The following is a 440,707-nucleotide window of genomic DNA, read 5'->3' as shown; positions in this document are numbered from 1 at the left end:
GGCCGAATTATCACCCATGACCGTGGTCGCACTCCTGAGCGTCGCACCGGTGATCGAGGACAGCATGTCCGGCGAGGTGGCCAAGGCGGTGGCCGCGCTCGACGACTACGACGTGGCCTACGAGACGAACCCGATGGGGACCGTCATCGAGGCCGACGACGTCGACACCCTGCTGGACGCGGTCGGCGCGGCTCACAAGGCGGTCGACGGCGACCGCGTCTCCACGTTCCTGAAGGTCGACGACAAGCGGACCGTCGACGCCTCAGCAGACGAGAAGGTCGCCGCGGTCGAGGAGCACCTCGGCCGCGAGGCGCGGCGCGACCGGTAGGGTGATCAGGCCGACGCCGGGGTGGAGCCGTCCCCGCGCGTCGCGCGCAGCACTCTGGTCAGCACGCTCAACAGCGGCAGCTCCACGAGCGGTCCGACGACCAGCGCGAGCGCGATCAGGGGCCGGTCCGGGAAGGCGGCGACGGCGACCGCAAGCGCGGTGGGGGAGTTGCGCGCGAGCGTCGTGCAGGCGAAACAGACCCGGTCCTCGTAGTCGAACCCCGACACGCGGCTCACCAGCGTCCCGGCGAGGAAGTTGACCGCGAAAAAGGCCAGCAGGGGAGCGCCGATCAGGACAGGGACCAGCGGTCGCTCCAGGAGGAGCGCGCCCTGCGAGGCGAACATCGCGCCGACCGCGACCGCGAGCAGGACCACCTGCGCGGGGCCGGTCCGGTCGGCGACGCGCGCGAGCCAGGCGCGACTCCGGAGCCGTGCGCCGGCCCGGCGCGCGACCGCCGCGCCGACGAGCGGCCCGACGAGGACGAACAGCACCGCCTCCACCAGCGCCGCGACCGGCAGGTCGACCGCGGCGCCCGCGAAGACGTAGAGGTAGACCGGCAACAGCGCCACCTGCAGGAGGAGGTTGTAGGGCAGGAGTGAGGTCGCGAGCGGGACGTTCCCGTCCGCCAGGTCCGTGAACGCGAGGTACCAGTCGGTACACGGCGTCACCAGCAACATCAGCAGGCCGACCCAGAGGTCCGGATGGTCGCGCAGGAACAGCGTCGCCAGCCCGGCGGCGAGCAGGGGGGTCCACAGGAAGTTGAACCCCAGACTCGTCGCCACGAACCGGCGGTTCGCCAGCGCGCCGCGGACCGCCCCGAGCGGCACGCCGAGGAAGGTCAGAAAGAGGACGCCGAGCAGCGCGGGCAGGACCGCGCGGTCCGCCGCGGCCGCGAGGCTGGCGCGCTGCCCGAGCGCGATCCCGACCCCCATCGCGACGATCAGGAGGCCGGTCTGGAAGCGCTCGACGGGGTGCACGGTCGAGGTCGGTGCGGGACGCACAAGGGCGGTTCGGTCGGTTCGGGTCCCGACCGACCGCGGCGTCGACTGACAAACCCCTTAGGCGAGGAGGACCCAGACGGGGTATGGAGAGCATCAACCGGACCGCGATCGAGCTGGTCGACGAGGCCCTCGACTTCGCGGGCGAGCTCAACGTGACGCCGTACGACCTCGACTCCGAGGCGACGGCCATCGACTTCGGCGTGGAGGCCGACGGCGGCATCGAGGCCGGCGTCCTGCTGACCGAGATCCAGACCGCCGGGCTGGCGAACGTGACGACCGCGGTGGACGAGGTCGCGGGCGCGCCTCGCCCCTACGTCGAGGTAACCACCGACCACCCCGCGGTCGCGCTCCTCTGCTCGCAGAAGGCCGGCTGGGAGCTGGAGTTCGACGACTACTCCGGGCTCGGCTCGGGGCCGGCCCGCGCGCTCGTGGGCCGCGAGACGGAGTTCGAGCGCGTCGGCTACTACGACGAGTCGGAGTTCGCGACGCTCGCGGTCGAGTCGACGCAGCTCCCGACCGACGAGGTCGCCGAGCACGTCGCCGACCTGGCGGGCGTCGAGCCCTCCGGCGTCTTCCTGCCGACGTACGCCACCGGCTCCACCGTCGGATCGGTGACGGCCGCCGCCCGCGCCCCCGAACTCGCGGTGTGGCGCCTGCTCGAACTCGGCTACGAGCCGACGGACGTGCTCACCGCCTCCGGCCGCGCGCCGGTCGCGCCAGTCACCTACGACGAGGACGAGGCGATGGGCCGCACCAACGACGCGGTCGCGTACGGCGGCGAGGTGTACCTGCAGGTCGCCCGCGACGACGACCGCTTCGGCGAGGTCGTCTCGACGGCCGGCGAGGAGTACGGCCGCCCGTTCGCGGAGATCTTCGCGGACGCCGACTACGACTTCCACGAGATCCCCGAGACCGTCTTCGCGCCCGCGAAGGTCACCGTCGACGTGGTGAACGGCCCGACCTACGTCCGCGGCGAGACCGACGAGGAACTGCTCGCCGAGTCGTTCGGCCAGGCCTGAGACGATGGTCGACGCCCGGTTCAAGCTGCTGCCCGCGCCGCCGGCCGACCTCGACGCGGTCGCGGACGCCCAGCGCGCGGTGCCGCTCGTCCCCGGCGACGAGGACGACTGCTGTGCCCGCCTCCAGCAGCGGTGCGGCTACGAGACGCGCGACGTGGCGCGGACGTGGCTCACCTTCCTGCGCGCGCTCGAACTCGCCGCGGAGACGGACGCCGGGTTCAAGCGCCTGCCTGCCGACCCCGACCCAGACCACCTCCGGGACGCGTTCCTGCGCCGGGTGAGCCTGGCGCCGGAGGCGCTTCGGGCACTCGTCGCGGCCGCCGACGCCGGCGAGGGTGCGCTCGACGCCGCCGCCGTCTTCGAGCGCGTGCGGGACGCGGTCCCCACCTACGAGGAGTACAAGAACCCCGCCGAGTGGACGGACATCTGGCGCGACCGGACGGCGGACCTCCTGGGGTGGCTCGCGCTGCTGGACCTCGCCGAGCGGGCGGCCGGTGCGAGCGACGGGCCGGCCGGTGCGGACGCCGCGCCCGGTGCCGACCCGGCGTACCGCCCGACCGAGCGCGCCCGCGAGGCGCTCGCGGCGGTCGAGTCGTAGGGGGCTCGCCGACCGCGACCGTCCGCGGTCGCCGCCGGGAACCGCCCGAGGGCGGTCGTGACAAGGCTTTTGCCACGCCGTGTGGACTGTCGGCCATGGGACGATTCGAGGGGCGCGGGCCCCCGGAGACGGTCGAATACGAGCCCACGAGCGTCAAGGACCTGCTCGTGGAGATGAAAGACACCGCGGAGCTGCTCATCGACCTCTCCTACTCGGCGGTCCTCCACCGCAGTCCGAACGTCGCCCGGGAGGTGCTGAAACTGGAGAACAAGATGGACGTGCTCCAGTTACGCGCTCGGATGAGCCTGATGATGGCGGCGCGCAGCCCGGACGACGCGGAGGCGCTCGCGCCGGTCCTCGGGGTCGTCGCCGGCGCCGACAAGGTCTCCGACGCCGCGGGCGACATCGCGAAGATCGTCATCGAGGAGATCGGGCTCCCGGAGGCGATGCGCGGCGCGCTCTCGGAGGCCGTCGAGATGCTCGTCCGCGCGACCGTCACCGAGGACTCGCCGTACGCCGGGCGAACGCTCCAGGACATCGACCTGGAGTCGGAGACGGGCGTCCGCGTCATCGCCATCCGGCGCGCCGACGACTGGATCCTCAACCCCGGTCCGAAGACGCGTCTGCACGCCGACGACGTGACGATCCTTCGCGGGCCGGAGGAGGCGATAGACGGCGTCTACGAGCACACCACGGGCGATCCGCACGAGCCGGCCGAGCCGGCCGAGCCGGACGTGGAGAACCTCGAGCGCGCGGTCGACTCCGTGGTGCTGATGAAGAACCTCTCGGAGCTGGCGGTCGATCTGGCGTACGGCTCCGTGCTGTTCGACAACGAGGAGCTGGCCGACGAGGTGACGAACCTGGAGGTGGAGGTCGACGCGCTCCAGTCGCGCTTCGAGGCGTGGACCCTCCGCGCGGCCAAGGAGGCCGACGACCCGGTCTCGCTGCGGGGACTGATCCACCTCGGCGTCGCCACCGAGACCATCTCGGACGCGGCCCTGGAGATCACTGAGGGCGTGCTGCGGGACCTGGACGTCCACCCCGTCGTCGAACTCGCGGTCAAGGAGTCCGACGAGATCCTCACGCGCGTCACCGTCCGCGAGGACAGCGAGCTGGCGGGGACGGCGGTGGTCGCCGGCGTCCCCGCGACGGACGTCTCTCAGAGCGTGCTCGCGATCCGCCGCCCGGACGACGGGTGGCTCGTCGGTCCCGACCTGGACACGACGCTGCGCGTCGGCGACGTGGTCATCTCGAAGGGAACCCGGACCTCCGCGGCCGAGTTCTCGGACCTGGCGGCCTGATCGGTCCGCGCCGCTACCCCGGGGACGGGAACGTGACGGCCACGTCGTTCCCCCCGACGTCCGTTCGTCCGAACTCGACCCGGCCCTCGGAGTTCTCGACGAGCCACCGAACCAGCCAGAGACCGAGCCCCGAGCTGTGGTTGAGCTGGTCGATCTCCCGTTCTCCCGTCAGTATCTCCCGCTCGTAGGTCGGGATCGGCGTGCAGTCGTCCCGCACGTGGATCTCGGCTCGGTCCCCGTTTCCGTGGAGCGTGACGCCGATCTCCGGGACCCGCCCCTCCGAGTGCTGAACCGCGTTTTCGATCAGCTCTCTGACCACCTGATCGACGCCCTCGTCCGCGACCGCGGTCACGTCCGGCTCGATGTCGGCGTCGATGCGGAGCGACTCGTACTCGTCGGCGACCGCTCGAAGCTCGCCCTCGACGACTGCGGAGAGATCCCGCGGCGCCGGCTCCGGCTCGGCCGAGACCGCGTCCACGATCGCCTGCTGTTTCTCCACCCTGTTGCACAGCCGATCCGTGATCCGGGAGACGCGGTCGAGAATTTCGTCGTCGCGATGGCGGTCTCCGTCCTCTCGATGGCGGTCTCCGTCCTCGCGGTTCCGGACCACGTCGATCCACCCCGCGACGGCGTTCAGGTCGTTCCGCATCGCGTGTCGGACGTGGTGGTTGACGATCTCGAGCTGCCGCTCGCGCTTCTTCTCCTCCGTGATCTCCTGTGACGCGCCGAGCACGCCGACGACGTCCCCGTTCTCCTCCCACGGGACCTTCGAGGTGCGGAACCACCGACTGCTCGTGGGGTAGTACTCCTCCTTCTCGAGGATCGGCTCGCCGGTTCGGATGACGGCGAGGTCGTCCTCGTACGGCTCCCGTGCCTCCTCGACCGGCACGACGCCGTCGATGTCCCGTTTGCCCAGATAGTCGTCGCTCAGCCGGTGAATGCGGCGGCTGACGGCGGCCTCGCTTATCATGACGTTGCGGGCCGACGCGTCCTTGACGAACAGGTGCTGCGGGATCTTCGTGAAGAACTGGTCCAGGATGCTCGCCTTCCGGTCGTTCAGCGCCCGCCTGTCCGACGGCCAGTCCCCGGCCAGGCGCGGGGAACGGCGCTCCGAAACCGCCGTTTCGATGCTCTCACGGACCGCCGCGGTCGCGTCGTCCTCGGCGGTCGCTGGAACCAGATCCGCGAACTGCTCTCCGACCGCCTCGACCGGGACGCGGCCGTCTTCGGCCTCCACCACGACGACGTGCGGCGTTCGGTCGGCGTCGAGCCCCGCCCGCTCGCGCAGGTCGATGGCCGTTCCGCCCGGCACCCGAAACCCGGAGACGACGCAGTCCACCGCGGCGTCGTACCGAGAGGCGGCGTCCGCGAGTGAGGACGCGAGCCGGACGTTCGCGTCCGGGAGCGACCGCTCGAGCGCTCGAGCGTTGAGGACCCCTTCCCGGTCCGGTGGTAGCAAAAGGACCTCGAACGGGCCGCCTCCCGGTGGGACCGACATGGAACACGCTATGTCGCTGAAATGTAAATAGGCTACTACGTTTCCGAGAGCTGATAATCCTCGGAACGGCGGGTGACGGCGAGCGTCGGGAGCGTCCCCCGTCGCGGGGGCCCACACGCCTCTCGGCCGTCAGTGGTCGTGGTCGTGTCCCTCGTCGTCGTGGGAGTGTCCGCCGTCGGAGGCGGCGCCGGTCAGCTCGGCGCCCTCGCCCTCGATCATGTCCATGTTCTTGAGGTTGTCCCGCTCCTCGAAGTCGCGGACGGCCGCCATCACGTCCTCCTGCGTGATGGTGCGGCGGTCCTCCGTGAGCGCGCCGAGGACGGCCTCGCGCAGCACCATCCGGAGGTCGGAGCCGGTGAGTCCCTCGGTCACGTCCGCGACCTCCTCCGGTGCGAAGTCCGCGATGTCCATCTCGCGGGTGACCACGCGGAGGATGTCCGCGCGCATGCCCTGGTCCGGCTTGGGGAAGTTGACGATCTCGTCGAAGCGGCGCCACGCGGCCGCGTCGAGCTGGTCGGGGTGGTTCGTCGCGCCGATCAGGAGCACCTCGTCGCGGACGAGCGAGATGTCGTCGATCGATTTGAGAAGGGTGTTAACCGCGCGCTTCAACGCGGCGTGTTCGTCGGAGCGGCGCGTCTTCGCGACGGAGTCGAACTCGTCGATGAAGAGGATACACGGCGAGAGCCGCTTGGCCACCTCGAAGGTCTTCTCGACGTTCTTGGCCGTCTCGCCGAGGTACTGGCTGGTGATCATCGAGAGCTTCACCTCGACGAACGGGAGCCCGAGTTCGTGGGCGAGCGCGCGCGAAACGGTGGTCTTGCCGGTTCCCGGCGGGCCGACGAACAGGAGCTTCCCGATCTCGCGGAGGCCGATGCTCGCGAGGTACTCGCGGTGCTCGATCGCCTTGACGATCTTCTGGATCTCGCCCTCCTGATCGCCCGTGAGCACGAGGTCGTCGAGGGTGGTCTCGATCTCCTCGGGGGCGCGGACGTTGACGAGGTCGAGCATCTCCGCGTCCTCGTCCTCGTCGAAGTACTCGTCGAGCAGCGCGTCGATCCAGACGCGGTCGGCCTGAATGGGTCGGATGTTGCCGCGGGCGTCCTCGCGGGAGACGGGCGGCGTCAGGTCCGGGTGGTCGGCGAGCGCGGCCGCAAGCGTCGGGTTGCTGGCGATCCGCTCCTCGCCGGCGCGGTCGGCGTACCACTCCAGCGCCATCTCGGGTTGGGTCAGCGAGATCTCGCCGGAGAACTCCGTGCGCTGGGTGAACAGCTGGTCGGAGACGGCCTCCCACGGCCGCTCGACGCCGGTCGCGGTGCGGGTGCTCTCGCTGGTCGCCGTCAGCGGCCGCTCGACGCCGCCGGGTCGCTCGTCGTCCGCGCCGTCGCTCCAGAACACCTGGCGGAAGCGCGGGGGCAGATCGTTCTCGTCGAGGTCGCGGTTCTCCGTGTAGAAGTGCGTCGTCAAGACGAACTCGACCACGTCGAGGGCCGGGTCACTCATCCGGAAAGAGTAGGTGCGGTGGCCGCTTAAGGGCGTCGAACCGGGGTGCGCCCCGACAGGCTGACGCACGCGCGACCGTCGCGTGCGGGCGCCGTCCCTCGCGGCGCTGAATAAACGACAAACTTCGAGAGGATTTTCGAGGGTTCCACGCGGGTTTAAGACCGTGACGAACGTCGTCGGACCCATGAGCGACGAGACCACACCGGTCATCGCGGCAGCGCGGCGAACCCCGCAGGGGAAGGAGGGCGGCGTCTACGCGGACGTGCGCAGCGAGGACCTCTCGATCGCCGTCATCGACACGATCCTCGAGGAGGCCGGCCTGAACGGCGACGACGTCGACGACCTCATGTGGGGCGTCGCCCAGCAGCGCACCGAGCAGGACAACAACGTCGCGCGGGTCATCGCCCTCCTGTCCGACCGACTGGGCGAGAACGTCCCCGCCGCCTCGATCAACCGCTGGTGTGCCTCCTCGATGCAGGCGATCATCTCCGCGGCGGACGCGGTCGCTGCGGGGAACCGCGACTGCATCGTCGCGGGCGGCGTCGAGAACATGTCCCGCGTGCCGATGGACGGCGACTCCTACCAGCACCTCCACCCGGACCTGCAGGACCGGTACAACGTCTTCCAACTGCAGATGGGGATGACCGCCGAGAAGGTCGCCGAGGAGTACGACGTGAGCCGCGAGGCGCAGGACGAGTACGCCGCCCGGAGCCATCAGCGCGCGGCCGCGGCCACCGAGGAGGGGCGGTTCGACGACGAGATCGTCCCGGTCGAGACCGAGGCGGGGACCGTCACCGAGGACGAGGGCATCCGCCCGGACACCGACGCGGAGACGCTCGCGTCGCTCTCGCCGGCGTTCACCGGCGACGGCACGGTCACCGCGGGCAACTCCTCGCAGATCTCCGACGGCGCGGCGGGGACGCTCGTGACGAGCAAGGCGTTCGCCGAGGACCACGGCCTCGACGTGCTCGCCGAGGTCGGCACCAACAACGTCGCCGGCGTCGACCCGACCGTCATGGGGATCGGCCCGGTTCCGGCCACCCGCGGCCTGCTGGACCGCGCGGGCACGACGATCGACGACTACGACCTCGTCGAACTGAACGAGGCGTTCGCCTCCCAGTGCGAGTACGCCCGCCGCGAACTCGGCGTCGACGAGGAGATCTACAACGTCAACGGCGGCGCTATCGCCATCGGGCACCCCCTGGGCGCCTCCGGCGCGCGCCTCCCGGTCACGCTCCTCCACGAGATGGAGAAGCGCGACGCGGAGCGCGGGCTCGCCACGCTCTGCGTCGGCTTCGGGCAGGGCGCGGCGATCGAGTTCCTGCGGTAGGTCACGCGAGCGCGGGTCAGCGTGGACGACGGGCCGCGGTCGCCGCCACGGTTTCTTTTATGTCGGTCGTCGTCCCAGCGTGGGTATGGTCGACACGCTCGGCGTACACGGTTCGGTCGACGCGGTGTTCCCGCCCGCGACGCTGTGTGAGTACCTCGCGGACGCGGCGGCCGCCGACGGCCTCGACGTGACGGTCGGGGTCGTCCCCGATTCGAAGGAGGGCGCGTACGGCGGCGGCTCCACCGACGCGACGGGCGAGAACGGCGACGAGACGGGGGACGGTGCCGACGACGCCCCGCCGTCGCTCTCGCTCGCCGACTGCGACGCGCTGGTGACGTTCGCGTACGACGCGGCGTTCCTCGAGACGGACCTGGAGTGGGTCCACTCGGTGCAGTCGGGGGTCGACCGGTTCCCCTTCGACCGCTTCGAGCGCGAGGGGGTCGCGCTCACGAACTCGAACGGCATCCACGGCGACTCGGTCGGCGACACGGTGGCGGGCTACATGCTGGCGTTCGCGCGCCGGCTCCACGTCTACCGCGACCGGCAGCGCGAGCGGGAGTGGTCGTGGCCCGCCCACGACGAACCGTTCTCGCTGCGCGGCGAGCGGATCTGCGTCGTCGGCCTCGGGGGGCTCGGCCGCGGCATCGTCGCCCGCGCGGACGCGCTCGGGATGGACGTGGTCGGCGTCAAGCGCACGCCGACGCCCGTGGAGGGGGTGAACGAGGTGTACCCGAGCGACCGACTCCACGAGGCGGTCGCGGACGCGCGGTTCGTCGCGCTCGCGGTGCCGCTGACGCCCGCGACGGAGGGGCTGATCGGCGCCGCCGAGTTCGCGGCGATGCGGTCGGACGCGTACCTGATCAACGTCGCTCGCGGCGGCGTGGTCGACCAGGAGGCACTGGTCGCGGCGCTGGAACGGGGGGACGGCGCCGGGAAGGAGAACGCCGACGACGCCGGGGCGGGTGACGCGGCGGACGCCGGATCCGGCATCCGCGGCGCCGCGCTCGACGTGTTCGCGGAGGAGCCGCTCCCCGAGTCGTCCCCGCTGTGGGACCGCGAGGAGGTGATCGTCACGCCCCACGCCGCGGCCGCGCACCGGGAGTACGGGGAGCGCGTGGGCGCCATCGTCGCCGAGAGCCTCCGGCGGCAGACGCGCGGCGAGGGGTACGCGAACCGCGTGGTCTAGTCGGGCGGGTCGCCGGCGATCCGGTCTCGGCCCGCGATCGCCACGACCCGCAGTCGCCGCGACTCCCGGTCGCCGCGACCCCCGACACTAAGAGCCAGCGCGTCCTCGGACCCAGCGTATGCGGGTCACGCTCCTCGGCACGGGCGACACGACGGGGACGCCCACGGTCGGGTGCGACTGCGACACCTGTGTCGCCGCCCGCGAGCGCGGCGTCTCCCGCTCCCGGTTCTCCGTTCACGTCGAGAACGAACGCGCGGGGAAGTCGCTGCTGGTCGACTTCAGTCCGGACTTCCGGGGGCAGTTCCTCGACAACGACGTGCCGCTGCCGGACGCGGGCGTCGTCACCCACATCCACTTCGACCACCTCGACGGGCTGGGGAACGTCTACCGCGTCTTCGACGGGCTCCCGGTCCACGCCCCTGACGAGACCGACCCCGCGACCGACGAGAGCGTCGCGGAGACGATCCGTCGGAAGTACGACTACCTGGAGGACCGCATCGGCGTCCACGCGCGGCCCCCCCTCGAACCGTTCGAGGCGTGCGGGCTCGAGCTCACCTTCGTCCCCGTCGACCACCCGCCGCTGCGCTGTTACGGGCTCGCGATCGAGGACCCCGAGACGGGGGCGAAGCTCTCGCTGTCGGGCGACACGAGCTACGACGTTCCCGACGCGTCCCGCGAGGCGCTCGCGGACCCCGACCTCCTGCTGGCGGACGCCATCGTCCCGGCGTCGCTGTGCGATCACCACCCGCTCGGCGGGCGCCACGAGGGCCCCGACGGCGTCCCCCGGACGTTCGGCACGAAGCACATGACGCGGGAGGGCGCGCTCGCGCTCGGCGAGGACCTGAACGCCGACGAGACGCGGCTCGTCCACCTCGCCCACTTCTACCCGGCCGACGAGGCGTTCGCGGAGCCGCTCGCGGTCGACGGCGAGACGCACGACCTCTGACCCCGGTCGAGAAACCGGCCCGCTTGGTGAGGGACGTTTGCCCGTTTATCGCGCGCTGCCGCGTGGTCGCGGGGCGGTGGGTGGGGCTTTCTGGGTGGTGCCGTTCCAAGACCGGGATCGGCGACCGAGACAGAAGCGGCTCCGTAGCGCTCCGCGTGTCGACCCCACCCTTTTTCGACGCGCCACCCCAAGTGCGGGTATGTCTGCTTTACGCGACGCGCTTCGGGACCTTCCGGAAGCCGTGTTCGCGGACCTGCTGGAGTCCGACGACGCGTATCTCGTGGTCCTCGACCTGCCCGGCGCGACGAGCGAGACGACCGACGTGGTCGCCGAGGGCGGCCGCCTCGTGATCGAGGCCCGCCGCGAGAAGCGGACCCCGGAGGCGTTCCGCTACGTGCGCGAGGACCGACCGCTGTTCCTGGACACGGAGCTGCCGCTTCCGCCGGACGCGGTCGGTGAGGAGGCGGACGCCGCCATGGACCGCGGGGTCGTCGAGGTGACGCTCCCCAAGCGCACGGACGGCGAGCGCCGGCAGATCCCGGTCGACGACTGACGGGTGGTCACGCTGGTCAACCTTCGCGCCTACTGGCGCTTCCTCGTCGTCGTCCGACGGTTCTCGCCGCTGATCGCCGCCTACTGGCGGGACCGCAAGCGGTTCCTGCTGTTCGGCGGGAGCCGGACCGTCGACGAGGAGACGCAGAAGGAGCGCGCCGCGGTGCTCCTGGACATCCTGTTGACGCTCGGCCCCACGTTCATCAAGCTCGGCCAGCTGCTGTCGACGCGGCCGGACATCCTCCCGCCCGCGTACATCGAGGTACTGGAGGAACTGCAGGACGACGTGCCGCCGGCACCGTTCTCGGAGGCGGAGACGGTGCTGGAGGAGGAGCTCGGTCCGGTCGCGGAGACGTTCGACGACTTCGACGACGACCCGATCAGCGGCGCCAGCCTGGGGCAGGTGTACCGCGCGACCTACGAGGGCGACGAGGTCGCGGTGAAGGTCCGCCGGCCGGGGATCGAGCCGCTCGTGGAGGCGGACCTGCGCGCGATCCGGTGGGGGCTCCCCCTCCTGAAGCGGTTCCTCGGCGGCGGCCGCGCGTTCTCGCTGGAGAACCTCGCGGACGAGTTCGCGGAGACGATCCGCGAGGAGATGGACTACCGCCGCGAGCGCCGCATGCTCGAGGAGATCGGCGAGGACTTCGCGGACGACGACCGGATCCGGATCCCGTCGTCGTACCCCGGCGCGTCGGGCCCGCGCGTGCTGACGATGGAGTACGTCCCCGGGACGAAGATCAACCGGGTCGAACAGCTCCGAGAGGACGGCCACGACCCGACCGTCCTCGCGGAGGCGCTCCAGCGCGCGTACCTGGGGATGATCGTCGAGGAGGGCGTCTTCCACGCCGACCCGCACCCCGGCAACCTCGCGGTCGACGAGTCGGGCGCGATCGTCTTCTACGACTTCGGCATGTCGGACACCGTCGACCCCTTCGTCCAGTCGAAGATCGTCGACTTCTACGTCGCCGTGGCGAGCAAGGACACCGACGCGATCCTCGACACACTGATCGAGCTGGGGACGCTCTCGCCGGAGGCCGACCGGCAGGTGATGGGCGAGGTGCTGGAGCTGGCCATCGCGGACGCCCGCGGCGAGGACATCGAGCAGTACCGCGTCAACCAGATCATCGAACAGGTGGAGTCGACCATCTACGAGTTCCCGCTGCGGCTCCCGCGGAACCTCGCGCTCGTGTTGCGCGTCGCGACGGTCGTGGAGGGGGTCTGCGTCACGCTCGACCCCGACTTCGACTTCATCGAGACCGCGACCGACTACCTGCGCGAGCAGGGCTACTACGAGGAGACGGCCCGCGAACTCGCCGAGGACGCCGGCGATCAGATCCAAGAGACGACGCGCGCGCTGTTCACCGTCCCGCCGAAGCTCGACGACACCCTCGACACCGTCAACCGCGGCGACCTCTCGGTGAACGTGACGCTGGAGGACGAGACGAAGGTCCTCGACAAGCTGGCGATGCGGATCGCCTACTCCGTCCTGCTGGCCGTGGGGGTGCTCTCGGCGACTATCCTCTACTCGTTCGCGGAGGCGTGGCGGCTCGCGCTGGTGGTGCTCGCGCTGTCGGCGCCGCTGGCGGTCGCGCTCTACCGCTCGTTCCGCAAGCGGCGGGGGATCCGCGCGAAGCCGCAGTTCACCAGACAGAGCATGCGGCAGCGCCGCGACGACTGAGGCGACTGCGGCGACTGCTCCGCCGACCGCACCGCGCCCGAACCCCGTTCGTTATGAGGCCTCCCGCCGACCCTCGCGTATGCTCATCACCGGCGCCGAGTTGGCGGACGGACGCGTGCGCGACGTGCGGGTCCGCGAGGGCGCGTTCGCCGCGGTCGAGTCGGGGCTCGAACCCGAACCCGGCGAGCGCGTCGTCGACGCCCGCGGGCGCACGATGCTCCCGGGCGCGGTCGACGTCCACGTCCACTTCCGCGAGCCCGGCGGCTCCCACAAGGAGACGTGGACCACCGGCTCGCAAGCGGCGGCCGCGGGCGGCGTCACCACCGTGGTCGACCAGCCGAACACCTCGCCGCCCACGGTCGACGGCGACGCCTTCGCCGAGAAGGCGGCGCTCGCCGACGGGAACGCGCTAGTCGATTACGGGATCAACGGCGGCGTCACCGCGGAGTGGGACCCCGACGCGCTGTTCGACGCCCCCCTCCTCGCGCTCGGTGAGGTGTTCCTCGCGGACTCGACCGGCGAGATGGGGATCGACGCCGACCTGTTCGCGGAGGCCGTCGCGGCCGCCGCGGAGCGCGACGTGCCCGTGACGGTCCACGCGGAGGACGCGACGCTGTTCGACGACGAGGCGATGGACGGCGACCTCGGCGGGATCGGCCGCGCGGCGGACGCCGACCGCTGGTCCGCCTACCGCACGGCCACCGCGGAGGCGGTCGCCGTCGAGCGCGCGATCGAGGCGGGGCTGGACGCCGGCGGCCGGATCCACGTCGCCCACACCTCCACGCCGGAGGGGATCGACGCCGTCGCCGAGGCGGCCGCGGACGGCGCCCCGGTCACCTGCGAGGTGACGCCGCACCACCTGTTCCTCTCGCGGGAGGACGCCGGCCGGCTCGGGACCTACGGCCGGATGAACCCGCCGCTCCGCGCCACGGAGCGCCGGCGGGCCGTCTTCGAGCGCCTGCGCGACGGCACCGTCGACGTGGTCGCGACCGACCACGCGCCCCACACGGTCGCGGAGAAGGAGCAGGGGCTCGCGGCGGCGCCGAGCGGCGTCCCCGGCGTCGAGACGATGCTCCCGCTCCTGCTGGCGTCCGTTCGCCAGGGCGACCTGCCGCTGGAGCGCGTCCGCGACGTGACCGCCGCGAACCCGGCCGCGATCTTCGGACTCGACCGCAAGGGCCGGATCGAGGCGGGCCGCGACGCCGACTTCGTGCTGGTGGACCTGGCCACCAGCCGCGAGATCGAGGCGGGTGCGCTCCACTCGAAGGCCGAGTGGACGCCCTTCGAGGGCTGGCGCGGCGTCTTCCCGGAGCTCACCGTCCGCCGCGGCGCGGTCGTCTACGAGCGCGACCCGGTGACCGGCTCCGAGTCGTTCGGCGCGCCGGAGGGGCGGAACGTCCGCGACACGTAAGGCCCGCGTCCGGGGCCGTCGCCGTTCGGCCCGTCGTCGTTCGGTCCGTCGCAGATCCCGCGGATCGCGTTCTGCCGGCTTCCCCACGAGGGTTCTGTCACTACTGTCGACCCTGCCGCTGGGGACAGCGCCATCCAGAAAGCCCCACTCACCGCCCCGCGACCGCACAGCAGCCTCGCGCCTCCCCGACCTCGCCCGGCCGCGGTCGCGCGACTGCGCCACCAGGCATCGCCACGGCACCGCAGCCGTCGCCGTACGAACACTTTTCGCGGATCCCGCAGAACTCCCGCCGTGAGTGCAGGCTCACCGCCTCAGCCACGAACGGTCGGAGAATGCAGGGGAAGGGATTCGAACCCTCGAACTCCTTCGAGAGCGGGTCTTAAGCCCGCCGCCTTTGGCCAGGCTCGGCCACCCCCGCGCGTTCTGAACCATCCGCGGGCGCGGGGAAACCGCTTTCGGTGCGGCGGAGACCGTCCGCCTGGCCGTCCCTCGCTCCGCCACCGATTTACGGGGCGGCCGCGAGGGGCTCTTTATGAACGCGACGGACGGCGGGTCGGTCGTCTGGCTGCTTGTCGCGCTCGGCGGCGCGCTGGTGGTCGGTGGTGGGCTGACCGGAGAGACGGCGCTGCTCGCGGCCGGCCTCGCGGCGGTGGCCGCGGGCGCCGCGCTGCTCTCGGTCGGGGACGCGGACGGCGGCGCCTGATCGGACGCCGGCGCCGACGCCCTACCAGTCGACCGAGAGCGTCCCGTCGCCGTGGGGGTCCGGCGCGATCTCCTCGTCGGTGCGGCGGTCGACGACGTGGATGATCCCCTGGTCCTTCTTCGCGGGGCACAGCTCCGCGGCGCGGACGTTCTCGGCCAGTTCGTCCTCGCCGACGTAGTAGGACTTCGGCCGCGCGAGCCCCGTGTCCAGGTCCAGCTCCCAGTTGTCCGACGCCTCGGCACAGCGCCCCGCCCCGAAGCACTTGTTCGCCTCGAAGACGATCTTGTAGGGCTTCTCCTCGACCGGCGGCCCCTCGCCGCCGAGGTCGCTCGGCTTCACCGGCTCGCGCTCCTCGCTCATGGTCGGATCGTCGTGTGCGGTCGTCTTTCGTCTGTCGGTCGCCGTCCGGGAGCGCGAGGGGCAGGCCGCCCGCGGTCGCTGCGACCGTCGAACCACGCGGCGGATCCGCAAGCCGCGACCGCACCGATAACAGCAACTTTATCACTCGCACGGGGCGAAATTCACGCAAGATTACTCTCACAGGAGGTCTATGGTGACACAACCTAACACACAACCGGAGGTGAACATCGGACTCGTCGGTCACGTCGACCACGGGAAGACGACGCTCGTACAGGCGTTGTCCGGCTCGTGGACCGACCAGCACTCGGAGGAGATGAAGCGCGGAATCTCCATCAGGCTGGGCTACGCGGACGCGACGTTCCGTCGCTGTCCCGGCGTCGACGAGCCCGAGTGTTACACCGTCGAGGAGGAGTGCGAGGACGGCTCCGAGAGCGAGGTCGTCCGCACCGTCTCGTTCGTGGACGCGCCGGGCCACGAGACGCTGATGGCGACGATGCTGTCGGGCGCGTCGATCATGGACGGCGCCGTGCTCGTCGTGAGCGCCACCGAGGACGTGCCGCAGGCGCAGACCGAGGAGCACCTGATGGCGCTCGACATCATCGGCATCGACAACATCGTCATCGCCCAGAACAAGGTCGACCTGGTCGACCGCGACCGGGCGGTCGAGAACTACGAGCAGATCCAGGAGTTCGTCGAGGGGACCGTCGCGGAGGGCGCGCCCATCGTCCCGGTGTCGGCCCAGCAGGAGGTCAACCTCGACCTGCTCATCGACGCCATCGAGACGGAGATCCCGACCCCCGACCGCGACCCGGACGCCGACTCCCGGATGTTCGTGGCGCGCTCGTTCGACATCAACCGTCCGGGCGCGACGTTCGACGAACTGGAGGGCGGCGTCGTCGGTGGCTCGCTCGTCGAGGGGACGCTGGACGTCGGCGACGACTTACAGCTCCGCCCCGGCCGCGAGGTCGAGGAGGGCGGCGAGACCCGCTGGGAGCCGCTGGAGACGAGCGTCCGCTCGCTACAGTCCGGCAACGAGCAGGTCGAGACCGCCTCGCCCGGCGGACTGCTCGGCGTCGGCACGGGGCTCGACCCCAGCCTGACGAAGGGCGACGCGCTGGCGGGGCAGGTCGCCGGCGAACCCGGCACGCTGCCGCCGACGCGCGAGGCGTTCGAGATGGACGTCGACCTGCTCGACCGCATCGTCGGCGAGGGGGAGGTCGAGGAGATCTCCACCGGCGAGCCGCTGATGCTCACCGTCGGCACCGCGACGACCGTCGGCGCCGTCACGAGCGCGCGCGGCGGCGAGTGCGAGGTGAACCTGAAGCGTCCGGTCTGTGCGGCCGAGGGCGCACAGATCGCGATCAACCGCCGCGTCGGCGCGCGGTGGCGGCTCATCGGCGTTGGGACGCTGAAGTAGGCCGTGGCGAGCGCCGACCCGGACCACGACGACACGGACGCAGACGGCGGGGCGTCGGAGCAGGACGCCGACGCGGTCGAGGCCGAGGCGGAGCCGGAGGCCGCCCCGACCGTCGCGCTCGACACCAGCGCCCTGATGGCGCCGGTGGAGGCGAACGTCCGGCCGTTCGAGGAGCTCGACCGGCTCCTCGGGGTCTACGCGGTCGTCGTGCCCGTGGCGGTGCTGGCCGAGCTGGACCGGCTCCGCGAGGGGGCCGGCGAGGAGGCGAAGGCCGCGAGCGTCGGGGCGGACCTGGCGCGGCGCGGCGAGCGGATCGAGACCGAGGCATCGTACGCGGACGACGCGCTCGTCGAACTGGCCGCGGCCGGCCGGGTCGACTACGTCGTGACGAACGACGGCCCCCTGCAGGACCGAGTGCTGGCGCGGGACGTACCAGTAATCGGTTTAAGGGGTCGGAACACACTGGCGATAACGGAACCATAGCCCACGCATGTACAAGCGAGTTCGACTCAAGGACACGGTGGAGGTGCCGCCAAAGCATTTGGCGGACGTCACCGACGACCGGGTGAAGGCACTCCTCCAGGACAAACTGGAAGGACGAATGGACGAGGACGTCGGGAGCGTCGTGAGCGTCATCGACGTACACGACGTCGGCGAGGGGGCGGTGCTGCCCAACCGCCCGGGCGTCTACTACGAGGTGGAGTTCGACGCGCTCACCTTCGACCCGGACATGCAGGAGGTCGTCGACGGGACGGTCGTCGAGACCGTCGAGTTCGGCGCCTTCGTCGGCATCGGTCCGGTCGACGGACTGCTCCACGTCTCGCAGATCACCGACGAGTACCTCACGTTCGACGGGGCGAACCAGCAGCTCGCCTCCTCGGACTCCGACAAGGTGCTCGGCGTGGACGACGCCGTCCGCGTGCGCGTCGTCACCAAGAGCATCGACGAGCGCAACCCGCGGGACTCGAAGATCGGGCTGACGGCCAAACAGCCCGGTCTCGGGAAACACGAGTGGCTGGAGTCGGAGCGCCGTCACCGCGAGCAGACGGGTGAGGAGGCCGACTGATGGCGGAGGACCGCATCGCCTGCCGGGAGTGCCACTACGTCAACGACCCCGACTCGCAGACGTGTGATCTGTGCGGCTCCTCCTCGCTGACCGAGGACTGGGCCGGCTACGTCATCATCAACCATCCCGAGGAGTCGGAGATCGCCACGGAGATGAACGTCTCCGAGCCCGGGTCGTACGCGCTGAAGGTCCGCTGACCGACCCGCGCCGATGCTCTCGCTACCGCGGGACCTCCGGGACGCGTTCAAGGAGCCGCTCGGTCCGGTGTACGCCGACGCCGAGCGGCTGATCGCGGACGCCGACGCCGCCCGCGAGGCCCACGCCGCGCCCGACGCCCCGCTGATCGCCGTGGGCGACGTGGTCACCTACCACCTCAGGAACGCCGGCCGCGAGCCGGACGTGGCGCTCGTGGACGGTAAGACCGAACGGGAAGAGGTGGCCGCCGAGATCCGCGAGGCGCTGGACGGCGCGGGCGAGCGGCGGGTCGTCGTCGAGAACCCCGCGGGCGAGCTCTCGCTGAAGCTGCTGGAGGCGCTCGGGAAGGCCCTCCTGGCGCCGGAACGGACCCTCATCGAGGTGATCGGCGAGGAGGACCTGGCGGCGCTGCCCGCCATCGTCGCGGCCCCGATCGGGTCGAGCGTGGTCTACGGTCAGCCGGGCGAGGGGATGGTCCGCGTCGAGGTGACGCCGGAGCAGGTGGACGACGCCCGGGCGCTGTTCCGCGCGCTGGACGGCGACGTCGACGGCGCGCTCGCGGCGCTGGGCGTCGCGGACGCGTGACCGGCAGGAGCCGGCGAGGTCCCGGCCCCGCGACCGCCGCGCTTGACGCGCGTCCGGCCGCGAGGGGGCCGCTTCGAAATCCTTTTACTGCTTTCGAAGGGACGTAGTGGTAACTGACTATGGACGTCGACATCATTTCCGAGGAGGAGAACCCGATGCTGCACCGTACGGACGTTCGATTCGAGATCGTTCACGAGGAGGCCACGCCCTCTCGCCTCTCCGTCCGCGACTCGCTGGCGGCCACGCTCGACAAGGGCTCGGACGAGGTCGTCGTCCACGAGCTCGACACGAAGTTCGGCATGCGCAAGACGGTCGGCTACGCGAAGGTGTACGACAGCGCCGAGTTCGCGACCGAGGTCGAGCAGGAGCACATGCTCGAACGCAACAAGATCGGCGCCGAGGACGCGGACGCGGAAGCCGAAGAGGCTTGATCGGCCAGCCGCATGATCGTTCTCGGCATCGAGGGCACCGCGTGGTGCGCGAGCGCGGCCGTCCACGACGCCGACGCTGACGAGACCGCGATTTTCTCCGACGCCTACGAACCCGAGAGCGGCGGCATTCATCCGCGCGAGGCGGCCGAGCACATGGCCGACGCGATCCCCGAGGTCGTCGACGAGGCGCTCGACTACGCCGAGGCGGAGTACGGCCCCGACAGCGTCGACGCGGTCGCCTTCTCCCGCGGTCCCGGCCTCGGCCCCTGTCTCAGGACCGTCGGGACCGCCGCGCGGGCGCTCGCGGGGACGCTCGACGTGCCGCTGGTCGGCGTCAACCACATGGTCGCGCACCTGGAGATCGGGCGCCACCAGTCGGGCTTCGAGAGCCCGGTGTGTCTGAACGCCTCGGGCGCGAACGCGCACCTGCTGGGCTTCCACGACGGGCGCTACCGCGTGCTCGGCGAGACGATGGACACCGGCGTCGGCAACGCCATCGACAAGTTCACGCGCCACGCCGGCTGGAGCCATCCCGGCGGGCCGAAGGTCGAGGCCGCGGCCGCGGAGGCCGACCCCGACGACCTGCTCGACCTCCCGTACGTCGTCAAGGGAATGGACTTCTCCTTCTCGGGGATCATGTCCGCGGCGAAGGCCGCCTACGACGACGGCGAGGCCGTGGAGGCAGTCTGCTTCTCGCTCCAGGAGCACGTCTTCGCGATGCTGACGGAGGTCGCCGAGCGCGCGCTCTCGCTGACGGGCGCCGACGAGCTGGTGCTCGGCGGCGGCGTCGGGCAGAACGACCGCCTGCGGGAGATGCTGGCGACGATGTGCCGCGAGCGCGGCGCCGACTTCCACGCGCCCGAGCCGCGGTTCCTGCGCGACAACGCCGGCATGATCGCGGTGCTGGGCGCGAAGATGGCCGCGGCCGGCGACACGCTCGCGGTCCCCGACTCCGCGGTCGATCCCGACTTCCGGCCCGACGAGGTGCCGGTGACGTGGCGAAGCGACGAGGCGGTCGCGCGGACGCCGACGACCGCCGCGAAGCCGGGGACGGGTACGGCCCCGACCTCGGACGTATCGCCCGGCGCAGCCGGCTGGACCGACTCCGCGAGCGACGCGTCCGCGAGCGGCGCCCCCGCCAATCGCGGTGCGGAGGCGGTCGTCGAACTCGTCGAGACGGACCGCGTGGTGAAGCGGCGCGTCGCGAAGGCGTACCGGCACCCGGAGCTGGACGCGACGCTCAGACGCGAGCGCACGACCGCGGAGGCGCGGCTCACCAGCGAGGCGCGCCGCGTCGGCGTCCCGACCCCGCTGGTCCACGACGTGGACCTCCCGAACGCGACGCTGACGCTCCAGCACGTCGGCGACGCGGACCTGGCGGCTGGGCTCTCGCCGGAACGCGCCCGCGAGGTCGGCGAGCACCTCGCGCGGCTCCACCAGGCGGGGCTGGTCCACGGCGACCCGACGACCCGGAACGTCCGCGTGGACGACGAGCGCGCGTACCTGATCGACTTCGGCCTCGGCTACCACTCGGGTCACGTCGAGGACCACGCCATGGACCTCCACGTCTTCGAGGGCTCCGTCTACGGGACCGCGACCGCGCCCGAGGCGCTGGTCGACGCGGTCGAGGAGGGGTACGCCAGCGTCGGCGACGCGGCCGTGCTGGAGCGACTGCGGACGGTCGAGGGCCGCGGCCGATATCGGTGAGCGGCTCGGGGTGACTCGACCGGTTCTGGCTACTATGGATCTGCTGCAGATCCTGCTGCTTGGGTCAGCAACATCCAGAAAGCTCCAGCCGGCTCTCCCTACGACGCGTTTTCTGTGTCTGCTACTGATCCTGCTGATCGGGACAGCACCACCTCGAAAGCCCCAGCCGGCTCGACCGGCCGCGGCACGCTCTGCGCTCCTCGCTCCCCGCACCGCTCGCTGCGGTGCTTGAGGCGCCGGGGCCGGATCGAGTCGGCTGCCCCTTTCAGTCCCACCCACCGCAACCGCACAGCACCGCGACCGCACCGCAGCCTCACGCCTCCCCAGCCTCGGTGGCGGCGCGGCCGCGAACCGCACCGCAATGCGGCCGCGCCGCCACCTCCCTCGCGCGGTCGCGGCGACACGCTTCGCGGTCGCCGCGGCGCGCGCCGACAGCACGGTACCGTGACCGCACCACAACCGCACCACGACCGCACCACAACCGCACCACGACCGCATCGCAAACGCACCACGACCGCATCGCAAACGCACCACGACCGCATCGCAAACGCACCACGACCGCATCGCGAGCGTCGGCCGAAACGATTTATCCCCCGCGCCCGAGACGTGAGGTATGAGCGACAAACCGTCCTCCGGCGAACTCTTCGGTATCCCGTACAACTTCGAGCGGCCGAGCCTCGGCCGCCTGCTCTCGTCGTACTGGCAGCCCGGCAAGGGGATGTTCGTCGAGAAGCCGTTCGGCGTCGGCTACACCCTGAACCTCGCGAACCCGCGCTCGTGGGTCGTCGTCGCGGTCGCGCTCGGGCTCTACTGGCAGGGCAAGCAGAGCGCGGCCGCCGACGCCGCGAGCCCCGACGAGGAGGCCGACGGCGACGACGGCCCCGTCGAAGTGATCGTCGACGACTGATCCGGCTTCTTCGCCCCCGTCTGATCGAGAATCACGCCGGGGAACCAGCCTCCCCGGCCGGAACCCGAACGTCCTTTTGTGGAACCGCCGTGGGTGCGCGCATGACCGAGCTTCCGGACCGCGTCGTCGGCGACGCGCGGACCAGCGACTTCGGGTGGGACCTGTTGACCGACCTGGCGGACATCGGCAACCGCATGGCCGGACAGGCGGGCGAGCGCCGCGGCGCCGAGCGCGTCGTCGAGGCGTACGAGGCCGCCGGCCTCCGCAACGCCGGGCTCGAGGAGTTCGAGATCCCCGGCTGGTGGCGCGGCGACTCCTCGCTCGCCGTCACCGGACCGGGACCGGACCCGGTCGAGCGTACCCACGAGGGGAGCCACGCGGTCATCGCGCTCCCCGGCACGCCCGCGGGCGAGGTCGAGGCGCCGCTGGTGGACGTGGGGACCGGCACCGTCGAGGAGTTCGAGGCGGTCGCCGAGGACCTCGACGGAGCGATAGCGATGGCGTCCTCGCGGACGCCCGACGAGGCGGACCGGTGGATCCACCGGATGGAGAAGTACGTCAACGCGGCCGAGCGCGGCGCGGTCGGGTTCGTCTTCCGGAATCACTTGGAGGGTGCGCTCCCGCCGACCGGCGAGATCGGCTACCACAACCGTCCTGGCCCGATCCCCGCGGTCGGCGTCTCGAAGGAGGTCGGCGAGCGGTTGGCCCGGCTCGCCGAGGATGTGGAGGGGGAAAGCGAGGGAGCCACCGACCGCCCGACCGTCTCCATCGCGGTCGACTGCCGCAACGAGCCGACGACTTCGGTGAACGCGGTCGCGGACGTGGGACCGGACACCGACGAGGCGGTCCTCCTCACCGCGCACGTCGACGCGCACGACATCTCCGACGGCGCCAACGACAACGGCGCCGGCTCCGCCCTCGTCGCGGAGGTCGGTCGACTGCTGGCGACCGTCGAGGACGACCTGGACACGCGCGTCCGGCTGATCACCTTCGGGGCCGAGGAGATCGGGCTGTGGGGTGCCTACCACGCAGCCGAGACGACGCCACACGAGGAGATCAAGTGCGTCGTCAACCTCGACGGCGCCTGCAACTCCCGGAACCTGCGCGTGAGCTACAACGAGTTCGAGCCGATGCGGCGCGTCTTCGAGGCCGTGACCGACGACCTCGGCGCGCCGCTGTCGACGGGGTCGACCATCTCGCCGCACGGCGACCAGTGGGCGTTCGCACAGGAGGGGATCCCCGCGGTGATGGCGTCGACGACTTCCGAGCAGTCCGGTCGCGGGTGGGGCCACACCCACGCCGACACGCTCGATAAGCTCGACCGCCGCGACCTCGCGGAGGTGGCGATCCAGGTCGCCGAGGCGACGGTTCGGTTCGCGGACGCCGGCACCTCTGTCCCCCACAAGTCCCGTGCTGCGATCCGCGAATCCATCGACGAGGGGTACGTAACGGAGCTGAAAACCGGCGGCCGCTGGCCCTACTGAACGCGGGGCGATGCTGTAGGGAGCGGTGCTGTGCGGGGCGATGCTGTAGGGAGCGGTGCTGTGCGGGGCGATGCTGTAGGGAGCGGTGCTGTGCGGGGCGATGCTGTAGGGAGCGGTGCTGTGCGGGGCGATGCTGTAGGGAGCGGTGGGGTCGGTGAGCGCGAGCAACGCGTGCGGGGGAGGGGGTGCGATATCGCGCGTAGAGGACGGCGTCGACCCCGATCCGCCTCGGCCGCTCACGACACCGTCACGCCGGGTTCAGACGCCGGACGCCAAAAGCAGCGCCACGGCGATCCCGATGAACAGCACCTTCAGCGCGGTGTTGACCGCGACGACCTTCGCCCCGAACTCCGGCCCCCAGATGCCGAACTGGAAGGGTATCGACCGCTTGAACGTCGACACCGCGAAGGAGACGATGCCGCCGAGCAGCATGGTGGCGACCGCCTGCGCCGGCGTGAACGTCCCGCCGATCAGCGGCGCGATGGCGACCGCGCCCGCCGTGGTGTCGAGCGAGTAGATGGCGACGACGGCCACCGCGGCACCGGGCAGGCCGACCGCGGCGGTCAACGGCTCCGCGACCGCGGTCAGCGCCTCCACGTCGACGTAGGTGATCAGGGCGACGACGAGCGTGTAGACGACCGCGAGCCGCGGCACGATCCGCCCGAGCGTGCTCGCCGACTTCGAGAGCGCGTCGCGGACGCGCTCGCGGGACGTGCGGTCGTCGGCGTCCGGGCCGCCGGCCTCGACGTCGGCGAGCGCGGATCGGTCGACGTTGCGCTCCGAGAGCAGGACGCCGCCGGCGAGTACCCCGGAGACCGTTATCGCCAGCGCCACGCCCGCCCGCGCGGAGACGTACAGGACGCCGGTGTACCAGCCGAGGATGGGGATCAACACCGGGACGTAGTAGGTGAAGACGTGCTGGACGAAGCCGAAGAACGTGTTGATGGTCACCGCCACCAGCGTCGCGCGGTCGTCCAGCAGCCCCGCCTCGCGGTACTCCGCCAGCGTCGCGTAGCCGGCGGTCGTCGACGCGGCGGTGGTGAGGATGGCCGTTCCGACCTCGTCGGGGAGGTTCGCGGGCCGGGTCAACAGCCCCGACAACCCGGCGACGTAGCGCACCAGCCCGAACGCGACCGCGACGTTGGCGGCGGTCACCCCGACCGCGATGAACAGCGTCACCCGCGCCAGCCGGGGCGCCACCTCGGCGAGCAGACCGAGCAGTTCCGTGGCCGCCGATTGCACGACCCGGCGTTGGACCCTGCCGAGCAAAGGCGCATCGGTGTGCCGGCGGGCGGAAACGGAGGGACGGAGGGGAACGGCCCTGCCTCAGTCCGCCGGGTCGACGAGCTCGTCGGTTCCGGCGCCGCTTTTCCCGCCCGCCTCCGCCTGTCGCGCGGGCAGGTCTCCCTCATAGTCCTCCGGGACGTACGGGCAGAGCGGGTCGCTCGCCAGCGGGTCGCCCGTCTCGGCGTACGCGCGCGACCGGCTCCCGCCACAGACCTGCCGGAACTCGCAGGCACCGCACTTGCCCGTCAACTCGTCCGGGTCGCGGAGCGCCTCGAACAGGTCCGCGTTCCGGTAGACGTCCACGACCGAGCGCTCGCGGACGTTGCCCGCGGACTCCGGCAGGAAGCCCGAGGGGTACACCTCGCCGGTGTGGCTCACGAACGCGAACCCGCGGCCGGCGGTGATCCCCCCGCGGCGCCGGGCGCCGCCGGCGTCGCCCTCCGACTGGAGCCCGACCCGGCGGTAGAACGGCGCCTCGGTCGTCTTCACGCCGAACCGCTCCTCGGCGGCGACCTCCTGGAGCCACTCCATGACCGCCTCCGCCCGGTCCGGTGCGATGGGGTCGAGGACGCGGCCGCGACCGACGGGAACGAGGAAGAAGACGCTCCAGAGCACGGCGCCGAGCTCGCGCACGCGGTCGCGCACGGCCGGGAGCTCCCCAACCGTGTCCGCGCAGACGGTCGTGTTCACCTGCAGCGGGAGGCCGGCCTCCCGGGCGGCGGCCGCGGCGTCGAGGGTGTCCTCGAAGCTCTCCTCGCCGCGGAACGCGTCGTGGGTCGTCGCGCTCGCGCCGTCGAGGCTGAGCGCCATCCGCCGCACCCCGGCGTCGGCGAGGTCGCGGACGCGTTCGGGCGTCAGCGACCGCGTCCCGCTCGGCGTGATCGTCATCCGGAGGCCCTGCTCGTCGCCGTAGCGGATCAGCTCGAACAGGTCCTCGCGCGCGAGCGGGTCGCCGCCGGAGAGCACGACCAGCTGCCCGTCCCCGAAGTCGGCGGCGTCCGCGAGGAGCCGCTTCCCCTTCGCGGTGGTCAGCTCGTCGGGATGGCGCGCCGGCTGCGCGTCCGCCCGACAGTGGCGACAGGCGAGCTCGCAGGCCTGTGTCACCTCCCAGATCAGCACCAGGGGCCGGCGGTCGGTGTCGAGGTCGTCGAACATCGGTCGTCGGGAGGTCGGGGCGCCGGCCCCTTCGGTCCTCGACCGAACACCTTCGCCCGGATTACCACGGGCTGAAACTGCCCGCAACCGGATTTATTCGGGGGCGACGAATCGCCCACCATGGTCGAGAAAGCGACGCGGACGGAGGAGGCGGCGCCTCGGGCGACGACGGAGCGACGCTGGGAGGTGTTCGTCCGCGAGGCGGCCGCGGAGCCGCTCGAACACGTCGGCACCATCGCCGCGCCGGACCCCGACACCGCCCACGAGGAGGCGGGGAAGCTGTTCGCGTGGTACGCCCGCGACGTGTGGGTCTGCCCGAGCGACGAGACCCACCGGTACTCCACCTACTCGCTGGCGGAGGGCGCGGAGGGGGCCGACGGCGACGGCGACGACGCTCGGAGTGCCGGGGACGCGGCGGGCGGAGACGCCGCCGCCGACCGCGCGCCGCCGGAGCCGCGCGTCTACGAGGAGACCGAGGGGACCCCGGGGGTAGGTGACGGCGCGTGATCTCGATCAGCAAGCTCCTGTGCGGGCTCGATGCCGAGAGCGACGGCCTGCGCTACGACGCCGCCGACGAGTCCGCGGCCGACCAGATCACCGAGCGGAAACAGCACCGGCCGGTCGTCGTCTGGAACACGACCAAGCAGTGTAACCTCTACTGTTCCCACTGCTACGCCTCCGCGGACACCGAGACGATCCCCGGCGAGCTCTCCACGGCCGAGGGGAAGGCGCTTCTGGACCAACTCGCCGACTTCGGCGTCCCGGTCGTCCTCTTCTCCGGCGGGGAGCCGCTCGTCCGCGACGACCTCCCGGAACTCGTCGCGCACGCGAGCGCCGCGGGGATCCGTCCGGTCCTCTCGACCAACGGCACCCTGATCACCGAGGAGAAAGCCCGCGCGCTGAAGGACGCCGGCCTGCGGTACGCCGGCGTCTCGGTCGACGGGCTGCCGGAGCGCAACGACGCCTTCCGCGGGAAGGAGGGGGCCTTCGACGCCGCCGTCCGCGGCATCGAGGCGTGTCTGGACGCCGGGCTCAAGACGGGACTGCGCTACACGATCACCGAGCGCAACGCGGCCGACCTGGGGGGCGTTATCGACCTGCTGGTCGACGTCGGCGTCGACCGCTTCTGTTTTTATCATCTCGACTACGGCGGTCGCGGGAAGGGGATCGTCGACGCCGACCTGTCCCCCGCGGCGAAGCGCGACGCGGTCCGCCGGCTCTGTGACCTCACCCGCGAGTACCACGACGCGGGCGAGGAGATCGAGACCCTGCTGGTCGGCAACTACGCGGACGCGGGCTACCTGATCGAGTACGCCGACCGCGAGTTGGGGCGCGACCACGCCGAGCGGATCCGGACGTATCTCGAGCGCAACGGCGGCGACCCCGCCGGCGAGCGCGTCGCGGACGTCGACCCCGTCGGTAACGTCCACCTCACGCAGTTCTGGCAGGGGTACAGCCTCGGGAACGTCCGCGAACGACCCTTCGGGGAGCTCTGGAGCGACGACGCGAACCCCCTGCTCGGCGCGCTCCGGAACCGCGAGGAGCGGTTGACCGGCAGGTGCGCCGACTGCCAGTACCGCTCGCTCTGTCGCGGCGGCTCGCGCCTGCGCGCGCTCACCGTCCACGGGGACCTGTTCGCGCCCGACCCGCAGTGTTACCTGACCGAGGGTGAGGTCCGCGGCGGCGAGGCGGTGCCGCTCTGACGGGTATAAGTGCGGCGACCGAACGTGTTCGGCGGACGGTATCGCGCCGTAGGAACCGCCGCCGCCCCCTTTTCAGTCGCCCTCGAACGCCTACCTGTCCGACGATGACCACGCACGACCTCGACCGACGACGCTTCGTACAGGTGACGGCCGGCGCCGCGACCGCGACGCTTCTGGCCGGCTGTTCCGGCGGTGGCGATAGCGGGAGCGGCGGCGGGGATGGCGGAAGCGGCGGTAGCGACGGGGGTAACGGCGGCGGGGATAGCGGTGGCGACGGCGGCGGCGAGTACCTCTCCGAGGAACCGGACTACGGCGGCTGGTTCGACGACGTGGACAACTACGAGGCGACGCTCGACCGCACCGACGCGGACGAGGTCACCGTCCAGGTCGGCGCCGCCGACGGCCTCAAGTTCGCCCCGCCGGCGGTCGCCGTCTCGACCGGCACCACCGTCGTCTGGGAGTGGACCGGGCAGGGCGGACAGCACAACGTCACCGAGGAGGACGGCGCCTTCGAGTCCGAGCTGACCGACGAGGAGGGCCACACCTTCGAACACACGTTCGAGGAGAGCGGCACCTTCCGGTACGTCTGTACCCCCCACGAGAGCGTGGGGATGAAGGGCGCCGTTCACGTGGAGTAGCGCTCGCGCCGCGGCGGTCGGGCCCGCACTCCGCGCCCGCGCCCGCGGCCCGAACCGATCACGGCTCCCGTCGGAGCGACGCGCCGCCGTTCGCGGTCGGCGCGACGCGCCGACGGGCCGGCACATCCCACCGACAACCCGGGACACACAAGGACACGACCTATGACACAAGCACGCCTCGTCGTCGACCTGCCGGACGGCCCGTGGGTGGCGGACGTCTCCCGCGAGTTCCCGGCGGCGACGTTTCAGGTGATCGCCGCGCTCCCGGGCGATGGGCCGGGGTTCGCGCTCGTGTGGATAACCGCCCCGGACGTCGACGCCGTCCTCGACGCGATGGAGTCGCACCCTTCGGTCACCGACATGTCGGTGATGGGCCGGGCCGACCACGAGGTGACGGTGCAGTTCGAGACCTCGGCGCCGATGCTGCTCATCGCGGCCAAGCGGTCCGGCATCCCGATCGAGATGCCCGTCGAGATCGAGAACGGCGACGCGACCATCGACGTCACCGGCGCCCACGACCGGCTCTCCGAGTTGGGCCGGCAGTTCGACGAGCTCGGGCTGAACTTCCGCGTCAAGTACATCCAGGAGCGACTGCAGGCGAGCCAGCTGCTGACCGAGACCCAACAGGACCTGCTCCTCCGCGCGGTCGAGGAAGGCTACTACGACACGCCGCGCACCTGCTCGCTCACCGAGCTGGCCGACCGCGTGGACCTCGCGAAGTCCACCTGCAGCGAGACGCTCCACCGCGCCGAGGAGGTCGTCGTCAAGCAGTTCGTGGAGGACCTCCCGCCGCAGGTCGACGCCGACGCTGCGGCGCAGTGAGGCGGCTCGGGGCTTCCCGACGCGCGCTTTTCCCGGCGCCGTGCCCCGCTCTCTTCTTCCGACCGCGCGGCCGCGAGCAGCGCCGAGGCTTCGGCCGCGCCCCCGTCGAACATGTTCCGACACGCTTCGAGGAATCCGAACGCCCTTTAAGTATTGCACGCCGCAGATGTTCAGGTATCTACCCGCGAATTGGGAATATTTGTGCAGTTATACGGGGTAACTCCGGCAACTACCAACCGGAGGGAGACCCAATGACGCGACATCCCTACAGCAGACGGCGCTCGTTCCTGAAAGCGGCGGGTATCGGCGCGGTGGCGGCGCTCGCCGGCTGTACCGAGGACGGCGCGGACGCCGCGGCGGCGACGCCGGCGACCGAGGCGACGGACTCGCTCGACTCGACAGCGTCGGTCGACGTGGACCGGATCGCGGCGGACCCGACGGACGTCCCCGACCCGGTGGACTGGAACTCGCCGCGCACGCACGACGTGACGCTGGAGACGAAGGAGGTGACCGCCGAGATCGAACCCGGCGTCACCTTCGACTACATGACCTTCGACGGGCAGGTGCCCGGGCCGATGGTCCGCGTCCGCCGCGGGGACACCGTGAACCTCACGCTGCGGAGCCCCGAGGACAGCAACCTCCCGCACAACATCGACTTCCACGCGGTGTACGGCCCGGGCGGGGGCGCTGACGCGACGACCATCGGGCCGGGCGAGGAGGCGACCATCCAGTTCAAGGCCACCTACCCCGGCGTCCACATCTACCACTGCGCGGTGCCGAACATGGACCACCACATCAGCGCGGGCATGTTCGGCGCCATCCTCGTCGAACCGAAGGAGGGGCTCCCGGAGGTCGACCGCGAACTCTACTTCGGCCAACACGAGATCTACACGAACGGCGAGGCCGGCGAGGAGGGTCACCACGAGTGGAGCACGGAGGCCGCCAAGAACGAGGAGCCGACCTACATGGCGTTCAACGGCGAGGCGTACGCGTTCACCGAGGACGGCTACGGCCGGATCCCGGTCGAGCAGGGCGATCGGGTCCGGATCTACCTCTCCAACGGCGGGCCGAACCTCAGCAGTTCGTGGCACGCCATCGGCAACGTCTGGGACAAGCTCTACCGCGACGGCGACCTCGTCTCGGACCCCGGCCGGTTCGTGGAGACGACGCCGGTCGAGCCCGGCACCGTGGCCGCCGCGGAGATCGAGACGCCGGTCCCCGGCCCGATCAAGATTGTCGACCACTCGCTGACCCGCGTGGTCCGCAAGGGGCTGCTCGGCGTCCTCGAGGTGCAAGGGGAGGAACGCCCCGAGATCTACGACCCGGACCCGTGACGCGGTCGGCCTCCCGAGCGGGACAGCCCCGGCGGCGCGGCCGCCGCCCGAACACGTTCGCAGACACCGCCTCGGGGACCCGGCCCGAAGCGTCTCCCGATGGGAACCTGTCGCCTCTGCGGGCTGCCGACCGACGGGAGCCCGCTGACGGCCGCTGACGTGGACGGCGCCTTCTGCTGCCGCGGCTGTCTGGAGGTCGCCCGCGCGCTCGACGACCCCGACCGCGCGGACCGCGACGCCGTCGCCGGCCGGCCGAGCGCCGACGAAGCGGCGTCCGCCTCGCAGCGCGCCCCCGACGGTCCCGACGACGCCGCGAGGGCATTCCTCTCGGTCGAGGGGATGCACTGTGCGACCTGCGAGGCGTTCCTCTCCTTGCGGGGCGAGGAGACCGCCGGCGTCCACGCGGTCGAGGCCAACTACGGCACGGAGACCGCCCGCGTCACCTACGACCCCGACCGGATCGACGAGGCGGACCTGCCGGGCGCGCTCTCGGGATACGGCTACGCCGTCCGTCCGGCGGACGCCGACGCGGGCACGGGACCGGCCGGACCGGACGCGGAATCGGGCGGCGGCGCCGCCCGCCGGAACCGGCGCGACGAGACGGTGCAGCGGCTCGTCGTCGGCGGGTTCTTCGCGGTGCTGGTGATGCCGTGGTACCTCTTCTCGCTGTACCCGAGCTACGTCGGCGTCGAGACCGGCGTCCTCGAGGTGGACACGACGACCGCAGTGGGACAGTACCTCCCGCTCGTCTTCATCGCGCTGGCGACCGCGGTCGTCGTCGGCTACACCGGCGCGCCGGTGCTCCGCGGCGCGTGGGTGAGCCTCCGGACGCGCCGGCCGAACATGGACCTCCTCGTCTCCGTGGCCGCGCTGTCGGCGTACGCGTACAGTACCGTCGCGCTGGCGGCGGGGAGCACCCACCTCTACTACGACGTGAGCGTCGCCGTGGTCCTCGTCGTGACGCTCGGACGCTACTACGAGTCCGGCGTCCGCGCGGCCGCGACCGAGCGGCTCTCCGCGCTCACGGCGGCCCGCGTGAGCGAGGCGACGCGGCTCGGCGAGGACGGCGAGCGCGAACCGGTCCCGGTCGCGGCCCTGCAGCCGGGCGACGAGGTGCTCGTCAGGCCCGGGGACCGGGTGCCGGTCGACGGCACCGTCGCCGAGGGCGTCGCGGACGTGGACGAGTCGGTGCTCACCGGCGAGTCGCTCCCGGTCACGAAGCGGCCGGGCGACGGCGTGGTCGGCGGCGCCGTCGCGGTCGACGACGCGCTCGTGGTCCGGGTCGGACCGGCCGCCGAGAGCACGGCCGACCGCATCGCCGCCGCGCTGTGGGAGATCCAGAGCACGACGCCCGGCGTGCAGCGACTCGCGGACGCGCTCGCGACGGTCTTCGTCCCGCTCGTACTCGTGTTGGGGGCCGCCGTCGCCCTCTGGCAGCTCGCGACCGGCGCGACGGTCGCTGCCGCCCTGCTTGCCGGCCTCACGGTCCTCGTCGTCTCCTGTCCCTGTGCGATGGGGCTCGCGACGCCGCTGGCGGTGTCGGCCGGCCTCCGCGACGCCCTCGACCGCGGCGTGGTCGTGACCGACGACACGGTGTTCGAGACCGCGCCGGAGGCGGACGCGGTGGTCTTCGACAAGACCGGCACCCTCACCACCGGCGAGATGCGCGTGGCCGAGGTGGTCGGCGCGGTCGAGACGCTGCGCTACGCCGCCGCCGCGGAGCGGTTCTCGGACCACCCAGTCGCGGACGCGGTGCTGGCGGCGGCGGACGGCGACGGCAACGACGGCGACCGCGACAGCGGCGACAGAAATCCGGCCGCCAGGAGCGAGAAAAAGGCGGCCGCCGGCGTCGCGGTGGACGGCGGGGCCGCGGCGGCGGACGGCGCCGACTCGGCGGGGGAGGCGGCCGCCGATGTCGGGGCCGCGACGATCCCCGACGCGACCGACTTCACTCGCCATCCGGGCGAGGGCGTCGCGGCGACGGTCGACGGCAATCGGGTCGTCGTCGGCACCCCCGACCTCGTGGCCGAGAAGGCCGGCCCGGTCGAGGGCGACCTCGCGGAGACGGTCGCGGCCGCGGACGAGCGCGGGGCGCTCCCGGTCGTCGTCGGCTGGGACGGCGCGGCGCGCGGCGTGGTCGTCGTCGAGGACCCCGTCCGCGAGGCGTGGACCGACGCCGTCGAGGCGTTCGCGGACCGCACCGTCTGCGTGCTCACCGGCGACGCGGGCGGGAGCGCCGACCGCTTCCGCGAGCACCCGGCCGTCGACGAGGTGTTCGCGGGCGTCCCGCCGGACGGGAAGGCCGCGACCGTCCGCCGCCTCGCGGCCGAGGGGACGACGGTGATGGTCGGCGACGGCACCAACGACGCGCCGGCGCTGGCGGCCGCGGACCTCGGCGTCGCGATGGGCGACGGGACCGCCCGCGCGGCCGACGCCGCGGACGTGACCGTCGTGGACGGCGACCTCGGCTCCCTGCGGACCGTCTTCGACCTCGCGCGCGGCACGCGCCGGCGCATCCGCGAGAACGTCTGCTGGGCGCTCGGCTACAACGCGGTCGCGATCCCGCTGGCCGTGTTCGGCCTGTTGAACCCGCTGTTCGCGGCGGTTGCGATGGCCGGCAGCAGCCTGATCGTCGTGACGAACTCGCGACGGTCGGTGTTGGGGGAGGAGTGACCCGCACCGGGCCGATGTTCCGACCCGGCCGACCCGGGCGGCCCGCGGACCTCGCGATTCCCGATCGGCGGGACTGCCGGACGAACATGTGCGCGATAACCCACAGTGGGAATCCGCGAGAACCGAAGTCCGTGAGCGACCAATGAGCGCACAACGACCCGCGGACGCGCCGTTCATGCAGCGCCTCTACAACCGCATCTGGCTGCTGGCGGCGGCGGCGTTCCTGTTCTTCCTCGTCGCATACGTCGGCTGGGGGATCATGGACGTGCTGTCGCTGCCCGTGAGGTGATCACGCATGCCAGCACCACTCGATCCGCCCGAGGGGAACTGGTGGGACGAGCCGGTGAACCGCCGCGAGACGATCTGGCTCGGGATCGCCGGCCTCTGGTCGGTCGGCATCTTCGGCTGGATGAGCGGCTTCACCCAGTTCGGCGACCAGAACCCCATCGGCGAGACGTACGACGTTGAGCCCGACGCGTACCGAGAGCGCGTGCAGGAGTACAAGGACGCCGCCGAGGAGACCGAGCGCGGGCTCGTGCCGCCCGAGGACTCGGTGTACGTCGGCGCGATGCGCTACAACTGGGACGCGCTCCCGGTCGTGCTGGAGGCGGGCCGCGAGTACGACGTTCACCTCGGGGCCTACGACGTGCAGCACGGGTTCTCGATCCGGCCCGAGGAGACGCTGAGCAAGCAGATCAACCTGCAGGTGTTCCCGGGCAACGAGTGGGTGATCCCCATGACGTTCGACGAGCCGGGGACCTACCACGTGATCTGCAACGAGTTCTGCGGGCAGGGGCACCGCTCGATGCACGGCACGCTGGTCGTCGAGGAGGCCTGAGATGCTGGGTACCCTACGCGCGCTGTTCGGCAACGAGTACGACGCCGAGGGGTATCGTAGCTGCTCGGTGACCGGGCTGGACGTCCACCGCTCGGTCGAGGAGCACGTCAAGCTGTTCGGCGTGACGGCCGTGATCGCCCTGGTCGTCGGCGGGAGCTTCGCGTTCACCGTCGCGACCACGCGCTGGGAGCTGATCGGCCTGCTCGAACCCGGCGACTTCTACACGCACCTGAGCCTGCACGCGTGGAACCTGCTGATCTTCTGGATGGTGTTCATGGAGATCGCGGTGCTGTACGTCGGCGGACCGATGGTGCTCGGCCGCCGACTGCCGCTGACGACGCTCGCGAAGGCGGGCTGGGCCGTGATGGTCGCGGGCGCGGTCGGCGTGAACCTCTCGATCTGGTTCACCGAGGCGCCCGAGCAGGCGCCGCTGTTGACCGCGTACGTGCCGCTCCCGGTGTCGCCGTGGTTCTACGCGACGGCCATCGTCTTCCTGCTCGGCGCGACGGTCGCCGCGCTGCCCTTCTTCGCGGCCGTCTGGACGGAGAAGCGCGGCGCGGCGACGAAGACGCTCCCGCTGGTGACGTTCGGCGCGTTCGTCACCGGGGTCATCGCCGTGGAGGCGATCCTCGGCGGCATCGCGGCGTTCGCGTACGCGCTGGTCTGGCGCGTCGGCCTGATCGAGTCGGTCGAGGTCGGCATCTACCGCCAGCTCTACTGGATCGTCGGCCACGGGACCCAGCAGATCAACCTGCTGGCGATGGTGACCGTCTGGTACTTCCTCACGCACGTCGTGGGGGGCGCGGTCGTCGTCAGCGAGAAGGTCTCCCGGTCGGCGTTCATCCTCTACCTGTTCTTCATCAACCTCGGCGCGGCCCACCACCTGCTGGTCGACCCCGGGATGTCGACCGGCTGGCGGGTCTGGAACACCTCCTACGCCTTCTACGGCGCCGCCTTCGCGAGCATGATCCACGCGTTCGCCATCCCGGCCGGCATCGAGGCCGGGCGGCGCCAGCGCGGGCTCGGCGGCGGGCTGTTCGGCTGGCTCACGTCCGCGCCGTGGCGCAACCCCGTCTTCTCGTCGGTGGTGTTCAGCGTCATCCTGTTCGGCTTCCTCGGCGGCATCACCGGCGTCGTGATGGGCCAGATGCAGGTGAACATGACCTGGCACAACACGCTCGCGACCGTCGGCCACTTCCACGCGACCGTCGCGCTCGGGACGACGCTGACGTTCATGGGGCTGACCCTGTTCGTCGTGAAGACGATGTTCCGCCGGGAGTTCGTCTCGGACCGGCTGGCGTCGCTCGTCCCCTACGCCTACGCGGGGACGATGAGCGTCGCGACGCTGATGCTGATGTACGCCGGCATCCTCTACGGCGTCCCGCGCCGCACCGCCGAGGTGGTTCGGAACATCCCCGGCACCGACTTCAGCCTCGCGGCCGCGAGCCCGCTGTTCGCGCTGTTCGGCGTCTTCGCGCTGCTGGCGATCCTCTCGGGGATCCTGTTCGTCGTCGCGACCGTCGGGTCGCTGCTGTTCGGTGCGGACAACAGCGGGGGCGACCTCACGGACCTCCACGCGGAGGGCGGGCTGACGCCGGACGGCGGCACCTCGGTCCACGCCGTCGAGCTCCGGGGGACGTTCGTCCTCTGTCTGGTGTTCATGGCCGCGTTCGTCGCCGCGTACGTCCTGAACTGGTACCTGCTCACGCAGCTGTGGTCGATCGGGGCCTGACGCCCCGATCGGTCGCGAGTCGTCTTCGCTCCGTCCGGATCACCCCACACACTCCATGTCGATCATCCACCGCGCCTCAGCGCCCGTGGCCGGCCTCCGACGCGTCGTTCGCCAGCTCTGGCGGGACCTGTTGAGCGTCTACTACGCCAACACGCCCGCGTGGCGCTGGCTGAAGAGCGGGACGCTCGTCGTGTTCGGCTTCTTCTGTTGGACCGGTTCGAGCGTCCTGCTCTCGTACCGCCCGGACTGGGGGTTCCTCACCTACACGATGGCGTACGGCTTCCTCCTGATCGTCTGGGGGCCGCTCACCCACCTCGGGGTCGTCCCGGCCGCGATCCGACTCCGGCGCACCGCCGAGCACCCGGTCGCCCGGTTCCTCGCGCGACAGGCCTCCAAGCTGAACCTGTCCGTCTTCCTGACGCTCGTGCTCCTCGCCGGCACCGTGACGCCCGGCGTCATGATGTTCGAGTACGCCTCGCCGCTCGCGGACGGCGGCGACGCCGCCCCCGACGCCGGCGCGGACGTGATCTGCGAGGACGAGGGCGACCTCGTGGCCTGTCACCTGGAGGCCGTCCGCGGCGCCGACCGCGTCGTCGTCACGACCGGCGGGGAGGAGCTCGTGACGCTTTCGGAGCCCCCCTACGAGTTCGAGCTTCGGAAGGCCGAACTGACCGACGGCGCGACGGGCAAGCAGTTCGTGGTGGAACTGCGCGACGCCGAGGGCGAGACGCTCCGGCGGTACGTCCAGACCGTCCCGGCCTGAGACCGCGGTCGAGCACGTGAGACGGGGCGCGCCGCCGCGTCCGGGCGGTTCCGTGCCTCCGGTTCCGTGTCCCCGGTTCTGTGACTGCTGATCGTGACAGCAACGTCCAGAAAGCCCCAGCCGGCTCTCTATACGGCGCTTTTTCTGTGTCTGCTACTGATCCTGCTGATCTTGACAGCAACGTCCAGAAAGCCCCAGCCGGCTCTCTGTACGACGTTTTTGAAACTGCTGTCGATCCTGCTGATCTGGACAGCAACACCCAGAAAGCCCCAGCCGGCTCGACCGGCCGTCGTGAGACGGTCCGGGCTGCCTGCGGTAGCGGGCTGCCGGGCTGCGACTCACGGGCTCCCGCTCGTGCCTCGCGGGAACGCGGCACGCTCTGCGCGCTCGCGCCTCTCCGCACCGCCCGCCGCGAGTGCTTGAGGCGCCGGGGCCGGATCGAGCCGGCTGCCCCTTTCAGTCCCACCCACTGCCCCGCGACCGCACAGCACCGCAGCCTCGCCCCTCCCCAGCCTCGGCGGCGGCGCGGCCGCGGAACCGCAACGCACAGCAGGCGGCCGCGCCGCCGCCTCCCTCGCGCGCGTCAGGGTCGCGCGCGCCGACCGCATCGATACGGGTCACAGCACCGACCACCACAGCTACCTCACCGCCACAGCACCCACTACCACCGTCGCCGTTCCTCCCCGCCGCGACCGCCCCGCTTTTCCTCTCGGGCCGCGAGGCGCCTCCATGGAACTTTCAGCGTTCGTCGACCGACTGGACGAGCGACTCGACACCGCCGCGTACGCCGACCTGGACGCGAGCGCGAACGGCCTGCAGGTCGGCCCCGAGGAGGGGACGGTCGAGCGCGTCGCCTTCGCGGTCGACGCGGTCGAGGCGACCGCGGAGGCCGCCGTCGACGCGGGGGCGGACGCGCTGGTCGCCCACCACGGCGTCTCGTGGGGCGGGATCGAGCGCGTGACGGGGCGCGCGTACGGCCGGATCGCCCCCCTGATCGAGAACGACGTGGCGCTGTACGTCTCGCACCTCCCGCTGGACGGCCATCAGGAGCTCGGCAACGCCGCGGGCGTGGCGGCGGCGCTCGGCGTGACCGACCGCGAGCCGTTCGGCTCGGTCGGACCGGAGACGATCGGGACGGTCGGCACCGTCGCCGCGGACGAGGGGCCGCTGTCGGTCGCGGACGTGGAGGCGACGCTGGCGGGGTTCGACCAGGGGCCTGCGGAGACGCGGACGCTCGCGTTCGGCCCGGACCGGATCGACCGCGTGGCGGTGGTGACGGGCGCGGGCGGCGACTGGCTGGACGAGGCGGTCGCGGCGGACGCGGACGCGCTCGTCACCGGCGAGGGAAAGGGCCGGACGTACCACGAGGCGCGCGAGGCGGGGATCAACGTCTTCCTCGCGGGCCACTACGCGACGGAGACGTTCGGCGTGCGCCGACTGCAGGAACTGACCGAGGACTGGGGGCTGGAGACGACGTTCATCGACCACCCGACCGGGCTCTGAGACGGGTCGGCTCTCCGGCTTCGATGCCGGCTTTCTGAACGTTTCGGTGGTCTGTGCCGCCGTGGCGACGCTCCGATACGGTTTTCCGCCGTCCCGCGGAACGGAGGACAAATGCTGTCGCGACAGTTCGTCCGGGAGAATCCGGAGACGGTGCGGGCTGCCCTCGAACAGAAGGGCGTCGATGTGGATCTGGACCGCCTGCTCGCGGTCGACGAGGAGTGGCGCGAGCTCAAGTCGCGCGGGGACGACCTGCGCCACGAGCGCAACGAGGTCTCCTCGCGGATCGGCGAGCTGAAGCAGTCCGGCGAGGAGGAGGCGGCCCAGGAGGCCATCGAGCGCTCGAGCGAGCTGAAGGCGGAGCTGCAGGAGGTCGAGGCGCGCGCCGACGAACTGGAGACCGAACTGGAGCGCCGACTGCTGGAGCTCCCGCAGATCCCGCAGGACTCGGTCCCGGTCGGCGCGGACGAGTCGGAGAACGTCGAGCGCCGCCGCGAGGGGTTCGACGACTTGCGCGGGCTCCCGGAGACGGTCGTTCCGCACTACGACCTGGGCGAGGAGCTGGAGATCCTCGACTTCGACCGCGGCGCGAAGGTCTCCGGCGGCGGCTTCTACTTTGCCAAGGGCGACGGCGCCCGGCTGGAGCACGCGCTGGTCCAGTTCATGCTCGACGTCCACCGCGAGCAGGGGTACCGCGACGTGTTCCCGCCGATCCCGGTCAACTCGGCGTCGATGCGCGGCACCGGCCAGTTCCCCAAGTTCACCGAGGACGCCTACCGGATCGAGGGCGACAACGCCGACGAGTACGACGACGAGGACCTCTGGCTGCTCCCGACCGCGGAGGTGCCCGTCACCAACATGCACCGCGACGAGATCCTGCTGTCTGAGGACCTCCCGCTGAAGTATCAGGCCTACTCGCCGAACTTCCGCCAGGAGGCGGGCGAGCACGGCACCGAGACCCGCGGCATCGTCCGCGTCCACCAGTTCAACAAGGTGGAGATGGTCAACTTCGTGAAGCCCGAGGCGAGCGACGAGCGCTTCGAGGGCCTGCTCGACGAGGCCGAGGAGGTGCTCCGCCGGCTCGACCTCCCGTACCGCATCCTGGAGATGTGTACCGGCGACCTCGGCTTCACCCAGGCGAAGAAGTACGACATCGAGGTGTGGGCGCCCGGCGACGACATGGCGGACGGCCCCGAGCAGGGGGGTCGATGGCTGGAGGTCTCGTCGGTCTCCAACTTCGGGGACTTCCAGGCGCGCCGCGCCGGCATCCGGTACCGCGAGGAGCACCACGAGTCGGCCGACTACCTCCACACGCTCAACGGCTCGGGGCTCGCGGTCCCTCGCGTCGTCGTGGCGATCCTGGAGTACTACCAGAACGACGACGGCACCGTCGACGTCCCGGAGGCCCTACAGCCGTACATGGGCGGGACCTCGGTCATCGACGGCCACGACGCGGTCGGCGAATCGGCGCTGGGCGACGAATAGGTCACGGACGTCGGTGGCTGCGGCGTCTCTCACCCGGACGTCGATACTTCTGACCGGGACAGTAGCACCCGGAAAGCCCCAGCAGGCTGTCCAACGCTCGGCGCGCGCGAGTGACGCGCGCGAGGGAAGCCCGCCCGCGGCCGGAGCATCGCGGAGGCCGCGGGCGGCTGAGGCTGGGGAGGCGTGAGGCCACGCTTGACTCGACAGCCGGCGTAGAGAGTCACCGAGCAACTGACCGCGATGGCTGACTCCACAATCCCGGTCCTGGCGGACTGAAAGGGCGAGGCCGGTCGCGGGCGCTCAGACGACCCCTATCGGCGCGGGCGGTGTCTCCAGCGCGCCACTGCACGCTGGAGAGCAGCGAGACGCGGTTTGTCTCGCCCGCCGGAGAGCGCCGATATGTCGCTGAGCGCCCGCGAGCGGTCGAGGGCTTTCTGGGTGTTGTCGGCAAGCACAGCAGAACGCTTGATCACACAAAAACCGACGTATGGCGAGCGGTCGAGGGCGTTCTGGATGTTGGCGGTGAGCACAGCAGCGCGCTTGACTGATCCAGAAAAATCGTCCGACGACTGGTCCGAACCGCTCCGACCGACTGCTTAGCTCTCGCTCGCCTCGTAGACGACGCGCACGTCGACGGAGACGCTCACGTCGCCGGTCTCGACGCCGGTCGCGGCGTCGCCCGCCTCGGCCGTTTCTGCCGCGTACCGCGTCGTGTACGGGTTGACGCTGGTCTGTGCGGTGGAGACGGCGTAGACGCCGTCGACGGTCAGCCCGGAGCTGTTGGCCAGCACCGCGGCGTCGGCGTCGGCGTTCTCCATCGCGTTCTCCAGCGCCTCCTCGCGGAGTTCCTGCTCGCGCTCGTCGCTCAGACCGAAGCTGATGCGGTCGACGCCGTCCGCACCGGCGTCGACGGCCACGTCGATCACCTCGCCGACCGCCTCGACGTCGTGGAGCACGACCTCGTAGCGGTGCTGGCCCTCGTAGGTGGTGACGTTCGGTCGCTCGCGGGACTCCCGCGTCTCGCGGATGGAGTAGTACTCGGTGCGGATCCGGTCCTCGGCGACGCCCCACTCGATCAGCGCGTCGCGCAGGCCGTCGTCGCGCTCGGCCAGCGACTGGCGCACCTCCTCGGGGTTGTCGCCGGTCGCGAGCACCGACACCGTCAGGGTGGCGCGGTCCGGTTCGGCGGTCGCCTCCCCGCCGGCGCTCACCTCGATGGTGCGCTCGGGGGCGTCCTCGCTCGTCGTCGACGCGTCCGTCTGCCCGCCCGCGAGCCCCGCGCAGCCGGCGGTCGCCAGCAGCGCGACGGCCGCGAGCGCGGCCAGCAGCTTTCGTGTTCGTCCGTCCATACGCGACCCGTCGCACCCCGGCTCCCTTAACGTGCCGTTGACACAAAGAGCGGTTTGTGTCACGGCCGGCGGGTCGCCCTCGGCCGGTTCGGCCGCTCTCCGGCGCTCAGGTCGCTCGCTCGACCGCGACGATCCGGACCTCCACGGTGACGGACGTGCCGGTCGCGGCCTCGATCCGCTGGTCGAGCCGGTCGGCCAGCCCGGAGACGGTTCCGCCGGGCTCGGCGCCGACGGTGACGGTGACGCGTTCGAGCTCCAGCGGCGGGACGGTCCCGGTCCGGTGCAGCTCCAGGTCCAGCAGGTCGAGCTGTGCCTCCGCGCGCTCCAGCTCCTCGCCGACGGCCGTCCGCACCTGCTCCTCGGTCGTCGCGGCCGCGTAGGCGTCGTAGGTGACGCCGCCGAGGAACACCGAGAGGAGTGCGATGGCGGCCACGAGCACCGTCGCGCGCTTGATCAGCGCCGACTTCGCCTCCGCCTGTCGGAACCACGAGTCCGGGCGGTACCCCTCGTACCACAGCATCACGAGCGCCGCGAGGTTGATCGAGAGCACGTTCACGAGCACCAGCACGCCCGCGCCGATCGCGAGCCGGGGGATGTTGAACGCGATGCCGATGCCCACCGCCGCGGCCGGCGGGATGAGCGCCACCGCGATCATGACGCCGACGAGCGCGGAGGAGACGCCGGTGATGAGCGAGACGATGCCCGCGATGCCGGCGCCGATGGCGACTGCCAGCGCCAGCACGTTCGGCGCGAGTCGCTCCGACACCTCCGCGAGCGCCAGCGGGTCCATCCCCGGCGGAACGAGATTCAGCGTCCGGAGGCCGGCGGCGAAGACGGCGGCGGCCGCGACCGCGAGCCCGACGCCGAGCGCCTGCAGCCGGATCCCCTTCCGGAACAGCTCGTCGTCGTCGACCACGGTCCCGACCGCCGCGGACATCGCCGGGCCGATGAGCGGCGCGATCACCATCGAGCCGACCACCGTGGCGGGCGAGTCGAGGAGCAGTCCCGCGGTGGCGATCACCGCGGAGACGACCGTCATCAGGACGTAGGTGCCGGTGCCGGAGACGAGGTTCTCCGCCTTCGTCTGCAGCTCCTCGCGCGCGATCCGGTCCTCGCTCCGGTCCGACTGCTCGGCGTAGCTCTCCTCCAACTGCTCGAAGCGTCTGGAGATGACCGTCTCCGCCGAGACGATGACGGTGTAGGTCCGCTCGTCGATGCCGGCGTCGCGAAGCCGGTCGAGCACCGGTTCGACCGCGGCCGTCGGCAGGGGGAACGTGACGACCGCGGTGAACTCGCGGCCGCTCGTCTCGTCGGTCACGACGTAGTCGATCCCCTCCTCGTCGAGCGCGTCGATCACCGCGGCCCGCTTGCCGGCCGGGATCATCACCTGTACCAGTCGCACGTCCGTCTCTCTCCCGCGGACGGCTTAAAAAGCGGGGACGGGCGGTCCGCGTCGCGCGGCGCCCGTCGCGGCTCTCACTCGGGCGCGCGCTCGGCCAGCACCGGGATCGCCGCCAGTTTCTCGTCGTCGAGCGCGTCCCAGTCCACGCCCCGTGGGCGTTCGAAGGGCGTCCCCGTGCGGATCGTCCGCTCGGGGGTACAGATCAGGTCCATCGGCACGTCGTGGGCGTCCGGCGCGGGCGCGTCGGCGGGGTCGAGCACCTGTCGCTCGTGGACCGTGGTCGCGACGGTCGTCTCGGGGCCGACGGCGTCGAGCTCGGCCAGCATCGCCCACTCGAGGTCGCTGTACCCCTCGCCCTTGCCGACCCGCGCGCCCGCCGGCGTGACCGCGACGGAGCCGGAGACGATCAGGTCGATGTCGGGGACGTCCTCCGGCCCGACCGGCACGCCGTGTTCGGAGATGCCCGAGACGGTGGTCGCGTCGTCCACGTCCGGCACCGCGTCGGGGTCGAGCTCCAGGAACGGCTCCGGGTCCCGGAGTCGGGGCTGTGCCGCGTAGACGGTCTTCCCCGCCCGCAGCGCGGCCCGCCGAACCGGCAGCTGCGGCGCGTCGGGGTTGCACTTCAGCGTCGCCGCGGCGGCCCACTCCTCGGTCGCCGCCAGTCGCTCCGCCGCCTCACTCGCGCCCGCGAAGTTGGGGATGCGGCCGTGCGGCGGGAAGGGGAACCGCGCGATCCCCTCTGCCTCCAGCGCGTCCCAGACCGACTCGCGAACGGCCTGCTTGTCCATGCCCCGCGATGGGTCGCGGGAGGCAAGAACGCACCGACGGCGGCGGCGTCCGACGCCGATCCGTCGCAACGTTTATGTATTGAGTGTGGGATGTTCGGCCGACATGCTCGAAGACGGACTCTCGTACCCCGTTCGGGGCGACTGGATCGGACGCGTGATCATCGGCGGCGTGCTGGGCTTCCTCTCGTTCCTGCTGATCCCGGCGTTCGCGCTGATGGGGTATCTGGTACAGGTGCTGGAGACGACCGTCGCGGGCGCCGAGGACCCGCCCGAGTTCGAGGCGTGGGGCGACCTGCTCGTGAAGGGGATCGTCGCGACGGCCATCGCGCTCGCGTACACGATCGTCCCGCTCCTCGTCTACTTCGTGTTCGTCTTCGTCGTGCTCGGCGCCGGCGGCGCGATCGGTGGCGACGCCGGCGCGCTGGTCGGCAGCCTCGGCGCGATCGCCGCGCTGGCGTTCCTGCCGGTGCTGTTCCTGGTCTACTACGCCGTGCCGGCGGCGCTGACCGCCTACGCCGCCCGCGGTTCGGCGGGCGCGGCGTTCGACGTGTCGATCCTCCGGCCGGTGCTTTTCAGCACGGAGTACCTCGTGGCGGTGCTGTTGCCGATCGTCGTCACGTTCGTCCTCTGGATCGCCACCCTGGTGCTCGCGGTCACGGTCGTCGGGATCGTGCTCCTCCCGTTCCTGCAGTTCTACGGGCAGGTCGCGATCTTCCGGATGTTCGGCACCGCCTTCGCCAGCGTGAGCGACCGCGTCACGCTCGGCGGAAGCGGCACCGCCTCGGCCGCGGTCTGACGCCGCGACTCGGCCGCAATCGTCGCGCCGCGACCGTCGCGACTCGGCCGCGGTCTCACGCTGCGACCGCCGCGACCGCCGCGGCGCAGGAGCCGGCGGCACCGCCGGAGCACCTTTCCTGTTCGCGGCCGAACCGTCGACCGCCATGTCCGAGGACGTGACCGTCGACTTGGAGGTAGAGGTGGAAGTGGACGCCGACGAACTGGAGGTCGAGCGCGAGGACGCCGAGTTGATCGAGGCGAGCTACGAGGCGAGCGGCGTCGAGATCGAGATCGAGGCCGAAGTCGAGACGCACGGCGGTGAGCGCGGTTCGGAGGCCGCTGACGCCGACGAGGCGGACGAGGAAGAGGAGGACGCCGACGAAGCGGACGAGGAGAACGGCGGCTACGAGGACTTCGAGTAGCGCGGTCGCACGTCCCCTCCTCTCCGTCCCTTCGACCCGCATCCGCGCCTTTTACCCGCGACGGCGGCCAACGGCGGGTATGTCCGACCCACGCGTCCCCGGCGAGGGGAGCGTCATCGAGCTTCCCTGCGGCGAGACGGTCCGCTTCGGCGACCTCGACCTCGGGATGCGCGAGTACCAGTGTGACTGCGGCGACGCGCACGCGGTCGTGATGGACGTCCATCCCCCGGAGCGCTTCCTCCCCGACTTCCTGGTCGAGGTGCTGCGGGAGGCCATCGACACGACCAGCGAGGAGATGCGGGAGTTCGGCACCCCGCACCTCATGGGCATCGTGATGGAGGAGTTCCCCGAGGCGGTCGTCGCGGAGGACGCCTCAGAGGACGCGGACGTGGGCTACGCGCTCGTGTGGGTGGCCGACTTCGACGCCCGCCGGCTCCACGAGGTCGTCGTCGAACTCGTGATCGAGCTGATGGAACACGCCGTCAGCCACGGCGAGGACGAGGGCGCGCTCCGCGAGTTCGAGGGGATGATGCACGAGTTCGACGTGAGCGCGTTCGTCGACCAGTACCGCGACGAGCGCGATCTCGACGCCGAGGACCCCTACGCGTAGTCGTCTCGCAGCCACGCAGTCGGTCCTTCACGCCCCGACTTACTGCAGGTCCGCGGCCTCGACTATCTCCGCGAACTCCCCGCTGAGGTGCGCGAGCGCGGTCCAGTGGATCGTCTCCGGATCGATGCGCTCCCCGTCGAGTTCGCGCTCGTGGGCCGCGGTCGCGTCCCGGACGAGCAACACCTCGTAGCCGCGGTTCTCGGCCATCCGGACCGTGGTGGAGACGCAGTGGTCCGTCGTCAGCCCGCAGACGACGAGCGTCTCGGCGCCGCGCTCGCGGAGCCACTCCTCCAGCCCCGTGTCGAGAAACGCGCCGTTGACGGACTTCTCGAAGACCGCCTCGCCGTCGAGCGGTTCCAGTCCCGGCTTCCACGCGAAGCCCGGCGACTCGGGGCGGAGCGGGGAGCCCGACTCGGTGGAAGCGTGTCTGACGTGCGCGACCGGCCGCCCCGCCTCGCGCCAGCGCCCGAGCAGGTCGGCCGCGACCGCCTCCGCGTCGCGGTTGTTGCGCTCGCCGTACGCCGGCCCGTCGAATCCGCGCTGGAAATCGATCAGCAGGAGTACGGCGTCGTCGAGCTTTCGATCCAGCGGACGCCGCTCGCCGTCCTCAGACATCGCGGACGCCCCCGTCGGTCGCGGGCGCGCCGCCGCGGTCGCGCGGCGCGGTGCCGTCGTCCCCCGAGTCGAACCGCCGCCACGCACCCGGCTCCAACAGCCAGTCGTCCACCTTCGGATGCTCGCGGTCGACGGTCATCGGGCAGGCGTCGGGCGCTTCGTCCTCCTCCTCGCGGAAGAGGTACTGGGGCCACTCGCGGTCGCCGGCCACGCCGTAGTCGCCCAGGTCCGCGTGCGGACAGACGCCGTCGTACTCCTCCAGCCGTCCCTGGATGACCTCGCGGGCCCGTTGTCCGGCCTCCGTGTCGGCGGTGACGCCCTCGAAGACCGCCCGCGGCTGGAAGGTTATCTCCAGTCCGACCGGGCAGTACCGGCTCCGACGCTCGTCGTAGAAGGGCGCTCGACAGGTCGGGAACAGGGGCTCGCCGCCGAAACAGAACTCCCAGTAGGGGTCGTCGGGGTCGGTCGGCACGTCCTCGGGCCAGGGCTCGGGGTCGTGGACGTGGAGGAACTGCAGAACGTGCCACAGCGCCTCGTGGTAGTCGGCCTCCGAGAAATCGTCCGCCGGCGGGCGGAAGTAGGTCACCAGCGGCGCGCGCTCGGCGTGGTCCTCGTAGGCGTCGAGGTACTCCAGCAGGGCGTCGCGCAGCCGGAGCAGGGCCGCGGGGTCGGTCAGCGAGTCACAGACCGTATACAGCAGGTCGCCCTCGCGTTCGGCCTCGATGCCGAAGTAACAGGGGAACGGGGTGTCGTTCCGCTCCCCGAGCATGGACGCGCGGAACGTCTCGTAGTGCCGCTCGACCCATTCGGGGACGCCGTCGTCGATCCTGTCCCGGAGCGCGCTCTGATCCAGCAGGACGCCGTCGATCCCCGGCTCGTTCATGGGGCGAGTTCGGGCAGGTGCGCTCTTGAGCCTTCTGTCCGCCTCGGCGGGACCGATCGCCCGATCAGGCCGCCCCGACCGCTTCCGTCCGGCCGCCCCTACGGCCGCCGGACGCGCACGGTGCCGTCGCTGGCGACGGTGACGAACAGCCGCTGGCGGACCTCCCGGCCCTGCACCGCGTCCCCGGCCGCGTCGCCGACGACCTTCATCAGGTCCGGCGCGGTGTGGCCCACCTTCACGCCCGCCTCGTCGCAGGCGTCGTACACCCGGCTCGGAACGTCGTAGAGGTCCGTTCCGGCCGGGATCTCCACGCGGACGGGCGCGGCGAGCGCCTCCGCGAACGCCACGGTCTCGCGGGCCTTCTCGACGTTCTCCCGCGCGCTCGCCTCGACGCTCGAGACGTTCGCCCTGGAGGTTCCCAGCCGGTCGGCGACGTCGATCTGTCTGAGTCCCCGCTCGCGGAGCGCGAGCACCTCGGCTTGCCGCCGCGTGAGCACGCTCGCGTCCGCGTCGAAGCCGGTCCGGTCCAACAGGTCGTCGGCGTCGACCGCGTCGTCGTCCGCCGGCTCGTCGTCGGCCATGTCTCCCCCGAGGAGTGGCGGACTCAAAAAGCTACAGTCGCGGCGGCCGGCGGTCGACTGAGTGTTGCGCCCACCGGCGATCCTTTATGGAACCCGGCAAATCCCCCCGGTGCGGAAGTCCGGCGCCGGGTGGTGCCGGCGCGAGAACGGTACGGGTCTGTGTGAGGGCTTCCGCGCTTTTCCGCGGAGCTGGACCGCGAAGGCGAGCGACGGCGCCGCCGCTCGGCGCTCGAGAACGGACTGAGGGGAGTAAGCCCCCTTCTGTTCGGCCCGACATTCGGCTGAGCGTCCGCGCCTCGACCGGACTACCAAACGGCGCGGACTTGCACCGGCGAGGATTCGCCGTTCCATCCCTTCCCGCCCGTCGCCGCTTCCGCGGCGTGGCGACGGGACCGTCACCTGTTCCCTCGGTGGGTTCGCTCCCTTCCCTCGCGGGTCGGTTCGCACGTCCGCGGCGGACCGCGGACGCCGCCGGCCGCGACGCGGCCGACGCACCTCATCGGTCGGGGCGGGGGGTCTCGTTTCTGTTCCAGAGCCAGCCGTCTCCGACTCCGGGCTTGCGCCCGGTCGCCCGTCCGGTCGGTGGGGGGACTTTCCTCATGCGTAACGCACGGGAGTCGGGCTCCCTCTGCCCGATTCGGGGTAGCGGACCGGCGCGAATAAGCCGTTCGGTCGGACGAGTGCGCGCCACGGTCCCGGCGACGCGGGCGCCGACACACGGCCGACCGAGACCTCCGCCGGGACCGATCAGGCTCGAGGACCCCGAACAGTCCCCGCGACGACCCCGATGTTTCCGACGATACGTCGCCGTCGAGAGCGTGTCGGCGACGAATCATCGACCGCGCCGGCCAGATCCTTCATTATCGTCCGGCCGGAAGGGAAGGGTTCAAGTCAGCACACCACTACCAAACGTACATGTCCGAGGCGCAGACCGTCGAGGTTTCCTACGAGGACGGCGCTCGTGCGGTCGAACTCGCCCGCGAATCGGTCGAGGCGTTCGTCCGGCAGGGGCAGCGCGAACAGCCCGGCTGTATGCGGGACGCCTTCTACAACCGGACCGGGGCCTTCGTGCGCCTCCAGTCGACGCGGGGTCGCGGTCAGCTCCGCGGGTGCGCCGGCGCCTATCGCGGCTCCGACCAGCTCGGTCACGCCATCGTCGACGCCGCCATCTCGGCCGCGTCCGACGACTCCTGCGGCTCCGAGGTCGGGCCGAAGGAGCTCGACAGCCTCAACGTCTCCGTCTGTATCGTCTCCAACACCGTCCTCACCGACGACCCCCTCGCCGACCTCGAGGTCGGCACCCACGGCGTCGCGATCGACGCCGGCGGGGACCAGTCGTGGCTCTACCCGACGCTCCCGGTCGAGCACGGCTGGAGCGCCGAGCAGTTCCTCGCCCGCGCCTGCCGCAAGGCCGGCCTCGCGGCGGACGCGTGGGAGGACGACGACGTGATGGTCACGCTCATCGAGGGGCAGGTCTTCCGCGAGCGCGACGACGGCGGCGCCGTCGAGGCGCTGTAGCGGCCGGTTCCCGACGGTGGTTCTCCCGCGATCCTCGCCCGCCCGCGAGCCGCGGCTGCGCCGTTCCGGCCCGAAACCCCGAAAAGTGTCGGCCGGCTACTGACGGGCAATGACCGACGACGACACCGCCAAGGAGAGCGTTTTCCTCGTCACGCACGCGGACGACGACGACGCCGTCCTGAAGGACGTCCACGACGGGCAGGTACACACGCTGAGCGACAACCCCGGTCTCGACGAGGACGACGTGGTCGAGGGGCGGGTCGCCCCGGACCCGCCGCTGGAGGTGACCTACCGGCTCGTCGAGGTGGAGTCGCGCCGCACGGTCGCCATCGAGGAGAGCCGCGAGCCGCCGACGACCCAGGAGCGGTCGATCGCCGCCGACCAGGCGGTGGGCGAACTGACCACGGAACCCCGCGCCGGCGAGGGGGAGATCCACGTACTCACCGTCCCCGAGGAGGGCACCGAGGAGGCGGTCGCGGACGTGGTCGAGGACCGCGAGGGGACGCTCTCCCGGGCCGCCCGGCTCGGCGTGAACCGGGTCGAGGTGCGCTCGGAGCCCGGCGTGGTGAGCGTCCGCTACATGCCCTGACCGTCGCCTTCGGTCTCTGCGGGACGCTCGGGGTCGAGGGTGATGGTCGCGTCGGTCTCGATCCGAACGACGGCGTCGACTTCACACAGCGCGTCGACCCCCGTCTCCGGCACGCTGACGAGCCACGCGTCGAACCCGAGATCGCGGACGACCGCGCCCTCGACCGCCGCGACGGCCTCCCGGAGCGGCTCCGGCCCGGCCGCGTCGTCGGTCGACGCGTTCGCGGTCGAGGCACCTTCGGCGGCGTCGCTCCCGACCGCGTCCGGGTCGACCTCCACCACGAGGCCGACTTCCTCGTCCGGTTGCGGGTCGCGCCTGATGCTCCGGACGGCGTGCGAGAGGTACATCTACTCCCCCGCGTCGGCCTCGACGGCCGGATCGATCGGCGCCTCGGCCCCCTCCGCGGCGCGGTCGGCCGCCTCGAACCCCGCGAGGATGCCGCCGTTGAGCGAGCGCTCGGGGTACTGCGCCCGACTCGCCATCCCCGCGTAGTAGACGCCGGGCGCGACCGCGTCCGCGAGGTCGTAGGGGATCACCTTCTCCAGGTAGCCGCGCTCGTACACCGGGGCGGCTCGGGGGTTGCGCGCGACGCGGAACTCCCGCACGTCCTCGTCGGGGTCGAAGTCGGGGAACAGGTCGGCGATGCCGTCGAGCCAGCGCTCCTCGAGCGCCGCGTCGTCGTCCCGCCAGTTCCGCTCCTCGCGTGACTGGACGTAGCTCGCGACGTACAGCAGGTGGTCGCCGCCGTACCGCTCCGGCGGGACGAAGTTCGTGTGCTCGATCAGCGCGCCGAAGGGCGCCTCGTCCGCGACGTTGAGCCAGTAGGTGTCCGTCAGGGGTTCCTCGAGCGTCACCGTCGCACAGACCGCCCCCTGGAAGTCGATGTCGCAGGCGTAGCCGGTGAGCGCTTCGAGGACGTTCGGCATCGCCGCGACGACGACGCCGTCGACCTCCCTGACCGCCTCGCCGTCGGCCGTCTCCACCGTGACGGTCTCGACCGGGCCGCGGAGGTCGGCGTCGGGCGCGGGGTCGGCACTCTCCGCGGAGTCGCCGCCCGCGACCGTCGCGCCCCCGGCGCCCGCGACGCGCGGGTCCGCGAAGCCGACGTTCGTCACGCGGGCGCCAGTGGTGACGTTCTCGCGGCCGACCGCGTCGACCAGCGCGTCGAGCAGGACGCCGAAGGAGCCGTCGAGGTAGCCGAGCACCTCGCCGCGCAGGAGGTCGCGCTCGCCGCGGAACTTGATCCGCCCGAGCAGCCACGCCGCGGAGACGTCCCCCTTTCTGTCGCCGAACTTGGCGTCGAGCAGGGGCTCGAAGAAGTGGTCGTAGACGCCGCGAGTCGTGTGCTCGATCAGGAACTCGTCGACCGGCACGTCCTCGAAGTCGGTGAGGTCGTCGTAGGTGTCGAACGACGGGATCCCGCCGCGCACGTCGACCTCCTGCGTCAGGAGCGCCAGCCGGAACTTGTCGTAGAGGCTCATGTGCGGGTACGCGAGGATCTCCCACGGCTTGTCCAGCGGGTGGACCACGCCGTCGACGTAGTAGGCGTTCTCGCCGATCCGCCACTCGACCCGGTCGCCGACCCCCAGCTTCTCAGCCAGCTCGACGATGGTCTCCTCTGACTTCGAGAGGTGGTGATAGTACTTCTCGATCGGCTGTCCGGCGGTCTCGTGGAGCGCCGCGAGCCCGCCCACCTCGTCGGACGCCTCGAACACCTGCACCTCGTGGCCGCGTTCCTGGAGCCGGTAGGCGGCCGCGAGGCCGGCGATCCCGCCGCCGACGACTGCGTACATGTCCCTCACTCCGCGTGACCGGCGTAAGTGCGTTGTGGAACCCGAGGGATCGGTTATGGGGACGGCTCCCGTATCCCGGCCATGGCCCCCGACTGGACCCGCCGCGACACGCTCGCCGCCGCCGGCGCCGCGGTCGCCTGTAACGTCCTCGGTGCGCTCGGCGTTCCCTTCACGACGCCCGACGCCGCCTGGTTCCGCGCGCTCGACCTCCCGGTCTTCTACCCGCCGAACTGGGCCTTCGGCGTCGTCTGGCCGATACTGTACGCGCTGCTCGGGATCGGCGCCTACCTCGTCTACCGCGAGGGGCGATCGCGGGACGCGAGCGCGGCCGGGATCGGTGGGGGCGGCGGACTTCTCCCGACCGACCGCGACGCCCGCCTCGCGCTGGGGCTGTTCGCGGTCCAACTGGCCGTCAACGTCGCGTGGTCGCCGGTCTTTTGGGGGCTGCGGCGCCTCGACCTCGGGCTCGCGGTGCTGGTCCTCCTGATCGGACTCGTCGGCGCCACGGTCGCGGCCTTCGCCCGCGTCGACCGCCGGGCCGCCGCCCTGCTGGTCCCCTACCTCGCGTGGGTCTGCTTCGCGACCGTGCTGAACGCAGCGATCCTGTTCGGGAACTAACGCTGCGCGGCTCGGTCGCCCGCCTCAGTCCGCGTTCACGTCGCCGGTGGTCCGGTCCCGGGACGCCGCCACGCGGTCGGCGTGGCTCCGCAGGTCCTCGGCGACCGCTCGGGCCTGCTCGGGCGTCAGCCGGAGCACGTCCGCGTGGTGGCGGAGATCCTCGACGCCGGCGAGGTCGGTCCCGTCGAGTTCGACGCGCAACTCGACGTGGTCCGGGTCTCGACGATCCGCGGTCGCGTCGAGGACGCCGAGCGCCTCGGCGGACCAGTCGGCGCCGACTGCCTCGCCCTCGACCAGATCGAGCGTCGTGTATCCGGTGACGCGAGAGATCCGGTCGGGCATCAGTCGTCGCTCCGGAGCGGCGTGTCGTCCGGCGCGGTCGGTGCGGGGCTGTCCTCGATCGCGTCCTCCTCCGCGTAGGGGTACCAGGTCCGCTTGGTGTTGTGCATGAAGGGGTCCTCGTAGGAGGTCTCCGCGGGTTCGATCAGGTCGGCGAGCGCCTCGCCGTCGCGGGCGGCGACGAACTCGCGGAACGACTCCGTGCCCTCGCGGCGCTCCGCGTACGCCTCGATCAGGCTCGCGATGGCGCCCGGCACCTCGTCGACCGGCACGCGCTGGACGACCCACCGCGCGAACGTGGGGTCCTCCCCCAGCCCGCCGCCGAGTCCGATATCGAGCGCCTCCACCGGCTCGCCGTCCTTCCGGGTCTTCATGCCGCGAAGCGCCACGTCCGCGATCTGCGGCTGCGCGCAGGAGGCGGTGCAGCCGGAGAGGTGGATGTGGAAATCCTCCACGTCGTCGGGGAGGTCGACGTTCGCGCGGAGCCAGCGCGCGAACCGAACCTGTCGGTTCTTCGTCTCCACGATGGACAGCGAGCAGAACTCCGTCCCGGTGCAGGCGATGGAGCCGCGCTGGAAGGGGTGCGGGTCCGGGCTGTACCGGTCGAGCACCGGCTCGTCCCGCAGGGCGGAGAGCGCGTCGTCGGGCACGTCGGTGAGGATCACGTTCTGCCGCTGCGTGAGCCGCACCTCGCCGGAGCCGTGTGTCTCCGCAGCGTCCGCGAGCGCGAGCGCGTCGTCGACGCCGATGCGCCCGACGAGCACGTTGAGCCCGACGTAGTTGTCGCCGTCCGCCTGCGCGTGGACGCCGACGTGGTCGGCGTGGCCGCGGTCGGGTTCCGCACGCCCGCGGTCGTCGGTCCCCGCCCCGCCCGCGTTGTACGAGTAGCTCTCTCGGAGGTCCTCGCCGGCCGGCGCGAGGTCGCCGTCGACGTACTCCTCGACGAGCACGCGGCGGAACTTCTCGATCCCCCACTCGTCGACGAGGAACTTCACGCGGGCGCTGTAGCGGTCCTCGCGGTCGCCGTGGTCGCGGAACAGCGCGCTGACCGCGCCCGCGACCTCGACCGCCTCCGAGGGGGTGACGAAGACTTCCAAGTCCTTCGCGAACCGGGGCTCGTTGCGCGCCAGCCCGCCGCCGACGCGGAGGTTGTACCCGCGGACGGTCACCCCGTCGCGCTCCGCCTCCGCGGGCTCGAACGCGAGGTCGTTGATGTCGCCCTGGCCGCAGCCCTCGCGGCAGCCCGTCACGCTCACCTTCCACTTGCGCGGGAGGTTCGCGTGCGCGTCGTCGCCCTTGAACGCGTCGTGGAGGTCCGTCGCCAGCCCGAGCGCGTCGACGAACTCCGCCTCGTCCTTCCCCGCGACCGGACACCCGACGATGTTCCGCCACGAGTCGCCGCAGGCCTGCTGCGTGGAGAGCCCGGCCTTCTCGAGGCGCTCGAAGACGTCGGGCACGTCCTCGAGGTTGATCCAGTGGAGCTGGATCGCCTGTCGGGTGGTCACGTCGAGGTAGCCGTTTCCGAACTCGGGGTTCTCGACCGGCCCGGTCGCGAACTCGCGGGCGATCTCCGCGACCGCGCGGAACTGCCCCGGCTCCAGCACGCCGTTCGGCGGCCCGATACGGAGCATGAAGTACGACTCCTGGCCGGAGCGCTGGTGGTACAGGCCGTACCACTTGAAGCGCTCGAACCACGCGTCGCGCTCGTCGTCGGGGATCGAGTCGAACCCCGCCTCGGCGAAGCGCTCGATGTGCTCGCGGATCTCCTCGCCGTACACGTCCTCCTTCCATCGCTCGACGTCGGTCGGCATGGATCCCCGGTGTGCCCGTCGGGAGAAAAGGGGGGACCGCCGCGTCAACCATTCGCGCGACCGCGGACGGGACCCGAGGGGGTCACCGTCGCGAGATGGCGGAGATTTTTGCCTATTCAGCGGAGAAAGCACTTATGACGTCCCGCGCTTCCGCCGCGTATGCCCTCCGATCACCCCCGGCGTCGCCTCCTCGCGGCGGTCGGCGCTGTCGCGGTCGGTTCCGCGGGCTGTCTCGGGGCGCCCCCCGCCTCCGACGGGACGGAATCGCCGACAGCGACGCGCACGGAGACGCCCACTCCCACCCCCACTCCGAACCCCCCCGTCGGCGACGAGGAGGCGACCGAGCGCGCCCTCGCCGCGGAGGAGGCGTACCTGCAGGACCGCCTGTCCGCGGCCGACTGTCTGGAGAACTGGGGAACGACCCCGACGACCGCGAGCAGGGAGGCGGCGGTCGTCGCCCGTACCGACGAGCACGTCCGCGTGGAGCTCCAGCACCCTTACTGGTACTCCACGGCCAGCGCGGAGGCCGACAGCGCGAGCGAAGCCGTTTACGAGGTCACCGCCGACGACGAGCGTCGCGTCGAGGGGGACGAGATCCAGCCCTGTTAGCCGTCGCCATACGGGACCGAGATCGCACACCAGGGTGGGGGATCGACGGTCCGAGAACCCCCACCCGGAGCGAGCACGCTGCACTCACGGCGGGAGTCGCGCCCGATCCCTGAAAAGCGTCCGGACGAACGCGGTGCTGTGGCGGTGCTGCGGTGCTGCGATGCTGTGGCGGTGCTGCGATGCTGTGGCGGTGCTGCGATGCTGTGGCGGTGCTGCGATGCTGTGGCGGTGCTGCGATGCTGTGGCGGTGCTGTGGCGGTGCTGTGGCGGTGCTGTGGCGGTGCTGCGGTGCGGTTGCGGTGGGTGGGGCTTTCCGGGTGGTGCTGTCCAGCACGGCAGTATCGACAGTAGTCACAAAAACACCACCCCGGGACGGGGACCCGACAAAAACTCCGCGCGATGCCGAGTATCGCCATCACTCGACACGTGCCGGACGCTCCGCCACGGCGAACCCGTCCTCATCGACGTGACCCACGCGCACCCACCCGACGCGGCCGGAGGCGCCGCAGTCCAGACACCGTCCCACGGTCCGCGCTTCCACGATCCCGTCTTCGCGGCGAGCCTTCTCGAAGGCCTCCACGAGCACGTCGGAGCGGTCACAGTCACAGCAGGCGGCGTCGAGGCGCCAGACATCGGCGACGCCGACCGCGCGGTCGCCGCCGACCGAGATCCACGCGCCGTCGTCGAAGACGCGGACGGAGGTGTCCATGCCCGTTCCTCACCCCGCGGACGCCTCATCCCGGCGACGGTCGCAACCGTTGCCGGCGTGTCGGACGGGGTGACAGTCACGGACGCGGACAAGTATCGACGCTATCGGCGAGCGGCGTCCGAGTTTGTCGCCGCCGGCCGCCTTCTTGGGGGCCGCGGCGGTAGGCCCGGACATGACCGACGAGGGACGCGGCGTGCGCGAACACGCCTCTGCCGACGTGGCGCCGGAGCTGTACGCGACCGACGGCGGGGCCGAAAGCGACGCGGACGCCGCTGGCGAGGAGGACTCCGGCGACGACGAGCATCTTGACGGCCTTCCGGAGGGCGCCGGTTGCACGGAGATCTGGGAGCACCTCTCGGAGCGCCGCGAGGAGTAGCGGTCACTGAGCGGCGCGCAGAAGCGACCGCCGGAATGATGCGCGGAAGACCGGTTCGCGCGAGCGTCTACTCCAGGTCTAGCAGCCCCGCGATCTCGTCGAGGTAGTCGCGGTAGATCCTGATGGCGGACTCGACCGGCTCCGGCTGGGCCATGTCAATGCCGGCCTCGCGGACCACTTCGAGGGGGTAGTCGGAGCCGCCCGCTTCCAGCATCGCGCGGTAGTCCGCGGCCGCCTCGTCCCCCTCGTCGAGGATGCGGTCGACGATGGCCGCGGCGGCGGCGATGCCCGTCGAGTACTGGTAGACGTAGAAGTTGTAGTAGAAGTGCGGGATGCGCTCCCACTCGCGCTCGATGCCGCCGGTGAGCTCGACGGGGGCGTAGTAGCGCCCCTTCAGGTCGCCGTAGATCTCGTCGAAGGCGTCGGGCGTGAGCGCGCCGTCGTCCTCGACGACCTCGTGGATCTCCTGTTCGAAGGCGGCGAACATCGTCTGGCGGAACAGCGTCGAGCGGAAGCGCTCGAGGTACTCGTCGAGGACGTGCGTGCGGAGTTCGTCGTCCTCCAGGGTCTCGAGGAGGTGGTGGGTCAGCAGCGTCTCGTTGACGGTGGAGGCGATCTCCGCGACGAAGATCTCGTAGCTGGCGTCGTGCCACGGCTGCGCGTCGCCGGCCAGTTCCGAGTGCATCGAGTGGCCGAGCTCGTGCGCGAGCGTGAACATCGACGCGATGTCGTCCTGGTAGTTCATCAGGATGAACGGCTGCGTGTCGTAGGTGCCAGAGGAGAAGGCGCCGGAGCGCTTGCCGCGGTTCTCGAAGACGTCGACCCACCGGCTGTCGAGCCCCTCGCGCATGCGCTCCTGGTACGCCTCGCCGAGCGGCGCGACCGCCTCGATCACCCACTCGCGGGCCTGCTCGTACTCCACGTCCGGTCCCTCCTCGCCGGTGAGGGACATGTAGAGGTCGTGGCTCTCCAGCTGGTCGACGCCGAGCGCCTGCTCCTTCAACTCGGCGTGGCGGTGGAGGGCGTCGAGGTTGTCGTCGACGGTGTCGACGAGGTTGTCGTAGACGTCCGTCGGGACGTTGGTGCCGTCGAGGGCGGCCTCGCGGGCGGTCTCGTAGCCGCGGATCTCCGCGTTCGTGACGTGGCTCCGGACCGCCTTCTCAAGCGAGGTGCCGACCGTGTTGCGCACGCCGGCCCACTCCTCGTAGAACGTCTCGTGGACGCGCTTGCGGAACTCGCGGTCCGGCTTCGTCTGGAGCTTCGTGAAGTTCGCCTGCGTGATCTCCACCTCCTCGCCCTCGGGGTCCTCGACGACGCCGTACGTGAGGTCCGCGTTCGTCAGCATCGAGTAGATCTCCGAGGGCGCGTCGGTCACCTCCGAGAGGTCCGCGAGCACCTCCTCGACCTCCGCGGAGCGCGTGTGCGGCTTCATCCGGAGCACGTCGTCGAAGTAGTGCTCGTAGGTCTCCAGTCCCGGCTCCGCGTCGATCATCGCCTCGACCTCCTCGCGGGAGAGCGACTGGAGCTCCGGCTCGACGAAGGAGGTGGCGCTCGACGCCTCGGAGCTTAGCGACGACCCCTTGGCGGACATCGCCTGATACTCCTGATTCCGGGTGTCCTCCGAGCTACGGAGCCGGGCGTACGTCGTCACCTGCGCGACCTCGCGCAGGATCTCCTCGCGGAGCTCGAGGAACTCCAGCAGCGTCGCCGCGTCCTCGGTCACGCGCCCCTCGTAGGCCCGCAGCTCCTCGACGCGCTCCGAGACCGCCTCGTAGGCCGCCTCCCACGCCTCGTCGCTCTCGTAGATGCTCTCCAGATCCCACTGGTACGCCGCGTCGATCTCCGATCGTTCGGGGACACCACTCATGATTCGCGCGACGGTGTGGGTCGGTGTAAACCTTGCCAAACCGTGAGCCGGAAAGGCTCGTAGGGGTCTTCGGCCGCCTCAGGGACGGTGGGTCACTCGCCGCCTCAGGGCTCCACGGTTCGCCGCACCCAGCCGGTCGCTCCGGAGGGGAACGCGTCGGACTCCTCGGCGGGCTGGACGGTGCCGTCCGGCTCGACCGCCCGCGCGACGACCTCGTGTGGCTCGTCGGCCTCGTACTCGTGACGCCACATCCGCCACGCGTCGGCCGCGACCCCCTCAACCCGTGCCTCGCCGTCCGCCGGGGCCGCCCCCGGGAGCCGGTCCGAGAGCGTCGCGTCGGTCCACGTCTCGCCGCCGTCGGTCGACACCTCGACGCGGTCGACGCCGCGGGTCCCCGCGTAGGCGTGCCCGCCGACGAGGACCGTCCCGTCCCCGCGCGGCTCGACCGCGTGGATCTTCGCGACGGTCTCCACCGGTCCCGTCCCGTGCCAGCCGCGCTCCTCCCAGTAGCCGGTGACTTCCTCGTCGCGGACCTCGATCCCCGTCACCCACTTGACGTTGATCTCGCCCCAGTGGCCCGGGATCAGGAGTCGCACGGGGTGGCCGTGCCCGCGGGGCAGCAGCTCGCCGTTCATGCGCCACGCGAGGAAGCCGCGCTCCAGCGCGGCCCGCGGGAACCCCTGGTAGTAGCCGTCGTGGGCCTCGATCCGGACGCAGCATTCCTCGGGCGCGTCGGCCTCCGCCAGCAGGTCCGCGACCGGGATCCCCGTCCACAGCGCGGTGTCCATCGTCCGACCGTTCAACTCGTCGCTGACGCAGCGCAGGGTGACGAACCGGTGCTCTCCCTCGCGGTCGGTGAGTTCGTCGTAGTCGACCGCGAACTCGGTCGGCCCGCCGGAGACGGTCAGCTCCCACGCCTCGCGGTCGACGACCGGCGTCGACGTGTTGATGTCGACCTGATAGAAACCGTCGGAGACGAGCGGGTCGATGCCCGGAACGCCGAGCGAGCGCTCGTCGGCGGCCTCCAGCAGTGCGAGGACCCCTTCGTCCTCGACCGTCTCGTCCGGCAGGTCCGCGGCCCGCGGAGCGACCAGCCAGCCGATCCCCGCTGCGGCTCCCGCCGCACCGACCGCCCGCAGGACGGCGCGGCGGTCGGGCACCGTGCGAGCGTCCGGGTCCGTCACCGCCCGCCCGGCGACCGCGAGCGTGACGCCGCCCGCCGCCCCCGCGGCCAGCGCCGCGAGGGGACGGACCGTGAGCGCGAAGGCGGCAACGGTCTGGACGAGAAACGCACCGAAGAGGGCGTCCGCTCGACTCCGGTTCAGCTGTCCGGCGAGGCGTACGACGCCGGCCACGAGCGCCGCGAACAGCGCCACCGTCCCGACTGCGGCCGCGACCGCGAGCAGGGGGCGCCCGTACTCGCCGAGCGTCAGGATCCCCCACGTCACCAGCGCGTCCGGAAGCAGGTACAGAAGCGTCGATGCGACCGCCGTCACGAGAAACGCCGGACCGTCGCCCGCGACGACGAACGATCCCGCGACGGCCGCCGCTCCGGAGGCGCCGAATGCGAGCGCGAGCACCGCGGCACGGCGGGCGAGCGACTCCGCGGGCGCGGAGAGTCGGTCCATAACCGACGTTAGAGACGGAGCGTGTTAAGAACCCGCACGGATCCCGGATCGGCGCCGGACGTGGTCGCCACGCCGGGAGTTAATAGCCGGCGGCCCGAACGGTCGGGCATGGCGAGCGATCCGACGGATTCAACGGCCGAGTCGGCGGCGGATGGCGCGGCCGCATCCGACTCGGCGGCGGGCGATGCGACGGCCGACGCCTGCGCCGTCGAGACGCCGCGCGGCCGTCCCTGCCCGGTCTGTGGCGCGTCGATGCGGCACCGCCACTGCAAGTACGTCTGTCCGGAACACGGCGTCGTCTACGACTGCAGCGACACCTTCTACTGACCCGCGAACGTTTCGAACTCCCGAGTCGTTCGGCGGTGGTCCGCGCTCCCGACCGGTATCCCAACGCCCGCTCGGACGAACAATTATGTCCCCACGTGCCGTACTAACGACCGACATGAACCTCCGCACGCTCGCCCGCGAGACTCGTCCGGCGGGGACAGGATGGTAGCCGACGACCGGGTCGCTCGCGGGAAGCGGATCCAGCAGCGCACGGGCAAGACGTTCCACGTCGCCACCCGGCTGCTCCCCGAGCGAACCCGCCATCCGACGTATGTCCTGTACGGCTTCTTCCGGGTCGCCGACGAGGTGGTCGACGCCGCGGACACGGCGCCGCCCGACGAGCAGCGCGCGGAGTTGGAGCGCATCCGCCGTGTCGCGCTCGGCGAGGAGCCGGCCGGCGACGGTCCGCAGGAGGACGTGCTGGCGGCCTTCTCCGATCTCCGCGAGGACCACGGCATCGCCCCCTCGGACGTGGACGTCTTTATCGACGCGATGGCGGCCGACATCGACCGCTCGCGCTACGAGACGTACGCGGACCTGGAGGCGTACATGGACGGCTCCGCGGCCGCGGTCGGCCGGATGATGACCGCCGTGATGGACGTCGCTAAGCCCGAGAAGGCGCTCCCGCACGCGACCAAGCTCGGCGAGGCGTTCCAGCTCACGAACTTCCTGCGCGACGTGGGCGAGGACGTGCGCGAGCGCGACCGTGTCTACCTCCCCGTCGAGACGCTGGAGCGCCACGACGCCTCGGTCGAGCAGATTCTCGACCTGGAGTTCGACGACCGCGTTGCGGCCGCGATGCGCGACCTGCTGGACCGGACGGAGGACCTCTACGCCGAGGGCGTCGCGGGCATCCGGTACCTCCCCGACGACTGCCAGCTCGCCGTGCTGTTGGCGGCGGTGCTGTACGCGGACCACCACCGGCTGATCCGGGGCCTGAACTACGACACGCTGTCGACGACGCCGTCGCTGTCGACGACGCGCAAGTTCCGGCTGCTCGCGCGGACGCGGTGGCTCTGGCAGTGGAACGACGACCCCGAGGCGGTGTTCCGTGCGGTCTCGGACGGCTTCGACTCGGCGCCCGCCAGCGGGCCGCTGGAGAACCACCGGCTCGGTAACTGTCGGCTCGTCTCCTACCTGACGCGATAGCCGCCTGCGAGCGGAAAAAAGAACGCCGGCTCAGCCGCCGGCTCAGAGGATGCCGGCGCGCTCGGCGCGGGCCACGATGCCGCGCGCCATCTTGTCGGTCGCCTCGTCGACCATCTCGCCGTCGACGGAGACGGCGCCCTTCCCGGCCTCCTTCGCCTCGGCGTACGCCTCGACGATGCGCCGGGCCTTCTCGGCCTCCGCGGGGTCGGGCGCGAACGTCTCGTTGGCGGGCTCGATCTGCGAGGGGTGGATCGCCCACTTGCCGTCACAGCCGAGTTGGCTCGCCCACCGACAGGAGTCGCGGAACCCCTCGGTGTCCTCGATCTCCGCGTAGGGGCCGTCGATCACCTGTAGCCCCTCCGCCTTCGCGGCGTGGGCGATGCGCGCGAGCTGGTAGTGCCAGTAGTGGCCGGGGTAGCCGCCCCCCGAGCCGATGGTGAGCCCGGCCGCGCCGACGCTCGCGGTGTAGTCGCCGGGACCGAAGACGAGCGACTCCAGCCGGTCGCTCGCCCCGGCGATCGCCCCGACTTTCGTCATCGCCTCGGCGGACTCGATCTGCGCCTGCAGGCCGATCCCGCCGACCGGGAGGTCGTTGTTCCGCTCGACCTGCGTCAGCAGGTTGTCCACGGTGGCGACCGTCTCCGGGTTGTTCGCCATCGGCACCATGATCGTGTCGAGGAACTCGCCGGCCCGTCCCACGACCTCGATCACGTCGTCGTAGAACCACCGCGTGTCGACGCCGTTCATCCGGTAGCAGGGCCGGGTGTCGGACCAGTCGTACTCGATCAGGCCCTCGATGACGTTCTCGCGGGCGTCGACCTTCTCGCGGGGCGCGACGGAGTCCTCGAGGTCGAGGAACGCCTCGTCGGCGCCGGAGTCGGGCGCGCGCTCGATCATCTGCGGGTCCGAGCCGGGGGTGGCGAGCTGGCTCCGACGGAGCGTGACGGACTCGGAGTTCGGGTCGGCCGCCTCGGCGGCGTCCGCGGTCGTCGGTTCCGCGTCCGCCATCAGTCGTCACTCCCCGCCGAGCCGTCCGCGGTGATCGGGTCGCTCTCCTCCTCGCTGAAGCCGGCGGACTCCTCCTGTCTGCGCCGGGCCTCGGGGTCGAACTCGGCCTCGGTCTCCTGATAGTGCGGGACGAACGAGAGCTCGTGGTGGCTCTCCGTCTCGTGGCCGAGGTAGCGCTCCTCGAGGTCGAACTGCGCCTCCTCGGCGTTCTCCGCGATGTTCGAGAGGTCCTCGTAGACGCTGTGGGCGCCCGAGTGGAGCCCGTACAGCGTGATGAAGATGTAGCTGTAGCCCAGATCGCCCAGCTCCTGGAACGTGAGCGGGTCCTCCTCCTCGCTCCACGCGAACGAGGAGGAGTAGTTGAACGCGAGGTCCAGGTCGGGGTGCGTCTCGCCGATCTCCTCGGCGTACCGCACCGCGTCCTCGCGGGAGGGGTCGGGCATCTCCGGCCAGACCATGTCGACGCCGGCGTCGGCGTAGATCCGGCCGCGCTCGAGGTGCTCCTCCCAGTCGCCATTCGCGGAGCCGTACGCGTCGGTGCGCGCGATGACGACCGTGTCCTCGCTCTGTCTGGCGTCGACCGCGGCCTCGAACCGGGAGCGCGCCTCCTCGCGGGAGACGATCTGCTTGCCCGCGATGTGGCCGCACCGCTTCGGCGAGGTCTGGTCCTCGATGTGGACCGCGGCGACGCCCGCCTTCTCGTACTCGCGGACGGCGCGGCGGACGTTGTGGATCCCGCCGTAGCCGGTGTCACAGTCGGCGATGACGGGGAGGTTCGTCGCCTCGACCATGCGCTTGGCGTTCTCGACCATCTCGGTCATGGTGACCATCTCCAGGTCGGGGAAGCCGAACTGCCCCAGCACGGTGGAGTAGCCGCTCATGTAGGCGGCGTCGAGGTCCGCCATCTCCGCGAGCCGCGCGTCGAGCGCGTGGTAGATGCCGGGCGCGAACACGTAGTCCTGCTCGTCCAGCAGCCGGCGGAACTCGCGGCCGGCCGGGTTGTCCACGTCGCGAGTGAAGACGTCGTCGTCGAGTTCTGAGGGGTGCATCAGTTCGAGTTCTCCTGCAGGTACTCCTCGATCCGGTCCAGACGGCGGTTGACGGCGGACAGCTCGCGCTGGAGCGTGGCTATCGTGGGCTGGGGCCGCGTCGTCGGGCCGTTCAGCATCGGGACCAGCGGCGCGTCCGTCTCGGGGTCGGGACGCTGCCCAGAAGCGGTCGTCTCGGTCGCGGTCTCCGCGGTCGTCGGATCGGTCGGCGTGCGGTTCGTCGCTCGGGTCGTCGTGGGCGTCGTGTCGGTGTCGTCAGTTCGGGGCATCTGGATACGTGGGTGGTTGTGGTGGTCGTCTGCCGGTGCGGTCGGTCGGCCGTGCGCCGTGGCGATGTACGCCGGATGCGGATACTGGTACGCTCATGCGACACCGGGAGAGACCGGGAGGAGGGTGATAAAGTTAATGAACAATAATGATATTATTCGTTAATCGGTTTTAGGACGGCAAGCCGCCTTAAATGAGGTGCGGTAACATGGAACAATATCTGCCCGAATCGAGTGTCGAAATCCAGTGTCCGTCCACCGACGACACCAGCCGCCGCTTCCGATCTCGTTCTGTCGTGGATCCTGCTGCTCTGGTTAGCAACACCAAGAAAGCCCCAGCCGGCTCGACCGGCCGCGAGCGCTACTTCTTGTGCGTGAAGATGAGCGCCTGCCCGTCATCGGTGCCGACGCAGAAGTCGAGCTGCTGGGAGAGGTTGAGGCTCGTCGGGTTCTCCTTGCAGACCACGAGGTCGTCGAACGGCTCCTCGCAGGCCGGGCACGCGACCGCGACCGTGTTCTGGTAGGTCTTTATCGTCCGGTTCTCCTCGCGCGGGGTCAAAGACGACACCAGTTCGTCGAGGTCCACCTCGTCCATGGGCCTCGTTGCGAGCGGACCCGCTTAAAGCCGGGCGTCCAGCGAAACTACAGCATCTCGGGGGGAAGATTCCTCGAAAGCAAAGCAGTGGCTTCACGAAGAGCGTCGAGGTCGGAGCAGAGAGCACCCAAAGGCTCATTCACGCGGAGTGTCAACGATGTCAACGAAAAGATGTCGCATCAGATACGGCTCGACGACGACGTGTACGAACGTATTCGGAGTACGAAACACGACAACGAGTCGTTCAGCGACGCCGTTGACCGGCTCATCGGGGGACGGTCGCTCCGAGATCTCCGCGACGTATTTGACGACGATCAGGTGAAGGAGATGCGAGAAGCGATCGATGAGGCCGATCAGCGGGACCGCGATGAGGTCCGCGACATCGCGGAGCGCTTCGAATGATCGTCGACACCAGCTTCCTACTGGACGTTATCGACGACGTCGACGCTGCAGTCGAAAAGGAGCGCGAACTCGAAGCTGAGAAGGTACCACTGATTATCCCCTCCGTCGTCGTTCTGGAACTCTACATCGGCGTGGGGAAGGTCGCGAACACGAGCACGGAGCGGCGACAGGTCGATGCCGTGCTCGATTCCTACCCCGTAGTCGACATGACTCCGAGCATTTCGCGACGCGCAGGGCGGCTCCTCGGAGAGCGGATGGCCGCCACGGAGGAGGGAGACGGTCCGGGCATCGGAAAGGCTGACGCCGCGGTCGCGGCAACAGCGATCGAACGTGACGAGCCGGTGCTGTCCGCCGATACCCACTACGGCGACATCCCACTCGTCGAGCACGAGAACTACAGATGAGCACGAACGACGAAAGAGTGTAACGTCCGCATGCCGTCCGCGGCGAACGCACCGGACCTCTTTACAGAATGCAAGGAGAATGCCCCGGGGCTTGACCCCGGGGTTGAATCCGACAACTCGTGATACAAACCATTAACTAAACACATCTCCAATTGGGAGATAGCGATGGAGTACAGTCACCGCTACCCCGCATATCCGACACAAGAGGTAGCGGCTGAACTGGAACGTCACATCGACGTTCATCGCCAAGCGTACAACTACACCCGGTACGAGTACGAGAACGTGGACGCCGACAACATCGGTTCCGCGTACAAACACCACTCCCGACTCCCCAGCTGGAAAGACCAGTTCCCCATCTTCTCGGAAGTCAACTCGAAGGCTCTGCAACGAACCGTCACACGGTTCTACCAGAACCTCGACAGCCTCTCCGAGCAGAAACAAAACGGGAACAAGGTGGGGAAGCTCAAGTGGAAGTCACCACGGGAGTTCCAGAGTATGACGTTCTCGCAGTCCGGCTTCGAACTCAAAAACACGAGTGGCCGACGCGCGACACTCTGGCTCTCCAAGATCGGTGACATCACCATCCGCTACCACCGCGACATTCCAAACGAAGCCGACATCAAAGAAGTCACAGTCAAAAAGGAGACAACCGGCGAGTGGTTCGTCTCCTTCGGCCTCGAAACTGACGATGCTGGCGTGCCCGAGAAGCCCGACGTGGACTCGTTGGACGCGAGCAACAGCGTTGGAATCGACCTCGGCATCCTCAACTACATCCACACGTCGGATGGCAAGACCGTGGACTGGCTCGGCCTTGAAGCCGAGTACGAACGACTCCAGCGCGAGCAGCGCAAACTCTCGCGGAAGGAGAAAGGCTCGAACAACTACGAGAAGCAATGTCGGGAAGTGGCGAGAGTGAAGCGTCACATCAAGCGGAAGGTGCTGGACTACCAGCACAAGATCACGACGTGGCTCGTCGGTGAATACGACGCCGTGTTCGTTGAGGACTTGAACGTGAAGGGGATGCTCGAACAGTCGCACAACGCCCGCACCAGGCAGGATGCAGCATGGCGACAGTTCATCTTCTTGCTGGAATACAAGGCGGACCTGTACGGCTGTCACGTCGTGCAAGTCGAAGCAAAAGGAACGACGAAAGAATGTGCGTCGTGCGGCGTGGAGACGGCGAAGCCAATCTGGGTTAGGGAACATTCGTGTCCATCGTGTGGGTTCGAGTGTGACCGTGACGCGAATGCGGCGATGAACGTTCTTCAACGCGGCTTTTCTGAATTAGGGCTGGGATGGCCCGAAGACACGCCTGTGGAGACTGCGCTCCCTACGGACACCACTACGGTGTCTGCAAAGCGCGTCGTTGAAACAGGAAGCCTCGGGGCTTGACCCCGAGGCGATTCACGACGTGGCGTCGCCGGTCGAGACGAGGTAGATCCCCGCGAACATCACCGCGCCGCCGGCGACCATGCCGAGCCCGACCGGTTCGTCCAGAAGGAGCGCGCCGAGCGCCGCGCCGACGACCGGCTGGGCGAAGAAGAACACCGCGACGGTGCCGGCGTCGACGAACTCCAACCCCTTGTACCACGCGTACCACGCCCCGGCGGTGCTGAGCACGCCGAGGTACAGCACCGCCGCGACCAGCGCCGGGGTGACCGGGACCGCCGCGAGGTCGACGCCGGTCGTCGACAGCTCCCAGGGGACGAGCACCGCGCTCATGGGCACCGCGAAGAGGGTGGAGTAGGTCGCCGTCTCCAGCGCGGAGTAGCGCCGCACCAGCGGCTTGCCCCACACCGTGTAGGCGGCCCAGCCGGCGCTCGCGAGCAGGAGGAACGCGACGCCGGTCCGGTTGCCCGCCGGGATCGCGGTCAGGTCGTACTGCCCCGCGAGCACGAACAGCGTCCCGAGCGCCGCCAGCCCCATGCCGGCGATCTTTCTGGGTCCAGCCGCCTCGCCGAAGGCGGCCACGCCGAACGCGAGCGTGAAAAGCGGCGTCAGCACCGTCAACAGCGACCCCTGGCTCGCGGTCGTGAGGTCCGTGCCGACGAACTGCGAGACGATGGTGAGCGCGACCATCGCGCCCAGCCCCGCGAACTGGCCCCACTCGCGCCGGCTGAACGACCGCGACGGCGAGACGACGCGCACCACGACCAGCAGCGTCGCGGCGCCGACCGCGAGCCGCAGGAAGCTCAGCGTCAGCGGCGGGATCGTCTCGAACCCCCACTTGCTGACGACGTACATGCCGCCCCACAGCACGGCGGCGACGAGGGGTCCGACCGCGAAGCCGCGTCCGCTCACTCGCCGTCGAGCGCCTGCCACGACAGCCGCGGGTTCCGCGCCGCGGACGTCTGGTCGATACGGGCCGCAGTCGTGCGGTTCGGGGCGTTTTCGAGCGTCTCGTCGTCGTCCGCGAACGCGCGGTTGAACGCCGCCGCGAGGTCGTCCAGCGACGACTTGTTCTCGATCTCGGTCGGCTCCGTCAACATCGCGTTGTGGACCATCTCGGGCCACTTCGTCGTCGGCGGGTGGACGCCGTAGTCGAGCATCCGCTTCGCCACGTCCGCGGCGTCGCGGTCGCCCGAGGTCGCCGCGAACTCGTGGTGGTAGGGGCCGTACGGGATCTCGAGGTCCAACCGCTCGCCGAGGTAGTTCGCGTTGAGCACGGCCTTCGCCGCGGCGTCCGCGAGCCCCTCGTCGCCGAGCCGGGCGATGTAGGCGTACGCCTTGATCAGGACGAGCCAGTTGCCCTCGAAGCCCTGGACCTTCCCGATCGTGTGCTCGGGCTCGAAGCGCTCGTAGCCCGAACCCGACTCGGTTTCACGCACGCGCGGAGTCGGGAGAAACTCCGCGAGCTCGTCGACGACGCCGACCGGGCCCGCGCCCGGCCCGCCGCCGCCGTGGGGCGTCGCGAACGTCTTGTGGACGTTGTAGTGCATCACGTCGAAGCCCATGTCGCCGGGGCGGCCGCGCCCGAGCAGCGCGTTGAGGTTCGCGCCGTCGTAGTAGAGCAGCCCGCCGGCGTCGTGGACGATCTCGGCGATCTCCGTGATGTCGCGCTCGAACAGGCCGACGGTGTTGGGGTTCGTCAGCATGAGCGCGGCGGTGTCCTCGGAGACGGCCGCCTCCAGCGCGTCGAGGTCGACGCGGCCGTCCTCGTCGGAGGGGAGTTCGACCACGTCGTAGCCGGCCAGCGCCGCGGTCGCGAAGTTCGTCCCGTGCGCGGAGGCGGGGACGATCACCTCGCTGCGGTTCCCCTCGCCGTTCGCCTCGTGGTACGCCTTCGCCACGCGGATGCCGGTGAACTCACCGGCCGCGCCCGCGGGCGGCTGGAGCGTGACGGCGTCCATACCGCCGATCTCCGCGAGGTACTCCTGCAGGCCGTAGAGCACTTCGAGCGTCCCCTGCACCGACCGCGAGGAGCGGTCCGGGTGGACCGCGCCGTCGGGATTGGCCGCCACGTCCTCGGTGAACTTGGGGTTGTACTTCATCGTGCAGGAGCCGAGCGGGTAGGCGCCGGCGTCGATGGCCCAGTTCATCTGCGAGAGCCGGGTGTAGTGCCGCGCGATCTCCGGCTCGGAGAGCTCCGGCAGGGTCACCGCCTCCCGCGTGAGCTCCTCGGGGAGCGGCGACTCCTCACGCACGTCGACGGTCGTCTCGTCCTTCTCCGCCAGCAGCGGCTCGTGCTGTGCCTCCTCCTCGCGCGTGTAGCTGGCCTGGTCGTAGATCATGCTGCCGCCTCCAGGGCCGCGACCAGTTCGTCGGCCGCGTCCGCGTTCAGGTCGGTGACGCACACCTGCAGCAGGTGGTCGCCGATCGTGTGGACCGCGAAGCCGGCCGCCTCCACGTCGCCGGCGACCGCTGCCGCGGGCTGGTCGGTCCGGACCGCGAACTCCCGGAGGTGGTGGCGGTCGTGGACCGGCGCGCCGTAGCCCGAGAGGTCGTCGATGCGCTCGGCGAGCGACGCCGCCTCGCGCACGCAGTCGTTCGCGAGTTCGACGAGCCCCGAGGGGCCGAGGTGCGCGGCGTGCATCGCCGCGCGCAGCGCCACCCACGCCTGATTGGTGCAGATGTTGGAGGTGGCGCGCTCCTTCCGGATGTGCTGTTCGCGCGTCTGGAGCGTCAGCGTGTACGCGCGCCGGTCCGCGGCGTCCTCGCTGGCGCCCACCAGGCGCCCCGGCACCTGCCGGAGGAACTCCTCGCGGCAGGCGAACAGCCCGAGGCCCATGCCGTAGGCGGCCGGGAGGCCGAGCGCGCCGGCCTCGCCGACCACCACGTCGGCGCCGACCGCCGCGGGCTCCTCCAGCACCGACAGCGCCACGGCGTCGGAGCCGAGCACGAACAGCGCGTCCGTCTCGTCGGCCACCGCGCCCACGTCGGCGAGGCGCTCCTCGATGCAGCCCCGGACGGTCGGGTTCTCGGCGTACACCATGACCACGTCCTCGCCCGCGCGCTCCGCGAGCGCGTCGAGGTCGGCGTTGCCGTCCGCCATCGGGTACGCCTCGACGGCGAGGTCCGCGCCGTCGCAGTAGTTCTCGAGCACCGAGCGCTTCCCCTCGCGGAGCTGTTCGGGGACGAGCACCACGTCGCCGCTCGTGGAGCGCACGCGGTCCGCGAGCGTGGCCGCCTCGCCGAGCGCGGTCGCGGCGTCGTACATCGAGCAGTTGGCGATGCCGAGCCCCGTCAGCTCCACCAGCATCGACTGGTACTCGAAGAGCGCCTGCAGGAACCCCTGCGCGATCTCCGGCTGGTACTGCGTGTAGCTGGTCAGGAACTCCGCGCGGTCCGCGAGGTGGTCGACGACGCTCGGGACGTAGTGGGAGTAATGGCCCCGACCGAGGAACTCGGTGAGATCGTCGTTGTCCGCGAGCGTCTCGCGGAGCTCGGCGCGGATCTCGCGCTCGGAGCGCGCGGGGATCCCGAACTCGCCGTCGAACGCCACCGCGTCCGGGATGTCGAACAGGTCGTCCTCGTCGTCGGCGCCGACCGCCTCGAGCATCGCGGCCGTCTCCGCGTCCGTGTGGGGCGCGTACGGACTCCCGGCCTTCTGTCCGTAGTCGCGGCCGCTCATCGGCGTCCCCCGTTGGTTCCGGTCGTCATTCGATCTGGTCGCGGTAGTCCTCGGGCGAGAGCAGGGCGTCGAAGTCGGCGTCGTCGGCCGGCTCCACCTCGATCAGCCAGCCCTCCCCGTAGGGGTCCTGATTGAGCAACTCCGGCGCGTCGAAGAGGTCCTCGTTGACCGCGACGACCTCCCCGGAGACGGGCGCGTACACGTCCGAGACGGCCTTGATCGACTCGACGACGCCGAACTCCTCGTCGGCGGTCACCTCGTCGCCGGCGTCGGGCAGCTCGACGAACACCACGTCGCCGAGCTCGTCCTGTGCGAAGTCGGAGATGCCGAACCGGACGGTGTCGCCGTCCGTCGTCGTCCACTCGTGCGATTCCAGATACCGTCGGTCGTCGGGAGTCTCGAAGCTCATGTGTCGATAAAGGGAGGGATCACAACTTCCGCGCGCTTCTCCTCGCCGCGGACGACCACGCCGACGCGCTCGCCCGCGTCCGCGTACTCGCTCCGCAGGTAGCCCAGCCCGATGGGCTCGTTCAGCGTCGGGCTCATCGTGCCGGAGGTGAGGTGACCGACCTCCGCGCCGGTCGTCTCCTCGCCGTCGTCCGCGTCGCCGCCCGACCCGTCCGTCACCGCGTAGCCGCCCCGCGGAACGCCGCGGTCCAGGAGGCGGACGCCGACGAACTTCTCGTCGACGCCCTCCTCCTTCTGTCGTTCGAGGGCGTCGCGGCCGACGAACTCCGTGTCGAGTTTCACCGCGAAGCCGATGCGGGCCTCGTAGGGCGTCCGGGGCTCCTCGTCGGGGTCGAAGTCCTGTCCGGACAGGAGGAAGCCGGCCTCCATGCGGAGCGTGTCGCGGGCGCCGAGCCCGCAGGGCTGGCAGTCGAGCGCGTCCCAGACCGCCTCCGCGTCGGGGGCCGGACAGAGCACCTCGAAGCCGGCCTCGCCGGTGTATCCCGTCCGCGCGACCCAGCTCTCGACGCCGGCGACCGCCGCGTGGGTCGCCTCGAACTTCGAGAGGTCGCGCACCGCCGCGGCGTCGGCGCCGCCCGCGGTGCTCTCGATGCCCTCGGAGCCGACCTCGGTCGCCTCGAACAGCAGCTCCGGGGCGTCGGGGCCCTGCACCGCGACCATCGCCCACTCCCCGGTGGTCAGTTCCACGTCGGCGTCGAGCGCGTGCTCGTCGCGGTACTCGACCCAGCGCGCGTACGCCTCGTCGTCGTGGCCCGCGTTCGGGATGAACAGGTACGCCGGCTCGTCGCCGTTGCGACCGGCCGCGACCCGGCCGTCGGCCGCCTCGCCCGCGGGCGTCCCGTCGGGGAGTCGGTAGACGACGGTGTCGTCGTGCATGATCCCCTCCGCGTCGGTGATCGCGGCGTACTGGGAGTCGCCCGGGTCGAGCGCGGTCACGTCGTTCGTCGTCAGCCGCTGCATCAGGGTCGTGGCGTCCGGTCCGGCGACCTCGACCTCCCCCATGTGGGAGACGTCGAAGATGCCGGCCGCCTCGCGGACCGCCGAGTGTTCCATGCGGATGGAGTCGAACTCCACCGGCATGTCCCACCCGCCGAAGTCCGTGAAGCGAGCGCCACGGTCCTCGTGAACCGCGTGCAGCGGCGGCTTCCGTCGGGCCATGTGCGCAACTACGGGCCCCGTACCTAATGTTTTGTTATCGCGGCCGTCCGGACGGGGTCCTGAAGAGGCAACAACGCCCGCTTCGATCCACGTTTCTGTACTATTAATTCTCGATCGGTGCAGAAATCGCCTCGTTCGTGGGTCTCGTTCGCGGACGGCGGCATCGCGAGCCGACCGCGGTCGTGCGCGCACGGAGCCGAACCGCACCCTTAGGTAGTCGGAACCCCTACCGAGCGGTACGTGCCACCGAGAACCACGGTCCGTGTGAGTACCCCACAATCGTTTTACATGGCCGGCCATGACGGTCGACAGCCGCGGGTTCTCACATGACTGACGCCACGGACGCATCCGACGGCGGTCTCGCCCGTCGAACGCCGCTCGCGACCGACGAGGCGGCCGCGCTGGCCGACCGGATCGTCGACAGCGTCGAGTCGGTGATCGTCGGCAAACACGACGCCGTCGAGCACATCCTCGTCACGATCCTCGCGCGCGGGCACCTCCTGATCGAGGACGTGCCCGGCGTCGGCAAGACCACGCTGGCGAAGGCGATCGCCGCCTCCGTCGACTGCTCGTTCAAGCGGGTCCAGTTCACGCCGGACCTGCTCCCCTCGGACGTGACCGGCGTGAACGTGTTCAACCAGCGCACCAGCGAGTTCGACTTCCAGCCCGGCCCCGTCTTCGCGAACGTCGTCCTCGGCGACGAGATAAACCGCGCGCCGCCGAAGACGCAGTCCGCGCTGTTGGAGGCGATGGAGGAGCGGCAGGTGACCACCGACGGCGTCACCCGCGAGCTTCCCGACCCCTTCTGCGTGATCGCGACACAGAACGACGTGGAGCCGGGTCGCACGTACGAACTCCCCGTCGCGGAGGTCGACCGGTTCACCAAGAAGCTCCGGCTCGGCTACCCGAACCCGGACGAGGAGGCGGAGATCCTCGACCGCGTCTCCGGCGACCGGGGCGGGGAGGGCCGGGACGGGGAGGACCGCCCCGCCGGAGAGCACCCCGTCGAGTCGCTGGAGCCCGTCGCGACCGTCGAGGACCTCCGCCGCGCCCGCGAGACGGTCGCAAACGTGGAGGCGACGGAGCCGGTCCGCTCGTACGTCTCCCGGCTGACCGCCTACACCCGCGAGCACGCCGCCCTCGGCGCGAGCCCCCGCGGGAGCATCGCCCTCCTGCGAACCGCGCAGGCCCGCGCCGTCCTCGACGGCCGCGACTACGTGATCCCCGACGACGTGCAGGGTGAGGCCCCGACCGTGCTCGCGCACCGCATCAGGCCGGAGTCCGGCTCCCGGACGGGCGCGGACGTGGTCGCGAGCGCGCTCGACTCGGTGGCCGTGGAGTGAGCCGATGGGCGCCCTCTCGGACCTCCGGCTCACGCGCCGCGGCCGCGTCGTCCTCGCTATCGTCGCCGTCGGGTTCGGGATGGCTGCACTGTCGGGCGCCCGCTCGCTCAACGCGGTCGTGCTCCCGGGTATCGTCGCGGTCGTCGCGGGCGCGGTCCAGCTCTCGCGGCTCGACGCGCCGAGCGTTCGCCGCCGGCTCCCGCCCGACGACTTCGTCGGCGCGACCCACGAGGTCGTCCTGCGCTTCGGCGACGGCGACGCGCTCCGCGAGGCGCTCGACGCGCCCTTCGTGGCGGCGGTCCGCGACGACCTGGGCGAGGGCCTCGACGGCCCCGAGGCGCCGACGCGCGCGACGGTGGGCGCGGAGCCGGTCCGGTACGAGGTGACCTACGACGCGCGCGGCGACCGGACGCTCGGGCCCGTCACGCTGTCCGCGACGGACGTGTTCGGGTTGCTGGAGCGCGACCTGCTCTGTCGCGGCACGGAGTCGGTGCTGGTGTACCCCGAGCGGCGCCCCGTCGTCGGCTGGTTCCGCCGGGAGCTCTACCGCGAGGACGCGCTCGGCGCGAGCCGGCAGCGCAACGAGTTCGACCGCCTGCGCGAGTACGCGCGCGGCGACGCCCTGCGGGACGTGAACTGGGCGGCGACCGCCAAGCGCGACGACCTGATCGTCAACGAGTTCGCCGCCGAGACCGACCAGCGCCGCGTCTCGATACGCGGCGGCGCCCGCGGCGACGCCGCCGACGACCTCGCGAGCGCGGTCGCGAGCGTCGCGCTGGCGCTGCTGGACGACGGGGTCCCCGTCGACGTCGCGGTCCCGAACGGTCGCGTTTCGACCGACGGCGGCCCGGACGGCCGTCGGCGCCTGCTCGAACTGCTGGCGCGGACCCCCCGCGGGGCGGTGCCGGACGCGGACGCCGACGTGGTGATCGAGGCGGACCGCACCGGGACCACCGTCCGGGTCGACGACGCCGAGACGCCCTTCGAGGCGCTGCTCCCCGCGGACGGGGACGCCGAGACCGCCGTGACGGCCGCTGCGCGCTCGCCCGACGACGCCGCGCGGCCGGCGACCGACGGGGGTGACCCGCGGTGAGCGGCGGTCCGCCGGCTGGGGATGGCGACGCGCTCGCCGACGGCGGCCGCACACCGCCCGACGGCGAGGACGCCCACGGCGGCGTCGGTCCCCTCGGGCTGGTGCCTGCCGGACTCGTCCAGCCCGCCGCGGCGGGCGTCGCGCTGGTGACAGCGGCCTACGTCGGCGTCTTCCTGTCGATAACCGACGTGGTCGGCGGGAGCGCGCGGCTCGCGGTCGCGGTCGCCGCGGTCGCGGGCGTCGCCGTCGCGCGCGTGCTCGCCCCGCGGGCGGCGGTGCTCGTCACCGGCGGGCTGTTCGTCGCCGGGCTGGCGGCCTACTACTTCTCGGTACCGGCGAGCCAGCGCGCGCTGTTCTCCGCGCGGAACGTCGCCTTCGACACCGTCTCCCTCCTGACGGGGCTCTCCGTGCTTCGGCTGACCGCCGCCGACCTGTGGGCGCTCGCGCTGGCGCCCGTGCCGACGTTCCTGACGTGGTACCTCGCGGCGCGCGGCCGCCACGTCGCCGGCGCCTCGGTCGCGGCCGGCGCGCTCGGCTTCTTCGTGCTGACCGGCGACGCCGGCACGGCCGCCACGCTGGCGGGCGTCGTCGGGGCGGCGCTGTCGGCCGGGCTGACGACGCTGTCGGCGCCGGGTGCGCTCGCGGCGCGACGGGGCACGCTCTCGACCGTGCTCGCGGCCATGGTGCTGCTGTCGGCGACGGTCGCGGTCGTCCCCGGCGGCGCGACGCAGCCGCTGCTGTCGGACCGCGGTACGCCCGGCATCGAGTCGTCGCTCGTGGGGACGCAGGACGACGTGCAGGTCGCCGGGTCGGTGCGGCTCTCCCCGGAGGTGCGGTTCACGGTCGAGAGCACGCAGGAGGCCTACTGGAGCACGTCGACGTTCGACCGCTACACCGGCGACGGCTGGGTGCGAACGGGCGAGGCCGAACCGTACGACGGCCCGGTCGAGGGGCCGCCGGGAACGACCGTGCAGGTCGATCAGACGGTCACCGCCGAGACCGACCTCGACGCGATCCCCGCCGCGCACAGCCCCGTCTCGGTGGGCGGGCAGACGGCCCGGAGCGCGCAGGTGGACGGCGAGGGGCGGATCCAGCCCGGCACCACGGTCCCCGAGGGCGACACGATCGACGTCCAGAGCGAGGTCCTCGTCGCGACGCCTGGCGAGCTCCGAGCCGCCGGGACCGACTATCCCGAGGGGATCGAGGAGCGCTACACGCAACTGCCCGAGAGCACGCCCGACCGGGTCGGCGAGCTGACCGGCGAGATACGGACCGAGGCGGGCGCCGACAACCCCTACGACACGGCGCGGGCGGTCGAGCGCTACCTGGAGGAGTCGAAGGCGTACTCGCTGACCGTCGAGCGCCCCGAGGGCGACGTGGCGGACGCGTTCCTCTTCGAGATGGACGCCGGCTACTGCGTCTACTTCGCGACGACGATGGTCGCCATGCTGCGCTCGCAGGACGTCCCCGCCCGGTTCGTCACCGGGTACGGCCCCGGCGAGCGCGTCGCGCAGGACGAGTGGGTGGTCCGCGGACAGGACGCCCACGCGTGGGTGCAGGTGTACGTCCCCGACCACGGCTGGGTCCGGTTCGACCCCACGCCGAGCACGGAGCGCGCGGACGCCCGCAACGTGCGACTGACTGAGGCGCGGAACGCGGGCGAGGAGGGCGTCGACACGAACCGTACCGCGCCCGACCCCGAGGACGACCCCGCGTCCACCCCGACGACGCCGACCGACGCGCCGAACGGCAACGACACGGACACGGAGACGAACGGGAGCGACGAGGCGGAGGTCAGCGGCCCCGGTGCCGCCGGTCCCGCCGGCCTCGACCCGGACGACACCGGCGCGAGCGGGATCGACACGGTCTCGGCCGACGTGACCGGCGCCGAGGTGGAAGGCGAGCAGGACGGGGGCGGGCTGCCGGTCGACCGCGACGCGGTCGGGTACGGCCTGCTCCTGCTGCTCGGGGTCGTCGCGGGCGCTCACCACGTCGGCGCTACGAGCCGGACGTACCGGGCGCTGTGGCTCCGGCTCCCGTTCCGGCGGCGCGACCCCGACTCGGACGCCCTCCGGGCGTACGCGCGGCTGGAGTACCTGCTGGAGCGGCGCTACCGCGCGCGGCGGCCGGGTGAGACCCCGCGGGCGTACCTCGACGCGCTGGAGCTTCGAGGGGTCGACGAGCGGACCGCCGTCGTCCGCGAGGCCTACGAGCGAGCGCGGTACGGCGACGGCGTCGACCGCGAGAGCGCCGACGCGGCCGTGCGGACGGTCCGACGGCTGGCGCTGGAGGCGACGCCAGTGGTGCGGCGGTTCCTGTGACCGCCACGGCGCCCCCTCCCGACACTATTTAATACCGCCGTCCAGTAGTCTCAGGCTGTAATGTCGGAAGTCTGCTCGACGTGCGGGCTGCCCCAGGAACTCTGCGTCTGCGAGGACGTCGCCAAGGAGTCCCAGCAGATCAGCATCCGCATCGACGAGCGTAGATACGGTAAGGAGGTAACGGTCATCGAAGGATTCGACCCCAAGGACGTGGACCTCGACTCGCTGTCGTCGGACCTCAAATCGAAGTTCGCCTGCGGCGGCACCGTCGAGGACGGCGCCATCGAACTTCAGGGGAACCACTCCGGCCGCGTGGAGGACTTCCTCCGCGAGAAGGGGTTCAACGTCGCGTGACCGTCACCTAACCACCCCGCGTCGAGCACCGTTTTTCTGACACCGCCCGCCAGCCGCGGCGCCGGTTCGATCCCCCACCACTAAGCGGGTCCCGATCCTTCCTCCGCCATGAAGACGCACCGACGGCTCGCGCTCGCGGTCCTGCTGGCGGTCGCGGTGACGGCCGCGCCGCTGGCGGGGACGGTCGGCGGGAACGCGTCCGCGGACGCCGCGGTCGCCGACGCCGGCGCGTCGGCCCAGACCGCGGCCGCCGCCGAAACGGTCGCGGGGACGGCTCCGGCCGACGAGGCGTTCGACCGCCGACGTCCGGACCTGACCGACCAGACCGGCAGCGACGCGATCCGGCTCGAGAGCGCGCTCCGGCAGGTCGACGCTCGGGGGGAGTACGGCGCCACCTCGCGCGTGTCGCTGCCGGACGCGGTGACGGAGTTCCGGCTGACGCTCCCGGCGGGGGCACGGGACGTGCGCGCGGACGGGTTCGCGAGCGAGGGCGACGGCGTCTGGCGCTGGGACGGGACGACCGAGGAGCCGACGCTGACCTACCGGATGCCCGCGAACCGGACGGTCGACGAGAGCGGGCCGCTGGGGGGACGCGGCGACTACCTGTTCGCGGACGCGGGCGACTGGGCGCTCGTCCGCCCGCCCGCGATCGGCGCGAGCTGGCGGAGCACGCGGGACGTGCAGTTCGTCCGCGAGAACCGCGTCGACGGCGAGGGCGCCGCGAGCCGCGCGATGGCCTTTCTCGGACCGCACGAGACGGTCACGCGCGAGGCGAACGGCCAGCGGTTCCGACTGATCGTCCCCGAGGCGGCCGAGATGGCCGAACCGCCGGCCGCGGTGCTCGACTCGCTCGAGCACGCCTCCGGGGCGATGCAGGTCGGCGACCGGGACCCGGAGGTCTTCGCCGTCGCGGCGCCGACCGGCGAGGTCACGTGGGGCGTCAGGGGGCTCCAGACGGGGGACGCGGACGTGTGGGTCCGCGACGAGGAGCGGCTCGACACCGCGGACAACGTCTGGGTCCACGAGTACGTCCACACCAGGCAGGGCTACGAGACGACCGCGTCGGCCCGGTGGTTCACCGAGGCGTCCGCGACCTACTACGCCGCGCTGCTGACGCTGGAGCGCGGCGAGACGGAGTTCGCCGACTTCCGGAGCGTCCTCGCGCGCGGCGAGCGCGACCCGCAGGCGTCGGCGGTGCTGTCCGACCCCGGGACGTGGGCGAACTACGCCCAGTACACGAAGGGCGGCCTCGTCGCGGGCGAGATCGACCGCCGGATCCGGCTGGCGACCGACGGCGAGGCGTCGCTCGGGACGGTCTTCCGCGAACTGAACGCCGCCGGGGAGCCCGTCACCGGCGACCGATTCCTGGAGCACGTGGGGCAGGCGGCGGGCGGCGACGCCCGCGAGAGCGCGGAGCGATACACGACGACGGACGCGGTCCCGGGGACGTGGGACCGCGAGGCGCACGACGAGGCGTTCGGCCGGCTCCCGGCCCGGATCGGGTTCTCGCTCGCGGACGCGGAGGCGGTCCGCGCGAGCGGCCCCTACCGCAACCGCCCGGTCGAGCGCGACCCGGTCAGGCTCGTGACCGGCGAGACGCTCGAACTGAACGCGACCGTGGTCAACACCGGCGGCGTCGCCGGGGAGTACGACCTCGCGCTGACCGTCGACGGCGAGCCGGTCGAGACCCGAAGCGGCCGGATCGGGGCGAACGAGACGCTGGTCGAGCCCTTCGAACGCGAGTTCTCCGAGCCGGGCGAACACGAGGTGGCGGTCGGCGGCACGCGCCTCACGGTGGTCGTGACGGAGCCCGCGACCGCGACCGTCTCGGACCTCGCCGTCGAGCCGAACCGAGTGACCGCCGGCGACGAGGTGACCGTCACCGCGACCGTCGGCAACGACGAGGCGATCCCCGCCGAGCGCGACCTCGCGCTCGTCGTCGGCGGCGAGACGGTGTCGACGGAGACGGTCCGGCTCGACGCGGGCGAGTCGACGACGTTCAGCGCCACCGTCTCGCTCGACGAGCCGGGCGAGACGACGATAGCACTCGGCGACGCGACCGCGACGGCGACGGTCGCTCCCGCGGAGGCGAGCGCCGACGGCACCACGGAGGAAACCGACGCCGGCGCGCCCGGCTTCGGCCCCGCGGTCGCCGCGCTGTCGGTGGCGCTGACGGCGGTGCTGGCGCGGCGACGCGTCTGAGCGAAGCCGGCCCTGCGCGGACTGGTCCGCCTCCGAAAGGGCCATGTCCGCCGACCGACTACCTCCCGCCGATGGTCGCGGACGCCTACGACTTCCACCTGTTCGACCTCGACGGGACGCTCGTCGACGCGGAGTGGCGCTACACGCGCGAGGTGTTCGACGGCGTCGGCGACGCGCTCGGCCGCGACTTCTCGGACGCCGAGGCGCGGGTCCTCTGGCATGGGCTCGGGGGCTCGCGGGACCGGACGCTCCGCGAGTGGGGCGTCGACCCCGCGGCGTTCTGGGAGGCATTCCACGCGAACGAGGACCCCCGCGCCCGCGCCGAGGCGACCTACCTCCACGACGACGCGGCGCGCCTGCTCGCGAGCGTCGAGGGGCCGACCGGCCTCGTCACGCACTGCCAGCAGTTCCTCGCGGACCCGGTGCTCGACCGACTCGACCTGCGCGACCACTTCGACACCGTGGTCTGTTGCACCGAGGAGACGGGCTGGAAGCCCGACCCGGACCCGGTGAAACTGGCGATGGCCGACCTCGGCGTCGACCCCGCCGCGGGCGACCGCGGCTACTACGCCGGAGACGGTGCGAGCGACGTCGGCGCCGCGTGGAACGCCGGCCTCGACGCGGTCCACGTCGAACGCCTCGGCCACGAGGAGCGCGGCCGCTGCGTCCTCGGCGACTACCGCGTGGAGTCGTTCGACGACTTCCCGAGTGCGCGCTCGACCGAGTAGCCCCGAAGACACTTATCGGCCCCGCGAGCAGTCTCCTCCATGCGACGCCGCGCCCTCCTCGCAGCCGTCGGCTCCGGAGCCTTGCTGGCCGGCTGTGCCGACCGTACCGCGCCGACCGCCGGGACCCCGAGTGACGACGGAGCCGCGACGGCGGACGACACGACTACCGACCGCCCCGGGTCCCCGGAGCAAGTCGATATCGACTCGCGGTTCTACACGGAGCCGTGCCCGGACCTCGCCGACGCCGGGTGGTGGATCGACCCCGACGACGAGGTGCGGTGTTACCACCGGTCGGACGGCGACGAGGCGGTCCTTCTGGAACCCGTCTCGGAGGTCGGGACGCTCGGCGGGACGGTGCGGATGCGGCTCCACAACCGGACCGACGAGGCGGTCCCGTTCGGCCCGTACCACTGGGAAGTGCTTCGCTACGACCGGAGCGACGGGGCGTGGCGCTCCGCGACCGACCGCGACGCCATCGAGGATTATCAGGACCACGTCGAACCGGGCGAGACCCACGAGTGGGACGTGCAGCTCGCCGTCGACGGCGACGCGCCGGACGACGAGACGACGGCCGGGGAGACCGTCGCGTTCCGCCCCGGCCGGTACGCCTTCGTCGTCGCGGCCCCCGACCCCGGCGACCTCGTCCACGCCGCGCTGTTCGCGGTCGAAGCCGGCGACGACCCGCCGGTGCCGGACGGCGCGCTTCCCGACCCGGAGTCCTCGGCGTTCCGCGGGGAGGCCTGTCCGGCGGGCCTCCGGTGTTACCACGCGCTCGACGGCGACGAGCGCGTCTACCTCCGGGCGGAGCCGGAGACGGTCGCGCTCGGCGAGACGCTGTCCGCCGAGCTCTGCAACTGGTCGGGCGAGGAGGTAACCCTCGGGCCGGACCACTGGGCCGTGAAGCGACGGGAGGGCGGGGAGTGGGTCTCCGCCGACCGTCGGGAGATCCGGACCGACCTCGGCGGCGTCCTTCGCTACGGCGACTGCTGGGACCTCGGCGGTCGCGTCACGGTGGACGCCGCCGATGAGCCGGGTCCCGGCGCGGGGATCGAGGAGGCGGTCGCGTTCGAGCCCGGCGAGTACCGCTTCGAGATCGACGCGCGCGGCGAGGACTGGGAACGGCGGTTCGCGGCCCGGTTCACCGTGGTCGAAGAGTAGTCGCTCCGAGCGCAGGGTCTCAGAACGCCTGCAGTTCCTCCAGCGTCGCGGCCGCGGAGCCGTCGGCGATCGCCTCGCGGGCGGCCGCCAGTCCCTCGTCGATGGTGTCGGCGTCCTCGCGGGCGTAGATCCGGAGCGCGGCGTTGAGCGCCACGGCGTCGGCGAAGCGGTCCTCGCGCTCGCCGGCGAGCACCTCCTCGGTGATGGTCGCTGAGTCGGCGGCCACGTCCTCGACGCCGAGGTCCTCGGTCTCGAAGTCCATCCCGTACTCGGCGGTCTCGATCTCGAAGTCCTCGAAGCTGGAGCCGCCCTCGGTGCCGACGGCTTCCCACTCGGCGACCTTCGTGTAGCCGGGACGCACGTCGTCGTACCCCTCCATCCCCTGGAACATCAGGACGCGGTCGAGGTCGTGGAACTCGCTCGCCTCGAACGTCTCGATCACCTTCTTGGCGAACGCGAGGTGGTAGAAGGAGCCGAGGTGGACCGACGCGCCCGCGGGGTTCGCCAGCGTCTCGACGGTGTTGACGAACGTCCGGACGCCCATCATGTCCCGGCGCTCCCAGAGGTCGTCGATCGCGGGGTTGAACGCCGGCTGGTAGTAGAAGCCGAAGCCGACCTCGTCGACCATCGCGGCGGAGTCGCGGGGGGTCAGCTCGGTCGCGACGCCCAACTCGTCGAGGACGTGCTTGTAGGCGTCCGCCTTCTGCGAGGGGACGCGGTCGCCGGAGTGGGCGACCACCGGGGTGCCGGCCGCGGCGGCGACGACGCCCGCCGCGACGCCCAGCAGCGCGGACCGCTCCTTCCCGTCGTAGTTCGCGCCGCAGTCGACGGGGTCGCAGTCGGGCTCCGCGTACTCGACGCGCTCGCACATGGTGTCCGTGAACGCCGCCAGCTCCTCGGGGTTGTTCTTCTTCCAGCGGTTCGCGAGCCAGAAGGCGCCCAGCGTCGTCGGGTCGGGCTCGTCCGCGAGGATGCGCTCGAACGCCTCCCGGGCCTGCGCGCGCGTGAGGTCCTCGGCCGACTTCGGGCCGGAGCCGCAGACCTCGGTCATCAGCCGCTTGAGGGGCCACTCGCCGAACTCCGTGGTCGCCTGAGCCATACCCCTCGGTTCGGGTTCTCCGACGAAAAGCCTCCCGCTCGACTCCCACGCGGCGGGACGATCGATCTCCGACAAGGCGGACGTTCGTCGACTTTCGCCGCCGATTTCTCCGAGAACGAACAGCCCACGCGCGGACCGGACTCTGACGGCGGCCAACCAGACTGCACGCGCGGCGGGAATGGCTCGTTCGCGTGCGTTCGGGGTACCGTGCGGGGCGGTCGGCGCGCGCGAGAAACGCGCGCGAGGGAGGCGGCGGCCGCGGTCGCGCTGCGGTGCGTTGCGGTCGCGCGACCGCGGCTGCGGCGAGGCTGGGGAGGTGCGAGGCTGCTGTGCGGTTGCGGTGCGGGGCGGTGCTGTGTGGTGGGTGGGACTGAAAGGGGCAGCCGGCTCGATCCCGCCCGGACGACGCAAGCACTCGCGCCGGGCGGTGTCTCCAGCGCGCTACTGCACGCTGGAGGCCAGCGGGACGCGGTTTGTCCCGCGCGGCGGAGAGGTGCGAGCGCGCAGCGAGGCCCGGCGGGTCGAGCCGGCTGGGGCTTTCTGGACGTTGCTGTCCAGATCAGTAGGATCTACGACAGACCCAGAAAAACCGCAGTAGGACGAGCCGATTGAGAAGTTCTGAGCGTCCGATTCCGGTCAACAGACTCTACAACGGGAATTGGAAAAGTTCGAACCCAGAAATTCTGCACCCCGTCTCAGGGCCAGTCGTCCCGCGTCGACTCCGCGGACGACTCTTCCTCCGGGTCGTCGCCCGCGAGCGTCCAACCCGCCGCCTCCGCGGCGGCCTCGACGTCGAGGAACTCCCAGCCGGCCGCCTCCGCGACCGCCTCGTCCTCCTCGCTGGTGCCGACGAAGACGTGGCGATCGGTGTCGAACTGCCGCAAAATGTTCTCCAGGCTCTCCTCGACGCCGCGGGGGCCCGAGAAGAAGTCCTGTCGGACGCGGTGCTTCCGCGTGAAGTTGGTGACGACGTACGTCGGCTTCTCGGAGACGACGCCGACGTACTCGGTCCACTGGCGCGCGCCGTTGAACACGGCGTTCGGGTCCGCGAGCCGCTTTAACGCCTCGAGCTCGAACGCCAACGTCATGTCCGAAGATCCGCCGCTGTCCATACGCGAGGATACCTGCGCGGGGCGAAAACGGCTTCGCTTCGGGCTGCGGGGAACGCGCTCGCCCGACCGCGGCCGCGGACGGGGAAACGGAGAACGGACGGTTCGCGGCGTCTACTGCTCGGAGGCGGCCTTCAGGTCGTCGACCGAGAACCCCTCCTGCATCAGGGTCTCCTTCTGGTCGGCGACGTAGCGCTCCTCGCGCATCAGCTGCTTGTAGGCGGACTGGGGGGCCAGGTCGCCGATGAGGACGCCGCCGACGATCTTGCCGTCCTTCAGCGCGAGCTTGCGCCACTCGCCCTCGCCGGTGGTGGCCTCGACCTCGTCGTCGCCGAGGGTCGGGTGGCCAAAGGAGAGGAACGGGAAGTCGAAGTGCGTGATCGAGTACGAGGAGACCCAGCGGAACTCCTCGGAGCCGTAGTCGACCATGTTCTTGGCGGCGACCGTCCCCTGCTCCTTCGCGGAGCCCCACGCGCCGTTCTGCGCGCGCTCGCCGAGGATGACGTCGTGGAACTCGGTGATGTCGCCGGCCGCGTACACGTTGTCGACGTTGGTTCGCATGTACTCGTCGACGATGACTCCGTTGTCCGTCGCGATCGGCGTCTCCTCGACGATCTCCGTGTTGAAGTTGAGGCCGATGGCGACGCCGGCGAAATCGCAGTCGTAGCGGTCGCCGTTGGGGTCGACCGCGGCCTCGACCCGGCCGTCGTCGTCCACTTCGAAGTGGTCGACGCCGGAGTCGAACACCGGCTCGACGCCGCGCTCGCGCATCGCCTCGTGCATGATCTCCGCGCCCTCGTTCGAGAGGGCGTACCGCCACCACGAGTCGCCGCGCATCAGGTATTTCCCCTCAACGTCCTGCGCGCCGCAGATGGCCGCGAAGTCGATGCCGAGCAGGCCCGCGCCGACGATGACGCCCTGTTCGGCGCTCTCGACGGACTCCTTGATCGCGCGGGCGTCCTGGAACGTCCAGAAGTGGTGGACGCCCTCGGCGTCGGAGTTGTCCACCGGGAGCTGGGTCGGCGTGCCGCCGATGGCCAAGAGCAGTTTGTCGTACGCGAACGTCTCGCCCTCGTGGGTCGTCACCTCGTCCGCCTCGACGTCGACGTCGACGACCAGCGTGTTGAGTCGGAGGTCGATGTCCCGCTCCGCGTACCACTCCTCGTCGTGAATGGAGATGGGCGCCGCGGGCAGTTTCCCCTTCGCGAACTCCTTGATCAGGATCCGATTGTAGAGGGCCTCGCCCTCGTCCGTGAGCACGGTGATCTCGGCGTCCGGCTGCTCCTCTCGCAGCGTCTCGGCCGCGGAGGACCCGGCGACCCCATCGCCGATGATCACGTACGATTCGGTCATAAGCGGCCGTTCGTATTCGGGGTTAATGTGGATTGCTATCCGAATCCGGGAACGAGAGTTTCTCTCATGGGGATTCAAGGGATCCCCTTACCGAATATTAGGGATCCACCGCGTGTCGCCGACCGATCGTCGGTCGCGGTCGCTGGGCTTCCGCGGTCGTCGGTCCGCCGCGGTCGCCGGCCTTCCGCAATCGCCCGCCTTTCGCAGCCGATGGACCTCTCGTTCGGTCCGTTCGCCACACATTGAAGGGTTCACGGCACCAATGCTGGGGTATGAAGATCCGCCAGAACGTCCGCCACTGGGCCGCGAAGAAGGCCCTCACCGCGCCGGTGATCGGGGAGGCAGCCCACGACAAGCTCGTCGACCTCCACACGACCATCTTCCTCAACAAGGCCGACGAGGAGCGCCGCGAGGAGCGCCGCGCGCACCTCGACGACTTCTTCGACGCGACGATGGAGACCTACCTCACGGCGCTGGAGGCCGGCTTCCCCGAGGCGAAGGCCCGTGAGATCACCCACGTCCAGGCCAACTTCGACTTCTTCAACCACGGCTGGACGGAGATGATGGAGATCCCCGGCGACGAGATCGAACCCCACTACCGCCGCTACGAGGAATTCTTCACGAAACACGGGATCACCATCGACGATCCGCTCGGGGAGTTCCGCCCGCCGGAGGGGATCGCGGAGGCCCCCGAGACGCCCGAGAAGCTGACGGAGCCGGAGTACGAGAACGCGAAGGCGGGGTTCGCGGACGACGCCTACGTCGAGACGGAGGACGGCGAGACGGTGGTCGGCGGCGAGCGCGAGGAGCCCGCGGACGTGGACCCCAGCGCCGCGCCCGGACTCGACGAGGAAGAGGCGGCGGACTGAGACCTCCCGGCGGCGTTCTCCGCTGACCGCCCCGCTTTTTACGTCCCGACGGTGAGGGGGAACCATGACCGACGCGCGCGAGGTCGACCCCGAGGCGGTCGAGTTCGAGGTGGTCCCCGAGACGGACCAGTCCTTCGAGAACGCGTTGGCGAAGGCTCGCGCGGGCGACCGGCTGACGGTCGACGACGGGATCGAGCTGATTACCACCGGCACCGACCGCGAGGGGATCGACCCCGAACGCAAAGAGCAGGTGCTGGAGGCCGCGGACCGGCGGCGGGCCGCGGTCGTCGGCGACGAGGTGACGTTCGTCGCCAACCTCAACAACAACGTCACCACCGCCTGCAACACGGGCTGTCTGTTCTGTAACTTCAAGAACACCGCTCACGCGTTCGAGGCGGACGCGGACGTCGAGCACTCGGGGTTCACGAAGACGCCCGCGGAGTCGCGGGCGGTCGTCGCGGACGCCCTCGAGATGGGCATCTACGAGGTGACCTCCGTCTCCGGGCTCCACCCCGCCTTCGCGCTGAACGAGGAGCACCACGAGATCCTCCAGGGGTACGACGACCCCGCGAGCGCGGTGAACTACAAGCCGCCCGCGGCGTACGCGACCGACCCCGGGACGTATCTCGAGCAGATGGCGGCGATGTCCGTCGACGACGTGCACCTCCACTCGATGACGCCGGAGGAGGCGTACCACGCCCGCCGCGGCACCGACTGGGACTACGAGGCCGTCTACCGCGAACTCGCGGCCGCGGGGCTCGACTCCGCGCCCGGCACCGCGGCGGAGATCCTCGTCGACGAGGTGCGCGACGTGATCTGCCCGGGAAAGATCCGGACGGACGACTGGGTCGCCGCGATGGAGGGCGCGATGGCCGCCGGCCTGCCGACGACCGCGACGATCATGTACGGCCACGTCGAGAACGCGGCCCACCGCGTGGAGCACCTGAAGGTCGTCCGCGACCTGCAGGACAGAACCGGCGGAATCACGGAGTTCGTTCCGCTCTCGTTCGTCCACGAGAACACGCCCCTCTACAGACACGGCGTCGTGGACGGCGGGGCGAGTCTCGCGGAGGACGAGCTCATGGTCGCGGTCGCGCGCCTCTTCCTGGACAACGTCGACCACATCCAGTCCTCGTGGGTGAAGTCGGGCGACGAGCACGGGCTCAAACTGCTCAACTGCGGCGCGGACGACTTCATGGGCACCATCCTCTCGGAGGAGATCACCAAGCGCGCCGGCGGGCAGTACGGCGAGTACCGGAGCTTCGACGACTACGTCGAGATGATCACCGCCATCGGCCGCGTCCCGGTCGAGCGCTCGACGGACTACGAGAAACGCCGCCGGATCGACCCCGACGACGGCCCCCACGGCCCGACGCTCGGCCCACGCGCGGACGGGACGCCGATGCTCGCCGAACGGGACGGAACCGAGGGCGGAACCGGGGACGGAGACGGCGGCGACCCGACGCCCGCGGACGACTGAGGGCTGACCGTGACCGCCGCCTCCCTCCCCGCGTTCTCGCTTCAGGGTACTTCAGGGCTCCCGACGCTCCCCCCGTTGGCGGTCGCCGGCGCGGTGCTGGTGCTTTTGGCCGCCGCGGGCGGCGCGAGCCGACGGCTCGGCTACTCCGTCATCCCCGCGTACATCCTCGTGGGGCTGGCGGTCGGCCCCTTCGCGCCCGCGGTCGGCGACCTGTCGCTGTCGCTCGTGCGCGACCCGGGGACGTTCCGGCTGCTCGCGGAACTCGGCGTCGTGTTGCTCCTGTTCTTCGTCGGACTGGAGCTGAGCCTCGAACAGCTGTTCACGAACCGAGCGCAGTTCGTGCGGGCCGGGGCGGCGGACGTGCTCATCAGCGCCCCGATCGGCGTCCTGATCGGGCTCGCGTTCGGCTGGTCGCTGCTGGAGTCGGCGTTCCTGGCGCTGATCGTCTTCAACTCCTCGACGGTGATCATCGCGAAGTCGCTCCTGGACCTCGGCTGGATCGCCGACGCGGAGTCGGACGCCATCCTCGGGGTGGTCGTCATCGAGGACGTGCTCACCGCGGCCGCGTTCGCGGTGCTGTCGGCGGTGCTGCTGGGCGTCGCCGAGCCGGAGACGCTACTGCGCTCGCTCGGGACCGCCGCGGCGTTCGTGGGGGTCGTGGTCGCGATCGCGCACTACGGCGCCGATCGGCTGGAGCGGGCCTTCTCGACGACCTCGTCGGAGCTGTTCCTGCTCGGAGTGTTGGGCGTGGCGGCGCTCGTGGCCGGCCTCGGGATCGTCTCGGGCGTCAGCGAGGCGGTCGCCGCCTTTTTCGTCGGTACCGCGTTCGGGCGGACGAGCCACGTACAGCGCATCGAGACGCTCGTCGTCCCGGTCCGGGACCTCTCGGCCGCGCTGTTCTTCTTCGCGGTCGGGGCCGCGACCGACCCGCGGCTGCTCGCGGCGACGGCGCTCCCGGTCGCCGTCGCGGTGGCGGTGACGGTCCCCGGCCAGCTCGTCTCGGGGTACCTCGCCGGGCGCGCGTACGGGCTCGACGCCACGCGCGCGGTCCGGGTCGGCTGCGCGCTCGCCCCGCGCGGGGAGTTCTCGCTGGTGATCGCGGCGTTCCTCGCCGCCGCCGGAACGACGCCCGTGTTCCGCGAGACGCTCCCCGCGTTCACGGTCGGCTACGTGCTCGTCACCGCGACGCTCGGAACGGTGCTGATGAACCGGGCGGACGACATCTCCCGCCTCGCGTTCGGGCGGTGAGCGGCCGCCCCGCGAGCGACCTCTCCGCGTGCAGGCTCCCGACCGGCGGGAACGGGCGCAAGGTATATGGCCAATGGTAACATTTGTCACGATCATGTCCCACGGCGCAGCCGGAGACCCGTCCGCAGACCTCAACAGCACCGACGTCCGAGTGCTCGCGTACCTCGCGGAGTCGGGAGCGGACTACCCGGCGCTCGTCGCGAGCAACACGGGACTCCACGCGCCCCACGTCGAGCGGCGGTGCGACGCGCTCCGCGACGCCGGGCTGGTGGAGTCGGTCAGCGGCGAGGTGGTCTACCGCATCACCGGCGACGGCCGCGACGTGCTCTCGGGCGGCGGCGGCCGCGCGTCGGACTGAGCTCCCGGCCCGCAGCCCACCGCCGCAGCCGGGTTCTCACTCGCCGGCCGCGACCGCCGACAGTCCGTTTCTGTCACCGCTTCGACCGCGGCGATCCGCACGCCCGGACGGCGGGCGGAGGTCTCCGCGGGGACGCGCTCCGGGGCGGCGGGCTCCGGATACCGCTCGGGGGTCGCGTTTCGCCGACCCAAAGGCACATTTACGCGCGAACCGTAGCGCGGGCAACGAATGTCCCACAGCCCATCACTCCCGGACCGTCCCCGCCTCGAGTTGGACCCCGAGATGACCGAGGCGGAGCGGCTGGAGGCGATCCGCAAACATTACGAGCGGATCGTGCAGGTGAACGAGGAGCTGGAGCGGCGGCTCGAGGACGCGCAGGGTCGCCGCGACGACCTCAAGGACGACGTCGACGAGCTGAAGCGGGAGAACGAGGTGCTGAAGACCTCGTCGCTGTACATCGCGTCCGTCGAGGAGATCACCGAGGACGGCATCGTCATCAAGCAGCACGGCAACAACCAGGAGGTGTTCACGCAGGCGTCCACCCGGATGGACGGCGACCTCGAACCGGGCGACCGCGTCGCGATCAACGACTCCTTCTCGGTCCAGACGGTGCTGGACGACGAGACCGACGCCCGCGCGCAGGCGATGGAGGTCGACGAGTCGCCGGACGTGACCTACGGGGACATCGGCGGCATCGCCGACCAGATCCGCGAGGTTCGCGAGGCGGTCGAGGACCCCCTCGACAACCCCGAGGTGTTCGAGACCGTCGGCGTCGACCCGCCGAGCGGCGTCCTGCTGCACGGCCCGCCGGGGACCGGTAAGACGATGCTCGCGAAGGCCGTCGCCAACGAGTCCGACGCCACCTTCATCAAGATGGCCGGCTCCGAACTCGTCCGCAAGTTCATCGGCGAGGGCGCGAGGCTCGTCCGCGACCTCTTCGAGCTGGCGCAGGAGCGTGAACCCGCCGTGATCTTCATCGACGAGATCGACGCCGTCGCGGCGAAACGGACGGACTCGAAGACCTCCGGCGACGCGGAGGTCCAGCGGACGATGATGCAGCTGCTCTCGGAGATGGACGGCTTCGACGAGCGCGGCGAGATCCGCATCATGGCCGCGACCAACCGCTTCGACATGCTCGACGAGGCGATCCTCCGGCCCGGCCGGTTCGACCGCCTCATCGAGGTCCCCAAGCCCGACGCCGAGGGGCGGAGCCGCATCCTCGACATCCACACCGAGGAGATGAACGTCGCCGACGACATCGACCTCCGCGACCTGGCGGCCGACCTCGACCGCTACAGCGGCGCCGACATCGAGTCACTGGCGACCGAGGCGGGGATGTTCGCCATCCGCGACGGCCGCACCGAGGTCCGCCGCGAGGACTTCGAGGACGCCCGCGAGAAGCTCGCCCAGGCCGAGGAGACGGCCGACCGCGCGATCCACTACCAGTACTGACCCACCGGTACCGACGCCTCCTTCGATACCGGCACCGCGGCGTCCGGCCGCGAACCGGTTCCCCGTCTCCGGGCGGGACAATTTCTAAGTGAGTTCCAGCCGTGCGATCCGACCGGGTGAGACGAATGGTGCATAGTGGCGACGCGATCATCGACGGCATCGACGGCAACGACGGCAACGGCGGACCGAGCCGGTCGGAGTACGACTGGCTCCTCGCCGCGATCCCCGTCCCGTTGCTGGCCGGCTGGACGACCGCGCCGGTCGTGGGGTCGTCGGCGACGCTGGGGCTGGGCGTCGGCGCGGTCGTGGCCGCGACGCTCGTCGCCTACGCGCTGTTCGGCGTGACTCCGTCCGCAGAAGGACAGCATCTCGACCGCGACCGCCGTCCGGGAGCGCCCGGCGGCGACTGACGCAGCGTCTTACTTCGCCGTCGGCGTGAGCTCGCCGTCGCCGACCGCGTTCATCACCTGTACCGCCGCGCTGGCCGCGAGCCCCTTCGCGACCTCCTCGGCGTCGGTGTCTTCGATGCCGGTCTCCAGCTCCTCCGGGTCCGGCGCGAACCCGGCGGAGACGGGGTGACCGGCCGGTGGGTTCACCGCGACCGTCGCGGTGGCCCCGCCCGTGCCCACCGACAGCTCGGAGCCGACGATGTAGCCGTCCGGGAGGTACGACTCCGTGCGGTCGACGATCCCCGCGACGGCGGTCCGCAGCGCCCGCTCTTGGTCAGGGGAGAGGTCCACCGGCTCCGGCTCGCCGGCGCCCGCGACGCCGGGAGCGCCCGCGTAGGGGTTGTTTCCGTTCATTGAGGGTGAGGGGAGTTGGAGAACGCGAGGTAAAAAGGCGTCGGCGGTGTCGCTCGGCGCCTCAGAGCACCGGTTCCGATTCGCCGTACGCGGCCACGACGACCGTCGTCGTGTACGCGTCCGGCGTCGGGGTCGCGGCCTCGACGAGACACTCCCGGTCGTCGAGCGTCCAGTCGCGGAGTTCGGCGCCCGCGTCCAACCCGGCGTCGATGCGCTCGCGTACGTCCGCGGCGTCGGTGCCGGTCACCTCGTAGAACAGCCCCGGACCGGGCCCGGTCGCCCAGCCGAGGCCCGCGACGACGGCGTCCATCTCGGACCCATTCTCCCGTTCGTCGGCGTCGGCCGCGACCGTCTCGCCCTCCGCGGAACCGGCCACGTCGCCCTGCCGAAAGCTCGCGCCCTCCGGGCCGACGGTCCGTCGCGCCTCGACGACGGTGAGGCGGTTGCCGGCCGGACCGAGGTCGGGGGCGCGGTCGACCGCCTCGACGGTCGCCTCGGCCGGGACGACCGAGGAGACCGAGACGAGGTTGTAGTTGTGGAGGTTGGCGTCGGCGAGCGCCGCGTCGTAGGAGGCCATCTCCGTGGGCGCGACGCCGGTCCCGGCGGCCACGTGGATCGCGTTCATAGAGGAGCGCGGCGCTCGCCGCGGTAAGGCGTTACGAACCCCGGTCGGCGGCCTCCGACGCCGGCACCGGGCGGGTCGCCCCCGCCGTCTCGAAGCGCTTACCCTCGCGCCCCTCCCAGTTCCGGCCATGACTGAGACGCGCGTCGAGTGGCGCGAGTGGGGCCCGGAAGCGTTCGCCGCGGCCGCGGAGACCGACCGGCCGGTGCTGCTCTCGCTCACGGCGACGTGGTGTGCAGACTGTCACGAGATGGAGGCGAAGACGTACGCGGAGCCGCGGATCGCGGCCAACGTCAACGACGGCTTCGTGCCGGTCCGCGTCGACGTGGACCGCAACCCCCGCGTCCGCGAGCGGTACAACATGGGCGGGTTCCCCTCGACCGTCTTCCTCGCGCCCGACGGGACCCTGCTGACGGGCGCCGGCTACCTCGACCCCGAGGGCATGCGCCAGGTGCTCGATTCGGTCCGCGAAATGTACGCCGAGAAGGGCGCCGACGCCGGGCGCGTCCCGCGGGCGCTCGCGGGCGACCTCCCGCCGGCCGGCGAGGTGACGGAGGCCATCGAGGAGCACCTCGTCGGGCAGTTGGACGTGAAGTTCGACGAGGAACACGCCGGCTGGGGCGACGACGCGAAGTTCCCGCTCCCGCGGACCGTCGAGTTCGCGCTCAAGCGCGACCGCGACCGCGCCCTCCGCACGCTCGATGCGGTCCGGAACCACCTCACCGACGAGGTCGCCGGCGGCTTCTTCCGCTACGCGGGCGGCCGCGACTGGACCGACGTGCACTACGAGAAGCCCCTCGACACGAACGCGGCCGTCCTCCGGGCGTTCGCGAACGCCTACCTCTACACCGGCGAGGAGGCCTACCGCGAGCCGGCCGCGGGCGCGGTGTCGTTCCTCACCGACGACCTCTGGACCGGCGTCGGCGTCGGCGGGAGCCTCGGGCCGGGGATGGGCCGCGCCTACTACGCCCGCAGCGCCGGCGACCGCGCCGACCTCGACGCCCCGCGCGAGGACCTCACCGTCTACGCGGGCGGCAACGCCCTCGCGGCCGACGCCATGCTGGCGTTCCACGCCTACACCGACGACGAGCGCGCCGGCGAGTACGCCGAGCGGATCCTGGGCGTCCTCCGCCGGGACCTGATCGACGCCGAGACTGGCGCAGTCACCAGGTTCCGCGCCGGCGACGCCGTGGGCGAGACCGACCTGCTCGAGGACGCCGCCCGGGTCGTCGCCGCGCTCGTCCGTGCCGAGTCGGTCCTCGGCGAGGGCGCCGACCTCGCTCGGACGGTCGCCGACCGCGCGATCGAGCGCCTCCACGACGGTGGGTCGTTCGTCGACGGGCCGCGGGAGGGCGAGGCGCTCCTCGACCGCCCGTTCCGACCCGTGGACGGCAACGTGGAGATGGCGGAGACGCTGTTGGACCTCTCACTCGTCACCGGCGAGGAGCGGTACGAGGCGGTGGCCCGCGAGACGGCCGCCGCGTTCGCGGGCGCGTCCGACCGGTTCGGCGTCCAGGTTGCGGGCTACGGCAGCCTCGTCGGCCGGCTGACGCGCGGGTCGACGCTCGTCGCGGTCGGCACCGAACCGGGCAGCGACCTCCACCGGGCCGCGCTGCGGGTCGCCGACCACGAGAAGGTCGTCGTCCCGAACGCGCATCGCGGCGCGGGACCGCTCGACGTCGAGGAGGGGGCCGCCGTCGTCCGCGTGGGCGACCGGACCGCCGACCCGGCGACAACCCCGGACGAGTTGATGGCGCGCGTCGCGGACGTAATCGCGTAGCGCGAATCGACGCCGGCTCCGCACCGATTCGAGCACTCCGTCGTCGGAGGGCACGGCGGTAAACCCCCGGTGCGTTTATGAGTCTCGGCGGAGTCGGTCCGGTATGGCGAGTTTACGGGACCTCGGGCTCTCGGAGTACGAGGAGCGCACCTACCGCGCGCTGTTGCGGACCGGACCGACGACCGCGAAGGACCTCTCGCGGGCGAGCGAGGTGCCGATGGGCCGCATCTACGACGTGCTCAACAGCCTCGAACAGCACGACCTCGTCAGGAGTCAGGCGGCGAGCCGGCCCAAGAAGTACGTCGCGGTGGAGCCGGACGCAGCGCTGGACCGACTGCTCGACGCCAAGAAGCGGGAGTTGGCCGAGCGGGCCGAGCAGTACGAGTCCGTCGTCGACGAGCTCTCGACGGAGCTCGAGTCCGCCGAGCCGGTCGAGGGGGAGTTCTGGACCGCCGCGGTCGGGGCCGAGGAGACGACGGACCTCCTGTTGGAGCGCATCGCGGCCGCCGAGCGACGCATGGTCGTCGTCGCCGGCGGGCCGACGGTCGGGTTCGACCTCGGGTCGATCGGCGAGCAGGTGACCGAACAGCTGGAGGCGGCGCTCGACCGGGGCGTCGAGATCAGGGTCCTGCTGTCGCCGGCGGTCGTCGACGAGCTCCCCCGGAGCGTCGGGCGGCGCTACACGGCCGAGCTGGCCGACCACGACGGGTTCGCGGTGCGGACCGCCGAGGGCGTCGACGGGACGTTCAACCTGTTCGACGGCGTCGAGACCTGCATCGAGGTGCCGCACCCGCTCTCCGAGGACGAGCCGTTCGCGATGATCGACCTGAAGGACCCGGAGTTCGCGGCCGACGTGAAAGCGCAGTTCGAGCCGCGGTGGGAGGAGGCGGAGCCGCTGCGGTTCGGGTGAGGCCGGGAGGAGATGGAGGGGAGGGAGGAGGACGTGACGGCCTCGGTCAGTCGCCGTTCAGTTCGGCGCGCAGCTGCCCCATCGTGACCTCGCGTTCGGCGTGCGCGTTGTGCTGGTGGATCGACTCGTCGTTCGACTGGGCCATGCGGATCACGGCGTCGTCATCGAGATGGTCGAACTCGTCGACCGTGCTCTCGGCGAGCGCGCGGACGCAGTCCTCCACGAACTTCGCGTCGGAGTGGGCCGCGAACGTCATGTGGTCCTCGTCGGGGCGTTTGGCCATGTTGTAGATGCGGGCGCTCATGGCGTCGCGCGCGATGTCGATGACGTCGCCGAGGTCGACCTCGGGATCGCCGTTCGCGGTGACGGTCAGCGTCGCGTGTCCGCGCTGGGAATGACCGGGTTGGGGGACGGCGTCGAGGAACTCCTCGGTCGTCTCCTCGTCGACGCCCAGATCGTGGAGCTTGTCGCGGGCGCGGGACTCGGACATGCCCTGCGAGCAGGGGCAGACCGTCATGCCGGTGACCTCGGCGCCGATCTCCTCGCGGGTGCCTTCCTCGGTCGCCTCCGCGGAGGCGATGATCCGCGCGGTGTTCTGCGTCTGTCGGCCCGACGCGGGCGTCTCCTCGCGCGTGATCAGGTCCGCCTCCATGCGGACCTCCGCCGTGGAGGTGTAGTCGTGTTTCGCCAGCAGGCGCTCGGCCGCGTCGCCGCAGACGTCCTCGACGCGGTAGGCCTCCTCGCGGGTGATCTCCTCGAGGATCTCGTCGATCGTCTCCATGTTGCGGGACATGTCGATCCCCTTGCGACCGCTCGGGAGGTCGACGAACACCTCGAACTCGGCCATGAGGACGATGGGGCGCTTGTCCTCGCGCGCCAGTTTGACGAGCTTCTCGACGCCGGTCACGCCGACCTGCGAGAGGCCGACCGCGACGTCCGGCTCGCTCGCCTGTACGTCGGGAAGTTGATGACTCATTATCGGGAGAAGAGGGACGAACGCGAATGAGTGCTTCGGAAGCGGAGGGGGAACCCCCCGCCCGTGGCCGTTCGGACGCTCTGCTCCGCGACACCGTGCGGTGCTGTCGGCGCGCGCCGCGGCGACCGCGACGCGCGTCGCCGCGACCGCGCGAGGGAGGTCGCGGGCCGGGCGCGATGCGGTGCGGTTCCGCGCCCGGCCCGCGGCCGAGGCTGGGGAGGCGTGAGGCTGCGGTGCTGTGCGGTTGCGGTGCGGGGCTGTGCGGGGTGGGACTGAACGGGGCAGCCGGCTGGGGATTTCTGGGTGTTGCTGTCCAAAGCAGCAGAGCCAGATCAGTAGTAGAGAGCATCGCGCGAAGAATCCAAACTCGCACCACCTCCACCTCGCGGATCCGCGGAGACCGCTCCCGAGAAATCCGCCACACGTACACGCGGCGTTTAACCGCCTCGACCGTCTACGCCGCGTATGTTCGAAGACCGACCGGACCGCGACGCGGAGGTCGTCCTCGTGGGGCGGTCGAACGTCGGGAAGTCGACGCTGATGCGGGAGCTGACGGGCCACTCGTTCGACACGGGCGGGAAGCCGGGCGTGACGCGCCAGCCCAACCACTACGACTGGACCGGCCAGGACTTCATGTTCACCGACCTCCCCGGCTTCGGCTTCATGTCCGGCGTCGAGGACGAGCGCCGCGAGGCGATCAAGACCGACATCGTCCGGTACGTCGAGGAGAACGCCGAGGCCATCCTCGCGGGGGTCGTCGTCGTGGACGGCAAGAGCGCGGTCGACATCATCGACCGCCACGCCGAGCGCGGCAACGTTCCCCACGACGTGGAGATGGTGTCGTTCCTCCGGGACGTGGGGATCGACCCCATCGTCTCCGTCAACAAGATGGACAAGGTCGACGACCGCGACGAGCGCCTCGACGCCATCTGCGACCGCCTCGGCTTCTACCCGCCGTGGCAGCAGTGGGAGGGCGAGGCGATCGCCCCGATCTGCGCCAAGCGCGGCGACATCGAGGCGCTCAACGAGTGTCTCAGAAACCGCTTCCACGAGGCGAAACGCGACGACTTGCTGCAGTTCGTGAAGTAGGGTCGCGGCTCGGCTCGGCGCTGCAGCGTCCGCCGCCTACAGCTCCCGCAGCGTCTCCAGACTCTCGTCTAAGTCCTGCGTCGTGACCGCCAGCGAGAAGCCGTCGATGGTGGCCAGGTCCGCGGCGTGGGGCCACAGGTCCTCCTCCTCGATGCCGTGGAGCACGACCGCGTTCGGCGTCGGGGTGACGACGCGCATCGCGACCAGCGGCGACTCCCCGCGGCTGACGCCGGTGAACACCAGCGCGCGGTTGGTCGACTGGCCGTACAGCCGGTAGAACTCCTCGCTGGACAGGCGGGTGATCGCCTCGATGGAGTTGATCACCGTGTGGCCGTAGACGTGGTCGCGGTCGCCCGAGACGATCTCGGTCGCGCCCATCGCGTCGTAGAACTCGTCCATCGGCACCGCGGTCGCGTACTCGCGGAGGTCGTGGACGATGTCGCTCTCGAAGCCCGCCGAGAGCACCCGGGCGTACTGCCGGAGTCGGCCGCCGCCGCGGGCCTCGTCGATGTCGAGCAACCCGTCGACGGTCCGGCGGACGACGCCGATGCCGGGGCTCTCCCGGCGCCCGCTCTCGTAGTCGGAGATCACCGACGAGGAGACCCCGAGCTGGTCGGCCAGCTCCGTCTGGGACACGTCGAAGTCCGTCCGCCACTTGCGCAGCGTGGCTCCCGGGTCGTCGCTCAGGGTGATCTCGCCGGCGATGCGCCGGGCGAGCTCCTCGCGGGCTGTCTCGCTCATGGGCTCACGGTGCGTCCGAGACCCGCAAAAGGGTATCGAAAGGTGGGTACGACACCTGTCGAGCCTCGAGCGCGGACGCCCGGTTCCGAACCGCACCGACCGCCCCTCCGCAGTCGCAACCCTCACGGCCGCGGTCGGCGAAGGCGCCGCATGGAGATCCGACCGTACGCGGACGCGGACGCCGCGGACCTGTGGGCGTGCAAGCGCGCCTTCGAGACCGGCCTCGGCGAGAACACCGGCGGCGAGGAGAAGGCGACAGTCTACGCGGAGAAACTGACCGACGAGTACCGCGAGGAGTGGTTCGCGTGGGTCGACCGCTGTCGCGCCTCCGACGAGCGGTGTCTCACGGTCGCGGACGACGGCGACGGCGTCGTCGGCTACGTCTTCCTCCTCCCGGAGACGATGGCCTTCGTCTGGGACGCCGCGGTGATAAACGAGGTGTACCTCGACCCCGCCTACCGCGGGACGGGCGTCGCGGACGACCTCATGGACGCGGCACTCGCGCTGGCCCGGGACCAGGACCTGCCGCTGGACCGGGTCGTCCTCGACGTGGACCCGGCGAACGAGCGCGCGCGGGCCTTCTACGACCGCCACGGCTTCGAGCCGTGGGGCGAACTCGTCGCGCGCGAGCTCTGAGCGTCGCCATCCTCCCGCCGCGTCGCCGACCTCCGACTACTGCGCGCCCCACTCGCCGAGGTCGAGCAGCAAAACGAGCGCGTCCTCGCCGTCGCCGTAGTACCCGCCGACGCGCCGCACCGGTTCGAACCCCTCGTCGCGGTACAGCGACCGCGCGACCTCGTTGCTCTCCCGGACCTCGAGTTTGACGACGACCGCGCCCGCCCCGGCGAGTTGCACCAGCCCGTTCCGGAGGAGCCGGCGACCGATCCCGCGACCGCGCGCGTCCGGATGGACGGCGAGGTCCTTGATGTGGCCGATGTCGCGGCCGGCGTTGGGCATCACGTCGCCGACGACGTAGCCGACGACCGCGCCCTCGCGGACCGCGACGAGGAACGCCGGCTCCTCGACCAGCCGCTCGAAGGCGTCGTAGGGCCACGGGTCCGCAAAGCAGGCGCGCTCGATGCGGAGCACCGACAGGAGGTCCTCGCGGCGCGCCCCGCGGACGGTCACGTTCGCCGATTCCTCGTGCACGCCTCGGCTCAGGGGCGGTCGACTCATAAGCCCGACGGCGGACGGCCACGGCGACGCACCAGGCGCTCGCGAGGGCGCTCGCGGTCCGCGAAAAATCGGCAAAAACGGGGCGGTTGGCGGTCCTCAGTCGTCGGCGGGCGCGGCGCCGCTGCCGGACTGGTGCTGCTTTTTCGTCCACGAGAGCTTGCCGCCGGCCGCGAGGATGTCGAGTTCGCGGTCGGAGGCGTCGAGCTCCGCGGTGAACTCCCAGTCGTCGTTCACGCGGGCGGTGAACGTCTCCTGGCCCTCGCGCACGGCCGCGTCCACGTCGTCGAGGATCTCGATGTCGTCGCCCTGGTCGATCTTCTCGTACGTCTCCGCGTCGATCTCCAGCGGGACGATGCCGAAGTTGAACAGGTTCGCCTTGTGGATGCGGGCGAAGCTCTGGGCGAAGACGGCCTCGATGCCGAGGAACATCGGACAGAGCGCGGCGTGCTCGCGCGAGGAGCCCTGACCGTAGTTCTCGCCGGCCACGAGGACGCCGCCGTCAGCGTCGAGCGCGCGGTCGGCGAACGTGTCGTCGACGCGCGAGAGCGTGAACTCGGAGAGCTTCTCGATGTTCGAGCGGAACTTGAGGATGTCCGCCGTCGCCGGGATGATGTGGTCCGTGGTGATGTTGTCCTCCATCTTCAGCAGCGCCTCGCCGCTGATGTCGGAGTCGATGCCCTCACGGATGGGCACGTCGCCGATGTTCGGGCCCTTGATCAGCTCGTCGTCGATGGCCTCCTCGGGGGTGATGATGTCGGGGTCGTCCTGACCCATGCCGGGGCCGTAGGACTCGCCCATCTCCAGGCCGGGCGCCTCGAGGTCGCCGAGCTCGTCCGCGAGGTCGCGGGGGTCGACGATCTCGCCGGCGATGGCCGCGGCGGTCGCGACCTCGGGCGAGCAGAGGAAGACGGAGTCGTCCTCGATGCCGGAGCGGCCCTCGAAGTTGCGGTTGAACGTGCGCAGCGAGACGGAGTCGGAGGCGGGGACGTGGCCGATGCCGATACAGGCACCGCACGTGGCCTCGGAGAAGTTGACGCCGGCCGCCATCATCTCCGCGGTCCAGCCCTCGCGAGCGAGCATCTCGGACGCCTGCTTGGAGCCGGGCGCCACGATCATCTCGGTGTGCTTCGCGACCTCGCGGCCCTCGAGCATCTTCGCGCCGGGCAGGATGTCCTCGTAGGCGCCGTTCGTACAGGAGCCGATGATGACCTGTTCGACGTCGGTGCCCTCGTACTCGCTGACGGGGGCGACCTTGTCGGGCATCGACGGCGCGGCGACGAGCGGCTCGAGGTCGTCGAGGTTCACCGTGATCTCCTCGGCGTACTCGGCGTCCGCATCGGGCTGGAGGTCGACGAACTCGTCCTCGCGGCCCTGCTTCGCGAGCCAGTCCTTCGTCTTCTCGTCGGTCGGGAAGATGGAGGAGGTGGCGCCGAGCTCGGTGCCGAGGTTGGTGATCGTCGTCCGCTCGGGGATGGAGAGCGACTCGGCGCCGGGCCCGGTGTACTCGAACACCTTGCCGACGCCACCCTTGACGGTCAGCTCGCCGAGGAGGTGGAGCGCGATGTCCTTCGCGGTCGCCCACTCGGGCAGCTCGCCCTCGAGGTGGACGTTGACGACCTCGGGCATCTCGACGTAGTAGGCGCCGCCGCCCATCGCGACAGCGATGTCGAGCCCGCCCGCGCCGATCGCGAGCTGGCCGAGCCCGCCGGGGGTCGGCGTGTGCGAGTCGGAGCCGAGCAGCGTCTTGCCCGGCGCCGCGAAGTTCTCCTTGTGGACCTGGTGGCAGATGCCGTTCCCGGGCCGGGAGAAGTAGGCGCCGTACGTGCCCGCCGCCGAGCGCAGGAAGCGGTGGTCGTCGGTGTTCTTGAAGTCGAACTGATACGTCTGGTGGTCGCAGTACTGCGCGGCCAGCTCGGTCTGGACCTCGTCCATCTCCAGCGCCTCGAACTGGAGCCAGACCATCGTGCCGGTCGTGTCCTGTGTGAGCACCTGGTCGATCTCGATACCGATCTCCTCTCCGGGCGTCAGCTCGCCCTCGACGAGATGGTTATCGAGGATCTTCTCCGTAATCGTCTGTCCCATATCGATCCGAGATGCGGTCGCCCCGGATATAAATCCCGCGAGTTTTCCGCATAACGACCGTGTGGAATCGCCACACGAAACGGCGGTAAGAGAACGGGTGTCTTCCCCATCCCCTATTATGATTTGAACACTCAATATCTCGGTTCTGCGCTCGCGTGAGGCGGCCGCTCCACCGGCGTCCCGAGTCGACACGACTTTGCGCCGCGGCCCCGCTCCCTCGGGCATGTTCGAATCGGGCGCGTACGTGGCGGAGTCGCTGGAGCGCGCGGGCGCGGACCTCGACGAGGAGCAGGTCCAGCCGAACGGCGTCGACCTGACGCTCGGCGAGGCCTTCGTGCAGACGGAACCGGGCCGCATCGAGCCCGACGGGAAGTCGGTCGGCGACCGGGCACGGATCGACCCGGACGCGGAGGACCGCTACGCCCTGGAGCCGGGCGCGTACGTCGTGCGGTACGGCGAGCCGGTCCGGATCCCCGAGGGCCACGTCGGCTTCGTCTACCCGCGGTCCTCGCTCCTGCGTAACTCCTGTATGCTCAACACGGCGGTGTGGGACGCCGGCTACGAGGGCGTCGGCGAGGGACTCCTCCGAGTGGGCCACGACCTCTCCGTCGAGCGCGGCGCCCGGATCGCGCAACTGGTGCTCGCGCGCGCGGACCACTCCGGCACCTACGACGGGAGCTATCAGGGCGAACGGCTCTGACGGTCGCCCGTCCGTCGGGGTGTTCGCTCCGCCGGTCGCGTTCACTCGATCGCGCGCTCGTCGATAGCGGCCGCGAGGTCGCGCATGAACGGGTGGACCGTGTTCCCCATCAGGTAGACGGGGTCGCCGTGTGCCAGACACGCCTCCAGCACTCACTCGGGGTCCGTCGAGAGGTCGTGGCGGATCACCCGTGGCGCCGCGCGCCGCTCGACCACCGCCGCGTGCGTGCCCGCGACGTGGACGCGGTCGATCAGGTCCGCGTCCGCGAGCCAGTCGAGGTAGTGGACGAACGCCGCGGTCCGACCGGACCGGTCCCGGCGCGTGAACAGGAACGGCGTGACCGTCGGCTCCGCGAGACGCTCCGTGAGGTGCTGTCTGAGCAGTTCGGTCGACTCGATGTCGTTCATCATCGCGCCGTTACAGACGAGTCCGCCGCCCGCGAGCCGCCGCCACCGCCAGTCGCTCTGTAGCTCCGTCAGCAGGGACTCGACGCGACCCGGGTTGAGGGGGTCGAGCCCGAGCGCGCGCAGCGTCTCGTCGACGACGAACGCAGACTGCGCGCCGAAGGTGTCCGCGAACGGCGAGTCCGGCGGCGGCTCCGCCACCCGGAACTCCACGCCCTGCCGGTCGAACTCCCGGCGGAGGTAGTCGTTGATCGCGTCGTTGCGGTCGCCGCTGATCACGACCGCCTCCTCGGGAGCGGTTCGCGCGAACGCGCGGGCGATGTCCGTCAGGTCGTCGCCGAGCGTCGACTGATGGTCCCGGCGGACGTTGAGCAACACGACGACGTGCGGGTCGAACAGCTCGTTGGCGAGCCGCGTCGTGTACTCGCGGATCCCCTGGTTCTCGACGACGGCCGCCTCGACCGGCCAGTAGGCGCGGAGCTCCCGCTCGTTCTCGTAGAGGCGGGTGACTCCGTCGCGTTCGATCTCGTACTCGTCGAGACCGTGGTAGGAGAACGAGCGGTCGCCGGTCACCTTCGCGTACGTCTCCAGCCCGCGCTCGACGAGCGCCTCGTTGAGCCACCGGACGACGGTCGACTTGCCGCGGACGCCCGAGACCGTCACCCGGTAGGGGACCTCCTCGACGCGCTCGAAGTGTGCGCGCCCCCGGCGCGTGAACCGGAACGCGCTCCGGGCGAGCCGCCGGACCACGCCGGCCGTGCGGTCCCGCAGGGGCCGTCGGTCGCTCACGAGTCGTCCCCCTCCCGCCGCGCGACTAGCGGCGACGACTCCGTGTCGGCATCGGCCGGCAGTCCCTCGGCGAACACCGACTCGCTCGCGAACGCGTGCGCGTCGGGCCTGGACCGTTCGAGCCGCGCTATCTCGACCGCGGCCAACCCGACGATCACCGCACCGAGCGCCACGTACGCCGGAGCGAACGTGCTGCTCAGTCCGGTTCGCGGCACGGGGACGACGGCCAGCAGGACGGCGTAGAAGACGACGAACAGCCCCGCGGAGATCCGGATGTGCGCCGAGCGGTTCGAGGGGGCGACGCGATGGAGGTTGTACGCACCGATGCCGACGAACACGCCGATGAAAAGCAGCGTGATTCCGGGCGCGGCGGCTGGCTCGAGTACGCCGACCGGCAGGACGACCAGCAGCCCGCCGGCCAGCGCGACCGCAAGCAGGTTCCGGCCGTACAGCAGCGTCGTCCAGTGGACCAGCGACAGCATCCAAAAGACCGTGGCCGCGCCCACGCCGTACACGAGAACGGTCGGGCCGTATCGGAGACTGAACATCGCCAGAAGGGGTATCAAAACGATCCCCGCGAGCCGGAGGTCGTAGCGCCGGCGGAACCCCTCATACACCGCCACGTCCGCGAGCAGGAGACTCACCGAGAGCCACGCGGGGACGATCCGCGGGGTCGGCGTCCCGACCGGCTCGACGCCGAGCAGCGCCACGGCGTCGCTCGTCGGCAACAGGAGCACCGGCGGCGTCGGCAACCCGCGCGCGGCAACGAGGTAGACGGCGATCGTCCCGACCGCGAGCAACAGGAGGAAGACGCCCACGGACAGCGTCAGGTCCTCGCGGCGGTCCGCGGGATCCTGCCACATTACGTTGTACGCCGCGATCCCGGGGAAGATGCTCCCGACGACTTCGGCGTCCTCGTAGCTGATCCGGTCCGGGAACGCCGCCCACAACAGGAGCGTCGCGAGCACGGAGACGACCGCTCCGGCCACGACGCCGACGAGGAAGACCTGCCGGCCGTGCAACAGCGTGTACTCCCGGACCGCCCACAGCGTCGCCCACGCACCGCCGGCCGCGACCGCGAACACGAGCGGCGAGAACGGCTCGCGGAACGTGTACACGGCGACGAGCGGGAGCACCAGCACACCGCCGAGCCGGTAGCCGTGGAACTGCGACAGCAGCGCGACGAGCAACACGCCGACGACGAGTATCGTTGTGGCGGCGATCATCGGAGGGTGTCGGCTCTCCGAACGCGGTCGTCCCATTAATATGGATCACATGGAACCGCCGCGACCGAAGAAAAATCAGCGTGGACGCACGTCGGAACCGCATCGCAACCGAACCGCGGCCGCACGCAGTGGCGTCCGGCCGCGAAGGGGTGGGCAGCAGCCAGCGCCCGTCAGTCGTCGCGGCGGCCGCCGTCGGTGGCGGCCGCGCCCGCGCCCTCGTCCGACTCGGCCCCGCGCTGGCTCTTGTAGCGGGCGCGCAGGACGTTGCCGTACATCGAGAGCACGAGCCCCGCGAACAGCACGAGGAAGCCGACGTTGATACCGATCGTCCGCAGCAGGCTTCCCTCGTTGAACGCGAGCTCGCTCGGGACCGGGTAGCCCCCGTAGGTGACCGACGAGAGCAGGACGCTCACGATGCCGAGCACCGCGGCCGCGCCGAACACGTTGACCGCGAGCCGCCAGCTCTTCTTCCGGCGGAGCTTCTCGATGCCCGTCGACTCGTAGTCGTCGGGGTCGCCGTGGAAGCCGGGCGTCTCCTCCTTCGGGAGGAACGCCTTCATCTCAACCGGGTAGAAGGCGGGGTGCATCGCGTGCTCGAACGTGTGGAACATGATCCCCATCAGCATGATGATGCCGAGCAGGCCGTGGAAGGCGACGAACGCCATCGCGGCCGACTGGGAGTTGTAGACGCCGATGAGCCAGGACTTCTGCCAGATGAGGAGCCCCGAGACCATCAGCAGCAGCAGCTCGACGGTGAAGATGGCGATGACGCCCTTGCCGACGTACGACAGCAGCGGGATCTCCTCCGCCTTGTAGCCGGCGAACTGGCGCGCGGCCGGGTGCCGCTCGTCGGCGCGCCCGAGCGCGAACTGCACGTCCTGGATGAACGCCTGCGGGTCGTTCGAGAAGTCGGGCAGCAGGTCGCCGATCGGCGCGCCGTCCGAGGAGCTGAGCAGCATGTACAGCACCCACGTCGTCGTGAGCGCGATGAGCGCGAAGCCGGCCGCGCGGTGGACCGCCAGCACGCCCGCGTTGCCGCCCATCAGCTCCAGGAGCCACCACAGCTCCGCGTTGAACGCGATGGCGTACCCCGTGAAGAACAGCAGGAACACGGTGAGCGCTAAAAGCGAGTGGAAGGTCGTGGTGACCTTCGAGAACTTCCCGTGGTCGAGGCTCGTCATCGCTCCCCCCCGTCGGTCACCGCGGCCTCGCGGCTCGGCTCCTCGCTGCCCGCGGGCGGCTGCATCCGCGCCGCGAGCCGGTGGAACGCCGCCCAGTGGATGAACAGCAGCACGAGGATGAACGCCCCGAGGACGATGTCCGCGATGTGGATCAGCTTGATCGCGCCGTTCAGCAGGGCGATCTCGAGCGTCTCGCCGCTGACGCCGTACACCCAGCTCGAGCCGACGCCGCCGCCGGAGACGGTCGGCCGCACGCGCTGGAGCGCCTCGAACCAGACCCCCTGCTGACCGACGTACCAGACGGAGCCGCTCGCCACGAGCAGCCCGACGACCGCGCTGACGAGCAGCGCCGCGTCGTCGCTCAGCCCGCCGCCTCCGTCCGCCCCGTCGGTCGACTCCGCGCCGCCGTGACCGTCGGCGTCGGCCGCCGGCTCGTCGCCGCCGTCCGCGCCGTCGGTGGTTGGATCGTCGCTCATAGTCTGTCGAACATTTCCGCCTCTTCCTCCCCGAAGATGATGTTCAGGGCGGTCTCGTTGAAGAACGATCCACTGTCGCGCTTGTCGAGCTCGTCGACGATGTCGCCGGTCGAGCCGACGAGGATGGCGTCGGTCGCGCACTCCTCGGCGCAGGCCGGTCCCTTCGAGGCGTGCTGGCGCTCGCGACAGCCCGTACACTTGTCCATCACGCCGCCGGTGCCGAACACCTCGGAGGTGATCGTCCCCTCGCTGTCGGGGAACTGCGGCGCGCCGAACGGACAGCCGGACAGGCAGTACTGGCAGCCGACACAGAGGTCGTCGGTGACCGACACGAAGCCGTCGTCGTTCTTCTGGAGCGCGTTGGTCGGACAGACCGACACGCAGGGTGCGTTCTCACAGTGGTAACACTGCATCGGCAGGGAGGTCTCGCCGGGGCTCTGCCCCTCCGAGAGCGCCGCCGTCTGGCGGGCGTTGTACCCCTCGGCACCCTCCTGCCCTTCGAGCATGGTCGAGATGTCGATACGCTGTTCGTCGTTGGGGACGTCGTAGGTGCGTTTGCACGCGACGACACACGACCCGCAGTCGATACACGCCTCGACGTCGGGGAAGATCCGCATGCCCTCGCCGGTGCTCATCACACCGTCGCTCATCCGCGCCCCGGAGTCGTTTGTTGACATTGTCAGTCGTCTCCGAACGCTTGTTCGTTCATGTCCCAATCACGCACGTCGTAGCCTTTCTGGAGCCCGAGCCGGTCTTCGTCCTGCGGGTAGTCGATGAACTCCATCCCGTACTCCTCGATGCGGGCCTCGGTGGCCTTCTCGATGGTGACCATCCCGGCCTTCGTCTCCTGCATCTGCGTCTCCACGTCGAAGCCGGACGCGGTGACGATGTTGGCGGAGTCCCCGATGGCCATCGGCTTGGCCCCTTCGGGGTACTGGTCGACCTGACTCTGGCCGGCGAAGACGCCGCCCCAGTGGTACGGGAGGAAGATCTCCTCCTGGTTCGGGCGGTGCGTCACCTTCGCCTTCACCAGGATCGAGCTCTTCCCCTGGTTCGTCGGGTGGATGATGACGTGGTCCTCGCCGCCGACCAGGTCCATCTCCTCGGCGATCTCGGGATGGATCTCCGCGTACATGTGCGGCTGGAGGTCGGCCGTCAGGCGGTTGTTCCGCGTCTCGGCGCCGCCGCCCTGATGCTCGACCTGCCGGCCGGACGTGAGGATCATCTGCTGGGCGTCGTCGCTGACGCCGTCCAGCTCGCGCATCGCCTGCTCCTGGACGTCGGCGTTGTTCTGGTCGAGCCGCCAGAAGTTGTGCTGCTGGCCGTTGGCGGGCCACTCCTGGACGAACTCCGCCCGCGGGCTCTCGATGGGCTCGCGGTGGACCGGCACGGTGTCGAGGAAGTTCCAGACGACCGCGCGCGCCCGGCCGCGCCCCGTCGGCGCGTCCGGCTGCGCGAAGTCGTACTGCTCCCACCAGTCGAGGTCGTGGTTGTGGCCGTAGTTCTCGTTGAGCTCCACGGCCGCGTCGTACGGCGACGTGTCCTCGCGGAGCGCGTACTCCTGCGGGAGCGACGGCTGGTCCGGCTCGGTGATGTCGTCCGGCAGCGTCGTCGTGAACGCCGGGTACTGGGGGACGCCCTGGATCTCGCCGTCCCACCAGTCGGGCTCGAAGGAGTCTCGAAGCATGTTGAGCCCCTCCTCGCCCTCGGCGTCGTACGTCTCCTGCATCGGGTACTCCTTGTCGGTCGCCATGGCGTCCCACTCCTCGGGCGTCGGGGCCTGCACGCCCCAACTGGCCCGGAAGTCGTGACCGCCCTCGCGCGGGTCCCGGTCGGACGTCCAGATGATCGGCGTCCCGGGGTGGTCGCCGCCCCAGTAGGGCCACGGGAGCGACCAGTAGTCGCCGGAGACGGGCAGGCCGGGCTTGTCGGCCCGGAGCGTCTCCGTGTTGAACGCCCAGTCGTACTCGGCGTGCTGCTGGAGCTTCTCCGGCGGCTGCTGGTAGCCGATGGAGCGCGTCCCCAGGTTGATCTCGCGGAGCGCGTCCTCGTAGGAGGAGCGCCCGTTGTGGATCTCGTTGCCGGTCCCCCAGTCGAAGTGCTCGCCGAAGCCGAGGTAGTCGGCGAGCTCCTGGAAGATCTGGAGGTCGGGCTTGGAGTTGTGGCCCGGCGGCGCGACGCGCTCGGACCACTGCACCGAGCGGTGCGTGTTCGTCAGGGTGCGGACGTGCTCGTACTGGCTGGAGGCCGGCAACAGGAGGACGTTGTCCTCCTTCGAGAGTGTCCCCGCGACCGAGGGGAACACGTCGACGACCACCAGCAGGTCGAGCGCCTCCATCGCCTTCCGCTGTTTGTCCATCTCGGAGATGGAGTTCGCGGAGTGGCCCCAGTAGAAGGCCATCTTCACCGGGTCCGGCTGGTAGAGCTCCGACTCAAGCAGGCGGTCCTCCTGTTCGAGCGCCGCCTCGTACCAGCGGGCCACCGTCAGACCGCGGTGGAACATCATGTTCCCGTCGGTGTCCGGGAAGCTCGCATCGCGGTCGGACGACGGCGGCTCCCCGTTGATCAGCTCGTACGTCTCCGCGTCCATCGTGGCGAAGTAGTCGTCGTGGAGCTCCTGGGCCGAGATGTCCCCGGAGGTCCACGGGCTCCGGTTCCAGACGTTGGTCCAGTGCTGCCACGAGCCGGGCGCGCCGACGCCGTAGTAGCCGGGCAGGATCGACGACTCGACGCCGAGGTCGGTCGCGCCCTGCACGTTCGCGTGGCCGCGCATGACCTGCAGGCCGCCGCCCGAGCGGGCCGCGGAGCCGGTCGCCAGCGACGTGAGCGCGTACGAGCGGATGTTCTGGGTCCCGTTGTTGTGCTGGGTCCCGCCCATCGCCCACTCGATCTGGATGTTGGGCTTGTTCTCGATCATCAGGTCGCCGAGCTCGGCGAGTTCGTCCTCGCCGATCCACGTCAGCTCGGAGACGGTCTCGAGGTCGTACTGGCCGAGCTCCGGCTCGACGTCGTCCCAGCCCATGACGCGCTCGTCGAGCATCTCCTGGTCGAGCTCGCCCTGCTCGCGGATGTAGTTGACCAGGCCCATCATGATCGCCACGTCCGTCCCGGGCCGCATCCGGTAGTAGTGGTCGGCGTGGGCCGAGGTCTTCGTGAACCGCGGGTCGATGGAGACGACGGTGCCGCCGCGCTTCTGCCCCTCCAGGATGTGCTGCATCACGACCGGGTGGGCCTCCGCGGGGTTCTGCCCGATGATGATGAGCAGGTCGAAGTTGCGGTAGTCGTTGATCGTGTTGGTCATCGCCCCGTAGCCCCACGTGTTCGCGAGGCCGGTGACGGTCGTGGAGTGACAGATGCGCGCCTGGTGGTCCACGTTGTTGGTCCCGAGGAACGCCGCGAACTTCCGGGAGGCGTAGGCCGCCTCGTTGGAGTGGTGCGCGGAGCCGAGCAACATCACGCTCTCGGGGCTGTACTGTTCGACGGTCTCCTCGTAGGTCTCGGCGATCTGCGTGTACGCCTCGTCCCACGAGACCTTCTTCCACTCGCCGTCCTCCTTGCGCATCGGGTGCTTGAGGCGGCGCGGCGAGTGCTCCGTCTCGAGGATGCCGGCGCCCTTCGAGCAGAGCGACCCGTTGTTCAGCGGGTTCTCGTGCCACGGCTCCTGGCCGACGAACGCGTCGCCCTCCTTGACGGCCTTGAACCCGCAGCCGATCGAACAGTAGTTACAGATGACTTTGCTGGTCTCGGCGTCGTCGCCGATGCCGGACTCTTCTTCGTCTTGGCCAAGGACCTGTCCCGTCGCGCCGCCCCCGAGGGCGACCGCGCCGGCGAGCGCGGACGCCTTCATGAACGAGCGTCGGTCGAGGTCGATGGTTACTGGTTCGGATGTACTCATGGCTGCTGCCTCGCGCGCTCGCACGATCGACCCCGGCAGCCGCGGGATACGGCGGCGTCCGCGCCGCCCCCCGCTCCGTCCGGTCGCTGCGGTCGCGTCGGCGCGCCTAGCATGCGTTCCGAGGCACGGACTCTCGGTTATTAATCTTTTGCCACCACGGACGGGGGACCATCCGGCAAAACCGGCCGACAGCACGGAGAATGATAAGCAAACCGACAGTATGTCACGGTTTCTCAGGGGCTTATAAACTCTTCGCGGACAGGCCGGCCGAGGGGGCAAGGTCTATGCCGCTGAGTCGGTAACTCGAGGGCAATGAGGACAGGGACCTTCGTCTGCTCGTGTGCGGACTCCTGTGACATCGACCTGGAGGAGGCCCGCGAGGGCGTCCAGGGGGTCGACGTCGCGGCGAGTTCCAGCATGCTCTGCGGGGACGGGCTCGACGGGCTCGCCGCGGTCGTCGACGAGCGCGACCTCGACGAGCTCGTCGTCACGTGCCCGGAGCCGGCCGCGCAGGACCGGATCCGAGACACGGCGACCGAACTCGGCGTCCACCCCGACGCGGTCGAGTTCGTGGACCAGCGCGAGGGCGCCGGCTGGGTCCACGAGGAGTCGGCCGCGACCGACAAGACCGCCCGCATGGTCAACGCCGCGGCCGCCGGGATGGCCCACGAGGCCGCCCCCGGGAACCACACGCAGGAGGCCGGGAGCCACGTGCTGGTCGTCGGCGACGCCGAGGCCGCGGTCGCGCTCGCCGAGGAGGCGGACGTGACGCTCGTGGCCGACGGCGAGGACCTCTCGGACGCCCCGGACCTCGACGAGGTGACCGTCGAGCGCGGGCGGCCGGTCGGCGTCGAGGGCGAGTTCGGCGACTTCCGCGTCGAACTGCAGGCCGGCGTCACCGAGGACTGCATCTCCTGTATGAAGTGTCTGAAGCAGGGCCCCGACGAGCACATGACCGCGCGCCCGGTGGACATCGACCCCGACGCGCCCCGCGGCGACTGGGAGGAGTGCTGCCCGGTCGACGCCATCGCGGTCGACGGCACCGCACGCGAGATCGCGGCCGACCAGGTCGTCTGGCCGGCCGCGACCCGGCAGGCGCGCGGCGGCCGCGTCGGCTTCTACACCGGGCCGGTCGACGCCGGCACCGTCTCCGCGGTCACCTCCCTGCTCGGCGGCGTCTCCAAGCCCGACTTCCTCGACCTCGCGATGGACGTCTGCGCGGCCGGCGCCTCCAGCAAGCAGGGCTGTACGGAGTGCGTCGACGCCTGCCCCCACGAGGCGGTCTCGCGCCCGCGCGTGGACGAGGTCTCCTTCGACAAGACCGCGTGTCAGAACTGCGGCGCCTGCACCTCCTCGTGCCCGACCGGCGCCGTCCAACTGCGCGAGCCCTCCAACGAGCGGATCGCCCGCGAGGTCGAGGCGCTCGTCACCCCCACCGTCGACGACGACGGCGGCTGGCTGTTCGGTCGCGGGGGCGAGGCGGGCGTCGAGACGCCGGTCGTGGCGTTCGTCTGCTCGGAGCGCGCCGCGGAGGCGCTCTCGGAGTTCGGCCGCCGCGCCGCCCGCGGCGACGACGTGACCTACCCGCCGATCCTCCCGGTGCAGGTGAACTGCACGGACACGGTCGGTGAGGGGCACGTCATGCACGCGCTCGCGTCGGGCGCGGCCGGCGTGGCGATCGTCGGCTGCGGCGGCGAGTGTCTCCACTCCGGCCCCGACCCGAAGGCCGAACTCGTCGACCGGCTCAACCGCGCGACCCGCGACCTGGGCCTCGGCGAGCGCGTCGGCTTCTTCGCGCCCGAGGTCGAGGAGCCGGGCGCCTTCGAGGAGGAACTCGGCCGGTTCGTGGTCGAGACGCTCGAGGAGACGCCGGTTCCCGCCGGCGAGCACGAGGCGACCGGCCGGATCGAGGTGGGCCCGGGCGACGCCGACGGCTCGAACGCGGTCGCCACCGACGGCGGTACCGTGCCGGGCGACGCCCCCGGCGAGGGCGGCCCGTCCACTATCGGTCCGGACCTCGGCCCGCGGCCGAACCCGGACTTCGACTCGCACGCGTGGACGCTGGAGAGCGTGCGGGCGATCCTGGAACACGTCGAACCCGAGCGAGAGGTGATCCGCGGGCTGAAGGACTTCGGGAGCGTCGAGGTGTCGGACGCCTGCACGCTGACGCCCACCTGTTCGAACATGTGTCCGACCGACGCGCTCCACCGCGACACCGAGACCGCCGACCTGCTGTTCAGCCACGAGCGCTGCGTCAACTGCGGGCTCTGCGAGGAGGGCTGCGTCGAGGACGCCATCACCGTCGAGTCGGGCCTCCACCTCGACCAGCTCCCGGAGCGCAACGAGGGCAAGCCGTGGCGCGTCGTCTTCGACGGCGCGATGCGCGAGTGCGCGATGTGCGGCAAGCCGTTCGCCTCGGAGGGCTCTGCCGCGAAGGTTCAGGAGGAGGTCGGCGACGTGGTCGCCGGCATGGCGCCCGAGGGACAGAACATCTTCGACTACTGCGACGACTGCCGGCCGCGCGTGCTGTTCGGCTCCGGCGACGGCCCCGACACCGGCCCCGGAGGTCGCGGCGCGGGCCCGGAGGGTGACCGATGAGCGTCGACCAGAGCGCGCTGTACGAGGCGCGACTGGAGCTCGTGAACTTCCTGATCGACGCGTTCGCGGACTACCCGCCCGAGGAGCTGCTGGAGCGGCTGCTGGAGGGCGAGTTCACCGTTCCCGACCGCGAGGTCTCCGAGGAGTTGGACCGCGGCTTCGCGAAGTTGGAGGAGTTCGCGGCCGAGAACGAGGGTCGCGACCCCGCCGACGTGCGCGAGGACCTCGAACCGGAGTACACGCGCGTCTTCGTCGGCCCGCGGCCGCCGGTCCTCCCCCACGAGACCTACTTCCGGACGGATACGGACTTCCGCGGCGAGGGGCTCGCGAAGGTGGAGGCCTCCTACGGGGCGTCGGGCTGGACCCCCCCGGAGGAGTACCCCGAGGAGAACGACCACGTCGCGGTCGAACTCGCCTTCCTGCGCTACCTCATCGAGCGCCAGCGGGACGGCGACGAGGAGGCGTTCGGCTTCCAGCGCGTCTTCCACGACGAGCACCTCTCGCAGTGGATCGACGACTGCGCCGAGGAGACGCTGACGACCACCGACGAGCGCTTCTACGAGGCGGCCGCGCACCTGCTGCGCGGCTACGTCGCCTTCGAGGAGGAGATCGCGAACGCGATGACCTGAGCAGTCGGCGGCGCGAGTCGGACGGGCGCTCCGTCTCTGACCGCTGCTTCTGATCTGACCGCTGCTTCTGATCTGACCGCCGTTCTTTCTGTGCCCCGACGGAGCCGGGGCTCCGTCGGTCGAGCCGTCGCGAAGATCGGGAGGTCGCCCGCGGACGCGGCCCACGGCGGTCGACGCAACCGGTACGCGATCCGCTGGCGACGGAGAGAGAGAGGCGCCGGAGCGGGATCCGACGCGAGAGACAGACAAGGTCGCGTGCCGTCTCCGGCACGCCGTGCTCACACATGGGCAGGCTTGGGAGGACCGGCGAACCGGTCGGGTGCATGTCAGTGGGATCTGCCCACCAACATGTACGGCCGGTCCGATATAAGGGACCCCGGGCGGGTTCCATCTCGACCGGAACCGGCGACAGATATTTATGCAACGACGGGGACGCGACGGGACGGCCATCCCCGCCGCCCGGCCGGTGGTCGCCCCCGGTCACTCGTCGCCGTCGCAGACCCCGAGCGGGAGGTCCGCGGGCGCGGGCCGGTCGCCGGCGCCGTCGCAGGCGTCGTCGACCAGCGCGGCGACCTGCTCCTCGACGGTGCGCCCGCGGGCCGCCGCGAGCCCCTCCAACCGCTCGTAGCGCTCCGCCGACAGCTGAACCGTTCGATCGCTCATACCGTCCCGATCGCCTCCCACCCTCAAAAACACACCCCACCGTGGCAGGATTCCCCGGCGTCCGGGACGCTACACCACGAATATCGCGGGCTCCGCGGTCTCACGGCGGGCGCCTCACCGCGAGAGGGACACGCGCTCCGCGCCTGTCGCGGCCGCGCGGGCGCGCTCCTCCAGCCACGCCGGCTCGATGTCGGCCATCTGGTCGAGGCCCGCGTTCGTCTCGGGCTGGGCGGGCGCGAACCGGTTACAGCCCGCGGGGATCGACGCCGCCTCGTAGGTGCCGAGCCGCTTTGCCCGCTCGGTTATCTCGTTCTTGTCGACCGTCAAAAGCGGGCGGTGGACCGGAAACTCCGTGACCGAGTCGAGCACGCTCATGTTCTGGGTCGTCTGGCTCGACTTCTGGCCGATCGCCTCGCCGGTGACCACGCCGGTCGCGCCGCGGTCGGCGGCGACCTCCGCGGCGACGCGGTAGAGGAACCGGCGAAAGACGAGCATCCGGCCCTGCTCGAGCAGGGCCGCCAGGTCCGCACAGACGTCGCCGCCGTCGACGACCAGGAGTTCGTCGAGGTGGTTCGGTCCGTAGCGCGCGAGCGTCCGCGCGGACGCCTCCGCCCTGGCGCGATGGTCCGGGCCGCCGAAGTCGCCGAGGTCGACGTACACCGGGAGCACGGGCGCGCCGCGGCGCATCACCTCGAAGGCGGCCACGGGGGAGTCGATCCCGCCGGACAGCAGGCTCACGAGCGGACGCTGGGAGCCGAGCGGGAGCCCGCCCGGGCCGCGGTGTTTCGGGCCGAAGACGTACGCCGCGTCCGGGTGGACCTCCGCCCGGACGACGTAGTCGGGGTCGTCGAGGTCGACGGCCGGTCGGCCCTCGGCGTCGCCCGCCTCGCGGCCGACCCGCGCCTCGAGCGCGTCCAGCACCGCGGCGCCCCCCTCGCGCTCGGCGTCCTCGCTGGTGAACGGGTAGTCGGTCCCGACGCGGTTGACGCGGACCGCGACCGACCCGCCCGCGTAGGTCGCCTCGGCGGTTCGCGCGAGCGCGTCCGTGACTGCCCCGAGGGTCGGGTCGACCGTCGTCGCGGGGCTCGCGGAGACGACGCCGGGCGCGTCGGTGGCGGCCTCGGTCGCGGCCGCCGGCTCCGCGGTCTCGATTAGGGGGCGGTTCCGCCGGTGGCTCACGGACCCCTCGATCCCGCGGTCCGACAGGAGCGCCCGGAGGTTCTCCCCGAGCGTCGACTGCATCCCGTAGCGGACGCGCTCACTCTTGGTGCCGACCTCGCCGACGCGGCAGATCACGGTGTCGGCGTCCGGCGGGAGGGCGTCTGGATCGACGGACGCGGTCGGGACGTGACTCATGGCACACGGTAGCGGCCCGGGCGGTAAATCCCCGCCGGTCGGCGGCCGGGACGGCCGGCTCCGTCCGGACCGAAACCCTTTCGGAGAGACCGGCGAAATCCCGGCCAAATGCGGAACAGCGGACCGCCGAAGGGACTCATCTCCTACCTCGCGCTGGAGCTTCTGGAGGAGCGACCCCGGTACGGCTACGAGCTCCTCAAGGAGATAACCGACATCAGCGGCGGTCACTGGGAGCCCTCCTACGGCTCCGTCTACCCCATCCTCTACAAGTTCGAGGAGGAAGGGTACACCGAGCGTATCGAGCGCGAGGACGAGCCGGACCGCAAGTACTTCGCCATCACCGAGGCCGGCCGCGAGAAGCTCGCCGAGAAGCGGCGCGAGGTGGGGGCGAACGCCCGCGACTTCGGCGACGTGGTGCTCGGCTTCTACCACCTGTTCGCGGCGCTTTCGACCGACGACCGGTTCGCGGTCGACGACGAGGGGGGCGAGTGGTGCTACTCCGAGACGTTCAGCCGCTGGATCGTCGAACAGGTGATCCGCCACCACGAGCGCGACTTCGACGAGTTCGAGCGGTTCGACTGCACGGTCGAGGAGTTCTACGAGCGGTACGCGGACGACGGGGGACCGGCCGACGGGGAGTGACGGCCTACTCGGGGTCGTCCATTTCTGCGGCGTCGTCCGCTTCCGTCGCGTCGTCCACTTTCGTCCCGTCGTCCGCTTCCGTCCCGTCGTCCGTCCCGTCCCCGCCTCCGTCCCGGTGTTTCTCGATGGCCTCCTCGAGCGAGAGTTCGCCGGCGGCCACCTCGCGCGCGAGCGCCTCGTCGATGGTCCGCCCGCCGGCCGAGCGGCGACGCGATTCGTCTTTGATCCGCTGGAGTTCGCCCTCGGTCGGTTCGATCTCCCGCCGGTCGACCGCCTCGCCCGCGATGCGCGCGACGTTGACCGCCGCGAGCACGTCGGCCATCCCGCGGGCGCCGGCGCCGAGGTACGGCGTCGTCCCGGTCTCGTCGACCAGCTCGACCGCGAGGTCGTCGGGGAGGTCGTTCACGATCCGGGCGCCCTTTAGCCGGTCGCCGTCGCCGACGCGAACGAGGGGGTCCGGCGCGCCCGCGACCTCCTCGCGGACGGTGTCGACGGCGTCCGCGAGCGGGACCTGGAACGCGGCGACGACCGTGTCGCCCACGAGCACTGCGATGCCGGGGCTGGGACCGGGGTCAACGCCGACCACGGTCCGCCCGCCGCCGCCCCGGAGCGTGGCCAGCGCCTCGTCGACCGCGGTCCGCGGCTCGTCGGGGTCCGCGGCGACGACGGTCACGTCCTCGCGCCCGCCGAGGTCGACCTCGTCGTCGTCGGTCGCGATGACCACGGTCGCGCGCTCGGGGACCTCCGCGCCCGGCCGGATCGTGGTGAAGGTCACGCCGCGCTCGCGGAGCTCGTCGACGAGGTCGTGATAGAGCCGGAAGTCCTCGGTGGCGACGACGATCACGGCCGGGCGTACCTCCCGGTCGCGAGTAAGCGTGTCGGCTTTCGACTCGGCGATCGGCGCAAAACGAAAGGGGAAGCCCGCGCCGAATCGGCGCGGGCCTGCCGCCCTAGATAGGTCCCCGCTGACGCTTCGGCCCTCCAAGACGAAGCGTCACCCGAGAGAAGCCGCCGTATCCACTTAAGCGTGACGAGCGCGGCATCAGTTCCCGTTTCGGACCGCGTCCGGCCGGCGCGCAGTCGTGCGTTTTCCCGTTCCGGCCGTCGGGTCGGAGCTACCGTCTCGCCGGGTGGTCGGCGGGGAGCCGCGGGCCGCCGCCGGTGGTGTTCTCGCGGAGCGTGTCGCCCTCGTAGCCGTCCGGCTCGCGGATCAGGTCCCGCTCGCGCAGCTCCGGCACGACGAGGTCGACGAAGTCCTGCAGCGAGTCCGGGCGGACGACCTCCTTCACGTTGAAGCCGTCGACGCCCACCTCGTGGAACCAGTACTCCAGCTCGTCGACGACCTGCTCGGGCGTCCCGACGATCTTCGGCGAGGTGGTGCCGAGCCCGGAGAACTCGGCGACCTCGCGGACGGTCCACTCGCGGTCGGGCTGTGAGGAGGTGAACGCGTTCATCGTCCCCTGGATGGCGTCGGTCTCGATGTGCTCGACCTTCTGGTCCGGATCGAGCTCCGACAGGTCCATGTCGAGGAAGCCGGACAAAAGCGCCAGCGTCGCCTCGACGTCGACGTTCTCCTTGTAGGAGTCGTACTTCGCTTCCGCGATGGCCTCGGTCTCGCCGACGACCGGGACGACGCCGATGAAGAACCGGAGGCTCTCGGGGTCGCGCCCGGCGTCGGCCGCGCGCGCCTTCACGTCCTCCATGTACTCGACGACGCCCTCCTCGGTGGGCTGGCTGGCGAACACCGCCTCCGCGTTGCGCGCGGCGAAGTCGCGGCCGTAGTCGGAGGACCCGGCCTGATAGATGACGGGGGTGCGCTGCGGCGAGGGCTCGCAGCCGTGCGGACCGGGGACCGAGAAGTGCTCGCCCTCGTGGTCGACGGCGTGGACCTTCTCGGGGTCGGTGTAGCGGCCGGCCTCGCGGTCGACCTCGACGGCGTCGTCCTCCCACGAGTCCTCCCACAGGGCGTAACAGACGTCGAGGAACTCCGCGGCGCGGTCGTAGCGCGTCTCCTTGTCCATGCGTTCGTCGAGCCCGAGGTTCGCGGCCGCGGACTCCAGGTAGGAGGTGACCACGTTGAGCGCGACCCGGCCGTCGGTGAGGTGGTCGAGCGTGGAGAACTCCCGCGCGAGCTGGTAGGGGTGCGTGTAGGTGGTCGAGCGCGTGACCGCGAAGCCGAGGTCGTCGGTCACCTCCGCCATCGCGGGGACGACGAGCTGCGGGTCGTTCGCCGGCGTCTGGACCGCCTTCTCGACGGCGGTCTCGCGGTCGTCGCCGTACACGTCGTAGATGCCGCGCACGTCGGCGAAGAACACCGCGTCGAACCCGCCGCGCTCGGCGGTGCGGGCGACCTCGGTCCAGTACTCCCGGTCGGTGTACCGGTGCGACTGGTCGCCCGGATACGTCCACGACCCCGGCGAGACGTGCTCGACGGAGTTCATGGTGAAGAGGTTGAAGCGCATCTGCTCGGACATGCGCCGCGATACGCCCCCCACGCGGTAAACCTCGGAGAAAGTGGCGGTGTTTGTGGCTATCTCGCCCGCCCGCGCGGCGACCGTCACCGACGTCGGCAATCCGTGCGGGAGTCCGGCGATGTGTGCCGACTTCGGTACCCGGCGCGAGTCCCGTTCCGGCGGCGCCGACTCGCAAACCCCTAAGGCCCGGCCGTCCAAGCACGGGTATGGTCGAAGCCCCACAAACCGACGAAGGGTGGTACGCCCTCCACGACTTCCGGACGGTCGACTGGGACGCGTGGCGGGACGCCCCGGAGCGAGAACGCGAGCGGGCGGTCGAGGAGGGCGAGCAGTTCCTCGTCCACCGCGAGGCGGTCGCGGACGCCGACGCCGGCGACTCCGCGGTCTTCGGCATGGTCGGCCACAAGGCGGACCTGCTGTTCGTCCACTTCCGGCCCGCGCTCGACGACCTCTCGGCCATCGAGCGCCGGTTCGAGGACACTGCCCTCGCGAAGTTCACCGAGCGCGAGACCTCCTACGTCTCCGTCACCGAGGTATCGGGCTACGTCTCCGACGACTACTTCGAGGGCAACGAAGAGGAGATCGACGAGGGCCTGCGCCGCTACATCGAGGGGAAACTCAAGCCCGAGATCCCCGACGACGAGTACGTCTCCTTCTACCCCATGAGCAAGCGCCGCGGCGAGGAGTACAACTGGTACGACCTCTCCTTCGAGGACCGGGCGGAGCTGATGTCCGGCCACGGCGACGTGGGGCGGGAGTACGCCGGGAAGATCAAGCAGGTGATCGCCTCCTCCGTCGGCTTCGACGACCACGAGTGGGGCGTCACCCTGTTCGGCTCCGACCCCGCCGACATCAAGGACATCGTCTACGAGATGCGCTTCGACGAGGCCTCCTCCCGGTACGGCGAGTTCGGCGAGTTCTACGTCGGCCGCCGGTTCCCGCCCGCGGACCTCGGCGCGTTCCTCGACGGCGCGAAGGTGCCGACCGCGGACCACGACGAGGACCGGACCGGCACCTGTCCGGCGAGCGAGGACGAGCGCGGAGATGGTCACGGGGGACGCGCTCACGGCGAGGGCGGCGCCGCCCACGGCGACCACCCGCACGGCTCCGGCTCCGGCGGGCAGGGCGACCACCCGCACGGCTCCGACGAGGGCGGGAGCGACGGCGGGGGCCACGACCACGGCAACCACGGCGGCGGCGACCACGCCGGCGGCGAGACCGCGAGCGGCCACGGCGGCGACGCGAACGCGGAGTCGATCCGTGGCGAACTCGCGGACCTGGACATCTACGCGGGCCAACCCCACGGCGAGGACGTGTTCGCGACCGTCCTCTACAGCGAGGCCGACCCCGACGAGCTGTTCGAGGAGGTCGAGGGGCTCCGCGCCAACTTCGACCACTACGGCACGCACGTCAAGACCGCCGTCTACGAGGGGCGCGCGACCGACCGCGCCGCGGTCGTCTCCATCTGGGACACCGCCTCCGCGGCCGAGACCGCCGCGGGGTTCCTCTCGGAGCTCCCCGAGGTCGTCGCCCGCGCGGGCGAGGAGTCCGGCTTCGGGACGATGGGCATGTTCTACACCGTCAAGCCCGACCACCAGGAGGACTTCGTGGAGAAGTTCGACGCGGTCGGCGAGAAGCTCGAGGGGATGGACGGGCACTTCGAGACCGACCTGATGGTCAACGTCGAAGACGAGAACGACATGTTCATCGCGAGCCAGTGGGCCGCCAAAGAGGACGCGATGGCCTTCTTCCGCTCGGACGACTTCCGCAACACCGTCCAGTGGGGCCGCGACGTGCTCGCGGACCAGCCGCGGCACGTGTTCCTGGCCTAGAGGCCGCGGCTCCCCCGCGAACCGACCGCGGCCGGTCGCGGGCGGTTTTCGAACCGGTCGCTACGACCCGCCCGGCAGCAGGTCCTCGTAGCGCGCGCCGGTCTGTTTCAACGTCTCCGTCGAGTAGAGGCGCTCGTGGTCGAACGGGAGGTGGTCGGCCGCGAGCTCGTCCACCTTCGCGTCGACCGCCGCGGCCTCGCGGCCGTGGATCATCGTGAACAGGTTGTACGGCCAGTCCTGATCCGGCCGCCGCGGCCGGTGGTAACACAGCGTCACGTACGGGAGGCGGCCGACCGCCTCGCCGCGGGCGTCGAGTTCGTCGTCCGGCACGTCCCAGACGACCATGCAGTTGTTCTGAAAGCCCGTGACGACGTGGTTGACGACGCAGCCGATGCGCTTGATGCAGCCGTCCGCGCGCAGGCGCTCGACCGCCGCGAGCACGTCCGCGACCGTGGCGGTCCCGTCCGCCCCGAGCGCGTCGTCGACCGCGGCCGCCACGTCGCGGTAGGGGGTCTCCGAGAGCGGGAAGCCGTCCTGGATCTCCAGCAGGAGCGCGGCCTCCAGCGGCGTGAGGTCGCCGCGCGCCTCCTCCGAGATGCGGGTCGCGGAGACCGCGGTCTCCGAGAGCGACTCCCGCGCGAACCGGTCCCCGTTGACGACCGGGAACTCCAGGTCGATGTAGTAGTCCGTCAGCATCGGGAGGACGAGGACCTCACAGCCGGTCTCCGTCTCGATGTCGTCGATGATCGCGTCCCGCTTCTCGCGGGAGGCCGCGGTGACGACGAACCACATGTTCCACTCGTGGTCGCGGCGGTAGTTGTGGTTCACCTGCGGGTGGGCGTTGATCGCGTCCGCGACGTCCCCGAAGCGGTCCTCGGGCGCCCGCACGGCCGCGAGCGTCGAGGAGCCGATGACCGGCGGGTTGAGGACCGCCCCGAACCGCCGTAAGACGCCGCGCTCGCGCAGGTCGCGCACGCGGTCGAGGACATCGGCGCCGGTCAGGTCCGCGCCCGTCTCGGCGGCCAGATCGGCGGCGACCGCGTCGAAAGGTCGCTCCGTCACGGGGAACCCGCTCTGGTACTCGTCGATCAGGCGCGCGTCGACGGCGTTCAGTCCGGCGCGCCAGTCCGCGTCGAGGCTCATTGGTGGTGGTTGGGGACGGGCGTACCTACGGGTTTCGGAGCCGGAGCGAGCGGGTGGCGGTTCCGGATCGGTTGTGGAGCTTGTTGGGTGGGTCCGAAACGTCTCGAAAGACGCAGCCGGCCCTCCGTCCGACGTATTTTCTGTGACTGCTACAGATCCTGCTGATCTGGACAGCAACACTCAGAACGCCCCAGCCGGCTCTCCCTGCTACTGATCTCGTTTTGTCGTAGATCCTGTTGCTTGGAACAGCACCGTCCAGAAAGCCCCAGCCGGCTCGACCGCGCCGGGTTCCGGCAGACGGTCCGGGCTGCCTGCAGTAGCGGGCTGCCGGGCTGCGACTGCCGTCGTCCCACTCGGCAAGCTCGCGGGACCCTCGCTGCGCTCCTCGCTCTCCGCTTGGCGAGACAAACCGCGTCTCGCGAGCCTCCAGCGTGCAGTAGCGCGCCGAAAATCGGAGATTTTCGAGCCGCCGTTCGCTCCGCACCGCGCTCACGGCGACGCTGGAGACACCGCCCGCTGCGGTGCTTACTTCGTCCGGGCGGGATCGAGCCGGCTGCCCCTTTCAGTCCCACCCTGCACCGCGACCGCACAGCAGCCTCACACCTCCCCAGCCTTGGCCGCGGGCCGGGCGCGGAAACCGCACCGCATCGCGCCCGGCCCGCCGCCTCCCTCGCGCGCGTTCCTCGCGCGCGCCGACCGCTACAGTACCGCGGTCGTCGACGCGTTCCGCCACCATGCCCTCGTGACCCTCCAGTTCGTCTCGTCCCCGTATTTCCGCGTTCGTGCGAACGCTGAAGTCGGGTACCGCGGCGAAGGGGTCGCATGCCGAAACGCCTCCGCGTGCTCGCCGGCGACTGCACCGTCACCTTCTCGGGCGACCGACAGCGCACCCAGCGCGGCCGCGTCGTCGTCCTGATCAAGCCCGACGACACCACGCTCGTCCACGACGCCGACGGCTACCAGCCCGTCGAGTGGCTCACCCGCCCCGATTCCGTCACCGTCGAGGGCGACGGCGACGCCTTCACCGTCACCGCGCGCGACGGGGGGTCGACGCTCCGAGTCGTCGCCGAGGAGGCGACCGCCGCCCGCGCGCTCCCGGTCACGGAGGCCGGCACCCCGGTCGGCACCTGCCCCGACTGCGGCGGCCCGCTCGTTAGAACCGGCGGCGACGTGGTCTGCGGGGGGTGTGCGGAGCGCTGGGGTCTCCCCGCGGGCGCGACCGTCACGGAGGGGACCTGCGAGGACTGCGGCCTCCCCCGGATCCGCGTCGAGCGCGGCGAGGTCTTCCGGCTCTGTCTGGACCCGGGGTGCGAGTCGCTCGCGGACGCCGTGACCGAGCGGTTCGACCGCGTCTGGGACTGCCCGGACTGCGGCGCCGACCTCCGCGTCCGGACCGCGCCGGGACGCGTCTACCTCGGCTGCGAGGAGTACCCCGACTGCGAGACGACGTTCTCGGTCCCCTCGGGGACCGTCGTCGACGACTGCCCCTGCGGACTGCCGGTGTTCGAGACGCCGACCGGCCGGCGGTGTCTGGACGGCACCTGCGACCGGTGGGAGACCGCGACCGACGGCGGGCGACCGCGGCTCTGAGCGACCGTCCCGACCGACGCGCGACCGCAACCCGTTTACGCCGCCCGGCCGCCGTTTCGGGCATGCAACCACAGGGGACGCTTCGGGGCGACGCCGTCCGCGTCGGCGGCGACGCGCGCCAGCGCTTCCACGACTCCCGGGGGTACGGCCGCCCGCTGTCGGGCAACGAGATCGCGCTCTCGCGCGTGGAGGCGGCCCACCTGCTGTTCCGGGGCGACCTCGACGCGGTCATCGTCGACGGCGACGAACTCGGCTTCGAGCGGTTCTTCGCGGACGCCGCGGCCGCCGCCGACCGCTTCGCCGTCCGATTCCTCGTCTACGCGGAACTGCGCGACCGCGGCTTCTATCTCTCGCCGACGCGCGAGGAGTGGCCGGGCGGGCGACTCGCGGCCGCCGACCCCAACCACGCCGGCGACGCGGACGCTATCGACTTCGTCGTCTTCGAGCGCGGCTCCGGCCCCGGCGACGGGACCGAGTCGGTCGAACACCGGGTTCGCGTCGTCGGCGAGCGCGAACCGATCCCGGTCGCCGAGATCGCGGGCCAGACGCTCGCCGTCGTCGACGAGGAGAGCGACATCACGTACTTCGCGGCGACCGAGCCGGAACTGTCGGGCGTGACCGACTTCGAGCCGCCGGGCGATCTGGCCGGGACGCTGCTGTCCGACCGCGTGATCGTCTGGGACGCGCCCGAGCGCCTCCACGAGCGGGGCTTCTACGGCCAGCCGCTCTCCGGGCGGGACGCGGCGGTCGAGGGCGCCCTCCAGCTCTCGCTGGTCGAGGCCGCGGCGCTCGCGGCGGAGGGGCGGCTGACGCTCGACCGGGCGGTCTCGGACGGGGGCGGCTCCGACGGCCGGGAGCGGTCCCCCGACACCGACTACGACGCCGTGGTCGCGCGCGGACGAGCCGTCGAGGGCGAGCGGTTCGACCGCCGGCTCCGGACCTACGTCGACCTCCGCGCCCGCGAGATGGTCCCCAAGACCGGCTTCAAGTTCGGCGCCGACTTCCGGACGTACCTGGACGTGGAGACGGTCGAGGACCTGCCCCACTCCGAACACCTCGTGCGCGTGGTGGAGCCGGACCACGTCTTCGCGCCGCGGGAGCTGTCGCTGGACGTGCGGCTCGCCGGCGGGGTCCGCAAGCGAATGGTTTTTGCGCTGGCCGGAGCGAACTCCATCGACTACCGTTCGGTAGCACGAGTGACGCCATGACCGACGACACCCACCCACGCGAGGACGCGACCGCGGTCCCGGAGGGCGAGGTCTCCGACCCCGCCACCGCCGACCGGCCGGCCGCGACCGACGGAGGCACCGACACCGCAGCAGGCGCCGACGACGTGGAGCTGGACCCCTGGGGGTCGTCGACCGTCGCCGACTACCGGAACCTCTTCGAGGAGTTCGGCATCGAGGAGTTCGACGACGTGCTCCCCGACGTGTCCACCCCCCACTACCTGATGCGCCGCGGGGTCATCTTCGGCCACCGCGAGTACGACGCGGTCGCCGAGGCGATGGCCAACGACGAGCCGTTCGCGGCGCTGTCCGGCTTCATGCCCACCGGCGACCCGCACATCGGCCACAAGCTGGTCTTCGACGAGCTGATCTGGCACCAGAAGCAGGGCGGCGACGCCTTCGGGCTGATCGCCGACCTCGAGGCGCACTCCGCCCGCGGGATGTCGTGGGACGAGATCGACGAGCACGCGCGCAACTACCTGCTGAGCCTGCTCGCGCTCGGGTTCGACGCCGAGGAGGGCGAGCTCTACCGCCAGTCCGACAACCGCGAGGTGCAGGACCTCGGCTTCGAACTCGGCTCGAAGGCCAACTTCTCGGAGTTCGAGGCCATCTACGGCTTCGACGGCGAGACGAACATCTCGCACCTGCAGAGCGTGATCACCCAGACCGCGGACATCCTCTACCCCCAGCTCGTCGACGAGCCGAAGCCGACCGTCATCCCGGTCGGGCCGGACCAGGACCCGCACGTTCGGCTCACGCGGGACCTGGCGGTCCGCATGCGCTTTTTCAAGGTGACCGAGGCGTTCGCGAGCTTCGAACTGGACGACGACGAGCGCCAGCTCGTGCGCGCGGCCTACGACGCGCTCGCCGCGGGCGCCGGGGACGAGGACGGCGAGGAGACCGACGGAGACGGGGCCGACGTGAGGTGTGAGGACGCCGTCGAGTGGCTGGGCGAGTACGGCCCGGTCCCGGAACTCGCGGACGCGAAGGAGGGCGCGCTCCGGAAGCTGGAGGCGGGCGGGAAGGAGCCGCTCCGGCCGCGGGTGCGGTTCCTGAACCGGAACGCGACCGACGAGGCGTTCGAGGCGCTGATCGACGCCGTCGAGGGCGACAAGCGCGTCTTCGAGGGCCACGTCGACGCGTTCGACCTCTCGCGGGTCGAGGCCGAGGAGCTGGCCCGCGAGGTCGAACTCGACCACGGCGGCTTCGGCTTCCGGCAGCCCTCCTCCATCTACCACCGGTTCATGTCCGGGCTGACGGGCGGCAAGATGTCCTCCTCCATCCCCGCGAGCCACATCTCGCTGCTCGACGACCCCGAGGACGGCTACGACAAGGTGAAGGCCGCGACGACCGGCGGCCGGTCCACGGCCGAGGAACAGCGTGAGAAGGGGGGCAAGCCGGACGAGTGCCCCGTCTACGAGCTGTACGCCTACCTGCTGGCGGCCGACGACGACGGGCTGGCGAAGGAGGTGTACGAGGAGTGCGCCGGCGGCGAGCGGCTCTGCGGCGGCTGCAAGGAGCAGGCCGCGGAGCTGATGGAGGAGTTCCTCGCGGACCACCAGGAGAAGCGCGCGGAGGCGGAGGAACTGCTCGCGGACCTCGATATCGACCTCTCCTCCGCCCGGCGCGGCACCGGCGGCGAGCACTGACCGGTCGCTCGGGGATTACCGCGCGGCCGCATTTCTGCATTTATCTTCCGGCCGCAGTTCCGCATTTATCGACCGGTGTGACGGCGATTCGCCGGAAGGGGTCGGATCAGAACTCGTCCCGCACGTAGATACCGAGCACGCCGCCGAGCGCGCCGAACGCGGCGCCGTACACCAGCGAGAGGGCGACCGCGAACAGGACGAACAGCACGCCGGCCGCGGCGATCCCCGGCTCGGGGACGAACGGGACGACGAACAGGATCAGGCCCAACACGAACAGCATGGGGAGGCTCGCGATGCCGCCCGCGAGCGCCCCGACTTTCGCCCCGTCCGTCGGCTCGCCGCCCTGCAGGTATCCGGCCAGCGCGCCGCCCAGAACCGGCGAGAAGGGGATCCACGAGAGCACGACCGCGGTCGCCGCGCCGAGCGCCGCGTTGAGGAGGGTGTTTCCGTCGGTGTCCATACGCCTCCCGGCACGCGAGCGGTGATAAACCCTCGCCGGGCGCGGCACGGCGTGGCGGACCGGTCGGAGCCGGACCGCTCAGTCGTCCGGCTCGGTCCGGATCGACGCCACGTCGATCAGGAGGACGTTCTCCCCGATGTCGGTCGTCTCGACGATCCCCGAAACGCGGAGGTCCGCCGAGGGCGTGGGCCCGACCGTCACCTCGTCGCCGATCCCGAAGGCGCCGATCGGCCCGCGGACGACGACCTCCGCGCGACACCGCTCGGGGTCGTGGACGCTGGTGAAGTCGATCTCCGAGACGGTCGCGTCCGGGACCGGTTCGCCCTCGCGCTCGAGGGGGACGGGCGCCGTCTCCTCCAGCCGGTCGACGTCGAGCGTCTCGTACGCCTCCGTCGTGGGCCGGTAGCCGCCCTTGGGACCCGGAACGCCCTCGACGAGCTGGAGGGCGCGCAGGCTCTGCATCCGGTTCCGGATCGTTCCCGGGTTGCGGTCGACCGCCTCCGCGATGTCACGCCCCCGAACCGCCCGTTCGTCCCCCTCCGCGAGGTTGACGAGCGACGAGAGGATCCGCTTCTGGGTCGAACTCAGCTGTACCGTCGACATGGAGGAACGAACCGGACAGAAATAGATAAACGTTCGCATAATACGGCCTTATACTGTTGAACAAGCTAAGAGAAATCCGAGAAAGAACAAATATGGACACGCTCAATACGATTTGGAAGACGTTTGACGATCTTTCAACTTTCGGCCAGTCCGAAACGCCGAACCGGCGATCCGTCGCCGAGATCGGGAGGAAACCGACCGCCCGTCGACCGTGTTCGCGGGCCGACCGCCGGCCGTCCTCGTGGTCGCGACTGCTGCGCCCCTGCCGGCGATACGTCCTTAAATCGTTTGTACGGGACATTTTTCCGTAGTGGGACATCAACTCCGATATAGATGGATGATACTTATTCGAAAAGAGTGAGAAGAAAACGCACGTTTGGATCGTTTTGAGATGAGTGATCGATCGAGGCTTCCGATGGACGAGCCGATTCGGGGAACCACCCCCGTGGGGGGCGACGCGGCGGCCGCCGGTGACGGCGTGAGCGCCGACGGCGGCGCCCGCGGCGCGGCCGTCGACCCGGTCCCGGAGGTGGACGCCGACGCCGAGCGCGAGCGGATCGGCGCGTTCCTCCGGCGGTCGGTCGCGGCCGCGGACGCCGAGGGGGTCGTGGTCAACATGAGCGGCGGGCTGGACTCGACGGTGACCGCGGCGCTGGCCGTCGAGGCGCTCGGTCCCGAGCGCGTCCACGGGCTGGCGCTTCCCTCCAACAAGACGGGGGACGCGAACGCTCGCGACGCGGAGGCGCTCGCGGACGCGCTCGGGATCCGGCTGGACACGGTCCACCTCCAACCGCTCGTCGCGGCGTTCGGCTCGGCGGTGCCGGAGCGGTTCGACCTCCACGGCGACCCGGTGGCGACCGGGAACCTCGTCGCACGCCTGCGGATGGCGGTCGCGTACCTCGCCGCGAACGCCACGGACCGGCTGGTGCTCGGAACGACCAACCGCTCGGAGCGCCTGCTCGGCTACTACACCAAACACGGCGACGGCGCCGCCGACCTCCTGCCGCTCGGCCACCTCTACAAGACCCAGGTGCGGACGCTCGCCGCGGCGCTGGACGTGCCGTCGTTCGTGCTCGACCGCCCCGCGACCGCGGGCTTTCTCCTCGGCCAGTGCGACCGCGACGAGCTCGGCGCCCCCTACGAAGTCGTCGACCCCGTGCTCCGGCTGGCGGTCGACGAGGGCCTCGCCGGCCTGGCCGTCGCCGACCGCCTCGGCGTCGCCGAGGAGACGGTCGCGGACCTGCTCGCCCGGCACGCGGCGAGCGACCACAAGCGGGCGCGCCCGCCGACGCCGGCGGACGGCGACTGACCGGACGACGACGCCCAGCCGGTCCTACTCCCAGCCGGCGGGCCAGAGGTCGGCCGCGCGCATCCCGGTCTCGAAGTCGGCCTCGCGGAAGGCGTCGGCCAACTCGTCCACGTCGAGCCGCGGGAGGTCGGTGTCGGGCTCCGCGAGCTCCGCGACCAGAAGCGCCGTCAGCATCCCGTGTTCGCGGACGTTCCTGTCGTCGACCTTGTCTCGCGTGTCGGCGTGCGTGTGGCCCCACCCGCGGCCGCGCTCGCCGGAGTCGCTGTGGAGCTGGAGCGCGGGCACTCCGCGGCGCACGAACGGCCACTGGTCCGAGAAGGGGTGCGGCTCGCCCTCCACCTCGATTGGGTGCCGCGTTGCCCGCGAGACCGCCTCCGCGACGGCGCCCGTCGCCTCGGAGGTGTGCGAGAGCGCGACCAGGTCCCGGAACCGCCCCGCGCCGTCGACGTTGACGACGCCCGCGACCGAATCAAGGTCCGTCGTCGCCGCGAGGTGCTCGGCGCCGAGCAACCCGACCTCCTCGCAGCCGACCGCGACCACGTCGACCCCGAGTTCGAGGTCCGCCTCCGCGAGGATCCCCGCGGCGGTGACGACCGTGGCGATGCCGCAGCCGTTGTCGAGCGCGCCCTCCGCGATGTCGTGGCCGTCGTAGTGGGCCACGAGCAGGAGGCGCTCGTCGGTGTCCGGGCCGGTCCGTCCGACCACGTTCCGGCTCTCGCCCGGGACCGTCTCGGCGTCGACCGAGCAGTGGACCGACGCGGTCTCGCCGGGCGTGTTCGCGGCGTACTCGCGGAGCCACGCGCCTGTCTCCTTCGAGACGCCGACCGCGGGCGCCTCGGCCTCCTCGCCGAACGTGAGCGAGCCGGTCGGCGGGAGCTGGCCGTCGAGGTGGTTGACGAAGACGAACCCCGCCGCCCCCGCCCCGACCGCGTAGCCGAACTTCTCCATCCGGTGGACGAACCGCCCGCCGGAGGGGGTCGTCGTGGAGGCGACGACGAGTTTCCCCTCCACGTCCACCTCGTCGATCTCGTCGGGCGTGCCGTAGCCGGCGTCCACCAGCTCGGCATCGACCGCGCCCGCGGGCGAGTACGGGAGCGCGAGCGCCTCGAACGAGCGCGTTCGCTCGTCCCCGCCGGTCCGCGCCGGCGTCGTCACCTCCAGCGTCGTCCCGCCGCGGCGCCACGCGTTCATCTCGAAGGCGTCGGTGTGGACGTCCCGGAGCCCCGCCTCGCGGAAGGCGTCCGCGACGAGGTCCGCGGCCGCGCGCTCGCCCTCGCTGCCGCCCATCCGGCTCCCGATGGCGGTCAACTCGGTGAGGAACTCCCACGGGTCGGTTCCGGTCCACGTCCGGCCGAGCGCGGGCGCGAACGCGTCGAGGCGCTCGCGGACGCGCTCGGGATCCGGATCGCCGCCAGCGCCGGTGTCGGCGTCTCTGTCGGTCGACATGTGGCGGTGGTGGCCCTCGGCGGCGATAAGGATGTGGGACGCGGTGACGCGCGCCGACTCGGGGGCGCCGCCGGCTCCGGGGAGCACCCCGAAGCGCTACGTTCAAGTGCGGGCGTCGGGTACGCAGTGGTGCACGCACCGTTGGTCCAGTGGTAGGACATTAGCTTCCCAAGCTAATAGCCCGGGTTCAATTCCCGGACGGTGCATTCTTCGAGCGAAGCGAGACGATCACCGACGGGATTGAACCCTATCGGTCGCAGCCCGGCAGCCCGCCACCGCAGGCAGCCCGGACCGCCTGATTCCGGTTCAATTCCCGGACGGTGCATTCTTCGAGAACTGTCGACCCGCGAGCGCCGCGGCCGCTCAGAGCCGCTCCGCCTCGCGCGTCTTCTCGGTCTCGACGTCGCCGGTGTTGCGCGTGCCGGCCGGCTCGAACAGCAGGACGCGGACCTCCTCCTCGGCGACCGGCCGGTGGTCGACGCCCGCGGGGACGACGCGGAGCTGGTTCGCCGTCAGCGTCGCGTCCGGGCGGTCCCGGAACTCGATGCGGAGCGTGCCGTCGAGCACGTAGAACAGCTCGTCAGCCGCCTCGTGGCGGTGCCAGTCGAACGTCCCGCTGAGCCGCGCGAGCTTCACCTGCTGGCCGTTCAACTCGGCGGCGATCTTCGGCGCCCAGAACTCCTCGATGTCGTCGAAGGCCGCGGCCACGTCCACCGTCTCCTCGTCCATGTCCGACCCTGACGGCTCCGGAGAGGTAGCCCTTGCGGGCCGCCGTCGCGGTCGCAGGCCCCCGATCAGTCCACGTAGCCGAACGCCTCGGCGTCGACCTCCGCCTCGACGTACTCCCGGCCCCGGTCGGTCAGCAGGTAGAACCGGTCGGCCTCGGAGAGCGCGCGGACGTGGTCCCGCTTCCGGAGCTTCGCGACCGCCTCCTCGACCGCGTCCGCCGGCGGGGCGCTCTCCGCGAGCGCCGCGAGGTTCGCGACGATGCCGTCGACGGAGACGGCGATGCCGGACTGGTAGAGCAGGCGAAGCGTCAGGTCGGTGGCGTCGTCCCGCCACGCTGGCGTCTCGGTCATGGATCCTCGCTGGGGCGGCCGCGGGCAAAAGGCGTGTGGCCGGCCGCGGCGCTCGTCGGTGCCCCGGCCCGCTACTCGCCGGCGTCCGGCGGGTTCAGGTCGCGCCCGAACTCGTCGAACACCGCGAGGTCGTCGCCGAGGTCGTAGGGGATCTCGCGCTCGTCCTGCCGGGTGGGGAGGCGGCCGTCCTCGAGTTCGGTCGCGACGGACTCCCACCCCGGCTTGACGCGGATGCTCTTGGCGGGCATCCCGACGACGATGTGGTGGGCGGGCACGTCCCCCTGGACGACCGCGCGTGCGCCGACGACGCTGTTGGCGCCGACTCTGCAGCCGGCGCGGACCATCGCGTCGTAGGTGACGCGGGCGTCGTCCTCGATGACCGTGTGGAAGTTGCGGACCTCGGTCTGGTCGACGATGTCGTGGTCGTGGCTGTAGACGTGGACGCCGTCGGAGATGGAGGCGCGGTCGCCGATCGTAAGCTTCCCGCGGTCGTCGAGGTGAACGTCGTCGTGGACCACGACGTTGTCGCCGACCTCGATGTTGTGGCCGTAGGTGAACGTGATCCCCTTGAAGAAGCGGCAGTCGTCCCCGCAGTCGGCGAAGAGGTGGTCCGCGAGCATCGAGCGGAACCGGAGCGCGAACGCCACGTTGTCCGCCATCGGCGTGGCGTCGAACTGCCGCCAGAGCCACTGGAGGTGCTTCGAGCGCTGGAACCGGTCCTCGTCCTTCTCGGCGTAGTACTCCGACTCCAGCGTCGCGTTACAGGGGTCGTACCCCTGTAGCCGGACGCGCTCGGCCTTCGAGACCGACTCGCCCGCCTGCCACGCCTCCCACGCCTCGCGGTCGCCGTGGAGATCGATCAACACGTCGCGCACGACCTCACAGGTGTCCTCGTCCGAGGAAAGGCGCTCGTCCACCTCGTCGATGAAGCCCCGGACCCCGGCCTCGGCCGCGTCGGGCAGGGAGACGTGTCGCTTTGTCATCGCCGTCAGTTGACCGGGAACCCTCAAAGGGGTTCGGTTGTGCGACGACATCGCGGACGCGTCGCTCCGCGGTCCGTCGCACGCGACTCGCCGCCCCGCGCCGATACATAAATCCCCCCGACGCGACCGACCGCGTGGGAGGAACCGTACCCGCTAAGTGGGCGGATCCCCAACCGTGAGCCATGCACTACCGCGAACTCGGAGATTCCGGCGTCGAGGTGAGCGAGGTCGGGTTCGGCGCGTGGGTCGTCGGCACCGACTGGTGGGGCGACCGCACCGAGGATCAGGCGGTCGAGATGGTCCAGTACGCCCTCGATCAGGGGATAACCTACTTCGACACGGGCGACGTGTACGGGCACGGCGACTCCGAGGAGCTGATCGGCCGCGCGCTCGCGGAGCACCGCGACGAGGTGACGCTGGCGACCAAGATCGGCTACGACTTCTACGACAACCCGCAGGCTGGTCACGGCGAACTCCCGAAGGAGCTGAACGAGACGTACCTCCGCGAGGCGTTCGAGAAGTCGCTCGACCGGCTCGGGACGGACCACGTGGAGTTCCTCCAGCTCCACAACGCCAACGTCGACGAGGTGACCCCCGAGGTCGTCGACGTCCTCCGCGAGTTCAAGGCGGAGGGGAAGGTCGACACGCTGGGCTGGGCGCTGGGCCCCTCCATCGGCTGGCTGGCCGAGGGCGACGCGGCCGTCGAGATGGACGTCTTCGACGCGGTCCAGACGGTCTTCAACCTCTTCGAGCAGGAGCCGGGCGCGCACTTCATCGACACGATCCGCGAGACGGGCTCGGACACCTCCGTCATCGCGCGCGTCCCGCACTCCTCGGGCCTGCTGAACGAGCAGGTGACGCCGGAGACGGAGCTGGCCGACGACGACCACCGCTCGCACCGGCCGGCCGAGTGGTACGAGACCGGCTGGGAGAAGGTCGAGGCGCTGCGGTTCCTCGAACGAAGCGGCGAGCGCACGATGGGGCAGGCGGCCATCGCGTGGCTGCTCGCCCACGACGAGGTGGCGTCCGTCACGCCGACGTTCCGCACCCGCGAGGACATCGACGAGTGGGCGGCCGCCAGCGACGTGCCGCCGCTCACGGACGCGGAGTACGAGCGCGTCCAGGAGCTGTACGACGCGAACTTCGAGATCGACGGCGACGACGGGATGGACAGCCTGCGTTCCTCGGTCGACGGCGAGGACATCGAGGCCGCCGGGCTCGACAAGCGCGCGGCGACCTACTGAGCGCGACCGCCTCGCGGCCCGGTCGCTCCCGGCCGCGGCCCCGAGCGCGGCGGCGGGAGCGTCCCCCGATCCAACTACTTCTCGACGGCAATGGCGAACAGGCAGCGTGGCTCCTCGCTCCGGGACCGGGTCGCTGCGCGCCCGTCTCGTTCGGCCCCGGCCTGCGGTCAGGTCACGGGGCGGATGCCGCGGTATCCCCTTTGAACGTTCGGACGGCGCTCGTGGAACGGTCCGCGCCTCGTCCGCCGCGGAACGCTGGACCCGGCCGGATCGGGAGCGCGGACGGAGCCCCTTCGGTTCCGCTGGAAACCGGCCGACTGCGGCGCGCTCGCGGCCAGACCGTTCACGTTCGCTCCGGTCGGTCGAGCCGCGGTCCCGCGGTTCCGCGGGTGGAGAGGGAACCGTTGCACAGTGCCGCCGCTCGGCGACTGTCGCGGGCGGCTCGGGAGAAAACCCATCGTCACAAGGGGCTCAGTGGGGGTAACCCTTCGTCACCGCCGCCCGTTCGGTTCCACGGGCTCGGCGGTAAAAAGCGTCCTGTCCCGGGTCGACGGCGACCTCCGGGCCGTTCCGCCGAGGATTGATACCGTTTGCCACGAAACGTGACGTATGAGCGACGGGAACGCGGCCGGGGACGCGGCCGAGGGTGAGAGCGCGGGCGAGAACGCGGCCGAGCGCGTGTTCGCCCACCGGGGCTGTGCCGGGCAGTATCCCGAGAACACGGTGGCCGCGGTCCGGCAGGCGGCCCCGCACGTTGACGCGGTGGAAGTCGACGTGCGCCGGTGCGCGAGCGGGGAACTGGTCGTCCTCCACGACCCCGACGTGAGCCGGGTGACCGGCGGCACCGGCTCCGTGGCGGAGATGCGCTACGCCGACCTCCGCGGGCTGGAGGTGCTCGACTCCGGCGAGCCGGTGCCGCGGCTGTCGGACCTGCTCGCGGCGGTCCCCGACGACCTGCTCGTCAACGTGGAGCTGAAGACCGCGGGACTGGCCGACGCGGCGCTCCGCGCGACGGGCCGCGCCGCCAACCCGGTGCTGTTCTCCTCCTTCTCGCGGCCCGCGCTCCGGGAGGTTCGCGAGGCGGACCCCGACGCGCGGCTCGCCGTGCTGTGTTCGAGCGACCCCGACGCGGCGCTCCGGACCGCGCGGGCGGTCGACGCCGAGGCGGTCCATCCCTCGCTCCGCCTCTGTACGGGGACGGGCGTCGTCGCGGCCGCCCGCGAGGAGGGGTTGGCGGTCAACGGCTGGACCGTCGAGACCGCCGCGGACGCCGAGACCCTGCGCTCGGCGGGCGTGGACGGGCTGATCACCGACCGCTGGGACGTGGTCTGAGGGGGTCGACGGCTCGGGCCGTCCGGGAACACCGGATGCACGCGCCACTACCGGCGGGGTTTTTGAGCGCGGGCGCGGAGACGAGGGCATGGAGCTGTTCGCCGTCCCCGACCTCCCCGAGATCAGGGCGGGCGACGACCTCGCGGCGATGGTCGAGGCGCGCGTCGACCTCCGCGAGGACGACGTGGTCTGTGTCGCCAGCACCGTCGTCTCGAAGGCGGAAGGGCGCGTCGTCGACCTCGAGGACTTCCCCGCGAGCCCCCGCGCCCGAGAGGTCGCGGCCCGGCTGGCCGAGGTGACCGGCGAGGAGAAGGACCCCCGGTTCGCGCAGGCCGTCATCGAGGAGTCGACGGAGCTGATCATGGAGGCGCCGTTCCTCCTCACCGCGACCCGGTTCGGCCACGTGACGGTGAACGCGGGCATCGACCGCTCGAACGTGCGCGACGGCGACCTGCTGCTGCTCCCCGAGCGCCCGAGCGAGAGCGCGGCGCGGCTCCGCGAGGGGCTGTCCGCGGACCGCGTCGTCGTCACGGACACCTCGGGTCGCCCGTTCAGACACGGCCAGCGCGGCGTCGCGCTCGGCTGGGCGGGGATGCCCGCGAGCCGCGACTGGCGCGGCGAGCACGACCGCGACGGACGGGAACTGGGCGTGACGGTCCAGAACGTGGTCGACGAACTGGCGGGCGCCGCGAACCTCGTCGCCGGCGAGGGGGCGGACGGCACGCCGGTCGTCGTCGTCCGCGACTGGGAATTCGGCGACCACGACGGCTCGGACGAGCACTACCGCGAGGTCGAGACCGACTTCGTGCGGCAGGCGCTCCGCGGCTGGGAGTACGACGGCTGAGCGGGACCCGAGACTGATCACAATGTTCGGCATCGAACTCACCCCGGAACACGAGATGGACAGACTAGTGGCGCTCGGCGAGCGCGCGGAGGCGGCGGGCTACGACGCCGTCTTCTCGACGTGTCACTACAACAACCGCGACCCGTGGGCTGTGCTCTCGCGGCTCGCGGCCGCGACCGACGACGTGCGACTCGGTCCCGGCGTCGCCAACCCGGTCGAGACCCACCCCGTCACGCTCGCCTCGAAGCTGGCGACGCTCGACGAGGTGTCGGGCGGGCGCGCGGTGTTCGGAATCGGACCGGGCGACCCGTCGACACTCTCGAACCTCGGCCTCGCCGACGAGCGCGGGCTTCGCCCCGTTCTGGAGGCGTTCAAGACGGCCCAGAAGCTGTGGGCCGGCGAGCGCGTCGACCACGAGGGGACCTTCGAGGCGACCGACGCGGGGCTCAACTACGAACCCCCGCAGGGCGCCGACCTCCCCGTCTACGTCGGCGGCGAGGGGCCTCACATGTGCAAGATGGCGGCCAAGCACGCCGACGGCCTGCTGTTCAACGGCGCGCATCCCGCGGACCTCGAGTGGGCGCGCGAGCAGGTCGCGGACGGCCTCGCGGACCGGCCCGACCATCGCGGCGCGTTCGACCTCGTGGCCTACGCCGCCGTCTCCGTCGCGGAGGACGGCGACGCCGCCCGCGAGGCCGCCCGGCCCCCGGTCGCGTTCATCGCCGCGGGCGCGGCGCCGCCGGTGCTGGACAGACACGGCGTCGACCGCGAGACGGCGAGCGCCATCGGCGACCGCATCAGCGCGGGCGAGTTCTCCGCGGCGTTCGAGACGGTAACCCCGGCGATGGTCGACGCCTTCTGTCTGGCGGGCACGCCCGCGGAGGTCCGCGAGCGCGGCGAGCAACTGGCCGAGCACGCGGACGGTATCGTCGTCGGCGCGCCGCTCGGCCCGGATCTGGAGACGGGCGTGGACCTGGCGGCCGAGGCGCTCGGCGACGTGTTCTGAACCCACGAGGATCCACGTCAGCGAACCGTCAATTTTTCAGACCGAACGGGCGAACCGCGACGCATGCCCTCCGAGACGGACGGACCGGGGCGACGATTCGATCCCGGTTTCGTGGTCCACACCGTCGCCAGCGGACGCGTCCTCGCGATGCTTCTCGCCGGCGGCTTCGCGGGATACGGTATCGGCGTGATCGATGACGGGACGGTTCTGCTCCCCATCCTCGGTCCCGTTCCCGGCCTGTTGATCGGCAGCGCCGGAATCGCCGTCGCCGCCCTCCTCTACCGGCGGACCGGCTGCTGTGACGGCTGTGGCGAGCAGGACTGTGGGTGTGCCGGCGACTGCGGCGACCGCTGTTCCTACGACGCCTGATCGCCCGCTTCGGGCGGGAAGAAGGGCTCGGGGTCCTCGTGGTGGAAGACGACGCGCTCGTCGTCGGTGAGCGGGCGGACGTAGGTGTTGGTCTCGCCGTCCTCGCGGGCGGCCTCCAGCCACGCCTCGGCCTCCTCGCGCACGTAGAACAGCGGGAGCATGACGGCGAGGCCGGCGTCCGTGTCGCGCATCACGAGCACGAGGAACGTCACGTCGCCCGCGGCCGCGCGGTAGGTCTCGTACTCGTCGAAGGCGTGGTCGTCGACCGTCTCGCGGAGCGCGTCGAACTGCTTCCCGGGGACGAGCGCGTCGAGGCCGACCCGGTCGCGGTCGGCGTTCGGGCGCGCGGAGGGGAGCGGCGTCACGTCACCCACGTCCAGCGTCGTCACGTCCCAGTCCGCCTCGCGGTACTCCTCGGCGGTCGCTTCGAGGTCCGCCTCCACGCGGTCCCAGAGGGTCGCGAAGCGGTCCCGCGAGCCCGTCGGGGCCTCGGCGTCCGCGACGGTCTCGGCGTCGCCTCCTCGGTCCGCGTCGGCGGCATCGGCGGCGTCCGCGGCGTCGTCGGTCATACCTCTTCCGGGGCGTTCGCGGTGCAAAAGGGTTCGGCTCCGGGCTCCGCGGCGGGGCGCAGGGACGACCGCGACGGTGGGCCGTCCCGGCCGACCGCGCCGCCGGACAGAAACGCTTACTCCGGGGGCCGAACCACCGGGGAACGATGACCGACCCCTTCTTCGACCGCCTCGCCGAGCGCATCGACGCGACCGACAGCGTCGTCTCGGTCGGCCTCGACCCGGACCCGTCCCGCATCCCGGAGTTCCTGCGCGACGCCGACCTGCCGCGGTGGGCGTTCAACCGCCGGATCATCGACGCGACCCACGAACACGCGGCCTGCTACAAGCCCAACGCCGCCTTCTACGAGGACCCCGACGGCTGGCGCGCGCTCCGGGAGACGATCGCGTACGCGGCGGGGAAGGGCGTCCCCGTCCTGCTCGACGCCAAGCGCGCCGACATCGGCAACACGACGCGGCAGTACGCCGAGTTGCTCGACCACGCCGACGCCATCACCGTCAACCCCTACCTGGGCCGCGACTCGCTCCAGCCGTTCCTCGACCGCGCGGACGCCGGCGTGTTCGTGCTCTGTCGGACCTCCAACCCCGGTGGGGCGGACTTACAGGACCTCGAACTCGCCTCCGGCGAACCCGTCTACGAGCGCGTCGCCGCGCTGGCGGACCTGTGGAACGAGAAGGGCAACGTCGGCCTCGTCGTGGGCGCGACCACGCCGGACGAACTGGCCGCGGTCCGCGAGACGGTCCCGGACCTGCCGTTTCTCGTCCCCGGCGTCGGCGCGCAGGGCGGCGACGCGGAGGCTGCGGTCGAGCACGGCCTCGCGCCGCGCGAGGGCCACGGCGTCGACGTCGGCCTCGTCAACTCCTCGCGCGGGATCATCTTCGCGGGCGAGGACGCGGCCGCGAGCGCCGGCCGGGACGAGGAGGCGGCCTACTTCCGCGCCGCCGGCGACGCCGCGAAGCGGCTGAAGCGCCGCCTGAACCAGTACCGGTAGCCCGTCTTCGCGCCCTCCCGCCCGACCTCTTCGGACCCCTTTTGTCCTCCGCGGCCGACGCTCGCGCATGCGCCAGTTCCTCGTCATCGGCCACGACGTCCCCACGACTCCCGACTTCGCGCTGGACGACCTCGCGGGCGCGGCCGGTCGGCTGGACCTTTTGTGTCGGTGCGTCAGCTCCGCGGTGTTCCTCTCGCACGGCATCCGCGAGGACGTGCGCGTCCACCTCGTCCTCGCGGACGAGTTCACCGTCCGCTTCGACGCGAGCGACCTCCGTCACCTCCATCCCGACGAGCGCAACATCGCCGCGCGCGTCCGCGGCGCGCTGGAGGAGCGCGACGGCGCCATCGGCCACATGCCAGCCGACGTTTCGCCCGGCGTCGAACTCTATCGCATGGGCGTCGCGGAGACGCTCGAGGCGGCCGCGAGCGAGGGGACCGTCGTCCAGCTTCACGAGGACGGCGATCCGCTCGTCGACGCCGAACCGCCCGCGGACCCCGTCTTCGTCCTCTCGGACCACCTCGATTTCTCCGACGCCGAGGCCGACCTGCTCGCCGAGACCGCCGAGCGCCGGGTTCGCGTCGGCCCGGAACTGCTCCACGCCGACCACGCGATCACCGTCGCGCACAACTGGCTGGACACCGACGGCTACACGAGCTACTGAAGATGGGAGAGCGGACCGACGAGGACGCGGGCGCCGACGCGAGCGGCGTGAGCGATCACGACCGAAACGCGGACCGCCGCACGACCGAGCCCCCGGCCGCGGACCCGCGATTTCCTGTGCCCCTCCGCGGCGTCGCGGTCGATCCCGAGACGCGATGCGCCCACTGGGACGACCCCGTGGACGTGGTCGCGCTCCGGTTCGGCTGCTGTGGGGCCTTTTACCCCTGCGACCGCTGCCACGACGCGGTCGCGGACCACCCCGCCGAGCCGTGGCCCCGCGATCGCTTTTCGGAGCCGGCGGTGCTGTGCGGCGTCTGCGGCGCGACCATGACGCCGCCGGAGTACTTCGCCTGCGGGGATTCCTGTCCCGACTGTGGCGCCGCGTTCAACCCCGGCTGTCGCGCCCATCGCGACCGCTACTTCGAGCCCCGAAGCGAGGAGTGAACTCGGCGTGAAACCGCGGGCGGGCGACACGGCGAGCGTGGGATCGCCTGTCGCGGAGTTCTCGGTTTCGGAAGGGTTAAAGGAATGTGCGCCGTCACTCAGAGTGCGGGCCGGTGGGGTAGCTTGGTATCCTTCGGCCTTCGGGTGGCCGTAACCACGATTCAAATTCGTGCCGGCCCACTTCTCCCGCATTTCTACGCGCTCTACCGACTGGTCCGTCCCAACTGCCGCGACGACCCGTCCGCGACCGGCTTACTCCCCGAACCGAAACACTGCGTACCCGATCGCGGCCGCGATCAGGAGGACGCCGACCGCGGCGAGGGCCATCGTCTCCGTGCCGACCGCGGCGGTCGCGGCTTCCGTGTGCTCGTGCCCCTCGTGTAGGAGGACGTTCATGGCCGATCTACCGACCGCGGCGTACAAGCGTCCTTCGAACGATTCCGGCGCGCGGACGGACCCGCCGCGTTTTATGTCCGGCGCGAGCGGAGCGGCGCGTATGACCGACGAGTCCGCGACGGAGGAGGTGGCGTGGGAGACGACCGCGACCGGGATCGACTACGCGTGTCCCGGCTTCGACGTGCGCCGGGACGAGGTGCGGTTCCCCGACGGGGCCGCCGGCGAGTACCACTACGTCGACGAGCCGCCCGCGGTCGTGGTCCTCCCGTTCACGCCCGACGGCGACGTGGTCGTCATCGAGGAGTGGCGGCAGGCGGTCGACCGCGTCAACCGCGGGCTTCCGGCCGGCGGCGTGGAGCCCGAGGACGGCGACGGGAGCGGTGACGGCGACCGGTCGCTCGCGGACCTGAAGGCGGCCGCCGCCCGCGAGCTCGCGGAGGAGACCGGCCACGAGGCCGACGCGTTCGAGCACCTGATCTCCGTGGAGCCGTCGAACGGCATCGCGAACTCCGTCCACCATCACTTCGTCGCGACCGGGTGCGAGCCGACCGCGGAACAGGCGCTCGACCACAACGAGTCGATCCGGGTGCGGACGGCCGACTACGACGAGCTGCTGGCGGCGGTCGTCGACGGCGACTGTCGGGACGGGCGCACCGCGCTCGCGGTGACGCAGTACGAGCTAACGCGGCGATAAGCGGCCGCCGAGACGGACCCGGCGGGGACCGGTCGCAGGCGAATCGTTAACCATTCGCCGACCCCAAGTGGGGGACATGAGTCGTGCCACCGCCGCCACCGGTCCCCTCCCCGCGCTGCTCGCGGTCGTGAGCAGCCTGGTGCTCGGGGCCGGGGGGCTCTTCTTCGGGTTCCTCCTCCTCAACGTCGCCGCGCTCGCCCTGGTGATCGCCGGGGTCGACATCTCGCCGACGCTCAACATCGTGCTCTCGCTGGCGTTCGTCCAGGGCGTCGGCTGCGTGCTGGTCGCGCTGGCGTACGTCCGCAACCGCGAGCGCGTCAGCGCCGCGGTCAACGACCTGCTCGGAGATGGGGGGCCCGGGGTCCCGTTCTCGGTCGGGTTCGCGTGGCCGAACCTGCGGGACGGCGCGGCCGCGGTCGGCGCGTACCTCGCCGCGTTCGTCGGCGGCCCCATGATCGCCGGGACGATCGCGGGGCTGCTCGCGCAGTCCATCGGCGCCGAGACGGGACAGAACAACGCCGTCGAGATCGCGCTGGAGAGCCCCGAACTGCTGCTGTTGATGATCCCGGCCTCGATCCTCCTCGTCGGTCCGGGCGAGGAGCTGCTGTTCCGCGGCGTCGTCCAGGGACGGCTCCGCGAGGTGTTCGGTCCCGTCGCCTCCGTGGTGCTCGCGGGCACCGTCTTCGCCGGCCTGCACTGGTTCGCGCTCAGCGGCGGCGACCCGGCCGGGAACCTGCTGTCGCTGGGAGTGCTTCTGGTGCCGAGCTACGTCTTCGGCGCGAGCTACGAGTACACCGGCAACATCCTCGTTCCGAGTCTCGCTCACGGGCTTTACAACGCGACGCTGTTCACGCTGTTGTACGTCCTGATCGCGTCCGGAGTGATGTGACTCGGCGCACCGATCGCCTTCTGAACGAGCGATCGGTAGCGTGACCAACGGACGGTGACCGCGGAGTCACCGCGGACCGCCATCACAGAAATGGACGGGCCGACGACGGAGCGAACGCCGCGGCGCTCACACCGTCACGGTCGCGCCCAACTCCGGCGCGCTCGCGTCGTGGCCGTCCGCGGAGAGCCGTTCCGCGAAGCCGGGCGCGTCGTCGCCGTGGACGACCAGTACCTCCGCGCCGCGGTAGGGGTCCAGGAACTCGCGGAGGCCGCCGCGGTCGGCGTGCGCGGAGAAGTCGTACGCCTCGACGGTCGCGCTCACCTGCATCACGCGGCCGTCGATCTCCGCGCTGCCGGTCTCCAGCAGGGACCGACCGGGCGTCCCCTCGACCTGATAGCCGGTCATCGTCACCGCGTTGACCGGATTCGCGCGGACCGCGGGGACGTACGTCATCGCGGGCCCGCCCGAGAGCATCCCGCTCGTGGTGACGATGACGGCGGGCTGGTCGGCGATGCGCTCGCGCTGGCCGTCGCGGCCGTCCACGAACCGGGCGTGGGCGATCGCCCGTCGGAGGGCGTCGGGGTCGCGGACGAAACCCGGATGGTTCTTCAGCATTCGCGCCACGTCGGTCCCCATCCCGTCGACGTAACAGGGGAGGTCGTGGGCCGCACAGACCAGCAGTAGCTCCTGCGTGCGCCCGATGGCGAACGCGGGCGCGACGACGGTGCCGCCCTCCCACAGCGTCGTCTCGACGCGGTCGACGAACCGGTCCTCGACGGTCGCACGCGGCTCGTGATCCACGTCCGCGTAGGTCGACTCGCAGACGACCGCGTCCGCGTCGGGGCGGGCCGTCGTTCCGGAGAGCAGGCGCTGGTCGTCGGTGTGGAAGTCGCCGGCGTACAGCAGCCGCGTCTCGCCGTCGTCGACCAGGACGTGTGCGGAGCCGGGGATGTGGCCGGCGTCGTACAGCGTCACCTCGTAGCCGCCGGCGGCGATTCCGCCACAGACCGGGAACGGCTCGCGGTAGCCGTGGCACCGCTCGACCTCGCCGAGCCGGCGGACGTGCTCGGCGGTGAACGGGCAGGTCGGGCTGTTGCCGCGGAGCTTGAGCGTGTCCCGCGCGAGCGTGCGGGCGAGCTCCCCGGTGGGCGGCGTCCAGTGGATCGCGGGGCGACGCCGCCCCGACAGCAGCGCCGGCACGGAGCCGACGTGGTCGAGGTGGCCGTGCGAGACGACGACCGCCTCCGGCTCCGGCGTCCGGACCGGGTACTGCGGCGGCTCGGCGGCCAGCGTGCCGAAGTCGAGCAGCAGTCGGTCGTCGACGAGCACCGCGCTCCGACCGACCTCGCGGGCGCCGCCGAGGAACTCCAACTCCATCGCCGGACCCTACCGGACGAGGGCGTTAGTGTCTGTCGAGTCCGGGTCTCCCGCTCATCGCTCGCAGTCGGTTCGACCGTCCACCAGCGCGGGGACCGGCCCGAGCAGCCACACCCACGCCGCCACGACCAGCGCGCCGACGAACTCGGGGAGTGCGAGGCCGGTGGCCGGCCAGAGCCCCGCGCCCCACGTCACCCACGCGAGGACGTGGCCGGCCGCGAGGGCGAGGGTGAGGCGACCGGTCGACTCGTTGCGGCGAGCGGCGCCGTCGACCGCGAGCGCGACCGTCGCGAGCAGGAAGAAGCCGACGGCGACGGGCGCGTGCAGGGCGGTCCCGCTCGGGAAGAGCCCCACGCCGGCCAGACAGAGCGTCCCGCCGCCGAACGAGACGCCGACCGCACGGCCGCCGCGCTCCGCCAGCAGGTGCGCGTACGGGAGTCCGAGCAGGCCGCCGCCGACGAGCGACGCGTTGAACGCGAGCGCGCTCGGCGCGCGGACGCCCAGGTCCGAGAGCGCGTCGGCCGTCCACGAGAAGGTCGGGTCCAGCGCCGTCGCCAGCAGGATCCCGCCGAGCGCGACGGCGGGGGAGGCGGCGCCGGCGGCGCGGCGTCGGCCGCCGAAGCGGCGGAGGGGCACGATACGTGACTCTCGCGCTCGGGACAAAAGGATGCCGCCGACTTCCGCGGGGGGACCGGTTCCGGGGAGCGAGCGGCCCTACCGCTGGGTCTCGTCCGCGACGAGGTACGTTTTGCCCCCGCGGCGCTCTAGGTGGAGTTCGGCACCGCGGACGTCGTTCGCGCGGGCGCGCTCCGGAAGGCGGTCGGCTTCGCAGTCGGTCACGTCGAGTCGTGCGCGGCCGGCGAACCGCGTCGAGGGGGTCGTTCGGGAGTCCATACCTCGAGATGCCCGCGTTGCTACCTATAACCGAGCCAAGGGCGGAGTGAAAGTGAAAGTAAGGGCGGGCGTCGGGTCGGCGCCGCGACCGGCGGTCGATCCCCTAGCGGTTCACGCCGGCCGTTCCGTCGTCCTCCACGACGCGGACGGTGAAGGGGGCGTAGCCGCCGTAGGCGGTGTCGAGCGCGCCCATCCACCAGTTCCAGCGCTCGGGGAGGGAGGCGTCGTCGGGCGCGTCCGAGAGGTGCCGCAGCACGTCCGGGACGGTCAGGGCGTGGCCGCGGTCGCGCTTCGGCTTGCCGGAGTCCGCGAGGTCGCGCGCCTGTCGTGCCACCACGCGCTGCTCCGCGTCCGTGCCGCCGAACTCCTCGGCCAGCGCCGCCTCCAGACGCTTCGCGTCCATGTCGCGAGATACGCACCGCAGGTATATGAGTGTGAAGGATTAGCACACGCCGTCCGGTCCGACGGGAAACGGGCGGTCCGACGGGAGCTCACGCGGGCGCCTTCGGAACGGCTTTCCCCCGGGCCGGTCACCTCTCGGGCATGAAGCTGTTCGGCTCCAGCGGCACGCGCGGGGTCGCCATCTCGGACCTGTCGCCGACGTTCGCGTTGCGCGTCGCGAAGGCCGCCGGGACGGTGTGGGAGGCCGACTGCGTCGCGGTCGCCCGCGACACCAGAACCACGGGGGAACTGTTCGCCAACGCCGTCGCCTCGGGGCTCGCGGCGGTCGGCTGTGACGTGGACCGGCTCGGCGTCGCGCCCACGCCCGCGGTGAGCCGCTACTGCGAGGCGGAGGGAGTCCCCTGCGTGCTCGTCACCGCCTCGCACAACCCGCCGGAGTTCAACGGCATCAAGCTCGTCGGCGACGACGGCGTGGAGCTCTCGGTCGACGCGCTCGAACGCGTCGAGAACCACATCCTCGGCGAGGAGTACGACGAGGCGACGTGGGACGCGGTCGGCGAGGAGACGCGCGTCGACGGCGTCACCGAGAGCTACGTCGACGAGGTCGTCGCGAGCGTCGACCGCGCCGCCATCGACGCGGCGGACCTCACCGTCGCGGTCGACCCCGGCCACGGCGCGGGCGCGCTCACGAACCCCGAGGTCTTCCGCCGGCTGGGCTGTGCGGTCGTCACCACGAACGCCCAGCCGGACGGCCACTTCCCCGGGCGGCTGCCCGAACCGGTGCCGGAGCACCTCGACGACCTCCGACGGCTGGTCCGGGCCGCGGACGCGGACGTGGGGATCGCCCACGACGGCGACGCGGACCGCGCGGTGTTCGTCGACGAGCGGGGTCGGTACATCGAGGGCGACGCCTCCATCGCCGCGCTGGCGAAGGCGGCCCTGGAGCCGGGCGACGCCACCGTCGCCGCGGTGAACGTCTCCCAGCGGCTCGTCGACGTCTGCGAGGCGGTCGGTGCGGACCTCGAGTTGACGCCCATCGGCGCGACGAGCATCATCACCCGGACCCGCGAACTACAGGCGGCGGGCACGCGCGTCCCGGTCGCGGGCGAGGGGAACGGCGGCGTCTTCTTCCCCGAGTACCGGCTCACGCGGGACGGCGCCTACATCGGCGCGAAGTTCCTCGAACTGCTCGCGGACGGCCGGACTGCCAGCGAGGTGGTCGAGCCGTTCGCCGACTACCACAACGTCCGCGAGAACGTCGGCTACGACGCGGAACCGGAGTTGGACCGGATGCTCGACGCGGCCGCCGAGTACGCGATGAACGCGGACGCCGACCTCGACACGAAGGACGGCTACCGGCTCGACTACGGCGACGCGTGGGTGCTGGTGCGGCCCTCCGGCACCGAGCCGAAGGTCCGGATCTACGCCGAGGCGCGCGACGCGGACCGCGCCCACGACCTCGCCGCCGAGGCGCGCGAGCAGGTCGAGAACGCGAAGTAGCGCATCTTCCTCGCGAGAAAAGTTCGGGACGGCTGCCCCGTCGGGACGTCAGTAGTCGTCGGCGTCGGGGTCGTAGCGGTCGCCGTACTCGCGGTCGGGGTCGACGGGCGCCCCCTCCTCCGTCTCGGGGGCGACGTAGTCGATGAACGCCCCGACCTCGGGATCGCGGACGGTCACCTCGACCGAGATGTCGCCCAACTCGTCGGGGTTGCCCACCGCGAAGTTGACGACGCCCTCGTAGGCGGCCTGCTTCTTGAGCCGGAAGGAGAACCCGGTCTCGGTGGCGTTGTCGCGGAAGACGCGCCGCGCGGTGTCGAGGATCTCCTGCTCGTGGAGCACGTCCGAGAAGGGGTCGAGGGTGTGCGCCTCCGCGACGAGCAGTCCCGGCTCGTGGGTCAGGTCGGCCTCCGGGAAGACGTTGTGGACGGCGTCGGCCACGCGGTCGGTCACCTCCGTGTCGTTGACCGGTGCCTCGATCCGCACGTCGACGCTGTAGATCATCGCTCGCCCTCCGCTTTCTCGGCGGTGTCCACGACGCCGAGCACCTCGCGTACGCGCTCGCGGAACGAGGCGAGCGACCCGGTGTTGTCGATCTCCACGTCCGCGGCGTCGAGGGTCTCGCCGAGGCCGAGTTCGAGTTCGCGCTCGTCGCGCTCGCGGAGGGCCTCGAGGTCGGAGTCGGACTCGTCGCGCCCGCGCTCGTGGAGGCGCTCGGCGCGGAGGTCGAAGGGGGCGCGGATCGCCACGAGCGTGAAGTCGTCGCCGAACGCCTCGCGGAAGCGCTCCGCCTCCACCATCGATCGGAGGCCGTCGACCAGCACCGCGTCGGCGTCGTCCTCGGCGGCCGCCTCGCGGATCCGCGGGACCGTGCGGGCCGCGACCGCGTCCGCACCCTCCTCCTCGCGGAGCCGCCCCGCCATCTCGCCGTGGTGCTCGGCGGGGTCGAGTCCCCGGCGGCGGCACTCCGCCCGGATGACGTCGCCCATGACGACCACCGGGACCCCCTGCTCCTCCGCGACCGCCGCGGCCTCCCCCTTCCCGCTGCCGGGCAGGCCGACGGTGCCGATGACTCTCATCGGTCCCGCTACCCGCGTCGCGGACTTATGTCTGCTGTTGCGGGCCGCGCCGCGGCCGGTGGCGCCCGCGGACGCGTCGGCGGCGCGCCACGGGAGCGCCGCCCGCGGCCGCGACCCGAGCGCGTCGACCGCGGAACCTAACCGCTTTTTACCGGCCGGGGATAGACACCGGACGAGGGCACGTAGCTCAGCCAGGATAGAGCGTCGGACTTCTAATCCGATGGTCGAGGGTTCGAATCCCTCCGTGCTCGTTCCCACTCCTTGTGTTCCGAAGTCCCGCGCGGTTCCGGACCACGCTTCTCGAGCGCCGACCGCGGTCCGGCGCAGTCCTTATGTCCCTGCTGCCCGCTTCCCCGCTATGAGCCACGCTCCCGCCCCGACCGTGGAGGAGGCGCTCCACACGACCCTCGACGCGCCCTTCGAGGACGCCGTCCCGTTCGTGCAACTGGAACACGAGCTGGCGGACTTCGAGACGGTGCAGGTGACCAGACTCGACGAGATGATCGCGGGCATGCTCGGCGACGAGGTGGAGCGGACCGCGCTGCTGGTGGTCTGTCACCCCCAGATCGCCCGGGACGCGCTCGCCATCGACCCGACGCTTGCGGGCCTGCTCCCCTGCACGACGGTTATCTACGAGTGCGCGGACGACGACCTCGTCCACGTCCACCACGTCTCCGCGACGAAGGCGATCCGCGACCTGGGCTGTGCGCCCGGCGACTGCGAGCCCGAGGTCGAGGCGCTGATCGACCTCACCGGCGAGCGCATGAGCGAGGTCTGGGCGAACATCGAGCGGCACGCCGAGTCCGCGACGCCGGCCGAGGAGTAGCCCTCAGGACCGGTCCGCGGCCCACGTCTCCACGTAGCCGTCCCGCACGTCCTCCGCGCAGCCCTCGCAGTCGGGGTGGCCCGCCTCGAAGCACTCGGGGCGGCCGTCCGCGCCGACCGCGACCGTCCGCTTCTCGGCGTGGCGTCGGCAGACGATCCGCGCGTCGCCGGCCGCGTCCGTCGGCAGGTCGTACCGCTCCGCGCCCGAGCGGTCCGGCTCCCCCTCGTCGTCCCGCCCCTCCGCGTACGCCCGCTTCGCCTCCTCGAACTGGCGGCCGGCCTTGCGGAGCTGCTGCCGGATGACGCGCCCGAGCCGGTCGTCCATGCGCGACCGTTCGGCGGCCGCGGACAAAGGTCCGTTGGCGCGGCCGGGCCTCTCGATCCGACCGTGCGAACGCCACCCGTGGCACCGGGTTCCACTCGAAACGGAGCCCGCGGAGAGCCGACGGCCGTCTGACGCCGTCGCCGTTCTCGGACTCCTTCCGTCGGTTTCCACTTCCACCCCGGTCGCGAAACCTTTTACGCCATTCCGCACCAACGGCCATGTGCCTCCCCTTGAAACACGACCGGAGGCAGTGAACCCCATGAGCGAACTGCGACAACACGCGGACGAGATCGCGGAACAGTTTTCGGACCAGTTGGACGTCTCGCCGGACGAGGTTGAAGAGCGGCTGGAGAACCTCGTCACGGAGTACAGAGTGCCCGTCGACGAGGCGCGCCGCAGCGTCATCAACAGCTACCTCGACGAGGCCGGCATGGAGCGCGAGGAGCTCGGCCGCGGCGGCAGCGAGCAGGTCCAGGTGAACGACATCGACGAGGACGAACAGTGGGTCGACCTGCGCGTGACGCTGGTCGAGCTGTGGGAGCCCCGCAGCGACGCCATCGCACAGGTGGGCCTGCTCGGCGACGAGTCGGGCACCATCAAGTTCGTCTCCTTCGACACCTCCGAGCTCCCCGAGCTGGAGGAGGGACAGGCCTACGAGCTGACGAACGTCGTCACCGACGAGTACGAGGGCCGCTACTCCGTGAAGCTCAACCGGACGACCGGCATCACCGAGATCGACGAGGAGATCGAGGTCGGCGACAACGCCGAGACGGTCGAGGGCGCCCTGGTCGACATCCAGTCCGGCTCCGGCCTGATCAAGCGCTGCCCGGAGGAGGACTGCACGCGCGTCCTCCAGAACGGCCGCTGTAGCGAGCACGGCCAGGTGGAGGGCGAGTTCGACCTCCGCATCAAGGGCGTGCTCGACGACGGCGAGGAGGTCCACGAGGTCATCTTCGACCGCGAGGCCACCGAGGAGCTCACCGGCATGACGCTGGAGGAGGCCAAGGACATGGCGATGGACGCGCTCGACACCACCGTCGTCGCCGAGGACATGGCCGGCGACCTGCTGGGGCGCTACTACCGCGTCAGCGGCCCGACGCTCGGACGCTACGTGCTGGTCAACGACGCCGAGGAGCCCGGGCAGATCGATGCCGAGGCCGCGCTGGTCAAAGCGAGGTCGATCTGAGATGAGCGGTAGCGCACCCACCCGCGAGGTCGCGCGGCGCGTCTTCGCCCGCGAGTTCAACGACGCCGGCTACACGTTCAAGGAGTCCGACGACGAGCGCGCGCCGGTCTACTCGCTGCTCCCGACCGGGGAGAGCGCGAACCGCGTCTTCTTCGTCGGCACGCTGACCGAGAAGGAGGACGTCGGCGACGACAGCGAGTACTGGCAGGGTCGGATCGTCGACCCCACCGGGACGTTCTTCGTCTACGCCGGCCAGTACCAGCCCGAGGCGGCCTCCACGCTCCGCGATCTCGAACCGCCCGCCTACGTCGCAGTCGTGGGCAAGCCCCGGACGTACGAGACGGACGACGGCTCGATCAACGTCTCCGTCCGCCCGGAGTCGATCACCGAGGTCGACGCGACCGTCCGCGACCGCTGGGTCGCCGAGGCGGCCGAGCGCACGCTCGAACGCGTCGCCCGGTTCGACGACGAGGGGAACGAGTACGCGCGCATGGCCGAGGAGGAGTACGATCTCGACCCCGAGACGTACAAGGCCGCGGCCCTGTCCGCGCTGGAGGAGTTGGCGAGCGAGGAGGCGGAGTCGGACGCCGGCGACGCGACCGACTCGGCCGACGCCCCCGAGGCGTAACGCTCCGGAACGGCCGGCGCGCTCCGACGCCCGCCGCGTTCTCCCCCGCCGCACCGATTTTCGCACACGCCTCCGTGCCGCAGCCGTGCGACCGCCACGCCGGGTCGCCGAGCGACCGCGGTAGCGTCTGACAAACCATTAAGTGGAACGGGCTGAGATAGTCGCCCAATGGGCAACAAGAACAAGACCATCTCGTTCCGCGTCAACGAGGACGCGTTCGAGACCCTCCGCGACATCGCCGAGGAGCGGGATATCTCGCTGTCGGCCGTCTTCCGCGACTACGTGGACACGCTGGTTGCCCACGACGGGCGCGTCCGGATCGTCCCCGAAGGCGAGTTGGAGGGCGACGACGAGACGGAGTCGTTCCCGCCGAAGGTCGAGGTCCCCAAGAGCTTCATCCGCGAGCACGAGCGGCTGGAGCTGGAGGCGGACCACCTCCGCGAACAGCTCGAGGAGCACAAACGCTACGTCACCTACCTGCAGGAACAGCTCGACGAGGACGACGAGGACGTGATCCAGCTGGAGGAGCTCGACGGCGAACCCGACGAGCCCTCGTTCCGGCTGGGCTGACGCGGCCGGACCGTTTTTCAGCCCGCGGCCGCCTCGCTACCCGGAGAGCGCCCGCTTCGCCTGCCGCGCCTTCTCGGCCATCTCCGCGTCGCCCTCCACGTCCGCGAGCGCCTCGACCGACTCGATGCGGCGGATCGCGGTGTCGAGGAACGAGCGCACGTCGCCCGTGTAGGCGTACACCATGTAGTCGTCGGTCATCACGTCGACGATGGCGTCGGGGCCGAGCCCCTGCGCGCGCAGTTCCAGCAGGTAGGCGACGAACTTCCGCTCCGGACAGCCGCAGTAGGGGTTCTGGTCGCAGTCGCAGTCGAGGAAGTCCTCCGCGAAGTCCAGCACGCGGTCGCGGGTGGTGCTGTCGAGCTTCGAGAGCCCCTCGCCCGTGAACAGCAGGTCCAGCGTCGCGCCCGAGAACGCCCCCTTCGGAATGGACGTCTCCAGCTGGGAGGCGAGCTGGCGGTGGTTCTTCACGTAGATCTTGTCCGTGATGGCCACAGTTGTCAGGGCGTAGGTCGGTAGCGGGTAAAAGCGCCGCGGTCAGAGGAACTCGCGGACCTCGGAGTACCACATGTCGTGGTGGTCGACCGCGCCGACGCGCTCGGCGACGTCGACCGCGAGCGCGTGCCAGCACCGCTGGTCGGGGTCCTCGGCGTCGAGGTTGTAGGTGGCGTCCGCGCAGTCGCACTCGCCCTCCTCCACGACGTACTCGTCCTCGTGACCGACGACGACGGTGAAGTCGCGGTACTGCTTCACCCGCTCCTCGGCGACCGCCTCGATGGCGCGCTTCCCGCGGTCGCCGTGCGTGTCGACGATGGCGGCGGCTATCGGGCCGGTCAGCTCTCCGGCCGCCTCGAGCGCCTCGCGCCAGTCGTCGACTGGGTCCACGCCCTCCGCTTCTGCCGGGCGCTCCTAAACCCCGTCGGTGCGGTGGTCGGCGTTCCCGAGGGGGGCCTCCCGAGCGTCAGCCCTTTGGCCCGGGTTTCCGTAGCCGGAGGCATGTTCGACGGCCTCCGGGCGACCGTCCGCACGCGCGCCGCTGCGCTCCCCCGCGGGCTCCGGATCCTCCTCGGCATCTTCGGGGTCCTGCTGTGGGTCCTCGGCGCGCAGTACCTCGCGGGCGACGCCGTCCGCGTCGCCGAGTGGGTCGGCGTCGGCGCGGGCGGTGGGGCCGGCGGCGAGGGGGCACTCGTCGCGGTCTTCCTGATCGCCTTCGGCGTCGCGCTCGTCGCCCCGTTCGTTCTCCTGACGGACTGGGAGGCGGGCGAGAGCGCCCGCAGCGCCGCCGCGATCCTCGGGATGATGGCGTGGTTCCTCGTCGCGGACGCGGCCGCGACGCCGCTCGGCGCCGTCGGCGTTCCCTACGGCGCCGCGGTCGCCGCCGTCTTCCTCGCGCCGTTTCTGGTCCTGACGGCGCTCCGCTTCCGGGGCGTCGGCGGTGACACGGCGGAGTCCTGCGGCCGATAGGGGCGACCGGCGCCCGGCGAGGCGACGGTTCTCGACGCGGAGCGCGGTGCTTTTCACCCGCATCCGCGAACGTCGTCCCATGAACGTCGAGGAGGGCGGCGTGACCGTCGAGGTGCCCGAGTCGCGCGACGGCGCCAGCGAGGGGACCGGCGAGGGCGTCTTCTTCAACCCGACGCAGGAGCTGAACCGGGACGTGACCGTGGCGGTCCTGCGGGCGTACGCCGACCGCGAACCGCGGGCCGCGTCGTACCTCGACGCGATGGCCGCCTCCGGGATCCGCGGGGTTCGCGCCGCCGCCGCGGGGTACGACGTCACCTGCGCGGACGTCGACCCCGACGCGGTCGAGTTGGCCCGCGAGAACCTCGCGCGCAACGACCTCGAGGGCGAGGTCGTCCACCGCGACGTGAACGCGCTGATGCACGAGCGCGTCTTCGACGTGATCGACGTCGACCCCTACGGGACGCCGGTCCCCTTCGCGGACGCCGCCTTCGCGAACGGCCGGAACCTGGTCTGTATCACTGCGACCGACACCGCGCCGCTGTGTGGCGCCCACCTCAACAGCGGTATCCGGAAGTACGGGGCCGTGCCGCGCAACACCGACTACCACCCCGAGATGGGGCTGCGGACGCTTTTGTCCGCGATGGTCCGGACCGCGGCGCGCTACGACAAGGCGGCGCGACCGATCCTCTCGCACGTCTCCAGACACTACGCGCGCACCTACCTCGAGCTGGAGTCGGGCGCGCAGGCCGCGGACGGTCAGATAGAGAAACTCGGCTTCGTCCACCACTGCGAGGACTGTCTGGTCCGGGAGCACGAGTTCGGACTCATCCCGACCCCCCCGGAGACGTGTCCGAACTGTGACTCCGAGCGCGTGCTGACCGCGGGCCCGCTCTGGCTCGGCGCGGTCGCGGACCCGGAGTTCGCGCGGGCGACGCGGGCGGCCGTCACCGACGACATGGGCGAGGCGAAACGGGCGCGCAAGCTGCTCGACGGCGTCGCGACCGAGCTCGACACGCCGACCCACTACGACCAGCACCGCCTCTACAAGCAGTGGAGCGAGCCGGCCATCGGCATGGACGACTTCCTGCACCGGCTCCGCGAGGCGGGCCACGAGGCGACGCGGGCCCACTACCACGGCACCGCGTTCAAGACGCCGGCGTCGGTCCCGGAGATCCGCGCCGCGGCGCTGGACGGGTAGCGTCGGCGGCCCGAGGGACCGCACGCTCCGACGACACCCGGCCGATTTTTCACCGCGTGCCGTGAACCGGTCGACGTGCGCGCCGAACTCGCCGCCCTCGTGAGTACGGGCCGTCGGATCGTCGAGGTGACCGAACAGCAGCGCGTGACGTTTCTGGCGGCGGGCGTCGCCTACTACGCGTTCATCTCGCTGATCCCCGCGCTGCTGCTTTTGGTCGCGCTGGCGAGCGCGCTGTTCGGAGAGACGTTCGCGAGCGCGGTGCTCGAAGTGACGAGCGGTTTCCTGACGCCCTCGGGCCAGGACGTGATCGAGAGCGCGCTCGCGTCCGCGGCGGGGCGCGGCGGGGCCACCGTGCTCGGCGCGGCCGTCCTGCTGTGGTCGACGCTGAAGGTGTTTCGCGGGCTCGATACGGCGTTCCTGCAGGTGTACGGCGTCGAGGAGTCGGTCTCCTTCCTCGACCAGTTGCGGGACGCCGCGACGGTCGCGCTCAGCGTCGGCGTCGGGATGGCGGCGATGGTCGTGACCGGTACCGCCGTCGCCGCGCTCGACGTGGTCCCCGTGCTCCGCCTGCTGAGCATCGCGGTCCTTCCCGGCCTGTTGACGCTCGTGTTCCTGCCGATGTACTTCATCCTGCCCTACCCCGCCGTGACCCTGCGTGAGGCGGTGCCGGGCGCGGCGTTCGCAGCGGTCGGGTGGACCGCGCTGCAGGCGGGGTTTCAGCTCTACGCCGCGAGCGCGGGCCAGTATCAGGTGTACGGCGTCATCGGCGGCGTGCTGTTGCTGGTGACGTGGCTCTACCTTGCCGCCACGGTCGTCATCGTCGGCGCGGTCGTCAACGTGGTGCTGGCGGCCGGCCGCGAACCGGGCTTCACGCACGACCCGGTCGCGTCGCCGCTCGCGCCCGCGGGACTCGCCGACCGACACGCCCTTGACGGTCCCGGCCGACCCCCGGTTATGAGCGAACGCAGCGAGGGCGACGCCGGCGCGGGCGAGGACGGGGAGCGCCCCCGCGGCGCGCCCGACGTCTCGGCGCTCGAGGCCGAGGTGGAGCGGCTCCGCGCGGAGTTCGACGAGTTCGAGGACGACGTCGAGCGCCGCACCGTCGACCGCCCGCGGCTGGAGACGGAGCTGAAAGCCTACGTCCGCAAGCGGATGCGGCGCGGACACGCCCGCGGCTGGGGGCCGTATCTCGTGCTGCTGTACGGCACCGTCCTGACGCTCGGCGCGTTCTACTGGATGGACGGGATCTACGCCATCGCCGCGATGGTGGTCCTCGGGCTCTCGACGCTCGGGCTCTACACGCTGTTCGTGATGGTCGGCGTCGGGCTCAACGCGCTGGAGACGCCCGGCAAGGCCCTCGACTACGTGCGGAACCGCGGGGAGGACTGAGGATGCGGAGCGTCGGCGAGTTCGTCGTCGTGGAGGCGCTCCCCGAGGTCGCGGTCGTCCTCGGGGCGGCGGTCACCACGCTGGCGGACACGTGGTTCGTCTTCGGCCTGCTCGCGCTCGTCTACTGGTTCCTGCCCGCGGAGTACGCCCCCGCGCCGCGGCGCACCGGGGCCGCGCTCGTCGCGCTGGCCACCTGCGCGCTGGCGATCCTCACCTTCCTGAAGGTGGGGTTCGGCCTCCCCCGCCCGCCGGCCGCGGCGACCCCGACGCCCGCACCGGGCTGGCTCCCGGGGGCCGCCGGCGCGTGGTTCGAGGGGACGACCGCCTCGGACGGGTTCGGCTTCCCGAGCGGCCACGCGACGGGCGCGACGATCACCTACCTCGGGCTGGCGACCCTGCTGGACCGGCCCGATCGGCGGACGCGCCTGCTCGTGGGGGGCGGCCTCGCGGGCGCGGTCGCGCTCTCGCGCGTCGTCATCGAAGTCCACTACCTCGTCGACGTGGTCGCGGGCGTGGCGCTCGGGACCGGCGTCCTGTTCGGCGGCCTGTGGCTGATGCGGCGCGCGGGCGCCGGGGCCGAGACCGCCTCGGCCGGCCGCTCCGATCCGAACCCGGACGCGCTCGACCCCACGCCGGTCTTCCTGGTCGCGGCCGGCGCCGGTGCCGCCGCGGCCGCGGTCGCCGCCGCGACCGGCCACCCCGGGAGCGTGCTCGACGGCGCGGTCGGTCTCGGGACGGGGCTCGGCGGCGCGCTCGGCTGGCGGGTCTGTGACGGCGACGAGCCGGCCGTGACGCTCCCCGTCGCCGTCCCCGCGCTCGTCATCACCGGCGCGCTGTGGCTCGGGGTGCTCGCCGTCGAACCGCCCCTCCCGCTCGCGGCCGCCATGGCGACCGCGGCGACCGCGGGAATCCTCGCGGCGCCCGCCGTCGGCGAGCGCGTCGCGGACCGCCGCGGAACGGGGCTCGACGCGTAAGTCGGCCGCCCCGGATCGCCGCCGCGCGGGCGCGCCGCTCAGTCGAGTCGCCCGCCGAGGAACTCCTCGACGAGCAACAGCAGGTTGTACGTCACGGTCACGGCGACGCCGACGAGGAGGAAGGCGAGGCGTCCGCCGCCGCCGGCGCTCCCGACGGCGACGATGAGGCCGCGGGCGACAAGCAGCGTCCCGCCGGTCGACAGCAGGTGGATCGCGGACGCCACCCGCGAGGTCGGCGAGCGCTCGACGGTCATCTCGTCGGCCATGCCGCCCCACGCGACCTCCGCGAGCAGCGCGAAGCCGGCGAGCGCGCCGCCGACGTACGCCAGCACGCCCCACACGTCCGGGACGCCGAACGCGTCGATCAGGAGCGCGCCGGCGCCCCACACCGCGAGCGTGTAACCGTACGCCTCCGACTCGGCGATCAGGTTGTACCCCAGTCGCGTCCGGGCGTTCATCGCCATCACGCACTCCCGCGGCGCTCATAAATGCCTGGCCGAGACGGCACGCGCACGGTGCCGGGTCGCGGCGACGCCGTTCGGCGGAGAAAAAATCGAACCGGGGGACCGCCGGTCCGGCGGTGCGGCCCGCTCAGAAGGTCTCGAGGTAGCGGTCCTCTTCCCACTCGGAGACCTGGGTGAGGTACTCCGCGAACTCCTGGCTCTTGGCCTCCGCGAACTTCTCGGAGACGTGCGGGCCGAGCGCGTCCTGAAGCACGTCGTCGCTCTCGAGCTCCTCGACGGCGGCGCCGAGGTTCGGCGGGAGCGTCTCGATGCCGTACTCCTCGCGCTTCGCCTCGTCGAACTCGTAGATGTCCTCGCGGACCGGGTCGCCGGGGTCGGCCTCGTTCTCGATGCCGTCGAGGCCGGCGCCGATGAGCGCCGCCATCGCGAGGTAGGGGTTACACGACGGGTCGGGGCTGCGGACCTCGAAGCGCGCGGAGACGCCCGCGGCGTCGGGGACGCGGACGAGCGCCGAGCGGTTCGTGTCGGACCACGCTACGTAGATGGGGGCCTCGTAGCCGGGGACGAGGCGCTTGTAGGAGTTGACGGTCGGGTTCGTGACGGCCGTGAACGCGGGCGCGTGGTTCAGGATGCCGCCCATGAACTGGTAGGCCGTCTCGCTCAGGTTGAACTCGTCGTCGTCGTCCGCGAAGGCGTTGTTGCCGTCCTCGTCGAACAGCGAGATGTGGCTGTGCATGCCCGAGCCGTTGATCTCCGCGATGGGCTTGGGCATGAACGTCGCGTGGAGGTCGTGCTGGCTCGCGACCGCGCGGACGACCGCGCGGAACGTGGCGATGTTGTCCGCGGTCGTCAGCGCGTCGTCGTACTTGAAGTTGATCTCGTGTTGGCCCTCCGCGACCTCGTGGTGGCTGGCCTCGATCTCGAAGCCCATCTTCTCCAGCGTGAAGATGATCTCCTTGCGGACGTCCGAGGCGAGGTCCTTCGGCGCGAGGTCGAAGTAGCCGCCGTTGTCGTGGGGGATCGTCGTCGCGTTGCCGTTCTCGTCGGTCTCGAACAGGAAGAACTCCGGCTCCGGGCCGATGGAGACGGTGTATCCCATGTCGTCGGCCTTCTCGAGGACGGACTTGAGCACCTGCCGCGGACCGCCGACGAACGGCTCGCCCTCGGTGGTGACGATGTCGCAGATCAGCCGCGCGGCACCGCCGTCGCCGTCGGCCTCGCTACGCCACGGGAGCACCGCGAACGTCTCGGGGTCGGGCACGAGCCGCATGTCCGACTCCTGGATCCGGACGAACCCCTCGATGGAGGAGCCGTCGAAGTAGATGCCCTCGGTGAACGCCTTCTCGGCCTGGTGGGCCGGCACGGAAACGTTCTTCACGACACCGAGAATGTCGGTAAACTGGAGCCGCAGGAAGTCGATGTTCTCCTCGTCGATGCGGTCGAGAACGGCCTGCTCTTTGTCGGTGAGCCCGCCGTCGGGTTTGGCGTGGTCGTCCGTCATGTTCTGGACGGATAGACACAGTATACCCAATATAAAGGTCTTATCGATTGGTGCATGAACCGCCGAGCAGAAATCGAAATTGGATGTTCGTAAAGTTCTAAACCCCTCCGCGCCTCGGGAGATGTAATGACGTACGAAAACCTCGACGCGGAACTCGTGAACGAACTCCTCGGAAACGGCCGCGCCAGCCTCCGCAGCCTCGGGGAAGACCTTGACGTGTCGGTGACTACGGTGTCCAACCACCTCCGCGACCTGGAGGACGAGGGCGTGGTGCAGGGGTACACTCCCGTCGTCGACTACGACAAGCTCGGCTACGACGTGACCGCCATCCTCCAGCTGAAAGTCGAGGGGAGCGCGCTCCCGGACATCACCGAGCGCCTCCGGCAGGAGAAGCAGATGGTCAGCGTCTACGAGGTGACCGGCGACTACGACGTGATCGCCATCGGCAAGTTCACCGACACCGACGGGATGAACGACCAGATCAAGACGCTGCTCACCGACGCGGACATCCGCGAGTCGAACACCTCCGTCGTGCTCAACGCGGTGACGGAGAACGAGCAGTTCGAACTCGACCTCCAGGAGTAGGGCCGTTCGCGGGCGCCCGCCGGACGTGCCGACCGCGAGTCAGGCCATCCCCTCGAAGGTGGCGTCCGCGGACGTGCGCCCCTCGTTGAACGAGAGCACCGTCGCGCGGATCACGTCGCCCTCGCTCACGTCGCCGGGGATCTCCTCCGCGAAGATCACGAACCCCTCCACCTTGCCGACCGCGACCTCGCTGCCCGAGTGGTGGTCGGTGATCTCCGTGACGCCGAACTCGACCGTCTCGCCGAGTTCCACGGGCGGCTCCCGCTTTTGTGCTGCCTTGTGTGCGCGCGCCGACTCGCTGGCTCCGCTCGACCGGCGCCGCCACAGCAGTAACGCCAGCAGAGCGACGAGAGCCACACCTCCGGCCGCGGCGAGGTAGATCGTCTGCATACTCGGCCCCTCGGTGCGTCCCCATTTATAAGTAAAGGGGAGCGACCGCGCGGCCGTCACTGCCCCCCGCTACACGAGGTGCTCGGTCACGTCCTCGACCTCGTGGCGGCAGAAGGGACAGCGGTACGTCGTCGCGAACCCGCTCGACTGGGCGACGGTGTTCGTCTCGAGCTCGTGCATGGCGATCCGACGCTCGCAGTCGGGACACAGAACCTTCGGCACGGTCGTGATACGCGTTCACACGACAATAAATCGCCCGGTGTCGGCGGGATACGCGGGGGTCCCGACGCGGCGGTCGCTCCGGGTCGTCGGCGTCACTCCAGCCGGCTACGGACGGTTCCGGCGGCTGCGACGACCGCGTGGTGGATCGTGACGAGCAGGACGACCGCAGCGACGATGACCGCGGCGGCCCGCGGCGTCGACAGCAGGCCGAGCGAGACGATGAGCGTCGTCGCGCAGGCGGGCGCGTGGTTGGCGTCGGTAGCGATCATCGCCCAGGTGGTCAGCGCGATGGAGACGACACCGGAGGCGGCCAGCCGGAGCCCCGCGGGCGAGAACGGCGGTGTGGACGCGGTGAGCGTGACGCCCTCCGCGATGAACGAGTACGCCAGCAACCCCGCAGCCGCGCCGATGAGGTGGCTCCAGACGACTCGATAGCTCCGGGCGCGGTCGGCCCGTCGATCGAACGCGAGGAGGTACGCCGACGGGCCCAAACTCGGGAAGACGAACGCCTGTCCCGTCGCCCATGCGACCAGCCCGAGCACGGTGAAAAGCAGGCTCGCGTACAGGCTCGTGTAGACGCGGCGCCTGACCATGCCTGCCCCTGACGTTCACGGGAGAAAAGGCTCACCGATCCGGGCGTCCCTTCCACGGGATCGGGTCCGAGCGGCGCGCTCGCGGGACATGCGGCGCTGTCGCGGACGCGGTGCTGTCGCGGTCGTAGTGCCGTTGCGGTGCTGTCGCCGCCGCGGCGAGTCCGTGTCGGCCGGCTGGGGCGTTCCGGGGAACCCCCCGACCGCCCGCTCAGTCGCCCGCTCGTGCCCGCGACCGGGCCTGGTCGACGGTGGCTCCCTCGCGGACGAGCGCGTCGACGAACAGCTCGCCGGCCTTGTACGAGGAGCGGACCATCGGCCCCGAGGCGCAGTAGAGGAAGCCGAGCTCCTCCTCGGCGACGCGTTCCCAGGTGTCGAAGACGTCGGGGTGGACGTACTCGAACACGTCGAGGTGCGAGCGGGACGGCTGGAGGTACTGGCCGAACGTGACGATGTCGACGCCGACCTCGCGGAGGTCCCGCATCGTCCGGTACACCTCGTGGTCGTACTCGCCGAGGCCGAGCATGACGCTCGTCTTCGTGTAGATGTCGGACTCGCGGTCGACCTGGTCGAGCACCGCCATCGTCTGCTCGTAGCCCGCGCGGCGGTCCCGGACCGGCCACTGGAGGCGCTCGACCGTCTCGACGTTGTGAGCGATCACGTCCGGTTCCGCGTCGATGATCCGGCGGACCGCCTCGGGGTCGCCGCCGAAGTCGGGGATCAGTACCTCGACGAGGATCTCCGGGTCGCGCTCCTTGATCGCGCGGATCGTCTCCGCGAAGTGGGCCGAGCCGCCGTCCGCGAGGTCGTCGCGGTCGACGGAGGTTAACACGACGTACTCCAGTCCGATCTCCGCGACCGCGTCCGCGACGTTTTCGGGTTCGTCGGGGTCTAACGCCTCCATCCCGCCGGTCTCCACGTCACAGAAGTTGCACCCGCGCGAGCAGCGGTCGCCCATCAGCATGAACGTCGCCGTTCCCGGTCCCGAACCGGGGCCGTCGCGGCCGGACCAGCACTCCCCGAGGTTCGGACAGTTGGCCTCTTCACAGACCGTGTTGAGGTTCCGGTCGCGGAGCGTCGACTTGATCTCGGCGAACCGCCGGCCCGAGGGCGGTCGCATCTTGAGCCAGTCGGGCTTCCGCCGCCTGCTGCTCATGTCTCACCCTTCGCCGCCGGGGGCAAAAACGTGCGGATCCGTCGGATCGTGTGCCCCCGGCGCGTGAGCGCTCACCACTCCCGTCGTGGTCGGTCCCGTCAGTCGTCCGCCGGCGCGGTCGTTCCGGTGTACACCACGTCGGGGATCGTGATCCCTGTCGCGGCGATGCCGAACAGCACCAGCGGCGAGAGGAAGCCGAAGAAGTAGAACGGGGCGTACTCCAGCGTCGGCACGCCCGTCACGCCCGCCATGTAGACGGCGCCGGCGTGCCACGGGAACAGCGCGCCGGTGGGCGTCCCGGCCGCCTCGACCGCCCGCGAGAGCTGGTCGCTGTCGAGCCCGAACTCGTCGTACGCGTTCCGCAGCGTCACGCCCGGCAGGACGATGCTCATGTACTGCTGGGCGGTGAGCGCGTTGATCGCGATGGCCGAGAACCCGGTCCCGGCCACGAGCGCGCCGGGGCTGCGGATCCCCTGCACGAGACCGTGCGAGAGCACCGCGAGGACGCCGGTCCGTTCGAGCAGGCCGCCGAGCGACAGCGCCGCGACGACGACGGTGATCGTCCACGCGGAGCCGGTGAGCCCGCCGGAGGCGAGCAGCTCGTTCACCAGCTCGGAGCCGGACTCGGGCGCGGTGCCGTACATGAAGACCTCCCAGGCGGGGACGAAGCCGGCGCCCTGAAGGAGGATCGTGGTCAGAACGCCCGCGAACGCGCCCGCCACGAGCGTCGGGAGCGCGGGGTACCCTCGCAGCGCGAGGCCGAACGTAACCAGAAGCGGCAGGAACACGAGCACCGAAACCTCGTAGGTGCCCGCGAGCGCCGTCTGGATCGCGGCGACCTGCCCCTCGGGGATGGCGCCGGCCGCGCGGAGGCCGAGGACCGCGAAGGCCGCGACCGCGATCCCGAACGCCAGCAGCGTCCCCGCCTGCATGCGGTCGATGTGGTCGTAGAGGTCGGTGTTGGTGACGCCGGCCGCGAGGTTGGTCGTGTCCGAGAGCGGCGACTGCTTGTCGCCCGCGTACGCCCCGGAGATGACCGCGCCGACCGTCATCGGCGCGGGGACGCCGAGCCCGGTCCCGATACCGACGAACGCCACGCCGAGGGTCCCGACCGTCGTCCACGAGGAGCCGATGGCGAACGCCACGACGCCAGCCAGCAGCGCGGCCGCGGGCAGGAACGTCCGCGGCGTGAGGATCGACAGCCCGTAGTACATCAGGCCGGGGATCGTCCCCGCGGAGATCCACGTCGCGATCAGCGCGTAGATCGTGAAGATGATCAGGAGCGCCTGCAGCCCCATCAGGAGGCCGTTCGCGACGCCCTCGAACAGCTCCTCCCACTCGTAGCCGGCGTACAGCCCGACGCCGCCGACGAAGACGATACTCCACAGCAGCGGCACGTGCGGGTCCAACCCCAGCACGGCCGACCCGATCCCGAGGAACGCGACCACCGCGAGCACCGGGACCAGCGCCAGCCGGAACGACGGCCGGCGGTCCGGGTCGATGTCCTCGTAGGTGGTCGGCGTGAACTCGCGTGTCATCGACCGCATATATGCCATTGGCGCATAAGTATTCGTTGAATCATGCGCGTAGGGCATGACTCGCGGTAACGGAACCCACGGGACCGACGGTCACGCGGCGAGTGCGTTCGCCCGTCGAACGCGGCGCTCGGTTCCGAGAAGCCGCGCGGGCCCCAAACGGACGGTCTTATACGCGGCGGCCGTCAAAACCGGGCAACATGATATTTGAGGACCTCCCCACGACCCCTCGTTCGGAGGAACTCCTCGACAAGGCCTTCTCGCGGGCGGCCCGGGCCGGGCACGCCAAGAGCGGCCACGAGGCGCAGCTGTCGATGCTCACCACCGCCGCGAACATCCTCTCGGACAACCTCCAGAACGTGTCCACGTCGTGGCCGGACTTCGAGTACGACGTCGACCCGTTCTACTACGAGCTGGCCGACGCCATCGTCGACGTCGACCGCCTCCGCCAGGCGCTCTCGGAGGTGACGTGGGCGGGGCGACAGATCGCGGAGATCCGCAGCGAGTACCAGTCGAAGATCAACGACTCGAACCTCGAGGTCGCGCGCAAACACCGCAAGCAGGCGTTCGCGCGCATGGCGGACATCATGGACGAGATCGAGGACGACCTCCGCGCGGTCGGGGACGCCCGCGACGACCTGAAGGGACTCCCCGAGATCAACGTCGACGAGCCGGCCATCGTCGTCGCCGGCTACCCGAACGTGGGGAAGTCCTCGTTCGTCAACACCGTCACCCGCGCGTCCAACGAGATCGCGGAGTACCCCTTCACGACCAAGGGCGTCCAGATCGGACACTTCGAGCGCGACCACATCCGCTACCAGATCATCGACACGCCGGGCGTGCTCGACCGGCCGGTCGAGGACCGCAACGACATCGAGCGGCAGGCGGTCTCCGCGCTGGAACACCTCGCCGACTGCGTGCTGTTCGTGCTCGACGCCTCCGGCGACTGCGGCTACCCCATCGAGTCGCAGCTCGAGCTCCTCGCGGAGGTCGAGGAGCTGTTCGGGGACGCCGTGCCCGTCATCACGGTCTGTAACAAGAGCGACCGCTCGACGGACGTCGAGGCGGACCACTACATGAGCGTCGCCGAGGGCGAGAACGTCGAGGCCGTCCTCGACGCCGCGGTCGAGGCGGTCGGCTTCGAGCCGGACCTCCCCTCGCGCGAGGACGCCTGAGCCGCTCCCCGACTCGCGAGCGGGAGCGTTCACCGCACCCAACAGAAATACCGAGCGTTCGGCACCGGCTGCCCGTTCAGTGATCGGCAACAACCCTGATTTCAGTGATCGGCAACAACCCTGATAGCGGTCGGCGCGCGCGAGCAACGCGCGCGAGGGAGGCGGCGGCGCGGCCGCCTGCGGTGCGGTGCTGTTCCGCGGCCGCGCCGCCGCCGAGGTTGGGGAGGTGCGAGGCTGTGGTGCGGTCGCGGGGTGGGACTGAAAGGGGCAGCCGGCTCGATCCCGCCCCGGCGCCTCAAGCACCGCAGCGGGCTGTGCGGAGAGCGAGGAGCGCAGAGCGTGCCGCGGCCGGTCGAGCGGGCTGGGGCTTTCTGGGTGTTGCCGTCCCGATCAGCAGGATCAACAGGGATCGCAGAAACGTCGTACGGAGAGCGGGCTGGGGCTTTCTGGACGTTGCTGCCCCCAGCAGCAGCATCTCCAACAGACACAGAAAAATCGTCGTACAGAGAGCCGGCGAGAGCGCTCGAACCGCAAACCCGCCACACGAGCCGACCGTCCCCGTTACCGTTCCTTTTGAGCCTGCCGAGAACGCCGCCGGATCAGTATCAGTCCCCGTCCGGCCGCTTCAGCGACAGCACCGTGCGGTCGAACTCGCAGACGAGGGTGTCCTCCTCGCCGTCCTCCACGCGGAACGCCTCGACGTGCATCGTGACGACGCCGCGCTCGCCGTCGCTGGTCTCCCGCTTGTCGGTCACCGTCGACTGCGCGCGGATGGTGTCGCCGTGGAAGACGGGGTTCGGGTGCTCCACCGCGTCGTACGAGAGGTTGGCGACGATGGTGCCGTCCGTCGTCTCGGGGATGGAGACGCCGACCGCGAGCGACATGGTGTAGAGCCCGTTGACCAACCGCTCGCCGAACTGCGTGTCGGCCGCGAACTCGGCGTCGAGGTGGAGCGGCTGCTGGTTCATCGTCATGTCGCAGAACTGCTGGTTGTCCGCCTCGCTCACCGTGCGCCGTCGCGCGTGCTCGATCGTCTCCCCGACCGTGAACTCCTCGTAGTAGCGTCCGCTCATGCCCGGCAGGTCCCCCGAGCGGACCAAATGTCTGTCGCCTCCGCGGGCCCGAAACGTGCGAGGGCCATCGGGACCGCGACCGCTCGCGGCCGCGCGCGCCGCGGTTCGACCTTTTTTGTCGTCTCGCGCGACAGACAGGGTATGGCCAGACGAAGCCTGCTGTTCTCACCCGGCGACAGTCCCGACCTGATGCGGAAGGCGCCCGCCGCGGGCGCGGACGTGATCTGCTTCGACCTGGAGGACGCGGTCGCGCCGACGCGAAAGGACGAGGCGCGCGCGGCCGTCCGCGAGGTGCTCGCCGCGCCCGACTTCGATCCCGACGCCGAGGTTTGCGTCCGGCTGACCGCCGAGGAGCCGGCGCGGGACCTCGACGCGCTCGTGGGCACGGAGTCGACGGCCGACGAAGCTGCGCCCCCCGACCGCGAACTCCGGCTCGACGCGGTGATGCTCCCGAAGGTGGAGACCGCCGAGCGCGTCGACGACGCGGCCGCCCTCTGTGCCGAGCGGGACCTCGACCCCGCGGTGTTCGCGCTGTTGGAGACGGCCGCGGGCGTGCTCCACGCGGAGGCGATCGCGGCCGCGGACGCCACCGCGGCGGTCGTCTTCGGCGCGGAGGACCTCGCGGCCGACGTGGGCGCGACGCGGACCGACGAGGGAACCGAGGTGCTGTACGCCCGCCAGCACGTGCTGCTCGCGGCCAGCGCCGCGGGCGTCGACGCCATCGACACCGTGTTCACGGATTTCTCCGACGAGGCGGGGCTCCGCGAGGAGACACGGTTCGCGGTCGAGCTGGGGTACGACGGCAAGCTGGCGATCCACCCGGCTCAGGTGACGCCGATCAACGAGGCGTTCACGCCCGACCCGGAGCGCGTCGCGTGGGCCGAGCGCGTCCTCGACGCCCGCGAGGAGGCGGCCGCCGAAGGGAAGGGCGTCTTCGAGGTCGACGGCGAGATGATCGACGCGCCCCTCATCGCGCAGGCGGAGCGCGTTCTGGAGAGCGCTCGCGCCGCGGGACTGCGCTGATCCCCGCCGGCGGCGCACGGATACCGAGGAGACCACGCTGGACGCAGATATTGCGGCGAGTGCGACGCTGAGACGACACAGTTAACTCCGCGGCAAAAGCCGATTTCGGTATGTCGGACCAAGCCAATCCGTTCGAGAGTCTGCAGGAGCAGATCGCGGACGCGGCCGCGTATCTCGACGCCGACGAGGGGGTCATCGAGCGCCTGAGCAACCCCGAGCGGGTCCTCGAGACGAACCTCACCGTCGAGCGCGACGACGGGTCGCTGGAGACGGTTCGCGCCTACCGAGCGCAGTTCAACGGCGACCGCGGGCCGTACAAGGGGGGCATCCGGTACCACCCGGGCGTCACGCGCGACGAGGTGAAGGCGCTCTCGGGCTGGATGGTGTACAAGTGCGCGGTCGTGGACATCCCCTACGGCGGCGGGAAGGGGGGGATCGAGATCGACCCCGACGACTACTCCGAGGCGGAGCTGGAGCGGTTGACGCGCGCCTACGCGACCGAACTCCGGCCGATGATCGGTGAGGACCGGGACATCCCCGCGCCGGACGTCAACACCGGCCAGCGGGAGATGAACTGGATCAAGGACACCTACGAGACGCTCGAGAACACCACGGCGCCTGGCGTCATCACGGGGAAGGCGCCCGGATCGGGCGGCTCCGCGGGCCGCGTCGAGGCGACCGGTCGGTCGGTGATGCTCGCGGCCCGCGAGGTGTTCGACTGGATCGGCGAGCAGATCGAGGGCGCGACCGTCGCGGTACAGGGGTACGGCAACGCCGGCTCGGTCGCGGCGAAACTGCTGGAGGACGTGGGCGCGAACGTCGTCGCGGTCTCCGACTCCTCCGGCGGGATCTACGATCCCCGCGGCCTCGACACGCGCGCCGTGAAGGCGCACAAAGGTGAGACCGGCTCCGTCGCCGACTACGGCGACACCGAGGCGATCAGCAACGAGGAGCTGCTGACGCTCGACGTAGACCTGCTGGTCCCCGCGGCGCTGGAGAACGCGGTCGACGCCGACCTCGCCGAGCGCGTGGAGGCGGACGTTGTCGTCGAGGCCGCGAACGGACCGCTGACGCCGGACGCCGACGACGTGCTCGCCGAGCGCGACGTCTGGGTCGTGCCGGACGTGCTGGCGAACGCCGGCGGCGTCACCGTCTCGTACTTCGAGTGGGTCCAGAACAGACAGCGCTTCTCGTGGACCGAGGACCGCGTCAACTCGGAGCTGAAGCGGGTCATCTCGGACGGGTTCGACGGACTGGTCGACGCCTACGAGGAGTACGACCTCCCGAACCTCCGGACGGCCGCGTACGTCGTCGCCATCGAGCGCGTGGTCGACGCCTACGAGCAGGGCGGCAACTGGCCCTGATAGGCGAAACGGCTCTCTCGGGGGTTACTCCGCCTCGGCCGTCTCGGACAGTCGCGCGGCGAGATACGCCGCGATCGGCTCGTCCTCCTCCTCGACGAACCGCGCGACCTCCTCGCCGTCGCGCTCCACGACGACGGTGGGGATCAGCTCGATGCCGTACTCCTCGACGCCGGGGCCGGCCTTTCCCTCCGGGGTCTTCTCGACCGGGTGGTGTTCGATGCGCTCCTCGGGCACGCCCGCGGCCTCGAGCGCGGCCGCGAACTGCGGGAGCTGCTGGCGACAGTCGATACACCAGTCGCCGCCCCACACCTTGAACACGTACTCCTCGGCCGCGAGCGCGTCGAGGACGCCCTCCTGTCCGGCCGCGTCCCACGACTCGCTCGGCTGAAGCGTCTGCAGGCTCATGTCGGCGAGTACGCGGCCGACCCTCAAAAGGAACGCGGCGCCGGCGAACCCGGCAGTCCCGGCGAATCCGGGCCGGTGTGAGCCGGTCTATCGGGGGTCGCCACGGACCGACCGCGGGCGGGTCTCCCACGCGTTTGCCGCGGTCCGGTGGGCGTTTACGTCGCGGCGGCGAACGGTGAACCGATGAACGACGACATCCTGGACAGCCTCGGCTCGCCGCTGGTCCGGGTCGGGTCGCCTGCGGGAACGACGGTCGCGGCGAAGGTCGAGTCGCGCAACCCCGGCGGCTCGGCGAAGGACCGCCCGGCGACGTACATGATCGAGGCCGCCGAGGAGGCCGGCGATCTCCGTCCGGGCGACGCCATCGTGGAGGCCACCTCCGGCAACACCGGCATCGGGATCGCGATGGCCGGCGCCGCGAAGGGCTACGACGTGATCATCGTGATGCCGGCCTCGAAGTCGCCCGAGCGCCGCCGGATCATGCGCGCGTACGGCGCCGACATCGAGCTCGTGGAGGGAGACATCTCGGACGCGCGAACTCGGGCCGACGAGATCGAGTCGGAGCGGGGCGCGGTCCAGCTCCACCAGTTCGAGAACCCCGCGAACCCCCGCGCCCACTACGAGACGACCGCCGCGGAGCTACTGGAGCAGGTCGGCGACCGGACGGTGGACGCGCTCGTCGCCGGCGTCGGCACCGGCGGCACGCTCACCGGCGTCGGGCGCCGACTCCGCGAGGCGTTCCCCGACGTGCGCATCGACGCCGTCGAGCCGGCCGAGAGCGCGGTGCTGGCCGGCGAGGAGCCGACCGGCGACGAGTTCCAGGGGATGGGGCCGGGGTTCGTCTCGCCGAACCTGGACGTGGAGCTGATCGACGAGCTACACGCCGTGACGGTCGACGAGGCCGAGGCCGAGTGCCGCCGGCTCGCCCGCGAGGAGGGGATCCTCGTCGGGCAGTCCTCCGGCGCCTCGAACCTCGCCGCGACGGCGGTCGCCGAGGACCTCCGCGAGGAGGGCCGATACGCCGGCGACGAGCCGCTCGTTGTGACGGTGTTCTGGGACAGCGGCGAGCGCTACATGTCGACCGGGATGTTCGACTGACCGCTCGGATAAACCGCACTCTCGGGGGCAAAGCGCCGTCCCGGACGCCTCACTCGCCGCGGTCGAGGTACTCCTGCTGGACGGCCACGACCTCGGCGGAGTCCTCGCACTCGGCGTACCGGCGAAGGGGCTCCTCGTTCAACTCGAGGAACGTCTCGCCCCACGTGAACTTCGCGAGGACCCGCTCGGCGTGGTCGCGCTCGCCGAAGATGCAGAGCGCGGCCGCGAGCGCCTCGACCGTCGTGAGCCGCATCGGGCGCCCGAAGTTGACCGGGTTCGCGGCGACGAGGTACGGCAGCGCGCGGTGCTCGCCCGGCATCGAGAACCGCTTCTCGCCCGCGGACTCCCACGAGCAGTCGAGCGCGACGAGGACTCCCTCGCCGGCGTCGGCGTCCGCGGGCGAGAGCGCCCGCTCGGCGTGCGGGTTCAGGACGACGCCGTAGGGGGTCGCACGGTCCGACCGGTGGAGGGTCGCCAGGTCGAAGCGCGCCAGCTTGCGCGCCGTGCACTTGTCGGGGTCGTCGTCGCCCTCGTACCGGACGTGAAGCTCCACGCTTCCGGATGGGCGACTCGGGGTGAAAAGTCGACCGCTCCGATCAGCGGCCGAACCGGCGCTGGCGGTTCTGGAAGTCGAGGACGGCCCGCAGGTAGTCCCGCTTCCGGAAGTCCCGCCAGTTCACGTCCGTGAAGTAGAGCTCCGAGTAGACCGACTGCCAGATGGCGAAGTCGGAGAGGCGCTCGGCGCCGGTCTTTATCACCAGGTCCGGCTCCGCGGGGAAGACGAGCCGGTCGGAGATCTCCGCCTCGTCGACGGCGTCGGGGGACAGATCACCGGCCGCCACGTCCTCGGCGATCGACTGCACCGCGGCCGCGAACTCCCGCTTGCCGCCGAGCCCGATGCTGATCCGGATCGGCGCGTCGGCGCGCTCGGTGTCGTCGGGCGCGCGGACCGCGACTTCGCGGGGCGCGTCGACCCCGCGGAGCTCGCGTTCGAGCGTCGGGACGACCGCCTCGTCGAGGACCGAGACCATCACCGTCACGCGCTCGGCCCCGTACTCGACGGCCCATCGGAGCGCGTCCGAGAGCGTCTCGTAGGCGCCCTGTTCGAGCAGGTCGCGCTCGGTGATCACCACCGCGACGTGGGCCGGCGGGGCGGCGTCGTGGAACCGGTGGCGGAGGGCGAGGTACGCGTCGTAAATTCCCACGCTCGACTCGTGGCGACCCCGGGCCAAAAGTTCGCGGGTCCGGTCCGGATCCCGGAGTTCGCGAGTCCGGTCCTGATCCCGGCGTCGGCGTCCGTCCGCCGGATCCGGGCGGCCGCACGGAGTGTGCGGTTCGGGACCGTTAAGTGCGCGTCGGGGGAATCCCGGGGTGTGAATCGGAGGACACGGCGCGCCGCGGCGTTCGCGGCGGTGTCGCTGCTCGCGCTCGCCGCCCCCCTTTTGGGTCCGGCGACCCCCGCCCCGTTCGCGGCCGTGGCCGTCCTCGCGGCGTTCGCGGTCCGCGAGGGTCGGCTGTTTGAGCTGTTCGCGCGCCCCGGCGACCGCCGGGACCGCCGGCTCAACGGGCTGGCGGGCTTCGCGCTCGGCGCGACCGGGCTCGCGGTGTTCGCGAGCATCCCGGCCGTCTCGCTCTCGCCCTCGGTGTTCGCGGCCGCCGTGCTCATCGTCGGGGTCGGCAACCTCGGGACGCAGGCGTCCCGCGAGTACACCGACGAGGGGTTCCTCCACGCGACCGGCTTCGTGCTGCTCGGGTCGCTCGGTGGCCTCCTCGCGCTCGTCGTCGTCTCCGCGGGGGCGGGCGAGGCGGTCCGGCTGCCGGCGTTCGTCTTCCTCGCCACCTCGGGAGCGCTCGCGGCCGCGCTGCTGCGGAGCGTCCTGCTGGAGCAGGACGACCCCGTCGTGATGGTCTCCGTGGGGCTGCTCTGCTGGCTGTTCGCGGCGCTCGTCGGCGACGTGACGCTCGCGAGGATCGGCGTCGCGCTGGCGGTCACGGCCGCGCTCGGCTACGTCTCCTACGCGCTCGGCACCGCCTCGGTCGCGGGGATGCTCACCGGCGTGCTGCTCGGCCTCGTCACCATCGTGCTCGGCGGGTTCGGCTGGTTCGCGGCGCTTATCGCCTTCTACGCGGTGGGCGGGCTCGCCTCCAAGTTCCGCTTCGAGGAGAAGGCCGAGCGCGGCGTCGCACAGGAGAACGAGGGTGCCCGCGGCACGGGCAACGTGCTGGCCAACTCCGCGGTCGCGCTCGTCGCCGTGGTGGGCTACGCCGCGACCGACCACGCGGCGATGCCCGCCGACCCCTTCGTCTTCGCGTTCGCGGGCGCGGTCGCGACCGCGATGGCGGACACCCTCTCCTCGGAGATCGGCGGCCTCTTCGACAACCCTCGGCTCGTCACCACGCTCGAACGCGTGCCGCCGGGGACCGACGGCGCGATCACCCTGCAGGGCGAACTCGCGGGCATCGCCGGCGCCGGGCTCGTCGGCGCGCTCGCCGCGATAGGGATGCCCGTCGGCGACCCCCTGGTCGGCGGCGGAGTCGTCGTGGGGGCCGGCTTCGCGGGGATGACCGTCGACAGCCTTCTCGGCGCGCTTGTCGAGGGCGACCGGATCGGCAACCAGACCGTCAACTTCCTCGCGACGCTCTCGGGGGCGCTCGTCGCGGTCGCCCTCGCGTTCGGGGTGATGCTGTCGTGACCGCCGCGGAGGCGACCGCGGACCCGCGCGTCAGACACGCCCGGCCGGCAGAAGCCGCGGCGGTCGAACGCCTCCAGACGCACCTTCGGGACCCCAGCCCGGACCTGCTGGCGTACGGGCTCGCGATGGGCGACGTGCTCGTCTCGGTCGCGGGGAGGGAATCCGCCGGGGCCACCGACGCCGACGCCGGGGCGGGACCCGACACGCCCGTCGGCTACTTGTTGCCCGTCAACGGTCCGGACGCGCTCCACATCGGCGAGATCGCGATCGCACCTGACTTCCGGCGACAGGGTCGGGCCCGCGGTCTGCTCGAAACCGCGATAGCCGCGGCGGCCGGTCCCGTCACGCTCCTGGTCGCTCCGGAGAACGAAGCGGCGCGGGCGCTCTACGAGGGGTCGGGCTTCGAGATCGCGGGGCGTCGCGCGGACGCGTACCCGGACGGCGACGCGCTGCTGTACCGGATCGACGAAGAGTAAGCCCTCAGGCGGCCTCGGCGCGGAGGTCGCCCGAGGTCCGGACGCGCGTCCCGACCGGCTTCTTGACGAAGTCGCCGGTCGCGGTGCCGAACAGCTCCGAGACCCCGCGCTGTGCCGCCACGTCGAGCAGGCGCTGGCTCACGGTGCCGTCCAGCACCACGGTGTGGGGCGGCTCCGCGGCGTCGGCGACCGCATCGAAGGCGTCCTCGGCGTCTACCTCCGCCAGCACGCCTCCGTCGGCGTCGAGGAGCCGTGCGCGGCCGCTTCCCGAGTCGACCACCTCCTGTACGTGCTCCTCGAAGGAGCGCGCGCCGTCGTCGGCCGATCCGGTCGCGGCAGGCGTCTCGGTGCTCTCGGACTCGCCCGCCGTGGACCGCTCTTCCTCCCGATCGGTCGCGTCGGGTTCGACTGCGTCGCCTTCGGTCGCGTCGTCTTCGGTCGCACCGCCTTCGGTCGCCTCGGAGTCGCTCGCCGCCGATCCCTCGGCGTTCCGCTCGTCAGCATCCCGTTCCTCGGCGCGGCGGTCGTCGTCGCTCCGTTCGTCGGCATCGTGGGCCGCGTGCTGATCGTTCGCCGACGCTCCGTCCCCGCGCTCCTCGGTGGCCCCCGCGTCCGACCCGTCGGCCGCCGAACCGCCGTCGTCCGCCTCGATGGCGGCCTCGCGCAGGTTCGGCTCGTCGGCGACGGTCGCGTACGGCACCTTCGCGCGGAGCGCCTCCAGCACCTCGCCGCGGTCCAGGTCCTCGACGGACCGGCCCGCCGGCGCGAACGCGGCGTAGTCCACGTCGCCGACCTGTCCCAGCTCGCGGAGGATCAGCTCGCCGCCGCGGTCCCCGTCGAGGAACGCGGTGACGGTGCGGTCCGCGGTCAGGTCCGAGACCGCGTCCGGGACGTTCGTCCCTTCGACGGCGACCGCGTTCTTGATGCCGGCGTCGAGCAGGGCCGAGACGTCCGCGCGCCCCTCGACGACGATGACCGCGTCGGAGTCGCCGACCCGCGGGCCCGCGGGCAGGCCCTCGTACTCGGTGACGCCCTCGACGCGTGCGGCGTCGCGGACCTCCTCCAGCACGTCGTCGCTGGACAGCGAGGTCTCCTCGAAGCCCGACGCGAGCAGCTCCTTCGCGCGGTCGACGACCTCGCGGCGCTTGGCCGCGCGGACGTCCTCGATGCTCGTCACCTCGACGGAGGCCTCGCAGGGGCCGATCCGCGTGATCGTCTCGAGGGCGGCGCCGAGGATGGCGGTCTCGACCTTCTCGAGGCTCGAGGCGACGGTGAGCTCTCCGAACGACTGTCCGTTCTCCGATTCGATCGCAACGTCGATCCGGCCGACTTTGTCCGACTGCTGGAGGTCGCGCAGGTCCAACTCGTCGCCGAGCAGGCCTTCGGTCTGTCCGAAGACCGCGCCGACCACGTCGGACCGCTCGACCACCCCGTCGGCCGCGATGGTCGCGTGAATGAGATATTTTGCTGTGTCTTCCATGTGAGATTCCCTTCCGGGGCGTGTTGATGATGATGAATGGCGGCCGTGCCGCCACCTCGTAAAGTTGGTCCGAGCCGGGGAAATAGCTATCGTGTCGGCCACCGATCGCCCCGTCCGAAGAAAAAATTTCTTCGAATGAGCTATTCGGTGGACTTCAGCAGAATTTATTACTGGTTGGTGTGTTTCCCGTCGACGATGGCAGATCTGAATCGAGATCTCGTCTGGATTCCGACGTTCGCGGTGCTGATCGTCTTCGCGGTGCCCTGGTTCCTCTGGGGGGTCGACCGCGTGGTCGCCGGCCTCCCGGTGTGGGTCTGGTGGCACGTCGGCTGGATGTGTCTGTGTGCGGTCCTGTTCGCGCGGTTCGCCGGGGGCGCGTGGGACCGCGGGATGACCGTGGACTTCGGACCGACCGCGGGCGCGGACGGGGACGGGGGGTCCGGCGCGGAGGCGCCCGCCTCCGGAGGGGGGCGGACCGGCGACCGCGGCGGTGACCGACCGGACGGGGGTGAGCGCGCGTGAGCCTCGCGGTGCAACTCGGCGTCGTCGTCGGCTACCTGCTGGTGGCGCTCGCGGTCGGGCTCGCCGCCTACCGCGTCGCGGAGTCGACGGCCGCCGACTACTACCTCGCGGGGCGGTCGCTCGGGACCGTGGTGCTGCTGTTCACCACGTTCGCGACGCTGTTGTCGGCGTTCACCTTCTTCGGCGGGCCGGACCTCGCGTACGCGGCCGGGCCGGAGTGGATCCTCGTGATGGGCGTCATGGACGGCGTCCTGTTCGCGGTGCTGTGGTACGTCATCGGCTACCGCCAGTGGCTGATCGGGCGAGCGCAGGGCTACCTCACGCTCGGCGAACTGCTCGGGGACCGGTTCGGCTCGGCGGGGCTCCGCGCGCTCGTCGCGGGCGTGAGCCTGCTGTGGCTGTTCCCGTACGTGATGCTCCAGCAGATGGGCGCCGGCGAGGCCATCGCCGGACTCACCGGCGGCGCGATTCCCTACTGGGGCGGCGCGGCGCTGATCACCGCGTTCATGGTCGCGTACGTCGGTATCGCGGGGATGCGAGGCGTCGCGTGGACCGACACGATCCAGGGGCTGTTCATGCTCTCGGTCGTCTGGGTCGCGGTCGTCTGGGTGCTTTCTTCGGTCGGCGGCCTCGGCGCCGCGACGGGCGCGATGGTCGAGGCCCGGCCCGACTTCGCGAGCCTCGGCGGCGGCACGTACACGCCGGGGTTCATCGTCTCCTCGGCGATCACCATCGCGTTCGGCGTGACGATGTTCCCGCAGATCAACCAGCGGTTCTTCGTCGCGGGGTCCGAGCGCGTGCTGAAGCGGTCGTTCGCGCTGTGGCCGGTCCTCGTGCTGCTGCTCTTCGTCCCCGCGTTCATGCTCGGCGCGTGGGCCGCCGGGCTTCCCGTCGAGGTGCCCGAGGGCGCGAACGTGCTCCCGGTGCTGTTGAACGCGTACACCCCGACGTGGTTCGCGGCGCTGGTGGTCGCGGGCGCGATGGCCGCGATGATGTCCTCCTCCGACTCGATGCTGCTGTCCGGGTCGTCGTACCTCACGCGGGACCTCTACCGGCCGCTGGTGGACCCGGCCGCGAGCGAGCGGCGCGAGGCGTGGGTCGCCCGGGTCGGCGTCGCCCTCTTCGCGACGCTGGCGTTCCTCGCGAGCCTCACGCGCCCCGGCACGCTCGTGGAGGTCGGCGACACCGCCTTCTCCGGGTTCGCGCTTCTTGCCCCGCCGGTCATCCTCGCCCTCTACTGGCGCGGCGCGACCCTGTGGGGGATGGTCGCCGGCATCGTCGTCCCGCAGGTCGCGTATCTCCTGCTCGTTCTCGTCCCCGCGCTCCCCCGGAGCTACGCCGGGTGGGACTACGCGCTCGCGCTGATGGTTCTGGCCGCGGCCCTCACGGTCGCCGTCTCGGCGGTCACGACCGCGTCGCCGACCGCCGACCCGCGGCGGGTCGGGCTGGGCGCGGACTGAGCGCGGACTGAGGCGGCTATCCGTCGCCGGGCCCGCGACCGACGCGGTCCCGGATCGCCCCGGTGACTCGGGCCGCGGTCCGGGCGTCGACGTGGCGCTCCGCGAACGCGGCTCGGGCGCTCTCGGCGGCCTCGCGGTCGACGGAGAAGTCGGGACGCGGGAGGCCGTCTCTGACCGCGGCCTCGTCGTAGCCGACGTTCCACAGCACCAGCGGTTCGGGCGGCGCGGCGCCGAACGCCCGTCGCCCCGTCAGCGGTTCGGGGTCGAGCGCTCGGTCCACGTCCGCGAGGTCGGCGTCCCCCGTCCCGACCGCACGGACCAGCGTGACCGCGCGCCGGACGAACGCCCGCGGAAAGCCGTCGGCGGCGAAGGAGCACACCAGCGCGTCCCCCTCTCGGGTCGCACTCGCGGAGAGGTCGCGGACCGTCCCCTCGTCGTCGGGCGTGAAGTTCGCGAAGTCGTGACGGCCCGAGAGTCGGTCGAGCGCGGCGCGGACGCGCGCGTCGTTTATCCGTCCGGTCTGGAGCCCGGGATCGGGGTCGCGGGGCGCGTGGAGGTAATACCGATACGTCCGCCGTGCAGCGTGGTGTTGCGCGTGGAATCCGTCGGGAACCTCGGCGCTCGCCCACGCACGGACGGTGCCGGGGAGCTGGCCGTTGAACGCGCGCGGCGTGAGCCAGTCGGGGGCGTCGAACGCGACCGTCTGGCCGACCGCGGAGACCCCGGCGTCGGTCCGACCCGCGGCCGCGTACCCCGGCGGCCGGTGGTCGTCCGCGCCGAGGACCCCGTGGTCGCGGAGCGCGTCGAACAGCGCGCCCTCGACCGTCGGGACCCGAGGCTGGCGCTGGAAGCCCGAGAAGGGGCGGCCGTCGTAGGCGATGCGGAACGCGCGCACGGACCGACGCAGGCGACGGGCGGGCTAAAAGGACGCGGCTCCGCGGCGAGGGGGACCTACGAGTCGTCGGCGGCGCGGTCGTTCATCGGCACCGTCGTCACCGGCACGGGCGCGTGTCTGACCACGCGCTCGGCCACGGAACCGAGCAGGAAGTGCTGGACGCCCGTGCGCGTGTGGCTCGGCATGACGACGAGGTCGATCCCCTGCTCCTCGATCACCTCGGTGATTACCTCCTCGGGACGGCCGCGGACCACGTGCGTCCGCGTCTCTACCTCTCGGTCCTCCAGTTCCGCCTCGACCTCGTGGGCGCGGTCGCGGGCGGCGCTCTCGACGCGGTCGGCGAGGGACCCGACCTCCGGGCCGGTGAGCGTCTCGACCACGGTGTCGGCGACCGACAGCACGTGGACGGTCGCGCCGTCGCGCTCCCCCACGTGGGCGGCGTGCGGGATCGCTCGGCTCGCGTCGCTGTCAGGGGCGACCGGCAGCAGCACGTCGTCGTACATGAACGAGGCGTTGCGCGCGGAGGGGAAAAACCGTGGCGGCCGCGGTCGGAAGCGGGCGGGGTCGGTAGCGGGTGCGGTCGGTAGCGGGCGCGGTCGGAAGCGGCCGCGGTTGAAGACCGGACGTCGACCGCGAGCGACCGGCGCTACTCGTAGTCCTCGTACGTGGGTCGCCCCTCCTCCGGGGGGAACTCGTCGACCGGGACCGTCGTCTGGTCGCCGGAGCCCATGTCCTTTATCGTCACCTCGTCGTTGGCGAGGTCCTGCTCGCCGACGATGACGACGGTCTCGGCGTTGATGGAGTCGGCGTAGCCCATCTGGGCGCCGAAGCTCCGGTCGGCGACGTCCGTCTCCACGACGTGCCCGAGGTCGCGCAGGTCGCGCGCGATGGCGGCGGCCTCGCTCCGCGTGTCGCCCACGGTGAGCACGAAGTAGTCGGTCGTCAGCTCCTCGTCGGGCCAGACGCCGGCGCGCTGGCACAGCAGCGCGAGCGTCTCGTGGCCCGGCGCGACGCCGACCGCGGGCGTCGGCTGGCCGCCGAAGCTCTCGATCAGGTCGTCGTAGCGCCCGCCGCCGAACACCGACCGACTCACCTCGCCGGTCGAGTCGAAGCACTCGAAGACGACGCCGGTGTAGTAGTCGAGCCCGCGGGCGGTCGTCAGCGACAGCTTACAGAACTCGGCGGCACCGAAGTCGTCCGCGGCCGCGAGCACGTTTCGCAGGTTCTCGACGGCGGCCGTCACGTCGTCGCCGCCCGCCTCGGCGACCGCGTCGAGGTCGTCGACCGTCTCCACCCCGGCGATCAGGTCGTCGAACTCCCGGGCCGTCTCGCGGTCGAGGCCGGCGTCCGACAGCAGGCCGAGGTACTCCGCGTCCCCGACCTTCGCGCGCTTGTCGACCGCGCGGATCGCGGCCCCGGTGTCGACCGCCTCGGGGTCGTCCGCGAGCGCGCGGACGAGGCCGCCGAGGATGTCGCGGTGGGAGACGCGGAACTCGAAGTCGTCGCCGGTCAGCCCGAGTTCGGTGAGCGCGTCGGCCGCGAACGCCAGCACCTCGGCGTCGGCCTCCGGCTCCGCGGAGCCGAACACGTCGACGTTGGTCTGGTAGAACTCCCGGAACCGGCCCTGCTGGACCTGCTCGTAGCGCCAGAACGGGCGCGTGGAGACCCACTTGATCGGCTTCGACAGCTCCTGGCCCTTCCCGACGACCATGCGCGCGACGGTCGGCGTGAGCTCCGGCGTCATCGCCACGTCGCGGCCGCCCTTGTCCTCGAAGTGGTAGAGCTCCTCGACGATCTCCTCGCCGGACTTGTCGACGTACATCTCGGTCCGCTCCAGCGCGGGCGTGGCGATCTCGCGGAAGCCGTACCGGGCCGCGACCGCCTCCAGCGTGGCGGCGACCTCGGCGCGGGCGGACTGCTCCTCGGGGTAGAACTCCCTGAACCCCTTGAGTCCCTCGTACATGCCTCCCGGTTCGGCGACCGGGCGCTTGAAAGCATCCTTTCCGGGGCGAGACGCGAAGGAGCGTGGAGGCTCCATGCGGAAATTCTGCTGATCGGACAGCAACACCCAGAAAGCCCCAACCGGCTCTCTGTACGACTAATCTTGTTCTGTTGCAGATCTTGCTGCTTGGAACCGCAACACCCAGAAAGCCCCAGCCGGCTCGACCCGCCGGGCCTCGCTGCGCGCTCGCGTCTCTCCGCAACACCCGACGCGAGTGCTTGCGTCGTCCGGGCGGGACCGAGCCGACTGCCCCTTTCAGTCCCACCCCGAACAGCACCGCAACCGCTCCTCACCGCAGCCTCACACCTCCCCAGCCTCGCCGCAGCCGCGGTCGCGTGACCGCAACGCAACGCGACCGCGGCTGCGGGCTCCCTCGCGCGCGTTCCTCGCGCGCGCCGACCGCACAGCACCGCCACAGTTTCCGGCACCAAGACGATAGGCGGTGTCCCAGTACCCCGATCAGATCCCGTAGACGCGCGTCGTCCAGAAGTCTCGGAAGGCGTCGTTCAGGGCGGCCTCCGGGTCGCCGGTCGCGTCGGCCACGTCCGTCGCGTCCGCCAGATCGCGCACCTCGCTCAGCACGCTCCGCTCGCCGACGAGCACCACCCGGTCCACGTCCGCGCGGACCTCCGCGAGCACCTCGCGGGCCTCCTCGATGTGGTCGTGGATCTGCCCCTCGCGCCGGCGCGCGAACCGGCCCTGCGAGAAGCCGCCCTTCGAGTGGCCCTCCATCACGTCCGTGTGAAACCCCTCGACGTCGACGCGCTCGCCGGCCTCGTAGGTGCCGACCGCGAAGGTGTCCGCGCGGATCAGGCCGAAGCCGAGTCGGCCGGTCGGGCGGAACCACGCCTCCTCCAGCCGGAAGGCCTCGTCCCACTCACAGAAGGCCTCGTCGGGGGAAAGCGGCGGCCGGAGCGCGGCGCTCACGAGGCCGGCGTCGTCCGCGACCACGACCGCGGGCGCGGCCCGGCGCGCGAGCGGCGCGCGGTCGCCGAGCATCTCGGAGACCGCCTCCGGCAGCGCGTTCTCGTCGGGAACGAACGCCGTCAGCGCGCCCTCGGGCCCCGTCTCCACGCCGCGGAGCCGAGAGAGGATCTCCGCGGCGCGCTCGCCGCTCGCGTCGGTCACGCAGCGGAACTCGAGGTCGACCGCCTCGGCCCCGCCGCGCTCGACGCGGTCCTCCAGCTCCTCGATCCGGTCCTCCAGCCGGTTGACGCGCTCCTCCGCGCGCTGGCGGTCCGCGACCGCCTCGCTGCGGCGCTCCTCCTCGGCCTCGGCGCGCCGCTCCAGGTGGCGCTTCTCCTCCTCCAACTCCTCGATGCGCTCCTTCAGCGAGGCGCGGCCGAGCAGCCTGTCGAGCATACCGCCCCTCGGGCGGCGCTCGCGCTTAAAAGGTAGGCGTCGGCGGGACGGCGGCGGTGCGCGAGCGCCCGCGTCGGCGACGCGCGGCGCCGCGCGTCACCCGACGAGTTCCAGCGTCTCGTCGGACAGGTCGACGCCGACCTCGTTGCGGGTCTGGTTCTCGATCTGGTCGATGTTCCGGGTGAGCACCTCGAGGATGTCCTCGACCTCGGGGTAGACGAGCATGTTCTCCTCCTCGTCCTCCATCACGAGCTGGGTGTCCGACAGCTGGATCTGTTTGCCCTCGATGGAGGCGACGATGGCGGGCAGCGCCTCCGCGCCGCCGGTGTCGCCCTCCTTCACGTAGGTGATGTACAGCGAGTCGATCCCGATGAGATCCTTGTACTCGCGGATCCGCTCCGCGCACTTGACCATGTCCCGGGTGACCGCGGTCTTGTGGTCGTTGCCGTGCGAACCGTCGTAGCAGTGCTTGCACACCCGCAGTTCCATCCGCATTGGCGACTCGTCGGGGACGCGCGGGGAAATACCTTTAGACGGCGGCGCGAGGCGCGGCACCTACCGTCCGACGGCCGCGTCCCGGCCCGGAGCGGCCGGCCACCGGCGCGTGTCGGCCGGCACGCGGCGATGGATTTTTGTCCCTCCGCTCCGAATTCTTACGTAGATCAATAACCTGGAAATAAATCGCCGGGCTCTTGGTCGCGGAGCCGATATCGGGGTATCACCGCTCGTGAGCCCGGGATCACGGGGCCGGTCGGCGCGTCCGATTCTCGTGGCCGGACCTGACGGCGGCGGAGCCACTCATGACACAGGACCGATCTCCGCGTACCGACGATGCGGCGAGCGACGATGCGGCGACCGCCGAACCGGACTCCGTTCCCGACGCCTTCACCGACCTCTCCGTCCTCCGCGAGCGTGACGTCCCGTTTCACGTGGAGACCGAGACCGCCGATCGCGGAGCGGTCGCGGAGCTCGCGACGCACGACGACATGGCCGTCGTCGGCATCCAGGACGAGGACGGTCGCGCTCTGCTTCGGAAAGCGACCGCGGACTGCGCGTGGAAACTCCCGGTCGAGACGGTGGCGGCGAACGACGACTACGCCGCGGCAGCACGGCGCGCGCTCGCGGCGACCGGCGTCGCCGGGACTCTCGACGCGGTCGAGGGAGTGTGGGGGATCGACCTCGTCACGCCGGACGGGGAGGCGACCGCGTCGCGACGGTTCGTGGTATTCCGAGCCGAGCCCGAGCCGACGGCGGCGGAGCCGCTCCGGATCGCGTCCGGGGAGGCGACGGTGTTCGACGCCGACTGGTTCGCGGCGCTGCCGGCGGCGGCGTCCGCGCTCCCGGGGACGGACCTGTTCATCGACTGATCGAGGGGCGGATCGGTAGCCTCGGAGGATCATCTCCGGTGGACGGCCACGGCCCGCGGCACCGCTGTCGGCGCGGAGAAAAATCGGAAGAACGGGACCGTTACTCCTCGACGGCGACGGCGTTGACCTGTCCGGTCTGACCGGGACGCGAGGTGACGCGGGCGCGGCCCTCGGTGGTCTCGATGATGGCGCCCTTCGTGATGATGTTCCGGCGGGCGTAGTTGACGTTCGCGGGGTTGTCGACGACGTCCTCGATCTCCGCGGAGACCGTCTCGCCGTCGACGGTGACCTGCGCGAGGTTGGTCGAGAGCGCGCTGACCTTGCTGCCGGTGCCGCGGGAGTCGATGTACTGGAGGCGCGGCTCGCCGAGCGTCGTCTCGGTCGCCTCGCGGCCGAGCTGGTGGCGCTTCTTGTCGCTGGAGTGCTTCAGTCGGCCGCCGGTTCGCTTCCGCTTGGAGCGTCCCTGGTCCTTCATACGTACAGCGAACGGCGAGCGAATACTTGAACCGTTCGACTCGGGGCTGTGGCCCCCTATCCCGCACCGCCGGCGGTTCCGGCCGGCCGCTTCGATACGTTTACCGGCGTCCGCGCCGGTCGTGCGGACATGAGTCTGGAGGCCGCCGTCGCCGTCCCGTTCCGCCAGTCCGGCAAGGACCGGCTCGGCGAGGGGGAGTTCGTGGTCGCGCTCTCGCTGGACCGCGACTGGTTCTCCCCCGATCAGGCCAAGCGCCTCGTCGACGTGGCGCAGGGCCGCGGGCTGGTCGCGGTCGAGGACGGCGACCTCGTCCCGCAGTTCGACCCCGGCGAGGCGTCGGTCCCCGAGAACTTCGTCCCCGACGAGTCGATCCTCCGCGAGCAGTCGACGTTCGAGCGCGCGCTCGACGCCGTCGTCGCCGCCGGCATCGACAAGCAGGAAGCGGTCGCGGCGATCAACGAGCGCCAGCGCACGCTGGCGATCACCCTCGAGGCCGCCGCGGTCGTGTACGCCCGCGAGCACGACGTCGACGTGGGGGCGTTGGCCGGGACCGTCCGCGAGGAACTGCTCGCGGACGGCGCGGAGGCGAGCGGGGAGGTCGGCGACGAAGCGAGCGAGAGGGCCGACGGCGGAACCGGCGAGGGGGTCGACGACCGTTCCGAGGACGCCGGCGGGGAGGCCGCCTGATGGTCGACGAGCGCCTCGACGACGGCGTCCGGATCGCTCAGCTGCTCGCCTCCGAGATCGAGGGGAACGAGGGCCGGCTCCGCGACCTGACGGTCACCGACGCCGACCCCGACGTGGAGCCGACCGCGGACGGCGCGCTGGCGTACGCGGTCCGCCGGACCGAGGACGGACCGGACGACGACGCCGGACGGGATGAGCCCCCGCTCGCGGAGGTGTACGTCCAGTCGGACCGCGCGCGCGTCGAGTTCCTCGCCGCTCCCGACGCGGCTGCGGAGGCGGCTGCGGAGGAGGGCCTCCGCGTCAGGCCGAAGGCGGTCCGGCCGCCGCGCACGCTCGTCTTCGTGGAGGACGGCGCGCAGGTGAAGTGGGTCCTGCCGGTCTTCAAGCGCGTTCTCGCGGCGGACGAGTCGAACCCCGAGTAAGGGCGCCGGCCGGCCGCGGCCGCCCCGCTCCCGCGTCGGCGCGTCGCGCCGGAGTTTTGTCCCTCGACCGCGGAGGAGGCGCATGGACACGCTTCCGAGCGCGGGCGTGGGCGCCGCGATCACCGTCCCCCTCGTGTTCGTCCCCTTCTCGCCGGCGGTCGGCGGCACGGTCGCGGCGTACCTCCACGACGGCGACCGCGCGGGCTGGCAGGTCGGCGCGCTCTCCGGCGCGCTCGCGTCGGTCCCCGGGATCACCATCCCCGCCGCCGTCATCGGCATCGACTGGCCCATCTCGCTCCCGGTGCTGGCGGCGGTCGCGGTCGTCTACTTCGCCGTCTGCGGCTACTTCGGCGGCATCGTCGGCGAGGGGCTCCGCGACGTGGACTGATCGGGCGGGCGAGGGCCGCGGTCTCGGCCGGCGCAGTTACAGAAGGCCCGCAGTTACAGAAGGCCCGCAGTTACAGAAGGCCCGCAGTTACAGAAGGCCCGCAGTTACAGAAGGCCCGCAGTTACAGAAGGCCCGCAGTTACAGAAGGACCGCAGTTACAGAAGGCCCCCATCCACGGAAATCCTGTAGCGACAGAAAAATCCCCGCCAGCGACGCGGCCGGTCAGTACCCCTGCGCGTTGCCGTCCTTGCGGGGTTCGGTCGCGCCGGAGAGCACGCCGTCCTCGTTGCGGGTGATCTGCGCGCCGCCGAACAGCCCGGGCGAGAGCACCTGCACGTCGTGGCCCTTCCGGACGAGTTTGGCGGCCACGTCGTCGTCGAACTGCGGTTCGAGCGCGAGTTCGCCGCTCTCGCGGTAGCGCCACCGCGGCTCGTCGAGCGCGCGCTGGAGGGGCATCCCGTAGTCCACGATGTTGCTGATCACCTGCACGTGCCCCTGCGGCTGCATGTAGCCGCCCATCACGCCGAAGGCGGCCCAGTCGTCCTCGTCGAACTCCACGAGCCCCGGGATCAGGGTGTGGAACGGGCGCTTGCCCGGCTCGATGCGGTTGGGGTGGTCCGCGTCCAGCGAGAACGAGGAGCCGCGGTTCTGGAGCGCGATGCCGGTGTCGCCCGCGACCACTCCGGAGCCGAAGCCGGCGAACCGGGAGTTGATGAACGAGACGACGTTGCCCTCGTCGTCCGCCACGGTGAGCAGGACCGTGTCCGCGTCCTCCGCGTCGCCCGCGTTCGGGACGCCGAAGCTCACGTCGTGGTTCGCCTCCGGACCGACCTCCGCGGCGCGCTTCTCGGCCCACGCCTCGGACGCGAGCGGCGGGTGGTCCTCGTAGTCGGGGTCGGTGATGTAGCGGTGGCCGTCGTGGAACGCGACCTTCAGCGCCTCCGAGAAGTAGTGGACGCGCTCCGCGGAGTCGTAGTCGTACTCGCCGGCGCCCAACTGCTCGGCGACGTTGAGCGCCTCCAGCGCGATGAGCCCCTGGTTGTTCGGCGGGAGCTCGTACACCTCGGCGCCGTTGTACGTCGTCGAGACCGGCTCCGGCCACTCGACCTCGAAGGCGGCGAGGTCGTCGACGGTCATGAAGCCGCCCTGTTCCTGCACCTCGTCGGCGATGGCCTCCGCGATCTCGCCCTCGTAGACGGCGTCCGCGCCCTCCTCGGCGATCGTCTCCATCGAGGCGCCGAGCTTCGGCAGGCGCACGGTCTGGCCCGTCTCCGGGGCCTCGCCGTCGAACAGGAACGCCTCGCGGGCGTTTGGCGTCTCGAACAGCTCCTCGCCGTGCTGCCACTGCGCCGAGACGACCTCCGAGACCGGGTACCCCTCGGTCGCGTACCGGATCGCGGGCTGGAGCAGTTCGCCGAGGTCCTTCGTCCCGAGCTCCTCCGCCGTCGCCTCCCACCCGCGGGCGGTGCCGGGGACCGTCACCGCGAGCGGGCCGGTGTCCGGCATCTCCGCGTCGGCCGGGTCGTCGGCGTCGGCGTCGGGGTCCTGCGCGACCGCCTCGCGGACGTTCTCCAGCGTGGCGTCCGCGGGGGCGCCGCCGCAGGCGCGCATCGCTCCGACTTCGCCGTCGGCCGTTTTGTACAGCGCGAACACGTCGCCGCCAAGCCCCGTCGAGGTGGGCTCGACGACGTTGAGCGCGGCCGCGGTCGCCACCGCGGCGTCGAAGGCGTTACCGCCGTCGCGCAGCGTCTCGATGCCCGCCTGCGAGGCGAGCGGCTGACTCGTCGAGACGACGCCGCGCTGGCCGTAGACGGTCGACCGGCGCGAGTTGAACCGGTCCAGGTCTGGATCCATGGCTCCCGGTTCGGACAGCGTCGTCAAAAGAGGCGGGTAACGGGACTGACTTGCCCCTTGCCGGCCCGCTGACTACTCCGCGGCGCCGGCGCCGAGCGCCGGAAGGTCCACGCCGATCTCCGAGAGCAGGGCGCCGAGTGCGGCGTATCCGAGCGCCGCGATGGCCCCGACCATGAACAGCTGACCGACGACGAACACGGCGATCGAGATCGGGTCGCCGTTCGTCAGCACCTGCTCGACGAAGACGCCGCCGAGACGCCCCACGTCGCCGACCACGCGAACCACGAAGTCCAGAAGCGCGTTCATGCACCGCCGTTCGGGGGGCGGGTACTTGTGTGTTGATACCTGCCGGGACCGGCGCGTCCCCCTCGGGAGCCGCGACCCGTGCGCCCGGCGCGGTCGGTTCGAGTCGAAACTCCGGGAACCGAACGGCTTACCCGGAACGCACCCGAACCGCGGACAATGAATACCCTGCAGTGGATCCTGCTCGGGATCCTCGCGTACACCGCGGCCGCGATGTGGCTGCGCAACCGGGGGTACCTCCCGGACGCGGTCCGCGTCTCCGGCCCGCTGACGACGATCCACACGAAGCGGGGGCGTGCGCTGCTCGACCGCCTCGCGGGCCCGAAGCGACTGTGGCGCGCGGTCGCCAACGTCGGCGTCGGCGCCGCGCTGGTGATCATGGCGGGGATGTTCGTGCTCCTCGTCGCCAACGCGGTCTCGATCGTGGCGAACCCGCCGGCCCCGACCGGGATCAACACGCCGCAGAACGTGCTGATCATCCCCGGCGTCAACGAGTTCCTCCCGCTGACGGTGGCGGCCGAGATCGTGGTCGGCCTGCTGGTCGCGCTGGTGGTCCACGAGGGCGCCCACGGCCTGCTCTGCCGCGTCGAGGGGATCGAGATCGACTCGATGGGCGTCGCGCTGCTCACGCTGATCCCCATCGGCGCCTTCGTCGAACCGGACGAGGAGTCCACGAAGGAGGTCGACCGCGGCGGCCGCACCCGGATGTTCGCCGCCGGCGTCACCGCCAACTTCGTCGTCGTCGCGCTGGCGTTCGCGCTGCTTTTCGGCCCGGTCGCGGGCGCCATCTCCGTCGCGCCTGGCGCCGCGGTCGGCGGAACCTACCCCGGCTCGCCGGCCGCCGACGCCGGCATCGGCGCCGGGGACCGCATCGTCGCGCTGGAGGGAGAGCCGGTCGCGAACGCCTCCGACCTCTCCGAGCGGCTCGAGACGACCGACGCGGAGACCGTCGCCGTCGAACTCTCCGACGGCACGACGACGGAGGTCGAGCGCGAACTGCTCGTGACCAGCGTCGCGGAGACATCGCCGTTCGCCGCGCCGTCGAACGGGTCCGGCGGAGGAGCCGGCGACGGCGCGTCCGCGGCCGGCGTCAGCGTCAACGACACCGTGGTGGCGGTCGACGGCACCGCGGTCCGCACGGAGGGCGGCCTGCGTGAGGCCATCGCCGCCGCCGACGATCCCGTGGTGACGCTTGAGACGGCCGACGGGGAGACGGTCACCGCGCCGGCCGGCGCGCTCGTCGCGGTCGCGGAAGAGGGGCCGTTCCAGGCGGCGGGCGCGCCCGCCGGCGACCATCTCGTCGTCACGTCGGTCGACGGCGAGCGCGTCGTCGACAACGACGACCTGACCGCCGCGCTCGACGCGCGCGAACCGGGCGAGGAGGTCACCGTACAGGCGTACCGGACGGCGGGCGACGGCGAGGGCGGCTACGAGTGGACGAACTACGCCGTGGAGCTCGGCACGCACGAGGAGGACGGCGGCGCGTTCCTCGGCATCTTCGCCACGCCGGGCGTCTCGGGCGTGAGCGTGGACAGCCTCGGGATGACGGGCTACCCCGCGGACTACTACCTCTCCCTGCTGAGCGGCGAGGCCGGGGGCGGCCTGCTGGGCACGCTGCTGCTCGTCACGGTCCTCCCGTTCCTCGCGGTCGTCGACCCGAGCATCCAGTACAACTTCGCGGGGTTCGTCGGGAGCAACTCCGCCTTCTACGAGGTGACCGGTCCGCTGTCGGCGCTGGGCGACGGCGGGGTGTTCCTCGCCGCGAACCTGCTGTTCTGGACCGGCTGGATCAACCTCCAGCTCGCCATCTTCAACTGCGTCCCGGCGTTCCCGCTGGACGGCGGGCGGATCCTCCGCACCGCGACCGAGGCGGTCGTCTCCCGTCTCCCGGTCGAGGCACGTCCCGCGCTGACGCGGTCGATCACGGTCAGCGTCGGACTGACGATGCTGGTCGCGCTGCTGGTGATGCTGTTCGGCCCGCAGGTGCTGTCGTAGCCGGCTCGCGGGTGCTACCGGAGGCCAGTCCGACGCGGTCGGCGGGGTTTTTGCCGTCGGGCCCGGAACCGCCACGCATGAGCCACGACAGACACGAGACCGGGTTCAAGGACCGGACCCGAGTCGCGGACGCCCGCGAGACGCTGCTGGGCGCGGCGACGCCCCACGGGCGCGTCGAGACGGTCCCGCTCGCGGACGCCGACCGGCACGTCGTCGCGGAGCCGGTCGAGGCCCCGGCGCCGGTGCCGGGCTACGACCGCGCCGCGATGGACGGCTACGCCGTTCGCGCACGGGACACCTTCGGGGCGTCCGGGCGCTCGCCGGAGGTGCTCCGCCGAACGGGCGGCGCGGGCTCCGAGGCTCCCGGAGGCGACGACGCCGCGGTCGGTCCGGGCGAAGCCGCCCGCGTCCACACCGGAAGCGCGCTCCCGGAGGGCGCCGACGCCGTCGTGATGATCGAGGAAGTAGAGGAGGTCGGCGGCGACGTGGAGACGTTCGACGCGGTCGCCGAGGGGGAGAACGTCGGGCCGGCCGGCGAGGACGTGGCCGAGGGCCAGCGTCTCTACGAACCCGGCCACCGGCTCCGGCCCTCGGACCTGGGCCTGCTGAAGTCGGTCGGGCTGACCGAGGTCCCGGTCTACGAGGCCCCCGAGGTCGCCGTGATCCCCACCGGCGAGGAGCTGGTCCAGTCCGACCCCGGTCCGGGCGAGGTGATCGAGACGAACGGACTCACCGTCGCCCGGATGGCCGAGCGGTGGGGGGCCGAGACGCGCTACCGGGACGTGGTCACCGACGACGAGGACGCCCTGCGCGCGGCGGTCGAGCGCGACCTCGACGCCGACGTGGTCGTGACGACCGGCGGCTCCTCCGTCGGCGAGCGCGACCTGATCCCCGAGGTGCTCGACGCGGTCGGCGAGGTGCTCGTCCACGGCGTCGCGCTCAAGCCCGGCCACCCGGTGTGTCTCGGGGTCGCGGACGGGACGCCGGTCGTCTGTCTCCCCGGCTACCCCGTCGCCTGCATCGTCAACGCGGTCCAGTTCCTGCGGCCGGTCGTGGCGGCGGTCGCGGGGACCGAGGCGCCGCCGCACCCGACCAGGCGCGCGACGCTCGACAGGAAGATCGCCAGCGAGCCCGGGACGCGGACGTTCGCGCGAGTGCGGCTGAGCGAGGACGGGGACGCGACGACCGCGGCGCCGACCCGCGCCAGCGGCTCCGGCGTCCTCTCGAGCGTCGCGCTCGCGGACGGCTGGGTCGTCGTCCCGGAGGGGCGCGAGGGGATCGACGCCGGCGAAGCGGTCGACGTACAGATCTGGGAGGCGACCGAATGAGCGAGCGCAAGGAGTTCCGCGACCTCGCGGAGCCGGCGGCGGCCCGCGAGGTCATCGACTCGCTGGACCTCGCTCCCGAGCCGGAGTCGGTCCCGCTCGCGGACGCCCGCGGCCGCGTCCTCGCGGAGCGGATCGACGCCGACCTCGACGTGCCGGGCTTCGACCGCGCGTCGATGGACGGCTACGCGGTGCGGGCCCGCGACACGTTCGGCGCCGACGAGGCGGACCCGGTCGAACTCGACCTGATCGGCGCGGTCCACGCTGGGGCGGAGCCGGACGTGACCGTCGACCCCGGCACCTGCGCCGAGATATCCACGGGCGCGGTGATGCCGCCGGGCGCCGACGCCGTGGTGATGGTCGAGCGGACCGACGAGGTGAGGGAGGCGGCGAGCGGCGACGGCGCGGACGGCGGCGACGGAGAAGCGGACGGAGACGACGGGACGGCAGACAGGATCGCCTTCCGCACCTCGGTCGCGCCCGGCGACCACGTGATGGTCGCGGGCGCGGACGTGGCGGCCGGCGCCCGCGCGCTCGGCCCCGGCACGCGACTCACGCCGCGGGAGATCGGCCTGCTGTCCGCCCTCGGGCGCGAGGCGGTGCCGGTCCGCGGGAAGCCGACGGTCGGCATCGTCTCGACCGGCGACGAGTTGGTCCGGCTGGGCGAGGAACTCGACTCCGCGCGCGGACAGATCTACGACGTGAACTCGACGACGATCGCCGCGGGCGTCGAGGAGGCCGGCGGCGAGGCGAAGCTCTACCCGCACGCCGGCGACGACTACGCGGAGATGGAGCGCCTGCTGACGCAGGCGGCCGACGAGTGCGACCTCGTGTTGTCGTCGGGGTCGACCTCCGCGAGCGCGGTCGACGTGATCTACCGCGTCATCGAGGAGCGGGGCGACCTGCTGCTCCACGGGGTCGCGGTCAAGCCCGGCAAGCCGATGCTGATCGGGCGCCTCGACCGGTCGCCCGAGGCGGAGCGGGCGGGCGAGTCGGCGTACGTCGGCCTCCCCGGCTACCCCGTCTCCGCGCTCACCATCTTCCGGACGTTCGTCGCGCCGGCAGTCCGGGAGGCGGCGGGGCAGCCGGAGCCGGCGACCGCGACCGTGACCGCCCGGATGGCGGCGGGCGAGCGCTACGGCGAGGGGCGACTCAGGCTGATGCCCGTCGGCCTGCTGGAGCGGCCGGACGCCGCCCCGCTCGCGTACCCGGTCGACAAGGGGTCCGGCGCGACGACGAGCCTCGTGGAGGCGGACGGCGTCGTCGCCGTGGACCCGGACACCGACTACCTCGACGAGGGCGAGGCGGTCGAGGTGCAGCTGTTCTCGCCCGACGTGCGCCCGCCGACCCTGCTCGGCGTCGGCGAGGACGACCCCGCGCTCAACCGCCTGCTGGACGAGGTGGACCGCCCGCGGTACCTCCCGGTCGGCTCCCGCGAGGGGCTCCGCAGGCTCCGCGACGGGCTGCCGGACGCCGCGGTCACCGCCGGGCCGGTCGAGCGCGAGGTGGACGCCGTCGACCTCGGCGGCTGGACGCGAGAGTGGGGACTCGTCGTCCCCGCCGGCAACCCCGACGACGTGACCGGACTCGCGGACCTGGTCGACCGCGACCTCCGGTTCGTCAACCGGACGACCGACTCGGGACTCAGAACCAGTCTCGCGAACGAACTCGCCGCGCTCGCGGAGGAGCGCGGCGTCGAGCGCCGCGAGGTGACCGAGGCGGTCGACGGCTTCGGCTTCGCGGTCCGTGCCTACGAGAGCCCCGCCAGAAAGGTGGCAGCGGGCGACGCGGACGCCGGCGTCGGCCTCCGGGCGACCGCGGAGCGGCTCGGGCTCGGCTTCGTCCCGCTCGGCGAACAGGACGTGCGGGTCCACGCCAACCCCGACCGCGTCGGCGAACCCGGCCTCGACGCCCTCCGGGACGCGGTCGAGAACTCGGACGCGGTTCTCGACGACCTTCCCGGCTTCGGGCGCTGACCGGCGGCGCCGTCCGGCCCTCCTCTCAGTCCTCCCGGAACAGCCGGAACGACCCCTGCCCGACGACCACCTCGCGCGTCTCGCCGTTCGCGGTGCTGGTGACGCGCATGTCGCTGACGCCGATGGAGCCGCCAGCGCGGACCACCTCGGCCTCCGCCCGGAGGTCGCCGGTCGCCGGTCTGAGGTAGTTCACGTTGAGGTTCACCGTCGCGACGCCGCCGTCGAGGGGGTCCGGGAACGCCGTCCGCTGGACCAGCCCGCCGGCGGTGTCGACGAGCGTCGCTGCCACGCCGCCGTGGATCGTCTCCCCGTCGCTGTTCGTGAGTTTGTCGTCGTAGGGGATGGTGAGAACGATCCGGCCGCGCTCGACCGACTCGACGCCCGTGTTCAGCCACGAGAGGTAGCCGTGCTCGGCCTCGATGCGCTCCTCCATGAACGCCGCCGCGCCGTCCGGCAACGGCGGCAGGTCCGTGGGCTCCTGACTCATGTCCCTGACCTCTGTGTCGGCCGGCTTGTAACTCCGGGAATCGCGTCGAACGGGCGGGGAGTTTCCGGCCGCAACGTTCGTGGCCGCCCCGCACGTACCGCCCCGCGTGTCCGACGCGTGGCCCGACCTGCCGACCCGCGACGACGGTCCGGAGTACGCGGTGGACTTCCGGGAACGCCCGGAGTGCTACCGCGTCGGCCGCGGCGAGGAGGGCGCGTTCAAGGTCGAGCCGTACAAGTCCGAACTCCTGCCGCTGTGGGGGTACGCGGACCGCGAGACGGCCGCCGAGGCGGCGACCGCCATCGAGGAGCAGTTCCGCGACTACCGCGAGCGCGGGGACTTCGTGGGCATGGACATGGCGCGCAAGTACCTTCGGATGGGGTACACGCGGGCGATGCGCTACGCGACGTATCCGAGCGGGCGGAAGTACGACGAGGACGGGACGGAGCGCGAGCCGCAGCGGTGGGCGGATTCCGACAAGCGCGAGGCGGCGCTGGTGTTCGAAACGCACCTCGACCGCGTGCGCGAGGACGACTACTACCGCGCGGCGAAGCGCCGGCACCGGGAGCGCTGGGGCTGACCCTTTTGAGTCATGCCGCGCCACCCGCCCCGTGACCTGACGACGCGCTCCGCGGCGAACTCGGCGGGCGTCCGGCGCACCGCCGCGGAGTCACGACGACCGCGGGACCTGACCTGCGGACCGTCCGAGCGCCGGCCGTTCGCCATTTCTGTCGCCGATAGCGGCGGTTCCGTCACCCCTCGCGCGGTCGACGCGCCCTCGCTCTACCGTCCCACCCCGAACCGCACCGGGTCGTCCGTCGGCGCGATCCGGACGCGGACCTCGTCGCCCACCGCCAGCGGCGCCTCCGGAAGCACCAGCTTGGCCCCGAGCCGCTCCCGCGACGCGAACAGCGACAGCCCCGCCGCCGGCTCGCCGTTCGCGCGTATCGCCACCCGGTTCCACCGCACGTCGCGGCCGTCGGCGACGCCGACCGGCTCGCCGAGGAGCGAGAGCTCCGTGCCGTCCCCACCGCCGGCGACTCCCGCGCCGGCGACCGCTCCGAGCGCGCCGCCGCCCGCGTAGTGGCGCAACCCGCCGTCGAGCGGGACGCCCCCGTCGCTCGCCAGCGCCGCGAACCGCTCGCCCGGCGCGGGATGAGCGGGCGCGTCGAGCACCGCGTGCGTCGGTCCCGTCTCCACGACGCGACCGGTGCCGTCCCACGCGGCCGGCGCCACGTCGACGCCGAGGTCGACCGGGAGCGACCCGCTCGCGCGGAGGGGGTTCGCGTCCGCCGGCCGGAAGCCGAGATGGACGTGTCTGTCGACCCACTGGCCGAAGAAACCCGACCGAACCATCGGACCGAGGCGGTCGCCGACCGCGACTCGGTCGCCGGGCTCGACCGCCGGGTCGACGTGCAGAACCCGCGCGAGGAGACCGTCCGCGACGCCCGCCGCCGCGGCCCACTCCGGGTCGACGTCGAGCACGATCAGGTGGTCTCGCTCCGCGGCGTACGAGCGGTCCGGACAGCCGACGGTCCGCGTCTCGCGGACGACGCCCGCCACGGGCGAGAGGCCGTCGTCGCCCGCGGGGTAGAGGTCCACCGCGCTTCCGCGGTCGTGGGCGGGGTACGGCGAGTTGTACAGCGAGAAGCGCGGATAGCGCGCCAGCACCGCGCCCGGCAGCGTGACCCTCATCGCTCGGATCTCGGGGGTCGGCCGGCAAAGCGGCGTCGGTCCCCGACCGGCTTTTGTCGCTCGGCCGCCGAGGGAACGTATGCGCGTGGTGCGAGGTCGGGCCGGGACGCCGGACGACGACCGCGAGGCGACGGCCGCGATGCTGTCGGCGACCGCGGCGGACGGGATCCCCCGGGTTCGCGTCCGGGCGCCGCATCGACAGGTCGCGTTCGGGAGACGCGACGCCCGGCAGGAGGGGTTCCCGACGGCGCGAGCGGCGGCGCTGGAGCGCGGCTACGAGCCGGTCGAGCGGAGCGTCGGGGGGCGCGCGGTCGCGTACACCGGCGAGACGCTCGCGTTCGCGGTCGCGGTCCCGCTCGCGGAGATGCGGGAAGGACTCGACGAGCGCTACGCGACGGCCACCGAGACGCTCCTGGAGACGCTCCGCGACCTCGGCGCGGACGTGGCGCGCGGCGAGCCGGCGGCGTCCTTCTGTCCCGGCGACCACTCCGTCCGGGTCGCGGACGGCGGCAAGGTCGCCGGACTGGCACAGCGCGTCCAGAAGGACGCCGCGCTCGTGTCGGGCTGCCTGGTCGTCGTCGCGAGCGACGAACCGGCCGTCGCGGAGGTGCTGACGCCGGTGTACGACGCCCTCGGCGTCACCTTCGATCCGGAGAGCGTCGGGAGCCTCGCCGCGGCGGGCGGGCCGTCCGACCCCGACCGCGTCGCGCGGGCGCTGGAGACGGCGTTCGCGGCGGGGCCGTGGGGCGGCGGGACGCCGGCGGTGGTCACTGGGGTCGACGCCCTCACGGAGAAATAAGGAACGGCTGCGCGGGGTTCGGACCCCCACTCCGTCGGGGACGGAAAACGACTTGGCGGCGACTGGGACAGAAACAGCCCGGTCGCGACCGGGACAGACGGCCGACCCGTGCGGACGGCTCTCGTGCGGCCGCGGATCCGACGTACTTTTACTCGGTCGGGCTGTCGTTTCCCGCATGGCAGAATTCCAGGTCGTCGTCGCCGACCCCGACACCGGCGCGACGTTCCAGCGCGAGGTCGACGGACAGGACGCCAATCGGTTTCTCGGACTGAGCCTCGGTGACGAGGCCGACGGGGCCGCGGTCGGCCTCGACGGCTTCACGGTCGAGATCACCGGCGGTTCGGACGAAACCGGGCGGCCGATGCGCGCGGACGTCCCCGGCACGAGCCTGAAGGAGCTCCTCCTCGAGGGCGGCGTCGGCTACGAGCCGTCCCGCGAGGGCGAGCGCAAGCGCGTCACGGTCCGCGGCGCCGAGGTCGCCGAGGACGTGGCCCAGATCAACGTGAAGGTCGTCGAGGGCGAGGGCGACGTGGCCGCCGCGCTCGGCGAGGGCGACGACGGCGACGAGGAGTAGCCGACCCACCTTTTCGATGGCGCGCGTCACCTCCGACGACGAGAGCGTCGCGTCCGTCCGCGTGACGGTCGCCCGCAGCGGCGGTACCCGGAAGCCCTGCGTGCGTCTCCCGAACGACGACGAACTCGACCGCCGCGTCGAGTCCGGCTTCGCGGACGCGCTGGGGCTCGCGGACGGCGACCTCGTCCGGCTGATCGTCGAGCGCGAGACCTACCACGCGCGGATCGTCTCGGACGCGAGCGGTCGCCTGATCCGCGGCGCCTACGACAACCGGCGGCTCGCGCGGACCCCCGGCGAGGGCGAGAACCGCCTCGTCGCGTGGCTGCGCGAGCACGACCGCGAGGAGGACGACTCCCTGTTGCTCGACGTCGTGGAGTCGGGCGACGCCTACGGGCTCCGGCTGCCGGGCGACCGGGCGGTCTACGACGTGGACGCCGGCCCGAGCGGGTCGCTGGCGGACATCGCGCGGGACCTCGACGGCTGAGTCCGCTCGACGGGCCGCGGCTCCGAACCCCTTAATCCGCCGCGGCCCTCAGGGCGCGTATGAAGCAGGTCGACGCGGATCTGTCGACGCTCGACCGGGCGATCCTCAACGCCTTTCAGGGGGGATTCCCGGTCGTCGAGCGCCCCTTCGAGCCCGCGGCGGCCGCGCTCCGGGATCGCGGCGTCGAGGTGACGGGTCCGGAGCTCTGCGAGCGCGTGCGCGAGTTGGACGAGGCGGGCGTCCTCTCTCGGTTCGGCGCGCTCGTCAACGCCGAGGAGATCGGCGGCGCCGCGTCGCTGGTGGCGATGCACGCCCCCGAGGAGCGGTACGACGAGGTCGCGGAGACGGTGAACGAGTTCCCCGCGGTCGCGCACAACTACGAGCGCGAGCACCCGCACCTCAACATGTGGTTCGTCGTCTCGGTGGCCGACCACCCCGACCCGGACAAGGACGGCGCGGACCGCGTCGCGGAGGTGCTCGCGGAGATCGAAGCCGCGACCGGACAGGAGACGTACGACCTGCCCAAGATTCAGGAGTTCCACGTCGGCGCGAAGTTCCTGCTCGACGGGCCGGTTCCGGACGGCGACGTGGACCTCTCGGAGCTCGGTCCCGCGGTCGAGCCCTCCGGGCGGGAGACGCTGACGCCGGCCGAGCGCGACCTCGTCGTGGAGATTCAGGGCGGGCTGCCGGTCACGGAGACGCCGTACGCGGACGTCGCCGAGGCGGTCGGCGCGGAGACCGACTGGGTGGTGGAGACGATCAAGCGGTTCGACGCGGAGGGGAAGGTCCGCCGCGTCGGCGTCATCCCGAACCACTACGCGCTCGGCTACACCGAGAACGGGATGACGGTCTGGGACGTCCCCGACGAGGTGCTCGACGAGGTCGGCCCGGTCGTCGCCGACCTGGAGTTCGTCACTCACTGCTACGAGCGGCCGCGCCACGACGGCGTCTGGCCGTACAACTTCTTCGCGATGACCCACGGGCGCTCCGAGGCGGAGAGCGACCGGCGGGTCCAGCAGGTGAAAGAGGTGATGGACGATTACTGGGACGTGAGCGACGAGGACTGGGACACGCTGTTCTCGACGCGGATCCTGAAGAAGACGGGGATCCGGATCGACGAGCGCGCGAGTTCGAACACGGCCTGATCCCTCTCGGAGTTCCTCGACATCCATGATCCCCCTGTTCCACGACTTCGACGGCGAGACCGTGCTGGTGGTCGGCGGCGGGAGCGTCGCGACCCGGAAGGTCCGCCGCTTCGCGTCGGAGGCGTCGGTAATCGTCGTGAGCCCGGCCTTTTCGGACGCGCTGCGGACCATGGCCACTGATCGGGTGGCCGACGGGGACGCCGGGGCCGTCGACCTGATCCGCGAGGCCCCGGACGCCGACGCGGTCGGCGACTGGGTCGAACGGACCGACCCGGCGCTGGTGGTCGCGGCGACGGACGACCCCGCGGTCAACGCGGCGGCGGAGGCGGCCGCGCGGGCGGCTGGCGCGCTGGTCAACCGGACGGACGAGGCTGGTGGGCGCGACGCGGGGAGCGTCGTGGTCCCCGCGACGGTCGCGGACGACCCGGTGACGGTCGCCGTCTCGACGGGCGGGACCAGTCCGGCGCTCGCCAAGCACCTCCGCGAGCGCATCGAGGCGGAACTCGAGGGTGCCGGCGCGATGGCGGCGCTGACCGGCGAGATCCGGGCGGAGCTGAAGGCGGCGGGGGTCGACCCCGAGACGCGACGGGACGCGGTCCGCGCCGTCGTGCGGTCGGGGCCGGTTTGGAAGGCTTTACAAGCGGGCGACGCAAACGCTCGGGAAGAAGCCAACAGGGTGGTCCAGGAGACGTGCAACGCATGATCGACACCGGCGTAATCACGGGCGTCAGCGTCGCTCACACCCGGGCGTCGGTCGACGAGATCGACGCCGCGGGCGGCGACTCGGTCCGCGCGACCGTCTCCGACCTTCTCGCCCGTGAGGGCGTCTCGGAGGCGTACGCCGTGTCCACGTGCAACCGCTCGGAGGCATACGTCGTCACCGACAGGGCCGCCGACGGCACCGCGGCGCTCTCGACGTTCGCCCCGGAGGTGCGCGAGGGCGCCGTCAGACACCTCGACCACGAGGAGAGCCTCCGCCACCTGATGCGGGTCGCGGCCGGACTGGAGTCGCTCGTGCTCGGCGAGGACCAGATCCTCGGCCAGGTGCGGACCGCCTACGAGGAGTCGCGATCCGCGGGCGGCATCGGCCCGATGCTGGAGGAGAGCGTCACGAAGGCCATCCACGTCGGCGAGCGCGCCCGCACGGAGACCGCGATCAACGAGGGCGTCGTCTCGCTCGGCTCCGCGGCCGTCGAACTCGCCGCGCGCGAACTGGATCTGGCCGGCGCGACCGCGGTTGTCGTCGGCGCCGGCGAGATGGGGACGCTCGCGGCCCGCGCTCTGGCGGACACTCCGACCGCGGAGGTCGTCGTCGCCAATCGGACCGTCCCGCACGCCGAACACGTCGCCGGCGAGATCGAGATGGACGCGCGCGCGCTCCCGCTCTCGGAACTGGTCGAGGTGATCCCGACTGCGGATCTCGTGATCAGTGCGACGGGTGCCCCGGAACCGGTCCTCGGCCGCGGCGACCTGACCGACGCGGGCGAGGTCGTCTGCATCGACATCGCTCAGCCGCGCGACGTGGAGACCGCGGCGGACGACCTCGACGGCGTCACGCTGTACGACATCGACGCGCTGGAGTCGGTCACGCGCCGGACCCGCGAACAGCGCGAGGCGGAGGCCCGCGCGGTCGAGGCGATGATCGACGACGAGCTCGACCGCCTGCTCGACTCGTTCAAGCGCAAGCGCGCCGACGAGGTCATCTCCGCGATGTACGCGGGCGCGGAGCGCACCAAGGCCCGCGAGGTCGACACGGCGCTCACCAAACTGGAGACGCAGGGCGGGCTCACCGCCGAGCAGCGCGAGACCGTCGAGGCGCTCGCGGACGCGCTCGTCGGCCAACTGCTCGCGGCGCCCACGAAATCCCTCCGCGACGCCGCCGGCGAGGACGACTGGACCACCATCCAGACCGCGCTCCGCCTGTTCGACCCGGAGTTCGACGCGCCGCCCGAAACCCCCGGCGAGGAGAGCGACGCCGAACATCCCCCCGAGGGGCTGGTCGAAGAACTGGACGACTGAACGGCAGACGCAGCGAGCCGTGGGTCCCGGAGATTTCGGTGACCGGACCGGGTCGAGCCGCTAGCACTTCGAGTCTCTCCCCGCACAGTACCGCAACGACTGCACGGCCACGAGTTCCAGGACTCGGAGCCAACCACCCTCTTCTGATTGGGCGGTACCGTCGCTTCCCGGACGGTGAACCCCCGTGATCTCGCTCGGGGGCCCGTTCAGTTCCCGGCCGCGTTCTCGGCGCGGCGCATGACCTCGCGGATCGGGAGGTCCGTCTCGCGGGCGACCGCGGCCGCGTCGTCGTACTCCGCGCTCCGGTCGTACACCTCGCCGTCGGCCGTCGAGGCGACCTTCACCGCCACCTCGTGGGTCTCGCCATCGACGACTACCTCCGCCGTCTCGAACGCGCGCTCGGCGATCCAGCGGTGACCGGCCGCGGACTCTCGGACCCCCAAGGTCCCCGTCTCGCGCGCGAGGCGCTCCGCGACCGCCGCGGCGTCGCCCGGCTCGCAGACGACCTTCACGAGGTGACCCGGCCGGGACTTCTTCATCGTCGTCGGCAGGACCGTCACGTCGAGCGCGCCCGCGTCCGAGAGCGTCTCCTGAAGCCCGCCGAGCACCTCCGGCGGCGCGTCGTCGAGGTTCGTCTCCAGCACCGCCACGTCGTCGCGGACGAGTCCGGCGTCGCGCCGTCCGCGCTCGGCGGCGTCGTGACCGTGCGCGTTCCCGTGGTCGCGAGTGGCGTCGTGGCCGTGGGTGTCCCCGCGGCCGTGCGTGCCGCCGTGGTCGGTGTCCCCGTGGTCGCGGCCGTGGTCGCCGGGGGCGTGCGGGTCCGCCGCGTCGTCGCCCCCGTCGGGGACCGCCTCACCGACGACGGCGCGGAGGACGTTGGGGTGCTCCGGGAACGACTTCCGCCCGGCGCCGTAGCCCGCCGCCTCGACGGTCATCGCCGGGAGTTCCGCGACCGGCTCCGCGAGCGCGCCCAGGATGGCCGCGCCGGTCGGCGTCAAAAGCTCCGACTCGACCGGCCCGCCGCGCAGCGCGAGCCCGGAGCGCTCGGCGACCTCCACGACCGCGGGCGCGGGAACCGGGTAGACGCCGTGGCTCATCTCCACCTCGCCGCCGCCGGCGGCGACCGGCCCGGTGACGACGCGGTCCGGGTCGAGGTCGTCGAGCAGCAGGCACGCGCCGACCACGTCCGCGAGCGCGTCGTCCGCCCCGACCTCGTGGAAGTGCGTCTCCGCGAGGTCCGTGCCGTGGACCGCGGCCTCGGCCTCGGCGAGCAGTTCGAAGACCGCGAGCGCGTCCTCCGCGACCCCGGTCGGGAGGTCCATCGCCTCGACCGCCTCGACCACCTCGGGGTAGGTGCGGTGGACCCCCGAACCCTCCGCGTGCTGGTGGGTATGGTCGTCCTCGCCGTGGCCGTGTCGATGATCCGCTTCGCCGTGGTCGTGATGGTCGTGCGAGTGCCCGCCGTCGGTCTCGGCGAGGAGCACGTCGACCGTCGTCGCTCGGATGCTGTTCCTCGTCGTCTCTCCCACCTCGTAGCGCACGGGGAGCGCGTCCTCGACGGGGTCGAGCACCGCGGGGTCGGCACCGGCCGCGATCAGCGCCGCGCAGATCATGTCGCCGGCCGCGCCGGTGCGGCCGTCGAACGCGAGCGTCCTCATGCTCGAGCGTCGGCGCGGCCGGGTAAAGAGCCTCCCGCTCGGGAGCGGAGCCGTTCCGCGGTCGGCTTCGCTGAGCGCGGGGGCGGGGTATGGGAGAAAAACCCACGGCAGCGACGGGGTTTTGTACCCGCGGACAGTACCGTGCTACATGGTCACACGGACGTGGTCGTGCGGCGGCCGGGAATCGCCAGTCGAGCACCCGGTGTCCGGGGGGACAACAGACTTATCCCCGGACCGCGCGGACCTACGCAGTATCCCCGCGAGCCAATCATGAACGAAGTGCAACTCGAAGTGGCGAAGGCGTACCCGAACGACTCGGGTCGCGGTATCGCCCGCCTCGACCCCGACACGCTGCTCCACCTGAAGCTGTCGCCGGGCGACATCATCGAGATCGAGGGCGGCGAGACCACCGCCGCGAAGGTGTGGCGCGCCGACCGGCAGGACTGGAACACCGACACGGTCCGCGTCGACGGCTTCACCCGCCAGAACGCGGACGTGGGCATCGGCGAGCGCGTCACCATCCGGAAGGCGGAGGCCGAGACGGCCGACAAGCTCGTCCTCGCGCCGCCGGAGGAGGCGTCCGTCCAGTTCGGCTCCGACGCGGCCGGCATGGTCAAACGCCAGATCCTCAAGCGGCCGGTCGTCGAGCGCGACATCGTGCCGGTGATGTCCTCGACGAACCACCCGTTCATGCGCTCGCCCGGACAGGCGATCCCGCTGATCGCCGTCGAGACGGAGCCTGACGGCGTCTGCATGATCACGGAGGACACCGAGGTCGAGCTCCGCGAGGAGCCGATCTCCGGCTTCGAGAAGACCGGCGGCGGCATCACCTACGAGGACATCGGCGGGCTGCAAAACGAGATCCAGCGCGTCCGCGAGATGGTCGAGCTGCCGATGAAGCACCCGCAGATCTTCAAGAAGCTCGGCATCGAGCCGCCGCAGGGCGTCCTGCTCCACGGCCCGCCGGGCACCGGGAAGACGCTGCTGGCGAAGGCAGTCGCCAACGAGACCTCCGCCTCGTTCTTCTCGATCGCCGGCCCCGAGATCATCTCGAAGTACTACGGCGAGTCCGAACAGCAGCTCCGGGAGATCTTCGAGGACGCGAAAGACGAGTCGCCGTCGATCATCTTCATCGACGAGCTCGACTCCATCGCGCCCAAACGCGAGGACGTGACCGGCGAGGTCGAGCGCCGCGTCGTCGCACAGCTGCTGACGATGATGGACGGGCTGGAGACGCGCGGACAGGTCATCGTCATCGCGGCGACGAACCGCGTCGACTCCGTCGACCCCGCGCTCCGCCGCCCCGGCCGGTTCGACCGCGAGATCGAGATCGGCGTCCCCGACGAGGTCGGCCGCAAGGAGATCCTCCAGATCCACACCCGCGGCATGCCCCTGTCGGACGACGTCTCGCTCGACCGCCTCGCGGACGACACCCACGGCTTCGTCGGCGCGGACGTCGAGAGCCTGACGAAGGAGGCCGCGATGAAGGCGCTGCGGCGGTACCTCCCCGAGATCGACCTCGACGAGGAGGACATCCCGCCGAGCCTCATCGACCGCATGATCGTCAAGCGGGAGGACTTCGACGGCGCCCTCAACGAGGTCGAGCCCTCCGCGATGCGCGAGGTGCTCGTCGAACTCCCGAAGATCTCGTGGGACGACGTGGGCGGCCTGACCGAGGCGAAACAGGAGGTCCAGGAGTCCGTCGAGTGGCCGCTCACCTCGCCCGAGAAGTTCGACCGCATGGGCGTCGACGCCCCGAAAGGCGTCCTGCTGTACGGCCCGCCCGGGACCGGTAAGACGCTGATGGCGAAGGCGGTCGCCAACGAGACGAACGCCAACTTCATCTCCGTCAGGGGGCCACAGCTCCTCTCGAAGTGGGTCGGCGAGTCCGAGAAGGCGATCAGACAGACCTTCCGCAAGGCGCGGCAGGTCTCGCCGACGATCATCTTCTTCGACGAGCTGGACAGCCTCGCGCCCTCCCGCGGACAGGAGATGGGCAACAACGTCTCCGAGCGCGTCGTCAACCAGCTCCTCACCGAGCTCGACGGGTTGGAGGAGATGGGCGACGTGATGGTGATCGGCGCCACCAACCGCCCGGACATGATCGACCCCGCCCTCCTCCGCTCCGGCCGGTTCGACCGCCTCGTCATGATCGGCCAGCCCGACGAGGAGGGCCGCGAGCGCATCCTGGAGATCCACACCCAGGACACGCCGCTCGCCCCCGACGTGAGCCTCCGCGAGGTCGCGGAGATCACCGACGGCTACGTCGGCTCCGACCTCGAGGGCATCGCCCGCGAGGCCGCCATCGAGGCGCTCCGCGACGACGACGAGGCCGAGGAGGTCGAGATGAAGCACTTCCGGCGCGCCATGGAGTCGGTGCGCCCCACCATCAACGAGGACATCCTCCGCTACTACGAGAACGTGGAGGAGCAGTTCAAGGGCGGCAGCCAGGACGCCCTCCGGGACACCGGCAGCGGCCGGATCGGGTTCCAATAGGACGTTTTTGCGACGGGGAACCGCCACGGCGTCGAAGACGCCGCGGCTCACCCCCGTCGCAAAAACCTCCACTAAAAAGTGGCCGCGGTCGGCGCTCCGGGCGCTTCGCGCCCTCGCGCCGCCGCGGTACTACAGCGTCGACGGAAACCGCACCCCGACCTTTTTCTGCGTCGGGTTCGCGCGCCGCGGGCGGCGCGCTCACCCGTCCTTGAAAAATGTCGATCAAAAAGGGCCCGCGGTCGGCGCTCCGGGCGCTGCGCGCCCTCGCGCCGCCGCGGTACTACAGCGTCGACGGAAACCGCACCACAACCGCGACCGCAACCGCGACCGTAACCGCGACCGTAACCGCGACCGCAACCGCGGGACCGCAACCGCGGAACCGCAACCGCGGAACCGCAACCGCGACAGAAACAGCACCGCCGCCCGCGGTGCCGCGGTCAGTCCGTCAGCCCGTAGCCGCGCTCGAAGAGCCACACGTCGAGGAGCACGGCCGCCACCGTCATCCCGGCCAGCACCGCCAGCGAGAGCCGGGGGTCGACCTCCGCGAACCCGAGGAAACCGTAGCGCACGCCGTTGACCATGTACACCATCGGGTTCGCCAGCGACACCTGTCGCAGCGCCGGCGGCAGGTCACCCAGCGAGTAGAACACCGCGCCGAAGAACACCAGCGGGCGCAGGATGAACTGGTTCATCACGGTGAGGTCGTCGAAGTCCTCTGCCAGCAGCCCGCCGACGACACCGAGGCTCGCGAAGAGCAGCGTGATCACGAGCATGAACGCGATCAGATAGAGGGGATGTTCGACCGGCACCGGCCGGTAAAGCGCCGAGACGATCCCCCACCCGACGCCGGCGATCAGGCCGCCGACGAGCAGCCCGCGCAGCGCCGAGGAGAGGACGTACGCCCACACCATGCCGGCGTACGACAGCGGCGAGGTGAGCACCTCGTGGATGTACTCGTTCCAGCGGCCGTGGAAGATCGAGAAGGAAGCGTTCTCGAAGGCGTTCGAGACGGCGCCGAGCACCACCAGCCCGGGGAGGATGAACAGGATGTACGGCACGTCCGCGACCGTGCCGACGCGCTCGCCGAGCACCACGCCGAAGACCGAGAAGTAGAGCACGTTGGTGATGAACGGCGGCGCGAACGTGTTGCGCGGCCGGCGGACGAACCGCAGCACCTCCCGCTTCGCGAGCGTCAGGAAGCCGGTGAGGTCGACGCGGTTCATCGCTCCGCCTCCGCGGAGGGCGTCTCGGCGACGCCGCTCTCGCTCACGTCGCCACCGCCACCACCGCCCCCGCTCGCGTCGGCCGCGACCGGCGCCGCGCTCCCGGAGGGCGCGCCGTCCGTGCTCTCGCCGTCGCCGACCGCCTCGCCCTGTCTGGTCATGTCGACGAACACCTCCTCCAGCGAGGTCCGGCGGATCTCCAGGTCGACGATCTCGAACCCCTCGCGGTCGAGCGCGCGCACGAGGTCGGGCGCGACGAGCCCGCCCTGGCGTGCGACCGCGACCAGCCGGTCGCCGTCGACCTCGACGCGCTCGATCCGGTCGTCGCCCGCGACCGCATCGGGAACCGCGACGGCCGGGTCCCGGAGCGTGACCACGATGCGGTCGTTGCCGCGGTCCATCAGCTCCTCGGGCGAGGCGACGGTGACGACCTCGCCGGAATCGAGGATCGCCACCTCGTCGCAGAGCCGCTCGGCCTCCTCGATGTAGTGGGTCGTCAACAGGACGGTCGTGCCGTCGTCGTTGAGCTCGGTGACGAGCTCCCAGAGGTCCCTGCGGAGCTGGACGTCGACGCCCGCGGTCGGCTCGTCGAGGATGAGCAGGTCGGGGTCGGTCACGAGCGCCCGCGCGAGCATGAACCGGCGCTTCATCCCGCCGGAGAGCCAGTCGAACCGCGTGTCCCGCTTGTCCCAGATGCCGACGCGCTTGAGCGCGCGCTCGGCCCGCTCGGCGGCCACGTCCTCCGGAACGCCGTGGTAGCCGGCCTTGTGTTCTAACACCTCGTGGATGGGGAAGAAGCGGTCGACGTTGAACTCCTGTGGCGCCAGCCCGATGCGGTCGCGCGCCTCCCGGTAGTCGTCCTCGACGTGGTTGCCGAAGACGTACGCGTCCCCGCCGGAGGCGCGCACCAGCCCGACGAGCACGTTGATGAACGTCGTCTTGCCGGCGCCGTTGGGACCGAGCAGGCCGAAGAAGGACCCTTCCGGCACCGTCAGCGACACCCCCTTCAGCGCCTCGACGTCCCCGTACCGCTTGCGGAGGCCGTCGATCTCCAGCGCGTTGGTCATGAATGACGGTGAGCCGCGGCCGCGGTTAAGCGGCGCGAAAGCGCCGGCCGCGGCGTCGGCGGACGAGCGACCCACGACCCCTCCGGAGCAGCAAGCGATCACTCCTGATCACTGATGGACGCGAATCACCGTGTGAACGCCTGACTGCCCCGGGATACATTTATTATACCTCCCCTACACGTCACGAGTGAGTCACGATGACCACCCCGAACACAATCTGGACGACGCCGCTCCCGAAGAGCGGAGTCGCCGGGTATCGCGGGATGGTCGTCGCGTCCGTCGACGCCGTCTCCGCGTAACCCCCGCCGGACGCGGGACGGCGACGGTTTCTTCGCTCTCTCGACCCCCACATCGGAGAGTACGCCGTTTTCGTCCCCGTTCGGCCACCAGGACCGGTCGCACCGGCGCGACTCGCGAGGGTTCGACCCCCTTCCGGTCCCGTATGGCCGCCGCAACCCACCAGGCCGACCGCACCGAGCGGATCGCCGTGCGGCTGGAGGTGCCCCGCGACGCCGCGGGCGACCTCCACGCCGGCGTCCGAACCAAGCTCGACCGCGCCGCCGACGCCGACGTGATCGACGTCGACGTCACCGGCCTCCAGCCGCGGCTCAACGACCTCACCGTCGAGGCGAACGTGCGCGTCCGCCTCGCGAACGGCGCCGCGACCGCGGACCTGGCCGACCTCGTGGGGGTGCACGATGTCACCCGCCGCTGAGTGGCCGCTCGAACGAGCGAGCCGCCGACCAGCCCGTCGACCGACCCACGGCACCGACCCGCCGACTGAGCCGCCGACTGAGCCGCCGACCGACCCACCCCCGACGCGAGGGCATCGCGTCACACGACTCCGACGATGGTACGACCCCGACACGCCGACGCACGCACCGACGCACGAACCGACGCACGCACCGACACAGCACGCGAGACGACCGCCGCGACGCTCGCCGCCGGCGGCGCCGCACCGCCCGACGCCGCGGCCGTGCCCCGCCTCGGCGTCCTGATCGCCTTGGCCGCGCTGCCCGTGGTCGTCGCGCTGGCCGCGAGCTACCCCGTCGCCGCGCTGGTCGCGCTGGCTGCGGTCGCGGGCGCCGGCACGCAGCGCGCCTACGACGCGCGCCGCGAGACCGACCGCGACCGGACGACGCGGACGCCCGCGACCGGGACGGCCGCCGGCGAGTGACGAGCGCCGTCAGAAAAGCAATTACGCGGTCGCCCGCTTGAGGAGGTATGAACGTACTCGAGGTCGCCGCCGACGCCGCCGCGACCGGGCCCGTGTGTGACGCCTGTCTCGGTCGGCTCGTCGCCGACCGCAGTTTCGGCCTCTCGAACGCGGAGCGGGGGCGCTCGCTCCGGGTCGCGAACGCGCTCGCGGACGACGCCGACTTCGACCCCGTCGAGACCGCCGACTGCTGGGTCTGCGAGGGCCACTGCGCCGCGTTCGACGAGTGGGCCGAGCGCGCCGTCGAGGCCGTCGGCGACGTCGACTTCTCGACCTACAACGTGGGCACCAGAACGCCGCCGCTGATCGAGGAGAACGAGGCGCTGCTCCGCGAGGAGTGCGGCCTCGAGGCCGACGCCGGCGAGCCGTTCAAGTCCGAGTTCAACCGCGAGGTGGGCAAGCGCGTCGGCCGCCTGACCGACGCGGAGGTCTCCTTCGACCGCCCGCACGTCCAGTTCACGCTGAACCTCGAGGACGGGACCGCCGACGCGAAGGTGAACTCCACGTTCGTCTACGGCCGCTACCGCAAGCTGGAGCGCGACATCCCGCAGACGGAGTGGCCCTGCCGGGAGTGCGACGGCTCGGGGCGACAGGGGAGACAGCCCTGCGACCACTGTGACGGGACGGGCTACCTCTACCCCCACAGCGTCGAGGAGCTGACCGCGCCGGTCGTCGAAGACGTGCTCGGCGGCACCCAGGCGACGTTCCACGGCGCCGGCCGCGAGGACGTGGACGCGCTGATGCTCGGCACCGGCCGCCCGTTCGTGATCGAGGTCGAGGAGCCGCAGCGGCGCCGGGCAGACGTGGAGCGCCTGCAGGCGGACATCAACGCCTTCGCCGAGGGGAAGATCGAGGTCGAGGGGTTACGGCTCGCCACCTACGAGATGGTCGAGCGCGTCAAGCGCCACGACGCCTCGAAGCGCTACCGCGCCCGCGTGGAGTTCGGCGCGGACGTGAGCGAGGCCGACCTCGCGGCCGCGGTCGACGCGCTGGAGGGCGCGACCATCGAACAGTACACGCCGAACCGCGTCGACCACCGGCGCGCAAACCTCACCCGCGAGCGCGACGTCTACGAGATGACGGCCGAGTTGGAGGCCCCCCGCGAGGCGACCGTCGAGGTCCACGGCGCGGGCGGGCTCTACATCAAGGAGCTGATCTCGGGCGACGAGGGGCGCACGGAGCCGAGCCTCGCGGGCGAACTCGGCGTCGAGGCGGTCGTGACGGCGCTGGACGTGCTGGCCGTCGAGGGCGAGGACGAGCCGTTCGAGGACGCGGAGTTCTTCCGGGACTGACCGCGACGGCCGACGGAAAACGCCTATGACCGTTCGCCGCGTTCTTCGACCGTGATCTGTATCGGCGTCGACGAGGCCGGCAAGGGACCGGTGCTGGGACCGATGGTGGCGGCGGCCGTCCGGGTCGACCCCGAGACGCTGCCCGACGACGTGGACGACTCCAAGCGCGTCGCCCCCGCCCGCCGCGAGGAGTTGGCCGCCGCCCTCCGCGACCGCGAGGCCGTCGGAGTCGGGATCGGCGTCGTCGAGCCCGCCGAGATCGACGCGCCCGACACCGACATGAACGGCCTGACGGTCGCCGCGCAGGCGCGGGCGCTCGCCGACCTGTTCTCGGCGGCGGACGACGACGGGCCGGGGGCCGAGGCGACCGAGGACGACCCCCCGGAGGTCGTCGTCGACGCCGGCGACGTGCTCGCGGACCGGTTCGGGCGCCGCGTCCGTGAGGCGGTCGCCGACCGCGGCGGGCCGGACGTCGACGTGACCGCGGAACACGGCGCGGACGAGTCCCACCCGGTCGTGAGCGCCGCCAGCGTCGTCGCGAAGGTGGAGCGGGACGCGCGGATGGCCGCGGTCGCCGAGCGCCACGAGGCCGACCCCGGAAGCGGCTACCCGGGCGACGCGACCACCGTCGAGTTTCTGGAGGCCTACGTCGACGAACACGGCGACGTGCCCGACTGTGCACGCCGGTCGTGGCGCACCTGCGAGCGGTTGCTCGACGCGGCCGCCCAGTCCGGACTGGACGAGTTCTGAGACTACCCGTCGCTCCCCTCTGGAACGGCTTGCCCGAGCCACGAGAGGCCGAGCGCCAGCGCGCCAAGTTGGAGGACCACGAGCGTCGCGGCCGCGCCGGGCCACACGATCGCGGCGGTGCCGAGGATCAGGATCGCCCCGAGCGTGGCGACCGCGCGCGTGAGCAGGTAGACGAGGTCGCGGCGGACGCCGGGGTCGAGGCCGTCCGGTGGCCGGGTCGACGGCGCGTCGCTCGAAGCGGGGTCCGTGGCGGGCATCGCTTGGTCGTCGAGCGCGGGCAGAAAAAAGCTCCCGACGACGGGCCGCCTTACCGTTCCGTCAGCAGCGTCCGCAGGATGTCGCCGTAGGCCGGGCGCGTGATGAGCACGCCGATGAGCACGCCGAGGATGGTGAAGATGGCGAACCCGGAGAGGTCGCCCAGTCCGAGCACCATCAGCGGCGACATGGCGATGATCGTTGTGGCGGCCGCGGCGCCGATCACCCAGAAGGCGCGGCGGAACCGCGAGTCGAACACCGTCCGGGAGTTCACGTCGCCCTCGCTCATCACCTCGTCGGCGATGATGATCAGGTCGTCGACGCCGGTCCCGACCACCGCGATGAACCCGGCGACGACCGCCAGGTCGATCGGGTAGTTCACCAGCGCCGCGAAGCCGAGCAGCGCGTACACCTCCGCGAGCGCGGTGAGGATCATCGGCAGCGCGACCTCCTTCTCGCGGTAGCGGAGGAACACCATGCCCGCGACCGCGAACACCGAGATGATCCCGGTGATCAGCGAGTAGAGCCGGAAGCTCTCCCCCTGCGTCGGGGAGATGCTGGAGACGGACCCCTCGCCGCCGATGTTGAGCTCCGCGGGCAGCGCGCCGGCCCGGAGGTTGATCGAGACCTCCTGTGCGCGCTCGAAGGAGCCCTCCTCGTTGCCGGTCGTCAGCCGGAAGTTCGGGTCGTTCGCCCACGTCCCGGCGCGCATGCTGTCGGCGAGGCCGTCGTCCATCCCGAAGGTGCTGACCACCTCGTCGTCGACGACGAGCAGCAGGCAGGGGTCTTCGGTCTCGGTGTAGTCGTCGGTGTTACAGCGCCACCGCGTCCCCTGCCCGCGGCCGGCCGCGGCGTCGGCCTCCTGAACGGCCGCCTGGTACTGCTCCGCGGGCGACTGTTGTCCCTCCGGCGCGTCGCCCACGATGGTGACGGGGACGTACGCGACGTCGCTCCGCTGGTCGCGGGTCGCGGTACCGATCTCGTCGAAGTCGTCGCGCACGAGCGCGTTCCGGATGCGCGTGGCGTTGCCCTCAGCGTCCGGGTCCGGGTAGTAGATGTCGAGTCGGACCGTCCCGCGGTCCTCCAGCAGTTCGATCACGTCCTCGCGCCCCTCGCCGGGCACCTCGATCTGCATGTAGTGGCGCCCGCTGGGGTCGGTGACCTGCTGAACCTGTCCGCCGGAGAGGCCCGCCTCGTTGATCTTCGACTGGATCACGTCCTGTGCCGCGTTGCGGGTCTCCTCGGTGACGCCGACGCGGACCTCGGTGTCCTCGGCCCAGTAGCCGGCCGCCTCGACCGCGGTCCGGAACTGCTCCTCGGTCACGTTCGCGTCGGTCACCTCGATGGTGCCGTACCCCTCGCGCTGGGTGCTCCGCGTCACCGAGATGTCGGTGCTGTCGGTCCCCGACAGCCCGTCCGCGACGGCCCGACCCACGTCCGGCGGGTCGTCGCCGTCGAAGTTCACGTCGGTCGCGGTGTATCCCTCCAACGGCGCGCGGATCCGCGTCCCGCCCGCCAGGTCGAGTCCGAACTGGAGGTTGGTGATCCCCTGTCTGGCGTCGGCGGGGTTCTCGTCGGCCGCGACGCCAGTCTCCGGCGCGAACTGGGGCGCGAACAGCACGACCGTCGAGGCGAGGACGACCACGACCAACAGCGCGACTCGCCAGTGCTTCTTGACCGGTTCGAGCATCTATCGGCTCACCCCCTCGAACTTGTACCAGCGCAGCAGGCTCACGTTCATCAGGTAGGTGTTCATCAGGTCGGCGCTCAGCCCCACTGCGAGAATGATGCCGATGTCGCGGAGCAGCGTGATGCCGAACAGCCACGCGACGACCGTCATCACGAGCATCGCGGCGATGGAGGTGAGCGTCATCGTCACGCCGGTCCGCATCGCGCGGCTCACCGACTCGTAGAAGCCGCCGGTGCGACGCAACACGGAGTTGTTCAACAGGATGTCCGAGTCCACGGAGTACCCGATGATCATCAGGAGGGCGGCGACCGTCCCGAGCGTCATCTCGATGCCGAGCAGGTTCATCATCGCGACCGGGATCAGCAGGTCGGAGAACGCCGAGGCGACGATGGCGAGCGAGGGGACGAACGAGCGGAACATCGCGAAGACGAGCACGCTCATGCCGAGGAACGCGACGCCGACGCCGGCCAGCGCCTGCGTGGCGACGCCGGCCCCGAAGCTCGCGGAGACGAAGCTCTCGCTCTCCACGCTGAAGCCGGACGCCTCGGCCTCCTCGGAGAGCGCGCTCAGCCGTTCCTGTCGCTGCTCGGGGTCGTCCGGGAGGTCGGCGTCGCGGAACGTCACCACGTAGGCGCCGTCCCCGGAGATGTACTGGATCGACGACGGCTCGGTGGAGAAGGCGTCGTCGAGCCGCGCGTCCGCCGCGTCGGTGCCCGCGTCGTCGGCGGTCACGCGGAGTTCGGCGCCGCCCGTGAACTCGACGCCGAGGTTCGCCGGCGCGCCGGTCACGACGTACCAGCCGCCGATCACCGCCAGCGAGACCACCAGCACGGCGAGCGGGATCGCGACCAGCTGCCGGTTCGTGTACCGGGTGTAGTCGACCTCCGGTACGTCGATCTGGACCATGCCCCGGGGTCGTCCTGCCGGCCGAATAAGCCTTCTTATCTTCCGAACGTGGCGGTGCGAGCGGTACGCCGACGGCGGAGCGATCCCCCTCGCGGCTCCGGGCGAGGACCGCGGCTCGCGGACCTCGGCGAAACCTCTAGGCGCCCCCGAACCGTACGGTAACACATGGCAGACACTGATCCACCGCGGGCGACGCGGGTCGTGCTCTCGTATCCGGAGAACGCGAGCGACTGGGCCCGCGAGCAGTTCGAGGCGGACCGCTACCGGAGCTACTTCCGACGCTCGCTCGGCACCGTGTCGGTCGGGGACGTCCGCGAGGAGTTCGTCGACGTCGGCTGTTGTGGCGACAGCCTCGACGTGGAGTTTCGGGTCGAAGCGGTCGAGACGGCGGCCGGGGAGACCGACCGCGCAGCGGTCACCGAGACCACCGAGATCGCGTACGTCGACCGCGAGGGCGACGTGGAGGGCGGCTGGCGCGTCCAGAGCGCGGCCGGGCCGGTGGAGTGACGTAGGAGCCGGTGCGGTCCGACATCGGTGCTGAGTCGGTGCGGTGCTGAGTCGGTGCGGTGCTGACGCGGTGCGATGCTGGGGCGGTGCTGTGCTGACGCGGTGTTGGGGCGGCCGCGGCGTCGTGCGACCATCGCACACCGCGCCGACCACGTGTCGCCGCGATCAGGCGAAGGAGGCGGCGTCGCCGGTCGATCCGCGAGCCCGCCTCTGCGGGCGGCCCGGACCGTCTCCCGGAACCCGGCGCGGTCGAACCGGCTGGGACGTTCCGGCCGAGGCCGCCACGATCAACCGGACCTGTGACGGAAACGCTCCGTCGGAGTCCGTCCCGTCGTCGTGCTACTTGCGGGAGTCGCTCCCGGCCGTAGCCCCGCGCGGCTCCTCGACGGCCGCGTCGCGGCGCCGCACCATCCCGAGCGCGGTCCACGAGACGACGCGATCGCCGTCGCCGTTCACGCCCTCGGTGTACAGGTCCGCGTAGCCGCGCTCGGGGTGTGACTCGGAGGCGCGGAGCTCCATCACGCCGGTAGTCCCGGTGAGCGTGTCGCCCGGGCGGACCGGCCGGTGCCAGCGGAGCTCCTCGACGCCCATTCCGCCGAGGAACGCCAGGTCGCCGAAGAGGGCGTCGGTCGCGAGCCGGTTGCAGACGCAGTAGGTGTGGAGCCCCGACGCCACCAGCCCGCCGAACGGCGACTCGTCGCCCACGTCGGGGTCGACGTGGAACGGGTGCGGGTCGAAGCGCTCCGCGAACGCCACGATCTCGGCTTCGGTGAGCGTGGCCTCACCGAGGCCGAAGCGGGTCTCCGTGTCCAGGTCCTCGAAGTGGAGGGTCACGTGCGCCCTTGTGTGAGGACGGTGAGGACGGTTGCGATCCGGGACGGTCGAAGCCGGCCGTGGCTCCACACGAACGGGGTCGCTCCGACCCCGGCCGCGGGCTTTTGTGGCGGCCGACCCTACCGTTCGGCGATGGCGCTCCGCGCGGCGGCCGCGAGGTGGCTCGCCCGGCTGGAGCCGCCGCCGCGGGTCGTCGACTGGTCGCTGCTCGCCGTGGTCCTCGCGGAGGCGGCCACCGGACTGGCCTCGTTCACGGTCGGCGTCCCGGCGGGCTGGCCGCTGTTCTGGCTCCACCGCGCGCTCGGGCTGGCGTTCGTCGCGCTGCTGGGCTGGAAGCTCGCGCGGGTCGGCGGGCGGCTGACCGACCGCGACCGCTGGGTCCCCTCCACGGTCCTCTCGGCGCTGACGCTCGTCGCCGCGGTCGGAACGCTCGCCACCGGAGTCGCGTGGGTGTTCGGGCTGGACGTCCGGCTCTCCTACTGGACGCTGCTGTCCGTCCACGTCGGCTTCGGGCTCGCGCTCGTCCCCCTCGTGGCGGCGCACGCGAGCACGCGCGCCCGCCGACCGCGCCTGGCGGACACGGAGGGTCGCCGCGACGCGCTCCGGCTCGCGGTGCTGCTCGGTGCGGGCGTGCTCGCGTACCGCGCGCAGGGCGTCCTGAACGCCGCGCTCGACACCGCGGGCGCGGACCGGCGGTTCACGGGGTCACAGCCGCGGGAGGGCGCGGGCAACGCGAGCTTTCCGGTCACCTCGTGGGTCGCGGACGACCCCGACCCGATCGACCGCGACGCCTACCGGCTCGCGGTGTCCGGGCTGGTCGCGACTCCGACCAACTTCGCGGTCGACCCGGCGGCCGGGGGAATCGGCGGTGGCGAGGGCAGCGGCGGTGGCGAGGGCAGCGGCGGTGGCGAGAGCGGTGGAGACGGCGGGGTAACCGGGGGCGCCGGCGACGTACCGACCGTCGAGAGCGACGCGGCCCGTGCCCTGCTCGACTGCACGAGCGGCTGGTACACCGTCCAGCGCTGGGCGGGGGTCCGCGTCGGCGACCTGCTCGCGGCCGCGGGCGGGCCGACCGGCGACGCCGCGTGGGTGCGGTTCGTCTCCGTGACGGGCTACCGCTGGAGCCTCCCGCTCGCGGAGGCGGAGGACGCCCTGCTCGCGACCCGCGTCGGCGGCGAGCCGCTCTCCCACGGCCACGGCGCCCCGGTCCGACTCGTGGCGCCCGGGCGCCGCGGCTTCCAGTGGGTGAAGTGGGTGACGCGCGTGGAGGTCCGCGCCGAGCGCGACCCGGCGCAGTGGGTCGTCACGCTGGTGAGCGGCTTCGACTGAGGGCGCGGCGGACGAGCCGCTCGCTACGCGGGCGGCGTCGGAGAGAAGGTGCACCGGCCGAGATTTGAACTCGGGTTGCAACCATGGCAAGGTTGCGTGATACCACTACACTACCGGTGCGTGCTTCGCACTCATTGCTAACCGCCGACGCGAACATAAGGGTTCCGTTCCGGCGGTCGTTCGCCGTCCGGTGGCACGGTTCGCGGTCGCGCCGGGGCGTCGCAGCACCGGACTGTCGGACCTGTGGCTCTCGCGTGCGTGCCCGCGAAGACTCAATAAATACCGCCAGATCGGGGAGCCCGTCCTCCCATCGTCACGCGTTCACACGGCGAAACGCCGCTCAGGGGGCGTGTGAACCCGCCACAGTCCGGAATACGGACCGCTACGCTTTTACCGGTGGATCGGAAACTGTGGATACAGTCTAGTGACGAGGCGACCCATGGACGGACTCACGTTGTGTGTGCCGTCCTCGCTCGTCCGCGAAGCCGAGGACAAACGCGAGGCAACTCGCAAGCTCGGATACGTCGCCCGCGCGGCGGCGGTCTTCGGGGCGAGCCGGCTCGTCGTCTTCCCGGACCGGGAAGGCGAGCGCCGATGGGGTGGCGGATTCGTCCGCACCGTGCTGCGGTACGCCGCGACGCCCCCGGACCTCCGGAAGGAGCTCTGGGGGCAGCGCGACGAACTGCAGTACGCGGGCGTGCTGCCGCCGCTCCGCGTCGAGTCACGGACCGGCTCGGCCCCTGGCGGGGACGAGTCGTTAACACAGGGACTCGTGACCGAGGTCGGATCTGAAGGCCGCGTTCGGGTCAATTCCCCGCTGGGGGAACACCCGATCTCGCTGCTCGTCCCCTCCGATATGGAGGTCGAGCAGGGGGAGCGCGTTACCATCAGGATCTCTTCGAGAGAACCGGTCCGCGCCCGCATCGCCGGGAAGCCGGAGGACGGTTTCCAGGTCGTGGGCGCGGACCTGCCGGACGCACTCGCACGCGAGGAGTTCGCCGTCGCCACGTCGCGACACGGGGAGGAGCTCTCCGTCTCGCGACTCGGTGAACTCGTCGCCCGCACGTCGACCGACGACACCGCCGTCGTCTTCGGCGCGCCGGGACGAGGGCTTCCGGCGATCCTCGGGGTATCCCCCGAGGACGTCCGGGCCGCCGACGGCGGCCCAGTCGAGCCCGATCCGGGGTTCGACCTCTGGCTGAACACGATCCCGCGACAGGAGAGCGCGGTGGTGCGAACGGAGGAAGCGATGTTCGCGTCACTGGGCGCTCTCAGACTCACGGAGTAACCAATGCCACAACCAAGCCGACCACGAAAAGGCTCGCTGGGTTTCGGTCCGCGCACCCGCGCGGCGAGCGAGGTGCCTCGCATCCGCTCGTGGCCCGACGACGAGGGTTCCCCTGCGCTGCAGGGCTTTGCCGGCTACAAGGCCGGGATGACCCACGTCGTGATGGTCAACGACGAGGCCAACTCGCCGCGTGAGGGGATGGAGGAGTCCGTCCCCGTGACGGTGGTGGAGACGCCGCCGATGTACGCGGTCGCCCTCCGAGCCTACGAGGAGACGCCGTACGGACAGAAGCCGGTCACCGAGGTCTGGGCGACCGAGTTCCACGAGGAGCTCGACCGCACGCTCGACCTGCCGGCGGAAGACACCTTCGAGGAGGACGCCGAGGAGCTCCGGACGCTGCTGGAGGAGGGCGCGGTCGACGACGTCCGCGTCATCACCCACACCGTACCGGCCGAGCTCGCGAACGTCCCCAAGAAGAAGCCCGACGTCATGGAGACGCGGGTCGGCGGCGGCTCCGTCGCGGACCGCGTCGACTTCGCGCTCGACCTGGTCGAGGAGGGCGGCGCCCACGAGTTCGGCGACGTCTTCCGCGCCGGCGAGTACACCGACGTCTCGGGCATCACGAAGGGGAAGGGCACCCAGGGCCCCGTCAAGCGCTGGGGCGTCCAGAAGCGAAAGGGCAAGCACGCCCGCCAGGGCTGGCGGCGCCGGATCGGTAACCTCGGCCCGTGGAACCCGTCGCGCGTTCGCTCGACGGTCCCCCAGCAGGGCCAGACCGGCTACCACCAGCGCACCGAGCTCAACAAGCGCCTGATCGACTTCGGCGAGGGAGACGACGCCTCGGTCGACGGCGGCTTCGTCAACTACGGCGAGGTCGACGGTTCCTACGCGCTCATCAAGGGCTCGCTTCCGGGTCCGAACAAGCGGCTTCTCCGCTTCCGCCCGGCCATCCGACCGAACGACCAGCCGCGCCTCGACCCCGAGGTCCGGTACGTCTCCACCGCATCCAACCAGGGATAAGCTATGAAGGCAACAGTACGCGATCTGGACGGCGGGGACGAGGGCAGCGTCGAGCTGCCGGACGTCTTCGAGACGCAGTTCCGACCGGACCTGATCCGGCGGGCCGTCACCGTCGCACAGGCAAACCGAAAGCAGGCCTACGGCGCCGACGAGTTCGCCGGCCTCCGCACGCCCGCGGAGTCGCCGGGCTCGGGTCGCGGGATGGCGCACGTCCCGCGCGAGAACGGGCAGGCCCGTCGGGTTCCCTTCGCGGAATCCGGCCGGCGCGCTCACCCGCCGAAGGCGGAGAAGGACCAGTCGAAGGACCTCAACAAGAAGGAGCGACAGCTCGCCGTCCGCTCGGCCATCGCGGCCACCGCGGACGCCGAGATCGTCGCCGAGCGCGGTCACGCGTTCGACGAGGACGCGGAGCTTCCGCTCGTCGTCTCCGACGCGTTCGAGGACCTGGAGAAGACCAAGGAGGTCGTCGCCTTCCTCGAAGGCGCCGGCGTCTACGCGGACATCGAGCGCGCCGAGGAGGGGCGCTCCGTCCGCGCCGGCCAGGGCAAGCTCCGCGGCCGGAAGTACAGCCAGCCGAAGTCGATCCTCTTCGTCACCAGCGAGGAGCCGTCCCGCGCCGCCCGCAACCTCGCGGGCGCCGACGTGGCCACGGCCGACGAGGTGAACGCGGAGGACCTCGCGCCCGGGACGCACCCGGGCCGACTCACCGTCTGGACCGAGAGCGCGCTCGAGGAGGTGGCGGAGCGATGAGCACCGTCATCGAGCACCCCATCGTCACCGAGAAGGCGATGGACGAGATGGACTTCGACAACAAGCTCCAGTTCGTCGTCCACATCGACGCGACGAAGCCGGAGATTCGCGACGCCATCTCCGAGCGCTACGACGTCGAGGTCGTCGACGTGAACACGCAGATAACTCCGCAGGGGACGAAGAAGGCGACCGTCGGCCTCTCCGAGGACGACGACGCCACCGAGATCGCTTCCCGCATCGGGGTGTTCTAAGATGGGACGAAGAATTCAGGGACAGCGGCGAGGACGCGGCGGCCCGACGTTCCGGGCCCCGTCCCACCGCTACAAGGCGGAGCTGTCGCACAAGACGCCGGAGGAGACCGACACGGTCACCGGCGAGATCGTCGGCATCGAACACGACCCCGCGCGCTCGGCACCGCTCGCGGACGTCGAGTTCGAGGACGGCGACCGCCGGCTCATTCTCGCGCCCGAGGGCGTGAGCGTCGGCGAGACGATCGAGATCGGCGTCTCCGCGGAGATCAAGCCCGGCAACACGATGCCGCTGGCGGAGATCCCGGAGGGCGTCCCGGTCTGTAACGTCGAGAGCAACCGCGGCGACGGCGGCAAGTTCGCCCGCGCATCGGGCGTCTCGGCGACGCTGATGACCCACGACCGCAAGGTGGCTGTCGTTCAGCTTCCCAGCGGCGAGGTCAAGCGACTCGACCCGCAGTGCCGCGCCACCATCGGCGTGGTCGCGGGCGGCGGCCGGACGGAGAAGCCCTTCGTCAAGGCCGGCAACAAGCATCACAAGATGAAATCGCGCGGCACGAAGTACCCGCGCGTCCGTGGTGTGGCGATGAACGCCGTCGACCACCCGTTCGGTGGCGGCGGCCGCCAGCACCCCGGCAAGCCGAAGTCCGTCTCGCGGGACGCCCCGCCGGGACGGAAGGTCGGCGACATCGCATCCAAGCGAACCGGACGAGGTAGCAACAAATGAGTTCCGAATACCGCATCGGCCGCGAGGGCGAGGAGTTCGCCTACCGCGGTCACTCGCTCGACGAGCTCCAGGAGATGGACCTCGACGAGGTCGCGGAACTGCTCCCCGCACGCCAGCGGCGAAGTATCACCCGAGGACTGGGCACCGAGAAGCGCAAGCTGCTCGAGAAGGCCCGGAGCCGCACCGAAGAGGAGACGGCCGATAACCCGATCCGGACGCACCTGCGCGACATGCCGGTGCTCCCGGAGTTCGTGGGCCTGACCTTCTCCGTCTACAACGGACACAGCTTCGAGCGCGTCCGCGTGGAGCCGGAGATGATCGGCCACTTCCTCGGCGAGTTCCACCTGACGCGGAGCACCGTCGAGCACGGACAGGCCGGCATCGGCGCGACCCGGTCCTCGAAGTTCGTGCCCCTCAAGTAACCCATGGGAATCAACTACAGCGTCGAGGCCGACCCGGAGACCACCGCCAAGGGGATGCTCCGCGAGCGGCCCATCAGCCTGAAGCACAGCAAGGCGATCGCCCGACAGCTCAAGGGCAAGACGGTCACGGAGGCCGAGGAGTACCTCCAGGCCGTCATCGACGAGGAGCAGTCCGTCCCGTTCAAACAGCACAACACAGGTGTCGGCCACAAGGGCGACATCGACGGCTGGGACGCGGGCCGCTACCCCGAGAAGGCCTCCAAGGACTTCCTCAAACTGCTCACCAACGTCAAGAACAACGCGACCGAGCAGGGGTTCGACGGCGACGCGATGGTCATCAAGCACGTCGCGCCGCACAAGGTCGGCGAGCGACCGGGCCGCAAGCCCCGGGCGTTCGGCCGCGCCTCGCCGTGGAACACGACCCTCTGTGACGTCGAGCTCATCATCGAGGAGGACAACTAATGGCAGACGAACACCAGTTCATCGAAAACGGCCTTCAGCGCGCCCAGATCGACGAGTTCTTCGCTGACGAACTCGGTCGCGCCGGCTACGGCGGTATGGACATCGCCAAGACGCCGATGGGCACGCAGATCCAGCTCAAAGCCGAGAAGCCCGGCATGGTCATCGGCAAGGGCGGGAAGAACATCCGGAAGATCACCACCGAGCTCGAGGAGCGGTTCGACATGGACGACCCGCAGATCGACGTGCAGGAGGTCGACGAACCGGACCTCAACGCACGGATCGTCGCGGACCGTCTCGCGAACGCCTTAGAGCGCGGCTGGTACTTCCGCAAGGCCGGTCACACCACGATCGACCGCATCATGGAGTCCGGCGCGCTGGGCGCCGAGATCGTCCTCTCCGGCAAGGTGACCGGGGCGCGCTCCCGCGTCGAGAAGTTCAACCGCGGCTACATCAAGCACAACGGTGAGCCCGCGGAGGACGTCGTCGACGAGGGGCAGGGCGTCGCCGTCATGAAGCTCGGCACCATCGGCGTCACGGTGAAGATCATCCCGCCGGGTGCGGAGCTGCCCGACGACTTCGACATCAACGAGGACGTCGAGGCGCCCGAGGTCGAACAGGAGATCGAGGAGGAGGGCGTCGAGTCCCTCCTCGAGGAGGAACCCGAGGAGGTGCCCGACGTGGGCGCCGACGAGGAGGTCGAGGTGCCCGAGGAGGACCCGACGGACGTCATCGACGAGGAGATCGTCGAGGAAGTCGTCGAGGAGACCCAGGAGACCTCGCCCGAGGCGACCGACGTCGCTCCCGAAGAGGAGATCGAGCAGACCACGCCGGAAGACGAGGAGCTCGAGGACCTCGAGGAGGACGTCGAGGAAGAGGCGGCCGAACTGGTCGAGGAGATGGAGGCGGCCGACGAGGACGAGGAGTCCGACGCGGACGCCGACGCCGAGACCGAGGAAACGGAGGAGTAATACATGGCCATCCTCTACACTGACGAAATTCGCGACATGACCGCCGCAGAGCGCGAGGCCGAGCTCGAGGAGCTCGAGACCGAGCTGCTCAACGTGAAGGCCCAGCAGGCCGCCGGCGGGATGCCCGAGAGTCCGGGCCGCATGAACGAACTGAACCGCACCATCGCGCGGATCAAGACGATCCAGCGCGAAGAAGGCGACTTCGACGACGAATAACGAATGATCTCCCCCGACACGCTCACGCGACACGAACTCGTCGGCCTCCCGGTTCGGGTGGCCGCCGCCGCCAGCGACGCCTATTCCAGCGTCGCCGGCCGCGTCCTGCGTGAGAGCGAACGCACGCTCGTCGTGCGGACGCAGTCGGGGGACAAGCGCGTGCCCAAGGCGGGCACGACGTTCGAGTTCGCGCTCGGAGATTCCGTCACGACGCGCACAGATGAAGCCGCCGGCTCTCGAAAGGGGCCGGGGTCCACGTCCCAACTCGGGCCGGATACTGCGGGGGTACGCCCTCGCCAGTCTGGCCCGTCCGCCTCGGTAGCCCACGCGGGCGCCGAGTCGGCGAGCCGCTCCCTAGGCGAGTGCAAAGACGTGGTCTACGTTACGGTGGATGGCGACCAACTGCTCTCACGACCCGCCGAACGCACCGAACGAGGTGTCTCTACATGGCGATAGGAATCGACGTACCCACGCCTCCGGAACCGGAAAACCCGGAGGATTACGACTACGAGAAGTGCCCGTTCTACGGGCAGCTGTCCGTCCGCGGCCAGGTCCGAGAGGGCACGGTCGTGTCGACGGATATGGCAAAGACCGTCATCGTCGAGCGAGAATACGACGTCTTCGTACCCAAGTACGACCGGTACATGAAGCGTCGTTCCCGCATCCCGGCACACGTGCCGGGCGTGCTGGACTCGGTCGAAGTCGGTGACGAAGTGAAGATCGCGGAGACGCGACCGCTGTCGAAGACGAAGTCCCACGTCGTCGTCCAGATCGGAGGTGACGAGTGATGGAGGCGCTGAAGGCCGACGTCACGCAGGGCCTCGAACGCGGCTCGCTGATCACGTGCGCCGACAACACCGGCGCCCGTGAGCTGCGAGTGATCAGCGTCCACGGCTACTCCGGTACGAAGAACCGCCACCCGAAGGCGGGTATCGGCGACAAGGTGACCGTCTCGGTCACCAAGGGGACTCCGGAGATGCGGCGGCAGGTGCTGGAGGCGGTTATCGTCCGCCAGCGCAAGCCGATCCGCCGACCGAACGGCACGCGCGTGAAGTTCGAGGACAACGCGGCCGTCGTCATCGACGACCTCGAAGAGCCGCGGGGCACGGAGATCAAGGGCCCCATCGCTCGCGAGGTCGCCGAGCGCTTCGGCAGCATCGCCTCGACCGCGACGATGATCGTCTAATCATGACGCGACAGCCACGCAAACAACGAAAGCAGACGGAGAACGCGCCGCTCCACGAGCGGCAAAAGCAGGTCCGTGCCACCCTCTCGGAGGAGCTCCGTGAGGAGTACGGCCAGCGCAACGTCCGCGTGAACGCGGGCGATACCGTCGAGGTGCTCCGCGGCGACGCCGCCGGCGAGGAGGCCGAGGTGCTCGACGTCGACCTGACCGACGCGGTCATCACCGTCGAAGGTGTGACCGTCGAGAAGGCCGACGGCGAGGAGGCCCCGCGCCCGCTCCCGGCGAGCAACGTCCGCGTGACGGAACTCGACCTCGAGGACGACCGCCGTGAGGCGCGTCTCCAGGAGGATAACGAATGACGAACCACCAGAAGCGACTGGCAGTACCGAACTCCTGGCCGGTCGAACGCAAGACCGAGACCTTCACGGTGAAGGCTGGCGCGGGACCGCACGGCGAGGCCGGCGTTCCGCTGCTCATCCTGCTGCGTGACGTGCTCGGATACGTCGACAGCCGGAAGGAGGCCCGCTACGCGCTGAACCAGGACTCCGTTCTGGTCAACGGCGACGCGGTCTCCGACGAGGCGCGACCCATCGGGATGTTCGACATCCTGGCGTTCACCGAGCGGGAGGAGTATTACCGCGTGTTCCCGGACGAGGGCGGTCGGCTCGCGCTGACCCCCGTCGACGAGGACGCCGCGAGCAGCCGGCTCGGCCGCATCTCGAACAAGACGGCCGTTCCCGGCGGCGACGTCCAGCTGACGCTCCACGACGGCACGAACGTGCGCGTGGACGCGGAGGACGCCGGCGAGTACGACACGAAGGACTCCATCGTCGTCGACAACGAGACGAAGGAGATCGTCGCCCACTTCACCTACGAGGAGGGCGCCCTCGTCACCGCCGTCTCCGGTCAGCACGCCGGCCGAATCGGCGAGATCGACGAGATCGACGTGACCCTCGGCTCCGGCTCGAACGCCGTCACCGTCACCGCGGACGACGGCGACTTCGAGACGGTCGAGGAGTACGTCGTGGTCATCGACGAGAACTTCACGGGTGATGACGAATGAGCGCGGACCACGCCATGCGCGAGGCGCGCATCGAGAAGGTCGTCGTGCACATGGGCGTCGGGCAGGGCGGGGAACCGCTCGCCGAGGCCGAGCGCATCATCGAGGAGATCACCGAACAGGACTCCGTCCGCACCACCGCAAAGCGCACCGTCGGCGAGTTCGGCATCCGCAAGGGTGACCCGATCGGCGCCAAGGTGACGCTGCGCGAGGAGGCGGCCGCGGAGTTCCTCGAGACCGCCCTCGAGATCGTCGAGGTCTCGGAGAAGCAGTTCGACGAGACGGGCAACCTCAGCTTCGGCGTCGAGGACCACACCGACTTCCCGAGCCAGGAGTACGACCCGAACGTCGGCATCTACGGACTCGACGTGACCGCGACTATCGTCCGGCCCGGCTACCGCGTCACGAAGCGTGACGTGGAGACCCGGTCGATCCCGGACAGCCACCGCATGACGCCCGAGGACGCGTCCGCGTTCCTCGAGGAGAACTTCGACGTGGAGGTAGGCGAATGAGCGAGAGCGACGCAAACGAACAGACGGGCGAGCACGCCACGAAGCGGACGGGCCAGCAGCACTCCTGCCGGCGCTGTGACCGCAATCAGGGGCTCGTCGGCAAGTACGACATCAACCTCTGCCGGCAGTGCTTCCGCGAGGTCGCCCGCGAGATGGGATTCAAGAAGTACAGCTAATCATGGCAGGCAACGACCCCCTCGCCAACGCGCTCGCCGGACTCGATAACGCCGAGAGCGTTGGCCATCTGTCGTACACGGTAGAGCCCGCGTCGAACGTCATCGGATCGGTCCTCGAGGTCTTCTACGACCGCGGGTACGTCGACGGCTTCGAGTTCGTCGACGACGGCCGAGCCGGCGTCTTCGACGTCGAACTGAAAGGCGCGATCAACGAATGTGGCGCCGTCAAGCCCCGCTATTCCGCGGGTGCCGACGAGTTCGAGAAGTGGGAGAAGCGGTTCCTCCCCGCCCGTGACTACGGGACGCTCATCGTCACGACGAGCCACGGCGTCATGAGCCACTACGAGGCCCGCGAACAGGGCATCGGCGGCCAAGTGATCGCATACGTCTACTAACAATGAACAGAGTCGAAATCACGATTCCGGACGACGTCTCCGCCGAGCTCGACCACCTCGACCTCACCGTCGAGGGGCCGAACGGCAGCGTCACGCGCCGCCTCTGGTACCCCGACGTGGACGTTTCCGTCGAGGACGACGCGGTCGTCGTCGCGTCCGAGAACGACGACGCGAAGACGAACGCGACGGTCGGCACGTTCGAGAGCCACGTCGCCAACATGATCCACGGCGTCACCGAGGGGTGGGAGTACAAGATGGAAGTCTTCTACGCCCACTTCCCGATGCAGGTCGACGTCGAGGGCGACGAGGTCGTCATCGAGAACTTCCTCGGCGAGAAGGCGGCCCGGCGCACGCCGGTCCGCGGAGACACCGACGTACAGGTCGACGGCGAAGAGATCACGCTCTCCGGTCCGAGCAAGGAGGACGTGGGACAGACCGCCGCCGACATCGAACAGCTCACGAAGGTGACCGACAAGGACACGCGCGTCTTCCAGGACGGCGTGTACATCGTCGAGAAGCCCCAGAAAGGAGGAGCCTAAATGGCAGACGAACTCGAAGACATCAGCGGCGTCGGTCCCTCGAAGGCCGAGGCGCTCCGCGACTCCGGCTACGAGACCGTCGAGGACGTGAAGGCGGCCTCGCAGTCCGAACTCGCGGAGGTCGACGGCATCGGCAACGCGCTCGCCGCGCGTATCAAGGCCGACGTCGGTGGCCTCGAAGTCGAGACGGAGACCGAAGCCGAGATCGAAGACGAGACCCAGGAGGAGGCCGACGAGGCCGAATCCGAGGAGGAAACCGAAACGGAGCTCCGACCCCGCGGTCACGCGGACAAGACGCCGGAGCTCGACGACGACACTGCGCGCGCGCTCGCCCAGAAGCACCGCGAGGGCAAACCGCAGTTCAACCGTCAGGACTACCACAAGAAGAAGCGCGTCCCCACGTCGTGGCGACGCCCCCGCGGCACGCTCTCGAAGCAGCGCCGCGGGATGAAGGGGAAGGGCGACACCGTCGAGGCGGGCTTCCGCTCGCCGAAGGCGGCCCGCGACCTGCACCCGAGCGGCTTCGAGGAGGTCCGCGTGGAGAACACGGACGACCTCGAGGGCGTCGACGGCGACACGCAGGCCGTCCGCATCGGCGGCTCCGTCGGCGCTCGCAAGCGCGAGCGCATCGAGGAGATCGCCGAGGAACGCGAAATTCGCGTGCTCAATCCGACCTACGTCGAAGTGGAGGTTGACGAGCAATGAGCGACCTCAGCGCACAGAAGCGGCTCGCGGCCGACGAACTCGACGTCGGCGAGAACCGCGTCTGGCTCGACCCCGAGGCACAGGAGGAGATCGAGGACGCCATCACCCGAGAGGACGTCCGCGAACTCATCGACCAGGGCACCATCCGCGCGAAGGACGCCAAGTCCAACTCCCGCGGCCGGGCCCGCGAGCGCGCCGAGAAGCGCTCGTACGGTCACCGCAAGGGCGCCGGCTCCCGCAAGGGGAAGTCCGGCGCGCGGCAGAACACCAAGGACGACTGGAAGGCGCGCATCCGCGCACAGCGGGCGCGCCTGAAGGAGCTTCGAGACGAGGAGGACGTCCTCGACGCGTCGGAGTACCGCACGCTGTACAACAAGGCGGGCGGTGGCGAGTTCGACGACGTCGCCCGTCTCGAGGCGTACATCGAGAACAACTACGGATACGAGGTGACGAACTAATGGCGACAGGACCACGATACAAGGTGCCGATGCGACGGCGCCGTGAGGTCCGGACGGATTACCATCAGAGGTTGCGCCTGCTGAAATCGGGCAAGCCTCGCCTGGTCGCCCGGGTGAGCAACGCTCACGTCAGGGCGCAGCTGGCTACCCCCGGACAGAACGGTGACGAGATTCACGCGAGCGCCTCCAGCGAGGACCTCGACGAGTACGGCTGGGACGCCCCCACGGGCAACCTCCCCAGCGCGTACCTGACGGGGTACCTGCTCGGTGCGCGCGCCGTGGCGGACGGGTTCGAGGAGGCGGTCCTCGACATCGGTCTCAACACGGCGACGCCCGGCGGAAAGGTGTTCGCGGTGCAGGAAGGAGCGATCGACGCGGGGCTCGAGATCCCCCACAGCGAGAGCGTGCTGGCGGACTGGTCGCGCAACCGCGGCGAGCACATCGCCGACTACGCCGAGCAGCTCGACGAGCCGCTCTACAGCGGGGACTTCGACGCCACGGAACTGCCCGAGCACTTCGACGACGTGCTCGCCACCATCCAGGAGGACTATGAGTAGAAACAACGACGGCTGGGAGCCGCGGACGCGCCTCGGCCGCAAGGTACAGGAAGGAGAGATCTCGTCGATGGAGCAGGCGCTGAACTCGGGGCTCCCGCTGAAGGAGGCCGAGATCGTCGACCAGCTCCTGCCGGGGCTCGAGGACGAAGTGCTGGACATCAACATGGTCCAGCGCATGACCGACTCCGGGCGCCGCGTGAAGTTCCGCTGCGTCGTCGCGGTCGGTAACCGCGACGGCTACCTCGGCTACGCGCAGGCCCGCGACGAGCAGGTCGGCGGCGCCATCCAGAAGGCCATCGACGTGGCGAAGCTGAACATCATCAAGGTCGACCGCGGCTCCGGGTCCTGGGAGGACCAGCCGGGCGGCACCAACTCCCTCACGCGTCGCGCGGAGGGGAAGGCCGGCTCGGTGACCGTCGAGGTCAAGCCCGCCCCGCAGGGGCTCGGGCTAGCGGCCGCGGAGACGGTGCGCAACATCCTCGAACTGGCCGGCGTGCAGGACGCCTGGACCAGCTCCGACGGCAACACCCGCACCACGGTCAACCTCGCGAAGGCGACGTTCAACGCGCTGGAGAACGCGGCGGCGGCGCGCACGCCGGAGCACGCCCGTGAGGTCCACTACGACGAGGTGAGCGAGTGATGCAGGCGCTCGTTCAGATCCGCGGCGACGTGAACATGAGCGAGGATGTCGTCGACACCCTCGACATGCTCAACATCGGTCGCGTCAACCACGCGACGTTCGTCCCCGAGACGGACTCCTACCGCGGCATGATCACCAAGGTCAACGACTTCGTGGCGTTCGGCGAGCCGAGCGTCGACGCGGTCGCGGCCACGCTCGCGCGACGCGGCGAGCCCCTCGAGGGCGAGGCCGACGTCGACGACGAGTGGATCGACGAGAACACCGACTACGACGACCTGGAGGCGCTCGCGGCGGCGCTGGTCGACGAGGAGACGACGCTGCGCGAGCAGGGGCTCTCCCCGACCGTCCGTCTGCACCCGCCCCGCGGTGGTCACGAGGGCATCAAGCACCCGACCATCGAGGGCGGCGAGCTGGGTCGTCACTCCACCGAGGAGATCGACGCGCTACTGGAGGACATGCGATGAGCAAGAAACGACGACAGCGCGGCTCCCGCACGCACGGCGGCGGCTCCCACAAGAACCGGCGCGGCGCCGGCCACCGTGGCGGCCGCGGCGCGGCGGGACGCGCCAAACACGAGTTCCACAACTACGGACCGCTCGGCAAGCACGGCTTCAAGCGACCCGAGGACGCCCGCGCGGACGTCCGCGAGGTCAAGGTCCAGAAGCTCGACGAGGACGCGGCGCTGTACGCCGCGGACGACCTCGCCGAGGAGGACGGCGACGCGTACGTCATCGACGCGCGCGACGTCGTCGAGGACGGTCACGAGGTCGACGTGGTGAAGGTGCTCGGCGGCGGTCAGGTCCGCAACGAGCTGGTCGTCACCGCCGACGCGTTCACCGCGGGCGCGGTCGAGCTCATCGAGGAGGCCGGCGGCGACGCCGTCCTCTCCGAGCGGGCGGAGACCGCCGACGAAGCGGAAGACACTTCAGACGACGAGAGCGACGAGGCGTAACGTATGAGCTGGAAGGACGCCGCCGAACCGGTACTCACGCGGATGCCGACAGTCCGGCGTCCCGAGGGCCACGTTCCGTTCAAGCGGAAGCTGCTGTGGACCGCCGGGATCCTGATGGTGTACTTCTTCCTCACCAACATCAACCCGTTCGGACTGGCGGCGGGCCAGAGCAGCGACTTCTTCGGCCAGTTCCGCTCGATCCTGGCCGGGGAGTCCGGCTCGCTGCTGCAGGTGGGGATCGGACCCATCGTCACGGCGTCCATCGTGCTGCAGCTGCTCGGCGGCGCCAACCTGCTCGGGCTTGACACGAGCGACCCGCGCGACCAGGTGCTCTACCAGGGGCTCCAGAAGCTGTTGGTGTTCATCGTCACGGGCCTGACGGCCGCGCCGATGGTGTTCTCCGGCGGCTTCCTGCCAGTCGACCAGACGGTCGCGAGCGCGCTCGGCGTGAGCGTCTTCGCCGTCCAGGTGCTGATCTTCGCCCAGATCTTCGTCGGCGGCGTGCTCATCCTGTTCATGGACGAGATCGTGAGCAAGTGGGGCGTCGGCTCCGGCGTGGGGCTGTTCATCATCGCGGCGGTGAGCCAGCAGCTCGTCGGCGGCTTCTTCAGCTTCTCGGCGCTCGGCCAGTCGGGCTTTTTCGCCCGCTGGGTCGCGATCATCACCGGCAATGAGGAGATCGGCTCGCCGTTCACGGCGGACGGCCTCCAGAGCCTCCTCTTCGAGCCCGGGAGCCTGCTCGCGCTGTTCACGACGATCTTCATCTTCGGCGTGGTCGTCTACGCGGAGTCGGTCCGCGTGGAGATCCCGCTGTCGCACGCCCGCGTGAAGGGCGCACGGGGTCGCTTCCCGGTGAAGCTCATCTACGCGTCCGTCCTGCCGATGATCCTCGTTCGCGCGCTGCAGGCGAACGTGCAGTTCCTCGGCCAGATCCTCAACTCCCAGTGGGCGGCGATGCCGACGTGGCTCGGTGCGTACAACGACCAGGGGACCCCCATCTCGGGGTTCTTCTACTACGTCGCGCCGATCCAGCAGCCCGGCCAGTGGATGTGGTTCCTCGGTGAGACGACCGCGGAGCCGTGGATGATCGCCGTCCGCGTCGCCATCGACCTGACGGTGATGGTCGTCGGCGGCGCCATCTTCGCCATCTTCTGGGTGGAGACGACGGACATGGGCCCGGAGGCGACCGCGAAGCAGATCCAGAACTCCGGGATGCAGATCCCCGGCTTCCGGCGTAACCCGCAGGTCGTCGAGAAGGTCATGGAGCGGTACATCCCGCAGGTGACCGTCATCGGCGGTGCCCTCGTGGGGCTGCTCGCGGTCATGGCGAACATGCTCGGCACCGTCGGCGGCGTCTCCGGCACGGGCCTGCTGCTCGCGGTCTCCATCACGTACAAGCTGTACGAGGAGATCGCCGAGGAGCAGCTCATGGAGATGCACCCGATGATGCGCCAGATGTTCGGCAACGAGTAACGCGCTCGCGGCGAGCGCGTCCGCGGTCCGGCGGCCCTTCGTTTTTTATCGCTTCACCGCTCGAGCGTCTCGCGTATCGCCCGTCGCTCCAGCCACAGCACCGCACAGAACAGCGCGGTCGCCGCGACCGCGGTCGCTGCGATCAGCGCTCGGCCGCCGACGGTCTCGTACGACCGCGCGACGGCGCGGACGGGCCAGTAGTCGGTCATCTCGAGCAGGAACCCGGCCGCGAGGCCGCCGACGAGGACCTGCCAGCGCGCGACCGTCCGGTGTTCGGTGTGGAGCAGGAGGTACGTCGCGGCGACGAGCAGCGACAGCACGCCGCCGAACAGGACGCCGGCGTCGACGCCGGTCGCGAGCGGCACCGCCCCGCGCGTCGACGCGAGGGTGACCACGCCCCCGAAGGCGACGACGGAGGCCGTGATGCCGACGACGCCGCCGTTCCAGACGTACCCAAGACACGCGACGGTCACGACCAACAGTCCGGCCACCGCCAGGACGCGCTGCGGTCCGGCTCCGACGCCGACGATCCCGGCCGCGTCGACGAGCGCGAGCGCGAGGGTCGACCAGAGGAGGCCACACCCCGCGAGGCCGGCGAGCGTGACCGGGTTGTGGATCGGCTCGTAGCCGGGTTCGGCGTCGCGGAGGCGGAACGCGGGGGCGGCGGCCGCACGCCCGGACGCGACCCGCGTGTGGAGCAGGAACGCCGCGGTCGCCGCCACGACGACCGCGGTGAGGCCGTGGACCGACCCCGAGACCGGCGGGTATCCGCGGACCACCCACGCGGCGACGGGTAGGGCCATCAGTGGCGCGTACGCGACCCGTGCGGCCTCCATGGGGGTTCGGGCCAGCGCGAGGCTCGGCGTTGCGGTGCCGACGACGCCGACCGCTCCACCGACGACGAGCATCGCCTCGAGGGGGTGTCCGCCGACGGTGAGTTCGACGCCGGCGAGGGCCGCCGCGGCGGCGAGGAGACAGCACGCGGCCGCGATCAGACACGCGGCCGTCTGTCGGGATCCGGTGAACCATCGCTCCCGCCGGAGCCGGGGTCGGACTCCCGCCGCGGGAAGCAGCGCCCGACCGCCCGGCGACCAGGAGACCGGCGGCGCACGCATCCGGTCGGTGCCGCGATAGAGGAGCTGCCGCCCGGTCTCCCGCAGCCGATCGGAAGCCGGTGTGGACTCCGGCGTCGCGTCGGGGTCTCCAGCACCTCCGGCCGCGGGATCACGGTCGCCGTCGTCGTGCTCGGCCCGGATCGCGGGGTCGAACCCGCGGAGGCGGACGCGCGCGCGGCGGGCGGCGCTCTGCCAGCGGTCGACCGTCTCGCCGGCCTCGCGGCTCGCGCGTCCCGCGAGCACCTCGGCACGCCCGAGGGTCGACCGACAGTAGGTTCCGACCCGGCCGGGAACCGACCGCTCGCTGCGGGCGGCGACCTCCGCCCACACGTCGCCGACTTCGATCCCGAGCGCTGTCGCGTGCTCGGCGTAGAAGGCGAGGCTGGCGTGCCGCTCCATCGCCAGGAGGAACTCCTCGCCGTCGACGGTGCGCACGCCGAGCCGCTCCGCGATCTCTTCGGCGTCGTCGGCGAACTCGCCGCTCGTGACGATCATGCACTCGTCGGCGTCTATCTGCGTGTGAATGCCGTAGTACTCCTGCACCTCGGTTCGCGTCACGTCGTTTCCGGTCCGGGAGTCGTAGCGTTTGACTTGGATGGCGATCGTCTTCCCGCCCGGACCGCGCTTCCGGGCGATAACGTCGATCTTCCGGTCGTTGCTCCCCTGTCGGACGACCGTGGTGTACCCCATCTCCTCCCAGAGGTCGCCCACCACGTGTTCGAACGTCCGCCAGTCCATCCGTTCGATCTGACGGAGCGCGACTCGCGGAAACCCTCCCGACGCGACGGGGCGTCGCCCCGCCGCGGGGCGGTCACTCTCGGAGGTCATCGAGCCTCACGCGGCAAAGCTCCGCGAGCCGTTCCAGTCGCTCCTGTTCGTCGTCGAAGCCCCTCTCCTCTGCGACCTCGATCCCCTTCTCGGCGGCCGACAGCGCCGACTCGTACTTGTCGACCGCCGTCTCTATCCGGTCGACGGTCATGTTGGACTCAGCCTCCTCGATCAGCTCCTCGAGGCGTTCGGTGTTCGCGATCAGCCTGACGCGGCCCGCCTCGCGCCGCAACGCGTCGACGCGCTCGTCCCGGCCGTCGGCGTGTGTGTCCTCCTCCAGTCGCTCCATGAGCGTCGACATCTCCTCGCTGACCGCCTCGGGGGTCTCGCTCACGCGCTCGGCCGCGTCGTCGATCGTGGCCTCCGCGGCGTCCAGCCGCGCGGCCGTCTCCCGACCGCGGGTCCACTCGAGGCCGGTTTCGATCCGGTCGATCGCCGACGAGAGGTCGTGCTCGCGCGCCATCGACAGCGCCCGTTCGTACTCCTCGGCCGCGAACGCGAACGTGTCGGCGGCGTCGCGGTACTCCCCGTTCTCCCGGAGCGCGCTCCCGTTGTCGGCGGTCTCGGCCGCGCTCTCGGTTGACTCCCGGATCCGCACGACGGCTCGGCGCTTCTCGGCCTCCCGAAGCGCGTCCTCCGCGTCCGCGATTTCCTCCCGGAGCCGCTCGGCGACTTCCTCCTCGTCGCGGTCCTCGGCGATCTCCAGCGCGCGGGCGTACGCGTCCCGGCTCTCGCGTCGTTTCGTCGCGCTCCGTTCGGCGGCCGCGGGCGATTCCTCCGCCTCCACCTCCGAGGACGCGGCCGCCTCCGCGGCGGCCTGTGCCGTCTCGACCAGTTCCTTGAGATCCGGATCGGCGGCCTCGTCCGCCTCACGCGCCCGGACGAACGCCTCCGCGTACTGGTCCGACTCGAGCGCGCTCCTCGCGGCGTCGAGTCGGTCCGTCGCCCGCTCGATGTCGGCGCCGGGGACGCGATCCTCGACGGTCAGCTCCGCGGCCTCGACCGCGTTCTCCGCGTTCCGCCGCGCTGCCCGGAGCACGCCCTGTGCGTGTTGGCGGGCCTTCGTGTACTCGCCGGCCTCCAGCGCCTCGCCGCTGACCTCCAGCTTCCGTCGCGGGATCTCCCACTTCCCGGGGTCGAGGTCACCGTCGACGAGGTCGTCGAGACGGTCGAGGACCTCCTCCGCCCGCTTCCTGGCCTGCTCGGCGTCCCGCCTGGACCACTCCTCCGCGCGGTCGCCGCGGGACCGCTGAGTGTACGCGAAGAGGACGGCGCCCGCGAGGGCGAGAAGAATGATGGCTACGAACACGGCCAGGAAGAGGTCCGGGACGCCGGGGATGACGCTCTGTCCGACCGGCAGTGGTGTCGCCGGCCCGCCGCCGACGGTCACGGAGACCGCCGAGGTCGGTCCGCCGAGCGTGAGTGCGGTGTGCGAGGTCATCGTGTGAGTCGGGAGTTCGTGTCGGCTCGACCGCTCTCCGGCGTCGACCTATTCCGGCGCGTCCTCACCGAGCGCCCCGGGCGCCTCGGGAACCGGCCGCGCCGCGACCGCCCCCGAGAGGGCGAGCACGGGGCCGATGCCCGCGAGGCCGACGGTGAGCACGACCGCCGCCGCGGTCAGGACGACGCCGACGGCGACCCCGGCCCCGAACGTGGCGAGCGTCTTCCTGTCGGGGAGCCCGACCGACGGCACGACCGAGGAAAGCTTCGACGATACGCCACCCAGCCGTCCGCCGGTGGCGACTTCGCCCGTCTTCAGTTCCTCCGTCTTCTCGTGAAGCGCCTCCGTGACCTCTCCGTACTCCTCGTCCGGAAGCGCGCCGGTCGCGTGCAGCCCCCGCGCCTGTTCGAACTGGTCTTTCGCCGCGATGAGCTGTGCGATCTGGGGATCGAACTCGGAGCCCGAGAGGAACTGGTTGAAGCTCTCGAGCCCCTGGTTCGTGTCCACGTTGTCGCCGGTCTCCTCGACGTAGTTCTCCAGCGAGGTCTCGATGTCGTCGATCACGGTCGCCGCGTATTCGCCGGCGATCTCGGCTCGGACCTCGGCTATCTCCTCGACGAGGTCCTGGCGCGTTCCTTCCGAGAGGCTCTCCCGGCGCTCCCGGAGCACCTGCGGGTTCCTGATGTACTCCTGCTCGACCGCTCCGTCGGTCTCCCGGAGCAGCCGCTCGAACTGGAAGAGCGCCACCAGCCGCTCGTTCGGCTGGAGGTCCTCCTCCCGGAAGTCCTCGAGCAGGTCGCGGAACGTCCCCTCCTGGAGCTCGGTCTCGAGCTCCCGGCGCTCCTCGATCCGCTCCTCGAGTACCGCCAGCAACTGCTCGCGCAGCTGCTTCTCCTCGTCGGGCCGCAACAGGTCGTCGGTGCGGAACTCCTCGACGAACTCGCGGAGCCGGTCGGGGGCCGCCGACCCGCCCCGCCGCGTCGACCCTTCCAGCAGGGCTTTCGTCGCCTCGAGCGTCTCGAGGTCCTCTCGCACCCGGGTAAGGTCCGACTCGTACCTGTTGAGCCCCGCGACGGCGTCCCTGATCTCGCCCTCGAACTGCTCGGTTACGGCGTCGCGGTACTCCGCCTTCGCCCGGTCGATGGCGTCCCCGAGCGTGGACTCGAAGTGTTCGTTCTTGAGCGTCCGGCGCTGTTCGTCCGTGAGTATCGTGCGCTTGCGCCGGTTTCGGACCTGTTCGAGGTCGTCGGTGATCCGGTCGTACAGCGACGCGACGGACTCCTCGTGCCGCCGGTCGACCTCGACGGCCACCTCGCTCCAGCTCGTCGAGTGGTTCCCTCCCTTCTCGGTCCAGAACGAGTGAACGCGGTCGAGTATCTCCAGCCTCGTCCGCGCGGAGAGACCGGAGTGGTCGAGCAGCTCGTCGACCGCCGACTCGAGGTCCGAGGCGAGGCGGTTCTTCTCCTCGCGTCGGATCTCCGCCTGTCGGTCCTCGATGCGTGACCGGATCTCGGATCTGGCCTCACGGATGTCCTCCACGTCGAGGACGCCGTTCTCGGCGCCGTCCAACTCGTCCACCTCGGAGACGATCTTGTCGAAATGGCCCTCGTCGAGGCGGTCGCGGTCGCCGTTGACGTACCGACGGAGCGCTTCGAGCCGCTCGAAGGCCGTCTGTTCCCCGAACTCGGCCCGCATCGCGGGGACGACGCGGTCGAGCTCGTCCCCGACCCGCTCGACTGCGTCCTCGCGCTTGCGCCGTTCGATCCGGTCCAGCTCCGACGCGATGCGCTCGTTCAGGTCCGCGCGGATCTCCGACTTCCGATCTTGGGTGATGACCTCGTCCTGATTGAGCCGCGCCACCAGGGTCGCGAACTTCCGGACGGCCGGGTCGTCCACGTCGCGGCTCGGGTCGAGCGTGCACTGCTGTTTCGCGGTCCAGAGCCGCTCGTACACCGCGTCGATCGGCTCGTTCCCGCTCCGCTGTTCGATCTCGTCGAGCTGGGCCTCGAGCTGTTCTCGAAGCGTGGTCTCGCGGCTCGCCCTGAGCTGTGCGACGCGGTCCTCGATCCGCCCCACGAACTCCGACCGGAGGTCGCGTCGCTCGTCGTCGGTGAACACGTCCGCCGACTCCACGTCGTCGACGACCGAGGCGAAACGCGCAAGCAGGTCCGAGTCGGCGTCGACGCTCTCGTCCCCCTCGACGACGCGACGGATCGACGCCACGAGGTGGTCGTCGCGGACGTCCGCGAGTTCGACCTGTTCTAGACAGCGGTCGAACCGGTCGAGGAACTGCGACCGCTTGTGCTCTTTGAGCGCCTCGAGCGTCTCTGTGAGCTCCGCTTCCACCTCGCTCCGGATCTCGTCGCGCTCTCGGGCCGGGAGCGCTGTGTTCGCCTCGAGCTCCCGAAGCCGGTCGACGATCCGGTGTGCCGGCTCCGGACACGAGTCAGGCACCGTCTCTCGATGCCCGTCGAACACGTCGAGCAGCGCCTCGATCGAGTGCGTGACGGTCGTGATCGTGTTGCTCGTCAGGTCGTCGGTCGCGGCGTCGAACTCTCCGCGCACTCGCTCCGGCAGCTCCGCTTCCAGGCGGTCGCGCTCCTCCGCGAGTCGTTCGAGCACGCGGTCGCGAACGCCCACTTTGGCTTCGGCATCGAGCATTCGCGGATCGGGGAGCTCGCCCGTCTGCCCCTCGTGTTGGAGTCCGGTCACCGTCTCGGCGACGCGCTCGGCCGCGTCGGAGCGGACCTCGACCGACTTCGGGTCGTCGGTCCACAGCGACGTGAGGTACGTCTCGAGGGCCGTCAGGTCCTGGTGGAGCCGCCACGCGCTCAGATCGTCGGTCGCCGACAGCTCGTCGACCGCGTCGAGCGCCCGGCTCTCGTAGTCCTGTCTGACGAGTCCCTCGATGTCCTCCTGTTTGCTCCGGAGCGCCGCTTCCGTCCCGTCCGTCAGCGGCGTGAGCCCCTCGTACTCGCCCGGGGCCAACACGAGGTCGACCGACTGAACCGGACTGATCCGTCCCCCGCTGCTCACGCCGATCGAGGGCGTCGACCCCGACCGGCGGGCGTAGTACCCCAGCGCCGTCGCGGCCGCCCGGTAGCCCGCCACGCCGAAGTCGAGGTCCGTCCCCTCCTCGAGCAGCTGGTCGATCGCGAGCCGCTTTCGGAGGTCGACGCCGAGGTCGTCCAGCGAGGGGTCCTCGAGCTCGACGGCCCACCACGCGAGGTTGAACCGGTCGCGGTCGCGAAGGAGCGTCCACTCGTGGTCGCCGGCCGGGTCGTCGTCGTCCGCGAGCGCCCGCAGCCGGTCGAGAAGCCCCGCGAGGACGTTCTCCCCGTCTTCGCCGACGTACTCGGCGTGGTAGTGATTCGGTCGCGAGCCGCTGACGCGCGCGCGGACGTAGGCGACGACGCGGTTCGACGCCGGGTCGAGGAACAGGTCGACCGAGTTGTCGATGTGGGCGGCGAGGCGTCCCTCCGCCTGGACGTCCGTCCCCGTCTCCGGCTCGATCTGGCTCCCCTGCGTTCCGTAGATGGTAAGCGTGCCCATGCGTCGGATCAGGAGCTGATGATCGACTCGAGCACGTTCTCGACCCCGACCGGCTGGATGTTCCCCTGCTTGTCCGGCTTGGGCTGGAGCTCGCCGTCCCGTTCCTCCGTGACGAAGTAGACCGGGTGGATCGTCGAGGCGTTCACCATCCGCGCGAGCCCCTTGACCTGAAGGTCACCCATCAGCTGCTCGGCGACGTACTCGCGGAAGCTCTCGAACCGCTTGGCGCTCGATCCGGGCCGCGCCTGATGGCCCTTCTCCTCCTGCCACTCCTCGATGAAGAAGTCCGCCTTCGAGGCGACGAGCACCACGTCGTCGACGTCGACGTTCTCGACGATGTCCGAGAAGTCTTCGACGTGCATGTTGGCCGAGGACGCGCCGGGCGGCACGTGGCCGTGGAACCGCTCCGAGTCGAGCAGGAACACGAGCTTGTTCGACTCCTTAACGTTGTTCTCGACGCGCTTTATCACCTTGTCCTGTGCGGAGACGGGCTCGCGGTTCACGCTCGCGGTCGAGGTGTCCTCGTCCGCCGTCCCCTCGTCGTCGGCCGCCTGCTCGGTCTCCTCCGCTTCTGCGTCCGCGGAGGCCGACGTGGGCTCGGTCGCATCGCCGGACGGCTCCTCGTCGGTCGCCTCCGGCTCCTCCTCCGGGTCGACCGTCGAGGCGTCCGGATCGACCGTCGACGTGTCGGAGTCGACCGACGAGGCGTCCGGATCGACGGACGACTGGGCGTCGTCCACGGCCGTCGAGGAGGCGGCGGTCTCGGTCGCCGAGTCAGCGCCGCCGCGTTCGTCCTCCGTCCCGTTCTCGTCCCCGCTGACGTCGACGTCGTCCGTTTCGACCGCGTCCACGTCGCTCGCGGTCCCGTTGTCGAGCGTGCTTCCGTCGCCCGCGTCCTGTCGCGACCAGTCCTCTTCGGCGTCCGGCTCCTCGTCGGCCGACGACTCGTCCGGGTCGTCGCGCCGGTCGAGCACCTCGTCGGCCGGGATCTCGTCGGCCGCGCTCTCCGGCAGCGACACCGCGGGTCCGTCCGACTCCTCTTCGTCCTCGTCCGGCGACCCGCCGTCGGTGACCGTGCGTTCGCCGGAGAGGTTCTCGCTCACGTCGGGGAGGATCTCGCCGGGGTGGTCGAGCATGTTCACCTTGATCCGCGAGGGGTTCAGCCGCGACCGCGCGATGAACTCGAAGCGGAGCGGGACCGCCTCGTCGGGGAGCGTGTTCGCGATGTCCCACCGGAGGTCATCGCCGGCGTTGTTGTACTCGTTGACGAGCGACCGGATCCCCTTGCTCCGCCCCTCCAGGTCGTACTTGTCCTCGTTGTTCAGCACCTCGAGGAACAGCGCGAGCGCGAAGTAGGTCTTCCCCGACTGCTTGGGACCCATGACCTCGAAGGAGGTCGTGTCCGGGTCCGCGCGCTCGCTCTCGCCGGTCGGGTCGAGCGTGATGAACCCGTGGAGGAAGTAGAAGAACACCAGCGACGCGACGACGTACGCCGCCGAGAAGGAGTACGTCTCCAGGCCCGGCGGGCTGACGACGAGGTACAGCCCGTTGCCGACGACGACCGCGAGGACCGTGACGACGACGAGCGCCAGCGAGGCGACGCGGAACTGCGCGGCTTCGTCGTCGTCGCGGACCGCGTTGCCGACGGAGCTCTTTCCGAGGTTCACCAGCCGGAGCTCCCCCTCGAGACCGAGCGCCTCGGAGCGGACCGCCTCGACCACGATCCCCAGCAGGGTCCCGGCCGCCAGCGCGGCCGCGTTCAGCGGCGTGATCCCGAGGCCGAGACCGCCGATCGTCAGCCCCCCGACGAGCACCACGAGCCCCGACAGCAGCAGGAGCCCCTGGTACCGCTTCCGGTAGTCGTTCGAGTAGAGGGCCAGCAGACCGAGGTAGACCCCGAAGCCGAACGAGAGCAGCGCCTCGACGCCGGTCACGCCGTCCGGGACGAACGGGACGATCGTCAGGTACCGCGCCAGCAGGTACCCCCCGCCGAGCCACATGTTGTAGAACAGGTGGGCGAGAACGGGCGTCGTCAGCAAGATGCCGCCGAGGTACCAGGCGAAGTCGCGACGTTCCTGCGGGTTCATGTCTCTCCTCCGGCGCTTCGATGCGGTCCGCACACCGAAACACCGTCACTTCGCGGGCGTCCCCACGCCGACACCCTCACGCCTCCGGCGCGTTCCGAAGCAGCTCGAGCGGCTGCCTCTGCCCCGGCGGACGGTCGTGTCCCTAACATGTGTATAGTCTGCGTAAATCTGTGAACTGACAAAAGGGTTATGAAGGTCGCATATCTGATACGTGTTCCGTCGACGAATTCGGCCGTCCCCGACAGTTCGAAGTCCGGAAGTCAGACGGCGACACCGGCGTCCAGCCGTGCGTTCCCGCGATCAGCGAACGGCCGCGCCGTGCCCGTTCACCGGCGTCTCCGCCCCGTCAGCGCTCACCGAATCGGTGGCAGTATCCCCGTACTAAACGGGTTTTATATGTGATGAGTAACATGGCATCTGTTATGCCACGGTGCAGTACTCCTGACAGATTGATCGGGATTGGGGGTGGCGGGAGTCGGGTGGTCTACCGCTTCATGCAGCAGGACTGGATCCTCGAGGAGGTGATGAAGACGGACGAGTACAACGAGCCGGAGCCGGCGACGCTGCGGGCGACGGTCATCGACTCCGCGACCGACGACAAGTTCCACGCGGACCGGTCCTCGGTCGTCGAGGAGAAGGTCGAGAACGCCTACGACGGGACCGACTACCGTCCTCGGGACGGCTTCGTCGAGTTCGACGGGCCGCATCTGATAAGCGAGATGGTCCCGGACACCTGGCTCGCCGAGTCGCTCACGGCGCCGCCGGCGGTGCGGAACCTCTGTGAGGACCAGGGGCTCACCAGCTGGTGGCTCGAGCAGGGACGCGAGCCGCTCTCGAAGGTGAACGACCAGGGCTTCTCCGGCGGCGTGCTCCGACGCCGCTCCGTGAGCAAGCTGCTGTTCCACATCGCCGAGTACACCGACAACAGCGTGGTGCCCGGCGGCAACGGCGAGGAGCAGGTCTACATCGTCGCCGCGCTCGGCGGCGGGACCGGCTCCGGCATGGCGCTCGACCTCGCCAGCGAACTGCAGGGGGGCGACAAACAGGTCCACCTCTTCGGCGTGCTCCCCCACGACGGGGCGGGCGGCCTCGAGAAGACCAACGCGCACGCCGCCCTCTCCGAGCTGGAGTACGCCCACCTCACCGGCGAGGGACCGTTCGAGACGATCACGCTCGTCCCCCACCTCGAGGAGCTCGAGGATAACAACCACGACTTCGAGATGGGGGTCGTCCGCTCGATCCTCGCCCATCAGAACGGGGTGCGGAGCGGCAACTTCACCACCTACATCACGCCGACGACGGACATCGCGACCAACCCGCCGCGGTACACGCCGTTCACGCTCGCGGCCCCGTACACGATCAAGTACGACCTCGAGATGCGGGAGGCGGCGGAGAACGCGGTCGGGGAGATGCTCGACGCGAAGGAGTCCGAACTCGAGAACGAGGCGGACCTCTACGAGGTGATCGAGCAGTACCTCACCGAGATGTTCCCGGAGTCGGCCGGCGCGGAGTTCCGCGGCGGCGGTCTCGGGAGTCTCGACACGGAGTGGGGTCGCGACGCCGCCTATCAGCTCCGCGGTCGGATCGAGGACGACATCCGCGGCACCCTGCTCGAACAGGAGGCGCTCGAGCTGGCCGACCTGGGCGACCTCGTCGACGAGATCAAGGAGACGATCGACACGGCGCCGATGGTGCGGCCGCCGGACGCGGACGGGGAGGCCGACGGCGACGACGGCGAGAGCGTCGACCCGATGGCGGAGGCGGTCGACTTCGTCAACGACGTGCCGGGGATCATTCGCGACCGGCTGGAGAACACGCCCGAGTTCACCGAGATCAGCCCGGACGACGAGCTCCGGTACGACCTCGTCGAGATCCTCAAGACGGAGCTGACGAACATCGAGACGCGGGCGCGCATCTGGCGCGCGACGTCGGCGATCACGCCCGAGCACACCGACCTCGACAAGGGCGAGGCCGAGGTCGTCAGGACGGCGATCCGCGAGGTCATCATGGACCCGGACACGGAGCTGCTGATGGATCGGTTCCAGGACCCGAGCCTCGAGAGCATGATCGACGGCTGGCGGAGCCAGCGCGAGTCGCTCCGGACCACCGTCGACGAGCTGTCCGAGTTCCACGAGACCGTCGCGGGCGACCTCACGAAGCGGGCGAACGAGTGGAACGAGACCGCCTACGACGACGCGAAGGCCCTCGCGGCGATCAACGAGCACGAGGAGAGCGTCGTGGAGGCGATCGACGACCTCGTCGACGAGGTCGGGAACGCGGTCGAGAAGGTCGAGAGCGCCTCCACGGAGGACGGCGTCGACGCGGTGACGCTCGACGGGATCGGCCCGCTCGACGGGATGGAGATCGAGGGCGTCGCCCCGCTCAACGACAAGCTCGACGAGATCGGCGTCGGCGAGATCGACGTCGCGGAGATCAAGCGCGGCTTCGGCTTCGTCAAGTCCGCGAAGAAGCACAAGCTGAACCACGGGACCGGCTTCCTCGGCATCGGCCGCGGCGACGATCGCTCGGACGAGTTCGAGACGAACGTCACCTCCGCCCGCGAGACCGGCTGGTTCGAGATCAACCCGAACAGCCCCGACCCGTCCGTCGAGGAGACGTTCAGCTGTCGGTTCACGAGCGACCGCCTCCGGCGCGAGTCCGAGATCGAGACGAAACGCGACGAGCTGATCGACTCGCTCGTCGACGCGTTCGAGTCGGCGTTCAGCGAGGGCGGGGAGTTCGTCTCTCACAGCCTCACCTACACGACGGACGGTCGCGGTGCCGAGTCGAAGACCATCTCCCTCCCGCAGGGGCTCGACGCGGCCGGCACCAAGACCACCGTCTCGAAGGCGCTGCGCAACACCGACGCCGAGGACCCCGGCACGCTGCTCAAGGGCGTCCTCTCGCTGGACGCGGTCGATCCGCAGGACCCGAGCTCCGTCTCCGACGACTTCGAGACGGCGACGACGCGCACGCTCGTGGAGGCATACCTCGGTCCGATCGCGAAAGAGCACGCGAAGTCCGGCGACCAGCTGGCGAAGCTCACCGGCGAGAACGACGAGGCGCCCGGCCTCATCCAGCGGTTCGAGCTTCTCCGCGGCCTCTCGCGTGGCAGCGTCGAGCTCAGCGACGTGGAGCTTCCCAAGGCCCACGAGTACGACCAGGGCCGCGAGACGTACGGGCGCGACTTCGCCCGCAACTACCGCGGTCGCTACGAGGTCGAACTCGAGGGAAGCGTCGGCCGGTCCGACGACGACGACCATCCGTACGTGTTCCACGAGGAGGCCAAGCAGGAACACGTCGCGGGGGCACACGACATCGCCGAGTCCGACATTCTCGAGGCGAACGAGGACCGGATCGTTCGGGAGCTCGTCAACTCGGTCCGTAGCCTCCTGAACGGGGACGACGGCCGCGCCCCGATCAACGACCTCAGTCCGACCGCGAAGGGGCAGGAGGTCGAGCCCAACTTCGGGAACATCCGTATCAACCCCGTCTACCTCTCCAGGGCCTACGAGGAGGAGGACGTGATGAACGAGCACTACCCGGCCGTCCGGAACGCGTTCGAGGACGAGATCGAAGTCGCGAACAACAGCATGTACAAGGTGGGTCGCCACAGCGCCGGCGACCGCGACGAGATCACGATGGTGACGTTCATCGGCGGGCTGTTCCTGGACAACCTCAAGCTGGTCACCAAGGGGAACGGCTACAAGGACCTCTACGAGGAGAGCGCAAGCGGCGGCTTCATCCCCGCACACCACACCATTGGCGTCGGCGGGATGTGGGACCGCTGGAGCACGATGCACGAGTGGGCCACCGCGGACGGCGAGCCGCACGGGGGCGCCGACTTCGGCGCCTACGTCGCCCGCGACACGGTCCGGGACGTGGACCAGGAGTTCATGTCCGAGGTGATGATCGCGGACCAGTCCGACGACGACGTCGACCCGCGGGACATCTTCCTCGACATGCTGACGACGGGGACCTACGAGAGCAGCATCGACATCACTCAGACGGCGACCGAGGCCGACGACTGAGGCGAGCGTTCCGCCACCATGTCTCAGTCAAAGGACGCCTTCGAGCTAGCCACCGTCGTCGGGTCGTTCGTCCTGCTCGCCCTGTCCACGCGACCGATAGTGACGGCTGCGGACCGCGTCTGGACCGACGAGGGGCTCATCTACGGGCTCACGTCGGTGCTGGGCGGACCGTTCGGCGGCAACCTCGACGTGCCGGTGCTGCTGGTCTGTGGTCTGCTCGCGGGCTGGCTGCTGCTGTTCTGTCTCGACGGGACCAAGCGCGTGCAGGCGCTGTTCGTGCTGGTCGGCGTCGGCGTCCCGCTCGGCCTGTTCGTCGACCAGACCGGCCGCCTCGCCGAGGCCGTGGTCCGCACGCCGTGGGCCGCCGCGGTCGGGCTCGCGGCCGGCCTCCTGTCGGGAACGGCCACCTCCTCCCGGTTCTACGGCGTCAAGCGCCCGCCGGACCTCTCCCCGGTAGAGAAGCTGCGGTGGATCCAGTTCCCCGCGGCCGGCGGCGCCTTCCGCTACGGCATGACCGCCGTCGCCGCGGTCGTGGTCGTCGACTACGCGACGACCGTGGGTGGCGTGCTGGATAGGCTCCTCGTCGCGGTGGCGGGTGTCGTACTTGTCGGGGCGCTGTCGGTGTTCATGCGCTACGACCAGCGGCGGACGACGGTGGTCGTCTCGCCGCCCGACTTCGCGGGCGAGTACAAGTACCAGCCGTACGTCGTCGGCGGGCTCTACGAGGCCGTCGAGCTGGATCGACACGGCTACCCGATCGAGGGCGACGGCGAGTTGGTCGACGCGAGCACGCCCGACAGCCTCTCGGACCTACAGGACCGGTTCGCTTCCTCGGTGGCGTTCGGCTTCGTCTCCTCGATGTTCCGCGGGTTGCCCGGGGTTCCGGACGACCTCGCCGAGCGGCTCTTCCTCCGGACGGTGATCATCGAGTCCGAGGGATGGACGACCGACCAGATCGGCGAGGTCGACCCGGACCCGGGGCCGGCGGTGCTTCCGGCGGGCGTCGCGCGTGGGGTCGCGCGCGTCCGCTATCACCTCCGACGGTTCGTCCCGGTCCCGGTCCGCCGGGCGCTGCAGGGAACTCACAGCTCCATCCTCGACCGCCTCGAGGACGCCGACACGATACTCCTCGTCGGGCCGACGCCCGGTCCCGACGAGGAGGCTCCCGAGGGAACGGACACGCTCGCAGCGCTGTGTGAGCGGTTCGGGGACCGTGCAGGGACCGACGTGGTCCTCGCGACCACGGAGGCCGGGCCGGTCGCCGAGGCGGAGGGACTGGCCCCGGACAGCCGGGTGTTCAAGCGGACCGTCGCGGTCCACCGGCTCGGCGTCGACGACGCCGCCTTCGGGACGGTCGCGGTCGTTCCGACCGACCGCTTCAACGTCGATCGCACCGCGGGACGGCCGGCCGAGGGCTTCGACGACCTGCTCGAGGAAGTCTCCGGGTAGTTCCCGCGGGGGCGTTATCGCCACACCAGCAGGAGCGTCGCCGCCGCCACGCCGGTCCCGACCGCCCCGAGCAGCGGGGCGCCGCCGGCGACCCCGCCGACGATCAACAGGACTCCGCCGAGCAGTCCCGCGCCGGTGAGGACACCGCCGAGCCCGAACGCCCGTTCTTCGTCGGGCCGTGACGTCTCCGCCCCGTCGGCCGTCTCAGCTTCGTCGGCCGTCTCCGCCCCGTCAGCCGTCTCAGCCCCGTCGGCCGTCTCCGCATCGCCGTGGACGCCAGGCGTGCGGTCCGGGCCGCCGGACTCCTCGGTTTCGGTACCTCGTCGCTCGTGACTGAGGACCGTCATCCCCGTCTCGTCGTCCCGTATCCGAACGGCGAGCCCCGGCGCGAGGTGGTCGGTTCGCGCGGTCCGTGCGACGACGGCGCCTCCGACCGACGCCGGGTCGAGGCCGGATTCGCGAAGCGCGTCCAGCAGCGCGAGCCCCGCACCGAACGTGCCGACACCGACCGTGACGGGCGGGTCGGACTCGTCACGTTCCCGCAGCAGGGACGCCACCGACTCTGCGAGGTCCTCGAACTCCTCCGGGAGCGCGTCCTCCGTCGTCCCGCCTTTCGGCCCCGCCGTCTCGCTTTCCTGTTCCTCCGTCGGTGTGTTCCCCGCGCTCCCGAGAAACCGCCGGAACGGTTCCCCCTCCGGCGTGTCGGTGCGGATCGCCCACCGGTCGCGGCGGCTGAACACCTCGGCGACCGCGGCGTGAAACGTCCCGGCCGAGAGGGGTTCGTCCGCGTCGGGGCACACGACCGCGTAGAACAGTTCCTCCGAACGACGCCGGACGGGCACGACGCCGCGGACTTCCCCCCGCTCCGGGTCGACCACGAGCCGGACGCCGGCGTGAAAGTCCCGCTGGACGAGGTCGCGCTCCGTCTCGTCGACGCCCTCGGGGCCGCGGACGAGACACTGGCCGCTCGCGACCGCGTAGACGCGGCTACTCGACATCGACGGCCGCCCCGCCTGACTCGCGGTCGGGCCCGCCGTCCCGGTCGGAGTCGGTCGGTCCGCCGGCCTCCGGGTCCGAGGCGACCTGCGGTCCGTCGACGCGTGCGCTGCCGCTTCGGTCGGCCGCGTCGTCGCGGGCGTCCTCCATCGCCTCCTGTGCGGCGGCGTACATGACGCGGTAGCCGGACTCGATCACGGAGTCGTCGCCGCCGGTCAGCGACGCCTGCTCCAGCAGCCGCCGGTTCTCGAACCGGTCGAGGACCAGGTCCGAACCCTGGAGGATCGTGTCATTCTTGATCTCGATGCCGGGCGTCTCCGTGGCGGTCCGGTTCTCGTCGATCTCGAACCAGACCGGGTAGACGAACGCCTCGAACGTGTCGGAGAGCATCTGGTCGAACTCCGGGAACGCGTTCTCGATGTACTCCTTCTGGATCCACCGCGCGTGGACCTTCCGTCCCTGTCGGTCGTGTCTGAGGAACTCGGTTGGGGTCGTGTCGAACAGCCCGGCCTCGCTCGCTCGCTCGACGTGTTCTGCGAGGGCGCCGCCGTGGCCGGAGCGGTCGGCCAGCCGCGACGCGTCCTCGTAGACGCTGAGGAAGTCCTCGTTGATCAGGTCCGACATCGTCGTCGTCCAGACGAAGCTCTTGCGCCGGTCGTCGTTGAGGATCCTGATGAGCTCCTTGTACTCCTCCTTGTACTCGTCGCGGCCCGAGCGGTCGCGGGCGACGTAGTAGTAGTTGCCGTCGGGCGTCCGCGGGAGGTACTCCAGTTCGCCCCACGGGTCCGGGTACGGCTCGCCGGTGTCGGCGTACCGAAGCTCCCCCGCCTCTCGGTGGACGCGGTCCGCGCTCCCGTCCGGCGTCCTGACGACGAACTCGCCGTCCGCCTCGGCCGGCTCGATCAGCTTGACGCTGTCGAGGTACCCCGGCGTGTTGCCACGCTCGATGGCCCGGCTCAGGAAGTCGTCCAGCGGGATCGTGAACACCACGATGTCGGCCGCGTCGACGAGCTTCGCGAGCGCCATCATCTCGTGTGCGGCGTCCTCTTCGAGGTCGCGCACTCCCTCGTCCCAGGAGTCCTCGCGCTCGTCGAGGGGGACGAAGCGCTTCACGGCCGCGGTCAGCCGCCCGAACAGCGACGGCTCCTGTCGCTGCCGGTAGTTGATGATCCGGTCCGAAAGCGGCTCCTCCGACCCCTGTCCCGTGAGCTTCTCGCCGGGGTAGTCCAGCGTGCTGATGGTGTGCCGCTTCCGGAACACCGGTCGGTTGGACATGTACCTGAACTCGTGGTAGGTGACCTCGTCCGTGAGGTTCGGGAACCGCCGTTCGTCCTCGAGCCGCGACCGGATCTCGTCGAGGGAGCCGTCGCCGTCGCCCTCGCGCGCCTCGCGGTCCACGTCGCCCGCGAGGCCGCCGATCATCGAAGTCTTCCCCGACCGCGCCGGGCCGAGCTGGACGATCTTCACGTCGCTGTCGTACTGCGTGAACTTGTAGAAGAGTAGCGCGAGCACCAGGCCGGTCGCGCCGTGTACCGGCACGTCGTTCACGGCGGTGAGCCCGGGCGATCCGGTCCCCAGCCCGAGGTGGAGGTCCGCCAGCCCGACCACGACCGTCGCGACGACGCCTGCGAAAAGCAGCGTGGGCGCGCGACGGAAGGAGACCGGCGGAACGCCGCGCAGCCGCTTCGCGCGCCCGACGAGGCGCTGCACGAGCGGCAGTCCGCCCGCCTGCGCGCCGGCGACGACCGCCACCACGCCGAGCGAGGCCGTCCCGATCGTCACGTCGCCGATCAGCGCCGGGCGGAGCGCGCCGGCGGCGTACGCCGCGGCGCCGAGCAGCGTCAGCGGCGCGAACGTCTGATACCGTTTGTACGTGTCGAAGGCCCACACCAGGGACACGCCGAGTGCGACGCCGAACACGCTCACCTGTGCGCGGAGCGGACCGCCGAGCACCTCCGACAGCAGCGCGAACGCCGCGAACAGCAGTCCCTCGTTGCTCCACGCGGCCGCGAGGACGTCGCCGGTGAAGAACGTCGCAGTCGCCGCGATCCCCACCAGGTACGCGGCCGCGACCCCCACGTCAACCACGCCGGGCTGCTGGATCCACTCGCGCAGCCCCCCGCTCCCGATCTCGTTGTTCACGTTGAGTTCCATTTCGTCGTTGATACAAAACTGTTTTTCCACCGCATCGTCCCGCTCGGTTCGTGAAAGCAACCCGTTAAGTGGTGGCCGGTCCTATCTCAGGTATGGCCGACGCAACGGATCTGGAGGAGCTCAAACGCGGAACGGAGCTCGTGAAGCGAGGCTTCGCGCGGATGCAGAAGGGCGGCGTTATCATGGACGTCGTCACGCGCGAGCAGGCACGGATCGCAGAGGACGCGGGTGCGGTCGCCGTGATGGCGCTGGAGGCCGTCCCGGCGGACATCCGCAAGCGCGGGGGCGTCGCGCGGATGCCCGACCCCGCGAACGTGACCGAGATCATCGACGAGGTGTCGATCCCGGTGATGGGGAAATCCCGGATCGGCCACCTCAAGGAGGCGGAGATCCTGGAGGCGCTCGGCGTCGACATGATCGACGAGTCCGAGGTGCTGACGCCCGCGGACGACGAGTACCACATCGACAAGCGCGGCTTCACGTCGCCGTTCGTCTGCGGCGCGCGCAACCTCCCCGAGGCGCTCCGCCGCATCAACGAGGGCGCGGCGATGATCCGCACGAAGGGCGAGGCCGGCACGGGCGACGTGAACCAGGCCGTCGAACACCAGCGCACGATGCAGCGCCAGATCCGCGAGATCTCCGGCCTGGCGTACGACGAGCGCGAGAAGTGGGCCCGCGAGCACGGCGCTCCGCGCGAACTCGTCCACGAGACCGCGGAGCAGGAGCGGCTCCCGGTCGTCAACTTCGCGGCGGGCGGCATCGCGACGCCCGCGGACGCGGCGCTGATGATGCACTACGACTGCGACGGCATCTTCGTCGGGTCCGGTATCTTCGGCGCGGAGGACCCCGTCGAGATGGGCAACGCCATCGTCGAGGCGGTCAACAACTGGGACGACCCCGAGGAGCTGGCGGAGATCGCCAGCGACATCGGCAAGGGGATGAAGGGCCAGTCGAAGGACTCGATCCCGGAAGAGGAGCGGCTCGAAGGCCGCGGCGTCTGACTGGCCGACTGCGACCGACTTCTCTCGCGGACCGCCCGCGAACCGTTTCGATGCCGACGCTCGGACAGCGACGAGCGGCCGCGCTCCGCGCGGTCAGTCCCGGTCCAGCACGGTCGCCCCCTCGCCGATCCGGGTCTGGTAGGCGCGCGACTCCACGCTCGCCTCGGCGAACGCGTCCACCATCGCGGCGGCGATGTCGCGGCGGCGTTCCTCCGGACAGGCCGCGATGACGGTCGGGCCGGCACCGCTGACCGTGACGCCGGTCGCGCCCGCCGCGACCGCCGCCTCGTGGACGTCCTCGTACCCGGTGATGAGCCGTGCGCGGGCGGGCGTGACGACCGGGTCGTCCATGCCCGTCCCCACGAGGTTCGGGTCCGAGCGGCACATGCCGACCGCGAGCGTCGCGGCGTTGCCGACCGTCTCCACGAGTTCGTCCATGGTGGCGTTCTCGGGGACGACGCGCCGCGCGTCGCGGGTCGAGACCGCGACCTCCGGCAGACAGGTGACGAGCGGTACGTCGGCGTCCACGGAGTGCGTCCCGTGGCCGGTCGTCACCGTGAAGCCGCCGAGGATCGCCGGCGCGACGTTGTCCGCGTGCGCGACGCCCGAGACGACGGCCTCGCCCTCCGCGGCGATGGGGACGAGCTCCTCGCGGGAGAGCCCGCGGTCGTACAGCTCGTTGAGTCCGACCGCCGCGGCCGCGGCGCTGGCCGCCGACGAGCCGAGTCCGGAGGCGGGCCGGATGCCCTTGTCGATGTGGATGTGAGCGGGTGCGTCCAGCGCCTCGACGACCGCGCCGACCGTGTTCTCCTCGGGGTCTTCGGGGATGTACTGCGAGCCGACGCCCGTCACCTCGATGGTGGTGGTCTCGGCCCGCTCGACGGAGACGACGTCGGCCGGGCGCGAGAGCGCGGCCCCGAACACGTCGAAGCCGCTGCCGAGGTTGGCGCTCGTCGCCGGCGCCCGTACCGTGATCATGCAGGTGGGTAACCGCCTGCGGTGAAAAAGGGGCTGGTTCGCGGAACGCTCGCCGTCACTCGGACGCGGTCGTCCACAGCAGCGGCCCGATCAGGATCAACGCGATCCCGAGGAGGACGTACACGGTTGGCAGCAGGGTGAACGGCATGATCATGAAGATGAGCCCGAACAGCGTCACGTTGGCCGCGAGCGCCTCCTGGGACTTCAGCGGTAGCACCCCGAGCGTCGTGACTGCGAACGCCAAGAGCAGTACGTGCCCCACGTGGTAATCCAGCAGGAAACTGTCTATGAGCTGCAGGGGGAGCATTCTTGGTTCCACCTGCGGCTGATTCGCGCATTAAAGTTCCGTTTCGGAGGGGAGATGCCGTCGACGCGCTCCGCGAACCGCGACGATCGCTCCATTCGGTATGGTCGTCGCTCTGGTGCCCCGATCACCACACAGTTTTCCGATGCCGATCGTGTCAGAGCGCACTAATTATTAATTCTGATACCCAATCCCACAGATATAAGTCTCGGAGAGGAGTTCCTGCGGCTAGACGCACACGACTCGGTACGAAAGGGGGGCCGACCAGTGGGTTCCGAGAACCCGTTGGTCATCTAATAGGTTTGGCTGTTAGACCTTACCTCTTTCGCTCGGGTTGGTGTGTCCGATACACCAATGCAACTACGCAACCTACTGTCAGACGATCGGGCGGTGAGTCCGGTTATTGGCGTGATCCTCATGGTCGCCATCACCGTGATTCTCGCCGCCGTGATCGGGACGTTCGTTCTCGGTCTCGGTGACTCGGTGCAGCAGACAAGTCCGTCCGCGAGTTTCGGCTTCGACTACGGTGACACGCCCGCGGACAACGTGACGATTGCCCACGAGGGCGGCGACTCGATCGACAACTCGACGCTTTCGGTCAACGTGGAGGGGGCGGATGAAGGAACGTGGCCGGAGGCTGACGGAACGGTAAGCGCCGGGAGTTCGATAACTCTCGGGAGCGATGCTGCGGCAGATATCACGAGCACCCAATTTGATGCGGGCGCGTGGTCTGGCGAGGAGATACGCATCGTCTGGACTTCCAACGATGGTTCCAGTTCCCAGACTGTGGGGAGCTCCACCGCACCGAGTAACTAACGATGGAAATACGTAGCATATTCACGGACGATCGTGCTGTCTCGCCGGTCATTGGGGTCATCCTCATGGTCGCGATTACTGTCATCCTCGCGGCCGTCATCGGGACATTCGTGCTCGGGCTCGGCGATTCGCTGCAGACGCAGAGCCCGTCTGTGTCTTTCGCCGGTGATCAGGGAACGACGACGATCAACAACAGCGGTGGGTCCGACGTTGACGTGACCTCGCTAACCATCTCCCATGAGGGTGGTGACAGTGTTTCCGAGAGTCAGTTGAGCGTAACCGTCAGCGGCAACACCGCCTATGGCTACAACACCACGAGCGAGGAAGCCGAAGCCGTCTGGAACGGATCGGGCGACGTGCAAGCCGGATCCAGCGTGACGGTCGTCGCATCCAGTTCGGGATCCGCGAGCGGCCAGTACACCACGAGCGGAGGCGCCATTGACGGAGTAGACACCGGAAGTGCGACCGGTCTCTCCGAGGGTGACACCGCGCGTGTCATCTGGACCTCGAACGACGGATCCAGTTCGCAGACGCTGTTCACCCGCGACATCAACTAGCGCGCTATCGAAGCGCGTTCCCCATTATTCACTCATACCGCATGCCAATCACGGCCGCCGCAGTCGCTCGAACATACTCCGCTCGCGAGTATCCCGACCCGTTCCAGAAGGTGCTCGACTACCGGCGCGTCCAGCAGTACGCGGCCGACCACCCGAACGCCGGCCGCGTCGCGGTCGGGAACGCGCTCGAACTCCCGCCGGGCCGCGTCCGTGGGTGGCTCAACGGCAGCCGGCCGGCTCCCGTTCGGGGCATCCAGACAGCCCACGCCCACGGATGGATCGACCCCGAACCCGACATGCTGGACTCGCTCGTCGAGCTGCTCGCGCACGTCCTCGCGGGCGGCTCCATTCCCGCGGAGACGTACCTGCCTACCCTCACGCCCGGCCGCCGCGTCCCGGTCGAGACGCTCGTCGACGCGATCGAGGCCGTCGGGTGTCAGGCGACGGTCCACCGCCGCGCAGACGACGACCGGCCGCCAAAGGTAACTCCCGCGACTGACGGCGCTATCCTGGGGCGTGTGCTCGTCGCAGCAGGCGCGCCGGCGGGTCCAAAAACGCAGATGAGCGGTCTCCCGGAAGTAGTGCGGCTCGCGGACGCATCCTCTCGTCGGGCGTTTGCGGAGGTGTACGCCAAACATCGAGCCGTGAGTTACTCGGAAAAGGACACAACGCGGATCCTCGAAGATCGGTCACAGGCATATCGGCACAGCCTTCGAGACTTGCTCGCGGCCGCCACGGAGGAATCGGTGACTGTCAACGAATGCGGAATTACCCTCTCTGCGGCCGCATCTCGGGCGCTCGGTGTCGACCGTGAATCGACGAACCGGAGTAGTTCCAAACAGGCACCGAGATAGCGGATCCGCGTCGAGACTCACCGCCACCGACTCTCGACGCTCGTCCGATACCGCAACCCGATTACGAGGAGTATCTCTGATCATGACAGACCCCGCGTTCGGCGGTCGACTGCAGCCGCATCATGCCGCGGCACCTCCGGTAACGAAGATCGCGGTACGCTACCCAGGTGCAGGGTAGAACGAGCAGGGACACCCCGATATAGTGGGCTCTCAATGCCGTTAGAATACCGAAATTGGGTGGCTGGGGAGTTCCCGGCCCCAATTTCCCCCGGCCGGAAACGGCCAGGGAAGTAGGTGGGCCAACACGGATTTGAACCGTGGACCTCCCGGTTATCAGCCGAGCGCTCAACCTGACTGAGCTATTGGCCCAGGTGAGCGCATTCATTCGTTGCGCGGGTAATCGTTTAAGCGTTTCCTTTCAGCAGCACGCCGTCGTCTGTCGGTTTTCGACGTGGTACCGCTTCGCACGACGCTACTCTCGGCGCTCGTCGTTCCCGTCCTCTACGGTGTAGTCGACGTCTACGACGTCGTCGCCGGCGTCCGTTCGGCCGCCGTTCGCGCTCCCGGTCGGCTCCGCGCTCGCTCCGTCGGTGCCGTCCTCGGCCCCGTCGGCGGCGGGTCCGGAGCCGCCCGGGCCGGGCGCGTCGGGGCCGGTCGGACCGACTCCCCCGAAGCCGTCGAACTCGTCGCCATCCGGGAACCCGCCGATCCAGACGTTACCGGTCGCGAAGCCGCCGGTCTGCCTGTCGAGGTACGGGACCACGACGAAGCGCTTGAGCCCGGCGCGGAGGGGGATGCGCGTCGGCGGCAGCGCGAGCAGGAACCCGAGGGCGTCGGTGACCAGTCCCGGGGTGAGCAGGAACGCGCCGGCCGCGATGAGCATCGCGCCGTCGAGCAGTTCGTCGGTCGGCGGCTCGCCGCTGGCCGCCTTGCGCTGGATCCGGGCGAGCGTGTGCCGCCCCTCGGCGCGAACGAGCAGGGTGCCGAGGAGGGCGGTCAGGACGACGAGCGCGACCGTCACCTGCCAGCCGACCGCGTCCGCGACGACGACGAGGAAGAGCGCGTCCGCCAGCGGGATCAACAGAAACAGCGCGAACAGGTAGCGCAGGCGCATGGCCCGACGTTCCCGCCCGCGGCCCATAGCCCTTTTCGTCGGCCACGGCGTCGGCACGGCCGACCGCCATCGCTTTGTCGCCCCCGTGCGACCGTCAGCACATGACGCGAGGCACGCCGACCGATCCCCCCGAGCGCGACCCGCTCCCGCGCTGGCTCGCGCCGCTGCCGGCGCGCCTGGAGGCGGTCGCGTTGCGGTTCGTCTGGGTCATCGTCGCGATCAACCTCGTCGGGACGGCGTTCGGCTTCTGGTACTACCGGGCGCAGTTCGCGCGGACGCCGGTCGAGATGTGGGCCTTCGTCCCCGACAGCCCCGGCGCGACGCTGCTGATCGCGCTCGCGCTCGCCGCGTGGGCGGTGGGGAAGCCCAACGACACGCTCTCGGCGCTGGCGTTCGTCGGCAACATCAAGCTCGGGCTGTGGACGCCGTACGTGCTCGCCGCGTTCGCGCCGGGCTTTCTCGCGTACACTCACCCGGCGATGTACGCGTTCCTGTTCGTGAGCCACGTCGCGATGGCGGTGCAGGCGTTCCTACTCCACCGTATCACGGACTTCCCGCTGAAGGCGGTCGGGATTGCGACCGCGTGGTACACGGTCGACCTCCTGATGGACTACTTCGTCCCGCTCGCCGGCTCGGTGACGCACACGGCGGTCCCGTACGCCGGGTCGACGCCGTGGTGGACCACGACGGTGCTGCAGGTCGCGGCCGCCGGCGCCGTCGTCCTAACGGTCGGTCCGCTGTTTCTGGCGCTGGCGACTCGGGTGCGGAAGGCCGAACGCCACGCGCTCGGCTGGGGGAGCTAAGGCGCCCGCGACCGAACGGCGGGTATGTCCCTCTACGACGCGGTCGCGGACCTGCCGCTCCGGATCGAGGAGGAGTCCCGCGAGCAGCTGCGCGCGGACACGACCAGCGACTTCGAGCGCGTGACCACGGAGGTCGCACTCGCGGGCGACGGCGCGGTCGGGCGCGGCGAGGACGTGAGCTACGACCCCGCCGACCACGAGGCGCTCGCGGACGCGCCCGCCTTCGGCCTGACCGGCGAGTGGACGGTCGACGAGTTCTCCGCGCACCTCGCGGACATCGACCTGTTCCCGACGCGCGAGCCGGAGGGCGAGGGACCCCGACACTACCGCCGGTGGGCTTACGAGAGCGCCGCGCTCGACCTGGCGCTCCGGCAGGCCGACACGGATCTCGGATCGGTGCTCGACCGCGAGGCCGACCCGCTCCGCTTCGTCGTCTCGACGCGGCTCGGCGACCCGCCGACCGCGGACCGCGTCGAGCGACTGCTCGCGGACGCCCCGGACCGCGAGTTCAAGCTCGATCCGACGCCCGCGTGGACCCAGGACCTGGTCGCCGCGCTCGCGGACACCGACGCCGTCCGCGTCGTCGACCTGAAGGGCTGGTACGAGGGAACCGACGTCGACGTGCCCGCCGACCCGGAGCTGTACGAGCTCGTGCTCGAGGCCTTCGGCGACGCGGTCGTGGAGGACGCCGCGTTCACCGACGCGACCGCGCCCCTGCTCGAACCGGAGGCGGACCGCCTCGCGTTCGACTACCCCGTCACCGGCCTCGCGAGCCTCCGGGACCTCCCGGTCGAACCGGGCTGGTGCAACGTGAAGCCCTCGCGGTTCGGCTCCGTGGAGTCGCTGTTCGAGACGGTCGAGTTCTGTCTCGAGGAGGGAATCCGCCTCTACGGGGGCGGCCAGTTCGAACTCGGCGCCGGCCGCGAGACCGTCCAACTGCTCGCGGCCCTGCTGTACCCCGACGCCCCGAACGACGTGGCGCCCGGCGTGTTCAACGACCCCGACGCGACCGGTCCCTACCCGACCAGTCCGCTGGAGATTCCGGATGTCTCGGGTCTCCGGTGGGCTTGATCGGTCAGCCGTATCGGTGAAAAATCGCGATACTGCGTGTTACAGACCGATCCAGAAACATCACTTTTCTGAAACTCGCGAAGCGGTGCGGTTGCGGTGCTGTGCTGTCGGCGCGCGCCGCGGCGACCGCTCCGCGTGTCGCCGCGACCGCGCGAGGGAGGCGGTGGCGCGGCCGCATTGCGGTGCGGTTTCGCGGCCGCGCCACCGCCGAGGCTGGGGAGGTGTGAGGCCTACGGTGCGGTCGCGGGGCGGTGGGTGGGACTGAAAGGGGCAGACGGCTCGGTCCGGCCCCGACGACGTAAGCACCGCAGCGGGCTGTGCGGAGAGCGAGGAGCGCAGCGAGGCGCGGCCGGTCGAGCCGACTGGGGCTTTCTGGGCGTTGTTGTCGAGCGCAGCAGGACCTACAACAGAAACAGAAAAACCACTGTCTGACAGAAAAACAGGACAACCACCGTACTCCACTAAGTATCGCGCTCTTTCACGCCCCGCGTCGACACCGCGACGAGTCGCCTCTGGTCACCGAAAGAGGTGAGGGGCGGACCGACGAACAGGGGGTATGCGCCGCGTCCTCGCCGTCGTGCTGGTCCTCCTCGGCGTCGCCCTGATGGTGAACCCGCTGTACCTCCCGGTCTCCGACGAGGCGGCCGCGGAGCGGTACGTGCACAACGTCGCGCCCGCGGACGGTGCGTTCGGCGAGGACGCTCCCGAGGCGGTCGCCTACGAGGACCTCGACCCCGCCGTCCGCGAGGCGTTCGACCGCGCACGCGCGGCCGACGAGAACGTCTGGGCGACGGGGAACCCCGACGAGCGCGTCGACACGCTCGCGTACCCGCGGTCGCCGAACGCCACCTCGGGGCTCACCGTCGTCGCCGACGGGGGGACCGAATACGCGCTGTGGACCTACACGACGGAACCGGAGCCGCGAACGGTCGTCGCCCAGCGCGTGCTGGTCCAGCCGGGGCTGTTCCTGATCGGGTTCTTCGCGGTCCTCGGCGCGGTCGCGCTCGCGTTTCCGGGCCGTCTCGGAGACGAGTCGGTCGGGGAGTGACCACGCCGCGAAGATGAACGTGTGGGCGACCGCGAGCGAAGCACGTCCCGACGCGAACGGTCAGTCTGACGCTTTGTCGTCGTCCTCGCCGTCCTCTCCCTCGTCGTCGTCTGACTCGTTCGGGGTGTCGCCCGATCCCTCGCCGGCTCCGTCGACTTTCTCCTCGACGGTTTCGTCCACCTTCTCCTCGACCGTCTCCTCCACCGTCTCCTCGACGGTTTCGTCCACCTTCTCCTCGACGGTTTCGTCGACTTTCTCTTCGACCGTCTCGTCCACCTTCTCTTCGACCGTCTCTTCGACCTCCTCGGTGACCTCGCCGACCTTCTCCTCGACCGTCTCCTCGACCTCTTCGGTGACCTCGCCGACCTTCTCCTCGACTGCCTCTTCGACGTTCTCGGAGACCTCGTCGACCTTCTTCTCGACCGTCTCCTCGACCTCGTCCGAGACCTCGCCGACCTTCTCCTCGACCTCCTCGGTGCGCGGGCGCCGGTCGACCCGCTCGTTGACCTCCTCGAGCCGTTCGATGACCGCCTCGACCTCGCGGTTGAGCGTCTCCTCGACGTTCTCGGTCACCTCTTCGGTCATCCAGTCGGGGTCGAACCGCGCCATCTTCCAGCCCACGTGGATGGCGTAGGACGCGAGCACCCCGAGCCCGAACGCGACGCCGATCAGCGTCTCGACGTACGCGATCAGGACGACCGCGACGAAGATCATCAGCCCGTACAGCAGGTCGACGATGAAGTCGACGCGGTTCGGGTTCATCGGCCGACCACCACCGCGGGCGGGTCGCGGCTACAGGAATCGTTCATACCGCCAGTTCGTACTCCCCACGGTAATAGCGTCCGCTTCCCGCGGACCGGAGCGCCTGGGTTCGACTCGCACGCGAGACCGGGCGTTTAATTCTCGTCGCCCCCTGGTTCCGGTATGATCGAACTTCTGCTGATCTCCTTCGGCCTGGTCGTCGCCCTGTTCGTCGGGTACAACATCGGGGGCGCGACGACGGGGCCGGCGTTCGGTCCGGCGGTCGGCTCGGACGTGCTCTCGAAGACGGGGGCCGCGGCGCTGATGTCGGTGTTCTTCGCGATCGGCGCGTGGACGATCGGCCGCCGCGTCGTCGACACGCTCGGGAACGACCTCGTGACCCGCGGCGGGATCTTCACGCTGGAGACGAGCATCGTCGTGCTGTTCTTCATCGGCGCGGCGCTGTTCATCGGGAACTACGCGGGCGTCCCGGCCTCGACCTCGATGACCGCGGTCGGGGCCATCGCGGGGCTCGGCGTCGCGACCGGCTCGCTCGACTGGGCCGTGATGGGCGAGATCGCCGTCTGGTGGATCGTCGCGCCGATCATCGGCTTCTGGGTCTCGGGGATGATCGGCCGGTACCTCTACCCGCAGATCAACCGCCGCGTCGCCATCGAGTCCAGCGAGGGGCCGCTGTTCACCGTCGATCGGAGCGGGGTCGTCCCGCGACTGGTCCCGGGCGAGAACACCACACGCCGTGAGGCGGTCGGCTCCGTGGTCGTCATCCTGATCGGCTGTCTGATGGCCTTCTCCTCGGGCACCTCGAACATCGCGAACGCCATCGCGCCGCTGGTCGGGGCGGGGATGGACCTGGAACCGCTGATCGTGCTCGGCAGCGTCGCGGTCGCGGTCGGTGCGTTCACCATCGCGCGCCGGACGCTCGACACGCTCGGCAACGACATCACCAACCTACCGCTGACCGCGTCGATCATCGTCGCGGTCGTTTCCTCGGCCATCGTCACCGGGCTGTCGGCGATCGGCATCCCCGCCTCCTTCGTCATCATCGCGACGATGTCCATCGTCGGCCTCGGCTGGGGCCGCGCGACGCGGACCGTCACGGTCTCACAGAGCATTCGCGGCGAGGGCGAGACGAAGGTCTCCGTCGGCGCGCTGACGGCCGAGGATCCGGGGGACGCCGCCCCGGACATCGGCGACGAGGAGCCCGCGGACATCCCCGCGGCCGCGGACCTGTTCGACCCCGCGACCACCGGCCGCGTCATCATGATGCAGAACGCCGTGCCGGTCATCTCGACGGTCGGCGCCTACGTCACCTTCCTCGTGCTGTTCCGGTTCGTCTGGTAGCCGACGAGGTCCGCGGCGGGCGACCCCCACCGGGGACCGCGGCCGCCTCAGACCAGATCGAGGGTGAGCGGGTACGACCACGCCTCCCCGTCGTTCGCCTTCACCGCGGCGACGACACAGAAGATCAGGTCGAGGAGCCCGACCAGCAGCATGACGAACACCCCGACGACGAGCAGCGTGAGGACCAGCCCGATGATCGAGTAGATCGTCATGAAGATCTGCCAGTTGATCGCGTTACGAGCGTTCTCGCGAACGAACTCGTCCTCGCTCACCACGAGGACGATGACGGGACCGATCACCCACGTGAACAGCGCGAGAACGTGCGTGATCGCGGCCAGCGACGTGTCGTCAGCCGAGGACGCGGCCGCCTCGCTGTCGATCGCAGCGCCACCGGTCGTGACGTCATCCGTTGTCGCGCCGCCGGTCGTGGCGTCATCCGTTGCCGCGCTGCCGGTCGTGACGTCATCCGTCGGGGCCTCACCGAACTCCTCGGGGTCCGACCCACCGGCTTCGGCGTCCGGCCCCTGTTGGTCCTCGGTGTCCGCCGGCTCGGCGTCCGACGGTTCGGCGTCCGTGTCCGCCGACTCCGCGTCCGCGTCGGCCGGTTCGTCCCGTGTCGGTTCGGTACGCTCGTCGTTCGGGTCCGGCTCGTCGTCCGAGCCCGCGGACCCCGGAGGATCGTCAGGTGGCATCACGGACCACCTCATGCCGATGACATAAATCACCTTCGGCGGCGTGAGGTGGGGTCGCTGCCGGTCAGGAGCCGACTTCTTCCCTCATCGGGCCGCGACCGCGGCGCCATCCGCCGGGGAGTGTGTGGATCCCCCTCGCGGCGAATAACTGGTTTTAAGCGCCCGTCGGACGCCCCTTTACACGCTAATGAAGCTCCACGAATATCAGGCGAAGGATATCTTCGCCGACGCCGGGATCCCGGTCCCGGAGTCCCGGCTCGCCGGGAGCGTCGACGAGGTGCTCGACGCGGTCGACGAGATCGGGTACCCGGCGGCCGTGAAGGCACAGGTGCATGTCGGCGGACGCGGGAAGGCCGGCGGCATCAAGATCGCCGGCGACCGCGACGAGGCGGAGCAGTACGCCGAGGAGATCCTCGGCATGGACCTCAAGGGCTACACCGTCGACAAGGTGCTCGTCGAGGCGGGCGTCGACTTCGTCGACGAGCTGTACGTCGGCGTGACGATGGACCGCGGCGAGGGCAAGCCCGTGCTGATGGTCTCGACTGAGGGCGGCGTCGACATCGAGGAGGTCGCCGAGGAGAACCCCGACGCCATCGCGCGCGAGCACGTCGACCCCGCGTTCGGCCTGCACCCCTACCAGGCCCGGAAGGTGGTCTACGAGGCGGGCGTCGACGCGGACGTGGCGCTGGACGTGGCGTCGATCCTCTCGACGCTGTACGACCTCTACGAGGACAGCGACGCCTCGGAGATCGAGGTCAACCCCGTCATGATCACGAGCGACCGCGACGTGGTCGCCGCGGACGCCGTGATGAACATCGACGAGGACGCGCTGTTCCGCCAGCCCGAACTCGCCGAGATGGCCGAGGAGTCCTACGAGGACGACCTCGAGCGCAAGGCCGGCGAGTACGGCTTCGACTACGTCCGCCTGTCGGGCAACGTCGGCATCATCGGTAACGGCGCGGGCCTCGTGATGACGACGCTCGACCTGGTGGACTACTACGGCGGGTCGCCGGCGAACTTCCTCGACATCGGCGGCGGCGCCAAGGCCGAGCGCGTCGCGAACGCGCTCGACATGGTGTTCTCCGACGAGAACGTCGACGCGGTCGTCTTCAACATCTTCGGCGGGATCACCCGCGGCGACGAGGTCGCCAAGGGGATCAACGAGGCGCTCGAACAGTTCGACGAGATCCCGAAGAAGGTCGTCGTCCGCCTCGCCGGCACCAACGCCGAGGAGGGGATGGAGATCCTGAACACGGACCTCGTGCAGGTCGAGAAGACGCTGGAGGACGCCGTCCAGCGTGCGGTCGAGAACGCACAGGAGGTGACCCAATGAGCATTTTCGTCGACGACGACACGCGCGTCGTGGTACAGGGAATCACCGGCGGTGAGGGCAAGTTCCACGCCGGGCAGATGATCGAGTACGGGACGAACGTCGTCGCGGGCGCGGTGCCCGGCAAGGGCGGTCAGGAGGTCGCCGGCGTCCCCGTCTACGACACCGTCGACGAGGCGGTCGAGGCGGAGAACGCCGACGCGTCCGTCATCTTCGTGCCGCCGGCGTTCGCCGCGGACGCCATCTTCGAGTCGCTCGATACGGATCTCGACCTCGCGGTCGCCATCACGGAGGGCATCCCGACGCAGGACATGGCCAAGGTGAACAAGCGCCTCGGCGAGACCGACACGCGCCTGCTCGGGCCGAACTGCCCCGGCATCATCACGCCTGGCGAGGCGAAGCTCGGCATCCTGCCGGGCAACATCTTCGCGGACGGGAACGTCGGGCTCGTCTCCCGCTCGGGGACGCTCACCTACCAGGTCGTCGACAGCCTCACCAGCCGCGGCATCGGCCAGACGACCGCGGTCGGTATCGGCGGCGACCCGATCATCGGCACCTCCTTCGTCGACGCGCTCGAGGCGTTCGAGGCCGACGCCGAGACCGACGCGGTCGTCATGTGCGGCGAGATCGGCGGCGAGGACGAGGAGCAGGCCGCCCGCTTCATCGGCGAGCACATGGACACGCCCGTCGCGGGCTTCATCGCGGGCCGCACCGCGCCGCCGGGCAAGCGCATGGGTCACGCCGGCGCCATCGTCTCCGGCTCCGGCACCGGCACCGCCGAGTCGAAGATCAACGCGCTGAACGACGCGGGCGTCCCGGTCGGCGACACTCCCGAAGAGGTCGCGGACCACATCGAGGACTTCCTGTAGCGCGGACCGACATCGGTCAGGTCTCGGGCCGCCGCCCGGGACCGAACCACCGGTCGGCGGTCGCGACCCTCGCCGACGCGTCGGACCGCCGCGGTGACCTTTTTGAGACGGCGTCCGAAGCCCGCCCATGAGCGGCGACGACACGCGTTCGGAGGCCGCCCCCGCCGTTCCGGAGGTCGACGGGGAGGGATCGGCGCCGGTCGACGACCGGCCCTTCGTCGCCTCGCGCCGGAAGCGACTTCTGGGGTTCCTCCGACACAACCGCGACCGGCTGATCGTCGACGCGGCGCTGCTGCTGGCGTGGATCGTCGCGAGCGCGTCGCTGTTCGGTCGGCTCGGACTCCCGCAGTGGCTCCACTACCTCGTCCTGCTCGTCGGGGTCGGCGCGTACGCGCTCGCCACGCCGACGTGGGAGCGCCCGTACCGGAGCGGCTGACCCCCGATGGTCGGCCGGAACCGACCCGATTCAGACGAACCGCAGCAGCGGTAGCACCAGCGTTGCCAGCCAGAGAAGGACCCCGAGCCGGAGGTGCCGCGACGGGTCGGGGTCGACGCGCTCCGGCCACGAGGCGCCGACGGCGAGGAAGCCGAGCGCGACCGATAGCCCGGCGCGGTGGATCAGCGCGTCGAGGGGAAGCACCGTGACGCCGAGATACGTGTAGTCCAGGAGCACCGCGGTGAGGAAGCCGACCGACGCAGCCGAGAAGGCGAGCGGCCGGTCGAGTTGGCGCGACAGCAGGTAGGTGACGGCGGGGATGCCGGCGAAGACGACCGGGTAGAACGCCGCGGCGATGAGCTTCGGGGGGAGCGGCGTCGTCCGCTCGAGCCCGACCGACCCGAACCGCACGAACAGGAACGTGGCCACGATCGCGGCCGCGAGGGTCAGCGCGCGCCGCACGTCCCTGCCGACGGCGGCGTCCGCTCGCTCGACGAGGTCCAGCCGCCGGCCGCCGAGTGCGAGGCCGACGATCAGGACCGCCGTCGCGGTCGCCCCGCCGATCGGGGACCCGTCCGCGCGGTCGGCTGCGTCGGCGCCGATCGCCGCGGGCGCGGAGCCGCTGGCCGGAGGCTCCCGGCCGAGTTCGACCACGGTCGCCCAGCCGTCGGCGTCCGACCCGCCCTCGTTGGCGAGGTAGGTCCGGTAGACGTCCGAGACGAACCACCGGCCCATGAACTCGCGCTCGACGGAGGACTGCGACTCCTCGACGCTGCCGACCGTGTGTCTGAGCCGGAACCAGTCCCAGTGCTCGCGGTGGGCCTGCATCGCGGTCCACTCCTCGTCGGGGTCCGGGGCGGTGTACGCCCGGATGTGGTGGCGCGCCCCGAGGTAGTCGCCGTCGTGCAGCTGGTAGCTCTCGAGGAGCCACTGTCCCTCGTCGAGCCGTTCACCCGGGCCGACGACGTAGGTCAGCCGCGTCGAGCCCGTGGCCTGGCCCCAGGCGGTCGCGGTGCCGTTCGGTCGGACGTACCCCTCGCCGACCCCCTCGTCCTCGAAGTCGCCCCGCGTCTCGTTCCAGTCCCCGCGGCTCGACCGCTCCAGGTGCCGACGTGTCGCGTCCACGTCGCCCTTGACGATCAGGTTCAGCGGGAGCGTGCGCGTTTCGAACGCCCGCGCACGGCTCGTGTAGGGCCACACCGCCGTCCGGTCGCCCGTCCCGGCCTCGCCGTGGACGACGTGGAAGGGGGGCTCCGTCGCCGCGTCGCTCGGGTCGTCCGCGCCGCCGCCCGCGGCTCCCGGAAGCATCGCGGGGCCGACCGCACCGACTGCGAGCACGACGAACAGGAGTGCGACCGCCGTCGACGGGCGGGGAGTGCTCGGCATCGTTGCAGGGTGTGAGGGGCGGTCCGATAAAGGTCTGTCCGCGCGCTCGCCCGCGGAGCGGAACCTCCGAGTCCCGGGTCAGCGCTCGGCGAGGACCCAGGGCTTCTCGTCCGGGTCGTAATCGGCCATCGCTCTCCCGTGGCTCCGCGTCTCGGGCGCGAGCACGCCGACGTGTTTCAGCTGCTGGACGAAGTTGAAGAGGACGTTTGTGCGCACCACGTCCGCCCACACGTCCCGGTCCTCGTACAGCCGCGCCGTCTCGCCCCGCTCGATGAGGGTTCGGGCGCGTTCGCGGCCGCGGGCGGTACAGACGGTGCCGAGGAAGACGTTCGGGTACTCGCGGACCAGCCGCTCCAGCAGGTCGAGGAAGTGGGCGCGCGGCCCCTCCTTCCGGAGCGCCTCGAGCAGCAGTCCGAACTCCGGGTGGCGCGTGAAGCAGTTCCGCAGCAGCACCGCGAGCGGCTCGTGGACCGCGGCGACGGTGCTGCCCCGCGTCTCGTCCTTCCGGAGTCGCAGGTCGTCGAGGTCCTCGACCCCGTACCCGCGCAGGACGGTCGCCGCGAGGTCGCCCTGGTCGGTGTGGTCGTGCGGCGTCGCCGTCGTCAGCAGGCCGAGCGCCCGCGCGCCCGCGACCGCCGCGTCGCCGGCGCCGAAGCCGTACTCCTCGGCGAGCACGTCGCCGAGTTCGTCGCGGTGGAGGGGGCCGTGTCGGTCGACGGCGACGACCGGCGCGAGGTAGTTGAGCGGTTGGGCGAGGCTGAGCGTCGTCACGTCGCCGCCGAACTCCGCGCCGCCGGCGCGCAGCGACAGCTGGCCGCGAACGTCGGCCACCTCCGCGGTCGACTCCGCGGCCGGCGGGTCACGCCACGCCGCGACGCCCCCGTCGTCGACGCCGATGGTGCCGACGCCCTTCGCGTGCAGCAGGTCGGCGTGGCCCTCGACCGCGGTCGCCTCCGCCGCGAGGTAGGAGACGTGCGCGCCGCGCTGGTAGGTGAGCGCCTGCCCCATCCCGCGGAGGAGCCCCTCGTCGCCTTTCACCTCGACCGCGAACACGCGGTCGGTCTCCGTGAACCCGAGCACGTCGGGATACCGGCCGCGGATGGTGATCCGGTGCTGCTCGGCGCGGTCGAGCACGTCCGCGTACGTCTCCGCGTGCGCCTCCGGCACGTGGACGAGCGGGTCGTAGTTCCGCTCCTCGAGCTCCGTGAGCACGCCCGAGAACACCGCCGCCTCGTTCATGGGTCGAGCTCGAGGCCCGGGGACAAGAACCTACCCTCGCGGCGCGGAGACCGGGAGCGACCGCGCGGCGCTCGACGCGGTCCCACGCGCCCCTCACTCGCTCCACGCGTCGCGTTCGGGGTTGACGAGCCCCTCGCCCCGCTGGAACACCTCGGGATTGACCACGTTCCGGAGGTGCTCGCCGGTCAGCGCGCGGACGATCTCCTCGCGGCCGATGGCGACGCAGCGCTCGTTCGCGCGCGGCGACATTCCGCCGTGGTGCGGCGAGCAGACGATCCGGTCGCACGCGAGCGCGGGCGTGTCCGTCGGCGGTTCCGTCTCGAAGACGTCCAGCCCGGCGGCGTAGATCGCCCCCTCCTCGACCGCCTCGACCAGCGCCGCCTCGTCGACGATGGGCCCGCGGGCGGTGTTGACGAGCACGGCGTCCGCGGCCATGCGCTCGAACTCCGGCGTCGAGAACAGCCCTCGCGTCTCCGCGGTGAGCGGCGCGTGGATCGAGACGCACGCCGCGCGGTCGAGCAGGTCCGCGAAGGTGACGCGCTCGACGCCGAACGCCTCGAACACGTCGTCGTCGACGTAGGGGTCGTACGCGATCACGTCCATGTCCAGTCCGCGGGCCATCGGCACCGCGGCGCGGCCGATCCGCCCGAAGCCGACGATCCCGAACGTCCGGCCGTACATCGGGTTGATCGGCCGGCGCTCCCCCCACCCCTCGGACTCGCGCACGTCGCGGTCGGCGTGGACGATCTCGTGCGCGGCCGCGTGCATCAGCGCGATCGCGTGGCTCGCCACGTCGTCGTTCCCGTACCCCGGCACGTTCGAGACGGGGATCCCGTGCTCGCTCGCGGCCGCCACGTCCACGTTGTCGAACCCCGCGCCGTTGCGCATGATCAGCCGGCAGTCGCCCATCGCCTCGATCGCCGCCCGCGAGATCGGCGCCTTGAACGTCACCACCACGTCCGCGTCCCGACAGGCCGCGACCACCTCCGCCTCCGTCTCCGCCTCGACCGCGACGAGTTCGCCCCCCGCCGCCTCGACCGCCTCGCGGTAGGGTTCCTGATCCGTGAATCGCCGATCCGTGAGTACGACGCGCATGGGTAGGTGGTCGTCGGTGACGGCTTATAGGCTTGTGAGGCGGGGAGTTTGAAGGGTATCTCATCAGTACATGCTGGGTGCATAACTCACCACTCAGAACTACCATAACCAGTGTGCTACTGTGAAGTGAGCCTAGACCAATCTCCGGCAATGTTCTGGCAGAAGAGAAGTCCGAGTCATAGTTTACCCGCTTACGGATCTATGAGTCCGTTTCAAATATCAAACCCAATACCATTAAACCTATTACGAGATACGCCTCTCAACTCAGGCGAATAATGATCCTTCCTTGGTGGGCGATTCTAACTACCGGTATAGCGATTTTAGTCTTGGTAATTCTATTCCTAGGTCTCCGATTGATATTCAATTCAACGCAGGAAGCAGCGGTCAAAACCTTCACTATTCTGTTTATCGCTATACTCTTTCCGCTTGGGTGGATTACGAAATCCGTCAAACTTGTCGGTCGTATTTTTCCAGTCTCAGAGTGGAGTACGACCGCTTTTGAATACTATCCGGGAATCTGGTTTGGTGAAAAGGTACGTGCGGATTTTGTGGATCGAGGAGAACAATATCTCAACAGTGAGGTCGTGCAACTTGAAAAAGAAAGAGATGAGAAGCAGTTACGAGACTATATTGAGAAGACGCACGAGGTTTCGGGCAGATTAATATCGAATGGGGAGGCCGTGTTTGCATTTTCTATCGCAATTGCAGGAGTATTCTCAGGAACACCAGGGTACGTAATGGCTGCACTTTCAGTTGGATTACTGATAATCGTCGCAGCGAGGTTAACGACCATGGAGTCGCTTCTATACGATATTCCCAAATCGGGAGTAGGTGTGAATCGACTCGAAATGATTCTTGCATGGAACGAAGGGATAGTGAACAACGATTTCCTTCTCAGGAATGTTCTTATTCTTCGGATTATGTATGATGTTGATGGGCGATTGTACGAGCATTATTTATATAGTGTGATGGACAAGTCCGTTGCCGGAGTCAACATGAGTAAGAAAGGTACTGTTCACAATCTTCTCCGGCCATTCATTACGATTCTTGAAGCAAGAATGAGAGATGTAAGCCCCAGAGAACTGAGTAATGAGAAATACGGTGAAAACGTTCTGGAGAACCTCAGGACAGCATCTATTGATGATTCCGAGTCAAACTGACAATATCTCCGTGGATCTTCTCTCTCTTGACCCGGAATGAAGGATTGGCGCATTGAGGTGGCGACTTCTAGTCTCAATACTCTAAAATCTGTCAGGCCAGCAGAGGTCCTTACTGACGAAGCACCACAGACAGTGGGATAAAGTGCGTGAGGCGTCCAACAGTCTCCTAGGGACCGGAAATGCGGAAGAACCTCTGTACTCCGGAGGGGAGCGTTTCTTAGAGAAAGGGTGTTTAAGTTATGGGTTGGGGCGGATTCGAACCGCCGGCCTGCTCCGTGTGAAGGAGCCGTCATAACCGGGCTAGACCACCAACCCGCGTGCATCACTTCGTACCCGAGGCCGAGACTTAAGGGTTACTTTGTCGTGGGACAGATCGTGACGTCGGAGTCCGCCGACGACCCCGAGGCCGAGACTTAAGGGTTACTTCTCGCGGGGGACTGAAGGGCGCGGCCGTCCATCGGTCACGCATGACCCACGAACTGGAGTTCGCGGAGCGGGCGCGGCAGGCGGTCGCGGGCCTGCTCCACGCGCCGCTGTCGCTCGTCGGCCTCTACGCTGAGCGGGCGACGCCGCGGGATCAGTACGCCTGCACGCTCGCGATGCCGCACGAGGAGGTCGAGGCGCTGCTCCACCGCCTCGGCTTCGTCCGCAACCTGCTCTCCTCGCTGAAGTACCGCGCGTACGCCACGGACCCGGAGGTGACCGAGGCGAGTTGGGCGTGGTACCCCGAGGGCGCGCTGTGGAGCGACCACCAGCTTCACCTCGCGCTGTACGTCGGCCCCGACCGCGACACGACCGACGTGTACGCGCACTGGGAGCCGTCGTGGATCCGCCACCCGATCCGCCACTATCGGGCGGAGTCGGTCGACGCGGCGGAGGGCATCCGCCGGTTCAGAACCCTCCTCCGCGAGAACGAGGTCCCGTTCGACGTCCGCGGGGTGGACGAGCGCTACGGCCCCGACGCGGCGGCCGGGACTCGGGAGTGAGACGCGGGCGGGTCGCCGCGGCGGGGCGGTCGCGGATTACTCGCCGTCCGCGTCCGCGGACTCGCCGCGACCGCGGTAGTTGTCGAGCTTCTCGCGCGCGCTCGCGACCGCCTCGCGGGCCTCGCCCTCCGCGCGCTGCTCGAGCTCCTTCAGGTCGGCCATGATGGCGTCCACGCGGGAGGGCTCCGGCTCCTCCTCGTCGCCCACGATGTCGCGGACGCGCTGCTCGACCGGCTCCAGCTCCTCTTTCACGCCCTCCTTGGCGTGCTCGACCGCTCGTCCGAGGTAGTACCGCGCGTCTTCGAAGTGCTTGCTCATACCTGTCCTCTGGGCGGCAACAGATATAGCCCTTGTGGCGGGTCGCCGCCGCCTTCCCGGGAGGTGGGCGGAGGTCCCGCTACTCCTCGGGGATGGCCCCGCGCTCGCGGAGGTCCGCGAGGTCGGCGTCCCGGTAGCCGAACTCCCGGAGGACCGTCTCGGTGTGCTCGCCCAGCAGCGGGGGATGCTGGCGGTAGGTCGCGGGCGTCCGCGAGAACTTCATCGGCGATCCCGGCATCGTCACGCTGCCCGCGGTCGGGTGGTCCATCTCCACGCGCATCCCCCGCGCCTCGATCTGTGGGTCCGCGAACAGCTCCGCCATGTCGCGGACGTGGCTCGCGGGCACGTCGTGCGCCTCCAACGTCTCCACCGCCTCGGCGGTCGTCCACTCCGCGAACGCCGCGTCGAGCGCCGCGTCCAGCGCCTCGCGGTTCCGCACGCGGTCCGCGTTTGTCGCGAAGCGCTCGTCGGCCAGCAGGTCCGGGCGGTCCAGCGCCTCGCAGAGCCGCTCCCAGAAGGCGTTCGACGTACACGCGACGACGACGTAGCCGTCCGCGGTCTCGAACGCCTGGTACGGCGCGATGGTCGGGTGCTTGCTCCCCATCCGGCCCGGCGGGTCGCCCGAGGCGAAGTAGTTGGTCGCCATGTAGCTCATCCACGCCGCCTGCCCGTCGAGCAGGCTCACGTCGACCTTCTGGCCCGTCCCGTCGCCCAACTCGCGCTCTAAAAGCGCCGCGAGGATCGCCTGCGTGGCGTACATCCCCGCGCCGACGTCCGCGAGCGCGACGCCCACGCGGACGGGCGCGCCCCCCTCGACGCCCGTGATCGACATCAGGCCGCCCCGCGCCTGCATCATGATGTCGTAGGCGGGCTTGTCGCGGTCGGGCCCCCACTCGCCGTACCCCGAGATGCCGCAGTAGACGAGGCCGGGGTTCTCCGCCGCGAGGTCGGGGTAGTCGAGGCCCCAGTCGGCCATCTTGCCGACGCGGAAGTTCTCCACGAGCACGTCCGCCTCGCTCGCGAGGTCGCGGAACACCTCGCGGCCCGCCTCGCTCGCGAGGTTCAACTCGACCGAGCGCTTGTTCCGGTTGACGCTGACGTAGTAGGCGCTCTCGCCGGGATCGTCCGCGTCGGCTCCCGCCCGCCCGTCGGCCGCGTCGAACGTCGGGGGGTACCAGTCCCGCGTCTGGTCGCCCGTCCCCGGTCGCTCGACCTTGATCACGTCCGCGCCGAGATCGCCCAGCTGCATCGTACAGAACGGCCCCACCAGCACGCGCGAGGCGTCGAGCACCGTCACGCCCGAGAGCGGCCCCTCGTCCGTCTCCGGATCGCGGGCCTCACCGACCATCGTGGCTCACCATGGTCGGGGATTTCGCCCGGCCGGCCAAAGCCTTTCGCCGAGAGATCGACCGCGGGCGCCAGCGCCACACAAAAGCGTTCGGAACGCGGCGGCGGCCGGCCCCAGCGACAACGGTTATGCCACACGCGGCGAATGACGCCGTATGGACCTACAGATCGACGGGAACGTCGCGCTCACGACCGCATCGAGCAGCGGACTCGGCTTCGCCTCCGCGCAGGCGCTCGTCCGCGAGGGCGTCAACGTCGTCATCAACGGTCGCGACGAGGACCGACTCGCGGACGCCGCCGCGGACCTCCGCGCGGAGGCCGCCGGCGACGCGACCGTCCACCCCGTACAGGGCGACCTCACCGACCCGGACGACATCCAGCGACTCGTCGACGAGACGCTCGAGGAGTTCGGCCGACTCGACCACCTCGTCACGTCCGCGGGCGGCCCGCCCTCGGGCCCGTTCCTCGAAACGGACGACGAGGACTGGGAGAACGCGTACGAACTGCTCGTGATGAGCGTCGTCCGCCTCACCCGCGCGGCCGCCGATCCCCTGCAGGAGGGCGACGGCGGCACCATCGTCAACATCACCTCCCGCTCCGTGAAGGAGGCCATCGACGGGCTCGTCCTCTCGAACTCCGTGCGCATGAGCGTCATCGGGCTGGAGAAGACGCTCTCGCAGGAGCTCGCGCCCGACGTACGCGCCAACGCCGTCCTCCCCGGTCCCCACGAGACGAGCCGCATCGAGGACCTCGTGAACGCCGCCGTCGAGCGCGGGGAGTACGACTCCTACGAGGAGGGGCTCCAGGAGTGGGCGAACAACCCCCTCGACCGCATCGGCGACCCCATCGAACTCGGGAACACGGTCGCGTTCCTCTCCTCGCCGAAGTCCGGCTTCATCACCGGGCAGTCCGTCGTCATCGACGGCGGCGCCGGCAACGCAAACCTCTGAGCGGCGGTTCCGGTCGAAATCGGTGAGGGATAGCCACGCCTTTCCGTGTGGTCTGGAACGAAGTCCCATGGGAATTCTCGATGCGTTCGGTTCGTTAGCCAGTGCGCTCGTCGCAGGATTCGTCATGCTCGCGTTCGCGATCTTGAGCCTGTTCATCACGGTGTTCGTCGTGGACGTCGCCGCGTCGATCGCCGGGTTGAGCCCGGACGACGGCTTCGTCGTGCTCGGAGCGACCGTCCTCGCCGGAACGGCGATCCTCGCGGGCGGCGTCGGCTTCGCGAACCCCGAGACCCAGACGTAAGCCGGCACCCGTACCGACGATCGTTCTTCGTACCCTCCTCCGATTCCGTCCGTCCCCGCCGAGCCGCGTGGCTCTTTCCGACGTTTTTGATCGGTCCATCGGACGTTCGCTATCGTGACCGCCGGTTTATCCGATCGACCGCGGCGAGGAACCCGGGCGACCGCAACCGCTTTTGTCGCCACACGCCACCACCCTGCATGGATCATGTGTCGTTCGACGACGCCGAGACGTACGAACCGGACGAGGGCTGGCAGCGGGCCGCGCTCGCAGGCAGCGACCGCTTCTCCTTCGAGTGGTTCGAGAAGCCGCCGGGCCACTCCTCGCCGATGCACGACCACGAGAACGAGCAGGTCTGCGTCTGTCTGGAGGGGGAGCTGACGGTTCACACCGAGACGGAGACCGTCACGCTCGCCGCCTACGACTCCGTCCACCTCGACGCGTGGGAGTCCCACCGCGTCGAGAACGCGGGCGACGAGCGCGCGGTCGGGCTGGACGTGTTCGCGCCCGGCCGCGGCTTCGAGTTCTGGACCGACCGGGAGGAGTGATGTCCGGCGAGACACACCGGATCGCCCGGACGGTCGAGGGGCGGCCCCTCCTCGGAAACGCCGAGGGGTTCGCTCCGCTCTCCGCGGCCGACTACTCCGCGGACGCGACGACGACCGACGCCCTCGCGGCCGCCGCGACCGGTGACCTACCTCCGATGTCGGCGCTCCCCGCGAGGCCCCGCCCGACTGAGCACGTCCGGTTCGCGGCGCCGTTCGACCCCGGAAAGCTCTGGGGGATCGGGCTCAACTACGCCGACCACGCGGCGGATCTGGACGAGGTCCGGCCCGAGGAGCCGGCGAGCTTTCTGAAACCCGCGACGACGGTCACCGCCCCCGGTGGTCCGATCCGACTCCCGCCGCGGGACGTCTCCGACCGCGTCACCGCCGAGGCGGAACTCGGCGTGGTCATCGGCCGCACCTGCAAGGGCGTCGACGAGGCCGACTTCGCGGACGTGGTCGCGGGGTTCGTCCCGGTCATCGACATGACCGCCGAGGACATCCTCCAGCGCAACCCCCGGTTCCTCACGCGCGCGAAGAGCTTCGACTCCTTCCTCGTCGTCGGCCCGTGGGTGTCCGCGCCCGCGAGCGTCGACCGACTGGCCGAGACGACCGTCCGCACGGTGATCAACGACGAGGTGATCGCCGAGAACACGCTCGACCGGATGCTGTTCTCGCCGCCGGAACTCGTCTCGTTTCACTCCGAGGTGATGACGCTGGAGCCCGGCGACCTGATCAACACCGGCACGCCGGGCGCAGGCGTCATCGAGGACGGGGACACCGTCCGCGCCGAAGTCGACGGCGTCGGCGTCCTCGAGGCCGACGTCGTCCGCGAGTCGTAGAGGTCTCACACCTCCTGCGGAGCTTCTCCGACCGGACCTTCTGTCGGCGGAGCGAGCGTCAGCCACCGATTCTGTATCGCACTATGTCGTTTATCTGATCGGCGGCGGTCGGCGGATCCGGACGATTCTCGGCGAGTTCGTCGGAGATCCTCCGAAATCGGGTCCGATCGACGGCGCGAGAGGAACGGTTGAGCCGCGGCGCACGGGACAGCGCACCCTGCCCGCCTACGTAGCGCCCCGTACCGAGACGCGTGCCGCGGTCGCCGGGAGGTGGACGCTCGTCCTCCGACCGATCGGTGATGCCGTGGCGACCGTGCGGTGACTTGTCCGTCGACCCGTAGCCCCCACGCGTGCGCGTGTGAGAGTTACTCCTCCCTCACTCCCCCGTCTCGACAGGCCGGAGACACGGCCGCCCGCGTTCGGTCCGCGCGGACGCCCGTTCCGGCGTCGTCACTCCCGGGGTCGAGGCGTCGAAGAAGGGGACCGCCGCTATGCGGGGAGCGTGCTGATGCCGTTGATCCGCACGAACCCGTAGCCGCACTCCGGACAGCGCCACTTCGTCTTCTCGCCGAGGTGGAGGTTCATCGCCGCCGACCGGTAGAACGAGCGCGTCTCCTCGCAGTTGGGACAGTCGACCTCCGCTTCGAGGCTCATACGCGGACGTGCACGCGGCGGGAAATTGAAGATGTTGGTTCGGTGCCGGCCGCGTCGCGAAAAGCCGACGATCGGCAGTCTATAAATCGTATATCGAGATACACAAGGTTTCTGTGACCGTTTTTCTGGAGGGGCGTGGCTGGGTGGGCTCTACGGGCAAGATCGATGGGCCGATTCTCGTCACTCTTCTGCGGCGGTCCGTTCCTCGGTGACGAACGCTTCGAGGACGGACGCCGTGTCCCCGCTTCGCGAGAGGACGGTGACGATGTCGTCCGCTCGGACAGTGGTCGTCCCGTGCGGCGTGAGGACGCGATCGCCGCGCTCGATGGCGATGATCAGGGCATCGTCGTCGAGGAGCCCCTCCTGAACGGCCGCCTCGAGCGTGAGTCCGACGATGGGTGCGTCCTCCGAGACCGTCACATCGACGACGTTCGCGTCGCCCGCGAGACTGATGAAGTCGGTGGCGTCGGTGGTGGGCGGTTCGTCGTCGGGGCCGAACGGCGCGTAGGCCCCGTCGGTCTCGCTCTCGATCAGCGTCTCGTCCTCGATCTCGATCCCCAGTTTCGAGAGCGCGCGCGTGATGCGCCGGAGTGACTCGGTGTTCTCTCCCACCGCCAGGACGTGGAGGTTTCGTCGCCCGGTCATCAGTTCGCGGACGTTGATGACGCCGGGAACCGCGAGCGCTTCCCGCGCCAGCGCCTTTCGCTCGGAGACCGGCGCGTTGCACACGTAGAGGTTCGTCAACTGCCCCTCCGCGCGTTCGAAGTCGATCCCGGCGGTGTAGCCGCGGATGATGCCGTGTTCCTCGAGCTGGTCGATCCGGTTCCGGACCGTACCGGCCGAGACGTTCACCTGCTCTGCGATCGTCGGCGCGGACGTGGTTCGGGCGTCGCGCATCAGCTCGTAGATGATGCGCCGATCAATGTCGTCGAGCCGGTAGTCCATACGGCGCGTACCACGGGGATCCACTTTATCCCGCGGTTCAGTATGACGCCGATTCAGCCAGGGAAGTGCACACGTGTTACTGAATCAAAAATATAACCCGGTCATTTCTGCTCATCGAGTAATTCTATCGGAACGATTATATTCGACGTCTCCGACGGTCCGACAATGACTCTCGTCGAAGCGATCGAACGCAGCGTGGGGTGGACAGCCGCTCGTTCCGTTCCCGACGATCGTGACCACAGTCCGAGACCGACCGTGGAGACGGGGCGGCTACGAATCGTCCGGGGGGTGCGGTGACGTGGCGCTTCTCGACCACGTGCTGCTCCCGGTCGCGAGCGAGTCGGACGCACGAGCGACGTGTGACGCGCTTCGCCCGCACGTGGACCGCATCCAGCGGGTCACCGCTCTCCACGTGATCGAGAAGGGCGGCGGGACCATGGACAAGGCGCCGCTGGAGAAGCGGCGCGAGGACGCGGCCGCCTGCCTCGCGGTCGTCGAGGCGGCCCTCGCGAGCGAGGTTGCCGTGGACACGCGGACGGCGTTCGGAACGGACGTCGTCGAGACGATCTTCGACGAGGCGGCGTCCGTCGGTGCGACCGCGGTCGTCGTACGTCCGCGGGGCGGGAGCCGGCTCGTTCAGTTCGTCGCCGGCGATACCGCGGTGAAGCTCGTCACGGACCCAGCGGTTCCGGTGATCTCGCTCCCGGGCCTCGGCGCGGAGGACCACGGATGACCGACGAAGAACTGGCGAAGGACCTGGGGTTGGTCTCGGCGATGACCATCGGGATCGGAACGATGATCGGCGCCGGCATCTTCGTGCTCCCCGGCGTCGCCGCGCAGGCGGCGGGCCCCATCGTCGTGGTCTCGTTCGTGGTCGGCGGGCTCGTGGCGATGGTCAACGCCCTCTCCGTCTCCGAGCTCGGCACGGCGATGCCGAAGGCCGGCGGCGGCTACTACTACGTGAACCGGGCGCTCGGTCCCCTGTTCGGCTCGATCGCCGGGATGGGCGACTGGATGGGGCTCGCGTTCGCCTCCGCGTTCTACAGCATCGGGTTCGGTCAGTACCTCGCCACGCTGGCGCCGATGCCGAGCGTGCTGTTCCTCACTGACGTGCAGGTCGGCGCGCTGTTCGCGGGCGCCGCGTTCGTCCTCGTGAACTACGTCGGCGCGAAGGAGACCGGCGGGGTGCAGACGGTCATCGTGACGCTGCTTCTGGGGATCCTGACGCTGTTCGCAGTCCGCGGCTGGCTCGCGTTCGACGCCGCGACCCTGCTCGGCACTGACGGCGTCGCGCCGATGGGCTACGGGGCCATTCTACCGGGGACGGCTCTCGTATTCGTTTCCTTCCTCGGGTACGCGAAGATCGCCACGGTCGCCGAGGAGCTGAAGAACCCGGGCAGAAACCTCCCGATCGCCGTCATCGGAAGCGTGGCGATCGTGACCGTCATCTACGCCGTGCTCGTGTCGATCATGCTCGGCGTCGTGCCGTGGACCGATCTCAGCACCAGCGCGCCGCTGACGCAGGCGACGGAGGTCGCATTCGCGGGCGAGTACGGGGCGATCGCGGTGGGGATAGTCACCGTCGGGGCGCTCCTGGCGACGGCCTCGAGCGCCAACGCCTCGATCCTCGCGTCCGCGCGGATCAACTTCGCGATGGGGCGAGACGGCATCGTCACCGACTGGCTCAACGACATCCACCCGAAGTTCGCGACGCCGTACCGGTCCATCGTGGTGACGGGCGCGATGATCCTCGCGTTCATCGCGCTGCTCGGACAGGACCTCGAGGTGCTGTCGAAGGCGGCGAGCGTGCTCCACCTCGTCGTCTACGCGCTGATGAACGCCGCTCTGATCGTCTTCCGGGAGACGGACGCGCCCGAGTACGACCCTGACTTCACCGTCCCGCTCTATCCGGTGACGCCGATCCTCGGGGTGGTGCTCTCGCTCGGGCTGCTCGCGTTCGTCGGGCTCCGCGAGCTCGCCCTCTCGGCCGTCTTCGTTGTCGGCTCCGTGCTGTGGTACGTCGCCTACGCGAACCGCCATACGGAGGGACAGGGGCTGCTCGGTCGTCACGTCTCGGCGGGCACGCAGGGCGAGGAGTCGGTCGCCACGACGCCGGACGCGGACGCGGGGCCGACGGTCATGGTCGCGCTCTCGAACCCGCGCACTGAGGGGCCGCTGATGACGCTCGCCGGCGCGCTCGCGAAGGCGAAGGGGGGGACCGTGTTCGCGACGCACGTCGTGCAGGTCCCCGACCAGACGTCGCTGGCGGCCGCGGCCGAGCGCCGCCGGGGCGTGATGGACGAGTCCGAACGCCTGTTGGCCGAGGCCAGGGAGGACGCCGAACGGTTCGACGTCCCCGTCGAAACGCGGACGATCCTCTCCCACCAGGGCGTCGCGGAGGTGTTCGACGCCGCGCGGGACCACGAGGCCGACACCCTCATCATGGGCTACGGCGGCACGCGGCTGGCCGGCGGGCGCGCGGAGGGGACGCTCGACGAACTCGCGCAGAGCCTCCCGTGTGACGTGCTCGTGCTCAACGAGCGGTCGTTCGACCCGAGCGAGGTGCTGCTCCCGACCGCGGGCGGCTACTCCTCCGACCTGTCCGCGGAGGTCGCCCGCGCGCTCCGGGACGCGGTCGGCGCGAACGTCACGCTGCTGTACGTCGCCGACGACCGCGAGACGGGCCGGGCGTTCCTCGGCGAGTGGGCCGCCGAACACGACCTCGACGACGCGGAGATCCGCGTCGAGACGGGGGCGGTCGAACCGGCGATCAGAAGGGCCGCGGCCGACCGGACCCTCGTCGTCGTCGGGGCGACCGAACAGGGCTTGCTCTCGCGCGTTGTGCAGGGCTCCCTCGCGCTCTCGGTGCTCGAGAACCTCGACGCGTCGGTCCTGCTCGCGGAGCGCCCCACCTCGCGGTCCCTCCGCGAGCGGCTGTTCCGCTGACCGGCGCCCGGCTTGGGTTCCTCCGGCCGCCCCGGCCGGCCCCGGCCGGCTCCGGTGGCTACATGGGGCGTCTCCGCGAGTGAGCGAGCATGCCCGCTTTCACGACGGAGATCGACGTGCGGTTCCGGGACATCGACGCGATGGGCCACGTCAACAACGCGGTGTACGCCACCTACACGGAGCAGGCGCGGACGGACTACTTCAGGGAGGTGACCGACCGCGGTCTCGACGGGATCCCGAGCGTGCTGGCGACGCTGTCGGTGGACTTCCGGGCGCCCGTCACGCTGGAGGAGGGATCGGTGACCGTCTCGCTCGACGTGCCGGAGCTCGGCCGGTCGTCGATCCCGATGTCCTACGAGATCAGGACGGAGAAGGGCGTCGCGGCGGAGGCCGAGACGGTGCAGGTCATCGTCGACGAGGACGGCTCCTCGATGCCGATCCCCGACGATCTCCGGTCGGCGATCGAGGCGTATCACGACCTCTGAGCTTCGAGGGGCGGGTCGGATCCGTTAGGAGTCGGCTGTCCCCGCCTCGTCGTCCGCCTCGACCGCGGGGTCGTGGCGCTCGAACCACTCCGTCAGTTCGCGGACGCGGTGAGTCGCGCGCTCGGGGTCGCCGACGTTGTGGTGTTCCTCCGGATAGACGACGAGGCGCGCGGGGACGCCCCGCTTCTTGACGCTCACGTAGAGCTGTTCGGCCTGCGAGGGGGGACAGCGCCAGTCCTTCCCGCCAGCGGTGATCAGGAGGGGCGTGTCGATCGCGCCGGCGTCCGTGATCGAGGAGTGCTCGCGGTAGGCGTCGACGTTCTCCCACGGGAGTCCGAACTCCCACTGGTGCCAGTTGTGGTTGTCGTCCGTGCCGAACGTGGAGTAGAGGTCGTAGATCCCGTGTTCGGGCGCGGCCGCGGCGAACCGGTCCGTCCGCGTGACGATGTGGGCGGTCGTGATCCCCCCGTAGGAGAAGCCGGTGACGAACAGCCGGTCGGGGTCGGCGTAGCCGCGGTCGACGAGGTGCTCGACGCCGGAAATCACGTCGTCGGACTCGAGTTCGCCGCGGGAGCCGTTGAGCGCCTCCGCGAACTCGCTGCCGTAGGAGGTGGAGCCGCGGTAGTTGACGCGGATCACGACGTAGCCCCGCGAGCACCAGTAGGCGTGCGGGAAGTGGAACGTCGGCGCGTCGTAGGACATCGGGCCGCCGTGGATCGCCGCGACCGTCGGGGCCGGGTCGGGGTCGTCGGGGTCGAAGCCGGGCGGCCGGTAGACGACCGCCTCGACCGACTCGCCGTCCGAGTTCTCGAAGGCGACCCGCTCGCTCGTCGGCTGCTCGTGGGCGGTGAGGAACGACTCGTTGAGCAGCGAGAGCCGCCGGAGGTCCGCCTCGTCGGCGCCCGCGAGCGCGTCCGCGTCGACCGCGTACACGTCGGACCCGCCCTGGGGGCTGGAGAGGGTGCAGGCGACCGTGCCGCCGGCCATGTCGAACCGGCCGAGGGTGCGGTCGCGCCCCTGCGAGTCGAAGACGCGGACGGGCTCGTCGCGGTCCGCGCGCAGTTCGACGAGACGGGTCCAGCCCTCGTCGGCGACCGGGCAGACCAGCGTGTCCGCGTCGCGCCACCGCGGCGCGCCGAACCGCGCGACCGTGCGGTCGAGCGACCCGGAGACGGAGGCCGGCCCCGGGTCCGCCTCCCTCCCGTCGGTCGCGTCCGGGCCGTCCGCCGCGACGTACACCTCCGTCGGCTGGTACCAGTTCGTCGGGTTGCCGCCGGCGAACGCCACCCGGTCGCCGGAGGGGGACCACTCGGGGCTCGAGCAGCGCAGCGTCCCGCCCGTGAGCCGCCGCCTGTCGGTGCCGTCGGGCGCGATGGTGTACACGTCGGCGGCGAGGGTGTCGTCGGGGTCGGTCGCCTCGCCCGGCGGGTCCTCCCGGTCGACGGAGACGTACGCGATCCGGTCATTCGCGCCCCACGCCGGCTGGAGGCCCATGATCGGCTCCGAGGAGCCCGCGCCGTAGGCGTCGTCGAGTCTGGTCTCCTCGCCGGTCGCGGCGTCGACGACGAACAGGTAGGTGGTGACGGTGTCGGTGAAGCCCACGCCGTCGAACTTGTGTTGGAGGCGCTCCGTCTCGACCGGACCGCCCTCCTCGCGGGCGTCGAGGTACTCGCGCTCCTCGACGGTCGGGTCGCGCGCGGAGATGACGAGCCGCTCGCCCTCGGGCCCCCAGTCGAACTCGCGGACGCCCTCCTCGCGGTCGGTCACCTGCCGGGCGTCGCCGCCGAGCGCGAGGTCGAAGACCCACACCTGCGGCTTCGGCTCGTCGTCGCCGTTCGGGCCGTCGTTCTCGTCGTCGTCCGCTCCCCCCTCGGCGTCTTCCTCGCCCGTCTCTTCGTCCGCCTCCTCGTCCGCGTCGCGTCCGCGCCCGCGGTCGAGGTCATCCTCGCGCGCCGCGAGGAAGGCCAGCCGCTCGCCGTCGGGGGACCACGCGGGAGCGCGAGCGTCCGACGCGCGCGAGAGGCGGTGGGGGTCACGAGACCCGTCCGCGGGCGCGACGTACAGCGCGCTGTGGCGCTCGTCCGGGTCGGGGTGCATCTCGTCCGCCACGAACGCGACGCGGTCGCCGTCCGGCGAGACCGCCACGTCGTTCGGCATGCGGAGGTCGTGGTACGCATCGAGCGGGATGGGGTCGGGCATGGGGCGCCGTACCCGGGCCGCCCAATTGGGTGTTTGGGTGGCGGCGGGTTGCGTGCGTCCCGCTCGCGGCCGACTCGCGGCCGCGCCGGTCGGGGTCGGCACACGTCCGGCGACGGCGGGTCGATGCGGGTTCGGAACTCCCGGCTGATGTCAGATATAATATGACGTTGGATATAAGTGAGTCCGACTCGGTGTGCGTTCTGTGTCATCTGGTGACAAAAGTCACGTCCCTGTCAGGCGATCGGACGACGCGTCCGGTCGGGGGGCGGTCCGAGCCGACGGTGGTGTGGATCTGGAGCCGCCCCCGGTCGAGGGGTCCCGGGAGTACGCGACCGCGCTGGATCGGCTGACCCGGCTGGACCGGCAGCTCGGGTCGGATCCGGAATCGCTGGACCGGCCGGCGGTCGTTCAGGCGGTCGATCGGTTCCTTCGCGTCGACTATCGCGGCGGTGGCTACGCGTCGGGCCTCGTGGAGGCGGCGAGACTGATCGTCGAGTTCCGCCTCGGGGCCGAGGACCTCCCCGACGTCGACGTTCCGCGGAGTCCCCACGACGACCTCCTCGACTGGTGTCTGACGGCCGGTCGCGGGGACGCGTCCGGCGGCCTCGACGCGGACCGCTTCGAGTTCTGCATGGCGCGGTCGGAGTGGCGCCGGTTGCTGTTGCGGACGGTGGCCATCCACGGCGCGAGCGTCCCGCTGACCGACGACCAGATCGCTCGTCTCTCGACGCTGGACGTCGGTTCGGTGCCGGTCGTCCCCGTCGCGAGGGCGTTACGGGAGCGCGGGCGGCCGGACGCGGCTGCCGACCTGGTGGCCGAGGCGCTGGACGCCCGCACCTCGCTGCGGACGCCGGTCCCGCTGCTCGCGGTCGCGGACGACCTGGGCCTCGAGGAGCGATTTCGACGACATCTCCGGGGCAGCCTGAACCGCTGGGAGCCGGAACAGGGGGTCGACCGGCTGGAGTCGCTCGTGGAGTTCGGCCGCCGAGCGGAGTGCTACCCGGAGATCGTCCTCGCGGTCGAGCGGTGGCTCCGCGAGTGCGAGCCCGATCCGGCGGATATCGACGGGCGCCTGATCGCCGCCTCCATCGAGGCGCTGCTGTGCGGGACCGACACCGGCCGCGAGGACGCGCTCGAACTCTACCGAACGTACCTCTTCCCCGCGGCGGAGCTGTTCGACGTCGGCCCCGAGCTGTTCGAGGCGGCGGATGCGGCGGGGCGCCGGGAGATCGCGACCGACGTGTTGACCGCGTACGACGCCGACACCTACGTCTCGGGCGAGAGCGACCGAGAGACCGGGATGATGGCCGCCAGGGCGGCCGAAACCGACGAGCGCTGGCACGACGCGTTCGACGTCTGGGCGGCGCTGCTGGAGGACCATCCCGACCCGGCCGTGTGTCGGAACGCGGTCGAGAACAGGCTCCGGGTCGGCGACCTCGAGACCGCCGAGGAGTACGTCGAACGGCTCGAGGAGGAGTTCGGCCAGGAGGTCCGAGCGGCCCGGTTCCTCATGCGGATCGGGAGCCGGCGCAACAACGCCAGACGGGTGGTCGAGGTCGCGGAGTCGACCGACGGCGTCTTCCCCGACGCGTCGGAGGACGATGCCGAGGCCGTGGCGACGGCATACGTCGAGTCGCTCGCCGGCCTGGGTCGGTGGGAGCGGCTCGAGTCGTTCCTCGAGGACGACGCGGCGCTGTCGAACAGGGACCGCCGGTTCTACGACCGGCTGTCGAGGTTGATGCAGTACGTTCAGGAGGACGGTGCCGCCGTCGACGGGCAGACCGCGGTCGACGTCACGGAACGACTGCTGGCGGCGCCCATCGACACCTCGGAGCTACAGCTCCTGTTGAACCTCGGCGTCGTGCGGAAGGTGGCGGACCGGGTTCGCACGGAGCACCCGGACCTCGAGGAGCGGCTCGACGTCGTGGAGGGGTTAGTCGATATCCTGGTCTCGCTCCACGCCGAGCGGTTCATCGACGAACTGAGCGAGGCCGGCGTCGACACGGACGGCTTCGAACGGAACCTGGCGGAGTCCGACCTCAGACGGGGCGGACGGCAGCTGCTGACGGAGCTCGAACGGGAGGCCCGGCGCGCGGGCATCACGGAGGCACACTGATCATGGTAACTACTGGAAACCTACTCATCGTCGCATCGATCCTGGTCGGAACCGGCGGTCTCGGGGCGGTCCTCTACCGCTCCCAACAGCAGGAGCAGGCACAGCTCGAGTCCCTCGAGGACGAGATGAAGGGGGCGTTAGACGACAACGCGGACCGCATCGAGGCGTCGGTCGACCAGGCGGTGACCGAGCAGGTCGACAAGCTCGAGGAGTCACAACAGGAGCTCAACGAGATCGGCGACGACTTCGAGGCGGTCTTCGACCGGATGGACGAGGCGGTCGGCGGGTTCTCCGCTGCGATCGGCACCGTCGATGACTTCGAGGGGCTCCGGCAGTGGGGCGAGACGCTCGACGACGCCGCCGAGCCCGTCGAGCGCGTCGCGAACAACGTCGAGACCTGGCGGCAGGAACAGCAGCAGCTGCTCGACGAGACGACGGACATCCTCACCGAATGGGCCGCCCAGCACCGGCGCGTCGAGGAGGTGTACGAGGAGTCCATGGAGGGGCTCGAGGAGTGGCAGACCGAACACACGATCACCCAGCGGGAGAACTCCGAGGCGCTCAAGTCCCGCCTGGAGCAGCTCCAGGAGAACTCCGAGGCGATGCGGCGGACGGTGGAGCAGCTGAACGAGACCATCCAGAAGGAGGCGGAGACGCGGGAGATGCTCGCGCAGGACGTCCCCGAGACGCTGGCCGGCCTCGAGGAGGTCAGCGAGACCCTCTCGGACCTGAACCAGCGGCAGTCGCAGGCGATACAGAAGCTGGACGGCATCGCGACGCCGATGGAGGAGGCGGCCTCCGAGTTCGAGCGCCAGTCCGCGGAGGTCCTCGACCAGATCCGCCAGCAGGCCGACCGGAACCGGACCGTCCAGGACGAGGTCTCGGAGGCGATCCGGAACTCGAACCAGGATCTCGCCTCGAGCGTCGACGAGCTGCAGGCCACGGTCGCCGAGCTCGAGGCGACCCAGACGCCCGCCGCGCTGGAGTACGCGAAGGTCGCGCTCCTCGCCGTCACCGCCGCGGGGGTCCTCGCCGTCGCCTTCCTATGACCGACCGAGGGCAGGCCGACCCGGAACAGCTGGAGCGGTTCCTCTCGAACCGCGAGGGGGAGTCGGGGGTCGACCCCGGGGAGCTCCGGCCGCGGCACCTCGTGGCGGTGGCGACGACGACGGACGACGGCCTCGCGTCGCTCGACGAGGAGTTCGACTGGGCGGGGCTGCTGGAGGCGCTGTCGGAACTGGAAGCCGACGAGCAGTCCCGGTGGCTGCGTCGGCTCGTCCGGAACCTTGGCACGCGGACCGCGGCGGGGATCGAGTCCGAGGAGGGCGTCCGCGCGCTCGGCGACCGAGCGTATCAGCTCCGCCACCGGAACCCCGAGGTGTTCATCGCGTTCCTGGACGAGGTCCAGTCGCTGCTGCGGTACGACACCTCCTCAGAGGGCATCTCGGCCGCGGAGGAGGAGTTCCGACGGCTCGCCGAGGTCGGGGACCGCGAGTCCGACGAGCGCGTCGCGGCGTTCCGCGAACGGGACATCCAGCAGCGGCTCGTCGACCCGAATCTCGGCGCGGAGTCGCGGGTCTCGCTGCTGCGGACGCTCGGCGACGAACCGCTCGCGGACGTTCCGACGCGGATGGTCGTCGACGTCCTCTATCCGCTGCGGAACCACTACGACGCCGCGGTCGAGAAGGCGGCGCTCGACGCCTACGAGACGTGGGCGAAACAGCTCGACGACCGGCGCACGGCGGAGGAGGCCATCGAACTGCTCGAGGAGGACCTCGCCGGCGACCTCGACGAGCTGCCGACCTCGATGGTCACGGGCATCGTGATGTCCGGGTACGTCGGTCCCGCCATCGTCGAGTGGCTGCGTGAGCTGCCGCGCATCGAGAGCCGGCAGGAAGTCGTCGTCTCGGCCTTCGAGACGCTGGAGCACGTCCCCGGCCTCCGCGGCTGCGCGGACGACGTCTGCTCGTTCCTCCTCCGGGACGCTCACGAGGACGAGGCGGTGCACGCGGGCATCGACGTCCTCGAGTCGGTCCTCGTCGGCTTGGAGCCCCGGCAGGAGACGGAGACTCCGGCTCAGACCGACCACATGCGGGGCGTGTTCTTCACCGAGGCGGAGCTCGGCGTCGACGAGGCGGTCCGGTCCACGCTGCAGACGATCGTCGAGTCCTCCTCCTACTCCGAGGCGGTCCGCGCGCACGCGGCGAGCGCGTGGCTCTCGGTTCGGCCGCCCGAGATCCAGCGGCTCCTGTGGGAGATCGACGCCGAGGACGTCGGGGAAAGCGCCGTCGCCGACGCCAAACTCGAGGCCGCGGCCGACCACCGGCTCGTCGAGTTCGTCGACGTCGCGGCCGACCTCTGGGACGCCGCCGAGGGGGACGCGGACAAACGGCTCCGGCTCGTCGACGCGCTGGACCGACTCGAGTCGCGGGAGATCGTGGACGTCCTGCTGGACCCGGCGTTCGACGCGGACGACGGGGAACTGCGGCGTGCGGCCCGCGAGGCGCTCGTCGACGCCGGCTACGAGTCGGAGGTCGAACGCGAGTCGCAGCGCCGCACCACCGCCGACCGGATCGAGGCCCGCTTCGACGCGATGTCCACGGCGACGGACATCGACCGCGAGATCCGCGACCGGGCCGAGGAGCGAGCGTCGACGGAGGACGAGCGAAAGCGGGCCGGCCTGGAGGCGGCCGAGGCCGCGTCGAAGAGCGTCGACAACCTGGCCGAGTTCCGGTCGCAGGGGGCGACGCGGATGCTGAAACTGGCGCCGCTGTTCGACCAGCTGCAGGAGCTCGAGGAAGCGATCCGCGAGCTCGTCGGCCGGATCGACTCCCTGCGCGACGAGGTGCAGACGGAGCGCGACGAGGCGAAGCGGATCGAGCGCGACATCGAGGCGGTCGAGAGCGACATCGACGCGGCCGAAGGGGACCTGGACAGCGCGCGACGGGAGAAGGACGACGTCGAAAACCGGATCCAGGAGCTGCAACATGAGGTCATCCCCAGCCTGGAACAGGAGGTCGGGTCGCTCCAGCGGGAGTTCCGGCAGCTGGACGGCAAGGAGCCGTCACCGCGGGACTTCTCCGGGGAGAACTGGCGGGAGCAGTACGAGCGGAGACACGACGAGTGGGAACGGAAGATGGGCGAGATAAACCGGGAGATCGAGAAGCTGGAGGGGAAGCAGAACGAGGCGGAGACGGAGCTCTCGAACCGCAAGTCCGATCTCCGGCGGCTGACCGCCGACATCTCGGACCTCGAGGACGAACTGCGGCGGCTCCGCGACGATCACCGCGACCTCGAGAGCGACCTCGAGGACTCGCTCCAGCGCATCGACGGCTACCGGCGCGAACTCGAGAACCGGCAGTCGGAGCTCCGCGAGATCAGGGAGGAGTACGACCGCGTCCAGGCGCGGGTCGACGACATCGTCGGCGAGTTAACCGGCGTGCGACAGTCCGCCCGGTCGCGGGAGGCCACGCTGCGGGACCGGGGCGAGACGGCTCGGTCGCGCGCCGACTCGCTCCGGGGGACGCTCCGGTCCCTCGCCGAGACGCAGTCGGAGGCGCTCGACCGGCGAACGCGCCAGGCCGAGCACGTCAGGGAGCTCGCGGACCGGCTCGACGCGGACCACGACGACCTCGCGGCCCTCGGCGAGCGGACGAGGGCGGAGGTCCCGGAGGCCGACGTGGCGGCGGTCGAGTCGGCGGAGCGAGCGCGAACGCGCCAGTACCGCCGCAACGAGACGGAGTGGCGGCTGGACAGCGTCTTCAGGCGGGCCGTCGAGGCGGACAGGGTCGCGGACGTCGACCAAGAACTGGCGGACCGGGCCGCCGAGCGAGTCGAGGGCGGTGAGGAGCGATGAGACAGCGCCCCCGCCGCGCCGGCGACGCGGAGCGGAACCGGTCGAACTGGGACGAGCTGTTGAACGGGACGGAGAGCCTTCTGAACGACTCGAAGTCGCTCCAGCGGGAGATCGAGGGGTCGACGGACCGCATCGAGGAGACCTGGGAGGGAACCGCGGCCGACGTCGAGGAGACCCGGAGCGACGTCGCTCGGACGACGGACCGCCAGGAGTCGGCACGGGGGGCCGAGGCCGACTTCGACGCGGGCGAGGCGGCCGGACCGCCGCCGGCCGTCTCGGCGGGCGAGTCGGTCCACGGTGACCCCGACCTCCCGGCGCGAAACGACTACCACCTCTCCGATCCCGTGACCGTCGACGAGGTCGCCGAAGCGGTCGCGGAGGCCGAACAGCGACCGGCGGTCGAGCCCGAGACGCCGGTCCCGTACACCGAGAAGGACTGGTTCGAGCTTCACTCGGACCGCTTCCCGATCGGCGAGGACGTCTTCCCCATCGGCTTCCGCGAGGGGGCGCCCGAGGTGGCGGCCGACGACGAGGAGCGCCCGGCGGAACGCGAGCCAGCCGATCGCCGGCAGCGCGACGAGAACAGGGAGGGGGACACATGAGCGGCGCGTCGGCGGTGTCGTCCGCCGTTCGCCGGCTCAGTGCGGGACGGGGGGACGCGGCACAGCGGAACGCGGACGCGCAGACGCTGGCGGACGCGCCGCCGGGGGACCGGCGCGTCACGCGCGCGCTGGTGTTGGGGCTCTGGGACGACGACCGGGACGTTCGACGGCTCTGCAAGCGGACCCTCCGGCGCCGGTTCCGGGAGATGCGCGCCGACGACCGGCGACTGCTCCTGGAGGTCCTCTTCGTGAACCTCGCGGGAGCGTCCGACCCGCCGAGACAGGCCGTGAGCTTTCTGTCCGCGGTCGTCGGCTGGGTGCGGAACCACCGGTCGTCCGAGCCGCACCTGTTCTCGGCGATCGTCGCCGAGGCCGAGCGCTCCCGGCGCGGGGGGAGCTATCCACCGCGCGTCAGGAACGCCCTCAAGGACCTCTACCGGAGCGCCCCGACCGACGACTCGCCGACGGCGGACGTCGTCACGAACTTCAACCAGCAGCGGTCCCTGAACCAGCTGCTCTCGGAGACGGCGCCGCCGGAGGAGGTCAAGAGCTCGCTCCGGCTGCTCGGCGACGGGTCGCTCTCGGAGACCGACTTCGACGTCCTGCTGTACCACCTGGTTCCGCTGCGGAACAGCAAGGACCAGTCGGTGATGATGACGGCGCTGCGGAACCTGAAGGAGTGGTCGGCGGAGCTGCCGGGCGACGACGAGTTCGCGCTGACCGAGGCGGTCGAGGCGCTCGACGCCTACCAGCGCGCCGACCGCGAACAGCTCCCCGGCCGGCTCCGGAACGAGATCGCCCTCTCGGAGGTCGCGGTGGAGGCGCTCGGCCAGGAGGTCGACCGGCTGCGCGACCTCCCCCAGTACCGCCAGTCGATCGAACACGTCATCGAGACCCTCGACGGCGTCACCGGCGTTCGAGCGGTGGTCGACGTGCTGCTCGACGTCGCCGCGGAGGAGACGGGTCCCGAACGACGGGAGGCGGTCCGGGCGCTCTGCTCGGTCCTCACCGGCCTCGACGCGGAGGTCGAGGAGCGCCCCGACGTTCGCTACCGCGACCGCGTCCGGTACGTCACCGACGACGAGGTGGCGGCGACGGACGCGGAGATCCGGACGCTCTTCCAGGAGATCGGCGAGCGCGGGTCGGCCGACGAGGCGACGGTCTCCGCCGCGGTGGCGGAGCTGATACGGTCCCGGCCGGAGGACCTCGCGGAGCGGCTGACGGCGCTCCTGGACGACCGCGACCCCGACGATCCGGTCGTCGCCGCCGCGCTGGATGCGGTCTCGAACGAGGTGATCCTCGCGGCGGCCGACCCGGTCGCCGAGGCGGCCGCGGACGCCGGCGAAAGCGACCCGGCGGGAGCGCGGGAAGCGGTCGCGGCGCTGGAGACGCTCGGCCACGACGACGCGCGCGATCACCTCTCGCAGCTGATGCGGGACGCGCCGGACCCCCTCGGGCCGGCGGCCAGGGACGCGCTCGTGCGAAGCGGGTACTACCAGACCGTTCGCGCGCGGGAGACGGCCGACCGAGCGCGCGCTCGGGCGAGCGAGAGCGAACGCCGGGGCGACCAGCGGGAGCGCCGCGAGGCCGACCGGCGCGAGGAGCGAGTGCAGTACAAACGGCGGGAGGCCGAGTTCCGCCGACAGCTGCTGTCCGCCGGACGGACGCTCAGGGACGGCTTAATCGAGGTTCTGGAGCGCCGGATCGACTCCCTGGACACGCTCGTCGAACTCCAGCAGGAGGACCGTCGGGTCCAGCGCCTCGTGGAGGAGGCGCCCAGCTACCACCAGCAGCTGGGTGCGTATCTGCGTCGCCTGGACCTCGGGACCGACGTGGAGGCGGGAATCGCCGAGGAGTTCGCGTGGATCGAGCGGAACGTCGCGTATCTGGAGCGGCTGGCCGAGGCCGACGACCGGCGCGCGTCCGCGCTCGACGACCGGCTATCCGAGGTCGACGAGGAGCTGTCCTCGCTGGAGGCGGTCGACGCGCCGGACCAGGACGAGCGGACGCGGACCGAGCTCCTCGAGGCGGAACGCGAGTCGCTCCGGGAGGTCCGCGAGGGGTATCGGGCGGACGCTCGGGAGGGGGAGCAGACGGCCGCGGACCTGCGACAGCGCCTGGAGCGGAAGCGCGCGAACCTGGAGGACGCCTCGGTCGCCGTCTCGGGGTCGTTCTCCGACATCGAGGGCGCGATCGCGTTCGCGCGACAGCGCGAGCAGCGCATCGGCGCGCTCACCGACAGGCGGGAGTCAGAGTGGGAGCGCGTGCTGGACGCGGCCCGCGAGCGCGAGTCCGACCTCGAGGACCGCCTGTCGACGCTCCGGTCGACGGTCGAGGACCTGGAGTCGGTCCAGCGGTCCATCGACGGGACGACGAAGGCGATCGGCGACGACAGGCTGGCCCAACAACACCGCTCCCAGCTGAGCCGCGAGGACCAGGCGGTGCTGGGCCGGATCGAGCCGCGCGCCCGCGGAGCGGCCAAGCAGCGCCACGACGCGGCGGTCGCGGAGTCGGAGTTCCACAGACACCACGAGGAGTACCTGGCGCTCATCAGGCGGTACTACGAGTCGCGGCTCGACGCCGTCGGGTCCGGGCGGTTCGCGGACCAGTACGCCGACTCGATACGGGAGATCGAGGCCGACGTGGAGGAGTACTATGAGTGAGCCAGCCGACGGCGTCGAGTTTTCCGCTCTCCCCGACTGGGCGGACCGCTTCGTTCGGGATCTGGACGATCGGTTCGGTGTCCTGTCGGGCGACCGCGCCGAGAAGAACTTCCCGCGGGGGGAGGCCCCGCCCTGGCTCCGCGGCGATCACGACGGGGGCGACGGGAGCCCGCCCGACTGGCTGGACAGCTTCCTCATGGACGGGAACCCCGACCTCCAGCGGCTGTGGATGGACGAGGGGTTCCTGGGGCCCGACCCCGAGTGGCTGGCCGAACTCCACCAGCACGAACGTGCCGACGTCGCCCGCGTGTTCATGCTCGTCGGCAACGTCCACGACTACGCGTTCTCCCCGCACCGCGGGTTCACGCCGGTCATCGACCGGCTGGAGCGGAGCGCGGCCGCGCGGAAGGACTGGGTCGTCCGCTACTCCCTCTCGAACGGCTTCTCCGACCCGATCAGGGGGGACTCGACGCCGGCCGACGACCCGACGCCGTTCGAGGTGCTGGAGGAGGACGACCTCGACCTCCGGGACGGGCGAGCCCGGAGCCCGCAGGAGGCCCTCGACCGCGACCTGCAGGTCATCGAACGACTGCTCGGGGCGGGCTACGACGGTGGCGTCTCGGTCATCGTGGACAACCTGCAGCTGCTCGTCCCGCCCGACTCCACGAACGTCAACCGGAACGTCCTGACCGACGCGATACAGCGGTGGGCCCAGTCCCCGGAGATGTTCCGGAGCGAGAACCAGGTGGTCCTCCTGGCCGACGGGACCGACTCCCTCAACGACGACCTCCGGTCCGGGACGAGCCACGTCGACACGATCGAGGTCCCGCGTCCCGAGACGGCCGAGGCCCGGCTGAAGTTCCTGACGACCCTCTTCACGGGGTCGCGCGTCGACCACATGCCCGGCGTGCGCCTCGACGCGGCCGGCGAACCGGTCCGGTTCAGCGACGAGTTCGGCGACCGCATCGACGAGAAGCTCGCGACGCTGGCGAACAGGACGTCGGGCCTCGACAGGGTCGGCCTCGAGAACCTCGTCTTACAGGCCCGCTCCGAACGGGACGGGGAGCTGACGATGGAGTACGTGACGGAGGCGAAGCGGGACCTGCTCTCCGAGGAGAGCGGGGGGCTGTTGCAGGTCACGGAGCCCGACCCGTCGACGGACCCCGAGGAGGCGTTCGCGGCCGTCGGCGGGCTGGAGCCGGTCCGCCGGAAGCTGCTGACGATCTCCGAACTGCTCGACGAGGCCGGCGACTCCGAGATGGTCCGGCGCTCGCTTCCGAACGGCCTGCTGTTCCTGGGTCCGCCGGGCACCGGGAAGACGATGGTCGCCCGCGCGTTCGCGAACGCCTGCGGGGTCAACTTCGCCGAGTTCGGCGACATCCGGTCGATGTGGGTCGGCGAGTCCGAGCGGAACCTCTCGCGGGCGCTGGAGCTGATCCGCTCGCTGAAGCCGGTCGTCGTGTTCATGGACGAGATCGACCAGAGCCTCGGCCAGCGCGGGGACGGGACCGGCAGCGGCGTCGACCAGCGCCTGTTCGCGCGCATCCTGCAGTTCATGTCCGACCCGGAACTGGAGGGCGAGGTGATCTGGATCGGCGCCAGCAACGAGCCGCACAAGATCGACCCCGCCCTCAAGCGGGCCGGGCGGTTCGACCTGACGATCCCGTTCCTCCGCCCGGACGCCGAGGCGCGGCGCGCCATCCTGGAGGTGAACTTCGGGCGGCGGGAGGCGACGCCGGCCCTCGACGAGAGCGACTGGGCGGAGCTCGTGGAGCGAACGGAGGGGTACACCGGCGCCGAGCTGGAGCGGGTCGCCAAGGAGGCCGTCTGGAACCACCTGGCCGCGAACGGCACCGGGGAGGGGTCGACGATCCCCGCCGAGGCGGTCCTCGACGCGCTCGAGACGTACCAGCCGCCCGCGAACCGGTCCGAGTACCGCCGGATGGAGGACGAGGCCCTGGAGGAGGTGACCGCGGTCGACCTCCTCCCGGACCGGTACAAGCAGCGGCGACGCGAACTGGGCGGCGGGGAGCCCTGACGGCACCGGGTTCGTCCCGTCGGCCGCGCCCGTGGCCAACCTTCATGCCGACGCTGGCCCAACGTCAGGCATGGCGATCACTCTGTACGCGCTGGACGGCTGTCCGTGGTGCGAGAAGGTCCACGACGCGCTCGAGACGGCGGGCGTCGACTACGACACCGAGTGGGTCGAGGCGCTCCACTCCGACCGCGACGAGGTCCGCCGGGTGAGCGGGCAGCGCGGCGTCCCGGTCCTCGTGGACGGCGACCGCGGCGTGACGATGTGCGAGAGCGCCAACATCGTGCAGTACGTGGAGCGCACGCTGGCATGACGATATACACCGGCCGCGGGGACGCCGGCGAGACGGACCTGCGGACGATGGAGCGGGTCTCTAAGACGGACCCGCGGATCGAAGCCTACGGCACCGTCGACGAGGCGAACGCGCTCCTCGGAACGGTCCGCCCGACCGGCTACGACGACGTGGACGAGGTGCTCGAGGCGGTGCAGAACCACCTCCACATCGTCCAGGCGGACCTCGCGAATCCCGACCCGGACGAGGACGACCCGCGCGTGCGCCCGGAGCACACCGAACAGCTCGAAGACTGGATCGACGGCTTCGACGAGGAGCTGGAGCCGCTCCGGTCGTTCATCCTCCCCGGTGGCGGCGAGGGGGGCGCGGCGCTGCACCACGCCCGCGCGGTGACGCGGCGGGCGGAGCGGCGCGCGGTCGCGCTCGCCCGCGCGGAGGAGACGAACGAGGAGGTCGTCGCCTACCTCAACCGGCTCTCGGACGCGCTGTTCACGCTGGGGCGCGTCGTCAACGCGCGGGACGGCGAGGTCGAGGAATCGCCGAGCTACTGAGATTCAGTCGCCCGACCGGCGGATCGCGACCGTCAGGACCGTGGCCGAGACGGAGCCTCGATCGGAGTCATCCGAGCCGTTCGTCGAGGATCAGCCGCGTCTTCGTCGACTTGACTTCCTCCATCTCGCGCGCCTGCGAGATCAGGTCGTTGACGGCGCGGGTGTCGACCGCGTCGACGATCAGCACGATGTCCTCCTCGCCGGAGACCTGCCAGACGAAGTCGACCTCCTCCCAGTCGGTCATGCGCTCGCCGACCGCGCTCGTGTCGACGTTCATCTGCACCGAGATCTCGATCATCGCCTTCACGTTCCCCGTTCGCGTCGTCACCGTGAACCGCTCGATGACCCCCTCCTCGGTCATCCTGTCCACGCGGTTCCGCACGGTCCCCTCCGAGGTGCCGACGCGCTCGGCGATCTCCGTGTAGGGGGTTCGTGCGTCCCGTCGGAGGATCGAGAGGATCTGCCGGTCGAGGTCGTCCATGCCCGAGTGTACGCCCCCCGCCACTTACTCGTTACGAATATCGTAACTCTACTTCGAACGACGCACTTATTACGCTTCCTCCGTACGTATCTCGTAATGACGGACGCCTACCTCGCGCTGGAGGACGGCCGCGTGTTCGAGGCGCGCGCGCGTGCTCCGGGGCAGACCCGCGGCGAACTGGTGTTCACGACCGCGTACACGGGGTACGAGGAGTCGCTCACCGACCCCTCCTACGCCCAGCAGGTGCTCACCTTCTCCTACCCGCTGATCGGGAACTACGGCGTCCGAGCCGAGCGGTTCGAGTCCGACACCGTCCAGCCGAGCGCCGCCATCGCCCGCGAGTTCACGGACGACGTGGCGGAGTGGCTGGCCGGCGAGGGCGTCCCGGCGATCGACCACCTCGACACCCGCGAGATCGTGACGAGCGTCCGCGAGGAGGGCGCGATGGCCTGCGGGATCGCGGCGGGCGAGGACGCGACGCCGGAGGACGCGGTCGCGGAGATGGAGGCCTGCGTGCCGATGAGCGACCACACCGACATCGGCGCGGAGGTGTCGGTCGACGAACCCGAAGTCCACGACGGCGGCGGCGACTACACCGTCGCGCTGCTGGACTGCGGCGCGAAGGGTTCGATCATCGAGAACCTCACCGCCCGCGGCGCGGACGTGCACGTGCTCCCGTACGACGCGACGCCGGAGGCGGTCGAAGCCGTGAACCCCGACATCGTGTTCGTCTCCAACGGCCCGGGCGACCCGGAGAACTTCGAGGCCGCGCAGGCGGTCGCGGAGGCGTTCGCCGGCGACGTGCCGCTGGCCGGCATCTGCCTCGGCCAGCAGATCGTCGCCTCGGCGCTCGGCGGCTCGACCGAGAAGATGGCGTTCGGCCACCGCGGCGTCAACCAGCCCGTCCGCGACCTGGAGACGAACCGCGTCGTGATGACGACCCAGAACCACGGCTACACGGTCGCGGACCCCGGCCCGCTCGAGGTGACGCAGGTGAACGTCAACGACGACACCCCCGAGGGGCTCGACAGCGAGGACCTCGACATCATCACGCGCCAGTATCACCCCGAGGCCAACCCCGGCCCGAACGACAGCCTCGACTTCTTCGACGACGTGCTGGACCTGGCGACCTCGCGCTCGCCCGTCACGGCCGACTGAACGCGGTCGGTCCGCTTCCGGCGGCTATTCCTCCACTATTCTTCCCCGCCGAGCCACGCGAGCGCGTCCCGACGGCGGTCGAGGAGCGTCCCGAGGTGGTCGGTCTCGGACGTGACGAGTCGGCCGCCCGTCGCCTCGACGAACTCCCGCGCGGGGCCGACCGGCGTGTTCTCGTCGCGCGTCCCGTGCCACGCGCGGACGGGACAGCTCGGTCGGCCGGGATCGAGCGAGCGGTCGCCGAACGCCCGCGTCTCGCGGGCGACGACGCCCGGTCCCTGCCGCAGCGCCTCGTGGAAGTCCGCCGCGACGGCCGCGGCGGTCGGCTCCGGCACGTCGCGATCGGTGTACTGGCCGACGACGGCGTCCGATCCGACCACCCGGGCGACTGCGGCGGAGAGTCGGAAGAGAAGGGGGACCGCGTACGGGACCCGGGAGAGCGTGACGAGGCCGTTGTCGGCCGGCGGGACGACGGTGCTGACCAGCCCGAGCCGAGTCGCCCAGTCGCGTTCCGCCGCCGCGACCGCGAAAGGCCCGCCGCCGGAGAACCCGAGGACGGCCGCGCGGTCGATCGACGCGGCCTCGCGCAGCGCCGTCAGGTCAGCGCCCCAGTCGCGCCACGTCCAGTCGCTCGGCGGCGGCGACGAGCGTCCCGCTCCCGGCCGGTCGGGGACGATCAGCCGGACGTCCGCCGCGGCGGCCGCCTCGTCGAACAGCGCGGCGAACAGCCGCGACCCGGGCGTGCCGTGATGGGCGACGACCGGGGCGCCGTCCGGCGCGCCGCAGGTGGCGTACGCGAGCGTCCGGCCGTCGGGGAGCGAGCACGCGTCGGTCGCGAGGGTTTCTCGCGGATCCGTCGTGGAGGGCATCGTCCAGCGCTTCGTGTCGCCCCATAAATGGGTTTGCGGTCTCGATCGGGCGGACGCGGACCGGTCGACGAGAGGAGTGAGACGGGACCGACGGGGGTGACGGAACCGACGCTCAGCGCAGCCAGGACGCGATCCGCGCGAGCCGGTGTGCGCCCTGGAGCGCGCCCACGCGGGCGGTCGAGGCGGCGCGGAACGCCGCCCACTTGGCAGTCGCGGCGCTTCTGACCGCGCCCGTCTTCGCGTAGTAACCCGACTTGCGCGCGGCCGCGATGGCGTAGTGGCGCGCCGCCATCGGGACCGGCGCGCGCTTGCCGCTGACGGTGGTCGAGCCCGCGCGGACCGCGTCGAGGACCTCGTCGGCGGTCACCTCGGCCGCGGACGCCGCGCCCTCGATCTCCACTTCCGTGAACGCGCGGCCGACGTACTGGAGTGTGTGGGCGTCGCTGGCGGCGACGCCCGGCAGGTCGTGGACCGTCGCGAACCGCCGCGCCTTGCGGTTGCGGTAGCCCGTGAACAGCCAGGCGTTGAACACCTCGACCGCGTCGACGCCGCGCCGCGGGGGGACGCGGTCGGGGGCCTCCGCGTCGGCGTCGCCGTCCCCGCCGGCGGCGTCTCCTGCCGCCCCGTCTGGTTCGTCGCTCGGAACCGGGACGTGTCTGCGCCGGACGCCGTGCCGCGACCGCTGGAAGGGGTGGGGAACGACCGCGACGCCGCCGTGGTCGTGGATCCACGCGACCGTCTCGTCGTAGGGGGCGCGGTGGGGCGGCATCTCCTCGACGCCGAGCGCGAGCAGGTGGCCGTGCGCGGTCGACACCTCCACGCCGGGGATGCCGATCAGGCCGTACTCCGGGGCCAACTCGGCCGCGCGGAGCGACTCGCTCATCGTGTCGTGGTCCGTGATGACCACCGCGTCGAGGCCGATGTCCGCCGCGTGCTCCAAGATCAGCTCCACCGGCTCGTGGCCGTCGTAGCTGTCCTCGGAGTGGACGTGCGGGTCGATGCGGACGGTGGCGCGCTGCACGGGGACCGATAGGACGCTCGGCTATATAAGACCGTCCGCCGGCGGCAGATACATAAGATAAACTACAAGAACGCGCTTCAGGGAACGGTTATGGCCCGGGATCCAGTACGAACGATCATGAGCGTTCCCGAGACGCACGAGGCGGCGGTCGAGCTGGACGAACTGCGGGAGTCGGGCCGCGAACTGGTCGCGCTCGACGGCGTGCCGATCGCGGTGTTCCACCACGAGGGCGAGGTCCGCGCGGTGAACAACCGGTGTCCGCACATGGGGTTCCCGCTCACCGAGGGGACCGTCGACGAGGGGATCCTCACCTGCGAGTGGCACCACGCGCGCTTCGAGCTCTCCTGCGGGAACACCTTCGACCCGTGGGCCGACGACGTGGAGACGTACCCCACCCTGGTCGAGGACGGCACCGTTTACGTGAACCCGAACCCGGAGCGCGACCGTCCCCCGGCCGAACACTGGCGGGAGCGGCTGGAGGACGGCCTCGAGCGGAACATTCGGCTGGTGATCGCCAAGTCCGCGGTCGGGCTGGCGGACGCCGGCGTGCCGGTGTCCGAGCAGTTGGAGGCGGGCGTCGCGTTCGGCACGCGGTACCGGCAGGGGGGCTGGTCGTCCGGGCTCACCATCTTCACGGCGCTGTCGAACGTCGCGGGGGACCTCGACCCGCAGGACCGCCAGCGCGCGATGTATCAGGGGCTGACCGAGGTGGCGAGCGACTGCGCCGACGAGCCGCCGAAGTTCGAGGAGGACGAGTTCGACACGCGCGAGGTCCCCTACGACCGCCTGAAGGAGTGGTTCCGCGACTGCGTCGAGGTCCGCGACCCGGACGGCGCCGAGCGGTGTCTGCGCACCGCGGTCGCCTGCGGCTACGACGACGCCGAGCTCGCGGAGATCGTCGCCGCGGCGGCGACCGACCACCGCTACCTCTCGACGGGTCACGCGTTCGACCACTTCAACAAGGCGACCGAGGCGCTCGACCGGATCGGCTGGGACGAGGCGGACGCGGTGCTGTCGAGCCTCGTGGAGAACCTCACGGGCGCCGAGCGCAGCGAGGAGCTGGCCGAGTGGCGCCGCCCCGACGACCTCGCCGGCATGTGCGAGGACCTGTTCGACCGCCTCGACGACCTCGTCGCGGCCGGAGAGGGCGAAGAATGGACCGAGCCGGACGACTTCACCGAGACGCTCCGCGGATCGGAGCCGGAACCGATCTTCGACGCGCTGGCGGCGGCCATCAGGAACGGCGCGACCGTGGAGCAGCTCGCGGGCGCGGTGGCGTACGCGGCCGCGACGCGGGTCGCGCGGTTCGGGACGAGCAACGAGTTCGTCGACTGGAACACCGTCCACCACACGTTCACCTACGCGAATGCGGTCCACCGCACCAGCGAGCGCGTGGACGCCCCCGAGCTCTACCGCGGCGTCGTCGACGCGGCCGTCAACGTCTACCTCGACCGGTTCCTCAACACGCCGCCCGCGCCGTATCCCGACCCGGCGCCGGACGCGGACCCCGAGGAGGCGCTCTCTGACCTCCGGCTGTGCTTCGAGACCGAGGGCGAGGTCGACGCGGCGGCGCGGGCGACCGCCCGCTACCTCGACGGCGGCGGCGATCCGGACCGGCTGAAGGCGGAACTCGGCAACGCGCTGCTGGTCGAGGACGCGAACTTCCACACGTTCCAGGCGCTGGAGGCGGCGTTCTCGCAGTACGACCGCCGCGACGACCCCGCGGAGCGCCGCCTCCTGCTCGTCGCGCTCGCTCGGTACATGGCCGCCCACTTCCCGACCCGCCGCGAGCGCGAGGGGACCTTCTCGATCGCCACGCGGCTCCACCGCGGCGAGTCGGTCCACGAGTAGGGCGCGGTGCGCGGTGCGGAGGCGCCCGTCACGGCCTCGTTCCGGCCCGAACCGGGGTGACCCGGCCGGTGAAACCTTTTTCCGCGCGCCTCGCCGACGTACGGCCATGTACGACGCCGTCGTGTTCGACAACGACGGGGTGTTAGTCGGTCGGACGCCGTTCGACACGCTCCGCGAGGCCGCCTGGGACGCCTTCGAGAGCGCCGGCGTGGAGGACCCGGACCTGGCCCACGTGGACGACGTGGCCGCGGGCGTGACGCCGGGCGACCTGGCGTCCCTATGCGACCGGTACGACCTCGACCCCGGCGAGTTCTGGACCCTCCGCGACCGGGTGGCGAGCGAGGCGCAGGTGCGCGACGCCCGGTCCGGCCGCAAGACGCCCTACGACGACGTGGACGTGCTCCGGGAGTTCGACGCCGAACTCGGCGTCGTCTCCTCGAACCAGCAGGCGACCGTGGACTTCCTGCTCGACCACTTCGGGCTCGACGCCCACTTCGGGACGGCCTACGGCCGCGAGCCGACGATCGCCAGTCTCTCGCGTAAGAAGCCCTCGCCGTACTACATCGAGCGCGCGCTGGAGGACCTCGAGGCCGACACCGCGCTGTTCGTCGGCGACAACGAGTCCGACATCGAGGCGGCCGACAACGCGGGCGTTGACTCCGCATTTATCCGACGGCCGCACCGGCGGGACTTCGAGTTGAGCCGCCAGCCCACCTACGAGGTGACGGACCTCCACGACCTGGTGAGCATCTGCGGCCGACGGTAGGGCGGCCGGAGTCGCTCCCGCACCGTCCCGCAACCGCCCGTCGCGCTCGGCGGGGCTTGATAATCCTTAAGAGCGGCACGGCGGAACTCATCCGTAATGAGAGTCGTCGTTTCTATCGGCGGGAGCGTGCTCGCGCCGGATCTCGATTCGGACCGCGTGGCGGCCCACGCCGACGCGATCCGGACGTTGGCCGACGAGGGGTGTGAGATCGGCGTCGTCGTCGGCGGGGGCGGCGTCGCCCGCGACTACATCGGCGCCGCCCGCGAGCTGGGCGCCAACGAGGTCCAGCTCGACAAGCTCGGCATCGGGGTCACGCGGCTCAACGCCCGCCTCCTGATCGCGGCGCTGGGCCAGCGCGCGACCCTCTCGCCCGCGGAGGAGTACGACGACGCGGCGGCGGCGCTCCGCCGCGGCGAGGTGGCGGTGATGGGCGGCGTGATGCCCGGACAGACGACCGACGCCGTGGCGGCTGCGTTCGCGGAGTCGGTCGACGCCGACCTGCTCGTGTACGCCACCAGCGCCGACGGCGTCTACGACGCGGACCCCAACGAAACCTCCGACGCCGAGCAGTTCGCGTCGCTGTCGCCCGCCGACTTGGTCGACATCGTCGTCCCCATGAGCCGGGACGCGGGCGCGTCCGCGCCGGTCGACCTGCTCGCGGCCAAGCTCATCGACCGGGCGAGCATCCGGTCGCTGGTGCTCGACGGCACGGACCCGGAGGTGCTGGTCGACGCGGTCCTCCGCGGCGAGCACAGCGGTACCGACGTGGTGCCGGAGGGGACCGCCGAGCCGACCTACTGGGCGCAGGAGGAATAGATGAGCGCCGACGACCGCCGCGACCCCCACACGCTGCCGACGGGCGACGATGCGAGCGAGCCGGGAGCGGAGGACGGCGAGGGCGAGCCGACCCATCACGCCTTCTGGGCGGACGCGGTCGCGGACGCCGTGGAGGCGCGCGACCCCGACGATCCGGTCGTGATCAAGGGCGGCGTCTCGCCCTCGGGGGTCGCGCACCTCGGCAACTTCAACGAGATCATCCGCGGCTACTTCGTCGCCGAGGTCCTGCGCGAGCGCGGTCACGAGGTCCGGCAGGTGTTCACCTCCGACGACAAGGACCCCCTCCGGAAGGTGCCGCGAAAGCTCGCGGACCCGGACGGCAACATCGTCGGTCTCGGCGAGGTCGACGCGGGCGCGCTCGGGCGCAACCTCGGCAAGCCGTACACGGACATCCCGGACCCGTTCGGCGAGAAGGAGTCGTACGCGGCCCACTTCGCGTCCCTCCTCAAGGCGGACGCCGACCGGCTCGGCGTCCCCGTCGAGATGGTCTCGAACACCGACCTGTACGCGGACGGCACCTTCGAGCCGGTGGTCCGCAAGGCGCTCGAGCGCGTCGACGACGCCCGAGAGGTCCTGGGACAGTACCAGGACAAGGTCGACGAGACGTACGTCCCGTTCAACCCGGTGTGCGCGGAGTGCGGCAAGGTGACGGAGGCGGTGACCGCGGTCGACCTCGAGGCCGGCACGGTCGAGTACGAGTGCACCGGCATGGAGGCCGGCGGCAACGAGATCGAGGGCTGCGGCCACGCGGGCACCGCGACGTTCCGCGAGGGGAAGCTCCCGTGGCGCTTCGAGTGGCCCGGCCAGTGGGGCGTCCTCGGCGTCGACTTCGAGCCCTTCGGCAAGGACCACGCCGAGGGGTCGTGGCCCTCCGGCGTCGACATCGCGGAGAACGTCCTCGACGTGGAGCCGCCGGTGCCGATGGTGTACGAGTGGTTCACGCTGAACGGCGAGGCGCTCTCCTCGTCGGCGGGCAACATCGTCACCGTCCCGGAGATCCTCGACCTGCTGGAGCCGGAGGTGCTGCGCTACTTCTTCGCGCTCGACCCGAAGAAGGCGCGCGACCTGAACCTGGAGCGGCTCGACCAGCTCGTCGACCGCTTCGACCGCTTCGAGCGCGCCTACTTCGGCGAGGTGGACGACGAGGAGCTGACGCGCTTCGCTGAGCGCGCCTATCCCTTCGTGGTCGAGGAGGTCCGCGAGGAGCGCGTCCGGCTCCCGTACACGTTCGCGGCCGTCCTCGGCATGGTCGAGGACCTCGACTTTCGCGAGCAGTTGGCCCGCGACGAGGGGCACTTCGACGCGGACACGCCCGACTGGGCGGTCGCGGACGCGCTCAAGCGCGTCGAGAAGGCCCGCGCGTGGGCCGAGCGCATGGACAACGAGTACAACTACCGGCTGCAGACGGAGCTCCCGGCGGCGGAGTTCGACGCGGACGTGGCGGCCGCGCTCGACGACCTCGCCGACTTCGTCGCGGCGGGCCACGACGGCGAGGCGATCCAGGGCGAGATGTACGAGACCGCCCGCAGACACGACATCGAGGTCTCGGACTTCTTCGCGGCCGGCTACCGCCTCTTCTTCGACGAGACGCAGGGCCCGCGGCTCGGCGAGTTCCTCGGCGAACTGGAGACCGACTTCGTCGTCGAGCGCCTGCGCCGGGAGGCCTGATCGACCGTGCCCGAGGACCGCTCGCTGGACGACTTCGCGGGCGAGACTGACGAGGCGGGCGAGACTGACGAGGCGGGCGAGACTGACGAGACGGCCGAGGAGGCCGACGCGTCGTCGGACGCGCCCGCGGAGTCGACGCAGGACGGTTCGGAGTCGGAGCGGACCGATACGGACTCGGGCGATGCCGCCGCCGACTCGGAAACCGATAGCGTCGACGCGGCCGAAGACCCGGAAGCCGACCCGGGCGACGCGGCGGTCGATCCGGACCCGGCGACGCCGACAGCCGACTGGACCACCGACGGCGTCGCCTGCGAGCGCTGCGGCGCGACCGTCGAGCGCCGGTGGCTCGACGACGGCGACCGCGTCTGTGCCGACTGCAAGGCGTGGTAGGTCGACGCCCGCGAACGTGACAATCCTCTTGTGGTTTTTTGAGCCGGCGCCACAAGGTTCTTATCATGCGGGTTGTTACCATAGGTCGAGAGGTGGTGCCCAACTGAACCGACGCTCGACACACGGACGACGCACGCGCACCGCCCGCCGACTGCCCTGAACGGGGACACGGACGGAATCGGCAGCCGATCCCGCGAGCCGTACAGGACTCGAGAACGGTATCGAACGGCGACCGAACGCGAGACGCACCGAACGGAGACCGCACGCGAGACGCACCGCCCGCCGACCGACCCGGCGGACGCATCGAGCGACAACCGCACGGCAGAGCCCGCATCGCGACGGACCGACCGCGCCGCGCCCCCCGCCGACCGCGCGGCGTTTTCTCCGGCCGACCGCCCCTTCAGCGCCGCGGGCGTCGCTCGAACCCCTCCGCGAGCGTCGCCTCCTCGACCGACAGCGTCGTCGGCCGGCCGTGCGGGCAGGCGAACGGGCGCTCGCACTCGCCGAGTCTGTCGAGCAGCGCGCGGGCGTCCCCGCCGTCGAGCGCGTCGCCGCGCTTGAGCGAGGGGTGACAGGCCAGGTCCGCCAGCAGCGCGTCCCGCGCGTCCGCGGGCGACTCGCCGTCGGCGAGCGCGTCGAGCGCGTCCCGGAAGGCGTCGGCGTCCGCCGCCCGGCCGAACGGCGCCGGGACCGAGCGGAGCCGAACCGTCCCGCCGCCGAACGCCTCGGCGTCAAAGCCGAGTCGCGCGAGCGCGTCGCCGTGCGCCTCGACCGCCGCGACCGCCGGGGCCGACAGCGACACCGTGACCGGCGGGTCCAGCGCCGCGGTCGGCACCGCCTCGCCGTCGAACGCCCGCCGCAGACGCTCGTAGTTGACGCGCTCGTGGGCGGCGTGGACGTCGATCACGACCAGCTCCTCGCCGGCGTCACACAGCAGGTAGAGGTCCGCGTACTGGCCGATCGGCTCGAACGCCGCGAACGGGTCGGCGCCGTCCATCGGCGAGAGCGCGGCGTCGAGGCCGGTCGCCACCTCCGCCTTGCGTCGGAGGTCCGCGCCGGTCAGCGCGTCGCCGACCGCGGTCTCGACGGCGTCGGCGACTGCGTCGCCGGCCCGCAGGCCGACCTCGCGCTTCGCGGGGTGGACGTTCGGGTCGACCGCCTCGGGCGGGAGGGAGACGGACACCGCCGCGACAGGCTCCCGTCCGTCCGGCAGCAGGCGCCCGTAGCCGGCTCGAACCGCCCGCGCGAGGCGCGCGTTCTCCACGGGTCGGCCGTTCACGGCGACGCGGACGTGGTCGCGCGAGGCCCGGGTGACCGAGGGGTACGCCAGCGCGCCGGACACGCCGACTTTTCCGTCGAGGTCCGCGACCGCGACGCTGGCGTCCAGCGCCGTCGACCGGCTGGCGACGTCGCGGTCGTAGACACCGAGCAGCGCGTCGCTCGCGCCCGTCCCGGGCGTCGAGAGCGTCTCGCGGCCGTCGTGAACGAGCGTGAACGCAACGTCCGGCCGCGCGAGCGCGTAGTCCGCCACGAGGTCGGAGATCCGCGCGAACTCCGTCTCCGGCCCCGCGAGCGCTTCCCGGCGGGCTGGACGGTCGCGGAACAGGTCCTCGACGGTCACGGTGGTGCCGCGGGCGCGGCCGGCGTCCGACACCGCGACCTCGCCGCCGTCCACGACGACCCGCGTCCCCTGCGCGCCGCCGTCGCCGGTGACGAGTTCGAGCCGGGCGGCCTTGGCGATGGCCGGCAGCGCCTCGCCCCGAAAGCCGAGCGAGGTGACGCCGACCGGATCCTCGCCGTCCCGGAGCTTGCTCGTCGCGTGGCGCTCCACGGCCAGTTCCGCGTCCGCGCGGCTCATCCCCCTGCCGTCGTCGCGAACGCGGACCCGTTCCGTGCCGTCTCCCCGGACCGCGACCTCGACCCGCCCCGCGCCCGCGTCGAGCGCGTTGTCGAGGAGTTCGCCGACGACCCGCGCCGGGCGCGTCACCACCTCGCCCGCCGCGATGCGGTCGACGGTCGCGTCGCCGAGCCGACGGACGCGGGCGTCGCCGGGCTCTTCGGAGGGGTCGGCCGGCCCGCCGCCCGACCGTCCGGTCATCGCTCCGCGCGCTCCTGCAGGTCGCGGAGCGCGTTCAGCGCCTCGATGGGCGTCGTGCGTGCCAGGTCCAGTTCCCGGAGGGCGGCCAGCACCTCGGCGGCCGCCTCGTCGCGGTCGCCGTCCGCGTCGGGGCTCCCGGCGCCGGCGTCCGCCGGCCGGTCGGGACCGTCGCTCTCCGCGAACGCGTCCAGCGTGGCGTCGGCGGGGTCCGCGGCCGATTCCGGCGGCTCCGGCGGCTCCGGCGGCCCCGTCCGCTCGCCCTCGTCCGTCGAGTCCGCCGACCCGACCGGCTCCTCGGGTGCCGACGACCCACCGCGGTCCGAGTCGTCGACGAGGTCGCGGGCCCGGTCCACGACCGCGGGCGGCACGCCGGCGAGCTCCGCGACCTCGACGCCGTACGAGGAGGAGGACGCGCCGCGGGCGACCCGGTGGAGGAACGTCACGTCGCCGTCCTCGCGGGTGGCGGTGAAGTGGAGGTTGCAGACGCGCTCGCGGCCGTCCGCGAGGTCGGTCAGTTCGTGGTAGTGGGTGGCGAAGAGGGTGGTCGCGCCGAGCTCGTCGTGGAGGAACTCCGCGGCGGCGCGGGCGATGGCGCGGCCGTCCGTCGTCGCGGTCCCGCGGCCCACCTCGTCGAGCAACACCAGCGCGTCGCCGGTGGCGTCGTGGAGGATCTCCGTCAGCTCGCTCATCTCGCGCATGAACGTCGACTGGCCGCCGGCGATGTTGTCGGAGGCGCCGACGCGCGTGAACACGCGGTCCAGCACCGGCAGTCTGGCCGCCTGCGCGGGGACGAACGACCCCACCTGCGCGAGCACGACCGCGAGCGCGACCTGCCGCATGTACGTCGACTTGCCGCTCATGTTCGGGCCGGTGATCAGCGCGACGCTCCCCCGCGGGAGGTCGGCGTCGTTGGGGACGAACTCGCCGGTCCGCTCCACGACGGGGTGCCGCCCGCCCTCGATCTCGATGCCCGCGTCCGGATCAGCGACGACCTCCGGACGGACGTAGTCGTGCCGCACCGCGACCGTCGCGAGCGAGGTCAGCGCGTCCGTCTCCGCGAGCGCGTCCGCGAGGGCCTGGATCCGGTCGGCCTCCGCCGCGACCGACTCGCGCACCTCCGCGAACAGTTCGTACTCCAGCGCGTCCGCGCGCTCGGCGGCGCCGACGATCTCCTCCTCGCGCTCCTTCAACTCGGGCGTGTAGTAGCGCTCGGCGTTCTTCAGCGTCTGTCTGCGGCGGTAGTCGTCCGGCACGCGGTCGAGGTTCGCGTCGGTCACCTCGATGTAGTAGCCGTGGACCTGGTTGTGGCCGACCTTCAGCGAGTCGATGCCGGTCCGCTCGCGCTCGGCCGCCTCCAGGTCGGCGATCCACTCTCGCCCCTCGCGCTCCGTCGCGCGCAGGTCGTCGAGTTCCGCGTCGAACCCCTCGCGGATCACGCCGCCCTCGGTTATCTCCTGTGGCGGATCCGGGGCGATCGCCTCCTCGATCAGGTCGCGCACGTCCGTCAGGGGGTCGAGCCTGTCGCGGAGGTCCCGGAGGTGGTCGGGGCGCTCGTCGAGCGCGGAGGCCGCGTCGTCTCCGCCTCCGGCTCCCCCCTCGCCGCCGGCGATCGCCGCCCTGATCTCCGGGACGACCGCGAGCGTGGCCGCCAGCGAGCGCAGGTCGCGGGCGTTCGCGCGGCCGCGAGAGACCCGCCCGACGAGGCGTTCGAGGTCGTAGGCGGACGACAGCGCCTCCCTCACCGCGTCCCGGTCGAGCGACCGGTCCGCGAGGTCGGCGACTGCGTCGTGCCGGGCGCCGATCCGGTCGACGTCCACGAGCGGGCGCCGGAGCCAGCGCTCCAGACACCGCCGGCCGAGCGCGCAGGCGGTCTCGTCGAGCGTGTCGAACAGCGTGTCGCTCGCACCGAGCCCGCGGTTCTCGAACAGTTCGAGGCTCCGGCGCGCGGCCGCGTCCAGCCGGAGATGGTCGCGCGGGTCGTAGCGCCGGACGCGCGTGACGTACTCCAGCGGGCCGTCGTCGCCCTGGGTGTACTCGGCGTACGCGAGCACCGCGCCCGCGGCGCGGAGCTCCGCCGTGCCGGCGAAGCGGTTCTCCGGGCCGGGGACGTACGGCTCCAACCGATCGCGGGCGGTCCGGCGCGCGAAGGCGTCGCCCGGTGCCGCGGTCGTCATCGGGTCCGCCTCCGTCTCCGCGTCCGAGAAGGGCTCGACGCCGGGGCCGGTCAGCAGCTCCGCGGGATCGACGCGGTCGAGCTCCTCCGCCACGGTCTCGCGGTCGCCGCCGGTGACCAGACACTCGCCGGTGGCCACGTCGACCGCGGCGAGGCCGTAGGCGCCGTTCTGGTCTTCCGCCGTGTCCCGCGCGACCGCCGCGACGTAGTTCGTCGTCCCGGACGCGAGCAGTTCGTCCTCGACCACGGTCCCTGGGGTGATCACCTGCGTCACCGCGCGGTCGACCAGCCCGGAGGCCTGCTCGGCGTCCTCGACCTGGTCGGCGAGCGCGACGCGGTAGCCGGCCTCCAAAAGCGAATCGAGGTAGCCCGCGGCGTTGTCGATGGGGATGCCCGCCATTGGGTACTCGCCGGTGGAGTCCTCGCGCTGGGTGAGCGTCACCTCGCAGACGCGAGCCACCTCCTCGGCGGCCTCGCAGAAGGCCTCGTAGAAGTCGCCGACCTGAAACAGCACGAGGGCGTCCTCGTGGGCGGCACAGCAGTCGGCGTACTGGGAGAGCATCGGCGTCAGCTCGTCCCGGGCGGCCGCCATCCCGGGCGGGAGCCCGGTAACCGTCGCGTGGTCCGCCGTTTGCATGCCAGCAACCGGGCGGCGGACGGAAATAAACGCCACGGACCGGCCACCCCGCGACCGCGGACCCGCGGCGAGGCGCGTTTCTCAGTCGTCGCTCGCGGGGGCACCGGGCTCGGAGGCCGCGGCGTCCGGCGTCGCCGCTCCGCGTCGCACGACGAGCAGCGCGGCGACCGCGCCGACGAGCGCGCCGACGAGCGCGACCTGGTTGATCAGGCGCCACGTCGCCGTGTAGAGCACGAGGTCGCGGCCGAGCAGCAGCGTGAGGAACAGCAGCGCGAGCGCGGCGCCCGCCAGCCCGCGGGTCCGGCGGGCGACCGTCTCCCGGACCGCGGCGTGCGGAGTCAGCACGACCGCCGAGAGCAGCCCGATGTGCGCCAGCAGGCCGGCCGCGTAGAACCACCCCTGCGCCCCCGGCGAGTAGGTCAGGAGGGGGACGGCGCGGGACAGCAGCGCGGTGACGAGCAGGCCGCCGACGCCGAGTCCGAGCGCGCGCCGGAGGTGCGCGGCCGTGACGGCGCGCTCGTCGAGGAACGCCCACAGCGTCGCCAGCCCGAGCAGCGTGAAGATGGTCAGCGCGACGAGCAGGTGGGCGGCGTGCGTCGACACCGTGTAGCCGCCGGGGACGAGCCCGCCGACCGTCACCGTCACCGCGCCGACGGTGATCTGCAGGGGGAGGATGGCGACCGCGGCCGTCGCCGCGAGCCGGACGCGCCGCTCCCGGTCGCCGAGCCAGGACCACGCCGCGAGGCCGATGATCGCGAAGCCGGTGCCCATCGCCCAGACGCGGTGGAACCACTCGATGAAGTCGGGGTTGATCGTCAGCGCGGGGATGAGCTGGTCCGAGCAGAGCGGCCACTGCGCCTGACAGGCCAGCCCCGACCCCGTCGCCGCGGTGTAGACGCCGAGGCTCACGAGCGTCAGCGTGACCGCGGTCGTCGCCGCCGCGTACCGCCGGAAGGTCAGCCACGCGGGCCGTAGACTCATTGGTTCGGGGTCGGGCGCGCGCGCACTTAGACCGTTCGGGGATGGCCGACGCGCGGGAACGGGACCGAAGGCGTTCGTGCGAGAGAACACGGACGAACGAGGCACGCGGGGGACGGACGCGGTTTTAACCCCCGCCGTCGTACCGGACGGACATGGAGACGCACGTCGTCCCGGTCGGCTTCGACTACGACCGGCTGATCGCCCCGCTCATCCGGGACCAGTTCGACGTGGACCGCGTGATCCTGCTCGAGGGGTCGGTCGGGAGCGAGGCGAACGTCGAGTACTCGCGGAACATCGCGCGCAAACTGGAGACGGACTTCGAGAACCTGCTCGGCGCCGAGACGGTCCGCGAGTCCATCGCAGACGTGTACGACTACGACGCCGCCTTCGAGCGCGCGTTCGACCTGATCAACGCGGAGTTGGACGACGGCGGCGACGTGTGGGTGAACGTCTGCTCGATGCCGCGCCCGGTCTCGTTCGCGTTCGCGACCGCGGCCCACTCGATCATGGTCGAGCGACAGGCGGACCGCGACCGCATCCACACCTACTACACCGCCCCCGAGAAGTACCTCGAGACCGAGCTCGCCGAGGAGCTGCGCGAGAGCCGCGACCTCCTGCAGGAGCTCCGGAACGCGGCCGAGGGCGCGGACGGAGCGGAGGGAGCGGACGCCGCCGTCGACCGCGACCGCATCGAGCGCCGGCTCGCGAGCACCACGTCGCTTCTGGAGGAGTTCGACGAGCGCGGCACCACTATCGGCGCGAAGCGCATCGGCGACAACCACATCGTGGAGCTCCCGGTCGCCTCCTTCCAGAACGTCAAGCCGTTCGAGGAGCTCATCCTGTTCACGCTCGGCGAGCACGGCGAGTTCGACTCCGTCTCCGAGCTGGCGGAGACGCTCGCGGCCGACCTCAACGAGGAGTACACCGACTCGTTCCGCTCGAAGGTCATCTACAACGTCGACCGCCTCGGCCCCGGCGGGAAGGGCTACATCGAACAGGAGGCACACGGCAAGTCCCACCGGACGACGCTCTCCCGGATCGGCGAGCTCTGGGTCCGCTCACACGCCGACAATCGGCGAGAGACGGCTGAATGAGGTGGTGACGTCGCTCGCCATACGCTGCTTTTAGAGCGATCAAGCGTGCTGCTGTGCTTGTTTCCAACAGCCAGAAAGCCCGCGACCGGCCTTGCCCTTTCAATCCGCCAGGACCCGGTTTGGCGAGTCGGTCGTCGCGACCGGTTTCTCGGTGATTCTCTACACCGGCTGTCGAGACAAGCGTAGCCTCTGACCCCCCAACCTCAGCCGCCCGCGGCCTCCGCGTTGCTCCGGCCGCGGTCGGGCTTCTCTCGCGGCGTTATTCGCGCGCGCCAGACGGTGGACAGCCGGCGAGGCGATGCGCTGTGAGGAGGCCGATTAGGCTGCACTCACGGCGGGAGTTCCGCCCGATCCGCGAAAAACGTTCGTTCGACGGCGGTGCAGTTGCTGTGCTGTTGGCGCGCGCTGCGGCGACCGCGGAGCGTGTCGCCGCGACCGCGCGAGGTCGCCAGCGCGCTACTGCACGCTGGCTGCTCGAAAATCTCCGATTTTCGGTGGAGGCGGCGGCGCGGCCGCCTGCGGTGTCTCCGGCGCGCCACTGCACGCCGGAGGCCAGCGGGACGCGGTTTGTCCCGCGCTGCGGTTTCGCGGCCGCGCCGCCGCCGAGGTTGGGGAGGTGTGAGGCTGCTGTGCGGTCGCGGTGCTGTGCGGTGCTGTCGCGGGGCGGGGTGGGACTGAAAGGGGCAGTCGGCTCGATCCGGCCCCGACGCCTCAAGCACCGCAGCGAGCGGTGTCTCCAGCGCGCTACTGCACGCTGGAGGCTCGCGAGACGCGGGTTGTCTCGCCAAGCGGAGAGCGAGGAGCGCAGAGTGTGTCGCGGCCGGTCGAGCCGGCTGGGGCTTTCTGGGTGTTACCGTTCAGAGCAGCAGGACCCATAACCGAGAAAGATCAGTAGTAGAGAGAGCCGGCTGGGGCTTTCGAGCTGTTGCAGTCCAGAACAGCAGGATCAACACCAGAACGCCACGCTGCATCGCCGTCTGACACATCGAACAGTCAGTATCCGCTCACGTCCAAGCGCAACGCCTGTTACCCCGGGGGCTGTGAGACCGCGTATGACCGTCTGTAGTGCGCCGGGGAAGGTCTATCTCTTCGGCGAACACGCCGTCGTCTACGGTGAGCCCGCGGTGCCGTGTGCCGTCGAGCGGCGCGCGACCGTCACCGTGGAACCGCGCGACGACGACCACGTCCGCGTCACCGCCGAGGACCTCTCGCTGGACGGGTTCACCGTCGAGTACGACGGCTCCTCCGAGGGGCGCCCGGACGTGGACGTCGAGCGGTCGCTCGTCGACGCCGCGATGGGCTACATCGACGCCGCCGTCGCGCAGGCGCGCGACGCCGCGGACGCGCCCGGGGCCGGCTTCGACATCACCGTCGAGAGCGCGATCCCCCTCGGGGCCGGCCTCGGCTCCTCGGCCGCGGTCGTCGTCGCGGGCATCGACGCCGCGACGCGCGCGCTCGGCGAGCCCCTCCCGACGCGGGAGGTCGCGGAGCGCGCCTACCGCGCGGAGTTCGAGGTGCAGGACGGGCAGGCCTCGCGCGCGGACACCTTCTGCTCGGCGATGGGCGGCGCGGTCCGCGTCGAGGGCGACGACTGCGAGCGCATCGACGCGCCGAACCTCCCGTTCGTCGTCGGCTTCGACGGCGGCGCGGGCGACACCGGCGCGCTCGTGGCGGGCGTCCGCGAACTGAAGGAGCGCCACGGCTTCGCCGCCGACACCGTCGAAGCGATCGGCGACGTGACCCGCGAGGGCGAACGCCTGCTCGCGGATGCAGCGCCCGAGAAGCGCCCCTCGCCGGACCTGCTCGACGAGCTCGGGGAGCTGATGGACTTCAATCACGGGTTGCTGTCGGCGCTGGGCGTCTCTTCGCGCTCGCTGGACGCGATGGTGTGGGCGGCCCGCGAGGCGGGCGCGTACGGGGCGAAGCTCACCGGGGCGGGCGGCGGCGGCTGCATCGTCGCGCTCGACTCGACCGACAGGACCGAGACCGCGCTCTCGTTCACGCAGGGCTGTGAGGAGTCGTTCCGCGCCGAACTGGCGACCGAGGGCGTCCGCGTGGAGGGCGAGTGATGGCCGACGACGCCGCGGCCGCCGGCGATTCCTCCGCACCGCCCGCGGACGCCCCCGTCGTCCTCAAGCTCGGCGGGAGCCTGATCACCGAGAAGGACAGCCCCGAAACGCTGGACGAACCGGCGCTCGACGCCGCCTGCGACGCCGTCGCCGGCGCGCTCGCGGACGGCGCGGTCGACCGGCTCGTCGTCGTCCACGGCGGCGGGAGCTTCGGCCACCACCACGCCAGCGCACACGGCGTCTCCACCACCGCGGGCACGCGCGACGCCGCGGCGGTGGCGGACATCCACGGCGCGATGAAGCGGCTCAACGCGCACGTCCTCGAGCGCCTCCGCGAGCGGGGGGTCCCCGCGGTGCCGGTCCATCCCCTCTCCGCCGGTGCTCGGGACGCGAACGGAGACCTGACGCTCCCGCTGGACGCGACCGCGACGCTGCTGGGGGAGGGGTTCGTCCCGGTGCTCCACGGCGACGGGATCGCGACGGCCGGTGAGGGCGTCACGGTGCTGTCGGGCGACGAGATAGTCGTGGCGCTCGCGGAGGGGCTCGCCGCCGACCGCGTCGGGGTCTGCTCGACGGTCCCCGGGGTGCTCGACGCCGACGACGCGGTGATCCCGGTCATCGACGACTTCGACGCGGTCGCGGACGTGCTCGGCGCCAGCGACGCGACGGACGTCTCCGGCGGGATGGCCGCGAAGGTGCGGGAGCTGCTCGCGCTCGAGGCGCCCGCGTTCGTGTTCGGCCCCGACGAGCTGTCGGCGTTCCTGTCGGGCGGCGACCCCGGAACGCGGATCGAGTAACTGTCGGCGCGGCGGTCCGCCGACCCGAAACTGCGCCCGTTCCCGCCCGAAGGCCCGGTTACAGAACCCTTATTCGGCTCACTCCCCTCGCCTCGGACATGGACGAAGCCGCGGTACGTGACCTCCTTCGGGAGGTCGAGGATCCGGACCTGGGCGACGACATCGTCTCGCTCGGGCTGGTGAACGATCTCGAGGTGGACGGCGACGCCGTCTCGGTCTCGCTGGCGCTCGGTGCGCCGTACGCTCCCCACGAGACCGAGATCGCGGAGCGGGTACGCGAGGTCCTGACCGCGGAGGGGCTCGAACCGCGCCTCTCGGCGTCGGTCCCCGAGGAGTTCTCGCCCGCCGAGCAGGTGATGCCGGGCGTGAAAAACGTCATCGCGGTCGCCTCCGGGAAGGGCGGCGTCGGCAAGTCGACGATGGCGGTCAACATCGCGGCCGGGCTCTCGGAGATGGGCGCGAAGGTCGGCCTCTTCGACGCGGACATTTACGGCCCGAACGTCCCGCGGATGGTCTCGGCCGACCAGCGACCGCGGACGGACGGGGACACCATCACGCCGCCCGAGCAGTACGGGATGCGCCTGATGAGCATGGACTTCCTCACCGGCGAGGACGACCCCGTCATCTGGCGCGGCCCGATGGTTCACAAGATCATCACGCAGCTCGTCGAGGACGTGGAGTGGGGCGAGCTCGACTACCTGATCATGGACCTCCCGCCGGGCACCGGCGACACCCAGCTCACCATCCTCCAGACGCTCCCGCTGACCGGCGCGGTCATCGTCACCACGCCACAGGACGTGGCGCTCGACGACGCCACGAAGGGGCTCCGGATGTTCGGCAAACACGACACGAACGTCCTCGGCATCGCCGAGAACATGTCCGGCTTCAAGTGTCCCGACTGCGGCGGCTTCCACGAGATCTTCGGCGCGGGTGGCGGCAAGCAGCTCGCCGAGGAGCAGGACCTCCCGTTCCTCGGGGGCGTTCCGCTCGACCCCGACGTGCGAACCGGCGGCGACGGCGGCGAGCCCGTGGTACTGGAGGGCGGCGAGACCGCGGACGCGTTCAAGGTGATAACCGAGAACGTCGCGAACAACGCCGGCGTCGTCCGCCGGCGCGAAGTGAGCCGCCGGAGGTAAGCGATGAGCGAGGAGGGCACCGGAACGGACGGCGACGCCACCGAGGCGGAGGACGATCCGGACTGGGAGATGGCGCCGGACTCCGACGCCGAGTTCTCCCCCGACGACGAGAAGCGGGAGCTGCTCCGCGCGGTCGCCGAGGACGTCCGCGGCGACAGCTCCGAGAGCAGGCAGGTCGCGGCGATCCTCTACCGCGTCTCCGACCTGTACGACCCGGACGAGGACACCTCACCCGAGGAGATCTACCTCAACGTCCGCCACATCATGGACATCAAGGCGCAGGGCGGCATCGACCGGTAGGGCGTCCGTCCGCCGCCGGCGCCGCCAACACCGTCGCCGCCAACACCGTCGCCGCGACGCGCGGGACGGCCGCACGTCCGGGGGAGAGAAACCGTCCGAGGACCCCGCCAGCAGGCGCGTGAAGCGGTCACACGCCCGACCCCCCTTCGACGGCTTTAAGGGCGGCATGGGCCACTATCCGATGAGACAGGCTTCGCCTGTTTCACTGACCCGTAGGAGCTACCTGCGTACTACGGAGGTGAAAAATGGCAGACACAATAGAGGAGGCAGTATCTCAGGCTCTCGACGAGGCCCCCGAGCGGAACTTCCGTGAAACGGTGGACCTCGCGATCAACCTTCGAGATCTCGACCTCAACGATCCGTCGAACCGCATCGACGAGTCCGTCGTGCTGCCGGCTGGAACGGGGCAGGAGACACAGATCGTCGTCTTCGCGGAGGGCGAAACCGCCGTCCGCGCAGAGGATGTCGCTGACGAAGTGCTTGACAGCGACGACCTCGAAGACCTCGGAGACGACGACGACCGCGCAAAGGACCTGGCCGATGAGACCGACTTCTTCATCGCCGAAGCCAGCCTGATGCAGGACATCGGTCGGTACCTCGGTACCGTCCTCGGTCCGCGCGGGAAGATGCCTACCCCACTGCAGCCGGACGACGACATCGTCGACACAGTCAATCGGATGAAGAACACGGTGCAGCTCCGGTCCCGCGACCGCCGGACGTTCCACACGCGCGTCGGCGCGGAGGACATGGACGCGGAGGACATCGCGAGCAACATCGACGTCATCATCCGCCGTCTCGAGGCCGACCTCGAGAAGGGCCCGCTCAACATCGACGGGATCTACGTCAAGACGACGATGGGTCCCGCGGAGGAGGTCCCGGTATGAGCTCCGTCCGCCAGACCGACACGATCCCCGAGTGGAAGCGCGAGGAGGTCGACGAGCTCGTCGACTTCATCGACTCGTTCGCGTCCGTCGGGATCGTCGGCGTCGCCGGCATCCCGAGCCGTCAGCTCCAGGCCATGCGCCGCGAGCTGCACGGCTCCGCCGACGTCCGGATGAGCCGCAACACGCTCGTCGTCCGCGCGCTGGAGGAAGTCGACGAGGGCGTCGAGCAGCTCACCCAGTACGTCGCCGGACAGGTGGCGCTCATCGGCACCAACGACAACCCGTTCGGCCTCTACAAGCAGCTCGAGGCCTCGAAGACGCCGGCCCCGATCAACGCCGGCGAGGTCGCCCCGAACGACATCGTCATCCCCGAGGGTGACACGGGGGTCGACCCCGGTCCGTTCGTCGGCGAACTGCAGACCGTCGGCGCCGCCGCGCGCATCCAGGAGGGCTCGATCCAGGTCACCGAGGACTCGAAGGTCCTCGAGGAGGGCGAGGTCGTCTCCGACGACCTGGCCAACGTCCTGACCGAACTCGGCATCGAGCCGAAGGAAGTCGGGCTCGACCTGAAGGGCGTCTTCTCGGAAGGCGTCCTCTTCGAGCCGGACGAGCTCGCCATCGACGTCGACGAGTACCGCGCGGACATCCAGTCCGCCGCGGCCGCGGGCCGCAACCTCTCGCTCAACGCGGAGTACCCGACCGCCGCCACCGTCGGCACCCTTCTCGCGAAGGGCTCCGGCGAGGCGAAGTCGGTCGCGCTCCACGCGGAGGTCGAGAGCCCGGACGTCGTGCCCGACCTCGTCGGGAAGGCCGACGCCCAGCTCCGCGCGCTCGCCGCGCAGATCGACGACGAGGAGGCGCTGCCGGAGGAGCTGCAGGGCGTGGACGCCGCGCCCGCCCCGGCCGCCGACGAGCAGGAGGAGGAACAGGCTGACGAAGAAGAGACCGCATCCGAGGACGCCGACGAGGCCGACGACTCCGACGACGAGGAGGACGGCGACGGCGGCGATGGCCTCGGAGCGATGTTCGGATAACCAACGGAGATCACAACAATGGAATACGTTTACGCTGCGCTCATCCTGAACGAATCGGGCGAGGAGATCAACGAGGACAACATCACCGGCGTGCTCGAAGCCGCCGGCGTCGACGTCGAGGAGTCCCGCGTCAAGGCGCTCGTCGCCGCGCTGGAGGACGTCGACATCGAGGAGGCCATCGAGACGGCCGCCGCCGCGCCCGCCGCGGGCGCCGCCGCGAGCGGCTCCGCCGGTGGCGAGGAAGAGTCCGAGGAGTCCGAGGAGGCCGAGGAGGAGGCCGCCGAGGAAGCCGAGGAAGACGAGGACGAGGAAGACGGCGACGAGGGCGAAGGGCTCGGCGAGCTCTTCGGCTGAGTCGGCGACAGAGCAGCCGCGTTCCGCGCCCGCGGGGGCGCCCGAACGCAGCCGCGTTCCTCACTCGCGAACCGCGATTTTTTGACCGGCCGCTCCGCGACCGCGAGCGACGGCGCCGGCGGTCGCGGTCGGCGGCCCGCCGCCCCGAACGGTTGGATTGAAGTCCGACCGCGGGGAATTCCGCCACATGCAACCCGGAGATCGCGTTCGCGTCGAGCGCGCGGACGTCACGAACGAGGGCGTGCTGATGCCCTCCTCGACGAGCGACCACCTCGTCGTGAAGCTCGACGGCGGCTACAACGTGGGGATCGACCGCGAGGCCGCCGACGTGGAGGTGCTGGAGTCGGGCGTCCACGAGGTCGACGAGGGCGGAGCGAACGAGCCGGGCGAGGTCTCGGAGATCAGCTTCGACGAGGAGCTCCCGACGGTGTCGCTCATCTCGACGGGCGGCACCATCGCCTCGACCGTCGACTACCGAACCGGTGCGGTGACCGCGCGCTTCGACGCCGAGGACGTGCTCCGGGCCGTCCCGGACCTGGCCGGCCGCGCGAACTACCGCGGCCGCGTCGTCGCGAACATCCTCTCGGAGAACATGGACCCCTCCATCTGGGTCGACCTCGCCGAGGCGGTCCGCGAGGAGATCGAGGCGGGCGCGGACGGCGTCGTCGTGATGCACGGGACGGACACGATGCAGTACTCGGCGTCCGCGCTGTCGTTCATGCTCGACACGCCGGTCCCGGTCGTCTTCACCGGGTCGCAGCGCTCGGCCGACCGCCCCTCCTCCGACAACGTGATGAACGCGGTGTGTGCCGTCGAGGCGGCGAAGGCCGACTGTTCGGAGGTGCTGGTCTGTATGCACGCCACCGAGAGCGACGACCGCTGCGCGCTCCACCGCGGCACGCGCGTCCGCAAGAACCACACCTCGCGCCGCGACGCCTTCGAGACGGTCGGCGCGAAGCCGCTCGGCGAGGTCGACTACGCGGCCGCCAGCGAGGCGGGCGGGTCGGACGAGGGGGCGGCCGACGGGGGCGCCGGCGTCTCCTTCCGGCGCGAGCACGCCGAGCGCGGCGCGACCGACCTCGCGCTCGCGGCCGACCTCGCGGCGGACGTGGAGCTCGTGAAGTTCACGCCCGGGATGGACCCGGCCGCGTGGGACTACCTCGACGACGCGGACGGCGTGGTGATCGAGGGGACCGGACTCGGCCACGTCCACACGGCCCTCATCCCGCGGGTCGAGGAGCTGGTCGAGTCGGGAACGACCGTCGTCATGACGAGCCAGTGTCTCGCGGGCCGGGTCTGTGACCGCGTCTACGACACCGGCCGCGACCTGCTCGACGCCGGCGTCGTGGAGGCGGGCGACACCCTCCCCGGTACCGCGAAGGTGAAGCTGATGTGGGCGCTGGCGAACGCCGAGAACCCGGCCGACGCGATGGGGCGAAACCTGGCCGGCGAGCTGACCGAGGAGTCCCAGCCCTGGCGATAGATGACCGACGACGACCCCGTCTCCGTCCGGCGGGCCCGCGCGGCGGACGCCGACGCAGTCGCCGCCTTCACCCGCGACACCTGGGGCGAGAGACACGGCGACTACGTCCCGGAGGCGTTCCCGCGGTGGGTCGAGGCGGACGACCCCGACCGGCGCACGTTCGTCGTCACGCTGCCGCCGGCGGCCGTGGCGGACGCCGTCGAGGGTGACCCGGCGGCGGACCCGAACCTTGTCGACGGGCGGCGCGTCGTGGGCTGTATCCAGGGCGTGCTGCTCTCGGAGTGGGAGGCGTGGGGGCAGGCGATCCGCGTCGACCCCGCCGCCCGCGGGTTCGGCGTCTCCAGACACCTCTCGCGGGCGGTCTTCGACTGGGGCCGCGAGCGCGGCGCGACGGTCTGCCGCAACATGGTGTTCTCGTGGAACGTCGCCGGCCTCGGCCAGTCGCGCGCGGTCGGCTTCGACCCCTGCACGGAGTTCCGGTTCCTTCAGCCGGTACCGGACGCCGAGGCGACCCCCGACCTCCCCGTCGCCGGAACCGGGAGCGGGACCGCCGGGGCGCCCGATCCCGACGCCGCCTGGAGCTTCTGGACGGACAGCGCCGCCCGCGAGCACCTTCGCGGGCTGTCGATGGACGCCGAGGAGTCGTGGGCGCTCTCGGCGCTGACGCGCGAGGAACTGGCGGCCGCCGCGGCCGACGACCGCCTGCTCGCGGTCCACGACGGCGGCGTCGCGGGGATGAGCTACCGGTCGTACACCCACGAGCGCGAGGCGGGGGACGGCGAGACGGACGGCCAGACGGACGACGGAGCGGACGCGGAGACGATAACGGAGGCCATCTACGGCGTCGCCGCGTGGCGCGACGCCGAGGCGGCCGCGGCGCTGCTGGCGGGGATCGCTCGCGACGCGGCGGCCGCCGGCGCCGACCGGACGCGCGTGCTGGTGCCGGAGGCGGCGGCGGTCGTCAGCGACGCGGCGGCCGCCCGCGTTCCGGTGGCCGACGAACCGGACTTCGTGATGGCCGCGGACCTCACGGACCCCGCCGTCGGCCGGATCCCGGACGGGGACGCGTAGCGCGGTCCGGGCCCCCGACCGTCACGCTCATTCGCCCCGCGCGCGAACGGGGACGCGATGGACCCGCTGTTCGTGGACCTGGCGACGGCTCGGACGCTGACGTACTACGGCGTGCTCTACGCGGTCGTCGTCGGGTTCGCGGTCTGGATCTACCGCGACGCGCGCTCCGAGGGAGTCCGCTACCCCGCCGTCTGGGCGCTCGCGACGCTCGTGTTCACCATCGTCCCCGTCGTCGCGTACATGCTCGTGAAGTCGCGGCGCGACGGGGCCTGATCGGTCGCCGACGCGGGATCGGCCCGGCGCTACTCCGGATACAGCTCCTCTTCGCGGTCGATCGCGTCGATCCGAGCCACGTCCTCCGGGTCGAGTTCGAGCGCCGCGGCCGCGAGGTTCGCGCGCTGGTGGGCCTCGCTCGAGGCCTTGGGGATCGCGACGACCGGGTCCTTCGCGAGGACCCAGGCCAGCGACACCGCCGCGGGCGTGGTCCCGTGTTTCTCCGCGACGGTCCGGAGCGCCTCGACCTCTCCGGCGCGGCCGCCCGCGAGCGGCGAGTAGGCCACCACCGGGTAGCCGTGCTCGCGGGCGTGGTCGAGCAGTTCAGGCCGGTGATACAGCGGATGCAACTCGGTCTGGTGGGCCGCGAGCCGGAGCCCGCGGTCCGCGAGGACCTCGACGGCGCGGTCGAGCTGGTCGCGCTCGAAGTTGCTGACGCCGACGTGGCGCACGAGCCCCTCGTCGACGAGGTCGGCCAGCGCCGACAGGGTCCCCTCGGGCTCGTAGCCGCCGCGCGGGCGGTGGACGTACAGCAGGTCGATGGCGTCGACGCCCAGCCGGTCGGCGCTCGCGCGGGCGCTCTCCGGAACCGCGTCGGGAGCCAGCGCGTCGATCCAGAGCTTGGTCGCCACGGTCACGTCCGCCCGGGAGAGGGCGGGAGCGGAGGAATCGCCGGCGCCACCGAGCGCGGCCGCCAGCCCCTCGCCGACGACCGCCTCGTTCTCGTAGATCTGTGCGGTGTCGAGGTGGCGGTAGCCGAGGTCCAGCGCCGCCCGGACGGCGGCGGGGTCCTCGATGCCCATCGTGCCGAGTCCGACTCGAGGAAGGTCGAGGGGGTGGTCGGCCGGCGGTCGGTCGGTCGGCACACGGTCCGTCGCGGCTCGGCTCTCGTCGGTCATGGCTTCCGCTCGGCGCGGGAGCTACTTATGTCGGCCGTCGTGGGTCGAAGCGAGGTCCTACGCCGCCTCGACGGCGTCCAGTAGCGCGCCGTAGTCGGGCTCGTTCGTCGGGTCGTCGGCGATCCACCGGTAGGTCACCGCCCCGTCGGCGTCGAGGACGAATACCGCGCGGTTGGCGATCCCGTACAGTCCGAGCTCCGCGATGTCCATCTCCAGTCCGTACGCCCGGATCGCGTCCCCGGCCATGTCGCTGACGAGGTCGAACTCGATCCCGTGTTCGTCGCGGAACGCGCCCTGCGAGAACGGCGAGTCCGCGCTCACCCCGAGGAGGGTCGCCCCCGCCTCCTCGAAGTCGCCGAGCCGTTCCTGAAGCGCCACCATCTCGTTCGTGCACGGCGGGGTGAACGCGCCCGGGAAGAACGCGAGCACGACGGGCCCGTCCCCGAGGCGGTCCGCGAGCGCGAACGCCTCGTGGTCGCTCGTGCCGAGCGTCGCTTCGAACCGCGGTGCGTCGTCGCCGGTCTCGGGTGCTGACATCGGCCACACTTGGCCCGCGAGTGACATAAATGGCGGGCGCCCGACCGCGTTTCCGAAGGGAGAAACCGGGCTGGCACGCTGAGGGGGCCGAGGAGTGAAGCGGAGACCACGGTGCTGTGGTGCGGTCGCGGTGCGGTCGCGGTTCCGGGAGGAACGGTCGAGTGCTGCAGCCCCGTTCGGCGGGTTCCGACACTCGACACGGGACACGCGTCCGAGGGGGAGTCAGCGGCGACCTCCGTCGTCTCCGGCCCAGCGACCGGGAGCTACCGCCGATAGGCGCCCGTCGCGCTCGTCGCCCCGAGCCGCCGCTCGACGGGCTCCAGGTCCTCGTCCGGGAGGGGCAGGTGACCGTGCCGCAGCGTGCCGGCGATGCGCGTCTCCGCGTCCGCGACGTCGAGGCGGAGCGTCGGCGCGAGCGTGCCGCCGAACCGGCGGAGCTGTTCCTCCTCCGGCAGGTGGGCGACCCCGTCGAGGTTCTCGCCGGCGTAGTCGTAGTAGTTGAAGAAGCTCACCGCGAGCAGTTCGTCCGCGTGCGGGTAGACCACCCACGAGTAGGCCTGGAACGGCGCGTTCGCGGGGTTGGTGGCGACGAGCCCGTGGCCGTTCAGCGGCTCGTAGTCGCCGCCGAGCGAGTCGGCGACGAACCCGTAGAGGGCGTCGTACCCCTCCAGCCCGGGGGCGAACGTGTGGAGGTGGCTGGAGACGAACAGGTAGTACCGACCGTCGCGGACGACCACGTGGGGGCGTTCCAGTTCCTGATTCACGCAGACGGCCTCGAGAAGCGGCGGCCGGAGCTCCCAGTCCATCGGGTCGCCGGTCGGGGAGTGGGCGACGCCCACGCTGCCGTTGAACTCCTGCTGGGCGGGGTCGCCGCCGCAGGCGTCCGACCCCTCCGGGACCGGCGTGTTCGCCTCGAACAGCAGATACGTCTCGCCGGTCGCGGGGTCCTCGAAGAACCACGGGTCGCGGAAGGTGTAGGTCATCCCCCGCGACTGGGCCTCGCGCTCGTAGTGGTCGCCGTCCGGTTCCAGCAGGACCTCGTGGTCCCACGGGCCGGCTATCTCCACGCCGTCGCCGGTCGCGGAGATGGATCCCCCCGAGGCGCCCGCGATGCGCTGTTCGTAGCTCAACTCGTCGCTTCCCCGGCGGCCGGCCGCGGTGTAGTAGCAGTAGAGTTCGTCCGCCTCGGCGTCGTACATCGCGGAGCCGGCCCACTGGCGGGAGCCGTAGGGGACGGCGGTGGACGCGCCTTCGTCGTCGACGCTCTCGGGGCGCTGCGGGTCGTTCGGCTCCGAATCGTCCGACTCCCCGAACACCGGCCCGCCGTGGGTCCAGTGTTCGCCGTCCGCGGCGTAGAAGTAGTGGTGGCGCGCCACGTCGTGTCGCTTGCCCGGGAGCAGGTCGTCCGGCGTCGTGAGCGCGATCAGGACGCGGTAGCCGCCGACCTCCGCGAGGCTCCCGTCGCGGGCGCGGAGCGGCCACGTGTCCCAGACGTGGAGGCCGCCGAAGGTGTCGTGCTCGGGCGGGTAGATGACCGGTGCGACCGCGTCCGGGTCCCGATCCAGCCCCGCCGCCTGCTCGCGCGTCCACGCGGGCGTCTCCGCGGTCTCGCGTCGAGGAACGTCCTCCTCGCGTCGAGGGGTGTGATCCATACGCACGTCTGCGAGGGTCGTGCGAAAAACTCTTTCTTCATGTACTCGGTCGGTAGTTAATGAACCACTCCGGCGGAGTTCCGCCGGTACTCCCCCTGCGAGCTGCGGATCAGTCCCGGAGCGTGAGCATCGAGGCGTAGCCGACGAGCAGGCCGGGCCAGTAGGTCGTGAGCCGGAAGAGGACCGCGGCGGTCAGCGCGACCGACAGGTCGACGGCGTAGAAGACGGTCACCAGTCCGGAGAAGGCGGCCTCGTAGGTGCCGGAGCCGCCGGGCGTCGGCGAGACGGTCGCGATCACCGAGAGGTTCACGATGAAGTACAGCGGGACGAACGCCGGCTCCAGCCCCAGCGAGAGGAGGACGAAGTACAGCGAGACGATCTGTGCGAGGATCGCGAGGTGCGAGCCGAGCGCGGTCGTCACGAGGAAGCGCCGGTCGCTGCCCGCCTCCTGGAACGACGACTCGATGTTGCGGACGCGCTCGCGGATCGACTCGAAGAACCCCTCCCCGCGGTCGACCCGGCGCTCGACCGCGTCGACGGCGGCGACGACCGCGCCCGACAGCGTCGCGTCGTCGGACCAGAGGAGGTACGCCACCAGCGACGCGGCGAGCAGCAGCACGACCGCGGCCGCGCCCACGTCCGCGAGGAAGCCGGTCAGCGCGCCCCGCAGCGCGAGGTAGACGACGCCCCCGAGCGTGAACGTGAAGAAGGGGACCGCGTTGATCAGGTCCGCGGAGACGACGCACGCGAGGCTGCGCTCGTAGTCGGTGCCGGTGTTGTCCGAGACGATGTACGCCATCACCGGCTCCCCGCCGAACTGCCCGAGCGGCGTGATGGAGTTCAGGAAGTGGCCCGTCATGAACATCCGGAGGGTGCGGGAGACGGTCGTCTCCATCCCCATCTGCCCGAAGAAGCGGTGCCAGACCCATGCCCACACCAAAAGCGAGGAGAAGCCGACGCCGAGCGCGACCGCGAAGAAGCGCGGGTCGGCCGCCCGGATCGACCCGAGGAACTTGTCGAGGTCCGCGAGGTACACCAGCGCCAGAAACAGGACGGTGGCGACCGCGAACCAGAAGACCCCCTTCCGACCGACCTGTCGTGATACGTTCATAGCGTCGTGAGTGCCGGACGGCGTGCGGCGGCGCTCCCCCGCTCGCGAGTCGACGCGACGGAGCGCGGTCCCGCGGGCGACGCCCGGTGGTTGTCGGCACCTCGCCCCCCGGAGCAAAAGGGTTGCCCGTTTCGCCCGCCCGGGGCGGCTCCCTCGCCAGGCGGCGGGGGTCGCCGCGGCTTATTTGTACCCGAGGGCTTCGAGCCGCTCCGCGATCTCCTCGTCCGCCTCGGGGCCGCCGCCCCGCTCGGCGTCCGCGTCGGCGTCCGCGTCGACGTCCACGTCGCCGATCGCGTCCACCTCAGCGCGGAGGTCGGCCGGGACGGGGACCGACTCCCCGCTCCCGCGGTCGACCGCGGCGTAGGTCGCGGCGCCGTCGGCGTCGATCCGCTTGACGACCTTGTGGTCCGCGTCCGCGACGTACCGGTACTTGCAGTAGTAGTCGTCCCACGCCTCGCTCGGGATGAAGCCCGTGAAGTTCTCGGGGTACTCGATGCCGCCCCGCGCGACCTCCGCGACCGCACTCCCTCGCTCCGGCTCCGGCGCGATCCCCGCCCATCCCGGCACGAGGTCGTGGAGGCGGCGGAGCTCCGTCAGCCCCGGCTCGGTACCGGCATCGCGGTCCGGGTCGTCGACCAGCAGGACCGCGTTCGTGACCGGCTCCGAGACCGTGAACTGGTGGCCGAAGCTCCCGTCCGCGCCGCCGAGCGCCTGCCCGTGGTCCGACAGCAGGACGACGACGGTGTCCTCGGCGAGCCCGTTCCTGTCGAGCGCGTCGCGGACCCGCCCGACGAGGTCGTCGGTGTAGTCGACGGAGGCGTCGTACACCTTTCGGAGCGCGTCGTAGTCGATGTCGTCCATCGTGAACACGTCCTTCTGTCGGTGGGGGATGGCCGCGTCCGGGTCGACGCCGTGTTTCTCCTGGTAGCGCTTGGGAGGGTGATACGGCTCGTGCGGCTCCATCAGGTTCGTGTAGAGGAAGAACGGCTCCGCCTTCTCTCCCGCACGGTCGTCGAGGAAGTCCTCCACCGCCTCGACCGTCTCCGCGGACTTACAGGAGTCGTCCACGTCGAACAGGCGGAAGACGCGGTCGAGTTGGCGCCCGATCAGGCGGCGCGTGCCCGACCCGAGCGCGTGGAACGCCCGCGCGCCGAGCTTCGAGAGCCGGACGCTCAGGGGGTTGTCCGCCGTCCCGAGGAAGTTCTCCACCTCGTCGAAGTCGTCGGTCATCCCCTTGTGGGGGGTGATCCAGACGTTCGGCGTGACCGCGGCGGTGTGGTAGCCGGCGTCCCGGAACCGGGCGACGAACGTCTCGCGGTCGGCCGGGAAGTAGCTCCGCGCGTGGGTGGTGCCGTGCTCCCACGGGTACTCGCCGGTGAACATCGAGGCGTGCGACGGGAGCGTCCACGGCGCCTGCGCGACCGCGTCCTCGAACACCACGGCGTCGTCCGCCAGGTCGCCGATGTGGGGCGTGAACTCCACGTCGCCGTTGTACGGCGAGATCCGGTCCTTGCGCAGCGAGTCGAGGACCAGGAACACCACGTTCTTCTCCTCGGAACCGGCGTCGTCCATGGGTCGACTCCGGGCGTGCGGCCTGTTAGGTACTCCGGTCCGGGAGCGGCGAGGGTCCCCCTCCACCCTCGTCGACGACCGCGGCGATGTCGCGGCCGATTTATACGGGCCGCGAGAACGGGCCACGTATGACCGACAAGGTGGCGATCGTCTACTGGTGTGACGGCGCGGGCCACGCGGCCCGGGCCATCCCGGTCGCCAAGGAGTTCGAGTCCCGGGGCATCGAGGTGGCGATGGCCGGGGGCGGGCAGGGGAAGCCGTTCGTGGAGCTGAACGGCTTCGACCACCCGGACCTCACGACGGTGGCGGTGAAGGGGGACGGGCCGGTCGACTTCCTGCGCCACTCGCTGTTCGACCTGGCGCCCTCCGCAGTCCGCCGGACGCGGGAGCTGTCCGCGTGGCTCGACGCGGAGGACCCCGACGTGCTCGTGACCGACGACCTGTTCGCGGCGGTCTGCGCGGCGCGGAAGGGGCTCGACTTCTACCGCATCGACCACCTGACGACGGACCTGTTCGGGCCCGTCTGGGGCACCCCGCTCGCCGTCTACAACGAGGTCTCGCTCCGGTTCGCGGAGGGGATCGTCGTCACCTCGCTGTGGCCCGACGAGCCGGCCCCCGAGGGGATCACCCGCGTCGGCCCGCTGGCACAGGAGGGCGACCCCGACGACGCCGTCGAGCCGTACGACGTCCTCCTCAGCCCCGGCACGCACGGCGAGGACTTCGACGCGATCCGCGAGCGACTGGAGGCGGACGGCCTCGACGTGCGGACCGTCGGCGACGACGACTGGGAGACCAAGCCCACGATGACGCCGTACACCGCCGCCGCGGACGTGGTGGTCTGTACCGGCTTCTCCTCCATCGCGGACACCGTGGTCGCGGGGACGCCCTGCGTGATCTACCCGTTCCTGCCGTTCCAGAAGGCGATCGCGGACGGCGCCGCGGAGCGAGGGATCGAGGGCGTCGCCCGGGCGAGCTCCGTCGGCGAGGCCGTGACGCAGGCGAAACGCCTCCGGGCGCTCGACGAGCGCCCGACGTATGAGAACGGCGCGCCAGCGTTCGTCGACGCGGTGGTGGACGAATGAGCCCGGACCGCCGACGCCGAACGACCCCGTGCGACACCGACCAGCCATGAGGATCGGCTTCTTCACCGACAGCTACTTCCCCGGCATCGACGGGGTGACCTACACCATTCAGGCGTGGCGGGATCGCCTGGAGGACCGCGGCCACGAGGTGTCCGTCGTCTACCCCGACGGCGACTACGAGCCGGGTCCACACGAGTTCCCCGTCCCGTCGCTCCCGAACCCCTTCTACGAGCAGTACCGGCTCCCGCTGTACCGGCGGCTGTCCTCGCTGCCCGAGTTCGACGTGGTCCACTGTCACGGTCCGGCCTCGACCGGCCTGATGGGCCGGCGGTACGCGCGCAAGCGCGGGGCCGCGTCCGTGTACACCCACCACACGCCCATCGAGGACTACCTGATCCAGGGGCTCAAGGTGGAGACCGCCGCGGACTTCGCGGGGCGACTCTACGTGGCCTACGAGAACCGGTTCCTGCGGTCGTTCGACTGCGTGACGGCCTCCACCTCCCGGATCCGGCGCGACGTGGAGCACCGACAGCTCCCGGTCGGCATCGAGATGGACACCTTCCGTCCCGGCGCGGACGGCATGTTCCCCGATGACGAGACCGTGATCGGCTACAGCGGCCGCCTCTCGGCCAAGAAGAACGTCGACGAGATACTCCGGCTGGCGGAGGCGATGCCGGAGTACCGATACGTGATCGTCGGCGAGGGACCGGAGCGTGAGTCGCTGGAACGGGACGCCCCCGCGAACGTGGAGTTCCGGGACTTCTTCCCTCGCGAGCGGCTCCCGGAGTTCTACGCCTCGATGGACGTCTTCGTCACCGCCTCGACCTGCGACACGCTGGGGCTGTCGACGCTGGAGGCGAACGCCTGCGGCACGCCGGTCGCGGCCGCGGACGTGGCGCCCTTCGACGAGACCATCGGGTCGGACAACGGTGCCCGCTTCGCGTTCGGCGACGTGCAGTCGATGCGGGACGCGGTCGAGGACTGCCTGACCGGGGGCCGCGACACGCGCGAGGCCGTGCAGGAGTTCTCCGTCGACCGGACGGTCGACGAGTTGGAAGCGATCTACCGCGGCGAGGCGTGACCCAACCGCGGTCGAACCCGTTCCACGGGGCCGCGGCTGTCGGGTTGGGGTCGAGAGAAATGCTCCGACAGGGATTCGAACCCTGGTCATTGCCGTGAGAGGGCAATATGATTGGCCGGACTACACTATCGGAGCGTCCGTCTTCGCATTCACGGCTTGGCCGGAGGCCCGTAAAACGGCTCCGATCTCGGATCGCCGTGCGACGGCGTGACGCGGGACGATCGCGGTGCGTCCCCGCGAGGGAGTTCCGAGCGCGATACGTCGAGGGAGAGGGGAGGCTAGTCGGCGTGGCGTCGAGGGAGGGCCGGGGCTAGTCGTGGCGGCGTCGAGAGAAATGCTCCGACAGGGATTCGAACCCTGGTCATTGCCGTGAGAGGGCAATATGATTGGCCGGACTACACCATCGGAGCGACGGTGTCGCGTACACCCTTCGGTATGCCGGTCCCGAGTAAAACAGTTGCGTTTCGCCCCCACATTGTGCCGCCGTGACGCGGTCCGATCGGCCGACGTGGCGGTCACTCCTCGTCGAACGGCGACCCGGCCGCGGACGGTTCGGACCCGTCGAGGCTGACGACGTTCTCGCGGCCGACGCGGAGCTTCGAGACCGCTCCCTCCTCCTCCATCTCCGAGAGCAGGACGCTCACCTTCGACTTCGACCAGCCCGTCTCGTCGACGATGCGGTGCTGCTTCATCCGTCCCCCGTTCTCGCGGAGCAGTCGCACGACGCGGTCCTCGTCCGAGAGCAGTTCCTCGTCCGGGACCGAGGGCTCGGCGGTCGCCGCGGCCCCGCTGGCCGCGGCTTCTCCCCCGGTCGCCCCCTCGTCGCCGGCCCCTGCGTCCGCCCCGTCGTCCGCCCCGTTCGCGGCGTCCGCGGTGTTCCCGGCGCCGTGGTCCCCCGATCCGGACCCGATCGGTCCCGGAAGGCCGGAACCGGCGGATCGGGACGCGAGCAGTCCGGCCCCGGACAGCACCGCGAGCACCCCGAGCAGCGCCGCCAGCAGCGGGAGCCGATCGCTCCACGGCCCGTCCTCCCCCGTCACCGGGGAGCCGGTCGCGGGCGCGCTGCCGGTCCCCCCCACCGTCCCTCCGTCGGTCCCGTCGGTCGTCTCCATCGCGGCTGCGGGCCGGAGGACGACCCGGGGCCGACGGTCGGTGAATTGGCGTTCGCCGCTCCAGGTGACCGTGTCGCTGTCGGTCAGCGAGTCGGGGTTCGACTGGGTGGCCTGCGGGTCGACGCTCGCGAACGCGAGCCCCTCGCCGGGCTCGACGACGAGTTCCTGGTCCGGCCCGACGTAGATGCCGCCCTCGAACACGTCGCCGACCACGACGCGGTCGCCGTCGACCGCCGCGAACCCCGACCACGTGAACGAGAGCTCGACGACGCCGATGTCGTTGCCGAGGCTCGAGCGCACGAACGCGTCACGCGAGAAGTTCCCGGCGCTCATCTCGCGGTCGACGACCCCCTCGCCGTCGGCGACCAGCCCGCGCGCGTCCTCCGTGAACGCCCGATAGCGGTCGGTCTCGTTCTCGCGGAACTCCGCGGCGAACGACTCGAACGCCTCCCGCTCGTCGTCGGTCTCCAGCGGTCGCTCGTACCGGAACGTCCAGACGCCGTCGCCCTCCGCGGTCACCCTGATGCGGACGACGCTCCGCTCGAAGCTCCCGTCCTGCGCCGCGGCGCTCACGGGCGCCGTCGAGTCGCCCAGCGCCGGGCGCTCGCCCGCGGCGGCGGCGACCGGCGAACTGCCGCCCGCCGAACCGGCGGCCGCGACCGCCGCGGCGCCGCAGCCCGACGCCGCGAACACGGCGACGACGAGCGCGATAGCGAGGAGTGGCCGACGGCCCATTACCTGAAGGCCCGCTCCGGCAGTAAAAAGCGCTTATGACCGCGGCCGGTCGGCGGATGCGACGATGGCCGTCCCCACCGTCGGGGCCGGGGCCGGTCAGGCGACGCGGTCGCCCGCGGCGAAGACGGACTCGGGCGACTGCCAGGCCGTCGCGTCCTCGTTCGGATCGGCGTCGAGCACGACGAGATCGGCGCGGTGCCCCTCGGCGACGCGCCCCACGTCGTCGAGACCCAGCAGGTCGGCGGCGTTGACCGTCGCCGCCTCCAGCGCCTCGGCCGGCGACAGCCCGTACTCGACCATGTGGACCATCTCCTGAGGAATCTCCGCGAAGTCGTTGAACGGGGTTCCGGCGTCGGTTCCCATCGCCACCGTCACGCCGGCGTCGAGCGCGCGGTCCCACGCGTCCGCGAAGTGCTCCGCGGAGACCTCGGCCTTCTCGACCGCGGACTCCGGGATCCCCGCCTCGACGCCGTTCTCGACGATGCCGTGGAGCGCGCTCGCGGTGGGCACCCAGTAGGTCCCCTTCTCGGCCATCCGTTCCGCCGTCTCGGCGCTCATGAAGGTGCCGTGCTCGATGCTGGTGATCCCCGCCTCGACGGCGTTTCGGATCCCTTCGTCGCCGTGGGCGTGGGCCGCGGTCGGCGTGTTCGTCGGCGCCGCCGCGTCGACGACGGCCTCCAGCTCGTCCGGCGTCAGCTCCGGCGCGCCGGTGACCGCGCCCTCGGTGAGGACGCCGCCGGTCGCCATGCACTTGATCACGTCCGCGCCGCGGTGGAGCTGCTCGCGGGCGGCCTTCCGCACCTCGGCGGGGCCGTCCGCCTCCCGACCGAACCAGTGGCCGTGGCCGCCGGTCATGATGACGTTCTGTCCGCACGCGAGCACGCGCGGCCCGTCGACGACGCCCTCCTCGACCATGCGGGCGGCGTCGAGCGCGAGCGTGTCGCGCGCGCCCAGGTCGCGGACGGTCGTGACGCCCGCGCGCAGCGCGGCCGACAGGTTCTCCGTCGCGCGATACGCGGCCTCGTAGGCGCTCTCGTCGGTCGCGCTCGCCACGTCCGGCCGGCCGTCCATCATCAGGTGGACGTGCGCGTCGATCAGCCCCGGTGCGACGACCTTCCCGGAGACGTCCGTCTCGGTCTCGCCGCGGCCGAGGTCCCCGACCGCCACGATCTCGCCGTCCTCGACCGCCACGTCCGCCTCGCGGGTGCCGTCGGCGTCCGCGACGCGTCCGCCTCGTAACACGTGCATGGCTGGTCCTTGCCGGCTGCGGTCCTAAAGCGTGGGGTCTCGGCAGTTCCGACGCGTCAACAGCCGGCGAAGATCGCCGGAGAACGCGGAGCCAGGAGCATACGGGTGCTACCGAGGACCATGGTCGACCTGTCCACATCGACGGCGCTCGTCACGGGCGCGAGTTCGGGCATCGGCGCGGCGACCGCGCGCACGCTGGCCGCCGAAGGGGCGGATCTGGCGCTCTGCGCGCGGAGCGAGGACGACCTCCGCGCGCTCGCGGACGATCTGCGCGACCGGCACGACGCCGCGGTGCTGGTCGCCCCCGCCGACGTGCGCCGGGACGCCGAGGTGGTCGCGGCCGTCGAGGCGACCGTCGACCGGTTCGGCGGCCTCGACGCCGTCGTGGCGAACGCGGGCGTCGGCCGGGGGAGCGACGTGGCGACGATGAGCGACGAGGCCTACGAGGCGATGCAGGAGACCAACGTGGACGGCACGTTCTACCTGACGCGGGCGGCCCTGCCGCACCTCGTGGCGGCGTCCGGGAACCTCGTCGTCGTGGGGTCGTTCGCGGGGCAGTATCCGCGGTCGTACAACCCCGTCTACGCCGCCACCAAGTGGTGGGTCCGGGGGTTCGCCCACAGCGTCGCGGCGCAGGTCGGCGACGAGGGCGTCGGCGTCTCCGTGATCAACCCGAGCGAGGTCAGAACGCGGTTCGGCGAGGCGGACGGCGAGGCGTTCGAGGAGCGCTTCGACCCCGGCGAGGTCACCGAACCCGAGGAGGTCGCCGAAGCGATCGCGTTCGCGGCCGGCCAGGAGGGCTCAACGGTCCAGGAGCTCGACCTCTACCGCCGGGACAAGCTGACGGGCCTGTAGCGCCTCGCGCCGGCCGAACGTTCAAAAGGGAGACGGCGCCGATCGGTCCACGGCCGGGCGTCGCGGGCGACGGCGACCGGCCAGCCACGGTCCGCGCCCGCGTGGACCCGGCCCGCGAACTGACGGCCCGCCAGTTCGCGGCGGCCAGCGACGGCTACGCCGACTCCGGGGCCGACGTGGTCCCCAGCACCTCGACCTCGTCGCCGACCGCGATCTCGGCGCCCGCGGTCGCCGCCGGCGTCTCCGTGTTCACCATCAGCCGGAAGTCGTGGTCGAACCAGTCGCCGCCCGACCACTCGGGCATGGTGGCGCGGCGGCGCTCCAGAAACGTCTCCCGGAACCCCGGCGTCTCGGAGCCGGTGTCCGGGTCGCGGCTCGGCACGACACACCGCTGACAGGGGTTGACGCCCAGCAGCTCGGCGTCGCCGACTCGGAACCGGACCCGCGACGCGCGGTCGGCGAACAGGCGGTCCTCCCAGAACGCGGGGCAGTCCGCGAGGACGACGTTCGGTCGCAGTCGCCGACACATCTCGTCGGCGTCGACGCCGTCGTACCACGAGGCTACCTCCGCGAGCGTCGCACGCGAGACGACCGTGGGGCCGCGCGCGCTCGCGTCGTCGGGGAACCCGCCGTCGTCGCGGACCACGTGCACGGGATAGCCGTAGTGCTCACCGAGCCACGCGGCCATGGCCTCCGTCCCGCCCGGCAGGTCGAACGTCCGCGGGCCGCGGTCCGGCGTCGCGAGCGTGACGCTCGCGGGCGTCGCGTCGGCCGGTTGCGGGAGGTCGTAGGAGGCGCGAACCTCGTGGACGCGGCGCTCGCTCTTGCCGTTCACGTAGCCGCCCCCGCCGCCGACGGAGGCGGTCTCGGGGTCCGCGTCCGCTTCGAGCACCGCGTACGAGCGGTCGCCCGCGAGCGGCGCGTCCTCCGGGAGTCGCGCCCGTTTGCGGTCGGCTCCGTCCATCGACTTCACCGGATAGGCGATCAACCGGTCGACGCGTGTCATGGGATCCGGTGGGGACGCGCAATGAAAGAAATGTCGTCGCCGGGCCGGATGCGCGCCGGCTCGGCGGGGCGGTCGCGTTACTCCTCGTCGTCAGTCGCGTCGTCGTCAGTCGCGTCCTCGCCGTCGTCCTCGTCCGGGAGGCCGGCGACGACGTCGTCGATCTCGTCCTCCGAGAGGACGCGGTAGCCGTCCTCGGTCACGGTGGCGACGGAGATGTCGTCCGCGTCGAGGTCCTCCTCGTGGACGCGAAGGGCGCGCACGGCGAGTTCGACGCCCTCCTCGACGGTGAGTTCCGCGTTCCACTCCTCCTCCAGGAACGACTGGATGTCCTGCCGGCCGCCGCCGATGACGGTCGCCTTCCACTCGTGGGGCGTGCCCGAGGGGTCGGCGCCGAACAGGCGCGGCTCGCCGTTCTCGATGCCGCCGATGAGCAGCGCGGCGCCGTACGGGCGCGTGCCGCCCAGCTGCGTGTTCTCTTGGACGTGGTCGGTGACGTGCTTGGTCAGCGTCTCGACGCCGACCGGCTCGCCGTAGCGGAGCCGGTTCATCTGCGTCTGCCGGCGCGCGAAGTCGATCAGCTGGCGCGCGTCCGCGACGTGGCCCGCGCTCGCGGTGCCGACGTGGTCGTCGAGCTTGTGGAGCTTCTCGATGCTCTCCGCCTCCATCAGCGAGGAGGAGGCGCGGCTCATCGCCGCGAGGACGACCCCGTCCTCGGTACGGACGCCGACGCTCGGCGCGCCGCGCGAGACCGCCTCGCGGGCGTACTCGACCTGGTAGATCCGGCCGTCCGGGGAGAACAGCGAGGTCCCGCGGTCGTACGCCTGCTGGTCGTTGCCCTGCATCATCGCCCTCCGTCCTGCGTCGTTCGGCGTGCGTTCATTAGCGTCCCGTACACGCCCGGCAGGGAAAAACCCTCCTTAACCGGCCCACGCCGCGGCCGCCGAGGCCCTCTTCCCGCTCGAAGCGAGACCCGTCCCAGTCACTCGAAGTAGCGACGCGGCACGTACTCCCGGAAGCGCGACGGCACCCGGGACGCGAGCGCCGCCGCGATCTCCGGGAGACGGCGTCGAAGCGCCACGTAGACCGCCGAGACCGCGAGCATTCCGACGGCCGCGATCCATAGCGGCCCATCCGCCACGTACAGCACCGGCGCGGCGGCGACCGCCGCGATGGCCAGGTCCTCGGGGGAGCCGTCGTACCGGATCCACCGTCTGGGCGCGATCCACTTGCCGCGCGCGTGGTCGTAGATGGCGCGGTCGGACCGGCCCTCCCACGGGCGGAGTTCGAGCCCGCCCCCGAACACGTCCATCAGGCAGTGGAGCGCGGCGGCCGCCGTCAGCACCGCCGCCGCGAGGAGCCACGGGCCGCCGGCGACCGCCGCCGCGGCCGCGAGGAGCGCCGCGGCGACCGTGTAGTAGACGGGGAAGTGAAGCGTCCGGCGGTGCCCCCGGTAGAGGTCCAGGTCCGGCAGGGCGCCGCCGACGAGTCCGGCCACCAGAAGGAGCGGGGCAAGCTCGGGCGACCGCAGGGCGACGGGCACCGCGAGCGCCATCCCCGCCAGCGCGTGGGTCGTCTGCATCATGTTTCGTCCCAACCGAGGCGACAGAAGGGCATAAGGGTGTCCCCGGACTTCAAGACCGGGTCACGGGAGCCGTGCGACCGGGCGTCACGGCCGGTCCGTGCGGCAATTCCTTTTAGTCCTCCGCCGCGAAGCGCGCCCATGACGACGATTAAGGACAGCGTCCACGACCACATCGAGGTCGAGGGCGTCGCCGCGGCCCTCCTCGACACGCCGGCGGTCCAGCGGCTCAGACACGTCAAGCAGTTGGGGACGGTCCAACTCGTGTACCCCTCCGCGAACCACACCCGGTTCGAGCACAGCCTCGGCGTCTACCACCTCGCCTCCGAGGCGCTCGCGCACCTCGGCGTCGACGGCAAGCGGGCCGACCGCGTGGAGGCGGCCGCGATGCTCCACGACGTTGGTCACGGACCCTTCAGCCACAACATCGAGGAGCTCACCCACCGTCACACGGGCAAGTACCACGACGACGTGGACGGACTGCTCGCGGAGGGGGCGGTCGGCGAGGTCCTGCGCGAGCACGACCTCGACCCGAGCCGCGTCGCGGACCTCGTCGCGGGCGAGGGACAGTTCGGCCAACTCGTCTCGGGGGAACTCGACGTGGACCGGATGGACTACCTCGTGCGCGACGCCCACCACACCGGCGTCCCTTACGGCACCATCGACACAGGGCGGCTGGTCCGCGAGCTGACGTTCGTCGACGGCGAACTCGTCCTCGACGAGGGGAACGTCCAGACCGCCGAGAGCCTCCTGCTGGCGCGGGCGCTGATGAATCCTGTCGTCTACACCCACCACGTCGCGCGGATCTCGAAGGCCATGCTTCGGCGCGCCGCCGAGCGCCTGCTGGAGGCGCCGGACGTGACTGCCGGACAGGTGCGGCGGATGGACGACCACGAACTGCTCGTCGCGCTGCGCACGAACCCGGAGAGCGGCGGCCTCGTCGGCCGGTACGACCGACGCGACCTCTACAAGCGCGCGGTGTGGGCCGAGTACGGCGACGTGCCGGAGTCGGTCCGCGAGGCCGATCACGAGCGGGTGCGGGACCTCGAGGCGGAGATCGCCGCGACCGCGGGCGTGACGGACGCCGACGTGATCCTCGACGTCCCGTCGGAGCCGTCGATGCGCGAGTCCACCGCGCGCGTGGTCGTCGGCGGGGAGGTCCGGCGGCTGGAGAAGCAGTCGCCGCTCGTCTCCGCGCTCCGGACCGCCCAGCGCAACCAGTGGCGCCTCGGCGTCTACGCGCCCGCTCCGGCCACCGACCGCGTCGGCCGGGCGGCCGCGAGCGTCCTCGGCCTGGAGGCGGACACCCTGATTAGCGACGTGCGCCGCGGGCTGCCGACCACGCTGGACGAGTTCGGGAAGTAGGCCGACGGGGACGGCGCCGGCGCCGAGACGGCTACCGCGGGTCGATCTCGTTGGCGGCCGCCAGCACCTCGTCGTGGAGGGCGCCGTTCGAGGCGACCAGCCCGGTCGAGTCGTGGCGCCAGCGGTCGCCGTCCAGGTCGGTCACGGTGCCGCCGGCCCGCCGGATCATGTGGACGCCGGCGACGGAGTCCCACGGGTTGCAGTCGACGTTGGTGATCACGCCCTCGATGGCGCCCTCAGCGACGGAAGCGAGCGCGGCCTGCGCGCAGCCGAACCGCCGGAGGTCGCCGAACCGCGAGACGATCGCCTCGCAGGCGCGAGCGTACTGGTCGCGCTCCTCGCGCGGCCACCAGATGGTCGGGACGACGGCGGCCGTCTCGGGGTCGCTCACGTCGCTGACGGCGACGGGCTCGCCGTCGCGGTACGCGCCCGACTCGTCGGCGGTGTACACGTCGCCGAGCGCCGGGAGCGCCGAGGCCGCCGCCACCGGATCCCCGTCCGCGACCGCCGCGACCGCGGTGGCCCACGTCCGCATCCCCCGGACGTAGTTGTTCGTCCCGTCGATGGGGTCGATGACCCACGCCGCGCCGGTCTCGGGGACCGCCTTCAGTTCGTCGTCCTCCTCGCCGACCATCGCGTCCTCCGGGAACGCCCCCCGGATCACGTCGATCACCTCGCGCTGGGCGGCCCGGTCCGCCTCCGTCACCACGTCGGTCTTGCTCGCCTTCGTCTCCACCGCGATGTCCGTTCGGAAGTGCTCGTGGGCCACGCGCGACCCCGCCCGCGCCGCGCGCTCCGCGACCGTCGCCCGGTCCTCGGCCCGATCCTCGCTCATACCCGCCCTGCGCGACCGCGCCCCGTATACGCGTCGGTTCGGTGACGCGACCGCGCTCGCCGGCCGCGGATCGCCCCGACGATTAACTCGGTTCCGAATCAGGGTACCCTTAAGAGGACCGAACCGGTACGTCTCCCCATGCGCCCGGAGGAAGCGGTCCGACAGCTCGAGTACGCCATCGACGCCAGCCTCGACGAGGAGGGCTCCCGCAGCGCGGCGAGCTACAAGCCGACGTTCGAGCGCGTCGCCACGCGCGCGGACGGCCGCGCCGTCTACGCGCTCGCGACGGAGCTCGCGGAGACGGTCGCCGACGGCACCCGCCCCTCGCCCGCCGAGGCCAACGCGGCGGCGGACCGGGTTGTCGACGACCGGATCTACACCGACGGCGGCCGGTAATCAGGACGGTCGCGCGGTCGGCTCTCGTCATCCGTCGTCCTTTTCGAGCGGGTTTTGTGCGTCGTGAGGCTTCCGGACTGCGTTCCGCCGCCATTTATGTAACACCGCGGTCGGTGTTGCCGTCCCCTCGGTCCCGACGCGGACCGCCGCGGAGCGAACATCCTTGTACCGCGGGCCGAAGGTGTGGGTATGAGCCAGACACACACGCCGGCGTTCGTCGGGGCGCTCGACGACCTCGGTGTCGAGCACTCGCGGGCGACGCCGGCCGACTGCGCGGACGCGGTCGCGGCGGCGGTCGAGGGCGACGCGGTCGGCGTCCCTCTCGGCGACGGCCTCGCGCTGCCCGACGCCGTCGAGACGGCGCCGACGAACGGCGACCTCGAGGCTGCGGACACGGGCGTCACGCCCGCGGGGTTCGCGGTCGCGGAGACCGGGAGCGTCCACCTCCCCTCGGACGCCGCCGGCGTCGAGCCCGTGAGCCTCTACCCGTTCAGACACGTCGCGGTCGTGCGGGAGTCGGCGGTCCTCCCGGACGTGCCGGCCGCCGTGGCGCAGTACGGGGAGGTCCTGCGGAACGGCGGGTCGGGCGTGCTCGCCACCGGTCCGAGCGCGACGGCGGACATGGGCGAACTCGTCGTGGGCGCGCACGGGCCGGGCGAGGTGCACGTCGTGGTCGTCGAGGACGGCGACGACCGCGACGACGGCGACGACGCGACGGCCGCGGACCGGGCGGAGGGCGACGATGAGTAAGTCCGACCGCGCGGCCCGCATCCGGGAGGTGATGCGCGAGGAGGGCGACTCCGTGGGCCACCACGCGCGCAGCCACGAGGAGGGCCGCCGGGAGGCGGTGCGGGACCTGCCCGACTACGAGACGCTGAAGGGCCGCGCTCGCGCCACGAAGGAGGACGCCATCGAGCGCCTGCCGGAGTTGATCGAGGACCTTCGCGAGAGCGTCGAGGCCAACGGCGGCACGCTCTACGTCGCCGACGACGCCGCGGACGCGAACCGGTACATCACCGAGACCGTCGGCGACGCCGACACCGTCGTGAAGTCGAAGTCGATGACCACCGAGGAGATCGAGGTCAACGACGCGCTCGCCGAGGCGGGCGTCGACGCCGTCGAGACCGACCTCGGCGAGTGGGTGATCCAACTGGCGGGCGAGTCCCCCTCCCACCTCGTCGGGCCCGCCGCGCACAAGCCCCGCGAGGCCATCGCGGAGCTGATCGCCGCGGAGTTCGACCTCGCGGACCCGCCCGAGACCGCCGAGGAGCTGACCGCGTTCGCCCGCGAGAAGCTCTGGGAGACGATCCGCACCGCGGACGTGGGGATGACCGGCGCGAACTTCGTCGTCGCGGAGTCCGGCTCCATCGCGCTCGTGACGAACGAGGGGAACGCGCGCAAGGTCGCGACGACGCCGGACACCCACGTCGCCGTCGCGGGCGTCGAGAAGGTGATCCCGACCGTCGAGGACCTGGAGCCGTTCGTGGAACTGCTCGGTCGCTCCGGCACCGGCCAGGACCTGACCGTCTACACCTCCCTCCTGACCCCGCCGACCGCGAGCCCGGTGCCGGACTTCTCCGACCCGGACGCGCCGCTCGTCGACGAAGAACCCGGCCCCTCCGGAGAAGCGAACCCCGACCGCGAGTTCCACCTCGTCCTGATCGACAATGGGCGACTGGCGATGCGGGACGACGAGGACCTGAAGGAGACGCTCTACTGCATCCGGTGTGGCGCCTGCGCGAACTCCTGCGGCAACTTCCGGAGCGTCGGCGGCCACGTCTTCGGCGGCGAGACGTACACCGGCGGCATCGCTGGCGGCTGGGAGGCCGGCATCGAGGGGCTCGACACCGCCGCGGAGTTCAACGACCTCTGTACCGGCTGTTCGCGGTGCGTCCCGGGCTGTCCGGTGGAGATCGACATCCCGTGGATCAACACGGTCGTCCGCGACCGGATCAACCGCGGCGAGGCCGGCGCGGGCGAGTTCGACCACCTCGTCGACGGGCTGACGCCGGACGAGGAGCCCGCGGGCCTGGACCTGGGCACGCGGCTCGTCGGGAACTACGCGACGCTGGCGGAATGGGGCCACCGGACCGCCCCCGTCGCGAACCGCCTCGCGAACGCCGGTCCGGTCCGGTCAGTCCTGGAGCGCGTCGCGGGGATCGACCGCCGGCGCGATCTCCCGGAGTTCGCGTCCGAGAGCCTCGTCGAGTGGTTCGCGGCGCGGGGCGGCCCCGCCGTCGCCGCCGACGAGGCCGAGCGCGAGGCGGTCGTCTACCCCGACACGTACACGAACTACGTGGATCCGGACCGCGGGAAGGCGACCGTTCGGACCCTCGAAGCCCTCGGCGTCCACGTCCGCGTCCCGGACCTGCCGCCGAGCGGCCGGCCGCCGCTCTCGCAGGGGATGGTCGCGACTGCAGAGGCGCGGGCGGAGGCCCTCTCGGACGCGGTCGCCGGGCACCTCGACGCCGGCCGCGACCTGGTGGTCGTGGAGCCGAGCGACCTCGCGATGGTCCGCTCGGAGTACGAGAAGTTTCTGGCGCCGGCTGCCTTCGATCGGATCGCCGAGGGCACCTACGACGCGATGGAGTACGTGCACGGCCTGATCGACAACGACGCGGGTGGCGGGCTCGACGCGCTCGTCCACGGCGGGGGGGACGAAGGAGGCCGCGACCGCGAGGTCGCCTATCACCCGCACTGTCAGGCGCGGACGGTCGGCGTGGCCGCCCACGCGACCGAGGTGCTGGAGCGCGCCGGCTTCGACGTGCTGGAGTCCGACACCGAGTGTTGCGGCATGGCCGGCTCGTTCGGCTACAAGGCCGACTACTACGAGCTGAGTCTGGACGTGGGCGAGCCGCTGGTCGAGCAGTTCGGGGGGAGCGACCGGACGCTGGTCGCGACCGGAACCTCCTGCGGCGAACAGCTCGACGCGCTGTTGGACCGGCCGGCCCGGCATCCGATCGAGCTGATCGCACCGCGAGAGCAGCCGACCTCGTAGGGGAAGTCGCCTCTCCCGTCCGACCGTCAGACGCGCGTCGGCGGACAACGAACGCTTATTAGGCGCGCTCGTGACCACACGGGTATGGACGCAGTTCCCGAGGAGATCACGAGCCTCGTCGGCCGCGAGGTCTACTCCAACAACGGCGTGTTCGTCGGCGAGGTCGAGGACGTGCGCCTCGACCTCGACGCCGAGTCGGTCACCGGGCTCGCGCTGGCGGAGTTGAACGGCGAGCTGTTCGCGGGGACGGACATCGGACGCAACACCGGCGTCATCGTTCCGTATCGGTGGGTTCGGGCGGTCGGCGACGTGATCCTCGTCAACGACGTCATCGAGCGCCTCGACCGCGGCGAGGAGGAGTCCGAGGAAGCGGCCGTCTGACGCGTGACGCGACTGTCGACCGGCGTCCCGATCCTCGATCGGCGGCTCGACGGCGGGCTGGTGTCGGGGAGCGTCGTCGCGCTCGTCGCGCCGCCGGAGTCCCAGAGCGAACTCCTGGCGACCGCCTTCGCGGCGGCCGGCCCGACGCTGTACCTCACGACGCTGCGCCCGGAGCGGTCGGTCCGCGAGTCGCTGGCGGCCGCCGGCGTCGAGGACGTCACTGTCCGCCAGTGTGACGCGGAGGCCCTCGCGACCGACCCCGCCGGCGTCCTCCGCGACCTGCCGACCGGCGGCCGGGTCGTGATCGACGTGATGAACCCGCTCGAACGGATGGAACGCCGGCGGGGGGCGGGCGTCGTCGCGGCCGTGAGCGACGCGGTCGAGGCGGAGGGGGGTGCGGCGCTGTTACACTGCCTGGAGGAGCCGGGACTCGACGACGGTCGCGTCCGGACGCTGGCGCTCGCGGACGTGGTCTGCTCGCTGGAGCTCAGCCACACTTCGCTGTCGATCGACAACCGGCTCCACGTGACGAAGTTCCGGAACGGCGCGGCGCTCACCGAGCCGATAAAGGTGAAGCTCGCCGACGCGGTCGAGGTGGACACCAGCCGGGACATCGCCTGAGTGCGGCCGTCACCGCGGCGTCCCCGACGGCCGCTCTACGACCCGTTCGATCCCTCGGAGCCCTCGACGCCCATCGCGTCGAAGAGCTTGCGGCGGACCGCCTCCTCGGTGAGCTGGAGCAACGTGTCGCGGTTCTCGTCACTGGTCTCGATGCCGGTGAAGATGCCGAGCGGGATCTCGACGGACCCCTGCGTAGAGTGGCCGGCCGCGTCGCCCATGTCCTCGAACGCCTCCTGCAGCACGTTGCCGATGTTGATCCGGATGTCCTTCGAGCGCGCGGAGAGGTAGATCTTCTCGTCGGCGATGCCGAGGACGGCCGTCGTCGTGATCCCCTCCAGGTTCAGGAGGTGCTGGGCCGCCTGCGCGAGCGCCTCGCGGTCGCGGATGAAGCCGGCCGTCGAGAAGAGGTGGCTCCCCTGCACCTCGCGGTTCTGGATCGCCTCCGCGAGCACGTCGAGCGTCTCCGGGCTCATCGACGGCGACTCCACCTGTTCGAGCGTGTCGTGGTTCGCGAACGGATGGAGGTACGCCGCCGCGGTCAGGTCCGCGGGCGTGGTGTCGCGTTTGAAGTCCAGCGTCTCCGCGCGGATGCCGTACAGCAGCGCCGTGGCGACCGCCTCCGACGGCGAGAGGTCGAACTCCTGGAGGTACTTCGTGAGGATCGTGGAGGTCGAGGAGACGTTCGTGCGCACGTCGACGAAGCGGGCGTCGACCTCCGCGTCGGCCTCGTAGTGGTCGATGTAGACGTCGACGTCGGCGTCGATCTCCATTTCCGGCTCGCCGGACTTGGCGTGGTCGACCAAGGCGATCGTCTCGTAGGCGTCGAGCGGATCGGCCTCCTCGCGCGAGAGCAGGTCGATCCCGAGCAGGTTGACGAACGCGCGGTTCTCCTGATGTCCCACGTCGCCCGTGTAGAGGATGTCCGCGTCGACGTCGTACGCCTCCGCGATGGCCTGCAGGGCCGTCGCCGAGGCGATTGAGTCCGGGTCGGGGTTGTCGTGGGTCAGGATCGCCAGCCGGCCGTCGGACTCGCCGGTCTCGCGGAGGATGTCCGCGAGCTGGCGGGCCATGTACTCCAACTCGCCGGTCTCCAGCGAGCGGAGCGCGGAGTCGGCGATCACCGTCGAGGGGTTGATCACCACGTCCGCGCCCAGGTCGCGGAGTTCGTCCTCGCTGACGGGGTCGGAAGCGCGCACGACCACGTAGTGTTCGCCGCCGCGCTCGCGGATGGCCTTCACCGCCTCCTTGTTCGCCTCCACGTCCGAGGCGAGGATCAGGATGATGTCGCGGTCCGCGACCGCCTCGCCGACGCCCTCAGCGGCGATGTCCTGTACCTGTGCGTTGAGGTCCTGGTCGCGCAGCGCCTCGACTCGGCTCTCGTCGCGGTCCAGTATCAGCACGTCCCGGTCGCGGTCGGTCAGGTCCTCCGCGACCGCATGGCCCACGCTCCCACACCCGAGTATCGCGTACCGCGTCCGCGATGAACCACCGGAGCCTGCACTCATTGGTTGTCGCGTCTCGGGTCGGCCGACACTTAACAGGCGCGCTTGCGACCCCGACGGCCCCGTATCCGCCGTTGCGAGCGCCCTCCGTTCTGTTTGCCGTGGCGAAGGCGACCGCGGTGCCGTCCCGCGATGTGGCGTGCGGACCACCCACGCGGGACCGCCAAAAGGAAACGCCTTTTAGGGCGACGCCGGTACGAAGGAGTGAGGGCCGGTAGCTCAGTCAGGGAGAGCGACGGACTCTTAATCCGTCGGTCGGGGGTTCAACTCCCTCCCGGCCCGTTTCTGTCGCCGCGAGCAACGTTCGCGAGCGGCGGCCGTGTGAGGAGTGGAGGGCGTTGAACCAGAGAGTAAAGCGAGCGAAGCGAGCGGTACGACCGTGGTTCAACTCCCCCCCGGCCCGTACACTAATCGTCGAGCGACAGCGAGGCCTTTTCCGACCCTTTTTGCCAGCCGCTTCTGAGAAAATTCTGTCACTCGCTTCCGAGGCTATGCTGGTTCCGTCTCCAGCGACGCGCCACACTCCGGACACTCCTCGTCCATGTCCGTCGCGGGGGCGTCACACGCCGGACAGAACACGCGCTTGCAGCTACGGTCTCCCATGGGTCATGTTGGCGCGGAACGCTTCTGAGCCTTTCGGCGTTCTCGGAGAGATCCCCCGAGTCGCCGACGATCACTCCCCCTGGTCGGTCGCCAGCGCCGCCTCCTTGAGTCGGCGGCCGCGGTCGGTGGAGACGGTGAGCTCGGGGACCGGCGTCGGGTCGTTGTCGGCGTCGACCGCGACGAAGACGAACGTCGACTCGGTGGTCTGTTCGGTCTCGCCGGTGCGGGGTTGCTCGCGGAACGCCTGCAGGCGGACGCGGACGCTGGTGCGGCCGGCCTCGTAGACGTACGCGCGGATCACCGCGGTGTCGCCGACGGGGATGGGGCGCTTGAAGTCCATCCCCTCGATGTTGGCGGTGACGCAGGTCTCGCCCGCGAAGCGCATCGCGGACATCGCGCCCACCTCGTCCATCCACTTCATCACGTTGCCCCCGTGGGCGGTGTCGTAGTTGTTCGTGTGGTTGGGCTGGATCCGCGAGCGGTTCTCCAGGTAGGTGTCGACCAGGTCCGTCATGGTCGATGGTCGCGGCCGGCCGCCTTGAGCGTTGGCCGTGCGGCGCTCCGGCGGCGTCGGTCGATGGTCGCGGCCGCGGCTCTCGGACGCCGACCGGGCGCTCCGCTTTCGAACCGAAACCCCTTTTCAGGCGCCCGTCGCCGGTTGGGACGTGACCGACCGCGACGACCGGTTGCAGTTCTACGCGCTCTACCTGACTCGCTTCGCGGAGGGATTCGGGTTCGTCACGCTGCTGACGCTGCTGCCGACCTACATCAACACGCTCGACCCGCAGGCGACGACGGTCCTCGGCGTCACCATCAGCGCCGGGTTCGTCATCGGGCTCTACACGACCGGCTTCACGTTCGCGCAGACGGTCGCCGTCGTCCCGCTGGCGTGGGCCGGCGACCGCTTCGACAAGCGCTCGGTGCTGCTGTGGACGCTCGGGGTCGGCGCGGCCGTCTACGCGCTGTTCCCGGTCGTCGACTCCTCGCTCTCCTTTATCCTCGTCAGGGCCTTGCAGGGCGTCGCCGTCACCGGCGCGGGCCTGATGAGCCTCTCGCTGGTGGGCCAGATCGCGGACGTGGGAACGCGCGCGCACCACATCGGCCGCGCCAACGCCGCGTCCTTCGCCGCCTCGATCCTCGGCTCGCTGTCGGCCGGCGCCATCTACGACGCCCTCGGCTTCGACCCCATCTTCACGCTCATCGTCGCGATGATGGCGGTCGCGTGGGCCGGCCTCTACGTCTACCTCGACGCCGACGAGACCCGCGTCGAGGGGTTCCCGTTCAGCGACCTCGCGCTCAACCGCAAGCTGTTGACGATCACGAGCTTCCGGTTCCAGTACGCGTTCGCGGTGACGATGGTCCGGACGTGGATCCCCATCTACGCGGGGACGACGATGGCCGCCGGCGGGCTCGGCGTCGCGGGCCTCGCGGTCGCGGTCACCGTCGCGATGGAGAAGGGGACCAACATGGTCGGCCAGCTGTTCACCGGCCGGCTCTCGGACGACCACGGCCGCGCCCTGTTCGTCTTCTGTGGCGGCGGCGGGTACGGCCTCGTCGCGCTCGCCATTCCCTTCGCGCCGGAGGTCGGCGCCGCGCTCGGCGTCCCCGCCTCGCTCCCGCTTCTGGGCGAGACGCCGCCCGCCTACCTCCCGCTCGTGGGGCTCTCGGGGCTGCTGGGCGTGGTCGACTCCTTCCGCGAGCCGGCCAGCATGGCGCTGTTCGCGGACGAGGGAACCGACGACGGCGGCGTCGCCTCCAGCTTCGGCATCCGAGAACTGGTCTGGCGGCCGGGGTCGGTCGTCGGCCCGATGCTCGCCGGGTGGCTCATGGTCGAGGTGAGCATGGACTCGGTGTTCTACGTCGGCGGCGCGTTCGCGATCACCGGGGTGCTCGCGTTCCTCGCCATCCTCCTCAACGACTACGGACGGCGCGCGCTGACGGCGTGGTGAGCGCGCGGCTCGGACCATCCGCGCGGTGAGCGGCGCCCGGCCGCTCCGTCGGCGGGACTCCGCCGGTTCAGGCGTCCCGCTTCGCCAGCGCCGCCCGGTAGTGGTGGGTGCTCTCGCCGTCGCCGCGGCGCACGTCCGCGACCGCCCACGCGGTTCCGACCGCCGCCTCCCGCAGTTTCTCGGGCGCGAACAGCCGGAAGACGAGCGCGGGGTCGGCGTCGCCCTCGTACTCGAACCACATGACGCGGCGACCGACCCCCGGCTCGGGGTCCGCGCGGTAGCCGAGCAGTTCGCGCGTCGCCTCGTACTCCGGGTCGTAGCAGTCGACCACCGCGGTCGCGTCGCTCGTCGTCACGTGCGCGAGGTCGCCGAGAAACTTCCGGAGCGCGCGCTGTGAGGGCGCCAGCCCGAGCTGGGTCCCGTTGGCCAGCGCCGAGCCGAACCGGTCGGCCGGGAACTGCGCGGGGAGGTCGAACATGTCGCCCTCGCGAGCGTCCCGGACGCCGCGCTCGCGCATCGTCTCCACGAGGGCGGGGCTCGGCTCGACCGCGACCGTCTCGAACCGCTCCTGATAGTAGCGCGCGTGGCGCCCGGCCCCCGCCCCGAGGTCGACGAGCGGTCCCCGAAGCCGGTCGTCGAGCCACCGCTGGCCGGGGTCGTCGGGGTCCGGCGGCGTGAAGTAGAACGCCTCGACGGGGTGCTCGCGCGTCTCGTCGCCGTCGCGGTGGATCAGGGGCGCGTCGCGCTCGCCGCGGCCGTGGTCGCGGATGGCGCGGCCGAACGCGTCGGGGCCGACGTGCGGCATGTCGGAGGCGTCGCCGTCCGCGGCCAAAAGGCTGCGTGAGAGGCGGTACCGAGACGCAGTGGCGCTACCGAGGACTGAGCGGCCGCTCGCCGATCGGAAGTCCACGCGAGAGAACGGTCGAGAACGCCGGCCGCGTTCAGGCCGAGCCGTCGACGAACTGTTCGGGGCCCTCGTAGAACCAGTAGCCGGCCTCGCGCATCGCGCGGCCGAGTTCCTGGTGGAACTCCACGAAGTCGGCGAACTCTTCCTGTTCGACGTGCTCGAAGATCTCCTCGACGGAGACGACCGTCTCGTAGTCGATCCGGATGGGGTGGTCCCCGAACTCCTCGACGTAGTCGGCCGCCGAGAGCGGGAAGTCCTCCTCTTCGTCGATCTTCTTCGCGAGCACCGCGTGACCGTAATTCCGCATGCCCTCGCTCCCCTGCTCGCCGTCGGGGTCGTGTGGCCAGTCCATACTCGAGGTTCGCGAGCGGGTGGGATAGTCGTTACGTTCCCCGTCACGCCTCACCACGGCCCGTCGTAGTTCACCCGCGGCCGGTCCGCGTCGAGGCCGAGTTCGCGCAGCGTCGCGGTCGCGTTCTGGACCGGACCGGGCGCCGGCCTGTCGAGCGCGTCGCCGGCCGCCTCCCGGAACCGGACCGTCCAGTCGCCGTCGACCACGACCGCGGCCCGTCGCGGGACGTCGGTGTGCCCCTCCCACGCGTCCGCGAGCAGGCCGTAGGAGGCCGCGACGCGCCCGCTCTCGTCCATCGCGAGCGGGAAGGGCAGCTCGAACCGGTCGGCGTATGCGACGCCGGCGTACAGCGAGTCGCCGCGCACGCCGACCACCGACAGGCCGTCGACGGCGGCCCATCCCGCGTCCCGCATGCCGCACAGCTCCGCGGTGCAGGTCGGCACGAAGTCGGCCGGGTAGAAGTAGATCAGGACGGCCTCGCTCGCCTCGACGCGCCGGAACAGCTCGAACTCGACCGCCGTTCCGTCGGCGACCGCGGGCGCGATGAAGTCCGGGGCCTTGTTCCCGACGGTGACCATGCTCGGCGGTCGCGGCGCCGAGACAAAAGGTGTGGGGTCGGCCGCGGCGCCGCCTCAGAGGATCGTCCCGTGTTTCTTGTCGGGCAGGTCCTTCTCCACGTCCGCGTAGAAGTCGAAGCGGGCGGCGAGTTCGGCGCGCAGTTCCGAGGGCGGAACGATCTCGTCGATGACGACCTCGCTGGCCATCCGGTGGACGTCGATGTCGCGGCGGTACTCCTCGCGGAGTTCCTGCTCGCGCTCCGCGCGCTCCTCGGGGTCGTCGATCGCGTCGAGCTTGTTGGCGTACACCGCGTTGATCGCGGCCTCCGGACCCATAATTCCGATCTCCCCCGAGGGGAGCCCGATGACACTCTCGGGGTCGTAGGCCGGCCCGCCCATCGCGTAGATCCCCGCGCCGTACGCCTTCCGGACGACGACGGTCTGCTTCGGGACGGTCGCGGAGGAGGTGGCGTAGATCATCTTCTTCCCCTTCTCGAGGATGGCGTCCTTCTCGACCTGCGAGCCGGCCATGAAGCCGGGCGTGTCACAGAGGTACAGCAGGGGGATCTCGTAGGCGTCACAGGTCCAGATGAACTCCGCGGCCTTCTCGGCGGCGTCCGGGAAGATGGCCCCCGAGCGCTCGGTCGGCTGGTTGGCGACGACGCCGACCGGGCGGCCGTCGATCCGACAGAAGGCGGTGACGATCTCCTTGCCGTACGACCCCTTCAGCTCGAAGACGGACTCCGCATCCGCGATCCGGTCGAGCAGGTCGTGCACGTCGTAGGCGCGGTTCGGCGATTCGGGGATCAGCTCGTCGATTCCCTCGGGCGAGAACTTCGGCGGCTTCGTCTCGGCCCGCGGCGGCTTCTCGCCGGCCTGGTCGGGGAGGTAGGTGATCAGCTCGGAGACGAGTTCGCGGGCGTGCTCCTCGTCGCGGGCGACGAGGTCGGCGGAACCGGACTCCTCGGCGTGAATCCGCGGCCCGCCGAGGTCGGCCATCTCGATCTCCTCGCCGGTGACCATCTTCACCATCCGCGGGGAGGCGATCGCCATCGCGGACATCCCCTCGACCATGACGGTGAAGTCCGCGAAGACGGGGGTGTACGCCGCGCCCGCGATGCAGGGGCCGTAGAGCACGCAGATCTGCGGGACGTAGCCCGACAGCATCGAGTGGTTGTAGTAGTACTTCCCGATCCCCTCGCGGTTGGCGAAGAAGCCGGTCTGCTGGTCGATCCGGCCGCCCGAGGAGTCCATCAGGTACAGCACCGGCTTCCCCGTCTTGAGCGCGCGCTGTTGCATCCGCAGGAACTTCTCGACGCCCTTCGCGGCCATCGACCCCGCCTTCACGGTGAAGTCGTTGGCCATGAAGTGGACGTCGCGGCCCTCGAACTCCGCGGCGCCGGTCAGCAGGCCGTCGCCGGGGACGCGGTCGCCCTCGTCGTACTCGTCGCCGTCGGGCGAGCTGGGGTGCCAGTCGTCGAAGGCGGCGAACTTCCCGTCCTCGAACCGCAGGCCGGTGGGCGCCCCCTCGGAGGCGGCCGCGTCGCCCGGTCCGCCCGTCCCGCCCTCGCCGCCGAACCAGAGGTCCAGCCGGTCGCGGACGAACAGTTTCCCCTGCTCGGGGAGCCGCTCTTTGTACTTCTCGGGACCGCCCTGCAGGATGTCGTCGATCTCCGCCTGCAGGTCCCGCTCGCGGTCGGTCGGACCGCGGCCGTCGTCGAGGGGGTACTCCGGCTCGCTCGGCGCGGCGGTCGCGGCGGGGTCGGCCGCCTCGCCGACGTACACCTCGACGTCGGCGCCGAGGTGGTCGGCCAGCGACTGCGCGATGGCGGCCGCCTCGTCCGCGGTCGCGCCCTCGCCTACGTGCACCTTCATGCGCGCAAAATTTGTGCCGGATCGCAAATGGTTTTCCATGCACGACCGCGGGCTCGGGGATACCGACCGCCGCGAGTACCGGCGGACCGCCTACCCGAGCGCCGCTTCCAGCCGGTCGATCAGGGCTTCGTTGCCGACGTGGAGCGGGACGCGCTCGTGGAGGTCCCCGGCCGGCACCTCGAGGACCGACCGCTCGCCGTCCGAGGAGGCGCCGCCGGCCCGCTCGACCACGTAGGCGATCGGGTTCGCCTCGAACTGGAGCCGGAGCTTCCCGTCCGGCGCGTCCGCGAGCGCCGGATACGCGAAGACTCCGCCGTAGGTGAGCACCTGGTTCACGTCGCCGACCATCGCACCGCCGTACCGGAGCTTGAGGTCCTCCTCGACCCCGCGGGCGAACGCGCGGAAGTCGTCGGGCCAGTCCGGCACGCGCCCGCCGAAGCCGTAGACGGTGGGTCGTTCCGGGAGCGTCAGGTCCGCCGTTACGACCTCGCGGGAGACGCCGGACGCGGGCGTGGCGCCCGCGTCGGTCGCGGCGTCCGCGCCCGCGCCGTTGCCGATCACCTCCTCGCGCACGCCCGTCTCGGTCGCCACGACCATCGTGGTGATCGGGCCGTAGAGCACGAACCCGGCGCCGACGAGCGCGGTGCCGGGCGCCGGGAGCGGGGCGTCGTAGACGCCGACGACGGTCCCCATCGCGTTGTTCGACTTGAGGTTCGAGGAGCCGTCGAGGGGGTCGACCGCGACGCTGAGCCCCTCGCCGCAGTCGACCGGCTCCGGGCGCTCCTCGCTGGCGTAGGTCCCGACGCCGTCGACGGCGGCGATCCGTTCCGCCAGCAGGTCGTCGGCGTACTCGTCGGCCGCCAGCACCGATTCGCCGGAGGGGTTCTCGGTCCCGCTCTCGACGCGGCGGCCGGGGAGCGCGGCGCGGACCTCGGGAGCGGTTTCGGCGACCGCGTCGAAGACGGCCTCGACGACGCGCTCGCGGTCGGGGACGACGTCCTCCCCCATCAGTCGAGCGCGGCGTCGTGAACCTCGCCGTTGGCCTCCCGGAGCGCCTCGCGCGGCTCGCTCCCGCCGAAGATCACCGCCTCCAGCGCGTCCAGGATCTGCTCGGGGTTCTCGCGCTGGAAGACGTTCCGCCCGACGGCGAGCCCCTTCGCGCCGCCGTCGAGTGCCCCCTTCACCGTCTGCAGGAACGCGAGGTCGTCGGTCTTGGAACCGCCAGACATGATGACCTTCGTCGGGCCGGCCATGCTGGTCGCCTGCTCCATCGCCTCGGGCGAACCGGGATACTTCACCTTCGCGATGTCCGCGCCGAGTTCCAGTCCGAGTCGGGCCGCGTAAGCGATCGTCTCCGGCGCGGTGTCGTCCTTCAGCCCCTGGCCGCGGGGGTACGACCACATGACCACCGGCAGGTCGCGGTCGCGGGCGGCCTCCTGTGCGTCGCGGAACTCCTCGGCCATCTCGACCTCGTGGTTGGAGCCGCCGTACAGCGTGAACCCGACCGCGTCGGCGCCGAGTTCGTCCGCGTACTCGACCGAGCAGTTGACCGCGGAGTCCGGTTCGCCCATCCAGAGGTTGGAGGTACCGTTGAGCTTCAGGAGGAGCGAGACGTCGTCCGCGTAGTCGTCGTAGTGCGCCTCCGCGACGCCCTTCTGTACGGCCAGCGCGGTCACCGCATCGTGGCCCGCGAGTTCGAACACCCGCTCTGGGTCGGCAGTCGCCGGGTTGGGGTCGAAGTCGACCGGCCCGTGTTCGAGCCCGTGGTCGTACGCGAGGATCAGCGCCTTCCCGTCGCGCGTTATCGCCTCGTCCGCGTGGGGTATCATCGGTTCGAACTGCGGTAAGATCGGATAAAAAGACTGTGGTGGGAACCGTTTTTAGAACGAATGTCGTAGCGCTCTCCAGAGCGGTTCTCGGTCCCTGTGAACGCTCCTTACGAGTACAAAAACGCTTACTACTCGATGAGTAAATAGTCGGTCCTCGACGGCCCGGCGGCGGTCGGGCGTCATCCGCTCAGTCGTCGGCGCGGCGAGCGGCCTCGTACCACGCGGTCACGTCGTCGGGGTCGAGTTCGAGCACGTCGGCGACGTGTTCGGGGTCCGCGGTCGCGAGGCTCCGGACCGAGGTGATGCCGGCTTCCGCCAGCAGGTCCGCCGCCGCCTCGTCGACCGCGTCGAGGTCCGTCGTCGGGGTCGGCGCCGAGCGCTCGCGCCACGCCGCCTCGGCGGCGGTCGGGTCGCCGCTCCCGTCCGTCTCCGCGGGGTCCGCGCCGCCGCCCATCGCGTCCGCGACCCACGCCGCCTCGTCCGCATTCGCGTCCTCGGCCGATCGCTCCTCGGCCGCCGCGTCCGCTCGCTCCTCCCAGTCGCCCGAGGAGGCGGCGACCCACGCGGCCTCCTCGTCGCCGAAGCCGCGGACCTGCGTCGACCGGCTGGCGAGCCCGTCGCCCGCCTCGAAGGACCACGACAGCGAGTGCTCGCGGCGGATCTTCGCGGCGACGCCGGGGTTGACGCCCGCTTCCACGAGGATCCGGTAGGAGACGCGCTTGTCGGTCACGTCGGCGGCCGTCAGGTCGGCGTCCGCGAACGCGTCTGCCGTCGCTGGACCGACCCACTTCAGGTCGGTCGGGACAGGTTCGCCGCTCGGCTGGTCGTCGGCATCAGCGTCGGAGCCAGCGTCGGCGTCAGCGTCGGCGTCGTCGGCCAAGCTCTGTCACCCGTTGTCGGCCGTTCGCGGATCCGGCACTTGAAGCTTTCTCCGCGATTCTCGACAGGAAGAACCGGCGCTCCGGTACGCTTACCACCCCCGAGTCGGCAGGGACACCCATGCGAGGGCTGGACGACATCGAGACGGTCGGCGTCGTGGGCGCCGGCACGATGGGCAACGGGATCGCGCAGGTCGCCGCGACCGCGGGCTACGACGTGGTGATGCGCGACATCGAGACGGCGTACGTCGAGAACGGCTTCGACAGCATCGAGTCGAGCCTCTCCCGGCTCGCCGAGAAGGGCGAGCTGGACGAGGACCCGGCGGCGATCCGCGACCGGATCGCGGGGACGACCGACCTCGCGGACCTGGCGGACGCGGACCTCGTCGTCGAGGCGGCGGTCGAGGACATGGCGATCAAGCAGGACATCTTCGCGGACCTGGAGGACGTGGTCGACGCGGAGGCGGTGCTGGCGACGAACACCTCCACGCTCTCTATCACGACCATCGCGAGCGCGACGGAGCGCCCCGAGCGCGTCGTCGGCCTCCACTTCATGAACCCGGTCCCGATCATGACCGGCGTCGAGGTGGTCACCGGCGAGCGCACGGCCGAGGAGGCGGTCGCGTTCGCGCACGCGTTCGCGGAGGCGCTCGGCAAGGAGACGTGGGAGTCCGACGACAAGCCGGGGTTCGTCACCAACCGCATCCTGATGCCGTGGATCAACGAGGGCGTCCGCGCGTACGACGAGGGCGTCGCCACGAAGGAGGACATCGACACGGGGATGAAACTCGGCACGAACGTCCCGATGGGCCCGCTCGAACTCGCCGACCACATCGGGCTCGACGTCGTGCTGGACGCCAGCGAGACGCTCCACGAGGAGCTCGGCGACCGCTACAAGCCCGCCTACCTGGTCAAGCGGAAGGTCGACGCGGGCGACCTCGGCAAGAAGACGGGCCGCGGCTTCTACGAGTACGACTGAGCCCGCGCGCACCGCCGCCGTGTGCCGGCGCGGGGACCACCCCGGTCAGTTGTCGTCGTCGCTCGCGGTCCAGCGGCGCGCGCCGGGCACCAGCGCGACGAGTTTCGTCACGTAGCCGAGCTTGAACAGCCCGAACTGCGAGAGCACGCCGAGGGCGAACACCCCGAGGAAGGCGGGCGCGACCGGGTCGAACAGCAGGGGTTCGAGCGCGAGTTCGCTCCCGGCCGCCTCGAACGACGCGACCGTCAGCGACCGAGTGGCGAACGCGGCACCGATGAACGCGGTGGAGAACACGAGCGTCGAGCGCGTGAGGACGAAGCCGAACACGGCGCCGACCGCGACCCCCGCGAGCGTGGCGCCCGCGAGCAGGAGCGTCCCCTCCAGCCCGCCCGCCCCGCCGGCGTACAGCGGCCCCGCCACGAACCGGCCGAGGAACCCGCCGACGACCGCGCCGATCCCCAGCACCGCGAACGACAGTCCGGAGTACGCGAGGAACGCGCCGACCGCCGCGCCGCCCAGCACCGCGACCGCCGAGAGCACCGCGCCCTCGACAGCGAGGAACCCCGTCAGCGTCGGCGCCAGCGCGTACCCCGCGCCCGCCCCCACGAGCAGTCCGGTCAGCGTCACGGCGTAGACCGACACCGCCGCGCCGACGAACGCCAGCAACAGACCGGCGACGATCAGCCCGGCGTCAACCGGTGCGATCTCGAACATGGTTGGTCGGTTTCCGTGCGTTCACTTAAAACTCGGAGCTTCGGACTCCCAACCAAGGTCGTGTTCGAGGGCGATACTGAGTGGAGCGGCGTGGTTTTGTCTTTTTCCTGTCAGAATTCGTTGTTTCTGTGTCTGTGGTCGATCCTGCTGATCAGGACAGCAACGTCCAGAAAGCCCCAGTCGGCTCGACCGGCCGCGCCTCGCTGCGCGCTCGCGCCTCTCAGCACCGCCCGGCGCGAGTGCTTACGTCGTCGGGGCCGGATCGAGCCGACTGCCCCTTTCAGTCCCACCTACCGCAACCGCACCGCAGGCCTCGCACCTCCCCAACCTCGGCGGCGGCGCGGCCGCGAAACCGCACGGCAGGCGGCCGCGCCGCCGCCTCCCTCGCGCGGTCGCGGCGACACAAGGTCGCCGCGGCGCGCGCCGACAGCACGGCACCGCAACCGCTCACGACCACACCGCAACAGCACCGCACCGCCACGAGTTTCAGAAAAGCGAGATTTCGGAATCGGTCTGCATCACTCAGTATCGGGCTGTTGCTGGTCCAGAAGGTCAAAACGCAGCGTTACGGTCGGAAACGGCGGCGTACACCGAGCGACCGTCGAGTTCCTACTCCTCGTCCTCGTCGCGCATCTCCGAGAGGCGACCGACCAGGTCGTCGGTGGATGCCTCGCTCTCGAAGGAGACCTCGCCCTCGTGGTCGTGCTCGTGGACGCTGACGGCCTCGGAATCGTCGTCCTCGTCGGTTTGGTTCCCCGTTTCCTGCTCGGATTCATCGTAGCTGCCAAAGCCCATGTGTATCGGTTCGACCCCCCACGGAAAACTCGTCCGGCCGCGGAGCGCCGCGACAACGGCTGGCGCGGTTGCGGACCGGTAGCGTGGCTCGGTCCCGCATTCGCGCCCGGGAGCGGTCGAGAGCCAGCCGGAATCCGTCGTCCTTTTGCCCGCGGGCGCGCTACATCGGGTAAGCGATGGCGACGTACCACATCGAGACGTACGGCTGCACCTCTAACCGGGGTGAGAGCCGCGAGATCGAGCGCGCACTGCGGGACGGCGGCCACCACCCCGCCGAGGGACCGGCCGATGCCGACGTCGCCATTCTGAACACCTGCACGGTCGTCGAGAAGACGGAGCGGAACATGCTCCGGCGCGCCGAGGAGCTCCAGGAGGAGACCGCGGATCTGGTCGTCACCGGCTGCATGGCGCTCGCGCAGGGCGAGCAGTTCCGCGAAGCCGGCATCGACGCCGAGGTGCTCCACTGGGACGAGGTCCCCGACCACGTGCTCAACGGCGAGTGCCCGACGGTCACGCCCGACACCGAGCCGGTGCTCGACGGCGTCGTCGGCATCCTCCCCATCGCGCGCGGCTGCATGAGCAACTGCTCGTACTGCATCACGAAGTTCGCGACCGGGCGCGTCGACTCGCCCTCCGTCGAGGAGAACGTCGAGAAGGCCCGCGCGCTCGTCCACGCCGGCGCGAAGGAGATCCGGATCACCGGACAGGACACCGGCGTCTACGGCTGGGACGACGGCGAGCGCAAGCTCCCCGAACTGCTCGACCGCATCTGCGACATCGACGGTGAGTTCCGGGTCCGCCTCGGGATGGCCAACCCCGGCGGCATCCACGGCATCCACGAGGAGCTCGCGGACGTCTTCGCCGAGAACGAGAAGCTCTACGACTTCGTCCACGCGCCGGTCCAGTCCGGCTCCGACGAGGTGCTGGAGTCGATGCGCCGCCAGCACCGCGTCGACAAGTTCCGCGAGGTGGTCGAGACGTTCGACGACCGCCTCGACGAGTGGACGCTCTCGACGGACTTCATCGTCGGCTTCCCCACAGAGACGAGCGCGGACCACGAGCGGTCGATGGACCTGCTCCGGGAGGTCCGCCCCGAGAAGATCAACGTCACGCGCTTCTCGAAGCGCCCCGGCACGGACGCCGCGGACATGAAGGGCCTCGGCGGCACCGTCAAGAAGGAGCGCTCGAAGGCGATGTCGGAGCTCAAGATGGAGGTCGTCGGCGAGGCCTACGAGTCGATGGTCGGCACCGAACGCGAGGTACTGGTCGTCGAGGAAGGCACCGGAGACTCCGTGAAGTGCCGGGACTCCGCCTACAGACAGATCATCGTCCAGAACGCGCCCGACCGCGGCGTCGAGGTGGGCGACGTTCTCGACGTCGAGGTGACCGGCCACAACACCGTCTACGCGTTCGCGGACCCGGTCGACGCCTGACCGCCGTTTTTCTCAACCGCTGTCGCCGAGAGGGCTCCTCACACCGCCACGAGCGGCAGGTACAGCAGGATGCAGCCGACGCCGTGCAGTCGCGTCAGCGACTCGCGGCGGTACAGCAGCGCGACGACGACCGCGGAGGCGACGAGCATGTAGGCGGTCGCGAGCGTCGCGGTCCGGGGGTCGCCGAGCGTGATGCCGCCGACCGCGGCGCCGACGCCGAGCGAGAACAGGGGGTCGGTGATGTTCGACCCGAGGAGCGTGCCGCCAGCGATGTCGCCGCGGCCGCGTCTGACCGCCGCGAGCGCGACCGCGACCTCCGGGAACGTCGTCCCCATGCCGGTGAGCAGGCCGAGCGCGTGCGCGGAGACACCCAGCGTCGCGGCGAGCTCCCGGGAGCCGGTGACGAGCAGGTGGCCGCCGACCGCGACCGCCGCCAGTCCCACTAGGAGCCACGCGACCGGGTGCGCGACGGTCTCGGTCTCCTCGGTGCCGGGCGCGCGCTCGACGTACACCTCGGCGTCGACGCGCCGCGAGAGGAAGCCGACGTACAGCGCCGCCATGGCGACGCCTTCGATCCGGGAGACGTCGCCCGACCCGACCGCCACGAGCATGACCGTCATCGCGGCCAGCATTCCGCCGCCGTAGCGCCGGACGTTCTCGCGGGCGACCTCGAAGGAGGCGACGACCGCGACGAGCCCGATCCCGAGCGTGATCTGCGCGGTCGCGGAGCCGGCGATGTGGCCGACCGCCAGTGAACCGACGCCGTACGCCGCCGCGTACGCGGCGGTGGCGATCTCCGGCAGCGAGGTGCCGACGGCGACGACGGTGACGCCGACGAGGAACGTCGAGAAGCCGATCCGGTCCGCGAGCGTCCCCGCAGCCGCGACGGTGCGGTCGCTCCCGGCGACCAGCAGGGCGAGCCCGCCGGCGACGGCCGCGACCGCGGCGTGGAGGCTCATCGTGGTGTCCGGTGGTCCGGCCCCGGTCCGTTGGTCCGACCCCGAGTCGTTCCCGTCCTCGTGTGACCGTCTGAAAAGGCTGTCCGTCAGGCGTCGCCGTCGAGCGTCACCGACTCCGTGGCGGCGTTGCGGAGCGCGTCCGAGCGCCCGAACGTCCCCGGCGCGATGGCGAGCGTCCGGATGCCGTAGCTGTTGGCAGTCTCGACGACCGGTTTGAAGTCCGTGTCGCGGGAGGCGATGGCGATGGTGCCCGCTCGTTCCTCCGCGGCGTACCGGGTGGCGTCGACCGCGAGCTTCACGTCCACGTCGCCGCTCGTGACCACGACCTCGTAGCCGCGCGCCTCCGCCGCCTGAATGAGTCCCGGCGTGGCGTGCTCGTCGAGGTAGAGCCGCGTCGTCACCAACTGCCCCTCCGCCTCGGCGGCCTCGCGCACGTCGTCGAGGTCGACGTCGAACTCCTCGCGCAACACGTTCGGGCCGTCGACGAACAACGCGACGCCTGCCGGCCCCTCCTCCGCGTCCATACCCCGCGTACCTCCCCGACCGGCAAAGGGCTGCTGGTTCCCCGCCCCGGTCGATCCGGGCCGTTCACCCGGTCGTCGGAGTCGGAACCGGGTTCGGCAGCCCCGAGAGTACGACGAAGACGTAGTAGAGGAAGACCGCGAGCGCGACGACCGCCAGCAGGGCCAACAGCAGGAGGACGACCATTTCGCTCCTGCCGCGATTCCCGGGCCCAGTTCTCATCGGGTCGGGGGTCGCGTGAAGCAGGCAAAAAGGCGTCGTCGTAAAGCGGTGCGGCTCAGTCGTCGGACGGAGCGGGCGGCGACCGCACGGGTTCGCCGTCGACCGGCGAGTCCGGGTTCGCCTCGCGAGCCGAGGTCGGGAGCCCGAGCTGTGCGTCCACGTCGGCGTCCTCGCGCAGGCGGACGCGGCCCTTGTGGACCGAGACGGCGTCCGCGAGGTGGAGCCGGACCGCCTCCAGCAGCGCCTCGGCCTCGAGCGGCTGCCCGCGGGCCTTGATGTCGTCGACGCTCGCGCCGTCGGGCACGTCGAACGCGCGCTGCGTGACGACCGGCCCCTGATCGAGGTCGGTCGTCACGTAGTGGGCGGTGACGCCCGCGACGCGGACGCCGGCCTCCTTCGCCTGTCGGTACGCCTGCGCGCCGGGGAACGCCGGCAGCAGCGAGGGGTGGATGTTGAGGATCCGCCCCTCGTACCGGAAGACGACGTTCGGCCCGAGGATGCGCATGTAGCGCGCCAACACCACCAGATCGACGTCGTACTCGGCCAGCAGGTCGAGGATGCGGTCCTCGTCCGGCGAGCCGTTGCCGTCGCCCACGTCGTAGAAGGGCTTGTCGTACCGCTCCGCGAGGCCGCGGAGGTCGCCGCGGTTGCCGATGACGACCGGGATCTCCGCCTCCCCGTCCTCCGCGAGGTCGCCGTTTCGCTCGGCCTCCAGCAGCGTCTCGGGCGCGTGGCTCTCCTTCGTGACGAGCAGCGCAATCCGCCGGGACTCGCGGTCGTTCGGGAACCGCACCTGAATGTCCACGTCCAGCTCGCGGCCCAGGTCCGCCAGCGCGCGCCGGAGCTCCTCGCGGGAGGTGTCCAGGTCCGAGGCGTCGACCCGCATCGTCATCCGGAACAGCCCGTCCCGGACCGCCTGGTCGAGGTCCTCGATGTTGATCGACCGCTCGAACAGGAGGGTGGTGACCCGCGCGATGAGTCCCGTCTTGTCTCCTCCGACCACGGTGATCTCGGTCAGTTCGCGCGTCATGCGACCACCTCCGTCGGTTCGAGCGGAACCATGGACCTACCGAGGCACCGGACGGTTTAGCCCCTTTCGCTCCGCGCCAGGTCTGCCACGGCATCCCATCGGCCGAGTGCTCCGGACCTCGACCGCCCGCGCTCCGACGCAGATACACAGGTACGTGCATATCGGCGCGTTTCCAAAACGGTTTTTGCACACGACCCCGCACTACATCCTGATGACCGACTACACCGCGACCGTCACCGTCCGGCTGAAGCGGGGCGTCCTCGACCCGGAGGCCGAGACGACGAAGGACGCGCTGGAGCGGCTCGGCTTCGAGCTGTCGGGGCTCCGGTCGGCCGACCGCTTCGAGATCGACCTGTCGGCCGACGACGCGGACGCCGCGGCCGCGCGCGCCGACGAGATGGCCGAGCGCCTCCTGGCGAACCCGACCATCCACGACTACGAGGTCGCGGTCGAGGAACGATGACGGTCTCGGTCGTCGCGACGATCGAAACCGTCACTGACGCCGCCCACGCGGGGTGTTCAGCGTGACGGTTTCGGTCGTCCAGTTCGGCGGCTCCAACTGCGACCGCGACGCCGTCCGCGCGCTGGACCACCTCGGCGTCGACGCGGAGCGCGTCTGGCACGAGGACGGCCTGCCGGACGACACCGAGGGGATCGTCCTCCCGGGCGGCTTCTCCTACGGCGACTACCTCCGCGCCGGCGCGATGGCCGCGCGGGCGCCGATCATGGAGGAAGTCCGCGAGGCGGCCGCCGAGGGCGTCCCCGTGCTCGGGGTCTGCAACGGCGCACAGATCGGCTCCGAGGCCGGACTGACGCCGGGCGCGTTCACCACCAACGCCTCCGCGCGCTTCCAGTGCGAGCCGGTCCACCTCCGCGTCGAGCGCGCGGACACGCCGTGGACCGCGGCCTACGACGAGGGCGACGTGATCGAGGTCCCCATCGCCCACGGCGAGGGGCGCTTCGAGATCGGCGACGACGCCTACGACGACCTCGTCGCCGACGACCGCGTCCTGTTCCGGTACTGCGACGCGGACGGGAACGCGACCGACGCCGCGAACCCCAACGGTTCCACGGGGAACGTCGCCGGCGTCCTCGGCGAGCGCGAGACGGTCGCGGTGCTGATGCCGCACCCGGAGCGCGCGACGCTGCCCGACGTGGCGACGAGCACCGACGGGGCGGGAGTTCTCGAAGCGTTCGCGTGAGTCGATCGGGGGCGCTTCCCCGACGCTTGCAACCCTTGTTTCCTTGCGACGATTTAACCGGACCGAGCGCGAGGTTCCCGTATGAGCCAGCAGCAGCCGCGGGGCGACGGGAACGACCCGGACGACCGCGACGAGGACCGGTTCGCCGGCGAGAAGGACGAATCCCTCCGGAGCCGCGACGTGACCGAAGGGGCGGACAAGGCGCCGCACCGCGCGATGTTCCGCGCGATGGGGTTCGACGACGCCGACCTCTCCTCGCCGATGGTCGGCATCGCCAACCCCGCGGCCGACATCACGCCCTGTAACGTGCACCTCGACGACGTGGCCGACGCCGCGCTCGACGGCGTCGACGCCGCGGGCGGGATGCCCATCGAGTTCGGCACCATCACCATCTCGGACGCCATCTCGATGGGGACCGAGGGGATGAAGGCCTCCCTCATCTCGCGGGAGGTCATCGCCGACTCCGTCGAACTCGTCTCCTTCGGCGAGCGCATGGACGCGCTGGTGACGGTCGCGGGCTGTGACAAGAACCTGCCCGGCATGCTGATGGCCGCCATCCGGACCGACCTCCCCTCCGTCTTCCTCTACGGCGGCTCCATCATGCCCGGTCAGCACGACGGCCGCGACGTGACCATCGTGCAGGTGTTCGAGGGCGTCGGCACGTACGCGCAGGGCGAGATGGACGCCGACGAGCTGGACGAGTTGGAGCGGCAGGCCTGCCCCGGCGCGGGCTCGTGCGGCGGGATGTTCACCGCCAACACGATGGCCTCCATCTCCGAGGCGCTCGGGCTGGCGCCGCTCGGCTCCGCGTCCGCGCCCGCCGAGGACCCCGAGCGCTACGAGGTGGCCGAGCGCGCGGGCGACCTCGTGTTGGAGTGCGTCGAGGAGGACCGCCGCCCCTCCGACATCCTCACCCGGAAGTCGTTCGAGAACGCTATCGCGCTCCAGACCGCGGTCGGCGGCTCCACGAACGCGGTGCTGCACCTGCTCGCGCTCGCGGGCGAGGCGGGCGTCGACCTGACCATCGAGGACTTCGACGAGATCTCCCGCCGCACGCCGAAGATCGCGGACCTCCAGCCCGGCGGCGCTCACGTGATGAACGACCTCCACGAGGTCGGCGGCGTCCCGATCGTCCTCCGGCGCCTGCTGGAGGCGGACCTGATCCACGGCGACCAGCTCACCGTGACGGGACGGACCATCGAGGAGGAGCTCGACCGCCTCGACCTGCCCGACGACGACGAGATCGACGCCGAGTTCCTCTACACGGTCGAGGAGCCCAAACAGCCCGAGGGCGCCATCAAGATCCTGAAGGGGAACCTCGCCCCCGACGGCGCCGTGTTGAAGGCGACCGGACAGGACGAGTTCTACCACGAGGGACCCGCGCGCGTCTTCGAGAACGAGGAGGACGCGATGGAGTACGTCCAGACCGGCGAGATCTCCTCGGGCGACGTGATCGTCATCCGCAACGAGGGGCCGACCGGCGGCCCGGGGATGCGCGAGATGCTCGGCGTCACGGCCGCGGTCGTCGGCGCCGGCCACGAGGACGACGTGGCGCTGTTGACCGACGGGCGCTTCTCCGGCGGCACGCGCGGCCCGATGATCGGCCACGTCGCGCCCGAGGCGGCGGACGGCGGCCCGATCGCGCTGCTCGAGGACGGCGACGAGGTGACCGTCGACATCCCGAACCGCGACCTGACCGTGGCCGTCGACGACGACGAGCTGGCGGCCCGCCGCGCGGAGTGGGAGCCGCCGGAGCCGGTCTACGACGGCGGCGTGCTGGCGAAGTACGGTCGCGACTTCGGCTCCGCGGCCCGCGGCGCGGTCACGAACCCGGCGCTGCGGCGCGAGTAGATCGGCGGCGAACCGGAAAGCGGAACGAACGCCGCCGAACGACTTACGTCCCGGGCGGGCGATTTTCTGCGCATGCAAGCGCGCGACCTGATGACGACCGACGTGCAGATGGTGGCCCCCGACGACGACGTGGCCGACGTGCTCAAGCGGTTCGCCCGCGTCGAGTTCTCCGGGTTTCCGGTCGTCGACGAGGACCGATACGTCCTCGGCGTCGTCACGGAGTCCGACCTCGTGGACCTGTTCGAACCCGAGGACAAGACCCTCTGGATCCCCGTGGGTCTGCCGCCGTTCGTCGACACGCTCACCTATCAAGTCGATCCGCCGTGGGAGGACCTCGACGTCGGGCTCGACTTCGTGCGGGACACGGGCCGCGAGATCTCGGAGGTGATGACGACCGAGGTGATCACGGTCGAACCCGACGCCGACGTCGGCGAGATCCTCGACCTGCTCTCCGGCGACGACCCGAACATCAACCGCCTGCCGGTGGTCGACGAGGACGGGCGGATCGTCGGGATCGTCGCCAGACAGGACGTGATCCGGGCGTTCCGGGACCGGCGGCTGGAGTGAGGTCGGAGGGCGGCGCCGCCTGACCCGCCGACCGCCCGGAAGCGATCCCGTCCCCCGCCCGCGGCAACGCCGTCGCGCTTCGAAACCGTAAGGACGCCCGGGCGTGGACGGACACTGTGAGCCGACACCGAAACCTCGCGCTGTTCCTGGTCCTCGCGGCGGTGTGGGGATCGGCGTTCATGGCGATCAAGGCGGGGCTGGAGTTCTTCCCGCCGGTGCTGTTCGCGGCGATCCGCTACGACGTGGCCGGCGTGATCATGCTCGCGTACGCCGCGGTCGTCGTCGACGACCCGATCCCCCGAACTCGGGGCGAGTGGACGCTCGTCGCGCTCGGCGCGACGCTGCTCATCGCCGCCTACCACGCCTTCCTGTTCATCGGCGAGACCGACCCCAACGTGACGAGCGCCGTCGCGGCCGTCCTCGTGAGCCTCTCGCCGGTCCTCACGACCGTCTTCGCGCGGGCGTTCCTCCCGAGCGAGCGCCTCACCCTGATCGGCACGGTCGGCCTCCTCATCGGACTGGCGGGCGTCGTCGTCCTCTCGCAGCCGAACCCCGGGAACCTGCTCGGCCAGGGGACCGGCGCGAAGCTGCTGGTGTTCCTCGCGGCCGCCGCCTTCGCGCTCGGATCGGTGCTGACGCGGGCGGTCGACGCGGACCTCCCCATCGAGACGATGGAGGCGTGGTCGATGCTCCTGGGCGCGGCCCTGATGCACCTGCTCGCGTTCGGCCTCGGCGAGTCCGTCTCCGACATCGCCTGGACGTGGGAGGCGGTCGCGTCGCTCGCGTACCTCTCCGTCGCCGCCAGCGCGGCCGGCTTCCTGATCTACTTCGACCTGCTCGACCGCCTCGGCCCCATCGAGATCAACCTCGTCTCCTACGTCGCCCCGGTGTTCGCGGCCCTCTCCGGCTGGCTCTTCCTCGACGAGGTGATCGCGGTGCCGACCGTCGTCGGCTTCGTCCTCATCTTCGGCGGCTTCCTGCTGGTCAAGCGGGAGGCCATCCGCCAGGAGTGGGGCCGGTACCTGGCGTCGCGGTCGTAGTCGGTCGGCGTCGCGGTTCTCGTCTACCGGCCTCGCACCCCTCGAGCGACGGCGTCGCGGCGGACGAAACCGTGCGGGTCCTTCTCACTCCCGGAGTAGTCTTTATGTTCCGGAGCGTCACCCTCGGCGCATGTTCCCCGAGACGTTCGAGACGGAGCGCCTCCGGTTCGAGCCGCGGTGGTCCGAGCGCGTCGACGTTCACGAGCTGTACGAGATCTGTTCGAGCGACCCCGGCATCGAGGAGGTGACCGAGTACGTCTCGTGGAGCCCCCACGAGACGCCCAAGGAGACCGCGGAGTTCCTCGACCGCGGCCGCTCGAAGTGGGACGATCGCGAGGCGGCCGGCTACGTGCTCCGGCCGCGTGAGGGCGAGGACGGCGCCGGCGAGATCGCGGGCACGACCGGCATCGCCCTGAAGTGGGACCGGCAGACCGCCGTCCTCGGCCTCTGGCTCCGCAAGCGGTTCTGGGGCCGCGGCTACTCCGGCGAGCGCGCGGCCGCGCTCTGCGAACTCGCGTTCGACCGCCTCGACCTGGAGGTCGTCGCGGTCTCCCACCATCCGGACAACGAACAGTCCGAACGCGCCATCGGGAAGTACGTCGACCGGTTCGGCGGCCGTCGCGAGGGCCGGCTCCGCAACACGCTCGTCGACGTGGACGGCGGCGTGTTCGACGAGGTCCGCTACACGATCTCGCGGTCGGAGTGGCGCGAGGCGACCGACGGCGGCACCGACATCCTGTGAGCGAGCCGGGAGGGCCCGGGCTCGGCCGTCAGCCATTAGTCGCGGCGCCCGAACCCGGCAAGTATGACTGAAAGATCGCTTTCCGACCGCGTTCCGCTCGCCGCCGGTGCCGCCGCCGGCGCCGCAGCCTACCTGCTGGGCTACCTGGTCACCTACGTCTGGCAGTCGGGCTCTGTCGAGGAGCGCCTGCAGGGGGTCAACTTCCTCGCGGACCTGTTCGGAAGCGATCCGATCCCGGTGTGGAAGGCCGTCGGCTGGCTGTTCTACAACGCGCACTTCGTTCGCACGCGCTTCGAGGGCGGCCTGGGCGGTCCCCGCTCGGAGAACTTCATCGCCGCCGCGGAGGGCGGCTCGCTGGCGCTGCTGTACCTCGTGCCGGTCGTCCTGCTCGTCGGGGCCGGCCTCGCGGTCGTGGCCCTCGACGGCGCCGACGAACCGGCCGACGGCGCGCTCGCCGGCGCCGCGGCGGTCGTCGGCTACCTCCCGCTCGCCGTCGTCGGCGCGTTCCTCTTCTCGTACGACGGATCCATCGCGCCGGACGCGGTGACCGCCGTGCTACTGGCGGGCGTCGTCTACCCCCTCGCGCTCGGTGCGGTCGGCGGCGGAGTCGCCGTCGTCGCGGGACTCGGCGAGGACTGACCGACCGCCCCCGGCCGCCTTTTCCGACGCCCTCACCGACCGCGCGGGTCCAGCACCGCGGCGTCGAACCGGTCCGCGCGGACGAGCGCGAGGCCGAACCCGGCCGCGACCAGCGCCGGCAGGTAGTTCCCGAACCAGAGGTTGATCCCACCCCAGAGGATCACGAAGCTCACCATGTCGTCGAGCATGAACTCGCAGTCGCGGAGGCGCTCCGTCAGCGCCTCGCGGTCGAACGCGCGGTCGAGCGCGCCCACGGCGACGGTCGCGGAGAGCACCCAGCCGAGGTAGTTCGAGAGCGGGACGCCGTAGAAGGCGCCCGCCGCGTCGTAGCGCCAGAACCCGAGCGCGACCGCGCCGGGGTCTAACACCACGTCCATCGTCACGACGGCGCCGATGACCACGAGCAGCCGCGGGAGCGCCCGCGCGGCGCGGCCGCCGAGCAGGAGCAGACACAGCAGGTAGGCGTTCGCCACGAGCGGGAGGAAGAACACCGGCAGCGCCAGCGGGACGCCGCCGAGCATCGGTCCGAGGTCGACGCCGTACGAGAAGCCGCCGTAGGGCCACCCCGTCCGGACGCCGACCGTCTCGATGGCGTAGGTGTAGGCGGTCAGGAGGCCGATCCACCCGGCGGCCCGGCGGTCCACGAGCGGGAGCACGCCCGCCACGAGCGGCGAGCGCATCACCAGCACGCCGAACAGGACGAACCACGGGTTGAACGCGAGCGGGTCCGGGAGCCACCCCGCCGCGCTGGCGACGAGCGTCACCGCCCCCACCGCCGGGAACAGCACCGCGATGGTGAACCGGTTCTCGCGGACGAGGCGGTCGAAGCGGGCCTGGAATGCGGCACGTGAGTCGGGGACGGCGGCGCGGAGGCGGTCCGCGGACGAGGCGCTCGACGCGTCCGCGTCGGCGTCCGGGGCCTGCGCGCTCGCGGACCCGGCCCCGTCACCGCTCACGCGATCACCTCCGTCGCCGGAACGAGCAGCCACAGGCCGCCCATCGTGATCCCCGCGCCGACGACGCCGTTCACCAGGGGGAACCACCAGTAGGCGCGCTCGACGGCCACGTCGCTCGTGGCCACCCACGACAGGAAGAGGGGGTAGACGCCGAACGCGAACAGGAACCGGATGTCGAGCGCCGCGAACGCGGCCGCCGCGCCGGTCCAGCAGACCAGACAGTAGGCGTAGGTGCGTGCCTCGCCGAGCGCCGTCGCGGTCGTGGTGACTCCCGCCGCGCGGTCCGGTTCGATGTCGGGGACCGCGGAGAAGGTGTGCATCGCCATCGTCCACAGCCACGCCCCCACGAGCGCGAGCGCGGGCGGGTGGGCGCCGGCGACCGTCGCGTAGGCGGCCGCGCCTGGCAGGATGTAGAGGCCGTTCGAGACCGAGTCCAGAAGCGGCGTGGTCTTGAACCGGAGCGGCGGCGCGCTGTACTCCACGCCGAGCAGGAAGAAGCCGGCGAGGTAGGGCCACGCGAGCGGCGGCGCGAGCGCGAACGTCGCCAGCCCGAGCAGCCCCGAAGCGGCGACCGCGGCGGCCGCGAGCGGGTCCCCGCGCCAGCGCGCCTCCTTCGCCGCCTCGCCCGGAGCCGTCGAGTCGGCGTTCGCGCCCGCCGCGTCGCCGTTCGCCTTCTTGGGATTCCGGGCGTCGATCTCGGCGTCGTAGGCGTCGTTGACGCCGTACAGCAGGACGTTCGCGGGAAGCAGGAAGTAGGCGAACATTCCGACCGCGGCGGGCGCCAGCAGGTCCGCCGGCGTCTCGGCCGCGTAGACGACCCCCACCGCCACCGGACCGGCGAGGTAGAGCCAGAACCGCGGGCGGGAGAGCGTCAGCAGGTAGCGGAGGCTCTCGCCGGGCGACCGGTCGGCGTCGGAGCGGCCGCACCCCGATCCGCCGGCGTCCGCGTCGGCGTCGCCCCCCGATGCGTCGCTCATCGGATCAGTGCGTCTCGCTCACGCGCTCGGCCGTGAGCTGGCCGCTTATCAGACACATCGGCACGCCGATTCCGGGGGTCGTGGTCGAGCCGGTGAAGTAGAGCCCGTCCACCGCCTCGGAGTGGTGCGGCGGCCGCAACAGCGCGGTCTGGCGCAGGGTGTGGGCCAGCCCGAGCGCGGAGCCCTGATAGCTGTTGTACCGGTCCGCGAAGTCGCTGACGCAGAAGGTCTCCTCGAAGACGATGCGGTCGCGGAGGTCCGTCCCCGCGTTCTCGGCGATGTCGTCGAGCACCAGGTCGCGGAACCGCTCGCGCATCTCCGGCGTGTCGTCGAGGCCGGGCGCGATGGGGACCAGGGCGAACAGGTTGCTGTGTCCCTCGGGCGCGACCGTCTCGTCGGTCTCCGAGGGGACACAGAGGTAGTAGGCCGGGTCCTCGGGCCAGCCGGGGTCCTCGAAGATGGTGTCGAAGTGCGACTGCCACTCGGTCGGGAGCACCAGCGTGTGGTGGGCGAGTTCGGGCAGGTCGCCCTCCACGCCGAGGTAGATCAGGAACGCCGACGGGGCGTACGTCCGCGACTCCCAGTACGCCTCGGTGTACTGGCGCTTCTCCGGCGGCAACAGCGCCTGTTCCGTGTGGGCGTAGTCGGCGTCCGAGACGACCATGTCCGCAAGGTGCCGCTCGCCGTTCGCGGCGTCGAGCGCGAAGCCGCCGCGCCGACCCTCGATGGCGGTCACCTCCGCGTCGGTGACGTACTCGACGCCGAGTTCCGCCCCGAGGTCGACCACGCCGTCCACGACTGCGCCCAGCCCGCCGTCGGGGTAGTAGACGCCCATGTTGAAGTCGACGTGGCTCATCAGGTTGTAGAGCGCGGGCGTGTTGGTGGGCGAACCGCCGAGGAACACCAGCGTGTACTGCATCAGCTGCTGGAGCTTCGGGTGCTCGAAGTAGTTCTCGACGTGCCCCTGCATCGTCCCGAGCAGCGAGAGCCCCCACGAGTGGCGCAACACGTCGAGGTCGACGTAGTCGCGGAGGTTCGGCCGGTCCTCGTAGACGAAGTGCTCCATCCCCACCTCGTAGTTGCGCTCGGACTTCTCGAGGTAACGCTCCAGCGCCTCGGCGGCGCCCGGCTCGTAGGACTCGAACAGCTCCTTGTTCGCCTCCAGGTCGGGCAGGACGTCGACGCTGTCCCCGTCCTTCCAGAAGACGCGGTAGTGCGGGTCCAGCCGCGAGAGCGTGTAGTAGTCCGACGGCGCCCGGTCGAAGTGGCCGAAGAAGCGCTCGAACACGTCAGGCATCAGGTACCACGAGGGGCCCATGTCGAAGCGGAACCCCTCGGCTTCCAGCCGGCTCGCGCGCCCGCCGAGCTGTTCGTTCTTCTCCAACAGCGTCACGTCGGCGCCGGCGTCCGCGAGGTAACAGGCGGTCGAGAGCCCGCCGAACCCGCCGCCGATCACCGCGACGGATTCGCCCGCGAGGGAGTCGATGTCGGGGGCCACGTCCATACCGCTCCTTCGACCGTCGCAGGTATAAACCTCGGCCGCGGCTCGACGGGCGACCCCGGGAGGCGACGGCATCACTAAGGTCCGGACGGGCCAACGGCGGGCATGGACACGACGGTCGTCATTACCGGAGCCACGAGCGGGATCGGACGGGCCGTCGCCGCGGCGTTCGTCGAGGCCGGGGCGTTCGTCGCCGTCTGCGGGCGCGACGCCGATGCGGTCGACGCGACGGTCGACGACCTGAACGCCGCGGACGCAGACGCCGACGCGGACGCCGACGCGGATCCCGACGGCCGCGCGTGGGGGATGCGCGCGGACGTTCGGGACGAGTTCGACGTGGAGCGATTCTTGGAAGGCGCCGTCCGCGAGGGCAGCCCCCTCGACGTGGTGCTCGCCAACGCGGCGGTCATCCACGGCGCGCCGGGCGATGTCCCGCTCCAGGAGACCTCATACGCCGACTTCGATGACGCGATGCGGACGAACGCCCGCGGCGTCTTCGCCACGGTCGTCGAGGCGGTCCCACACCTCGCGGACGACGCCCGAATCATCGTTCCGTCCGGCGCCGTCGCCGCCGAGAGCCGGAGCGGGATGGGTCCCTACGCGGTCTCGAAGGCCGCGGCGGAGGGGATCGCCCGCGGCTTCGCCGCCGACCTCGACGCGACCGTCGGCGTCGTCGATCCCGGCGTCGTCGCCACGGACCTCACCGGCAAGGGGAACGCGCGCGACCCCGAGAGCGTGGCTCCGCTGTTCGTCTGGGCGGCGACCGAGGCGCCCGCCGAGGAACTCGACTGCGAGCGGGTCGGGCTCCGCGAGTGGAAGGCGGCAACCCGGTAGCGGACGGGTTTCGCACGGACCCTTCGCACGGACCCTTTTGTACCGGAACGAACCAGCCGCCGCCGTGACCTGAGGGCTCGCCCGGGTCGGTCACGGCGGGAGCGCGGCGCGCCGGCCCGGGTTCGTCGACGCGCCGCCTGTTCGCCTCACGCGCGCTCGATTCGCTCGTCGAGATCGACCGCGGGACGATCATCCGCGACCGCGGCGACGGTGTCCATGAACGCCGTGCGGTAGGTCGCCGGTCCGTCGCTCGCCTCGGCGGCCGCGCGCTCGCCCGCCAATCCGTAGACCGCACTCGCGTGAACGGCCGCCCGCAGCGGCGGCGCGACCGCGGCGAAAGCGGCGACCGTGCTCCCGAGCATGCAGCCCGAGCCGACGAACGTCCCCATCCGCTCGTGGCCGGCCCGGACGGCGTACGCCGCCGTCGCGTCCGCGACCACGTCGACCGCACCGGAGGCGAGGACGACGGCTCCCGTCTCCGTCGCCAGCGCTCGCGCCGCGTCGGCGAGGTCGGTCTCCGTCCCGACCGACTCGACGCCCCGCATCTCCGCCGTCGCGTCGGTTCCGACCAGCTCGGCCGCCAATCCGCCGATCTCGCCCGCGTTTCCCTTGATCGCGTCGACGGCGATCGCGTCGAGGATGCGTCCGACCGACGAGACTCGATGGCTCGTCGCGCCGTAGCCGACCGGATCGAGAACGACCGGCGTCCCGGCGTCGTTAGCGGCTGCTCCGGCCTCGACCATCGCGTCCACCTCGTCGGCCGTCGCGCGACCGGTGTTGAGGAGCACCGCGTCCGCGCCGGTGGCCATCTCCGCCGCCTCGCTCGGCGCGTCAGCCATCACCGGCAGCGCGTTCCAGTGGAGCGTGACGTTGGCCGTCTCACTCATCGTCACCTCGTTGGTGAGGTGCTGGACGAGCGGCCCCTCGTCCGCGACCGCCGCCAGCGTCGCGGCGACCGGTCCGTCGGTCGGATCAGTCATCGCCACGCCCCCCGTGAGCAGCTGTGACGGCCTCACGCAGGTCGCGAGCGGCGGCCGCGGGATCGTCTGCGCCCGTGATCGCGGTGATGACGGCCACAGAACTCGCGCCGGCCTCGACGACCGGCGCCGCGTTCGAGGCGTCGATGCCGCCGATACCGACCACGGGGACGTCGACCGCGCGCGCGATCTCGCCGACTCTCTCGGGACCGACGCCGTCCTTCGCGTCCGCGACGTCCTTCGACGACGTGCCGTAGACCGCGCCGACGCCGAGGTAGTCCGCGCCCGCGGCGACCGCGGCCTCGGCTTCTTCGACCGTCGAGGTCGAACAGCCGACGACGGCGTCGTCGCCGAGTCGCTCCCGTGCGACCTCGACCGGCAGGTCCGACTGGCCGAGGTGGACGCCGTCCGCGTCGAGCGCCGCGGCGAGGTCGACGCGGTCGTTGACGATCAGGTCGGCCTCGGCCGCGGCGGTCAGTTCGCGGAGCCGTCGGCCCAGCCGGTAGCGCGTTCGCGCGTCCGCGTCCTTCTCGCGCAGTTGGACGACGTCGACGCCGCCGTCCAGCGCCGCCTCCACGACCGCCTCCGTCGTTCGACCCGACGAGAGGGAGCGTTGCGTCACCAGGTACGTTCGCCAGTCCGTAGGGTTCATCAGGTGGTACTACCCGATTGTCGAGCTTGGAACTTCCGCTCCGCTCGAAGTGGGGCGGAAGCCGCCGCTCGTCACTCCGCGGCGCGCTCGAGGACCTCGACGCTGCCGGTGAGTTCGCGGTGCACGTACGGCATGTCGATGCCCGCGGCGTCGAACCGCTCCTTGACACGCTGCACGTACTCGGAACGCACCTGGACGAAGTCGCCGCGATCCGGGTCCTCGATCCACCAGCGCGACTGGAGGCCGACCGCGGAGTCGCCGAGTTCGACCAGTCGGACGGACGGCCCGGGGTCGTCGAGGATGTCGGCGTGGGCCTCGGCCTCCTCGATGATGATGTCCGTCGCGGCGTCGATGTCGTCCTCGTAGCCGATGCCGAAGACGAACTTCTGGCGCAGCGTCTCGTAGGCGACCGGATTCGTCACGGCGTCGTTAGCGAGGTCGCCGTTCGGGACTGTGACCCGCTCGTTGTCGAACGTGCGGACGCGGGTGACGCGCAGGTCGATGTCCTCGACGCGGCCGGCGTTGCCGTCCCACTCGATCCAGTCGCCGACCTCGAACGGCTTGTCCTTCAGGATGAAGACGCCGGCGACGAAGTTGCCGAGCAGGTCCTGCGCGGCGAAGCCGATCGCGAGCGCGATCGCGCCGCCGAACACCGCGAACGCCGACAGGAACGCGCCGAAGCCGGCGACGGTGAACGCGATCGCGACCGCGCCCACCCAGACGACCGCCCGCGCGACGCTCGTCGCGAGGCTGCGAACCGCCTCGTCGAAGCCCTTCGAACCGAGCAGCCGCCGAACCGCCGGCACGAACAGCGCCATGCCGAGCAGGTAGACGACGACGAACCCGGCGACGAACAGCGCCGCCGAGACGGCTATCGACCCGAGGTCGACGGCGTCCAGTACGGCACCGAGCTGCAGGAGTGACACCATACCGAGAGGGTAGGACGCATTTATAAAGAGTCTGGTGGCAGCGACATCAGTCGGTCGGTCTCGGACGGACCGGGAGCGGTGCGTCGCGGGCGGCGACCGCGCGGAGTCGGCGGCCGTGCGGGTCGTCGCGCTCGATCCGATCGCGAACCGATCCGGGGACCCACTCGTCCCGACCCGCGGCCGCAGGCGAGGGAGCCGTGTCGGCCTCGTCCCGTCGCAGGTCCGCCGGGAGGTAGCGGTCGTAGGTCGGGAGCCGCTCGTGGAGCGGCACGCCGCCGGCGTCGGCCACGTCCCGAAGCTCGTGGATCGCCGGCCACTCGTACTCGGGGTTGATGTAGTCGTCCGTCACGGGGGAGACGCCGCCGAGGTCGTCGATGCCGCAGTCGACCAGCTCCGCGGCCGGCGAGAGGTTCGGCGGCACCTGCACCGACACCGCCTCCGGGAGCGCCGCCCGTGCCATCGCGACCGTCCGTCGCATCGTGTCGAGGTCGGGCTTCGCGAAGTCCGATCGCTCGTTCGGCACGACGTTCTGCACGATCACCTCCTGTACGTGCCCGTAGCGCTCGTGGAGGTCGCGGATCGCCAGCAGGCTCTCCGCGCGGTCGCGGGGCGTCTCGCCGATCCCCACCAAGATTCCGGTCGTGAAGGGGATCCCCTGCCGGCCCGCCGCCCGGATCGTGTTGAGGCGTTGGCCCGGCGTCTTCCGGCGGCCGCCGCTGTGGGCGGCGACGTCCGCGGTCGTCTCCAGCATCACGCCCATCGAGGCGTTCACCTCGCGGAGGTCGGCGAACTGCTCCTCGGTGCAGTCGCCGGGGTTCGAGTGGGGGAGCAGCCCCTCCTCCAGGGCGATCTCGCAGGCGCGGTAGAGGTAGTCGTGGATCGAGTCGAACCCCCACGCGTCCAGCTGGTCGTGGATCGCGGTGTAGCGGTCGTCGGGGTCGTCGCCGAAGGTGAAAAGCGCCTCCGTGCAGCCGGCGTCGGCGCCGATCCGGCACTGCTCGCGGACCTCCTCCGGGCTCATCAGGCTCGCCTCGCCGGGGACGTCGTAGTAGGTGCAGTACGTGCAGGTGTACCGGCAGGCCGTCGTCAGCGGGATGAAGACGTTCCGCGAGAAGGTGAGCGCGTCGGCGGCCTCGACGTCGCCGGGGCCGACCGCCAGCAACCGCTCGACGGCCTCCCCGTCGACCGAGATATCGATGTCGTACGCGTCGACGCCCTCGAACACGCCCCCACCTCGTCGGGCGACCCTCAAAAGCGTATCAGTCCCGGCACGCGCGGGCGAGCGGACCGAGGTCGGTCGGCTACCGGTCGTCGGCGCGATCCACGCCGACGCGGCCGCCGTCGATCCTGAGTTCGAACCCCGCGTCGACGAGCCAGTCGCGGGCGGCGCCTTCCCCGTGGAGCAGCACCTCGGCCAGGTCCGTGCGCTCGTCGACGTCCGTCGCGAGCCGACGGGAGTCGACCTCCCGCAGGTCCGCGCCGGCCTCGCCGGCGATCCGCCGGTGGTCGCGACAGGAGGCGCCGTGGTAGTCGACCCGAAAGGCGGGGTCGGCGACGACGAGCGCGTTCGTCCCGCCGCCGCGACCGGGCGCCATCGCCACGCCGCCGTCGGGCGCCGCGTCGAACAGGCGTTCGACCGCGTCGGGCGTCGCCAGCGCGAGGTCGCTGACGACGACCGCGACCGGACCGTCGCCGGGAGCGTCCGGCAGCACCGCGTTCACCGCCGGCGTGAGTGCGCGGTCGTCGACCGTGACCGATACGTCGGCGCCAGCCGGTGAGGGTACGCGGTCGCGGTCGAGCGGCGCCGTGGCGAGGAGGTGGGGATCGCCGCCCGCGGCCGCCACCGCGTCGAGCACGTCCGCCAGCATCGCGTGGGCGAACGACTCACGCTCGGTCGGCGTCAGCGTGTCGGCCAGCCGGCTCTTGGGGCGGTCGGTCGAAAACGGGAGGAAAACGTCCACGGGCGGGGAACCCGGGCCTTAGAACAGCGACTCGAGTTCGTCCTCGTCGTCGTTGACGAGGGTCTCGAGGTTGTCGTCGCTCTCCTCGCGGATCTCCTCGAGGTTGTCCTGGGCCTCGATGGCGACCTGCTGGAGCTCCTTGATGCGCGGGACGTTGGTCACGCCCGCGAGCAGGATGACCGCCGCGACGAAGCCCGCGCCGCGGTAGGGGTAGTCCCCGCCGCGGACCTCCATCGAGCCGGTCTGCTCCTCGAGCCACTTCCGGCCGCGCTCGATCCCCTTCCGGTTGAGGTACTGCGGCGGGCCAGCCATCACGAGCAGCGCCCGCTCGGCGCCCTCGATCTCACACGGGAGGGTGAGCCGGCCGAGCGCGGCCTTGCGCACGAGGCTGGTGATTCGGTTGGTGGTGTGCGCCGTGTCGAGTTCCTCGTCCCCCTCCCCGCCGCGAAGCCGCGAGAGAAGCCCGCTGGAGCTCTGTTCCTCGACTTCCTCCTCCGCGAAGCCGACGGTGGAGACGCCGCCGCCGGAGAGGGTGTTGATGATCTCGGAGGAGTCGACGACGGACTCGGCGACCTCCTGCCCCTGCTGGATCTCGCCGGCGCCGAACAGGATGCCGAACCGCCGGACGATCTCCTCGTTGATCTCCTCGTAGCCGCCCTGCACGGACTCGCCCGTCTTCCGCCACGCGTCGTTGTCGAACACCATGAGGTTGTCCACCTCACGGACGAACGTCTGGAACGAGCGCGCCGCGTTGAGCGTGTAGATGCCCCCCTCGTCGCTACCGGGGAGCACGCCGAGTCCGTACACCGGCTCGGTGTAGATGCGCTTGAGGTGCTTGGCCAGTACCGGCGCGCCGCCGGAACCGGTCCCGCCGCCGAGCCCGGCGACGACGAGGAACGCGTCCACCTCGTGGACCGGGATCGAGTCGATGGCGCCCTGCACCTCGTCGATGTCCTCCTCGGCGATCTCCGCGCCGAGTTCGTTGTCCGCGCCGACGCCGTGGCCCTTCACCCGCGACTGGCCGATAAGTACGCGCTGGTCCTCCGGGATGTGCTCGAGGCCCATGAGGTCCGCCTTCGCGGTGTTGACCGCGGCCGCGGCGCGGACGATCTCGGAACCGGTCCGCTTGTCGTACTCCAGGAACTTGTCGACGATTTTGCCCCCCGCCTGTCCGAATCCGATCATTGCCAGTTTCATGATGTCCCCTGATGGTCTTTGAAGGAAGCACAGTAGGATCGCGGATATAAACCTTGTGATGGCTCAAATCGGCGTATTCGGGCAATATGGCCGTCTAGACGCCCGGAAAGGCCCGATTATCACGGCGTGAGAGTGGCAGTAGGGAGGCGTTGACGGGGACCGAGGACGGTATGGCATCCCAGAGACCCCCCGTCTCGGGCGGATCACGCCCCGATCACGGTCGTTGTCTGACGGGCGCGCGGCGTGGTCGCTCGGCGACGGGCGGTCGACGAGCGGTCGCGGACCGGGCGCGACCGCTACGCGACGCCGAGGTACTCGCCGAGCGTCGTGAGGTCGTCCTCGTCGACGCCGAAGGCCCCGATGTCGTTGTCGTCGGTCGTGTTATCGAACTTCAGCGACCGGTACTGATCGGGACCCATCGGGAACCCGGGGATCGCGCCGAGAACCGTCAGGCCGAGTTTGGCCATCGGCATCGGGAGCGGGAGGATGCTGATCCCCGTTCCCTCGGCCTCGTAGACGAGGTCCGTGATCTCGCGGAGCGTCAACTCCTCCGGGCCGCCCACCTCGTACGTCTCGCCGACGTGTTCGTCCTTCTCGACGCCGTCCGCGAGCATCGGGGCGAGGTCCTCCACGTGGATGGGCTGGAACCGGGTGCGGCCGCCGCCCGGCAGCGGATACACCGGAACGCCGGGCGCGAACAGCTCCTTCAGCCGCGTGGTGAACGAGACGAACTCGCCGCCGTCGCCGAACACCACGGACGGCCGGAAGATCGTCCAGTCGAGGTCGCTCGCGCGGACGGCGGTCTCGGCCGCCCCCTTCGCGCGGATGTAGGCGGTGTCGCCGTCCGGGTCCGCCCCCAGCGCGCTCATCTGGAGGAAGCGGTCGGCGCCCGCCTCCTCGGCGGCGCGGAGGAGGTTCTCCGTCCCGGCGCGGTGGACGCGGTCGTGCATCTCGTTGCCGCCCGACGGCTCGAACAGCGGCGAGAGGGCGACGAGGTTCACCACCGCGTCGTGGCCGGCGACCGCCTCGTCGAGTGTCTCCGGGTCGGTCACGTCACCGACCGCGACGTCGACGCCCTCGGGCGCACCCTCCGCCGAGCGCGCCAGCGCGGTCACCTCGTGGCCCCGGTCGAGGAGTTCGCGACAGAGGTACGACCCGATGAATCCCGTGCCGCCGGCTACGAGCACCTGCATGCACTCGCGTTGGGGCGGACTCGCCGTAAACCTACCGCGGGGACGGCCGCCGAACCGACCCGCAAGCGACCGCCGAACCGACCCGATTATGGGGGCCGCCCCGCGAGAGACGGATATGCTGATCACGCTGGAGGGGCTCGACGGGAGCGGCAAGACCACCGTGTGGGAGGCGCTTCACGCCTCGCACCCGGAGGCGGTGTTCACCCGCGAGCCGACGGACACCTGGTACGGTGAGGCGGTCTACCGCTCGATCGAGGACGACGCGGCCGACCCCCTCGCGGAGCTGTTCCTCTACACCGCCGACCACGCGGCCCATCTCTCGGAGACGGTCCGTCCGGCGATCGCGGATGGGAAGCTGGTGATCTCCGACCGCTACTCCGACTCGCGGTTCGCGTACCAGGCGGCGTCGCTCGCGGAGTCGGGGATCGAACGCCCGCTGGAGTACGTCCGCGGCATCCATCAGGCGTTCTCTCGGAAGCCGGACCTGACGATCTACCTCGATCTCGACGCGAAGCGCGCGGCCGAGCGGTCGGGCGCGACGAACAAGTTCGAGCAGCGCGAGTACCTCTCGACGGTGCAGGCCAACTACGAGCGACTGATCAAGGCGGAGCCGGGTCGGTTCGTTCGCGTCGACGCCACGCGGTCGCCCGAGGAGGTGATCGACCGCGTCGAGCGCGTGGTCGCCGACGCGCTCGCGGACGGGTAGGCGCAGGGCCGCCGAAACTGCGGGACTACGACTCCACGTCGGGCAGTTCGTACTCCTCCGGCGGTTCGACGTAGAGGAAGTCCACGGCCGCGCCCAGCGCGCCCGGGATGAACACGAGGACCGCGAAGACCGCGCCCGAACTCCCCAGATCGACGCCGATCCCGAACGGCCCCGTGAAGACCAGCGTGGACACGAGCAAGACGATCGGAACGAGCGTCACGGCGTATATCGCCGTCCCCCAGTCGGTCTCCAGCTGCAGCCGGAAGAAGCGGGTCATCACCGCGGCGGCCAGCGTGTGCGCCGCCACGAGTCCGACGAGGAGGACGACCTGAAGCACCGAGGCCATGAGCGCGTTACGGGCGCGGCGCATTTCCCCCTGTCGGCTTCGTCGCGCCGTTCCTTCGTGCGACTCGGTCCGGCCCCGCGCCGGCCGCGAAGCCGGGCTACTCCTCCATGGAGACGTACGTCTTCGTGTCCACGACGCCGTCGAGGCGCCCGACCTGCTCCGAGACCGTCGAGAGCACGTCGTACACCTCCGGCGCGTCGACCTCGGCGATCAGGTCCCAGTCGCCCGCGACGACGTGCGCCTCCGCGACCGCGTCGACCCCGCGGATCGTCTCCACGAGGTCGGCGGCCGCGCCCACGTCCGCCTTGACCAGCACGTACGCGTGAACCATGCGTGCTCTTCTCTCACAATGCTCAAAAGCGTTCCCCCCGTCGGGGACACCGTGTCGGCGGAACCCCGGCTCACCGGGGACACGGTTATTGTCGAGGGGGTCGTTACCATACTCCATGAAGTACGTCATCGTCGGAGCCGGGCGGGTCGGCCTCCGTACCGCGCGAGTCCTGCGCGAGGAGGACCACGAGGTCACCGTCGTCGAGTTCGACCCCGAGACCGCCGAGCGGGCGGAGTCGGCGGGCTTCGAGGTGGTCGTCGGCGACGGCGCCCGCGAGGACACGCTGGAGAGCGCGGGAATCGACGATGCGGACGCGCTCGGCGCGCTCACGGGCGACCTCAACGTCAACTTCGCCGCCTGCATGATCGGGAAACATCACGGCTGTCGGACCGTGATGCGCATCGACGAGGACTACCGCGAGGAGATCTACCAGAAGTACGCATCGGACGTCGACGAGATCGTCTATCCCGAGCGGCTCGGCGCCATCGGCGCGAAGAACGCCCTGCTCGGCGGCAACGTGCAGGCGATCGCCGACATCGCCCAGAGCCTGCAGGTGCTCCTGTTCACCGTCACCGACCAGTCGCCGATGGCCGGCTACACGCTCTCGGAGGTCGCGCTCCCCGCCGAGGCGCGGATCCTCGCGTTCGGGAAGGGCGACGACCCGCTCGGCGTGCCCCTCGCGGACGACTCGCTGGAGGTGGGCGACCGCGTGGCCGTCCTCGCGGACTTCTCCGTGCTGGACGAGGTGCGCCAGCTCCTCGTCGGCGACGCGGACGCGGTCACCTCGGTGACGGGAGGTGAGGCCTGATGGTCGTCGCCTACGTGATGGTGAAGGTGAACACCGGCGAGGCGGACCGGCTGAAGGCGTCGATGAGCGACCTCGACGGCGTCGAGGAGGTCCACGTCGTCGCGGGCGACGTGGACTTCGTCGTGAAGGTGAACGTGGACTCGCCGGGCGCGGTCAAGGAGGTGGCCGCGACCGGCATTCAGGGCATCAGCGGCGTCGAGAACACGCAGACGTACATCGCGATGGACTGATCGCGCCTCGCCCGAGCGTGGCTCGCCCGAACGCGTCTCGCCCAAATGCGCCTCGCCCGAACGCGTCTCGCCCAAATGCGCCTCGCCCGAACGCGTCTCGCCCAAATGCGCCTCGCCCGAACGCGTCTCGCCCAAATGCGCCTCGCCCGAGCGCGGACGCGCTCTGTACCCGGGGGCGACGGGTCGGCGTACCCTTTTGACCCATGCCGCGCCAGACGGCGCGTGCTCTGACCGTTCGCCCGGGTCGAACGAGGCGGTCGTGCGGCGACCCGACCCGGAGCCGCCGCGCCGCGGAGACGCGGGGCGTCCCGCCGCCTGTTCGCCATTCCGTCAGCTGTGAGCTCCCACGTCCGTCCGCGCACTCGTGCGGAAACGCGCTCCCCGTCTTACGGCGCGCCGCCGGCCTGTCCCTGACGGCGCGCCTTCGACAGCAGCGACGCGGCCGGGCCCTCGTACTCGTAGCCCGGAACGATCCCCTGCACGTAGGTCCCCTCGACGAAGTCGATGACGGCCGCCGCGTCGTCGACGCCGCGCCCCTCGTTGATGTCGACCAGCGACGTCTCCACGACGACCGTCTCCTCGTGCCGCGTCACGTCCACGTCGAACTCGCGCGACTTGCGAGTGACCCCGCCCACATCGGCGACCCGCTGCGCGAAGGTGTCGAACCAGCCGTCCTCGACGACGTCCGCGACGTGATCGGCCGCGGCCGCGCCGAGCGTCGGCACGGTGACGGTCACGTCGAAGCGGATCCGGCCGTCCTCGGCCGCGGCCGGCGTCACGGCGCCGTCGAACGCGGTGCTCGTGGAGACGTAGCGGTCGCCTTCGCCGGCCGCCTCGAAGGAGCCGTGGTCGGAGAAGGCCCGTCGGGCCCGGTCGGGCGCACCTGTCGTGTCGCTCATACCTCAGGAAGGGCGTCGGCGCTCAAAAGGGCGTCGCGCCGCGACTCGTCGGCCGTCACCGACGGTGGCAGGGGTGTCCGGATCTGGTGCGCTTTTGGGCGGCGACGGCCAAGTTGGGCCATGGCAGAGGAGTTTCTTTCGACGGCGGCCCTCCGCGACGAGTTGGAGGGAGTCACCTTCGACCGACCGCCGGCGCTCGTCAGCAACGCGCACATCACCGGTCTGAGCGTCGCCCGGGCGCTCTCGGAGCACGGCGTGCCCGTGATCGCGCTGGACAGGAACGGCGACGGCGTCGCGCCGCCGTCGGACGCGATCGACTTCGCCGGCGAGGTGACGTTCCCACTGGACGACCTCGAGGGCTTCCGCGAGGACGTGGAGGCGGTGGTCGACGCGGTCGGCCGTGAGGTCGTCGCGTTCGGCTGCATGGACGAGTGGGCGCTGTCGTACGCGGCCGCGGAGCCCGAGGGAGTGCGGCTCCCGTTCGCCGACTCCGACGTGCTCGACGCGGTTCTGAACAAGTCCCGGCTCTACGCGACGTGCGAGGAGCTGGGCGTTCCGTATCCGGAGACGCACCGCCTCTCCGAGACGAGCGTCGACGAGGCCGCCGAGGCGCTCGGCTTCCCGCTCGTCGTCAAGCCGGCGCTCAAACGCGAGTTCGAGGAGGCGTTCGGCACGAACGTGATCGAGGTCGCGGACCGCGAGGAGTTCGCGGACGTGGTCGAGGCCGCCGAGGCCGAAGGAGTCGAGGTGATGGCCCAGAAGCGCGTGAACGTCGCGACCGGCGAGGACCGATCGCTGGCGTCGTACGTCCCGCCCTCGGGCGTCGAGGACGCGCTGGCGGTCGTCGGCAACGCCCGCGTCCGCTTCCCGCGGTCGTTCGGCACCTCGTGTCTGGTCGAGCGCGTCGAGGACCCGACACTGCGCGACCGGGCGCTGTCGGTCCTCGACGAGGCGGACTACTACGGCATCAGCGAGGCCGAGTTCGTCTACGACGCCGACCGCGAGGAGTACCTCCTGCTCGACGTGAACACGCGCCCGTGGAAGTGGATCTCCATGCCCGTCGCAGCGGGCGCGAACCTCCCGATGGCGGCGTACGCGGCGGTCACCGACGCGACCTACGAGTCCGAGGGGATCGAGGACGCGCGCTGGGTCTACCTGCGCGACTACCTCTCGCTGCTGGCCACGGACGACGCCTTCTGGGACGTCCTCTCGACGACCGACTGGGCATCGCTTTTGTCCGGCGGGTTCGAGGAGTCCGGGACGCTCACGACCGGCGTCTACCGTCCCTCCGACCCCGACCCGGCCGCGAAGCTCATCGAGACGGAGTTCACCGACCGCGAGTACTACTGCTCCTGCTGAGGCGGTCGCGGGGCGCGGGTCCGGCCCCTCGGGTCGAACCGGAACCGGCCGTGCCGGCCCCGACCGGAACGTTTTGTGTCCCCGCCCGGCAGTGTCGGGTATGTATCTCCTGACGAACGGGCTGATCCACACGGCGACCGAGACCGGGACGGTCGAGGGCGACCTCCTGATCGCGGACGGCGAGGTCGCGGCGGTCGGCGACGTGGACGCGCCCGCGGACGCGACCGAGATCGACGTGGCCGGCGCCCACGTCACGCCCGGACTGGTCGACGCGCACAGCCACGCCGGCATGGCCGAGTGGGGCGAACCGGAGGACGGCGACATCAACGAGGGAACCGACGCGGTAACGCCGCACGTCTCCGCGCTCGACGGCTTCCACCCGCGCGACGAGGAGCTCAAACACGCCTTCCAGAACGGCGTCACCGCCGTCTCCGCGCGGATGGGGTCGGGCAACGTCGTCGGCGGCGTCATCTGCTCGATGAAGACGTACGGCCGCACCGCCGACGGGATGCTGATCCGCGAGGACGGCATGAAGGCCGCGATGGGCGAGAACCCGAAGCGCTTCCACGGCGAGGAGCAGGGCCGCCAGCCCGCGACGCGACCGGGCGTCGCCGCGACGCTTCGGCAGGCGCTGATGGACGCGGAGGACTACGTCGACCGCCGCGAACACGCCCGCAACGAGGGCGAACCGTTCGAGCGCGACCTCGGCATGGAGAACCTCGCCCGCGTGCTCACCGAGGGGCTCCCGCTCCGCGTCCACGCCCACCGCTCGGACGACATCATGACCGTCTTCCGGATCGCCGAGGAGTTCGGGGTCGAGAACCTCTCCATCGAGCACGCCACCGAGGGCCACCTGGTCGCCGAGGAGTTCGCCGAGCGCGACGTCCCCGCGGTCGTCGGCCCGTCGCTCTACTCCGGTGCGAAGTACGAGCTCCGGAACATCACCTTCGAGACGCCCGCGATCCTCCACGAGGCCGGCGTCGACGTGGCCATCCAGACCGACGCGCCCGTCGTCCCGCAGCACCACCTCGACGTGTGCGTCGGACTCGCGGTCCGAGAGGGGTTCCCCGAGAGCGCGGCCCTGGAGGCCGTCACCCGCGTTCCGGCCGAGATCCTCGGCATCGACGACCGCGTCGGCACCCTCGAGGAGGGGACGGACGCGGACGTGGCCGTCTGGGACGGCGTCTTCCACGAGAACGGCAGCCGCACCCAGCACGTGTTCGTCGACGGCGAGCACGTCTTCGACCGCGAGCGGGACGCGGTCGACCCGCGGGAAGAATACGCCTGGTAGGTCGTCGCGGTCGCCGCGGCGCGCGCCAACCGCAACAGCACCGCACCGCAACAGCACCGCACCGCCGCCGAACGGACGTTTTTCACAGATGAGGCGCAACTCCCGCCGTGAGTGCAGCGTGATCGCTCGTTCTTCGACACGTCGCCTCGCCGGCTGTCCCACACTTGGCGCGCGTGACCCCGACGCGCGCGAGGGAAACCCGGCCGTGGCCGGAGCACCGCGGAGGCCGCGGCCGGCTGAGGCTGGGGAGGCGTGAGGCTACGCTTGACTCGACAGCCGGAACAGAGACCCACCGAGCAACTGCTCGCAACGACCTGTTCCGCAAACCACGTCCTGGTGGACTGAAAGGACGAGGCCGGTCGAAGGCTGTCTGGCTGGTACCGATAAGCGAAGCAGCACGCTTGATCACGCAAAACCCGACGTCGACCGAGCGGTCAAACTCCGGTGCTCGGCCACCCACCTCTCACCGTTCTCTATCGCCGCCGACGCCGGGGATCGCGACCAGGTCCTCGACGCGGGCCATCAGCTCGGAGGCCGTCAACACCAGACAGAGGTACGCGAGGCCGGTCACCGCGAAGATCATCGGGTAGCGGAACGTGTCCGAGGCGATCTCGAACGCCCGGTAGTAGAGCTCGGGGACGGTGATGAACGCCGCCAGCGAGGAGTACTTGATCAGGTAGACGAACTCGTTGGTCCAGGAGGGGATCGCGTAGCGGAGCCCCTGCGGGAGCACCACGTAGTAGATCGTCTCGGCCTTCGAAAGCCCGATGGCGCGGCCGGCCGTCAGCTGCCCCTCCTCGACGCTCTCGATGGCGCCGCGGATGTACTCCGCCTGGTAGGCGGCGCCGTTGAGCACGAACCCGAGGATCGCGACCCAGACGACGTTGCGCGCGAACACGCCCGAGAGCGCGTCCGGGACGTACTGTCCCATGTCCAGCCCGAAGTGGAGCACGAACAGCTGCGCCAGGAGCGGCGTCCCGCGCAGCAGTTCGGTGTACGCGAGCGAGACGTACGCCGTGACGCGGCCGTAGACGCGCGCGACCGCCAGCGGGACGGCGATGAAGAAGCCGACCGCGAGGCTGACGACCGTGATCACGACCGTGAGCCACAGCCCGCGGGCGACCTCCGGCGAGATGCTCGTCACGAACGCCAGGTCGCCGGCGTACGCCGACAGCAGGGGGACCACAGCGAGCGCGCTCTCGACGGTTCCGGGGGCGACGAACGGCTCCCCGACGGGAACCACGGGACCGCCCAGCCAGCGGTTCACCCAAGTCGCGAGGAGCCAGCCCCAGAAGACGACGCCGGCCGCGACGAAGAGGACGCGGCCCGCGGAGGGGACCCCCTCTCCCGGTTCGCTCACGTCCGCGGGGCGGGTGGTGTCGGCCATCAGTCGTGGCTCGCGATGCGGTCGAGGAAGCGGGCGGTCCGCTCCATCTCGGGGTTCTCGAACAGCTGTTCGGGCGGACCGCGCTCCACGACGCGGCCGTTATCGAGGAAGACGATCTCGTCGGCGACCGCGCGCGCGAAGCTCATCTCGTGGGTCACCACGAGCATCGTCATCCCGTCCGCGACCAGGTCGTGCATCACCTCCAGCACCTCCCCGATGAGCTCGGGGTCGAGCGCGCTCGTGGGCTCGTCGAACAGCATCAGCTTCGGCTCCATCGCCAGCGCGCGGGCGATGCCGACGCGCTGCTTCTGTCCCCCGGACAGCTCCGCGGGGTAGGAGTCCGTCTGGTCGGCGAGGCCGACGCGCTCGAGTTGGGCGTGCGCGCGCTCCTCCGCCTCCGCTTCGGAGAGGTCGAGCACGCGGCGGGGCCCGAGCGCGACGTTGTCGAGCGCGGTGAGGTGCGCGAACAGGTTGAAGTCCTGGAACACCATCCCGACCTCCCGCCGCAGTTCGTCGACGTCCACGTCGGGCGCGGTCACCTCCTCGCCGTCGAGGAAGATGGCGCCCTCCTGCGCCTCCGCGAGGCGGTTGACGCAGCGCAGCATCGTCGACTTACCGGACCCGGAGGGGCCGATCAGGACGGTCACGTCGCCGCGGGCCATCTCGAAGGAGACGCCGTCGAGCACCTGCTCGTCGCCGTACCACTTCGAGACGTCCGCGACGCGGAGGTAGTCGTCGCCGGCGTCGGCATCGCCGACCTTCGCGTCGGTCGCGTCGGCCGCGTCGGCCCCGGACGCGTCGGCGTCAGCGTCGCTCACGCCGACTCACCTCCGGGGATCGCGTAGTAGTCGCCGAGGTAGTCGAGCGCGCGGTTCGTCGTGAACGTGAGGACGAAGTAGATGGCACTGATGAAGATGATGACCTCGAGCACCGCGGTCGTCCGCTCGACGAACAGGTCGTAGCTGCGCGTCAACAGCTCGGCCAGCCCGATGGCGAAGACGATGCTCGTGTCCTTCAGGACGATGGTGAACTCGTTCTGGAACCCGGGCACGGAGCGGCGAAGCGCCTGCGGCACGGCGACGTGGCGGATCGCCTCGAACTGCGACATGCCGACCGCGCGCGCCGCCTCCAGCTGGCCGTCGTCGACGCTGCCGAGCGTCGCGCGGAAGATCTGCGACTGGTAGGCGGCGCTGCGGAGCCCGAGTCCGAGGATCCCCGACATCACCGCGCCCGAGAGCGTCACGACGCCGAGGTCGATCGACGGCACTCCCAGCACGAAGTACATGAACACGAGGATCACCACGATCGGCGTCCCGCGCAGGACGACGCCGACGCTCTCGACGAGCCGCTTCGGGAGCCCCTCCCCGTACGTCTCGACCGCGCCCGCCGGGAAGCCGACGAGGAAGCCGAGCAGGATCGACGCGACCGTCAGCCCGACCGTCATCAGCGCGCCGACGAGGAGGTAGTCGGCGTTTCTGAGGACGAACGCCCAGTCCTCGAGTTCGCCGATCTGCAGCGGCGGCGCCGCGGCGCCGTCCACGAGCGCCGTGAGCGCCGCCGCGACGGTCCCGGCGGACGCGGGGCTGTCGGCCGCGACGAGCGCGAGCGTCGACGTGGCGCTCATCGCCTACTCCTGACCGAACCAGCGGTTGGTGATCTCCTCGTAGGTGCCGTCCTCGCGGACGGTCGCGAGCCCGCTGTTGAGCGCCTCGCGCACGTCGTCGTCGTCCTGCCGGACGCCGAACCCGAACTGCTCGCCTGTCTCCTCGATGAAGGCGATCGTCACGTCGCGCTGGGACTCGAACGTCTCGGCGACGGGAAGGTCGATGACGACCGCGTCGATGTTGCCGTTCTCGAGGTCCTCGACCGCGAACACGTAGTTGTCGTACGAGGAGTAGTCGTCCTCGGAGATGATCCCCGGATCGATGAGGTTCGACTGCACCTGGTCGGCGCCGGTCGTCCCGGACTGCGCGCCGACGGTGCGGCCCTCGAAGTCCTCCCAGCCGGAGGGCTGGAAGTCGCCGTCCTCGACGACCAGGACGGACTGGTCGGACTCCCAGTAGGGGTCCGAAAAGGAGATCGTCTCCTGGCGGTCCTCGGTGATCGTCATCGCGGCCGCGATCACGTCGATCCGCTCGTTCGTCAGCGCGGGGATGAGCGAGTCGAACTCGAACTCCTCCCACGAGCCCAGCTCGTAGTCGGTCTCCCCGACGACGGCCTCGATGAGGTCCACGTCGAACCCGACGAGCTCGCCGTCCTGCTTCATCTCGAACGGGGCGAACCCGGGGGCGGTCCCCGGCGTGATCGTTCCGGCGGAACCCCCGCCGATACAGCCGGCGGTGGCGGTCAGTCCGGTCGCGGCCGACGCGCCGGTGATCTGCAGGTACGTCCGGCGGCTCATGTCCGTCTGCGTGCGGCGTGACATACTGTTCACGTTGGCGAGCACCGGTTTCAAGGTTTCCTCCCGGACGCGTCCGGCAATCGTCGCCGACACCGCCCCACCGTCCGCGGTCTTGTGAACAGCTGGCGTCTCGAGAGCGTATAGACCACAAGGATTAACAACATTTGCCGAAGATGTTAATACATGACCGTCGTCAGCGTCTCGATGCCGGAGGAACTGCTGGAGCGGCTGGACGGGTTCGCGGAGGACCACGGCTACACCGGCCGCAGCGAAGTGGTCCGCGAGGCCTCCCGCAACCTGCTCGGGGAGTTCGAGGACGCGAAGCTGGAGGACCGCGAGCTGATGGCCGTCGTCACGGTGCTTTTCGACTACGAGACGACGAGCGTGGAGGAGCGGATGATGCACCTCCGCCACGAACACGAGTCGCTCGTGGCGGCCAACTTCCACAGCCACGTCGGCACGCACTACTGCATGGAGCTGTTCGTGCTGGAGGGCCGGCTCGAGGACATCTCCTCGTTCGTCGGCCGGATCCGCGCGACGAAGGACACCCTCTCGGTCGACTACAGCGTGATGCCCGTCGACGAGTTCGGACCGGTCGGCGCGGAGTGATCACCGAGCGTCGGGAGTGAGACGGCCACGTGACGCCGTCCCGTCACTCCACGACCGACGCCGTGTCCTCCGTCGTCTCGCCGGCCGCGGGCGCGACGAACCGGTAGGAGGCGACCACGCAGCCCACCGCCAGCGCGGTCCCGGCGATCACGTCCACGAGCCAGTGGATCCCGAGGTACATCGTCGCGATCACCACGGAGAGCGCCAGCGGCGTGGCGATCGCCGCCCACCCCGGGTACTCGCGGCGCGTCAGCAGCGCGAACAGCGCGACCGTGACCGCCAGCGAGGTGTGCAGCGACGGGAAGACGTTCGTGTTCTCGTTGATCTCGCTCGTGAGCGCCAGCACGTCCGGGTTGAACGTGAACAGCAGCGGCTGCACCATGTCGGGCATGATGTTGCGCGGCCCGTGAGCGTAGACGACGGTGTAACAGACCAGCCCGATGGCGTAGTTGAGCGCGTACGCCGTCATCAGCCGCTTGAGCGTGGTCGACTCGTCGAGGACGCCGTAGGCGACGAACGGAAACACGAGCAGGAACACGTAGCCGTAGACGTACACCCACGAGAAGTAGAGGGTGCGAAGCGGCGTCGCGAACGTCGCCTGCAGCCACGCGACGAACTCCCCCTCGAACGCGAAGATGGCGCCGGTGAGGTAGAGGCCGTAGAGCTGCGAGACGACCTGGAGGCGTTCGCGGGCGACCGCGCTGACGAGGAGTACCGCCACCAGAAGGAGGATCTGCGGCCTGACCTCTCGGATCCGGGGAAGTGCGTCGTGCCGGAGCCGGTAGAGCCGGCCCGGCCCGATGGTCGCGACGCCGACGATCAGACACAGCGACACGGTCGAGATGGCGAGGTAGGCCACGACCGACAGCAGCACCGCGGAGCGTTCGATCACGGCTCCCTCACGAGCAGCGCGCCCTCGTCGCCGTAGCGGTACCCCGCCTCGCGGAACGCCTCCCGGGCCGCCTCCACGTCGAGAGCGCCGTCCGTCCCGAAGAAGGGGGTCTCCGGGTCGCGTCCGTCGAACCGGAGGTCGTCGGCGAGCCACTCGTCGGCGTTCGCGAGCGGCGAGGCGGCGGGCTGTGCGTACCCCTGAAACGCCTCGTCGACGACGTGGGCCTTGTCGATCAGGCCGGCGACCGCGCGGCGGAAGCGGGGGTTCGACAGCGGCTCGCTGCGGACGTTGAACCCGACGTGGTAGAACGCGGCCGACTGCCGGCTCACCAGCGTCGCGTCAGGCTCGCGTCCGATCCGCGGCACCGCCTCCGGGCCGAGGTTCGAGACGGTGGCGTCGGCGCGGCGGTCGGCGACGTGTTCGACCGCCGCGATGTCGGACGGAACGAGGTTCAACAGCAGTTCGTCGAACGCCGGCTTCCCCCGCAGGTCCGCCGGAACGCCGTCGGGATCGCGGTCGAGGAAGTGGTCGTCGCTGCGCGCGAAGACGACACGCTCGCCGGGCGACGCTTCGACGAACCGGAGCGGACCGCTCCCGACCGGGTCGGGGTTGTCCCACACGAGCGCGTCGGTCGTCTGCTCGTCGACTTCGATCCCCGCGATGGCGGCGACGTTCGTCCGCTCGCTCCAGACGTGCTCCGGCAGGATCGGGACCGTCAGCGCCCGCAGGCCGACCCGGGGGTTGGCGTCCGCGAACGTCACGTCGACGGTCCGGTCGTCGACGGCATCGGTCGTCCTGACGAGCGTCGACCGACCGCGGAAGCGCGGCGCGGGGATCGGCGCCTCCGCGTTCCCCATCGAGGTGTCCGAGAGGAACGCGTAGGTGAAGGCGACGTCCGCGGCGGTAACCGGCTCGCCGTCGTGCCAGGTCGCTTCCCGGAGCGAGACCCGCACGGTTTCCTCGTCGAGCCACGACACGTCCCGCGCAAGCCACGGGATCCGCTCGTCCCCGCGCGTCCGGATCAGGGAGTCGTACAGCAGTTCGGTGAACGTGCCGTGCCGGCGGTACTCCGCAGCGATCGGGTTCCTGTTCTCCGCCACGCGGGGATCGGTCGTCACGAGCCGGAGCGTCGCGTCCGCCGCGGCCCCGCCGTCCGCGGTCGCCTCCGCGGTCGTCTCCGTGGGCCGATCCGACCCGTCGCCCCCGGTCGCGTCACCGTCGTCCGTCCCGTCCGCCCCTTCGTCGTCCCCCGACAGCGAGAGGGAGAGAAGCCGCATCGGCTTCGCGACCCGCCCGCCGCGTCGCCAGCCCTCGAAGCGCCCTCGCTGGACCGCGGTGAGGGCGTCCGGGAACGCGACCGTCACGAACGGCTGTTGACGGGCGATCTCGCGCTGCAGATCGTCGACGACGGCCGGCCTGTCGTCGGACGCCGCGCCGCGCTGTTCCTCGAGGAGGTCGTCGATGGTGAGGTCGGTGACGCCGAAGGGGTTCTGCCACCCCGGTTCCGGGTTGAACTCGGAGTGACAGAAGGGATAGAGCGCGTCCGGGTCGATCCGCTGCTGTGCGGGGAACTGTCCGACGTAAATGTCGAAGTCCTGGTTTATGAGGACACGACGGTAGAGGTCCGCCTCCGCCATCGTGTTCACGCGGGTGTCGATGCCGACCGCGCGCAGGTGCTCCTCGAGGTGGCGGGCGACGCGGATCCCGTGCGGGTCCGCGTCCGCGGGCGTCGTGTACACATCGAGGGTCATCTGCGTGCTCCCGTCACGCCCGGCGATGTTGCGCACGCGGCCGAGACAGCCGGCGCTCGCGGTGCCGAGTCCGGCGAGCGAGCCGGCGATCACCGCCCGACGGGTCGTGGCGGGGGAGGGCGTCATTCTCCCCGTAACTCCGCCGCGGTCGTATAACAGTCCTGCGGTCCAAACGGGGCTACAGCTCCTGTGCGACCGCCACGAACCCCTCGTGGTCCAGCTCCAGGTCCTCGCCGAGCTCGGACTCCAACCGGTCGATCCGGTTCTGCAGCCTCGCGTACCCCTCGTGGTCGCGTAGCTCGGCGTCGGACTTGTTCGCCTCCAGGGTCGCCCGGCGCTCGACGAGCGAGCAGTACGCACGGAGCTTCGCGCTGTAGTTCTCGCGCTCGATCAGCGTCTCGACGGCGCCGCGGAGCTCCTCCCGCGTCGTCGGCTTGGTGAGGTACGCGTCGAACGGCATCTCGACCACGTCGAAGTCGGGATCCAGCGCGGTCAACATCACGACGGCCGGGTCCACCTCCCGCTCCCGAATCCGGTCGAGAACCTCGCCGCCGGAGAGGCCGGGCATCATGCGGTCGAGCAGGACCACGTCGACGTCGTCGCCGAGCGTCTCCAGTGCGGTCTCCCCGTCCGGGGCGGTCCGCACCTCGAACCCGTCACGGAGCCAGAGGCGGTACGTCTCGAGCACCTCCGTATCGTCGTCGACCGCCAGCACGACGGGGTCGCGTGTGGAACTCATGTTCCTCATCGAACATCATCGGGACCCCATCCTCAAAAAGGAGGTGGCCGTTCGCCGACTCCCGCGCGGTCGTGCGCGCGGCGCGCCGACCACGAACGCCTTTTCGGGCGTCGACCCCCTTGATCGAACGTGAGCGAGACCACCCTCGAAGTCTACTCCGACTACGTCTGTCCGTTCTGTTACCTCGGTCGCGTCGCGCTCGACCGCTACCAGGAGGAGCGCGAGGAGCCGCTCGAGCTGGAGTGGCACCCCTTCGACCTCCGCGGGCGCGAGCGCGGCCCCGACGGCGAGATCGACGCGGCCGCCGACGACGGGAAGGACGAGGAGTATTACGAACAGGCGCGCCAGAACGTCCGGAAGCTCCAGGACCGCTACGACGCCGAGATGGCCCAGGAGCTCCGCAAGGACGTGGACTCGTGGAACACCCAGCAGGCGTCGCTGTACGTCCGCGAGACCCATCCCGAGTCCTGGCGGGCGTTCGACGAGGCGCTGCTGGACGCCCTCTGGAAGGACGGTCGCGACATCGGTGACCCCGACGTGATCGTCGACGTGGCCGCGGACGTCGGCCTCGACCCCGAGGAGATCCGCGAGGCGGTCGCCGACGAGGAGTGGCACGACCGGCTGGCGGCGGCCTTCGAGGAGTCGAAGCGCGCCGGCGTCACCGGCGTCCCGACGTGGGTCTACGACGAGTACGCCGCGAGCGGCGCCGTCCCGCCGGAGCATCTGGAGCGGCTGGTCGAGGGCGCCTGACGCGCCCCGGGCGCTTCGAGAACGGGCTCAGACCCCGACGGCCGCCGCGTACTGGATCCCGAACAGCGTCGCGTTGTAGAGCCCGTGCGCGAGCGACGGCACGGCGAGGTTCCCGCTGCGTTCGTAAAGGTACCCCAGCAGACAGCCGAGCAGCGTCGCGACGACGCCGTACAGCAGCGCCTCGACCGTGCCCCCCTGCACCGACGGGAAGTGGATCAGGCCGAAGACGGTGCCGGCGATGAGGATCGCCGGCCACGCGGCGAACGCCCGCCGGAGCAGCCCCTGCACGACGCCCCGGAACAGCAGCTCCTCGGCCGGGCCGACGACGAGCACCGAGACGACCACCATGTAGAGGAAGTAGGTCGGGTCCTCGCGGCCGGGCAGCATCGCCCGGTTCTCTCCCGTCGACAGGCCGAGAACCTGGAGCGCGTACAGCAGCGCGAACTGGAGGACAAGCAGCACGACGACCCCGCCGCCGATCAACAGCGCGTCCCGCCGGTCGAGCGCGCGGACCCTGATCAGCCCCGGCTCGTCGGCGAGCGCGAGGAAGCCGGCGACGCCGATCCCGAACCCGAGGAACTGCAGGACCGTCTGGGCGATCGTGTGCAGGGACGTCTCCGGCGTCAGGAGGCCGAGGCCGACGAGCGCGTCGGTTCCCCAGCCGGTCACCGCGACCGCGGCGAAGAACGCCCCCAGCACGACGAGGACGGCCTGCCCGAGCCGGAACGCGGCCGCGGCGGGGTCGGTGACGAGTTCCTCCGACTCCGGACCCCCGACTCGCGCGTCGGTCGCGGCGTCGCTCGACGCCGTCCCGGGGGCCGCGTCGGGGCCTTCGTCCGCCTGCGTCATTGCCCCTCGGTTGGGCGAGGCGGCGTATAGGCGCTCCGGAACTACTCCCCGACCAGCAGTTCCCGCTTCTCGGCGACCGCGTCGGCCTCCGGGAAGTCGCCGCCGCCGAGCAGGCCGCGGGCCGCTTTCTTCCCCCACTCGACCGCGGGCTGGGTGAACGTCTCCACGCTCGCCAGTTCGCCGTAGAGCACGCAGGCCGCCTCCATCCCGTACAGCAGTTCGCCCAGCGAGCGCTCGTCGACGCGGTCGATCTCGACGCGGACGTTGGGCACGTCCGCGGCCGCGAGGCTCGCCTCCGTCGCCTCGAACTCGGCGTCCAGCAGCTCCCCGAGCGAGGCCCCGCCGAGGTACGAGAGCCCCTCGAGGTCCGTCTCGGGGATGGCGCGGTCCGAGCGATCGCGCGGCCGGACCATCGTCACGAGCTTGTCCGGCGGGCCGGCGCGGTAGAGCTGGAGCTGGGAGTGCTGGTCCGTCGCGCCGAGCGCGCGGGCCGGCGTCTGGCCGACTCCGTCCTTGCCGAGGCTCTCGGCCCACAGCTGGGCGAACCACTCGGCGAACGTCTCCAGCGACTCGGCGTAGGGCATCACCGCGTTCGTCGCCGCGCCGCGCTCCGCGAGCGCGTACGTCGCCGCGCCGTAGGCGTATCCCGGCGTCTCGAACAGCGACCCCGACAGCCCGCCCATCGCGTCGCGGCCGCCGGCCAGTACCGCCTCGATGTCGTGGCCCTGTAGCGCGGCGCAGGCGAGTCCCACCGTCGAGAGCGCGGAGAACCGACCGGGAACGCCCGCGGGCACGTCCAGCGCCGGGAGGTCGTGTCTCTCGGCCAGGCGGCGGAGGTTCCCCTCCGGCCCGGTGGTGACGAACGTGCGCTCGGTCCAGTCGACGCCCGCGTCGGCCATCGCCTCGCGCACGACGAGGAAGTTCGCCAGCGTCTCCGCGGTCGTGCCGGAGTTGGAGACGACGTTGACGACGGCGTCCTCGAGCGGGAGGTCGGCCAGCAGCCCGTCGACGTGCTCCGGGTCGACGTTGTCGAGGAAGTAGGCGTCCGTCGGCGAGTCGAGCGCGTTCGAGAGGGTCGCCGCCCCGAGCGCGCTCCCGCCGATGCCGACGTTGATCACGGCCGCGGGACGGCCGAACGGCTCGACTGCGGCACGGATCGCGTCCGGGTCCGCGGTCTCCGGGAGCGCGAGGCTCGCGTAGCCGAACTCGCGGTCCGCGCGGCCGGCCGCGATCCGCTCGTGGGCGTCGGCCACGCGGTCGTCGAGTCGGTCGAGCGTCCCCTCCGAGAGCCCGGGCGTCGTGCCGAGGGCGTTGCCGAGGTCTACTTGCATGCCTCAACCGGCGGCCGAGCGCGACTTATCGGTTGCTGTCGCGGGGCCGGGGTCCGGATCGCCGGCAGCGGGTGCGGCGCCCTCAGAGCACGCCCGCTTCCTCGCCGATGCGCCGGGCGTGGCGGGTCGCGCGCTCGCGGACCGCGGCCGCGTCGATGCCGACGTGCTCGCCGTCCGCGTAGCGGACCTCGCCGTCGACCATCGTGAACGTCACGTCGTCGCCGTGGGCGGCGTACACGAGGTGGGAGAGCGGGTCGTGAAGCGGCGTCGCACGCGTCAGGTCCGTGGTGAGGCCGATCAGGTCGGCGCGGTACCCCTCGCGGAGCGCGCCGATGCGCTCGAAGCCGGCCGCGCGGGCGCCCGCCTCGGTCGCCATCCGGAGGACGGTCGAAGCCGGAAGCCGGGTCGGCTCCCGCGCGTCGACCTTCCCGAGCAGGCTCGCCTGCCGCATCTCGGTGAATGGGTCGAGCGTGTTGTTACAGGGCGGGCCGTCGTTGCCGAGCGCGACCGTGATCCCGCGGTCGAGGTAGTCCTGCACCGGCGCGATCCCCGAGGCGAGTTTCATGTTCGAGGAGGGACAGTGCGTGACGACTGTGTCCGTGTCCGCGAGCACCTCGCGCTCGGCCTCGTCGGTGTGGACGCAGTGGGCGAGCGTCACGTCCGGCCCGGTCAGGCCGACCTCGTCGAGCCACAGGACGTTGCGCATCCCGGTGTCGCGCTCGACGACCGCGATCTCGTCCTCGTTCTCGCTGGCGTGGGTGTGGATCGTGACGCCGTCGTGCCGGTCCGCGATCTCCCGGCAGCCGCGGAGGCACTCCTCGGTGCAGGAGACCGCGAACCGCGGCGTCATCGCGTAGCGCACGCGCCCGTCGGCCGCGCCGTGGTACTCCCGGATCAGCGCCTCGCTCTCCGCGAGCGCCGCCTCGGCGTCCTGTTCGAGCCCCTCCGGCGAGTCGTGGTCCATCAGGACCTTCCCGAGCCGACCGCGGATCCCGGTCTCGACGGCGGCCTCGAACGCCTCCTCGGCGTGGTGGACCGAGAGGTGGTCGAGGACGGTCGTGGTGCCGGACTCCAGACACTCCAGGTAGCCCAGCTCCGCGGCCGCCCGCGTCGCGTCGGCGTCCATCGCCGCCTCCATCGGCAGGACCGCCTCGAACAGCCAGTCGAGCAGGGCGGTGTCGTCGGCGATGCCGCGCCCGAGCGACTGCACCGAGTGGACGTGCCCGCCCACCAGTCCCGGCGCGACGATGTCGGCCTCGCGCCGCTCGTGGTCCGGATACGTCTCGGCGAGGTCCGCCCGCTCCCCGACGGCGGCGATCCGCGATCCCTCCGTCACGACCGCGCCGTCCTCGATGACCGTGTCCGCGTCCGCGACCACGGTGCCTGCGATCAACATGTCCGTCCGTTCGAGACCGCGGGGCTACAAGAGGGTGTCCGTTCGCGGTCGCCGCGGTCCGAAACCGGACCTCCGTTCGCGGCCGCCGCTCAGAGACCGAGCGACTCCAGCAGGTCGAACCCCACGTCCAGCCGCATGACGAGCTTGTAGCCCAGGTAGATCCCGACGATCCCCATGATACCGGGCAGCTCCGGCGGGGCCGGGATCGGCACGCGGAGGAAGGCGAACAGGAACCCCACGGCCAGCCCCGTGAGCGTCGCGAGAACCGTCAGCGTCGCTGTGGAAGCCATTTCCCGCCCATCGCCCGCCCGCGGACAAAAGGGCTCCGCGTTCGGTCGGCTCCGTGTGAAAACCGCGAGACGATCGACCGCACGCGACCCGCGATGGGCAGGGTTTTCCGCCCGGCCCGCCTCCCGTCGCTCATGGCACGAGAGGTTTCCAACCCCGACAACCCACAGGTCACGCTGTCGACGAACTACGGCGACATCACGGTCGAGCTGTTCCAGGACCGCGCGCCGCGTACGGTCGAGAACTTCCTCGGCCTCGCGCGTCACGACCCCGCCGCGGACGCCGAGCCCGCGGTCGACACGAACACCTGGGAGGACCCCGAGACGGGCGAGGTCCGCGGCGACTCGCTGTACGAGGGCATCGTCTTCCACCGCGTCATCGACGACTTCATGATCCAGGGCGGCGACCCCGAGGAGACCGGTCGCGGCGGCCCCGGCTACCAGTTCGACGACGAGTTCCACGACGACCTCACCCACGACGGCCCGGGGATCCTCTCGATGGCGAACTCCGGCCCGAACACCAACGGCTCGCAGTTCTTCATCACGCTGGACGCGACGCCGCACCTCGACGGCAAGCACGCCGTCTTCGGGCAGGTCATCGACGGAATGGACGTCGTCGAGGAGATCGGCTCGCTCCCGACCGACCGCCGCGACAAGCCGCAGCGCGACGTCGAGATCGAGTCCGTCGCGGTCGACGAGTAGGGCGCCGAAGCAGCCGTTTCTCTCTCCGTCACGTCGCCGATCAGGGCCCCGACCGTCTCCCCACCCACAAGGCCCTTTATCGACCCGACGAACGCCGGCGTATGCCCTCCAGACGGCGCGTGCTCGCAGCAGCCGCGGTCGGCGTCGCCTCCCTCGCCGGCTGCGCGGACATCGACGGACGCTCGGACCGGACGGACCGGCCGACCGCGACGCCGACCCGTACGCGGACCGCGGAGGACGCGAGGACCGCCGCGGAGCCGTCGGCCGAAGGGGGGACCGACGAGAGCGGAGGGAGCGACGACGCCGCGCCGTGGCACGAGGCGGCAAACGAACCCGACTACGACAAACGCCTCCGGCTGGACAACCGGGACGACGAGACACACGAGGTCCGCGTCGTCGTGAGACCGCCCGACGGGGAAGCCTCCGGGGACGAGCCCCTGTTCGACGAGTCCGTCGCGGTGCCCCCGGAGGCGACGACGGTCGCGTACGCGTTCGAGACGCTCGCCGACCGGTACGACGGTGTCCGGGAGTTTCCGGTACGGGCCGAGCTCGGCGACGCGGCCGCGACGCTGACCGTCGTGACCAGCGAGTGCCACGGGCACTTCGAGGTGGTCGTCAACGAGAACGCCGGGACGCTCGATGCGACGTACGCGGCCTGTTGAGCACCGGAACCGCTCCGCCGGCTGACGCGGGTTGCGGACGGGCGAGCGCGTCGCGTGACCGAATCGAACAGGTTTAACACCGCACGCCGGGAACGCCGAGGCGAATGGGTGTGGGTACCCTCCTCCCGGCTGCGACGCTCGACGCCCTCCGGACGATAGCCGCGCTCGACGGTCTCGCAGGCGCTGTGGCGCTCGAGTCCCTTCTGTCGGCCGCGGCGTTCGAGACGATCTGGTCGACGATCGTCTCGGTGTCACAGAGCGCCGTCGAGTCGGCAACCGGCTGGGGCGGGCTCGGGGTCATCTTCGTCTACTCCTTCCTGATCGCTTTCGCGCTGCCCGGCCCCAGCGAGGTGGTGCTGGCGGCGCCGCTGGACCTCGGGATCCCCTACTGGGCGGTGCTGGGGCTGATAATGCTCGTGAGCGCGACCGGCAAGGCGCTCGGGAGCCTGTTCGCGTTCCACCTCGGCCAGGAGGCCAAGCGCGCGGGCCCGGTGATCCGGTGGCTGGAGCGGTCGCGGTTCGACGTGGTGGAGTGGTCACAGAAGCGCACGGTGACGGTCGCGCGCCGGTACGGCTACGCCGGACTGGCGCTCGCGCTGTGCGTCCCCTTCTTCCCCGACACGATCTCCATCTACGCGTTCGCGGTGCTGGAGCGCGACTATCGGAAGTTCGCGGTCGCGACGTTCTTCGGGAGCCTCGGTCGCCTCGTGGTCACCATCCTGCTCGTCGGCGGCGCGCTCGCGGTGTTCTAAGGCGCGACCGAGGATCGCGCGACCGTCTCGATGGGGCGGACCGCGCTACGCGACGCTCGTCTTCACGATGGTCACCGGCCTGCTCGACCCGCGAGCGACGCGCTCCGTGACGGAGCCGAGCATCCGGCGGTAGTCGCCGGAGCGCTCCTTCGACCCCATCACCGTCAGGCCGATGTCCTCGTCGTCGATGTAGCGGAGGATCTCCTCGTGCGGGTCGCCGTGAACGACCTCGGTGACGACCTCGTCGACGCCGGCCGACGCCGCGCGCTCGGCGATGTCGCCGACGGCCTCCAGCCCGGTGTCCTCCAGCGTCTGTTCGACGCCCTCGAACTCGTGGACGAACTCGTCGCCGGAGTAGGCGTTCACCACGTCGCTGTCCACGACGTACAGCACGTGGAGCGTCGCGTCGTAGCGCTCGGCGGTCTCGATGGCGTGCTCGGTCGCGCGCTCGACGCCCTCGCTTCCGTCGGTCGGCAGGAGGATGCTGTCGTACATCGTTCCTCGACTCATCCGGTAGCCGCATAAATGACGCGGCGGACGCCCCGGCCGCATCGCTCCCGTCGCGGCGGCCCCGCGGTCCGGAACCGGTCGCCTCGTACGTCGGTATAAGGGTTGTCGACAAGGCTTATACCCACCCGTGGTAGACACTCACATGCACAGCATGTTCGAACGCTTCTCAAGCGGCTACTACCTCGGCAAGTTGTACGTGGAACCGCACGACGGCGACCGCGCGGTCATCCGCCGTGCGGACCACGAGCGCGTCAACGAACAGCTCTACGCCACCGGCGAGGGCGTGGAGCGCCTCGACGCGCCGCTCGTGATGAAGCTCGACCGGAGCCACATCCCGGTCGCGGGCGACGACGACGTGCCGACCGGGACGCTCGCGGTCCCACAGGAGCTTGCCGACGACGACCTCCCGGCCGCGCGAAGCGTCCTGCTCGCGGACGCCGACCGCGCAGCCGACATCCTCCGCTGGGAGGGGTACGAGCCCGCGACCAACGCCTGACCGCCGCGTTCAGCCTCGCGGCCGCCTCGCTACCGCGCCGAGCGTGCTACGTCACACCATGCCTTGCGAAATTCGAAATCTTCCTGCGAGATTCGCACTCTTTCGCCGACCTTATTACGATGTGCGCACCACGGAGAGGTGATGACCGACTCGAAGGGGTCTCAGGACGGTACGGCGTCCGAGGACCGCACGATCCTCCTCATCGGAAGCGGACCGATCCAGATCGGACAGGCCGCGGAGTTCGACTACTCCGGCGCGCAGGCGTGTCGCGCCCTCCAGGAGGAGGGGGCCCGAGTCGTTCTGGTCAACTCCAACCCCGCGACGATCATGACGGACCCGGAGATGGCCGACCGCGTCTACATCGAGCCCATCACGCCCGAGGCCATCGCGGAGATCATCCGCGAGGAGCAGCCCGACGGCGTGATCGCCGGTCTCGGCGGCCAGACCGGACTCAACGTCACCGCCGAACTCGCCGAGCAGGGCATCCTGGAGGAACACGACGTGGAGATCATGGGCACGCCGCTGGACACCATCTACGCGACGGAGGACCGCGACCTCTTCCGCCAGCGGATGGAGAACATCGGCCAGCCCGTCCCCGCGTCCACGACCATCTCGCTTTCCGAGGGCGAGTCCGTCACCGACTTCGACGAGGCGGCGTTCCGCGAGCGCGTGCAGGCCGCGGTCGACGAGGTCGGCGGGCTCCCCGTCATCGCGCGGACGACCTACACGCTCGGCGGCTCCGGCTCCGGGGTCGTCGAGGAGTTCGACGAGCTCGTCGAGCGCGTCCGCAAGGGGCTGCGCCTCTCGCGGAACGGCGAGGTGCTGATCACCGAGTCCATCGCAGGCTGGGTCGAGCTGGAGTACGAGGTGATGCGGGACGCCGACGACTCCTGTATCATCATCTGCAACATGGAGAACCTCGACCCGATGGGGATCCACACCGGCGAGTCGACGGTCGTGACCCCGTCGCAGGTGATCCCCGACGACGGCCACCAGGAGATGCGCGACGCCGCGCTCGGCGTCATCCGCGAACTCGGCATTCAGGGCGGCTGTAACATCCAGTTCGCGTGGCGCGACGACGGCACCCCCGGCGGCGAGTACCGCGTCGTCGAGGTGAACCCGCGCGTCTCGCGCTCCTCCGCGCTCGCGTCGAAGGCGACCGGCTACCCCATCGCCCGCGTCACCGCGAAGGTCGCGCTCGGCAAGCGCCTCCACGAGATCGACAACGAGATCACCGGGGAGACGACCGCGGCCTTCGAGCCCGCCATCGACTACGTCGTCACGAAGGTGCCGCGCTGGCCCATCGACAAGTTCGACGACGTGGACTTCGAGCTGGGCACCGCGATGAAGTCGACCGGCGAGGCGATGTCCATCGGCCGCACCTTCGAGGAGAGCCTGCTGAAGGCGCTGCGCTCCTCGGAGTACGACCCCGCGGTCGAGTGGGACGAGGTGAGCGACGAGGAGCTGGCGACCGACTACCTGGAGACGCCGACGCCGGACCGCCCGTACGCCATCTTCGAGGCGTTCGACCGCGGTTTCTCGGTCGACGAGGTGGTCGACCTGACGGGGATCAAGGAGTGGTACGTCGAGCGGTTCGAGACCGTCGCGGACGCCTCCGAGGCGGCCGCGGAGGGCGACCTTGTGACGGCCGCGGAGGCCGGGTTCACCGACGCCGAGGTCGCCGCGAGCGCGACGACTGGCGAGAGCTCCGCCGCGGAGGTGGCGACCGGCGCAGCGACCGCCGCCGCGGCGGCCGGCGGCGAGGGCGGAGCGGGCAGCGAGGGGGCCACGACCGTCGACGACGTGGAGGCCGCGGTGCCGGACCGCAGCTACAAGCAGGTCGACACCTGCGCCGGCGAGTTCGAGGCGACGACCCCGTACTACTACTCCTCGCGGCTGCCGGAGTACCTCGCGGGCGACGGCGGCGCGAGCGCGGGCTCGGCGTACCACGACGAGCTCCGCATCGACCCCGACGTGGAGAGCGTCGTGGTGGTCGGCGGCGGCCCGATCCGCATCGGGCAGGGCGTGGAGTTCGACTACTGCGCGGTCCACGCCGTCCGCGCGCTCCGCGAGATGGGCATCGACGCCCACGTGATCAACAACAACCCCGAGACGGTGTCGACCGACTACGACACCTCGGACGGCCTGTTCTTCGAGCCGATCACCGCCGAGGAGGTCGCGGACGTGGTCGAGTCCACGGGCGCCGACGGCGTGATGGTCCAATTCGGCGGCCAGACCTCCGTCAACGTCGGCGAACCCCTGGAGGCCGAACTCGACCGCCGCGGGCTCGACTGCGAGGTCATGGGCACCTCTGTCGAAGCGATGGACCTCGCGGAGGACCGCGACCGGTTCAACGCCCTGATGGACGAGCTGGGCATCGCCCAGCCCGTCGGCGGCACCGCGACCAGCCGCGAGGAGGCGCTGGAGCTGGCCCACGAGGTCGGCTATCCGGTCCTCGTGCGCCCCTCCTACGTGCTCGGCGGGCGCGCGATGCGCGTCGTCGAGGACGACGCGGAACTGGAGACGTACATCGACGAGGCGGTGCGCGTCTCGCCGGACAAGCCCATCCTCGTCGACCAGTTCCTCGCGGACGCGGTGGAGCTCGACGTGGACGCGGTCTCGGACGGCGAGGACGTGCTGCTCGGCGGCGTGATGGAGCACGTCGAGAGCGCGGGCGTCCACTCCGGCGACTCCGCGTGCGTCATCCCGCCGCGCTCGCTCTCGGAGGAGACCCTCGGCCGCGTGCGCGAGGTGACCGAGGACATCGCGACCGCGCTCGACACGGTCGGCCTGCTGAACGTCCAGCTCGCGGTGACGGGCGTCCACGACCCGGCCGAGGAGGCCGAGGTGTACGTGCTGGAGGCGAACCCGCGCTCCTCGCGCACGGTCCCGTTCGTCTCGAAGGCGACGGGCGTCCCCATCGCCAAGCTCGCCGCGCGCGTGATGGCCGGCGAGTCGCTCGCGGACATCGACGCCGACGAGCAGATCCCCGAGCACCTGAGCGTGAAGGAGGTCGTCCTCCCGTTCGACCGCCTGCCCGGCTCGGACCCGCGGCTCGGCCCGGAGATGAAGTCCACCGGCGAGGTGATGGGCACCGCGACCTCCTTCGGCAAGGCGTACGGGAAAGCGCAGGACGCGACCGGCAAGCCCATCCCCGAGTCGGGGACCGCGGTCGTCGATCTCTCCGCCGAGGAGTTCCCGGACCCCGACACCGAGGAAGGCGAGGCGCTCGTCGAGGGCTACGCCGAGCACTTCGAGCTGAGCGAGGCGACGGACCTCATCGAGGCCGCGCAGGCCGGCGAACTCGACCTCATCGTCTCCCGCCAGCGCGACCTGCTGGAGGTCGCCGTCGAGGAGGAGATCACCTACTTCTCGACGCACGCGAGCGCGAAGGCGGCGCTCGAAGCCCTCGACCACGCGAACGACGACCTCGACGTGATGGCGGTCTCGGACCGCCCGAAGCGCGTCGCCGAGTGGGGGAAGTAGGGCGAGGCGGGCCGGCGGCGGTCGGAGCGTCCGTCGGTCGCTGACCGACCTCCAACTCTTTGCGAACCGGGCCGTATCGGTACGTATGACCGCGGTTTCACGACTCCGAGCGGCGTTCTGGGAACGGCACTCGAACCCGAAGAGCGGCTGGAGCCGGGTCCTGATCCTCCCGGCGCTCCTCTACGCCGTCTACCGGCGGGACTGGAAACTGGCGGGGGCTGCGGTCGGATTCACCGTCGTCAACCCGGTCCTGTTCTCGCCGCCCGCGGACGACGACGCGTGGATGACGCGGGTCGTGCTCGCGGAGCGGTGGTGGACCGAGGAGCGCGGGGAGCCGGTCCTCGCGACCGCCTACCCGAGCGTCCTCAACCTGCTCAACCTCCCCGTGACGGCGTACGCGTTCGTCGCCGCCTACCGCGGGAACCCGGTTCGGGCGGTGCTCGGCGGCTTGGGGTCCGTCCTGCTGAAGTTCTGGTACGTCGGGGCGCTGGTTCAGCGGTACGACGAGGCACGATCCGAGTGAGCGTGTCGGTCAGTCGTCGGCGGCCGGCGGCACGAACGCGCGCAGCGTGTCGTTTCCGACGGTCTCGGCCGCGATCTGCTCGCAGCCGCGGTCGCCGAGCACCGACGCCCAGTCGCGGTAGTAGAGCGGCACGTCGTCGTCGACGTAGTTGACGTTCGCGTCGTCGTCCGCGGCGTCCGCGGACGGGGCGGGCCCGCCCTCCTCGCCGGTCTCGATCTCGACGGTGACGATCAGGTCGCGGGCGACGCGGACGAGGTCGTCGAACACCCACGCGTTGTCGGGGTGGACGTGCTGGAGCGTCTCGACGGAGAAAACGGCGTCGTAGCGGTCGTCCGCGACGTCGGGGAACACGTCCTCGACCGCGGCCGCGTGGAAGGTGCCGGCCGCGAACAGGTCGGGATACTCGTCGGCCATCACGTCGAAGGCGGTCTCGTTGATCTCGATGCCGTGGAGGTCCGCGTATCCGGCCTCGCGGAGGTGTTCGAGGTGGCGGCCGGCGCTACAGCCGACTTCGAGGACCGCGGCGTCGGCGTCGACGCGCTCGTCGAGGTGCGCGCGGACGCGCTCGCTGCGCTCGTCCGCGCCGTAGTGGGCGTAGTAGTCGGGGGAGTATTCGCCCGCGCGGTCCGCCCAGCTCGCGAGCACGTCGTTCTCGTTCACCTCCGGACCGACGGGGCGGGCGCGTAAAACCTCGGTGGCTGGCGGCTGTGCGCGAGCGTCCTCCGCGGACGGCGACGCGAACTGAACCAAACCGAACGGATGGCCGCGGACGTGGTCGCTGACCGGATGCGGAGGGACCTCTCACTCGTTCCGATTCATCAGTCGGAGGTTCCGCTCCATCACGGCGACGAGACCTCCGACGAAGAGGAGCCCCGGCCACGCGTAGACGAGCGTGCGCTGTGGGGGAAACGCTCCCGCCCCGAGCCCCGACTCCGGCGGCTGCCAGGTGAGGACGTGCCAGTAGACGAGTGCGAGCCAGAGCGCCGCGAGGACCGCGGGCGTGCGAAGCTCCCACTGCCACCAGCTTTGAGCCACCGCCAGCCCGACGACCGCGCCGCCGACGGCGACCCAGACGTATCCGTAGTTCCACGGATCGAGAACGACCGGCGGAAGCACGACGATCGCCCCGAGAACCGCCGAGAGAAGCCGCCTGATCATGACGGGGTTCCCTATTGCAGTATCAAATACTTTCTTCCAGAAGAAACGGACATCCCTCGAACTGCGACGGCACCGAACTGCGACGGCACCGAACTGCGACGGCACCCAACCGCGCTCCCCCGATCAGGCGTCGCCGTCGGCGAGCAGCTCCTCGGCGACCGTCGCGGCGTCGAGCAGGTCGGGGTCGACGGCAAGATCTGCGACCGCGGCGACGAACTCCGGCAGCGAGCGGTTGGCGTAGGTGACGACGCGCACGTCCGGGTTCAGCTCCTTCGCGACCGGGATGCCGGTCGCCTCCTCCACGTCGGTCAGGACGAGCAGGTCGGCGTCCGCGATGCCCGCCTCCTCCAGCACGCTCGCGGAGACCTCGGCCTCGATGCGCGTCACGGCGGCGCCCTCGGCCTCGAGCGCGTCGCCGAGGCCGTGCTCGTCGGGGCCGGCGACGACGGCGCGGGTGGTGGCTCCCGCCATCACTCGTACTCGATGGTCGCGGGCGGTTTGTGGGTCACGTCGTAGAGGACGCGCGCCACGTTGTCGTTCTCGCCGGTGATCCGGCTCTGGATGCGCTGGAGCGTCGACCAGTCGATCTCCTGTGCGCGGGCGGTCATCCCGTCGCGGCTCTCGACGGAGCGCACCGCCACCACCCAGCCGTGGACGCGGTTGTCGCCCTTCACGCCGGTCGCCTTGCCGAGCACGGCCGCGAACGCCTGCCACGGCTCGTACTCCTCCAGCTCCTCCTCGACGACGTGGCACGCCTCGCGGGCCACCTCGGCCTTCTCGCGGGTCACCTCGCCGACGACGCGGACCGCGAGCCCCGGACCGGGGAACGGCATGCGCTCCGAGATTATCTCCTCGAGGCCGAGTTCGCGGGCGACCTCGCGGACCTCGTCCTTGTAGAGGTCGCGGACCGGCTCGACGATGGCCTCGAAGTCGACGACTTCGGGAAGCCCGCCGACGTTGTGGTGGGACTTGATGTTCCCCTCGGACTCGATGCGGTCGGGGTAGATGGTCCCCTGCACGAGCACGTCGGCGTCCACCTCGCGCGCCTCGCGCTCGAACTCCTTGATGAACTGGTCGCCGATGACCTTCCGCTTCTCCTCGGGGTCGGTGACGCCCTCCAGCCGGTCGAAGTAGCGGTCCGCGGCCTCGACCACGCGCAGCGACTCCATGAAGGAGAACGTCTCGCGGATCTCCTCGGTCTCGCCCTTCCGCATCAGGCCCGTGTCCACGTACACCGGGGTGAGCTGGTCGCCGACCGCCTCGTAGGCGAGCGTCGCCGCGACCGAGGAGTCGACCCCGCCCGACAGCGCGATCACCGCGTTCGAGTCGCCGACCTGTTCGCGTATCTCTGCGACCGCCTCGTCGATGAATGCCTCCGCGTCAACCATTTATAGGGAAACCTCGTTGGGTGCGTCCGCTGATTCCGTCGTCGTGTCGTCCGCCGATTCGCTCGCCGCGCCGTCCGCGTCGTCCGCGCCGCCGTCGGCCGCGGCGTCCGCCAGGTCGAGCACCGCCTCGACGAACGCCACGAACGGGGGGCTCGCGCGGTCGGGCCGCGACCGGAACTCGGGGTGCGCCTGCGTGCCGAAGAAGAAGGGGTGGTCCTCGCGCTCGAGGATCTCCATCCGGTTGTCCGCGCGGCCGGAGAAGACCAGTCCCTCGGTCTCCAGGTCGTCGATGTACTCGGGGTTCACCTCGTAGCGGTGTCGGTGCCGCTCCGTACAGGAGTCGGCCTCGTACACCTCGTGGGCGAGCGTCCCCTCGTCGATGTCGGTCACGTGGGCGCCGAGCCGCATCGTGCCGCCCATGTCCTCGGTCTCGTACTGCTCCGGGAGGAGGTCGATGACGGGGTGCGGCGTCTCCTCGTCCAGCTCCGCGGAGTGGGCGCCCTCCATCCCGAGGACGTTGCGCGCGTGCTCGACCACGGAGAGCTGGAAGCCGAGACACAGCCCCAGCAGGGGAACGTCGTGCTCGCGGGCGTACCGGATCGCCTCGATCTTCCCCTCCGTGCCGCGGGAGCCGAACCCGCCGGGGACGACGATACCGTCCGCCTGTTGGAGGCGCTCGGTGTGTTTCTCCGCCATCTCGTCGGCGTCGACCCACAGCACGTTCACCTCGGTCTCGGTGTGGATGCCGGCGTGTTTCAGCGCCTCGTGGATCGACATGTACGCGTCCTCCAGCCCGTACTTGCCGACCAGCGCCACGTCGATCTCCGTCTCGCGGTCGCGGGTCACCAGCTCGCGCCACCGCGTGGACCGCTCCGCCTTCGGGAGCGCCTCGTCGGCGAGGTTCAGCCGTTCCATCACGTACTCGTCGAGCCCCTCGTCCTCGACGACCAGCGGGACGTGGTAGACGTCCTCCACGTCCGGGTTCGAGAAGACCGCCTCCGTCGGCACGTCACAGAACAGCGCGATCTTCTCTTTCACGTCCGGGTCCAGCTCGTCGTCCGCGCGCCCGACGAGGATGTCTGGCTGGAGGCCGATGCTCCGGAGCTCCTTGACGGAGTGTTGTGTGGGCTTGGTCTTCTGCTCGCCGTTTTGCGAGTAGGGAACGAGCGTGACGTGGGTGAAGAGCACGTCGCCCTCGTCCTCCTCGTGGGAGAACTGTCGGAGCGACTCGAGGAACGGCATCGACTCGATGTCCCCGACCGTTCCGCCGATCTCGACGATGCACACGTCGGAGCCCTCCGCGGCCTCGCGGATCCGACGCTTGATGTCGTCGGTGACGTGGGGGATGATCTGGACCGTCTTGCCCAGGTAGTCGCCGGCGCGCTCCCGCTCGATGACGTGTTGATAGGTCTTGCCCGTCGTGACGTTGTGGTCGGAGGTCATGTCGACGCCGAGGAACCGCTCGTAGTTCCCCAGGTCGAGGTCGACCTCGCCGCCGTCCTTCAGGACGTACACCTCGCCGTGTTCGTAGGGGTTCATCGTTCCGGCGTCGACGTTCAGGTAGGGGTCGATCTTGACCGCCGTCACGTCGAAGCCCGCGTTCTCGAGGAGTCGGCCGGTGCTGGCGGCGGTGATTCCCTTGCCGAGCCCGGACATGACACCTCCGGTGACGAAAACGAACTTCCGACCCAGCGAGGGGTCGTACCCCGTATCGGGATCCGTCGGCATACCGAAGGTGTGCGAGCATCCTCCTAAACCGTTTCGGGAGCCCCCTCGTGTGCGGCCCGCTCACAGGGCCGCCGGCAGCCCCGCGGCGACGCGCCGGCGAAGGGGCGGTCGCCGGCCGCGACACGTCCGCCGGCTATCGGTCGGGACCGTCGAGTTCCAGCACGTCGTCGGGGCGGTCGCGCTCGAAGGCGAACCGGCCGGTCGACCGCGTCCGGAGCGTCACGGTCGCCACGCGGAGGACGTACGCCGACAGCAGCATGAACGGCGCCATCGAGACCGTGGTGACGACGGTCGTCGCCGTATGGGTGTCCGGGAAATCGCCGGTGTGGAGCAGCACGAACGACACCAGCAGGATCGTCGGGAGCGAGACGTAGATCAGGTGTTTCGACAGCGCCGCGAACTCCTGGCTGAAGTAGAGCGTCTTGAAGTACTCGCGGGTGGCCGCGAAGTGGCGCAACAGCGCGAGCAGGTCGTCGACCGTCTCGTCGGCCTCCGGCGGGAGCACCTCCTCGTGTTCGGCGCGTAGCTGCCGCAGCTGGTTGGTCAGGAGGACCTGATCGTAATCGAGGGTCGCCAGCACCAGCGAGACGGTGTCGTCCCGTCCCTCGAGCCGAGACTCCAGGTCGTAGGTTTGCTCGGCCATCTCGCGGAGGTACTCCTCGACGTTCGCCTGGAGGTCGGCGTCCGCCTCGGCCACGTCGTCCGCGAGCTCGCCCGTCTTCGACGCGACCGCGTCGACCAGCACGATGAGGTAGTTCGTCGGGTCCGCGGGCGTCACCGTCACGCCCGCCGCGTTCTCGATCTCCCGGCGGAGGCTGCCGACCTCCTCGATCCGGTCGAGCTGCTGGCCGAGGGGGCCTTGCTCCTGGGTCACGAACAGCGAGGAGGTCGAGACCACGATCGAAACGAGCAGGAACACCCCGCCGAGGATCGAGCGGAGCAGTCCCTGGACGCGATGGCCCGACTCCAGCCCGTCCGACCCGGTCGGGACCGCGTGTGCCGCGGGGTCGAGCACGAGATAGACGCCAACCAGCAGCGCCGCGGTCACGAGCAGCCGGTCGGCCTCCAGCAGTACCCAGTTCTGCAACCCCCGGAGTCGGCTTCGAACCCCGTCGCCCCGCCTGGGGACGCCCGCATCGCTCATACCCTGATCCCTCGGTCCTGCATCTGCCCCGGCTTCGAGCGCCCTCCTCAAAGGTCCTCGGAGACAGGTCGCGGCGGCGTGTCAGGAACCCGGCGCTCCGGTCGACCCGCCCGCGACCGATCCGCGACCGTGCATGCCCCCGCAACGAACCGATACTTAGTGTTGCAGACCGATTCAGAAACCTCGCTTTTTCTGAAACTCGCGGCGGTGCGGTGCGGTCGCGGAGCGGTGCGGTTGCGGTGCTGTGCTGTCGGCGCGCGCCGCGGCGACCCTGCGTCGCCGCGACCGCGCGAGGGAGGCGGCGGCGCGGCCGCCTGCTGTGCGTTGTGGTTCCGCGGCCGCGCCGCCGCCGAGGCTGGGGAGGTGTGAGGTTGCGGCGCTGTGCGGTCGCGGGGCGGTGGGTGGGACTGAAAGGGGCAGCCGGCTCGATCCGGCCCCGACGGCGCAAGCACCGCAGCGGGCTGTGTCTCCAGCGCGCTACCGCACGCTGGAGGCTAGCGAGACGCGGGTTGTCTCGCCAAGCGGAGAGCGAGGAGCGCAGCGAGGGTCCCGCGAGGAACGAGCGGGACGACGGCAGTCGCAGCCCGGACCCGTCCGTCGGGCGTTGCTGAGAGACGCAACGGAACGCCCGGACCGTCTGCCGGTACGCGGCCGGGCGAGCCGTCTGGGGCTTTCTAGACGTTGCTGTCTAGAGCAGCAGGACCTGCAGCAGGCACAGAAAAACCACGATCTGACAGAAAGGCAAGATTTCCACCGTGCTCCACTAAGTATCGCCATCATCGAGCGGGAGCGCTATCGCTCGGGCGTCGGTATCGAAAGAAAGCGAAGGTTGTGGCGGAACCGCGGACGCCGGGGTTACTCGAACTTCTCGACGACGTGTTCGTAGTTGTCGGCCACGTCGTCCCAGTCGACGACCTCGAAGAAGTTCTCGATGAACTCGCCGCGGGCCGGACCGTAGTCGTGGTAGTAGGAGTGCTCCCAGACGTCCAGCGCCAGGATGGGGTGTGCGCTCCACAGCGCGCCCTGGTCGTGCTTGTCGACCTTCAGGTTCCGGAGCTGCTTGGAGACCGGGTCGTAGACGAGCAGCGCCCAGCCGCCCGCGGCGGACGCGGCCGCCTCGAACTCGCCCTTCCAGCCCTCGTAGGACCCGAAGTCCTCCTGGATGCGGGCCGCGAGCGCGCCCGCGGGCTCGCCGCCGCCGTTCGGCGACATGTTGTTCCAGAAGAGGTGGTGGAGGTAGTGACCGCTCCCGTTGTGGGAGACGTTACCGAGCGCGGACGCGGTGCTACCGTAGTCGCCCTCCTCGCGGTTCTCCGCGAGCGTCTCCTCGGCGCTGTTGAGACCGTTGACGTAGCCCTGATGGTGGGTGTCGTGATGCCAGGTGAGCACCTGTTCGGAGATGTGCGGTTCCAGCGCGTCGTAGTCGTACGGTAGTGGGTCGAGTTCGTGGCTCATTGTGAATCCTCCTCGGTACAGGATTGGTCGGATAGCTGTTAAAGATTGAGGAAAGACACGTTACCACACACCATAAATTCGGCCGCGCCGGCGTCGCTCGCCGGGGAACTGCGACGCGTCGGCCGTCGGTGCCGAAAAAGTGTCGTGGTCGGGAACTACGCGAGGTAGGTCTCGGCGAGGAACTCGGCGTAGCCCTCGATCCCGAGGTAGAGCGTGTACAGGAGCACGACCGGAACGAGGAGCCGGACGATCCAGATCCACGCGACCGAGAGCGTCGCGTCGCCGCTGCCCTTCCGCAGCTCGTCGATGGCCTCGCCGGCGTAGCGCCAGCCGACGAAGAGGGACAACAGTAGCCCGCCGAGGATCAGCAGGATGTTGTTGGCCAGCAGGTCGTAGGTGTCGAGGTACGTCAGGTCGAGCGCGGTCGGGATCCCCACGAGGAAGATGATCCCCGCGATGGCGATCGTCGCCGGCTTGCGGTCGACGCCGTAGGTGTCGACGACGTAGGAGACGACCACCTCGAGGATGGAGAAGGCGGAGGTCAGCGCCGCGATGCCCAGCATGAAGAAGAACACCGCGCCGACGACGCCGCCGGCCGGGAGCTCGGCGAACGCCGTCGCGAGACTGATGAAGACCGCGCCGGCGCCGCCGGAGCCGGGCTCGACGCCCTGCGTGAACAGGAAGGGGAAGACGACGAGACCGGCGAGGAACGCCACCAGCGTGTCGATGACGACGATGGTGCCGGCGTCGCGGAACAGGTTCCGGTCCTCGCCGAGGTAGGAGGCGTACGTCACCATCACGCCCATCCCGAGCGAGAGCGTGAAGAAGGCCTGTCCCGCCGCGTCCGGGATCAGGCTCGTCGCGTTGGCGACGATCGTTCCGACGTCGGGCGAGAGGTAGTAGCTGTACGCCGCACCGGCGCCGGAGAGCGTCGAGCCGTAGCCGGCGAGGACGACGAGCAGGAAGACGATGGAGGGGACCATCACCTTCGCCGCCCGCTCGAGCCCGTCGCGGATGCCCAGCGCGACGACGGTGGCGACCAGCCCCATGAACAGCGCGTGGAAGGCCACCGCGTTGAGGCCGCTCGCGGTCGAGAGGAAGTACTCACCCGGGTTCGCGGCGTACGCGCCGGTGAGCGAGGCGATCAGGTACTGGATCACCCACCCGCCCACGACGCTGTAGTACGAGAGGATGATGAAGCCCGCCACCGCGCCCGCGAACTTCCAGTTCGGTGCTTCGAGCGCCTCGAAGGCGCCGATAGGGTTACGATTCGACCGTCGACCGATGACGAGTTCCACGAGCAGCACGGGGAGTCCGATCACGGCGACGAACAGCAGGTAGACGACGAGGAACGCCGCCCCGCCCGCCTCGCCGGTCAGGAAGGGGAACCGCCAGATGTTCCCCAGCCCGACGGCGCTGCCGACCGCCGCGAGGATGAAGCCGAGCCGCGTGGCCCACGTTTCACGTGCCATCGGTACGAGCTGACGTGCCACGCGCCCTATATACCTGTCCGTTCGCGGACGTTTTCGTCTGAGATGTGACAGCTATCGACGCGGAGTCCCACGATTATGGACACCAGTTCCCAATCACGATCGTTGATGGATATTTTTCTACGGCGCACCGACGCGGCCGGGACGCCTCGATTTCGTCCTCCGTGAGAGGGCGGGATACCCGTCCGTTCCGTGGGTTTAATAGCCTGACCGCGACGCTCACGTGTATGGAACGCGCAGACGTTGTGATCGTCGGCGGGGGACCCGCCGGCACCTCGGCGGCACACGCGGCCGCGAGCGGCGGCGCGGACGCGATCGTGTTGGAGAAGGGGGTCCCGCGAGCCGACCGCGAGGGCCTCGGTCCCGACTCGACGGACGCCGCCGGGATCCTCAACTACTGGGTCGACATCATGGGGATCCACCCCGACGAGTTCCCCGAGGGCGTCGTGCAGAACGAACTGGAGCGCGCGGAGTTCCGCGGGCCGGACGCCGGCTGTACGCTGTACAGCACCGGCATCGACTCCTCGTACGACGAGTTCGGCTACACCTTCCACCGCGCTCGGTTCGACGACTTCATGCGCGAACGAGCTGAGGACGCCGGCGCCGAGTACCGCGTGGAGGCGTCGGTCCGGAACGTGGAGTCGAGCGCCGCGGGCGACGACGACCCCCGTCACGTCGTCGAACTCGCAGACGGGAGCACCGTCGGCGGCGACTTCCTGATCCTCGCGGACGGCCCCCAGCGCACGGTGACGAACCGCGTGCTGGACCGCTACCTCCCCGACGGCGAGAAGGCCTCCGAGCGGCTCGCCTCTCGGGACGCCAACCACATCGCCTATCAGGAGTACCGACGGTTCCCCGAGGAACTGTACGAGGAGGTCGAGGACGCTATCGTCTTCTGGTGGGGGGTCATGCCCGGCGAGACCGCCTACCCGTGGGTGTTCCCGAACCGCGACCGCGTCTGCCGCGTGGGGCTCACGATGCCCATCGGGCTGGACCTCGACGCGGTCGAGGACCGGGAGGAGTACGAGCTCCTGCGGCCGGAGGACGACTCGGTCCCCTCCGGCTCGGAGTACGTCGAGCGCCTGCTGGAGTGGCAGTACGGCGACGAGTACGACGTCGAGGAGGACTTCCCGCTGGTCGAGGACGCCGGCAAGCGCGGGGGGACGGAGACGTACTCCATCTCCTCGACGCGCCCCATCGACTCCCCGACGGGCGCGGACGTCGCGGTCGCGGGCGGCGCCATGGGCACCACCTCCGCGTTCCACGAGGGCGGCGACCACGTCGCGGTGCGCACGGGCGCCATCGCGGGCGAACTCGCGGCCGCGGGCGACCTCTCGGCGTACAACCGGCGCTGGAAGGAGGCCATCGGCGACGAGATCCTTCGGAACGTGACGATGGCGGACATGGTGAAGGCGTACACCCCGAGCGACTGGAACAGGATCATCGGCGCCGCGAACACGATGCTGGCCGACGACTCCGACGAGGGCCTGCTCCGACGGGGGTACTCCGCCGGATGGGACGCGGCGAAGCTACTGCTCTCCTACAAGTGGAACAAGCGCAAGTGGCGCTCGTCGTACACGCAGATAACCGAGGACGAGTACGTCTACTGAGCGCCGACTGCCGAGGGCGGCCGGCGCCGCGCGCTTTTTCGACCCGATGCGACTCCGACAGGCGTCCCTCCGCGACCGGTCGACTCCCTACTCCGGTTCGATGTCCACGATGCCGAGTCCGACCGCGAACAGCAGGCCCGCGAAGCCGAGCGCCACCGCCAGTACGCCGGCGTCGTCGGCGGTCAGCGACGCCGCGGCGCTCCCGCCGTCGCCGCCGGCGCCCCCGGCGCTCTCGTTCGTCGCGGTTCCGGTCGACTCGCCGCCCTCTCCGCCGCCCGACTCGGTTCCGCCACCGCCGCCGCTTCCGGGTTCGATCAGTTCGTCGTCGGTCTCGCCGACGGCGACGGCGCCCTTCATCCCGACCGCGCGGTGCGGGTCGCAGTAGTACAGGAACGTGTCGCCCGACTCGGCGTCGTCGAACGTGTGCTCGAAGGTGTGGCCCGCCTCGCCGGTGAGCTCCGACTCGAAGCCGTCGCCCTCGGTGACGACGTTGTGGTCGCCGCCCTCGCCGGTCCACTCCCAGACGACGGTCGCGCCGGGGTCCACGAGGATCGCGGCCGGTTCGAACTGCAGGCCGCCGCCGGCGCCGACCGCGACGGTCACCTCGTCCTGTCCGGTGTAGTCGTAGGTGCCCTCGTAGTTGTCCACGTCCTCGAACCAGCCGTCGTACTGCGCGGCGGCGGTGCCGGCGCCCGCGGCCAGCCCGGTCGCGGCCGCGGCCCCCGCCGCGCCCGCACGCAGGAACCCTCGTCGCCCCACTCGCGTGTCGGTGTCTGGTCGGCTCATACCTGCACGTTCGCGTGACGGGCGCAATAAGGGTCCGGTCGTTCCCACGTCGTGAAAAGCGGCCGCGGGCGGCGTCGGTCGGTGCGCGTCGCCCGGCGGCGCGACCGGGGACAGAAATCCTCCAGCGACGCGGCCGGGGACAGAAATCCTCCAGCGACGCGGCCGGGCACAGAAACCCCCCGACAGCGTGACCCGGGTCAGTCCCCGGCCGATTCCGGCGCGTCGATGACGGGGCGGGCCACGTCGCGGTCGGTCGCCTCGTCGGGCACGTCGAAGGGGTACTCGCCGGTGACACAGCCCAGACACAGGTCGGCCCGCGAGGCGTCGAGCGCCTCGGCGACCGCGTCGATCGAGAGGTACGACAGCGAATCCGCGCCGACCGCCTCGCGGATCTCCTCGGTGGACCGGTCGGCGGCGATGAGCTCCTCGCGCGTCGCCATGTCGATGCCGAAGTAGCAGGGCGCGATTATCTGCGGCGCGCCGATCCGCAGGTGGACCTCCTCCGCGCCCGCCTCCTTGACGAGTTCCACCAGCTGCGTCGAGGTCGTCCCGCGGACGATGGAGTCGTCGATGATGGTGACCGTCTTCCCCTCGACGGTGGACTTGATCGGGTTGAGCTTCAGCCGCACGGCGCGCTCCCGCTCGTCCTGCGTCGGCATGATGAACGTCCGGCCGACGTAGCGGTTCTTCATCAGTCCCTCCGCGAACTCGACGCCCGGTTCGTCGCCGCGCGGCTCCCCGTCCGCGGTCGTCTCGTTGGCGGCGTCCGCGTAGCCGGAGGCGAACGCGCGCCCGGAGTCGGGGACGGGCATCACCACGTCCGTCTCCACGCCCGACTCCTGCCAGAGGTGCCGGCCGAGTTCGCGGCGCACCTCGTAGACGAGCCCCCCGTCGATGACGGAGTCCGGGCGCGCGAAGTAGACGTGTTCGAAGAAGCAGTGGGCGGTGCGGTCCTCCTGGACGAGCTGATAGGTGTCGTACCCCTGTCCGTCGGGTTCGAGGACGACGAGTTCGCCCGGTCGCACGTCCCGGATCAGCTCGCCGTCGAGCGTGTCGATGGCGGCCGACTCCGAGGCGAGCACGTAGCCGTCCTCCAGCTCGCCGAGACACAGCGGCCGGTTCCCCTTCGGGTCGCGGACGCCGAGGACGGTGTCGTCGTGCATGATCGCCAGCGAGTAGGAGCCGTGGATGCGCCCCATCGTGCGCTTGACCGCGCGGACGAGGTCCTCGTCGAGCAGGTTGCGCGCGAGGTCGTGCGCGATGGCCTCGGTGTCGCCGTCGGACGTGAACGCGTGGCCGAGCGCGGCCAACTCCTCGCGCACCTCCGCGGCGTTGACGAGGTTGCCGTTGTGCGAGAGCCCGAGCGAGCCCGACTTGAACGAGACGGAGAAGGGCTGCGCGCAGGACTTGTCCAGACTACCGGCGGTCGGGTAGCGGACGTGGCCGATGCCGGTCGAGCCGCTGAGCGACTCGAGGTCCGACTCGTCGAAGGCGTCGCCGACCAGGCCGCGCTCGACGTGGCCGTGCTGCTGGAAGCCGTCGTGCGTGACGATGCCGGCCGACTCCTGGCCGCGGTGCTGGAGCGCGTACAGCGCGTAGTACAACGGTCTGGCCGCCTCCCGCTCGGCGAGCGAGACGCCGACGACGCCGCACTTCTCGCGCGGTTCGTCGCCCGCCTCGACCCCTCGGGGTTCCATGCGCGAGGCTGGGTCGGGAATCGGTAAAAACCCTCTTGTTCGTGGTCCCTTTGCTCCTTCCTTCGACCACAGATATGCATGAATGTGGTTATTGGCCGTCGTCCGGCGGTCCACGGTCGACGACCGCCACGTCGTCCCGCGCCCGCCAGCGGTACCGGCGGCCGCCCCAGCGGAAGGTCCGGCGCGCGAGGCCGTACGCGAGCAGGAGCGGCGCGGCGAGCATCGCGGGATACGCCAGCAGCGCGGTCCAGCGCCGAACGCCGAGGACCGCGTACACGCCGGTCAGCAGTAGCGTGGCGACCACCAGCGTCGGGAGCGGGAACGCGACGCCGGCCGCGGCCCCGACCGCGGCGAGCGCGGCCGACCCGACCATCCCGCGCGGGTCGTGGAACCGGATGATCTTCACGAAGCGGACGTGCCGCTCCAGCGTCGCCCGCAGGCTCCCGCCGGCGGGGACGCGCCGCGTCCGGCCCACCGGCGTCACGTCCACGTGCTCGCTCAGCGTCCCGTCGTCGCTCACGGCCGAGCGCAGGTCCCGCCGGAACGCGGCCTCGTCGAGGTCCGCACGGTCGAAGACGACGGCGCCCGCCCACGCGATGCCGCCCGCCCGCACCGACAGCGACCCGCCGAGCGCGTTCATCGGCTCGAGGAACGTCGAGAGCGGGTCCTTCCCCGCGAAGAACGGGACTTCGGTGGTCGGCCCCCGCGCCTCGTAGTCGTCCAGCAGCGTCGAGATCCACGCCGGCGGGTGGTCGAAGTCGTCGTCCGTCCAGACGATCCGGTCGTGAGTCGCCGCTTCCATCCCCACCGCGATGGCGTTGGCCTTCCCGGAACAGCCCTCGGGCTCGCCGGCCAGCACGATCCGGACGCCGTCGGGGAGCGTCTCGTCGTCGCGGCGGGCCGCCACGGGGTCGGACGCGTCGTCGCAGACGACGAGCAGTTCGTCGTCCGCTCGGAGCTGGGCGGCCACCTGGTCGCAGGCGTCGGTCCACCGGACGGTCGGGAGCAGCACGCTCGCTGGCGGTCCGTCGGCGGAGGCACTGGGCACGGGTCAGACCTCGACCGCGAACCCCTCGCGGCCGGCGGCGCGCTCCGCCATCGCGGCCAGCAGCTCCGCGACAGCGACGAGGTCCCCGGTGTCGACGACTTCGACCGGCGTGTGCATGTAGCGGTTCGGGATGGAGACGTTCAGCGAGGGGACGCCCGACCGCGAGGTGAAAAAGGCGTCCGCGTCGGTGCCGGTCCGGGTGCCCGCGGCCTGCAACTGCACGTCCACGTCGGCCGCCTCGGCCGCCTCGCGCGCGAGGGTGACGAGTTCGGGGTGGTTGGCGCTCCCGCGCGTGACGACCGGCCCCTCCCCGAGTTCGACCGGGCCGCGCCGCTTCGTCGCCACGTCCGGGTTGTCCGTCGCGTGGGTCACGTCGACCGCGACGAAGGCGTCCACCTCCTCGCGGTCGAAGCCGACCATCCGCGCCCCGTTGAGGCCGACCTCCTCCTGTACGGTGGAGACGGCGTAGACGGTCGCGTCGGCGTCGGCCTCGCTCGCGCGCCGGAGGGCCTCCGCGGCGGTCCACGTCCCCGTCCGGTTGTCGATCCCGCGCGCGGCGATGCGGTCGCCGGCGAGGTCCTGCACGGTCGTCGAGAAGGTGACGGGGTCGCCGACCTCCACGAGTTCGCGCGCGTCCTCGTCGCTGTCGGCGCCCACGTCGACGAACTGCGCGCTGATGTCCTCGAACTCGTCCTCGCTCGGGTCCCGGAGGTGGATCGCGGTCTGCCCGATCACGCCCTGGACCGGCTCGTCGGCGTGGACGGTGACGTGCTGGCCCTTCGAGACGGTGCGGTCGCTCCCGCCGACCGGCGCGATCCGGAGGAAGCCGTCCTCCGTCACGTCGCGGACGATGAACCCGATCTCGTCCGCGTGGCCGGTGAACGCCAGCGTCGGTCCCTCGCCGGACCCCTCGTGGACCGCGACCGCGTTGCCGTAGGCGTCGGTCTCCACTTCGTCCGCGAACTCGCGGACGTACGCCGTCCAGACGCGCTGGCCGGCGGTCTCGAAGCCGGAGGGGCTCGGCGTCTCCAGCAGGTCGGTGAGGAACGCGCGCCGTGACTCGTGCATGCCCGGGGGCTCGAACGGGGAAGCAATGAAGCCGGCGCTCGGCAGGGCGCGCCAGCACCGTTAAACCCGCGCCGGACGAAACGCACCACATGGCCGACAAATCCTTCACGCTGTTGCAGATCAGGCTCGGCGACGGCGACGTGCAGATCGGGCCAAAATCGCTCGGTGCGGGGCGGACCGCCGACGCCGCGGACGGGGCCGACGGGGCCGAATCGACCGGCGACTCGGACGTCGAAACCCGGTCGTGTCCCTGCCCGATGTGCGCGGACGGCTGCGACTGTCCCGCCTGCACGCTCGGCAAGGGCGCGCTCCTCGTCGGCGTCCTCGCCGCGCTGGCGGTGGCGGCGTGGAAGCTCCTCGGCGGCGGCGAGTTCGAGGACCTCGAGGCCGTCGAGGAGGAGGTCGAGGAACTGGTCGACTGAGGGAGACGGCCGAGGGAACCCGCCGACCGCATCGCCGCCCGCTTCGACGCAAGGGCTTTGCGTCGCGCGACCCGAATCCCTCCATGAACTTGCTTCGGAGCGTCCGCGCGGTGACGGCCGCCTCCGGCGACGGCGTCGTCGACTGGGACCGGGCGGCGGAGGCCGCGAAGGCCGGCACCGACCCGGGGACGCTCGACCTCCCGCCCGCGGAGCGCGAGGGCTACGCGACCGACGTGCGCGACGCCCGCGACCGCCTTCGGGAGACCGCGGACGTGGCCTTCGACGTGCCCGAGACCGTCGAGATCCAGAACCGCCACCACTGGATCGACGCCAACCTCGACACGTTCCGCGCGGTGATGGCGCCGCTTTCGGACCGCGCCGCGCCCCTGCTCCCGGACGCCTCCCGCGTCGCCAACACCGGGACCATGGCGGTGATGCTCGGCTTCCTCGGCAGGAACGTCCTCGGCCAGTACGACCCCCTGCTGTTGGCGGACGACCCCGACGCCGCTCACGGGCTCTACTTCGTCCACCCGAACATCGTGGACGCGGCCGAGGAGTTGGACGTCGACTACCCGCGCTTCCGGCGCTGGATCGCGTTCCACGAGGTGACCCATGCCGCGGAGTTCGGCGCCGCGCCGTGGCTCCCCGAATACCTCGAAACCCGCATGGAGGAGGGCGTGCTCGCGCTGACCGACGGCGCGCTCGACCGCGAAGCGTTCCGCGAACTCGACGCCGCGATGACCGCGGTGGAGGGCTACGCGGAGCTCCTGATGGACCACGCGTTCGACGACGAGTACGCGGACCTCCGGCGCAAGCTCGACGCCCGCCGACAGGGCGGCGGTCCCGTCGCGAAGCTCGTCCGGCGACTGCTCGGACTCGGGCTGAAGCGCCGGCAGTACGAGCGCGGCGCCGCCTTCTTCGAGGCGGTCGCGGAGCGCCGGAGCCTCGCCGCGGCCGGCGCGGTGTGGGAGCGCCCCGAGAACCTCCCGACGGACGCCGAACTCGACCATCCCGAGACGTGGCTGTTGCGCGTCGACCCCTGATCGGACCGGGTGCGGCGGCGGTTGCGACGGTGGCGGCGGTTACGACGGTGGCGACGGTGGCGGTTGCGACGGCGACGGTTGCGACGGCGACGGTTGCGACGATTGCGGCGCGTTCTCGGTCCGAGTAACGGACCGTCCGAGGTCCCGTCTCGTCGCTCCCCGTTCGACACCGGTCGGTCTGTTCGGGACTCCCTACTACCCATCCTTTTGTATGAGTGCGCTGACGGGTTTCCATGGCGGTCGTCGATGCCCTCCGCGAGAGCCCGAGCGCTCTCCGCAGAAATCCGGTCGTACTGGTCCCCGTGATCCTGCTCGCGGCGCTGCAGCTTCCACAGCTCGCCCTGCAGGCGGTGAACCCGATCCTCGGGGCGGTGGTCTCGCTCGTCGTCTCGGTCGGGATCGTCTTCCTCGTCCCGTTCTTCCAGGGCGGCATCGTCGCGATGGCGGACGAGGCGATCGACGGTCGGACGTCGCTGGACACGTTCGTCGCGGCCGGAAAGTCGAACTACGTCTCCATCTTCGGCGCGTACCTCGCCCTGCTCGGGATCAACCTCGCGCTGGGCGTCGTCACGATCGTCGCGAGCGCCTTCGTCGGAACCGGCGTGCTCGCGATGGCGCAGGGCGGCTCCTCCGGCGCCGGCGGGATCGGCGTGCTGGCGATCCTCGGAATCGTCGCGGTCGGGTTCCTCGTGTACCTGCTGGTCGCGTTCTTCCTGCAGTTCTACGGCCACGCCATCGTCCTCGAGGACCTCGGGGCGGTCGACGGCCTGAAACGGAGCGCGGCCCGCGTCCGCCACAACCTGCTCGCCACGTTCGGCTACATGCTCCTCAGCGGCGTCGTCGGGGGCGGGGTCGGGCTCCTGTTCGGCGTCCTGTCCCTGCTGACGACGCCGGGAGCGACGGCGGGCGCCGGCATCGACGTCCCGGTCGCCGCGGTGGTCGTCGTCGCGGTCGTCGCCGTCGCCGCGACCGGCGTGGTCGGCGCTTTCCTCGGCATCTTCTCGGTCGCCGTCTACCGGCGGCTCCCGCTGCCGGGCGAAGCGTCGGCGTCCGATCGGCGCTGACAGGCCGACCCACAGGTCTCGGGGCGGCGCTTACGGCGCGTGCTCCCGACTCACTCGTCCTCCGGCGCGAACTCCACGAGCGTCAGGTCACGGTCGAGGTAGCAGGTGTCGTGAGGGGGCTCGCCGAGCACCTGCTTCACCTTCCGGTCCTCGTCGAAGTCCGCGCCCTCGGGGACGCAGTACTGGTGGCTCGGGCACTCGGTGTGCGGACAGGGGCCGGCCAGCGAGGTCTTGCTCCCGGCGTACGCCTCGCGCGAGGGGACGTTCGCGGGCACGGAGGTCGGCTCGACCTCGACCGCGCGGACGCCGGCGTCGTGGACGGCACACTCCAGCGTCTGCGCGTTCTCGCGGACGCCGGTGATTCGGTAGCGCGTCCCCTCAGAGAGGTTGAGACACTGGCTCCGGTACGGACAGCCCTCACAGCCCGGCGCCTCGCCGCCGTAGACGAACTCCCGGCCGACGTCCGCGAGCCGCGTCCCGACGAGCGTGATGGAGGTCATGCCGGAGAGAACGAACGCCCCGGCGTTAAGCCTCCCGCCTCGGTGTCCGTCCGCGGCGATCCGAACCGCACCGCGGAAGCGAAGAGCCAAAGCCCGCCCCGACCGAGGGCGGGACCATGACCACGGACGGAGACGTCGTCGCCGAGCTCGCGGCGGACCTCCGCGCGGAGGCCGAGCGCAGCGACGAGCGCCGCGTCCTCGTGCTGGCGGGCGCCCGCGAGGCCGGCACCGACGCCGCCTTCGACGCCGTCGCGGGGGCGGGGATCGCGGACGACGCCATCACTATCGTCTCGACGCGCGAAGGGTTCCGGTTCGACCGGGTCGCGCCCCGAGGCGCCGGCTCCCTCCTCGGGAGCACCCGCGAGGCGGTGATCCTCGACTGCCACGACTACTTCGCGCCGAACGCGCTCGGGCGCGTCGTCGGGGCGGTCGACGGCGGCGGCCTGCTCGTCCTGCTGACGCCCCCGCTCGAGGAGTGGCCCGCCGTCCGGGATGGCTTCGACGAGACGCTCGCGGTGCCGCCGTTCGACGTCGACGACGTGACCGGTCGCTTCCGCGAGCGCTTCGTCGACACGCTCCGACAGCATCCCGGCATCGGGGTCGTCGACGTGGACGCCGCCCCGCCGGCGGTCGAGCGCGACGGACTCACCGATCCGCCGGAGCGCGCGACCGGCCGGGACCGACTCGCCGCGGACCGCGCCGCGCCCGCCGACGCCGCCTTCCCCGCGGCCGCCTACGAGGCGTGTCTGACCGCGGACCAGGGGCGCGCGCTCCGGGCGTTCGAGCGCCTGCGGGCGCCCGGCGCCGCGGTCGTCGTGGAGTCGGACCGCGGTCGCGGGAAGTCGAGCGCCGCCGGACTCGCGGCCGGGTCGCTGGCCGCCGAGGGCCGGGACGTGCTCGTCACCGCCCCCGCGTTCAGAAACGCGGCCGAGGTGTTCGAGCGCGCGCGGACGCTGGTCGACGCGGTCGGCGAACGTGCCGGCGGTGGTGCGGCCGAGGGCGACGAGGGGGCAACGACCGACGACCGCCGGATCGAGACGCGGGCCGGCGGGGTCATACGCTTCGCGTCCCCGGCGACCGCGGCGGACCTCGTGGCGGGCGAGGCCGGGGGCAGCGGGGCGACCGCCCCCGGCGATATGCCGGACGCCGTGATCGTCGACGAGGCGGCCGCGGTCCCGGTCCGCCTGCTGACGCGCCTGCTCGCCGCCCGGTCGGTCGCCTTCTGCACGACGGTCCACGGCTACGAGGGCGCGGGGCGGGGGTTCTCGGTCCGGTTCACGGACCGGCTCGCGTCGAGCGACCTGGCGGTCACGGAGCGGCGGCTCGAGGAGCCGATCCGCCACGCGCGCGACGACCCCGTGGAGGGGTGGGCGTTCCGCGCGCTCATGCTCGACGCGCGGCCCGCGGTCGACGCGGCCGTCGCGGACGCGACGCCGGAGGACGCCGCGTACCGCGCGCTCGACGCCGACGACCTGCTGGCCGACGAGCACCTGCTCGGCGAGGCGTTCGGGCTGCTGGTGCTCGCACACTACCGCACCGAGCCGAACGACCTCGCGCGACTGCTCGACGCGCCGAACCTCTCGGTGCGCGCGCTGCTGTTCGAGGGGCACGTCGTCGCCGTCGATCTGCTGGCGCGCGAGGGGGCCCTCCCGAAGGACCTCCGGACGTCGATGTACGAGGGGTCTCGCGTCCGCGGGAACATGGTTCCTGACGTGCTGACGAGCCAGCTCCGCGACGAGGACGCGGGCGAGCCCCGCGGGCTCCGGACGATGCGCATCGCGACCCATCCCGCGCTCCGCGATTCGGGGTTCGGCACGCGGCTGCTCGAGGCCGTCCACGACGAGTTCGCGCCGGAGATGGACTACTTCGGCGTCGGCTACGGCGCGACGCCGCGACTGCTTCGGTTCTGGCGCCGCGCGGGCTACCGGACGGTCCACGTCTCCACGACGAGAAACGACGCCTCCGGCGAGTACTCCGCGGTGATGGTCCGGCCGGAATCGACCGCCGGCGAGGCGCTTCTGGACAGACACGCCGCCGCGCTGCGGGACCGCCTCCGCGACTCGCTGTCGGACGCCCACCGCGACCTCGACCCGGACGTGGCCCGGGCGGCGCTCCGGGCCTGTCCGGCGAAGCCGGAGCTCTCGCTGTCCGCGCGCGACTGGCGCGGCGTCGTCGGCGCCTCCTACGGCCCGGGGATGTACGACGCCGCAGTCGGCGCGTTCCGCGACCTCGCGCTCGCGCACCTGCTGGACCGCGAGGCCGCTCGCGCCGGCGACCTCTCTCCCCGCGAGGAGCGCCTGCTCGTCGCGAAGGTGCTTCAGGGCCGCGCGTGGGACGCGGTCGCGGACCGCCTCGACTACGTCTCGACCGGCCAGTGCATGCGCGCGCTCGGCGACGCGGCGAAGCCCCTGGTGGACCGCTACGGCGACGAGACCGCGCACGCGGAACGGGACCGGTTCGCGGAGTAGCCGACCGAGGCGGGACAGGGACGGAGGGACGGCCGGACAGAAAGGCGACCTTCGACGGGACCCCTTATGTCCCCGCGGGAGGTACCACGTCCATGGTCGAACCGGCCACGCTCGTCACGGGAGTCACGCTCGCGCTCCTGCTCGGGGGCGTCGTCGGGAGCGTCGTCCCGATGCTTCCTTCCGGCCTCCTGTCGCTCGCGGGCGTCGGCGTGTACGCGGTCTGGGGGGCCGAGGGGATCGGTCCGCTCCTCCTCGCGAGCCTCGTCCTCGTCGCGCTGGCGGCCGCGGTGCTGGAGCAGTTCGCCGGGCCGCTGACCGCCCGCGCCACCGGCGCGTCGACGCGAACGATGCTGATCGCGGCCGGCGCGGGCGTCCTGCTGTTCTTCGTCACCGGCCCGGTCGGCATCCTGATCGGCTCGTTCGGGGCGGTGCTCCTGCTGGAACTCCACCGCGGCGAGACCGGCGAGGACGCCGTCCGGCGCGCGGGCTACACGGTGCTCGGGATGCTCGGCTCCGCGGTCATGCAGGTCCTGCTGACGGGGTCGGTGCTGGCGGGATTCGTGCTGTTCGTGCTGGTGCTGTAGCGGAGGGGTCGGCGGACAGCCGGACCGGCCGTCAGTCGCCGCCGTCCAGCCGGTCGCGCCAGCCGGTCGCGTCGTCGATCCGGGCGAACGCCTCGCGCTCGCGGGGGCCGCCGCAGCGTTCGACCGTCTCCGCGAAGTAGCGAAGCCTGTCGAGCAGGGTCGCCTCGTCGAAACTCGGCACGTCCAGCCGCGAGGCCGCGACCGTCGCGTCGATCACCGCGCCGAAGCCGCGGTTGATCGTGGGCACGCGCTCGTCGAGCACGGCGCTCTCGACCGGCGCCAGCGCCCACTCCCTGATCGTCGTCCCGTTCTCCTCGCGGGCGTCGACCCGCTCGACCGCCACCTCGACCCACGCGTCCGCGTTCGGGAGCACCGGCGCCTCGGTCTCCCGGATCGTCAGCGCGGCGTCCACGAACTCGCGCGGGTCGCTCGTGAACTGGACGACGCCCCGGCCGCGATCGGTGAAGTTGCGCCACGTCCGCGTCCGGCCGTAGGTCCGCGCGGTGACGCGGTCGCGGGCGGCGGCGCGTTCTCCTCCGTCCGCTCCGCCCTTTCCGCCCTTTCCGCCCGCTCCGCCCTCGGGCGCGTGGAGTCCGAGCGCGGCGTGGTTCCACAGGTCGTTCGGCCCGCGCGTGGCGACGACGGACTCGGTCACGCCGCGCAGGTCGACCGGCCAGCCGGCGTCGGCGAGGTCGGCGCCGTCGGAGTCGGCGTCGGAGTCGGCGTCGCGGGTCACGCGTCCAGCCCCCGTCGGAGCGCGACGAACAGCGCGGCGCAGGTGAGGTCGGCGGTCGTTCCGGGATTGACCCCCTCCGCGACGAGTTCCTCGGCCAGTTCCGCCGCCGCGTCGAGGTCGCCGCGGACCGCCATCGCGCGCTGTGACACCTCGCGGGCGACTGCTTCCCCGTGGTTCGTCGCGACCAGCGTGTCCGGCTCGGCCGCGAGCAGGTCCACGAAGACGTGCGCCGCCCGCTCGCCGACGGCCCCGTCCATCGATAGCAGGGAGTCGGCGGCATCGAACGTCCGCGGGAAGCCCTCGACCCACTCCTGTGCGTTCCGGTCCGGGACCCCCTCCTCCGGCGCGGCCGAGAGCCCCATCACGTCCGCCAGCGTGAGTCCGCGCTCGCGGAGGGCCGGCTCCGCCGCCGCCCCCCGGCGAACGTCGAGGGCCGGGGCGTCCGCGGGCGGGTCGCCGACGGCCACGTCCACGCGGTCGAAGGCGCGGTAGAACGCGACCGCGTCGTCGACGGTCGTGCCCGCGACCACCTCCTCGACGGCCGCCGGGGTGAGCGCGCCGTCGCCGGTCTCCGCGGCCGCCCGCACCAGCGGCACCAGCAGGAGCAGGCAGCCGAACTGCGTGTTCTCGCCCGCTCGGGCGTGCATGCCCGCGACCGCCTCTTCGAAGGCGGCGCCGACCGGCGCTCCCGCGGCGGCGCGGTCCAGTCCCGCCCCGGCCCCGACCGCGCCGGCGAGGAACTGCTCGAACCGGAGGTCGGGGAGGTCCCGCGCCCGGTCGACGTTCCCGGGCTTCGGGGTGCCCGCGACCTCCAGCAGCAGCGCGAGGCGCGCGTCGTCGGCCGGGTCTCCGGAGCGGTCGCGGTCGGTCACGGCGGCGCCTCCCGGGAGTCGCCCGCATCCGGCCCCGCGTCCGTCAGGTCCGCCACGGCGGACGCGACGCGGTCCAGCGCCGCGCCGTCCGCGTCCGGTGCGGTCGGCCGGCCGACGCTCACCGCGTCCGCGCCGTGGGCGAGGTACTCGCGGACCGTCGCGCGGTCGCGCACCTCGTTGTTGGCTATCACGAACGGGCGTTCGGACCGGTCGGATCCCTCGCCCGCCCGCTCGCGGAGCGCGTCGACCACGTCGCCCACGACCGCCTCCGAATCCATCGCGTCGACGTGGACGAGGTCGGCGCCCGCCTCGGCGACCGCGACGGCGACCGCCGGCAGGTCGACGCCCGGCACCTCCGCGCGGACCTTCACGCTCACCGTCGCGCCGGCGCCGGCGGCCGCTCGGACGTGCTCCCGGAGCCGGGCCGGCTCTCGGAGCAGGCGCTCGCCGCAGCCGACGGCGCACAGCTCCGGCTGGCGGCAGTGTGCGTTCACCTCCGCGATGGCGCCGCGGTCCGCACAGACGCGGGCCGCTTCGCGGAGCGGCTCCGGCGTCGCGCTCCGGAGGTTCACCGCGGGGCGGAGGTCGGCGCCGGCCCCGGACTCCTCGAGCGCGGCGAGCTGGTCGTCGACGAACGCGACCGGGTCAGCCGGCAGGAACTCCTCGCGGTCGCGGGCGACGAGGTCGCGCGCGGCCGCCCGACTCGGGGGGTCGAGCGAGACGCCGCCGAGGAACGCACAGCCCACCCGGTCCGCGACCGCTCGCGCCCACGCGGCGTCCGCGACGCCGCTGAGGCTGGCGGCCGCCAGCGGCGGATCGAAGGGGCGACCGCGGCGACCCCGGCCCGAGCGAGCGGCTCCGGTCACGCGACCGCCCCCGCCCGCTCCAGCGCCTCGCGGCACGCCCGCGCGACGCGCTCGGCGTCGTCGGCGTCCGCGATGGCGGTGTCGGTCCTGACCGTCGGTCGGTCCAACTCGGTCCCGTCGGCGTCGTCGAGCACGAACGCGTCCGCGAAGGGGTAGGCGTCGGCGACGCCGGCCGTGGAGGGGTCCCGCCCGGTCCCCCGCATCAGGTCCGCGACCGGGCCCGAGAAGGCCTCGTCCTCCACGAACGGCGAGACCGCGACGACCGGCGTCTCGCGGAGCGCCGCTTCGACGCCCGGGAGCGCGAGCATCGGCCCGATGCTCGTGACCGGGTTCGAGGGGCCGATCACGACCGGGTCGCGGAGGGCGGCCTCGAACGCCGGCGAGGGGTCCGCGGCGGCCGCGCCGCGAAACTCCACGTCCTCGACGGCGGGTTCGGCGCGGCGCGCGACCCAGTACTCCTGGAAGTGGAGCGGGCCCGCCGGCGTGTGGACGATGGTGGCGACCGGGTCGTCGGACATCGGCACGAGGTCCACGTCGAGGTCGAACGCGTCCGCGAGCGTGCGCGTGACCTCCGTGAGCGTGTGGCCCTCGTCGAGCAGGCTCGTCCGGGTAACGTGCACCGCGCGGTCGCGGTCGCCGATCTCCATGAACTCGGCGACGCCGGAGAAGCGCCGCCAGCGCGCGATGTCGCGGCCGGCGGTCTGCGCCTCGTCGGCGAGGTAGCGCGGGCCGTCGGCCAGCCCCGCGGCGTCCGCGATCCGGCGGAGTTCGTCGTGTGTCGCCGTCGTGTCGTCCGCGATCCCCCACCACGTCTCGCGGTCGAGGACGCCCCCGCCGTGGAACAGCACCGTGTCGACGTCGGGGCAGACGAGGTGCCCGCCGAGCTCCACGTCGTCGCCCGTGTTGCCGACGACCGTCACGTCGGCGGGGTCCCACAGGCGCGTCGCTCCGTCGAGGAGCTTCGGCGTCCCCGTGCCGCCGGCGAGGAAGGTGACCATACGGATGGATGGACGCGGGGAGATTTGTAACCTGCCCTCCGCGACGACGGACCGTCACTGTCGGCCATCCTGTCCGAGGGCGATACTGAGTGTCACACACGAGTTCAGACACCTCGCTTTTCTAAAACTCGTGGCGGTGTGGTGCTGTGCGGTCGCGGAGCGGTGCGGTTGCGGTGCTGTGCTGTCGGCGCGCGCCGCGGCGACCGCGGAGCGTGTCGCCGCGACCGCGCGAGGTCGCCAGCGCGCTACTGCACGCTGGCTGCTCGAAAATCTCCGATTTTCGGGGGAGGCGGTGGCGCGGCCGCATTGCGGTGTCTCCGGCGCGCCACTGCACGCCGGAGACCAGCGGGACGCGGTTTGTCCCGCGCTGCGGTTTCGCGGCCGCGCCACCGCCGAGGCTGGGGAGGTGTGAGGCTGTGGTGCGGTTGCGGGGCGGTGCGGGGGGTGGGACTGAAAGGGGCAGTCGGCTCGAACCCGCCCGGACGACGCAAGCACCGCAGCGGGCTGTGTCTCCAGCGCGCTACCGCACGCTGGAGGCTAGCGAGACGCGGGTTGTCTCGCCAAGCGGAGAGCGAGGAGCGCAGCGAGGGTCCCGCGAGGAACGAGCGGGACGACGGCAGTCGCAGCCCGGCAGCCCGCTACTGCAGGCAGCCCGGACCGTCTGCCGGAACCCGGCGCGGTCGAGCCGGCTGGGGCTTTCTAGACGTTACTGTCTAGAGCAGCAGGCTCAACAGCAGTTACAGAAGCACAGCCTGACAGAAAAACAAAACTTTCTCGGTGCTCCGATCAGTATCGGTCGTGTCGTCGCTGCAGGTCCCGGGAGCATCGGTCGGATCGACGGCCGCTCCGCTGTTCACGAGGCGGCGACCCATCACGGTAGCGAGAGGCGCCCCTCGATGCCGCCCTCGCCGCAAACGGAACCAACTAAGCGGCTCGCGCACGAGGTGCCGGTATGAATCGTCTTCTCCGACGCCCGGGTCCGGACCCTGGGGGTCGCCGAACTGCACGCGCTCGGAGCGCTCCGCTCCGGTCGCATCTCCGCTCTCTACGGGGGGCTTTCCACGCGTGACCGACGAGGAACTCGCCAAGGACCTCGGTCCGCTCGCGGCCCTCACTATCGGCATCGGGACGATGATCGGCGCCGGTATCTTCGTGCTGCCCGGAACCGCGGTCGCGCGGGCCGGCCCGCTCGCGGCCGCCACCTTCGTCATCGGCGGCGTCATCGCGCTGTTCACCGCGCTGTCGGCCTCGGAACTCGGCACCGCGATGCCGAAGTCCGGCGGCGCGTACTTCTACGTCAACCGGGCGCTCGGACCGCTGTTCGGGTCGATAACCGGCTGGGCCAACTGGCTCGGGCTGGCGTTCGCCTCCGCGTTCTACATGTACGGGTTCGGCGAGTACGTCAACACGCTCGTCGGGCTCGGCCCCGTCTCGCTCGGTCCGGTCTCCCTGGAGGCCGCGCAGGTGATCGGCCTGTTCGGCGCGCTGCTTTTCATCGGGGTCAACTACTTCGGCGCCAAGGAGACCGGCGGGCTCCAGAACGCCATCGTCCTCCTCCTGCTGGCGATCCTCGGCCTGTTCACCGTCGTCGGACTGTTCAACGCGGACCTCGACTCGCTGCGGCCGATCGCACCCCCGGGGGCGACCGCCGAGGTCCTCCCCGTCACCGCGGTCGTCTTCGTCTCGTACCTGGGGTTCGTCCAGATCACCTCGGTCGCCGAGGAGATCCAGGACCCCGGGCGGAACCTCCCGCGTGCGGTCATCGGCTCCGTCGTCATCGTCACCGTCGTCTACGCGCTGTTCCTCCTGGTCCTGCTCGCGGCGGTCCCCAACGAGCTGGTGGCGAACAACGACACCGCGGTCGTCGAGGCCGCGCGGCTGCTGTTCGGTCAGTACGAGCTCCTCGGGTACTCGCTCGGGGCCGTCGGGGCCTCGCTGCTGCTGATCGGGGGGCTGTTGGCGACCGCCTCCTCCGCGAACGCCTCGATCCTCTCCTCCTCGCGGATCAACTTCGCGATGGGCCGTGACAAGATCGTCACGCCGAAACTCAACGAGATCCATCCCCGCTTCGGGACCCCGTACAAGTCCATCGCGCTGACCGGCGGCCTGATCATCCTGTTCCTGCTCGCGGGCGGGCTCGAACTGCTCGCGACCGCGGGGTCGGTGCTTCACCTCATCGTCTACGGCCTGCTCAACATCGCGCTCATCGTGATGCGCGAGGCGGAGCCGGAGGGGTACGACCCCGACTTCGAGGTGCCGCTGTATCCGATCGTCCCGCTGATCGGGACGATCTCCTCGTTCGCGCTGATCGCCTACATCGAGCCGCTGGTCATCTTGCTGTCCGCGGGGCTCGTCGCGTTCGCCGCGCTGTGGTACCTGCTGTACGCGCGCCGGAGCGTCGAACACGCCGGCGTGCTGGCCGACTGGGTGCTCGACCGCTCCGAGGAGCTTCCCGACGCCGCCGTCTCCGCGGCCACCAGCGTCCAGCCGGACGCGACCGGCTACCGCGTGATGGTGCCGCTGTCGAACCCCAAGACGGAGGAGCACCTCATCTCGCTTGCGGCCGCGATCGCCAACCAGAACGACGGCACCGTGGTCGCGGTGAACATCGCCAACGTCCCGGACCAGACGTCGCTCGAGGCGGCCCGCGAGCGCGGCGCCCACGACGCGGCCCACGACCTGCTCGAGAGCGCGAAAGCCGACGCCGAGACGTTCGGCGTGGACGTGGAGACGCACGTCGTGCTCTCACACCGCACCTTCGAGGAGGTGTTCGACGCCGCCCGCCGGTTCGGCGCGGACATGACAGTGATGGGCTGGGGGCCGGACGCCCACGGTTCGCCCGGCCGCGCGGAGTCGGCCATCGACGAGCTGGCGCACTCGCTGCCGTGCGACTTCCTCGTGTTCAAGGACCGCGGCTTCGACCCCTCGCGGATCCTGGTGCCGACCGCGGGCGGTCCGGACTCCGACCTCTCGGCGGCCGTCGCCCGCATGCTTCGCGCGGAGTTCGGCTCCGAGGTGACCCTGCTGCACGTCGCGGACGACCGCGACGCCGGCGAGCGGTTCCTCACGGAGTGGGCCGCCGACCACGGGCTCGCCGACGCCGCGACGCGCGTCGAGTCCGGCGACGTGGAACGGCGCATCGAGGAGGCCGCGGCCGAGGCCACGATGCTCGTCATCGGTGCGACCGAGAAGGGCCTGCTCTCGCGGCTGGTCCGCGGCTCGCTCGTGTTGAGCGTGCTCGACGACGTGGAGTGCTCCGTGCTGCTGGCCGAGAAGCGCCACGACCGCGGCCTCCGAGACCGGCTGTTCGGCTCCGGCGCCCGATCGAAGGCGACCGACTGGGACGGCGACGACCCGGCCGATGCGGACGAGGCGAGCGATACCGCGCCGGGAGACGACCACGCGGACGCCGACTGATCCCCGCGCGGCGCGCGAACCCCCGTACTTTTCACGGATAGCGGGGAACCCGAGTCCATGAACGCCGAGGACGCCGGCGGGGGCGACGAGGAACGGCTCCCGGGGGAACCGGTGGCTGTCGACCCGCTCGCGGACGCGGGCGGTCTCGCGAGCGGGCTCCCCTCGGTCGCGTCGGTCGAGGTCAGGTGTCCGGCGGACGCCGAGCCACCCGAACGCATCTCCTCGATCCTCGTCGCGGTCGGCAGCGGCCCGCACGCGGTCGCGACCGTCGACCTCGCACGGGCGCTGGCCGAGGAGACGGACGCGTGGCTCGAACTGTTCCACGTCGCGGCCGACGGCGTCGACGGCGAGGCGCTGCTCGACGACGCGGCCGGGCGGCTGGGCGAGTTCGAGCGCGTCGACCGCTGGCTGGTCGACGAGGGGACGCCGGCGTCCGCCATCGTCGAGCAGTCGTCCTACTACGACGCGGTCGTGCTCGGGTCCTCCACGCGGGGTCGGGTCGAGCGGTTCGTTCTCGGTTCGACGACCGCCACGGTGGCCGACCGCGCCGACTGTCCGGTGGTCGTCGTCTCGGGAGACGGCGCGGGGACGCTGTAGCCGCGTCGGCGGGCCGTCATGACCGGCGGGTCGTCACGACGCTACTCCGGGTATCCGTCGACGATCTCGACGCCGGAGGAGGCGCCGATCCGCTCGGCGCCCGCCTCCAGCATCGCCATCGCCGCCTCGTAGGAGCCGACGCCGCCGGAGGCCTTGACGGGGAGGTACTCGCTCATCAGCTCCACGTCCGCGACCGCGGCGCCGCCGTCCGCGAAGCCGGTCGAGGTCTTGACCATGTCGGCGTCGGCCTCGACGGCGGCCTCGCAGGCGCGGTGCTTCTCCTCGTCGGTCAACAGGGCGGTCTCGATGATCACCTTCACCGGAACCGGGACCGCGGCGACGACCTCCGCGAGGTCGGCGGCGACGGCGTCGTCCTCGCCGGCCTTCAACCGACCGACGTTGATCACGAGGTCGATCTCGTCGGCGCCGTCGTCCCACGCGTTGACCGCCTCGTCGTGTTTCGACTCGGTGCTGTGTTGGCCGTGTGGAAACCCCACCACGGTCGCGAGCGTCACGTCGTCGTAGGCCGGATCCGCGGCGGCCTCCGCGACGTAACAGGGCGGGATGCAGGCGTTCATCCCGTGGGCGGCGGCCTCGTCGAGGACGGTGCACACGTCGCCCCAGGTCGTCTCGGGGCCGAGGACGGTGTGGTCGATGCTGGCGGCGAACTCCGCGCGGTTCATACCCGGCAGTCGCGGGCCCGCCTCAAAAGCGGTGCGGGGCCGGCGCGTCGACGCCCCGCGGTCGGCCGCGCTCGTACCGGTCCGGTCACGGCGGGTTTCGCGCCGGCCCGGCTACGGCGGGTTCCGCGCCGGCCCGGTTGCGGCGGGTCCGCGTCGGCCGCTTTTTACCCCGTCCCGTTCAACTGACGCCCATGACCCGATTCGACGCCGCCGAGGAGGCGGAGCGGCGAAAGCTCTACGCGGAGGCCGTGACCGCACACAGAAAGCGGTCCAGTCCGGTGACGACGATCGACGTCGACCCCGACAGCGACACCACGGAGACCGACGGGGAGTTTCCCCCGTGGATACAGGTGGCGGGCACGGAAGTCGTGATGGACTGCACCGACGCCGAACTGGAGCGGTTGAAGGATCTGCTGGGGGAGTACCCGGAGTTCCGCATCGAGGAACTGGAGAGCCCGGAGGAGGCGGAGGGGACGAACGCGGTGGTCTCGGCGCGATCGGACGCGAACCGGATCGCGGACTTCGCGGAGCGCGCGTTCCGCGAGGTGTACGAACTGGAGTCGGACTACCGCGCGTGGGTCACCGCGGTCTGAGCCGGCTCTTTTTTGAACGCGGCGTCGGACCGCCGCTCCTCCGACCGCGGGGTCAGACCGCCGACCGCGTCCGCGCGCGAGAGAGCATCGCGGCCGCGACCGCGACCGCGGCCACGGCGACTCCGACGACGCCCCAGTCGCCGACGACGCGCCCCGCACCGAGCGCGTTCAGCAGCGTGAACGCGAGGAAAACCGGCAGCAGCGTCCCGATCAGGTAGCGCCACGGCACCGCCAGCGCCGCGGCGATCGGTCCCGCGCCCGCGCGCAACTCCGCGACCGCCTCGTCGCCGAGCGTCCATCCGGCGAACAGCAGGAACGCGAGGAGCCCGAGCGCGAGCAGGTTGTCGACCACCGGCCCGGCGACGAACTCGAACAGCGCGGGGCGAAGCGCGTTCGCCGTGCCCGTGACGGCGATCAGCGCGCCGGTGCCGGCGACCGCGCGCTTCCGCGGGACCTCGAACTCGTCGACGAGGAACGCGACCGGGATCTCGAGGATGCTGATCGACGAGGAGAGTGCCGCCAGAAGCACCACGCCGAAGAACGCGGCGGCGACGAGTGTGCCGAACGGGAGCGCGGTGAACGCGCCCGCGAGGCTCACGAACAGGGCGCCGGGGCCGCCCGTGCCGGGGTCGACCTCCAGCGCGAACAGGAGCGGGAAGACGACCAGCCCCGCCAGCACGCCGACGGCGGTGTTGAGCGCGGCGATGGTCGTCGCGTCGACCGCGAGCGACCGGTCCTCCCCGACGTAGGAGGCGTAGACGAGCATCGTCCCCGCCCCGACCGAGAGCGTGAACAGCGCCTGCCCCGCGGCCGGCAGCAGGAGGTCGAGCGCGTTCGTGCGGAGCGTCCCGAGGTCGAACCCGAGCAGGAACGCGAACCCGGCGGCGGCGCCCTCCTGCGTGCCGGCCCACGCCGCCAGTGCGACCAGCAGGACGACGATCGCGGGCATCATCACCTTCGTCGCGACCTCGATGCCGCGCCGGACGCCCGCGGCGACGACGACGCCCGTGATCGCGAGGAACGCGAGGTGGAACGCGACCGCGGACGGACCGTAGGAGATCGCCGCGAAGTGCGCGCCCGGTTCGGCCGCGTACGGTGCCGCGCCCGCCAGCCCCGCGAGGCTCTCGAGGAAGTACCGGAGGATCCACCCGCCCACGACGCTGTAAAAGGAGAGCAGCACCGTCGCGGCGAGCACCGCGATCCCGCCCGCGGCGCCCCACGCCCGCGACCCGGAGAGGTCCCGGAGCGCGCCCACGGGGTTCCGGTTCGCGCGCCGTCCGATCACGAACTCCGCGAGGAGGCCGGGGACGCCGACGAGGAGCACGACGCCGAGATACACCGCCAGAAACGCGCTCCCGCCGTTCTCGGCGGTCATCCAGGGGAACCGCCAGACGTTTCCGAGCCCCACGGCGCTGCCCACCGCCGCGAGGATGAAGCCGACTCGCGTCGCCCACGTTTCGCGTGTCATTACCCGTCACAGCGGATCCGCACTCAAAAGCGTAACTACCTGACGATCCCTCAACTCCGCGGCACCTACGTTTTTGAGTCGGTTTGCGGCCGATATGTTCTCGAATCTATCGCCGATCGCGGCGAGACGGTGTTGGATCGTCGTTTATGTCAGTCAGATTTCTGTATCGGTCGACCAGCGCCCGTTGCGGTCGGATCTCGACTACCCCCGACACCGTGTGGTCGCTAGTCGGGGGTACCCGTCGCCCTTTCTGATTCGGAAAATTATTTTCCAGATTCGGGGGATTTGCAGGGGTGAATGCGTAACCATTAACCTCGGCAGTCCCCACTCTACACACACGAGGCACGAGACTACACATGGCAACTCTCGAAATCAACGATCTCCACGCACGAGTGGCTGAGGAGGACGGCGAACGGATCCTGCGCGGTGTTGACCTTCGGGTCGAATCCGGCGAGATCCACGCGCTGATGGGCCCGAACGGCTCGGGCAAGTCGACGACCGCGAAGGTCATCGCGGGCCATCCGGCCTACGAGGTGACCGACGGCGAGATCCTCCTCCACCTCGACGAGGCGGACGTGGCCGACATCGACGAGGACATCGACGAGGAGGACTACACCTGGAACCTCCTCGAGCTGGAGCCCAACGAGCGCGCCGCGCTCGGCATCTTCCTCGGCTTCCAGTACCCCGCGGAGATCGAGGGCGTCACGATGACGAACTTCCTCCGGCAGGCGATCAACGCCAAACACGAGGAGCGCGAGGAGCTCTTCGAGGACGAGGAGCCGGAGGCCGACGCCGACGAGGACGAGGACGCCGGCTACGACTCCTCACCAATGGAGGGCCCCACGGACGAGGGCGAGATCGGCGTCGCGGAGTTCCAGCAGCTGCTCTCCGAGAAGATGGAGCTGCTCGACATGGACGAGAAGTTCATGCAGCGGTACCTCAACGCCGGCTTCTCCGGCGGCGAGAAGAAGCAGAACGAGGTGCTGCAGGCCGCGATGTTAGAGCCGGCCGTCGCCGTGCTCGACGAGATCGACTCCGGGCTGGACATCGACCGCCTGCAGGACGTGGCGAAGGGGATCAACGCGCTCCGCGACGAGCAGGGCACGGGCGTCCTCCAGATCACCCACTACCAGCGCATCCTGGACTACGTCGAGCCCGACCACGTCCACATCATGCTGGACGGCGAGGTCGTCAAGAGCGGCGACGCCGAGCTCGCTGAGCAGCTCGAGGACAAGGGCTACGACTGGGTCCGCGAGGAAGTCTACGAGGCGGCGTAACTACTCGTGATTACACACCAGTATAATGTCCACGCGAACGTAATCAACACACAATGAGTTCCGAAGACCACATCAAAGAGACCGACACCGAGGCTCGCTTCGAGTTCAAGAAGGAGCAGAAGTCGGCGTTCCAGACGGAGAAGGGCCTCACCGAGGAGACCATTCGGCTCATCTCCGAGGACAAGGACGAGCCGGAGTGGATGCTCGAGCGGCGCCTCCGCGCGCTCGAACAGTTCAAGGCGATGCCGATGCCGACCGACTGGCCCGGCCAGCCGGACCTCTCCGAGGTCGACATCGACGAGATCATTCCGTACATCCGCCCCGACATCGAGACGCGCGGCGGCGCGGACAACTGGGAGGACCTCCCCGAGGAGATCCAGGACACCTTCGACAAGCTCGGCATCCCCGAGGCCGAGAAGAAGGCGCTCTCCGGCGTCGGCGCGCAGTACGAGTCGGAGATCGTCTACCAGAACATGCAGGAGCAGTGGGAGGAGAAGGGCGTCATCTTCTGTGACATGGACAAGGCGGTCCAGGAGCACGAGGAGATCGTCAAGGAGCACTTCATGACGAAGTGCGTCCCCCCGAGCGACAACAAGTTCGCGGCGCTCCACGGCGCCATCTGGTCCGGCGGCTCGTTCGTGTACGTCCCCGAGGACGTCACGGTCAACATGCCGGTCCAGGCGTACTTCCGGATGAACTCCGAGGGGATGGGCCAGTTCGAGCACACGCTCATCATCGCCGAGGAGGGCTCCGAGATGCACTACATCGAGGGCTGCTCGGCGCCGAAGTACTCGGCGTTCAACCTCCACTCCGGCGGCGTCGAGGTGTTCGTCGGCGAGGACGCGCACGTCCAGTACTCGACCGTGCAGAACTGGTCGAAGAACACGTACAACCTCAACACGAAGCGCGCCATCGTCGAGGAGAACGGCCGCATGGAGTGGATCTCGGGCTCGATGGGCTCGAAGGCCACCATGCTGTACCCCTCCACGATCCTGAAGGGCCGCGGCGCCTCCGACAACCACATCACCATCGCCATGGCCGGCGAGGGACAGGACATCGACACCGGCGCGAAGGTGTACCACAACGCGCCCGAGACGAAGTCGACCATCGAGTCGAAGTCCATCGCGAAGGACGGCGGCCGCACCAACTACCGCGGCCTCGTCCACATCGCGGACGGCGCCGAGGACTCCTCGACCGCCGTCGAGTGTGACGCGCTGATGTTCGACAACGAGTCGACCTCCGACACCATGCCGTACATGGAGATCAACGAGTCGAAGGTCGACGTCGCCCACGAGGCGACCGTCGGGAAGATCGGCGACGAGGACATCTTCTACCTCCAGTCGCGCGGACTGGACGACGACGACGCCAAGCAGATGATCGTCTCCGGGTTCATCGAGCCGATCACGGAGGAGCTGCCCATCGAGTACGCCGTCGAGCTGAACCGGCTCGTCGAGCTGGAGATGGAGGGGAGCCTGGGATAATGTCCGTGCAGGTACCCGCCAGCATCTCGGCCGAGACGGTCGAGCGCATCGCCGAGGAGCGGGACGAGCCCGAGTGGCTCCTGGAGACGCGCCTCGCGGCGCTGTCGGCGCTCGACGATCTGGACCTCCCGGACGTCATCCAGACGCCGGGCAACCGCTGGACCGACCTGGAGTCGCTCGACTTCGAGTCGCTGGTCGACCCGCTCAACCAGGCGGACACGACCGAGCGCTCCGAGGACACCGACGCGGTCGTCCTCCCGTTCACGGAGGCGCTCGAGGAGTACGGCGACCTGATCGAGGCGAACTTCGGCTCCGTACTGGACCCGCAGGAGAACTACCTCACGGCGCTGTCGGTCGCGCTGTTCACGACCGGCACGTTCGTCTACGTCCCGGAGGGCGTCGACGCCGAGGACGTGACCGTCCGCGCGGAGATGAACTCCCGCTCGCTGTTCAGCCAGACGCTCGTCGTCACCGAGGAGTCGTCCTCGGTCACGATCCTCGAGGGGATCGAGACGGGCGACGCCGTCGAGGGCGAGCGCTACTTCTCGAACCTCGTGGAGGTCGCGGCCGGCGAGAACTCCCACGTGCAGTTCGGGTCGCTCCAGAACCTCGACGAGGAGACGTACACGTACGCGCTCAAGCGCGGCGACGCCGACACCTACGCCACCGTCAACTGGATCGAGGGCAACCTCGGCTCCCGGCTGACGCGGTCGGACATCGAGACCGACCTCAACGGCGACGGCTCCGAGAGCCAGATCGTCGGCGCGTTCTTCGGCCACGAGGACCAGCACTTCGACATCAACGCCCGCGTCTGGCACCAGGCCGAGAACACGACCGCGGACCTCGTGACGCGCGGCGTCCTCGACGACGAGGCGCGCTCCGTCTACGAGGGCGTCCAGGACGTGGGGGAGGACGCGTGGAACACCTCCTCCTACCAGCGCGAGAACACGCTGATGCTCTCGGACGACGCCGAGGCGGACGCGTCGCCGAAGCTCATCATCCACAACCACGACACCGAGGCCTCCCACTCGGCCACGGTGGGGCAGGTCGACGCGGAGGACCTCTTCTACATGGAGAGCCGCTCCATCGACCCGATCACCGCGCGCAACATGCTCGTGGAGGGCTTCTTCGTCCCCGTCCTCGAGGAGATCGCGGTCGACGAGTTCCGCGAGGACCTCGAAGCGCTCGTCGCCGAGCGCCTGCGCTGAACGTCCCCGCCCGCCGTTCGCTCTCGACTTTTTAACGCCGCCCCACCGCCGAGGGAACCCCTTAAGTCGGCGTCGCCCCGACGCACGTGTATGCGACCGGGAGCAACGACCCGAGGTGACCGCCGCCGATGAGCGTCGGCAGCCGGATCACCTCCGACGACCAGCTCGCGCGCCTCCTCCAGATCGGCATCGTGCTGGAGGAGGTCGTCGAGGCGCGGGCGTATCACCACTATCGGAGCCTCGACGAGGAGCTGGACGCCGAGATCGAGGAGCTGCTCGAGGAGGCGGCCACCGAGTCCGCCGAGCACCGCGAGCGGCTGGAGGACCTCATCGCCGACCTCGACGTCGAGAGCGTCCCCTTCGAAGAGATCGAGACGCTCGTCGAGGCCCGGTACGGCCGCACGCAGCCCGACGACTTCGACGGCGTCCTCTACGACCAGCTCTGTAACGAGGAGACGGCCTACAAGTTCTACGACGACCTCATCGAGGCGGTCGAGGACACCGAGGCGGAGCTGTCCGTCGACCGCGAGGCGGTCCTCGACGTGCTCCGGGCGATCCGCGCCGACGAGGCCGCGGGCGTCGAGGAGGTCGCGCGGATCATGGAGGACCGGTAACATGATGTCGACGGGCGGGGAATCGGCTATCGACCGGCGGGCGACGACGGGAGGCGACACGTGAACACCGCAGACCAGTACCTCAAGGCGATCTACCTCATCCAGAAACAGGCGGACGGCCCGGCCTCGACCGGCGCGATAGCGGACGCGGTCGACGTGAGTCCGGCGAGCGCCAACGAGATGATCGGCAAACTCGAGGAGCGGGGGCTCGCCGACCACGAGAAGTACAAGGGGGTGACGCTCACCGACGACGGCATCGTCCGCGCCCGCGACGCGCTCCAGACCTACTGCATCATCGAGCGCTTCCTCGCGAACGTCCTCGGCGTCGAGGAGTTCCGCGAGGAGGCGGGCGAGCTGGAGGCCGTCATCGACGACACCGTTGCCGACCGCCTCGACACGATCATCGACCGCGAGCCCGAGTGTCCCGACTGCTTCGACGCGGAGGCCGACGCCTGTGCGTGTCTGGAGGCGGCCTTTGAGGGGACGGCGTCGGACTGACCGAAACCGCAACCGTTTGGTAGGACCGCCGTTTAGAAATTGATGCCCAGTCTCGTGGTGTAGTGGCCAATCATATGGGCCTTTGGAGCCCATGACGGCGGTTCGAATCCGCCCGAGACTACTTATATTTCGTACATAAATTCCGACCGCGAAGTCGCGCTTACCCTTCGCCTACCCCTCGCCCACCATCCGGTCCTCCTCGGCCCACTCACGCTCGCGGAGCTCGTACTTCTGGACCTTGCCGGTCGCGGTCGTGGGGAGGGACTCGACGAACTCCACCTCGCCCGGCGTCTTGTAGTTCGCCACGCGCTCCTTCACGAACGCGCGGAGGTCCTCGGCGGAGACGCCGGGGTCGTTCGAGTCGCCGGAGTCGGGGACGACGAACGCTTTTGGGGTCTCGCCCCACTTGTCGCTCGGCGCGGGGATGACGGCGACGTCCGCGACCGCGGGGTGTTCGAAGACGGCGTCCTCCAGCTCGATGGAGGAGATGTTCTCGCCGCCGGAGATGATGATGTCCTTCTTGCGGTCCTGGATCGAGATGAAGCCGTCCTCGTCGACGACCGCCAGGTCGCCCATGTGGTAGTAGTCCTCCGCGCGCTCCGAGAACGCCTCTTCGGTGGCCTCGGGCTTGTTCCAGTAGCGGTCCATCACCTGGTTGCCGCGGACGACGACCTCGCCGACCGTGGAGCCGTCGGGGGGCACGTCGTCGCCGTCCTCGTCGACGACCCGGATCTCGGTGCCGAGGTAGCCGATCCCCTGCGTCTTCTTCACCGCGAAGCGGTCCTCGGAGTCGTCGGCGAAGTGGCGGCGAGCGTCCGAGGTTGTGATCAGGGGGCCGGTCTCGGTGGCGCCGTAGACGTGTTTGAGGTACCAGCCGAACTCCTCCTCGATGGTGCGGATCGTCGCCTCGGGCGGGGCCGCGCCCGCGGTCGCGACGCGCACGTCGTTGGCGCCGGTCGTCGCCCCGCCGTGTTCGTCGTGGTACTCGCCCAGCGAGTTGAGGACGGTCGGCGCGGCACAGAAGTAGGAGACGTCCTCCTCGCGAATCCGGTCGAACACCTCGCCGGCGTCGACGCCCCGGGCGCAGACGTGTCGGGCGCCCGCCCCCGTGATCGCGTAGATGTGGCCCCAGCCGTTGACGTGGAACATCGGGAGCGTCCACAGGTAGACGTCGTCGTCGGCGATCTCCTGGTGGACGCTGATCAGGTACGCGTGGAGCGTCTCCGCGCGGTGGGTCCGACAGACGCCCTTCGGGTCGCCGGTGGTACCGGAGGTGTAGTTGATCGTGATCACCTCGTCTTCGTGCATCTCCGGGCGCTCGGCGGCGTCGGGGTCCGCCTCGGCCAGCACCGCCTCGGCGTCCTCCCACTCCCCCTCGACCGCGTCCGGGTCGTCCGTAATGAACGTCTCCACAGGCACCTCCTCGCGGACCGCCTGCACCTTCCCCGCGTACTCGTGGTCCGCGTACACGGCCGTGACGCCCGCGTCAGCGAGGATGTACGCGTAGTCGTCGGGGGTCAGCCGGTAGTTCAGGGGGGTGTGGACCGCGCCGGTCTCCATGATCCCGTAGGCGGCTTCGAGGTGGTAATGCGTGTTCGGGTCCAACACCGCGACGCGGTCGCCTTTCTCGACGCCGCGCGCCTGGAGCGCGGCCGCGAACCTGTCGGCGCGCTCGGCCAGTTCCTCGTAGGTGTACCGCGTCCCGTCCGTCGCCAGCACCGCCTCCTCGTCCGCGTAGTGGCGCCGCGCCCGGTCGAGGAAGTCGGTCACGAGCAGTGGCTTGTGCATCGTCCGTCCGTATCCTTCATGATTAATAGCGATTGTGCTCGGCGCAAGGGCGGCGTCCGCGGGCCGTGGCGTGGCCGCGGGAGAGCCGCCGTCCCCGCCGGTCTCGCGGACGGCGTCGGAAAACCCTAAGCCCGTGGCCCCCTCGGCTTTCACCATGCAACCCCTCTCCGTGCTGGGGCCGGATGCCGCGACGCTCGTCGACGCGCTCGCGGCGCGACTCGAGGGCCGGATCGCCGTCGTCGAGCACGCGGCCGTCGAGGCGGACGGACGGTCGTCGAGCGCGACGAGGGCCTCGCTCGCCCCCGACGGGACGTGGACCGCGACCGGCACCGAGTCGGACTTCACCGACGTGCTCGACCGATTCGCGCCGGACCACGACTACCTGCTCGCGACCGGTTTCTCGCGGCTCCGCGTGCCGACGGTCCTGATCGGCGACGACCGCGACCCCACGGGCGTGCCCGGTGACGTGGTGGCGACGCCGGACGCGGTCGCCGACGTCGACCTGGAGGCGCTCATCGCGACGCTCGAGGATGCCGAACCGTGGATCACGCTGGAGGCGCTCGTCGAGCGCGCGACCGCCCATCCGGACGCGGAGTTCTCGGGCGCGGTCGCCACGTTCACGGGGCGCGTACGGGGGAGAGAGGACCCCGACGACGACCGGACGACGCACCTCGCCTTCGAGAAGTACGAGGGCGTCGCCGCCGAGCGCATGGCCGCCATCGCGGCCGACCTCGAGGACCGCGACGGCGTCTTTCGCGTGCTGATGCACCACCGGACCGGCGTCATCGAAGACGGGGAAGACATCGTCTTCGTCGTCGTGCTCGCGGGCCACCGCGAGGAGGCGTTCCGCGCGGTCGAGGACGGGATCGACCGCCTGAAGGACACCGTCCCCATCTTCAAAAAGGAGACCACGGAGGCGGAACAGTTCTGGGTCCACCGGCAGGAGTGACCCTCGACCGCCGCCGCGCGCCCGGTCTCCCAGGCGATCATGGGGAGAAAATTTCCGGAAATGGTGGGTCTTCTCGGAGAATTTGGCCGCCAATCCGCGGAGGTTCTCGATACGTTCTAACCGTCTCAAAAAGACGCATGAATGTTCTTGAGGGTTCTAAAAGAGTCGTGAAAGGTCCCTTCACCTCGTTTTACGTCGGCGGAACGATAAAAGCGACCGAACGTCCCCTAACGTTGCTCCGTTTATAACACCCTGCGGGGGTAAGCGTGGGGTACGTCATGAGCGCAACCGCCAATCCCTCCACGGACGCAGGCACGACCGAGACCGCGAGCAAGGAGGAGCGGCTCAAGGAGTACCTGCTCGAGCGGGCGCAGGACGGCGAGATGTACTTCAAGGGGAAGTTCATCTCCGAGGACGTCGACCTCTCTCCGAAGGAGATCGGCGCCCTGATGGTGAAGCTCCGCGACTCCGCGACGGAGCTCACCGTCGAGAAGTGGTCCTACACCGGCGCGACCACCTGGCGCGTCGAGCCCGCGTAGCGAGCGCGCTCGGTCCTCGGTCCCCGGCAGCGCCCTCCCCGCCCTTCCGGACTTTCTCGCCTCGACCGCACCGCCCCTCCGAAAGCGTCGATCAGTGACGCGTTCTCGACCGTTCGCGCCCGGAGCGCCGCCGGCGCGGGGTTTATTGGCGGCCGAACCCAGGCTTCGGTGATGGCAGACAGCCAGGAGGGCGCGCCGGCGTCAGGGGCGGTTCCCCTGCCGGAGTCGCTCCGTACGTTCTTCCGGGTGGACGACGTGCGGCACGACGGCGACCGGATCCGGTACGTTGGGGAGTCGCTGCTCCCGGAGCGCGCGCTCCTCCGCGAAGTGGCGCCCGCGTTTCACGAGGCGGGCTACGAGGTGGACTTCCGGTCGACTGCGGAGGCCGACGTGCTGGTCGCCCACCCGCACGGCAGCGGCCGCGAGGGGATCCCGTGGCTCAACGCCGTCATGCTGCTCGCGACGGTCGCGAGCACGCTGTTCGTCGGCGCCTACGGCTGGTACTACGTCCCGCTGTCGACGCTGACCGAGGACCCCCTCACGCTGCTCCGCGCGTGGCCGTTCACGGCCGCAGTGCTGGGCGTCCTCCTCACCCACGAGCTGGGCCACTACGCGGCCGGTCGCTACCACGGCGTGGACGTGTCGCTTCCCTACGTGATCCCCTTCGTCTTCCCCTTCGGGACGCTGGGGGCGGTGATCCGGATGCGGGGGCGGATGCCGTCCCGGAAGGCGCTGTTCGACATCGGCGTGGCCGGTCCCGTGGCTGGCCTCGTCGCGACGGTCCTCGTCACCGCGATCGGCCTCTCGCTCGACCCGATAGCGGTTCCCGACCACGTGCTCCGCGAGTCCTCACGGATGATCGTGTTCAACAACCCGCCGTTGCTGTCGTGGATCGCGGCCGTGCTCGGTCGAGACGCCGGCGCGTCGGTCCATCCGGTCGTGATCGGCGGGTGGGTCGGGATGTTCTTCACCCTCCTGAACCTCCTTCCGGTCGGACAGCTCGACGGCGGCCACATGACCCGGGCCATGCTCGGCGAGCGGCAGGAGACGCTGGCCTCGCTCGTCCCCGGCGCACTGTTCGCCATCGCGGGCTACCTCTACTGGGTGCTCGACAAGGGACTGCAGGAATCGGTCGGCCTGTGGGCCTTCTGGGGCCTCTTTGCGCTGTTCATCGCGTTCAACGGCCCCGCGACCCCCGTCGACGAGTCGGAGCTCGGTTGGCCGCGGCTGGCGGTCGGAATCGCCACCTTCGCGGTCGGCGCGACCTGCTTCCTCCTCGTCCCCGTCGAAGTGGTCGGATAAATACGTGAAGACGGCCGAACGGCGCGGTACGGCCCGAAAAGCCGTTTACGACAGCTTCTCGATGTTGTCGACGACCGCCTCGGCGAACTCGGAGGTGGCGAGCTTCTCGCCGCCCTCGATCTGGCGGTGGAGGTCGTAGGTGACCTTGCCGGAGGAGATGGTCTCCTCGACGGCGTCGCGGACCAGGTCCGCGGCGTCGGACCAGCCGAGGTAGTCGAGCATCTCGCGGCCGGAGAGGATCATCGCGGTCGGGTTGACCTTGTCCTCGCCGGCGTACTTGGGCGCGGAGCCGTGGACGGGCTCGGCGAGCGCGCGGCCGTGACCGTAGTTGACGCCGGGCGCGATGCCGAGGCCGCCGATCTGGGCGCCGGCGGCGTCGGACATGTAGTCGCCGTTGAGGTTCATCGTCGCGATGACGGAGTAGTCGCTCGTCCGCGTCAGGAGCTGCTGGAGCATGTTGTCGGCGATGCGGTCCTTGACGACCACGCTGTCGTCGGGCTGCTCGCCGTCGTACTCGTCCCACAGCTCGTCTTCGGTGATGAGCTCGTCGCCGTACTCCTCCTCGGCCAGCTCGTAGCCCCAGTCGCGGAACTGCGCCTCGGTGAACTTCATGATGTTGCCCTTGTGGACGAGCGTCACCGAGTCGCGGTCGTTCGCGAGCGCGTAGTCGTACGCCTCGCGGATGAGCCGCTTGGAGGCGTACTCGGAGATGGGCTTGACGCCGATGCCGACGGGGCCGTCGTGGATGACGTCGGCCACGTCCATCTCGTCTTCGAGGAAGTCGCGGACCTGCTCGACGTCGTCGGTGCCGGCCTCCCACTCGATGCCGGCGTAGACGTCCTCCGTGTTCTCACGGAAGGTGATCATGTCCATCTCCTCGGGGTTCTTCACCGGGGACGGGACGCCGTCGAGGTGGTAGGTCGGGCGGACGTTCGCGTACAGGTCGAGCGTCTGGCGGAGCGCGACGTTGAGCGAACGGAAGCCGGAGCCGACCGGCGTCGTCATCGGGCCCTTGATCGCGACGCGGAACTCGCGGATGGCGTCGACGGTGTCGTCGGGGAGGTTCTCGTCGTACTTCTCGCGGGCGCTCTCGCCGCCGTACACGCGCATCCACGCGATGGAGCGGCCGGTCGCCTCCGCGGCGGCGTCGAGCACCTTCTGGGCGGCGGGACCGACGTCGGTCCCGATACCGTCACCGTGGAGGATCGGGATGATCGGGTTCGCCGGCACGTCCAGCTCGCCCGTCTCCTCGTCGGCGAGCGTGATCGCCTCGCCCTCTTCGGGCACGTCGACCTTGTCGTAGCTCATGAACGTTCGTGGCTTCTTGGAGCGCCCTAAAGTGCCTGCCGCTTTCGCTCCCGACCGCGAAGACTGCCGCAAACGGACGCGTGCGTCGAGTTCCTCACTCGCCTCGCCGCGCTTCCAACAGCCGGAAGCCCGCGGTCGCGTAGCCCGCCAGCGCGATCACCATGTACGTCCCGCGGTCGAAGACGTAGCCGATCCGCTCGGTGTCCTCGTCCGCGTCCGGGCCCATGTCCGCGTAGGTCCAGTAGTGCTGCTCGCCCGTCGACCCCCGGCTATGGTCGCTCCCGACCGCGGTCCCGCCGTCGGCGGTGCGCTCGAACTCGATGAACGTCTGCTCGAACCCGCGCTGGTCGGAGACGAGCAGGTGTCCCGAGAGGTCGATGAACTCGTCGTGGACGGGCCACAGCAGGTTCGCGCCGTTGAAGAAGGCGTCCAGCAGCACCGCGGCGACGATCCAGCCGCCGAAGAGACTCACCCACGCGAGCCGCCAGCCTCCCGCCCCCCACCGGGCCAGGATCCGGGAGTCGGTCCCGCGCCGTACGTCGACCCACGCCGCGACGAGCAGCGCGGACGGCACCAGCAGGTTGTGGAGCACGGCGCGGTGGCCGCCGTCGATCAGCCACAGCCCGATGAACGTGTCCAGGTCCGGGACGACCGCGGCGCCGACCACGACCGCCAGCGCGCGAGCGTCGAAGTCGTCCGTCAGCAGCGCCGCCGCGAGCAGCGCCGCGAACCCGGCGTGGATCAGCGTCGAAGGCATATTCGATGGTAGTCGTTCACAGGGATAGCGCTTCCGCGGGCCGGGCGGTCCGCGTTCCCTTTGTTCCCGAGCCGACCGAGCCGACGTGGGGTTCAGACGGTGATCTCGAACCGGGTCCCGTTCAGCGCGTCGGCGTCCGCGACCTCGATCCGCCAGCCGTGCGCGTCGACGATCCCCGAAACGCTCACCATGCCCATCCCCGTTCCGTCCGCCTTCGTCGTGAACCCGGCCTCGAACACCGCGTCGCGGTTCTCGGGTCGGATCCCCGGACCGTCGTCCTCGACGTAGAACCCGCCGTCGGTGCGCCCGACGCGGACGGTCACGGCCCCCTCGGAGTGTTCGACCGCGTTCGAGAAGAGGTTCTGGAGGAGCCGCCGCGTCGCGTCCGGATCGGCGGTGATGTCGAACTGGTCTACCACCCGGAGATCGGACCCGTCCGCGGCGTCGACGCGCGCCCACGCGTCCTCCGCGAGTCGCCCCAGACCCACTCGCCGAGTCTCGCTCACGACCTCCCGGCTCCGGAGCGTGTCGGCCAGGTCCTCGCGGAGGTCGTCGAGCCGTTCGATCGAGTCGCGGGCCCGCTTCACGTGTTCGACCTCCCCGGTCTCGACCGCCAGTTCGAGCCATCCGCGAACCGTTTCGACCGGTGTTCGCAGGTCGTGTGAGACGATGCTCGCCAGTTCGTCGAACCGTTCGTTCTGTCGTTCGAGCCGACGTTCGCGCTCCTTTCGGTCCGTGATCTCCTCCTGAAAGCCGACGTAGTTCGTCACCGTGCCGTCCTCGTCACGGAGCGGCGCGATCGAGACGCGGTTCCAGAAGCGGTCGCCGTTCTTCCGGTAGTTCCGAAGTTCGACGGATACCGGCTCGTCTTCGTCGATCGCTTCCCGCATCCGGGTGACGGGTTCCTCCCGCGTCTCCGGCCCCTGCAGGAACCGGCAGTTCCGACCCCGGATCTCCGCCTCGTCGTACCCGGTGATCTCTTCGAAGCGATCGTTGACGTAGCGGATCGGCTGTCCCTCGTCGGCGTTCCCCGTTATCACGATCCCGACCGGTGCCTCTCCTATCGCCTGATCACGGAGCTCCAGTTCCCGACGCACCTTACAGGCGTGGATCGCGTGGGCGATGTCGGCGGCGAGCTCCGCGAGGAGGGCCTGCTCCGCCTCGTCGAACAGCTGCTCGCGACCGGCGTAGACGACGAGGACCCCGAACACGGTCCCGTCGTACTCGAGCGGCACCGCGGCGACCGACCGAAAGCCGCGCTCGAGGGCCGCCTCGCGCCACGGATCGAAGAGGGGGTCGCTCTCGACGCGCTGCGAGGCGGCGACCCGGTTCTCCTGTACGGCGACCGCGGCGGGGCCGGGCTGGTCGGGGCCCTCTCCGGCCGGAACGGACACCTCCTCGAGGTAGCCGTCGGCCGTCCCCGCCTCGGCCCGCGGCGTGACGCGGTCGCTCTCCGGGTCGACTTCGCCGACCCATGCGAACCGGTACGGCTCCGCGTCGGCGACGATCCGGCAGACTGCCGTCTCGATCTCGTCGCGCGAGGACGCCTGGACGAGCGCTCGATTGATCCGCCCGCCGAGCCGTCGCAACCGTTCGAGGTTCTCGGCGCGAAGCGAGGACCGGCGCCGCTCGACCGCGTTCTGGACGCGGTTCGCCAGGATGGCGTACTGCTCCGTCCCGCCGCCCTTCTGGAGGTAATCCGTCGCCCCCGCCGAGATGGCCTCGCTAGCGACCTCCTCGCTCCCCTTCCCCGTGAAGAGAATGAACGGGAGGTTCGGATACCGGTCCCGGACCGTCTCGAGGAGTTCGATGCCGTTTCGCCCGGGCATGTCGTAGTCGCTCACGACGCAGTCCGGTCGCTTCTCGGACAACTGTTCGAGGGCTTCTTCCGCGTTTCTGGCGGAGGCGACGGTTATCCGGTCGCTCTCCCGTTCGAGATAGCTGGCGACCAGATCGCCGAAGTTCGGATCGTCCTCGACGTGGAGCACTCGGATTGGGTCTGGCATGCTGTCGGCAGTCCGCTGTTCTTTCGACTGTCGTCGTCTCCCTCACATAAATTACGGTATGGTTCGCTCACCGGAGGCGGGAGCGATCGCTCGATGGCGACGGTACCCCCCGACCGCATCCTCGACCGCTTCCCCGACCGCTTCCCCGACCGCTTCCCCGAGGCTTAACCCCGTCCCCCGAATCCTCCCGCGTATGCGAGTCATCGTTCACGGCGGCGCGGGCGGCAGTCCGGACGAGCCGGAGCCCAGGCAGGCAGTTCTCGACGAGGCGGCGGCGACCGGGACCGAGGCCGCGAGCCCGCTCGACGCGGTGGAGGCGGCGGTCCGGGTGTTGGAGACGAACCCGCGGTTCAACGCGGGCGTCGGCGGCGCGGTCCAGTCGGACGGCGTCGTGCGAACGGACGCCGGCCTGATGACCTCGGACCGCGCGGTCGGCGCGGTCTGCTCGATGCCGGGCGTCGAGCACGCCGTCTCCGCGGCGCGCGTCGTCCTCGAGGAGACGCCGCACGTGTTCGTCTCCGGGGAGCACGCGGTCGACCTCGCGGCGGAGTTCGGCGTCGAGACCGGCGTGGACCTGCTGACCGCCGAGAAGCGCGAGCGGTTCGCCGAGGAGAACCCGCCGGGGGGCGGCCCGCGCGAGCACCTCGACTGGCTGCACGAGCGGTTCGGGTCCGAGAGCGATCAGGCCGGCGGAAGCGGCGGGGACGGAGCGGGCGCCGCCGACCGCGCCAGCGGGGGGCGCGACGAGCGCGAGGCGCCCGACCACGACACCGTCGGCGCGGTCGCGTTCAACGGCGAGACGTTCGCGGCCGCCACCTCGACGGGCGGGCGCTCGTTCGCGCTCGCGGGCCGGGTGGGGGACGTGCCGCAGGTCGGCTCCGGGTTCTTCTGTTCGCCCGCGGGCGGCGCCAGCGCGACCGGCGCGGGTGAGGACATCGCGCGCGTCACGCTCTCGCGGCGCGCGGTGCGGTATCTGGAGGACGGGCTGAGCGCCCAGCGGGCCGCCGACCGCGCGCTTGCCGAGTTCGGCGAGATGACCGGTTCCGGCGCCGGGATCATCGTCGCGGACGACGCGGGCGCCGGGAGCGCGTTCAACACCGACGGAATGCAGACGAGCGTCGCGGCCGACTTCTGAACGCGAGCGTCGGTCCCGCGCCGCGGTCCGGAGCGCGTGAAGTCGGTCACGGCTCCGTGGCCGCGTCGTCCGGGTCGTTGGCGTCGCCCGCGTCCGAGGACGGCGGCGCGTTCGACGACCGCGAGAACGCCTCGTGCTCGCGGGCGTCGGCGAGCCGCTGGTGGCCGTCGGCGACCGCTTCGACCGCCGCGAGCAGCCGGTAGGCGATGTAGCCGAGTGCGACCAGCGCGACGAACAGTACGCCGGCGAGGATGCGGGCCGTGACGAGGACGCTGTACACCAACACGATGACCGTGAGGGCCGCGAGCGCAGTCCCGAGCGGCGTGCGGAGGGCTTTCGAGAGGGTGAGCGGAGCATACCCCATGTCGCCAGGGATCCGCTGGTACCGACTTAAGCGATGCGGCGGTGCCGAGCGGGGGAGCGGTCAGTCTGCTGGGTCGGCGTCTCGCTCGGCGCGAACGCCCACAGCGAGTCCCGCGACGGCACCGACAGCCACCGCGACTATCGCCACGGTCGCGGTTGACAGGAAGGGCCGCGCCGCGGAGACGGCGTACCGGACCGCGAACAGCGCGAACGCGGCGTAGCTCACCGCGGCGACGCCGGCCAGCACGCCCCGAACCGGGGGTGACGCTACGCGGGAGAGCCGGCGGTGGACGAGTCCGGCCGCTACGGCCCCCGCGACGACGCCCGCAGGGAGTCCGAGAAACAGTGAGAACTCGACGGCCGACGCCGCGAGTTCCGTCACGACGACGGTGGCGACGAGGAACGCGGTCAGGCCGACGCCGAGAACGGTGGCGGTACGCGAGAGGGACATGCGCGTCGCCTCTCCGCCGAGCAGATTAGGGTTTTCGGCGATAGCGGCGGTTTCAGAGCGTACCGCTCTTCGCCGAGATGTCGTCGAGCGACCTCATTAGTGGGGTTTTCTGTCAACTCCCGCGGTGCTGTGCACACGTTTCTGTAGCTGCGGTCGCGGTGCGGATACGGTCGCGGTGCGGATACGGTCGCGGTGCGGATGCGGTCGCGGTGTTGTGGTGGTAGCGGTGCTGTCGCGGTCGCGGTTTCTGTCGAGGTTGTGGAACCGCGGCGGCGCGAGGGCGCGAAGCGCCCGCAGCGCCGACCGCGGCCACTTTTTGATCGACATTTTTCAAGGACGGGTGAGCGCGGCGCCTGCGCCGCGCGAACCCGACGCCGAAAAAGGTCGGAGCTTAGTCGTCCGCGGGCGCGCCGGTGCCGCCCGTGGAGACGCCGGTGCCGGGGCCGACGCCGATGTCGAGGTCGGCCAGTTTCTCGTCGGGGACGACGCCGTCGACCCAGCCGCGGTGGTCGTAGTACTCCGCCTTCATCTCGTCGAGCTCGCAGAGTTCGCCCTCGCTGGCGCCCTGTCCCGGGATCGCGTCCGGGTGCCCGTCGAGGAAGCGGTTGGGGAGCGTGTCGTCGTCGCCGTCGAAGCCGGCGAGGTTGTTGTAGTAGCGCTCGAGGTTGTAGACGCGCTCGCCCGCCTCGAACAGCTCGTCCTCAGTCACGTCGCGGCCGGTCATGCCGTTGTACTGGAGGACGTACTCCTCGATCCCCTCGGCGAAGGCGTTGAACTTGCAGATGTCGAAGGAGTCCGACACCGCGTGCAGGTCCTGGAAGGTGGCGGTGAGCTCGCCCTTCCCCTCCCACTCGTAGGGGTCGACCTTCTCGGGGACGCCGAGGATCTCGGCCGCGGGCGTGTACGCTCGCAGGTGGCACGCGCCGCGGTTCGAGGTGGCGTACGCGATGCCCATGCCCTTCATGCAGCGCGGGTCGTAGGCCGGGATCGTCTGGCCCTTGACGGAGAGCTTGTTGTCGTGTGCGCCCACCTCGTCGGCGACGCGCTCGGCGCCCTCCGCCAGCAGCTCCGCGAGGTCGCCGTCGCGGTGCGCGATGTCCTCGATGAGGTCGACCATCTCCGTCGAGTCGCCCCAGTCGAGGGTGCCGTAGTCGTCGAGTTTGCCTTCCTCGGACATCTCCATGGCCATCGCCATCATGTTGCCGACCTCGATGGTGTCGACGCCGACGTCGTTACACCGGTCGATCATGAGGGCGATGTCGTCCCGTTCGGAGTGGCCGGAGTTCGGGCCGAGCGCGAACGCGGACTCGTACTCGTACGACTCCATCCGGACGTTCATGTCCGTCCCCTTGTGGTTCACCTGCACCTCGACCTCCTTCTTGCAGGCGACCGGGCAGGAGTGGCAGGTCGGCTCGTCGACGAGGATGTTCTCGCGGACGTTCTCGCCGGAGACCTCCTCGGCGTCGACGGAACCGCCCTCGGCGTCGGCGAAGGCGCGCGTCGACGTGTACGTTGCGTTCTTCGTCGGGAGCCCGTCCATCTCCTCGGTGATGTTCATCAGGACGTTGGTCCCGTACTGCGAGAGGCCGCCCTCGTTCGGGGCGGTGACGTCGGACTCGCGGATGACCTGCATCGCCTGCTGGTACCCCTCCTGGAACGTGTCGGGGTCGGCCGGCTTCGGCATCCTGGTCCCGCCCTTGACGACGACCGCCTTCACGTTCTTGTCGCCCATCACGCAGCCCGTGCCGCCGCGGCCCGAGGCGCGGTCGTCCTCGTTGACGACGCAGGCGTAGCGGACGCCGTTCTCCCCGCCCGGACCGATGGCCATGACGGAGACGTTCTTGCCGACCTCGCCGTCGACCTCGTCGTCCAGCGCGTCGACGGTGTCGTGGACGCCGTAGCCCCAGATGTGGGAGGCGTCGCGGAGTTCGACCTCGCCGTCCTCGACGACCGCGTAGACGGGATCCTCGCTTTTCCCGTCCAGCAGGATGCCGTCGAGGCCGGCCCACTTCAGCCGGGCGCCGGACCAGCCGCCGTGGTGCGAGTCGGTGACGGTGCCCGTCAGCGGGGACTTCGTCACCAGGGCGATCCGGCCGCTCATCACGGTCTGGGTCCCGGTGAGCGGCCCGGTCATCAGCGCCAGCCGGTTCTCGGGCGAGTCGGGGTCGACGTCGGCCCCCTTCTCGAAGAGGTACCTGACCCCCAGTCCGCGGGCGCCGATGTACTTCTCGGCGTACTCGTCGCTGATCCCCCGGTAGGTCACCTCCCCGTCGGTGAGGTCGATCTGTGCCACGCGGTCGCGGAATCCGCCGTAGTCGGTCATGTAATGGTCGTTCATTATGTTAGTGCCGTACCCAGTTAGGCGTTCTCGCGAGGGCGTAATTGGTTCCAGTTACTTCGGGACCGGCGCCGTTTTGCCGTCCGTCGTCGAAGGGAACGGACGGTGCAGGTACCGACAGACGGGGCGGGAACGAGCGACACCCCCGAGGCGCCGCGTGCGGGCGTGCGCCCGGCGGTCGCCGTCGCCGCGGCGGTGCTTTTGGCGTCGGTGGTGCCGGTGCCCGGCGAAGCGCCGGCCGACCCCGGGATCGTCGGCCTCACGGACCCGTTCCACCTGCTCGGCTACGCGGCGCTCGCGGCCGCGCTGGTTCGTCCGGTCCGCGTCGCTCTCCGTGAACGGATCGGGTTTCCATCGGCGGACGCGCTCCCGAGATCGGTGGTAGCCGCGCTGCTGGCGGCGCTGGCGGCGACGGCGTTCGGTCTCGGCGTCGAGGTGGTGCAGGCGCCGCTCCCGTGGCGGTCGTTCGCGGTGGCGGACGCGCTCGTGAACGCGTCGGGGGCGCTGATCGGTGCCGGGCTCGCGGCCGCGTGGTTGTCCCGGAGCGGAGCCCGGAGCGGTGACGAGAACGGAGCGTGAGTTCCGCCGCCGGGCGGCCCGGCTGGACCGCGGACGAAGCGGCTTTACGCCGCGACCGCCTCGGTTCCGGTAATGAGCAAGCCGA

440 protein-coding genes, 11 tRNA genes, 1 other RNA gene and 1 pseudogene (1 of these 453 running past the window's edge) are annotated in these 440,707 nt (G+C 70.8%); 250 read left to right on the top strand and 203 right to left on the bottom strand.

Going from position 1 to position 440,707, the window contains the following annotated elements:
- Positions 1–16: 16 nt before the first annotated feature.
- Entirely contained in the window at positions 17–328 is a 312-nt protein-coding gene (locus ACZ432_RS06310) for an MTH1187 family thiamine-binding protein (protein WP_426964130.1), read from the top strand.
- 5 nt (positions 329–333) lie between these two features.
- Here ACZ432_RS06310 and ACZ432_RS06305 read toward each other — a convergent pair whose 3' ends face one another.
- A complete protein-coding gene (locus ACZ432_RS06305; RefSeq protein WP_426964129.1) occupies positions 334–1,305 on the bottom strand; it encodes an arsenic resistance protein in 972 nt (323 codons plus the stop codon).
- Between the two features lie 107 nt (positions 1,306–1,412).
- Here ACZ432_RS06305 and mch point away from each other — a divergent pair, with 107 nt between their 5' ends.
- The 3 genes from mch (at position 1,413) to ACZ432_RS06290 (ending at position 4,247) form a co-directional block, all read left to right on the top strand.
- A complete protein-coding gene (gene mch, locus ACZ432_RS06300; protein ID WP_426964128.1) occupies positions 1,413–2,348 on the top strand; it encodes a methenyltetrahydromethanopterin cyclohydrolase in 936 nt (311 codons plus the stop codon).
- A 4-nt stretch (positions 2,349–2,352) separates the two neighbouring features.
- A complete protein-coding gene (locus tag ACZ432_RS06295; RefSeq protein ID WP_426964127.1) occupies positions 2,353–2,946 on the top strand; it encodes a hypothetical protein in 594 nt (197 codons plus the stop codon).
- A gap of 95 nt (positions 2,947–3,041) precedes the next feature.
- Complete coding sequence (locus ACZ432_RS06290) at positions 3,042–4,247, top strand: potassium channel family protein (protein WP_426964126.1); 1,206 nt, start codon at positions 3,042–3,044, stop codon at positions 4,245–4,247.
- Between the two features lie 13 nt (positions 4,248–4,260).
- Here the strand turns inward: ACZ432_RS06290 and ACZ432_RS06285 are convergent, their stop codons facing one another.
- A complete protein-coding gene (locus ACZ432_RS06285) occupies positions 4,261–5,745 on the bottom strand; it encodes a sensor histidine kinase (protein WP_426964125.1) in 1,485 nt (494 codons plus the stop codon).
- A 129-nt stretch (positions 5,746–5,874) separates the two neighbouring features.
- Complete coding sequence (locus ACZ432_RS06280; RefSeq protein WP_426964124.1) at positions 5,875–7,245, bottom strand: ATP-binding protein; 1,371 nt, start codon at positions 7,243–7,245, stop codon at positions 5,875–5,877.
- Positions 7,246–7,429: 184 nt separating this feature from the next.
- Here ACZ432_RS06280 and ACZ432_RS06275 point away from each other — a divergent pair, with 184 nt between their 5' ends.
- The 6 genes from ACZ432_RS06275 to ACZ432_RS06250 all read left to right on the top strand — a co-directional run bounded on the left by ACZ432_RS06275 (position 7,430) and on the right by ACZ432_RS06250 (position 14,348).
- On the top strand, positions 7,430–8,575 hold the full coding sequence (locus ACZ432_RS06275; protein WP_426964123.1) for a thiolase family protein: 1,146 nt from the start codon (positions 7,430–7,432) through the stop codon (positions 8,573–8,575).
- A gap of 85 nt (positions 8,576–8,660) precedes the next feature.
- On the top strand, positions 8,661–9,761 hold the full coding sequence (locus ACZ432_RS06270) for an NAD(P)-dependent oxidoreductase (RefSeq protein ID WP_426964122.1): 1,101 nt from the start codon (positions 8,661–8,663) through the stop codon (positions 9,759–9,761).
- Positions 9,762–9,879: 118 nt separating this feature from the next.
- On the top strand, positions 9,880–10,707 hold the full coding sequence (locus tag ACZ432_RS06265; protein ID WP_058366349.1) for an MBL fold metallo-hydrolase: 828 nt from the start codon (positions 9,880–9,882) through the stop codon (positions 10,705–10,707).
- Positions 10,708–10,906: 199 nt separating this feature from the next.
- A complete protein-coding gene (locus ACZ432_RS06260) occupies positions 10,907–11,260 on the top strand; it encodes an Hsp20/alpha crystallin family protein (protein WP_426964120.1) in 354 nt (117 codons plus the stop codon).
- 3 nt (positions 11,261–11,263) lie between these two features.
- Positions 11,264–12,937 carry an ABC1 kinase family protein gene (locus ACZ432_RS06255; RefSeq protein WP_426964119.1) on the top strand — a complete coding sequence of 558 codons (1,674 nt, stop codon included), beginning with the start codon at positions 11,264–11,266 and terminating at the stop codon, positions 12,935–12,937.
- A gap of 79 nt (positions 12,938–13,016) precedes the next feature.
- Positions 13,017–14,348 (top strand): dihydroorotase, encoded by a 1,332-nt coding sequence (locus tag ACZ432_RS06250; protein WP_426964118.1) that lies wholly within the window; start codon positions 13,017–13,019, stop codon positions 14,346–14,348.
- Between the two features lie 333 nt (positions 14,349–14,681).
- On the opposite strand, the gene ACZ432_RS06245 is transcribed toward ACZ432_RS06250, so the two are convergent.
- Positions 14,682–14,766: transfer RNA gene (locus tag ACZ432_RS06245), tRNA-Leu, on the bottom strand.
- 114 nt (positions 14,767–14,880) lie between these two features.
- Here ACZ432_RS06245 and ACZ432_RS06240 point away from each other — a divergent pair.
- Entirely contained in the window at positions 14,881–15,051 is a 171-nt protein-coding gene (locus ACZ432_RS06240; RefSeq protein ID WP_426964117.1) for a hypothetical protein, read from the top strand.
- Between the two features lie 21 nt (positions 15,052–15,072).
- On the opposite strand, the gene ACZ432_RS06235 is transcribed toward ACZ432_RS06240, so the two are convergent.
- Entirely contained in the window at positions 15,073–15,411 is a 339-nt protein-coding gene (locus tag ACZ432_RS06235; RefSeq protein ID WP_426964116.1) for a ferredoxin, read from the bottom strand.
- Positions 15,412–15,601: 190 nt separating this feature from the next.
- Here ACZ432_RS06235 and ACZ432_RS06230 point away from each other — a divergent pair, with 190 nt between their 5' ends.
- The 9 genes from ACZ432_RS06230 to ACZ432_RS06190 all read left to right on the top strand — a co-directional run bounded on the left by ACZ432_RS06230 (position 15,602) and on the right by ACZ432_RS06190 (position 23,203).
- Positions 15,602–16,828, top strand: a complete 1,227-nt coding sequence (locus tag ACZ432_RS06230; protein ID WP_426964114.1) for a translation initiation factor IF-2 subunit gamma — start codon at positions 15,602–15,604, stop codon at positions 16,826–16,828.
- 135 nt (positions 16,829–16,963) lie between these two features.
- Complete coding sequence (locus ACZ432_RS06225; protein WP_058366412.1) at positions 16,964–17,311, top strand: DUF188 domain-containing protein; 348 nt, start codon at positions 16,964–16,966, stop codon at positions 17,309–17,311.
- A 7-nt stretch (positions 17,312–17,318) separates the two neighbouring features.
- Entirely contained in the window at positions 17,319–17,894 is a 576-nt protein-coding gene (locus tag ACZ432_RS06220; RefSeq protein ID WP_058366345.1) for a DNA-directed RNA polymerase, read from the top strand.
- On the top strand, positions 17,894–18,091 hold the full coding sequence (spt4, locus tag ACZ432_RS06215; RefSeq protein ID WP_426964113.1) for a transcription elongation factor subunit Spt4: 198 nt from the start codon (positions 17,894–17,896) through the stop codon (positions 18,089–18,091). The genes ACZ432_RS06220 and spt4 overlap by 1 nt, the downstream gene beginning before the upstream one ends.
- A 13-nt stretch (positions 18,092–18,104) precedes the next feature.
- Positions 18,105–18,674, top strand: a complete 570-nt coding sequence (locus ACZ432_RS06210; RefSeq protein WP_426964112.1) for a GTP-dependent dephospho-CoA kinase family protein — start codon at positions 18,105–18,107, stop codon at positions 18,672–18,674.
- A 119-nt stretch (positions 18,675–18,793) separates the two neighbouring features.
- On the top strand, positions 18,794–19,105 hold the full coding sequence (locus ACZ432_RS06205) for a 30S ribosomal protein S24e (RefSeq protein WP_058366342.1): 312 nt from the start codon (positions 18,794–18,796) through the stop codon (positions 19,103–19,105).
- Between the two features lie 12 nt (positions 19,106–19,117).
- A complete protein-coding gene (locus ACZ432_RS06200) occupies positions 19,118–20,812 on the top strand; it encodes a bifunctional N(6)-L-threonylcarbamoyladenine synthase/serine/threonine protein kinase (protein ID WP_426964110.1) in 1,695 nt (564 codons plus the stop codon).
- Positions 20,813–21,425: 613 nt separating this feature from the next.
- Entirely contained in the window at positions 21,426–21,719 is a 294-nt protein-coding gene (locus tag ACZ432_RS06195; protein ID WP_058366340.1) for a DUF5808 domain-containing protein, read from the top strand.
- 101 nt (positions 21,720–21,820) lie between these two features.
- Positions 21,821–23,203 carry a M28 family peptidase gene (locus ACZ432_RS06190; protein WP_426964623.1) on the top strand — a complete coding sequence of 461 codons (1,383 nt, stop codon included), beginning with the start codon at positions 21,821–21,823 and terminating at the stop codon, positions 23,201–23,203.
- Positions 23,204–23,461: 258 nt separating this feature from the next.
- Here ACZ432_RS06190 and ACZ432_RS06185 read toward each other — a convergent pair whose 3' ends face one another.
- Together ACZ432_RS06185 and ACZ432_RS06180 are read right to left on the bottom strand one after the other, a co-directional pair.
- The gene (locus ACZ432_RS06185) at positions 23,462–24,445 is read right to left on the bottom strand and encodes a nucleoside recognition protein (protein WP_426964622.1); all 984 of its coding nucleotides are present in this window, start codon (positions 24,443–24,445) and stop codon (positions 23,462–23,464) included.
- Between the two features lie 84 nt (positions 24,446–24,529).
- The gene (locus tag ACZ432_RS06180; protein ID WP_426964621.1) at positions 24,530–25,645 is read right to left on the bottom strand and encodes a radical SAM protein; all 1,116 of its coding nucleotides are present in this window, start codon (positions 25,643–25,645) and stop codon (positions 24,530–24,532) included.
- 120 nt (positions 25,646–25,765) lie between these two features.
- On the opposite strand from ACZ432_RS06180, the gene ACZ432_RS06175 reads away from it, so the two are divergent.
- From ACZ432_RS06175 to serS, 12 genes are all read left to right on the top strand, one after another.
- Complete coding sequence (locus tag ACZ432_RS06175; protein ID WP_426964620.1) at positions 25,766–26,152, top strand: Htur_1727 family rSAM-partnered candidate RiPP; 387 nt, start codon at positions 25,766–25,768, stop codon at positions 26,150–26,152.
- A complete protein-coding gene (locus ACZ432_RS06170) occupies positions 26,149–27,348 on the top strand; it encodes a TIGR04347 family pseudo-SAM/SPASM protein (RefSeq protein WP_426964619.1) in 1,200 nt (399 codons plus the stop codon). The genes ACZ432_RS06175 and ACZ432_RS06170 overlap by 4 nt, the downstream gene beginning before the upstream one ends.
- Before the next feature lie 104 nt (positions 27,349–27,452).
- Complete coding sequence (locus ACZ432_RS06165) at positions 27,453–27,986, top strand: halocyanin domain-containing protein (RefSeq protein ID WP_426964618.1); 534 nt, start codon at positions 27,453–27,455, stop codon at positions 27,984–27,986.
- A 162-nt stretch (positions 27,987–28,148) separates the two neighbouring features.
- Positions 28,149–28,808, top strand: coding sequence for a helix-turn-helix domain-containing protein (locus tag ACZ432_RS06160; RefSeq protein WP_426964617.1), 660 nt, complete (start codon positions 28,149–28,151; stop codon positions 28,806–28,808).
- Positions 28,809–29,059: 251 nt separating this feature from the next.
- The gene (nirK, locus tag ACZ432_RS06155; RefSeq protein ID WP_426964616.1) at positions 29,060–30,142 is read left to right on the top strand and encodes a copper-containing nitrite reductase; all 1,083 of its coding nucleotides are present in this window, start codon (positions 29,060–29,062) and stop codon (positions 30,140–30,142) included.
- A 99-nt stretch (positions 30,143–30,241) separates the two neighbouring features.
- The gene (locus ACZ432_RS06150; RefSeq protein WP_426964615.1) at positions 30,242–32,815 is read left to right on the top strand and encodes a heavy metal translocating P-type ATPase; all 2,574 of its coding nucleotides are present in this window, start codon (positions 30,242–30,244) and stop codon (positions 32,813–32,815) included.
- A 142-nt stretch (positions 32,816–32,957) separates the two neighbouring features.
- Entirely contained in the window at positions 32,958–33,104 is a 147-nt protein-coding gene (locus ACZ432_RS06145; protein WP_176696662.1) for a hypothetical protein, read from the top strand.
- A gap of 6 nt (positions 33,105–33,110) precedes the next feature.
- Positions 33,111–33,653, top strand: coding sequence for a cupredoxin domain-containing protein (locus ACZ432_RS06140; protein WP_058366330.1), 543 nt, complete (start codon positions 33,111–33,113; stop codon positions 33,651–33,653).
- A gap of 1 nt (position 33,654) precedes the next feature.
- On the top strand, positions 33,655–35,385 hold the full coding sequence (locus ACZ432_RS06135) for a cytochrome c oxidase subunit I (protein WP_426964614.1): 1,731 nt from the start codon (positions 33,655–33,657) through the stop codon (positions 35,383–35,385).
- A gap of 55 nt (positions 35,386–35,440) precedes the next feature.
- A complete protein-coding gene (locus tag ACZ432_RS06130; protein ID WP_426964613.1) occupies positions 35,441–36,148 on the top strand; it encodes a hypothetical protein in 708 nt (235 codons plus the stop codon).
- A gap of 729 nt (positions 36,149–36,877) precedes the next feature.
- Entirely contained in the window at positions 36,878–37,651 is a 774-nt protein-coding gene (locus ACZ432_RS06125; RefSeq protein WP_426964612.1) for a Nif3-like dinuclear metal center hexameric protein, read from the top strand.
- Between the two features lie 111 nt (positions 37,652–37,762).
- A complete protein-coding gene (gene serS / locus ACZ432_RS06120) occupies positions 37,763–39,133 on the top strand; it encodes a serine--tRNA ligase (RefSeq protein ID WP_426964611.1) in 1,371 nt (456 codons plus the stop codon).
- Between the two features lie 596 nt (positions 39,134–39,729).
- Here the strand turns inward: serS and ACZ432_RS06115 are convergent.
- From ACZ432_RS06115 to ACZ432_RS06105, 3 genes are all read right to left on the bottom strand, one after another.
- Positions 39,730–40,482 carry an SIMPL domain-containing protein gene (locus ACZ432_RS06115; protein ID WP_426964610.1) on the bottom strand — a complete coding sequence of 251 codons (753 nt, stop codon included), beginning with the start codon at positions 40,480–40,482 and terminating at the stop codon, positions 39,730–39,732.
- A 106-nt stretch (positions 40,483–40,588) separates the two neighbouring features.
- Complete coding sequence (locus tag ACZ432_RS06110; protein WP_426964609.1) at positions 40,589–41,884, bottom strand: TIGR00341 family protein; 1,296 nt, start codon at positions 41,882–41,884, stop codon at positions 40,589–40,591.
- 74 nt (positions 41,885–41,958) lie between these two features.
- Positions 41,959–42,672, bottom strand: a complete 714-nt coding sequence (locus ACZ432_RS06105; RefSeq protein WP_426964608.1) for a 5-formyltetrahydrofolate cyclo-ligase — start codon at positions 42,670–42,672, stop codon at positions 41,959–41,961.
- Between the two features lie 103 nt (positions 42,673–42,775).
- Between ACZ432_RS06105 and ACZ432_RS06100 the strand changes: the two genes are divergently transcribed.
- The 3 genes from ACZ432_RS06100 to ACZ432_RS06090 all read left to right on the top strand — a co-directional run bounded on the left by ACZ432_RS06100 (position 42,776) and on the right by ACZ432_RS06090 (position 44,481).
- Positions 42,776–43,468 carry a DUF4013 domain-containing protein gene (locus ACZ432_RS06100; protein ID WP_426964607.1) on the top strand — a complete coding sequence of 231 codons (693 nt, stop codon included), beginning with the start codon at positions 42,776–42,778 and terminating at the stop codon, positions 43,466–43,468.
- Between the two features lie 145 nt (positions 43,469–43,613).
- The gene (locus tag ACZ432_RS06095) at positions 43,614–43,871 is read left to right on the top strand and encodes a hypothetical protein (RefSeq protein WP_426964606.1); all 258 of its coding nucleotides are present in this window, start codon (positions 43,614–43,616) and stop codon (positions 43,869–43,871) included.
- 79 nt (positions 43,872–43,950) lie between these two features.
- Positions 43,951–44,481: a DUF5815 family protein gene (locus ACZ432_RS06090; RefSeq protein WP_426964605.1), complete on the top strand. Its 531-nt coding sequence runs from the start codon at positions 43,951–43,953 to the stop codon at positions 44,479–44,481.
- A gap of 39 nt (positions 44,482–44,520) precedes the next feature.
- Here the strand turns inward: ACZ432_RS06090 and ACZ432_RS06085 are convergent, their stop codons facing one another.
- The 4 genes from ACZ432_RS06085 to rnpB all read right to left on the bottom strand — a co-directional run bounded on the left by ACZ432_RS06085 (position 44,521) and on the right by rnpB (position 47,193).
- A complete protein-coding gene (locus tag ACZ432_RS06085; protein WP_426964604.1) occupies positions 44,521–45,096 on the bottom strand; it encodes a cysteine hydrolase family protein in 576 nt (191 codons plus the stop codon).
- Complete coding sequence (locus ACZ432_RS06080) at positions 45,089–45,979, bottom strand: YqcI/YcgG family protein (RefSeq protein ID WP_426964603.1); 891 nt, start codon at positions 45,977–45,979, stop codon at positions 45,089–45,091. Before ACZ432_RS06080 ends, ACZ432_RS06085 begins: the two co-directional genes overlap by 8 nt.
- Positions 45,980–46,077: 98 nt before the next feature.
- Positions 46,078–46,560 carry a Tfx family DNA-binding protein gene (locus ACZ432_RS06075; protein WP_426964602.1) on the bottom strand — a complete coding sequence of 161 codons (483 nt, stop codon included), beginning with the start codon at positions 46,558–46,560 and terminating at the stop codon, positions 46,078–46,080.
- 238 nt (positions 46,561–46,798) lie between these two features.
- Positions 46,799–47,193, bottom strand: an RNA gene (rnpB, locus tag ACZ432_RS06070) — RNase P RNA component.
- A 282-nt stretch (positions 47,194–47,475) separates the two neighbouring features.
- On the opposite strand from rnpB, the gene ACZ432_RS06065 reads away from it, so the two are divergent.
- Both ACZ432_RS06065 and ACZ432_RS06060 read left to right on the top strand, forming a co-directional pair.
- The gene (locus ACZ432_RS06065) at positions 47,476–48,078 is read left to right on the top strand and encodes a TIGR00296 family protein (protein WP_058366317.1); all 603 of its coding nucleotides are present in this window, start codon (positions 47,476–47,478) and stop codon (positions 48,076–48,078) included.
- 109 nt (positions 48,079–48,187) lie between these two features.
- Positions 48,188–48,667, top strand: a complete 480-nt coding sequence (locus ACZ432_RS06060) for a DUF5812 family protein (protein WP_426964601.1) — start codon at positions 48,188–48,190, stop codon at positions 48,665–48,667.
- On the opposite strand, the gene ACZ432_RS06055 is transcribed toward ACZ432_RS06060, so the two are convergent.
- Both ACZ432_RS06055 and ACZ432_RS06050 read right to left on the bottom strand, forming a co-directional pair.
- The gene (locus ACZ432_RS06055) at positions 48,655–49,014 is read right to left on the bottom strand and encodes a hypothetical protein (protein ID WP_426964600.1); all 360 of its coding nucleotides are present in this window, start codon (positions 49,012–49,014) and stop codon (positions 48,655–48,657) included. The genes ACZ432_RS06060 and ACZ432_RS06055 overlap by 13 nt on opposite strands.
- A complete protein-coding gene (locus tag ACZ432_RS06050; RefSeq protein ID WP_426964599.1) occupies positions 49,015–50,460 on the bottom strand; it encodes an NAD(P)/FAD-dependent oxidoreductase in 1,446 nt (481 codons plus the stop codon).
- An 81-nt stretch (positions 50,461–50,541) separates the two neighbouring features.
- Here ACZ432_RS06050 and ACZ432_RS06045 point away from each other — a divergent pair, with 81 nt between their 5' ends.
- On the top strand, positions 50,542–51,078 hold the full coding sequence (locus ACZ432_RS06045) for a TspO/MBR family protein (protein WP_426964598.1): 537 nt from the start codon (positions 50,542–50,544) through the stop codon (positions 51,076–51,078).
- A gap of 24 nt (positions 51,079–51,102) precedes the next feature.
- Here ACZ432_RS06045 and ACZ432_RS06040 read toward each other — a convergent pair whose 3' ends face one another.
- Both ACZ432_RS06040 and ACZ432_RS06035 read right to left on the bottom strand, forming a co-directional pair.
- Entirely contained in the window at positions 51,103–51,420 is a 318-nt protein-coding gene (locus tag ACZ432_RS06040; protein WP_426964597.1) for a DUF6360 family protein, read from the bottom strand.
- Positions 51,420–53,228 carry a nitrite/sulfite reductase gene (locus ACZ432_RS06035; protein WP_426964596.1) on the bottom strand — a complete coding sequence of 603 codons (1,809 nt, stop codon included), beginning with the start codon at positions 53,226–53,228 and terminating at the stop codon, positions 51,420–51,422. Before ACZ432_RS06035 ends, ACZ432_RS06040 begins: the two co-directional genes overlap by 1 nt.
- A 159-nt stretch (positions 53,229–53,387) precedes the next feature.
- On the opposite strand from ACZ432_RS06035, the gene ACZ432_RS06030 reads away from it, so the two are divergent.
- Positions 53,388–53,837 (top strand): hypothetical protein, encoded by a 450-nt coding sequence (locus tag ACZ432_RS06030; protein ID WP_426964595.1) that lies wholly within the window; start codon positions 53,388–53,390, stop codon positions 53,835–53,837.
- Positions 53,838–54,252: 415 nt separating this feature from the next.
- On the opposite strand, the gene ACZ432_RS06025 is transcribed toward ACZ432_RS06030, so the two are convergent.
- Positions 54,253–54,546: a hypothetical protein gene (locus ACZ432_RS06025; RefSeq protein ID WP_426964594.1), complete on the bottom strand. Its 294-nt coding sequence runs from the start codon at positions 54,544–54,546 to the stop codon at positions 54,253–54,255.
- A gap of 172 nt (positions 54,547–54,718) precedes the next feature.
- On the opposite strand from ACZ432_RS06025, the gene ACZ432_RS06020 reads away from it, so the two are divergent.
- Positions 54,719–54,922: a hypothetical protein gene (locus tag ACZ432_RS06020; protein WP_426964593.1), complete on the top strand. Its 204-nt coding sequence runs from the start codon at positions 54,719–54,721 to the stop codon at positions 54,920–54,922.
- 67 nt (positions 54,923–54,989) lie between these two features.
- On the opposite strand, the gene pepF is transcribed toward ACZ432_RS06020, so the two are convergent.
- Together pepF and ACZ432_RS06010 are read right to left on the bottom strand one after the other, a co-directional pair.
- A complete protein-coding gene (pepF, locus tag ACZ432_RS06015) occupies positions 54,990–56,789 on the bottom strand; it encodes an oligoendopeptidase F (RefSeq protein WP_426964592.1) in 1,800 nt (599 codons plus the stop codon).
- A 104-nt stretch (positions 56,790–56,893) separates the two neighbouring features.
- On the bottom strand, positions 56,894–58,417 hold the full coding sequence (locus tag ACZ432_RS06010) for a molybdopterin-dependent oxidoreductase (RefSeq protein WP_426964591.1): 1,524 nt from the start codon (positions 58,415–58,417) through the stop codon (positions 56,894–56,896).
- 108 nt (positions 58,418–58,525) lie between these two features.
- On the opposite strand from ACZ432_RS06010, the gene ACZ432_RS06005 reads away from it, so the two are divergent.
- Both ACZ432_RS06005 and ACZ432_RS06000 read left to right on the top strand, forming a co-directional pair.
- Positions 58,526–58,744 (top strand): HVO_2523 family zinc finger protein, encoded by a 219-nt coding sequence (locus tag ACZ432_RS06005; RefSeq protein WP_426964590.1) that lies wholly within the window; start codon positions 58,526–58,528, stop codon positions 58,742–58,744.
- A gap of 162 nt (positions 58,745–58,906) precedes the next feature.
- A complete protein-coding gene (locus ACZ432_RS06000) occupies positions 58,907–59,893 on the top strand; it encodes a phytoene/squalene synthase family protein (protein WP_426964589.1) in 987 nt (328 codons plus the stop codon).
- Between the two features lie 42 nt (positions 59,894–59,935).
- Here ACZ432_RS06000 and ACZ432_RS05995 read toward each other — a convergent pair whose 3' ends face one another.
- The 4 genes from ACZ432_RS05995 to ACZ432_RS05980 form a co-directional block, all read right to left on the bottom strand.
- On the bottom strand, positions 59,936–60,901 hold the full coding sequence (locus ACZ432_RS05995) for an HpcH/HpaI aldolase/citrate lyase family protein (protein ID WP_426964588.1): 966 nt from the start codon (positions 60,899–60,901) through the stop codon (positions 59,936–59,938).
- The gene (aceA, locus tag ACZ432_RS05990) at positions 60,901–61,950 is read right to left on the bottom strand and encodes an isocitrate lyase (RefSeq protein WP_058366183.1); all 1,050 of its coding nucleotides are present in this window, start codon (positions 61,948–61,950) and stop codon (positions 60,901–60,903) included. The genes ACZ432_RS05995 and aceA overlap by 1 nt, the downstream gene beginning before the upstream one ends.
- The gene (locus tag ACZ432_RS05985) at positions 61,950–62,219 is read right to left on the bottom strand and encodes a hypothetical protein (RefSeq protein WP_426964587.1); all 270 of its coding nucleotides are present in this window, start codon (positions 62,217–62,219) and stop codon (positions 61,950–61,952) included. The genes aceA and ACZ432_RS05985 overlap by 1 nt, the downstream gene beginning before the upstream one ends.
- A 358-nt stretch (positions 62,220–62,577) precedes the next feature.
- Entirely contained in the window at positions 62,578–62,811 is a 234-nt protein-coding gene (locus ACZ432_RS05980) for a DUF7385 family protein (RefSeq protein WP_426964586.1), read from the bottom strand.
- Between the two features lie 171 nt (positions 62,812–62,982).
- Here ACZ432_RS05980 and ACZ432_RS05975 point away from each other — a divergent pair, with 171 nt between their 5' ends.
- The 3 genes from ACZ432_RS05975 (at position 62,983) to ACZ432_RS05965 (ending at position 65,009) form a co-directional block, all read left to right on the top strand.
- A complete protein-coding gene (locus ACZ432_RS05975) occupies positions 62,983–63,213 on the top strand; it encodes an antitoxin VapB family protein (RefSeq protein WP_426964585.1) in 231 nt (76 codons plus the stop codon).
- A complete protein-coding gene (locus ACZ432_RS05970; RefSeq protein WP_426964584.1) occupies positions 63,210–63,617 on the top strand; it encodes a PIN domain-containing protein in 408 nt (135 codons plus the stop codon). The genes ACZ432_RS05975 and ACZ432_RS05970 overlap by 4 nt, the downstream gene beginning before the upstream one ends.
- A gap of 165 nt (positions 63,618–63,782) precedes the next feature.
- Entirely contained in the window at positions 63,783–65,009 is a 1,227-nt protein-coding gene (locus tag ACZ432_RS05965) for an RNA-guided endonuclease InsQ/TnpB family protein (RefSeq protein WP_426964583.1), read from the top strand.
- A 12-nt stretch (positions 65,010–65,021) separates the two neighbouring features.
- Here ACZ432_RS05965 and ACZ432_RS05960 read toward each other — a convergent pair whose 3' ends face one another.
- From ACZ432_RS05960 to gcvT, 5 genes are read right to left on the bottom strand one after another with little or no spacing between them, the layout of a single operon-like run.
- Positions 65,022–65,861, bottom strand: a complete 840-nt coding sequence (locus ACZ432_RS05960) for a DMT family transporter (protein WP_464378862.1) — start codon at positions 65,859–65,861, stop codon at positions 65,022–65,024.
- A 53-nt stretch (positions 65,862–65,914) separates the two neighbouring features.
- On the bottom strand, positions 65,915–67,348 hold the full coding sequence (gene gcvPB / locus ACZ432_RS05955; RefSeq protein ID WP_426964581.1) for an aminomethyl-transferring glycine dehydrogenase subunit GcvPB: 1,434 nt from the start codon (positions 67,346–67,348) through the stop codon (positions 65,915–65,917).
- On the bottom strand, positions 67,345–68,688 hold the full coding sequence (gene gcvPA, locus ACZ432_RS05950; protein ID WP_426964580.1) for an aminomethyl-transferring glycine dehydrogenase subunit GcvPA: 1,344 nt from the start codon (positions 68,686–68,688) through the stop codon (positions 67,345–67,347). Before gcvPA ends, gcvPB begins: the two co-directional genes overlap by 4 nt.
- Positions 68,689–68,713: 25 nt before the next feature.
- A complete protein-coding gene (gene gcvH / locus ACZ432_RS05945) occupies positions 68,714–69,097 on the bottom strand; it encodes a glycine cleavage system protein GcvH (RefSeq protein WP_426964579.1) in 384 nt (127 codons plus the stop codon).
- The gene (gene gcvT, locus ACZ432_RS05940) at positions 69,094–70,314 is read right to left on the bottom strand and encodes a glycine cleavage system aminomethyltransferase GcvT (protein WP_426964578.1); all 1,221 of its coding nucleotides are present in this window, start codon (positions 70,312–70,314) and stop codon (positions 69,094–69,096) included. The genes gcvH and gcvT overlap by 4 nt, the downstream gene beginning before the upstream one ends.
- A 326-nt stretch (positions 70,315–70,640) precedes the next feature.
- Between gcvT and ACZ432_RS05935 the strand changes: the two genes are divergently transcribed.
- From ACZ432_RS05935 to ACZ432_RS05905, 7 genes are all read left to right on the top strand, one after another.
- Complete coding sequence (locus tag ACZ432_RS05935; RefSeq protein WP_426964577.1) at positions 70,641–71,657, top strand: AAA family ATPase; 1,017 nt, start codon at positions 70,641–70,643, stop codon at positions 71,655–71,657.
- A 4-nt stretch (positions 71,658–71,661) separates the two neighbouring features.
- Positions 71,662–72,750 carry a DUF58 domain-containing protein gene (locus ACZ432_RS05930; RefSeq protein ID WP_426964576.1) on the top strand — a complete coding sequence of 363 codons (1,089 nt, stop codon included), beginning with the start codon at positions 71,662–71,664 and terminating at the stop codon, positions 72,748–72,750.
- Positions 72,747–75,071, top strand: coding sequence for a transglutaminase TgpA family protein (locus ACZ432_RS05925; RefSeq protein ID WP_426964575.1), 2,325 nt, complete (start codon positions 72,747–72,749; stop codon positions 75,069–75,071). Before ACZ432_RS05930 ends, ACZ432_RS05925 begins: the two co-directional genes overlap by 4 nt.
- 60 nt (positions 75,072–75,131) lie before the next feature.
- Positions 75,132–75,425 carry a stress response translation initiation inhibitor YciH gene (gene yciH / locus ACZ432_RS05920; RefSeq protein WP_058366189.1) on the top strand — a complete coding sequence of 98 codons (294 nt, stop codon included), beginning with the start codon at positions 75,132–75,134 and terminating at the stop codon, positions 75,423–75,425.
- A 108-nt stretch (positions 75,426–75,533) separates the two neighbouring features.
- A complete protein-coding gene (locus ACZ432_RS05915) occupies positions 75,534–77,627 on the top strand; it encodes a CARDB domain-containing protein (protein WP_426964574.1) in 2,094 nt (697 codons plus the stop codon).
- 71 nt (positions 77,628–77,698) lie between these two features.
- A complete protein-coding gene (locus ACZ432_RS05910) occupies positions 77,699–78,355 on the top strand; it encodes an HAD family hydrolase (protein ID WP_426964573.1) in 657 nt (218 codons plus the stop codon).
- A gap of 39 nt (positions 78,356–78,394) precedes the next feature.
- Positions 78,395–79,513 (top strand): hypothetical protein, encoded by a 1,119-nt coding sequence (locus ACZ432_RS05905; RefSeq protein WP_426964572.1) that lies wholly within the window; start codon positions 78,395–78,397, stop codon positions 79,511–79,513.
- 19 nt (positions 79,514–79,532) lie between these two features.
- Here the strand turns inward: ACZ432_RS05905 and ACZ432_RS05900 are convergent, their stop codons facing one another.
- The 3 genes from ACZ432_RS05900 to ACZ432_RS05890 all read right to left on the bottom strand — a co-directional run bounded on the left by ACZ432_RS05900 (position 79,533) and on the right by ACZ432_RS05890 (position 83,074).
- Positions 79,533–80,612: an anthranilate phosphoribosyltransferase gene (locus ACZ432_RS05900; RefSeq protein WP_426964571.1), complete on the bottom strand. Its 1,080-nt coding sequence runs from the start codon at positions 80,610–80,612 to the stop codon at positions 79,533–79,535.
- Positions 80,613–81,307: 695 nt separating this feature from the next.
- Positions 81,308–81,724, bottom strand: coding sequence for a DUF7124 domain-containing protein (locus ACZ432_RS05895; protein WP_426964570.1), 417 nt, complete (start codon positions 81,722–81,724; stop codon positions 81,308–81,310).
- 111 nt (positions 81,725–81,835) lie between these two features.
- Positions 81,836–83,074: an NAD(P)/FAD-dependent oxidoreductase gene (locus ACZ432_RS05890; protein WP_426964569.1), complete on the bottom strand. Its 1,239-nt coding sequence runs from the start codon at positions 83,072–83,074 to the stop codon at positions 81,836–81,838.
- A gap of 272 nt (positions 83,075–83,346) precedes the next feature.
- On the opposite strand from ACZ432_RS05890, the gene ACZ432_RS05885 reads away from it, so the two are divergent.
- The 6 genes from ACZ432_RS05885 to ACZ432_RS05860 all read left to right on the top strand — a co-directional run bounded on the left by ACZ432_RS05885 (position 83,347) and on the right by ACZ432_RS05860 (position 88,891).
- Entirely contained in the window at positions 83,347–83,943 is a 597-nt protein-coding gene (locus ACZ432_RS05885) for a DUF6149 family protein (protein ID WP_426964568.1), read from the top strand.
- Between the two features lie 64 nt (positions 83,944–84,007).
- The gene (gene cofH, locus ACZ432_RS05880) at positions 84,008–85,423 is read left to right on the top strand and encodes a 7,8-didemethyl-8-hydroxy-5-deazariboflavin synthase subunit CofH (RefSeq protein WP_426964567.1); all 1,416 of its coding nucleotides are present in this window, start codon (positions 84,008–84,010) and stop codon (positions 85,421–85,423) included.
- 9 nt (positions 85,424–85,432) lie between these two features.
- Positions 85,433–86,671 (top strand): cation:proton antiporter, encoded by a 1,239-nt coding sequence (locus ACZ432_RS05875; RefSeq protein ID WP_426964566.1) that lies wholly within the window; start codon positions 85,433–85,435, stop codon positions 86,669–86,671.
- Positions 86,672–86,765: 94 nt separating this feature from the next.
- Positions 86,766–87,029: a DUF2250 domain-containing protein gene (locus tag ACZ432_RS05870; RefSeq protein WP_426964565.1), complete on the top strand. Its 264-nt coding sequence runs from the start codon at positions 86,766–86,768 to the stop codon at positions 87,027–87,029.
- Between the two features lie 228 nt (positions 87,030–87,257).
- A complete protein-coding gene (gene pan2 / locus ACZ432_RS05865; protein WP_426964564.1) occupies positions 87,258–88,481 on the top strand; it encodes a proteasome-activating nucleotidase Pan2 in 1,224 nt (407 codons plus the stop codon).
- Positions 88,482–88,606: 125 nt separating this feature from the next.
- Positions 88,607–88,891, top strand: a complete 285-nt coding sequence (locus ACZ432_RS05860; RefSeq protein ID WP_426964563.1) for a DUF8015 family protein — start codon at positions 88,607–88,609, stop codon at positions 88,889–88,891.
- Between the two features lie 9 nt (positions 88,892–88,900).
- Here ACZ432_RS05860 and ACZ432_RS05855 read toward each other — a convergent pair whose 3' ends face one another.
- Both ACZ432_RS05855 and ACZ432_RS05850 read right to left on the bottom strand, forming a co-directional pair.
- On the bottom strand, positions 88,901–89,284 hold the full coding sequence (locus ACZ432_RS05855) for a DUF5811 family protein (protein ID WP_426964562.1): 384 nt from the start codon (positions 89,282–89,284) through the stop codon (positions 88,901–88,903).
- Between the two features lie 61 nt (positions 89,285–89,345).
- Positions 89,346–89,909, bottom strand: coding sequence for a pyruvoyl-dependent arginine decarboxylase (locus ACZ432_RS05850; protein WP_426964561.1), 564 nt, complete (start codon positions 89,907–89,909; stop codon positions 89,346–89,348).
- A gap of 127 nt (positions 89,910–90,036) precedes the next feature.
- Between ACZ432_RS05850 and ACZ432_RS05845 the strand changes: the two genes are divergently transcribed.
- Positions 90,037–91,686 (top strand): DUF255 domain-containing protein, encoded by a 1,650-nt coding sequence (locus ACZ432_RS05845; protein WP_426964560.1) that lies wholly within the window; start codon positions 90,037–90,039, stop codon positions 91,684–91,686.
- A 103-nt stretch (positions 91,687–91,789) separates the two neighbouring features.
- Positions 91,790–92,596, top strand: a complete 807-nt coding sequence (locus ACZ432_RS05840) for a TrmB family transcriptional regulator (RefSeq protein WP_426964559.1) — start codon at positions 91,790–91,792, stop codon at positions 92,594–92,596.
- Between the two features lie 46 nt (positions 92,597–92,642).
- Here ACZ432_RS05840 and mptA read toward each other — a convergent pair whose 3' ends face one another.
- Positions 92,643–93,572 carry a GTP cyclohydrolase MptA gene (mptA, locus tag ACZ432_RS05835; protein ID WP_426964558.1) on the bottom strand — a complete coding sequence of 310 codons (930 nt, stop codon included), beginning with the start codon at positions 93,570–93,572 and terminating at the stop codon, positions 92,643–92,645.
- A 465-nt stretch (positions 93,573–94,037) separates the two neighbouring features.
- Between mptA and engB the strand changes: the two genes are divergently transcribed.
- Positions 94,038–94,661 carry a GTP-binding protein EngB gene (gene engB, locus ACZ432_RS05830; RefSeq protein ID WP_426964557.1) on the top strand — a complete coding sequence of 208 codons (624 nt, stop codon included), beginning with the start codon at positions 94,038–94,040 and terminating at the stop codon, positions 94,659–94,661.
- 36 nt (positions 94,662–94,697) lie between these two features.
- Here the strand turns inward: engB and ACZ432_RS05825 are convergent, their stop codons facing one another.
- Positions 94,698–95,402 (bottom strand): helix-turn-helix domain-containing protein, encoded by a 705-nt coding sequence (locus ACZ432_RS05825; RefSeq protein WP_426964556.1) that lies wholly within the window; start codon positions 95,400–95,402, stop codon positions 94,698–94,700.
- A gap of 150 nt (positions 95,403–95,552) precedes the next feature.
- On the opposite strand from ACZ432_RS05825, the gene ACZ432_RS05820 reads away from it, so the two are divergent.
- On the top strand, positions 95,553–96,038 hold the full coding sequence (locus ACZ432_RS05820; protein ID WP_426964555.1) for a GNAT family N-acetyltransferase: 486 nt from the start codon (positions 95,553–95,555) through the stop codon (positions 96,036–96,038).
- A gap of 36 nt (positions 96,039–96,074) precedes the next feature.
- Here the strand turns inward: ACZ432_RS05820 and rimI are convergent, their stop codons facing one another.
- A complete protein-coding gene (gene rimI / locus ACZ432_RS05815; protein ID WP_426964554.1) occupies positions 96,075–96,578 on the bottom strand; it encodes a ribosomal protein S18-alanine N-acetyltransferase in 504 nt (167 codons plus the stop codon).
- A 96-nt stretch (positions 96,579–96,674) separates the two neighbouring features.
- Positions 96,675–98,660, bottom strand: a complete 1,986-nt coding sequence (locus tag ACZ432_RS05810; RefSeq protein ID WP_426964553.1) for an aconitate hydratase — start codon at positions 98,658–98,660, stop codon at positions 96,675–96,677.
- A gap of 223 nt (positions 98,661–98,883) precedes the next feature.
- Here ACZ432_RS05810 and ACZ432_RS05805 point away from each other — a divergent pair, with 223 nt between their 5' ends.
- Complete coding sequence (locus tag ACZ432_RS05805) at positions 98,884–99,360, top strand: deoxyuridine 5'-triphosphate nucleotidohydrolase (protein ID WP_426964552.1); 477 nt, start codon at positions 98,884–98,886, stop codon at positions 99,358–99,360.
- 152 nt (positions 99,361–99,512) lie between these two features.
- Here the strand turns inward: ACZ432_RS05805 and ACZ432_RS05800 are convergent, their stop codons facing one another.
- From ACZ432_RS05800 to ACZ432_RS05775, 6 genes are all read right to left on the bottom strand, one after another.
- A complete protein-coding gene (locus tag ACZ432_RS05800) occupies positions 99,513–100,553 on the bottom strand; it encodes a capsule biosynthesis protein CapB (protein ID WP_426964551.1) in 1,041 nt (346 codons plus the stop codon).
- Positions 100,550–101,779 carry a poly-gamma-glutamate biosynthesis protein PgsC/CapC gene (locus ACZ432_RS05795; protein WP_426964550.1) on the bottom strand — a complete coding sequence of 410 codons (1,230 nt, stop codon included), beginning with the start codon at positions 101,777–101,779 and terminating at the stop codon, positions 100,550–100,552. Before ACZ432_RS05795 ends, ACZ432_RS05800 begins: the two co-directional genes overlap by 4 nt.
- A 170-nt stretch (positions 101,780–101,949) precedes the next feature.
- A complete protein-coding gene (locus ACZ432_RS05790; protein ID WP_426964549.1) occupies positions 101,950–102,960 on the bottom strand; it encodes a cytochrome b/b6 domain-containing protein in 1,011 nt (336 codons plus the stop codon).
- Positions 102,957–103,436, bottom strand: a complete 480-nt coding sequence (locus tag ACZ432_RS05785) for a hypothetical protein (RefSeq protein ID WP_426964548.1) — start codon at positions 103,434–103,436, stop codon at positions 102,957–102,959. The genes ACZ432_RS05790 and ACZ432_RS05785 overlap by 4 nt, the downstream gene beginning before the upstream one ends.
- Positions 103,433–104,113: a 4Fe-4S dicluster domain-containing protein gene (locus ACZ432_RS05780; protein ID WP_058366297.1), complete on the bottom strand. Its 681-nt coding sequence runs from the start codon at positions 104,111–104,113 to the stop codon at positions 103,433–103,435. The genes ACZ432_RS05785 and ACZ432_RS05780 overlap by 4 nt, the downstream gene beginning before the upstream one ends.
- 2 nt (positions 104,114–104,115) lie before the next feature.
- Complete coding sequence (locus tag ACZ432_RS05775; protein ID WP_426964547.1) at positions 104,116–107,331, bottom strand: molybdopterin-dependent oxidoreductase; 3,216 nt, start codon at positions 107,329–107,331, stop codon at positions 104,116–104,118.
- 312 nt (positions 107,332–107,643) lie between these two features.
- Here ACZ432_RS05775 and ACZ432_RS05770 point away from each other — a divergent pair, with 312 nt between their 5' ends.
- Positions 107,644–109,929, top strand: a complete 2,286-nt coding sequence (locus ACZ432_RS05770; RefSeq protein ID WP_426964546.1) for a hydrogenase iron-sulfur subunit — start codon at positions 107,644–107,646, stop codon at positions 109,927–109,929.
- Complete coding sequence (locus ACZ432_RS05765; RefSeq protein ID WP_426964545.1) at positions 109,926–110,558, top strand: TorD/DmsD family molecular chaperone; 633 nt, start codon at positions 109,926–109,928, stop codon at positions 110,556–110,558. The genes ACZ432_RS05770 and ACZ432_RS05765 overlap by 4 nt, the downstream gene beginning before the upstream one ends.
- A gap of 480 nt (positions 110,559–111,038) precedes the next feature.
- On the opposite strand, the gene ACZ432_RS05760 is transcribed toward ACZ432_RS05765, so the two are convergent.
- Both ACZ432_RS05760 and ACZ432_RS05755 read right to left on the bottom strand, forming a co-directional pair.
- On the bottom strand, positions 111,039–111,221 hold the full coding sequence (locus ACZ432_RS05760) for a hypothetical protein (RefSeq protein ID WP_426964544.1): 183 nt from the start codon (positions 111,219–111,221) through the stop codon (positions 111,039–111,041).
- Between the two features lie 114 nt (positions 111,222–111,335).
- Complete coding sequence (locus ACZ432_RS05755; RefSeq protein WP_426964543.1) at positions 111,336–112,577, bottom strand: tRNA sulfurtransferase; 1,242 nt, start codon at positions 112,575–112,577, stop codon at positions 111,336–111,338.
- 108 nt (positions 112,578–112,685) lie between these two features.
- Here ACZ432_RS05755 and ACZ432_RS05750 point away from each other — a divergent pair, with 108 nt between their 5' ends.
- Entirely contained in the window at positions 112,686–113,219 is a 534-nt protein-coding gene (locus ACZ432_RS05750) for a PadR family transcriptional regulator (protein WP_426964542.1), read from the top strand.
- A 4-nt stretch (positions 113,220–113,223) separates the two neighbouring features.
- Here ACZ432_RS05750 and ACZ432_RS05745 read toward each other — a convergent pair whose 3' ends face one another.
- On the bottom strand, positions 113,224–114,063 hold the full coding sequence (locus ACZ432_RS05745) for a hypothetical protein (protein ID WP_426964541.1): 840 nt from the start codon (positions 114,061–114,063) through the stop codon (positions 113,224–113,226).
- 271 nt (positions 114,064–114,334) lie between these two features.
- Entirely contained in the window at positions 114,335–115,660 is a 1,326-nt protein-coding gene (locus ACZ432_RS05740; RefSeq protein WP_464378861.1) for an LLM class flavin-dependent oxidoreductase, read from the bottom strand.
- Between the two features lie 239 nt (positions 115,661–115,899).
- Here ACZ432_RS05740 and ACZ432_RS05735 point away from each other — a divergent pair, with 239 nt between their 5' ends.
- Positions 115,900–117,525, top strand: a complete 1,626-nt coding sequence (locus ACZ432_RS05735) for a heme-binding protein (RefSeq protein ID WP_426964539.1) — start codon at positions 115,900–115,902, stop codon at positions 117,523–117,525.
- A gap of 60 nt (positions 117,526–117,585) precedes the next feature.
- Here ACZ432_RS05735 and ahbB (ACZ432_RS05730) read toward each other — a convergent pair whose 3' ends face one another.
- Positions 117,586–118,668: a siroheme decarboxylase subunit beta gene (gene ahbB / locus ACZ432_RS05730; RefSeq protein WP_426964538.1), complete on the bottom strand. Its 1,083-nt coding sequence runs from the start codon at positions 118,666–118,668 to the stop codon at positions 117,586–117,588.
- A gap of 822 nt (positions 118,669–119,490) precedes the next feature.
- Here ahbB (ACZ432_RS05730) and ACZ432_RS05725 point away from each other — a divergent pair.
- From ACZ432_RS05725 to ACZ432_RS05715, 3 genes are all read left to right on the top strand, one after another.
- A complete protein-coding gene (locus ACZ432_RS05725) occupies positions 119,491–120,258 on the top strand; it encodes a topoisomerase DNA-binding C4 zinc finger domain-containing protein (RefSeq protein WP_426962792.1) in 768 nt (255 codons plus the stop codon).
- A 62-nt stretch (positions 120,259–120,320) separates the two neighbouring features.
- Entirely contained in the window at positions 120,321–121,466 is a 1,146-nt protein-coding gene (gene endA / locus ACZ432_RS05720; protein ID WP_426962793.1) for a tRNA-intron lyase, read from the top strand.
- On the top strand, positions 121,463–123,133 hold the full coding sequence (locus ACZ432_RS05715) for a tryptophan--tRNA ligase (RefSeq protein ID WP_426962794.1): 1,671 nt from the start codon (positions 121,463–121,465) through the stop codon (positions 123,131–123,133). The genes endA and ACZ432_RS05715 overlap by 4 nt, the downstream gene beginning before the upstream one ends.
- Before the next feature lie 106 nt (positions 123,134–123,239).
- On the opposite strand, the gene ACZ432_RS05710 is transcribed toward ACZ432_RS05715, so the two are convergent.
- The gene (locus tag ACZ432_RS05710) at positions 123,240–123,593 is read right to left on the bottom strand and encodes a DUF5518 domain-containing protein (RefSeq protein WP_426962795.1); all 354 of its coding nucleotides are present in this window, start codon (positions 123,591–123,593) and stop codon (positions 123,240–123,242) included.
- A 78-nt stretch (positions 123,594–123,671) separates the two neighbouring features.
- Positions 123,672–124,196: an Rrf2 family transcriptional regulator gene (locus ACZ432_RS05705; protein ID WP_426962796.1), complete on the bottom strand. Its 525-nt coding sequence runs from the start codon at positions 124,194–124,196 to the stop codon at positions 123,672–123,674.
- A gap of 415 nt (positions 124,197–124,611) precedes the next feature.
- On the opposite strand from ACZ432_RS05705, the gene ACZ432_RS05700 reads away from it, so the two are divergent.
- On the top strand, positions 124,612–125,505 hold the full coding sequence (locus tag ACZ432_RS05700) for an NAD+ synthase (protein WP_426963103.1): 894 nt from the start codon (positions 124,612–124,614) through the stop codon (positions 125,503–125,505).
- Positions 125,506–125,529: 24 nt separating this feature from the next.
- Here ACZ432_RS05700 and ACZ432_RS05695 read toward each other — a convergent pair whose 3' ends face one another.
- Complete coding sequence (locus ACZ432_RS05695; protein WP_426962797.1) at positions 125,530–126,951, bottom strand: M28 family peptidase; 1,422 nt, start codon at positions 126,949–126,951, stop codon at positions 125,530–125,532.
- Positions 126,952–127,086: 135 nt separating this feature from the next.
- Here ACZ432_RS05695 and ACZ432_RS05690 point away from each other — a divergent pair.
- Positions 127,087–127,157 (top strand) — tRNA-Gly (locus tag ACZ432_RS05690).
- Positions 127,158–127,314: 157 nt separating this feature from the next.
- Here the strand turns inward: ACZ432_RS05690 and ACZ432_RS05685 are convergent.
- The 3 genes from ACZ432_RS05685 to ACZ432_RS05675 all read right to left on the bottom strand — a co-directional run bounded on the left by ACZ432_RS05685 (position 127,315) and on the right by ACZ432_RS05675 (position 129,013).
- On the bottom strand, positions 127,315–127,680 hold the full coding sequence (locus ACZ432_RS05685) for a cupin domain-containing protein (RefSeq protein WP_426962798.1): 366 nt from the start codon (positions 127,678–127,680) through the stop codon (positions 127,315–127,317).
- A gap of 65 nt (positions 127,681–127,745) precedes the next feature.
- On the bottom strand, positions 127,746–128,030 hold the full coding sequence (locus ACZ432_RS05680) for a hypothetical protein (RefSeq protein WP_426962799.1): 285 nt from the start codon (positions 128,028–128,030) through the stop codon (positions 127,746–127,748).
- Positions 128,031–128,101: 71 nt separating this feature from the next.
- The gene (locus tag ACZ432_RS05675) at positions 128,102–129,013 is read right to left on the bottom strand and encodes an acyltransferase (protein WP_426962800.1); all 912 of its coding nucleotides are present in this window, start codon (positions 129,011–129,013) and stop codon (positions 128,102–128,104) included.
- Positions 129,014–129,195: 182 nt separating this feature from the next.
- Between ACZ432_RS05675 and ACZ432_RS05670 the strand changes: the two genes are divergently transcribed.
- The 5 genes from ACZ432_RS05670 (at position 129,196) to ACZ432_RS05650 (ending at position 133,808) form a co-directional block, all read left to right on the top strand.
- Positions 129,196–130,257: an aldo/keto reductase gene (locus ACZ432_RS05670; protein ID WP_426962801.1), complete on the top strand. Its 1,062-nt coding sequence runs from the start codon at positions 129,196–129,198 to the stop codon at positions 130,255–130,257.
- Between the two features lie 609 nt (positions 130,258–130,866).
- Complete coding sequence (locus ACZ432_RS05665; RefSeq protein WP_426962802.1) at positions 130,867–131,589, top strand: glycerophosphodiester phosphodiesterase; 723 nt, start codon at positions 130,867–130,869, stop codon at positions 131,587–131,589.
- Between the two features lie 88 nt (positions 131,590–131,677).
- Positions 131,678–132,433 carry a coenzyme F420-0:L-glutamate ligase gene (locus ACZ432_RS05660; protein WP_426962803.1) on the top strand — a complete coding sequence of 252 codons (756 nt, stop codon included), beginning with the start codon at positions 131,678–131,680 and terminating at the stop codon, positions 132,431–132,433.
- A gap of 22 nt (positions 132,434–132,455) precedes the next feature.
- Entirely contained in the window at positions 132,456–133,439 is a 984-nt protein-coding gene (locus ACZ432_RS05655) for a 5,10-methylenetetrahydromethanopterin reductase (RefSeq protein WP_426962804.1), read from the top strand.
- 63 nt (positions 133,440–133,502) lie between these two features.
- Positions 133,503–133,808, top strand: coding sequence for a hypothetical protein (locus ACZ432_RS05650; RefSeq protein ID WP_426962805.1), 306 nt, complete (start codon positions 133,503–133,505; stop codon positions 133,806–133,808).
- Here the strand turns inward: ACZ432_RS05650 and ACZ432_RS05645 are convergent.
- A complete protein-coding gene (locus tag ACZ432_RS05645; RefSeq protein WP_426962806.1) occupies positions 133,796–134,377 on the bottom strand; it encodes a DUF7529 family protein in 582 nt (193 codons plus the stop codon). The genes ACZ432_RS05650 and ACZ432_RS05645 overlap by 13 nt on opposite strands.
- A 146-nt stretch (positions 134,378–134,523) precedes the next feature.
- Here ACZ432_RS05645 and pyrF point away from each other — a divergent pair, with 146 nt between their 5' ends.
- The 4 genes from pyrF (at position 134,524) to ACZ432_RS05625 (ending at position 136,656) form a co-directional block, all read left to right on the top strand.
- Positions 134,524–135,369 carry an orotidine-5'-phosphate decarboxylase gene (gene pyrF, locus ACZ432_RS05640; protein WP_426962807.1) on the top strand — a complete coding sequence of 282 codons (846 nt, stop codon included), beginning with the start codon at positions 134,524–134,526 and terminating at the stop codon, positions 135,367–135,369.
- Positions 135,370–135,436: 67 nt separating this feature from the next.
- A complete protein-coding gene (trmY, locus tag ACZ432_RS05635) occupies positions 135,437–136,033 on the top strand; it encodes a tRNA (pseudouridine(54)-N(1))-methyltransferase TrmY (protein WP_426962808.1) in 597 nt (198 codons plus the stop codon).
- A gap of 2 nt (positions 136,034–136,035) precedes the next feature.
- Positions 136,036–136,476 carry a CHY zinc finger protein gene (locus ACZ432_RS05630; protein WP_426962809.1) on the top strand — a complete coding sequence of 147 codons (441 nt, stop codon included), beginning with the start codon at positions 136,036–136,038 and terminating at the stop codon, positions 136,474–136,476.
- Positions 136,477–136,583: 107 nt separating this feature from the next.
- Positions 136,584–136,656, top strand: a tRNA-Pro gene (locus tag ACZ432_RS05625).
- 72 nt (positions 136,657–136,728) lie between these two features.
- Here the strand turns inward: ACZ432_RS05625 and ACZ432_RS05620 are convergent.
- Complete coding sequence (locus ACZ432_RS05620) at positions 136,729–136,872, bottom strand: hypothetical protein (protein WP_176696664.1); 144 nt, start codon at positions 136,870–136,872, stop codon at positions 136,729–136,731.
- 100 nt (positions 136,873–136,972) lie between these two features.
- Here ACZ432_RS05620 and ACZ432_RS05615 point away from each other — a divergent pair, with 100 nt between their 5' ends.
- Positions 136,973–137,566, top strand: coding sequence for an NUDIX hydrolase (locus ACZ432_RS05615; RefSeq protein WP_426962811.1), 594 nt, complete (start codon positions 136,973–136,975; stop codon positions 137,564–137,566).
- A gap of 76 nt (positions 137,567–137,642) precedes the next feature.
- Positions 137,643–138,455, top strand: coding sequence for a CPBP family intramembrane glutamic endopeptidase (locus tag ACZ432_RS05610; RefSeq protein WP_426962812.1), 813 nt, complete (start codon positions 137,643–137,645; stop codon positions 138,453–138,455).
- Positions 138,456–138,581: 126 nt separating this feature from the next.
- Here ACZ432_RS05610 and ACZ432_RS05605 read toward each other — a convergent pair whose 3' ends face one another.
- From ACZ432_RS05605 to ACZ432_RS05590, 4 genes are all read right to left on the bottom strand, one after another.
- On the bottom strand, positions 138,582–139,832 hold the full coding sequence (locus tag ACZ432_RS05605; protein ID WP_426962813.1) for an MBL fold metallo-hydrolase: 1,251 nt from the start codon (positions 139,830–139,832) through the stop codon (positions 138,582–138,584).
- 54 nt (positions 139,833–139,886) lie between these two features.
- A complete protein-coding gene (locus ACZ432_RS05600; RefSeq protein ID WP_426962814.1) occupies positions 139,887–140,468 on the bottom strand; it encodes a DUF998 domain-containing protein in 582 nt (193 codons plus the stop codon).
- A 78-nt stretch (positions 140,469–140,546) separates the two neighbouring features.
- Positions 140,547–140,726 (bottom strand): hypothetical protein, encoded by a 180-nt coding sequence (locus ACZ432_RS05595; protein WP_058366268.1) that lies wholly within the window; start codon positions 140,724–140,726, stop codon positions 140,547–140,549.
- A 103-nt stretch (positions 140,727–140,829) separates the two neighbouring features.
- Positions 140,830–141,129 (bottom strand): hypothetical protein, encoded by a 300-nt coding sequence (locus ACZ432_RS05590; RefSeq protein WP_426962815.1) that lies wholly within the window; start codon positions 141,127–141,129, stop codon positions 140,830–140,832.
- Positions 141,130–141,269: 140 nt separating this feature from the next.
- Here ACZ432_RS05590 and glmM point away from each other — a divergent pair, with 140 nt between their 5' ends.
- Complete coding sequence (gene glmM, locus ACZ432_RS05585) at positions 141,270–142,628, top strand: phosphoglucosamine mutase (RefSeq protein WP_426962816.1); 1,359 nt, start codon at positions 141,270–141,272, stop codon at positions 142,626–142,628.
- 48 nt (positions 142,629–142,676) lie between these two features.
- On the opposite strand, the gene ACZ432_RS05580 is transcribed toward glmM, so the two are convergent.
- Together ACZ432_RS05580 and ACZ432_RS05575 are read right to left on the bottom strand one after the other, a co-directional pair.
- Positions 142,677–143,129: an RNA-binding domain-containing protein gene (locus ACZ432_RS05580; protein WP_426962817.1), complete on the bottom strand. Its 453-nt coding sequence runs from the start codon at positions 143,127–143,129 to the stop codon at positions 142,677–142,679.
- Positions 143,126–143,704, bottom strand: a complete 579-nt coding sequence (locus ACZ432_RS05575) for an AAA family ATPase (protein WP_426962818.1) — start codon at positions 143,702–143,704, stop codon at positions 143,126–143,128. The genes ACZ432_RS05580 and ACZ432_RS05575 overlap by 4 nt, the downstream gene beginning before the upstream one ends.
- Before the next feature lie 176 nt (positions 143,705–143,880).
- Between ACZ432_RS05575 and ACZ432_RS05570 the strand changes: the two genes are divergently transcribed.
- Both ACZ432_RS05570 and ACZ432_RS05565 read left to right on the top strand, forming a co-directional pair.
- Positions 143,881–143,955: transfer RNA gene (locus tag ACZ432_RS05570), tRNA-Arg, on the top strand.
- Between the two features lie 107 nt (positions 143,956–144,062).
- A complete protein-coding gene (locus ACZ432_RS05565) occupies positions 144,063–144,530 on the top strand; it encodes a DUF302 domain-containing protein (protein ID WP_426962819.1) in 468 nt (155 codons plus the stop codon).
- A gap of 3 nt (positions 144,531–144,533) precedes the next feature.
- Here the strand turns inward: ACZ432_RS05565 and ACZ432_RS05560 are convergent, their stop codons facing one another.
- Positions 144,534–144,854 (bottom strand): DUF7091 family protein, encoded by a 321-nt coding sequence (locus ACZ432_RS05560; protein WP_426962820.1) that lies wholly within the window; start codon positions 144,852–144,854, stop codon positions 144,534–144,536.
- Positions 144,855–145,113: 259 nt separating this feature from the next.
- On the opposite strand from ACZ432_RS05560, the gene ACZ432_RS05555 reads away from it, so the two are divergent.
- The 3 genes from ACZ432_RS05555 to ACZ432_RS05545 all read left to right on the top strand — a co-directional run bounded on the left by ACZ432_RS05555 (position 145,114) and on the right by ACZ432_RS05545 (position 147,238).
- Entirely contained in the window at positions 145,114–146,040 is a 927-nt protein-coding gene (locus ACZ432_RS05555; RefSeq protein WP_426962821.1) for a replication factor A, read from the top strand.
- 1 nt (position 146,041) lies between these two features.
- Complete coding sequence (locus ACZ432_RS05550; protein WP_426962822.1) at positions 146,042–146,668, top strand: RPA family protein; 627 nt, start codon at positions 146,042–146,044, stop codon at positions 146,666–146,668.
- Between the two features lie 168 nt (positions 146,669–146,836).
- The gene (locus ACZ432_RS05545) at positions 146,837–147,238 is read left to right on the top strand and encodes a CopG family transcriptional regulator (RefSeq protein ID WP_426962823.1); all 402 of its coding nucleotides are present in this window, start codon (positions 146,837–146,839) and stop codon (positions 147,236–147,238) included.
- Positions 147,239–147,274: 36 nt separating this feature from the next.
- On the opposite strand, the gene ACZ432_RS05540 is transcribed toward ACZ432_RS05545, so the two are convergent.
- Both ACZ432_RS05540 and ACZ432_RS05535 read right to left on the bottom strand, forming a co-directional pair.
- Positions 147,275–147,730, bottom strand: a complete 456-nt coding sequence (locus ACZ432_RS05540; protein ID WP_426962824.1) for a DUF5814 domain-containing protein — start codon at positions 147,728–147,730, stop codon at positions 147,275–147,277.
- Between the two features lie 42 nt (positions 147,731–147,772).
- On the bottom strand, positions 147,773–148,120 hold the full coding sequence (locus tag ACZ432_RS05535) for a hypothetical protein (RefSeq protein ID WP_058366257.1): 348 nt from the start codon (positions 148,118–148,120) through the stop codon (positions 147,773–147,775).
- Positions 148,121–148,231: 111 nt separating this feature from the next.
- On the opposite strand from ACZ432_RS05535, the gene ACZ432_RS05530 reads away from it, so the two are divergent.
- The 4 genes from ACZ432_RS05530 to ACZ432_RS05515 all read left to right on the top strand — a co-directional run bounded on the left by ACZ432_RS05530 (position 148,232) and on the right by ACZ432_RS05515 (position 152,260).
- Positions 148,232–148,699 carry a hypothetical protein gene (locus ACZ432_RS05530; RefSeq protein WP_426962825.1) on the top strand — a complete coding sequence of 156 codons (468 nt, stop codon included), beginning with the start codon at positions 148,232–148,234 and terminating at the stop codon, positions 148,697–148,699.
- Positions 148,700–148,778: 79 nt separating this feature from the next.
- Positions 148,779–149,897 (top strand): tRNA (guanine(26)-N(2))-dimethyltransferase, encoded by a 1,119-nt coding sequence (locus ACZ432_RS05525; RefSeq protein ID WP_426962826.1) that lies wholly within the window; start codon positions 148,779–148,781, stop codon positions 149,895–149,897.
- A gap of 75 nt (positions 149,898–149,972) precedes the next feature.
- Positions 149,973–151,286 carry a YihY/virulence factor BrkB family protein gene (locus ACZ432_RS05520; protein ID WP_426962827.1) on the top strand — a complete coding sequence of 438 codons (1,314 nt, stop codon included), beginning with the start codon at positions 149,973–149,975 and terminating at the stop codon, positions 151,284–151,286.
- Positions 151,287–151,288: 2 nt separating this feature from the next.
- On the top strand, positions 151,289–152,260 hold the full coding sequence (locus ACZ432_RS05515; protein WP_426962828.1) for a phosphatase PAP2 family protein: 972 nt from the start codon (positions 151,289–151,291) through the stop codon (positions 152,258–152,260).
- A gap of 38 nt (positions 152,261–152,298) precedes the next feature.
- Here the strand turns inward: ACZ432_RS05515 and ACZ432_RS05510 are convergent, their stop codons facing one another.
- Both ACZ432_RS05510 and glnA read right to left on the bottom strand, forming a co-directional pair.
- A complete protein-coding gene (locus ACZ432_RS05510) occupies positions 152,299–152,718 on the bottom strand; it encodes a hypothetical protein (protein ID WP_426962830.1) in 420 nt (139 codons plus the stop codon).
- A gap of 133 nt (positions 152,719–152,851) precedes the next feature.
- Complete coding sequence (gene glnA / locus ACZ432_RS05505) at positions 152,852–154,225, bottom strand: type I glutamate--ammonia ligase (protein ID WP_426962831.1); 1,374 nt, start codon at positions 154,223–154,225, stop codon at positions 152,852–152,854.
- A gap of 126 nt (positions 154,226–154,351) precedes the next feature.
- Here glnA and lrp point away from each other — a divergent pair, with 126 nt between their 5' ends.
- On the top strand, positions 154,352–154,810 hold the full coding sequence (gene lrp, locus ACZ432_RS05500; RefSeq protein ID WP_426962832.1) for an HTH-type transcriptional regulator Lrp: 459 nt from the start codon (positions 154,352–154,354) through the stop codon (positions 154,808–154,810).
- Between the two features lie 39 nt (positions 154,811–154,849).
- Here the strand turns inward: lrp and ACZ432_RS05495 are convergent, their stop codons facing one another.
- From ACZ432_RS05495 to arcD, 5 genes are all read right to left on the bottom strand, one after another.
- Positions 154,850–155,200, bottom strand: coding sequence for a hypothetical protein (locus tag ACZ432_RS05495; RefSeq protein WP_426962833.1), 351 nt, complete (start codon positions 155,198–155,200; stop codon positions 154,850–154,852).
- A gap of 69 nt (positions 155,201–155,269) precedes the next feature.
- Complete coding sequence (locus ACZ432_RS05490) at positions 155,270–155,422, bottom strand: hypothetical protein (RefSeq protein ID WP_426962834.1); 153 nt, start codon at positions 155,420–155,422, stop codon at positions 155,270–155,272.
- Between the two features lie 92 nt (positions 155,423–155,514).
- Entirely contained in the window at positions 155,515–156,015 is a 501-nt protein-coding gene (locus ACZ432_RS05485) for an HPP family protein (protein ID WP_426962835.1), read from the bottom strand.
- Positions 156,016–156,223: 208 nt separating this feature from the next.
- On the bottom strand, positions 156,224–157,168 hold the full coding sequence (gene lipA / locus ACZ432_RS05480) for a lipoyl synthase (protein ID WP_426962836.1): 945 nt from the start codon (positions 157,166–157,168) through the stop codon (positions 156,224–156,226).
- 98 nt (positions 157,169–157,266) lie between these two features.
- Entirely contained in the window at positions 157,267–158,706 is a 1,440-nt protein-coding gene (gene arcD / locus ACZ432_RS05475) for an arginine/ornithine antiporter ArcD (protein ID WP_426962837.1), read from the bottom strand.
- Between the two features lie 197 nt (positions 158,707–158,903).
- Here arcD and ACZ432_RS05470 point away from each other — a divergent pair, with 197 nt between their 5' ends.
- Complete coding sequence (locus tag ACZ432_RS05470) at positions 158,904–159,878, top strand: NOG1 family protein (RefSeq protein ID WP_426962838.1); 975 nt, start codon at positions 158,904–158,906, stop codon at positions 159,876–159,878.
- A 605-nt stretch (positions 159,879–160,483) separates the two neighbouring features.
- Here the strand turns inward: ACZ432_RS05470 and ACZ432_RS05465 are convergent.
- The gene (locus ACZ432_RS05465; protein WP_058366214.1) at positions 160,484–160,951 is read right to left on the bottom strand and encodes a MaoC family dehydratase; all 468 of its coding nucleotides are present in this window, start codon (positions 160,949–160,951) and stop codon (positions 160,484–160,486) included.
- Between the two features lie 141 nt (positions 160,952–161,092).
- On the opposite strand from ACZ432_RS05465, the gene ACZ432_RS05460 reads away from it, so the two are divergent.
- Together ACZ432_RS05460 and ACZ432_RS05455 are read left to right on the top strand one after the other, a co-directional pair.
- Positions 161,093–161,974, top strand: coding sequence for an HpcH/HpaI aldolase/citrate lyase family protein (locus ACZ432_RS05460; protein WP_426962839.1), 882 nt, complete (start codon positions 161,093–161,095; stop codon positions 161,972–161,974).
- A 110-nt stretch (positions 161,975–162,084) separates the two neighbouring features.
- Positions 162,085–163,338, top strand: a complete 1,254-nt coding sequence (locus ACZ432_RS05455; RefSeq protein WP_058366216.1) for a Glu/Leu/Phe/Val family dehydrogenase — start codon at positions 162,085–162,087, stop codon at positions 163,336–163,338.
- 24 nt (positions 163,339–163,362) lie between these two features.
- Here the strand turns inward: ACZ432_RS05455 and ACZ432_RS05450 are convergent, their stop codons facing one another.
- Complete coding sequence (locus ACZ432_RS05450) at positions 163,363–163,743, bottom strand: TlpA family protein disulfide reductase (RefSeq protein WP_058366217.1); 381 nt, start codon at positions 163,741–163,743, stop codon at positions 163,363–163,365.
- A gap of 183 nt (positions 163,744–163,926) precedes the next feature.
- Between ACZ432_RS05450 and ACZ432_RS05445 the strand changes: the two genes are divergently transcribed.
- A complete protein-coding gene (locus ACZ432_RS05445; RefSeq protein WP_426962840.1) occupies positions 163,927–164,841 on the top strand; it encodes a PLP-dependent cysteine synthase family protein in 915 nt (304 codons plus the stop codon).
- A 49-nt stretch (positions 164,842–164,890) separates the two neighbouring features.
- Here ACZ432_RS05445 and ACZ432_RS05440 read toward each other — a convergent pair whose 3' ends face one another.
- Together ACZ432_RS05440 and ACZ432_RS05435 are read right to left on the bottom strand one after the other, a co-directional pair.
- Positions 164,891–165,394, bottom strand: coding sequence for a DUF367 family protein (locus ACZ432_RS05440; RefSeq protein ID WP_426962841.1), 504 nt, complete (start codon positions 165,392–165,394; stop codon positions 164,891–164,893).
- 43 nt (positions 165,395–165,437) lie between these two features.
- Positions 165,438–166,046 carry an undecaprenyl diphosphate synthase family protein gene (locus tag ACZ432_RS05435; RefSeq protein ID WP_426962842.1) on the bottom strand — a complete coding sequence of 203 codons (609 nt, stop codon included), beginning with the start codon at positions 166,044–166,046 and terminating at the stop codon, positions 165,438–165,440.
- A gap of 168 nt (positions 166,047–166,214) precedes the next feature.
- On the opposite strand from ACZ432_RS05435, the gene ACZ432_RS05430 reads away from it, so the two are divergent.
- Both ACZ432_RS05430 and ACZ432_RS05425 read left to right on the top strand, forming a co-directional pair.
- Positions 166,215–167,534: a DUF92 domain-containing protein gene (locus ACZ432_RS05430; protein ID WP_426962843.1), complete on the top strand. Its 1,320-nt coding sequence runs from the start codon at positions 166,215–166,217 to the stop codon at positions 167,532–167,534.
- A complete protein-coding gene (locus ACZ432_RS05425; RefSeq protein ID WP_426962844.1) occupies positions 167,531–168,010 on the top strand; it encodes a GNAT family N-acetyltransferase in 480 nt (159 codons plus the stop codon). Before ACZ432_RS05430 ends, ACZ432_RS05425 begins: the two co-directional genes overlap by 4 nt.
- A 4-nt stretch (positions 168,011–168,014) precedes the next feature.
- Here ACZ432_RS05425 and dnaG read toward each other — a convergent pair whose 3' ends face one another.
- Complete coding sequence (gene dnaG / locus ACZ432_RS05420; protein ID WP_426962845.1) at positions 168,015–169,490, bottom strand: DNA primase DnaG; 1,476 nt, start codon at positions 169,488–169,490, stop codon at positions 168,015–168,017.
- Positions 169,491–169,685: 195 nt separating this feature from the next.
- Between dnaG and ACZ432_RS05415 the strand changes: the two genes are divergently transcribed.
- Together ACZ432_RS05415 and ACZ432_RS05410 are read left to right on the top strand one after the other, a co-directional pair.
- Positions 169,686–170,012 carry a DUF3311 domain-containing protein gene (locus ACZ432_RS05415; protein WP_426962846.1) on the top strand — a complete coding sequence of 109 codons (327 nt, stop codon included), beginning with the start codon at positions 169,686–169,688 and terminating at the stop codon, positions 170,010–170,012.
- Positions 170,009–171,472, top strand: coding sequence for a sodium:solute symporter family protein (locus tag ACZ432_RS05410; protein WP_426962847.1), 1,464 nt, complete (start codon positions 170,009–170,011; stop codon positions 171,470–171,472). The genes ACZ432_RS05415 and ACZ432_RS05410 overlap by 4 nt, the downstream gene beginning before the upstream one ends.
- 16 nt (positions 171,473–171,488) lie before the next feature.
- Here ACZ432_RS05410 and truA read toward each other — a convergent pair whose 3' ends face one another.
- The 5 genes from truA to ACZ432_RS05385 all read right to left on the bottom strand — a co-directional run bounded on the left by truA (position 171,489) and on the right by ACZ432_RS05385 (position 176,226).
- Positions 171,489–172,367, bottom strand: coding sequence for a tRNA pseudouridine(38-40) synthase TruA (gene truA / locus ACZ432_RS05405; protein ID WP_426962848.1), 879 nt, complete (start codon positions 172,365–172,367; stop codon positions 171,489–171,491).
- Positions 172,368–172,423: 56 nt separating this feature from the next.
- Positions 172,424–172,870 carry a universal stress protein gene (locus ACZ432_RS05400; RefSeq protein WP_426962849.1) on the bottom strand — a complete coding sequence of 149 codons (447 nt, stop codon included), beginning with the start codon at positions 172,868–172,870 and terminating at the stop codon, positions 172,424–172,426.
- A 143-nt stretch (positions 172,871–173,013) separates the two neighbouring features.
- Positions 173,014–174,330, bottom strand: coding sequence for a histidine--tRNA ligase (gene hisS, locus ACZ432_RS05395; RefSeq protein ID WP_426962850.1), 1,317 nt, complete (start codon positions 174,328–174,330; stop codon positions 173,014–173,016).
- A gap of 498 nt (positions 174,331–174,828) precedes the next feature.
- Positions 174,829–175,731: a Vms1/Ankzf1 family peptidyl-tRNA hydrolase gene (locus ACZ432_RS05390; RefSeq protein WP_426962851.1), complete on the bottom strand. Its 903-nt coding sequence runs from the start codon at positions 175,729–175,731 to the stop codon at positions 174,829–174,831.
- A gap of 96 nt (positions 175,732–175,827) precedes the next feature.
- A complete protein-coding gene (locus tag ACZ432_RS05385) occupies positions 175,828–176,226 on the bottom strand; it encodes a hypothetical protein (RefSeq protein ID WP_426962852.1) in 399 nt (132 codons plus the stop codon).
- A gap of 305 nt (positions 176,227–176,531) precedes the next feature.
- On the opposite strand from ACZ432_RS05385, the gene ACZ432_RS05380 reads away from it, so the two are divergent.
- Positions 176,532–177,098, top strand: coding sequence for a hypothetical protein (locus ACZ432_RS05380; RefSeq protein WP_426962853.1), 567 nt, complete (start codon positions 176,532–176,534; stop codon positions 177,096–177,098).
- Positions 177,099–177,198: 100 nt separating this feature from the next.
- Here ACZ432_RS05380 and ACZ432_RS05375 read toward each other — a convergent pair whose 3' ends face one another.
- Entirely contained in the window at positions 177,199–177,573 is a 375-nt protein-coding gene (locus ACZ432_RS05375) for a 30S ribosomal protein S8e (protein ID WP_426962854.1), read from the bottom strand.
- A gap of 129 nt (positions 177,574–177,702) precedes the next feature.
- Between ACZ432_RS05375 and ACZ432_RS05370 the strand changes: the two genes are divergently transcribed.
- From ACZ432_RS05370 to ACZ432_RS05360, 3 genes are all read left to right on the top strand, one after another.
- Entirely contained in the window at positions 177,703–178,260 is a 558-nt protein-coding gene (locus ACZ432_RS05370) for a DUF2240 family protein (RefSeq protein WP_426962855.1), read from the top strand.
- Positions 178,260–178,682 (top strand): hypothetical protein, encoded by a 423-nt coding sequence (locus tag ACZ432_RS05365; protein ID WP_426962856.1) that lies wholly within the window; start codon positions 178,260–178,262, stop codon positions 178,680–178,682. The genes ACZ432_RS05370 and ACZ432_RS05365 overlap by 1 nt, the downstream gene beginning before the upstream one ends.
- A gap of 82 nt (positions 178,683–178,764) precedes the next feature.
- The gene (locus ACZ432_RS05360; RefSeq protein WP_426962857.1) at positions 178,765–179,070 is read left to right on the top strand and encodes a DUF5518 domain-containing protein; all 306 of its coding nucleotides are present in this window, start codon (positions 178,765–178,767) and stop codon (positions 179,068–179,070) included.
- Positions 179,071–179,292: 222 nt separating this feature from the next.
- Here the strand turns inward: ACZ432_RS05360 and ggt are convergent, their stop codons facing one another.
- Positions 179,293–180,924 carry a gamma-glutamyltransferase gene (ggt, locus tag ACZ432_RS05355; RefSeq protein ID WP_426962858.1) on the bottom strand — a complete coding sequence of 544 codons (1,632 nt, stop codon included), beginning with the start codon at positions 180,922–180,924 and terminating at the stop codon, positions 179,293–179,295.
- Positions 180,925–180,996: 72 nt separating this feature from the next.
- Positions 180,997–181,230 (bottom strand): hypothetical protein, encoded by a 234-nt coding sequence (locus tag ACZ432_RS05350; RefSeq protein WP_426962859.1) that lies wholly within the window; start codon positions 181,228–181,230, stop codon positions 180,997–180,999.
- Between the two features lie 156 nt (positions 181,231–181,386).
- On the opposite strand from ACZ432_RS05350, the gene ACZ432_RS05345 reads away from it, so the two are divergent.
- From ACZ432_RS05345 to ACZ432_RS05335, 3 genes are all read left to right on the top strand, one after another.
- Positions 181,387–183,222 (top strand): site-2 protease family protein, encoded by a 1,836-nt coding sequence (locus ACZ432_RS05345; RefSeq protein ID WP_426962861.1) that lies wholly within the window; start codon positions 181,387–181,389, stop codon positions 183,220–183,222.
- Between the two features lie 77 nt (positions 183,223–183,299).
- Positions 183,300–184,550, top strand: coding sequence for a molybdopterin molybdotransferase MoeA (locus ACZ432_RS05340; protein WP_426962862.1), 1,251 nt, complete (start codon positions 183,300–183,302; stop codon positions 184,548–184,550).
- On the top strand, positions 184,547–186,523 hold the full coding sequence (locus ACZ432_RS05335; protein ID WP_426962863.1) for a molybdopterin biosynthesis protein: 1,977 nt from the start codon (positions 184,547–184,549) through the stop codon (positions 186,521–186,523). The genes ACZ432_RS05340 and ACZ432_RS05335 overlap by 4 nt, the downstream gene beginning before the upstream one ends.
- Positions 186,524–186,548: 25 nt before the next feature.
- Here the strand turns inward: ACZ432_RS05335 and ACZ432_RS05330 are convergent, their stop codons facing one another.
- The gene (locus tag ACZ432_RS05330; RefSeq protein WP_426962864.1) at positions 186,549–187,010 is read right to left on the bottom strand and encodes a PaaI family thioesterase; all 462 of its coding nucleotides are present in this window, start codon (positions 187,008–187,010) and stop codon (positions 186,549–186,551) included.
- A gap of 106 nt (positions 187,011–187,116) precedes the next feature.
- Here ACZ432_RS05330 and ACZ432_RS05325 point away from each other — a divergent pair, with 106 nt between their 5' ends.
- Positions 187,117–187,590 carry a DUF4385 family protein gene (locus tag ACZ432_RS05325; RefSeq protein ID WP_426962865.1) on the top strand — a complete coding sequence of 158 codons (474 nt, stop codon included), beginning with the start codon at positions 187,117–187,119 and terminating at the stop codon, positions 187,588–187,590.
- Between the two features lie 203 nt (positions 187,591–187,793).
- Here the strand turns inward: ACZ432_RS05325 and ACZ432_RS05320 are convergent, their stop codons facing one another.
- Entirely contained in the window at positions 187,794–188,705 is a 912-nt protein-coding gene (locus ACZ432_RS05320; RefSeq protein WP_426962866.1) for a DUF8155 domain-containing protein, read from the bottom strand.
- Between the two features lie 79 nt (positions 188,706–188,784).
- Between ACZ432_RS05320 and ACZ432_RS05315 the strand changes: the two genes are divergently transcribed.
- From ACZ432_RS05315 to hemA, 6 genes are all read left to right on the top strand, one after another.
- Entirely contained in the window at positions 188,785–189,504 is a 720-nt protein-coding gene (locus tag ACZ432_RS05315; RefSeq protein ID WP_426962867.1) for a lipoate--protein ligase family protein, read from the top strand.
- Positions 189,505–189,679: 175 nt separating this feature from the next.
- A complete protein-coding gene (locus ACZ432_RS05310; protein WP_058366243.1) occupies positions 189,680–190,078 on the top strand; it encodes a 30S ribosomal protein S6e in 399 nt (132 codons plus the stop codon).
- A gap of 16 nt (positions 190,079–190,094) precedes the next feature.
- Positions 190,095–190,562 (top strand): DUF7112 family protein, encoded by a 468-nt coding sequence (locus ACZ432_RS05305; protein WP_426962868.1) that lies wholly within the window; start codon positions 190,095–190,097, stop codon positions 190,560–190,562.
- A gap of 59 nt (positions 190,563–190,621) precedes the next feature.
- On the top strand, positions 190,622–191,707 hold the full coding sequence (ahbB, locus tag ACZ432_RS05300; RefSeq protein ID WP_426962869.1) for a siroheme decarboxylase subunit beta: 1,086 nt from the start codon (positions 190,622–190,624) through the stop codon (positions 191,705–191,707).
- A 25-nt stretch (positions 191,708–191,732) separates the two neighbouring features.
- Complete coding sequence (locus ACZ432_RS05295; protein ID WP_426962870.1) at positions 191,733–192,410, top strand: precorrin-2 dehydrogenase/sirohydrochlorin ferrochelatase family protein; 678 nt, start codon at positions 191,733–191,735, stop codon at positions 192,408–192,410.
- The gene (gene hemA, locus ACZ432_RS05290; RefSeq protein ID WP_426962871.1) at positions 192,407–193,726 is read left to right on the top strand and encodes a glutamyl-tRNA reductase; all 1,320 of its coding nucleotides are present in this window, start codon (positions 192,407–192,409) and stop codon (positions 193,724–193,726) included. The genes ACZ432_RS05295 and hemA overlap by 4 nt, the downstream gene beginning before the upstream one ends.
- Before the next feature lie 206 nt (positions 193,727–193,932).
- Here hemA and larC read toward each other — a convergent pair whose 3' ends face one another.
- Positions 193,933–195,384, bottom strand: coding sequence for a nickel pincer cofactor biosynthesis protein LarC (gene larC / locus ACZ432_RS05285; RefSeq protein ID WP_426962872.1), 1,452 nt, complete (start codon positions 195,382–195,384; stop codon positions 193,933–193,935).
- A 270-nt stretch (positions 195,385–195,654) separates the two neighbouring features.
- Here larC and ACZ432_RS05280 point away from each other — a divergent pair, with 270 nt between their 5' ends.
- The gene (locus tag ACZ432_RS05280) at positions 195,655–197,880 is read left to right on the top strand and encodes a CDC48 family AAA ATPase (protein WP_426962873.1); all 2,226 of its coding nucleotides are present in this window, start codon (positions 195,655–195,657) and stop codon (positions 197,878–197,880) included.
- A gap of 437 nt (positions 197,881–198,317) precedes the next feature.
- On the opposite strand, the gene ACZ432_RS05275 is transcribed toward ACZ432_RS05280, so the two are convergent.
- Positions 198,318–199,103 carry an ABC transporter permease gene (locus ACZ432_RS05275; RefSeq protein WP_058366308.1) on the bottom strand — a complete coding sequence of 262 codons (786 nt, stop codon included), beginning with the start codon at positions 199,101–199,103 and terminating at the stop codon, positions 198,318–198,320.
- Positions 199,100–200,170 (bottom strand): ABC transporter ATP-binding protein, encoded by a 1,071-nt coding sequence (locus tag ACZ432_RS05270; RefSeq protein WP_426962874.1) that lies wholly within the window; start codon positions 200,168–200,170, stop codon positions 199,100–199,102. The genes ACZ432_RS05275 and ACZ432_RS05270 overlap by 4 nt, the downstream gene beginning before the upstream one ends.
- Positions 200,171–200,612: 442 nt before the next feature.
- Between ACZ432_RS05270 and ACZ432_RS05265 the strand changes: the two genes are divergently transcribed.
- The 4 genes from ACZ432_RS05265 to rnhB all read left to right on the top strand — a co-directional run bounded on the left by ACZ432_RS05265 (position 200,613) and on the right by rnhB (position 203,428).
- Positions 200,613–200,885, top strand: coding sequence for a hypothetical protein (locus ACZ432_RS05265; protein ID WP_058366310.1), 273 nt, complete (start codon positions 200,613–200,615; stop codon positions 200,883–200,885).
- A 135-nt stretch (positions 200,886–201,020) separates the two neighbouring features.
- Positions 201,021–201,347 carry a hypothetical protein gene (locus tag ACZ432_RS05260; protein ID WP_426962875.1) on the top strand — a complete coding sequence of 109 codons (327 nt, stop codon included), beginning with the start codon at positions 201,021–201,023 and terminating at the stop codon, positions 201,345–201,347.
- 47 nt (positions 201,348–201,394) lie between these two features.
- A complete protein-coding gene (locus ACZ432_RS05255; protein ID WP_426962876.1) occupies positions 201,395–202,678 on the top strand; it encodes a tRNA pseudouridine(54/55) synthase Pus10 in 1,284 nt (427 codons plus the stop codon).
- 54 nt (positions 202,679–202,732) lie between these two features.
- The gene (rnhB, locus tag ACZ432_RS05250) at positions 202,733–203,428 is read left to right on the top strand and encodes a ribonuclease HII (protein WP_426963104.1); all 696 of its coding nucleotides are present in this window, start codon (positions 202,733–202,735) and stop codon (positions 203,426–203,428) included.
- Between the two features lie 2 nt (positions 203,429–203,430).
- On the opposite strand, the gene ACZ432_RS05245 is transcribed toward rnhB, so the two are convergent.
- Genes ACZ432_RS05245 through secF form a run of 3 tightly spaced genes read right to left on the bottom strand, consistent with a single transcriptional unit; the run spans position 203,431 to position 206,279 of the window.
- On the bottom strand, positions 203,431–203,685 hold the full coding sequence (locus ACZ432_RS05245; RefSeq protein ID WP_426962877.1) for a hypothetical protein: 255 nt from the start codon (positions 203,683–203,685) through the stop codon (positions 203,431–203,433).
- A 50-nt stretch (positions 203,686–203,735) separates the two neighbouring features.
- Positions 203,736–205,373, bottom strand: coding sequence for a preprotein translocase subunit SecD (locus tag ACZ432_RS05240; RefSeq protein WP_426962878.1), 1,638 nt, complete (start codon positions 205,371–205,373; stop codon positions 203,736–203,738).
- A complete protein-coding gene (gene secF / locus ACZ432_RS05235; RefSeq protein ID WP_426962879.1) occupies positions 205,374–206,279 on the bottom strand; it encodes a protein translocase subunit SecF in 906 nt (301 codons plus the stop codon). It abuts the gene before it with no gap.
- A gap of 165 nt (positions 206,280–206,444) precedes the next feature.
- On the opposite strand from secF, the gene ACZ432_RS05230 reads away from it, so the two are divergent.
- Positions 206,445–206,786 carry a hypothetical protein gene (locus tag ACZ432_RS05230; protein WP_426962880.1) on the top strand — a complete coding sequence of 114 codons (342 nt, stop codon included), beginning with the start codon at positions 206,445–206,447 and terminating at the stop codon, positions 206,784–206,786.
- Between the two features lie 339 nt (positions 206,787–207,125).
- On the opposite strand, the gene ACZ432_RS05225 is transcribed toward ACZ432_RS05230, so the two are convergent.
- Positions 207,126–207,620, bottom strand: a complete 495-nt coding sequence (locus ACZ432_RS05225) for a MaoC/PaaZ C-terminal domain-containing protein (RefSeq protein ID WP_426962881.1) — start codon at positions 207,618–207,620, stop codon at positions 207,126–207,128.
- Between the two features lie 132 nt (positions 207,621–207,752).
- Between ACZ432_RS05225 and ACZ432_RS05220 the strand changes: the two genes are divergently transcribed.
- A complete protein-coding gene (locus ACZ432_RS05220; RefSeq protein WP_426962882.1) occupies positions 207,753–208,949 on the top strand; it encodes a molybdopterin-dependent oxidoreductase in 1,197 nt (398 codons plus the stop codon).
- A gap of 49 nt (positions 208,950–208,998) precedes the next feature.
- On the opposite strand, the gene ACZ432_RS05215 is transcribed toward ACZ432_RS05220, so the two are convergent.
- Positions 208,999–209,069, bottom strand: a tRNA-Gly gene (locus tag ACZ432_RS05215).
- A 319-nt stretch (positions 209,070–209,388) separates the two neighbouring features.
- Between ACZ432_RS05215 and ACZ432_RS05210 the strand changes: the two genes are divergently transcribed.
- From ACZ432_RS05210 to secY, 25 genes are read left to right on the top strand one after another with little or no spacing between them, the layout of a single operon-like run.
- Positions 209,389–210,237 (top strand): putative RNA uridine N3 methyltransferase, encoded by an 849-nt coding sequence (locus tag ACZ432_RS05210; RefSeq protein WP_426962883.1) that lies wholly within the window; start codon positions 209,389–209,391, stop codon positions 210,235–210,237.
- A gap of 3 nt (positions 210,238–210,240) precedes the next feature.
- Positions 210,241–211,257: a 50S ribosomal protein L3 gene (locus ACZ432_RS05205; RefSeq protein ID WP_426962884.1), complete on the top strand. Its 1,017-nt coding sequence runs from the start codon at positions 210,241–210,243 to the stop codon at positions 211,255–211,257.
- Positions 211,258–211,260: 3 nt separating this feature from the next.
- Positions 211,261–212,007 carry a 50S ribosomal protein L4 gene (gene rpl4p, locus ACZ432_RS05200; protein WP_426962885.1) on the top strand — a complete coding sequence of 249 codons (747 nt, stop codon included), beginning with the start codon at positions 211,261–211,263 and terminating at the stop codon, positions 212,005–212,007.
- Entirely contained in the window at positions 212,004–212,258 is a 255-nt protein-coding gene (locus tag ACZ432_RS05195; protein WP_058366166.1) for a 50S ribosomal protein L23, read from the top strand. The genes rpl4p and ACZ432_RS05195 overlap by 4 nt, the downstream gene beginning before the upstream one ends.
- Before the next feature lies 1 nt (position 212,259).
- Entirely contained in the window at positions 212,260–212,982 is a 723-nt protein-coding gene (locus tag ACZ432_RS05190) for a 50S ribosomal protein L2 (protein WP_426962886.1), read from the top strand.
- Entirely contained in the window at positions 212,979–213,404 is a 426-nt protein-coding gene (locus tag ACZ432_RS05185; protein ID WP_426962887.1) for a 30S ribosomal protein S19, read from the top strand. Before ACZ432_RS05190 ends, ACZ432_RS05185 begins: the two co-directional genes overlap by 4 nt.
- 3 nt (positions 213,405–213,407) lie before the next feature.
- Positions 213,408–213,866: a 50S ribosomal protein L22 gene (locus tag ACZ432_RS05180; protein ID WP_426962888.1), complete on the top strand. Its 459-nt coding sequence runs from the start codon at positions 213,408–213,410 to the stop codon at positions 213,864–213,866.
- A complete protein-coding gene (locus ACZ432_RS05175; RefSeq protein WP_058366162.1) occupies positions 213,866–214,834 on the top strand; it encodes a 30S ribosomal protein S3 in 969 nt (322 codons plus the stop codon). The genes ACZ432_RS05180 and ACZ432_RS05175 overlap by 1 nt, the downstream gene beginning before the upstream one ends.
- Before the next feature lie 3 nt (positions 214,835–214,837).
- Positions 214,838–215,050, top strand: a complete 213-nt coding sequence (gene rpmC, locus ACZ432_RS05170; protein WP_058366161.1) for a 50S ribosomal protein L29 — start codon at positions 214,838–214,840, stop codon at positions 215,048–215,050.
- Positions 215,051–215,053: 3 nt separating this feature from the next.
- Positions 215,054–215,506: a ribonuclease P protein subunit gene (locus ACZ432_RS05165; protein WP_426962889.1), complete on the top strand. Its 453-nt coding sequence runs from the start codon at positions 215,054–215,056 to the stop codon at positions 215,504–215,506.
- The gene (locus ACZ432_RS05160) at positions 215,497–215,838 is read left to right on the top strand and encodes a 30S ribosomal protein S17 (protein ID WP_426962890.1); all 342 of its coding nucleotides are present in this window, start codon (positions 215,497–215,499) and stop codon (positions 215,836–215,838) included. Before ACZ432_RS05165 ends, ACZ432_RS05160 begins: the two co-directional genes overlap by 10 nt.
- Complete coding sequence (locus tag ACZ432_RS05155) at positions 215,838–216,236, top strand: 50S ribosomal protein L14 (RefSeq protein ID WP_058366159.1); 399 nt, start codon at positions 215,838–215,840, stop codon at positions 216,234–216,236. The genes ACZ432_RS05160 and ACZ432_RS05155 overlap by 1 nt, the downstream gene beginning before the upstream one ends.
- 2 nt (positions 216,237–216,238) lie before the next feature.
- Positions 216,239–216,595 (top strand): 50S ribosomal protein L24, encoded by a 357-nt coding sequence (rplX, locus tag ACZ432_RS05150; RefSeq protein WP_426962891.1) that lies wholly within the window; start codon positions 216,239–216,241, stop codon positions 216,593–216,595.
- A complete protein-coding gene (locus tag ACZ432_RS05145) occupies positions 216,592–217,299 on the top strand; it encodes a 30S ribosomal protein S4e (RefSeq protein ID WP_426962892.1) in 708 nt (235 codons plus the stop codon). Before rplX ends, ACZ432_RS05145 begins: the two co-directional genes overlap by 4 nt.
- Complete coding sequence (locus ACZ432_RS05140) at positions 217,296–217,808, top strand: 50S ribosomal protein L5 (RefSeq protein ID WP_426962893.1); 513 nt, start codon at positions 217,296–217,298, stop codon at positions 217,806–217,808. Before ACZ432_RS05145 ends, ACZ432_RS05140 begins: the two co-directional genes overlap by 4 nt.
- Positions 217,805–217,984 (top strand): 30S ribosomal protein S14, encoded by a 180-nt coding sequence (locus tag ACZ432_RS05135; protein WP_426962894.1) that lies wholly within the window; start codon positions 217,805–217,807, stop codon positions 217,982–217,984. Before ACZ432_RS05140 ends, ACZ432_RS05135 begins: the two co-directional genes overlap by 4 nt.
- A 2-nt stretch (positions 217,985–217,986) precedes the next feature.
- Positions 217,987–218,379 carry a 30S ribosomal protein S8 gene (locus tag ACZ432_RS05130; RefSeq protein ID WP_426962895.1) on the top strand — a complete coding sequence of 131 codons (393 nt, stop codon included), beginning with the start codon at positions 217,987–217,989 and terminating at the stop codon, positions 218,377–218,379.
- 2 nt (positions 218,380–218,381) lie between these two features.
- Entirely contained in the window at positions 218,382–218,918 is a 537-nt protein-coding gene (locus ACZ432_RS05125; RefSeq protein WP_426962896.1) for a 50S ribosomal protein L6, read from the top strand.
- Positions 218,919–219,623: a 50S ribosomal protein L32e gene (locus ACZ432_RS05120; RefSeq protein WP_426962897.1), complete on the top strand. Its 705-nt coding sequence runs from the start codon at positions 218,919–218,921 to the stop codon at positions 219,621–219,623. It begins immediately after the preceding gene.
- Positions 219,620–220,081, top strand: a complete 462-nt coding sequence (locus tag ACZ432_RS05115) for a 50S ribosomal protein L19e (protein ID WP_426962898.1) — start codon at positions 219,620–219,622, stop codon at positions 220,079–220,081. Before ACZ432_RS05120 ends, ACZ432_RS05115 begins: the two co-directional genes overlap by 4 nt.
- Positions 220,081–220,638: a 50S ribosomal protein L18 gene (locus ACZ432_RS05110; protein ID WP_426962899.1), complete on the top strand. Its 558-nt coding sequence runs from the start codon at positions 220,081–220,083 to the stop codon at positions 220,636–220,638. Before ACZ432_RS05115 ends, ACZ432_RS05110 begins: the two co-directional genes overlap by 1 nt.
- Positions 220,631–221,278, top strand: coding sequence for a 30S ribosomal protein S5 (locus ACZ432_RS05105; RefSeq protein ID WP_426962900.1), 648 nt, complete (start codon positions 220,631–220,633; stop codon positions 221,276–221,278). Before ACZ432_RS05110 ends, ACZ432_RS05105 begins: the two co-directional genes overlap by 8 nt.
- The gene (gene rpmD, locus ACZ432_RS05100) at positions 221,278–221,742 is read left to right on the top strand and encodes a 50S ribosomal protein L30 (RefSeq protein WP_426962901.1); all 465 of its coding nucleotides are present in this window, start codon (positions 221,278–221,280) and stop codon (positions 221,740–221,742) included. The genes ACZ432_RS05105 and rpmD overlap by 1 nt, the downstream gene beginning before the upstream one ends.
- Complete coding sequence (locus ACZ432_RS05095; protein WP_426962902.1) at positions 221,739–222,230, top strand: uL15m family ribosomal protein; 492 nt, start codon at positions 221,739–221,741, stop codon at positions 222,228–222,230. The genes rpmD and ACZ432_RS05095 overlap by 4 nt, the downstream gene beginning before the upstream one ends.
- A 3-nt stretch (positions 222,231–222,233) precedes the next feature.
- Positions 222,234–223,703, top strand: coding sequence for a preprotein translocase subunit SecY (gene secY / locus ACZ432_RS05090; RefSeq protein ID WP_426962903.1), 1,470 nt, complete (start codon positions 222,234–222,236; stop codon positions 223,701–223,703).
- A gap of 53 nt (positions 223,704–223,756) precedes the next feature.
- Here the strand turns inward: secY and ACZ432_RS05085 are convergent, their stop codons facing one another.
- The 4 genes from ACZ432_RS05085 to ACZ432_RS05070 all read right to left on the bottom strand — a co-directional run bounded on the left by ACZ432_RS05085 (position 223,757) and on the right by ACZ432_RS05070 (position 232,726).
- Complete coding sequence (locus tag ACZ432_RS05085; protein WP_426962904.1) at positions 223,757–225,556, bottom strand: restriction endonuclease; 1,800 nt, start codon at positions 225,554–225,556, stop codon at positions 223,757–223,759.
- A 73-nt stretch (positions 225,557–225,629) separates the two neighbouring features.
- Entirely contained in the window at positions 225,630–227,087 is a 1,458-nt protein-coding gene (locus tag ACZ432_RS05080; RefSeq protein WP_426962905.1) for a hypothetical protein, read from the bottom strand.
- A 48-nt stretch (positions 227,088–227,135) separates the two neighbouring features.
- On the bottom strand, positions 227,136–230,639 hold the full coding sequence (locus ACZ432_RS05075; RefSeq protein WP_426962906.1) for a coiled-coil domain-containing protein: 3,504 nt from the start codon (positions 230,637–230,639) through the stop codon (positions 227,136–227,138).
- 8 nt (positions 230,640–230,647) lie between these two features.
- Positions 230,648–232,726 carry a hypothetical protein gene (locus ACZ432_RS05070; protein WP_426962907.1) on the bottom strand — a complete coding sequence of 693 codons (2,079 nt, stop codon included), beginning with the start codon at positions 232,724–232,726 and terminating at the stop codon, positions 230,648–230,650.
- Between the two features lie 494 nt (positions 232,727–233,220).
- Between ACZ432_RS05070 and ACZ432_RS05065 the strand changes: the two genes are divergently transcribed.
- Both ACZ432_RS05065 and ACZ432_RS05060 read left to right on the top strand, forming a co-directional pair.
- Positions 233,221–236,757, top strand: a complete 3,537-nt coding sequence (locus tag ACZ432_RS05065; protein ID WP_426962908.1) for an FtsZ/tubulin family protein — start codon at positions 233,221–233,223, stop codon at positions 236,755–236,757.
- Positions 236,758–236,775: 18 nt separating this feature from the next.
- On the top strand, positions 236,776–238,206 hold the full coding sequence (locus tag ACZ432_RS05060; RefSeq protein ID WP_426962909.1) for a hypothetical protein: 1,431 nt from the start codon (positions 236,776–236,778) through the stop codon (positions 238,204–238,206).
- A gap of 14 nt (positions 238,207–238,220) precedes the next feature.
- Here ACZ432_RS05060 and ACZ432_RS05055 read toward each other — a convergent pair whose 3' ends face one another.
- Both ACZ432_RS05055 and ACZ432_RS05050 read right to left on the bottom strand, forming a co-directional pair.
- On the bottom strand, positions 238,221–239,204 hold the full coding sequence (locus tag ACZ432_RS05055) for a hypothetical protein (protein WP_426962910.1): 984 nt from the start codon (positions 239,202–239,204) through the stop codon (positions 238,221–238,223).
- On the bottom strand, positions 239,194–241,344 hold the full coding sequence (locus ACZ432_RS05050; protein ID WP_426962911.1) for a hypothetical protein: 2,151 nt from the start codon (positions 241,342–241,344) through the stop codon (positions 239,194–239,196). Before ACZ432_RS05050 ends, ACZ432_RS05055 begins: the two co-directional genes overlap by 11 nt.
- A 104-nt stretch (positions 241,345–241,448) precedes the next feature.
- On the opposite strand from ACZ432_RS05050, the gene pdxS reads away from it, so the two are divergent.
- Entirely contained in the window at positions 241,449–242,357 is a 909-nt protein-coding gene (gene pdxS / locus ACZ432_RS05045; RefSeq protein ID WP_426962912.1) for a pyridoxal 5'-phosphate synthase lyase subunit PdxS, read from the top strand.
- Positions 242,358–242,450: 93 nt separating this feature from the next.
- Here pdxS and ACZ432_RS05040 read toward each other — a convergent pair whose 3' ends face one another.
- Both ACZ432_RS05040 and ACZ432_RS05035 read right to left on the bottom strand, forming a co-directional pair.
- Positions 242,451–243,335 carry a homoserine kinase gene (locus ACZ432_RS05040; protein WP_426962913.1) on the bottom strand — a complete coding sequence of 295 codons (885 nt, stop codon included), beginning with the start codon at positions 243,333–243,335 and terminating at the stop codon, positions 242,451–242,453.
- A gap of 55 nt (positions 243,336–243,390) precedes the next feature.
- Entirely contained in the window at positions 243,391–243,642 is a 252-nt protein-coding gene (locus ACZ432_RS05035; protein WP_426963105.1) for a hypothetical protein, read from the bottom strand.
- Between the two features lie 351 nt (positions 243,643–243,993).
- Between ACZ432_RS05035 and ACZ432_RS05030 the strand changes: the two genes are divergently transcribed.
- Genes ACZ432_RS05030 through ACZ432_RS05020 form a run of 3 tightly spaced genes read left to right on the top strand, consistent with a single transcriptional unit; the run spans position 243,994 to position 245,866 of the window.
- Positions 243,994–244,455, top strand: a complete 462-nt coding sequence (locus ACZ432_RS05030) for a type IV pilin domain-containing protein (protein ID WP_426962914.1) — start codon at positions 243,994–243,996, stop codon at positions 244,453–244,455.
- Positions 244,456–244,457: 2 nt separating this feature from the next.
- Positions 244,458–245,012: a type IV pilin domain-containing protein gene (locus ACZ432_RS05025; protein WP_426962915.1), complete on the top strand. Its 555-nt coding sequence runs from the start codon at positions 244,458–244,460 to the stop codon at positions 245,010–245,012.
- A gap of 41 nt (positions 245,013–245,053) precedes the next feature.
- Complete coding sequence (locus ACZ432_RS05020) at positions 245,054–245,866, top strand: hypothetical protein (protein WP_464378859.1); 813 nt, start codon at positions 245,054–245,056, stop codon at positions 245,864–245,866.
- A gap of 295 nt (positions 245,867–246,161) precedes the next feature.
- Here ACZ432_RS05020 and ACZ432_RS05015 read toward each other — a convergent pair.
- Together ACZ432_RS05015 and ACZ432_RS05010 are read right to left on the bottom strand one after the other, a co-directional pair.
- Positions 246,162–246,235, bottom strand: a tRNA-Ile gene (locus tag ACZ432_RS05015).
- A gap of 103 nt (positions 246,236–246,338) precedes the next feature.
- On the bottom strand, positions 246,339–246,980 hold the full coding sequence (locus ACZ432_RS05010; protein ID WP_426962917.1) for an FxsA family protein: 642 nt from the start codon (positions 246,978–246,980) through the stop codon (positions 246,339–246,341).
- 101 nt (positions 246,981–247,081) lie between these two features.
- On the opposite strand from ACZ432_RS05010, the gene ACZ432_RS05005 reads away from it, so the two are divergent.
- The 3 genes from ACZ432_RS05005 to ACZ432_RS04995 all read left to right on the top strand — a co-directional run bounded on the left by ACZ432_RS05005 (position 247,082) and on the right by ACZ432_RS04995 (position 249,902).
- Positions 247,082–247,783 carry a DUF1405 domain-containing protein gene (locus ACZ432_RS05005; protein WP_426962918.1) on the top strand — a complete coding sequence of 234 codons (702 nt, stop codon included), beginning with the start codon at positions 247,082–247,084 and terminating at the stop codon, positions 247,781–247,783.
- A gap of 24 nt (positions 247,784–247,807) precedes the next feature.
- Positions 247,808–248,854: a hypothetical protein gene (locus ACZ432_RS05000; RefSeq protein WP_426962919.1), complete on the top strand. Its 1,047-nt coding sequence runs from the start codon at positions 247,808–247,810 to the stop codon at positions 248,852–248,854.
- Positions 248,855–249,410: 556 nt separating this feature from the next.
- Positions 249,411–249,902, top strand: coding sequence for a hypothetical protein (locus ACZ432_RS04995; RefSeq protein WP_426962920.1), 492 nt, complete (start codon positions 249,411–249,413; stop codon positions 249,900–249,902).
- A 60-nt stretch (positions 249,903–249,962) separates the two neighbouring features.
- Here the strand turns inward: ACZ432_RS04995 and ACZ432_RS04990 are convergent, their stop codons facing one another.
- The gene (locus tag ACZ432_RS04990; protein WP_426962921.1) at positions 249,963–250,664 is read right to left on the bottom strand and encodes a hypothetical protein; all 702 of its coding nucleotides are present in this window, start codon (positions 250,662–250,664) and stop codon (positions 249,963–249,965) included.
- 162 nt (positions 250,665–250,826) lie between these two features.
- Between ACZ432_RS04990 and ACZ432_RS04985 the strand changes: the two genes are divergently transcribed.
- A complete protein-coding gene (locus ACZ432_RS04985) occupies positions 250,827–252,005 on the top strand; it encodes an inorganic phosphate transporter (protein WP_426962922.1) in 1,179 nt (392 codons plus the stop codon).
- 47 nt (positions 252,006–252,052) lie between these two features.
- Here ACZ432_RS04985 and ACZ432_RS04980 read toward each other — a convergent pair whose 3' ends face one another.
- A complete protein-coding gene (locus tag ACZ432_RS04980) occupies positions 252,053–252,697 on the bottom strand; it encodes a DUF4870 domain-containing protein (RefSeq protein WP_426962923.1) in 645 nt (214 codons plus the stop codon).
- Positions 252,698–252,884: 187 nt separating this feature from the next.
- Here ACZ432_RS04980 and sucC point away from each other — a divergent pair, with 187 nt between their 5' ends.
- The 3 genes from sucC (at position 252,885) to ACZ432_RS04965 (ending at position 255,332) form a co-directional block, all read left to right on the top strand.
- On the top strand, positions 252,885–254,030 hold the full coding sequence (gene sucC, locus ACZ432_RS04975; RefSeq protein WP_426962924.1) for an ADP-forming succinate--CoA ligase subunit beta: 1,146 nt from the start codon (positions 252,885–252,887) through the stop codon (positions 254,028–254,030).
- On the top strand, positions 254,027–254,896 hold the full coding sequence (gene sucD, locus ACZ432_RS04970; protein ID WP_426962926.1) for a succinate--CoA ligase subunit alpha: 870 nt from the start codon (positions 254,027–254,029) through the stop codon (positions 254,894–254,896). Before sucC ends, sucD begins: the two co-directional genes overlap by 4 nt.
- Before the next feature lie 127 nt (positions 254,897–255,023).
- On the top strand, positions 255,024–255,332 hold the full coding sequence (locus ACZ432_RS04965) for a hypothetical protein (protein WP_426962927.1): 309 nt from the start codon (positions 255,024–255,026) through the stop codon (positions 255,330–255,332).
- Positions 255,333–255,362: 30 nt separating this feature from the next.
- On the opposite strand, the gene ACZ432_RS04960 is transcribed toward ACZ432_RS04965, so the two are convergent.
- The 3 genes from ACZ432_RS04960 to ACZ432_RS04950 all read right to left on the bottom strand — a co-directional run bounded on the left by ACZ432_RS04960 (position 255,363) and on the right by ACZ432_RS04950 (position 259,052).
- Positions 255,363–256,718 (bottom strand): hypothetical protein, encoded by a 1,356-nt coding sequence (locus ACZ432_RS04960; RefSeq protein WP_426962928.1) that lies wholly within the window; start codon positions 256,716–256,718, stop codon positions 255,363–255,365.
- A 78-nt stretch (positions 256,719–256,796) separates the two neighbouring features.
- The gene (locus ACZ432_RS04955; RefSeq protein ID WP_426962929.1) at positions 256,797–257,957 is read right to left on the bottom strand and encodes a hypothetical protein; all 1,161 of its coding nucleotides are present in this window, start codon (positions 257,955–257,957) and stop codon (positions 256,797–256,799) included.
- Between the two features lie 93 nt (positions 257,958–258,050).
- On the bottom strand, positions 258,051–259,052 hold the full coding sequence (locus ACZ432_RS04950) for a C-terminal binding protein (protein WP_426962930.1): 1,002 nt from the start codon (positions 259,050–259,052) through the stop codon (positions 258,051–258,053).
- A 275-nt stretch (positions 259,053–259,327) separates the two neighbouring features.
- Between ACZ432_RS04950 and ACZ432_RS04945 the strand changes: the two genes are divergently transcribed.
- On the top strand, positions 259,328–260,212 hold the full coding sequence (locus ACZ432_RS04945) for a hypothetical protein (protein ID WP_426962931.1): 885 nt from the start codon (positions 259,328–259,330) through the stop codon (positions 260,210–260,212).
- A 240-nt stretch (positions 260,213–260,452) separates the two neighbouring features.
- On the opposite strand, the gene ACZ432_RS04940 is transcribed toward ACZ432_RS04945, so the two are convergent.
- A tRNA-Val gene (locus ACZ432_RS04940) sits at positions 260,453–260,527 on the bottom strand.
- 152 nt (positions 260,528–260,679) lie between these two features.
- On the opposite strand from ACZ432_RS04940, the gene ACZ432_RS04935 reads away from it, so the two are divergent.
- Positions 260,680–261,198, top strand: a complete 519-nt coding sequence (locus ACZ432_RS04935) for a hypothetical protein (RefSeq protein WP_426962932.1) — start codon at positions 260,680–260,682, stop codon at positions 261,196–261,198.
- Positions 261,199–261,234: 36 nt separating this feature from the next.
- Here ACZ432_RS04935 and ACZ432_RS04930 read toward each other — a convergent pair whose 3' ends face one another.
- Positions 261,235–261,516, bottom strand: coding sequence for a DUF7553 family protein (locus ACZ432_RS04930; protein WP_426962933.1), 282 nt, complete (start codon positions 261,514–261,516; stop codon positions 261,235–261,237).
- A gap of 79 nt (positions 261,517–261,595) precedes the next feature.
- A complete protein-coding gene (locus tag ACZ432_RS04925) occupies positions 261,596–262,864 on the bottom strand; it encodes a CaiB/BaiF CoA transferase family protein (RefSeq protein WP_426962934.1) in 1,269 nt (422 codons plus the stop codon).
- 154 nt (positions 262,865–263,018) lie between these two features.
- On the opposite strand from ACZ432_RS04925, the gene ACZ432_RS04920 reads away from it, so the two are divergent.
- From ACZ432_RS04920 to ACZ432_RS04905, 4 genes are all read left to right on the top strand, one after another.
- Positions 263,019–263,813, top strand: a complete 795-nt coding sequence (locus ACZ432_RS04920; protein ID WP_426962935.1) for an SDR family oxidoreductase — start codon at positions 263,019–263,021, stop codon at positions 263,811–263,813.
- A gap of 67 nt (positions 263,814–263,880) precedes the next feature.
- Complete coding sequence (locus tag ACZ432_RS04915; RefSeq protein ID WP_426962937.1) at positions 263,881–264,114, top strand: hypothetical protein; 234 nt, start codon at positions 263,881–263,883, stop codon at positions 264,112–264,114.
- Between the two features lie 197 nt (positions 264,115–264,311).
- The gene (locus tag ACZ432_RS04910; protein WP_426962938.1) at positions 264,312–264,659 is read left to right on the top strand and encodes a cupin domain-containing protein; all 348 of its coding nucleotides are present in this window, start codon (positions 264,312–264,314) and stop codon (positions 264,657–264,659) included.
- Positions 264,659–265,498 (top strand): fumarylacetoacetate hydrolase family protein, encoded by an 840-nt coding sequence (locus tag ACZ432_RS04905; protein ID WP_426962939.1) that lies wholly within the window; start codon positions 264,659–264,661, stop codon positions 265,496–265,498. The genes ACZ432_RS04910 and ACZ432_RS04905 overlap by 1 nt, the downstream gene beginning before the upstream one ends.
- Before the next feature lie 489 nt (positions 265,499–265,987).
- Here ACZ432_RS04905 and ACZ432_RS04900 read toward each other — a convergent pair whose 3' ends face one another.
- Positions 265,988–266,152, bottom strand: a complete 165-nt coding sequence (locus ACZ432_RS04900) for a DUF7838 family putative zinc beta-ribbon protein (protein WP_176696591.1) — start codon at positions 266,150–266,152, stop codon at positions 265,988–265,990.
- 180 nt (positions 266,153–266,332) lie between these two features.
- Positions 266,333–267,097 carry an Lrp/AsnC family transcriptional regulator gene (locus tag ACZ432_RS04895; protein WP_426962940.1) on the bottom strand — a complete coding sequence of 255 codons (765 nt, stop codon included), beginning with the start codon at positions 267,095–267,097 and terminating at the stop codon, positions 266,333–266,335.
- Positions 267,098–267,395: 298 nt separating this feature from the next.
- Between ACZ432_RS04895 and ACZ432_RS04890 the strand changes: the two genes are divergently transcribed.
- The 3 genes from ACZ432_RS04890 (at position 267,396) to ACZ432_RS04880 (ending at position 270,528) form a co-directional block, all read left to right on the top strand.
- Positions 267,396–267,830 carry a universal stress protein gene (locus ACZ432_RS04890; RefSeq protein WP_426962941.1) on the top strand — a complete coding sequence of 145 codons (435 nt, stop codon included), beginning with the start codon at positions 267,396–267,398 and terminating at the stop codon, positions 267,828–267,830.
- On the top strand, positions 267,827–270,043 hold the full coding sequence (locus tag ACZ432_RS04885) for an amino acid permease (protein ID WP_426962942.1): 2,217 nt from the start codon (positions 267,827–267,829) through the stop codon (positions 270,041–270,043). Before ACZ432_RS04890 ends, ACZ432_RS04885 begins: the two co-directional genes overlap by 4 nt.
- 89 nt (positions 270,044–270,132) lie before the next feature.
- On the top strand, positions 270,133–270,528 hold the full coding sequence (locus ACZ432_RS04880) for an acyl-CoA thioesterase (RefSeq protein WP_426962943.1): 396 nt from the start codon (positions 270,133–270,135) through the stop codon (positions 270,526–270,528).
- A 24-nt stretch (positions 270,529–270,552) separates the two neighbouring features.
- Here the strand turns inward: ACZ432_RS04880 and ACZ432_RS04875 are convergent, their stop codons facing one another.
- Positions 270,553–272,727 (bottom strand): S9 family peptidase, encoded by a 2,175-nt coding sequence (locus ACZ432_RS04875; RefSeq protein WP_426962944.1) that lies wholly within the window; start codon positions 272,725–272,727, stop codon positions 270,553–270,555.
- Positions 272,728–273,013: 286 nt separating this feature from the next.
- Between ACZ432_RS04875 and ACZ432_RS04870 the strand changes: the two genes are divergently transcribed.
- The 8 genes from ACZ432_RS04870 (at position 273,014) to ACZ432_RS04835 (ending at position 284,842) form a co-directional block, all read left to right on the top strand.
- Positions 273,014–274,843, top strand: a complete 1,830-nt coding sequence (locus ACZ432_RS04870) for a hypothetical protein (RefSeq protein WP_426962945.1) — start codon at positions 273,014–273,016, stop codon at positions 274,841–274,843.
- Between the two features lie 2 nt (positions 274,844–274,845).
- A complete protein-coding gene (locus ACZ432_RS04865; RefSeq protein ID WP_426962946.1) occupies positions 274,846–275,892 on the top strand; it encodes a hypothetical protein in 1,047 nt (348 codons plus the stop codon).
- The gene (locus tag ACZ432_RS04860; RefSeq protein WP_426962947.1) at positions 275,889–278,699 is read left to right on the top strand and encodes a hypothetical protein; all 2,811 of its coding nucleotides are present in this window, start codon (positions 275,889–275,891) and stop codon (positions 278,697–278,699) included. Before ACZ432_RS04865 ends, ACZ432_RS04860 begins: the two co-directional genes overlap by 4 nt.
- Positions 278,696–279,301 (top strand): hypothetical protein, encoded by a 606-nt coding sequence (locus ACZ432_RS04855; protein WP_426962948.1) that lies wholly within the window; start codon positions 278,696–278,698, stop codon positions 279,299–279,301. Before ACZ432_RS04860 ends, ACZ432_RS04855 begins: the two co-directional genes overlap by 4 nt.
- The gene (locus ACZ432_RS04850; RefSeq protein ID WP_426962949.1) at positions 279,298–281,964 is read left to right on the top strand and encodes a hypothetical protein; all 2,667 of its coding nucleotides are present in this window, start codon (positions 279,298–279,300) and stop codon (positions 281,962–281,964) included. Before ACZ432_RS04855 ends, ACZ432_RS04850 begins: the two co-directional genes overlap by 4 nt.
- Complete coding sequence (locus tag ACZ432_RS04845; RefSeq protein ID WP_426962950.1) at positions 281,957–284,002, top strand: ATP-binding protein; 2,046 nt, start codon at positions 281,957–281,959, stop codon at positions 284,000–284,002. Before ACZ432_RS04850 ends, ACZ432_RS04845 begins: the two co-directional genes overlap by 8 nt.
- Before the next feature lie 70 nt (positions 284,003–284,072).
- Complete coding sequence (locus ACZ432_RS04840; protein ID WP_426962951.1) at positions 284,073–284,312, top strand: glutaredoxin family protein; 240 nt, start codon at positions 284,073–284,075, stop codon at positions 284,310–284,312.
- Entirely contained in the window at positions 284,309–284,842 is a 534-nt protein-coding gene (locus ACZ432_RS04835) for a cob(I)yrinic acid a,c-diamide adenosyltransferase (protein WP_426962952.1), read from the top strand. The genes ACZ432_RS04840 and ACZ432_RS04835 overlap by 4 nt, the downstream gene beginning before the upstream one ends.
- Before the next feature lie 67 nt (positions 284,843–284,909).
- On the opposite strand, the gene ACZ432_RS04830 is transcribed toward ACZ432_RS04835, so the two are convergent.
- The gene (locus ACZ432_RS04830; RefSeq protein ID WP_426962953.1) at positions 284,910–285,323 is read right to left on the bottom strand and encodes an Lrp/AsnC family transcriptional regulator; all 414 of its coding nucleotides are present in this window, start codon (positions 285,321–285,323) and stop codon (positions 284,910–284,912) included.
- 96 nt (positions 285,324–285,419) lie between these two features.
- Between ACZ432_RS04830 and carA the strand changes: the two genes are divergently transcribed.
- On the top strand, positions 285,420–286,481 hold the full coding sequence (gene carA / locus ACZ432_RS04825; RefSeq protein ID WP_426962954.1) for a glutamine-hydrolyzing carbamoyl-phosphate synthase small subunit: 1,062 nt from the start codon (positions 285,420–285,422) through the stop codon (positions 286,479–286,481).
- A 35-nt stretch (positions 286,482–286,516) separates the two neighbouring features.
- Here the strand turns inward: carA and ACZ432_RS04820 are convergent, their stop codons facing one another.
- Together ACZ432_RS04820 and ACZ432_RS04815 are read right to left on the bottom strand one after the other, a co-directional pair.
- Positions 286,517–287,347 carry an alpha/beta fold hydrolase gene (locus tag ACZ432_RS04820; protein ID WP_426962955.1) on the bottom strand — a complete coding sequence of 277 codons (831 nt, stop codon included), beginning with the start codon at positions 287,345–287,347 and terminating at the stop codon, positions 286,517–286,519.
- A 112-nt stretch (positions 287,348–287,459) separates the two neighbouring features.
- Positions 287,460–288,368, bottom strand: a complete 909-nt coding sequence (locus ACZ432_RS04815) for a CehA/McbA family metallohydrolase (RefSeq protein WP_426962956.1) — start codon at positions 288,366–288,368, stop codon at positions 287,460–287,462.
- Between the two features lie 117 nt (positions 288,369–288,485).
- Here ACZ432_RS04815 and ACZ432_RS04810 point away from each other — a divergent pair, with 117 nt between their 5' ends.
- From ACZ432_RS04810 to ACZ432_RS04790, 5 genes are all read left to right on the top strand, one after another.
- Positions 288,486–290,219 carry a Rieske (2Fe-2S) protein gene (locus ACZ432_RS04810; RefSeq protein ID WP_426962957.1) on the top strand — a complete coding sequence of 578 codons (1,734 nt, stop codon included), beginning with the start codon at positions 288,486–288,488 and terminating at the stop codon, positions 290,217–290,219.
- Positions 290,220–290,325: 106 nt separating this feature from the next.
- On the top strand, positions 290,326–290,985 hold the full coding sequence (locus ACZ432_RS04805) for an HAD family hydrolase (protein ID WP_426962958.1): 660 nt from the start codon (positions 290,326–290,328) through the stop codon (positions 290,983–290,985).
- Between the two features lie 96 nt (positions 290,986–291,081).
- Entirely contained in the window at positions 291,082–291,801 is a 720-nt protein-coding gene (gene pyrH / locus ACZ432_RS04800) for a UMP kinase (protein ID WP_426962959.1), read from the top strand.
- Positions 291,802–293,490, top strand: coding sequence for a lysine--tRNA ligase (gene lysS / locus ACZ432_RS04795; RefSeq protein WP_426962960.1), 1,689 nt, complete (start codon positions 291,802–291,804; stop codon positions 293,488–293,490).
- A 6-nt stretch (positions 293,491–293,496) separates the two neighbouring features.
- Positions 293,497–293,880, top strand: coding sequence for a DUF7573 domain-containing protein (locus ACZ432_RS04790; protein WP_426962961.1), 384 nt, complete (start codon positions 293,497–293,499; stop codon positions 293,878–293,880).
- Positions 293,881–294,280: 400 nt separating this feature from the next.
- On the opposite strand, the gene mutL is transcribed toward ACZ432_RS04790, so the two are convergent.
- The 3 genes from mutL to ACZ432_RS04775 form a co-directional block, all read right to left on the bottom strand.
- The gene (gene mutL, locus ACZ432_RS04785; RefSeq protein ID WP_426962962.1) at positions 294,281–295,978 is read right to left on the bottom strand and encodes a DNA mismatch repair endonuclease MutL; all 1,698 of its coding nucleotides are present in this window, start codon (positions 295,976–295,978) and stop codon (positions 294,281–294,283) included.
- Positions 295,975–298,788 (bottom strand): DNA mismatch repair protein MutS, encoded by a 2,814-nt coding sequence (gene mutS / locus ACZ432_RS04780; protein ID WP_426962963.1) that lies wholly within the window; start codon positions 298,786–298,788, stop codon positions 295,975–295,977. Before mutS ends, mutL begins: the two co-directional genes overlap by 4 nt.
- 81 nt (positions 298,789–298,869) lie before the next feature.
- Positions 298,870–299,769: a COX15/CtaA family protein gene (locus ACZ432_RS04775; RefSeq protein ID WP_426962964.1), complete on the bottom strand. Its 900-nt coding sequence runs from the start codon at positions 299,767–299,769 to the stop codon at positions 298,870–298,872.
- A gap of 152 nt (positions 299,770–299,921) precedes the next feature.
- Between ACZ432_RS04775 and ACZ432_RS04770 the strand changes: the two genes are divergently transcribed.
- The 11 genes from ACZ432_RS04770 to ACZ432_RS04720 all read left to right on the top strand — a co-directional run bounded on the left by ACZ432_RS04770 (position 299,922) and on the right by ACZ432_RS04720 (position 310,264).
- On the top strand, positions 299,922–300,863 hold the full coding sequence (locus tag ACZ432_RS04770) for an HFX_2341 family transcriptional regulator (RefSeq protein WP_426962965.1): 942 nt from the start codon (positions 299,922–299,924) through the stop codon (positions 300,861–300,863).
- A gap of 1,052 nt (positions 300,864–301,915) precedes the next feature.
- Complete coding sequence (gene mvk / locus ACZ432_RS04765; protein ID WP_426962966.1) at positions 301,916–302,932, top strand: mevalonate kinase; 1,017 nt, start codon at positions 301,916–301,918, stop codon at positions 302,930–302,932.
- Positions 302,932–303,729, top strand: a complete 798-nt coding sequence (locus ACZ432_RS04760) for an isopentenyl phosphate kinase (RefSeq protein WP_426962967.1) — start codon at positions 302,932–302,934, stop codon at positions 303,727–303,729. The genes mvk and ACZ432_RS04760 overlap by 1 nt, the downstream gene beginning before the upstream one ends.
- Positions 303,730–303,827: 98 nt before the next feature.
- The gene (locus tag ACZ432_RS04755) at positions 303,828–304,865 is read left to right on the top strand and encodes an Mrp/NBP35 family ATP-binding protein (protein WP_426962968.1); all 1,038 of its coding nucleotides are present in this window, start codon (positions 303,828–303,830) and stop codon (positions 304,863–304,865) included.
- A 3-nt stretch (positions 304,866–304,868) separates the two neighbouring features.
- The gene (locus ACZ432_RS04750; protein ID WP_426962969.1) at positions 304,869–305,165 is read left to right on the top strand and encodes a hypothetical protein; all 297 of its coding nucleotides are present in this window, start codon (positions 304,869–304,871) and stop codon (positions 305,163–305,165) included.
- A gap of 245 nt (positions 305,166–305,410) precedes the next feature.
- On the top strand, positions 305,411–306,049 hold the full coding sequence (locus ACZ432_RS04745; protein WP_426962970.1) for a 50S ribosomal protein L1: 639 nt from the start codon (positions 305,411–305,413) through the stop codon (positions 306,047–306,049).
- On the top strand, positions 306,046–307,083 hold the full coding sequence (locus tag ACZ432_RS04740) for a 50S ribosomal protein L10 (RefSeq protein WP_426962971.1): 1,038 nt from the start codon (positions 306,046–306,048) through the stop codon (positions 307,081–307,083). Before ACZ432_RS04745 ends, ACZ432_RS04740 begins: the two co-directional genes overlap by 4 nt.
- Before the next feature lie 18 nt (positions 307,084–307,101).
- The gene (gene rpl12p / locus ACZ432_RS04735) at positions 307,102–307,437 is read left to right on the top strand and encodes a 50S ribosomal protein P1 (RefSeq protein ID WP_426962972.1); all 336 of its coding nucleotides are present in this window, start codon (positions 307,102–307,104) and stop codon (positions 307,435–307,437) included.
- A 187-nt stretch (positions 307,438–307,624) separates the two neighbouring features.
- Positions 307,625–308,920, top strand: coding sequence for a Glu-tRNA(Gln) amidotransferase subunit GatD (gatD, locus tag ACZ432_RS04730; protein ID WP_426962973.1), 1,296 nt, complete (start codon positions 307,625–307,627; stop codon positions 308,918–308,920).
- Positions 308,921–309,991: a GNAT family N-acetyltransferase gene (locus ACZ432_RS04725; protein ID WP_426962974.1), complete on the top strand. Its 1,071-nt coding sequence runs from the start codon at positions 308,921–308,923 to the stop codon at positions 309,989–309,991.
- A 57-nt stretch (positions 309,992–310,048) separates the two neighbouring features.
- The gene (locus ACZ432_RS04720; protein ID WP_426962975.1) at positions 310,049–310,264 is read left to right on the top strand and encodes a hypothetical protein; all 216 of its coding nucleotides are present in this window, start codon (positions 310,049–310,051) and stop codon (positions 310,262–310,264) included.
- A gap of 29 nt (positions 310,265–310,293) precedes the next feature.
- On the opposite strand, the gene ACZ432_RS04715 is transcribed toward ACZ432_RS04720, so the two are convergent.
- The 5 genes from ACZ432_RS04715 to ACZ432_RS04695 form a co-directional block, all read right to left on the bottom strand.
- The gene (locus ACZ432_RS04715; RefSeq protein ID WP_426963106.1) at positions 310,294–311,067 is read right to left on the bottom strand and encodes an aldo/keto reductase; all 774 of its coding nucleotides are present in this window, start codon (positions 311,065–311,067) and stop codon (positions 310,294–310,296) included.
- Positions 311,068–311,220: 153 nt separating this feature from the next.
- Complete coding sequence (locus tag ACZ432_RS04710; RefSeq protein WP_426962976.1) at positions 311,221–311,700, bottom strand: redoxin domain-containing protein; 480 nt, start codon at positions 311,698–311,700, stop codon at positions 311,221–311,223.
- 263 nt (positions 311,701–311,963) lie between these two features.
- Positions 311,964–313,352: a glycoside hydrolase family 68 protein gene (locus ACZ432_RS04705; RefSeq protein ID WP_426962977.1), complete on the bottom strand. Its 1,389-nt coding sequence runs from the start codon at positions 313,350–313,352 to the stop codon at positions 311,964–311,966.
- 109 nt (positions 313,353–313,461) lie between these two features.
- Positions 313,462–314,463 (bottom strand): lysylphosphatidylglycerol synthase transmembrane domain-containing protein, encoded by a 1,002-nt coding sequence (locus ACZ432_RS04700; RefSeq protein ID WP_426962978.1) that lies wholly within the window; start codon positions 314,461–314,463, stop codon positions 313,462–313,464.
- 180 nt (positions 314,464–314,643) lie between these two features.
- A complete protein-coding gene (locus ACZ432_RS04695; protein ID WP_426962979.1) occupies positions 314,644–316,035 on the bottom strand; it encodes a sulfatase in 1,392 nt (463 codons plus the stop codon).
- A gap of 128 nt (positions 316,036–316,163) precedes the next feature.
- Between ACZ432_RS04695 and ACZ432_RS04690 the strand changes: the two genes are divergently transcribed.
- Together ACZ432_RS04690 and ACZ432_RS04685 are read left to right on the top strand one after the other, a co-directional pair.
- Entirely contained in the window at positions 316,164–317,117 is a 954-nt protein-coding gene (locus ACZ432_RS04690; RefSeq protein WP_426962980.1) for a glycosyltransferase, read from the top strand.
- 46 nt (positions 317,118–317,163) lie between these two features.
- A complete protein-coding gene (locus ACZ432_RS04685) occupies positions 317,164–318,198 on the top strand; it encodes a glycosyltransferase (RefSeq protein WP_426962981.1) in 1,035 nt (344 codons plus the stop codon).
- 60 nt (positions 318,199–318,258) lie between these two features.
- Here the strand turns inward: ACZ432_RS04685 and ACZ432_RS04680 are convergent.
- From ACZ432_RS04680 to ACZ432_RS04665, 4 genes are all read right to left on the bottom strand, one after another.
- Positions 318,259–318,333: transfer RNA gene (locus tag ACZ432_RS04680), tRNA-Glu, on the bottom strand.
- Positions 318,334–318,533: 200 nt separating this feature from the next.
- Positions 318,534–318,608 (bottom strand) — tRNA-Glu (locus ACZ432_RS04675).
- A 105-nt stretch (positions 318,609–318,713) separates the two neighbouring features.
- Positions 318,714–320,045, bottom strand: coding sequence for a helix-turn-helix transcriptional regulator (locus ACZ432_RS04670; protein WP_426962982.1), 1,332 nt, complete (start codon positions 320,043–320,045; stop codon positions 318,714–318,716).
- A gap of 96 nt (positions 320,046–320,141) precedes the next feature.
- Entirely contained in the window at positions 320,142–321,293 is a 1,152-nt protein-coding gene (locus ACZ432_RS04665) for a metal-dependent hydrolase family protein (protein ID WP_426962983.1), read from the bottom strand.
- A gap of 120 nt (positions 321,294–321,413) precedes the next feature.
- On the opposite strand from ACZ432_RS04665, the gene ACZ432_RS04660 reads away from it, so the two are divergent.
- On the top strand, positions 321,414–322,148 hold the full coding sequence (locus tag ACZ432_RS04660) for an SDR family oxidoreductase (protein ID WP_426962984.1): 735 nt from the start codon (positions 321,414–321,416) through the stop codon (positions 322,146–322,148).
- Positions 322,149–322,302: 154 nt separating this feature from the next.
- Here the strand turns inward: ACZ432_RS04660 and ACZ432_RS04655 are convergent, their stop codons facing one another.
- From ACZ432_RS04655 to ACZ432_RS04645, 3 genes are all read right to left on the bottom strand, one after another.
- Positions 322,303–323,154, bottom strand: coding sequence for an MOSC domain-containing protein (locus ACZ432_RS04655; RefSeq protein ID WP_426962985.1), 852 nt, complete (start codon positions 323,152–323,154; stop codon positions 322,303–322,305).
- Positions 323,155–323,231: 77 nt separating this feature from the next.
- The gene (psmA, locus tag ACZ432_RS04650) at positions 323,232–323,999 is read right to left on the bottom strand and encodes an archaeal proteasome endopeptidase complex subunit alpha (protein ID WP_426962986.1); all 768 of its coding nucleotides are present in this window, start codon (positions 323,997–323,999) and stop codon (positions 323,232–323,234) included.
- 134 nt (positions 324,000–324,133) lie between these two features.
- The gene (locus tag ACZ432_RS04645; protein ID WP_426962988.1) at positions 324,134–324,736 is read right to left on the bottom strand and encodes a metal-dependent hydrolase; all 603 of its coding nucleotides are present in this window, start codon (positions 324,734–324,736) and stop codon (positions 324,134–324,136) included.
- Positions 324,737–324,874: 138 nt separating this feature from the next.
- Here ACZ432_RS04645 and ACZ432_RS04640 point away from each other — a divergent pair, with 138 nt between their 5' ends.
- On the top strand, positions 324,875–326,098 hold the full coding sequence (locus ACZ432_RS04640) for an HD domain-containing protein (RefSeq protein WP_426962989.1): 1,224 nt from the start codon (positions 324,875–324,877) through the stop codon (positions 326,096–326,098).
- Positions 326,099–326,129: 31 nt separating this feature from the next.
- Here ACZ432_RS04640 and ACZ432_RS04635 read toward each other — a convergent pair whose 3' ends face one another.
- Entirely contained in the window at positions 326,130–326,933 is an 804-nt protein-coding gene (locus ACZ432_RS04635; RefSeq protein WP_426962991.1) for an inositol monophosphatase family protein, read from the bottom strand.
- A 138-nt stretch (positions 326,934–327,071) separates the two neighbouring features.
- On the opposite strand from ACZ432_RS04635, the gene ACZ432_RS04630 reads away from it, so the two are divergent.
- The 5 genes from ACZ432_RS04630 to ACZ432_RS04610 all read left to right on the top strand — a co-directional run bounded on the left by ACZ432_RS04630 (position 327,072) and on the right by ACZ432_RS04610 (position 331,329).
- The gene (locus ACZ432_RS04630) at positions 327,072–327,329 is read left to right on the top strand and encodes a hypothetical protein (protein WP_058366123.1); all 258 of its coding nucleotides are present in this window, start codon (positions 327,072–327,074) and stop codon (positions 327,327–327,329) included.
- 189 nt (positions 327,330–327,518) lie between these two features.
- Entirely contained in the window at positions 327,519–328,079 is a 561-nt protein-coding gene (locus ACZ432_RS04625) for an LUD domain-containing protein (protein ID WP_426962992.1), read from the top strand.
- Complete coding sequence (locus tag ACZ432_RS04620; protein WP_426962993.1) at positions 328,072–330,327, top strand: LUD domain-containing protein; 2,256 nt, start codon at positions 328,072–328,074, stop codon at positions 330,325–330,327. Before ACZ432_RS04625 ends, ACZ432_RS04620 begins: the two co-directional genes overlap by 8 nt.
- An 84-nt stretch (positions 330,328–330,411) precedes the next feature.
- Positions 330,412–330,708, top strand: coding sequence for a PRC-barrel domain-containing protein (locus tag ACZ432_RS04615; RefSeq protein ID WP_058366126.1), 297 nt, complete (start codon positions 330,412–330,414; stop codon positions 330,706–330,708).
- A gap of 3 nt (positions 330,709–330,711) precedes the next feature.
- Positions 330,712–331,329: an RAD55 family ATPase gene (locus ACZ432_RS04610; protein WP_426962994.1), complete on the top strand. Its 618-nt coding sequence runs from the start codon at positions 330,712–330,714 to the stop codon at positions 331,327–331,329.
- Between the two features lie 35 nt (positions 331,330–331,364).
- Here ACZ432_RS04610 and ACZ432_RS04605 read toward each other — a convergent pair whose 3' ends face one another.
- Positions 331,365–332,834, bottom strand: coding sequence for a DHH family phosphoesterase (locus ACZ432_RS04605; RefSeq protein ID WP_426962995.1), 1,470 nt, complete (start codon positions 332,832–332,834; stop codon positions 331,365–331,367).
- A 205-nt stretch (positions 332,835–333,039) separates the two neighbouring features.
- On the opposite strand from ACZ432_RS04605, the gene ACZ432_RS04600 reads away from it, so the two are divergent.
- Positions 333,040–333,113 (top strand) — tRNA-Lys (locus tag ACZ432_RS04600).
- A 391-nt stretch (positions 333,114–333,504) separates the two neighbouring features.
- Here ACZ432_RS04600 and ACZ432_RS04595 read toward each other — a convergent pair.
- Entirely contained in the window at positions 333,505–333,948 is a 444-nt protein-coding gene (locus ACZ432_RS04595; RefSeq protein WP_426962996.1) for an acyl-CoA thioesterase, read from the bottom strand.
- A 151-nt stretch (positions 333,949–334,099) separates the two neighbouring features.
- On the opposite strand from ACZ432_RS04595, the gene ACZ432_RS04590 reads away from it, so the two are divergent.
- Positions 334,100–335,383, top strand: coding sequence for an MFS transporter (locus ACZ432_RS04590; RefSeq protein ID WP_426962997.1), 1,284 nt, complete (start codon positions 334,100–334,102; stop codon positions 335,381–335,383).
- A gap of 67 nt (positions 335,384–335,450) precedes the next feature.
- Here ACZ432_RS04590 and ACZ432_RS04585 read toward each other — a convergent pair whose 3' ends face one another.
- The 7 genes and pseudogenes from ACZ432_RS04585 to ACZ432_RS04555 all read right to left on the bottom strand — a co-directional run.
- Positions 335,451–336,188, bottom strand: a complete 738-nt coding sequence (locus tag ACZ432_RS04585; RefSeq protein ID WP_426962998.1) for a methyltransferase domain-containing protein — start codon at positions 336,186–336,188, stop codon at positions 335,451–335,453.
- A gap of 136 nt (positions 336,189–336,324) precedes the next feature.
- Positions 336,325–336,642, bottom strand: a complete 318-nt coding sequence (locus ACZ432_RS04580) for a DUF5785 family protein (protein ID WP_058366132.1) — start codon at positions 336,640–336,642, stop codon at positions 336,325–336,327.
- 50 nt (positions 336,643–336,692) lie between these two features.
- Positions 336,693–337,220 (bottom strand): peroxiredoxin family protein, encoded by a 528-nt coding sequence (locus tag ACZ432_RS04575; protein WP_426962999.1) that lies wholly within the window; start codon positions 337,218–337,220, stop codon positions 336,693–336,695.
- 54 nt (positions 337,221–337,274) lie between these two features.
- A complete protein-coding gene (locus ACZ432_RS04570) occupies positions 337,275–339,074 on the bottom strand; it encodes an acyl-CoA carboxylase subunit beta (RefSeq protein ID WP_426963000.1) in 1,800 nt (599 codons plus the stop codon).
- 90 nt (positions 339,075–339,164) lie between these two features.
- On the bottom strand, positions 339,165–340,082 hold the full coding sequence (locus ACZ432_RS04565; RefSeq protein ID WP_426963001.1) for a class 1 fructose-bisphosphatase: 918 nt from the start codon (positions 340,080–340,082) through the stop codon (positions 339,165–339,167).
- Positions 340,082–340,903: a class I fructose-bisphosphate aldolase gene (locus ACZ432_RS04560; RefSeq protein ID WP_426963002.1), complete on the bottom strand. Its 822-nt coding sequence runs from the start codon at positions 340,901–340,903 to the stop codon at positions 340,082–340,084. The genes ACZ432_RS04565 and ACZ432_RS04560 overlap by 1 nt, the downstream gene beginning before the upstream one ends.
- 187 nt (positions 340,904–341,090) lie before the next feature.
- Positions 341,091–341,708: pseudogene (locus tag ACZ432_RS04555) on the bottom strand (DUF7409 domain-containing protein); the annotation flags it as partial.
- Between the two features lie 194 nt (positions 341,709–341,902).
- Here ACZ432_RS04555 and ACZ432_RS04550 point away from each other — a divergent pair.
- Entirely contained in the window at positions 341,903–342,760 is an 858-nt protein-coding gene (locus ACZ432_RS04550; RefSeq protein WP_426963003.1) for a 3-hydroxyacyl-CoA dehydrogenase family protein, read from the top strand.
- 45 nt (positions 342,761–342,805) lie between these two features.
- Here ACZ432_RS04550 and ACZ432_RS04545 read toward each other — a convergent pair whose 3' ends face one another.
- Both ACZ432_RS04545 and ACZ432_RS04540 read right to left on the bottom strand, forming a co-directional pair.
- Positions 342,806–343,474, bottom strand: coding sequence for a phosphate ABC transporter permease (locus ACZ432_RS04545; protein ID WP_426963005.1), 669 nt, complete (start codon positions 343,472–343,474; stop codon positions 342,806–342,808).
- A gap of 609 nt (positions 343,475–344,083) precedes the next feature.
- Positions 344,084–344,269: a DUF5786 family protein gene (locus tag ACZ432_RS04540; protein WP_426963006.1), complete on the bottom strand. Its 186-nt coding sequence runs from the start codon at positions 344,267–344,269 to the stop codon at positions 344,084–344,086.
- Between the two features lie 176 nt (positions 344,270–344,445).
- On the opposite strand from ACZ432_RS04540, the gene ACZ432_RS04535 reads away from it, so the two are divergent.
- Entirely contained in the window at positions 344,446–345,702 is a 1,257-nt protein-coding gene (locus ACZ432_RS04535; RefSeq protein ID WP_426963007.1) for a tRNA (N(6)-L-threonylcarbamoyladenosine(37)-C(2))-methylthiotransferase, read from the top strand.
- Positions 345,703–345,740: 38 nt separating this feature from the next.
- On the opposite strand, the gene ACZ432_RS04530 is transcribed toward ACZ432_RS04535, so the two are convergent.
- The 4 genes from ACZ432_RS04530 to ACZ432_RS04515 form a co-directional block, all read right to left on the bottom strand.
- Positions 345,741–346,661, bottom strand: coding sequence for a sodium:calcium antiporter (locus ACZ432_RS04530; protein WP_426963008.1), 921 nt, complete (start codon positions 346,659–346,661; stop codon positions 345,741–345,743).
- 86 nt (positions 346,662–346,747) lie between these two features.
- Complete coding sequence (locus tag ACZ432_RS04525) at positions 346,748–347,185, bottom strand: NYN domain-containing protein (protein ID WP_426963009.1); 438 nt, start codon at positions 347,183–347,185, stop codon at positions 346,748–346,750.
- Positions 347,186–347,249: 64 nt separating this feature from the next.
- Positions 347,250–347,405 (bottom strand): hypothetical protein, encoded by a 156-nt coding sequence (locus ACZ432_RS04520; RefSeq protein WP_426963010.1) that lies wholly within the window; start codon positions 347,403–347,405, stop codon positions 347,250–347,252.
- Between the two features lie 55 nt (positions 347,406–347,460).
- Entirely contained in the window at positions 347,461–348,435 is a 975-nt protein-coding gene (locus ACZ432_RS04515) for a formyltetrahydrofolate deformylase (protein WP_426963011.1), read from the bottom strand.
- 211 nt (positions 348,436–348,646) lie between these two features.
- Here ACZ432_RS04515 and purS point away from each other — a divergent pair, with 211 nt between their 5' ends.
- The 7 genes from purS (at position 348,647) to ACZ432_RS04480 (ending at position 354,476) form a co-directional block, all read left to right on the top strand.
- On the top strand, positions 348,647–348,898 hold the full coding sequence (gene purS / locus ACZ432_RS04510) for a phosphoribosylformylglycinamidine synthase subunit PurS (RefSeq protein ID WP_058366000.1): 252 nt from the start codon (positions 348,647–348,649) through the stop codon (positions 348,896–348,898).
- Positions 348,899–348,959: 61 nt separating this feature from the next.
- Positions 348,960–349,637, top strand: a complete 678-nt coding sequence (gene purQ / locus ACZ432_RS04505; protein ID WP_426963012.1) for a phosphoribosylformylglycinamidine synthase I — start codon at positions 348,960–348,962, stop codon at positions 349,635–349,637.
- An 81-nt stretch (positions 349,638–349,718) separates the two neighbouring features.
- On the top strand, positions 349,719–351,488 hold the full coding sequence (gene ilvD / locus ACZ432_RS04500) for a dihydroxy-acid dehydratase (RefSeq protein ID WP_426963013.1): 1,770 nt from the start codon (positions 349,719–349,721) through the stop codon (positions 351,486–351,488).
- 72 nt (positions 351,489–351,560) lie between these two features.
- Positions 351,561–352,055 carry a CBS domain-containing protein gene (locus tag ACZ432_RS04495; RefSeq protein WP_426963014.1) on the top strand — a complete coding sequence of 165 codons (495 nt, stop codon included), beginning with the start codon at positions 351,561–351,563 and terminating at the stop codon, positions 352,053–352,055.
- Positions 352,056–352,171: 116 nt separating this feature from the next.
- Complete coding sequence (locus ACZ432_RS04490; protein ID WP_426963015.1) at positions 352,172–353,095, top strand: DMT family transporter; 924 nt, start codon at positions 352,172–352,174, stop codon at positions 353,093–353,095.
- Between the two features lie 130 nt (positions 353,096–353,225).
- Complete coding sequence (locus ACZ432_RS04485) at positions 353,226–353,837, top strand: GNAT family N-acetyltransferase (RefSeq protein WP_426963016.1); 612 nt, start codon at positions 353,226–353,228, stop codon at positions 353,835–353,837.
- Positions 353,838–353,900: 63 nt separating this feature from the next.
- Positions 353,901–354,476 (top strand): transporter, encoded by a 576-nt coding sequence (locus ACZ432_RS04480; protein WP_426963017.1) that lies wholly within the window; start codon positions 353,901–353,903, stop codon positions 354,474–354,476.
- Positions 354,477–354,508: 32 nt separating this feature from the next.
- Here the strand turns inward: ACZ432_RS04480 and cruF are convergent, their stop codons facing one another.
- Genes cruF through ACZ432_RS04465 form a run of 3 tightly spaced genes read right to left on the bottom strand, consistent with a single transcriptional unit; the run spans position 354,509 to position 357,913 of the window.
- The gene (gene cruF / locus ACZ432_RS04475; protein WP_426963018.1) at positions 354,509–355,432 is read right to left on the bottom strand and encodes a bisanhydrobacterioruberin hydratase; all 924 of its coding nucleotides are present in this window, start codon (positions 355,430–355,432) and stop codon (positions 354,509–354,511) included.
- Entirely contained in the window at positions 355,429–356,409 is a 981-nt protein-coding gene (locus ACZ432_RS04470; protein WP_426963020.1) for a prenyltransferase, read from the bottom strand. The genes cruF and ACZ432_RS04470 overlap by 4 nt, the downstream gene beginning before the upstream one ends.
- A 4-nt stretch (positions 356,410–356,413) precedes the next feature.
- Positions 356,414–357,913 carry a phytoene desaturase family protein gene (locus ACZ432_RS04465; protein ID WP_426963022.1) on the bottom strand — a complete coding sequence of 500 codons (1,500 nt, stop codon included), beginning with the start codon at positions 357,911–357,913 and terminating at the stop codon, positions 356,414–356,416.
- 102 nt (positions 357,914–358,015) lie between these two features.
- Here ACZ432_RS04465 and ACZ432_RS04460 point away from each other — a divergent pair, with 102 nt between their 5' ends.
- Positions 358,016–358,744 carry an SDR family oxidoreductase gene (locus tag ACZ432_RS04460; RefSeq protein ID WP_426963023.1) on the top strand — a complete coding sequence of 243 codons (729 nt, stop codon included), beginning with the start codon at positions 358,016–358,018 and terminating at the stop codon, positions 358,742–358,744.
- A gap of 146 nt (positions 358,745–358,890) precedes the next feature.
- Here the strand turns inward: ACZ432_RS04460 and thiM are convergent, their stop codons facing one another.
- From thiM to ACZ432_RS04425, 7 genes are all read right to left on the bottom strand, one after another.
- Positions 358,891–359,724: a hydroxyethylthiazole kinase gene (thiM, locus tag ACZ432_RS04455; protein WP_426963024.1), complete on the bottom strand. Its 834-nt coding sequence runs from the start codon at positions 359,722–359,724 to the stop codon at positions 358,891–358,893.
- Positions 359,717–360,373, bottom strand: a complete 657-nt coding sequence (gene thiE / locus ACZ432_RS04450) for a thiamine phosphate synthase (protein WP_426963025.1) — start codon at positions 360,371–360,373, stop codon at positions 359,717–359,719. Before thiE ends, thiM begins: the two co-directional genes overlap by 8 nt.
- A gap of 71 nt (positions 360,374–360,444) precedes the next feature.
- Positions 360,445–361,302: a mechanosensitive ion channel family protein gene (locus ACZ432_RS04445; RefSeq protein ID WP_426963026.1), complete on the bottom strand. Its 858-nt coding sequence runs from the start codon at positions 361,300–361,302 to the stop codon at positions 360,445–360,447.
- 46 nt (positions 361,303–361,348) lie between these two features.
- The gene (gene cofG / locus ACZ432_RS04440) at positions 361,349–362,527 is read right to left on the bottom strand and encodes a 7,8-didemethyl-8-hydroxy-5-deazariboflavin synthase subunit CofG (protein WP_426963027.1); all 1,179 of its coding nucleotides are present in this window, start codon (positions 362,525–362,527) and stop codon (positions 361,349–361,351) included.
- Positions 362,528–362,603: 76 nt separating this feature from the next.
- Positions 362,604–363,263, bottom strand: coding sequence for a 2-phospho-L-lactate guanylyltransferase (gene cofC / locus ACZ432_RS04435; protein ID WP_426963028.1), 660 nt, complete (start codon positions 363,261–363,263; stop codon positions 362,604–362,606).
- A gap of 18 nt (positions 363,264–363,281) precedes the next feature.
- Positions 363,282–364,460 (bottom strand): tubulin/FtsZ family protein, encoded by a 1,179-nt coding sequence (locus ACZ432_RS04430; RefSeq protein ID WP_426963029.1) that lies wholly within the window; start codon positions 364,458–364,460, stop codon positions 363,282–363,284.
- 296 nt (positions 364,461–364,756) lie between these two features.
- On the bottom strand, positions 364,757–365,653 hold the full coding sequence (locus ACZ432_RS04425) for a complex I NDUFA9 subunit family protein (protein WP_426963030.1): 897 nt from the start codon (positions 365,651–365,653) through the stop codon (positions 364,757–364,759).
- A gap of 115 nt (positions 365,654–365,768) precedes the next feature.
- On the opposite strand from ACZ432_RS04425, the gene tmk reads away from it, so the two are divergent.
- Entirely contained in the window at positions 365,769–366,359 is a 591-nt protein-coding gene (gene tmk, locus ACZ432_RS04420) for a dTMP kinase (RefSeq protein ID WP_426963031.1), read from the top strand.
- A 25-nt stretch (positions 366,360–366,384) separates the two neighbouring features.
- On the opposite strand, the gene ACZ432_RS04415 is transcribed toward tmk, so the two are convergent.
- Positions 366,385–366,705, bottom strand: coding sequence for a hypothetical protein (locus tag ACZ432_RS04415; protein WP_426963107.1), 321 nt, complete (start codon positions 366,703–366,705; stop codon positions 366,385–366,387).
- A gap of 97 nt (positions 366,706–366,802) precedes the next feature.
- Entirely contained in the window at positions 366,803–367,036 is a 234-nt protein-coding gene (locus ACZ432_RS04410) for an Lrp/AsnC family transcriptional regulator (RefSeq protein ID WP_426963032.1), read from the bottom strand.
- Between the two features lie 115 nt (positions 367,037–367,151).
- Here ACZ432_RS04410 and ACZ432_RS04405 point away from each other — a divergent pair, with 115 nt between their 5' ends.
- A complete protein-coding gene (locus ACZ432_RS04405; RefSeq protein WP_426963033.1) occupies positions 367,152–367,844 on the top strand; it encodes a potassium channel family protein in 693 nt (230 codons plus the stop codon).
- On the top strand, positions 367,844–368,074 hold the full coding sequence (locus ACZ432_RS04400) for an Lrp/AsnC family transcriptional regulator (RefSeq protein WP_426963034.1): 231 nt from the start codon (positions 367,844–367,846) through the stop codon (positions 368,072–368,074). The genes ACZ432_RS04405 and ACZ432_RS04400 overlap by 1 nt, the downstream gene beginning before the upstream one ends.
- Before the next feature lie 386 nt (positions 368,075–368,460).
- Here ACZ432_RS04400 and ACZ432_RS04395 read toward each other — a convergent pair whose 3' ends face one another.
- Entirely contained in the window at positions 368,461–368,973 is a 513-nt protein-coding gene (locus ACZ432_RS04395) for a DUF5813 family protein (RefSeq protein WP_426963035.1), read from the bottom strand.
- Between the two features lie 120 nt (positions 368,974–369,093).
- Here ACZ432_RS04395 and ACZ432_RS04390 point away from each other — a divergent pair, with 120 nt between their 5' ends.
- Both ACZ432_RS04390 and ACZ432_RS04385 read left to right on the top strand, forming a co-directional pair.
- Complete coding sequence (locus ACZ432_RS04390; RefSeq protein ID WP_426963036.1) at positions 369,094–370,332, top strand: carboxylate--amine ligase; 1,239 nt, start codon at positions 369,094–369,096, stop codon at positions 370,330–370,332.
- A 100-nt stretch (positions 370,333–370,432) separates the two neighbouring features.
- On the top strand, positions 370,433–371,623 hold the full coding sequence (locus ACZ432_RS04385; RefSeq protein ID WP_426963037.1) for an amidohydrolase family protein: 1,191 nt from the start codon (positions 370,433–370,435) through the stop codon (positions 371,621–371,623).
- 463 nt (positions 371,624–372,086) lie between these two features.
- Here the strand turns inward: ACZ432_RS04385 and ACZ432_RS04380 are convergent, their stop codons facing one another.
- The 4 genes from ACZ432_RS04380 to ACZ432_RS04365 all read right to left on the bottom strand — a co-directional run bounded on the left by ACZ432_RS04380 (position 372,087) and on the right by ACZ432_RS04365 (position 375,435).
- Complete coding sequence (locus ACZ432_RS04380) at positions 372,087–373,010, bottom strand: amino acid ABC transporter permease (protein ID WP_426963039.1); 924 nt, start codon at positions 373,008–373,010, stop codon at positions 372,087–372,089.
- Complete coding sequence (locus ACZ432_RS04375) at positions 373,010–373,696, bottom strand: amino acid ABC transporter ATP-binding protein (protein ID WP_426963108.1); 687 nt, start codon at positions 373,694–373,696, stop codon at positions 373,010–373,012. Before ACZ432_RS04375 ends, ACZ432_RS04380 begins: the two co-directional genes overlap by 1 nt.
- Before the next feature lie 128 nt (positions 373,697–373,824).
- A complete protein-coding gene (locus ACZ432_RS04370; protein ID WP_426963041.1) occupies positions 373,825–374,634 on the bottom strand; it encodes an amino acid ABC transporter permease in 810 nt (269 codons plus the stop codon).
- 3 nt (positions 374,635–374,637) lie between these two features.
- The gene (locus ACZ432_RS04365) at positions 374,638–375,435 is read right to left on the bottom strand and encodes a basic amino acid ABC transporter substrate-binding protein (protein WP_426963042.1); all 798 of its coding nucleotides are present in this window, start codon (positions 375,433–375,435) and stop codon (positions 374,638–374,640) included.
- A 159-nt stretch (positions 375,436–375,594) separates the two neighbouring features.
- On the opposite strand from ACZ432_RS04365, the gene ACZ432_RS04360 reads away from it, so the two are divergent.
- Positions 375,595–376,020 carry a CopG family ribbon-helix-helix protein gene (locus tag ACZ432_RS04360; protein ID WP_426963043.1) on the top strand — a complete coding sequence of 142 codons (426 nt, stop codon included), beginning with the start codon at positions 375,595–375,597 and terminating at the stop codon, positions 376,018–376,020.
- A 43-nt stretch (positions 376,021–376,063) separates the two neighbouring features.
- Here the strand turns inward: ACZ432_RS04360 and ACZ432_RS04355 are convergent, their stop codons facing one another.
- The 3 genes from ACZ432_RS04355 to ACZ432_RS04345 are packed head-to-tail and all read right to left on the bottom strand — an operon-like array spanning position 376,064 to position 379,402.
- Positions 376,064–376,912: a phosphatase PAP2 family protein gene (locus ACZ432_RS04355; protein ID WP_426963045.1), complete on the bottom strand. Its 849-nt coding sequence runs from the start codon at positions 376,910–376,912 to the stop codon at positions 376,064–376,066.
- A complete protein-coding gene (locus ACZ432_RS04350) occupies positions 376,909–378,789 on the bottom strand; it encodes an ABC transporter substrate-binding protein (RefSeq protein ID WP_426963046.1) in 1,881 nt (626 codons plus the stop codon). Before ACZ432_RS04350 ends, ACZ432_RS04355 begins: the two co-directional genes overlap by 4 nt.
- Before the next feature lie 52 nt (positions 378,790–378,841).
- Positions 378,842–379,402 carry a response regulator gene (locus ACZ432_RS04345; protein WP_426963047.1) on the bottom strand — a complete coding sequence of 187 codons (561 nt, stop codon included), beginning with the start codon at positions 379,400–379,402 and terminating at the stop codon, positions 378,842–378,844.
- A gap of 129 nt (positions 379,403–379,531) precedes the next feature.
- On the opposite strand from ACZ432_RS04345, the gene ACZ432_RS04340 reads away from it, so the two are divergent.
- Positions 379,532–380,152, top strand: a complete 621-nt coding sequence (locus ACZ432_RS04340; RefSeq protein WP_426963048.1) for a DsbA family oxidoreductase — start codon at positions 379,532–379,534, stop codon at positions 380,150–380,152.
- Positions 380,153–380,179: 27 nt separating this feature from the next.
- Here the strand turns inward: ACZ432_RS04340 and ACZ432_RS04335 are convergent, their stop codons facing one another.
- The 4 genes from ACZ432_RS04335 to ACZ432_RS04320 all read right to left on the bottom strand — a co-directional run bounded on the left by ACZ432_RS04335 (position 380,180) and on the right by ACZ432_RS04320 (position 384,018).
- Complete coding sequence (locus ACZ432_RS04335) at positions 380,180–381,001, bottom strand: CPBP family intramembrane glutamic endopeptidase (RefSeq protein WP_426963049.1); 822 nt, start codon at positions 380,999–381,001, stop codon at positions 380,180–380,182.
- A 41-nt stretch (positions 381,002–381,042) separates the two neighbouring features.
- Entirely contained in the window at positions 381,043–382,332 is a 1,290-nt protein-coding gene (locus ACZ432_RS04330; protein ID WP_426963050.1) for a glucose-6-phosphate isomerase, read from the bottom strand.
- A gap of 82 nt (positions 382,333–382,414) precedes the next feature.
- The gene (locus ACZ432_RS04325) at positions 382,415–383,728 is read right to left on the bottom strand and encodes a 5'-deoxyadenosine deaminase (RefSeq protein ID WP_426963051.1); all 1,314 of its coding nucleotides are present in this window, start codon (positions 383,726–383,728) and stop codon (positions 382,415–382,417) included.
- An 89-nt stretch (positions 383,729–383,817) separates the two neighbouring features.
- Positions 383,818–384,018, bottom strand: a complete 201-nt coding sequence (locus ACZ432_RS04320) for a XapX domain-containing protein (protein ID WP_426963052.1) — start codon at positions 384,016–384,018, stop codon at positions 383,818–383,820.
- A 132-nt stretch (positions 384,019–384,150) separates the two neighbouring features.
- On the opposite strand from ACZ432_RS04320, the gene ACZ432_RS04315 reads away from it, so the two are divergent.
- The 3 genes from ACZ432_RS04315 to ACZ432_RS04305 all read left to right on the top strand — a co-directional run bounded on the left by ACZ432_RS04315 (position 384,151) and on the right by ACZ432_RS04305 (position 386,131).
- Positions 384,151–384,717: a peptidylprolyl isomerase gene (locus ACZ432_RS04315; protein ID WP_426963053.1), complete on the top strand. Its 567-nt coding sequence runs from the start codon at positions 384,151–384,153 to the stop codon at positions 384,715–384,717.
- A 101-nt stretch (positions 384,718–384,818) separates the two neighbouring features.
- A complete protein-coding gene (locus tag ACZ432_RS04310) occupies positions 384,819–385,379 on the top strand; it encodes a hypothetical protein (protein WP_426963054.1) in 561 nt (186 codons plus the stop codon).
- A 104-nt stretch (positions 385,380–385,483) separates the two neighbouring features.
- Complete coding sequence (locus ACZ432_RS04305; RefSeq protein WP_426963055.1) at positions 385,484–386,131, top strand: YqaA family protein; 648 nt, start codon at positions 385,484–385,486, stop codon at positions 386,129–386,131.
- Positions 386,132–386,176: 45 nt separating this feature from the next.
- On the opposite strand, the gene ACZ432_RS04300 is transcribed toward ACZ432_RS04305, so the two are convergent.
- A complete protein-coding gene (locus ACZ432_RS04300; RefSeq protein WP_426963056.1) occupies positions 386,177–386,626 on the bottom strand; it encodes a universal stress protein in 450 nt (149 codons plus the stop codon).
- 166 nt (positions 386,627–386,792) lie between these two features.
- Between ACZ432_RS04300 and ACZ432_RS04295 the strand changes: the two genes are divergently transcribed.
- From ACZ432_RS04295 to ACZ432_RS04285, 3 genes are all read left to right on the top strand, one after another.
- On the top strand, positions 386,793–387,137 hold the full coding sequence (locus tag ACZ432_RS04295; protein WP_426963109.1) for a DUF5802 family protein: 345 nt from the start codon (positions 386,793–386,795) through the stop codon (positions 387,135–387,137).
- A gap of 141 nt (positions 387,138–387,278) precedes the next feature.
- Complete coding sequence (gene carB, locus ACZ432_RS04290) at positions 387,279–390,623, top strand: carbamoyl-phosphate synthase large subunit (RefSeq protein ID WP_426963057.1); 3,345 nt, start codon at positions 387,279–387,281, stop codon at positions 390,621–390,623.
- A gap of 85 nt (positions 390,624–390,708) precedes the next feature.
- Complete coding sequence (locus ACZ432_RS04285) at positions 390,709–391,146, top strand: DUF6653 family protein (protein WP_426963058.1); 438 nt, start codon at positions 390,709–390,711, stop codon at positions 391,144–391,146.
- A gap of 9 nt (positions 391,147–391,155) precedes the next feature.
- On the opposite strand, the gene ACZ432_RS04280 is transcribed toward ACZ432_RS04285, so the two are convergent.
- From ACZ432_RS04280 to ACZ432_RS04245, 8 genes are all read right to left on the bottom strand, one after another.
- Positions 391,156–391,806 carry a class I SAM-dependent methyltransferase gene (locus ACZ432_RS04280; protein WP_426963059.1) on the bottom strand — a complete coding sequence of 217 codons (651 nt, stop codon included), beginning with the start codon at positions 391,804–391,806 and terminating at the stop codon, positions 391,156–391,158.
- A 141-nt stretch (positions 391,807–391,947) separates the two neighbouring features.
- Positions 391,948–392,304, bottom strand: a complete 357-nt coding sequence (locus tag ACZ432_RS04275) for a hypothetical protein (RefSeq protein ID WP_426963060.1) — start codon at positions 392,302–392,304, stop codon at positions 391,948–391,950.
- A gap of 123 nt (positions 392,305–392,427) precedes the next feature.
- The gene (locus ACZ432_RS04270; RefSeq protein ID WP_426963061.1) at positions 392,428–392,775 is read right to left on the bottom strand and encodes a DUF7126 family protein; all 348 of its coding nucleotides are present in this window, start codon (positions 392,773–392,775) and stop codon (positions 392,428–392,430) included.
- Positions 392,775–393,692, bottom strand: a complete 918-nt coding sequence (gene guaA / locus ACZ432_RS04265) for a glutamine-hydrolyzing GMP synthase (RefSeq protein ID WP_426963062.1) — start codon at positions 393,690–393,692, stop codon at positions 392,775–392,777. The genes ACZ432_RS04270 and guaA overlap by 1 nt, the downstream gene beginning before the upstream one ends.
- Entirely contained in the window at positions 393,693–395,420 is a 1,728-nt protein-coding gene (locus ACZ432_RS04260) for a CTP synthase (protein ID WP_426963063.1), read from the bottom strand. It abuts the gene before it with no gap.
- 133 nt (positions 395,421–395,553) lie between these two features.
- A complete protein-coding gene (locus ACZ432_RS04255; protein ID WP_426963064.1) occupies positions 395,554–396,564 on the bottom strand; it encodes a hypothetical protein in 1,011 nt (336 codons plus the stop codon).
- Positions 396,565–397,419: 855 nt separating this feature from the next.
- Positions 397,420–398,019 (bottom strand): superoxide dismutase, encoded by a 600-nt coding sequence (sod, locus tag ACZ432_RS04250; protein ID WP_426964719.1) that lies wholly within the window; start codon positions 398,017–398,019, stop codon positions 397,420–397,422.
- Positions 398,020–398,174: 155 nt separating this feature from the next.
- The gene (locus ACZ432_RS04245) at positions 398,175–399,491 is read right to left on the bottom strand and encodes a sodium-dependent transporter (RefSeq protein ID WP_464378858.1); all 1,317 of its coding nucleotides are present in this window, start codon (positions 399,489–399,491) and stop codon (positions 398,175–398,177) included.
- Positions 399,492–399,736: 245 nt separating this feature from the next.
- On the opposite strand from ACZ432_RS04245, the gene ACZ432_RS04240 reads away from it, so the two are divergent.
- The gene (locus ACZ432_RS04240) at positions 399,737–401,119 is read left to right on the top strand and encodes an NAD(P)/FAD-dependent oxidoreductase (RefSeq protein WP_426964721.1); all 1,383 of its coding nucleotides are present in this window, start codon (positions 399,737–399,739) and stop codon (positions 401,117–401,119) included.
- A gap of 87 nt (positions 401,120–401,206) precedes the next feature.
- Here ACZ432_RS04240 and ACZ432_RS04235 read toward each other — a convergent pair whose 3' ends face one another.
- The 4 genes from ACZ432_RS04235 to ACZ432_RS04220 form a co-directional block, all read right to left on the bottom strand.
- Complete coding sequence (locus tag ACZ432_RS04235; RefSeq protein ID WP_426964722.1) at positions 401,207–401,905, bottom strand: halocyanin domain-containing protein; 699 nt, start codon at positions 401,903–401,905, stop codon at positions 401,207–401,209.
- A gap of 197 nt (positions 401,906–402,102) precedes the next feature.
- Positions 402,103–403,602, bottom strand: a complete 1,500-nt coding sequence (purF, locus tag ACZ432_RS04230) for an amidophosphoribosyltransferase (RefSeq protein ID WP_426964723.1) — start codon at positions 403,600–403,602, stop codon at positions 402,103–402,105.
- An 88-nt stretch (positions 403,603–403,690) separates the two neighbouring features.
- Positions 403,691–404,650 carry a glycosyltransferase family 2 protein gene (locus ACZ432_RS04225; RefSeq protein ID WP_426964724.1) on the bottom strand — a complete coding sequence of 320 codons (960 nt, stop codon included), beginning with the start codon at positions 404,648–404,650 and terminating at the stop codon, positions 403,691–403,693.
- 3 nt (positions 404,651–404,653) lie between these two features.
- A complete protein-coding gene (locus ACZ432_RS04220) occupies positions 404,654–405,718 on the bottom strand; it encodes a M20/M25/M40 family metallo-hydrolase (RefSeq protein ID WP_426964725.1) in 1,065 nt (354 codons plus the stop codon).
- A gap of 89 nt (positions 405,719–405,807) precedes the next feature.
- Between ACZ432_RS04220 and ACZ432_RS04215 the strand changes: the two genes are divergently transcribed.
- From ACZ432_RS04215 to ACZ432_RS04205, 3 genes are all read left to right on the top strand, one after another.
- On the top strand, positions 405,808–406,140 hold the full coding sequence (locus tag ACZ432_RS04215) for a hypothetical protein (protein WP_426964726.1): 333 nt from the start codon (positions 405,808–405,810) through the stop codon (positions 406,138–406,140).
- A gap of 83 nt (positions 406,141–406,223) precedes the next feature.
- Positions 406,224–407,183, top strand: coding sequence for a zinc-dependent metalloprotease (locus tag ACZ432_RS04210; RefSeq protein ID WP_426964727.1), 960 nt, complete (start codon positions 406,224–406,226; stop codon positions 407,181–407,183).
- Positions 407,184–407,416: 233 nt separating this feature from the next.
- Entirely contained in the window at positions 407,417–408,247 is an 831-nt protein-coding gene (locus ACZ432_RS04205; RefSeq protein ID WP_426964728.1) for a DUF7847 domain-containing protein, read from the top strand.
- Positions 408,248–408,297: 50 nt separating this feature from the next.
- Here the strand turns inward: ACZ432_RS04205 and ACZ432_RS04200 are convergent, their stop codons facing one another.
- The gene (locus ACZ432_RS04200) at positions 408,298–408,747 is read right to left on the bottom strand and encodes a UPF0179 family protein (RefSeq protein WP_426964729.1); all 450 of its coding nucleotides are present in this window, start codon (positions 408,745–408,747) and stop codon (positions 408,298–408,300) included.
- Positions 408,748–408,863: 116 nt separating this feature from the next.
- On the opposite strand from ACZ432_RS04200, the gene tmcA reads away from it, so the two are divergent.
- Both tmcA and ACZ432_RS04190 read left to right on the top strand, forming a co-directional pair.
- Positions 408,864–411,215 (top strand): tRNA(Met) cytidine acetyltransferase TmcA, encoded by a 2,352-nt coding sequence (gene tmcA, locus ACZ432_RS04195; protein ID WP_426964730.1) that lies wholly within the window; start codon positions 408,864–408,866, stop codon positions 411,213–411,215.
- 92 nt (positions 411,216–411,307) lie between these two features.
- The gene (locus ACZ432_RS04190; RefSeq protein WP_426964731.1) at positions 411,308–411,799 is read left to right on the top strand and encodes a DUF456 domain-containing protein; all 492 of its coding nucleotides are present in this window, start codon (positions 411,308–411,310) and stop codon (positions 411,797–411,799) included.
- Between the two features lie 31 nt (positions 411,800–411,830).
- On the opposite strand, the gene ACZ432_RS04185 is transcribed toward ACZ432_RS04190, so the two are convergent.
- Genes ACZ432_RS04185 through cofD form a run of 4 tightly spaced genes read right to left on the bottom strand, consistent with a single transcriptional unit; the run spans position 411,831 to position 415,271 of the window.
- A complete protein-coding gene (locus ACZ432_RS04185) occupies positions 411,831–412,535 on the bottom strand; it encodes a DUF447 domain-containing protein (RefSeq protein WP_426964732.1) in 705 nt (234 codons plus the stop codon).
- Positions 412,532–413,407 (bottom strand): triphosphoribosyl-dephospho-CoA synthase, encoded by an 876-nt coding sequence (locus ACZ432_RS04180; RefSeq protein ID WP_426964733.1) that lies wholly within the window; start codon positions 413,405–413,407, stop codon positions 412,532–412,534. Before ACZ432_RS04180 ends, ACZ432_RS04185 begins: the two co-directional genes overlap by 4 nt.
- Positions 413,404–414,273, bottom strand: a complete 870-nt coding sequence (locus ACZ432_RS04175) for a beta/alpha barrel domain-containing protein (RefSeq protein WP_426964734.1) — start codon at positions 414,271–414,273, stop codon at positions 413,404–413,406. Before ACZ432_RS04175 ends, ACZ432_RS04180 begins: the two co-directional genes overlap by 4 nt.
- Positions 414,270–415,271, bottom strand: a complete 1,002-nt coding sequence (gene cofD / locus ACZ432_RS04170) for a 2-phospho-L-lactate transferase (RefSeq protein WP_426964735.1) — start codon at positions 415,269–415,271, stop codon at positions 414,270–414,272. Before cofD ends, ACZ432_RS04175 begins: the two co-directional genes overlap by 4 nt.
- Before the next feature lie 1,065 nt (positions 415,272–416,336).
- On the opposite strand from cofD, the gene ACZ432_RS04165 reads away from it, so the two are divergent.
- Together ACZ432_RS04165 and ACZ432_RS04160 are read left to right on the top strand one after the other, a co-directional pair.
- Positions 416,337–418,688: an amino acid permease gene (locus ACZ432_RS04165; RefSeq protein WP_426963492.1), complete on the top strand. Its 2,352-nt coding sequence runs from the start codon at positions 416,337–416,339 to the stop codon at positions 418,686–418,688.
- Positions 418,689–418,745: 57 nt separating this feature from the next.
- Positions 418,746–419,285, top strand: coding sequence for a universal stress protein (locus ACZ432_RS04160; RefSeq protein WP_426963493.1), 540 nt, complete (start codon positions 418,746–418,748; stop codon positions 419,283–419,285).
- Between the two features lie 41 nt (positions 419,286–419,326).
- Here the strand turns inward: ACZ432_RS04160 and deoC are convergent, their stop codons facing one another.
- Positions 419,327–419,968, bottom strand: coding sequence for a deoxyribose-phosphate aldolase (deoC, locus tag ACZ432_RS04155; protein WP_426963494.1), 642 nt, complete (start codon positions 419,966–419,968; stop codon positions 419,327–419,329).
- Between the two features lie 191 nt (positions 419,969–420,159).
- Here deoC and ACZ432_RS04150 point away from each other — a divergent pair, with 191 nt between their 5' ends.
- On the top strand, positions 420,160–420,561 hold the full coding sequence (locus tag ACZ432_RS04150) for a hypothetical protein (RefSeq protein WP_426963495.1): 402 nt from the start codon (positions 420,160–420,162) through the stop codon (positions 420,559–420,561).
- A 52-nt stretch (positions 420,562–420,613) separates the two neighbouring features.
- Here the strand turns inward: ACZ432_RS04150 and ACZ432_RS04145 are convergent, their stop codons facing one another.
- Positions 420,614–422,029, bottom strand: a complete 1,416-nt coding sequence (locus ACZ432_RS04145) for a sodium-dependent transporter (RefSeq protein WP_426963496.1) — start codon at positions 422,027–422,029, stop codon at positions 420,614–420,616.
- Positions 422,030–422,385: 356 nt separating this feature from the next.
- Here ACZ432_RS04145 and ACZ432_RS04140 point away from each other — a divergent pair, with 356 nt between their 5' ends.
- From ACZ432_RS04140 to ACZ432_RS04115, 6 genes are all read left to right on the top strand, one after another.
- The gene (locus tag ACZ432_RS04140) at positions 422,386–423,306 is read left to right on the top strand and encodes an ABC transporter ATP-binding protein (RefSeq protein ID WP_426963497.1); all 921 of its coding nucleotides are present in this window, start codon (positions 422,386–422,388) and stop codon (positions 423,304–423,306) included.
- Positions 423,307–423,359: 53 nt separating this feature from the next.
- Positions 423,360–424,787 (top strand): Fe-S cluster assembly protein SufB, encoded by a 1,428-nt coding sequence (gene sufB / locus ACZ432_RS04135; RefSeq protein ID WP_426963498.1) that lies wholly within the window; start codon positions 423,360–423,362, stop codon positions 424,785–424,787.
- Positions 424,787–425,995, top strand: coding sequence for a Fe-S cluster assembly protein SufD (gene sufD / locus ACZ432_RS04130; protein ID WP_426963499.1), 1,209 nt, complete (start codon positions 424,787–424,789; stop codon positions 425,993–425,995). Before sufB ends, sufD begins: the two co-directional genes overlap by 1 nt.
- Positions 425,996–426,123: 128 nt before the next feature.
- Positions 426,124–426,609, top strand: a complete 486-nt coding sequence (locus tag ACZ432_RS04125; RefSeq protein ID WP_426963500.1) for a ferritin family protein — start codon at positions 426,124–426,126, stop codon at positions 426,607–426,609.
- Positions 426,610–426,669: 60 nt separating this feature from the next.
- Complete coding sequence (locus ACZ432_RS04120; RefSeq protein ID WP_426963502.1) at positions 426,670–427,107, top strand: metal-dependent transcriptional regulator; 438 nt, start codon at positions 426,670–426,672, stop codon at positions 427,105–427,107.
- A gap of 48 nt (positions 427,108–427,155) precedes the next feature.
- Positions 427,156–427,228 (top strand) — tRNA-Gln (locus ACZ432_RS04115).
- A 50-nt stretch (positions 427,229–427,278) separates the two neighbouring features.
- Here the strand turns inward: ACZ432_RS04115 and ACZ432_RS04110 are convergent.
- A complete protein-coding gene (locus ACZ432_RS04110; protein ID WP_426963503.1) occupies positions 427,279–428,895 on the bottom strand; it encodes a long-chain-fatty-acid--CoA ligase in 1,617 nt (538 codons plus the stop codon).
- Between the two features lie 154 nt (positions 428,896–429,049).
- Here ACZ432_RS04110 and ACZ432_RS04105 point away from each other — a divergent pair, with 154 nt between their 5' ends.
- The 3 genes from ACZ432_RS04105 to ACZ432_RS04095 all read left to right on the top strand — a co-directional run bounded on the left by ACZ432_RS04105 (position 429,050) and on the right by ACZ432_RS04095 (position 431,685).
- Entirely contained in the window at positions 429,050–429,844 is a 795-nt protein-coding gene (locus ACZ432_RS04105) for a molybdopterin synthase (protein ID WP_426963504.1), read from the top strand.
- A gap of 278 nt (positions 429,845–430,122) precedes the next feature.
- Entirely contained in the window at positions 430,123–430,383 is a 261-nt protein-coding gene (locus tag ACZ432_RS04100) for a DUF7123 family protein (protein ID WP_058366103.1), read from the top strand.
- A 171-nt stretch (positions 430,384–430,554) separates the two neighbouring features.
- Positions 430,555–431,685, top strand: a complete 1,131-nt coding sequence (locus ACZ432_RS04095) for a site-2 protease family protein (RefSeq protein WP_426963505.1) — start codon at positions 430,555–430,557, stop codon at positions 431,683–431,685.
- Between the two features lie 45 nt (positions 431,686–431,730).
- Here ACZ432_RS04095 and icd read toward each other — a convergent pair whose 3' ends face one another.
- The 3 genes from icd to ACZ432_RS04080 all read right to left on the bottom strand — a co-directional run bounded on the left by icd (position 431,731) and on the right by ACZ432_RS04080 (position 435,756).
- A complete protein-coding gene (icd, locus tag ACZ432_RS04090) occupies positions 431,731–432,993 on the bottom strand; it encodes an isocitrate dehydrogenase (NADP(+)) (RefSeq protein WP_426963506.1) in 1,263 nt (420 codons plus the stop codon).
- 94 nt (positions 432,994–433,087) lie between these two features.
- Complete coding sequence (locus tag ACZ432_RS04085) at positions 433,088–433,750, bottom strand: metal-dependent hydrolase (RefSeq protein ID WP_426963507.1); 663 nt, start codon at positions 433,748–433,750, stop codon at positions 433,088–433,090.
- 92 nt (positions 433,751–433,842) lie between these two features.
- Positions 433,843–435,756 carry a sensor histidine kinase gene (locus tag ACZ432_RS04080; protein WP_426963508.1) on the bottom strand — a complete coding sequence of 638 codons (1,914 nt, stop codon included), beginning with the start codon at positions 435,754–435,756 and terminating at the stop codon, positions 433,843–433,845.
- 193 nt (positions 435,757–435,949) lie between these two features.
- Here ACZ432_RS04080 and ACZ432_RS04075 point away from each other — a divergent pair, with 193 nt between their 5' ends.
- Entirely contained in the window at positions 435,950–436,891 is a 942-nt protein-coding gene (locus ACZ432_RS04075) for an isoaspartyl peptidase/L-asparaginase (protein ID WP_426963509.1), read from the top strand.
- Positions 436,892–436,937: 46 nt separating this feature from the next.
- Here ACZ432_RS04075 and ACZ432_RS04070 read toward each other — a convergent pair whose 3' ends face one another.
- The 3 genes from ACZ432_RS04070 to ACZ432_RS04060 all read right to left on the bottom strand — a co-directional run bounded on the left by ACZ432_RS04070 (position 436,938) and on the right by ACZ432_RS04060 (position 440,028).
- A complete protein-coding gene (locus ACZ432_RS04070; RefSeq protein ID WP_426963510.1) occupies positions 436,938–437,255 on the bottom strand; it encodes a DUF8066 domain-containing protein in 318 nt (105 codons plus the stop codon).
- Between the two features lie 60 nt (positions 437,256–437,315).
- Positions 437,316–437,705, bottom strand: a complete 390-nt coding sequence (locus ACZ432_RS04065; protein ID WP_426963511.1) for a hypothetical protein — start codon at positions 437,703–437,705, stop codon at positions 437,316–437,318.
- 391 nt (positions 437,706–438,096) lie between these two features.
- Positions 438,097–440,028, bottom strand: coding sequence for an aldehyde ferredoxin oxidoreductase family protein (locus ACZ432_RS04060; protein ID WP_426963605.1), 1,932 nt, complete (start codon positions 440,026–440,028; stop codon positions 438,097–438,099).
- Between the two features lie 120 nt (positions 440,029–440,148).
- Here ACZ432_RS04060 and ACZ432_RS04055 point away from each other — a divergent pair, with 120 nt between their 5' ends.
- Both ACZ432_RS04055 and ACZ432_RS04050 read left to right on the top strand, forming a co-directional pair.
- Positions 440,149–440,622, top strand: a complete 474-nt coding sequence (locus ACZ432_RS04055; RefSeq protein ID WP_426963512.1) for a VanZ family protein — start codon at positions 440,149–440,151, stop codon at positions 440,620–440,622.
- 72 nt (positions 440,623–440,694) lie between these two features.
- Positions 440,695–440,707, top strand: the 5' end (the start) of a protein-coding gene (locus ACZ432_RS04050) for an archaeosine biosynthesis radical SAM protein RaSEA (RefSeq protein ID WP_426963513.1). The gene runs 1,064 nt beyond the window's last position; only the first 13 of its 1,077 coding nucleotides appear in the window; the start codon lies at positions 440,695–440,697; the stop codon falls past the right edge of the window.

The sequence above is a fragment of the Haloparvum alkalitolerans genome (assembly GCF_055381565.1).
Note: the sequence above shows the minus strand (reverse complement) of the source record. Positions and strands in the feature narration are given on the sequence as shown.

Excerpts from the sequence above, each read along its gene's own strand:
- ACZ432_RS06310 (WP_426964130.1), top strand. The coding sequence starts at position 17 with ATGACCGTGGTCGCACTCCTGAGCGTCGCACCGGTGATCGAGGACAGC.
- mch (WP_426964128.1), top strand. The coding sequence starts at position 1,413 with ATGGAGAGCATCAACCGGACCGCGATCGAGCTGGTCGACGAGGCCCTC.
- ACZ432_RS06295 (WP_426964127.1), top strand. The coding sequence starts at position 2,353 with ATGGTCGACGCCCGGTTCAAGCTGCTGCCCGCGCCGCCGGCCGACCTC.
- ACZ432_RS06290 (WP_426964126.1), top strand. The coding sequence starts at position 3,042 with ATGGGACGATTCGAGGGGCGCGGGCCCCCGGAGACGGTCGAATACGAG.
- ACZ432_RS06285 (WP_426964125.1), bottom strand. The coding sequence starts at position 5,745 with ATGTCGGTCCCACCGGGAGGCGGCCCGTTCGAGGTCCTTTTGCTACCA.
- ACZ432_RS06280 (WP_426964124.1), bottom strand. The coding sequence starts at position 7,245 with ATGAGTGACCCGGCCCTCGACGTGGTCGAGTTCGTCTTGACGACGCAC.
- ACZ432_RS06275 (WP_426964123.1), top strand. The coding sequence starts at position 7,430 with ATGAGCGACGAGACCACACCGGTCATCGCGGCAGCGCGGCGAACCCCG.
- ACZ432_RS06270 (WP_426964122.1), top strand. The coding sequence starts at position 8,661 with ATGGTCGACACGCTCGGCGTACACGGTTCGGTCGACGCGGTGTTCCCG.
- ACZ432_RS06265 (WP_058366349.1), top strand. The coding sequence starts at position 9,880 with ATGCGGGTCACGCTCCTCGGCACGGGCGACACGACGGGGACGCCCACG.
- ACZ432_RS06260 (WP_426964120.1), top strand. The coding sequence starts at position 10,907 with ATGTCTGCTTTACGCGACGCGCTTCGGGACCTTCCGGAAGCCGTGTTC.
- ACZ432_RS06250 (WP_426964118.1), top strand. The coding sequence starts at position 13,017 with ATGCTCATCACCGGCGCCGAGTTGGCGGACGGACGCGTGCGCGACGTG.
- ACZ432_RS06240 (WP_426964117.1), top strand. The coding sequence starts at position 14,881 with ATGAACGCGACGGACGGCGGGTCGGTCGTCTGGCTGCTTGTCGCGCTC.
- ACZ432_RS06235 (WP_426964116.1), bottom strand. The coding sequence starts at position 15,411 with ATGAGCGAGGAGCGCGAGCCGGTGAAGCCGAGCGACCTCGGCGGCGAG.
- ACZ432_RS06230 (WP_426964114.1), top strand. The coding sequence starts at position 15,602 with ATGGTGACACAACCTAACACACAACCGGAGGTGAACATCGGACTCGTC.
- ACZ432_RS06225 (WP_058366412.1), top strand. The coding sequence starts at position 16,964 with ATGGCGCCGGTGGAGGCGAACGTCCGGCCGTTCGAGGAGCTCGACCGG.
- ACZ432_RS06220 (WP_058366345.1), top strand. The coding sequence starts at position 17,319 with ATGTACAAGCGAGTTCGACTCAAGGACACGGTGGAGGTGCCGCCAAAG.
- spt4 (WP_426964113.1), top strand. The coding sequence starts at position 17,894 with ATGGCGGAGGACCGCATCGCCTGCCGGGAGTGCCACTACGTCAACGAC.
- ACZ432_RS06210 (WP_426964112.1), top strand. The coding sequence starts at position 18,105 with ATGCTCTCGCTACCGCGGGACCTCCGGGACGCGTTCAAGGAGCCGCTC.
- ACZ432_RS06205 (WP_058366342.1), top strand. The coding sequence starts at position 18,794 with ATGGACGTCGACATCATTTCCGAGGAGGAGAACCCGATGCTGCACCGT.
- ACZ432_RS06200 (WP_426964110.1), top strand. The coding sequence starts at position 19,118 with ATGATCGTTCTCGGCATCGAGGGCACCGCGTGGTGCGCGAGCGCGGCC.
- ACZ432_RS06195 (WP_058366340.1), top strand. The coding sequence starts at position 21,426 with ATGAGCGACAAACCGTCCTCCGGCGAACTCTTCGGTATCCCGTACAAC.
- ACZ432_RS06190 (WP_426964623.1), top strand. The coding sequence starts at position 21,821 with ATGACCGAGCTTCCGGACCGCGTCGTCGGCGACGCGCGGACCAGCGAC.
- ACZ432_RS06180 (WP_426964621.1), bottom strand. The coding sequence starts at position 25,645 with ATGTTCGACGACCTCGACACCGACCGCCGGCCCCTGGTGCTGATCTGG.
- ACZ432_RS06175 (WP_426964620.1), top strand. The coding sequence starts at position 25,766 with ATGGTCGAGAAAGCGACGCGGACGGAGGAGGCGGCGCCTCGGGCGACG.
- ACZ432_RS06165 (WP_426964618.1), top strand. The coding sequence starts at position 27,453 with ATGACCACGCACGACCTCGACCGACGACGCTTCGTACAGGTGACGGCC.
- ACZ432_RS06160 (WP_426964617.1), top strand. The coding sequence starts at position 28,149 with ATGACACAAGCACGCCTCGTCGTCGACCTGCCGGACGGCCCGTGGGTG.
- nirK (WP_426964616.1), top strand. The coding sequence starts at position 29,060 with ATGACGCGACATCCCTACAGCAGACGGCGCTCGTTCCTGAAAGCGGCG.
- ACZ432_RS06150 (WP_426964615.1), top strand. The coding sequence starts at position 30,242 with ATGGGAACCTGTCGCCTCTGCGGGCTGCCGACCGACGGGAGCCCGCTG.
- ACZ432_RS06145 (WP_176696662.1), top strand. The coding sequence starts at position 32,958 with ATGAGCGCACAACGACCCGCGGACGCGCCGTTCATGCAGCGCCTCTAC.
- ACZ432_RS06140 (WP_058366330.1), top strand. The coding sequence starts at position 33,111 with ATGCCAGCACCACTCGATCCGCCCGAGGGGAACTGGTGGGACGAGCCG.
- ACZ432_RS06135 (WP_426964614.1), top strand. The coding sequence starts at position 33,655 with ATGCTGGGTACCCTACGCGCGCTGTTCGGCAACGAGTACGACGCCGAG.
- ACZ432_RS06130 (WP_426964613.1), top strand. The coding sequence starts at position 35,441 with ATGTCGATCATCCACCGCGCCTCAGCGCCCGTGGCCGGCCTCCGACGC.
- ACZ432_RS06125 (WP_426964612.1), top strand. The coding sequence starts at position 36,878 with ATGGAACTTTCAGCGTTCGTCGACCGACTGGACGAGCGACTCGACACC.
- serS (WP_426964611.1), top strand. The coding sequence starts at position 37,763 with ATGCTGTCGCGACAGTTCGTCCGGGAGAATCCGGAGACGGTGCGGGCT.
- ACZ432_RS06115 (WP_426964610.1), bottom strand. The coding sequence starts at position 40,482 with ATGGACGGACGAACACGAAAGCTGCTGGCCGCGCTCGCGGCCGTCGCG.
- ACZ432_RS06105 (WP_426964608.1), bottom strand. The coding sequence starts at position 42,672 with ATGGACAAGCAGGCCGTTCGCGAGTCGGTCTGGGACGCGCTGGAGGCA.
- ACZ432_RS06100 (WP_426964607.1), top strand. The coding sequence starts at position 42,776 with ATGCTCGAAGACGGACTCTCGTACCCCGTTCGGGGCGACTGGATCGGA.
- ACZ432_RS06095 (WP_426964606.1), top strand. The coding sequence starts at position 43,614 with ATGTCCGAGGACGTGACCGTCGACTTGGAGGTAGAGGTGGAAGTGGAC.
- ACZ432_RS06090 (WP_426964605.1), top strand. The coding sequence starts at position 43,951 with ATGTCCGACCCACGCGTCCCCGGCGAGGGGAGCGTCATCGAGCTTCCC.
- ACZ432_RS06085 (WP_426964604.1), bottom strand. The coding sequence starts at position 45,096 with ATGTCTGAGGACGGCGAGCGGCGTCCGCTGGATCGAAAGCTCGACGAC.
- ACZ432_RS06080 (WP_426964603.1), bottom strand. The coding sequence starts at position 45,979 with ATGAACGAGCCGGGGATCGACGGCGTCCTGCTGGATCAGAGCGCGCTC.
- ACZ432_RS06075 (WP_426964602.1), bottom strand. The coding sequence starts at position 46,560 with ATGGCCGACGACGAGCCGGCGGACGACGACGCGGTCGACGCCGACGAC.
- ACZ432_RS06065 (WP_058366317.1), top strand. The coding sequence starts at position 47,476 with ATGTCCGAGGCGCAGACCGTCGAGGTTTCCTACGAGGACGGCGCTCGT.
- ACZ432_RS06060 (WP_426964601.1), top strand. The coding sequence starts at position 48,188 with ATGACCGACGACGACACCGCCAAGGAGAGCGTTTTCCTCGTCACGCAC.
- ACZ432_RS06055 (WP_426964600.1), bottom strand. The coding sequence starts at position 49,014 with ATGTACCTCTCGCACGCCGTCCGGAGCATCAGGCGCGACCCGCAACCG.
- ACZ432_RS06050 (WP_426964599.1), bottom strand. The coding sequence starts at position 50,460 with ATGTACGCAGTCGTCGGCGGCGGGATCGCCGGCCTCGCGGCCGCCTAC.
- ACZ432_RS06045 (WP_426964598.1), top strand. The coding sequence starts at position 50,542 with ATGGCCCCCGACTGGACCCGCCGCGACACGCTCGCCGCCGCCGGCGCC.
- ACZ432_RS06040 (WP_426964597.1), bottom strand. The coding sequence starts at position 51,420 with ATGCCCGACCGGATCTCTCGCGTCACCGGATACACGACGCTCGATCTG.
- ACZ432_RS06035 (WP_426964596.1), bottom strand. The coding sequence starts at position 53,228 with ATGCCGACCGACGTCGAGCGATGGAAGGAGGACGTGTACGGCGAGGAG.
- ACZ432_RS06030 (WP_426964595.1), top strand. The coding sequence starts at position 53,388 with ATGCCCTCCGATCACCCCCGGCGTCGCCTCCTCGCGGCGGTCGGCGCT.
- ACZ432_RS06025 (WP_426964594.1), bottom strand. The coding sequence starts at position 54,546 with ATGGACACCTCCGTCCGCGTCTTCGACGACGGCGCGTGGATCTCGGTC.
- ACZ432_RS06020 (WP_426964593.1), top strand. The coding sequence starts at position 54,719 with ATGACCGACGAGGGACGCGGCGTGCGCGAACACGCCTCTGCCGACGTG.
- pepF (WP_426964592.1), bottom strand. The coding sequence starts at position 56,789 with ATGAGTGGTGTCCCCGAACGATCGGAGATCGACGCGGCGTACCAGTGG.
- ACZ432_RS06010 (WP_426964591.1), bottom strand. The coding sequence starts at position 58,417 with ATGGACCGACTCTCCGCGCCCGCGGAGTCGCTCGCCCGCCGTGCCGCG.
- ACZ432_RS06005 (WP_426964590.1), top strand. The coding sequence starts at position 58,526 with ATGGCGAGCGATCCGACGGATTCAACGGCCGAGTCGGCGGCGGATGGC.
- ACZ432_RS06000 (WP_426964589.1), top strand. The coding sequence starts at position 58,907 with ATGGTAGCCGACGACCGGGTCGCTCGCGGGAAGCGGATCCAGCAGCGC.
- ACZ432_RS05995 (WP_426964588.1), bottom strand. The coding sequence starts at position 60,901 with ATGGCGGACGCGGAACCGACGACCGCGGACGCCGCCGAGGCGGCCGAC.
- aceA (WP_058366183.1), bottom strand. The coding sequence starts at position 61,950 with ATGCACCCCTCAGAACTCGACGACGACGTCTTCACTCGCGACGTGGAC.
- ACZ432_RS05985 (WP_426964587.1), bottom strand. The coding sequence starts at position 62,219 with ATGCCCCGAACTGACGACACCGACACGACGCCCACGACGACCCGAGCG.
- ACZ432_RS05980 (WP_426964586.1), bottom strand. The coding sequence starts at position 62,811 with ATGGACGAGGTGGACCTCGACGAACTGGTGTCGTCTTTGACCCCGCGC.
- ACZ432_RS05975 (WP_426964585.1), top strand. The coding sequence starts at position 62,983 with ATGTCGCATCAGATACGGCTCGACGACGACGTGTACGAACGTATTCGG.
- ACZ432_RS05970 (WP_426964584.1), top strand. The coding sequence starts at position 63,210 with ATGATCGTCGACACCAGCTTCCTACTGGACGTTATCGACGACGTCGAC.
- ACZ432_RS05965 (WP_426964583.1), top strand. The coding sequence starts at position 63,783 with ATGGAGTACAGTCACCGCTACCCCGCATATCCGACACAAGAGGTAGCG.
- ACZ432_RS05960 (WP_464378862.1), bottom strand. The coding sequence starts at position 65,861 with ATGTACGTCGTCAGCAAGTGGGGGTTCGAGACGATCCCGCCGCTGACG.
- gcvPB (WP_426964581.1), bottom strand. The coding sequence starts at position 67,348 with ATGATCTACGACCAGGCCAGCTACACGCGCGAGGAGGAGGCACAGCAC.
- gcvPA (WP_426964580.1), bottom strand. The coding sequence starts at position 68,688 with ATGAGCGGCCGCGACTACGGACAGAAGGCCGGGAGTCCGTACGCGCCC.
- gcvH (WP_426964579.1), bottom strand. The coding sequence starts at position 69,097 with ATGAGCTTCGAGACTCCCGACGACCGACGGTATCTGGAATCGCACGAG.
- gcvT (WP_426964578.1), bottom strand. The coding sequence starts at position 70,314 with ATGGCCCGACGGAAGCCGCCGCTGCACGCGGTTCACGAGGACCGTGGC.
- ACZ432_RS05935 (WP_426964577.1), top strand. The coding sequence starts at position 70,641 with ATGACTGACGCCACGGACGCATCCGACGGCGGTCTCGCCCGTCGAACG.
- ACZ432_RS05930 (WP_426964576.1), top strand. The coding sequence starts at position 71,662 with ATGGGCGCCCTCTCGGACCTCCGGCTCACGCGCCGCGGCCGCGTCGTC.
- yciH (WP_058366189.1), top strand. The coding sequence starts at position 75,132 with ATGTCGGAAGTCTGCTCGACGTGCGGGCTGCCCCAGGAACTCTGCGTC.
- ACZ432_RS05915 (WP_426964574.1), top strand. The coding sequence starts at position 75,534 with ATGAAGACGCACCGACGGCTCGCGCTCGCGGTCCTGCTGGCGGTCGCG.
- ACZ432_RS05910 (WP_426964573.1), top strand. The coding sequence starts at position 77,699 with ATGGTCGCGGACGCCTACGACTTCCACCTGTTCGACCTCGACGGGACG.
- ACZ432_RS05905 (WP_426964572.1), top strand. The coding sequence starts at position 78,395 with ATGCGACGCCGCGCCCTCCTCGCAGCCGTCGGCTCCGGAGCCTTGCTG.
- ACZ432_RS05900 (WP_426964571.1), bottom strand. The coding sequence starts at position 80,612 with ATGGCTCAGGCGACCACGGAGTTCGGCGAGTGGCCCCTCAAGCGGCTG.
- ACZ432_RS05895 (WP_426964570.1), bottom strand. The coding sequence starts at position 81,724 with ATGGACAGCGGCGGATCTTCGGACATGACGTTGGCGTTCGAGCTCGAG.
- ACZ432_RS05890 (WP_426964569.1), bottom strand. The coding sequence starts at position 83,074 with ATGACCGAATCGTACGTGATCATCGGCGATGGGGTCGCCGGGTCCTCC.
- ACZ432_RS05885 (WP_426964568.1), top strand. The coding sequence starts at position 83,347 with ATGAAGATCCGCCAGAACGTCCGCCACTGGGCCGCGAAGAAGGCCCTC.
- cofH (WP_426964567.1), top strand. The coding sequence starts at position 84,008 with ATGACCGACGCGCGCGAGGTCGACCCCGAGGCGGTCGAGTTCGAGGTG.
- ACZ432_RS05870 (WP_426964565.1), top strand. The coding sequence starts at position 86,766 with ATGTCCCACGGCGCAGCCGGAGACCCGTCCGCAGACCTCAACAGCACC.
- pan2 (WP_426964564.1), top strand. The coding sequence starts at position 87,258 with ATGTCCCACAGCCCATCACTCCCGGACCGTCCCCGCCTCGAGTTGGAC.
- ACZ432_RS05860 (WP_426964563.1), top strand. The coding sequence starts at position 88,607 with ATGGTGCATAGTGGCGACGCGATCATCGACGGCATCGACGGCAACGAC.
- ACZ432_RS05855 (WP_426964562.1), bottom strand. The coding sequence starts at position 89,284 with ATGAACGGAAACAACCCCTACGCGGGCGCTCCCGGCGTCGCGGGCGCC.
- ACZ432_RS05850 (WP_426964561.1), bottom strand. The coding sequence starts at position 89,909 with ATGAACGCGATCCACGTGGCCGCCGGGACCGGCGTCGCGCCCACGGAG.
- ACZ432_RS05845 (WP_426964560.1), top strand. The coding sequence starts at position 90,037 with ATGACTGAGACGCGCGTCGAGTGGCGCGAGTGGGGCCCGGAAGCGTTC.
- ACZ432_RS05840 (WP_426964559.1), top strand. The coding sequence starts at position 91,790 with ATGGCGAGTTTACGGGACCTCGGGCTCTCGGAGTACGAGGAGCGCACC.
- mptA (WP_426964558.1), bottom strand. The coding sequence starts at position 93,572 with ATGAGTCATCAACTTCCCGACGTACAGGCGAGCGAGCCGGACGTCGCG.
- engB (WP_426964557.1), top strand. The coding sequence starts at position 94,038 with ATGTTCGAAGACCGACCGGACCGCGACGCGGAGGTCGTCCTCGTGGGG.
- ACZ432_RS05825 (WP_426964556.1), bottom strand. The coding sequence starts at position 95,402 with ATGAGCGAGACAGCCCGCGAGGAGCTCGCCCGGCGCATCGCCGGCGAG.
- ACZ432_RS05820 (WP_426964555.1), top strand. The coding sequence starts at position 95,553 with ATGGAGATCCGACCGTACGCGGACGCGGACGCCGCGGACCTGTGGGCG.
- rimI (WP_426964554.1), bottom strand. The coding sequence starts at position 96,578 with ATGAGTCGACCGCCCCTGAGCCGAGGCGTGCACGAGGAATCGGCGAAC.
- ACZ432_RS05810 (WP_426964553.1), bottom strand. The coding sequence starts at position 98,660 with ATGGGACAGACGATTACGGAGAAGATCCTCGATAACCATCTCGTCGAG.
- ACZ432_RS05805 (WP_426964552.1), top strand. The coding sequence starts at position 98,884 with ATGTTCGAATCGGGCGCGTACGTGGCGGAGTCGCTGGAGCGCGCGGGC.
- ACZ432_RS05795 (WP_426964550.1), bottom strand. The coding sequence starts at position 101,779 with ATGATCGCCGCCACAACGATACTCGTCGTCGGCGTGTTGCTCGTCGCG.
- ACZ432_RS05790 (WP_426964549.1), bottom strand. The coding sequence starts at position 102,960 with ATGACGAGCCTCGACCACGGGAAGTTCTCGAAGGTCACCACGACCTTC.
- ACZ432_RS05785 (WP_426964548.1), bottom strand. The coding sequence starts at position 103,436 with ATGAGCGACGATCCAACCACCGACGGCGCGGACGGCGGCGACGAGCCG.
- ACZ432_RS05780 (WP_058366297.1), bottom strand. The coding sequence starts at position 104,113 with ATGTCAACAAACGACTCCGGGGCGCGGATGAGCGACGGTGTGATGAGC.
- ACZ432_RS05775 (WP_426964547.1), bottom strand. The coding sequence starts at position 107,331 with ATGAGTACATCCGAACCAGTAACCATCGACCTCGACCGACGCTCGTTC.
- ACZ432_RS05770 (WP_426964546.1), top strand. The coding sequence starts at position 107,644 with ATGAGGACAGGGACCTTCGTCTGCTCGTGTGCGGACTCCTGTGACATC.
- ACZ432_RS05765 (WP_426964545.1), top strand. The coding sequence starts at position 109,926 with ATGAGCGTCGACCAGAGCGCGCTGTACGAGGCGCGACTGGAGCTCGTG.
- ACZ432_RS05760 (WP_426964544.1), bottom strand. The coding sequence starts at position 111,221 with ATGAGCGATCGAACGGTTCAGCTGTCGGCGGAGCGCTACGAGCGGTTG.
- ACZ432_RS05755 (WP_426964543.1), bottom strand. The coding sequence starts at position 112,577 with ATGAGTCACGTCCCGACCGCGTCCGTCGATCCAGACGCCCTCCCGCCG.
- ACZ432_RS05750 (WP_426964542.1), top strand. The coding sequence starts at position 112,686 with ATGCGGAACAGCGGACCGCCGAAGGGACTCATCTCCTACCTCGCGCTG.
- ACZ432_RS05740 (WP_464378861.1), bottom strand. The coding sequence starts at position 115,660 with ATGAACTCCGTCGAGCACGTCTCGCCGGGGTCGTGGACGTATCCGGGC.
- ACZ432_RS05735 (WP_426964539.1), top strand. The coding sequence starts at position 115,900 with ATGGTCGAAGCCCCACAAACCGACGAAGGGTGGTACGCCCTCCACGAC.
- ahbB (WP_426964538.1), bottom strand. The coding sequence starts at position 118,668 with ATGAGCCTCGACGCGGACTGGCGCGCCGGACTGAACGCCGTCGACGCG.
- ACZ432_RS05725 (WP_426962792.1), top strand. The coding sequence starts at position 119,491 with ATGCCGAAACGCCTCCGCGTGCTCGCCGGCGACTGCACCGTCACCTTC.
- endA (WP_426962793.1), top strand. The coding sequence starts at position 120,321 with ATGCAACCACAGGGGACGCTTCGGGGCGACGCCGTCCGCGTCGGCGGC.
- ACZ432_RS05715 (WP_426962794.1), top strand. The coding sequence starts at position 121,463 with ATGACCGACGACACCCACCCACGCGAGGACGCGACCGCGGTCCCGGAG.
- ACZ432_RS05710 (WP_426962795.1), bottom strand. The coding sequence starts at position 123,593 with ATGGACACCGACGGAAACACCCTCCTCAACGCGGCGCTCGGCGCGGCG.
- ACZ432_RS05705 (WP_426962796.1), bottom strand. The coding sequence starts at position 124,196 with ATGTCGACGGTACAGCTGAGTTCGACCCAGAAGCGGATCCTCTCGTCG.
- ACZ432_RS05700 (WP_426963103.1), top strand. The coding sequence starts at position 124,612 with ATGGACGAGCCGATTCGGGGAACCACCCCCGTGGGGGGCGACGCGGCG.
- ACZ432_RS05695 (WP_426962797.1), bottom strand. The coding sequence starts at position 126,951 with ATGTCGACCGACAGAGACGCCGACACCGGCGCTGGCGGCGATCCGGAT.
- ACZ432_RS05685 (WP_426962798.1), bottom strand. The coding sequence starts at position 127,680 with ATGGACGAGGAGACGGTGGACGTGGCCGCGGCCTTCGACGACATCGAG.
- ACZ432_RS05680 (WP_426962799.1), bottom strand. The coding sequence starts at position 128,030 with ATGACCGAGACGCCAGCGTGGCGGGACGACGCCACCGACCTGACGCTT.
- ACZ432_RS05675 (WP_426962800.1), bottom strand. The coding sequence starts at position 129,013 with ATGACAAAGCGACACGTCTCCCTGCCCGACGCGGCCGAGGCCGGGGTC.
- ACZ432_RS05670 (WP_426962801.1), top strand. The coding sequence starts at position 129,196 with ATGCACTACCGCGAACTCGGAGATTCCGGCGTCGAGGTGAGCGAGGTC.
- ACZ432_RS05665 (WP_426962802.1), top strand. The coding sequence starts at position 130,867 with ATGAGCGACGGGAACGCGGCCGGGGACGCGGCCGAGGGTGAGAGCGCG.
- ACZ432_RS05660 (WP_426962803.1), top strand. The coding sequence starts at position 131,678 with ATGGAGCTGTTCGCCGTCCCCGACCTCCCCGAGATCAGGGCGGGCGAC.
- ACZ432_RS05655 (WP_426962804.1), top strand. The coding sequence starts at position 132,456 with ATGTTCGGCATCGAACTCACCCCGGAACACGAGATGGACAGACTAGTG.
- ACZ432_RS05650 (WP_426962805.1), top strand. The coding sequence starts at position 133,503 with ATGCCCTCCGAGACGGACGGACCGGGGCGACGATTCGATCCCGGTTTC.
- ACZ432_RS05645 (WP_426962806.1), bottom strand. The coding sequence starts at position 134,377 with ATGACCGACGACGCCGCGGACGCCGCCGATGCCGCCGACGCGGACCGA.
- pyrF (WP_426962807.1), top strand. The coding sequence starts at position 134,524 with ATGACCGACCCCTTCTTCGACCGCCTCGCCGAGCGCATCGACGCGACC.
- trmY (WP_426962808.1), top strand. The coding sequence starts at position 135,437 with ATGCGCCAGTTCCTCGTCATCGGCCACGACGTCCCCACGACTCCCGAC.
- ACZ432_RS05630 (WP_426962809.1), top strand. The coding sequence starts at position 136,036 with ATGGGAGAGCGGACCGACGAGGACGCGGGCGCCGACGCGAGCGGCGTG.
- ACZ432_RS05620 (WP_176696664.1), bottom strand. The coding sequence starts at position 136,872 with ATGAACGTCCTCCTACACGAGGGGCACGAGCACACGGAAGCCGCGACC.
- ACZ432_RS05615 (WP_426962811.1), top strand. The coding sequence starts at position 136,973 with ATGACCGACGAGTCCGCGACGGAGGAGGTGGCGTGGGAGACGACCGCG.
- ACZ432_RS05610 (WP_426962812.1), top strand. The coding sequence starts at position 137,643 with ATGAGTCGTGCCACCGCCGCCACCGGTCCCCTCCCCGCGCTGCTCGCG.
- ACZ432_RS05605 (WP_426962813.1), bottom strand. The coding sequence starts at position 139,832 with ATGGAGTTGGAGTTCCTCGGCGGCGCCCGCGAGGTCGGTCGGAGCGCG.
- ACZ432_RS05595 (WP_058366268.1), bottom strand. The coding sequence starts at position 140,726 with ATGGACTCCCGAACGACCCCCTCGACGCGGTTCGCCGGCCGCGCACGA.
- ACZ432_RS05590 (WP_426962815.1), bottom strand. The coding sequence starts at position 141,129 with ATGGACGCGAAGCGTCTGGAGGCGGCGCTGGCCGAGGAGTTCGGCGGC.
- glmM (WP_426962816.1), top strand. The coding sequence starts at position 141,270 with ATGAAGCTGTTCGGCTCCAGCGGCACGCGCGGGGTCGCCATCTCGGAC.
- ACZ432_RS05580 (WP_426962817.1), bottom strand. The coding sequence starts at position 143,129 with ATGATCTACAGCGTCGACGTGCGGATCGAGGCACCGGTCAACGACACG.
- ACZ432_RS05575 (WP_426962818.1), bottom strand. The coding sequence starts at position 143,704 with ATGAGAGTCATCGGCACCGTCGGCCTGCCCGGCAGCGGGAAGGGGGAG.
- ACZ432_RS05565 (WP_426962819.1), top strand. The coding sequence starts at position 144,063 with ATGAGCCACGCTCCCGCCCCGACCGTGGAGGAGGCGCTCCACACGACC.
- ACZ432_RS05560 (WP_426962820.1), bottom strand. The coding sequence starts at position 144,854 with ATGGACGACCGGCTCGGGCGCGTCATCCGGCAGCAGCTCCGCAAGGCC.
- ACZ432_RS05555 (WP_426962821.1), top strand. The coding sequence starts at position 145,114 with ATGAGCGAACTGCGACAACACGCGGACGAGATCGCGGAACAGTTTTCG.
- ACZ432_RS05550 (WP_426962822.1), top strand. The coding sequence starts at position 146,042 with ATGAGCGGTAGCGCACCCACCCGCGAGGTCGCGCGGCGCGTCTTCGCC.
- ACZ432_RS05545 (WP_426962823.1), top strand. The coding sequence starts at position 146,837 with ATGGGCAACAAGAACAAGACCATCTCGTTCCGCGTCAACGAGGACGCG.
- ACZ432_RS05530 (WP_426962825.1), top strand. The coding sequence starts at position 148,232 with ATGTTCGACGGCCTCCGGGCGACCGTCCGCACGCGCGCCGCTGCGCTC.
- ACZ432_RS05525 (WP_426962826.1), top strand. The coding sequence starts at position 148,779 with ATGAACGTCGAGGAGGGCGGCGTGACCGTCGAGGTGCCCGAGTCGCGC.
- ACZ432_RS05515 (WP_426962828.1), top strand. The coding sequence starts at position 151,289 with ATGCGGAGCGTCGGCGAGTTCGTCGTCGTGGAGGCGCTCCCCGAGGTC.
- ACZ432_RS05510 (WP_426962830.1), bottom strand. The coding sequence starts at position 152,718 with ATGAACGCCCGGACGCGACTGGGGTACAACCTGATCGCCGAGTCGGAG.
- glnA (WP_426962831.1), bottom strand. The coding sequence starts at position 154,225 with ATGACGGACGACCACGCCAAACCCGACGGCGGGCTCACCGACAAAGAG.
- lrp (WP_426962832.1), top strand. The coding sequence starts at position 154,352 with ATGACGTACGAAAACCTCGACGCGGAACTCGTGAACGAACTCCTCGGA.
- ACZ432_RS05495 (WP_426962833.1), bottom strand. The coding sequence starts at position 155,200 with ATGCAGACGATCTACCTCGCCGCGGCCGGAGGTGTGGCTCTCGTCGCT.
- ACZ432_RS05485 (WP_426962835.1), bottom strand. The coding sequence starts at position 156,015 with ATGGTCAGGCGCCGCGTCTACACGAGCCTGTACGCGAGCCTGCTTTTC.
- lipA (WP_426962836.1), bottom strand. The coding sequence starts at position 157,168 with ATGAGCAGCAGGCGGCGGAAGCCCGACTGGCTCAAGATGCGACCGCCC.
- arcD (WP_426962837.1), bottom strand. The coding sequence starts at position 158,706 with ATGACACGCGAGTTCACGCCGACCACCTACGAGGACATCGACCCGGAC.
- ACZ432_RS05470 (WP_426962838.1), top strand. The coding sequence starts at position 158,904 with ATGATATTTGAGGACCTCCCCACGACCCCTCGTTCGGAGGAACTCCTC.
- ACZ432_RS05465 (WP_058366214.1), bottom strand. The coding sequence starts at position 160,951 with ATGAGCGGACGCTACTACGAGGAGTTCACGGTCGGGGAGACGATCGAG.
- ACZ432_RS05460 (WP_426962839.1), top strand. The coding sequence starts at position 161,093 with ATGGCCAGACGAAGCCTGCTGTTCTCACCCGGCGACAGTCCCGACCTG.
- ACZ432_RS05455 (WP_058366216.1), top strand. The coding sequence starts at position 162,085 with ATGTCGGACCAAGCCAATCCGTTCGAGAGTCTGCAGGAGCAGATCGCG.
- ACZ432_RS05450 (WP_058366217.1), bottom strand. The coding sequence starts at position 163,743 with ATGAGCCTGCAGACGCTTCAGCCGAGCGAGTCGTGGGACGCGGCCGGA.
- ACZ432_RS05445 (WP_426962840.1), top strand. The coding sequence starts at position 163,927 with ATGAACGACGACATCCTGGACAGCCTCGGCTCGCCGCTGGTCCGGGTC.
- dnaG (WP_426962845.1), bottom strand. The coding sequence starts at position 169,490 with ATGGAAGACACAGCAAAATATCTCATTCACGCGACCATCGCGGCCGAC.
- ACZ432_RS05415 (WP_426962846.1), top strand. The coding sequence starts at position 169,686 with ATGGCAGATCTGAATCGAGATCTCGTCTGGATTCCGACGTTCGCGGTG.
- ACZ432_RS05400 (WP_426962849.1), bottom strand. The coding sequence starts at position 172,870 with ATGTACGACGACGTGCTGCTGCCGGTCGCCCCTGACAGCGACGCGAGC.
- hisS (WP_426962850.1), bottom strand. The coding sequence starts at position 174,330 with ATGTACGAGGGACTCAAGGGGTTCAGGGAGTTCTACCCCGAGGAGCAG.
- ACZ432_RS05390 (WP_426962851.1), bottom strand. The coding sequence starts at position 175,731 with ATGCTCGACAGGCTGCTCGGCCGCGCCTCGCTGAAGGAGCGCATCGAG.
- ACZ432_RS05385 (WP_426962852.1), bottom strand. The coding sequence starts at position 176,226 with ATGCGGATGGAACTGCGGGTGTGCAAGCACTGCTACGACGGTTCGCAC.
- ACZ432_RS05380 (WP_426962853.1), top strand. The coding sequence starts at position 176,532 with ATGACACAGGACCGATCTCCGCGTACCGACGATGCGGCGAGCGACGAT.
- ACZ432_RS05375 (WP_426962854.1), bottom strand. The coding sequence starts at position 177,573 with ATGAAGGACCAGGGACGCTCCAAGCGGAAGCGAACCGGCGGCCGACTG.
- ACZ432_RS05370 (WP_426962855.1), top strand. The coding sequence starts at position 177,703 with ATGAGTCTGGAGGCCGCCGTCGCCGTCCCGTTCCGCCAGTCCGGCAAG.
- ACZ432_RS05365 (WP_426962856.1), top strand. The coding sequence starts at position 178,260 with ATGGTCGACGAGCGCCTCGACGACGGCGTCCGGATCGCTCAGCTGCTC.
- ACZ432_RS05360 (WP_426962857.1), top strand. The coding sequence starts at position 178,765 with ATGGACACGCTTCCGAGCGCGGGCGTGGGCGCCGCGATCACCGTCCCC.
- ggt (WP_426962858.1), bottom strand. The coding sequence starts at position 180,924 with ATGGATCCAGACCTGGACCGGTTCAACTCGCGCCGGTCGACCGTCTAC.
- ACZ432_RS05350 (WP_426962859.1), bottom strand. The coding sequence starts at position 181,230 with ATGAACGCGCTTCTGGACTTCGTGGTTCGCGTGGTCGGCGACGTGGGG.
- ACZ432_RS05345 (WP_426962861.1), top strand. The coding sequence starts at position 181,387 with ATGAATACCCTGCAGTGGATCCTGCTCGGGATCCTCGCGTACACCGCG.
- ACZ432_RS05340 (WP_426962862.1), top strand. The coding sequence starts at position 183,300 with ATGAGCCACGACAGACACGAGACCGGGTTCAAGGACCGGACCCGAGTC.
- ACZ432_RS05335 (WP_426962863.1), top strand. The coding sequence starts at position 184,547 with ATGAGCGAGCGCAAGGAGTTCCGCGACCTCGCGGAGCCGGCGGCGGCC.
- ACZ432_RS05330 (WP_426962864.1), bottom strand. The coding sequence starts at position 187,010 with ATGAGTCAGGAGCCCACGGACCTGCCGCCGTTGCCGGACGGCGCGGCG.
- ACZ432_RS05320 (WP_426962866.1), bottom strand. The coding sequence starts at position 188,705 with ATGAGGGTCACGCTGCCGGGCGCGGTGCTGGCGCGCTATCCGCGCTTC.
- ACZ432_RS05315 (WP_426962867.1), top strand. The coding sequence starts at position 188,785 with ATGCGCGTGGTGCGAGGTCGGGCCGGGACGCCGGACGACGACCGCGAG.
- ACZ432_RS05310 (WP_058366243.1), top strand. The coding sequence starts at position 189,680 with ATGGCAGAATTCCAGGTCGTCGTCGCCGACCCCGACACCGGCGCGACG.
- ACZ432_RS05305 (WP_426962868.1), top strand. The coding sequence starts at position 190,095 with ATGGCGCGCGTCACCTCCGACGACGAGAGCGTCGCGTCCGTCCGCGTG.
- ahbB (WP_426962869.1), top strand. The coding sequence starts at position 190,622 with ATGAAGCAGGTCGACGCGGATCTGTCGACGCTCGACCGGGCGATCCTC.
- ACZ432_RS05295 (WP_426962870.1), top strand. The coding sequence starts at position 191,733 with ATGATCCCCCTGTTCCACGACTTCGACGGCGAGACCGTGCTGGTGGTC.
- hemA (WP_426962871.1), top strand. The coding sequence starts at position 192,407 with ATGATCGACACCGGCGTAATCACGGGCGTCAGCGTCGCTCACACCCGG.
- larC (WP_426962872.1), bottom strand. The coding sequence starts at position 195,384 with ATGAGGACGCTCGCGTTCGACGGCCGCACCGGCGCGGCCGGCGACATG.
- ACZ432_RS05280 (WP_426962873.1), top strand. The coding sequence starts at position 195,655 with ATGAACGAAGTGCAACTCGAAGTGGCGAAGGCGTACCCGAACGACTCG.
- ACZ432_RS05275 (WP_058366308.1), bottom strand. The coding sequence starts at position 199,103 with ATGAACCGCGTCGACCTCACCGGCTTCCTGACGCTCGCGAAGCGGGAG.
- ACZ432_RS05270 (WP_426962874.1), bottom strand. The coding sequence starts at position 200,170 with ATGACCAACGCGCTGGAGATCGACGGCCTCCGCAAGCGGTACGGGGAC.
- ACZ432_RS05265 (WP_058366310.1), top strand. The coding sequence starts at position 200,613 with ATGGCCGCCGCAACCCACCAGGCCGACCGCACCGAGCGGATCGCCGTG.
- ACZ432_RS05260 (WP_426962875.1), top strand. The coding sequence starts at position 201,021 with ATGGTACGACCCCGACACGCCGACGCACGCACCGACGCACGAACCGAC.
- ACZ432_RS05255 (WP_426962876.1), top strand. The coding sequence starts at position 201,395 with ATGAACGTACTCGAGGTCGCCGCCGACGCCGCCGCGACCGGGCCCGTG.
- ACZ432_RS05245 (WP_426962877.1), bottom strand. The coding sequence starts at position 203,685 with ATGCCCGCCACGGACCCCGCTTCGAGCGACGCGCCGTCGACCCGGCCA.
- ACZ432_RS05240 (WP_426962878.1), bottom strand. The coding sequence starts at position 205,373 with ATGCTCGAACCGGTCAAGAAGCACTGGCGAGTCGCGCTGTTGGTCGTG.
- secF (WP_426962879.1), bottom strand. The coding sequence starts at position 206,279 with ATGGTCCAGATCGACGTACCGGAGGTCGACTACACCCGGTACACGAAC.
- ACZ432_RS05230 (WP_426962880.1), top strand. The coding sequence starts at position 206,445 with ATGGCAGACACTGATCCACCGCGGGCGACGCGGGTCGTGCTCTCGTAT.
- ACZ432_RS05220 (WP_426962882.1), top strand. The coding sequence starts at position 207,753 with ATGGCGCTCCGCGCGGCGGCCGCGAGGTGGCTCGCCCGGCTGGAGCCG.
- ACZ432_RS05210 (WP_426962883.1), top strand. The coding sequence starts at position 209,389 with ATGGACGGACTCACGTTGTGTGTGCCGTCCTCGCTCGTCCGCGAAGCC.
- ACZ432_RS05205 (WP_426962884.1), top strand. The coding sequence starts at position 210,241 with ATGCCACAACCAAGCCGACCACGAAAAGGCTCGCTGGGTTTCGGTCCG.
- rpl4p (WP_426962885.1), top strand. The coding sequence starts at position 211,261 with ATGAAGGCAACAGTACGCGATCTGGACGGCGGGGACGAGGGCAGCGTC.
- ACZ432_RS05195 (WP_058366166.1), top strand. The coding sequence starts at position 212,004 with ATGAGCACCGTCATCGAGCACCCCATCGTCACCGAGAAGGCGATGGAC.
- ACZ432_RS05190 (WP_426962886.1), top strand. The coding sequence starts at position 212,260 with ATGGGACGAAGAATTCAGGGACAGCGGCGAGGACGCGGCGGCCCGACG.
- ACZ432_RS05185 (WP_426962887.1), top strand. The coding sequence starts at position 212,979 with ATGAGTTCCGAATACCGCATCGGCCGCGAGGGCGAGGAGTTCGCCTAC.
- ACZ432_RS05180 (WP_426962888.1), top strand. The coding sequence starts at position 213,408 with ATGGGAATCAACTACAGCGTCGAGGCCGACCCGGAGACCACCGCCAAG.
- ACZ432_RS05175 (WP_058366162.1), top strand. The coding sequence starts at position 213,866 with ATGGCAGACGAACACCAGTTCATCGAAAACGGCCTTCAGCGCGCCCAG.
- rpmC (WP_058366161.1), top strand. The coding sequence starts at position 214,838 with ATGGCCATCCTCTACACTGACGAAATTCGCGACATGACCGCCGCAGAG.
- ACZ432_RS05165 (WP_426962889.1), top strand. The coding sequence starts at position 215,054 with ATGATCTCCCCCGACACGCTCACGCGACACGAACTCGTCGGCCTCCCG.
- ACZ432_RS05160 (WP_426962890.1), top strand. The coding sequence starts at position 215,497 with ATGGCGATAGGAATCGACGTACCCACGCCTCCGGAACCGGAAAACCCG.
- ACZ432_RS05155 (WP_058366159.1), top strand. The coding sequence starts at position 215,838 with ATGGAGGCGCTGAAGGCCGACGTCACGCAGGGCCTCGAACGCGGCTCG.
- rplX (WP_426962891.1), top strand. The coding sequence starts at position 216,239 with ATGACGCGACAGCCACGCAAACAACGAAAGCAGACGGAGAACGCGCCG.
- ACZ432_RS05145 (WP_426962892.1), top strand. The coding sequence starts at position 216,592 with ATGACGAACCACCAGAAGCGACTGGCAGTACCGAACTCCTGGCCGGTC.
- ACZ432_RS05140 (WP_426962893.1), top strand. The coding sequence starts at position 217,296 with ATGAGCGCGGACCACGCCATGCGCGAGGCGCGCATCGAGAAGGTCGTC.
- ACZ432_RS05135 (WP_426962894.1), top strand. The coding sequence starts at position 217,805 with ATGAGCGAGAGCGACGCAAACGAACAGACGGGCGAGCACGCCACGAAG.
- ACZ432_RS05130 (WP_426962895.1), top strand. The coding sequence starts at position 217,987 with ATGGCAGGCAACGACCCCCTCGCCAACGCGCTCGCCGGACTCGATAAC.
- ACZ432_RS05125 (WP_426962896.1), top strand. The coding sequence starts at position 218,382 with ATGAACAGAGTCGAAATCACGATTCCGGACGACGTCTCCGCCGAGCTC.
- ACZ432_RS05120 (WP_426962897.1), top strand. The coding sequence starts at position 218,919 with ATGGCAGACGAACTCGAAGACATCAGCGGCGTCGGTCCCTCGAAGGCC.
- ACZ432_RS05115 (WP_426962898.1), top strand. The coding sequence starts at position 219,620 with ATGAGCGACCTCAGCGCACAGAAGCGGCTCGCGGCCGACGAACTCGAC.
- ACZ432_RS05110 (WP_426962899.1), top strand. The coding sequence starts at position 220,081 with ATGGCGACAGGACCACGATACAAGGTGCCGATGCGACGGCGCCGTGAG.
- ACZ432_RS05105 (WP_426962900.1), top strand. The coding sequence starts at position 220,631 with ATGAGTAGAAACAACGACGGCTGGGAGCCGCGGACGCGCCTCGGCCGC.
- rpmD (WP_426962901.1), top strand. The coding sequence starts at position 221,278 with ATGCAGGCGCTCGTTCAGATCCGCGGCGACGTGAACATGAGCGAGGAT.
- ACZ432_RS05095 (WP_426962902.1), top strand. The coding sequence starts at position 221,739 with ATGAGCAAGAAACGACGACAGCGCGGCTCCCGCACGCACGGCGGCGGC.
- secY (WP_426962903.1), top strand. The coding sequence starts at position 222,234 with ATGAGCTGGAAGGACGCCGCCGAACCGGTACTCACGCGGATGCCGACA.
- ACZ432_RS05085 (WP_426962904.1), bottom strand. The coding sequence starts at position 225,556 with ATGGACTGGCGGACGTTCGAACACGTGGTGGGCGACCTCTGGGAGGAG.
- ACZ432_RS05080 (WP_426962905.1), bottom strand. The coding sequence starts at position 227,087 with ATGACCTCGCACACCGCACTCACGCTCGGCGGACCGACCTCGGCGGTC.
- ACZ432_RS05075 (WP_426962906.1), bottom strand. The coding sequence starts at position 230,639 with ATGGGCACGCTTACCATCTACGGAACGCAGGGGAGCCAGATCGAGCCG.
- ACZ432_RS05070 (WP_426962907.1), bottom strand. The coding sequence starts at position 232,726 with ATGAACCCGCAGGAACGTCGCGACTTCGCCTGGTACCTCGGCGGCATC.
- ACZ432_RS05065 (WP_426962908.1), top strand. The coding sequence starts at position 233,221 with ATGCAGCAGGACTGGATCCTCGAGGAGGTGATGAAGACGGACGAGTAC.
- ACZ432_RS05060 (WP_426962909.1), top strand. The coding sequence starts at position 236,776 with ATGTCTCAGTCAAAGGACGCCTTCGAGCTAGCCACCGTCGTCGGGTCG.
- ACZ432_RS05055 (WP_426962910.1), bottom strand. The coding sequence starts at position 239,204 with ATGTCGAGTAGCCGCGTCTACGCGGTCGCGAGCGGCCAGTGTCTCGTC.
- pdxS (WP_426962912.1), top strand. The coding sequence starts at position 241,449 with ATGGCCGACGCAACGGATCTGGAGGAGCTCAAACGCGGAACGGAGCTC.
- ACZ432_RS05040 (WP_426962913.1), bottom strand. The coding sequence starts at position 243,335 with ATGATCACGGTACGGGCGCCGGCGACGAGCGCCAACCTCGGCAGCGGC.
- ACZ432_RS05035 (WP_426963105.1), bottom strand. The coding sequence starts at position 243,642 with ATGCTCCCCCTGCAGCTCATAGACAGTTTCCTGCTGGATTACCACGTG.
- ACZ432_RS05030 (WP_426962914.1), top strand. The coding sequence starts at position 243,994 with ATGCAACTACGCAACCTACTGTCAGACGATCGGGCGGTGAGTCCGGTT.
- ACZ432_RS05025 (WP_426962915.1), top strand. The coding sequence starts at position 244,458 with ATGGAAATACGTAGCATATTCACGGACGATCGTGCTGTCTCGCCGGTC.
- ACZ432_RS05020 (WP_464378859.1), top strand. The coding sequence starts at position 245,054 with ATGCCAATCACGGCCGCCGCAGTCGCTCGAACATACTCCGCTCGCGAG.
- ACZ432_RS05010 (WP_426962917.1), bottom strand. The coding sequence starts at position 246,980 with ATGCGCCTGCGCTACCTGTTCGCGCTGTTTCTGTTGATCCCGCTGGCG.
- ACZ432_RS05005 (WP_426962918.1), top strand. The coding sequence starts at position 247,082 with ATGACGCGAGGCACGCCGACCGATCCCCCCGAGCGCGACCCGCTCCCG.
- ACZ432_RS05000 (WP_426962919.1), top strand. The coding sequence starts at position 247,808 with ATGTCCCTCTACGACGCGGTCGCGGACCTGCCGCTCCGGATCGAGGAG.
- ACZ432_RS04995 (WP_426962920.1), top strand. The coding sequence starts at position 249,411 with ATGCGCCGCGTCCTCGCCGTCGTGCTGGTCCTCCTCGGCGTCGCCCTG.
- ACZ432_RS04990 (WP_426962921.1), bottom strand. The coding sequence starts at position 250,664 with ATGAACCCGAACCGCGTCGACTTCATCGTCGACCTGCTGTACGGGCTG.
- ACZ432_RS04985 (WP_426962922.1), top strand. The coding sequence starts at position 250,827 with ATGATCGAACTTCTGCTGATCTCCTTCGGCCTGGTCGTCGCCCTGTTC.
- ACZ432_RS04980 (WP_426962923.1), bottom strand. The coding sequence starts at position 252,697 with ATGCCACCTGACGATCCTCCGGGGTCCGCGGGCTCGGACGACGAGCCG.
- sucC (WP_426962924.1), top strand. The coding sequence starts at position 252,885 with ATGAAGCTCCACGAATATCAGGCGAAGGATATCTTCGCCGACGCCGGG.
- sucD (WP_426962926.1), top strand. The coding sequence starts at position 254,027 with ATGAGCATTTTCGTCGACGACGACACGCGCGTCGTGGTACAGGGAATC.
- ACZ432_RS04965 (WP_426962927.1), top strand. The coding sequence starts at position 255,024 with ATGAGCGGCGACGACACGCGTTCGGAGGCCGCCCCCGCCGTTCCGGAG.
- ACZ432_RS04960 (WP_426962928.1), bottom strand. The coding sequence starts at position 256,718 with ATGCCGAGCACTCCCCGCCCGTCGACGGCGGTCGCACTCCTGTTCGTC.
- ACZ432_RS04955 (WP_426962929.1), bottom strand. The coding sequence starts at position 257,957 with ATGAACGAGGCGGCGGTGTTCTCGGGCGTGCTCACGGAGCTCGAGGAG.
- ACZ432_RS04950 (WP_426962930.1), bottom strand. The coding sequence starts at position 259,052 with ATGCGCGTCGTACTCACGGATCGGCGATTCACGGATCAGGAACCCTAC.
- ACZ432_RS04945 (WP_426962931.1), top strand. The coding sequence starts at position 259,328 with ATGATCCTTCCTTGGTGGGCGATTCTAACTACCGGTATAGCGATTTTA.
- ACZ432_RS04935 (WP_426962932.1), top strand. The coding sequence starts at position 260,680 with ATGACCCACGAACTGGAGTTCGCGGAGCGGGCGCGGCAGGCGGTCGCG.
- ACZ432_RS04930 (WP_426962933.1), bottom strand. The coding sequence starts at position 261,516 with ATGAGCAAGCACTTCGAAGACGCGCGGTACTACCTCGGACGAGCGGTC.
- ACZ432_RS04925 (WP_426962934.1), bottom strand. The coding sequence starts at position 262,864 with ATGGTCGGTGAGGCCCGCGATCCGGAGACGGACGAGGGGCCGCTCTCG.
- ACZ432_RS04920 (WP_426962935.1), top strand. The coding sequence starts at position 263,019 with ATGGACCTACAGATCGACGGGAACGTCGCGCTCACGACCGCATCGAGC.
- ACZ432_RS04915 (WP_426962937.1), top strand. The coding sequence starts at position 263,881 with ATGGGAATTCTCGATGCGTTCGGTTCGTTAGCCAGTGCGCTCGTCGCA.
- ACZ432_RS04910 (WP_426962938.1), top strand. The coding sequence starts at position 264,312 with ATGGATCATGTGTCGTTCGACGACGCCGAGACGTACGAACCGGACGAG.
- ACZ432_RS04905 (WP_426962939.1), top strand. The coding sequence starts at position 264,659 with ATGTCCGGCGAGACACACCGGATCGCCCGGACGGTCGAGGGGCGGCCC.
- ACZ432_RS04900 (WP_176696591.1), bottom strand. The coding sequence starts at position 266,152 with ATGAGCCTCGAAGCGGAGGTCGACTGTCCCAACTGCGAGGAGACGCGC.
- ACZ432_RS04895 (WP_426962940.1), bottom strand. The coding sequence starts at position 267,097 with ATGGACTACCGGCTCGACGACATTGATCGGCGCATCATCTACGAGCTG.
- ACZ432_RS04885 (WP_426962942.1), top strand. The coding sequence starts at position 267,827 with ATGACCGACGAAGAACTGGCGAAGGACCTGGGGTTGGTCTCGGCGATG.
- ACZ432_RS04880 (WP_426962943.1), top strand. The coding sequence starts at position 270,133 with ATGCCCGCTTTCACGACGGAGATCGACGTGCGGTTCCGGGACATCGAC.
- ACZ432_RS04875 (WP_426962944.1), bottom strand. The coding sequence starts at position 272,727 with ATGCCCGACCCCATCCCGCTCGATGCGTACCACGACCTCCGCATGCCG.
- ACZ432_RS04865 (WP_426962946.1), top strand. The coding sequence starts at position 274,846 with ATGGTAACTACTGGAAACCTACTCATCGTCGCATCGATCCTGGTCGGA.
- ACZ432_RS04860 (WP_426962947.1), top strand. The coding sequence starts at position 275,889 with ATGACCGACCGAGGGCAGGCCGACCCGGAACAGCTGGAGCGGTTCCTC.
- ACZ432_RS04855 (WP_426962948.1), top strand. The coding sequence starts at position 278,696 with ATGAGACAGCGCCCCCGCCGCGCCGGCGACGCGGAGCGGAACCGGTCG.
- ACZ432_RS04850 (WP_426962949.1), top strand. The coding sequence starts at position 279,298 with ATGAGCGGCGCGTCGGCGGTGTCGTCCGCCGTTCGCCGGCTCAGTGCG.
- ACZ432_RS04845 (WP_426962950.1), top strand. The coding sequence starts at position 281,957 with ATGAGTGAGCCAGCCGACGGCGTCGAGTTTTCCGCTCTCCCCGACTGG.
- ACZ432_RS04840 (WP_426962951.1), top strand. The coding sequence starts at position 284,073 with ATGGCGATCACTCTGTACGCGCTGGACGGCTGTCCGTGGTGCGAGAAG.
- ACZ432_RS04835 (WP_426962952.1), top strand. The coding sequence starts at position 284,309 with ATGACGATATACACCGGCCGCGGGGACGCCGGCGAGACGGACCTGCGG.
- ACZ432_RS04830 (WP_426962953.1), bottom strand. The coding sequence starts at position 285,323 with ATGGACGACCTCGACCGGCAGATCCTCTCGATCCTCCGACGGGACGCA.
- carA (WP_426962954.1), top strand. The coding sequence starts at position 285,420 with ATGACGGACGCCTACCTCGCGCTGGAGGACGGCCGCGTGTTCGAGGCG.
- ACZ432_RS04820 (WP_426962955.1), bottom strand. The coding sequence starts at position 287,347 with ATGCCCTCCACGACGGATCCGCGAGAAACCCTCGCGACCGACGCGTGC.
- ACZ432_RS04810 (WP_426962957.1), top strand. The coding sequence starts at position 288,486 with ATGAGCGTTCCCGAGACGCACGAGGCGGCGGTCGAGCTGGACGAACTG.
- ACZ432_RS04805 (WP_426962958.1), top strand. The coding sequence starts at position 290,326 with ATGTACGACGCCGTCGTGTTCGACAACGACGGGGTGTTAGTCGGTCGG.
- pyrH (WP_426962959.1), top strand. The coding sequence starts at position 291,082 with ATGAGAGTCGTCGTTTCTATCGGCGGGAGCGTGCTCGCGCCGGATCTC.
- lysS (WP_426962960.1), top strand. The coding sequence starts at position 291,802 with ATGAGCGCCGACGACCGCCGCGACCCCCACACGCTGCCGACGGGCGAC.
- mutL (WP_426962962.1), bottom strand. The coding sequence starts at position 295,978 with ATGACCGGACGGTCGGGCGGCGGGCCGGCCGACCCCTCCGAAGAGCCC.
- mutS (WP_426962963.1), bottom strand. The coding sequence starts at position 298,788 with ATGCAAACGGCGGACCACGCGACGGTTACCGGGCTCCCGCCCGGGATG.
- ACZ432_RS04775 (WP_426962964.1), bottom strand. The coding sequence starts at position 299,769 with ATGAGTCTACGGCCCGCGTGGCTGACCTTCCGGCGGTACGCGGCGGCG.
- ACZ432_RS04770 (WP_426962965.1), top strand. The coding sequence starts at position 299,922 with ATGGAGACGCACGTCGTCCCGGTCGGCTTCGACTACGACCGGCTGATC.
- mvk (WP_426962966.1), top strand. The coding sequence starts at position 301,916 with ATGACCGTCTGTAGTGCGCCGGGGAAGGTCTATCTCTTCGGCGAACAC.
- ACZ432_RS04760 (WP_426962967.1), top strand. The coding sequence starts at position 302,932 with ATGGCCGACGACGCCGCGGCCGCCGGCGATTCCTCCGCACCGCCCGCG.
- ACZ432_RS04755 (WP_426962968.1), top strand. The coding sequence starts at position 303,828 with ATGGACGAAGCCGCGGTACGTGACCTCCTTCGGGAGGTCGAGGATCCG.
- ACZ432_RS04750 (WP_426962969.1), top strand. The coding sequence starts at position 304,869 with ATGAGCGAGGAGGGCACCGGAACGGACGGCGACGCCACCGAGGCGGAG.
- ACZ432_RS04745 (WP_426962970.1), top strand. The coding sequence starts at position 305,411 with ATGGCAGACACAATAGAGGAGGCAGTATCTCAGGCTCTCGACGAGGCC.
- ACZ432_RS04740 (WP_426962971.1), top strand. The coding sequence starts at position 306,046 with ATGAGCTCCGTCCGCCAGACCGACACGATCCCCGAGTGGAAGCGCGAG.
- rpl12p (WP_426962972.1), top strand. The coding sequence starts at position 307,102 with ATGGAATACGTTTACGCTGCGCTCATCCTGAACGAATCGGGCGAGGAG.
- gatD (WP_426962973.1), top strand. The coding sequence starts at position 307,625 with ATGCAACCCGGAGATCGCGTTCGCGTCGAGCGCGCGGACGTCACGAAC.
- ACZ432_RS04725 (WP_426962974.1), top strand. The coding sequence starts at position 308,921 with ATGACCGACGACGACCCCGTCTCCGTCCGGCGGGCCCGCGCGGCGGAC.
- ACZ432_RS04720 (WP_426962975.1), top strand. The coding sequence starts at position 310,049 with ATGGACCCGCTGTTCGTGGACCTGGCGACGGCTCGGACGCTGACGTAC.
- ACZ432_RS04715 (WP_426963106.1), bottom strand. The coding sequence starts at position 311,067 with ATGGGCATCGAGGACCCCGCCGCCGTCCGGGCGGCGCTGGACCTCGGC.
- ACZ432_RS04710 (WP_426962976.1), bottom strand. The coding sequence starts at position 311,700 with ATGTCAGCACCCGAGACCGGCGACGACGCACCGCGGTTCGAAGCGACG.
- ACZ432_RS04705 (WP_426962977.1), bottom strand. The coding sequence starts at position 313,352 with ATGGATCACACCCCTCGACGCGAGGAGGACGTTCCTCGACGCGAGACC.
- ACZ432_RS04700 (WP_426962978.1), bottom strand. The coding sequence starts at position 314,463 with ATGAACGTATCACGACAGGTCGGTCGGAAGGGGGTCTTCTGGTTCGCG.
- ACZ432_RS04695 (WP_426962979.1), bottom strand. The coding sequence starts at position 316,035 with ATGGACGACGCCGGTTCCGAGGAGAAGAACGTGGTGTTCCTGGTCCTC.
- ACZ432_RS04690 (WP_426962980.1), top strand. The coding sequence starts at position 316,164 with ATGACCGACAAGGTGGCGATCGTCTACTGGTGTGACGGCGCGGGCCAC.
- ACZ432_RS04685 (WP_426962981.1), top strand. The coding sequence starts at position 317,164 with ATGAGGATCGGCTTCTTCACCGACAGCTACTTCCCCGGCATCGACGGG.
- ACZ432_RS04670 (WP_426962982.1), bottom strand. The coding sequence starts at position 320,045 with ATGGGCCGTCGGCCACTCCTCGCTATCGCGCTCGTCGTCGCCGTGTTC.
- ACZ432_RS04665 (WP_426962983.1), bottom strand. The coding sequence starts at position 321,293 with ATGCACGTGTTACGAGGCGGACGCGTCGCGGACGCCGACGGCACCCGC.
- ACZ432_RS04660 (WP_426962984.1), top strand. The coding sequence starts at position 321,414 with ATGGTCGACCTGTCCACATCGACGGCGCTCGTCACGGGCGCGAGTTCG.
- ACZ432_RS04655 (WP_426962985.1), bottom strand. The coding sequence starts at position 323,154 with ATGACACGCGTCGACCGGTTGATCGCCTATCCGGTGAAGTCGATGGAC.
- psmA (WP_426962986.1), bottom strand. The coding sequence starts at position 323,999 with ATGATGCAGGGCAACGACCAGCAGGCGTACGACCGCGGGACCTCGCTG.
- ACZ432_RS04645 (WP_426962988.1), bottom strand. The coding sequence starts at position 324,736 with ATGATGCAGACGACCCACGCGCTGGCGGGGATGGCGCTCGCGGTGCCC.
- ACZ432_RS04640 (WP_426962989.1), top strand. The coding sequence starts at position 324,875 with ATGACGACGATTAAGGACAGCGTCCACGACCACATCGAGGTCGAGGGC.
- ACZ432_RS04635 (WP_426962991.1), bottom strand. The coding sequence starts at position 326,933 with ATGAGCGAGGATCGGGCCGAGGACCGGGCGACGGTCGCGGAGCGCGCG.
- ACZ432_RS04630 (WP_058366123.1), top strand. The coding sequence starts at position 327,072 with ATGCGCCCGGAGGAAGCGGTCCGACAGCTCGAGTACGCCATCGACGCC.
- ACZ432_RS04625 (WP_426962992.1), top strand. The coding sequence starts at position 327,519 with ATGAGCCAGACACACACGCCGGCGTTCGTCGGGGCGCTCGACGACCTC.
- ACZ432_RS04620 (WP_426962993.1), top strand. The coding sequence starts at position 328,072 with ATGAGTAAGTCCGACCGCGCGGCCCGCATCCGGGAGGTGATGCGCGAG.
- ACZ432_RS04615 (WP_058366126.1), top strand. The coding sequence starts at position 330,412 with ATGGACGCAGTTCCCGAGGAGATCACGAGCCTCGTCGGCCGCGAGGTC.
- ACZ432_RS04605 (WP_426962995.1), bottom strand. The coding sequence starts at position 332,834 with ATGAGTGCAGGCTCCGGTGGTTCATCGCGGACGCGGTACGCGATACTC.
- ACZ432_RS04595 (WP_426962996.1), bottom strand. The coding sequence starts at position 333,948 with ATGACGGACCTGGTCGACACCTACCTGGAGAACCGCTCGCGGATCCAG.
- ACZ432_RS04585 (WP_426962998.1), bottom strand. The coding sequence starts at position 336,188 with ATGCCGCACGTCGGCCCCGACGCGTTCGGCCGCGCCATCCGCGACCAC.
- ACZ432_RS04580 (WP_058366132.1), bottom strand. The coding sequence starts at position 336,642 with ATGGACTGGCCACACGACCCCGACGGCGAGCAGGGGAGCGAGGGCATG.
- ACZ432_RS04575 (WP_426962999.1), bottom strand. The coding sequence starts at position 337,220 with ATGGTCACCGTCGGGAACAAGGCCCCGGACTTCATCGCGCCCGCGGTC.
- ACZ432_RS04570 (WP_426963000.1), bottom strand. The coding sequence starts at position 339,074 with ATGAAGGTGCACGTAGGCGAGGGCGCGACCGCGGACGAGGCGGCCGCC.
- ACZ432_RS04565 (WP_426963001.1), bottom strand. The coding sequence starts at position 340,082 with ATGGGGGAGGACGTCGTCCCCGACCGCGAGCGCGTCGTCGAGGCCGTC.
- ACZ432_RS04560 (WP_426963002.1), bottom strand. The coding sequence starts at position 340,903 with ATGATACCCCACGCGGACGAGGCGATAACGCGCGACGGGAAGGCGCTG.
- ACZ432_RS04550 (WP_426963003.1), top strand. The coding sequence starts at position 341,903 with ATGCGAGGGCTGGACGACATCGAGACGGTCGGCGTCGTGGGCGCCGGC.
- ACZ432_RS04545 (WP_426963005.1), bottom strand. The coding sequence starts at position 343,474 with ATGTTCGAGATCGCACCGGTTGACGCCGGGCTGATCGTCGCCGGTCTG.
- ACZ432_RS04540 (WP_426963006.1), bottom strand. The coding sequence starts at position 344,269 with ATGGGCTTTGGCAGCTACGATGAATCCGAGCAGGAAACGGGGAACCAA.
- ACZ432_RS04535 (WP_426963007.1), top strand. The coding sequence starts at position 344,446 with ATGGCGACGTACCACATCGAGACGTACGGCTGCACCTCTAACCGGGGT.
- ACZ432_RS04530 (WP_426963008.1), bottom strand. The coding sequence starts at position 346,661 with ATGAGCCTCCACGCCGCGGTCGCGGCCGTCGCCGGCGGGCTCGCCCTG.
- ACZ432_RS04525 (WP_426963009.1), bottom strand. The coding sequence starts at position 347,185 with ATGGACGCGGAGGAGGGGCCGGCAGGCGTCGCGTTGTTCGTCGACGGC.
- ACZ432_RS04520 (WP_426963010.1), bottom strand. The coding sequence starts at position 347,405 with ATGAGAACTGGGCCCGGGAATCGCGGCAGGAGCGAAATGGTCGTCCTC.
- ACZ432_RS04515 (WP_426963011.1), bottom strand. The coding sequence starts at position 348,435 with ATGACGCGCGAACTGACCGAGATCACCGTGGTCGGAGGAGACAAGACG.
- purS (WP_058366000.1), top strand. The coding sequence starts at position 348,647 with ATGACCGACTACACCGCGACCGTCACCGTCCGGCTGAAGCGGGGCGTC.
- ilvD (WP_426963013.1), top strand. The coding sequence starts at position 349,719 with ATGAGCCAGCAGCAGCCGCGGGGCGACGGGAACGACCCGGACGACCGC.
- ACZ432_RS04495 (WP_426963014.1), top strand. The coding sequence starts at position 351,561 with ATGCAAGCGCGCGACCTGATGACGACCGACGTGCAGATGGTGGCCCCC.
- ACZ432_RS04485 (WP_426963016.1), top strand. The coding sequence starts at position 353,226 with ATGTTCCCCGAGACGTTCGAGACGGAGCGCCTCCGGTTCGAGCCGCGG.
- ACZ432_RS04480 (WP_426963017.1), top strand. The coding sequence starts at position 353,901 with ATGACTGAAAGATCGCTTTCCGACCGCGTTCCGCTCGCCGCCGGTGCC.
- ACZ432_RS04470 (WP_426963020.1), bottom strand. The coding sequence starts at position 356,409 with ATGAGCGACGCATCGGGGGGCGACGCCGACGCGGACGCCGGCGGATCG.
- ACZ432_RS04465 (WP_426963022.1), bottom strand. The coding sequence starts at position 357,913 with ATGGACGTGGCCCCCGACATCGACTCCCTCGCGGGCGAATCCGTCGCG.
- ACZ432_RS04460 (WP_426963023.1), top strand. The coding sequence starts at position 358,016 with ATGGACACGACGGTCGTCATTACCGGAGCCACGAGCGGGATCGGACGG.
- thiM (WP_426963024.1), bottom strand. The coding sequence starts at position 359,724 with ATGACTGATCCGACCGACGGACCGGTCGCCGCGACGCTGGCGGCGGTC.
- thiE (WP_426963025.1), bottom strand. The coding sequence starts at position 360,373 with ATGAACCCTACGGACTGGCGAACGTACCTGGTGACGCAACGCTCCCTC.
- ACZ432_RS04445 (WP_426963026.1), bottom strand. The coding sequence starts at position 361,302 with ATGGTGTCACTCCTGCAGCTCGGTGCCGTACTGGACGCCGTCGACCTC.
- ACZ432_RS04430 (WP_426963029.1), bottom strand. The coding sequence starts at position 364,460 with ATGAAACTGGCAATGATCGGATTCGGACAGGCGGGGGGCAAAATCGTC.
- ACZ432_RS04425 (WP_426963030.1), bottom strand. The coding sequence starts at position 365,653 with ATGCAGGTGCTCGTAGCCGGCGGCACGGGATTCATCGGGTCGTACCTC.
- tmk (WP_426963031.1), top strand. The coding sequence starts at position 365,769 with ATGCTGATCACGCTGGAGGGGCTCGACGGGAGCGGCAAGACCACCGTG.
- ACZ432_RS04415 (WP_426963107.1), bottom strand. The coding sequence starts at position 366,705 with ATGGCCTCGGTGCTTCAGGTCGTCCTCCTCGTCGGACTCGTGGCGGCG.
- ACZ432_RS04410 (WP_426963032.1), bottom strand. The coding sequence starts at position 367,036 with ATGGTTCACGCGTACGTGCTGGTCAAGGCGGACGTGGGCGCGGCCGCC.
- ACZ432_RS04405 (WP_426963033.1), top strand. The coding sequence starts at position 367,152 with ATGAAGTACGTCATCGTCGGAGCCGGGCGGGTCGGCCTCCGTACCGCG.
- ACZ432_RS04400 (WP_426963034.1), top strand. The coding sequence starts at position 367,844 with ATGGTCGTCGCCTACGTGATGGTGAAGGTGAACACCGGCGAGGCGGAC.
- ACZ432_RS04395 (WP_426963035.1), bottom strand. The coding sequence starts at position 368,973 with ATGAGCGACACGACAGGTGCGCCCGACCGGGCCCGACGGGCCTTCTCC.
- ACZ432_RS04390 (WP_426963036.1), top strand. The coding sequence starts at position 369,094 with ATGGCAGAGGAGTTTCTTTCGACGGCGGCCCTCCGCGACGAGTTGGAG.
- ACZ432_RS04385 (WP_426963037.1), top strand. The coding sequence starts at position 370,433 with ATGTATCTCCTGACGAACGGGCTGATCCACACGGCGACCGAGACCGGG.
- ACZ432_RS04380 (WP_426963039.1), bottom strand. The coding sequence starts at position 373,010 with ATGGCCGACACCACCCGCCCCGCGGACGTGAGCGAACCGGGAGAGGGG.
- ACZ432_RS04370 (WP_426963041.1), bottom strand. The coding sequence starts at position 374,634 with ATGAGCGCCACGTCGACGCTCGCGCTCGTCGCGGCCGACAGCCCCGCG.
- ACZ432_RS04365 (WP_426963042.1), bottom strand. The coding sequence starts at position 375,435 with ATGTCACGCCGCACGCAGACGGACATGAGCCGCCGGACGTACCTGCAG.
- ACZ432_RS04360 (WP_426963043.1), top strand. The coding sequence starts at position 375,595 with ATGACCGTCGTCAGCGTCTCGATGCCGGAGGAACTGCTGGAGCGGCTG.
- ACZ432_RS04350 (WP_426963046.1), bottom strand. The coding sequence starts at position 378,789 with ATGACGCCCTCCCCCGCCACGACCCGTCGGGCGGTGATCGCCGGCTCG.
- ACZ432_RS04345 (WP_426963047.1), bottom strand. The coding sequence starts at position 379,402 with ATGAGTTCCACACGCGACCCCGTCGTGCTGGCGGTCGACGACGATACG.
- ACZ432_RS04335 (WP_426963049.1), bottom strand. The coding sequence starts at position 381,001 with ATGACGCAGGCGGACGAAGGCCCCGACGCGGCCCCCGGGACGGCGTCG.
- ACZ432_RS04330 (WP_426963050.1), bottom strand. The coding sequence starts at position 382,332 with ATGCAAGTAGACCTCGGCAACGCCCTCGGCACGACGCCCGGGCTCTCG.
- ACZ432_RS04325 (WP_426963051.1), bottom strand. The coding sequence starts at position 383,728 with ATGTTGATCGCAGGCACCGTGGTCGCGGACGCGGACACGGTCATCGAG.
- ACZ432_RS04320 (WP_426963052.1), bottom strand. The coding sequence starts at position 384,018 with ATGGCTTCCACAGCGACGCTGACGGTTCTCGCGACGCTCACGGGGCTG.
- ACZ432_RS04315 (WP_426963053.1), top strand. The coding sequence starts at position 384,151 with ATGGCACGAGAGGTTTCCAACCCCGACAACCCACAGGTCACGCTGTCG.
- ACZ432_RS04310 (WP_426963054.1), top strand. The coding sequence starts at position 384,819 with ATGCCCTCCAGACGGCGCGTGCTCGCAGCAGCCGCGGTCGGCGTCGCC.
- ACZ432_RS04305 (WP_426963055.1), top strand. The coding sequence starts at position 385,484 with ATGGGTGTGGGTACCCTCCTCCCGGCTGCGACGCTCGACGCCCTCCGG.
- ACZ432_RS04300 (WP_426963056.1), bottom strand. The coding sequence starts at position 386,626 with ATGTACGACAGCATCCTCCTGCCGACCGACGGAAGCGAGGGCGTCGAG.
- ACZ432_RS04295 (WP_426963109.1), top strand. The coding sequence starts at position 386,793 with ATGTTCGAACGCTTCTCAAGCGGCTACTACCTCGGCAAGTTGTACGTG.
- carB (WP_426963057.1), top strand. The coding sequence starts at position 387,279 with ATGACCGACTCGAAGGGGTCTCAGGACGGTACGGCGTCCGAGGACCGC.
- ACZ432_RS04285 (WP_426963058.1), top strand. The coding sequence starts at position 390,709 with ATGACCGCGGTTTCACGACTCCGAGCGGCGTTCTGGGAACGGCACTCG.
- ACZ432_RS04275 (WP_426963060.1), bottom strand. The coding sequence starts at position 392,304 with ATGATCAGGCGGCTTCTCTCGGCGGTTCTCGGGGCGATCGTCGTGCTT.
- ACZ432_RS04270 (WP_426963061.1), bottom strand. The coding sequence starts at position 392,775 with ATGGCGGGAGCCACCACCCGCGCCGTCGTCGCCGGCCCCGACGAGCAC.
- guaA (WP_426963062.1), bottom strand. The coding sequence starts at position 393,692 with ATGGTTGACGCGGAGGCATTCATCGACGAGGCGGTCGCAGAGATACGC.
- ACZ432_RS04260 (WP_426963063.1), bottom strand. The coding sequence starts at position 395,420 with ATGCCGACGGATCCCGATACGGGGTACGACCCCTCGCTGGGTCGGAAG.
- ACZ432_RS04255 (WP_426963064.1), bottom strand. The coding sequence starts at position 396,564 with ATGAGCGATGCGGGCGTCCCCAGGCGGGGCGACGGGGTTCGAAGCCGA.
- sod (WP_426964719.1), bottom strand. The coding sequence starts at position 398,019 with ATGAGCCACGAACTCGACCCACTACCGTACGACTACGACGCGCTGGAA.
- ACZ432_RS04245 (WP_464378858.1), bottom strand. The coding sequence starts at position 399,491 with ATGGCACGTGAAACGTGGGCCACGCGGCTCGGCTTCATCCTCGCGGCG.
- ACZ432_RS04240 (WP_426964721.1), top strand. The coding sequence starts at position 399,737 with ATGGAACGCGCAGACGTTGTGATCGTCGGCGGGGGACCCGCCGGCACC.
- ACZ432_RS04235 (WP_426964722.1), bottom strand. The coding sequence starts at position 401,905 with ATGAGCCGACCAGACACCGACACGCGAGTGGGGCGACGAGGGTTCCTG.
- purF (WP_426964723.1), bottom strand. The coding sequence starts at position 403,602 with ATGGAACCCCGAGGGGTCGAGGCGGGCGACGAACCGCGCGAGAAGTGC.
- ACZ432_RS04220 (WP_426964725.1), bottom strand. The coding sequence starts at position 405,718 with ATGCACGAGTCACGGCGCGCGTTCCTCACCGACCTGCTGGAGACGCCG.
- ACZ432_RS04215 (WP_426964726.1), top strand. The coding sequence starts at position 405,808 with ATGGCCGACAAATCCTTCACGCTGTTGCAGATCAGGCTCGGCGACGGC.
- ACZ432_RS04210 (WP_426964727.1), top strand. The coding sequence starts at position 406,224 with ATGAACTTGCTTCGGAGCGTCCGCGCGGTGACGGCCGCCTCCGGCGAC.
- ACZ432_RS04205 (WP_426964728.1), top strand. The coding sequence starts at position 407,417 with ATGGCGGTCGTCGATGCCCTCCGCGAGAGCCCGAGCGCTCTCCGCAGA.
- ACZ432_RS04200 (WP_426964729.1), bottom strand. The coding sequence starts at position 408,747 with ATGACCTCCATCACGCTCGTCGGGACGCGGCTCGCGGACGTCGGCCGG.
- tmcA (WP_426964730.1), top strand. The coding sequence starts at position 408,864 with ATGACCACGGACGGAGACGTCGTCGCCGAGCTCGCGGCGGACCTCCGC.
- ACZ432_RS04190 (WP_426964731.1), top strand. The coding sequence starts at position 411,308 with ATGGTCGAACCGGCCACGCTCGTCACGGGAGTCACGCTCGCGCTCCTG.
- cofD (WP_426964735.1), bottom strand. The coding sequence starts at position 415,271 with ATGGTCACCTTCCTCGCCGGCGGCACGGGGACGCCGAAGCTCCTCGAC.
- ACZ432_RS04160 (WP_426963493.1), top strand. The coding sequence starts at position 418,746 with ATGAACGCCGAGGACGCCGGCGGGGGCGACGAGGAACGGCTCCCGGGG.
- deoC (WP_426963494.1), bottom strand. The coding sequence starts at position 419,968 with ATGAACCGCGCGGAGTTCGCCGCCAGCATCGACCACACCGTCCTCGGC.
- ACZ432_RS04150 (WP_426963495.1), top strand. The coding sequence starts at position 420,160 with ATGACCCGATTCGACGCCGCCGAGGAGGCGGAGCGGCGAAAGCTCTAC.
- ACZ432_RS04145 (WP_426963496.1), bottom strand. The coding sequence starts at position 422,029 with ATGACACGCGAAACGTGGGCGACGCGAGTCGGCTTCATCCTCGCGGCG.
- ACZ432_RS04140 (WP_426963497.1), top strand. The coding sequence starts at position 422,386 with ATGGCAACTCTCGAAATCAACGATCTCCACGCACGAGTGGCTGAGGAG.
- sufB (WP_426963498.1), top strand. The coding sequence starts at position 423,360 with ATGAGTTCCGAAGACCACATCAAAGAGACCGACACCGAGGCTCGCTTC.
- sufD (WP_426963499.1), top strand. The coding sequence starts at position 424,787 with ATGTCCGTGCAGGTACCCGCCAGCATCTCGGCCGAGACGGTCGAGCGC.
- ACZ432_RS04125 (WP_426963500.1), top strand. The coding sequence starts at position 426,124 with ATGAGCGTCGGCAGCCGGATCACCTCCGACGACCAGCTCGCGCGCCTC.
- ACZ432_RS04110 (WP_426963503.1), bottom strand. The coding sequence starts at position 428,895 with ATGCACAAGCCACTGCTCGTGACCGACTTCCTCGACCGGGCGCGGCGC.
- ACZ432_RS04105 (WP_426963504.1), top strand. The coding sequence starts at position 429,050 with ATGCAACCCCTCTCCGTGCTGGGGCCGGATGCCGCGACGCTCGTCGAC.
- ACZ432_RS04100 (WP_058366103.1), top strand. The coding sequence starts at position 430,123 with ATGAGCGCAACCGCCAATCCCTCCACGGACGCAGGCACGACCGAGACC.
- ACZ432_RS04095 (WP_426963505.1), top strand. The coding sequence starts at position 430,555 with ATGGCAGACAGCCAGGAGGGCGCGCCGGCGTCAGGGGCGGTTCCCCTG.
- icd (WP_426963506.1), bottom strand. The coding sequence starts at position 432,993 with ATGAGCTACGACAAGGTCGACGTGCCCGAAGAGGGCGAGGCGATCACG.
- ACZ432_RS04085 (WP_426963507.1), bottom strand. The coding sequence starts at position 433,750 with ATGCCTTCGACGCTGATCCACGCCGGGTTCGCGGCGCTGCTCGCGGCG.
- ACZ432_RS04080 (WP_426963508.1), bottom strand. The coding sequence starts at position 435,756 with ATGCCAGACCCAATCCGAGTGCTCCACGTCGAGGACGATCCGAACTTC.
- ACZ432_RS04075 (WP_426963509.1), top strand. The coding sequence starts at position 435,950 with ATGCGAGTCATCGTTCACGGCGGCGCGGGCGGCAGTCCGGACGAGCCG.
- ACZ432_RS04070 (WP_426963510.1), bottom strand. The coding sequence starts at position 437,255 with ATGGGGTATGCTCCGCTCACCCTCTCGAAAGCCCTCCGCACGCCGCTC.
- ACZ432_RS04065 (WP_426963511.1), bottom strand. The coding sequence starts at position 437,705 with ATGTCCCTCTCGCGTACCGCCACCGTTCTCGGCGTCGGCCTGACCGCG.
- ACZ432_RS04060 (WP_426963605.1), bottom strand. The coding sequence starts at position 440,028 with ATGACCGACTACGGCGGATTCCGCGACCGCGTGGCACAGATCGACCTC.